The 456,668-nt window shown below is 65.4% G+C and carries 406 protein-coding genes, 11 tRNA genes and 3 pseudogenes (1 of these 420 cut by a window edge); 159 read left to right on the top strand and 261 right to left on the bottom strand.

The features are described 5' to 3' along the window. The 5 genes from fdhD to ABIE08_RS03725 form a co-directional block, all read right to left on the bottom strand. Positions 1-753: the 5' portion of a formate dehydrogenase accessory sulfurtransferase FdhD gene (gene fdhD, locus ABIE08_RS03745; RefSeq protein WP_354548858.1), read on the bottom strand. Its footprint begins 63 nt before the window's first position; 753 of the gene's 816 nt are visible here — the first part of the coding sequence; it begins with the start codon at positions 751-753; its stop codon lies off the left edge, out of view. 3 nt (positions 754-756) lie between these two features. Then, entirely contained in the window at positions 757-3,603 is a 2,847-nt protein-coding gene (fdhF, locus tag ABIE08_RS03740; RefSeq protein WP_354548857.1) for a formate dehydrogenase subunit alpha, read from the bottom strand. Positions 3,604-3,612: 9 nt separating this feature from the next. Next, entirely contained in the window at positions 3,613-5,169 is a 1,557-nt protein-coding gene (locus ABIE08_RS03735; protein WP_354548855.1) for a formate dehydrogenase beta subunit, read from the bottom strand. Then, a complete protein-coding gene (locus tag ABIE08_RS03730) occupies positions 5,166-5,639 on the bottom strand; it encodes a formate dehydrogenase subunit gamma (RefSeq protein ID WP_354548853.1) in 474 nt (157 codons plus the stop codon). The genes ABIE08_RS03735 and ABIE08_RS03730 overlap by 4 nt, the downstream gene beginning before the upstream one ends. A gap of 173 nt (positions 5,640-5,812) precedes the next feature. Further along, complete coding sequence (locus tag ABIE08_RS03725; protein WP_354548852.1) at positions 5,813-6,508, bottom strand: invasion associated locus B family protein; 696 nt, start codon at positions 6,506-6,508, stop codon at positions 5,813-5,815. A 248-nt stretch (positions 6,509-6,756) separates the two neighbouring features. Between ABIE08_RS03725 and ABIE08_RS03720 the strand changes: the two genes are divergently transcribed. Beyond that, on the top strand, positions 6,757-8,592 hold the full coding sequence (locus ABIE08_RS03720) for an extracellular solute-binding protein (RefSeq protein ID WP_436409496.1): 1,836 nt from the start codon (positions 6,757-6,759) through the stop codon (positions 8,590-8,592). A 240-nt stretch (positions 8,593-8,832) separates the two neighbouring features. Here ABIE08_RS03720 and mfd read toward each other — a convergent pair whose 3' ends face one another. Together mfd and ABIE08_RS03710 are read right to left on the bottom strand one after the other, a co-directional pair. Next, positions 8,833-12,336, bottom strand: a complete 3,504-nt coding sequence (mfd, locus tag ABIE08_RS03715; RefSeq protein WP_354548850.1) for a transcription-repair coupling factor — start codon at positions 12,334-12,336, stop codon at positions 8,833-8,835. Positions 12,337-12,341: 5 nt separating this feature from the next. Next, a complete protein-coding gene (locus ABIE08_RS03710; protein ID WP_266334594.1) occupies positions 12,342-12,629 on the bottom strand; it encodes a succinate dehydrogenase assembly factor 2 in 288 nt (95 codons plus the stop codon). 504 nt (positions 12,630-13,133) lie between these two features. On the opposite strand from ABIE08_RS03710, the gene ABIE08_RS03705 reads away from it, so the two are divergent. Further along, positions 13,134-13,718 (top strand): DUF6101 family protein, encoded by a 585-nt coding sequence (locus ABIE08_RS03705; protein WP_354548848.1) that lies wholly within the window; start codon positions 13,134-13,136, stop codon positions 13,716-13,718. Positions 13,719-13,725: 7 nt separating this feature from the next. Here the strand turns inward: ABIE08_RS03705 and ABIE08_RS03700 are convergent, their stop codons facing one another. Continuing rightward, positions 13,726-14,751: a class I SAM-dependent methyltransferase gene (locus ABIE08_RS03700; protein ID WP_354548847.1), complete on the bottom strand. Its 1,026-nt coding sequence runs from the start codon at positions 14,749-14,751 to the stop codon at positions 13,726-13,728. A gap of 133 nt (positions 14,752-14,884) precedes the next feature. Continuing rightward, positions 14,885-15,811, bottom strand: a complete 927-nt coding sequence (ubiA, locus tag ABIE08_RS03695) for a 4-hydroxybenzoate octaprenyltransferase (protein WP_354548845.1) — start codon at positions 15,809-15,811, stop codon at positions 14,885-14,887. A 218-nt stretch (positions 15,812-16,029) separates the two neighbouring features. On the opposite strand from ubiA, the gene purD reads away from it, so the two are divergent. Then, positions 16,030-17,292: a phosphoribosylamine--glycine ligase gene (purD, locus tag ABIE08_RS03690; RefSeq protein ID WP_354551563.1), complete on the top strand. Its 1,263-nt coding sequence runs from the start codon at positions 16,030-16,032 to the stop codon at positions 17,290-17,292. Between the two features lie 116 nt (positions 17,293-17,408). Next, positions 17,409-17,633 (top strand): alkylphosphonate utilization protein, encoded by a 225-nt coding sequence (locus tag ABIE08_RS03685; RefSeq protein ID WP_266334586.1) that lies wholly within the window; start codon positions 17,409-17,411, stop codon positions 17,631-17,633. A 6-nt stretch (positions 17,634-17,639) separates the two neighbouring features. On the opposite strand, the gene ABIE08_RS03680 is transcribed toward ABIE08_RS03685, so the two are convergent. Continuing rightward, on the bottom strand, positions 17,640-18,317 hold the full coding sequence (locus ABIE08_RS03680) for a hypothetical protein (RefSeq protein WP_354548843.1): 678 nt from the start codon (positions 18,315-18,317) through the stop codon (positions 17,640-17,642). Between ABIE08_RS03680 and mutL the strand changes: the two genes are divergently transcribed. Then, positions 18,310-20,142 (top strand): DNA mismatch repair endonuclease MutL, encoded by a 1,833-nt coding sequence (mutL, locus tag ABIE08_RS03675; RefSeq protein WP_354548841.1) that lies wholly within the window; start codon positions 18,310-18,312, stop codon positions 20,140-20,142. The genes ABIE08_RS03680 and mutL overlap by 8 nt on opposite strands. 253 nt (positions 20,143-20,395) lie before the next feature. Continuing rightward, the gene (locus tag ABIE08_RS03670; protein ID WP_354548839.1) at positions 20,396-20,620 is read left to right on the top strand and encodes a DUF2093 domain-containing protein; all 225 of its coding nucleotides are present in this window, start codon (positions 20,396-20,398) and stop codon (positions 20,618-20,620) included. 711 nt (positions 20,621-21,331) lie between these two features. On the opposite strand, the gene ABIE08_RS03665 is transcribed toward ABIE08_RS03670, so the two are convergent. The 14 genes from ABIE08_RS03665 to ABIE08_RS03600 form a co-directional block, all read right to left on the bottom strand. Beyond that, complete coding sequence (locus ABIE08_RS03665) at positions 21,332-22,993, bottom strand: hydantoinase B/oxoprolinase family protein (RefSeq protein WP_354548837.1); 1,662 nt, start codon at positions 22,991-22,993, stop codon at positions 21,332-21,334. Next, on the bottom strand, positions 22,993-25,071 hold the full coding sequence (locus ABIE08_RS03660) for a hydantoinase/oxoprolinase family protein (RefSeq protein ID WP_354548835.1): 2,079 nt from the start codon (positions 25,069-25,071) through the stop codon (positions 22,993-22,995). Before ABIE08_RS03660 ends, ABIE08_RS03665 begins: the two co-directional genes overlap by 1 nt. 1 nt (position 25,072) lies before the next feature. Further along, on the bottom strand, positions 25,073-25,630 hold the full coding sequence (locus tag ABIE08_RS03655; RefSeq protein ID WP_354548833.1) for a GAF domain-containing protein: 558 nt from the start codon (positions 25,628-25,630) through the stop codon (positions 25,073-25,075). A gap of 12 nt (positions 25,631-25,642) precedes the next feature. Continuing rightward, complete coding sequence (locus ABIE08_RS03650) at positions 25,643-26,476, bottom strand: ABC transporter ATP-binding protein (RefSeq protein WP_354548831.1); 834 nt, start codon at positions 26,474-26,476, stop codon at positions 25,643-25,645. Next, the gene (locus ABIE08_RS03645; protein ID WP_354548829.1) at positions 26,473-27,378 is read right to left on the bottom strand and encodes an ABC transporter ATP-binding protein; all 906 of its coding nucleotides are present in this window, start codon (positions 27,376-27,378) and stop codon (positions 26,473-26,475) included. The genes ABIE08_RS03650 and ABIE08_RS03645 overlap by 4 nt, the downstream gene beginning before the upstream one ends. A 1-nt stretch (position 27,379) precedes the next feature. Continuing rightward, positions 27,380-28,252 (bottom strand): ABC transporter permease, encoded by an 873-nt coding sequence (locus ABIE08_RS03640; RefSeq protein ID WP_354548827.1) that lies wholly within the window; start codon positions 28,250-28,252, stop codon positions 27,380-27,382. A gap of 1 nt (position 28,253) precedes the next feature. After that, positions 28,254-29,282 carry an ABC transporter permease gene (locus tag ABIE08_RS03635; RefSeq protein WP_354548826.1) on the bottom strand — a complete coding sequence of 343 codons (1,029 nt, stop codon included), beginning with the start codon at positions 29,280-29,282 and terminating at the stop codon, positions 28,254-28,256. Between the two features lie 259 nt (positions 29,283-29,541). After that, positions 29,542-31,140, bottom strand: a complete 1,599-nt coding sequence (locus ABIE08_RS03630) for an ABC transporter substrate-binding protein (RefSeq protein ID WP_354548824.1) — start codon at positions 31,138-31,140, stop codon at positions 29,542-29,544. A gap of 4 nt (positions 31,141-31,144) precedes the next feature. Next, complete coding sequence (locus tag ABIE08_RS03625; RefSeq protein ID WP_354548822.1) at positions 31,145-31,801, bottom strand: helix-turn-helix domain-containing protein; 657 nt, start codon at positions 31,799-31,801, stop codon at positions 31,145-31,147. Between the two features lie 431 nt (positions 31,802-32,232). Beyond that, positions 32,233-34,047 carry a single-stranded-DNA-specific exonuclease RecJ gene (gene recJ, locus ABIE08_RS03620; RefSeq protein ID WP_354548820.1) on the bottom strand — a complete coding sequence of 605 codons (1,815 nt, stop codon included), beginning with the start codon at positions 34,045-34,047 and terminating at the stop codon, positions 32,233-32,235. Between the two features lie 10 nt (positions 34,048-34,057). Next, positions 34,058-35,059, bottom strand: a complete 1,002-nt coding sequence (glpX, locus tag ABIE08_RS03615) for a class II fructose-bisphosphatase (RefSeq protein WP_266334561.1) — start codon at positions 35,057-35,059, stop codon at positions 34,058-34,060. A gap of 15 nt (positions 35,060-35,074) precedes the next feature. Beyond that, positions 35,075-36,400 (bottom strand): homoserine dehydrogenase, encoded by a 1,326-nt coding sequence (locus tag ABIE08_RS03610; RefSeq protein ID WP_354548818.1) that lies wholly within the window; start codon positions 36,398-36,400, stop codon positions 35,075-35,077. A 24-nt stretch (positions 36,401-36,424) separates the two neighbouring features. Next, the gene (locus ABIE08_RS03605; RefSeq protein WP_354548817.1) at positions 36,425-37,645 is read right to left on the bottom strand and encodes an LL-diaminopimelate aminotransferase; all 1,221 of its coding nucleotides are present in this window, start codon (positions 37,643-37,645) and stop codon (positions 36,425-36,427) included. Positions 37,646-37,735: 90 nt separating this feature from the next. Then, positions 37,736-38,089, bottom strand: a complete 354-nt coding sequence (locus ABIE08_RS03600) for a hypothetical protein (RefSeq protein WP_354548815.1) — start codon at positions 38,087-38,089, stop codon at positions 37,736-37,738. Between the two features lie 178 nt (positions 38,090-38,267). Here ABIE08_RS03600 and ABIE08_RS03595 point away from each other — a divergent pair, with 178 nt between their 5' ends. Then, positions 38,268-40,100, top strand: coding sequence for a PHA/PHB synthase family protein (locus ABIE08_RS03595; protein ID WP_354548814.1), 1,833 nt, complete (start codon positions 38,268-38,270; stop codon positions 40,098-40,100). A 217-nt stretch (positions 40,101-40,317) separates the two neighbouring features. Here the strand turns inward: ABIE08_RS03595 and ABIE08_RS03590 are convergent, their stop codons facing one another. The 4 genes from ABIE08_RS03590 to ABIE08_RS03575 all read right to left on the bottom strand — a co-directional run bounded on the left by ABIE08_RS03590 (position 40,318) and on the right by ABIE08_RS03575 (position 43,457). Then, positions 40,318-41,604, bottom strand: a complete 1,287-nt coding sequence (locus tag ABIE08_RS03590) for an O-acetylhomoserine aminocarboxypropyltransferase (RefSeq protein ID WP_354548812.1) — start codon at positions 41,602-41,604, stop codon at positions 40,318-40,320. A 158-nt stretch (positions 41,605-41,762) separates the two neighbouring features. Continuing rightward, the gene (locus ABIE08_RS03585; RefSeq protein WP_354548810.1) at positions 41,763-42,191 is read right to left on the bottom strand and encodes a CoA-binding protein; all 429 of its coding nucleotides are present in this window, start codon (positions 42,189-42,191) and stop codon (positions 41,763-41,765) included. Between the two features lie 4 nt (positions 42,192-42,195). Continuing rightward, the gene (locus ABIE08_RS03580; protein WP_354548808.1) at positions 42,196-43,011 is read right to left on the bottom strand and encodes a hypothetical protein; all 816 of its coding nucleotides are present in this window, start codon (positions 43,009-43,011) and stop codon (positions 42,196-42,198) included. Then, entirely contained in the window at positions 43,008-43,457 is a 450-nt protein-coding gene (locus ABIE08_RS03575) for a VOC family protein (protein ID WP_354548806.1), read from the bottom strand. Before ABIE08_RS03575 ends, ABIE08_RS03580 begins: the two co-directional genes overlap by 4 nt. 696 nt (positions 43,458-44,153) lie before the next feature. Between ABIE08_RS03575 and rplM the strand changes: the two genes are divergently transcribed. From rplM to gfa, 4 genes are all read left to right on the top strand, one after another. After that, positions 44,154-44,618 (top strand): 50S ribosomal protein L13, encoded by a 465-nt coding sequence (gene rplM, locus ABIE08_RS03570; RefSeq protein WP_266334543.1) that lies wholly within the window; start codon positions 44,154-44,156, stop codon positions 44,616-44,618. 2 nt (positions 44,619-44,620) lie between these two features. Further along, positions 44,621-45,091 carry a 30S ribosomal protein S9 gene (rpsI, locus tag ABIE08_RS03565; RefSeq protein ID WP_266334541.1) on the top strand — a complete coding sequence of 157 codons (471 nt, stop codon included), beginning with the start codon at positions 44,621-44,623 and terminating at the stop codon, positions 45,089-45,091. Between the two features lie 155 nt (positions 45,092-45,246). Then, a complete protein-coding gene (gene argC / locus ABIE08_RS03560; RefSeq protein ID WP_354548804.1) occupies positions 45,247-46,197 on the top strand; it encodes an N-acetyl-gamma-glutamyl-phosphate reductase in 951 nt (316 codons plus the stop codon). 173 nt (positions 46,198-46,370) lie between these two features. Beyond that, complete coding sequence (gene gfa, locus ABIE08_RS03555) at positions 46,371-46,946, top strand: S-(hydroxymethyl)glutathione synthase (RefSeq protein WP_354548802.1); 576 nt, start codon at positions 46,371-46,373, stop codon at positions 46,944-46,946. A gap of 18 nt (positions 46,947-46,964) precedes the next feature. Here gfa and ABIE08_RS03550 read toward each other — a convergent pair whose 3' ends face one another. Genes ABIE08_RS03550 through ABIE08_RS03535 form a run of 4 tightly spaced genes read right to left on the bottom strand, consistent with a single transcriptional unit; the run spans position 46,965 to position 50,195 of the window. Continuing rightward, entirely contained in the window at positions 46,965-47,315 is a 351-nt protein-coding gene (locus ABIE08_RS03550; RefSeq protein WP_354548801.1) for a VOC family protein, read from the bottom strand. Between the two features lie 11 nt (positions 47,316-47,326). Next, complete coding sequence (locus ABIE08_RS03545) at positions 47,327-48,523, bottom strand: NAD(P)/FAD-dependent oxidoreductase (protein WP_354548799.1); 1,197 nt, start codon at positions 48,521-48,523, stop codon at positions 47,327-47,329. After that, entirely contained in the window at positions 48,520-49,281 is a 762-nt protein-coding gene (locus tag ABIE08_RS03540; protein WP_354548797.1) for a pseudouridine synthase, read from the bottom strand. Before ABIE08_RS03540 ends, ABIE08_RS03545 begins: the two co-directional genes overlap by 4 nt. Beyond that, positions 49,278-50,195 carry a class I SAM-dependent methyltransferase gene (locus tag ABIE08_RS03535; protein ID WP_354548796.1) on the bottom strand — a complete coding sequence of 306 codons (918 nt, stop codon included), beginning with the start codon at positions 50,193-50,195 and terminating at the stop codon, positions 49,278-49,280. The genes ABIE08_RS03540 and ABIE08_RS03535 overlap by 4 nt, the downstream gene beginning before the upstream one ends. 101 nt (positions 50,196-50,296) lie before the next feature. Here ABIE08_RS03535 and recG point away from each other — a divergent pair, with 101 nt between their 5' ends. From recG to ABIE08_RS03520, 3 genes are all read left to right on the top strand, one after another. Beyond that, a complete protein-coding gene (gene recG / locus ABIE08_RS03530; protein ID WP_354548794.1) occupies positions 50,297-52,405 on the top strand; it encodes an ATP-dependent DNA helicase RecG in 2,109 nt (702 codons plus the stop codon). 70 nt (positions 52,406-52,475) lie between these two features. Beyond that, complete coding sequence (locus tag ABIE08_RS03525; protein ID WP_354548792.1) at positions 52,476-54,236, top strand: chloride channel protein; 1,761 nt, start codon at positions 52,476-52,478, stop codon at positions 54,234-54,236. Between the two features lie 127 nt (positions 54,237-54,363). Further along, positions 54,364-55,161 (top strand): outer membrane protein, encoded by a 798-nt coding sequence (locus tag ABIE08_RS03520; protein ID WP_354548791.1) that lies wholly within the window; start codon positions 54,364-54,366, stop codon positions 55,159-55,161. Positions 55,162-55,233: 72 nt separating this feature from the next. Here ABIE08_RS03520 and ABIE08_RS03515 read toward each other — a convergent pair whose 3' ends face one another. The 4 genes from ABIE08_RS03515 to ABIE08_RS03500 form a co-directional block, all read right to left on the bottom strand. Then, positions 55,234-55,971 carry a DUF502 domain-containing protein gene (locus ABIE08_RS03515; protein ID WP_354548789.1) on the bottom strand — a complete coding sequence of 246 codons (738 nt, stop codon included), beginning with the start codon at positions 55,969-55,971 and terminating at the stop codon, positions 55,234-55,236. 142 nt (positions 55,972-56,113) lie between these two features. After that, a complete protein-coding gene (gene glmS / locus ABIE08_RS03510) occupies positions 56,114-57,934 on the bottom strand; it encodes a glutamine--fructose-6-phosphate transaminase (isomerizing) (protein ID WP_354548788.1) in 1,821 nt (606 codons plus the stop codon). Positions 57,935-58,059: 125 nt separating this feature from the next. Then, positions 58,060-59,415, bottom strand: a complete 1,356-nt coding sequence (gene glmU, locus ABIE08_RS03505; protein ID WP_354548786.1) for a bifunctional UDP-N-acetylglucosamine diphosphorylase/glucosamine-1-phosphate N-acetyltransferase GlmU — start codon at positions 59,413-59,415, stop codon at positions 58,060-58,062. Between the two features lie 88 nt (positions 59,416-59,503). Next, on the bottom strand, positions 59,504-60,241 hold the full coding sequence (locus tag ABIE08_RS03500; protein WP_354548785.1) for a cytochrome c biogenesis CcdA family protein: 738 nt from the start codon (positions 60,239-60,241) through the stop codon (positions 59,504-59,506). 175 nt (positions 60,242-60,416) lie between these two features. Between ABIE08_RS03500 and ABIE08_RS03495 the strand changes: the two genes are divergently transcribed. The 3 genes from ABIE08_RS03495 (at position 60,417) to ABIE08_RS03485 (ending at position 63,063) form a co-directional block, all read left to right on the top strand. After that, entirely contained in the window at positions 60,417-61,385 is a 969-nt protein-coding gene (locus tag ABIE08_RS03495; protein ID WP_354548783.1) for a carbohydrate kinase family protein, read from the top strand. 9 nt (positions 61,386-61,394) lie between these two features. After that, positions 61,395-62,054 carry a chloramphenicol phosphotransferase CPT family protein gene (locus ABIE08_RS03490; RefSeq protein ID WP_354548781.1) on the top strand — a complete coding sequence of 220 codons (660 nt, stop codon included), beginning with the start codon at positions 61,395-61,397 and terminating at the stop codon, positions 62,052-62,054. Between the two features lie 67 nt (positions 62,055-62,121). Continuing rightward, positions 62,122-63,063, top strand: coding sequence for a sulfite oxidase heme-binding subunit YedZ (locus ABIE08_RS03485; protein ID WP_354548780.1), 942 nt, complete (start codon positions 62,122-62,124; stop codon positions 63,061-63,063). On the opposite strand, the gene ABIE08_RS03480 is transcribed toward ABIE08_RS03485, so the two are convergent. After that, positions 63,003-64,538: an amidohydrolase family protein gene (locus ABIE08_RS03480; protein ID WP_354548778.1), complete on the bottom strand. Its 1,536-nt coding sequence runs from the start codon at positions 64,536-64,538 to the stop codon at positions 63,003-63,005. The genes ABIE08_RS03485 and ABIE08_RS03480 overlap by 61 nt on opposite strands. 175 nt (positions 64,539-64,713) lie before the next feature. On the opposite strand from ABIE08_RS03480, the gene ABIE08_RS03475 reads away from it, so the two are divergent. Continuing rightward, complete coding sequence (locus ABIE08_RS03475; RefSeq protein ID WP_354548776.1) at positions 64,714-65,379, top strand: YitT family protein; 666 nt, start codon at positions 64,714-64,716, stop codon at positions 65,377-65,379. Between the two features lie 13 nt (positions 65,380-65,392). Here the strand turns inward: ABIE08_RS03475 and ABIE08_RS03470 are convergent, their stop codons facing one another. The 3 genes from ABIE08_RS03470 to epmA all read right to left on the bottom strand — a co-directional run bounded on the left by ABIE08_RS03470 (position 65,393) and on the right by epmA (position 68,242). Further along, entirely contained in the window at positions 65,393-66,028 is a 636-nt protein-coding gene (locus ABIE08_RS03470) for an FMN-binding negative transcriptional regulator (RefSeq protein ID WP_354548775.1), read from the bottom strand. Between the two features lie 84 nt (positions 66,029-66,112). Then, the gene (locus ABIE08_RS03465; protein ID WP_354548773.1) at positions 66,113-67,183 is read right to left on the bottom strand and encodes a lysine-2,3-aminomutase-like protein; all 1,071 of its coding nucleotides are present in this window, start codon (positions 67,181-67,183) and stop codon (positions 66,113-66,115) included. 15 nt (positions 67,184-67,198) lie between these two features. Then, positions 67,199-68,242, bottom strand: coding sequence for an EF-P lysine aminoacylase EpmA (gene epmA / locus ABIE08_RS03460; protein WP_354548771.1), 1,044 nt, complete (start codon positions 68,240-68,242; stop codon positions 67,199-67,201). Between the two features lie 142 nt (positions 68,243-68,384). Here epmA and efp point away from each other — a divergent pair, with 142 nt between their 5' ends. Together efp and ABIE08_RS03450 are read left to right on the top strand one after the other, a co-directional pair. After that, on the top strand, positions 68,385-68,951 hold the full coding sequence (gene efp / locus ABIE08_RS03455) for an elongation factor P (protein ID WP_266331805.1): 567 nt from the start codon (positions 68,385-68,387) through the stop codon (positions 68,949-68,951). A 431-nt stretch (positions 68,952-69,382) separates the two neighbouring features. Then, on the top strand, positions 69,383-70,894 hold the full coding sequence (locus ABIE08_RS03450) for a putative bifunctional diguanylate cyclase/phosphodiesterase (protein WP_354548769.1): 1,512 nt from the start codon (positions 69,383-69,385) through the stop codon (positions 70,892-70,894). Between the two features lie 132 nt (positions 70,895-71,026). Here the strand turns inward: ABIE08_RS03450 and ABIE08_RS03445 are convergent, their stop codons facing one another. The 7 genes from ABIE08_RS03445 to ABIE08_RS03415 form a co-directional block, all read right to left on the bottom strand. Then, positions 71,027-71,530, bottom strand: a complete 504-nt coding sequence (locus ABIE08_RS03445; RefSeq protein ID WP_354548767.1) for a pyridoxamine 5'-phosphate oxidase family protein — start codon at positions 71,528-71,530, stop codon at positions 71,027-71,029. Positions 71,531-71,678: 148 nt separating this feature from the next. Next, positions 71,679-72,425, bottom strand: coding sequence for an outer membrane protein (locus ABIE08_RS03440; protein WP_354548766.1), 747 nt, complete (start codon positions 72,423-72,425; stop codon positions 71,679-71,681). Positions 72,426-73,004: 579 nt separating this feature from the next. Further along, positions 73,005-74,351, bottom strand: coding sequence for a hemolysin family protein (locus tag ABIE08_RS03435; RefSeq protein WP_354548764.1), 1,347 nt, complete (start codon positions 74,349-74,351; stop codon positions 73,005-73,007). Between the two features lie 173 nt (positions 74,352-74,524). After that, the gene (locus tag ABIE08_RS03430) at positions 74,525-75,055 is read right to left on the bottom strand and encodes a dihydrofolate reductase family protein (protein ID WP_354548762.1); all 531 of its coding nucleotides are present in this window, start codon (positions 75,053-75,055) and stop codon (positions 74,525-74,527) included. A gap of 375 nt (positions 75,056-75,430) precedes the next feature. Next, positions 75,431-76,666 carry an HlyD family secretion protein gene (locus ABIE08_RS03425; RefSeq protein ID WP_354548760.1) on the bottom strand — a complete coding sequence of 412 codons (1,236 nt, stop codon included), beginning with the start codon at positions 76,664-76,666 and terminating at the stop codon, positions 75,431-75,433. Then, a complete protein-coding gene (locus ABIE08_RS03420; protein WP_354551561.1) occupies positions 76,659-77,168 on the bottom strand; it encodes a hypothetical protein in 510 nt (169 codons plus the stop codon). The genes ABIE08_RS03425 and ABIE08_RS03420 overlap by 8 nt, the downstream gene beginning before the upstream one ends. Positions 77,169-77,357: 189 nt before the next feature. Further along, positions 77,358-78,173, bottom strand: a complete 816-nt coding sequence (locus tag ABIE08_RS03415; RefSeq protein ID WP_354548759.1) for an acid phosphatase — start codon at positions 78,171-78,173, stop codon at positions 77,358-77,360. 215 nt (positions 78,174-78,388) lie between these two features. On the opposite strand from ABIE08_RS03415, the gene ABIE08_RS03410 reads away from it, so the two are divergent. Beyond that, complete coding sequence (locus tag ABIE08_RS03410; protein ID WP_354548757.1) at positions 78,389-79,393, top strand: helix-turn-helix transcriptional regulator; 1,005 nt, start codon at positions 78,389-78,391, stop codon at positions 79,391-79,393. 57 nt (positions 79,394-79,450) lie between these two features. Here ABIE08_RS03410 and ABIE08_RS03405 read toward each other — a convergent pair whose 3' ends face one another. The 5 genes from ABIE08_RS03405 to ABIE08_RS03385 form a co-directional block, all read right to left on the bottom strand. Further along, positions 79,451-79,909, bottom strand: coding sequence for a L,D-transpeptidase (locus ABIE08_RS03405; protein ID WP_354551560.1), 459 nt, complete (start codon positions 79,907-79,909; stop codon positions 79,451-79,453). Positions 79,910-79,959: 50 nt separating this feature from the next. Further along, positions 79,960-81,885, bottom strand: coding sequence for an ice-binding family protein (locus ABIE08_RS03400; RefSeq protein WP_354548756.1), 1,926 nt, complete (start codon positions 81,883-81,885; stop codon positions 79,960-79,962). A gap of 612 nt (positions 81,886-82,497) precedes the next feature. Further along, positions 82,498-83,241, bottom strand: coding sequence for an SDR family oxidoreductase (locus ABIE08_RS03395; protein WP_354548755.1), 744 nt, complete (start codon positions 83,239-83,241; stop codon positions 82,498-82,500). Continuing rightward, positions 83,238-83,735, bottom strand: coding sequence for a cyclophilin-like fold protein (locus tag ABIE08_RS03390; RefSeq protein ID WP_354548753.1), 498 nt, complete (start codon positions 83,733-83,735; stop codon positions 83,238-83,240). The genes ABIE08_RS03395 and ABIE08_RS03390 overlap by 4 nt, the downstream gene beginning before the upstream one ends. Then, positions 83,732-84,925: an MFS transporter gene (locus tag ABIE08_RS03385; RefSeq protein WP_354548752.1), complete on the bottom strand. Its 1,194-nt coding sequence runs from the start codon at positions 84,923-84,925 to the stop codon at positions 83,732-83,734. The genes ABIE08_RS03390 and ABIE08_RS03385 overlap by 4 nt, the downstream gene beginning before the upstream one ends. A 109-nt stretch (positions 84,926-85,034) precedes the next feature. Between ABIE08_RS03385 and ABIE08_RS03380 the strand changes: the two genes are divergently transcribed. Further along, a complete protein-coding gene (locus ABIE08_RS03380) occupies positions 85,035-85,928 on the top strand; it encodes a LysR family transcriptional regulator (RefSeq protein WP_354551559.1) in 894 nt (297 codons plus the stop codon). Between the two features lie 388 nt (positions 85,929-86,316). Here ABIE08_RS03380 and ABIE08_RS03375 read toward each other — a convergent pair. The 5 genes from ABIE08_RS03375 to ABIE08_RS03355 form a co-directional block, all read right to left on the bottom strand. Beyond that, a tRNA-Arg gene (locus ABIE08_RS03375) sits at positions 86,317-86,393 on the bottom strand. A gap of 41 nt (positions 86,394-86,434) precedes the next feature. After that, on the bottom strand, positions 86,435-86,740 hold the full coding sequence (locus tag ABIE08_RS03370; protein WP_354548751.1) for an ETC complex I subunit: 306 nt from the start codon (positions 86,738-86,740) through the stop codon (positions 86,435-86,437). Between the two features lie 35 nt (positions 86,741-86,775). Further along, positions 86,776-86,852, bottom strand: a tRNA-Pro gene (locus ABIE08_RS03365). A 104-nt stretch (positions 86,853-86,956) separates the two neighbouring features. After that, positions 86,957-87,394: a DUF192 domain-containing protein gene (locus ABIE08_RS03360; protein WP_354548749.1), complete on the bottom strand. Its 438-nt coding sequence runs from the start codon at positions 87,392-87,394 to the stop codon at positions 86,957-86,959. Between the two features lie 35 nt (positions 87,395-87,429). Beyond that, entirely contained in the window at positions 87,430-88,005 is a 576-nt protein-coding gene (locus tag ABIE08_RS03355; protein ID WP_354548748.1) for a cold-shock protein, read from the bottom strand. A 308-nt stretch (positions 88,006-88,313) separates the two neighbouring features. On the opposite strand from ABIE08_RS03355, the gene ABIE08_RS03350 reads away from it, so the two are divergent. The 7 genes from ABIE08_RS03350 (at position 88,314) to ABIE08_RS03320 (ending at position 93,284) form a co-directional block, all read left to right on the top strand. Continuing rightward, positions 88,314-88,730, top strand: a complete 417-nt coding sequence (locus ABIE08_RS03350) for a VOC family protein (protein WP_266331815.1) — start codon at positions 88,314-88,316, stop codon at positions 88,728-88,730. A 112-nt stretch (positions 88,731-88,842) separates the two neighbouring features. After that, positions 88,843-88,917, top strand: a tRNA-Glu gene (locus ABIE08_RS03345). 75 nt (positions 88,918-88,992) lie between these two features. Beyond that, a tRNA-Glu gene (locus tag ABIE08_RS03340) sits at positions 88,993-89,067 on the top strand. A 188-nt stretch (positions 89,068-89,255) separates the two neighbouring features. Then, a complete protein-coding gene (locus ABIE08_RS03335; protein WP_354548747.1) occupies positions 89,256-90,794 on the top strand; it encodes an ATP-binding protein in 1,539 nt (512 codons plus the stop codon). Between the two features lie 143 nt (positions 90,795-90,937). Further along, positions 90,938-91,492, top strand: a complete 555-nt coding sequence (locus tag ABIE08_RS03330; RefSeq protein WP_354548746.1) for a hypothetical protein — start codon at positions 90,938-90,940, stop codon at positions 91,490-91,492. Between the two features lie 62 nt (positions 91,493-91,554). Continuing rightward, positions 91,555-92,193, top strand: a complete 639-nt coding sequence (locus ABIE08_RS03325) for a L,D-transpeptidase (protein WP_354548745.1) — start codon at positions 91,555-91,557, stop codon at positions 92,191-92,193. A gap of 62 nt (positions 92,194-92,255) precedes the next feature. Continuing rightward, entirely contained in the window at positions 92,256-93,284 is a 1,029-nt protein-coding gene (locus ABIE08_RS03320) for an amino acid ABC transporter substrate-binding protein (protein ID WP_354548743.1), read from the top strand. 339 nt (positions 93,285-93,623) lie between these two features. Here ABIE08_RS03320 and ABIE08_RS03315 read toward each other — a convergent pair whose 3' ends face one another. Then, the gene (locus ABIE08_RS03315; RefSeq protein WP_018181501.1) at positions 93,624-94,178 is read right to left on the bottom strand and encodes a 2,4'-dihydroxyacetophenone dioxygenase family protein; all 555 of its coding nucleotides are present in this window, start codon (positions 94,176-94,178) and stop codon (positions 93,624-93,626) included. A gap of 17 nt (positions 94,179-94,195) precedes the next feature. After that, entirely contained in the window at positions 94,196-94,897 is a 702-nt protein-coding gene (locus ABIE08_RS03310; protein ID WP_354548741.1) for an SDR family NAD(P)-dependent oxidoreductase, read from the bottom strand. A 96-nt stretch (positions 94,898-94,993) separates the two neighbouring features. Here ABIE08_RS03310 and ABIE08_RS03305 point away from each other — a divergent pair, with 96 nt between their 5' ends. From ABIE08_RS03305 to ABIE08_RS03290, 4 genes are all read left to right on the top strand, one after another. After that, the gene (locus ABIE08_RS03305; protein ID WP_354548740.1) at positions 94,994-95,725 is read left to right on the top strand and encodes a GntR family transcriptional regulator; all 732 of its coding nucleotides are present in this window, start codon (positions 94,994-94,996) and stop codon (positions 95,723-95,725) included. 30 nt (positions 95,726-95,755) lie between these two features. Further along, complete coding sequence (locus tag ABIE08_RS03300) at positions 95,756-96,646, top strand: NAD-dependent epimerase/dehydratase family protein (RefSeq protein ID WP_354548738.1); 891 nt, start codon at positions 95,756-95,758, stop codon at positions 96,644-96,646. Positions 96,647-96,878: 232 nt separating this feature from the next. Then, entirely contained in the window at positions 96,879-98,141 is a 1,263-nt protein-coding gene (locus ABIE08_RS03295; protein WP_354551557.1) for a Glu/Leu/Phe/Val family dehydrogenase, read from the top strand. A 211-nt stretch (positions 98,142-98,352) separates the two neighbouring features. Then, positions 98,353-99,444, top strand: a complete 1,092-nt coding sequence (locus ABIE08_RS03290; protein ID WP_354548737.1) for a hypothetical protein — start codon at positions 98,353-98,355, stop codon at positions 99,442-99,444. Between the two features lie 36 nt (positions 99,445-99,480). Here ABIE08_RS03290 and ABIE08_RS03285 read toward each other — a convergent pair. Together ABIE08_RS03285 and ABIE08_RS03280 are read right to left on the bottom strand one after the other, a co-directional pair. After that, positions 99,481-99,858 (bottom strand): annotated as a pseudogene (locus tag ABIE08_RS03285) (CrcB family protein); the annotation flags it as partial. 12 nt (positions 99,859-99,870) lie between these two features. Further along, a complete protein-coding gene (locus tag ABIE08_RS03280) occupies positions 99,871-100,260 on the bottom strand; it encodes a fluoride efflux transporter FluC (RefSeq protein WP_354548735.1) in 390 nt (129 codons plus the stop codon). 290 nt (positions 100,261-100,550) lie between these two features. On the opposite strand from ABIE08_RS03280, the gene ABIE08_RS03275 reads away from it, so the two are divergent. Together ABIE08_RS03275 and ABIE08_RS03270 are read left to right on the top strand one after the other, a co-directional pair. Beyond that, positions 100,551-101,054 (top strand): DedA family protein, encoded by a 504-nt coding sequence (locus ABIE08_RS03275; RefSeq protein WP_354551555.1) that lies wholly within the window; start codon positions 100,551-100,553, stop codon positions 101,052-101,054. A 115-nt stretch (positions 101,055-101,169) separates the two neighbouring features. After that, positions 101,170-101,460, top strand: coding sequence for a hypothetical protein (locus tag ABIE08_RS03270; RefSeq protein WP_354548733.1), 291 nt, complete (start codon positions 101,170-101,172; stop codon positions 101,458-101,460). 28 nt (positions 101,461-101,488) lie between these two features. Here the strand turns inward: ABIE08_RS03270 and ABIE08_RS03265 are convergent, their stop codons facing one another. The 5 genes from ABIE08_RS03265 to ABIE08_RS03245 form a co-directional block, all read right to left on the bottom strand. Then, positions 101,489-102,493, bottom strand: coding sequence for a LacI family DNA-binding transcriptional regulator (locus ABIE08_RS03265; protein ID WP_354548732.1), 1,005 nt, complete (start codon positions 102,491-102,493; stop codon positions 101,489-101,491). 96 nt (positions 102,494-102,589) lie between these two features. Further along, positions 102,590-103,378 carry an SDR family NAD(P)-dependent oxidoreductase gene (locus ABIE08_RS03260; RefSeq protein WP_354548730.1) on the bottom strand — a complete coding sequence of 263 codons (789 nt, stop codon included), beginning with the start codon at positions 103,376-103,378 and terminating at the stop codon, positions 102,590-102,592. Positions 103,379-103,427: 49 nt separating this feature from the next. After that, positions 103,428-104,456: an ABC transporter permease gene (locus ABIE08_RS03255; protein ID WP_354548728.1), complete on the bottom strand. Its 1,029-nt coding sequence runs from the start codon at positions 104,454-104,456 to the stop codon at positions 103,428-103,430. 12 nt (positions 104,457-104,468) lie between these two features. Further along, the gene (locus ABIE08_RS03250) at positions 104,469-105,986 is read right to left on the bottom strand and encodes a sugar ABC transporter ATP-binding protein (RefSeq protein ID WP_354548727.1); all 1,518 of its coding nucleotides are present in this window, start codon (positions 105,984-105,986) and stop codon (positions 104,469-104,471) included. Between the two features lie 144 nt (positions 105,987-106,130). Continuing rightward, the gene (locus ABIE08_RS03245; protein WP_354548726.1) at positions 106,131-107,168 is read right to left on the bottom strand and encodes a sugar ABC transporter substrate-binding protein; all 1,038 of its coding nucleotides are present in this window, start codon (positions 107,166-107,168) and stop codon (positions 106,131-106,133) included. 481 nt (positions 107,169-107,649) lie between these two features. Between ABIE08_RS03245 and ABIE08_RS03240 the strand changes: the two genes are divergently transcribed. From ABIE08_RS03240 to ABIE08_RS03230, 3 genes are all read left to right on the top strand, one after another. After that, entirely contained in the window at positions 107,650-108,618 is a 969-nt protein-coding gene (locus ABIE08_RS03240) for a sugar-binding protein (protein ID WP_354548724.1), read from the top strand. Positions 108,619-108,722: 104 nt separating this feature from the next. Further along, positions 108,723-110,249, top strand: coding sequence for a sugar ABC transporter ATP-binding protein (locus tag ABIE08_RS03235; protein WP_354548722.1), 1,527 nt, complete (start codon positions 108,723-108,725; stop codon positions 110,247-110,249). Continuing rightward, positions 110,242-111,246, top strand: a complete 1,005-nt coding sequence (locus ABIE08_RS03230) for an ABC transporter permease (protein ID WP_354548721.1) — start codon at positions 110,242-110,244, stop codon at positions 111,244-111,246. The genes ABIE08_RS03235 and ABIE08_RS03230 overlap by 8 nt, the downstream gene beginning before the upstream one ends. Positions 111,247-111,852: 606 nt before the next feature. Here ABIE08_RS03230 and otnI read toward each other — a convergent pair. After that, entirely contained in the window at positions 111,853-112,629 is a 777-nt protein-coding gene (otnI, locus tag ABIE08_RS03225) for a 2-oxo-tetronate isomerase (RefSeq protein WP_354548719.1), read from the bottom strand. Between the two features lie 7 nt (positions 112,630-112,636). Further along, positions 112,637-113,614 (bottom strand): annotated as a pseudogene (gene ltnD, locus ABIE08_RS03220) (L-threonate dehydrogenase); the annotation flags it as partial. Positions 113,615-113,830: 216 nt separating this feature from the next. Between ltnD and otnK the strand changes: the two are divergent. The 3 genes from otnK (at position 113,831) to ABIE08_RS03205 (ending at position 116,012) form a co-directional block, all read left to right on the top strand. Further along, positions 113,831-115,099, top strand: coding sequence for a 3-oxo-tetronate kinase (gene otnK / locus ABIE08_RS03215; protein WP_354548717.1), 1,269 nt, complete (start codon positions 113,831-113,833; stop codon positions 115,097-115,099). Next, positions 115,096-115,743, top strand: a complete 648-nt coding sequence (otnC, locus tag ABIE08_RS03210) for a 3-oxo-tetronate 4-phosphate decarboxylase (RefSeq protein WP_436409495.1) — start codon at positions 115,096-115,098, stop codon at positions 115,741-115,743. Before otnK ends, otnC begins: the two co-directional genes overlap by 4 nt. 134 nt (positions 115,744-115,877) lie before the next feature. Then, complete coding sequence (locus tag ABIE08_RS03205) at positions 115,878-116,012, top strand: hypothetical protein (protein ID WP_354548714.1); 135 nt, start codon at positions 115,878-115,880, stop codon at positions 116,010-116,012. 277 nt (positions 116,013-116,289) lie between these two features. Here the strand turns inward: ABIE08_RS03205 and ABIE08_RS03200 are convergent, their stop codons facing one another. From ABIE08_RS03200 to ABIE08_RS03170, 7 genes are all read right to left on the bottom strand, one after another. After that, positions 116,290-117,564: a D-tagatose-bisphosphate aldolase, class II, non-catalytic subunit gene (locus ABIE08_RS03200; protein ID WP_354548713.1), complete on the bottom strand. Its 1,275-nt coding sequence runs from the start codon at positions 117,562-117,564 to the stop codon at positions 116,290-116,292. Beyond that, positions 117,564-118,520, bottom strand: a complete 957-nt coding sequence (locus ABIE08_RS03195) for a tagatose kinase (RefSeq protein ID WP_354548711.1) — start codon at positions 118,518-118,520, stop codon at positions 117,564-117,566. The genes ABIE08_RS03200 and ABIE08_RS03195 overlap by 1 nt, the downstream gene beginning before the upstream one ends. A 292-nt stretch (positions 118,521-118,812) precedes the next feature. Beyond that, positions 118,813-120,045, bottom strand: coding sequence for an ROK family transcriptional regulator (locus ABIE08_RS03190; RefSeq protein ID WP_354548709.1), 1,233 nt, complete (start codon positions 120,043-120,045; stop codon positions 118,813-118,815). 136 nt (positions 120,046-120,181) lie between these two features. Then, positions 120,182-121,201: a substrate-binding domain-containing protein gene (locus ABIE08_RS03185; RefSeq protein WP_354548707.1), complete on the bottom strand. Its 1,020-nt coding sequence runs from the start codon at positions 121,199-121,201 to the stop codon at positions 120,182-120,184. Between the two features lie 59 nt (positions 121,202-121,260). Beyond that, positions 121,261-122,247 carry an ABC transporter permease gene (locus tag ABIE08_RS03180; protein WP_354548706.1) on the bottom strand — a complete coding sequence of 329 codons (987 nt, stop codon included), beginning with the start codon at positions 122,245-122,247 and terminating at the stop codon, positions 121,261-121,263. A gap of 17 nt (positions 122,248-122,264) precedes the next feature. Beyond that, positions 122,265-123,854 carry a sugar ABC transporter ATP-binding protein gene (locus ABIE08_RS03175; RefSeq protein WP_354548704.1) on the bottom strand — a complete coding sequence of 530 codons (1,590 nt, stop codon included), beginning with the start codon at positions 123,852-123,854 and terminating at the stop codon, positions 122,265-122,267. Between the two features lie 419 nt (positions 123,855-124,273). Beyond that, positions 124,274-125,158 carry a sugar phosphate isomerase/epimerase family protein gene (locus ABIE08_RS03170; protein WP_354548702.1) on the bottom strand — a complete coding sequence of 295 codons (885 nt, stop codon included), beginning with the start codon at positions 125,156-125,158 and terminating at the stop codon, positions 124,274-124,276. Between the two features lie 221 nt (positions 125,159-125,379). Here ABIE08_RS03170 and ABIE08_RS03165 point away from each other — a divergent pair, with 221 nt between their 5' ends. The 3 genes from ABIE08_RS03165 (at position 125,380) to ABIE08_RS03155 (ending at position 127,856) form a co-directional block, all read left to right on the top strand. Continuing rightward, on the top strand, positions 125,380-126,156 hold the full coding sequence (locus tag ABIE08_RS03165) for a GolD/DthD family dehydrogenase (protein WP_354548701.1): 777 nt from the start codon (positions 125,380-125,382) through the stop codon (positions 126,154-126,156). Positions 126,157-126,183: 27 nt separating this feature from the next. Further along, a complete protein-coding gene (locus ABIE08_RS03160) occupies positions 126,184-126,912 on the top strand; it encodes an SDR family oxidoreductase (protein WP_354548699.1) in 729 nt (242 codons plus the stop codon). A 506-nt stretch (positions 126,913-127,418) separates the two neighbouring features. Continuing rightward, on the top strand, positions 127,419-127,856 hold the full coding sequence (locus tag ABIE08_RS03155) for a VOC family protein (RefSeq protein ID WP_354548697.1): 438 nt from the start codon (positions 127,419-127,421) through the stop codon (positions 127,854-127,856). A gap of 66 nt (positions 127,857-127,922) precedes the next feature. Here ABIE08_RS03155 and ABIE08_RS03150 read toward each other — a convergent pair whose 3' ends face one another. From ABIE08_RS03150 to ABIE08_RS03135, 4 genes are all read right to left on the bottom strand, one after another. After that, positions 127,923-128,879 (bottom strand): HNH endonuclease, encoded by a 957-nt coding sequence (locus tag ABIE08_RS03150; RefSeq protein ID WP_354551554.1) that lies wholly within the window; start codon positions 128,877-128,879, stop codon positions 127,923-127,925. A 130-nt stretch (positions 128,880-129,009) separates the two neighbouring features. After that, a complete protein-coding gene (locus tag ABIE08_RS03145) occupies positions 129,010-130,056 on the bottom strand; it encodes a quaternary amine ABC transporter ATP-binding protein (RefSeq protein WP_354548695.1) in 1,047 nt (348 codons plus the stop codon). Then, on the bottom strand, positions 130,056-130,925 hold the full coding sequence (locus ABIE08_RS03140; RefSeq protein WP_354548694.1) for an ABC transporter permease: 870 nt from the start codon (positions 130,923-130,925) through the stop codon (positions 130,056-130,058). The genes ABIE08_RS03145 and ABIE08_RS03140 overlap by 1 nt, the downstream gene beginning before the upstream one ends. Positions 130,926-131,083: 158 nt before the next feature. Further along, positions 131,084-132,130, bottom strand: a complete 1,047-nt coding sequence (locus tag ABIE08_RS03135) for a glycine betaine ABC transporter substrate-binding protein (RefSeq protein ID WP_354548692.1) — start codon at positions 132,128-132,130, stop codon at positions 131,084-131,086. Positions 132,131-132,768: 638 nt separating this feature from the next. Here ABIE08_RS03135 and lexA point away from each other — a divergent pair. Next, positions 132,769-133,473: a transcriptional repressor LexA gene (lexA, locus tag ABIE08_RS03130; protein ID WP_354548690.1), complete on the top strand. Its 705-nt coding sequence runs from the start codon at positions 132,769-132,771 to the stop codon at positions 133,471-133,473. Here lexA and ABIE08_RS03125 read toward each other — a convergent pair. Then, entirely contained in the window at positions 133,467-136,043 is a 2,577-nt protein-coding gene (locus ABIE08_RS03125; protein ID WP_354548688.1) for a ComEC/Rec2 family competence protein, read from the bottom strand. The genes lexA and ABIE08_RS03125 overlap by 7 nt on opposite strands. Before the next feature lie 149 nt (positions 136,044-136,192). Here ABIE08_RS03125 and gltX point away from each other — a divergent pair, with 149 nt between their 5' ends. Beyond that, a complete protein-coding gene (gene gltX, locus ABIE08_RS03120) occupies positions 136,193-137,614 on the top strand; it encodes a glutamate--tRNA ligase (RefSeq protein ID WP_354548687.1) in 1,422 nt (473 codons plus the stop codon). Between the two features lie 214 nt (positions 137,615-137,828). Next, on the top strand, positions 137,829-139,121 hold the full coding sequence (gene gltA / locus ABIE08_RS03115; RefSeq protein WP_354548685.1) for a citrate synthase: 1,293 nt from the start codon (positions 137,829-137,831) through the stop codon (positions 139,119-139,121). 545 nt (positions 139,122-139,666) lie between these two features. On the opposite strand, the gene lpxB is transcribed toward gltA, so the two are convergent. From lpxB to dnaE, 15 genes and pseudogenes are all read right to left on the bottom strand, one after another. Further along, entirely contained in the window at positions 139,667-140,842 is a 1,176-nt protein-coding gene (gene lpxB / locus ABIE08_RS03110) for a lipid-A-disaccharide synthase (protein WP_354548683.1), read from the bottom strand. Then, complete coding sequence (locus tag ABIE08_RS03105; protein WP_354548681.1) at positions 140,839-141,711, bottom strand: LpxI family protein; 873 nt, start codon at positions 141,709-141,711, stop codon at positions 140,839-140,841. Before ABIE08_RS03105 ends, lpxB begins: the two co-directional genes overlap by 4 nt. A 10-nt stretch (positions 141,712-141,721) precedes the next feature. Then, complete coding sequence (gene lpxA / locus ABIE08_RS03100; protein ID WP_354548679.1) at positions 141,722-142,540, bottom strand: acyl-ACP--UDP-N-acetylglucosamine O-acyltransferase; 819 nt, start codon at positions 142,538-142,540, stop codon at positions 141,722-141,724. Between the two features lie 10 nt (positions 142,541-142,550). Next, positions 142,551-143,012: a 3-hydroxyacyl-ACP dehydratase FabZ gene (fabZ, locus tag ABIE08_RS03095; protein ID WP_354548678.1), complete on the bottom strand. Its 462-nt coding sequence runs from the start codon at positions 143,010-143,012 to the stop codon at positions 142,551-142,553. Positions 143,013-143,016: 4 nt separating this feature from the next. Continuing rightward, complete coding sequence (gene lpxD, locus ABIE08_RS03090) at positions 143,017-144,084, bottom strand: UDP-3-O-(3-hydroxymyristoyl)glucosamine N-acyltransferase (RefSeq protein ID WP_354548676.1); 1,068 nt, start codon at positions 144,082-144,084, stop codon at positions 143,017-143,019. 69 nt (positions 144,085-144,153) lie between these two features. Continuing rightward, positions 144,154-146,403, bottom strand: a complete 2,250-nt coding sequence (gene bamA, locus ABIE08_RS03085) for an outer membrane protein assembly factor BamA (RefSeq protein WP_354548674.1) — start codon at positions 146,401-146,403, stop codon at positions 144,154-144,156. 290 nt (positions 146,404-146,693) lie between these two features. Continuing rightward, a complete protein-coding gene (gene rseP, locus ABIE08_RS03080) occupies positions 146,694-147,839 on the bottom strand; it encodes an RIP metalloprotease RseP (RefSeq protein WP_354548673.1) in 1,146 nt (381 codons plus the stop codon). A gap of 37 nt (positions 147,840-147,876) precedes the next feature. Continuing rightward, a complete protein-coding gene (gene dxr, locus ABIE08_RS03075) occupies positions 147,877-149,106 on the bottom strand; it encodes a 1-deoxy-D-xylulose-5-phosphate reductoisomerase (protein WP_354548671.1) in 1,230 nt (409 codons plus the stop codon). Further along, on the bottom strand, positions 149,100-149,966 hold the full coding sequence (locus tag ABIE08_RS03070; protein ID WP_354548670.1) for a phosphatidate cytidylyltransferase: 867 nt from the start codon (positions 149,964-149,966) through the stop codon (positions 149,100-149,102). Before ABIE08_RS03070 ends, dxr begins: the two co-directional genes overlap by 7 nt. Continuing rightward, complete coding sequence (locus ABIE08_RS03065) at positions 149,963-150,748, bottom strand: isoprenyl transferase (protein WP_354548668.1); 786 nt, start codon at positions 150,746-150,748, stop codon at positions 149,963-149,965. The genes ABIE08_RS03070 and ABIE08_RS03065 overlap by 4 nt, the downstream gene beginning before the upstream one ends. A 16-nt stretch (positions 150,749-150,764) precedes the next feature. Continuing rightward, a complete protein-coding gene (gene frr / locus ABIE08_RS03060; RefSeq protein WP_354548667.1) occupies positions 150,765-151,313 on the bottom strand; it encodes a ribosome recycling factor in 549 nt (182 codons plus the stop codon). Between the two features lie 48 nt (positions 151,314-151,361). Then, a complete protein-coding gene (gene pyrH / locus ABIE08_RS03055) occupies positions 151,362-152,084 on the bottom strand; it encodes a UMP kinase (RefSeq protein ID WP_354548665.1) in 723 nt (240 codons plus the stop codon). A 107-nt stretch (positions 152,085-152,191) separates the two neighbouring features. Beyond that, the gene (gene tsf, locus ABIE08_RS03050) at positions 152,192-153,118 is read right to left on the bottom strand and encodes a translation elongation factor Ts (protein WP_354548663.1); all 927 of its coding nucleotides are present in this window, start codon (positions 153,116-153,118) and stop codon (positions 152,192-152,194) included. Positions 153,119-153,234: 116 nt separating this feature from the next. After that, positions 153,235-154,032 (bottom strand): annotated as a pseudogene (gene rpsB, locus ABIE08_RS03045) (30S ribosomal protein S2); the annotation flags it as partial. A 741-nt stretch (positions 154,033-154,773) separates the two neighbouring features. Beyond that, complete coding sequence (gene dnaE / locus ABIE08_RS03040; RefSeq protein WP_354548659.1) at positions 154,774-158,235, bottom strand: DNA polymerase III subunit alpha; 3,462 nt, start codon at positions 158,233-158,235, stop codon at positions 154,774-154,776. Between the two features lie 504 nt (positions 158,236-158,739). On the opposite strand from dnaE, the gene ABIE08_RS03035 reads away from it, so the two are divergent. Beyond that, entirely contained in the window at positions 158,740-159,291 is a 552-nt protein-coding gene (locus ABIE08_RS03035; RefSeq protein ID WP_354548657.1) for a DUF1269 domain-containing protein, read from the top strand. A 34-nt stretch (positions 159,292-159,325) separates the two neighbouring features. Next, a complete protein-coding gene (locus tag ABIE08_RS03030) occupies positions 159,326-161,077 on the top strand; it encodes a metallophosphoesterase family protein (RefSeq protein ID WP_354548655.1) in 1,752 nt (583 codons plus the stop codon). Between the two features lie 54 nt (positions 161,078-161,131). Here the strand turns inward: ABIE08_RS03030 and ABIE08_RS03025 are convergent, their stop codons facing one another. The 4 genes from ABIE08_RS03025 to ABIE08_RS03010 form a co-directional block, all read right to left on the bottom strand. Further along, positions 161,132-162,187, bottom strand: a complete 1,056-nt coding sequence (locus ABIE08_RS03025) for an AI-2E family transporter (RefSeq protein WP_354548654.1) — start codon at positions 162,185-162,187, stop codon at positions 161,132-161,134. Positions 162,188-162,337: 150 nt separating this feature from the next. Further along, positions 162,338-162,757, bottom strand: a complete 420-nt coding sequence (locus ABIE08_RS03020) for a response regulator transcription factor (RefSeq protein WP_354548652.1) — start codon at positions 162,755-162,757, stop codon at positions 162,338-162,340. Positions 162,758-162,836: 79 nt separating this feature from the next. Continuing rightward, positions 162,837-163,472 (bottom strand): response regulator FixJ, encoded by a 636-nt coding sequence (fixJ, locus tag ABIE08_RS03015; protein WP_354548650.1) that lies wholly within the window; start codon positions 163,470-163,472, stop codon positions 162,837-162,839. Next, positions 163,462-164,949: a PAS domain S-box protein gene (locus ABIE08_RS03010; RefSeq protein ID WP_354548649.1), complete on the bottom strand. Its 1,488-nt coding sequence runs from the start codon at positions 164,947-164,949 to the stop codon at positions 163,462-163,464. The genes fixJ and ABIE08_RS03010 overlap by 11 nt, the downstream gene beginning before the upstream one ends. A gap of 194 nt (positions 164,950-165,143) precedes the next feature. Between ABIE08_RS03010 and ABIE08_RS03005 the strand changes: the two genes are divergently transcribed. Then, on the top strand, positions 165,144-165,842 hold the full coding sequence (locus ABIE08_RS03005; RefSeq protein WP_354548647.1) for a helix-turn-helix domain-containing protein: 699 nt from the start codon (positions 165,144-165,146) through the stop codon (positions 165,840-165,842). Between the two features lie 4 nt (positions 165,843-165,846). Here ABIE08_RS03005 and cysW read toward each other — a convergent pair whose 3' ends face one another. From cysW to ABIE08_RS02825, 36 genes are all read right to left on the bottom strand, one after another. Further along, positions 165,847-166,698 (bottom strand): sulfate ABC transporter permease subunit CysW, encoded by an 852-nt coding sequence (cysW, locus tag ABIE08_RS03000; RefSeq protein WP_354548645.1) that lies wholly within the window; start codon positions 166,696-166,698, stop codon positions 165,847-165,849. Further along, positions 166,695-167,567, bottom strand: a complete 873-nt coding sequence (gene cysT / locus ABIE08_RS02995; RefSeq protein ID WP_354551552.1) for a sulfate ABC transporter permease subunit CysT — start codon at positions 167,565-167,567, stop codon at positions 166,695-166,697. The genes cysW and cysT overlap by 4 nt, the downstream gene beginning before the upstream one ends. A 17-nt stretch (positions 167,568-167,584) precedes the next feature. After that, positions 167,585-168,589: a sulfate ABC transporter substrate-binding protein gene (locus ABIE08_RS02990; RefSeq protein WP_354548643.1), complete on the bottom strand. Its 1,005-nt coding sequence runs from the start codon at positions 168,587-168,589 to the stop codon at positions 167,585-167,587. 168 nt (positions 168,590-168,757) lie between these two features. Next, on the bottom strand, positions 168,758-169,486 hold the full coding sequence (locus ABIE08_RS02985; protein ID WP_354548642.1) for an ABC transporter ATP-binding protein: 729 nt from the start codon (positions 169,484-169,486) through the stop codon (positions 168,758-168,760). Continuing rightward, complete coding sequence (locus ABIE08_RS02980; protein WP_354548640.1) at positions 169,483-170,751, bottom strand: lipoprotein-releasing ABC transporter permease subunit; 1,269 nt, start codon at positions 170,749-170,751, stop codon at positions 169,483-169,485. Before ABIE08_RS02980 ends, ABIE08_RS02985 begins: the two co-directional genes overlap by 4 nt. Positions 170,752-170,779: 28 nt before the next feature. Next, positions 170,780-172,102 carry a proline--tRNA ligase gene (gene proS, locus ABIE08_RS02975; RefSeq protein ID WP_354548638.1) on the bottom strand — a complete coding sequence of 441 codons (1,323 nt, stop codon included), beginning with the start codon at positions 172,100-172,102 and terminating at the stop codon, positions 170,780-170,782. A gap of 501 nt (positions 172,103-172,603) precedes the next feature. After that, complete coding sequence (locus ABIE08_RS02970; RefSeq protein WP_354548637.1) at positions 172,604-172,864, bottom strand: DUF1467 family protein; 261 nt, start codon at positions 172,862-172,864, stop codon at positions 172,604-172,606. Between the two features lie 5 nt (positions 172,865-172,869). Next, entirely contained in the window at positions 172,870-173,274 is a 405-nt protein-coding gene (gene mce / locus ABIE08_RS02965) for a methylmalonyl-CoA epimerase (protein WP_354548635.1), read from the bottom strand. Positions 173,275-173,311: 37 nt separating this feature from the next. Further along, complete coding sequence (locus ABIE08_RS02960; protein WP_354548633.1) at positions 173,312-174,991, bottom strand: ribonuclease J; 1,680 nt, start codon at positions 174,989-174,991, stop codon at positions 173,312-173,314. After that, positions 174,988-175,824 carry a biotin--[acetyl-CoA-carboxylase] ligase gene (locus tag ABIE08_RS02955; RefSeq protein ID WP_354551550.1) on the bottom strand — a complete coding sequence of 279 codons (837 nt, stop codon included), beginning with the start codon at positions 175,822-175,824 and terminating at the stop codon, positions 174,988-174,990. The genes ABIE08_RS02960 and ABIE08_RS02955 overlap by 4 nt, the downstream gene beginning before the upstream one ends. Positions 175,825-175,828: 4 nt before the next feature. Beyond that, the gene (nuoN, locus tag ABIE08_RS02950; protein ID WP_436409494.1) at positions 175,829-177,268 is read right to left on the bottom strand and encodes an NADH-quinone oxidoreductase subunit NuoN; all 1,440 of its coding nucleotides are present in this window, start codon (positions 177,266-177,268) and stop codon (positions 175,829-175,831) included. A 16-nt stretch (positions 177,269-177,284) separates the two neighbouring features. Next, entirely contained in the window at positions 177,285-178,796 is a 1,512-nt protein-coding gene (locus ABIE08_RS02945; RefSeq protein WP_354548632.1) for an NADH-quinone oxidoreductase subunit M, read from the bottom strand. A gap of 10 nt (positions 178,797-178,806) precedes the next feature. Then, on the bottom strand, positions 178,807-180,885 hold the full coding sequence (nuoL, locus tag ABIE08_RS02940; protein WP_354548630.1) for an NADH-quinone oxidoreductase subunit L: 2,079 nt from the start codon (positions 180,883-180,885) through the stop codon (positions 178,807-178,809). Positions 180,886-180,893: 8 nt separating this feature from the next. Beyond that, entirely contained in the window at positions 180,894-181,202 is a 309-nt protein-coding gene (gene nuoK / locus ABIE08_RS02935) for an NADH-quinone oxidoreductase subunit NuoK (RefSeq protein ID WP_266331896.1), read from the bottom strand. A gap of 21 nt (positions 181,203-181,223) precedes the next feature. After that, positions 181,224-181,832: an NADH-quinone oxidoreductase subunit J gene (locus tag ABIE08_RS02930; RefSeq protein ID WP_354548628.1), complete on the bottom strand. Its 609-nt coding sequence runs from the start codon at positions 181,830-181,832 to the stop codon at positions 181,224-181,226. A gap of 69 nt (positions 181,833-181,901) precedes the next feature. Continuing rightward, positions 181,902-182,390, bottom strand: a complete 489-nt coding sequence (nuoI, locus tag ABIE08_RS02925; RefSeq protein ID WP_266332368.1) for an NADH-quinone oxidoreductase subunit NuoI — start codon at positions 182,388-182,390, stop codon at positions 181,902-181,904. Next, entirely contained in the window at positions 182,390-183,436 is a 1,047-nt protein-coding gene (gene nuoH, locus ABIE08_RS02920; RefSeq protein WP_354548627.1) for an NADH-quinone oxidoreductase subunit NuoH, read from the bottom strand. The genes nuoI and nuoH overlap by 1 nt, the downstream gene beginning before the upstream one ends. A 7-nt stretch (positions 183,437-183,443) precedes the next feature. Beyond that, positions 183,444-185,537 (bottom strand): NADH-quinone oxidoreductase subunit NuoG, encoded by a 2,094-nt coding sequence (gene nuoG, locus ABIE08_RS02915; RefSeq protein ID WP_354548625.1) that lies wholly within the window; start codon positions 185,535-185,537, stop codon positions 183,444-183,446. 3 nt (positions 185,538-185,540) lie between these two features. Next, positions 185,541-186,848 carry an NADH-quinone oxidoreductase subunit NuoF gene (gene nuoF, locus ABIE08_RS02910; protein ID WP_354548624.1) on the bottom strand — a complete coding sequence of 436 codons (1,308 nt, stop codon included), beginning with the start codon at positions 186,846-186,848 and terminating at the stop codon, positions 185,541-185,543. An 11-nt stretch (positions 186,849-186,859) separates the two neighbouring features. Next, positions 186,860-187,723, bottom strand: coding sequence for an NADH-quinone oxidoreductase subunit NuoE (gene nuoE / locus ABIE08_RS02905; protein ID WP_354548622.1), 864 nt, complete (start codon positions 187,721-187,723; stop codon positions 186,860-186,862). Next, positions 187,723-188,913, bottom strand: a complete 1,191-nt coding sequence (locus ABIE08_RS02900) for an NADH-quinone oxidoreductase subunit D (RefSeq protein WP_354548621.1) — start codon at positions 188,911-188,913, stop codon at positions 187,723-187,725. The genes nuoE and ABIE08_RS02900 overlap by 1 nt, the downstream gene beginning before the upstream one ends. Positions 188,914-188,920: 7 nt before the next feature. After that, positions 188,921-189,550, bottom strand: a complete 630-nt coding sequence (locus tag ABIE08_RS02895) for an NADH-quinone oxidoreductase subunit C (protein WP_354548619.1) — start codon at positions 189,548-189,550, stop codon at positions 188,921-188,923. Positions 189,551-189,559: 9 nt separating this feature from the next. After that, positions 189,560-190,138: a NuoB/complex I 20 kDa subunit family protein gene (locus ABIE08_RS02890; RefSeq protein ID WP_266331904.1), complete on the bottom strand. Its 579-nt coding sequence runs from the start codon at positions 190,136-190,138 to the stop codon at positions 189,560-189,562. Beyond that, positions 190,129-190,494, bottom strand: a complete 366-nt coding sequence (locus ABIE08_RS02885; RefSeq protein ID WP_266331905.1) for an NADH-quinone oxidoreductase subunit A — start codon at positions 190,492-190,494, stop codon at positions 190,129-190,131. The genes ABIE08_RS02890 and ABIE08_RS02885 overlap by 10 nt, the downstream gene beginning before the upstream one ends. 449 nt (positions 190,495-190,943) lie before the next feature. Further along, a complete protein-coding gene (locus tag ABIE08_RS02880) occupies positions 190,944-191,252 on the bottom strand; it encodes a hypothetical protein (RefSeq protein ID WP_354548617.1) in 309 nt (102 codons plus the stop codon). 195 nt (positions 191,253-191,447) lie between these two features. Beyond that, positions 191,448-192,377: an FUSC family protein gene (locus ABIE08_RS02875; RefSeq protein WP_354548615.1), complete on the bottom strand. Its 930-nt coding sequence runs from the start codon at positions 192,375-192,377 to the stop codon at positions 191,448-191,450. A 229-nt stretch (positions 192,378-192,606) separates the two neighbouring features. Further along, positions 192,607-192,683: transfer RNA gene (locus ABIE08_RS02870), tRNA-Asp, on the bottom strand. Positions 192,684-192,827: 144 nt separating this feature from the next. Further along, a tRNA-Asp gene (locus ABIE08_RS02865) sits at positions 192,828-192,904 on the bottom strand. 339 nt (positions 192,905-193,243) lie between these two features. Next, a tRNA-Val gene (locus tag ABIE08_RS02860) sits at positions 193,244-193,319 on the bottom strand. A gap of 146 nt (positions 193,320-193,465) precedes the next feature. Beyond that, positions 193,466-193,741 (bottom strand): HU family DNA-binding protein, encoded by a 276-nt coding sequence (locus ABIE08_RS02855; protein WP_266331908.1) that lies wholly within the window; start codon positions 193,739-193,741, stop codon positions 193,466-193,468. Between the two features lie 192 nt (positions 193,742-193,933). Beyond that, positions 193,934-196,366 (bottom strand): endopeptidase La, encoded by a 2,433-nt coding sequence (gene lon / locus ABIE08_RS02850; protein ID WP_354548613.1) that lies wholly within the window; start codon positions 196,364-196,366, stop codon positions 193,934-193,936. Between the two features lie 388 nt (positions 196,367-196,754). Then, positions 196,755-198,026, bottom strand: coding sequence for an ATP-dependent Clp protease ATP-binding subunit ClpX (gene clpX / locus ABIE08_RS02845; protein WP_354548611.1), 1,272 nt, complete (start codon positions 198,024-198,026; stop codon positions 196,755-196,757). Positions 198,027-198,270: 244 nt separating this feature from the next. Further along, positions 198,271-198,906, bottom strand: coding sequence for an ATP-dependent Clp protease proteolytic subunit (locus tag ABIE08_RS02840; protein WP_354548609.1), 636 nt, complete (start codon positions 198,904-198,906; stop codon positions 198,271-198,273). A gap of 296 nt (positions 198,907-199,202) precedes the next feature. After that, positions 199,203-200,555 carry a trigger factor gene (gene tig / locus ABIE08_RS02835; protein WP_354548608.1) on the bottom strand — a complete coding sequence of 451 codons (1,353 nt, stop codon included), beginning with the start codon at positions 200,553-200,555 and terminating at the stop codon, positions 199,203-199,205. A gap of 75 nt (positions 200,556-200,630) precedes the next feature. Further along, positions 200,631-200,715, bottom strand: a tRNA-Leu gene (locus tag ABIE08_RS02830). Between the two features lie 63 nt (positions 200,716-200,778). Further along, positions 200,779-202,248 carry an NAD(P)H-hydrate dehydratase gene (locus ABIE08_RS02825; RefSeq protein WP_354551547.1) on the bottom strand — a complete coding sequence of 490 codons (1,470 nt, stop codon included), beginning with the start codon at positions 202,246-202,248 and terminating at the stop codon, positions 200,779-200,781. Between the two features lie 159 nt (positions 202,249-202,407). Here ABIE08_RS02825 and ABIE08_RS02820 point away from each other — a divergent pair, with 159 nt between their 5' ends. From ABIE08_RS02820 to ABIE08_RS02805, 4 genes are all read left to right on the top strand, one after another. Then, on the top strand, positions 202,408-202,902 hold the full coding sequence (locus tag ABIE08_RS02820) for a TIGR01244 family sulfur transferase (protein ID WP_354548606.1): 495 nt from the start codon (positions 202,408-202,410) through the stop codon (positions 202,900-202,902). Between the two features lie 236 nt (positions 202,903-203,138). Continuing rightward, the gene (locus ABIE08_RS02815) at positions 203,139-203,477 is read left to right on the top strand and encodes a P-II family nitrogen regulator (RefSeq protein WP_018185381.1); all 339 of its coding nucleotides are present in this window, start codon (positions 203,139-203,141) and stop codon (positions 203,475-203,477) included. A 118-nt stretch (positions 203,478-203,595) separates the two neighbouring features. Next, a complete protein-coding gene (glnA, locus tag ABIE08_RS02810) occupies positions 203,596-205,005 on the top strand; it encodes a type I glutamate--ammonia ligase (RefSeq protein ID WP_354548604.1) in 1,410 nt (469 codons plus the stop codon). 79 nt (positions 205,006-205,084) lie between these two features. Further along, complete coding sequence (locus ABIE08_RS02805; protein ID WP_354548602.1) at positions 205,085-205,489, top strand: acyl-CoA thioesterase; 405 nt, start codon at positions 205,085-205,087, stop codon at positions 205,487-205,489. A gap of 264 nt (positions 205,490-205,753) precedes the next feature. Here the strand turns inward: ABIE08_RS02805 and ABIE08_RS02800 are convergent, their stop codons facing one another. Next, the gene (locus ABIE08_RS02800) at positions 205,754-206,632 is read right to left on the bottom strand and encodes an SMP-30/gluconolactonase/LRE family protein (protein ID WP_354548601.1); all 879 of its coding nucleotides are present in this window, start codon (positions 206,630-206,632) and stop codon (positions 205,754-205,756) included. A gap of 175 nt (positions 206,633-206,807) precedes the next feature. Between ABIE08_RS02800 and ABIE08_RS02795 the strand changes: the two genes are divergently transcribed. Beyond that, positions 206,808-207,689 carry a nitroreductase family protein gene (locus tag ABIE08_RS02795; RefSeq protein ID WP_354548599.1) on the top strand — a complete coding sequence of 294 codons (882 nt, stop codon included), beginning with the start codon at positions 206,808-206,810 and terminating at the stop codon, positions 207,687-207,689. Here the strand turns inward: ABIE08_RS02795 and ABIE08_RS02790 are convergent. Further along, on the bottom strand, positions 207,670-208,575 hold the full coding sequence (locus tag ABIE08_RS02790; protein WP_354548598.1) for a DMT family transporter: 906 nt from the start codon (positions 208,573-208,575) through the stop codon (positions 207,670-207,672). The two genes, ABIE08_RS02795 and ABIE08_RS02790, sit on opposite strands and share 20 nt — an antisense overlap. A gap of 214 nt (positions 208,576-208,789) precedes the next feature. Then, on the bottom strand, positions 208,790-209,818 hold the full coding sequence (gene moaA, locus ABIE08_RS02785) for a GTP 3',8-cyclase MoaA (protein ID WP_354548596.1): 1,029 nt from the start codon (positions 209,816-209,818) through the stop codon (positions 208,790-208,792). A 155-nt stretch (positions 209,819-209,973) separates the two neighbouring features. Here moaA and ABIE08_RS02780 point away from each other — a divergent pair, with 155 nt between their 5' ends. The 3 genes from ABIE08_RS02780 to ABIE08_RS02770 all read left to right on the top strand — a co-directional run bounded on the left by ABIE08_RS02780 (position 209,974) and on the right by ABIE08_RS02770 (position 210,881). Further along, the gene (locus ABIE08_RS02780) at positions 209,974-210,345 is read left to right on the top strand and encodes a DUF971 domain-containing protein (protein ID WP_354548594.1); all 372 of its coding nucleotides are present in this window, start codon (positions 209,974-209,976) and stop codon (positions 210,343-210,345) included. Between the two features lie 63 nt (positions 210,346-210,408). After that, complete coding sequence (locus ABIE08_RS02775) at positions 210,409-210,597, top strand: hypothetical protein (protein WP_354548592.1); 189 nt, start codon at positions 210,409-210,411, stop codon at positions 210,595-210,597. A gap of 191 nt (positions 210,598-210,788) precedes the next feature. Next, positions 210,789-210,881: transfer RNA gene (locus ABIE08_RS02770), tRNA-Ser, on the top strand. A gap of 129 nt (positions 210,882-211,010) precedes the next feature. On the opposite strand, the gene ABIE08_RS02765 is transcribed toward ABIE08_RS02770, so the two are convergent. After that, positions 211,011-211,427 carry a helix-turn-helix domain-containing protein gene (locus ABIE08_RS02765; RefSeq protein WP_354548591.1) on the bottom strand — a complete coding sequence of 139 codons (417 nt, stop codon included), beginning with the start codon at positions 211,425-211,427 and terminating at the stop codon, positions 211,011-211,013. Between the two features lie 71 nt (positions 211,428-211,498). Here ABIE08_RS02765 and ABIE08_RS02760 point away from each other — a divergent pair, with 71 nt between their 5' ends. Continuing rightward, positions 211,499-212,908 (top strand): MFS transporter, encoded by a 1,410-nt coding sequence (locus ABIE08_RS02760; RefSeq protein ID WP_354548589.1) that lies wholly within the window; start codon positions 211,499-211,501, stop codon positions 212,906-212,908. A 35-nt stretch (positions 212,909-212,943) separates the two neighbouring features. On the opposite strand, the gene ABIE08_RS02755 is transcribed toward ABIE08_RS02760, so the two are convergent. Further along, a complete protein-coding gene (locus tag ABIE08_RS02755; RefSeq protein ID WP_354548588.1) occupies positions 212,944-213,141 on the bottom strand; it encodes a DUF2934 domain-containing protein in 198 nt (65 codons plus the stop codon). A gap of 466 nt (positions 213,142-213,607) precedes the next feature. Here ABIE08_RS02755 and ABIE08_RS02750 point away from each other — a divergent pair, with 466 nt between their 5' ends. From ABIE08_RS02750 to ABIE08_RS02725, 6 genes are all read left to right on the top strand, one after another. Next, complete coding sequence (locus ABIE08_RS02750) at positions 213,608-214,729, top strand: AI-2E family transporter (RefSeq protein ID WP_354548586.1); 1,122 nt, start codon at positions 213,608-213,610, stop codon at positions 214,727-214,729. A 114-nt stretch (positions 214,730-214,843) separates the two neighbouring features. Next, on the top strand, positions 214,844-215,794 hold the full coding sequence (locus ABIE08_RS02745; RefSeq protein ID WP_354548584.1) for a MurR/RpiR family transcriptional regulator: 951 nt from the start codon (positions 214,844-214,846) through the stop codon (positions 215,792-215,794). Further along, positions 215,791-216,438: a cysteine hydrolase family protein gene (locus ABIE08_RS02740; protein ID WP_354548583.1), complete on the top strand. Its 648-nt coding sequence runs from the start codon at positions 215,791-215,793 to the stop codon at positions 216,436-216,438. Before ABIE08_RS02745 ends, ABIE08_RS02740 begins: the two co-directional genes overlap by 4 nt. Further along, positions 216,435-217,763 (top strand): glutamine synthetase family protein, encoded by a 1,329-nt coding sequence (locus tag ABIE08_RS02735; protein WP_354548581.1) that lies wholly within the window; start codon positions 216,435-216,437, stop codon positions 217,761-217,763. The genes ABIE08_RS02740 and ABIE08_RS02735 overlap by 4 nt, the downstream gene beginning before the upstream one ends. 2 nt (positions 217,764-217,765) lie before the next feature. Next, complete coding sequence (locus ABIE08_RS02730; RefSeq protein ID WP_354548579.1) at positions 217,766-218,530, top strand: N-formylglutamate amidohydrolase; 765 nt, start codon at positions 217,766-217,768, stop codon at positions 218,528-218,530. Positions 218,531-218,584: 54 nt separating this feature from the next. Further along, complete coding sequence (locus ABIE08_RS02725) at positions 218,585-219,901, top strand: M20 family metallopeptidase (protein ID WP_354548577.1); 1,317 nt, start codon at positions 218,585-218,587, stop codon at positions 219,899-219,901. Between the two features lie 23 nt (positions 219,902-219,924). On the opposite strand, the gene ABIE08_RS02720 is transcribed toward ABIE08_RS02725, so the two are convergent. The 5 genes from ABIE08_RS02720 to ABIE08_RS02700 all read right to left on the bottom strand — a co-directional run bounded on the left by ABIE08_RS02720 (position 219,925) and on the right by ABIE08_RS02700 (position 224,642). Then, entirely contained in the window at positions 219,925-220,950 is a 1,026-nt protein-coding gene (locus tag ABIE08_RS02720; protein ID WP_354548576.1) for a branched-chain amino acid ABC transporter permease, read from the bottom strand. Continuing rightward, entirely contained in the window at positions 220,947-221,825 is an 879-nt protein-coding gene (locus tag ABIE08_RS02715; RefSeq protein WP_354548574.1) for a branched-chain amino acid ABC transporter permease, read from the bottom strand. The genes ABIE08_RS02720 and ABIE08_RS02715 overlap by 4 nt, the downstream gene beginning before the upstream one ends. Positions 221,826-221,937: 112 nt before the next feature. Further along, positions 221,938-222,657: an ABC transporter ATP-binding protein gene (locus ABIE08_RS02710; protein ID WP_266331943.1), complete on the bottom strand. Its 720-nt coding sequence runs from the start codon at positions 222,655-222,657 to the stop codon at positions 221,938-221,940. Next, a complete protein-coding gene (locus ABIE08_RS02705; RefSeq protein ID WP_354548572.1) occupies positions 222,654-223,391 on the bottom strand; it encodes an ABC transporter ATP-binding protein in 738 nt (245 codons plus the stop codon). Before ABIE08_RS02705 ends, ABIE08_RS02710 begins: the two co-directional genes overlap by 4 nt. A 3-nt stretch (positions 223,392-223,394) precedes the next feature. After that, positions 223,395-224,642: an ABC transporter substrate-binding protein gene (locus ABIE08_RS02700; protein ID WP_354548571.1), complete on the bottom strand. Its 1,248-nt coding sequence runs from the start codon at positions 224,640-224,642 to the stop codon at positions 223,395-223,397. 192 nt (positions 224,643-224,834) lie between these two features. Between ABIE08_RS02700 and ABIE08_RS02695 the strand changes: the two genes are divergently transcribed. The 3 genes from ABIE08_RS02695 (at position 224,835) to ABIE08_RS02685 (ending at position 228,887) form a co-directional block, all read left to right on the top strand. Continuing rightward, positions 224,835-225,656, top strand: coding sequence for an alpha/beta fold hydrolase (locus ABIE08_RS02695; RefSeq protein ID WP_354548569.1), 822 nt, complete (start codon positions 224,835-224,837; stop codon positions 225,654-225,656). A gap of 103 nt (positions 225,657-225,759) precedes the next feature. Continuing rightward, on the top strand, positions 225,760-227,562 hold the full coding sequence (locus ABIE08_RS02690; RefSeq protein ID WP_354548567.1) for an aminodeoxychorismate synthase component I: 1,803 nt from the start codon (positions 225,760-225,762) through the stop codon (positions 227,560-227,562). Positions 227,563-227,657: 95 nt separating this feature from the next. Next, complete coding sequence (locus ABIE08_RS02685; RefSeq protein ID WP_354548565.1) at positions 227,658-228,887, top strand: DUF763 domain-containing protein; 1,230 nt, start codon at positions 227,658-227,660, stop codon at positions 228,885-228,887. A gap of 57 nt (positions 228,888-228,944) precedes the next feature. On the opposite strand, the gene ABIE08_RS02680 is transcribed toward ABIE08_RS02685, so the two are convergent. The 5 genes from ABIE08_RS02680 to ABIE08_RS02660 all read right to left on the bottom strand — a co-directional run bounded on the left by ABIE08_RS02680 (position 228,945) and on the right by ABIE08_RS02660 (position 234,363). Next, complete coding sequence (locus ABIE08_RS02680; protein ID WP_354548563.1) at positions 228,945-229,868, bottom strand: sugar phosphate isomerase/epimerase family protein; 924 nt, start codon at positions 229,866-229,868, stop codon at positions 228,945-228,947. Positions 229,869-229,890: 22 nt separating this feature from the next. Then, positions 229,891-231,000, bottom strand: a complete 1,110-nt coding sequence (ugpC, locus tag ABIE08_RS02675; protein WP_354548561.1) for a sn-glycerol-3-phosphate ABC transporter ATP-binding protein UgpC — start codon at positions 230,998-231,000, stop codon at positions 229,891-229,893. Between the two features lie 12 nt (positions 231,001-231,012). Next, positions 231,013-231,927, bottom strand: a complete 915-nt coding sequence (locus ABIE08_RS02670; RefSeq protein ID WP_354548560.1) for an ABC transporter permease subunit — start codon at positions 231,925-231,927, stop codon at positions 231,013-231,015. A 12-nt stretch (positions 231,928-231,939) separates the two neighbouring features. Continuing rightward, positions 231,940-232,824, bottom strand: a complete 885-nt coding sequence (locus ABIE08_RS02665; RefSeq protein WP_354548558.1) for a carbohydrate ABC transporter permease — start codon at positions 232,822-232,824, stop codon at positions 231,940-231,942. A 189-nt stretch (positions 232,825-233,013) separates the two neighbouring features. Continuing rightward, positions 233,014-234,363 carry an extracellular solute-binding protein gene (locus ABIE08_RS02660; RefSeq protein ID WP_354548556.1) on the bottom strand — a complete coding sequence of 450 codons (1,350 nt, stop codon included), beginning with the start codon at positions 234,361-234,363 and terminating at the stop codon, positions 233,014-233,016. 267 nt (positions 234,364-234,630) lie between these two features. On the opposite strand from ABIE08_RS02660, the gene arsK reads away from it, so the two are divergent. The 3 genes from arsK (at position 234,631) to ABIE08_RS02645 (ending at position 237,097) form a co-directional block, all read left to right on the top strand. Beyond that, on the top strand, positions 234,631-235,845 hold the full coding sequence (arsK, locus tag ABIE08_RS02655; protein ID WP_354548554.1) for an arsenite efflux MFS transporter ArsK: 1,215 nt from the start codon (positions 234,631-234,633) through the stop codon (positions 235,843-235,845). 106 nt (positions 235,846-235,951) lie between these two features. Beyond that, positions 235,952-236,212, top strand: a complete 261-nt coding sequence (locus ABIE08_RS02650) for a hypothetical protein (RefSeq protein WP_354548552.1) — start codon at positions 235,952-235,954, stop codon at positions 236,210-236,212. Positions 236,213-236,308: 96 nt separating this feature from the next. Next, positions 236,309-237,097, top strand: coding sequence for a class I SAM-dependent methyltransferase (locus ABIE08_RS02645; RefSeq protein ID WP_354548550.1), 789 nt, complete (start codon positions 236,309-236,311; stop codon positions 237,095-237,097). Between the two features lie 2 nt (positions 237,098-237,099). Here the strand turns inward: ABIE08_RS02645 and phnN are convergent, their stop codons facing one another. From phnN to phnG, 9 genes are read right to left on the bottom strand one after another with little or no spacing between them, the layout of a single operon-like run. Beyond that, entirely contained in the window at positions 237,100-237,666 is a 567-nt protein-coding gene (gene phnN / locus ABIE08_RS02640; RefSeq protein WP_354548549.1) for a phosphonate metabolism protein/1,5-bisphosphokinase (PRPP-forming) PhnN, read from the bottom strand. 4 nt (positions 237,667-237,670) lie between these two features. Continuing rightward, complete coding sequence (locus ABIE08_RS02635; protein ID WP_354548547.1) at positions 237,671-238,837, bottom strand: alpha-D-ribose 1-methylphosphonate 5-triphosphate diphosphatase; 1,167 nt, start codon at positions 238,835-238,837, stop codon at positions 237,671-237,673. A 24-nt stretch (positions 238,838-238,861) separates the two neighbouring features. Beyond that, the gene (gene phnL / locus ABIE08_RS02630; protein ID WP_354548545.1) at positions 238,862-239,584 is read right to left on the bottom strand and encodes a phosphonate C-P lyase system protein PhnL; all 723 of its coding nucleotides are present in this window, start codon (positions 239,582-239,584) and stop codon (positions 238,862-238,864) included. Next, positions 239,581-240,369: a phosphonate C-P lyase system protein PhnK gene (phnK, locus tag ABIE08_RS02625; RefSeq protein ID WP_436409493.1), complete on the bottom strand. Its 789-nt coding sequence runs from the start codon at positions 240,367-240,369 to the stop codon at positions 239,581-239,583. Before phnK ends, phnL begins: the two co-directional genes overlap by 4 nt. Beyond that, positions 240,366-240,863, bottom strand: a complete 498-nt coding sequence (locus ABIE08_RS02620) for a GNAT family N-acetyltransferase (RefSeq protein ID WP_354548543.1) — start codon at positions 240,861-240,863, stop codon at positions 240,366-240,368. The genes phnK and ABIE08_RS02620 overlap by 4 nt, the downstream gene beginning before the upstream one ends. Beyond that, positions 240,863-241,774, bottom strand: a complete 912-nt coding sequence (locus tag ABIE08_RS02615) for an alpha-D-ribose 1-methylphosphonate 5-phosphate C-P-lyase PhnJ (RefSeq protein ID WP_354548542.1) — start codon at positions 241,772-241,774, stop codon at positions 240,863-240,865. The genes ABIE08_RS02620 and ABIE08_RS02615 overlap by 1 nt, the downstream gene beginning before the upstream one ends. Further along, positions 241,771-242,865 carry a carbon-phosphorus lyase complex subunit PhnI gene (locus ABIE08_RS02610; RefSeq protein ID WP_354548540.1) on the bottom strand — a complete coding sequence of 365 codons (1,095 nt, stop codon included), beginning with the start codon at positions 242,863-242,865 and terminating at the stop codon, positions 241,771-241,773. The genes ABIE08_RS02615 and ABIE08_RS02610 overlap by 4 nt, the downstream gene beginning before the upstream one ends. A 2-nt stretch (positions 242,866-242,867) precedes the next feature. Next, positions 242,868-243,467: a phosphonate C-P lyase system protein PhnH gene (phnH, locus tag ABIE08_RS02605; RefSeq protein WP_354548538.1), complete on the bottom strand. Its 600-nt coding sequence runs from the start codon at positions 243,465-243,467 to the stop codon at positions 242,868-242,870. Continuing rightward, positions 243,467-243,943: a phosphonate C-P lyase system protein PhnG gene (gene phnG, locus ABIE08_RS02600; protein ID WP_354548537.1), complete on the bottom strand. Its 477-nt coding sequence runs from the start codon at positions 243,941-243,943 to the stop codon at positions 243,467-243,469. The genes phnH and phnG overlap by 1 nt, the downstream gene beginning before the upstream one ends. Positions 243,944-244,027: 84 nt before the next feature. Between phnG and phnF the strand changes: the two genes are divergently transcribed. Beyond that, positions 244,028-244,789 (top strand): phosphonate metabolism transcriptional regulator PhnF, encoded by a 762-nt coding sequence (phnF, locus tag ABIE08_RS02595; protein WP_354548535.1) that lies wholly within the window; start codon positions 244,028-244,030, stop codon positions 244,787-244,789. Positions 244,790-244,994: 205 nt separating this feature from the next. Here phnF and phnE (ABIE08_RS02590) read toward each other — a convergent pair whose 3' ends face one another. The 7 genes from phnE (ABIE08_RS02590) to ABIE08_RS02560 all read right to left on the bottom strand — a co-directional run bounded on the left by phnE (ABIE08_RS02590) (position 244,995) and on the right by ABIE08_RS02560 (position 252,550). Then, positions 244,995-245,885, bottom strand: a complete 891-nt coding sequence (phnE, locus tag ABIE08_RS02590; RefSeq protein ID WP_354548533.1) for a phosphonate ABC transporter, permease protein PhnE — start codon at positions 245,883-245,885, stop codon at positions 244,995-244,997. Then, entirely contained in the window at positions 245,882-246,766 is an 885-nt protein-coding gene (gene phnE / locus ABIE08_RS02585) for a phosphonate ABC transporter, permease protein PhnE (protein WP_354548531.1), read from the bottom strand. Before phnE (ABIE08_RS02585) ends, phnE (ABIE08_RS02590) begins: the two co-directional genes overlap by 4 nt. A gap of 116 nt (positions 246,767-246,882) precedes the next feature. Continuing rightward, entirely contained in the window at positions 246,883-247,821 is a 939-nt protein-coding gene (gene phnD, locus ABIE08_RS02580; protein ID WP_354548529.1) for a phosphonate ABC transporter substrate-binding protein, read from the bottom strand. 61 nt (positions 247,822-247,882) lie between these two features. Continuing rightward, complete coding sequence (gene phnC, locus ABIE08_RS02575) at positions 247,883-248,689, bottom strand: phosphonate ABC transporter ATP-binding protein (protein ID WP_354548528.1); 807 nt, start codon at positions 248,687-248,689, stop codon at positions 247,883-247,885. 256 nt (positions 248,690-248,945) lie between these two features. Further along, on the bottom strand, positions 248,946-249,728 hold the full coding sequence (locus tag ABIE08_RS02570; RefSeq protein ID WP_354548526.1) for an IclR family transcriptional regulator: 783 nt from the start codon (positions 249,726-249,728) through the stop codon (positions 248,946-248,948). 46 nt (positions 249,729-249,774) lie between these two features. Further along, complete coding sequence (locus tag ABIE08_RS02565) at positions 249,775-250,971, bottom strand: adenosylhomocysteinase (RefSeq protein WP_354548524.1); 1,197 nt, start codon at positions 250,969-250,971, stop codon at positions 249,775-249,777. Between the two features lie 115 nt (positions 250,972-251,086). Then, on the bottom strand, positions 251,087-252,550 hold the full coding sequence (locus tag ABIE08_RS02560; RefSeq protein ID WP_354548522.1) for a glucosamine inositolphosphorylceramide transferase family protein: 1,464 nt from the start codon (positions 252,548-252,550) through the stop codon (positions 251,087-251,089). Between the two features lie 82 nt (positions 252,551-252,632). Here ABIE08_RS02560 and ABIE08_RS02555 point away from each other — a divergent pair, with 82 nt between their 5' ends. Then, positions 252,633-253,712 carry a glycosyltransferase gene (locus ABIE08_RS02555; protein ID WP_354548521.1) on the top strand — a complete coding sequence of 360 codons (1,080 nt, stop codon included), beginning with the start codon at positions 252,633-252,635 and terminating at the stop codon, positions 253,710-253,712. On the opposite strand, the gene ABIE08_RS02550 is transcribed toward ABIE08_RS02555, so the two are convergent. Then, on the bottom strand, positions 253,709-254,905 hold the full coding sequence (locus ABIE08_RS02550; protein WP_354548519.1) for a glycosyltransferase: 1,197 nt from the start codon (positions 254,903-254,905) through the stop codon (positions 253,709-253,711). The two genes, ABIE08_RS02555 and ABIE08_RS02550, sit on opposite strands and share 4 nt — an antisense overlap. 13 nt (positions 254,906-254,918) lie before the next feature. Beyond that, the gene (locus ABIE08_RS02545; protein ID WP_354548517.1) at positions 254,919-255,698 is read right to left on the bottom strand and encodes a WecB/TagA/CpsF family glycosyltransferase; all 780 of its coding nucleotides are present in this window, start codon (positions 255,696-255,698) and stop codon (positions 254,919-254,921) included. A gap of 190 nt (positions 255,699-255,888) precedes the next feature. Here ABIE08_RS02545 and ABIE08_RS02540 point away from each other — a divergent pair, with 190 nt between their 5' ends. Beyond that, positions 255,889-256,959, top strand: coding sequence for an endo-1,4-beta-xylanase (locus tag ABIE08_RS02540; RefSeq protein ID WP_354548516.1), 1,071 nt, complete (start codon positions 255,889-255,891; stop codon positions 256,957-256,959). On the opposite strand, the gene ABIE08_RS02535 is transcribed toward ABIE08_RS02540, so the two are convergent. Together ABIE08_RS02535 and ABIE08_RS02530 are read right to left on the bottom strand one after the other, a co-directional pair. Next, entirely contained in the window at positions 256,956-258,017 is a 1,062-nt protein-coding gene (locus ABIE08_RS02535) for a glycosyltransferase (protein WP_354548514.1), read from the bottom strand. The genes ABIE08_RS02540 and ABIE08_RS02535 overlap by 4 nt on opposite strands. A gap of 4 nt (positions 258,018-258,021) precedes the next feature. Next, the gene (locus ABIE08_RS02530) at positions 258,022-260,184 is read right to left on the bottom strand and encodes a Wzz/FepE/Etk N-terminal domain-containing protein (protein WP_354548512.1); all 2,163 of its coding nucleotides are present in this window, start codon (positions 260,182-260,184) and stop codon (positions 258,022-258,024) included. 335 nt (positions 260,185-260,519) lie between these two features. Between ABIE08_RS02530 and ABIE08_RS02525 the strand changes: the two genes are divergently transcribed. Genes ABIE08_RS02525 through ABIE08_RS02515 form a run of 3 tightly spaced genes read left to right on the top strand, consistent with a single transcriptional unit; the run spans position 260,520 to position 264,339 of the window. Next, positions 260,520-261,602 carry an acyltransferase family protein gene (locus tag ABIE08_RS02525; protein WP_354548510.1) on the top strand — a complete coding sequence of 361 codons (1,083 nt, stop codon included), beginning with the start codon at positions 260,520-260,522 and terminating at the stop codon, positions 261,600-261,602. Further along, positions 261,599-262,891, top strand: a complete 1,293-nt coding sequence (locus ABIE08_RS02520) for a VpsF family polysaccharide biosynthesis protein (protein ID WP_354548509.1) — start codon at positions 261,599-261,601, stop codon at positions 262,889-262,891. The genes ABIE08_RS02525 and ABIE08_RS02520 overlap by 4 nt, the downstream gene beginning before the upstream one ends. Beyond that, positions 262,891-264,339: a lipopolysaccharide biosynthesis protein gene (locus ABIE08_RS02515; RefSeq protein ID WP_354548507.1), complete on the top strand. Its 1,449-nt coding sequence runs from the start codon at positions 262,891-262,893 to the stop codon at positions 264,337-264,339. The genes ABIE08_RS02520 and ABIE08_RS02515 overlap by 1 nt, the downstream gene beginning before the upstream one ends. A gap of 3 nt (positions 264,340-264,342) precedes the next feature. Here ABIE08_RS02515 and ABIE08_RS02510 read toward each other — a convergent pair whose 3' ends face one another. From ABIE08_RS02510 to ABIE08_RS02470, 9 genes are all read right to left on the bottom strand, one after another. Then, entirely contained in the window at positions 264,343-265,470 is a 1,128-nt protein-coding gene (locus ABIE08_RS02510; protein WP_354548506.1) for a GNAT family N-acetyltransferase, read from the bottom strand. Positions 265,471-265,511: 41 nt separating this feature from the next. Next, a complete protein-coding gene (locus tag ABIE08_RS02505) occupies positions 265,512-266,450 on the bottom strand; it encodes a hypothetical protein (RefSeq protein ID WP_354548504.1) in 939 nt (312 codons plus the stop codon). A 170-nt stretch (positions 266,451-266,620) separates the two neighbouring features. After that, positions 266,621-268,663, bottom strand: a complete 2,043-nt coding sequence (glgX, locus tag ABIE08_RS02500; RefSeq protein WP_354548502.1) for a glycogen debranching protein GlgX — start codon at positions 268,661-268,663, stop codon at positions 266,621-266,623. Continuing rightward, the gene (glgA, locus tag ABIE08_RS02495) at positions 268,660-270,117 is read right to left on the bottom strand and encodes a glycogen synthase GlgA (protein ID WP_354551544.1); all 1,458 of its coding nucleotides are present in this window, start codon (positions 270,115-270,117) and stop codon (positions 268,660-268,662) included. Before glgA ends, glgX begins: the two co-directional genes overlap by 4 nt. Before the next feature lie 74 nt (positions 270,118-270,191). Then, on the bottom strand, positions 270,192-271,457 hold the full coding sequence (gene glgC / locus ABIE08_RS02490; RefSeq protein WP_354548500.1) for a glucose-1-phosphate adenylyltransferase: 1,266 nt from the start codon (positions 271,455-271,457) through the stop codon (positions 270,192-270,194). 42 nt (positions 271,458-271,499) lie between these two features. Then, positions 271,500-273,719: a 1,4-alpha-glucan branching protein GlgB gene (gene glgB / locus ABIE08_RS02485; RefSeq protein ID WP_354548499.1), complete on the bottom strand. Its 2,220-nt coding sequence runs from the start codon at positions 273,717-273,719 to the stop codon at positions 271,500-271,502. Between the two features lie 22 nt (positions 273,720-273,741). Continuing rightward, on the bottom strand, positions 273,742-276,231 hold the full coding sequence (locus tag ABIE08_RS02480) for a glycogen/starch/alpha-glucan phosphorylase (RefSeq protein WP_354548497.1): 2,490 nt from the start codon (positions 276,229-276,231) through the stop codon (positions 273,742-273,744). A 268-nt stretch (positions 276,232-276,499) separates the two neighbouring features. Beyond that, a complete protein-coding gene (locus ABIE08_RS02475) occupies positions 276,500-277,177 on the bottom strand; it encodes a Crp/Fnr family transcriptional regulator (protein ID WP_354548495.1) in 678 nt (225 codons plus the stop codon). A 66-nt stretch (positions 277,178-277,243) separates the two neighbouring features. Continuing rightward, positions 277,244-278,302: a nucleotidyltransferase family protein gene (locus tag ABIE08_RS02470; protein ID WP_354548493.1), complete on the bottom strand. Its 1,059-nt coding sequence runs from the start codon at positions 278,300-278,302 to the stop codon at positions 277,244-277,246. 383 nt (positions 278,303-278,685) lie between these two features. On the opposite strand from ABIE08_RS02470, the gene ABIE08_RS02465 reads away from it, so the two are divergent. The 3 genes from ABIE08_RS02465 to ABIE08_RS02455 are packed head-to-tail and all read left to right on the top strand — an operon-like array spanning position 278,686 to position 280,414. Then, positions 278,686-278,979, top strand: a complete 294-nt coding sequence (locus ABIE08_RS02465; RefSeq protein WP_266332008.1) for a PqqD family protein — start codon at positions 278,686-278,688, stop codon at positions 278,977-278,979. Further along, the gene (locus ABIE08_RS02460) at positions 278,976-279,407 is read left to right on the top strand and encodes a lasso peptide biosynthesis B2 protein (protein ID WP_354548491.1); all 432 of its coding nucleotides are present in this window, start codon (positions 278,976-278,978) and stop codon (positions 279,405-279,407) included. The genes ABIE08_RS02465 and ABIE08_RS02460 overlap by 4 nt, the downstream gene beginning before the upstream one ends. Continuing rightward, positions 279,407-280,414 carry a hypothetical protein gene (locus ABIE08_RS02455; RefSeq protein WP_354548490.1) on the top strand — a complete coding sequence of 336 codons (1,008 nt, stop codon included), beginning with the start codon at positions 279,407-279,409 and terminating at the stop codon, positions 280,412-280,414. The genes ABIE08_RS02460 and ABIE08_RS02455 overlap by 1 nt, the downstream gene beginning before the upstream one ends. Before the next feature lie 322 nt (positions 280,415-280,736). On the opposite strand, the gene ABIE08_RS02450 is transcribed toward ABIE08_RS02455, so the two are convergent. Continuing rightward, complete coding sequence (locus ABIE08_RS02450; protein ID WP_354548488.1) at positions 280,737-281,327, bottom strand: TetR/AcrR family transcriptional regulator; 591 nt, start codon at positions 281,325-281,327, stop codon at positions 280,737-280,739. A gap of 147 nt (positions 281,328-281,474) precedes the next feature. On the opposite strand from ABIE08_RS02450, the gene ABIE08_RS02445 reads away from it, so the two are divergent. Next, positions 281,475-284,972: an acyl-[ACP]--phospholipid O-acyltransferase gene (locus ABIE08_RS02445; protein ID WP_354548486.1), complete on the top strand. Its 3,498-nt coding sequence runs from the start codon at positions 281,475-281,477 to the stop codon at positions 284,970-284,972. Positions 284,973-285,146: 174 nt separating this feature from the next. Here the strand turns inward: ABIE08_RS02445 and ABIE08_RS02440 are convergent, their stop codons facing one another. From ABIE08_RS02440 to ABIE08_RS02395, 10 genes are all read right to left on the bottom strand, one after another. Beyond that, the gene (locus ABIE08_RS02440; protein ID WP_354548484.1) at positions 285,147-285,497 is read right to left on the bottom strand and encodes a TfoX/Sxy family protein; all 351 of its coding nucleotides are present in this window, start codon (positions 285,495-285,497) and stop codon (positions 285,147-285,149) included. A gap of 8 nt (positions 285,498-285,505) precedes the next feature. Next, a complete protein-coding gene (gene tenA, locus ABIE08_RS02435; RefSeq protein WP_354548483.1) occupies positions 285,506-286,171 on the bottom strand; it encodes a thiaminase II in 666 nt (221 codons plus the stop codon). 238 nt (positions 286,172-286,409) lie between these two features. After that, positions 286,410-286,799, bottom strand: coding sequence for a Fe-S cluster assembly scaffold SufA (gene sufA, locus ABIE08_RS02430; RefSeq protein WP_354548481.1), 390 nt, complete (start codon positions 286,797-286,799; stop codon positions 286,410-286,412). A gap of 54 nt (positions 286,800-286,853) precedes the next feature. Next, entirely contained in the window at positions 286,854-287,306 is a 453-nt protein-coding gene (locus tag ABIE08_RS02425; RefSeq protein WP_354548479.1) for a VOC family protein, read from the bottom strand. Between the two features lie 10 nt (positions 287,307-287,316). Next, positions 287,317-287,712 (bottom strand): SUF system Fe-S cluster assembly protein, encoded by a 396-nt coding sequence (locus ABIE08_RS02420; RefSeq protein WP_266332024.1) that lies wholly within the window; start codon positions 287,710-287,712, stop codon positions 287,317-287,319. 9 nt (positions 287,713-287,721) lie between these two features. After that, positions 287,722-288,954 carry a cysteine desulfurase gene (locus ABIE08_RS02415; protein ID WP_354548477.1) on the bottom strand — a complete coding sequence of 411 codons (1,233 nt, stop codon included), beginning with the start codon at positions 288,952-288,954 and terminating at the stop codon, positions 287,722-287,724. Next, positions 288,951-290,264: a Fe-S cluster assembly protein SufD gene (sufD, locus tag ABIE08_RS02410; protein WP_354548475.1), complete on the bottom strand. Its 1,314-nt coding sequence runs from the start codon at positions 290,262-290,264 to the stop codon at positions 288,951-288,953. The genes ABIE08_RS02415 and sufD overlap by 4 nt, the downstream gene beginning before the upstream one ends. A gap of 17 nt (positions 290,265-290,281) precedes the next feature. Continuing rightward, entirely contained in the window at positions 290,282-291,031 is a 750-nt protein-coding gene (sufC, locus tag ABIE08_RS02405; RefSeq protein ID WP_354548474.1) for a Fe-S cluster assembly ATPase SufC, read from the bottom strand. A 168-nt stretch (positions 291,032-291,199) separates the two neighbouring features. Next, positions 291,200-292,678, bottom strand: a complete 1,479-nt coding sequence (gene sufB / locus ABIE08_RS02400; protein ID WP_266332028.1) for a Fe-S cluster assembly protein SufB — start codon at positions 292,676-292,678, stop codon at positions 291,200-291,202. Positions 292,679-292,727: 49 nt separating this feature from the next. Beyond that, positions 292,728-293,888 carry a cysteine desulfurase family protein gene (locus ABIE08_RS02395; protein ID WP_354548472.1) on the bottom strand — a complete coding sequence of 387 codons (1,161 nt, stop codon included), beginning with the start codon at positions 293,886-293,888 and terminating at the stop codon, positions 292,728-292,730. A gap of 223 nt (positions 293,889-294,111) precedes the next feature. Here ABIE08_RS02395 and ABIE08_RS02390 point away from each other — a divergent pair, with 223 nt between their 5' ends. Continuing rightward, positions 294,112-294,765 (top strand): alpha/beta hydrolase, encoded by a 654-nt coding sequence (locus ABIE08_RS02390; RefSeq protein WP_266332030.1) that lies wholly within the window; start codon positions 294,112-294,114, stop codon positions 294,763-294,765. 701 nt (positions 294,766-295,466) lie between these two features. Here the strand turns inward: ABIE08_RS02390 and ABIE08_RS02385 are convergent. The 5 genes from ABIE08_RS02385 to ABIE08_RS02365 all read right to left on the bottom strand — a co-directional run bounded on the left by ABIE08_RS02385 (position 295,467) and on the right by ABIE08_RS02365 (position 301,224). Further along, the gene (locus tag ABIE08_RS02385; protein ID WP_354548470.1) at positions 295,467-296,228 is read right to left on the bottom strand and encodes an outer membrane protein; all 762 of its coding nucleotides are present in this window, start codon (positions 296,226-296,228) and stop codon (positions 295,467-295,469) included. Positions 296,229-296,658: 430 nt separating this feature from the next. After that, a complete protein-coding gene (locus tag ABIE08_RS02380) occupies positions 296,659-297,396 on the bottom strand; it encodes an outer membrane protein (RefSeq protein WP_354548468.1) in 738 nt (245 codons plus the stop codon). 516 nt (positions 297,397-297,912) lie between these two features. Beyond that, complete coding sequence (locus ABIE08_RS02375; protein WP_354548467.1) at positions 297,913-298,683, bottom strand: outer membrane protein; 771 nt, start codon at positions 298,681-298,683, stop codon at positions 297,913-297,915. Positions 298,684-299,266: 583 nt separating this feature from the next. Beyond that, positions 299,267-300,046, bottom strand: a complete 780-nt coding sequence (locus ABIE08_RS02370; RefSeq protein WP_354548465.1) for a hypothetical protein — start codon at positions 300,044-300,046, stop codon at positions 299,267-299,269. Positions 300,047-300,108: 62 nt separating this feature from the next. Then, positions 300,109-301,224 carry an anhydro-N-acetylmuramic acid kinase gene (locus ABIE08_RS02365; RefSeq protein WP_354548463.1) on the bottom strand — a complete coding sequence of 372 codons (1,116 nt, stop codon included), beginning with the start codon at positions 301,222-301,224 and terminating at the stop codon, positions 300,109-300,111. Between the two features lie 372 nt (positions 301,225-301,596). On the opposite strand from ABIE08_RS02365, the gene ABIE08_RS02360 reads away from it, so the two are divergent. Together ABIE08_RS02360 and tyrS are read left to right on the top strand one after the other, a co-directional pair. Beyond that, positions 301,597-302,601: a 3-deoxy-7-phosphoheptulonate synthase gene (locus ABIE08_RS02360; protein ID WP_436409536.1), complete on the top strand. Its 1,005-nt coding sequence runs from the start codon at positions 301,597-301,599 to the stop codon at positions 302,599-302,601. A 93-nt stretch (positions 302,602-302,694) separates the two neighbouring features. Then, positions 302,695-303,948: a tyrosine--tRNA ligase gene (gene tyrS, locus ABIE08_RS02355; protein ID WP_354548462.1), complete on the top strand. Its 1,254-nt coding sequence runs from the start codon at positions 302,695-302,697 to the stop codon at positions 303,946-303,948. A 284-nt stretch (positions 303,949-304,232) separates the two neighbouring features. Here the strand turns inward: tyrS and ABIE08_RS02350 are convergent, their stop codons facing one another. Continuing rightward, on the bottom strand, positions 304,233-306,956 hold the full coding sequence (locus ABIE08_RS02350) for an autotransporter outer membrane beta-barrel domain-containing protein (RefSeq protein WP_354548460.1): 2,724 nt from the start codon (positions 306,954-306,956) through the stop codon (positions 304,233-304,235). A gap of 567 nt (positions 306,957-307,523) precedes the next feature. Next, positions 307,524-310,904, bottom strand: coding sequence for a YhdP family protein (locus ABIE08_RS02345; RefSeq protein WP_354548458.1), 3,381 nt, complete (start codon positions 310,902-310,904; stop codon positions 307,524-307,526). Between the two features lie 287 nt (positions 310,905-311,191). On the opposite strand from ABIE08_RS02345, the gene bcp reads away from it, so the two are divergent. From bcp to ABIE08_RS02330, 3 genes are all read left to right on the top strand, one after another. Beyond that, a complete protein-coding gene (gene bcp / locus ABIE08_RS02340) occupies positions 311,192-311,659 on the top strand; it encodes a thioredoxin-dependent thiol peroxidase (RefSeq protein ID WP_354548456.1) in 468 nt (155 codons plus the stop codon). An 8-nt stretch (positions 311,660-311,667) separates the two neighbouring features. Beyond that, positions 311,668-312,495 (top strand): ferritin-like domain-containing protein, encoded by an 828-nt coding sequence (locus ABIE08_RS02335; protein ID WP_354548454.1) that lies wholly within the window; start codon positions 311,668-311,670, stop codon positions 312,493-312,495. A gap of 239 nt (positions 312,496-312,734) precedes the next feature. After that, the gene (locus tag ABIE08_RS02330) at positions 312,735-314,039 is read left to right on the top strand and encodes a peptidoglycan DD-metalloendopeptidase family protein (protein WP_354548452.1); all 1,305 of its coding nucleotides are present in this window, start codon (positions 312,735-312,737) and stop codon (positions 314,037-314,039) included. Positions 314,040-314,052: 13 nt separating this feature from the next. Here the strand turns inward: ABIE08_RS02330 and ABIE08_RS02325 are convergent, their stop codons facing one another. Then, entirely contained in the window at positions 314,053-315,024 is a 972-nt protein-coding gene (locus tag ABIE08_RS02325) for a GlxA family transcriptional regulator (protein ID WP_354548450.1), read from the bottom strand. Positions 315,025-315,126: 102 nt separating this feature from the next. Between ABIE08_RS02325 and ABIE08_RS02320 the strand changes: the two genes are divergently transcribed. Both ABIE08_RS02320 and ABIE08_RS02315 read left to right on the top strand, forming a co-directional pair. Next, on the top strand, positions 315,127-315,681 hold the full coding sequence (locus ABIE08_RS02320; RefSeq protein WP_354548448.1) for a cysteine hydrolase family protein: 555 nt from the start codon (positions 315,127-315,129) through the stop codon (positions 315,679-315,681). Positions 315,682-315,790: 109 nt separating this feature from the next. After that, complete coding sequence (locus tag ABIE08_RS02315) at positions 315,791-316,387, top strand: class I SAM-dependent methyltransferase (RefSeq protein ID WP_354548446.1); 597 nt, start codon at positions 315,791-315,793, stop codon at positions 316,385-316,387. Between the two features lie 75 nt (positions 316,388-316,462). On the opposite strand, the gene prfB is transcribed toward ABIE08_RS02315, so the two are convergent. Continuing rightward, positions 316,463-317,591 (bottom strand): peptide chain release factor 2 gene (gene prfB / locus ABIE08_RS02310; protein WP_354551540.1). Its coding sequence is split into 2 segments (ribosomal slippage): positions 316,463-317,521 and positions 317,523-317,591, totalling 1,128 coding nucleotides; the frame shifts between segments, so codons are not numbered across the junction. Between the two features lie 106 nt (positions 317,592-317,697). Between prfB and ABIE08_RS02305 the strand changes: the two genes are divergently transcribed. Continuing rightward, the gene (locus ABIE08_RS02305) at positions 317,698-318,309 is read left to right on the top strand and encodes a DUF4893 domain-containing protein (protein WP_354548444.1); all 612 of its coding nucleotides are present in this window, start codon (positions 317,698-317,700) and stop codon (positions 318,307-318,309) included. A gap of 149 nt (positions 318,310-318,458) precedes the next feature. On the opposite strand, the gene mgtE is transcribed toward ABIE08_RS02305, so the two are convergent. The 5 genes from mgtE to ABIE08_RS02280 form a co-directional block, all read right to left on the bottom strand. After that, complete coding sequence (gene mgtE, locus ABIE08_RS02300) at positions 318,459-319,826, bottom strand: magnesium transporter (RefSeq protein WP_354548442.1); 1,368 nt, start codon at positions 319,824-319,826, stop codon at positions 318,459-318,461. Between the two features lie 313 nt (positions 319,827-320,139). Next, the gene (locus ABIE08_RS02295; RefSeq protein WP_354548440.1) at positions 320,140-320,577 is read right to left on the bottom strand and encodes an EamA family transporter; all 438 of its coding nucleotides are present in this window, start codon (positions 320,575-320,577) and stop codon (positions 320,140-320,142) included. A gap of 352 nt (positions 320,578-320,929) precedes the next feature. Beyond that, on the bottom strand, positions 320,930-321,448 hold the full coding sequence (locus ABIE08_RS02290; RefSeq protein WP_354551539.1) for a GNAT family N-acetyltransferase: 519 nt from the start codon (positions 321,446-321,448) through the stop codon (positions 320,930-320,932). 57 nt (positions 321,449-321,505) lie between these two features. Continuing rightward, a complete protein-coding gene (locus ABIE08_RS02285; protein ID WP_354548438.1) occupies positions 321,506-323,950 on the bottom strand; it encodes a penicillin-binding protein 1A in 2,445 nt (814 codons plus the stop codon). A gap of 323 nt (positions 323,951-324,273) precedes the next feature. Continuing rightward, entirely contained in the window at positions 324,274-325,692 is a 1,419-nt protein-coding gene (locus tag ABIE08_RS02280; RefSeq protein ID WP_354548436.1) for an N-acetylmuramoyl-L-alanine amidase, read from the bottom strand. Between the two features lie 711 nt (positions 325,693-326,403). Here ABIE08_RS02280 and ABIE08_RS02275 point away from each other — a divergent pair. Next, the gene (locus ABIE08_RS02275) at positions 326,404-329,277 is read left to right on the top strand and encodes an Rne/Rng family ribonuclease (RefSeq protein ID WP_354548434.1); all 2,874 of its coding nucleotides are present in this window, start codon (positions 326,404-326,406) and stop codon (positions 329,275-329,277) included. A gap of 101 nt (positions 329,278-329,378) precedes the next feature. On the opposite strand, the gene ABIE08_RS02270 is transcribed toward ABIE08_RS02275, so the two are convergent. Then, positions 329,379-329,807, bottom strand: coding sequence for an organic hydroperoxide resistance protein (locus ABIE08_RS02270; RefSeq protein ID WP_354548432.1), 429 nt, complete (start codon positions 329,805-329,807; stop codon positions 329,379-329,381). Positions 329,808-329,990: 183 nt separating this feature from the next. Between ABIE08_RS02270 and ABIE08_RS02265 the strand changes: the two genes are divergently transcribed. Both ABIE08_RS02265 and ABIE08_RS02260 read left to right on the top strand, forming a co-directional pair. Beyond that, a complete protein-coding gene (locus ABIE08_RS02265; RefSeq protein WP_354548430.1) occupies positions 329,991-330,458 on the top strand; it encodes a MarR family winged helix-turn-helix transcriptional regulator in 468 nt (155 codons plus the stop codon). A gap of 106 nt (positions 330,459-330,564) precedes the next feature. Further along, a complete protein-coding gene (locus ABIE08_RS02260; RefSeq protein ID WP_354548428.1) occupies positions 330,565-330,969 on the top strand; it encodes an NADH:ubiquinone oxidoreductase subunit NDUFA12 in 405 nt (134 codons plus the stop codon). Positions 330,970-331,042: 73 nt separating this feature from the next. On the opposite strand, the gene ABIE08_RS02255 is transcribed toward ABIE08_RS02260, so the two are convergent. Next, complete coding sequence (locus ABIE08_RS02255; RefSeq protein ID WP_354548426.1) at positions 331,043-331,795, bottom strand: SDR family NAD(P)-dependent oxidoreductase; 753 nt, start codon at positions 331,793-331,795, stop codon at positions 331,043-331,045. Between the two features lie 131 nt (positions 331,796-331,926). Here ABIE08_RS02255 and ABIE08_RS02250 point away from each other — a divergent pair, with 131 nt between their 5' ends. From ABIE08_RS02250 to ABIE08_RS02225, 6 genes are all read left to right on the top strand, one after another. Beyond that, positions 331,927-332,865, top strand: a complete 939-nt coding sequence (locus ABIE08_RS02250; RefSeq protein ID WP_354548424.1) for an AraC family transcriptional regulator — start codon at positions 331,927-331,929, stop codon at positions 332,863-332,865. 673 nt (positions 332,866-333,538) lie between these two features. Then, positions 333,539-337,246: a vitamin B12-dependent ribonucleotide reductase gene (locus tag ABIE08_RS02245; protein WP_354548422.1), complete on the top strand. Its 3,708-nt coding sequence runs from the start codon at positions 333,539-333,541 to the stop codon at positions 337,244-337,246. Between the two features lie 136 nt (positions 337,247-337,382). Next, positions 337,383-337,589, top strand: coding sequence for a hypothetical protein (locus ABIE08_RS02240; RefSeq protein WP_354548420.1), 207 nt, complete (start codon positions 337,383-337,385; stop codon positions 337,587-337,589). 252 nt (positions 337,590-337,841) lie between these two features. Then, positions 337,842-338,672, top strand: a complete 831-nt coding sequence (locus ABIE08_RS02235) for a hypothetical protein (RefSeq protein ID WP_354548418.1) — start codon at positions 337,842-337,844, stop codon at positions 338,670-338,672. 84 nt (positions 338,673-338,756) lie between these two features. Beyond that, positions 338,757-339,185: a type II RES/Xre toxin-antitoxin system antitoxin gene (parS, locus tag ABIE08_RS02230; protein ID WP_354548416.1), complete on the top strand. Its 429-nt coding sequence runs from the start codon at positions 338,757-338,759 to the stop codon at positions 339,183-339,185. Between the two features lie 106 nt (positions 339,186-339,291). Then, entirely contained in the window at positions 339,292-339,804 is a 513-nt protein-coding gene (locus ABIE08_RS02225) for an RES family NAD+ phosphorylase (RefSeq protein ID WP_354548414.1), read from the top strand. Positions 339,805-339,870: 66 nt separating this feature from the next. Here ABIE08_RS02225 and ABIE08_RS02220 read toward each other — a convergent pair whose 3' ends face one another. Both ABIE08_RS02220 and ABIE08_RS02215 read right to left on the bottom strand, forming a co-directional pair. Further along, complete coding sequence (locus tag ABIE08_RS02220) at positions 339,871-340,872, bottom strand: TRAP transporter substrate-binding protein (RefSeq protein ID WP_354548413.1); 1,002 nt, start codon at positions 340,870-340,872, stop codon at positions 339,871-339,873. 12 nt (positions 340,873-340,884) lie between these two features. Beyond that, the gene (locus ABIE08_RS02215) at positions 340,885-342,747 is read right to left on the bottom strand and encodes a TRAP transporter large permease subunit (RefSeq protein ID WP_354548411.1); all 1,863 of its coding nucleotides are present in this window, start codon (positions 342,745-342,747) and stop codon (positions 340,885-340,887) included. Between the two features lie 215 nt (positions 342,748-342,962). Between ABIE08_RS02215 and ABIE08_RS02210 the strand changes: the two genes are divergently transcribed. The 5 genes from ABIE08_RS02210 (at position 342,963) to ABIE08_RS02190 (ending at position 347,841) form a co-directional block, all read left to right on the top strand. Continuing rightward, positions 342,963-343,673: a pentapeptide repeat-containing protein gene (locus ABIE08_RS02210; protein ID WP_354548409.1), complete on the top strand. Its 711-nt coding sequence runs from the start codon at positions 342,963-342,965 to the stop codon at positions 343,671-343,673. A 119-nt stretch (positions 343,674-343,792) separates the two neighbouring features. After that, positions 343,793-343,960 (top strand): hypothetical protein, encoded by a 168-nt coding sequence (locus ABIE08_RS02205; protein ID WP_354548408.1) that lies wholly within the window; start codon positions 343,793-343,795, stop codon positions 343,958-343,960. 214 nt (positions 343,961-344,174) lie between these two features. Then, positions 344,175-344,339 carry a hypothetical protein gene (locus ABIE08_RS02200; protein WP_354548406.1) on the top strand — a complete coding sequence of 55 codons (165 nt, stop codon included), beginning with the start codon at positions 344,175-344,177 and terminating at the stop codon, positions 344,337-344,339. Positions 344,340-344,581: 242 nt separating this feature from the next. Next, positions 344,582-345,724, top strand: coding sequence for a hypothetical protein (locus ABIE08_RS02195; RefSeq protein WP_354548404.1), 1,143 nt, complete (start codon positions 344,582-344,584; stop codon positions 345,722-345,724). A 146-nt stretch (positions 345,725-345,870) separates the two neighbouring features. Continuing rightward, complete coding sequence (locus ABIE08_RS02190; RefSeq protein ID WP_354548402.1) at positions 345,871-347,841, top strand: hypothetical protein; 1,971 nt, start codon at positions 345,871-345,873, stop codon at positions 347,839-347,841. A gap of 56 nt (positions 347,842-347,897) precedes the next feature. Here the strand turns inward: ABIE08_RS02190 and ABIE08_RS02185 are convergent, their stop codons facing one another. Continuing rightward, positions 347,898-348,521 carry an FMN-dependent NADH-azoreductase gene (locus ABIE08_RS02185; protein ID WP_354548401.1) on the bottom strand — a complete coding sequence of 208 codons (624 nt, stop codon included), beginning with the start codon at positions 348,519-348,521 and terminating at the stop codon, positions 347,898-347,900. A gap of 112 nt (positions 348,522-348,633) precedes the next feature. Here ABIE08_RS02185 and ABIE08_RS02180 point away from each other — a divergent pair, with 112 nt between their 5' ends. Further along, on the top strand, positions 348,634-349,245 hold the full coding sequence (locus ABIE08_RS02180) for a TetR/AcrR family transcriptional regulator (protein WP_354548399.1): 612 nt from the start codon (positions 348,634-348,636) through the stop codon (positions 349,243-349,245). A gap of 23 nt (positions 349,246-349,268) precedes the next feature. Here the strand turns inward: ABIE08_RS02180 and cydC are convergent, their stop codons facing one another. Together cydC and cydD are read right to left on the bottom strand one after the other, a co-directional pair. Next, positions 349,269-350,921: a thiol reductant ABC exporter subunit CydC gene (gene cydC / locus ABIE08_RS02175; protein WP_354548397.1), complete on the bottom strand. Its 1,653-nt coding sequence runs from the start codon at positions 350,919-350,921 to the stop codon at positions 349,269-349,271. Next, positions 350,921-352,693 (bottom strand): thiol reductant ABC exporter subunit CydD, encoded by a 1,773-nt coding sequence (cydD, locus tag ABIE08_RS02170; RefSeq protein WP_354548395.1) that lies wholly within the window; start codon positions 352,691-352,693, stop codon positions 350,921-350,923. The genes cydC and cydD overlap by 1 nt, the downstream gene beginning before the upstream one ends. A 149-nt stretch (positions 352,694-352,842) precedes the next feature. Between cydD and ABIE08_RS02165 the strand changes: the two genes are divergently transcribed. From ABIE08_RS02165 to cydX, 3 genes are read left to right on the top strand one after another with little or no spacing between them, the layout of a single operon-like run. Next, entirely contained in the window at positions 352,843-354,432 is a 1,590-nt protein-coding gene (locus ABIE08_RS02165) for a cytochrome ubiquinol oxidase subunit I (protein ID WP_436409492.1), read from the top strand. A gap of 15 nt (positions 354,433-354,447) precedes the next feature. Continuing rightward, positions 354,448-355,599 carry a cytochrome d ubiquinol oxidase subunit II gene (gene cydB / locus ABIE08_RS02160; RefSeq protein WP_354548394.1) on the top strand — a complete coding sequence of 384 codons (1,152 nt, stop codon included), beginning with the start codon at positions 354,448-354,450 and terminating at the stop codon, positions 355,597-355,599. 15 nt (positions 355,600-355,614) lie between these two features. Then, a complete protein-coding gene (cydX, locus tag ABIE08_RS02155) occupies positions 355,615-355,743 on the top strand; it encodes a cytochrome bd-I oxidase subunit CydX (protein ID WP_354548392.1) in 129 nt (42 codons plus the stop codon). Between the two features lie 98 nt (positions 355,744-355,841). On the opposite strand, the gene ABIE08_RS02150 is transcribed toward cydX, so the two are convergent. Further along, the gene (locus tag ABIE08_RS02150; protein WP_354548390.1) at positions 355,842-356,843 is read right to left on the bottom strand and encodes a CorA family divalent cation transporter; all 1,002 of its coding nucleotides are present in this window, start codon (positions 356,841-356,843) and stop codon (positions 355,842-355,844) included. Between the two features lie 190 nt (positions 356,844-357,033). Here ABIE08_RS02150 and ABIE08_RS02145 point away from each other — a divergent pair, with 190 nt between their 5' ends. Both ABIE08_RS02145 and amaB read left to right on the top strand, forming a co-directional pair. Further along, positions 357,034-358,317, top strand: a complete 1,284-nt coding sequence (locus tag ABIE08_RS02145; RefSeq protein WP_354548388.1) for an NAD(P)/FAD-dependent oxidoreductase — start codon at positions 357,034-357,036, stop codon at positions 358,315-358,317. Positions 358,318-358,354: 37 nt separating this feature from the next. After that, positions 358,355-359,896 carry an L-piperidine-6-carboxylate dehydrogenase gene (gene amaB / locus ABIE08_RS02140; protein ID WP_354548386.1) on the top strand — a complete coding sequence of 514 codons (1,542 nt, stop codon included), beginning with the start codon at positions 358,355-358,357 and terminating at the stop codon, positions 359,894-359,896. A gap of 74 nt (positions 359,897-359,970) precedes the next feature. On the opposite strand, the gene ABIE08_RS02135 is transcribed toward amaB, so the two are convergent. The 5 genes from ABIE08_RS02135 to ABIE08_RS02115 form a co-directional block, all read right to left on the bottom strand. Then, the gene (locus ABIE08_RS02135; protein WP_354548384.1) at positions 359,971-360,162 is read right to left on the bottom strand and encodes a CsbD family protein; all 192 of its coding nucleotides are present in this window, start codon (positions 360,160-360,162) and stop codon (positions 359,971-359,973) included. A gap of 185 nt (positions 360,163-360,347) precedes the next feature. Beyond that, positions 360,348-360,424: transfer RNA gene (locus ABIE08_RS02130), tRNA-Met, on the bottom strand. A 246-nt stretch (positions 360,425-360,670) separates the two neighbouring features. Beyond that, on the bottom strand, positions 360,671-360,961 hold the full coding sequence (locus ABIE08_RS02125) for a putative quinol monooxygenase (protein WP_354548383.1): 291 nt from the start codon (positions 360,959-360,961) through the stop codon (positions 360,671-360,673). 120 nt (positions 360,962-361,081) lie between these two features. Next, the gene (locus tag ABIE08_RS02120; RefSeq protein ID WP_354548381.1) at positions 361,082-361,888 is read right to left on the bottom strand and encodes an inositol monophosphatase family protein; all 807 of its coding nucleotides are present in this window, start codon (positions 361,886-361,888) and stop codon (positions 361,082-361,084) included. 47 nt (positions 361,889-361,935) lie between these two features. After that, complete coding sequence (locus ABIE08_RS02115; RefSeq protein WP_354551535.1) at positions 361,936-362,706, bottom strand: FadR/GntR family transcriptional regulator; 771 nt, start codon at positions 362,704-362,706, stop codon at positions 361,936-361,938. A gap of 337 nt (positions 362,707-363,043) precedes the next feature. Here ABIE08_RS02115 and ABIE08_RS02110 point away from each other — a divergent pair, with 337 nt between their 5' ends. Then, the gene (locus ABIE08_RS02110) at positions 363,044-364,984 is read left to right on the top strand and encodes an autotransporter outer membrane beta-barrel domain-containing protein (protein WP_354548379.1); all 1,941 of its coding nucleotides are present in this window, start codon (positions 363,044-363,046) and stop codon (positions 364,982-364,984) included. Between the two features lie 125 nt (positions 364,985-365,109). Here the strand turns inward: ABIE08_RS02110 and ABIE08_RS02105 are convergent, their stop codons facing one another. Genes ABIE08_RS02105 through ABIE08_RS02095 form a run of 3 tightly spaced genes read right to left on the bottom strand, consistent with a single transcriptional unit; the run spans position 365,110 to position 366,384 of the window. Continuing rightward, positions 365,110-365,499 (bottom strand): hypothetical protein, encoded by a 390-nt coding sequence (locus ABIE08_RS02105; RefSeq protein WP_354548378.1) that lies wholly within the window; start codon positions 365,497-365,499, stop codon positions 365,110-365,112. A 46-nt stretch (positions 365,500-365,545) separates the two neighbouring features. Continuing rightward, positions 365,546-365,914: a hypothetical protein gene (locus ABIE08_RS02100; RefSeq protein ID WP_354548376.1), complete on the bottom strand. Its 369-nt coding sequence runs from the start codon at positions 365,912-365,914 to the stop codon at positions 365,546-365,548. Then, positions 365,911-366,384 (bottom strand): DoxX family protein, encoded by a 474-nt coding sequence (locus ABIE08_RS02095; RefSeq protein ID WP_354548374.1) that lies wholly within the window; start codon positions 366,382-366,384, stop codon positions 365,911-365,913. The genes ABIE08_RS02100 and ABIE08_RS02095 overlap by 4 nt, the downstream gene beginning before the upstream one ends. 372 nt (positions 366,385-366,756) lie before the next feature. Between ABIE08_RS02095 and ABIE08_RS02090 the strand changes: the two genes are divergently transcribed. Both ABIE08_RS02090 and ABIE08_RS02085 read left to right on the top strand, forming a co-directional pair. After that, a complete protein-coding gene (locus ABIE08_RS02090) occupies positions 366,757-367,257 on the top strand; it encodes a MarR family transcriptional regulator (RefSeq protein ID WP_354548372.1) in 501 nt (166 codons plus the stop codon). Positions 367,258-367,339: 82 nt separating this feature from the next. Then, on the top strand, positions 367,340-368,425 hold the full coding sequence (locus tag ABIE08_RS02085) for a hypothetical protein (RefSeq protein WP_354548371.1): 1,086 nt from the start codon (positions 367,340-367,342) through the stop codon (positions 368,423-368,425). Positions 368,426-368,498: 73 nt separating this feature from the next. Here ABIE08_RS02085 and ABIE08_RS02080 read toward each other — a convergent pair. Next, a tRNA-Met gene (locus ABIE08_RS02080) sits at positions 368,499-368,575 on the bottom strand. Positions 368,576-368,694: 119 nt separating this feature from the next. After that, the gene (aspS, locus tag ABIE08_RS02075; RefSeq protein ID WP_354548369.1) at positions 368,695-370,476 is read right to left on the bottom strand and encodes an aspartate--tRNA ligase; all 1,782 of its coding nucleotides are present in this window, start codon (positions 370,474-370,476) and stop codon (positions 368,695-368,697) included. 441 nt (positions 370,477-370,917) lie between these two features. Between aspS and rnd the strand changes: the two genes are divergently transcribed. Then, positions 370,918-372,096, top strand: a complete 1,179-nt coding sequence (gene rnd / locus ABIE08_RS02070; RefSeq protein WP_354548367.1) for a ribonuclease D — start codon at positions 370,918-370,920, stop codon at positions 372,094-372,096. Positions 372,097-372,178: 82 nt separating this feature from the next. Here rnd and ppx read toward each other — a convergent pair whose 3' ends face one another. The 4 genes from ppx to ABIE08_RS02050 all read right to left on the bottom strand — a co-directional run bounded on the left by ppx (position 372,179) and on the right by ABIE08_RS02050 (position 377,831). Then, positions 372,179-373,702 carry an exopolyphosphatase gene (ppx, locus tag ABIE08_RS02065; protein WP_436409535.1) on the bottom strand — a complete coding sequence of 508 codons (1,524 nt, stop codon included), beginning with the start codon at positions 373,700-373,702 and terminating at the stop codon, positions 372,179-372,181. A 25-nt stretch (positions 373,703-373,727) separates the two neighbouring features. After that, entirely contained in the window at positions 373,728-375,926 is a 2,199-nt protein-coding gene (locus ABIE08_RS02060) for an RNA degradosome polyphosphate kinase (protein ID WP_354548365.1), read from the bottom strand. A gap of 82 nt (positions 375,927-376,008) precedes the next feature. Continuing rightward, positions 376,009-376,713 (bottom strand): DnaA ATPase domain-containing protein, encoded by a 705-nt coding sequence (locus tag ABIE08_RS02055; RefSeq protein WP_354548364.1) that lies wholly within the window; start codon positions 376,711-376,713, stop codon positions 376,009-376,011. Between the two features lie 26 nt (positions 376,714-376,739). Then, a complete protein-coding gene (locus ABIE08_RS02050; protein ID WP_354548362.1) occupies positions 376,740-377,831 on the bottom strand; it encodes an AI-2E family transporter in 1,092 nt (363 codons plus the stop codon). A gap of 307 nt (positions 377,832-378,138) precedes the next feature. On the opposite strand from ABIE08_RS02050, the gene purM reads away from it, so the two are divergent. Both purM and purN read left to right on the top strand, forming a co-directional pair. After that, positions 378,139-379,212, top strand: a complete 1,074-nt coding sequence (gene purM, locus ABIE08_RS02045; protein ID WP_354548360.1) for a phosphoribosylformylglycinamidine cyclo-ligase — start codon at positions 378,139-378,141, stop codon at positions 379,210-379,212. A 2-nt stretch (positions 379,213-379,214) separates the two neighbouring features. Next, positions 379,215-379,877 carry a phosphoribosylglycinamide formyltransferase gene (gene purN, locus ABIE08_RS02040; protein ID WP_354548358.1) on the top strand — a complete coding sequence of 221 codons (663 nt, stop codon included), beginning with the start codon at positions 379,215-379,217 and terminating at the stop codon, positions 379,875-379,877. 8 nt (positions 379,878-379,885) lie between these two features. Here the strand turns inward: purN and ABIE08_RS02035 are convergent, their stop codons facing one another. Then, positions 379,886-381,157 (bottom strand): MgtC/SapB family protein, encoded by a 1,272-nt coding sequence (locus tag ABIE08_RS02035; protein WP_354548357.1) that lies wholly within the window; start codon positions 381,155-381,157, stop codon positions 379,886-379,888. A gap of 195 nt (positions 381,158-381,352) precedes the next feature. Here ABIE08_RS02035 and ABIE08_RS02030 point away from each other — a divergent pair, with 195 nt between their 5' ends. From ABIE08_RS02030 to ABIE08_RS02020, 3 genes are all read left to right on the top strand, one after another. Further along, the gene (locus tag ABIE08_RS02030) at positions 381,353-381,850 is read left to right on the top strand and encodes a GFA family protein (RefSeq protein WP_354548355.1); all 498 of its coding nucleotides are present in this window, start codon (positions 381,353-381,355) and stop codon (positions 381,848-381,850) included. Between the two features lie 146 nt (positions 381,851-381,996). Beyond that, positions 381,997-382,446 (top strand): host attachment family protein, encoded by a 450-nt coding sequence (locus ABIE08_RS02025; RefSeq protein WP_354548353.1) that lies wholly within the window; start codon positions 381,997-381,999, stop codon positions 382,444-382,446. Between the two features lie 85 nt (positions 382,447-382,531). Beyond that, positions 382,532-383,401, top strand: a complete 870-nt coding sequence (locus ABIE08_RS02020) for a 23S rRNA (adenine(2030)-N(6))-methyltransferase RlmJ (protein ID WP_436409534.1) — start codon at positions 382,532-382,534, stop codon at positions 383,399-383,401. A 4-nt stretch (positions 383,402-383,405) separates the two neighbouring features. Here the strand turns inward: ABIE08_RS02020 and ABIE08_RS02015 are convergent, their stop codons facing one another. Beyond that, the gene (locus ABIE08_RS02015) at positions 383,406-384,386 is read right to left on the bottom strand and encodes a glutathione S-transferase family protein (protein ID WP_354548350.1); all 981 of its coding nucleotides are present in this window, start codon (positions 384,384-384,386) and stop codon (positions 383,406-383,408) included. Between the two features lie 174 nt (positions 384,387-384,560). Between ABIE08_RS02015 and ABIE08_RS02010 the strand changes: the two genes are divergently transcribed. From ABIE08_RS02010 to ABIE08_RS01995, 4 genes are all read left to right on the top strand, one after another. Further along, positions 384,561-385,025, top strand: a complete 465-nt coding sequence (locus ABIE08_RS02010) for a hypothetical protein (protein ID WP_354548348.1) — start codon at positions 384,561-384,563, stop codon at positions 385,023-385,025. 62 nt (positions 385,026-385,087) lie between these two features. Continuing rightward, positions 385,088-385,690, top strand: coding sequence for a ribonuclease T2 family protein (locus ABIE08_RS02005; protein WP_436409533.1), 603 nt, complete (start codon positions 385,088-385,090; stop codon positions 385,688-385,690). Between the two features lie 41 nt (positions 385,691-385,731). After that, a complete protein-coding gene (locus tag ABIE08_RS02000) occupies positions 385,732-386,334 on the top strand; it encodes a glutathione S-transferase N-terminal domain-containing protein (protein ID WP_354548344.1) in 603 nt (200 codons plus the stop codon). 16 nt (positions 386,335-386,350) lie between these two features. Then, complete coding sequence (locus tag ABIE08_RS01995) at positions 386,351-387,196, top strand: inositol monophosphatase family protein (protein ID WP_354548343.1); 846 nt, start codon at positions 386,351-386,353, stop codon at positions 387,194-387,196. A gap of 160 nt (positions 387,197-387,356) precedes the next feature. Here ABIE08_RS01995 and ABIE08_RS01990 read toward each other — a convergent pair whose 3' ends face one another. Continuing rightward, entirely contained in the window at positions 387,357-388,013 is a 657-nt protein-coding gene (locus tag ABIE08_RS01990) for an outer membrane protein (RefSeq protein ID WP_354548341.1), read from the bottom strand. Between the two features lie 343 nt (positions 388,014-388,356). On the opposite strand from ABIE08_RS01990, the gene ABIE08_RS01985 reads away from it, so the two are divergent. Continuing rightward, positions 388,357-389,121, top strand: coding sequence for an SDR family oxidoreductase (locus ABIE08_RS01985; protein ID WP_354548339.1), 765 nt, complete (start codon positions 388,357-388,359; stop codon positions 389,119-389,121). Next, positions 389,085-391,133, top strand: a complete 2,049-nt coding sequence (uvrC, locus tag ABIE08_RS01980; RefSeq protein ID WP_436409491.1) for an excinuclease ABC subunit UvrC — start codon at positions 389,085-389,087, stop codon at positions 391,131-391,133. Before ABIE08_RS01985 ends, uvrC begins: the two co-directional genes overlap by 37 nt. 15 nt (positions 391,134-391,148) lie before the next feature. Here uvrC and ABIE08_RS01975 read toward each other — a convergent pair whose 3' ends face one another. Continuing rightward, positions 391,149-391,673, bottom strand: coding sequence for an opioid growth factor receptor-related protein (locus tag ABIE08_RS01975; protein ID WP_354548337.1), 525 nt, complete (start codon positions 391,671-391,673; stop codon positions 391,149-391,151). Between the two features lie 36 nt (positions 391,674-391,709). Then, positions 391,710-392,129, bottom strand: a complete 420-nt coding sequence (locus tag ABIE08_RS01970) for a VOC family protein (RefSeq protein WP_354548335.1) — start codon at positions 392,127-392,129, stop codon at positions 391,710-391,712. Between the two features lie 287 nt (positions 392,130-392,416). On the opposite strand from ABIE08_RS01970, the gene ABIE08_RS01965 reads away from it, so the two are divergent. Beyond that, positions 392,417-393,871, top strand: a complete 1,455-nt coding sequence (locus tag ABIE08_RS01965; protein WP_354548333.1) for a DUF1254 domain-containing protein — start codon at positions 392,417-392,419, stop codon at positions 393,869-393,871. A gap of 70 nt (positions 393,872-393,941) precedes the next feature. On the opposite strand, the gene ABIE08_RS01960 is transcribed toward ABIE08_RS01965, so the two are convergent. Both ABIE08_RS01960 and ABIE08_RS01955 read right to left on the bottom strand, forming a co-directional pair. After that, positions 393,942-394,649 (bottom strand): HAD family hydrolase, encoded by a 708-nt coding sequence (locus ABIE08_RS01960; protein ID WP_354548332.1) that lies wholly within the window; start codon positions 394,647-394,649, stop codon positions 393,942-393,944. A gap of 87 nt (positions 394,650-394,736) precedes the next feature. Further along, positions 394,737-395,780, bottom strand: a complete 1,044-nt coding sequence (locus tag ABIE08_RS01955; protein WP_354548330.1) for a Tim44 domain-containing protein — start codon at positions 395,778-395,780, stop codon at positions 394,737-394,739. Positions 395,781-395,919: 139 nt separating this feature from the next. Between ABIE08_RS01955 and trhO the strand changes: the two genes are divergently transcribed. Continuing rightward, positions 395,920-396,684, top strand: coding sequence for an oxygen-dependent tRNA uridine(34) hydroxylase TrhO (gene trhO, locus ABIE08_RS01950; protein WP_354548328.1), 765 nt, complete (start codon positions 395,920-395,922; stop codon positions 396,682-396,684). A gap of 20 nt (positions 396,685-396,704) precedes the next feature. Here trhO and ABIE08_RS01945 read toward each other — a convergent pair whose 3' ends face one another. Then, positions 396,705-396,968: a DUF3297 family protein gene (locus ABIE08_RS01945; RefSeq protein ID WP_354548326.1), complete on the bottom strand. Its 264-nt coding sequence runs from the start codon at positions 396,966-396,968 to the stop codon at positions 396,705-396,707. An 82-nt stretch (positions 396,969-397,050) separates the two neighbouring features. After that, on the bottom strand, positions 397,051-397,416 hold the full coding sequence (locus ABIE08_RS01940) for a diacylglycerol kinase (protein WP_354548325.1): 366 nt from the start codon (positions 397,414-397,416) through the stop codon (positions 397,051-397,053). A 203-nt stretch (positions 397,417-397,619) separates the two neighbouring features. On the opposite strand from ABIE08_RS01940, the gene pgsA reads away from it, so the two are divergent. The 5 genes from pgsA to ABIE08_RS01915 are packed head-to-tail and all read left to right on the top strand — an operon-like array spanning position 397,620 to position 400,276. Then, positions 397,620-398,231 (top strand): CDP-diacylglycerol--glycerol-3-phosphate 3-phosphatidyltransferase, encoded by a 612-nt coding sequence (gene pgsA / locus ABIE08_RS01935; RefSeq protein ID WP_354548324.1) that lies wholly within the window; start codon positions 397,620-397,622, stop codon positions 398,229-398,231. Beyond that, a complete protein-coding gene (moaD, locus tag ABIE08_RS01930; protein ID WP_354548322.1) occupies positions 398,228-398,479 on the top strand; it encodes a molybdopterin converting factor subunit 1 in 252 nt (83 codons plus the stop codon). The genes pgsA and moaD overlap by 4 nt, the downstream gene beginning before the upstream one ends. Positions 398,480-398,486: 7 nt before the next feature. Further along, on the top strand, positions 398,487-398,951 hold the full coding sequence (locus tag ABIE08_RS01925; RefSeq protein WP_354548320.1) for a molybdenum cofactor biosynthesis protein MoaE: 465 nt from the start codon (positions 398,487-398,489) through the stop codon (positions 398,949-398,951). Next, positions 398,948-399,610: an HD domain-containing protein gene (locus tag ABIE08_RS01920; protein ID WP_354548319.1), complete on the top strand. Its 663-nt coding sequence runs from the start codon at positions 398,948-398,950 to the stop codon at positions 399,608-399,610. Before ABIE08_RS01925 ends, ABIE08_RS01920 begins: the two co-directional genes overlap by 4 nt. Before the next feature lie 45 nt (positions 399,611-399,655). Further along, positions 399,656-400,276, top strand: coding sequence for a glutathione S-transferase family protein (locus ABIE08_RS01915; protein WP_354548317.1), 621 nt, complete (start codon positions 399,656-399,658; stop codon positions 400,274-400,276). Between the two features lie 115 nt (positions 400,277-400,391). Here the strand turns inward: ABIE08_RS01915 and ndk are convergent, their stop codons facing one another. Next, positions 400,392-400,814: a nucleoside-diphosphate kinase gene (gene ndk / locus ABIE08_RS01910; protein WP_266332209.1), complete on the bottom strand. Its 423-nt coding sequence runs from the start codon at positions 400,812-400,814 to the stop codon at positions 400,392-400,394. Positions 400,815-400,989: 175 nt separating this feature from the next. On the opposite strand from ndk, the gene ABIE08_RS01905 reads away from it, so the two are divergent. From ABIE08_RS01905 to ABIE08_RS01895, 3 genes are all read left to right on the top strand, one after another. Then, on the top strand, positions 400,990-401,505 hold the full coding sequence (locus ABIE08_RS01905) for a DinB family protein (protein ID WP_354548315.1): 516 nt from the start codon (positions 400,990-400,992) through the stop codon (positions 401,503-401,505). A 128-nt stretch (positions 401,506-401,633) separates the two neighbouring features. Continuing rightward, the gene (locus ABIE08_RS01900; protein ID WP_354548313.1) at positions 401,634-402,455 is read left to right on the top strand and encodes a DUF4344 domain-containing metallopeptidase; all 822 of its coding nucleotides are present in this window, start codon (positions 401,634-401,636) and stop codon (positions 402,453-402,455) included. A 68-nt stretch (positions 402,456-402,523) separates the two neighbouring features. Further along, the gene (locus tag ABIE08_RS01895; RefSeq protein WP_354548312.1) at positions 402,524-404,410 is read left to right on the top strand and encodes an ABC-F family ATP-binding cassette domain-containing protein; all 1,887 of its coding nucleotides are present in this window, start codon (positions 402,524-402,526) and stop codon (positions 404,408-404,410) included. A 257-nt stretch (positions 404,411-404,667) separates the two neighbouring features. Here the strand turns inward: ABIE08_RS01895 and ABIE08_RS01890 are convergent, their stop codons facing one another. Together ABIE08_RS01890 and ABIE08_RS01885 are read right to left on the bottom strand one after the other, a co-directional pair. Continuing rightward, positions 404,668-405,117 carry a DNA polymerase III subunit chi gene (locus ABIE08_RS01890; protein ID WP_354548310.1) on the bottom strand — a complete coding sequence of 150 codons (450 nt, stop codon included), beginning with the start codon at positions 405,115-405,117 and terminating at the stop codon, positions 404,668-404,670. Positions 405,118-405,184: 67 nt separating this feature from the next. Next, complete coding sequence (locus tag ABIE08_RS01885; protein ID WP_354548308.1) at positions 405,185-406,702, bottom strand: leucyl aminopeptidase; 1,518 nt, start codon at positions 406,700-406,702, stop codon at positions 405,185-405,187. A gap of 307 nt (positions 406,703-407,009) precedes the next feature. On the opposite strand from ABIE08_RS01885, the gene lptF reads away from it, so the two are divergent. The 6 genes from lptF to rsmA all read left to right on the top strand — a co-directional run bounded on the left by lptF (position 407,010) and on the right by rsmA (position 414,804). Further along, a complete protein-coding gene (lptF, locus tag ABIE08_RS01880; protein ID WP_354548306.1) occupies positions 407,010-408,197 on the top strand; it encodes an LPS export ABC transporter permease LptF in 1,188 nt (395 codons plus the stop codon). Between the two features lie 3 nt (positions 408,198-408,200). Then, complete coding sequence (locus ABIE08_RS01875; protein WP_354548304.1) at positions 408,201-409,373, top strand: LptF/LptG family permease; 1,173 nt, start codon at positions 408,201-408,203, stop codon at positions 409,371-409,373. Between the two features lie 35 nt (positions 409,374-409,408). Continuing rightward, on the top strand, positions 409,409-411,814 hold the full coding sequence (locus ABIE08_RS01870; RefSeq protein ID WP_354548303.1) for an LPS-assembly protein LptD: 2,406 nt from the start codon (positions 409,409-409,411) through the stop codon (positions 411,812-411,814). A 139-nt stretch (positions 411,815-411,953) separates the two neighbouring features. Beyond that, complete coding sequence (locus tag ABIE08_RS01865; RefSeq protein WP_354548301.1) at positions 411,954-412,871, top strand: SurA N-terminal domain-containing protein; 918 nt, start codon at positions 411,954-411,956, stop codon at positions 412,869-412,871. A 41-nt stretch (positions 412,872-412,912) separates the two neighbouring features. Continuing rightward, positions 412,913-413,971 (top strand): 4-hydroxythreonine-4-phosphate dehydrogenase PdxA, encoded by a 1,059-nt coding sequence (gene pdxA / locus ABIE08_RS01860; protein ID WP_354548299.1) that lies wholly within the window; start codon positions 412,913-412,915, stop codon positions 413,969-413,971. 62 nt (positions 413,972-414,033) lie between these two features. Next, entirely contained in the window at positions 414,034-414,804 is a 771-nt protein-coding gene (gene rsmA / locus ABIE08_RS01855) for a 16S rRNA (adenine(1518)-N(6)/adenine(1519)-N(6))-dimethyltransferase RsmA (RefSeq protein WP_354551530.1), read from the top strand. A 93-nt stretch (positions 414,805-414,897) separates the two neighbouring features. Here rsmA and ABIE08_RS01850 read toward each other — a convergent pair whose 3' ends face one another. From ABIE08_RS01850 to ABIE08_RS01840, 3 genes are all read right to left on the bottom strand, one after another. Next, positions 414,898-415,284, bottom strand: a complete 387-nt coding sequence (locus ABIE08_RS01850) for an MliC family protein (protein WP_354548298.1) — start codon at positions 415,282-415,284, stop codon at positions 414,898-414,900. A gap of 167 nt (positions 415,285-415,451) precedes the next feature. Beyond that, the gene (gene gmk, locus ABIE08_RS01845) at positions 415,452-416,096 is read right to left on the bottom strand and encodes a guanylate kinase (RefSeq protein WP_354548296.1); all 645 of its coding nucleotides are present in this window, start codon (positions 416,094-416,096) and stop codon (positions 415,452-415,454) included. Between the two features lie 10 nt (positions 416,097-416,106). Next, positions 416,107-416,994 carry a YicC/YloC family endoribonuclease gene (locus ABIE08_RS01840; RefSeq protein WP_354548294.1) on the bottom strand — a complete coding sequence of 296 codons (888 nt, stop codon included), beginning with the start codon at positions 416,992-416,994 and terminating at the stop codon, positions 416,107-416,109. A gap of 229 nt (positions 416,995-417,223) precedes the next feature. Between ABIE08_RS01840 and ABIE08_RS01835 the strand changes: the two genes are divergently transcribed. After that, positions 417,224-418,864, top strand: a complete 1,641-nt coding sequence (locus tag ABIE08_RS01835; RefSeq protein WP_354548292.1) for an FMN-binding glutamate synthase family protein — start codon at positions 417,224-417,226, stop codon at positions 418,862-418,864. A 64-nt stretch (positions 418,865-418,928) separates the two neighbouring features. Continuing rightward, positions 418,929-419,336 (top strand): GFA family protein, encoded by a 408-nt coding sequence (locus ABIE08_RS01830; RefSeq protein ID WP_354548291.1) that lies wholly within the window; start codon positions 418,929-418,931, stop codon positions 419,334-419,336. A gap of 33 nt (positions 419,337-419,369) precedes the next feature. Here the strand turns inward: ABIE08_RS01830 and mltG are convergent, their stop codons facing one another. The 6 genes from mltG to ABIE08_RS01800 all read right to left on the bottom strand — a co-directional run bounded on the left by mltG (position 419,370) and on the right by ABIE08_RS01800 (position 425,800). Beyond that, positions 419,370-420,629, bottom strand: coding sequence for an endolytic transglycosylase MltG (mltG, locus tag ABIE08_RS01825; protein WP_354548289.1), 1,260 nt, complete (start codon positions 420,627-420,629; stop codon positions 419,370-419,372). A gap of 96 nt (positions 420,630-420,725) precedes the next feature. After that, on the bottom strand, positions 420,726-421,988 hold the full coding sequence (gene fabF / locus ABIE08_RS01820) for a beta-ketoacyl-ACP synthase II (RefSeq protein ID WP_354548287.1): 1,263 nt from the start codon (positions 421,986-421,988) through the stop codon (positions 420,726-420,728). A 74-nt stretch (positions 421,989-422,062) separates the two neighbouring features. Then, positions 422,063-422,299 carry an acyl carrier protein gene (locus ABIE08_RS01815; RefSeq protein WP_104218330.1) on the bottom strand — a complete coding sequence of 79 codons (237 nt, stop codon included), beginning with the start codon at positions 422,297-422,299 and terminating at the stop codon, positions 422,063-422,065. 269 nt (positions 422,300-422,568) lie between these two features. Further along, complete coding sequence (fabG, locus tag ABIE08_RS01810) at positions 422,569-423,306, bottom strand: 3-oxoacyl-[acyl-carrier-protein] reductase (RefSeq protein WP_354548285.1); 738 nt, start codon at positions 423,304-423,306, stop codon at positions 422,569-422,571. Between the two features lie 59 nt (positions 423,307-423,365). Further along, positions 423,366-424,304 carry an ACP S-malonyltransferase gene (fabD, locus tag ABIE08_RS01805; RefSeq protein WP_354548283.1) on the bottom strand — a complete coding sequence of 313 codons (939 nt, stop codon included), beginning with the start codon at positions 424,302-424,304 and terminating at the stop codon, positions 423,366-423,368. 275 nt (positions 424,305-424,579) lie between these two features. Next, entirely contained in the window at positions 424,580-425,800 is a 1,221-nt protein-coding gene (locus ABIE08_RS01800; protein WP_354548282.1) for an MFS transporter, read from the bottom strand. 310 nt (positions 425,801-426,110) lie between these two features. Here ABIE08_RS01800 and ABIE08_RS01795 point away from each other — a divergent pair, with 310 nt between their 5' ends. Beyond that, entirely contained in the window at positions 426,111-426,455 is a 345-nt protein-coding gene (locus tag ABIE08_RS01795) for a hypothetical protein (protein WP_354548280.1), read from the top strand. A gap of 10 nt (positions 426,456-426,465) precedes the next feature. Here the strand turns inward: ABIE08_RS01795 and ABIE08_RS01790 are convergent, their stop codons facing one another. The 5 genes from ABIE08_RS01790 to ABIE08_RS01770 all read right to left on the bottom strand — a co-directional run bounded on the left by ABIE08_RS01790 (position 426,466) and on the right by ABIE08_RS01770 (position 431,976). Then, positions 426,466-427,737, bottom strand: a complete 1,272-nt coding sequence (locus ABIE08_RS01790; RefSeq protein WP_354548278.1) for an ABC transporter permease — start codon at positions 427,735-427,737, stop codon at positions 426,466-426,468. Then, entirely contained in the window at positions 427,734-428,420 is a 687-nt protein-coding gene (locus ABIE08_RS01785) for an ABC transporter ATP-binding protein (protein WP_354548276.1), read from the bottom strand. Before ABIE08_RS01785 ends, ABIE08_RS01790 begins: the two co-directional genes overlap by 4 nt. Positions 428,421-428,423: 3 nt before the next feature. Beyond that, a complete protein-coding gene (locus ABIE08_RS01780) occupies positions 428,424-428,888 on the bottom strand; it encodes a hypothetical protein (protein ID WP_354548274.1) in 465 nt (154 codons plus the stop codon). A 288-nt stretch (positions 428,889-429,176) separates the two neighbouring features. Then, a complete protein-coding gene (locus ABIE08_RS01775; RefSeq protein ID WP_354548273.1) occupies positions 429,177-430,931 on the bottom strand; it encodes an alkaline phosphatase in 1,755 nt (584 codons plus the stop codon). Positions 430,932-431,067: 136 nt separating this feature from the next. Continuing rightward, positions 431,068-431,976, bottom strand: coding sequence for a LysR family transcriptional regulator (locus ABIE08_RS01770; protein WP_354548271.1), 909 nt, complete (start codon positions 431,974-431,976; stop codon positions 431,068-431,070). A 94-nt stretch (positions 431,977-432,070) separates the two neighbouring features. Between ABIE08_RS01770 and ABIE08_RS01765 the strand changes: the two genes are divergently transcribed. From ABIE08_RS01765 to ABIE08_RS01710, 12 genes are all read left to right on the top strand, one after another. Further along, positions 432,071-432,940 carry an aldo/keto reductase family oxidoreductase gene (locus tag ABIE08_RS01765; protein ID WP_354548269.1) on the top strand — a complete coding sequence of 290 codons (870 nt, stop codon included), beginning with the start codon at positions 432,071-432,073 and terminating at the stop codon, positions 432,938-432,940. A 409-nt stretch (positions 432,941-433,349) separates the two neighbouring features. Beyond that, the gene (rpsF, locus tag ABIE08_RS01760) at positions 433,350-433,844 is read left to right on the top strand and encodes a 30S ribosomal protein S6 (RefSeq protein WP_354548268.1); all 495 of its coding nucleotides are present in this window, start codon (positions 433,350-433,352) and stop codon (positions 433,842-433,844) included. After that, on the top strand, positions 433,844-434,104 hold the full coding sequence (gene rpsR, locus ABIE08_RS01755; protein ID WP_354548266.1) for a 30S ribosomal protein S18: 261 nt from the start codon (positions 433,844-433,846) through the stop codon (positions 434,102-434,104). The genes rpsF and rpsR overlap by 1 nt, the downstream gene beginning before the upstream one ends. Before the next feature lie 191 nt (positions 434,105-434,295). Continuing rightward, the gene (locus ABIE08_RS01750; RefSeq protein ID WP_354548264.1) at positions 434,296-435,240 is read left to right on the top strand and encodes a hypothetical protein; all 945 of its coding nucleotides are present in this window, start codon (positions 434,296-434,298) and stop codon (positions 435,238-435,240) included. Between the two features lie 36 nt (positions 435,241-435,276). Then, the gene (rplI, locus tag ABIE08_RS01745) at positions 435,277-435,840 is read left to right on the top strand and encodes a 50S ribosomal protein L9 (RefSeq protein WP_266332248.1); all 564 of its coding nucleotides are present in this window, start codon (positions 435,277-435,279) and stop codon (positions 435,838-435,840) included. Positions 435,841-436,064: 224 nt separating this feature from the next. Next, entirely contained in the window at positions 436,065-437,327 is a 1,263-nt protein-coding gene (locus ABIE08_RS01740) for a cyclopropane-fatty-acyl-phospholipid synthase family protein (protein WP_354548262.1), read from the top strand. A 184-nt stretch (positions 437,328-437,511) separates the two neighbouring features. Continuing rightward, entirely contained in the window at positions 437,512-438,999 is a 1,488-nt protein-coding gene (locus ABIE08_RS01735) for a replicative DNA helicase (RefSeq protein ID WP_266332250.1), read from the top strand. A 278-nt stretch (positions 439,000-439,277) separates the two neighbouring features. Next, positions 439,278-440,408: an alanine racemase gene (gene alr / locus ABIE08_RS01730; RefSeq protein WP_354548260.1), complete on the top strand. Its 1,131-nt coding sequence runs from the start codon at positions 439,278-439,280 to the stop codon at positions 440,406-440,408. Further along, on the top strand, positions 440,408-441,862 hold the full coding sequence (radA, locus tag ABIE08_RS01725; RefSeq protein WP_266332252.1) for a DNA repair protein RadA: 1,455 nt from the start codon (positions 440,408-440,410) through the stop codon (positions 441,860-441,862). The genes alr and radA overlap by 1 nt, the downstream gene beginning before the upstream one ends. A gap of 56 nt (positions 441,863-441,918) precedes the next feature. After that, on the top strand, positions 441,919-442,635 hold the full coding sequence (locus ABIE08_RS01720; RefSeq protein ID WP_354548258.1) for a CvpA family protein: 717 nt from the start codon (positions 441,919-441,921) through the stop codon (positions 442,633-442,635). A gap of 68 nt (positions 442,636-442,703) precedes the next feature. After that, positions 442,704-444,170: an amidophosphoribosyltransferase gene (gene purF, locus ABIE08_RS01715; RefSeq protein WP_354548256.1), complete on the top strand. Its 1,467-nt coding sequence runs from the start codon at positions 442,704-442,706 to the stop codon at positions 444,168-444,170. Positions 444,171-444,268: 98 nt separating this feature from the next. Further along, on the top strand, positions 444,269-445,006 hold the full coding sequence (locus ABIE08_RS01710; RefSeq protein WP_354548254.1) for an SDR family NAD(P)-dependent oxidoreductase: 738 nt from the start codon (positions 444,269-444,271) through the stop codon (positions 445,004-445,006). 231 nt (positions 445,007-445,237) lie between these two features. Here ABIE08_RS01710 and ABIE08_RS01705 read toward each other — a convergent pair whose 3' ends face one another. The 4 genes from ABIE08_RS01705 to panB form a co-directional block, all read right to left on the bottom strand. Next, positions 445,238-446,245, bottom strand: a complete 1,008-nt coding sequence (locus ABIE08_RS01705; protein ID WP_354548252.1) for a hydroxyacid dehydrogenase — start codon at positions 446,243-446,245, stop codon at positions 445,238-445,240. Between the two features lie 179 nt (positions 446,246-446,424). Continuing rightward, on the bottom strand, positions 446,425-447,840 hold the full coding sequence (gene der / locus ABIE08_RS01700; RefSeq protein ID WP_354548250.1) for a ribosome biogenesis GTPase Der: 1,416 nt from the start codon (positions 447,838-447,840) through the stop codon (positions 446,425-446,427). A 138-nt stretch (positions 447,841-447,978) separates the two neighbouring features. Beyond that, positions 447,979-448,656 (bottom strand): tetratricopeptide repeat protein, encoded by a 678-nt coding sequence (locus ABIE08_RS01695; protein WP_354548248.1) that lies wholly within the window; start codon positions 448,654-448,656, stop codon positions 447,979-447,981. A 244-nt stretch (positions 448,657-448,900) separates the two neighbouring features. Then, positions 448,901-449,755 (bottom strand): 3-methyl-2-oxobutanoate hydroxymethyltransferase, encoded by an 855-nt coding sequence (panB, locus tag ABIE08_RS01690; RefSeq protein ID WP_354548246.1) that lies wholly within the window; start codon positions 449,753-449,755, stop codon positions 448,901-448,903. A gap of 283 nt (positions 449,756-450,038) precedes the next feature. Between panB and ABIE08_RS01685 the strand changes: the two genes are divergently transcribed. Both ABIE08_RS01685 and ABIE08_RS01680 read left to right on the top strand, forming a co-directional pair. Further along, positions 450,039-450,482 (top strand): L,D-transpeptidase, encoded by a 444-nt coding sequence (locus ABIE08_RS01685; protein ID WP_436409490.1) that lies wholly within the window; start codon positions 450,039-450,041, stop codon positions 450,480-450,482. A 138-nt stretch (positions 450,483-450,620) separates the two neighbouring features. Then, positions 450,621-451,088, top strand: a complete 468-nt coding sequence (locus ABIE08_RS01680) for a L,D-transpeptidase (protein ID WP_354548244.1) — start codon at positions 450,621-450,623, stop codon at positions 451,086-451,088. A 98-nt stretch (positions 451,089-451,186) separates the two neighbouring features. Here ABIE08_RS01680 and ABIE08_RS01675 read toward each other — a convergent pair whose 3' ends face one another. The 3 genes from ABIE08_RS01675 to ABIE08_RS01665 all read right to left on the bottom strand — a co-directional run bounded on the left by ABIE08_RS01675 (position 451,187) and on the right by ABIE08_RS01665 (position 453,570). Further along, positions 451,187-451,639, bottom strand: coding sequence for an SgcJ/EcaC family oxidoreductase (locus ABIE08_RS01675; RefSeq protein ID WP_354548242.1), 453 nt, complete (start codon positions 451,637-451,639; stop codon positions 451,187-451,189). A 102-nt stretch (positions 451,640-451,741) separates the two neighbouring features. Then, complete coding sequence (locus ABIE08_RS01670) at positions 451,742-452,881, bottom strand: alpha-D-ribose 1-methylphosphonate 5-triphosphate diphosphatase (RefSeq protein WP_354548241.1); 1,140 nt, start codon at positions 452,879-452,881, stop codon at positions 451,742-451,744. Beyond that, a complete protein-coding gene (locus tag ABIE08_RS01665) occupies positions 452,878-453,570 on the bottom strand; it encodes a DUF1045 domain-containing protein (RefSeq protein ID WP_354548239.1) in 693 nt (230 codons plus the stop codon). The genes ABIE08_RS01670 and ABIE08_RS01665 overlap by 4 nt, the downstream gene beginning before the upstream one ends. An 85-nt stretch (positions 453,571-453,655) precedes the next feature. On the opposite strand from ABIE08_RS01665, the gene ABIE08_RS01660 reads away from it, so the two are divergent. Then, complete coding sequence (locus ABIE08_RS01660) at positions 453,656-454,099, top strand: hypothetical protein (RefSeq protein ID WP_354548238.1); 444 nt, start codon at positions 453,656-453,658, stop codon at positions 454,097-454,099. Positions 454,100-454,150: 51 nt separating this feature from the next. On the opposite strand, the gene recO is transcribed toward ABIE08_RS01660, so the two are convergent. Next, entirely contained in the window at positions 454,151-454,900 is a 750-nt protein-coding gene (recO, locus tag ABIE08_RS01655) for a DNA repair protein RecO (RefSeq protein ID WP_354548237.1), read from the bottom strand. Positions 454,901-455,139: 239 nt separating this feature from the next. Continuing rightward, positions 455,140-456,423: a porin gene (locus ABIE08_RS01650; protein WP_354548235.1), complete on the bottom strand. Its 1,284-nt coding sequence runs from the start codon at positions 456,421-456,423 to the stop codon at positions 455,140-455,142. Positions 456,424-456,668: the final 245 nt, after the last annotated feature.

Genomic DNA, 456,668 nt, shown 5'->3' with positions numbered 1-456,668 from the left:
GCCGCGCGCAATGGCGACCAGCGTGATGCCCGCGGCTTCCGCCGTGCGGACGGCAAGCGCGGTCGGCGCGGAGACAGCGACAATCAGCGGCGCGCCCATCATCGCCGTCTTCTGCACCATCTCGACCGAGACGCGGCTGGTCAAAAGAACCATGCCCGAGGCCACATCGACGCCGCCGCGCGCGAGCGCGCCGCAGAGCTTGTCGAGCGCATTGTGGCGGCCGACATCCTCGCGCAGCGCCACGACGCCCTCGCCGGCCCGGGCAAAGGCGGCGGCATGCATCGCGTGGGTCTCGCGGTTGAAGAGCTGGAGCGGCGCCAGCGCGGCGAGCGCGGCCCGGATTTCCGACGCGCTCACGCGCATCGCCTCGCCAAGGAAAGGCAGGGAGCGCATCGCCTCGCTGAGGCTGTCGATGCCACAGAGGCCGCAGCCGGTCGGCCCGGCCATGTAGCGCCGGCGGCTCGCCAGCGCCTGGCCGCGCGAGGCGGCGAGCCACATGCGCAATTCGACGCCGATCGCCTGCTCCACGATCTCGAAGCGCTCGATCTCGGAGGGATGCTGAATGATCCCCTCCGACAGGCTGAAGCCGACGGCGAAATCCTCCAGGTCCGATGGAGTCGCCATCATCACGGCCTGGGTACTGCCGTCATAGGTGAGCGCGACGGCCACCTCCTCGGGAATCGCGCGCTCGCCAGCCGACGCGCCCTCGGCGCGCCAGAGCGTCCTCGGCACGCGGAGAAAGGGCGGTTGCATCCCCTACTCCGCCGCCTCGACATGCGGCGCGATCCGGCGGCTTTGGCGCGCCTGCTCGTCATAGTCCTCCTGCCAGGCGGTCGGACCGTTCGAGGGCATGACCTGCACCGCCGTCACCTTGTATTCCGGGCAATTGGTGGCCCAGTCGGAGAAGTCGGTGGTGACGACATTCGCCTGGGTGCCGGGGTGGTGGAAGGTCGTGTAGACGACACCCGGCGCGACGCGCTCGGTGATCAAAGCGCGGAGACTGGTTTCGCCGGACCGGCTGGCGAGCTTGACCCACTGGCCGTCCTGGATGCCGCGCTGCTCGGCGTCGTGCGGATGGATCTCCAGCCGGTCCTCGCCATGCCAGACGACATTCTCGGTCCGCCGCGTCTGCGCGCCCACATTGTATTGCGACAGGATGCGGCCGGTGGTCAGCAGCAGCGGGAAGCGTGGGCCGGTGCGCTCGTCGGTCGCGACATATTCAGTGACCATGAAGCGGCCCTTGCCGCGCACGAAGCCATCGATATGCATGACCGGCGTGCCCAGCGGCGCCTTCTCGTTGCAGGGCCACTGCACCGAGCCCTCGGCGTCGAGCTTGGCGTAGGAGACGCCGGCGAAGCTCGGGGTCAGGGCCGCGATCTCGTCCATGATCTCGGACGGATGGGCGTAGTGCATGTCGAAGCCCATGGCCTGGGCGATATCGAGCGTGATCTCCCAGTCCGCCTTGCCGGATTTCGACGGCATCACCTTGCGCACGCGCTGGATGCGGCGCTCGGCATTGGTGAAGGTCCCGTCCTTCTCCAGGAAGGTCGAGCCCGGCAGGAAAACATGCGCGTAATTGGCCGTCTCGTTCAGGAACAGGTCCTGCACGACGACGCATTCCATCGCCGCGAGGCCGGCCGCGACATGCTTCGTGTCCGGGTCGGACTGCAGGATGTCCTCGCCCTGGACATAGAGGCCCTTGAAGACGCCATCGACGGCGGCATCGAGCATGTTGGGGATGCGCAGGCCCGGCTCGCTGTCGAGCGACACGCCCCAGAGCGATTCGAACAGCTGCCGCGTCTCGTCGCCCGAGACATGGCGATAGCCGGAAAGCTCGTGCGGGAACGAGCCCATGTCGCAGGCGCCCTGCACATTGTTCTGCCCGCGCAGCGGGTTCACGCCCACGCCGGGACGGCCGATATTGCCGGTCGCCATGGCAAGGTTGGCGATCGCCATCACGGTGGTCGAGCCCTGGCTGTGCTCGGTGACGCCGAGGCCGTAATAGATCGCCCCATTGCCCCCGGTGGCGTAGAGCCGGGCGGCGGCGCGGATGTCCTCGGCCGGAACGCCGGCCAGTTCGGCAATCGCCTCCGGGCTGTGGCGCGGGTCGGCGACGAAGGCGGCCCAGTCCTGGAACTCGTCCCAGTCGCAGCGCTCGCGAACGAAATGCTCGTCGGCCAATCCTTCGGTGACGACGACATGGGCCAGCGCCGTCAGCACGGCGACATTAGTGCCGGGTCGCAGCGGCAGGTGATAGGACGCCTCGACATGCGGCATGCGCACGAGGTCGATGCGGCGCGGATCGAGCACGATCAGCTTCGCGCCCTCACGCAGCCGCTTCTTCATGCGCGAGCCGAAGACGGGATGCGCGTCGGTCGGGTTGGCGCCGATCAGCAGGATGACGTCGGACTGCTCGACGGAATCAAAGTCCTGCGTGCCGGCCGAGGTGCCATAGGTCTGGCTCAGGCCATAGCCGGTCGGCGAGTGACAGACGCGGGCGCAGGTATCGACATTGTTGTTGCCGAAGCCGCCGCGGATCAGCTTCTGCACGAGGAAGGTTTCCTCGTTGGTGCAGCGCGACGAGGTGATGCCGCCGATCGAGAGACGGCCATACTTGGCCTGGATGCGCTTGAACTCGGACGCCGTGTGGGCGATCGCCTCTTCCCACGACACTTCGCGCCAGGGCTGGTCGATGCTTTCGCGGATCATCGGATTGAGGATGCGCTCCTTGTGGCTGGCATAGCCCCAGGCGAAGCGGCCCTTGACGCAGGAATGGCCCCGGTTCGCCTTGCCATCCTTCCACGGCACCATGCGCACGACCTCGTTGCCGCGCATCTCGGCCTTGAAGGTGCAGCCGACGCCGCAATAGGCGCAGGTGGTGATGACCGAATGCTCGGGCTGGCCGATCTCGATCACCGTCTTCTCGGTCAGGGTCGCGGTCGGGCAGGCCTGCACGCAGGCGCCGCAGGAAACGCATTCCGAGCCGAGGAAGCTCTCTTCCATGCCGGGAGAAACGACGGAATCAAAGCCGCGCCCGGCAATCGTCAGCGCGAAGGTGCCCTGCACTTCCTCGCAGGCGCGCACGCAGCGCGAGCAGACGATGCATTTGGACGGGTCGTAGGTGAAATAGGGGTTCGACTCGTCGAGGCCGGGATTGGGATGGTTGTGGCCCTCATGGCCATAGCGCACATCGCGCAGGCCAACCGCGCCCGCCATGTCCTGCAATTCGCAATCGCCATTGGCGGCGCAGGTCAGGCAGTCGAGCGGGTGGTCGGAGATATAGAGCTCCATCACGCCCTTGCGCAGGCGCTTCAGCCGGTCGGTCTGGGTCTTCACCACCATGCCCGGCATCACCGGCGTGGTGCAGGAGGCGGGCGTTCCCGCCCTGCCCTCGATCTCGACCAGGCAGAGACGGCAGGAGCCGAACGCCTCGACCATGTCGGTGGCGCAAAGCTTCGGGATCGCCGTGCCCATCTCGCTCGCAGCGCGCATGATCGAGGTGCCTTCCGGCACGGTCATGGTCTCGCCATCGATGGTCAGCGTCACCATCGTCTCGGACTTGGAGCGCGGCGTGCCGTGGTCGATCTCGTGGATGAGCGACATGGCGATCTCCTAGCGTGCGGCTTCGAGGACCGGCGTCGTGGCGCCGAAATCCTCGGGGAAATGGTGGAGCGCACTGATGACAGGATAGGGCGTAAAGCCGCCCAGTGCACAGAGGGAGCCGAATTTCATGGTGTGGCAGAGGTCTTCGAGCACGACGAGGTTCTTCTCGCGCTCCTCGCCGCGGACGATCCTGTCGACCGTCTCGACCCCGCGCGTGGAACCGATGCGGCACGGCGTGCACTTGCCGCAGGATTCGAGCGCACAGAATTCCATCGCGAACCGCGCCTGCTTCGCCATGTCGACCGTATCGTCGAAGACGACGATGCCGCCATGGCCGATCAGGCCGTCTTTGCCGGCGAAGGCCTCATAATCGAACGGCGTATCGAACAGGGCGCGCGGGAAATAGGCGCCGAGCGGGCCGCCAACCTGCACGGCGCGAACCGGGCGGCCGGATGCCGTGCCGCCGCCGATCTCGTCGACCAACTCGCCGAGGGTGACGCCGAAGGCGACCTCATAGAGGCCACCATGCTTCACATTGCCGGCGATCTGGATCGGCATGGTGCCGCGCGAGCGTCCCATCCCGAAATCGCGATAGGCCACCGCGCCTTCGGCAAGAATGATCGGCACGGTCGCCAGCGAAATCACGTTGTTGATGACGGTCGGCTTGCCGAAAAGACCCTTATGCGCCGGCAGCGGCGGCTTGGCCCGCACGACGCCGCGCCGTCCTTCGAGGCTTTCCAGCAGCGCCGTTTCCTCGCCGCAGACATAGGCCCCGGCGCCGACCCGCACTTCCATGTCGAAGTCGAACGCCGAGCCGGCAACCGCCCGGCCAAGATAGCCTGCCGCGCGGGCGGTGCGGATCGCCTCTTCCATCCGGGCGACGGCATGCGGGTATTCCGAGCGGATATAGAGATAGCCGCGCGTCGCGCCGACGGCGATGCCTGCGATCGTCATGCCCTCGATCAGCACGAAGGGATCGCCCTCGATGATCATGCGATCGGCGAAGGTGCCGCTGTCGCCCTCATCGGCATTGCAGACGATGTATTTCTGCTCGGCTTCCGTCGCCGCGACCGTGCGCCACTTGATGCCGGTCGGGAATCCGGCGCCGCCGCGACCGCGCAGGCCGGATTGCACGACTTCCTCGATCGTCGCTTCCGCGCCGAGGGCGAGCGCCTTCTCCAGCCCCTTGAAGCCGCCATGGGCGCGATAATCGTCCAGCGAACGCGGATCGACGATGCCGCAGCGCGCGAAGGTCAGGCGCGTCTGGCGCTTCAGCCAGGGGATCTCTTCCGTCGATCCGAGTAGCAGAGCGTGCGGCTCTCCGGCCAGCATGGCCTCGAGCAGTGCCGGGACGTCCTCGGCTGAGACCGGGCCATAGGCGACGCGGCCGGCCGCCGTCTCGACCTCGACCATCGGCTCCAGCCAATAGAGGCCGCGCGAACCGTTGCGAACGATGTCGAGCGTCAGCCCCTTGGCGGTTGCCGCCGCCTCGAAGGCCGTGGCGACTTCGTCCGCGCCGACCGCGACCGCACCGGCATCGCCGGGAATGAAGAACCGCGCGCTCACGCCTGCGCCTCCGAGACAAGCCGATCCAGCCGGCGCGCGTCGAGCCTGCCGATCACGCGGCCATCCAGCATGGCGGACGGCGCCGTGGCGCAAAGCCCGAGGCAATAAATCGGCTCCAGCGTGACGCGGCCATCCGCCGTCGTCTCGCCGAACCGGATGCCCAGCGCCTGTTCCGCGCGGGTGGCGAGCGCATCGGCGCCCATCGACTGGCAAGCTTCGGCCCGGCACAGCTTCAGCACGTGGCGTCCGGCCGGCTTGCGGCGGAAGTCGTGATAGAAGGTGACGACGCCATGCACCTCGGCGCGCGAGAGGTTCAGCGCGTCGGCGATCATCGGCTCGACGGCTTCCGGCACGAAGCCGAACGTCGCCTGGATGGCGTGGAGGATCGGAAGGGCCGGCCCCTCGCAATCCAATTGGGCTGCGATGATCTCGGCGGCGCGCGCTGCGCTCCATGGCTCGGGGGAATTCACGACGAACGACCACTCCCAAATTAGAATCGTCGCAAGGTGCCGCTAATCCCGGATGCAATCAACCGTTCGATCGCTCCGGCAGGGCATACAACTAAAAAGTGTGACCGGCCGGCCCTGAAACGAAAAAAGGCGCGTCCTCGCGGACGCGCCTTCTCGATCGATGGATCGGCAGCTCAGTTGGCGGAGCCGCGTTCCTTGTTCTGCTGCTCGATGAGCTTCTTGCGGTTCTCTTCGGCGTTCTTCTGCAGCTGGTCCTGCAGCGCGTCGCGGCGCGCCTTGCCGGCAGCGCGGTCAAGACCCTCGCCATCCACCACCTTGGTGAAGCCGGCGAGCGAGAACGGGAACACCATCGGCTTGCCCTGCGGGTTGAGCGAGATCGCGACGACCTTGCCACCCTTCTTCATCGACGAGATGAAGGCTGCGTCGATCTCAGCCTGGGCGTAGCAGACGCTCGGCTCGCAGACGACGTACTTCAGCTCGGCCGGCTTGTTCTGGTCAACCTGGACGCGCAGGCCCGGCTGGATCAGCTGGCCGGTGAGCACGACGGCGGTCAGCGCCATCTTCGGCTCGCCTTCGAGCTGGCGGATCTGCAGCGAAGCGATGAACTGGTTCGTTTCGGCACGAAGTTCCTGCGAGGTGATGCAGAGCTTCTTCTTGGACTGCGGGTCCTGGCCGCATTCCTTGACCCAGGGCGAAGCCGGCGGCGCTGCGTTCGCAGCGGCGGCGGGCGCCTTGGCGGCGGGGGCCTTGGCGGGAGCGTCAGCCGGTGCGTCCTGGGCGAATGCCACGGGAGCGGACAGCGCCATGATCAGCGCGGCAGCAGCCAGATGCGGCACCCGAACCAGGCCAGAATTCCAACGATGCGACATCGAGCGTGTCCTTGCGTTTATCTCAAAACCCTGCGCTTCGGCGACCGACGGTTCCTGCTGATGTCGCAGGCTGCCATGCGCCGAGGCTGGATGACCAGCAATTGAGGCGACACGGTGACGGAGAAGCTTCGGCGCATCAATAGCCGGACCGCGCTGGGATTTCTAGCTGGCACAAGATTGCCCCAGTGCTCGTGCTACGCTTTTTTTCATTCGATTCGTGGCCCGAGCCGTCTCGGGAGGAGTTTGTCATGCCGATCGGCACCCTTTGGCCCAAGGCCGCTATCCTCGCCTTCGCTGTATTCGCGACCTTGCCTTACGCGGGAACCGCTTTGGCCGAGCCGCGCCACGGCCTGGCTATGCATGGCGAGCCGAAGCTGCCGGCGGATTTCGATCACCTGCCCTATGCCGATCCCGCCGCGCCGAAGGGCGGCAGAATCACCTACGCCTTTGTCGGCAGCTATGACAGCCTCAACCCTTTCATCGTGAAGGGCGACGGAACGACCCCCCGCGGCATCTGGGACGTTTCGCTCGGCAACAACGTGTTCGAGGCGCTGATGACGCGCAACCGCGACGAGGCCTTCACCCTCTACGGCCTGCTGGCCGAGAGCGTCGAGGTCCCCGATGATCGCAGCTCGATCACCTTCAACCTCAATCCCAAGGCGCGGTTCTCGGACGGCCAACCAGTGACGCCCGAAGACGTCATCTTCACGCTGGAGCTTCTGCGCGAAAAGGGCCGACCGAACTACCGTTCCTGGTATTCCAAGGTGAAGACAGTCGAAAAGGTCGGCGAGCACGGCGTCCATATGACCTTCGCCGACGGCGCGGATCGCGAATTGCCGCTGCTGATCGGCTTGATGCCGATCCTGCCGAAACATGCAACGGACGCGGAAAATTTCGACCGTTCGACACTGAAGCCTTCGATTGGCAGCGGTCCCTACGTGATGGGCGAGATCAAGCCCGGTGAGCGTTTCACGCTGAAGCGCGATCCGAACTATTGGGGCAAGGACCTGCCGATCAAGCGTGGGTTCGACAATTTCGACGAGATCCGCATCGACTATTACCGGAGCCGCAGCTCGATGTTCGAGGCCTTCAAGAAGGGCCTCTACGACGTCAATCCCGAGGCTGATCCGGCCACCTGGCGCAACGGATATGACTTCCCGGCCGTCACCGACGGCCGTGTGGTCAAGGAGAGCTTCGAGACCGGCGTGCCGAAGGGCATGCTCGGCTTCGCCATGAACACCCGCCGGCCGATCTTCGAGGATGTCCGTGTCCGCAAGGCGCTCGCCTCGCTGCTCGATTTCGAATGGCTCGACAAGAACCTGTTCTTCGGCGTCTACCAGCGCAATGCCAGCTATTTCGAAGGTTCCGAGCTATCGTCGATCGGCATCCCGGCTTCCGACAAGGAAAAGGCGCTGCTGGCAAAGTTCCCTGACGCCGTGGAGCCCGATGTGCTCGACGGCACCTACCGCCCGGCGAAGAGCGACGGCACCGGCGGCGACCGCAAGCTGCTGCGAACGGCGCTCGATCTGCTGAAATCGGCCGGCTACGAGCTGAAGGGCAATACCCTGATCAACACGGCGACCGGCCAGCCGCTGACTTTCGAACTACTTCTGATGGATCGGGAGCAAGAACGTGTCGGCCTGGCCTATGCCCGCACGCTGGCCCGCGTCGGCATCAAGGCGAACGTGCGGACCGTCGATTCGGCACAGTACCAGCGGCGCGTGCAGGAGTTCGACTACGACATGATCATGACGTCATGGGGCGCCTCTCTCTCACCTGGCAACGAGCAGAATTTCCGCTGGGCTAGTAGCCAGGCAGACCTGCCCGGCTCATACAATTTCGTCGGCGCCAAGAGCCCGGCGATCGACGCGCTGCTGAAGGACATTCTCTCGGCCGAGAAGCGCGAGGATTTCATCGAGTCGGTCCGTGCCCTCGATCGCGTGCTGATCTCGCAGCACTATGTGGTGCCGCTGTATTACCTGCCGGAGCAATGGGTCGCCCGCTGGACCCGCGTCGGCCACCCGGAAAAGCAGGCGATCGCCGGCTACACCTACCCGACCTGGTACCAGACTCCGGCGAAGTGAGAGCGGGACTAGACCCTTTCGTAGCCAATGGCGGACGTGGCGAGATCGTCAGCGCCATTCTTCACCTCTCCCTGAGGGAGAGGTCGACGGCCGCAGGCCGGCGGGTGAGGGTTTACGGCCTCACCCGGATAGTTCCCTAAACCCTCACCCGTCGCTTCGCGCCGACCTCTCCCTCAGGGAGAGGTACAGGTTGAGCCCGCCACGGACCGCCCAGCGTCCCAGCCTGCCCCTAGCGAAGACCTACGCAGCCTTCTTGCGGCCTTCCTCGGCCATGCGCGCGAGCTGGGTCAGGATCACCGCCGTGCCCTTCAGGCGTTGCTCCGGCTTTTCCCAGTCGCGGATCAGCACGATCTTCTGGTCTGGACGAACCTTGGCCAGGCTGCCCTGCTCGCCGATATAGCGGATCAGGCCGGCCGGATTGGCGAAGGTCGAGTTGCGGAAGGCGATGACAATGCCCTTCGGGCCGGCATCGACCTTCTCGACATTCGCCTTGCGGCACAGCGCCTTGATGTAGACGATCTTGAGCAGATGCTCGACCTCGTCCGGCAACGGGCCGAAGCGGTCGATCAGCTCCGCGCCGAAGCTGTCGATCTGCTCCGCCTCCTCCAGATCGCCGAGACGGCGATAGAGCGACAGGCGCAGCTGCAGGTCCGGCACATAGGTCTCCGGCAGCATGACCGGCGTGCCGACCGTGATCTGCGGCGACCAGCGGCCGTCGGATTCGGCTTCCTCCGTGCCGCCATCGCGCAGCGCCGCCACGGCCTCCTCCAGCATCTGCTGGTAAAGCTCGAAGCCGACTTCCTTGATGTGGCCCGACTGTTCCTCGCCGAGCAGATTGCCGGCGCCGCGAATGTCGAGATCGTGGCTCGCCAGCTGGAAGCCGGCGCCCAGCGTGTCGAGCGACTGCAGCACCTTGAGGCGGCGATCCGCCATGGCCGTCAGGCGCTTCTCGGCCGGCACGGTGAACAGCGCATAGGCGCGCGTCTTCGAGCGGCCGACGCGGCCGCGCAGCTGGTAGAGCTGCGCCAGGCCGAACATGTCGGCGCGGTGCACGATCAGCGTGTTGGCGGTCGGGATATCGAGGCCGGATTCGACGATCGTGGTCGAGAGCAGCACGTCATAGGCGCCCTCGTAGAACGCCGTCATGATGTCCTCGAGCTCGGTCGGCGGCATCTGGCCATGCGCGATCGCGACCTTCACCTCGGGCACGAACTTTTCCAGGAACTCCTTGCGGTCGGCGAGGTCGGAAAGGCGCGGACAGACATAGAAGCTCTGGCCGCCGCGATAGCGCTCGCGCAGCAGCGCCTCGCGAACCACCAGCGCGTCGAACGGCGAAATGAAGGTCCGGACCGCCATACGGTCGACCGGCGGCGTGGTGATCAGCGACAGTTCGCGAACCCCCGTCAGCGCCAGCTGCAGCGTGCGCGGGATCGGCGTGGCGGAGAGTGTCAGCACATGCACGTCGGCGCGGATCTCCTTGAGCCGTTCCTTGTGCTTGACGCCGAGATGCTGCTCCTCGTCGATGATCAGCAGGCCGAGATCGCGGAACTCGATGCCCTTGCCAAGCAGCGCATGCGTGCCGACGACGATATCGACCTGACCCTCCTTGATGCCCTTCTTGGTTTCGGCCAGATCCTTGGCCGAGACGAGGCGCGAGGCCTGCTCGACGCGGATCGGGAAACCGGCGAAGCGGGCCTGGAAGGTGCGGAAATGCTGGCGCGACAGCAGCGTCGTCGGCACGACCACCGCCACCTGCTTGCCGCTCATCACCGCGACGAAGGCGGCGCGCAGCGCCACTTCCGTCTTGCCGAAGCCGACATCGCCGCAGATCAGGCGGTCCATCGGCGTGCCGGCGCCGAGATCGGCAATGACCGCCTCGATGGCGGCGAGCTGGTCTTCCGTCTCCTCATAGGGGAAGCGGGCGGCAAACTCGTCATAGAGGCCATCGGCCGGCGCCAGGGGTTCGGCGTGGCGCATGGCGCGCTGCGCGGCGACCTTGATCAGCTGGCCCGCCATGTCGCGGATGCGCTGCTTCAGCTTGGCCTTGCGCGCCTGCCAGGCGACGCCGCCGAGCTTGTCGAGCGTCGCCTCGGTATCTTCCGAGCCATAGCGCGACAGCAGCTCGATGTTCTCGACCGGCAGATAGAGCCGGTCGCCGCCCTGATAGACGATCTCGAGGCAATCATGCGGCGCGCCGGCGGCCGTGATCGTCTTCAGCCCGGTGAAGCGGCCGATGCCGTGGTCGACATGGACGACGATGTCGCCTTCCGAAAGGCCGGTCACTTCGCTGAGGAAGTCGGAGGCGCGCTTCGAGCGCTTGCGCGGGCGCACCAGGCGGTCGCCCAGAATGTCCTGCTCGCCGATGATGACCATGTCCGGCGTCTCGAAGCCGGCTTCGAGGCCCAGCACGCCGAGGCCGACCACTCCCTTGCCGAGCTTTTCGGCCGAGGCCCAGTCGTCGATCCGCTCCACCCGCTTCAGGCCGTGATCGTCCAGCACCTGCGCCAGGCGGTCGCGTGCGCCATCACTCCAGGAAGCGATGATGACGCGCTTCTTCTCGCGCAGCCCGCCGATATGGGCGATGACCGCGTCGAAGACATTGACGTCGCCGGCGGTGCGCTCCGCTGCGAAGGTCCGGCCATGCCGGCCGCCGAGATCGGCGACCATGGTGTCGTCCGGCTCGGCGAACGGCGTCATGCGCAGCAGCGGCGCCGTCTTCTCACGGCCCTGCCATTCCTCGCGGGTCAGATAGAGCTGGTCCGGCGGCACCGGCCGGTAGGGCACGCCGCCCTGCGCCTGGCCCATGCCGCTCTTGCGCGCGTCGTAATGGTCCTTGATGTCGTCGAAACGCTCGGCGATCGCTTCCTCGACCAGATGGTCGAGCACAAGCGGCGCGTCGGGCAGGTAGTCGAAGATCGTATCGAGACCGTCGACGAACAGCGGCAGCCAATGCTCAACGCCGGTGTAGCGGCGGCCGTCGCTGACGGACTGGTAGAGCAGGTCTTCGCGGTCGGTCGCGCCGAACATCGCCACATAGCGCGCGCGGAAGCGGGCGATCGCTTCGGGCGAGAGCACCAGTTCGCTCATCGGCACGAGATCGAGGCGCTTCTTCTGCGCCACGGTGCGCTGGCTCTCGACATCGAAGGAGCGGATCGAATCGACGGTATCGCCGAAGAAATCGACGCGGACCGGCTCGCCCTGGCCGGCGGCGAACAGGTCGATGATGCCGCCGCGCACGGCATATTCGCCGGCCTCGCGAACGGTCGAGGTGCGCAGGAAGCCGTTATCCTCCAGCCAGCCGACAAGCCGGTCCATCGACATCTGGTTGCCGCTGGCGATCGACAGGCTCTGGCGCGCGACCTGGTCGCGCTTCGGCAGGCGCTGCACGGCGGCATTGACGGTGGTGAGCACGACCAGCGCGCGCCCCTTCACCGGCTGGTAATTGGCGAGATAGGAAAGCGCCGCCATCCGCCTGGCCACGACCGCCGTATTCGGCGACACGCGGTCATAGGGCATGCAGTCCCAGGCCGGCAGGGCCACCACTTCGGTCCCGGGCGAGAAGAAGCGCATCGCCTGTTCTAGATCGGCCATGCGGTTGCCGTCGCGCGCCACGACCAGCACGAAGGGAAGACCTTCGCGCGCGGCGAGCGCTGCGATATCGGCGACGACCTTGCCGTCAAAGCCGTCGGGAACGCCCGAAAGCACCGTCGACGGACGGCCGAGAATGTACGGGAATGTGACCATTACGCCTAACGGGGAGTGGCGCCGGTAAAGGCGGCGAGCTTCTGGAAGAATGCGGTATTGACGTCGTCCGGCGTCGGGGCCTCTCCCGTCAGCCAGATCAGCAGATCGCGATCCTGTTCCTCCATCAGACTTTCCAGGAGGTCGAGTTCGCCATCATCAAGCGTTGCGATATGGGCATCGGCGAAGCGGCCGAGGATCAGATCCATCTCGCGCATGCCACGATGCCAGCAGCGAAAATGGGTACGCCGGCGGCGAACGTCCAGCCCGTCGCTCGACAATGTCGTGCCGCTCATCCTTCACTCCGCCGCTCATGTCCGATGCGGCGTGATATAGCCCCCCGGCAGCCCGTTGTCAGCCTCGCAGGCCCGATGCCGATCAACTCCGCCGCCCGAGCCTCGAGTGTTCACGCATCGAGGTCGGTCCCGCCGCAAAAGTTGACGCTCCCCGACCGGCGACCGGCCTTGCCCACAGGGCGATCCACGACGAGGCGCGGACGACGTCGCCTGCCCCTCGCGCTATCCCCATCCAGGCCGCCGGATGTGCCTCCCGGTGCAAACCGCAGGCTGCCGCCATTGCCGCGCCGCGTGCCTTATTTCAGCAAGTTTTCGTCAACCGTCTTCGATCACCAGACGCTAACCCTGCCCATCATCGCCGGGCCGTTAACCATGTCTCTTAAGCTCTGGGGGGCGGATCGCATGGCATTGTCGCTTCAACAGAGAGCGGGCCCAGTCAACCGGGCCAACCCCTTAAGGTCCTGTTAACCGGACCGAAGCGAGGCAGTGATGGAGTGCAAGGCAATGGCAAACGCAACGGTTCAGGCGGCACATGGCGTTCGTGGCAACGACCTGCGACTCGACCCCTTCGCGCTGCCGGTCCGCTACTCCGCCACACTCGCCGGTCCGGCTTCCGCCACGACGCCGGCCGTCTACATCGACCGTGAGCTGGCCATCGTCAAGCGCCGCCTCGGCGGCATCCCGACCACCCTCTCCACCCCGGTCAGCGCCTTTCGCGGCGTCGCCGTGCGGATGACCGGCGATGCCGAGACCGGCGCGATCCGCACCACCGTCGAACTGATGCACCGCGATCCCGCCATGTCGCTGCCGCTGGTCGTCGTCGAAGACCTCGGCGATGGCGAGGATGTCGCCGCCGACTGGCAGGCCTGGGGCCGCGCGCTCGGTCTGCCGCTGCTGATCGTTGACGCCGACGGCACCGTCCGCGCTCCGCTCGACCAGATGGGTCCGCTCGTCGTTGGTGCCGCCAAGTCCCGCCGCGCCCCCTCCTCCCTGACCGGCCGCCGCCCGCGCTTCCTGAAGCGCCGCAAGACCGGCTTCTACAAGGAAGTCGAGACGCTCTACGGCCGCGAGATCATCGCCCGCGACTGAACGTTCCTTACGGTTCGAACAGCACAAGGCTCGCGGGCGAATGCGCCAGCGGGCGCACGGAGACGCCGCTGAAGCCGGCGGCCCGCGCGATTTCGCTCAGCCCGCTCGCCGTATAGGCATCGCCCTGCGGCGTCGTCGCCAGCATTACCAGCGCAAATGCCGCCGGGAATGGCGGCGAGACCCGATCCTCGTTCGGCACGAACTCAACAGCCAGCACCCGGCCGCCCGGCGCGAGGCTGGCCCGCACCTTCTGCATCAGCCTGGCGCAGGTCGCGATGTCGAAGTGGTGCAGGAAGTTCGGCAGCATCACGAGATCGTAGCCGCTGCCCCAATCGACATCGAAGGCGCTGCCCGCGACCGTCCGGTAGCGCGACGCCACGCCAGCCCGTTCGGCATTGCGCCGGGCGAGTTCGAGCACGGCGGCCCAGTCGACGGCGGTGATCTCCGCATCCGGCAGCGCCTTGGCGACCTCGATACCGAACATGCCGTGGCCGGCGGCGATATCGAGGACTTTGCGCGGCCGATCCGGCCAGCTTGCCACTTCAGCGGCAACGCCCCCGGCGCTGGCGACGACGAAAGGAATCATCGCCTCGGCAAATTTCAGCCAGATCGGATGATCCGGCGCCATGTTGGCGAGACCCATCGAGCCGCCATGGCGCACATAGGTCACCGGATCTTCCAGGAAGAGATCGAGCTGTTCCGGCGCGCTCAGGAAATCGACGACGCTGCCCATATAGGCGGGCGACCTGCGGTCGAGGAAAACCTGGCTGGATGGCGTCAGCCGGTAGTGCGCGCCCGCCTTGGTCATGAAGCCATGCGCGGTCAGGAAATCGCAAAGGATGCGGACGCCGCGTTCCGAAGCCCCGGACTTCGCGGCAATCCGCTCGCTGGTATCGTCACCCGCCGCGATCGCCGTGAACACTTCCAGCGAGATCGCCGCCTTCAGCGCCGCGGTCTTGTGGAAGCCGAGAATGGCATCAACGATGCCAGCGGGGTTTACATCGGCAATGGATGCATCGGGCATTGCGGACATGCGCATTCCCTCCCAAGCAGATCGATCCTGAAAATCCTGTCGGCACGGCAATGGATGGCGCAATTAGCGCGCCAGCCCTGCCGGATCTTCAAGTGACGTGTTCGTGAAGGCACGGCGCAGTCTCGCGTGGCGTTCAGACCAGGCCGTTGATCACCAGACCGGCGAACAGGATCAATCCCGCCTCGCGGTTGGACTTGAACAGGCGCAGCGCCAGCGCCTCGTTGTCGAGCCGCACGCGGACGACCTGCCAGCCGAGATGGGCGGCGGCGAGCGCCAGCCCGGCCCAGGCGACCCAGCCGATGCCGGCGGACCAGAAGGCCCCCGCCCAGAGCAGCACGGCGCCGGCATAGAGCAGGCCAACGATCTGCGGCGCGCCGTCGCCGAACAGGCGCGCGGTCGAGCGCACGCCCATGATCTTATCGTCCTCGATGTCCTGCAGCGCGTAGATCGTGTCATAGCCGATCGTCCACAGCACGCCGCCGGCATAGAGCAGCACCGGCGCCAGCGCCAGGCTGCCGAACCAGGCTGACCAGCCCATGAGCGCGCCCCAGGAAAAGGCAAGGCCAAGCACGAGCTGCGGCCAGTCGGTGATCCGCTTCATAAACGGATAAGCAGCGACGACCAGCAGCGAACAGAGCGCCAGGACGACCGAAAACCAGTTGAACGACAGGAGCACCGCCAGCCCGGCCAGCGCCTGGAGCACGAGGAAGATTTTGGCGTCGCGAACGCTGACCTGGCCGCTCGGGATCGGCCGCGACCGCGTGCGGGCGACGCCGGCATCCAGCTCGCGGTCGACGATGTCGTTATAGGTGCAGCCGGCGCCGCGCATCGCCACCGCGCCGATCCAGAAGAGGACCAGATGCGCCAGATTGGGCCAGGTCGCGCCCGCGACGTTGCTGGCGAGCGCCGACGACCACCAGCAGGGCAGAAGCAGCAGCCACCAGCCGATCGGCCGGTCCCAGCGCGCCAGCCGCGCATAGGGGCGCAGCCAGGCCGGCGCATGGCGATCGACCCAATTGCCCCGGGCGGCGTCGGCGACGGTTCCAGGACTGAGGCTCATCGGGACTCTCTCGCAATTTCGGATTTCTTGCCGCCTGTCATACCGCCAGTTGCGAAGCCGCGCCAAGCCCATGCGGCGCCCTGGCCGCGCCGGATCGCCGCGCGACGGGCAGGAAAACCCACCGCGCCGCCGCTTTCCGGATTCGACAAGCGAGCCCCTGCTTGCTAAGCGCCGCGCTAGGAATTCAACCACGGGCAGTTGGCATGACCGAGACGCGCATCAACATTCTCCTGATCGGATCGGGCGGCCGCGAGCATGCGCTGGCCTGGGCGCTCCGGAAATCGCCTCGTCTCGGCCAGCTTTTCGCCGCCCCCGGCAATCCCGGCATCGGCGCGCTCGCCGAACTGGTGCGGCTCGATCCGTTCGACCATCACGCGGTCATCGACTTCTGCCGCCACAACATGATCGATTTCGTCATCGTCGGCCCGGAAGCGCCGCTTGTCGCCGGCCTCGCCGATGCGCTCGACGGCGCGAACATCCGGGTGTTCGGCCCCGGCCAGGAGGCAGCCCGTCTCGAAGGCTCGAAGGGATACACCAAGGATCTCTGCGCCGAAGCGGACATCCCGACCGCCGCCTACCAGCGCTTCACCGAGGCCGCGCCGGCGCGCGACTATGCGACCAGGATGGGCGCGCCGATCGTCGTCAAGGCGGACGGCATCGCCGCCGGCAAGGGCGTCGTCGTGGCGGAGACGCTGGAGGAGGCGCATGCCGCGATCGACGCCTGCTTCGACGGCGCCTTCGGTTCGGCTGGCGCGGAAGTCGTGGTCGAGGAATGCCTGGTCGGCGAGGAAGCCAGCTTCTTCGCCATCTGCGATGGCGTCAACGCCGTGCCGCTCGCCACCGCCCAGGACCACAAGCGCGTCGGCGACGGCGACACGGGCCCGAACACCGGCGGCATGGGCGCCTATTCGCCCGCGCCGGTGATGACGGACGCGATGATCGAGCGCACCATGGCCGAGATCATCCGCCCGACCATGGCCGCGATGGCGGCCCGCGGTGCACCGTTCAAGGGCGTGCTGTTCGCCGGCCTGATGATCACCGCCAAGGGGCCGGAACTGATCGAATACAATGTCCGCTTCGGCGATCCGGAATGCCAGGTGCTGATGATGCGGCTGGAGAGCGACCTGCTGGAGCTGCTGCTCGCCGCCGCCGAGGGCCGGCTCGACGGCGTCACGACGCAGTGGCGGGACGAGGCGGCGCTCACCGTCGTTATGGCCGCCAAGGGCTATCCGGGCGACTATGCCAAGGGCACGCCGATCGCCGGCATCGAGGCCGCCGATGCCCTGCCCGGCACCAAGGTGTTCCAGGCCGGCACCGCGCTGGTCGACGGCAAATTGGTCGCCAATGGCGGCCGCGTCCTCAACGTCACGGCGCTCGGCGCGAGCGTCGCCGAAGCGCAGAAGCGCGCCTATCAGGCCGTCGACACGATCGACTGGCCGGACGGCTTTTCTCGCCGCGACATCGGCTGGCGCGCCGTTTAGGCATTCCGGCGGGAGAGGGTTTCTAACTCCGCCCAACGGTTCCCTACCACTCGCCCGGAGCGTCGCTCCGCCCCCTCGCTTTCGGGGCCAGGTGAGACAGAACAAGGAGATACCCCATGTCGGACGAGATCATCGTGCGCGACAGCAACGGAACGCAGCTCAAGGACGGCGATTCCGTCTCGCTGATCAAGGACCTCAAGGTCAAGGGCACGTCGGAGACGATCAAGCGCGGCACGGTGGTGAAGAACATCCGCCTGACCGACGATCCCGACACCTTCGAGTGCAGCACCAAGCAGGTGAAGGGCCTCGTGCTGCGGGCCGAGTTCGTCAAGAAAGCCTGAGCGGGTTCAGAACAGCAGGCGGCGCAGCGCCTCGCCGAGAGGGGGCAGCAGGCTCGCCTTCGGCAGCAGCGCGACGCCGACCTGCAGGCAGAACGCCACGGCCACGGCCCCCGGCAAAAGCGGCAACGCGCAGAGGATCAGCGCCAGATTGGTCCAGGGTTCCTTCGGCGCGCCCGCCAGGTTGTGCCGGATGTAGCGGGTCTTCAGCACCTTCACCAAGAGCGTGACGATGCTGGCGACCAGCGCCGACAGCGCCATCCAGGCCAGCACGCCGCCGAGCGCCGCCGCCAGCCCCGGCGCCAGTTCCTCCCCCTTCTTCGGCAGCGACGCCAGCGTCGCCGCCAGAATGGCGAGGGTGAAGGTGAAGTGGCCGATCAGGAAGTTGAGACAAGGCCGGAACGGGTCCGCCTTCTTCAAATCCGCCTGGGCCAGCCGGTCGATTGCCGCCGCCAGATCCGCACCAGATATCGACATGTACGTCACCCGTCGCACATCGCCGTCGAGTTCCTGCCCGGCTAGCAAGGCATAGCGCAGCCGCGCCGGGCCGGCGCCCGATGCCGGGATCAAATCTTTGCGATGATGCGCCGCGCCGGCGCACGCCCGTGCCCGCCGCCCTCTCCTTCCCTCGCGGGTGCGAATCCGGCAGGATCGCCGGCCAACAGACAGATAGATCGCCATGACCACCGTCCGCCGCCTGACCGAAGACATGATCAACCGCATCGCCGCCGGCGAGGTGGTCGAACGGCCGGCGAGCGTCGTCAAGGAACTGGTCGAGAACGCCATCGACGCCGGCGCGAAGCGGGTCGAGATCGTCACCGCCGGCGGCGGCGCCTCGCTGATCCGCGTCACCGACGACGGTGGCGGCATGACGCATGACGATCTCGGCCTCGCCATCGATCGCCATTGCACCTCCAAGCTGGTCGACGATCTGCTCGACATCCGCACGCTCGGTTTCCGCGGCGAGGCGCTGGCCTCGATCGGCTCGGTGGCGCGGCTTTCGATCGCCTCGCGCCATGCCAGCGAGCCGCATGGCTGGGAAATCGTCGTCGAGGGCGGCCTGGTGCATCCGCCGCGCCCGGCCGGGCTCAATTCCGGCACGCGGGTCGAGGTCACCGACCTGTTCTTCTCGACCCCGGCCCGGCTCAAGTTTCTGAAAGGCGAGCGCGCCGAGGCGAGCGCCGTCACCGATATCGTCAAGCGCCTCGCCATGGCGCATCCGGAAGTGCGCTTCTCGCTGACCGGCAGTGACCGCGGCGCCATCGACTATCCCGTCGCGCATGGCGACGAGCCCTTCGTCGAGCGGCTCGGGCAGATTTTGAGCCAGGATTTCGTCGACAATTCGCTGGCGATCGAGGCGGAGCGCGAGGGCATCCGCCTTTCCGGCTATGCCGGCCTGCCGACCTACAACCGCGCCAACGGCCTGCAGCAGTTCCTGTTCGTCAATGGCCGCCCGGTGCGCGACAAATTGCTGATGGGCGCGCTGCGCGCCGGCTATGCCGACGTGATGTCCAGGGACCGCCATCCGGTCGCAGCGCTCCGCATTGATCTCGAGCCGCATGGGGTCGACGTCAACGTCCATCCGGCCAAGTCAGACGTGCGTTTCCGCGATCCCGGCCTGGTGCGCGGGCTGATCGTCGGCGCGCTGCGCAACGCCATCCACCAGGCCGGCCATCGTTCGGCGACGACCGGCGGCGGCGCCACCATCGCCGCCTTCCGCACCGGCACACCGGCCGCGTCCACGGCATGGCGCAGTTCGGCGCCGATGCCGACCTTCGGCAACACCGCCGCCGCGCCGTCCTGGCGCGACTGGGCGAGTGCCCCCGCGCCGGCGCCCCATTTCGCTGAAGCGGCGCAGCCGGCCTTCGCGGCGGTGAACCAGCCCTCGGCCGATGCGCGCGCCAATGCGGTTGCCGCCACCGACCCGACCGACCGGCCGCTGGGGGCGGCCCGGGCGCAGGTGCATGAAAACTACATCATCGCCCAGACCGACCACGGCATCGTCATCGTCGACCAGCACGCGGCGCATGAGCGCCTGGTCTATGAGCGGCTGAAGACGGCGCTCGCCCGCTCCGGCGTGGCCCGGCAGATCCTGCTGATCCCCGACGTCATCGACCTGCCCGAGGATGATGTGGCGCGGCTCCTGAAGCGCGCCGACGAACTGGCCGAGCTTGGCCTTGCGATCGAAAGCTTCGGGCCCGGCGCGGTCGCGGTGCGCGAAACGCCCGCCCTGCTCGGCGAACTCGACACGCGCTCGCTGCTGATCGACCTCGCCGACGACCTCGCCGAATGGGACGACACGACCCGGCTCAAGGAAAAGCTCGACCATGTCGCCGCGACGATGGCCTGCCACGGCTCGGTCCGCTCCGGCCGCCGGCTGCGGCCCGAGGAGATGGACGCGCTGCTGCGCGAGATGGAAGCGACGCCCGGCTCCGGCCAGTGCAACCACGGCCGCCCGACCTATGTCGAGCTGAAGCTCGCCGACATCGAACGGCTGTTCGGACGACGGTAGGCGCGCAGCCTGTCCCGCGTGGGAGACACGTGGCGATAGCTGCCGTCTTATCACCGGAAGGCTGCCAACCGTCGGCCTCAAGGCGGATGAGCGAGGCCTCCGCCGTCGCCCCGGCGAAGGCCGGGGCGCGGGATGACGCCGGAGCTTGTGCCCGGGCCTGCGTCCGGCATCCCCACCCGAAAAGCGATGCCGAACGTGGGAAGCGTGATCCGTGCTGTTGCACATGGCGGCGTTCCGCACGATATTCCCGCTCATGAACCGTATTGATCCAGCCGGGCGCGGCGGCGAAGCGCGCATTCGTTATCTCGATGGCGATTACCAGATCCTGTCCCCGGGCGCGTTCGTGCGCTGCGCCGTGACGGGCGGCGTCATTCCGCTCGACGAGCTCAAATACTGGAACGTCGCGCATCAGGAGGCCTATATCGACCCGGCCACCTGCCTCGCCCGCCACAAGCAGCTCGGCCTGACCTGGCGCTAATTTTCGAGACGCCAAGGCGTCTCGATCTCGATCGGGCTCCGGCCCTTCCCCACCTCGGACTTGACCAGGGATCCACGCAGCCGGGTTGGTGGGCGAGTGAGACCGCAATTCCCACGCCACGGCCAAATGGATCCTGCTTTCGCAGGGATGATGGAGCTTTTTGGATCGGCCGAAGGGGCGTTCTGCCGCGTACCGTGAGCGGGCGAAGACGTTTCGCCCCGCGCGGCGTCCGAAGCCGAAATCTCCCCTCTCCGACAGATCGAAATGGACCGCCCTCAACATGCTGACGAGGCCCGAAGGGCCGTCTCGAAGCAGGCAGAGCCGTGGGGCGCGCGCCGCCGCCCGGACACGCTGCTTCCTTCGAGATGGCTTGCTCCGCAAGCCGCCGCAGGATGTGGGTAGCCGGGATGCAGTGAGGGCGTGGCCCCTTACCCAAAGGTCAGTCGCGCACGGTCAATTGCTCTTCAAGGAAGCAAGCCCCTCACCCCACCCTCTCCCGCAAGCGGGCGAGGGCTTTTCGGCCTGGGCGGTGGCAGCAGCTGGCTCGACCTGCACCCTCTCCCGCAAGCGGCGAAGGCTTTCAGCCTGCGCGTCGTGGAGACGGAACTCGACCTGCCCCCTCTCCCGCGCGGGAGAGGGTTGGGGTGAGGGTCTTGCCCGAAGCCACCAAGCCGGTGCGGCGGCCCCCGCCGGCCCCGGTTCAGCCCAATATCATACCTCGACGCCGTAGACCGTCCTGGCCCGTTCCGGGCTGAGATAGCCGTTCTTGACGTCCTCGATCACCGCAGCACGATCGCGCTTTTTCGGGTCGCCATAGCCGCCGCCATTGCCGGTCACCACCCGGACGATGTCGCCCTGGTTCAGTTCGACGCCCGTCGCGAAGGCATAGCGCTTGCGGCTGCCATCGGTCTTGATGACCTCGATATGGTTGCTCGTGCCGTCATGGCCGCCCTGCATTCCCCAGGGCAGGATGCGAGAACGGGTATAGCCGCAGGTCAGGAAATTGCCGTCGGCACGGACGCGGTAATCCATGCGGATGCCCTTGCCCCCGCGCCACTGGCCCTCGCCGCCCTCTTCCGGGTTCAGCGCCAGCTGGTCGACGAACAGGCCGTAGCGCGCTTCCGCGATCTCGGCCGGGCAGTTGAACGTCTCGCCGTGGAAGCCGGAGAAGATCGCGTTGTTGCCGTCGCGGCCGGGCATGGCGCCCCAGCCGCCGATCTCCGGCTCGACGATCGTGTAGTGGCGGCCGGTATCGGGATGCGGGCCGCCGACGACGGTGCCGCAGATCGAGGCGAAGCTGCCGGCCGAAAGCTTTTCCGGCAGGTGCTGCGCCAGGCAGCGCAGGATCAGGTCGAACACCCGGATCTCGACCTCGTAGTAGAAGGCGTGCGCCGCCGGCTCCTGCGCGTCGAAAATCGAGCCCGGACGCGTCTTGACGACAAGCGGCCGGAACGAGCCGCCATTGGCCGGCGCCGAAACGTCGGTCACCGCCTTGATCGCCATCTGGCAGGCGACGATGACGCCGTCGCGGCTGGCATTGTTGGGCGTCGGCGTCTGGTCGGGATTGTCGATCAGGTCGACGATGAATTCGTCGTCCGTGATCTCGACCGTCACCTTGTAGATCTGGCCGCTATCCTGCTCCTCGGCGAAGGAGAACTTGCCCTTGGGCAGGTCCTTCAGCGCCTTCAGCGTCACCTGCTCGCCATAGTCCATGAAATGGTCCATGGCGGCGACGAAGGTGTCCTTGCCGTATTTGGCGACGAGATCGAGGATGCGCTTGTCGCCGATGCGGACCGCCGCGATCGCCGCCCACATGTCGCCCTTGAGATAGGCAGGCAGGCGGGAATTGACCATCATCAGGTCCATCACCGCCTGGTTGGACACGCCCTTCTCGATCAGCTTGATCGCCGGGACGCGCAGGCCTTCCTGGAAGATCTCCTTGGCGTCGGTCGACATCGAGCCCGGCACCATGCCGCCGACGTCGTTCCAGTGCGCGATGTTCGCGGTCCAGGCGACGATCTCGCCCTCGGCGAAGACCGGCATGACCAGGACCATATCGTTCAGATGGGTGACGCCGCCATAGAACGGGTCGTTGGTGGCGAAGACGTCGCCCGGATAGATCGCGGTGACGGGATGCTTGCGCAGCACCGCCTTCACCGCCTTGTCGAGCACGCCGATGAAGGCCGGAATGCCGGCGCCGGACGAGGCGATCTCGCCATCGGCGGCGCAGATACCGGTGCCCATGTCGAGCACCTCATAGATGATGGCGCTCATCGCCGTCTTGCGCATCGCCGCGAACATCTCGTCGGAAATCGCCTGCAGCGAGTTCTGGATGATGTCGAAGGTGACGGGATCGTGGGTCGGGTTGCTCATCACTTGGCCCCCAGTTCGATGTGGGTGTTGTCGTAGGCGTCGATCGACACGCGGTTGCCCGGATGGATCACCACGGTGGTGCCGGGGTCCTCGAGGATGGCGGGCCCGGCAAACGACATGCCGGGTTCCAGCTTCTCGAGGTCGTAGATCACGGCCTCGTGGACGCCTTCGAGCGCATAGTCGACGTCGCGGCGGCCCTTGACAGCCTGCTCGATCGTGGCGCCCGTCTTCGGCAGCGCGATCATCTCCAGCTTGCCGACCTCGGCGGAGGCGACGAGATGCAGGCCGACGATCTCCACCGGCGCGTCGAGGCGATAGGTGTATTCGCGCTCATAGGCGGCGTGGAAGTGCTCGATCATCGACTGGATCGCCGCATCGTCGACGAAGGTCGCCGGCAGCTCGACCTCGACGGCGTGTTCCTGGTTCTGGTAGCGGCACTTGATGAAGGGCACGAGCTTGACATTGTCGGCCAAAACCCCTTCCGCCTCGAACTGGCGCAGCGCCCGGTCGCGGGTCTCGCCGACCAAATTCGCCAGCGCCGTCGTGCGGCCGTCGCCGCCCTCGATCAGGCGGGTGACAAAGTAGTCGCGGCGCAGGTCGGACATCATCATGCCCCATGCCGAGAATACCGACGCGCCGCGCGGGATCACGACCTTCTTCATGCCGAGCTCGGTGGCGAGCGCCACGGCATGCATCGCGCCGCCACCGCCGAAGGCAACCAGCGTGAAGTCACGCGGGTCGTGGCCGCGATTGAGCGACACCAGCTTCAGCGCGTTGATCATGTTGTTGTTGGCGATGCGGACGATGCCGCGCGCCGCTTCGATCGGCGACAGCCCAAGCTTCTGCGCCAGCGCGCCGAGCGCGCCGTCGACCGCGGCCATGTCGGCCTGGATCGTGCCGCCGCAGAAATAGTCCTTGTCGATGCGGCCGAGCGCCAGATTGGCGTCGGTGGTCGTCGCCTGCGTGCCGCCGCGGGCATAGGCCGCAGGCCCCGGCTTGGCGCCGGCCGATTGCGGGCCGACATGCAGCTTGCCGAAATCATCGACCCAGGCGATGGAGCCGCCGCCATTGCCGATCTCGACCAGATCGACCACCGGCACCATGATCGGATAACCGGAAGACGTGCGATCGCGCTCGATCCAGTAGTCGGTCATGATCTTGACGTGGCCGTTCTCGATCAGCGAGCACTTGGCGGTCGTGCCGCCAATGTCGAGCGCCAGCACGTTGGGCTCGCCGATGATGCGGCCAAGCTCGGCCGCGCCCCAGAAGCCCGAGGCCGGGCCGCTCTCGACCATGGTGATCGGGATCTCGCGCGTCGCCGAAAGCGAATCGACGCCGCAATTCGACTGCATGACGTAGAGCTGGCCGCCGAAATTCTTGGAAGCCAGGCCGTCTTCGAGCCGGCCGAGATAGCGGCTGGCGACGGGCTGGACATAGGCGGAAAGCACGGCCGTCGAGGCGCGCTCATATTCGCGCCACTCGCGGGTGATCTGATGCGAGGCGACGACGGAGACTTCCGGCCAAAGCCGGCGGATCTCGGCCGCGACGGCTTCCTCATGACGGGGGTCGGCGTAGGAATGCAGCAGGCAGATCGCGATCGCCTCGACGCCCTCGGCGCGGAAGTCTTCCAGGATCGCCGGCAGGCCCGAGAGGTCGAGCGGCGAGCGCTCCGCGCCGGTATAGGCGATGCGACCGGGAACCTCGCGGCAGAGATAGCGCGGCACGAAGGGTTCGGGCTTCACATATTGCAGGTTGAAGAAATCCGGCCGGTTGCCGCGTGCGATCTCCAGCACGTCGCGGAAGCCCTCCGTCGTGATCAGCGCCGTGCGGGCGCCCTTGCGCTCGGTCAGCGCGTTGATGACGACGGTGGTGCCATGCGCGAAGAAGGCGATGTCGGCGGGGTCGACATCGGCCTTGGCCAGCACGTTGAGCACGCCCTGCTCGAAATTCGGCGGCGTCGTGTCGGACTTGGCGGTGCGCACCGTCTGGCGGCCGGTCGCCGTATCCGTCTCGAAATAGACGAGGTCGGTGAAGGTGCCGCCGACGTCGGTCGCGACGCGGATCGTCTTGTCGGTCATGTCAGGCCTTCCCGTCGCGGATCTTCGACGCCTGTTCGGTGACGGTGGCGGCCAGGATGCCGATCGCCGCGAAGGGGCGCAGCGCCATGGCGCGCTCGACCTTTTCGGGCGTGTAGGCGCCGGCCTTGTCGAGGATGTTGATGGTGCCGAGCACGCTGCCCTCGAACACGACCGGCACGTTGATGCAGGAACCGCAGCCGAGCGACTGGATCAGCTCATGGTCGTGGAAGACGGTGGCGATCTCCTCGATCGTGTTGGCGACATAGGGCTTCTTCTCGCCGAAGACGAGATCGTTCCACTTGCCGGCGGCCGACTGCTTGTAGCCGGAGGTCGGGTATTCCTGCGGATGGTTGGAATAGAGCCGGCGCGACATGCCGGTGTCGAAATCCGCGCTCATCACCGTGAAGATGATCGCGCCCACTTCGCGCTGGTAGAGTTCCTCGACCTTGGCGAGCGTCGCGGTCGGCTGGTCCTGTTCGCCAAGCGCTGCGATCAACGCGTCCCAGGCCTTGGGGTCCAACACGGGATCGGCGGCGTTCCGCTCTGCGGTGGTGCTCATGCTGTTTCCTTCCTATTCGGCCCCGGCCGGGACTGGCGCCCCGGCACGGATGGCGGCGCGCAGTGCCGCCTCGGCCTCCGTCACGACGGGAATGGCTCCGATCAATTCGCGCGTATAGGCGCTCTTCGGATCGGAGAAGATGGTTTCGACCGGCCCGGTCTCGACGAGGCGTCCCTTCTGGAACACGCTCACCCGGTCGGCGATGGCGCGCACGACGGCGAGGTCGTGCGTGATGAAGAGGTAGGTCAGGCCCCGCTCCTGGCGCAGCCGCTGCAGCAATTGCAGCACGCGCGCCTGCACCAGCACGTCGAGGGCCGAGGTCGGCTCGTCCAGCACCAGCAGCTCCGGTTCGCAGGCAAGCGCCCGGGCAATGGCGATACGCTGGCGCTGGCCGCCGGAGAGGCCCCGCGGCGAGCGGCGGGCATGTTCGGGCTCCAGGCCGACCTCTTTCAGCAACGAGGCGACGCGCTGATTGCGCTCGCTTCTGCGCACGAGGTCATGCACGTCGAGCGGCAAGCGGATGGAAGCGCCGACGCTGCGGCGCGGATTGAGCGCCGAAAGCGGGTTCTGCTGCACGAGCTGGATCGCCCGCTTCTGCTCCCGTGTCCGGCTTCGTCCCAGCGGCGCGCCATCGAAGCGGATTTCGCCCGAGGTGGCGCCGATCAGGCCGAGCACGAGGTTGGCGAGCGTCGTCTTGCCGGATCCGCTCTCGCCGACAATGGCGTGGCACTCGCCGCGCGTGAAGGCGAGCGAGACATCGTCCAGCGCCGCGACGCTGTGGCCATCGGCGGAGAACACCTTGCCGAGGCGATCGAGTTCGAGGATGGGTGCGCCGGCCTTGCTCATGCGGATGCCTCCACCGGCTCGCCGCAGCCTTCATGGGTGATCAGCGGGTTCTCGAATTCGGGGCTGCGCTCGGGCAGGTCCGGCAGGCCGCCGCCCGAGATCTTCGGGATCGCGGCGAGCAGCGCGCGGGTATAGGGATGGCGCGGATCGTTGAAGAGCTGCGCCGTCGTGCCGTGCTCGACGATCTTGCCGCGATAGATGACATAGACCCGGTCGGCGAATTCGCGCACGACGCCGAGATTGTGCGAGATCAGCAGCACCGAGGTGCCGGTCTTCTCGGTCAGTTCATGCATCAGGTTCAGCGTCTGCGCCTGCACCGTGACGTCGAGCGCCGTGCCCGGCTCGTCGGCGATCAGCAGCTGCGGCCGGTTGGCGAGCGCCATGGCGATCATGACGCGCTGGTTCATGCCGCCGGAAAGCTGGAAGGCGTAGGAATCGAGCGCCCGCTTCGGATCCGGGATCGAGACCTCGGCGAGAGCCGCCTCGGCCCTGCGATCTGCCTCATCGTTGGAGATCGAACGATCGCCGGAGCGCAGAACGTCGCGAAACTGGCCGCGGATCTTGAAGGTCGGGTTCAGCGCCGAGGTCGGATCCTGGAAGATCATGGCGACGCGATTGCCCCGCCGCCGCGCGATTTCCGCACCGCCTTTGGCGGCATCGATGCCGTCGAACAAGATCGAGCCCGACACAAGCACCCGCTTCTGGTCCTGCAGCAGGCCCATGGCGAGGCGCGCCGTCACCGACTTGCCGGAACCAGATTCGCCGACAAGGGCCACTTTCTCGCCCGGCTGGATATGCATCGAGATGCCGTGCAGCACCGGGGTCGGATGACGACGATCGCCAAAGGCGAGGCGCAGGTCGCGGATGGTGAGGACGGGCTTCTGAAGCGTGTTGCTGGCCATCTCAGCTCTCCGCCTCGAAGGCTTCGCGCAGACCGTCGCCGACCAGGTTGAAGCCAAGCACCACCAGCAGGATCGCCACCGCCGGGAACACCGTCAGCCACCAGGCATCGGGCATGTATTTCGCGCCATCGGCGACCATCGAGCCCAGATCCGGCGTCGGCGGCTGGACGCCGAGGCCAAGGAAGGAGAGCGAGGACGCCATCAGTATGACGAAGCCGATATCGAGCGTCATCTTGGTCAGGATGGACGGCCAGCAGTTCGGCAGGATCTCGCGGAACAGGATGTGCGCCGTCGACGCGCCGACCGTCTCGGCCGCCAACACATAGCCCTCCTGCGCCTCGGCGCGGGTGACGTTGTAGATCAGCCGCGCATACCAGGGCCACCACATGGCGGTGATCGCCAGCATGCCATTCAGCAGCGTGGGCTCGAGGAAGCCCATGATCGCCATGGCCAGCACCAGAGGCGGTACGGCCAGGAACACGTCGGTGATACGCATGAGGATGTAGTCGGTCCAGCCGCCCTTGTAGCCAGCCACGAGCCCGACGATGACGCCGATCGGCGTCGCAATGGCGAGCACGACGGTCGCCATGATCAGCGACAGCCGGTAGCCATAGATGATGCGGGTGAACAAATCGCGGCCGATCACATCGGTGCCGAACCAGAAGTCCGCGCTCGGCGCCGCGTTCATCGCCGCGAAATCACCCGTGGGCCCGACATGGTCGGGATAGGGCGTGACGAAGGGCGCGAAGATCGCAAGCCCCACGATCGCCACGACGATGACGAGACCGATCACCGAAAGCGGATCGGCGCTATAGGCGGTCCAGGCCTTGGAGCGCGTGCGCGAGGCGAGGACCGGGGAGCCAGGTTCCGACATCTTATGCCCTCCCCGCTGCGAGACGGATGCGCGGATTGATGACGTTCACCAGGATGTCGACGATGATGTTTACGATCAGGAAGGCCGCCGCGATGATCAGCACCGTGCCGACGATGGCGTCGAGATCCTTGCGCAGGATCACCTCGACGCCGTAGCGCGACAGGCCCGGCCAGCCGAACACCTTCTCGACCAGGAAGGCGTTGCCGAGCATGGCCGCGAATTCCAGGCCGAGAATGGTGAGGGTCGGGATCAGCGCCGGCCGGAAGGCATATCGGTTAGCGATCCGCCTGGCGGGAAAGCCATAGGCGCGCGCCATCTCGACATAGGGCCGCTCATAGACCTCGTTCATGTTGGAGCGCGTCAGCCGCGCCGTCTGGCCAAGGCCCGACATGGCCAGCGCCAGGGATGGCAGGATCAGGTGGTGCAGCGCGTCGAGGAAGGCCGCCCCGTCGCCGGCGAGCAGCGTGTCGATCAGCATGAAGCCGGTCACCAGCGGCGGCGCCACGGTCGATTGGGCCAACTGGCCTTCGATCGGAAACGCGCCCCAGAAATAGCCGAGCACGAGCTGAAGAATGACGCCCCAGACGAAGGCGGGCGTGCAGACGCCGAGCAGCGCGATCAGCCGGCCGACATGATCCGGAAACCGACCGCGGAAATGGGCCGAGAGGATGCCGAGCGGCAGGCCGATCAGCACCATCAGGATGCCGGAGACGAGGACCAGTTCCAGCGTCGCCGGCAGGAACTGCGCGATATCCGTCGTGACCGGGCGGTTGGTATAGAGCGACGTGCCGAGATCGCCCTTGGCGAGCGATTTGACGAACTCGAAATACTGCACCGGCAGCGAGGCATCGAGATGCCGCTCCAGCCGGAGCGCCGCGACCTGCTCGGCGGTCGCGTTGGGTCCAAGCGCGATGCGGGCCGGGTCGCCCGGCATGACGCGGGCGATCGCGAAGATCAGCATCGAGATGCCGATCATGACGATCAGCGCGGCACCGAGACGATGCAGAAGGGATCGGAGGATGTTCGCCATGGTCTACCCGCTCGCTGGGCCTCTGTAGCGCTGTCTTCACCTCTCCCTGAGGGAGAGGTCGGAGCGAAGCTCCGGGTGAGGGTTTAGGGACCCATCCGGTGAGGCCGCAACCCCTCACCCGCCGGCCTACGGCCGTCGACCTCTCCCTCCAGGGAGAGGTGAAAGCACCACGCCCAGCCCAAGCCCTGCTCCGAAGAAGAGGCTCGCGGGCGCGACCGGAGAGAGGCGCCCACGAGCCGGATCGGAGGAAGGCGGCGCCTTACGGCGCCATCTCCATTTCGCGGAACGAGAAGCTATAGCCGGACAGCGCATAGCGATGCGCGTCATCCGACAGCGCCGGCACGGTCACGGCCTTGCGGGCCGGGAACACGGCGACCTGGTCATAGGCATAGATCGTCGGAGCGAGGTCGCGCAGGCGCTGGCTCAGATCCTCGTAGATCTTCTGGCGTTTGGCGGGATCGACTTCGGCGCGGCCGGCTTCGAGCAGCTTGTCGACTTCCGCGTCCTGCAGATATTCCGGCGACTGCCAGGTACCCTTGGCCGAGGAATGATAGGTGTTGAACAGCAGCGAATCCGGATCCGGCGTCGTGGCGCTGTTGAAGATCTGCGAGATGTTCGGCGTCGTCTCGGGCTTGGTCACCATGTCCGTGAACAGCGCCCAGGGCACGCGCTTCACTTCCGGCTTGAAGCCGAGCTTGGAGAAGTTCGCCTGCATCAGCAGGGCGAAGCGCTCTTCCAGCGGCACCTCGGCGATCCAGGAGATCTCCAGCGGCGCCTCTTCCGGCTTGTACTTGCACTGCGCCAGCTCGGCCTTTGCCTTCTCCAGGTCCTGCGCGTAGTTCGGCACCTCGCTGGAGGAACCGAGCATGCCATGCGGGATCGGGCCGTTCGCCGGCTTGCCGAGCGAGACGGTATCGCTCACCGCGACCATCTTGGCGGCGGTCGCATAATCGAACGCATAGGTGAGCGCGCGGCGGCAATGGACGTCGTCGAGCGGCGCCTTGGCCGTGTTCAGCTTGATGTAGAAGACGTTGGTGCCGGTTTCGGTCAGCAGCTGCATCTTGTCATCAGCCGCGAGCGCCTTGGCGACTTCCGGCGGCAGCCACTGCGAGCCGATGTCATGCTCGCCCTTCGACAGCAGCGCACGGACGGTCGAGGCTTCCAGGCCGTAGCGGAAGCGAACCTTGTCGGGCGACTTCGGCGTCGCGCCGAGGAAGTAGTCCGGGAACTTGGCGAGCGCCGTTTCCGACTGCGGGTTCTGCGTCTCGACGACATAGGCGCCGGAGCCGGCATCGTTCGCGGACAGCCAGGCTTCCGAGTAATCGCCGAATGCGCCGTACTTGCCGGCGGCCTGATGCTGCTTGGCGAGCTTCGAATCGAGGATCGGCAGGCGGACGAGCGCCGACAGGAAGGGGGCGTAGGGGCCCTTCAGCGTGAACTTGACTGTCTTGGCATCGACCGCCTCGGCCTTCTCGACATCCTCGACGAACAGGTTGGAGAAGCCCTGCCCGAGCGCGATCATGCGATCGAAGGAATAGACGACGTCATCGGCCGTCAGCTTGTTGCCCGAATGGAACTTGACGTCGTCGCGCAACGTGAAGGTGTAGACATTGCCATCGACGGTCCAGCTCGACGCCAGGTGCGGCTGCATGCCCGGCTTGCCCGCCGTCGGCACGACCAGCGTGTCATAGACATTGAACATCAGGATCGAGTCGGCATAGTCCGACGCCTTGCCCGGATCGAGCTCGCCGACCGGCGCCTCGTCGAGGCGGAGCACCGTCTCTGCAAAGGCCGGCGCCGTGGTCAGGGCCGTCGTCGAAAGCGCCGCCAGCAGCAGCGTTGCACGCAACATCTTCATCGCATTACCTCGTTTCACCCTCGGCTACGTCGTGAACAGCGTTCTTGTCCTGGCTCTTGCGGGGATCCGCCGCCCCGGCATGGGACTGGGCCTGATGGCGGGGTGAATCCGTGAAGAGCTGCTGCGTCCCGACAGAAAGAACCTCGGCGACATGATCGGCAGGGTTGTGCACCCGGTGCGGACGATGGGCCGAAAAATGCAGGGTATCCCCCGCATGCAATTCGTAGATGGTCTCGTCGATCACATAGCGGATGGAGCCGCTCAGCACATAAACGACCTCCTCCCCCTCATGCGACGAGGTCTCGGAGAGATAGCGCGGCGGCACGTTCATCTTGACGGCGTTGAGCATCTGGCCCGGAAACGTCGTCGAAAGCCGCTCATAGGAAATCCAGGCCGGATTGATGCCGTAAGTCACCCTGCCCTCGCGCCGCGAAACCGCGTTCGGAATATCCGGCTGGTGCAGGAAAGCGCTGACCGGCAGGTCGAGCGCCTTGGCAATCGTCACCAGCGAGGATAGAGACGGCGTGGTAATATCGCGCTCGACCTGGCTCAGGAAGCCGATCGAAAGACCCGTCGCCTCGGCGACCCGCTGCAGGGTCAACCGGCGCTGCTTGCGCGCATCTCGGATCTTCAATCCAACCTTCAAGGGATCGCTGCTCATGCCGGTCCTCCCCGCCGCTTCTAGCGGCGTTACAATTATTTCACCATAGCTAAAATCTTAAGGCAAGATTCTTCGCCCGCTTCGTCGTAGGGCCTTTGTTCCGTCGGCCCTTTGGAGCTTCCGCTCCCGTGGCCGGCAGAACTGTACGCCTCGTACATTCGCGTCCCGTGTCCCCCGGCGGACGGATCAGGGGCGACGCCCGGCCAGGGTCCCCCGCCCAGCACCCGACAAGGGCCGGCGTGATGGTCGAGACGCCACACAATCCATGCGTGCAATTGGAGCGACTCTCAATCAGGACGGATTTAGTTCAGCAGTCTGATGAAAAAAATGCAACCGCCATGATGGGACGCGCGGCAGGGTTGTCCAAGGCGACGAAGACGGCCTGGTGAGGTGACGCAGGGCTAACGGGGCGTTAACGCGGAAGGGCGCCGTTAACGCAGCGGTTGCGGCTGCGCGACGTCTAGAATGCGGAAGCTCGATTGCCGCCTGCCCTGCCAATGGTCGATCGAGAGCGTGCCGGCGACATGCAGCGGCCGGCCTCGGGACCCAAGCAGCATGCGGCCGAGATCGTTGTCGGCGGCACGGAAGGCGATCGCCTTCAAGTTCTGGTCGCCGCCGGAAAGCGTGACCTTTACATGGCCGTTGCCGACCGTATCGGCATAGCCGACGATATGGGCCGGCAGGGCGAAGACCGGCTCGGCATGGCCGGATCCGAACGGCCCCGCCTTCTCCACCATGTCGATGAAATCGGGCGTGGCGGCGCGGGCCGTCAGCGCGCCGTCTATCAGCAGCTGGTCGGCCTGTCGCGCCCGACGCGAGGCTTCAGCAGCGCCGGCTTCGAGAAAAGCGCGGAATTCCGCGAATTTCGCGGGCTCGATGGTGAGGCCCGCCGCCATGGCGTGGCCGCCGCCCTTGACCAGTAGCCCCTGCTCGACGGCCCCGCGAACCAGCCCGCCGAGATCGACGCCGGCCACCGACCGGCCCGAGCCGGTGCCAAGCCCGTTCGGCATCAGGGCGATAGCGAAGGCGGGGCGGCGGAAGCGTTCCTTGAGGCGGGCGGCGATCAGCCCGACAATGCCGGGATGCCAACGGTCGCTCGCGGTAACGATGACGGCCGGCCCCTCGCCGGAGCCGATCTCCGCATCGGCCTCGGCAATCGCCTCTTCCAGCATCGATGTTTCAATGGCTTGGCGCTGCTTGTTCAGACCATCGAGTTCAACGGCGATGCGCTCGGCCTCGGCCGGGTCGTCGAGCGACAGCAATCGGGCGCCCAGCGCCGCATCGCCAATCCGGCCACCGGCATTGATCCGGGGCCCGAGCAGGAAGCCGAGATGATAGGGCGCAACCGGCGCGTCGATGCGGGCGGCCTGCGACAGCGCCGCCAGTCCCGGATTGGCGCGGCGGCGCACGGCCAACAGGCCCTTGGTGACGAAGGCGCGGTTGAGGCCGATCAGCGGAACGACGTCGCAGACCGTGCCGAGCGCCACGAGATCGAGCCATTGCAGCAGGTCCGGCTCCGGCCGGGTCGGACCATACCAGCCGCGCTTGCGCAGTTCGCGGTTGGTGGCGACGATCGCCAGAAAGGTGACGCCGACGGCGGCGAGATGGCCGAGGCCGGAGAGATCGTCCTGCCGGTTCGGGTTGACTACGGCGAGCGCCGGCGGCAGTTCCGCGCCCATCTGGTGATGGTCGAGCACCACCGCGAGGCGGCCGAGATCGCGCGCAACGGCGAGCGATTCATGACTCGTCGAGCCGCAGTCGACCGTCACGATCAGCTGCGCGCCCTCTTCGACGAGGGTACGGATGGCGTCGGGATTGGGGCCGTAGCCCTCGAAGATGCGATCGGGAATGTAGATGCGCGTCTCGACGCCTTGATGGCGCAGGAAGCGCGCCAGCAGCGCCGATGATGTCGCGCCGTCGACGTCGTAGTCGCCGAAGATCGCGACATGCTCGCCCGCTTCAACCGCATCGGCGATACGCGAGGCCGCGGCGTCCATGTCGGTTAGCACCGACGGGTCGGGCATCAGCCGGCGGAGGCTCGGATCGAGGAAATGCGCCGCGTCGTCAAGGGCGATGCCCCGGCCGGCCAGCACACGAGCGACGAGCTCGGGGATCTCATGGCGCTGGGCCATGGCGGTTGCGACCAGGCTCGAGGTCGCATCGACCCGTTCGGTCCAGCGGCGCCCCGTCACGGATCCTTCTACGCCGAGAAAGGCGCGCCGTGCGTCGCTGGATGACATGGACATGGGAGCTGGATCAGCCCTCGTTGTCGAACTTTTCGAGATCGCGATGCGTCGCCTTGATCCAGCGAACCGTGCCGGAAGACGAGCGCATGACGACCGTATCCGTGGTGATCTCGCCATTGCGAGCGAAACGCACGCCGGAAAGCAGGTTGCCGTCGGTGACGCCGGTCGCTGCGAACAGGACGTCGCCGCGGGCCATCTCGTCATGGGTGAACTTCTTGTCGAAGTCCTTGACGCCCATCTTCGCCGCGCGCTCGCGCTGTGCGTCGGACTGCGTCACCAGGCGGCCCTGCATCTGGCCGCCGATGCAGCGAAGAGCCGCCGCGGCCAGCACGCCTTCGGGCGCGCCGCCAATGCCGAGATAGATGTCGATGCCGGTCTCGTCGGGATTGGTGGTGTGGATGACGCCGGCGACATCGCCGTCACCGATCAGGCGGAGCGCGGCGCCGGTGGCGCGCACGTCCTCGATCAGCTTGGCGTGACGCGGACGGTCGAGGATGCAGGCGGTGATCTCGTTGACGGGAACGCCCTTGGCCGCTGCCAGCGCCTGGATGTTTTCCATCGGGGAGGCGTCGAGGTCGACCACGCCGGTCGCATAGCCGGGGCCGATCGCGATCTTCTGCATGTAGACGTCGGGCGCGTAGAGCAGGCTGCCACCCTCGGCGATCGCGATCACGGCCAGCGAATTAGGCTGGTTCTTGGCGCAGATCGTCGTGCCTTCGAGCGGATCGAGCGCGATGTCGACGCGCGGACCGGAGCCGCGACCGACCTTCTCGCCGATATAGAGCATCGGCGCTTCGTCGCGCTCGCCCTCGCCGATGACGACGGTGCCTTCGATCGGCAGACGGTTGAGCTCGCGACGCATGGCGTCGACGGCGGCCTGGTCGGCTGCCATTTCGTCGCCGCGTCCCCGCCAACGCGCCGCCGCAACGGCCGCGCGCTCGGTAACGCGCACCAGCTCCAGCGTCAGGATCCGGTCCAGACCCGCTGCCTTCGCATTCCCCGTCATCGCCATAGTGCTGCTCCGCTCTCAGGCCAGTTGTTCAATGCGTATCATCTGCGGCTGCTCCGCAATATGACCATCCGCCGTAATCCGATCGAGCGCTTCCTTGACCTGCGACTCGGTGGTCTCATAGGTGATGAGCATAACCGGTTGCGGCTCGAGCGGCTGCAGATGCTCCGGCGCATCGGCCTTCGGCGCGCGCCGCCGCTGGACAATCGATTCGAGCGAAATGTTGTATTCGGCCATACGCTTGGCGATGGCGGCGAAAGCTCCGGGCCGATCATAGACAGCCAAGCGGATGTAGTAGCCGCCGGCATGCGCCCGCATCACGGCCTGCTGGTAGGGCTGCAGCGTGTGGGCGGGTCGGCCGAAGGTGCCCACCACGTCGCCGCGCGCCAGATCGGCAATGTCGCTCATCACGGCCGAGGCCGTGGCGTCGCCGCCGGCGCCCGGGCCGGAGAGAACCAGCCTTCCGACGAAATCCGCCTCGACCGCCACCGCATTGGTGACTCCATCGACGCGTGCGATCGGAGAGGATTTCGGCACCATGGTCGGATGGACCCGCTGCTCGATGCCGCTCTCGGTGCGCGTCGCCACGCCCAGAAGCTTGATGCGGTAACCGAGTTCGTCCGCCGCCTCGATATCGGCGGTCGTGATCGAACGGATGCCCTCGACATAAATGGCATCCGAGTTGATCTCGGTGCCGAAGGCGATTGCGGTCAGGAGCGCCAGCTTGTGGGCGGTGTCGAAGCCGTCGACGTCGAAGGTCGGATCCGCCTCGGCATAGCCAAGGCGCTGGGCCTCGGCGAGACAGGCGTCGAAAGCGATGCCTTCCCGCTCCATCCGCGTCAGGATGTAATTGCAGGTGCCGTTGAGGATGCCATAGACGCGCCCGACCCGGTTGCCAGCGAGCGATTCCCGCAGCGTCTTGATGATCGGAATGCCGCCGGCGGCAGCCGCCTCGAAATTCAGCGAGACGCCGTTGCTCTCGGCGCGACGCGCCAGTTCGGTGCCGTGCTTGGCGAGCAGCGCCTTGTTGGCGGTGACGACATGCTTCTTGGCGTCGAGCGCCGCGCGCACCGAATCGGCCGCCGCGCCGTCCGCGCCGCCCATCAATTCGACGAAGACGTCGATGTCGGGCGATTGCGCCAGCGACATCGGATCGTCGAACCAGGTCACGGTGGAGAGGTCGAGGCCGCGATCGCGGAAACGATCGCGGGCCGTCACGGCAGTCACGACGACCGGCCGGCCGCAACGAAGCGCCAGTTCATTGGCATGGCGCTGCGTCAAACGCAGCAGGGACGCGCCGACGGTGCCGAGACCGGCGACGCCCAGCCGAAGTACTTGATTCATAAAAACGCCCCAGAGGGGCCCGGCTTATCGCCGGGCGCTGCTGATAGGGACGACGTTGTGCAACGTTTTGTCCGCCGTTTCAAGGAAGCGACGGACATTGCGCGCGGCCTGGCGAATGCGCTGCTCGTTCTCCACCAGGGCGATGCGGACGTAATCGTCGCCATGCTCGCCGAAGCCGACGCCCGGCGCGACGGCCACGTCGGCCTTCTCGATCAGGAGCTTCGAGAATTCGAGGCTGCCCAGCGACTTGAAGGCATCGGGAATCGGGACCCAGGCAAACATCGAGGCGCGCGGCGCCGGGATCTGCCAGCCGGCGCGGCCGAAGCTGTCGACCAGCACGTCGCGGCGATGCTTGTAGATCTGGCGCATCTCCTCGATGCAATCCTGCGGGCCGTTCAGCGCGGTGGTGGCCGCCACCTGGATCGGCGTGTAGGCGCCGTAATCGAGATAGGATTTCACCCGCGACAGCGCGGCGATCAGGCGCTCATTGCCGACCGCGAAGCCCATGCGCCAGCCGGCCATGGAATAGGTCTTCGACATCGAGGTGAACTCGACGGCGACGTCGATAGCGCCCGGAACCTGCAGGATCGAGGGCGGCGGCACATCGTCGAAATAGATCTCGGAATAGGCGAGATCCGACAGCACGAACAGCTCGTGCTTGCGGGCGAAGGCGACGACATCGCGATAGAAATCGAGATCGGCCACATGCGCCGTCGGATTGGACGGATAGCAGAGCACGACCGCGAGTGGCTTCGGGATGGAGTGCATGACCGCACGTTCCATCGCGTGGAAGAATTCGGGTCCCGGTTCGACCGGCACGGAACGGATGACGCCGCCGGCCATCAGGAAGCCGAAGGCATGGATCGGATAGCTCGGATTGGGCACGAGAATCACGTCGCCCGGCGCCGTGATGGCCTGCGCCATGTTGGCGAAGCCTTCCTTGGAGCCGATCGTGGCGACGATCTGCGTGTTCGGATCGAGCTTCACGCCGAAACGGCGCTCGTAATAGGCAGCCTGGGCCTTGCGCAGGCCGTTGATGCCGCGCGACGCCGAATAGCCGTGCACGTCCGGACGAGCGGCCGTTTCGGCGAGCTTCTGGACGATATGAGCCGGGGTCGGAAGGTCAGGGTTGCCCATGCCGAGATCGATGATATCGGCGCCCGCGGCTCGAGCGCTCGCCTTAAGCCGGTTGACCTGCTCAAAGACGTATTGCGGCAAACGCCGCACGCTGTGGAACTCGCTCATGACTCCGAATCCATCTTTCCTGGATAGTCGTTATGCGCCTCACCTGGCGCGGGGCGGTTCTACACCGAACCGCAGTCTATGGAAGCACCCTTATTGCGGGCATTTCGTGGCGTCTGCGCCGGGCTCGCCGCAGCGCTCCTGAATTTCGGAGAGCGCCTTCTTGGCATGCGTGGCGGCGGTCTTCTCCAAGGCCGCATTGGTGGTGGCACTATGCTGCCGCGCGGCCTCGGCTGTGCGCGGGTCGTTGCGGGCGCCCTTGGCTTTCAGACCTTCGGTGGCGGTCTTCAGCTCGGCCGGCGTCATCAGCTTGCCGGGCGGCTCGCCGCCCGCGACATTGATGTTGGGAAACACGCCCGGACGGTCCAGCTCGGGATCGGGCGAATTGTCCAGCGTCTTGGAAAGCTGCTGCGAGCACGCCGCCAGAGAGACGGCAAGCGCCAGCATGAGGACGAGCGACGCGGAACGGGACCGCTTGATTCCGGACGGATTCATCTTGAACTCATTGTGGTAAGCGGGTCGATAGCATGCGCATCATATCCCTGTGAGCGCGAAGCTATTACACTCCGCGCGTCGGGGAAAGCAGCGCCGCCTTCCCGATCGAAGAATGGCATTCGGGGATACGATGGCCAAAGACAAAATCGGAAGCGACGGCACCAGCCCCGGCAGTGCGCCGATCAGCCTGATCATCAAGGACCCCGAGAAATTCGCCCAGAACATCGCCAAGATGATCGAGGGCATGACCCGGGCCGCCAATGCCTTCCTGAAGCCGCGCGAAGACGGCAAGCTCTCCGCCGATCTCACCGACGAGATTGCCGAGATTGTCCGCACGCTGGCCAAGGTAATCGAGTACTGGACGGCGGAGCCTGGCCGCAGCATCCAAGCGCAATCAAAGCTTTACGGCCAGTATTTCATGCTGTGGACCAGCATGATGCAGCGCATGTCCGGCGTGCCGATGCCGCCGGTGGCCGAGCCCGATCCACGTGATCGCCGCTTCAAGGACCCGCAATGGTCGGAGAACCAGTTCTTCGATTTCGTGAAGCAGTTCTATCTGATCACCACGCGCTGGGCCGAGCAGATGGTCGACGGCGCCACCGACCTGGACCCGCATGTCCGGCTGAAAGCGGGCTTCTATATCCGGCAGATCGCCAATGCGATTTCGCCGTCGAATTTCCTGTTCACCAATCCGGAAATCCTGCGCGATACGCTCGATTCGAGCGCCGACAACCTCGTGCGCGGCATGGACATGCTGGCCGAGGACATCGCGGCCGGCAATGGCGAACTGATCATCCGCCAATCGGACAAGTCCCACTTCGCCATCGGCAAGAACCTCGCCCTTTCCCCGGGCAAGGTCGTCCTGCAGAACGAGGTCTGCCAGCTGATCCAGTACAAGGCGGCGACATCCGAGGTCCTGAAGCGGCCTCTGCTGATCGTGCCGCCCTGGATCAACAAGTTCTACATCCTCGACCTGAACCCGGAAAAATCCTTCGTCAAATGGGCGGTGGAGCAGGGCCATACCGTGTTCGTCGTCTCGTGGATCAATCCGGACGAACGCCAGGCGGAGAAGAGCTTCGAGCACTACATGCGCGAAGGTATCCTCGAATCGGTCGATACGATCCAGAAGATCACGGGCGAGAAAGAGATCAACGCCATCGGCTACTGCGTCGGCGGCACCCTGCTCTCCTACACGCTCGCCTACATGGCCGGCGTCGGCGACACGCGCATCGCCTCGGCGACCTTGTTCGCCACCCAGGTCGACTTCACCCATGCCGGCGATCTCAAGGTCTTCATCGACGAGGAGCAGATCGAGGCGGTCGAGAAGAAGATGAGCGTGCGCGGCTATCTGGAGGGGAAGAACATGACCTCCTCCTTCAACATGCTGCGCTCGAACGACCTGATCTGGTCTTATGTCGTGAACAACTATTTCCGCGGCAAGGAACCGATTCCGTTCGACCTGCTCTACTGGAATTCCGACGCGACGCGGATGCCGGCGGCGAACCATTCCTTCTATCTGCGCAACTGCTATCTCGACAACAAGCTGGCCAAGAGCGAGCTTTCGGTCGACGGCAAGGCGCTGTCGCTCGGCGACGTGACCATCCCGATCTACAATCTCGCCACCCGCGACGACCACATCGCGCCGCCGCGCTCGGTGTTCTACGGCTCGTCCTTCTTCGGCGGTCCGGTGACCTTCGTGCTGGCGGGATCCGGCCATATCGCCGGCGTCATCAACCCGCCGTCGCGCGGCAAGTACCAGTACTGGACCGGTCCCGCACCGAAGGGCGACGGGCTCGACGACTGGCTCGGCCGCGCCAAGGAGCATCCGGGCTCCTGGTGGCCGCACTGGCAGGCCTGGATCGAGCAGCAGGACGACCGCCGCGTCAAGGCGCGCACGCCCGGCGGCCGCAAGGTCAAGGCGATCGAGAACGCGCCGGGCAGCTATGTCAAAGTGATGGCGTAGCCTAGGCCCTTCCTGACGAAGGAAAGGCCCTCACCCTACCCTCTCCCGCAAGCGGGCGAGGGTTTTCGGCCGGTGCACTTCCCTACGCATACGGCATGATCCAAGCCTGACAGCCTACCCAGACTGCCACCCGCAAGAGCAAACCGACTCGGCAGAACTCCCTCTCCCGCGCGCGGGAGAGGGTTGGGGTGAGGGTCTACCCCACGCAAAGAACCGATCAGGTACCGGCGAGCGCCTGCTCGAGATCGGCGATGATGTCCTCCTTGTCCTCGATGCCGACCGACAGGCGGACGACATCCGGGCCGGCGCCGGCCTTGGTCTTCTGCACGTCGTCCAGCTGGCGGTGGGTCGTCGAGGCCGGGTGAATGATCAGCGAGCGCGTGTCGCCGATATTGGCGAGATGCGAGAACAGCTTGACCGTCGAGACGACCTTGACGCCGGCGTCATAGCCGCCCTTGAGGCCGAAGGTCAGCACCGCGCCCGCGCCCTTGGGAACATAGCGGCGCGCGAGGTTGTGGTAGCGGTCGCCCGGCAGGCCGGCATAGCTGACCCAGGCGACGGCCGGATGGTCGATCAGATATTCGGCGACGGCACGGGCATTGTCGGAATGCTTCTGCATGCGCAGCGGCAGGGTCTCGATGCCGGTCAGGATCAGGAACGAGTTCTGCGGCGAGATCGCGGGGCCGAGATCGCGCAGGCCGAGCACGCGGCAGGCGATGGCGAAGGCGAAGTTGCCGAAGGTCTCGGCCAGCACGACGCCGTTATATTCGGCTAGCGGCTGCGACAGCTTGGGATAGCGCGCCTCGCGAGTCCAGTTGAAGCGGCCGCCGTCGACAATGACGCCGCCCATGGAGTTGCCGTGACCGCCGAGGAACTTGGTCAGCGAATGCACGACGATATCGGCGCCATGCTCGAACGGCTTGCAGAGGTAAGGCGTCGCGAGCGTGTTGTCGACGATCAGCGGCACACCGGCGCGCTTGGCGACCGCGGCAATCGCCGCGATGTCGACGACGATGCCGCCCGGATTGGCGATCGACTCAATGAAGATCGCCTTGGTCTTCGGCGTGATCGCCCGCTCGAACGAGGCGATATCGTCGGGATCAGCCCAGACGACGTTCCAGCCGAAGCTCTTGAACGAGTGGTTGAACTGGTTGATCGAGCCGCCATAGAGCTTGGTCGAGGCGATGAATTCGTCGCCGGGCTGCAGCAGCGTGTGGAAGACCAGAAGCTGCGCGGCGTGGCCCGAGGCGACGGCGAGCGCGGCGGTGCCGCCTTCCAGCGCCGCAACGCGCTCTTCGAGCACGGCGGTCGTCGGGTTGGTGATGCGCGTATAGATGTTGCCGAAGGCCTGCAGGCCGAACAGCGACGCGGCATGGTCCACATTGTCAAAGACGAATGCGGTCGTCTGGTAGATCGGCGTGATGCGCGCGCCCGTGGTCGGGTCGGGCTGGGCGCCAGCATGGACGGCCAGCGTTGCAAAACCGGGAAGCCTGTCTTCGGACATTCTTGTCTCCTCCATTTTCGTTCTTGATGGGCACGGCCGGATCAATCGTCAGACCTACACGCATAGCGCGGCAGCCCGGCAAATCGCAGCCATACGTTTCGCCGGGAGGCAGCTCCCGGCGAATATTCATCCTCCGCGGCGGCCTGCGCCGCAAAATATCAGCCGATCAGGCGGGGCCGTTCGATCGCCGGGCAACGGTCCATGACGACCTGGACGCCCCTCGCCTCCAGCCGCGCCGCCTCGGCATCGTTGCGGATGCCGAGCTGCAGCCACATCACCTTGGGCAGAACCGACAGCGCCAGGATCTCGTCGACCACGCCGGCGATCGCGTCCGAATTGCGGAAGACGTCGACCATGTCGATCGGGACCGGCACGTCGGCCAGTCGCGGATAGACCATGCGGCCGAACAGTTCCCGCCCGGCGATACCCGGATTGATCGGATAGGTCTCGTAGCCCGCGCGCGTCAGATAGCCCAGCACGCCGTTGCTGGCGCGGGCCGGATTGGGGCTCGCGCCGATCAGGGCGATGGTGCGCGTGGCGGTCAGGATGCCGCGGATATAGTCGTCATCGTATTGATCGTGATTCATGCGCTCACAGACCCGGAACGACGACGGCGGTGACCATCCATTTGCCCTCGACCTTGCCATAGCAGACGCTTGTCGCCTGGAAGCCGAGCGAGATGTCATTGGTGGAATAGCCGATCTTGCCCGAGGGCAGCGCCACCGAATACCAGTCGGCCGTGCCGTCCTCGCCGTCGACCGAGCCTTCGATGAAGGGCACGATAGTGCCGGCCGGCAGCTTCACCAGCACGGACGATGTTTCGGTCGGCTTCTCGTGGAATTCCGTGTCTTCGGACAGGATCCAGAGATTGCCGGCGGGAACGCCGGCCGCCTCGGCGATGGCCAGCGCCTTGTCGCGGTCGAAGATCGGCTCGGCCGGCGAGCAGATCGCGCCCCTGGCCGTCTTGGAGTGTCCGATCGTCCCCGAATCCAGCGCGTTGCCGAACAGGTCGACGACCAGGCCGTCCAGATCCTCGCGGCTGTAATCGACGTCGCCGGTGGAGGACATCGTCGCCGCGCTGTCCAGCCGCTCATCGCCGGGGCGCTTCTCTGGATCGGGCAAAGCCTCGGCCGGCGTCGCGTCGGGGAAACCGATCATCGGCGAATAGATCTTCACCTCCGGCGCGGCGCTCGCCTTCAGCGTCGCCACGTCGCCGGTGGAGATCGCCACCTTCAACGTCTCGACCAGAGCCTTGAGTTCGGCGTCGTCGGTTCCGGTCGTGTCATAGGTGACGGTGAGCGCTTCGTAGGGCTTCGGCTGGATCGCCGGATCCTCTGCCGCGAAGGCTGTCGATCCGAAGAAAGCCAGCATCGCGCAAGCGGCCGTGCTGCAAAGAAGGTTCTTCATGATTGTGGACCTGGCAGTGCGAGGCGACCGGCCTCGTCAAACGGGAAGAAGGGATTGTAGGCCACCTCCCAGAGATGGCCATCCGGATCTGCGAAATAGCCGGAATAGCCGCCCCAGAACACTTTGGTGGCCGGCTTGACCAGCCGCGCGCCGCAATTCTCGGCATGCGCCAGCGCGGCGTCGACCTCGGCCTCGCTCATGACATTGTGCGCCAGGGTGATGCTGCGAAATCCGTCGCCCGCCGGCGCGACATTCGCGTCGTCCGCCAGCGCGTTGCGCTGAAACAGGGCCAGCACGACGCCGGAGAGCTGGAAAAAGGTGATCGCCTCTTGGCTTGCGGCCGAGGCCTGCCAGCCGAGCGACTCATAGAATGCACGCGCCTTCGGCACGCTGGCGACACCGAGCGTCACAATGCTGAGCCTTGGTGCGAGGCCTGCTTCCGTCATATTGTCTTCCCCGTCACGATTGGGCCGACAGCATAGCCGATCGCCCGGCGCGGTACAGATGCCGTCGTGGTCACGCCGCCTGTGCCGGGGCGTGCGATCGGCCGGAAACCGGCCCGCTCCATCGCATGCCGCCGGCTAGAGAGCGACAATCCGTCCCTGCGTTGATAGGGCAGGCTCGTGACAGATCGACGGCGGCGTGGGTCTACCGCCAGCCGTCCCCTCGCCGTCAGGTCGTCGCCAGGATGAACGCGCCCGTCGCGAAAAGCAGCACAACCAGGATTCCCCACTTCACCAGCGGGTGCTTCCATACGGTCCACATCGTCCAATCCCCCAAATTAGCCACGCAGGACCGGCATGCCGGCCCGATGCGACTCCCATACCATGCTTCGTGCCTGCCGCCGCCCCCATCCCGGCTCAATCCACCAGCCGGAGGTTCGCGGCCCACTTTTGCCGCCAAAAAGGAGATTCTTCGGCCTGCGAGCATGCCTGGGGATGTCCGAAATCTCGTCCCGCTGGTGGTATAACAATACCGTATCTATAAGCTATTGATTTCGCTATGGTAATCCGCACGCCATCGTTTTCTACGCGCTTGACGGAATCTGTGGCGCAGGCTACACACCGGCACGATCGATGGGACCGTGTGTCCTGTTGCCGCTAATCCTGCCCGAACGGGGCACGAGAAAACGAGTTCAACCAATGAGCACCATTTCCACCAAGCCGGCGGACGTCGTGAAGAAGTGGATTCTGATCGACGCTGAAGGGCTGGTCGTTGGCCGCCTCGCCAGCATCGTGGCGAACCGCCTTCGCGGCAAGCACAAGGCCAGCTTCACGCCGCACGTTGATGATGGCGACAACGTCATCATCATCAACGCCGAGAAGTGCGTCTTCACCGGCGCCAAGTACACCGACAAGCGGTACTACTGGCACACCGGCTATATCGGCGGCATCAAGGAGCGCAGCCCGCGCCAGATCATCGAGGGTAAGTTCCCCGAGCGTGTTCTGGAGAAGGCCATCGAGCGCATGATCCCCGAGGGTCCGCTTGGCCGTCGCCAGCTGAAGAACCTGCGCGTCTATGGCGGTTCCGAGCATCCGCACGAAGCACAGCAGCCCGAGACGCTCGACGTCGGCGCCCTGAATGCCAAGAACAAGAGGATTGCCTGAACATGGCTGATCTCCAGTCCCTCCAGGACCTCGCCGTCATCTCGACCGAGAACGCGGCACCTGTCCATGTGCAGAAGCTTGACGCCCAGGGCCGCGCCTACGCGACCGGCAAGCGCAAGAACGCCATCGCTCGCGTCTGGATCAAGCCGGGCACCGGCAAGATCGTCGTGAACGGCAAGGAATACCGCGGCTACTTCGCTCGCCCGGTTCTGCAGATGCTCGTTCAGCAGCCGATCGGCGTCGCTTCGCGCACCGACCAGTACGACATCAACGCCACGGTTGCTGGCGGTGGTCTCTCCGGCCAGGCTGGCGCGCTTCGTCACGGCATCTCGAAGGCTCTGACCTATTACGAGCCCGAGCTGCGTGGCGTCCTCAAGAAGGGTGGCTTCCTGACCCGCGACAGCCGTGTCGTCGAGCGCAAGAAGTACGGCCACGCCAAGGCCCGCCGCAGCTTCCAGTTCTCGAAGCGCTAATCGGCGTCCACGCGACGTTTTCGAAGGGGCGCTTCGGGCAACCGCAGCGCCCTTTTTCTATGCGCGTTTGTCTTATTGCGGTTTCACGACCGTGCGAGATCCTTGCGGGTGGCGCGAGCGCCCCCATCTACTGATGCCCGAACGGAGGCGAGCCCATGGTATCCACGGTCTTCATCGACGGCGAAGCCGGCACGACGGGTCTTCAGATCCGCCAGCGCCTGGAAGGCCGCGACGACATCCAGCTGCTGTCGATCGCGCCCGAGCGTCGCAAGGAGACTGCGGCCCGGGCCGAGCTTTTGAACAGCGCCGACGCGGTCATCCTCTGCCTGCCGGACGCGGCCGCCAAGGAAGCCGTGGGGCTGATCGACAACCCGGATGTCAAGGTGATCGACGCCTCGACCGCCTATCGGACGGCGGCAGACTGGACCTATGGCTTCGCCGAGCTCGACAAGTCGCAGCGGGCCAAGATCGCCGCCTCGACGCGGATCTCCAATCCCGGCTGCTATGCGACCGGCGCGATCGCGCTGCTGCGTCCGCTGGTCTCGGCGGGGCTGCTGCCTGCCGCCTGGCCGGTGACGATCAACGCCGTCTCCGGCTATTCCGGCGGCGGCAAGTCGATGATCGCCGAGTTCGAGGATCCGAACACCGCGAACTACACGCATGAGAATTTCCGCATCTATGCGCTGCCGCTGCAGCACAAGCATGTGCCGGAGATCCAGAAGCACGGCCAGCTCGCCCTCCGCCCGATCTTCGCGCCGGCCGTCGGCCGTTATGCGCAGGGCATGATCGTCGAGATCCCACTGCATCTGGACCTGATCCCGGGCAAGCCGTCGCTGTCCGCGCTGAACGAGGCCCTCTCGGCGCACTATGCCGGCGAGCGCTTCGTCACCGTGGCGAACCTGGCGGAGTCAGGCGCGATGACCGGCCTGGATCCCGAGGGGCTGAACAGCACCAACCGGATGAAACTCTTCACCTTCGGCACCGAAGGGGCCGGGCAGGCCCGTCTCGTTGCTTTGCTCGACAATCTCGGCAAGGGCGCGTCTGGCGCCGCCGTGCAGAACCTGAACCTGGTTCTCGGCCTCGACGAGGCCAGCGGCCTCAACTAGCCGGTCGGGCTACACCACCTTTCAACGGCCATGTCGTTCTGGCGGCATGGCCGTTTTCGTTCGGCGCCACCCCTTCGCGCGGAATTCTACGCGCAGCGGTTTCCTTGACGTTACGTCAGCGCTACCTTCGATCAATCCGGATCCTCCGGCAAGAACGAACGAGGGAGCCTGAAATGCCTGCCACGGTCCTTCTCCATCCCACGATCGACTACGGCATCCGCAAGGGCGCGGATGATTTCGCCGGCGGAACGCTGATCTGCCACTGCCTCGACAAACCGGTACGCGTCGAGATCCAGGGGCAGATCGCGCATAACCATGCCTGCGGCTGCACACAGTGCTGGAAGCCGGAAGGCGCGATCGTCTCGATCGTCGGCGTCGTCCCGACCGATCATGTGAAGGTCGCCGCCAATGGCGACAAGCTCGCGGTGGTCAACCCGGCCGCCACCATCCTGCGCCATGCCTGCCAGGTTTGCGGCGTGCACATGCATGGCCCCGTCGAGAAGGACCACGCCTTCAAGGGGCTGACCTTCGTGCACACCGAACTGTCGCGCGAGGAAGGCTGGCAGGCGCCGCAGTTCGGCGCCTTCATCTCCTCGGTGATCGAAGGCGGGGTGAAGCCGGACCGCATGGGCGCGATCCGTTCTCGCATCCGCGAGCTTGGCCTCGAACCCTATGACTGCCTGTCGCCACCGCTGATGGACGCGCTGGCGATCTTCGCGGCGAAGAAGTCCGGCGTTCTCGCCGAATGATGCCCGTGCGTCCGGCGCTCAGGCGTGGCTGAGAATGTTCACCAGCCGGCCGAACGGGTCGCGCACATAGAAGCGCCGCACGCCCCACGGTTCCGTGGCGGGGCCATATTCGATCGGGAGGCTGGCGCCGCGAACGCGAGCCAGCACCTCGTCTAGATCGTCAACCTCGATGGAGAGATCCGGCACGGCGGTGCCGGATCCGCCTTCGCGCGCGACGCTGACCTGCGGGGTGGTGGCAATATCCGTTGCGAAACTGACGATCCAGCCATGGTCCATGACGATCTCCATGCCGAGGATGTCGCCGTAGAAGGCCTGAGCGCTTGCCGGATCCCGGGCCGCGATATTCGCCACGATGCGCCGTACCGCCATCGAACCTCTCCCTACGCCGCCTGCCCCGCCACCCAGCCGGATGACCAGGCCCACTGGAAATTGTAGCCGCCGAGCCAGCCGGTGACGTCGACGACCTCGCCGATGAAATAGAGGCCGGGGACCTCCCTGGCTTCCATCGTCTTGGGATCCAGCTCGTTGGTATCGACACCGCCCAGCGTCACCTCGGCCGTGCGATAGCCCTCGGAACCCGCCGGCCTGACGCGCCAGGCATTGATTGCCGCCTCGACGCGGCGCAATGCCTTGTCCGAGAGGTCGGCGAGATTGCCCGGGCCCTTCTCCTCCTCCGCGATCAACTGCGCCAGCCGCTTCGGCAGCAGCGTTGCCAGCACCGTATGCAGCGCCTGCTTGCCGCGCTCGGCCTTGGCCGCCTTCAGCGTCGCGAACACGTCCGTCTCCGGCAGCATGGAGAGCGTGATCTCGTCGCCCTCGCGCCAGTAGGACGAGATCTGCAGGATCGCCGGGCCGGATAGGCCGCGATGCGTGAACAGCATCGCCTCGGCGAACCGCGTCTTGCCGTGCTGGGCGACCGCGTCGACGGCGATGCCGGCCAGCGGCTCCAGCCGCGCCAGCGTGGCGGGATCGAAGGTCAGCGGCACCAGGCCCGGGCGCGTCTCGACCTGCTTCAGGCCGAACTGGCTGGCGATCTCATAGCCGAAGCCGGTCGCACCCATCTTCGGGATCGACTTGCCGCCGGTCGCGATCACCAGCGATTTGCAGACGACGTCGCCCGTCGATAGCGCAACCCGGTAGCCGCCATCGACCCGATGCTCCACCCGCTTGATGGTGGTGCCCAGCCGCAGCTCGACGCCGGCCCGCAGCATCTCGGACACCAGCATTTCGATGATCTGCTTGGCGGAGCCGTCGCAGAACAGTTGGCCAAGCGTCTTCTCGTGATAGGCGATGCCATGACGCTCGACGAGGGCGATGAAATCGCGCTGTGTATAGCGTGACAGCGCCGAGATACAGAAGCGCGGGTTCTGCGAGACGAAGTTCTTGGCCGAGGCGTGGATATTGGTGAAGTTGCAGCGGCCGCCCCCGGAAATGCGGATCTTGTCGCCGGCCGAGGGCGAATGGTCGATGATGGCAACCGAGCGGCCGCGCTTGCCTGCTTCGATGGCGCACATCATGCCGGCAGCGCCGGCGCCGAGCACGACGACGTCGTAGAATTTCGATCCTGGAAGCGTCACCCTGAGGCTCCAAACACCGCGTCGATGTCGGCAGGCGTCAGCAGGCGGTACGAACCGGCCTCCAGATCGGCAGGTAGGTCGAGCAGGCCGATCCGGTCGCGATGCAGCGCCACGACATGGTTGCCGACCGCCGCGAACATGCGGCGAACCTGGTGATAGCGCCCTTCGTGCAGGGTCAGCGTCGCCTGCTTCGGGCCCGAGGATTCCATCTCGGCCGGCAGCAATGGCTTGTCGTCGCCCTCGAGCAGCAATCCGCCGGCGGCGAAGATCTCGGCCTCGTCGCCATTCAGAGGCCGGTCGAGCGTCACCTGGTAGCGCTTCGGCACATGATGGCGCGGCGAGATGATGCGATGGAGCAGCGCGCCGTCATCGGTCATCAGCAGCAGGCCCGACGTCTCCTTGTCGAGACGGCCGACCGTGGAGATGACGGGATCCCGGCGGCGCCAGCGTTCCGGCAGCAGCGAATAGACCAGCGGCCCGATTTCCTTGTGCGAACAGGTCACGCCGAGCGGCTTGTGGATCATCAGCGCCATGCCGGGCGCCGGGTCCAGCGGCTCGCCGGCCACCGTCATGCGGGTCACCAGGTCCGGCTTCACATAGATATGCTGCGCCGGATCGGTTTCGGCCTCGCCGTCGAGGATGACCCGGCCGCCCTGGATCAGGCCCTGGACCTCGCGGCGCGAGCCATAGCCGAGATTGGCCAGCAGTCGATCCAGCCGCGCGGAGGGGAAGGCCTGCTTGCCGCCGGGCTTGCTCATTTGCGCGCCTCGTAGACCTTGAAGCCATCGGCTTCGACGATCAGCACGGCGCGGGCGAACAGGTCCTTCAGGTGATCCTCATAGGGCAAATGCCGGTTGGCGGTCAGCCAAAGACGGCCGCCCTTGCGCAGGCTTTCGGCGGCGCGGCGGACGAAGGACTGGCCGAGCGAGCGATCTTCAGCGCCGCCATCATGGAAGGGCGGGTTCATGACGATGAAATCGAGCCCCTCGGGAATCGTGCCGGCCTTGCGCACATCCGCCCAATGGATGCTGGCGCGCGGATCGGTGATGTTCTTCGCCGCCGCCTCGACGGCGCGCCGGTCGATATCGACCATGTGCAGCGCCTCGACGGTCGGCATGGCAAGCACGGCGCGCGCCAGATAGCCGACGCCGCAGCCGAGATCCGCGCCGCGTCCGGAAAGCTGCGGCAGGTGCTTCAAGAGCAGCGCGCTGCCCGGATCGACGCGGTTCCAGGAGAACACGCCAGGCTGCGACCAGAGGCCGGTTTCCTCGACCTGTCGCGGCGCGCCATCGTCGATCGCCGCCTGGAGCGCGGACAGGTCCGTGGGCCGGGTCGAGACACAGATGCGGTGATGCCGAAGCGCCGTTTCCTCGAATTCGCAGCCAAACGCCTTCAGTTCCTTGGCGAGCCGCGAACCGCCCTTGTCCTTCGGCGCCATCACCGTCAATTGGCCACCCGGCTGCAGCACGCGCAGCGCCTGGGCGATGTCGTGCCGGCGCTCGATCGTGCCGGGCGGTACCAGCATCACCATGGCGGCAAGCGAGCCTTCCGCCTGGCGCTCCAGCGCCGGGCTCCCGGGCAGCAGCGGCGAAAACTGCACCGCGTCGCGCGGCACGTCCGCCAGCTCCGCCGGGGGGTTGCCATAGACGCCGGTTGTTGCTTCTTGGGTCATCGATCTCTCACGCACAATTTGTGCTGTTCCTACCCTGCCCGACGCCATGGCGAAAGGTTGGCGGGACGTTCTAATCTCCCGGCCAGGAGAATCATGCCCCGATGCGCCCCGAAATCCTGAATTCGCTGTTCCGCCCCGTCACGAGTCTGACGGGCGTCGGCCCCAAGATCGGCGAGGCCATGGGTCGGTTGCTGTTGGGTGGCGACGCGCCGGAACCGCCGCGCGTAACCGATCTCCTGCTGCATATTCCCGTGGGGCTGATCGACCGCCGCAACCAGCCCGGCATCGCGCTGTCGCCGGAAGGCGCCATCGTCACGCTCGAGGTGCGCATCGACCGCCATCTGCCGGCGCCGCGCGGCAACAAGCGAATCCCCTACCGCGTCATGGCGCATGACGACACCGGCGAGATCGCACTGGTCTTCTTCCGCGCCGAGCAGAACTTCCTCGAACGCACCATGCCGGTCGGCGAAACGCGCTTCGTCAGCGGCAAGGTCGAGTGGTTCAACGGCCGGCCGCAAATGGTGCATCCCGACCATATCGTCGACCGCGAGGCATTCGACCAATTGCCGATGGTCGAGCCGGTCTATCCGATGACGGCGGGGCTGGCGCGCAAGACGCTGGGACGCGCCATGCGCGGCGCGCTCGACAGCCTCCCCGACCTGCCGGAGTGGCAGGATCCGACGTTGATGTCGCGCCAGCGCTGGACCGGCTTCAAGCCGACGCTGGAAGCCGTGCATGCGCCGACGACGCCAGCCGAACTGGCGCCGGAGGGGCCGGCCATCAGCCGCCTCGCTTATGACGAGTTCCTGGCCAACCAGCTCGCCCTGATGCTGACGCGCGCCAATCTGCGCCGCGCCACCGGACGGGCGCGGATCGGCGACGGGCGGATGCGGCGCGCGATCACCGCTGCCCTGCCATTCACGCTCACGGGCAGCCAGCAGGCCGCGATCGCCGATATCGAGAAGGACTTGGCCTCCGACGAACGCATGCTTCGCCTGCTGCAGGGCGATGTCGGTTCGGGCAAGACCATGGTCGGCCTAATGGCGGCGGCGACCGTCATCGAGGCAGGCAGCCAGGCGGCGCTGATGGCGCCGACCGAACTCCTCGCCCGCCAGCACGCCAAGACGCTGCAACCGCTCGCCGACGCCGCCGGCATCCGCATGGCGATCCTGACCGGCCGCGAAAAGGGCCGCGAGCGCGCCGAGATCCTGGCCGGACTGGACGATGGCAGCATCGATCTCGTCGTCGGCACCCATGCCGTCTTCCAGGCCGGCGTCGAGTTCCGCGACCTGGCGCTGGCGATCGTCGACGAGCAGCACCGCTTCGGCGTGCATCAGCGCCTGGCGCTTTCCGCCAAGGGCGCGGCCACCGACATCCTCGTCATGACCGCGACGCCGATCCCGCGCACGCTGGTGCTCACCGCCTTTGGCGACATGGACGTCTCCAAGCTGCCGGACAAACCGGCCGGCCGCCAGCCGATCGAAACCCGCACGGTGCCGCTCGAACGGCTCGACCAGGTGGTGGAGCGAATCCGCGCCGCGATCGCCGAGGGCGCCAAGGCCTATTGGGTCTGCCCGCTGGTCGAGGAATCGGAGGAGGTCGACGCCGCCGCGGCGCAGGATCGCTTTGTCGACCTGCAGCGCGCGCTCGGCCCGGTCGTCGGCCTCGTCCACGGAAGGATGAAGGCGGCCGAGAAGGACGAGGCAATGCAGCGCTTCCAGCGCGGCGAAACCCGGATCCTGGTCGCGACCACGGTGATCGAGGTCGGCGTCGACGTGCCGGACGCGACCATCATGGTGATCGAGCATGCCGAGCGCTTCGGCCTCGCGCAGCTGCATCAGCTGCGCGGCCGCGTCGGCCGCGGCTCGAAAGCGTCGACCTGCCTGCTCCTCTACAAGGGACCGCTCGGCGAGGTGGCGCATGACCGGCTTGCCATCATGCGCGACACCGAGGACGGATTCCGCATCGCCGAGGAAGATTTGAGGCTGCGCGGCGAAGGCGAATTGCTCGGCACGCGCCAATCCGGCACGCCGGGCTTCAAGATCGCGCGCTTCGAGCATCACGCGAATCTGCTCGAAATCGCCCGCGACGATGCGCGGCTGATCGTCGAGAAGGACCCCGCGCTGCAATCGCCGCGCGGCAAGGCGCTGCAGCTGCTGCTCTATCTTTTCGGCAGAGACGAGGCGATCAAGCTACTGCGCGCCGGCTGAGACAAGACGCGCGAAGCTTTTGAAGGCGGGAACGCCTATTCAAACGGCGAGCATAGGCATCGCGACTGACATGGGACTTTCCACCCTCCCCGACCGCGCCATGAGCCGCGCCCGCGCCCTGATCCGGACGCGGGAGCCCTCGCTGCTGATCGTTGCGGCGGTGATCGGATGTCTCGCCGGCCTTGCCGTCACGATCATGAGCCGGCTGGCGCAATGGCTGCACGTGGTTCTGTTCTCGATCGAGCCGGATGGCTTCCTCAGCGCAACCGCCATGATCTCGCCGCCCTGGCGCGCGGCCGCCACGGCCGGCGGCGGGCTGGTGCTCGGCGCGCTCTTCCTGCTGTTCTTCCGGCGCGCGCGCCAGATCGTCGACCCGATTGAAGCCAATGCGTTGCATGGCGGGCGGATGTCGCTGCGCGACAGCCTGCGCGTCGCCCTCGAGGCGATCATTTCCAATGGCTCCGGCGCTTCGGTGGGCCTCGAGGCGGGCTATACGCAGGTCGGCAGCGCCATGGCCTCGCGCATCGGCCAGCGCCTGCATCTGCGCCGCACGGACCTGCGCACTGTCGTCGGCTGCGGCGCGGCCGGCGCCATCGCGGCGGCCTTCAGCGCGCCGTTGACCGGCGCCTTTTACGGTTTCGAGCTGATCATCGGCGTCTATACGGTCGCGAACATCGCCCCGGTGATGACGGCGTCGATCGCCGGCTTCCTGGTCGCCCAAGGCCTGGGCGCCGCCGCCTACACCATCGAGGTGCCGAAGGCACTGGCGCTGCATGCCGTCGACTATCCCCCCTACCTACTGCTCGGTGTAATCGCCGGCTTCGCCGCCATCGCCATCATGCGGCTGGTCACGCTCGCCGAGGTGATCTTCCAGAAGAGCCGGCTGCCGCGCGCCATCCGCCCCGCCGTCGGCGGCGCCATCCTCGGCGGGCTAGCGCTCTACAGTCCCCAGGTGCTCGGGGCCGGCCATGGCGCCATGCATCTGAATATGGCCGAGGGCGTGCCAGCCGGCCTGCTGGCGACCATCCTTCTGCTGAAGATCGCCGGCGTCTCGATTTCGCTCGGGTCGGGCTTTCGCGGCGGCATGTTCTTCGCATCGCTGTTTCTCGGCGTCATCGTCGGCAAGCTGTTCGCCATGGCGGTCGCCTGGATCGCCCCGTCCGCCGGCATTGACCCGGTGGCCGCCGCCATCGTCGGCATGAGCGCGCTCGGGGTCGGAATCGTGGGCGGCCCGCTCACCATGACCTTCCTGGCGCTGGAAGCGACCGGCGATCTCGCCATCACCGGCATCGTGCTGGCTGCCTCGATCCTATCCGCCATCACCGTGCGCGAGTTCTTCGGCTATTCGTTCTCAACCTGGCGGCTGCATTTGCGCGGAGAAACGATCCGCAGCGCCATCGACGTCGGCTGGCTGCGCGGCCTCACGGTTGGCCGCATGATGCGAACCGACGTGCGCAGCGTGCTCGCCACGATGCCGGTCAGCGCCTTTCGCAGCCTGTTTCCGCTCGGCTCGACCCAGCGCGTCGTCGTCACCGATACCGATGGCCGCTATGCCGGCATCATTCTGGTCGCCGAGATCCACTCGACCCCATCCGAAGATGTCGACGATACGATCCAGTCCTTCTGCCGCCAGCCCGATAAAATGCTGTTTCCCAACATGAGTGCCCAGACGGCTGCCAAGGTATTCGACGAGGCGGAGAGCGAAGAACTGGTCGTGGTCGACGATGCGTCAAGCCGGCACGTCATCGGCCTGCTGACCGAGGCGCATCTGTTCCGCCGTTACGCCGAGGAACTCGACAAGGCGCGCCGTAGCCTCGCGGGCGAGTCATAGCATCGCGCGGTCGCTGCAACACTTCGTCAACCATATGATCTCTCGGTTAATATAGTTGCCTTAGTGCAACAGCATTTCGAACGAGTTTTGTTACGATGGTTTCACAATCCTTCTGGTGGAGCTCATCATGACCGCTTCGAAGTTCGCCCTGCTTGCCACGACGCTGCTCGTTGCTTCCCCCGCGCTCGCGGCCGACCTGACCTACGAGCCCGCGGCGGCTCCGGCGGCGGTCGCCGCGCCATTCTCCTGGACAGGCTTCTATGTCGGCCTGAACGCCGGTTACGGCTGGGGCGACGTCGACACCAGCGAGAATTCGATGACCACGACCGGCCCGCTCGTCGGCCTTAGCCTCGGCACCTTCATACCGGCGGCGACGTTCCTTGGCGCCGACAGCTCGGCCAGCGCCGACGGCATCCTGGGCGGCGCACAGATCGGCTACAATTATCAGGTTGGCACCTGGGTGTTCGGCGCGGAAGCAGATTACCAGGCCACGGACCTCAAGACCTCGGTCAGCTTCCTGGGTTCGCCGCAAGGACCCTACTACCAGACCTCCGCGGAGCTGCAGTCGTTTGGCACGCTGCGCGCCCGCGTCGGTTACGCCATCGACAATGTGCTGATCTATGGCACGGGCGGTCTCGCAGTCGGTCAGGGCAAGGCCGGCCTCACCATCCAGGGCGGCGTTCCCGGCGGCTTCACCGGTCCGGAATACTCCCAGACCGACAGCAAGACCATGGTCGGCTATGCGATCGGCGCCGGCGCGGAATGGGCGATTGCCCATAGCAATTGGTCGGTCAAGGCCGAGTATCTCTACACCGACTTCGGCTCCAAGACCTTCGACTTCGATTTCGGCTCCGCCGGCAGCGCTTCGAGCCGCGGCGAGATCAGCGCCAGCATCGTGCGCGCGGGCCTGAACTACCGCTTCTGATCGCCACGCGATCTCCTGCGAAAAGGCCCGGTCGAGACCGGGCCTTTCTTGTTGGGAGGTTTGGACCCTCGCCTAGCCGCCGGAGCGCCGTGTCAGGACCGGAGCGGGCGGGTCGAGCGGCGGGGTATGGGCCGCCACGTCATATTCGGGGGCGACCAGGCCGGCCGAAATGACCAGCTTCGCAGCCTCCTCCACCGTCATGTCGAGTTCGATCAGTTCGCTGCGCCGCACGAACATCATGAAGCCCGCAGTCGGCGCCGGCGTCGGCGGAAGGAAGACGGTCACCCATTCCTCACCGTCCTGGCTGATCCGCCGCCGGATCTCGCCTTTCGTCTCCGTCGCGATGAAGACGATCGACCACACGCCCTTGCGCGGAAATTCGAAAAGCGCCGCCTTCTGGAACGACTTGCCGCCCTTGCCCGACAGCACAGTCTCGAAGAGCTGCTTGAGGGCGCTGTAGAGATTGCGGACCAGCGGCGTGTGGTTCAGCAACTGCTCGCCCATGCGCACCAGCGAGCGCCCGACGAAGTTGGCCGTCAGGAAGCCGAGCAGCGTCAGCGCCACGACGGCGACGAACACGCCGAAGCCCGGAACGGAGAAGGGCAGATAGGCGTCGGGGCTGTATTCGAGCGGGATGACCGGCTTGACCCAGCCATCGATCCATTTGATCAGCGACCAGGTCAGGTAGATCGTGATCGAGATCGGCGCGGCGATGACCAGACCGGTGAGGAAATAGTTCCGCAACCGTTTGATCAGCCGACTGCCGCCCGTTTCACCGGCTGGAGGGAGTTGGGGTTCCTGAGAGCTCATTCCACCGCCCGCGCGCCTGAATCATGCCTGCCAGCCGCCATTATGACGGCTGGCATACGGATGACCAGAAGATACTCCTGCGCAAAGGCGCCGGCGGCGAATTCGTTCCGCGGCGACCTGCGCTCCCAGCGTCGCGAACGCGCTACTCCACCGTCACCGACTTGGCGAGATTGCGCGGCTGGTCGACGTCCGTGCCCATGAAGACGGCGGTGTGATAGGCCAGCAATTGCACCGGGATCGTATAGACCAGCGCCGTCACGCTGGAGGGCATCTCGGGCAGGATGATCGTCGCCATCGTATCCATGGCGGCCGCCTCGGCGCCCTTCCGGTCGGTGATCAGGATGATCCGGCCGCCGCGCGCCGCGACTTCCTGCATGTTCGAGACGGTCTTCTCGAAGATGTGGTCGTAGGGCGCGATGACGACGACGGGCATGTCCTCGTCGATCAGCGCGATAGGGCCGTGCTTCAGCTCGCCGGCCGCGTAGCCCTCGGCGTGGATATAGGAGATTTCCTTGAGCTTCAGCGCGCCTTCCAGCGCGATCGGATAGCTAGTGCCACGGCCGAGATAGAGGCAGTGCTTGACCTTGGCCAGGTCGCGCGCCAGCGCCTCGATCTGCGCATCAAGCTTCAGCGCCTCGTGCATCAGGCGCGGCACTTCGCTGAGCGCGCGCACCAGCGCCTGCTCCTCGTCGCCGCTCAGCACGCCGCGCGCCTTGCCGGCGGCGACAGCGGTCGCTGCCAGCACGGAAAGCTGGGCGGTAAAGGCCTTGGTCGAAGCGACGCCGATTTCAGGTCCCGCCAGGGTCGGCAGCACGAAATCCGCCTCCCGGGCGATGGTCGATTCGCGGACATTGACGACCGCGGCGATCTTCTGTCCCTCGCCCTTGGCATAGCGCAGCGATGCCAGCGTGTCGGCGGTCTCGCCCGATTGCGAGATGACGATGGAAAGACCGTTCTTCGATAGCGGCTGCTCGCGATAGCGGAACTCGGAGGCGATATCGATGTCGACTGGCAGCCGCGCATAGCGCTCAAACCAGTACTTGGCGACGAAGCCGGCAAAGAAGGCCGTGCCACAGGCGGTGATCGACAGCCGGTCGATCGCGGCAAAATCAATGCCGGCCGGAAGCTTGGCGCTGCCGTTCACCAGGTCGAGATAATGCGCCAGCGTGTGGGCCACGACTTCCGGCTGCTCATGGATCTCCTTGACCATGAAGTGGCGGTAGTTGCCCTTGTCGACGACATGGGTGGTGCCCTGCAGGCGCGTCAGCAGCCGCTCGACCGGATTGCCCGCCTCGTCATAGATCGCGGCGCTCGAGCGCGTCAGCACGACCCAGTCGCCATCGTTCAGATAGGTGATCTCATCGGTGAACGGCCCGAGCGCGATGGCGTCGGAGCCGAGGAACATCTCGCCCTCGCCCCAGCCGATCGCCAGCGGGCTGCCGCGACGCGCGCCGATCAGCAGGTCTTCCTCGCCCTCGAACAGGAAGGCGAGCGAGAACGCCCCCGTCAGCCGGCCGAGAACCGCCTGCACGGCCTCCTTCGGCGACAGGCCGGCGGCGAGCTTGACCGTCACCAGATGGGCGATCACCTCGGTATCGGTATCGGAGGAAAAGGTGCGGCCGGCCGCTTCCATCTCCAGCCGCAGCTCGCGGAAATTCTCGATGATGCCGTTATGGACGACGGCCAGGCGCTCGGTCGCGTGCGGGTGGGCATTGCGCTCCGTCGGGGCGCCATGGGTCGCCCAGCGGGTATGGCCGATGCCGGTCAGGCCGAAGCGCGGCGAAACGGCCAGCTTCAGGTCGAGATTGCGCAGCTTGCCTTCGGCGCGAAGGCGATCGAGATGGCCGTCCTCCAGCGTCGCGATCCCGGCGGAATCATAGCCGCGATATTCCAGCCGCTTCAGCGCATCGACCAGAAGTGGCGCGACGGGCGTCCGGCCCAGAATGCCGATAATTCCGCACATGTTGCAGTTTCCCCGTTCGCGATGCCTTCAAGGCGGCATCCTAGTCCAAGTCAGATCCAAGCGCCTCTTAGCCTTTTGGGCCAAGTGCCGGAAATCACTTCCTGTTTCTCGCCTTCACCGACCGCCTAGACGCGGACGCGCTTGGTCTTGGCCTTCATCTCGCGGAAGCGGGCGGCCCAGCCCGGCTTTTCCACCTGTCGTCCGCGGGCAATCGCCAGCGCGTCGGGCGAGACATCCTCGGTAATGACGCTGCCCGAGGCGACATAACCGCCATCGCCGATCGTCACCGGCGCGACCAGCACGCTGTTGGAGCCGATGAAGGCACCCTCGCCGATCACGGTCAGCGCCTTGTCGTAGCCGTCGTAATTGCCGGTAACCGTGCCCGCGCCGACATTCGCCTCGGCACCGACCTTGGCGTCGCCGATATAGGTCAAATGGCTGATCTTGGCGCCGGCGCCGATCTCGGCGTTCTTCACCTCGACGAAATTGCCGACCTTGCTCTTGGGGCCAAGCTGCGCGCCGGGGCGAAGCCGTGCGAACGGCCCGACCTCGGCGCCGCGCTCCAGATGCGCGCCGGTCAGATGCGAAAAGGCGTGGATGACGACACCCTCGTCGACGGTGACACCGGGGCCGAAGAAGACGTTCGGCTCAATCACCACGTCGCGCGCAAGCTTCGTGTCATGCGCCAGGAATACCGTCTCCGGCGCGATCATGGTGACACCGGCAAGGAGGGCCGCCTGCCGCGCGCGGTCCTGCCAGATGCGCTCGACATCGGCGAGCTCGGCGCGCGTGTTGACGCCGCCGACCTCCGCCGCGTCGGCCTCGATGGCCACCACGCCGAGACCACGCTGGTTGGCGATCTCGACCGCATCGGTCAGGTAGAACTCGCCCTTGGCGTTGTTGTTGTCGATGGCATCGAGCACGGCCAGGATCGTCTCTCCACGAAAGCCCATCAGGCCCGCATTGCAGAAGCCGATCGCGCGCTCTTCCTCGTTCGCCTCGCGCTCCTCGCGGATCGCCAGCAACTGCCCGTCGCGCTCGATCAGGCGGCCATAGCCGGTCGGCACCTCCGGGCGGAAGCCGAGCACGACGACGCTGGCGCCCTTGGCCAGCTCGGCGCGCATGCGGGCCAGTGTCTCGGCGGTGACCAGCGGCGTGTCGCCATAGAGCACCAGCACGTCATCGGCGGCGATTTCCAGCGCCTCGCGCGCCGCCAGCACGGCATGCGCGGTGCCGAGACGCTCGACCTGTTCGACGATAAACGCCGAGGGCGCGGCCTTGGCGGCGAAGTCGCGCACCGCGCTCGCGCCATTGCCGACGACGACGGCGAAACGGTCGATGCCGGCGCCGGTCGCCGTCTTCAGCACATGGCCGATCATCGGCAGGCCAGCGACGGGATGCATCACCTTGGGCAGGGACGATCGCATGCGGGTGCCCTCGCCTGCAGCGAGCACGATGGCGAGCGAAGAGCGATCCGGCATGGTTCCTCCAGGAGAGCGAAGCTGTGGCGCGTAGCTATGGCGCGAAAAGCCTAAATAGCTATTGCCGCATTTTTGGGATGATCCGAAATCAGCCGATCCGCGACAGCGCGGGGAAAGTTTCAAGCAGCCAGAACGACATCGCCGTCATCTGGCCGGTCAGGAACAGCACGCCGGCAAGAATCAGGAAAACGCCCATCGCCTTCTCGACCATCGGCATATAGCGACGGAACCGGCGCAACCCGCCGATGAAACGCTCGGCAAAGCCGGCGGCGATCATGAAGGGAATACCGAGGCCGAGCGAATAGACAGCGAGCAGGCCGGCGCCGCGGCCGACCGTATCCTGCGAGCCGGCAACCGCGAGAATCGCCGCCAGCACGGGACCGATGCAGGGCGTCCAGCCGAAGGCGAAGGCCAGCCCGAGCACGTAAGCCCCGACGAGGCCGCCCGGCTGGTTGGCGACCTGTACCCGCGCCTCGCGCTGCAGGAAAGCGATGCGGAAAACGCCGAGGAAATGCAGGCCCATGACGATGATCACCAGGCCGGCGACGATGGAGAGAATTTCCTGCTGCCGCGCCACCATCCGGCCGAGCACCGAGGCCGTCGCCCCGAGCAGCACGAAGACGGTGGTGAAGCCCAGAACGAAGGCGAAGGACGAGCGCAGCACCATTCGCCGGTTGCGGCCATCCGCCTTGGCTCCCGCCACCTCGTCGAGGCTCAGCCCCGTCACGTAGCAGAGATAGGGCGGCACAAGCGGCAGCACGCAGGGCGAAATGAAGGAAAGCAGCCCTGCGATCAGGGCGCCCCAGAGCGTTACGTCTGACGGCATGGTTTCTCGGTCGTTGCAGCAGAAAACTTCGACGATCCGGCGGATGCCACCGGCGCAAGGCCGTTATAGGGCAAAGGCTGCGACGAAACACGAGGGACATCGGATCGCACCCATGCGCGGACCGACGCGACACGTCGAAGCCGCTTGGCGGCGCGCCGCGCTTCGGCTAATGGGCATGGACGATACAGACCAGCGGGAGAAGACCGAGATGATCGTGAGTTGCGGCGAGGCACTGATCGACTTCCTGCCGGTCAAGGATGCGGCGGGAAACGATTCCTATCAGCCGAAAGTCGGCGGCTCGCCGTACAACGTGGCCCTGACCGCCGGCCGGCTGGGCAACCATACCGGTTTCCTGGGCGGCATCTCGACCGATTTCTTCGGCGAGATGCTGGTCGAGGAACTGAAGCGCTCCCTGGTCAGCCTGAAATATGTCGGCTTCTCGGCGCGTCCTACCACGCTCGCCTTCGTCAGCCTGCTGCATGACGAACCGCAATACGCCTTCTTCGACGAGAATTCGGCCGGACGCCTGCACGATCCGGCCGCGCATGAGCCGATCGGCGACGAGGTCGAGGCGATCCACTTTGGTTCGATCTCGCTGATCCCCGAGCCCAGCGTCAGCCGCCTCGCCGCCGTGATGGATGCCAATCGCGGCAAGCGGGTGCTTTGCTACGACCCCAATGTCCGCCCGACGCTGATCCATGACCGCGACGCGTTCATCGCCAACGTCGAAAAGTTCGCGCATGGCGCCGACATCGTGAAGATCTCCGGCGCCGATCTCGAATGGCTCTATCCGGGCGTCGAGGCGGGGACGGTTGCCAGCGGCTGGCTCGCTGCCGGCACGGGCCTCGTCGTCGTCACGCGCGGCGGCAATGGCGTCACCGCCTATACGCCAAGTGGCTCGGTCTTCAGCCCGGTCATCCCCGTCATCATCGCCGACACAGTGGGCGCCGGCGACAGCTTTACCGGCGGCCTGCTGGCGCGGCTCTCCGAGAAGGGCCACCTGACGATCGACGGCGTGCGCAACATCGACCCCGCCGCCCTCAAGGACGCGCTCGATTTCGCCAACCGCGTCGCCGCGATCACCTGCTCGCGCGCCGGCGCCAACCCGCCCTGGCGCAGCGAACTGGTCGAAGCCGAAGCCTGAGGCTTCGGCTTGACGCAGGCCCCTCGCCCTGGCCGGATCGTCATCCTGAACGGCGCGCCGCGATCCGGAAAATCGAGCATCGCGGCCGCCATCCAGGAGAGCTTCGACGGCGCCTGGATGAGTCTTGGCGTCGACGCCTATGTCAACGCCGTAACGCCGCCGCGCCATCGGCCGGGCCTAGGCCTTCGTCCCGGTGGTGAACGGCCGGATCTCGAACCGCGCCTCCCGACGTTCTACGCTGCGCTCTACGAATCGATCGCGGCGCACAGCCGGCTCGGCCTCGACGTCGTCGTCGATGTCGGCCATCACGACGATTATTCACAGCCGCTGCAAATCCTGCCCGATTGCGCCCGTCGCCTTTCCGGCCTTCCGGTGCTGTTCGTCGGCGTCCGCTGTCCCATCGAGACCATCATGCAGCGGCGTCGCGCCGGGCAGGCGGGGCGCGAGGGCCTCTATGCCGTAGGCACCGCCGGAGATCCCGTCCCTGCCCCGGTCCTCCGCTGGCAGAACGCCGTGCATGTCCCCGGCATCTACGACCTCGAACTCGACACGTCGCAGCTCACGCCAGCCGAGTGCGCCGCGCGGATCGACGCGCGCCTGAGGGACGGCATCCCGCGCCCGACGGCCTTTGAACGGCTGGCAAAATTGGCACCGCTCACGGAAAGCTGATCGCCGCGGTGACACAAATCGCCTTCTGGTCACGTATGAGGACTAACAGCGATTGCATGAGGTCCCGATGAATCGATCCGCCACGCCGGCCGCCCGTCTCTATCCCTGGCAGGACAGGAAGGGCGATTTCTCGCCGCTCAAGGCCATCGTCTTCGCCGGCGTGTTCCTGCCTGGCCTGTGGCTCGTGGCCCGCGCCATGATGGGGACGCTCGGTCCCCGCCAGATGATCGAGATCAACCACCAGACCGGCCTCTGGGCGGTGCGGTTCCTGCTACTGACGCTCGCCATCACGCCACTGCGCCATGTCTGGCGCTGGCCGGAACTGGTCTTCGTCCGGCGCGCGCTCGGCAATGCGGTCTTCGCCTATGGGCTCATCCACCTTGTCGCCTATGCCGGCGATCTCGCCTGGGATGTGCCAAAGGTGATCTCGGAGATCTTCGCCCGCGTCTATCTCACCATCGGGTTGATGGTCCTAATCCTGCTGACGCCGCTGGCGATCACCTCAACCAATGGCATGATGAAGCGCATGGGCGGCCTCAACTGGCGCCGCCTGCACCATCTCATCTATCCGATCATCCTGCTGGCGGCGCTGCACTTCTTCCTGCAGTCGAAGCTCGGCGTCACCGAGCCGATCGTCATCACCGCCGTCGCGATCTGGCTGCTCACCTGGCGCTTGCTGGCGGCATGGCTCGGCGAGGCGCGGATCGCCACCCTGCCCGCGACGCTGGCGCTGGGCGCCACCATGACGGTGGCCACGGCGTTCGGCGAGGCGCTCTACTATTATCTGAAGATCGGCGTCGCCTTCAGCCGCGTCCTGCCGACCAATTTCAACCCCGCCGCCGGCATCCGGCCGGCCTGGATCATCGGCGGCATCGCTCTCGCCGTGCTGGCGGTGGCGGTCTTCCACCGCTTCCTGCCGGCCAAGAAGTCGGCGCGGCGTTCCGCCCGTCAGCCCGGCGTCGCCGCGAAACCGGAGGCCTCGTCGCAGCCGCAGGGAAACGCCGCATAGCGCTCGACGCGATACGGCTTCATCGACAGCCCTCGGCAGAAGCCGGTCACGGCCTCCTCCAGCTTTTCGACCTTTGCGATCTCGGCGGCGTTCAACTCCAACATGCGGTCACGCGCCGCCTCCGCCTTGTCGGCGAGCGACGCCATGTCGGAGGCAAGGTGTCGGCCGTCGCGGACGATGAACGTGCCGTCGACCATGACATGGCGCACGGCGGTCGCGTCCTCGGCGAAGACCAGCTGCGTCGCGGGATCGTTGATCGGCATCCAGTTGGGATGATCGAGGCTGAGAAAGACGATGTCGGCGCGCTTGCCGGGCGCGATGGCGCCGACATGGTCGAAGCCGGCCATCTGCGCCCCGCCCCGCGTCGCCGCATCGATGATTTCGGGCGCCGTCAGCCAGCGGCGATGGTCCGGCTGGCGCACGGCAGCGACCTGGCCGGCGGCGCGCATCGCCTCATACATGTTCTGGTTATCCGATGAGACGGCGCCATCCGTGCCGATGGCGAGGTTGATGCCGAATTCCAGCATTTTGCGCGCATCGGCGATGCCCGAGCCGAGCCGCATGTTGCTGCCGGCATTGTGCGAGATGAACGAGCCACGGTCGGCGACGCGACGCAGGTCGTCATCATCAAGCCAGATGCCATGCGCGATGGAAAAGTGCGGGCCGAGGACGCCCAGGTCGTCGACATGGGCCAGCATGGTCTTGCCATACTTGGCGATCGCCGAGATGGCCTGCATCTTGGCCTCGCCGATATGGCTCTGGATGACCGTCCCATGCTCGCGCGCCAGCCGGTCGCAGCCGAGCATCAGTTCGTCCGAGCAGACCAGCGGAATGGTCGGCGCGATACCGAGCTTGACGTGGTCGCGGTCATGCGGCCAGCGCTTCAGCGCCTCGTCCATCAGCGCCAGCACCCGGTCGGTGGCCGGCGCGCCGTCGATCTTGGCCAGCGCCCGCAGATCGTCGGGCAGGCTTTCGACCAGACCCGGAATGCCGCGATAGAAGGTCGTATCGGCCAGCATCGGCGCCATCACGGCGCGAATGCCGGCGTCGCGATAGGCCTGCCCCATCGCCTCCAGTTCCTCGATCGAGGCGACCGGAAGGCCGAAGGTCAGATCGAAGGCGAGCGTGCAGCCCTTCATCGCCATCTCGACCGCGCCGAGATAGGTGTTGAGATACTTCATCTCCAGCGTCTGGTTGGCGAAGCGCGCCGGGGTCGCCAGCAGCAGGAGCTCCAGATTGAAGCGGTCGCGATAGCCGCGCGTCAGCGCCCCGGTGCCATGGGTGTGGCCGTTGACGAGGCCCGGATGCAGCAGATGCCGGCTGGCATCGACGATCTCCGCATCGTCCGGCGCGTTGAGACCTGGCGCGCCGATCTCGAGGATGGCGCCGTCGCGGATCAGGATATCGCGCAGCGGCGCCGCCCTGGCGCCCGCATCGAGCAGGCGGCCACCCCGGATGATCTTGAATGCGCGCATTGATTTCCCCTCTGACCCGCTCCGGCTATATCGCTATCGACCATGCTAGATCGCCGCTCCTCATCCGTCAGCCGCCACAGCATCGCCCGGCAGATGTTGCACCGCAATATTCGCTTGTCGGCGATTTAAGACAGTATTACTGTCCTATTGCATCGGTGCGCCTCGGAGATGGCCCATGAACGACGAACGGCAGCTCGCGCATTCGCTCTATGACGATGTGCTCGCCTTCCTGATCGGCACGCTGTTCATCGCGCTCGGCCTCGCCATGCTGAAGGCGGCGGGGCTTGGCATTGGCGGCACGGCGGGCATCGCCTTCCTGACCAACAAGGCGACCGGGCTCGATTTCGGCAGCGTCTTCTTCGTCATCAACGTGCCGTTCTTCATCTTCGCCTATCTGGCCTTCGGCCCGCTCTACCTGCTGCGCTCGGTCATCGCGACGGCGCTGCTTTCGGTCGAGACCACCCTGCTACCGTCCCTGCTGACCTTCGGCCATATCGAACCGATCCTGGCGGCGGCGATGGGCGGGCTGCTGATCGGCATGGGCATGCTGTCGCTGATCCGCCACCAGGCGGGCATTGGCGGCTTCGCGACGGCGGCGGTCTATCTGCAGGAACGCCGCGGGTGGCGGGCCGGCAAGCTGCTGATGGCGGCGGATCTCTGCGTCATGGCGGCGGCATTCCTGCTGCTCCAGCCGAGCCAGGTGGCGCTCTCGGTCTTCGCCGTGATCTGCCTCAACATCGTGCTGGCCTTCTACCACAAGCCCGGCCGCTATGCCGGCTTCGCCCGCTTTGAGCGCAACCGCAGCGCTAAGGCCGCCTTGGTGCGCTCGCGCAGGGCGTGAGCCAGAGACAGCCTCAGTCGGAAGCCGGCTTGTAACGTTCGGCCACCAGCTCGGCCATCGGATGGTCGCTCTGTCGCAATCCGTCGATGACGCCTTCGCGATCGGCGGCAGGCCGGTTCTGGCTCACCTTCCACTTGCCTTCGATGCGGGAAATCGGGATCTCCAGCCCGACAATGCCCTTCATCTGGCCGGCGAGAAACGGCTCCGGCGCGTCATCGACGCGCCAGGCTCGCGCCTGCGACGCCTCGCTCGCATCGGTCAGTTCGCCGACCTGCTGGCGCAGCCACTCGGTCGATTCGAGGATGCGCGGCGTGCCCCAGGCATGCACCGTGGCGTAGTTCCAGGTCGGCACGACCTTGTGGGTCTCGGCCTTGGTCGCATACCAGTTCGGCGTCACATAAGCGTTCGGTCCCTGGAACAGAACCAGCGCCTCGGCGCCGGCCCGGAGCGCCGCCAACTGCTCGTTGGCGCGGGCAAGATGGGCCCGTAACAGCCCTTTTTCGGAGCCGGACGGATCGATCAGGAACGGGATCAGATTGGCCATCAGCCCGCCCTCTCCCGCCGTCACCAGCATGGCCAGCGGATAGGCACGCATCAGCCCATGCATGACGTCAAGCCGGTCTTCACGAAAGGCGGGTGGCTGGTACACGGTAAACCCTCATGCGGAACATTCGGCCGATCCTGCCATCGGCCGGCGGCGGATCGCAAGGCGCAGACGCCCTTGGCGCCAATCTCAGACCGCGTCGTTGAACCGATATTCGTGCGCGCCGCCATTCGGATCGATGACAGTGCCGTCCTCGCGGACATAATCCGGCCCGATCGGCACCTTGCCGTAGCCGCCGGGAATGTCGAGCACATAGGTGGGCTGGGCGAGGCCGGAGAGCCGGCCGCGCAGGGCGCGCATCAGCGCCTGACCTTCCGCGATCGAGGTGCGGAAATGGCTGGTGCCGGGGGCGAGGTCGCCATGATGCAGGTAATAGGGCTTCACCCGCGCCTCGACGAAGCCGCGCATCAGCGCCGTCATCGTCTCGGGATCGTCGTTGATGCCCTTAAGCAGCACCGTCTGGCTGACCAGCGCGATGCCGGCGTCGACAAGCCGGGCCAACGCCGCCCGGGCATCGGCCGTCAGCTCGCGTAGATGATTGGCGTGGATGGCGATATAGACGGTCTTGCCGGTGTTGCGCAGCGCCGCGACCAATTCGCCGGTGATGCGCGCGGGATCGACGACCGGCACGCGCGTGTGAAAGCGCAGGATCTTGACGTGCTCGATGGCGCGAAAGCGCTCCAGCAATTCCGCCATCCGGCGCGGCGCGATGACCAGCGGATCGCCGCCGGTGAAGACCACTTCCCAGATTTCCGGCCGGCCGCGAATATAGGCAAGCGCTGCCTCCAGCTCGTCCTCGCCGAGCATGGTCGGGCCGCCGGGGCCGACCGTCTCGCGGCGGAAGCAGAAACGGCAATAGACGGCGCATACATGCACCAGCTTCAGCAGGACGCGGTCCTGGTAGCGATGCACCAACCCCGGCACCGGACTGTGCGCATCGTCGCCGATCGGGTCGGCGCGCTCTTCCGGCAAGGTCGTCAGCTCGGCCGTCGTCGGAACGAACTGCGCCGCGATCGGGTCCTGCGGGTCGCTCGCGTCGATCAGCGTCGCCATGGCGGGCGTCACGGCCACGGCATAGCGCTCGGCCACGCGGTCCAGCCCTTCGCGCGCCGAAAGTGGCGCAAGGCCAGCTTCGACAAGCGCTGCGGGCGAACGCAGGGTCAGTGATTTTTCAAGCGGAATGACGGGTGAGCGGGACATTCCGCACTCTTTCGGTCATTCCGCCGCCGGTGTCCAGATCACCGCGTCAAGACGCGGCGCTCCGGTCGCCAGCATGACCAGGCGGTCGAAGCCGAGCGCGATGCCGGATGCCGCCGGCATGATGGCGAGCGCAGCGAGGAAATCCTCGTCGAGCGGGTAGCGGTCGCCATAGACGCGCTCCTTCTCGTCCATCTCGGTAATGAAGCGCCGACGCTGCTCGGCGGCGTCCGTCAGCTCGCCAAAACCGTTGGCGAGCTCGACACCGCAGCAATAGAGCTCGAAGCGCTCGGCGACGCGCGGATCGCCCGCCTTCGGCCGGGCCAGCGCCGCCTCGACGACGGGGTATTCGCACAGAACCGTCGGCCGGCCCTGCCCCAGATTGGGCTCTACCTTCTCGGCGATGATGCGGCTGAAAATGTCGCTCCAGCTGTCGTCATCGACGAGGCGGATACCGGTCGCCGTCGCCTGCGCCGCCAGCCCGTCGCGGTCCGGCGCGCCGTCCTCGGCGAGTGTCGCCAGCAGGTCGATGCCCGCATGACGGAGAAAGGCGTTGGCGACGGTCAGCCGCTCGGGCTCGGCGAACGGATCGGTCTCGAAGCCGCGATGGGTGAAGCGGCGTGTCTGGGCCGCCTCGGCGGCCGCGGCCAGAAGCGCGGCGCAATCCTCCATCAGCGTCTCATAGGCCTCGCCGGCACGGTACCACTCCAGCATGGTGAACTCGCAGGCATGGCGCGGACCGAGCTCGCGGTTCCGGAACACGGGGCCCAGCGTGTAAATCCGCTTTTCGCCTGCCGCCAGCAGCTTCTTCGCCGCGAATTCCGGCGAAGTATGCAGATAAAGCGGTTGCCGGGTTCCGTCGGGAAACACGCGTTCGGTGGCGAAGGCGTGCAGATGGGCCTCGTTGCCGGGCGAAACCTGCAGGATGCCGCATTCGACCTCGACGAAATCGCGGCCCAAGAACCAGTTGTGCACCGCTGCCTTGATGCGCCCGCGCGTCATCAGCAAGGGACGGCGATCCGCATGGACATGCGGCGTCCACCAGGGGGATGCACGGGTCATTCTCGCAGTTCTCCTGTCATGGACACCGGGCAAGCCTGCCGGCCTCGACGAGATTCGACTGGCGCGAAGCAGCGGAATCGCTATGGTGCGCGCCATAATCGCGCCTTTGTACGGGCGCCGACGCCAATCTGAGGATTAATTCGTGAAGGTTATCGCCAGCCAGGTCCGCAAGGGCAACATTCTCGAAGTCGATGGCAAGCTCTACGCCGTTCTCACGGCCGAGAGCTTCCATCCCGGCAAGGGTACGCCGACGACGCAGATCGACATGCGCGGCCTCGCCGACGGCGTGAAGATCTCGAACCGCTACAAGACGACCGAGCAGGTCGAGCGCGCGTTCGTCGAGGATCGCGACTTCTCCTTCCTGTTTCAGGACGGCGAAGGCTTCACCTTCATGAACACCGACAATTACGAGCAGCTGATCGTCACGCCGGCGGTCATCGGTGATGCAGCGCCCTACCTTCAGGAAGGCATGGTCGTCCGCCTGTCGATCTTCGAAGAGCAGGCCGTCGGCATCGTGCTGCCGCAGCGCATGACGCTCGAAGTCGTCGAGACCGAGCCCACCACCAAGGGCCAGACCGCCTCCTCGTCCTACAAGCCGGCGATCCTGTCGAACGGCGTCCGCTCGATGGTGCCGCCGCATATCGGCCCGGGCACGCGCATCGTCGTCCTCACGGAAGACGGCTCGTATGTCGAGCGCGCCAAGGACTAAGTAAGGCGGGCACGATCCTTCGGACGTCGCACCACCCTCATTCAACGGCGTCGGGCCATCGCCCGGCGCCGTTTTCTTTTGGCCACAGGAGAGACCGACGGAAACATCCTTAAGATGTCGGAGAGGCCTTGATTCAACCATCTTGACGCAAAACGAGGCCTCAATACGGGCATCCAGAGGAGCAGGGCCTGCACGCCAGGCCAATCAGGCGCCCAAAAGCCAACCTTACGTTGCGTCAATATAGAAATCGGAATTACTTCGGGAGCGGGTTTCGAGTCTGGTGTTTTTCCAGCTTACCCATTCTTCTATTGACTTGAGCGCATGTTATCCGTGACCCTGTGAGCAGGTCGGACTGCGTTGCGCGGCAATTATATCGAGTTATCGGTATGCTGCTTCTGCATGACAGATCGAGGGCGCATTAGGCAGTAGTCATGTTGACCGGTATCGTTTTTCTTGGTTCGATTACCTTTTTATTGGGTATCTTGGGCATTTTTGCGGCACCATTTGGCGTTACCGCAAGTATTGCCCATATGTTTATCGCCTCAGGATTGTCCCTCTACGCCCTCGCGGGATTTTACCTGTACCGAAATCTGACGCGCCTGCGTTCCGCACTCCAACTCTCCCTCGCCAAGCAGCAGGAACTCAGCACAGCGCATACCAGCGATCCCCTCACCGGCCTGCTGACGCGCAGCGCCTTCGTGCGCGCGACCGACGGCGCGCTGGCATGCTGGCGCGACGGCGGCTCCGCCGCGGCGGTCTTCCTGATGGACCTGGATCGTTTCAAGGCCGTCAACGACACGCACGGCCACGCCGCCGGCGACCGCGTGCTGGCGGAGGTGGGCAAGCGCTTTGCCCAACTGGCCAAGGACGCCACGGCGGTTGCGCGCCTCGGCAGCGATGAGTTCGCGATCCTCGCCCAAGGCGGCGCCTGGGGCGACGCCGAGTCATTCCGCCGACGCATGCAGGAATGGCTGAGCAGCCCGATCGAGATCCCCAATGGCAGCATCGAGGTAAGCGCCTCGGTCGGACTGGCGATCTCCGAGCGGAAAGACATCAACGCCGAGGCGCTGCTGCGCGCCGCCGACGTCGCGCTCTATCGCGACAAGCGGATCGCCCGCAGCAAAGCGCGCGGACTCGCGGTCTGGATCGACGAAGAAGTCGAGTATCGCCAGGCGCTCCAGACGGATTTTCATCGCGCTCTGGATGCGGGCGAGATCGTCCCCTATTACCAGCCGCTGATTGCGCTGGACGATGACCGCCTGATCGGCTTCGAGGTGCTGGCCCGCTGGGATCACCCGACACGCGGCATCATCGCGCCGGCCGATTTCATCCCGCTTGCCGAGGAGGTCGGGCGGATCGGCGAACTCTTCGACAAGCTGCTGGTTCGCGCCTGCCATGACGCCCGCGCCTGGCCCTCGGACCTTCGGCTCTCGGTCAATATCTCGCCGACGCAATTCGCCGAACCCCAGATGGCCGCGCGGATCCTCGATATCCTCGCCCGCGAGAATTTCGCGCCCGCTCGTCTGGAACTGGAAATAACCGAGAACGCGCTCGTCGACGAAGTGTCGGCGGCGCGACTGATCCTTACCACGCTTCGAAATGTCGGAGTTTCGGTCGCCCTCGACGATTTTGGCACCGGTTACTCAAGCCTGCGCCACCTCAGCGACCTGCCCGTCGACCGGTTGAAGATCGACCGCGATTTCGTCGAGCGCGCCCGGCTGAACGACGAGGGCTGGCGGATCGTGCGCGCCATCATGCAACTGGCGACGACCTTCGACCTTGCGACCACCGCCGAGGGCATCGAGGCGCCGGAGATCCTTGCCACGCTGCGCGAACTGGGGTGCGATATCGGCCAGGGCTACCTGTTCGGCAGGCCGATCTCGGCCGCGGAAACGGGCATCTGGCTCCGCGAACGCGCCGAACCAATAGCCCTCGCCTCCTAGCGAAGTCAGGGCCCTTCAACCCACAAGCCGCCCGGGAGCTCTTGGGCTTGCGGCGCACGCAACGCTCGCGCTGGCCGGCATTCAGGTCCAAACGCGCACAACAATCCTTGAACGTGGATGAGAGGCGGATGGCTACATCCGCACCGCGCCATGCTCGCCAACCGCCGGCTTGGCGCCGGTTACGGCTGCCGTCAGCATGATCGCTGCCGAAACCAGCTTGTTCGGCGAATCCCAGACCTCGCCCCGATAGGGCGTGACCGTCAGCAACCGAATGGCCGGATCGTCGGCCGAATCCCACCAGGCCTTGGCGAAGGGCGACCAAAGCTCCTTGATCTTGGCGCGATCATTGCTGAGCTCGGCCTTGCCGTTGATCACGACATACTTGCCGCCGGGCGAATCCGAGAAGCCGAGCATCACGTCGGGATAGGTCTCAATGTGGTTGTAGCGGGCTGCTCCCTTATCGACCAGGAAGTAGAAGGCGCGGGCCTCCTTGTCGACATGGGCGGTCAGCGGCCACTGCTCCAGCTTCTCGCCGGTCCAGGTGCTGAACAGCGCAAACTGGATCTTCTCTGTCAGTTCCCAGGCCCGCGCTTCGATTTCCGCGAGCGACTTGCCGTGATCTTCTTCATGAGCCATCTGGGCCTCCTTTGGTTCGCGGAGAAAACGCGGGCAAAGGAGTTTGGTTGCCTGACGGCCCGCCCCGCCCCCATCGGCGGAGCGACACATGGGCGGGCAACAAAAAGGGCGGCCCGAAGGCCGCCCCGTAGTGTCGCAGACCTAAGGCTTAGAACTTGTAGTTCAGGCCGGCCTTGAGCGTGTGGAAGTGCGTGTCGGCGTCCACCGTGAGACGCGCACCGTCGAAATTCTGGTCGATGATGTTCTGGCTGCCAAGATCGACATACAGATATTCGGTCTTGAGCGTGATGTTCTTGGTGATGCCGTATTCAAAACCGGCACCCGCGGTCCAACCATACTGCGTGTCGGACGTGGAAGCATTGAACCCGCCACCGCCGAGATTTGCCGAAATCTCAGACTTCACGTCACCATAGGCGAAACCACCCGTGCCGTAGAGCAGCAGGTTATCGAGGGCGTAGCCGATGCGACCCCGAACCGTGCCGAACCATTCGACCTCAGAACCGGCCTCAAAGTTTACGTTGCCACCAAAACCGTTGATGTTGCCCGAAAGCTTGCCCTCATAGGAGGCTGCAGCGATGTCCGCCTCGACACCGATGACCCAATTGGGATTGAACTGCCAGTTGTAGCCGATCTGGGCGCCGCCAAAGCCGCCGCTGGCATCCTGCTTCAGGTCGCCATTGATAAAGTTCTGACCATCGCTGCTAACGTTGAGCGGATACTTGAAGTCGCCGGCGGCGACGCCGCCATGGACACCGACATAGAAGCCGGTCCAGTTGAACACTTCCGGAGCCGCAGCGACGGGCGCCGGCTCGTAAGTAAGATCCGCAGCGTGAGCAGCAACGCCCCCCATTGCCAAGATCGAAGCCACCGTAAGACTACGAATTGCGAATTTCATTGCTGAGCCCTTCGCTCCTAAGATTTCACCCAAACCAGGTCGTGGTACTGCCCCGTATGGCTTCATCGTCTAGCCGATCCCAGCCGCGCTGGCTGTTGCAGCGTTGCATCACGTAGGGGAATCTCGCGTAAAGGAATATATGGTGAGGACATAATATAATAAGCCATCAGAACTTATCGGCTTCGAAACATCTGAATGATCGAGATTTTTGCCGACCATTACGTCTAGGTAAAGCGCTGCGTTGCTGTGAAAACGCTGTCAAAAAAGTGGAGAGAGGCACAGCGAAGCCCGCCCCGAAAGTAAGCCTGCCGTGCTTGATGCTATCGGGGCCAACCGGAACCATGCTGGAGATTCGGGCGGAGCTGCGGTGGCGCGCTATCGAGACCCGCATGTGCGGATCCAGGCGCCTGATAGCCCGGGTCCGCTACGCGTGGGGGGCGTGGGGTCAAGGCGAAATGGCAGGCATACCGCCTTGATGGTATCGGCTCTGGCTATCCGCGCGCCGTGAACAGCCGAAACGCCTGACCCTGTGACGGTCGCGCCTTCTCGGCGCGACCGGGGCCGGCTCGTTCGAGCTTCTTAGTCTTCAGAGACCCCAGTCGCCGAAGGCACCGGCTGCACGAGCAGCTTGTCAATCCGCCGGCCGTCCATATCGACGATCTCGAAGCGCCAGTCTTCATAGTCGAAGCGCTCGCCAACCTTCGGGATATGGCCAAGCTGGGCCAGGGCGAACCCGGCGATGGTATGGAACGCCCCATCCGCCGACCGCAGCCGAAATCCCAGCCGGTCGAAGGCCGCATGCGCCGGCATCATGCCATCGAGCAGCAGGGAACCGTCATCGCGCTGGACTACATCGGGATCCTCGCCTTCGGCGCTGGGCAGGTCGCCGGCGATCGCCTCTAGGAGATCCGTCTGGGTGACAATACCGTCCATGCTGCCATATTCGTCGACGATGATCGCCAGGCGGACCGGCGCCTTCTTGAACTGGTCGAGCACGCGGAAGATCGGCGTCGCCTCGTGCACCACCATGGGCTGGCGAAGCACGGCGAGCGGATCGATCGGCTTGCCTTCCAGAACCTGGCCCAAGAGATCCTTCTTCAGGATCATGCCGATGGGCTCGTCGATGCTTCCGCGCGCGACCAGGAGTTGCTCATGGCGAGATTCGCCGATGCCCCGCAGGATTTCCTCGGGACTATCCTCGGAATCGACCCAATCGATCTCGAGGCGCGGTGTCATGATGTCGGCAATGCGCCGGTCGCCGATGTTGAAGACGCGCTCGACCACTTCCTGCTGCGAATAGTTGAGCAGTCCGCCTTCCTGGCTGGCCGCGATCAGCAGCTTCAGTTCCTCCGGCGAATGAAGCGATTCCTCGCCGGCGCCCGGCCGCAAGCCGCACAGGCGCAGGACGAGATTGCCGAGGCCGTTGAGCGATAGGATCGCCGGCCGCAAGACGAACAGGAAGACGCTGAGCGGCCGAACCACCCAGAGCGCCGTCGTTTCGCTGCGCTGCAGAGCCAGGCTCTTCGGCGCGAGTTCGCCCAAAACGATATGCAGCGCAGTGATGATGACGAAGGAGATTACGACGGCAATCGTATGCGACGCCGCAGTGGCGATATTGCCCGGAAGCATAGCCAGCCAGGGCTCGATCAGATGCGCCAGCGCCGGCTCTCCGACCCAGCCCAGCGCGAGCGACGAGATGGTGATGCCGAGTTGCGTCGCCGCGAGATAGGCGTCGAGATGATCGACGGCGCGCTTCAGTGCCAGCGCATTGGTCCGCCCGGCCGCCACGAGTTCCGTGACGCGGCTACGGCGGACGGCGACGAGGGCGAACTCCGCGGCAACGAAAAAGCCGTTCGCGGCAACAAGAAGCAGTACAGCAAGTATCCCTGCGAAATCAAAGATACTACTGCCATCGGAACTGGGCATGGTCTCCTCTCGGACGGCTGCTGCCGCCGCGCTTCGTTGATTGACGCCTCACTCATACCATGCCGATCCCGGACACCCGCAAGATGGGCGGCGCAACAGGACAATCAAAACGGGTATGGCGCGCGCGGCCGATGTTCCAGGGCGCGGCACAGACCCTGAAACCTGTCGCCCAGCTAGGCCGGAACATACGTCAGACGGATGACGCCCTCGCCGACCGGATCGGTGGAAATCAGGCGAAGCGGCGACCGTGGTCCCACGAAGAATGGCTTGCCGCCACCGAGCACGACGGGATGCAGGTAGAGCCGATACTCGTCAATGAGACCGAGAGTGGTGAGACTTCCCGCTAGTTCCGGGCCGGCAACCGCAACCTCCCCCACTGGCCCTGACTTCAAATCCCGCACGGCTGTCTCGAAATCCGCTCCGACCAGGGTAGCGTTGGGACCGACCGATTTCAGCGAGCGCGACACGACCCATTTGGGCTGCCGCCGCCAGGCTTGCGCAAACGCCTTCTCATCCGCGCTCCACTCCGGACGGTCCTCGTCCCAATAGCGCATGAGTTCGTAGACCCGCCGACCATAGAGGCTGCCGGTCAAGCTGCCGACCTGCTCGACCCAGTGGCGAAACAGCACTGGACCTGTCGACATCTTCTCGTGGTCGACATAGCCGTCCAGAGACTGGTTCATTCCAAAGACGAGCTTGGCCATGCTGTGCATCTCCACCGCAGGATCGTCAGAACCGCTTTCGCAACGTCGCGCGCCCGGCGCACGCTTGGCAGGAACGGCGCTTCAACCGGCGTCGCTGAAGGGCTCCCGCTTCAACCCGGCGCTAAGATTCTGCACCCAACAGAAAAGAAACGCTATCCGCTACGCCGGCTGAGGCCGAATTGATGGACCTGTCAGTCCTCTTTCCAATCCCCGCTCTCGCGGCAGTGGATTGGGCACGCTGCACGGGGCGCCATCCCATCTACGTCCCATACAAGCCCAAAAAGGCTCGAGCGCCGCCGCCATAGGATGGCGTGGCGCTCGAGCCGTTCGGGGACTTATGGAAACCGACGCCAGCCGCGCCGCAGCTGGCAGAGTTCAGTGTCCCCCGCTGAGGACCAGGGTCTGGACGGGCAGGAGGATCGCCTGCATGCGCAGGATCATGGCATGCACCAGCCCCACCGTATCGACCACATGGAGGAAGAGCCGGCGGCCGGTGCCGAGGCCCTTTTCCTCCAGCGCCTCGCGATTGTTGGTGTAGGCGTTGGCGATGCAGCTTCCGCCGGGTGGGACGCCTTCCAGCTGGCCGGCATAGAGGGGCTCCAGATAGGCGGTTATCGATCCGGGCTGACCCAGTTGCTGGACGTCGATCAACTGATCCGTCGGGCGGAACTGGCCGGAAGCCACGACGTCCTGCACCTCCGTCACCACCATGGGAATGATGGTGAAGGGTTTGCCGATGCAGGTGGCCTCCGCGATCATCCCGACCTTCAGGACCTGCGTCTCGATCTGGCCGAAGCCGGCGACCAGCGCCACCCGCCCGGCCTCGGCCGGCACGAGAATGCCCGCCGGCCGCAGCATCGGATTGACGACGTCACCCGGCCGCAGCGTGAATTGCTGCAGCGTTCCGGCGACGCCGGCGCGCACCAGCGTCTTGTCGAGTTCGACCTGCGCCTGGGCCAGGGCGGCCTCGGTGCTGGCTCGCTGGGCCGGCAGCAGTTCGGAGATCTGCGCCTCCAGCGTCTTCTTGTTGGCCATGGCAGCATCGACCGCACCCTTCTGGCCATCGACGGAGACCTGCAGGCGCTGGATCTCGCGCGTGGCGACGACGTTCGCGTTGCGCCGCATCAGTTCCTGCTTTGTATCCAGTTCATCCAGCGCTTGCTGATACGCATCTTCCGCCTGCTTGATCGTACCGTCCGCGGCCGCCAGCTGCGTCTTCGCCACGATCAACTGAGCATCGATCTCCGCGATCCGGCGCTGGGCGGCCTCAAACGCCGCCTCCTGCTTTGAACTATCGAGCTGGAACAGCGGATCGCCGGCCTGGACCTTCTGGTTGAGGCCGACAAACACCTTGGCCACGCGACCGCCGCTTTCGGGAAGGATCGAAACCGTGCGGAAAACGGCCGTGACGTTCTTGGTCGAAGGATGGAAGTAGAAGATCAGCGTGATCAGCGAGACCGTCAGGATCAGGCAGGCGCTGATGCCCCAGCGCAGCTCATACCAGACGGAATACAGGGTGATCTCGCGACCGATCTGCTTGTTCTGGATGTAGCGGCGAAACAGATAGTCGGGAAAGATCGTCAGCATCGAGCACAGCATCAGCTCAAACATGGCTCGGTTCTCCTGCCGTCTGGCGCTGCTGGGCTGCCTCAGGCATCGCCAGCGGGGCGACTTCGACGGCCAGCCGATCGGATGATGGCGCGGCAGTCACTGGCGGGTTGCCGCCCGTCGTGGCAGCGGCCAGAGTCAATTGCTCCGTGCGTTCGGCCTGTTGTCCCGCGAGCTTTTCGAGCGACCCGGCGATCGATGCCATCGGCGTCGAGAAATCGGGAATGCGAACCAGCGCCAACAACAAGCCCGCGATCCAGAAAAGGTGGTTGTGCGTGAACAGGGAAATCAGCGCCAGGACCGCGACGACCTGCATCTGGACGACATTGGTCCGGTGCGCCATGCGCTCGGGAATGGCGTGGAGCTGGAAATAGAGATTGCCGACGACCAGGATGATCGCCAGCATGAAAATGGCCATCCCGTTGAAGAGCACATCGCTCTGCCCGGGCGCGGTGATGAAGAATGGCAGGTATTCTGCCGCAACCGGATGCATGTTTCCGTCCAACGAGATGGCCTCTGGGCTCTGGGTGAAGTGGTTCTGAACGGCCTTCAGCGAGCCGCCAGATGGCGACGCCGCCGCACGGGCCCGTGCGCCGCGCACGCCCCAAGGGGAGCCAGCCGCCCGGATCCCGGGCGTCCCGGCAAAAAAAGTCCCGCCCCTGCCCTCAGGCCGAGGCGGAACTCCACGACAGAATTACTTCGTCTGAGAGAGAGCGGCAGCTTCCGCCGCGCAATCCTGTGCGGGCTTCAGGCTCTTGGCGCGCGCGGCCTCGACCTCGCCGCGAGCGGCGTTGAGATCCGCCAGGAAAACAGGGTCGGCATGCAGCCGGGCGACCGTGGCTGCCCCCATGATCCGTCCGCCGTCGACGTCGCTCTGCCAATGGGCATCGCAAACCACGCGGCTCTGCCCGAAGGCGATACCGCGCGCCAGCAGCTCGTTGCTGCGGTCCGGCGCGATCTCGGAGAGCGCGAGCGCCCAAGCCCAGCCCGCGGCCGTGTGACCGGAGGGATAGGAGCCGTCCTCACGCAGGATTGCCTCCTGGTCCGGCGTACAGGTTCCCTCGTTGTGGACGGCGAAGGGCCGGGTCCGCTCGTACTTGTTCTTGACGCCATAGGTCGAAAGGCCGGCGTCCGACAACAGCTTGACCATCAGGCCGTAGAGACGCGGCGTATTCGCCTCATCGATCGGAACGCCAAGGGCGCACGAGAAATTTTCGGCCGGCTTCGGGAAAGCAAGATCCGCATCCTGAGTAGCGAGCTTCCAACGTTCCGCGCCGCGCAGATCCAGCGTCGCCCGGCGCGCCTCTTCGTCCCGGGCCAAGGCCGCACTGCCGGCGGCGGGCGGCGGCCCGAGCAGCATCAGGCTGTTCGGCACGTCGGCTCGCTCCAGATAGCCGGGCGCGATCGTGAAATGCGCGTCGGTGACCTTGGGGCCGGCATCGGCCGCCTGCGCGACGGCCTGACCGCCGAGCGCGAGCAGCGCCAGCAGGGAAACTTGTGCGACCCGCACCGCAGTCCCGATCCTCGACATCGCCATCCCTTCTCACATTGCAATCAGAAAGAAAGCCAGCCCTTGGCGGGCAGGCTCCAAGGCGAGCTTCTGGGTCATGAGCCGCCGGTCCGTCTTGCCATTTCGCGCCATTCGCCCCGGGCTATACTCCTCCCGCCGCAATTCCCCGCGATTCGGCATGGTGAAGAGCATAGCCCCGGCTGCGGCGAGGTCTGATGACAAGTATCCCGTTGACGCGCGGGCAGTTCCTCCTGCCCTTCGTCAGCATCCTCGACGAAATCGGCGCGCCGACGGAGGCGCTGCTCGGAAAGTCCCGGCTGCCCTCCTCCCTCGCCGAAAAGAGCGAGCTCTATTTGCCGCTCCTGCCCGCCTTGCGCTTCGTCGAGACCGCGCAGAGAACCCAAGGCATAGAGGAATTCGGCTATATGGCGGCCCAGCGCCTGCATTATTCTCATATGCGGGAGAAGACGCGGGCCCTGATCGCGCATGCGCCGACGCTATTCGTCGCGCTCCGGCACGCCTGCTATTGGGCGTCGCGGGAAGACACCATCCTGAGCATGTGGATCGAGCATGACGTGGATCATGTGCGGGTCTGCAGCACGCTCTCGGGCACGGGAGGAATGCTGCATCTGAAATACGCGCAATGGATCCAGAACATCTTCCCGATCCACATCGTCCGGCAATTCGCGGGGCCAGACTGGATGCCGACGGCGATCGGCTTCGAATCGGCCTATTCGCCGGGACCAGAAACCCGATCCCACTGGCCGAATGTGCGGTTTCACTCCAACCAGCCCGCCGCCTGGGTCAGCCTGCCCGACACGCTGCTGAGCCTCTCCAATCCAGCGGCCGCCTCGTTTGTGCCCAGCCGGAGCCAAGAGGGAGACGGCCCTTCCGACTATGACATCGTCGAAACGCTCAAACTGATGCTGCCGGCCTATCTCGAAGAGGGAACGATCGCTCTGGCCGATGTCGCGGATATCGCCGGCCTCAGCCCGCGGACGCTGCAGCGCAAGCTCGCCCATCTCGGCCTGACCTATTCCGACATTCTCGAAACGGCCCGATATGAGACTGCGAGCCGGCTGCTGCGCGACACCGATTGCCGGATCATCGATGTCGCCTTTTCCTCCGGTTATACGGACCCGGCGCATTTCAGCCGCGCGTTCCGACGGATCTCCGGCACGACCCCGCGCCAGTTCCGGGAACGGTCGCGCCTCCTCTAGCGGACGGACTCCGCATTTGATGGACGTTCATCGCCATCCGGGCCGAAGCGGGATGGATCAGCGCCTCACGACGACTGGCGTACCGACATTCACCCGACCAAACAGGTCGAGAATATCCTCATTGTGCATTCGGATGCAGCCGAAGGACACGAACCCGCCCACCGAGTTCGGCTGGTTGGTGCCGTGGATGGCATATTCCCCACCCGCGAGCGTCATCGCCGCGGCTCCCATCGGATTGGCCGGCGATCCCGACGGGATGAAGTCGGGCACGTTCGGGCGGGCTCGCTTGATGGCCGCGGGCGGCGCCCAGTTGGGACGCAGATGCTTGCCATCGATCGAGGACGCGCCGACCCACTGGCGTCCCGACCGGCCGACGCCGACCAGGTATCGCAGGGCGCGCCCTCCGGGCAGAACCAGGTAGAGCCTGCGCTCCTCGGTGCGCACGACGATCGTTCCGGGCGGATCGCCGGCGGTAAAGGCTACGAGTTCGCCGGCGAAAGAACCGCTTGTCGGAATGACCGCCAGGACGAGGGAAACGAGAAGCGCCGGCAGAGACGCCCAGCCCGTTACCACCGGTATCTCACCTCGCCGGTCCCCGTGTAGGACTGGAAGCCGTCGGCAAACTGTCCGTCGACCGACCCGCCGATCGCGAATCCGCTTGCAAAGGCCAGCTCCGTGCCAGCCGACAGCAGCAGCGAGTCCGTGGCCGGCTCGGCGCCCGTGACGGTGAAGGGCGATCCCGGCAGTTCCTGGAACGAGGCCTGCATTTCCGTCTTCGACCAGTAATCATGCGCCCAGGCTGCGCCGGCCCGCACCGAAAGACTGGTGCCCGGATCGAGCGCGAAGCTATGCTCGGCTCTGGCGCCCAGTTCCACGCGCGCGAAGGTGGTCGTATTCGCCTCGTAGGCCAGCGCGAAAGTCGAGGCGCCGACCGCGGTGCTCTCGCGATAGGCTGGCGTGCGAATGGCCTGCACGCGCAAGGCCGCATAGGGCGTCAGCCAGTCGGCGCGATAGCCGGCTTCGATATGCACGGCGCCGTTATGGGCGGCGAATTCCGCGGCATACTGATCATAGCCCGCGACGGTCACGGACCGGTCGGTCGAGACGTCATGATAGGCGTAGGCGAGCGCCGCCGTGAAATAGGCCTTGTCAAAGTTGGTTCGGCCATAGACGGCCGCCTGCACCATGTTGCTCCGTCCGCCCCCGAGCCAGTTTGCCAGGTCGAAATCGGTGTTGCCGCCTCCTACCGCGAACCCGATCTCGGTGTCCGGGCTGATCTTGTGGTCAGCGCCAACGGCGAAGCCGCGAAGGGTCGACGTCCGCTCATGGCTTCCGACCGAGAAGTCCCCGTCCGTCTTGCTGTTGCCGCCATAGCCTCCAGCCCAGAACTCCCAGCGGCGCGGGTCGGGAATGACGCGCGACGGGTCCAGCGCTGCGAAAGCCGCGCTTCCCACGGACGCGCTTGCCGTGGCGTAGCCCAGCACCCTCACCGTGCTGGGAGTCTCCGCCGGGGTCGGCGCGGGCCTGCGCCCGTTGCCGTAGCCCGGCTGAAGCACCAGATTCAGGAAGGAGTTCATGGCCTGGATCCCGGTTGGTGCCACGCCGGTCGCGACCTCCCCCGAGAGCTGCGTGAACGCCTCCGCCAGTTCGGCGGGCGAGAGGAAGTCGACGAGGTCCTGGAATCCGGGCGGCAGCACGCCACCGCGGGTCACGTAATCGTCGATCGCCCCCGCAACGGCTTCCTGGTTGTCCGTGGCGTCGGATCCGATCACCTCGCCAGCGGTCATCTGCTTCAGCACGCACACCGTGATGTTGTTGGTGTCCAGGGTCACGGCTGCCGTTTGGGCCCAGACGGCTCCGCAATTGATGTTGGCGCCGGTGGTGAGCGTAATGGCCGCGAGCGCCAGAATCTGGCCCTGGAACGTCGAGGTCGTGCCGAGTGTCGCCGACGACCCGAGCACGAAATAGACGTTGCCGCCCTGGGCACCGTTGATGAGCCTGACCTCCGACGCACTGTCGGTGGTTAGTGTGCTGCCGACCTGGAATATGAACACCGCATTGGGGTTGCCTTGCGCGTCGAGCGTCAGAGGGCCGCCCAGCGTGTTCAGCGAAGCCGATGTATCAAAGTGATAGACGCCAGCGGTGAGCGTCTTCCCGCCCAGGTCCTGGTTCGTCAGATCCTGGGTGGCCGGCCGATTCCAGAGGTCGTTGTACCGGGTCTCGAGCTCGATCTTCGCATCGATGGCAACCTGATCATTGGAATGCAGTGTCCCATTGACCACACCCGGGCTGGCAGTGGTGCCGAGGCCCGTGATGGCCGAGCCGGGGCTGACGCCGACGTTTCCGGTGATGATCGTGGGGCCGGTATTGGTGACGGTGGAACCCGCCAGCACCCCGAAGCTGTCGAGGCTCTGCGCGCCTGCCGACGTGGCAAACACGGCAAGTGCCACCGACAGGATCGGCGTTAACGGTGTCGGACGCAGGCGCTTCATGGTGGCTCCTTTGGCTTGCCAGAGCACGCTAGCCGATTCCGCCACATGACCAGTCATGAATCAGTCGCACGAAACAATTCGTGACCAACTCAATTTGAAAACTGCAAGACCTAATAAATCTTAAGTTCGAGATGCAAGTATATTTATAGCCAACGTGCGATTGTAAATCTTATAAAATATTTGAAACACCCGGATAAAATCACTCGATTTGGCCAAAATATTCGCGAGCAGGCCAATAAATATTGTGCTCTCGCGCGATTTTTCTTTTTACCACGGGGAAAGATAGGGAAGTGCCGACTCTACTTTTCGCGGCTCCAGGCCCGGCCTCGATTGCGCTGGTCCGGAAGCGCTTCGCGCCGAGCCCCTGTGGATAAACCCCGCCTGACCTCTGACGTATCAACCGGGGATGCGCGACGTGGCGCTGCCGATGGCGCGATGTCTGGCCATGCTTGCGGTAACGTGGCGCCGGATGCGCGATCCGCCTGCCGGGACCGAGACTGTCACCGCCAGATGCGCCGTCACGGAGGACGGCGACGAGGTCGACCGACTCTCACCCGCTTTCGCAAAGTGAATCGAAGCCCTGCGCTTTCGCGCCTGACGACCTCTATGCCATCACCACGGCTGGTTGGCCGGCCCAACGGTGAATTCGTTGATCACGGTATCGTCCGGCTGATCGATGGCGAATTCCACAACGCGCGCTATGCGATCCGCGGAGATTCCATATTTGGCGTAGAGCCCGCCCATGGCGTCGGCGACGCCCTTGTCGCTGATGGTGTGCAGCAGTTCCGTGTTGATGGCGGCGGGATAGATTGTGGTCGCGCGGATATGGGTGCCTTCCATGGCGGATTCCATCCGGAGCACCTCCATGAAGTCGCGCAGGAACCACTTGGTGCCGCCATAGACTGCGCCGCCCGGATAGGCCTTGAGCCCGGCTACGGACGAGGTGGCGAGAATGTGCCCGCCCTTCTGCGCCGTGAACGTCGGCAGCACCGCAGCGACGCCGTTCAGCACCCCCTTGATGTTGACGTCGACCATCTGGTGCCAGTCATCGGTCTTGAGCGCGGAAAGCATCGAGTTCGGCATCAGCCCGGCATTGAGAAAGGTGGCGTCGAGCCGTCCAAAGCTGTCCTTGGCAAGGGAAACGATGGCGTCGTTGTCGGCCTGACTGGTGACGTCGAGTTTCGCGTAGACCGCCTGTCCGCCGGCTGCCTCGATCTCTTCCGCGATGCGCTGGAGCTGGTCGATGCGCCTGGCTCCCAGCACGATCTTTGCGCCCTTGCTGGCCAGCAGCCGAGCGCTGGCCTCGCCGATGCCCGAGGAGGCGCCGGTGATGATGATGACCTTGTCCTTGATCATGGAAGTTTCCTGTCTGTTGGTGCTGGTGGGGAGGCGATTTCGATGCGGAGCGGAAATTGCCCGGCGACGTGGAGAGCCTCGCGTCCCTCATCGAACCGCCCCAGGCGGATAAGATCCGGGTGGCGGTAGTCGGCATAGAACATGGCGAGGTTTCCCCACGGAACGTAGTAGCAGAGGTCGTAGGGCTGCTCGTTGCCGAAGGGGCCGGACCCCTGTTCGGTGAGCTTTCGCGGAAGGTGGGCGATCTTCTCGTTGCCGCCGAAATCCTGGATGATGAGATCGAGCGGCAGCATGGAATAGAAGTCGCGGGCGGAAGGGCTGTCATGGAGCGTCGCCATCATGGTCCGCCCGGCGAAGCTGAAGCGCACGCGCATGTCGGTCGGCTCCTGATGGCTGTTCAGCGTTCTTTCCTGTGCCTTCGCCAGAAGCGGCATTGCGCTCGCCGCCAGCGCAGCTCGAACCAGCGAGCGGCGCGTGATTTTGTCGGCATTCATGGTGCCGATCCTGAACTGGCGCGGAAGGCGGCATAGGCAAGAATGGAGGAGCCGCAGAGCAGCACGGCCGCGAAGAGGAAAGGCGCCCACCAGCCGGCCCGGTCAAACAGCAGACCGCCACCCGCCGCACCCACCGTGATAGCGAACTGGATCAGCGCCACTTGCAGGCCGCCACCAGCCTCGGCATCGCGGGGCAGCGTCCTCGCCAGCCAGGCGCCCCAGCCAACCGGCGCGGCTGTGCCGAAAATGCCCCAAAGCAGCAGCAACAGAGCAACCGGCAGCGCCAAGGTACCAAAGGCGACCAACGCCACGGCGATCGCAGCCATCACGAGCGGGATGGCAATGAGGACGCTGAACAGGCGCGTACGCAGAGCATGGCTGATCATCCAGGTGCCGGCCACGCCGGAGAGGCCCATGACCAGGAGAATTGTCGAAAGCCCTGGGACGGAAACGCCCGTCACACCTTCCAGAAAGGGACGGAGATAGGTGAACAGGCCAAACTGACCCATGAAGAGAAGGGTGATCGACGCCATGCCCAGAGCCACCGGACGACGCCGGAGCAAGCGGAAGACATTCCCAGTGCTGTCGGTTGCGCGGGAAGGGAGCGACGGCAGGGCGATCCATTGCCAGACGAAGGCCAGCACGGCCAGCGGAACCACGAAGAAGAACGCGCCGCGCCAGCCGATGATGTCGCCGAGATAGCTGCCCAATGGCGCCGAAACAGTTGCGGCAACGGCATTCCCAGCATTGAGCATGGCGAGGCCGCGCGGCACGTCCTCGGTTGGCACCAGCCGCATGACGATCGACGTGGACATGCCCCAGAAGCCGCCTATGGCAAGTCCGAGCAGCGCGCGCCCCACCATCAGCCAGAGATAATCCGGCGCCAAGGTGACAAGGGCTCCGGAGGCCACAAGCAATGCGGAAAAGCCGAGGATGACCTGGCGACGGTCCATATGGCGGGTGAGCTGCGCGGCGAACAGGCTGGAGACCACTGCGAACATTCCCGAGACCGATATCGCCTGGCCAGCCTGCCCGTCGGTGATGCCTAGATCGGCTGATATCGGCGTCAGCAGGCTCACCGGCATGAATTCCGAGGCGATGAGCGTCGCGACGCACAGGGCCATGGAAAAGACCGCGCCCCAGGCCGCCCGGGGTCTCGATGTAGGTGCGCTATCTACGTGCGTGGTCATCCTGCCATCCGCTGCAAATCGTTGCGCGGAAGGTAGACCGCCTCATTCCCCTTGATTAGAGGGTATAATTCGCTTGAACCTATCGATGCTCGATATGAATGGGATGGCCATGCAGCGGCAGGATTTGAATGACATGCTGGCCTTCATGGCTGTCGCCCAGGAGCGCAGCTTCACGAAGGCAGCATCCAAGCTGGGCTCATCTCAATCGACTCTCAGCCATACCATCAAGCAGCTCGAGCAGCGCCTCGGCCTGCGATTGCTCACCCGCACGACGCGCAACGTCTCTCTGACCGAAGCCGGCGAGCAGCTGCTGCAAACCCTGGCACCGCGGATCGAGGATATAGAAAGAGAAATCGAAGCCCTGACGGCCTTTCGGGACAAGCCGTCCGGCAACGTTCGGCTGACACTTTCCGACCATGCGCTCGACTGGATCGTCTGGCCCAAACTCAAACCGATGCTGAAAGCCTATCCGGACATCCGCGTAGAGTTCAGCATCGAAAACGGCTTTCGCGACATCGTGGAGGAACGCTTCGACGCCGGGGTAAGGCTGGGGGAAAGTCTCGACAAGGACATGGTGGCCGCTCGTATCAGCCCCGACTGGCGCCTGGTGGCGGTGGCGTCGCCCGAGTATCTCGACAGCCATCCCCCGCTCGATTCACCGCAGGATCTGGTCCGGCATAATTGCATCAACCACCGACAGGCGCGATCCGGCGGTCTCTACGCATGGGAGTTTGCCAAGGATGGCAGAAATCTCCGCGTGCGGGTCGAGGGCCAACTGACCTTCAACAGTTCGATCGCCATGGTCGATGCAGCCGTGGCCGGGCTGGGCGTTGCTTACATTCCGGAAAGCCTGGTGATCGATGCGCGTGCCCGCGGCGAACTCGTCCAGGTCCTGGACGATTGGTGCCCCTTTTTCTCCGGCTACCACCTCTACTACCCCAGCAGAAGACAGCATTCCGCCGCGTTTTCGATCGTGCTGGAGGCGCTCCGGGCCGCAGGCTAAGGGCTGAGCAGACAAGCGCACCCTACTCCAGAAGGTGCTGCCCCCCGGGTGCGCGACGCGCGAGGTCTAGCGCGTCAGCGCTCTACTCAAGGTTGACGCTGCGGCAGACATAGCTAAGCTCCGAGCGCGTTCGTCAGATGGGCCCCTTAGCCGACTGAAGCTCGCAGCCCGCCGGCCCCCTGCCAGGTGCCGGCGGGCACCCCAGTTCGAACGGCCGCGTCTTGGCTCTCAGGATGGCTTGGGGTGGCGGGCGAAAGCGCTCGATGCGTCGGCGTCACCAGCGCATAGGAAGCGCCGCCAATGCCTAGGATTGGGGAACGCTTCGGAACGAACTACGGCCTGCCCATTCGGAATGGCGCAGGATTTCCGTCTAAGTCATTGATATATTTGGCGACCCCGGCTGGGCTCGAACCAGCGACCTGCCGCTTAGAAGGCGGCTGCTCTATCCAGCTGAGCTACGGGGCCAATCGTCTCGGCACATCCGTCCGGACGGCGCCGAGGCTGGGTCAGTGCGTCCAGGACTGCAGGCGGCCAAACTTGAAATTGTCCGAATAGGAGATCTTCTTGCGCGTGTCCGACTGCGCCGGCATCAGCTGGTAGGGGATGCCGTTCTTCTCGGCATAGGCCACGGCCTCTTCCTGCGTGTCGAACTGCAGCTTGATCTGGCGGTTCATGTCGGAGGACGAGGTGTAGCCCATCAGCGGCTCGACGGAGACGGGGATTTCCGGCTCGTAGGAAAGCGTCCAACGCTCGGTCTTCGCCTTGCCCGACTGCATCGCATTCCGTGCCGGCTTGAAGATACGCGCAACCATTGTCAGCTCGCCTCCATGGGATCTCTTCGGTCGAATGGTCGGGGCAGTAAGATTCGAACTTACGACCCTCTGGTCCCAAACCAGATGCGCTACCAGGCTGCGCTATGCCCCGACATTCTTCGACTGGGGTGGATTACACGGTCCGCCCCGGGTCTTCAAGGCATTGCAAGCCGACAAATGGCGGCCTCAACAGCGCATCTTCGACGCAGATCCGATTCAGGGCTTCGGAATGATAAAACGATCGCCGGGCGCCAGCCCCAGTCGATCGGCGCTGCCGGCCACCATCTCCAGCACGTAGCGCGCCGGCGCGCCGCCCGGAATCAGGTCCTCCGAAAAGGGCTTCGCGCCCCGCTCGATGCGCGAGGTGCGACCGTCCGCCTTGATGAAGATCATGTCTAGCGAGAGCGGCGTGTTCTTCATCCAGAAATAGAGCGGCTGCTCATTGCCGAAATCGAACAGCATGCCGTGATTGGGAGCCATCTTCTCGCGCCCCATCAGGCCGCGCTCGCGCTGCGACGGGGTGACGGCCCATTCCACTGTGATCGCGTGGGTGCCCGTGCGGGTCTTGACCTGGATCTCGCCCGGCTTGTCCGCCGCCAAGGCCCCGCTGGCCAGGGCCAGCCCGAAGGCGAGCGCCGCCCCGAGGGTGCGCAACGGAGAAAAGCGGGAGCGGGATTGCGCCACGGCGATCAGTGCGACGACGGGCCGGAGCCGTCATCCGGGCGGATTTCGGCAGCCATCAGTCCCTTGTCGCCGTCGCCGAAGCGCACCAGCACGGTCTGGCCCGGACGGAGTTCCGTCAGGCCATAGCGGCGGAGCGTCTCCATATGGACGAAGATATCCTCCGTGCCTTCGCCCCGCGTGACGAAGCCGTAACCCTTGACGCGGTTGAACCACTTGACGATGCAGCGCTCGAGGCCGCTGGTCGGCACGATGACGGTGTGGGTGCGCGGCGGACCGACCTGGGCCGGATGGACCGCTGTCGAATCATCCATGCTGAGCACGCGAAACGCCTGCAGCCCGCGCTGGCCCTGGGTGACCTCGCAAACGATGCGGGCGCCTTCATAGGCGGTCTGAAAACCGTCGCGGCGCAGACAGGTCACATGAAGCAGAATATCCGGCGAGCCATCGTCGGGCAGGATGAAGCCATAGCCCTTCGAGGCATCGAACCATTTGATCGAGCCCGCTACTTCGACCAGATCCAGCCCGCCTTCGTCCTCGCGCCTTTCGGCGGACGATGGTTCAGCGCTGTTCTTGGAACCCATCTTGTCGGCCCCCGATAGGCCTTCTAACGAGGCCGTCATTTTCACATGGCCGATCGCGCGATACCGCCATTGCGGCGATGTTGCGACCGAATCCCCGCATGAGAATAACATCGGATCGAAGCGTGACCAGTGACATCCCGGCCACAACCGGGGATTTCCGTTAACGCCGGTTAAGGACTACCGCAGGGGCGGCGGGCGGGTTTCTGTTTGCGCCGCCGGAGTCTATGGTGTCGGTGCCATATGACGGACCGGCCCCAATCGGCGGCACGGCTCCTGATCGGGAACATCTGGGAAAGGACAACGCGCCAATGAAGTATCTCCACACCATGGTCCGCGTCACCGACGTCGACAAGTCGATCGCCTTCTACAAGGAGCTCGGCCTGAACGAGGTGCGCCGCATCGACAATGAGAAGGGCCGCTACACGCTGTATTTCCTCGCAGCGCCCGGCGACGAGGCCGCCCAGGTCGAACTGACCTTCAACTGGGACCCAGAAGTGTATGGCGAAGGCCGCAATTTCGGTCACCTCGCCTATCTGGTCGAGGACATCTACGCGCTCTGCGACAAGCTGCAGAAGGCTGGCATCGTCATCAACCGCCCGCCCCGCGACGGCCACATGGCCTTCGTCCGCTCGCCCGACAACATCTCGATCGAGCTGATCCAGGCCGGCGATCCGCTGCCGCCGCAGGAGCCCTGGGCCTCGATGCCGAATACGGGCAAGTGGTAGCAGCCAATCCGTGCCGCCTCAGCGATGAGGCGGCACTCTATCCACAGGCGGAAAACAAGACCCGCAAACGGTCTTGTCACTCCGGGGCTTGCCGCCTATAACCCGCCTCGCCGCGCCCTTCGTCTATCGGTTAGGACGCCACCCTTTCACGGTGGAGAGAGGGGTTCGATTCCCCTAGGGCGCACCACCCATCTTGATCGGGTGTCGGGATCAAGACTTGAGCTTGTCAGGCTCAAGGGAGCTACCTATAACGCGCATCGCTGCGCCCTTCGTCTATCGGTTAGGACGCCACCCTTTCACGGTGGAGAGAGGGGTTCGACTCCCCTAGGGCGTACCATTCCTCCTTGAACGATCTCTGAGATGGAGGTTCGCGCGCTTGGGCGCCGGACCACGCAGGTTGCGCAGGTAGCCGGCGGATTGCGCGTTTTGCGCGATGGGATCTCCTGTGGAGTTCCGATGAGGCGACCGGACGCCTCGGCCTCCCATGCTAGGATGGCCAGGCGGAAAAAGGCGATGTGGAGCACTATGAAAGCTGGAATCGAACTCGGGACGAACACGGCAGGCCAGCCCGCCCTTCTCGACCTTGAGGAACTGCTTTCGACCCGCCTGCTGGTGCAGGGAAACTCCGGCTCCGGCAAATCCCATCTCCTGCGCCGCCTGCTCGAACAGAGCGCCGGCATGGTGCAGCAGGCGATCATCGATCCCGAGGGCGATTTCGTCAGCTTCTCGGAGCGTTTCGGCCACACGGTCGTCGACGCCGAGCGCAGCCCCAGCGAATTGCAGCGGATCGCGCTGCGCATCCGGCAGCATCGCGCCTCCGTCGTGCTAAATCTGGAAGGCCTCGACGCGGAAGAGCAGATGCGCTGCGCCGCCGCCTTCCTGAACGGGCTTTTCGACGCCGACCGCAGCGTCTGGTATCCGATGCTGATCACCGTCGACGAGGCGCAGATCTTTGCGCCCGCCGTGGCCGGTGAAGTCTCGGACGAGGCGCGCCGCCTGTCGCTCGGCGCCATGACCAATCTGATGTGCCGCGGCCGCAAGCGCGGACTGGCCGGCATCGTCGCCACCCAGCGCCTCGCCAAGCTCGCCAAGAACGTCGCGGCGGAAGCGTCGAACTTCCTGATGGGCCGCACCTTCCTCGATATCGACATGGCACGCGCCGCCGACCTGCTCGGCATGGATCGCCGCCAGGCCGAAGGTTTTCGCGATCTCGACCCCGGCCAGTTCATCGCGCTCGGCCCGGCGCTGTCGCGCAAGCCGATTCCGCTGCGCATCGGCGCGGTGGATACGGCCGGGCGCAGCGGCCGCCCCGTGCTGATGCCGCTTCCCGACATGCCGCAGGCCGAAATGCAGGACCTGATCTTCGTCGGAGGCGAGGCAGACCTGCTGCCTATGCCGGCTCCCAGCCAGTCCCGCGCCCGGGGCACGGCGGAACTGCTGCGCGAGATCGAGATCTCGGGCCCGCTCGACACGACTCCGGAAGCCGAACTCGACACGCGGACGGAAGCCGAGAAGCAGGAACTGCTGGATTCCGTCTATGCCGAGATCATGTCGGACCCGGACACGGCGTTCCGCCCGGCGCCGTCGATCTACCAGGACTTCCTGTTCCATTGCCGCATCAAGAAGCTTGGCACCTATGGCCAGGACATGCCGAGCTTCCGCAAGCGCCTGGCGCTGGCGCGTGCCGGCGTCAGCTCGGACAAGGGCGACGATGCCTGGGAGCAGGTTCTGGCCGTCGCCGAAAGCCTGCCGGAGGAGATGCAGGGCGTCTTCCTGCTGCTTGCCCGCGCCGCCCGGGAAGAGGCCCCCTGCCCGACGGACGAAGCACTCGCCAACGCCTATGGCAGCCGGTCGCCCTCGCGTGGCCGCTGGCTGCTCACCTATATGTCGGAACACGGCCATATCCGCAGCGAAGCCGATTTCCGCGGCAGCCGGATCGTGACGATCGCCGGCGTCAACTGGCGCACCTTGCCGGGGGCGCCGAAGGCCGGCCCGATCAAGAAGGTCGACCCGCTGCGGCGGGCGCCGATGCTGCCGCTTCCGGCCGCCCGCCCGGCAGAATAGCGCCCCGCGCAAGGTTTGTGGCGGCAGTTGCATTCCCCGCCACATGCCCGCCATCATGCTGTCCAGAATCACGTGCTGCCTTGGCGTGAACAGCCGCGGTTTACCGGGGGAGTTGCCTGGGTACCGCGGCAAGGGGGAGACGCATGGAACCAACAGCAACGACATCGGGAGCGGGAGCCCCCGCCGGAGGCAGCCCGCGCCACGCCGCGACCTGGCTGGCCGGCGCCGCGGCGCTTCTTGCCATTTCCGGCTGCGCATCGGTCACGGAGCGGGTGTCCCCGTCCGTCGCGCCGGCCACGCCGAACGTCTCGATCACCACCGAGGATCTCGTCGGCAATTGGGGCCTCGGCTCCTTCCGCGAGGAAAAAGACCTGCCGCGCACGATCAACGAGGCGCGCCGCTACTGCAGCAATCCCTACGTCATCACGCGCGGACCCAATAACGGCGTGATGATGTATCTGGCCGACCAGTCGCAGCCGAGCGAAGTCGTGCTCAAGAATGCCAGCGGCCGCGTCTATATCGGACCGCCCGGCCCCGCCGGCATGCCAAAAGACCGCCAGATCACGTCGTTCCAGGATGGCGTCATCGTCGCGCCCTGGGTCGACCCCAGCGTCACCGCGCGCTACGGCACCATGGTGTTCGTGCGCTGCGCTCAGGCGGCTCCGGCCGCCACACCGGCCCGCCCGGCTTCCGGCTGATTTCGGGCCCGGCGCCGGCCGGGCCCTCCCCCCAATCGCCTCTCCAGCGTTCGAGGTCCCCCATGCGAGACAAAGCGGCCCGTCTTATCCAGTGGCTGAAACGTCCCCTGTCGCTCGCCCTGCTCGGCTGTGCCGCCGCCGTGGCGCTGGCGCCCGCGCTGCCTGCCCAGGCCGGCATTCGCGACATGCTCAACATCAACGAGCAGCCGGGCGTCGTCCCGACGAAGCAGGAATCGTTGCTGCCGCCGGAATTCCGGCCGCAGCCGGTCTATTTCCGCTCCAACGAGCCGCCGGGCACGATCGTCATCAACACGGATGAGCGCTTCCTCTATCTGGTGCAGCCGGACAACCGCGCCATCCGCTATGGCGTCGGTGTCGGCCGCGACGGCTTCCAATGGTCGGGCCTGCTGAAGATCTCGCGCAAGGCGGAGTGGCCCGATTGGCGGCCGCCGGCGGAGATGATCCAGCGCCAGCCCTATCTGCCGCGCTTCATGGCCGGCGGCGAAGGCAACCCGATGGGCGCCCGCGCGCTCTATCTCGGCGATACCATCTACCGCATCCATGGCACCAACCAGCCGCAGACGATCGGCCATGCGCTGTCGTCGGGCTGCTTCCGCATGGTGAACAACGACGTCATCGACCTGTTCGACCGCGTGCCGGTCGGAACCAAGGTGATCGTTCGCCAGCAGGCCAAGCTCTGACAGCGGCTATCCGGTCGCCTCTTCCGGGGTGACTTCCACGAACCATCTTCGGAGGGGCGACTATGTTTCCTGGGGTTCTTTCCCTGCGCGTCGCGACGCTGGCTCTCGCCGCGACGCTTGGCTCGGCCGTCGCGGCCCAAGCCGGAACGCTCGATACGGTCAAGCAGCGCGGCAATCTGGTCTGCGGCGTCAGCCAGGGCCTGCTCGGCTTCTCCAATGCCGACGCAAACGGCAAATGGACGGGCTTCGACGTCGATTTCTGCCGCGCCGTCGCCACCGCGATCTTCGACGATCCGGAGAAGGTGACCTATGTGCCACTCTCCGCGGCCGAGCGCTTTGACGCGCTGAAGGACGGCAAGGTCGACCTGCTGTCACGCAACTCCACCTGGACGATGTCGCGCGAGACGGACCTGCCGCTCGCCTTCGTCGGCGTCACCTATTATGACGGCCAGGGCTTCATGGTGAAGCGCGACAGCGGCAAGGTCTCGGCGCTGGAGCTGGACGGCTCGACCGTCTGCGTCCAGAGCGGCACGACCAGCGAAGAGAACTTCGCGGATTATTTCACCGCCAATTCGATGAAGTTCACGACGATCTCGGCCAGCACTCCGGCGGAATCGCTCGAGAACTACAAGACCGGCAAGTGCGCGGTGCTGACCACCGACGTGTCCCAGCTCTATTCCGAGCGCGCGGCGCTGGAAGACGCGGCCGACCACATCATCCTGCCCGACGTGATCTCCAAGGAGCCGCTCGGCCCCGTCGTGCGCCAGGACGACCCGAAATGGCGCGCTTTGGTGGCTTGGGTCCACAACGCCATGCTGAATGCCGAAGAACTGGGCGTCTCGTCGGAACGCGTCGACGAGGCCAAGGCCTCGAAGAAGCCCGACGTCATGCGCCTGGTCGGCACGGACGGCGCCTTCGGCGAAAAGCTCGGTCTTTCCAACGACTGGGCGATCAACATCGTCGCCAAGGTCGGCAACTACGGCGAGGTCTATGAGCGCAATCTGGGCGTCGGCTCGAAGCTCGGCATCCCGCGCGGCCTGAACCAGCTCTGGTCGCTAGGCGGCATCCAGTACGCCCCGCCGATCCGCTAGGTTCGTTACGAATGCAAAAGGCCGGCATCACGAGGTGCCGGCCTTTTTTTGGGTTTTTGGGGCGGAAGAGCTTCCCACCTAGGTATCGTGCCGATGCGAAGGCGTTCCATTGGATCCTCCTTCGAGGCTTCGCTGCGCGAAGCACCTCAGGATGATGGTTGAGGAAGCTGCGGCAGAGTTCAAACCCTCGTTCTTCCTCCTGTAATCCCCGGCCATCATCCTGAGGTGCCCGGCAAAGCCGGGCCTCGAAGGAGGCTCCAGCGAAACTGCCCTATCAGCGCTCCGATCACTCGAATTTTTGCCCGGGCACTTGGCCAATCACCCTTCAGATAATCGAGCTCACCGGATCAGCTGGTCGATATAGCCCTCGCCGAGGCCGACATCGGTGTAGTGCTTGCGGCAGAGGTCGATCTTGGTGAAGACGTCCTCATAGCCCTGCACGGCGCCGTCGGGATCGACATAGATCATCGCGCCATTGACCTGGAACAGTGTGATCATCTCGGTCACATGCGGCTCGACCACCAGCGTGTGCGTCTCGCCCGGCGCCTCGTAGACATAGGAGCCCTCCTCCGCCGTCCAGTCGTGCTCCAGATAGTGCCAGCTGCCCTTCAGCACCCAGCCATGCACCGGCTGCGGATGGCGGTGGCGCGACAGCACGCCCGACTTCCGCACCCGAAGCAGGTTCATCCAGTAGCCCCGGCTTGCCGACAAGCAGAGCGGACGGAACCAGACGTTTTCCTGCTGCGGCACCCAGAGCCGCTCGTCAGTCGGGATCGCGTTGGGAATGACGATCTCGGGGAAGGATTCCTTCGGCTGCGGATGCCGATAGGGGATGCGCTTCGAATCCGCGTCGGTTTCGAGGCCGGAATGGTTGACCGTGGTGTTGTCGCTCATCGTCTCACTCTCTCGTCTCAAACCGAGGCATAGCCGCCGTCGACCGGCACGACCGTACCGGTCATGAAGCGGGCGGCGTCGGAACAAAGGAAGGCGACGACGTCGCCGATATCGCGGGGTTCGCCCCAGCGTTTCATGGGCGTGCGGCCGAGAATGCCGGCGGATCGCACCGGATCCTCGACGATGCCGCGCGTGACTTCGGTCGCGACCCAACCAGGCGCCACCGCGTTGACGCGGATGCCCTCCTCGGCCCAGGCGACGCCGAGCGCCTTGGTCAATTGCGCGACGCCGCCCTTCGAGGCCGTATAGGCCGGCACCAGCGGCCCGCCGAAGATCGCCAGCATCGACGCGGTATTGACGATGGCGCCGCCCTGCTTCGCCAGCAGGGGCCTGGCGCCGACGCACATGCGCATCGTGCCGGTCAGGTTCACGTCGATCACCTTCTGGAACACTGCCATGTCATATTCCTGGCCCCGAAACAGCACGCCGGCGCAGTTGACCAGCGCATCCAGCCGGTCGAACCGGGCAATCGCCGCATCGGCGGACGTCTGGTCGGTCACGTCGAGCACGATCGCGGCGAGATGCTCGCGCTTCGGCACGGCGGCGACTTCCACCTCGCTGAGCCCGGTGACGGTGACGGTATAGCCGGCAGCGAGCAGCGCCTCGGCCACGCCATAGCCGATGCCGCGCGCTCCGCCGGTAACCAGTGCCTGCTTCAAGATCGTGAACCTTTATGGGAATGCCGAACGAATTGATCCGTAAAATTTTACATGTTAGGTGTCAAGCCAACATCCTACCTGCCTCGAAGGCCTGATTTGCCCCGCGAAAAATCCTCTCCCGCCCCTGTCACCGCGCCGGCCGGCATCGGCTTCGAGCCGTTGATGCATGCCGATCTGGGCGAGCAGACCTATGCCGCCATCCGCATGCGCATCCTCCGGCGCGAGCTGGAAACCGGCCAGCAGATCCCGATCGATCTCGTCGCCGCGGAACTCGGCGTCAGCCGGACACCGGTGCTGGACGCCATGAAGCGGCTGGCCGCCGAAGGGCTGGTCGAGATCCGGGCGCGGCGCGGCTGCTATGTGCGCGCGCTGACAACAGACGATGTCCGCGAGATCTTCGAGGTGCGCGAAGCGGTCGAACTGCACGGCATCCGTATGGCAATCCGGGAGGGGCGCAACGTGGCGCTTGCGAGAACGCTGGAGGAAGCCTGCGAGGCGATGGAAGCGGCCACCGCCGGCGACGTCTATGTCGATTACGACCGGTTCACCGAATGGGACCGCGCCTTCCATCGCGCCATCGTGACATCCGGCGGCAACCACCGGCTCCAAGAACTCTACGGCAATCTGCATGTGCATCTGCACATCATGCGGGTCCACTATTTCCGCGAGCTGGAAGCGGCGATCCGCATCAAGGCCGACCATCGCGCCATCCTCGACGCCATTCGCCACGGCGATCTCGCCGCCGCCGAGGCGGCGATGTCGGCGCATAACTTCATCACCCGCGACCGCATCACCGCCAATCTGGCGGGTGATGGCGGCCGCATGTAGCGCGCCCCTTCCCAAACCCGGATCCACGCCATGCGCATTGCCATCACCGGCGGCAACGGAAACCTCGCCCGCAAGCTGATCGCCGGACTGGGCGCCGAACCCTGGTGCCAGGCGCTGGTGGCTCTGGATCGACGCTTCGACCCAATCGAGCCGCCGGCGCATGCCAGCCTCGCCTGCATCGAGGCGGATCTGCGCGATGGCGGCGACCGCCGCTGGCGCGATGCCCTTGCCTCGGTCGACGCCGTTATCCATCTCGCTGCGCAGAACCCCTATCCCGAAGCGGACTGGACGGATTCCGCCCTCTCCTTCGACATGACCGCCCTGCTCGCCACCGCTGCCGCCGGCTCCGGCGTCCGGCGCTTCGTGTTCGCGAGCTCCAACCATGTGATGGGCGGCTACAAGGAGACCGACATCGCCGTGACGCCGGGCGCGCTGACCGAGGCGCTTCCGCCGCTGCCGGGCACGCGCTGGCGCCATGATGGCGGCAGCAGCGACAGCACGCCCTATGCGGTCGCCAAACTGATGGGCGAACGGCTCTGCTGCACCCTTGCCGCGCGCGACGGCATGACGGCAGTGGCGCTGCGCATCGGCTGGTGTCAGCCGGGCGAAAACCACCCCTCCACCATCTCCGGATCCGGCACGCCGCATAGCCGCCTCGACGCGATGGACGAGACGGACCGGCGCGACCTCGCCTGGTTCCGCGGCATGTGGCTTTCGAACCGGGACCTTGTCGGCGTGTTCGCCGCCGCTCTCCGCGCGGACCCCGCCGGCTGGCCCGCGCCGGGGATCGTGGTCAATGCGGTATCGGGCAATGCCGGCATGGCCTGGAGCATGGCAAGGGCCGCGACTCTGCTGGGCTTCGTCCCCGCCGATGACGCTATGCGTGTGCTAGGAGAGGCAGATGATCTGCCCCGATGCTAGGCAGACGCTTCCTTGGCGGAAGGCCGGATGCCGCTGCGTCGCTCCGGATGGCGACCCAGCGCATAAATCGTAATCGATATGACTCCCCTATAGGCAGTCTCCTGCGCAGAATTGCCACAATTGCTCTAAACTGCAGCACAAATTGTTGCCCTCCGCTCCCTGAGGGGTCATAAACCCCGCGCCAACCTACGCGGGAAAAATCATGACAACCAACAAGCGGAGCGATGCCGGGATGACGGACGCCACCATGCTCGACCAGGCTCTCACGCGCCTCGACGAAGCAGCAGCCCACCTGCACCTGGACGGCGATGTCCTCGAAAAGCTCAAATATCCGCGCGAAACCACCAAGGTTCGCTTGATGATCCGCATGGATGACGGCTCGCGGAAGTCCTTCATGGCCTGGCGCTGCCGCTATGACGACACGCGCGGCCCGACCAAGGGCGGCATCCGCTTCCATCCCGATTCGACCATCGAGGAAGTCGAGACGCTCGCCTTCTGGATGACGATGAAGTGCGCCGTCATGAACCTGCCCTATGGCGGCGGCAAGGGTGCCGTGCGCGTCGATCCGCATTCGCTGTCGAAGGCGGAACTGGAGCGCCTGTCGCGCGCCTACATGCAGGCCTTCTCGAAGATCGTCGGCCCCGACCGTGATATCCCGGCGCCGGACGTCTATACCAATTCGATGATCATGGGCTGGATGGCGGACGAGTATTCCTCCATCGTCGGCCAGTCGACGCCGGCCGTCATCACCGGCAAGCCGATCTCGCTGGGTGGCTCGCTCGGCCGTGACGACGCCACCGCGCGCGGCGGCTATTATCTCGTCCGCAATCTCGCCTCGGAACTGGGCCTGACGCCCGGCGCCCGCGTCGCGATCCAGGGCTTCGGCAATGCCGGCCAGCACATCGCCAGCCTCCTCGGCGCCGATGGCTACAAGATCGTCGCCGTCTCGGATTCGAAGGGCGCGATCCACAACGACGCCGGCCTCGACGTCGCCAAGCTGCTCGCCGCCAAGAAGACCGGCTCGGTGCTTCAGCTGGCCGGCTCGGACGGCATCACGGCCATCGACGCCGACACGATCACCGCGGTCGATTGCGAGATCCTGGTTCCGGCAGCGCTTGAGGACCTGATCCACAAGGACAACGCCGCGGCCATCATGGCGCGCGTCATCCTGGAGCTCGCCAACGGTCCGATCACCCCGGAAGCCGACGTGATCCTGGCCGAGAAGAACGTCGTCGTCCTGCCCGATATCCTGGCCAATGCCGGCGGCGTCACCGTCTCCTATTTCGAGTGGGTGCAGAACCGCCAGGGCTATTACTGGACGGCCGAGGAAGTTCGCTCGCGCCTGCAGGATACTATGGATCGCGAGGGCCGCGCCGTGTGGACCCTGGCGCAGGAACGCGGCATCACCGTCCGCAGCGCCGCCTATGTCCACGCGCTGGCGCGCGTTGCCGGCGCCATCGAGGCGCATGGCACGCAGAAGTTCTTCACCAGCTAAACTGGCTGCCCGGCCATCCGGCCGGCACGGCAGGACCCCGCAAAATGGCGGCGGCGCGAACAGGCGCCGCCACCATTTTCGTTTCCGCCCGCCACGCCCGGTTGCAGGAGCTATCGCGCCCACGCGTTGTTCGGATACGATCGAGAGGCTTCACGATCGTTTCGGCCCGCCCGCCCCTTCCGTGCCTGCCTCGCACAATGGATAGACGCCGATGGATACGCTGCTTCACATCCTTGCCGTTCTCGTAGGCCTCTTCGCCCTCTTCCTCTATTTCCGCTCGATCGTCCGCGTGGTGCTGATCAACCGCCGCGAGCGCGACTTCATCGAGCGGTTCGCCCGCTTCGGCGCGGTATCGATCGTCCACGCGATGGTCGCCAATGCGAAGGACTACGGCCAGACCCAGCGCCGCCAGGCCTGGGTGCTGCCGCTCTTCATCTTCATCGCGGTGGTCAGCTGGTTCCTGCTCGTGCAGGTCGCCTTCACGCTGATCCTCTGGGGATTGGGGATCGAGACGCACTGGGGCTACGCCTTCACGGCCAGCGGCTCCGCCCTCAGCACGCTCGGCTTCAAGACGCCGCCGAGCCTGACGGGCGAGTTCCTCGCGATCTTCGAGGCGGCGATCGGGCTTGCCGTCGTCATCCTGCTGTTCACCTTCGTTCCCGGCTACCAGGCGGCGGTCCAGATCCGCGAGCGCAAGGTCGGCTGGCTCTATGCCCGCACCGGCCGTCGCCCCACCACGTCCAGCCTGATCGAATCCCTGCAGCGCAGCGGCCAGATCGAGCATCACGCCGGGGTCTGGCAGGATTGGGAGCAGTGGTTCCGCGGCGTGCTGGAAACCCATTCGATCTCGCCCATCCTCGCCTATGTGCCGGCCATCTATCGCGGCACAAGCTGGGTCGGCGCCGCGGCTGCCGTGCTCGACGCGACCTCGCTTCTCTCCGCCTGCCAGGAAGCGGAGCACACGGAATCGGCCCGCATCTGCCGCGAGATCGGCTGCGCCGCCCTGAAGAACATCGCGATCGAGCTCAACCCGAAGATCCCGGCCGATGCCTGGACGCACCAGAGCGTCGATCCGCAGCTGATCGAGCACTTCGATCATCTCTACGACCGGCTGAAGGAGATCGGCCTGCCGCTGAAGGCGGACCGGGAAGAGTGCCGCACCGCCTTCATCGCCTTGCGGGCCGACTATGAGACCAGCATACGCCTGCTGGCCGAATCGACCCTGATGCCGGTCGAGGAGCCCTGGATCCTGCCGCATCCGCACCAGGCCGAACGCGTCAGCACCCCGCCGACGCTGGCCTGAGGCCTGCCCGCCGGGCGCGTTTCAGCCCGGCTGGGAAGCGCCGCGCTCGCCCAGCTTCATGCCGAGCAGCACGGCGGCGTAACCGAGCACCAGGCTGACCAGCACGTAGACGATAGCAACGACTGCGCCCGAGGCCGAGGCGGTCATCAGCACGACCGCGCCATAGACGAAGCTGGAGAAGGTCGAGAGCCCGCCCATGATGCCGGTTCCGACCATGGTGTTGACGTCGTCGCTCACCGCCCGCCGCTTGTGCAGGCCGGTTACCAGCCCGAGCAGGAAGGCGGCGACGACGTTGGCGACCAGGATCGCCATCGGAAAGCCGTCCGAGAGGTCGGGAACGCCGAGCATCAGGAATTCGCGCGCCATCGCGCCGATCGCGCCGCCGACGAAGACGAGGACCACCAGATTGATCATGAGCCTTCTCCCTCAACCCTGGACGCGCGCGAGCGCGGCGCCAAGCGCCGCGGCGATCAGACCGGCGGCGACCGACAGAAGCAGATAGCCGAGCGCCAGTTGCCCCCGGCCCGAGCCGGCGAGCTTGGCGGCGTCGAGCTGCATGCTGCTGAAGGTGGTGTAGCCGCCGAGGATGCCCGTCAGCACGCCGGCGTTCAGCACAGTGCCATAGCGATCGCGCCAGTCGACGGAGAACAGCACGGAAAGGTAGCCGATGACGAAGGCGCCCGAGACGTTGATCAGGAACGTCGCCAGCGGAAAGCTGCCGCGATAGCGCTCGCCGACGATCCGCCCGATCCACCAGCGCAGCAGCGATCCCGCGCCGCCACCAAGACCGACCCACATGACATCCAGTGCGCGCATCCAAGCCTCCGCCACGCTGGCGCCCCGGGAACTTGCCAGGTCGGCGACGTCGCCGGTCCTCCGATTCCCAGGGGCGCCCTCCCCAAGTGCTTCCATTGAATAGCGAACTTGCCCCAGCACCAAGGAAAAGTTGTAGAGATGGGAAACGCGTCGTGGCTCCGGCCCATGATCCCGACGGGCGCGGATTGGCGGAGTGGCCGCGTTTCCGGCAGGTTGAACGCGCCATGCAGGCAAGGGGCTGCAAGGCCACAGAGACAGAAAGGGTACGCATGCACTGGATGCAGGATGGTCTGTCGCTGATCGAGCCCTACATCGCGGCCTATGGCAGCTTCGCCATCTTCGTCATCATCTTTTTCGAAGCGCTCGGCGCGCCATTGCCCGGCGAGAGCGCGCTGGTCGCCATCGGCGTGCTGGCAACGCGGGGCGATGTCGATCTCGCCCATGCCCTGATCGGCGCCTTCTGCGGCGCCGTGCTCGGCGACAGCACCGGCTATGCGATCGGCCATTTCGGGGGTCGCCCGCTGCTGCTGCGCTATGGCGGCTGGATCAAGCTGACACCCGAGCGGCTCGGCAAGCTCGAAGGGCTGTTTCGAGAGCGCGGCATCTGGATCGTGATGACGGCGCGATTTGTCGTCGTGCTGCGCCAGATGAACGGACTGATCGCCGGCGCGGTCGCGATGCCCTGGCTGCATTTCCTGTCGGCCAATGTCGTCGGCGCAGCGGCCTGGGTGTTGGTCTGGGGGCTCGGCCCCTATGTCGCCGTCGACTGGTTCAAGGCCTTCCTGCACCCCTGAAACCGCATGATTGCCGTAGCGGAATCAACCCCGTTCCGTGCTATCTCTCAAGGATCCGCGCGGGCCGAGAGGCTCGTGGCGGGCTGACAGGTTGACAACCGGGACAGGCTTCGCGATGGGCCAAATCAGCCGCACGAAATCAACGGTCCTTGCGCTGGCGCTCGTGGCCGTCGCCATTCCGAGCCTGGCCGAGGCAGGTATGCTCGAACGCCAGGCCGGCAGGGCGATCCGGCAAGCGGGCCACTGGTGCGACGAGGTCAGCCGCATGGCGGTCAACACCAAGCTGTCGCTACCCTCGCGGCGCGTCGTGCGGGTGACCTGCGACGACGGCACGCGCTACGTCCAGTACGACCTCGTCCTCCGCCCGGACAACAAGATCGCGTCGATCGAGACGGTCAAACCCTGAGCCGGATCCCGTTGCGCCCGCAGACGACCTAGGCGGTCTCGCCCTCGACGATGTCGTAGCCGGTGTCGCAGATGGTCGGCTGGCCCGGATAATCGGGGCTCTGGAGGATCATCTCGGCCGCCGTCTTGCCGATCAGGAAGCGGCGCGACAGGATCGTCGACAGCGGCTGCGGCAGCGCCTGGCCGATATCGAGCCCATTGAAGCCGAACAGCGCCAGATCCTCGCGCGGCTTGATCCCGGCGGCGAAGCAATGGAACACCCCGCCCACCGCCATGTCGTCATTGGAAAAGACAACGACGTCGAGATTGGCATGCTGGGCCAGCAATTGGCCGAGCAGTTCGCGCCCGGCCTGGGTCGAGCTCGGCCCGTCCAGCGTCGCCTCGCCGATCAGCGACAGCCCGAGCGCCTGCAGCCCCTCGCGAAATCCCTCATAGCGGCGCGCGGCACGTTCGTCGCGCTCGCGGTCGTGGCCGACATAGCCGAAGCGGCGATAGCCGCGCTTGTGGAGATGCATCGCCGTGTCATAGCCCGCCTGGCGATGCGACATGCCGACGGCGATGTCGAGCGGCGGGGAATCGATATCCATCAGTTCGGCGATGCGCACGCCCGAGCGCTTCAGCATCGCCACCGTGTAGTCCGTATGGTGAAGGCCGGAGACGATCATCGCGGCCGGCTGCCACGACAGCAGCGACGCCACCAGTTCCTCTTCCGTGTTCATATCGTAATCGGTGACCCCGATGACCGGCTGATAGCCGGACGAAGCGAGCGAGGCGTGGATGCCGCGCAGCACGTCGGGGAACACGATGTTCGACAGCGACGGCAGCACGACGCCGATCAGGTTGGAGCCGGCCGAGGCCAGGGTCCCGGCCACCCGATTCGGCACGTAACCCATCTGCCGGACGACGGCGAGCACCCGCTCGCGCGTCTTGTCGGCGACCGAGGCCTTGTTGCGGAGCACGCGCGAGACGGTGATCTCGCTGACTTCCGCCCGCAACGCCACATCGGCCAGGGTGTAGGAGTTCTTCACGTTCATAGAGACGACGCCATCCAGAAAAGAGACGCCCGATCGTACCGGACGCGGCTCCTTATCATGGATCGCCGCGTCCGCATGGCCCGTGTGTCCGTCAGATCATGTCCAGCCGCCGTCGGCGACATAGCTCTGATTGGTGCAGGCGCCGGATTCGTCCGAGGCGAAGAACATGATTACCCGGGCGATATCGGCCGGATAGATCTTCCGCTTGATGCACTGGCGGGTGAAGATCGCCTGTTCGACTTCCGGGGTGACCCAGAGGTCCAGCTGGCGCTGCGTCATGATCCAGCCCGGCAGCACGCAATTGACTCGGATATTGTGCGGACCGAGTTCGCGCGCGAGGCCGCGGGTCAGGCCGATGACGCCCGATTTCGCCGCCAGGTAGGGCGTCACCCCCTCGACGCCGGCGATATAGGCAAACGAGCCGACATTGACGATCGAGCCGCCGCCCAGCGCCGCCATGTCCTTGTAGACCGCCTGCGAACAGAAGAACTGGTGCTTCAGGTTCACGGCCTGGCGCGAATCCCAGAACTCCGGCGTGATCTCGTCGATCGTCGCGCGCTGGTCGTGCGCGGCGTTGTTGACCAGCATCGCGATCGGTCCGAACTTGTCGCGGATGCGTCCGATCGCGGCCTGGGTCGCGGCGATATCGGTCAGGTCGACATTCTCGAAATGGACCGTGTGGCCTTCGGCGGTCAGTTCCTCGACCAGCTTGCGGGACGGCTCCTCGACGATGTCGAGGAAGCCAACCTTGGAGCCCTGGCGGGCAAACTGGCGGACGATCTCCTCGCCAATGCCGCTGCCGCCGCCGGTGATGAGCACGACGCTGTCCACCAGGCTCGGATAGGCGGCGCCATAGCGCGGTTGGTAGGATGAGTCTGACGTCAACGCTTCTGTCCTTCTGTCATTCTGCGTAAAGGTGCGGGGTTGCCGATCCTCATGCGCCCTCCGCCCGTTCCACGCTGCGGATGTTCTGCACGTAGACGTTGACGATCAGGGCGGCGAGCAGGATCAGGCCGCGGATCAGGATCTTCAGGAAGCTGTCGATCTGGATGTGATCGAGGCCGTTGTTGAGGACGCCGAGCACGCAGAGGCCGACGATCGTGTTGCCGATGCCGCCGCGTCCGCCGAACAGGCTGGTGCCGCCGACGACCACCGCCGCGATCGCATCGAGCAGGTAGCCATCGAACTCGTTCTGCTGGGCGCTGCCGAAATGCGCGACGCCAACCATGCCGGCGATGCCGGAGCAGACGGCGCAGATCACCAGCGCCGCGCCCAGGATCAGCTTGACGTTGACGCCGGAATATTCCGCCGCCTCGCGATTTCCGCCGACCATGTAGATGTAGCGGCCGAAGCGCGTATAGGTCAGCGTCACATGGCCCGCGACCAGGAAGGCCAGCAGCACCAGCGCGATGGTCGGGAATCCTCCGACATTGCTGGCGCCCAGCGTCGAGACGATATCCGGCACGTTATAGGCAATCTGTCCGCGCACCAGCAGCGCCGAGATGCCGGCGCCGATCTGCATCATGGCGAGCGTCATGATGAAGGATGGAATACCGATGACGGTCGTGCCGAAGGCGTTGACCAGGCCAAGCCCGGTGCACGCAGCAAGTGCCAGCGCCACCGCCAGCCAGCCCGCGACCGGGATGTTGGCGATGTTCACATAGCTTTCCTGCAGCGTGAAATAGGCCACCACGATGCCGGTCGCATTGGCGATCGAAGCGACCGAGAGGTCAATCTCGCCGCAGAGGATGACGAAGGTCAGCCCGACCGCCATGATGCCCGTCACCGAAATCTGGGTGAGGATGTTCGAGGCGTTGTCGATGGTCGCGAAGGACGGGCTGGCGATGCTGAAGAAGATCAGCAGCAGGATCAGGGTCGCGAACGGCGCGATGTTGCGCATCTGACTGCGCAGGAAGAGGCTCGATTTCGAGGCGCGCGCCGTACTGGTTTGCTGAAACGTCATGTCAATTCCTTCTCAGGCGGCTTCCAGCAGCCGATCCTTGCTGATCGTCTCATTGGTGAATTCGCGTACGATGCGTCCCTTCTTCATGACGAGGACGCGGTCGGCGAGCGACAGGACGGTTTCCGGCTCGGCCGAAACCACGATGACGGCGAGGCCCTCGTCGCGCAGCGCCCGGACGATCTTCACGACATCGTCCTTGGCGCCGACATCCATGCCGCGGGTCGGCTCGCTGAGCACCAGCACCTTCGGGCGGTGGGTCAGCCATTTGGCGAGCGCCACCTTCTGCTGGTTGCCGCCGGAGAGCGCACCCAGCGCCACTTCGGCGCGCGGCGGGCGGATGCTGAGGCTCTCGACATGCTTGCGGGCGATGGCGCGCTCGACATTGGGCTTCAGCCAGAGGCGCGAGATGCGCCCGAGAATGCTGATCGAGACATTCTTGTAGACCGGCTGCTCGTAGAACAGCATGGAGCGGCGGTTCTCCGGCACGAAGGCGATGCCGGCGTCGCGCGCCTGCGTCGTGTTACGCAGCCGGCGCTTGCGGCCGTCGATCGCCAATGTGCCGGTATCGGCCTTGATCTTGCCAAACAGCGTGCGCGCCAATTCGATCTGGCCGCAGCCCATGAAGCCGTAAATGCCGAGAATTTCACCGGCTTTCACGTCGAAGCTGACGTCGGTATAGGCCCGGCCATACCCCAGATGTTCCGCCGCCAGCACCACGGGCTGCCCCGGCTTCGAGGCGAGCGTGATCGTGCCGGTATAGCTCTCCTCGAGATCCTCGTGGCCGGCGCCGATCATCCGTTCGATCAGCCAGCCCTTGTCGATGCCCTCGACCGGATGGGTGACGATCAGCTTGCCATTGCGGAAGACGGTGACCGTGTCGGAAATCGACAGGATGTCGTCGAGGAAATGCGAGATGAAGACGATGCTGCGCCCGCTGGCACGCACGCCCTTCAGCACGTCGAAGAGCAATTGCACTTCCGGCGGCGACAGGGCGGAGGTCGGTTCGTCGAGGATGATGATGCGCGCGCCGGAAAAGATCACCCGCGCCAGCTCGATGAGCTGCTGCAACCCGATCGGCAGGTCACCCATGCGCGTCTTCGGGTCGACATCGATGCCGAGGCTCTTCAACTGCTCATGCGCGCCGCTCATCATACTGCGCCAGTCTATGATGCCTGCGCCCGTCACCGGCTGCTTGCCGAGGAAGACGTTCTCGCCCACCGTCAGGTCCGGCATGATGCTCAATTCCTGGTGCACCATGCCGATGCCGGCGGCCAGCGCATCGCGGGCGGAGCGGAAATGCACTTCCTTCCCGTCGATCAGCATCTTGCCTTCGTAATCGGTATGAACGCCGGCGATGATCTTCATCATCGTCGACTTGCCCGCGCCGTTCTCGCCGACGAGGCCATGGATTTCGCCGGCACGCAGCGTGAAATCGACGTCGCGCAGGGCGGCGACGCCGCCGAACGACTTCGAGATGCCCTGCATCTGCAGGCGCGGCGTGTCGCTGGGAACGAGGGGATCGGTCGTCATCAGTTTCACCGGGTCGGCGGCATGGAACGCTTCGCATGACAACGGGAACGGCCGGATGGAGCCCGCCGCCAACGCCTGTCAGGAACCGTCGCGGTCGCCTCCGGCACGATGTCTCGCGCGGAAGCGACCGCTTGTTCGGATGGATCAGATCAGGAAGTGGTTCTGCATCCACTGCATGCCGGCGGCATTTTCCTTGGTGACGACCGGACCGTCGGTGACGACATTCTTCGGAATGCCCTCGCCGGTCTTCTCGCCACCCGTCACGGCCGCGACGCCGGCGACGATGGCGCCGCCATGGATGCGGGAGGACGGATTGCGGACGGTGGCATACATGCGGCCATCCGCGACGGCGGCGATCGCCGGCGGCATGGCGTCGACGCCGCCGATCAGGATGTCGGTACGGCCGCGCGACTTCATGACGTTGTAGGCGGCGAGTGCCATGTCGTCATTGTGGAAGAAGGCCGCGTCGATCTGCGGGTACTTCGTCAGATAGGTGTCCCACAGGCGCGAGGCCTTGGTGACGTCCCAATCGGCCGGCTGGTCGTCGAGCACTTCCATGCCCGGATTGGCGGCGATCACGGACTGGAAGCCCTTGGCACGACCCTGGGCGCCGGTATGGCCGAGCGCGCCCTGCGTCATGATGATCTTGCCCTTGCCGCCGAGTTTCTGCACGAGGGCCTGAGTCACCGAGGCGCCCATGAACTCGTTGTTCGGGGCGAGGAAGGTGTGGACGTTGATCTTGTCGAGCGGGGCGATCAGCGTGTCCATGTCGATGACCGGAATGCCGGCATCAATCATCTTCTGCACGGGCTGGATCAGCGTGCCGATGCCGAAGGCCTGGATCGCGACGAAGTCCCACTTCTGCGATGCCATGTTGTCGATGGCGGCGCGCTGCTTGACCGCGTCGAGCTGGCCGTCGAACCAGGTGACCTCGACATTGAACAGCTTGCCCCAATGCTCGGCAGCCTGCTTGCCCTGGGCGCACCAGGTGGCCTGCAGGCCGGCGTTGGAGAAGGCCGCCTTGAGGGGCTTCTCGGAACGGCCGGTGGCCGCGGCCATCTCCTGCGCCATGGCAGGGCTGATGCCGAGACCGCCAAACATGGCGGCCGCGCTACCGGCGGCGGTGACGCCGGCAGTGCGGATAAAATCACGACGCGACTTGGAATGCTTGTCTTCAGACATCTCTTCCTCCCTCTCCGCTCGTCGAAACGCGAGCTTGAGCGGCTGATCATGACAGCGCTGTCAAAATAGTCAACGCGGTCCGTTTCATAATGTTCTGCCCGTCTTTTACGCTTGACGACGCTATTCATCGCACAATAGCGTAAGGGAGACCGCGTATAGGATCATCGAACTTAAACAAGGCGTTACGCCAGGATTGGCTAAGATCTGACCGGCCATCTCCCGCAAGGAGGTCGCCGCAAGACCTATACTGCATAGAGAGAGACTTCCGAGCTGGAGGACCCCGTCGACCGACGGGAGAGCGAGGAAAAAAATCTCCCCTATCCAGTACATCCCGGCATGCGGATCGGCAGAACATCGATCCGCGCGACACGAAGGACCGAGGATCCGTTCGCGTTCGGCAATGGATGCATTCAGGCGCTAGGGCCTGATTATTTCCACACATTCAAAAAACAGTTTGAAACTATCATAGGGCGAGGAAACCATGCACATCTTCAACAGGCGTTCCCTGATCATCGCGTCGTCGGCCATCGCCATGGCGTTGACCGCTACCCAGCCGTCCTTCGCGGCCGACAAGAAGACGCTCGCCTTCGTGGTGAACGTTCCGGCCGACTTCTGGACGATTGCCCGCGCCGGCACCAACAAGGCCCAGGCCGAGCTGCCGAACTACAACATCGAATTCTACATCCCCGGCGAAATGTCGGCCGCCGCGCAGAAGAAGATCCTCGAGGACCTGCTCGCCCGCGGCGTCGCCGGCGTCGCCATCAGCCCGGTCAATCCGGACGACTCGACCGCAATCCTCAACGAAGTCGCCTCCAAGGCCGTCCTCATCACCCATGACGCCGACGCGCCGAAGTCGAACCGCCTGATGTATGTCGGCACCGACAACGTCGCCGCGGGCCGCCAGGCCGGCGAGCTGATGAAGAAGGCGCTGCCGAATGGCGGCAAGGCGATGCTGTTCGTTGGCACCATGGACGCCGCCAATGCCCGCGAACGCTCGCAGGGCATCAAGGAAGCCATCGCCGGCACCAAGATCGAGATCATCGACATCCGTACCGATGGCGGCGACCAGGCCAAGGCCAAGGCCAATGTCGAGGATACGCTGACGAAGTACCCGGATATCGACCTGCTGGTCGGTCTGTGGGCCTACAACACCCCGCAGATCTACAACGCCGTGAAGGCGCTGGGTAAGGCCGGCTCGGTCAAGATCGTCGGCTTCGACGAAGACCAGCAGACCCTCAAGGGCGTCGCCGAAGGCGTCATCGACGGCACCGTCGTCCAGCAGCCCTTCGAGTTCGGCTACCAGTCGATGATCAACATGGCGAAGATCATCGAAGGCGATAAGTCGGTCATCCCCGAGAACAAGCTGCAGATCGTCCCGACGCAGATCATCGACAAGTCCAACGTCAAGGAATTCGGCGAGAACCTGAAGAAGGTCCTGTCCGGCAAGTAAGAGCCCGATCGCTTGCGCGTCCCCGGCCGGCTTCGGCCCGCCGGGGACGCGTTTGGTGCACATGCAGTCCGGGCACACGCGCGGACAATCATCTCGCGGGCATGATGACAGAACAAATTCTCGAACTACGTGCCATCACCAAGACCTATCCGGGCGTGACCGCCCTCAGCGGCGTTGACCTCACCGTCAATTCCGGCGAGGTGCTCGGGCTGATTGGCGAAAACGGCGCCGGCAAATCCACCTTGATGAAGATCCTGGGCGGCGTCGTCGCGCCAAGCGCGGGAACGATCCGGATCGACGACGTCGAGCACGCGTCGCTGACGGTCAACAGCTCCACGGGCGCCGGCATCGCCTTTGTCCACCAGGAGCTCAATCTCTTCGAGAATCTCGACGTGGCGAGCAACGTCCTGATCGGACGGGAGCCCCGGTTCGGCGGCTTCATGAAGCTCATCGACCAGAAGGCGCTGCGGGCGCGGGTGCAGCCCCTGCTCGACCGCCTCGGCGTGGACTTCAACGCCGGCGCGCTGGTCGAGGACCTTTCGATCGCGCAGCGCCAGATGGTCGAGATCGCCAAGGCGCTCTCCTTCGACGCCCGCGTCATCATCATGGACGAGCCGACCTCCAGTCTCACCCTGACCGAGACGGAACGGCTGCTGACGGTGATCGGCGAACTGCGCCAGTCCGGCGTCAGCGTCATCTACATCTCCCACCGCCTGTCCGAAGTGATGGCCTGCGCCGACCGCGTCGTCGTCCTGCGCGACGGCCAGCGGGTCGGCGCGCTCGATCGCGGGCAGATCACGCATGATGCGATGATCCGGCTGATGATCGGACGATCGCTGAAATCGCTTTATGTTCCGCCGAAACAGCCGCCGCGCGACCAGGGGCTGGTGGTCGAGGATCTCGTCACCACCGCCTTTGCCAACAGCAAGGTGTCGTTCACGATCCGCCGCGGCGAAATCGTCGGGCTGGCCGGACTGGTGGGCTGCGGCCGCACCGAGGTGGCGCAGGCGATCTTCGGCGTCGACCCGGCGCTTGGCGGGCGCGTCGCGATCGACGGCAAGCCGGTGAAGCTGGGCGACGTCCGCTCGGCCATCGCCCACGGAATCTATCTGGCGCCGGAGGACCGCAAGCGCTCCGGCCTGGTGCTGGACCTGCCGATCGCGGAGAACATCACGCTGGCCAGCCTGCCCCGCTATTCGCGGATGACGCTGGTCGACACCACCGCCGAACACAAGGTGGCCGAGGAACAAAGCCGCAGGCTCAAGATCAAGGCGCCCAATGTCGACACGATCGCCCTCACCCTTTCGGGCGGCAACCAGCAGAAGATCGTGCTCGGCAAATGGATGTCGATGCAGCCCAATGTGGTGATCTTCGACGAGCCGACGCGCGGCATCGACGTCGGCGCCAAGAGCGAGATCTACGCGCTGATGCGCGAACTCTCCGACGCCGGCGTCGCGATCCTGATGATTTCCAGCGACATGGAAGAGGTGCTGGGCGTCAGCGACCGCATGATCGTCATGCACGAAGGCCACGTCTCCGGCCATCTCGAACGCAACCAATTCTCCGAACACAACGTGCTGACGCTCGCCGTCGGTGGAACGATCCAACAGGAAGCCATCGAACATGCTTAGGAAAGAACTCGGTCTCTTCCTGCTGATCATCATCATCGGCGCGATTACCGCGGTGCTCAATCCGCAGTTCATCTCGCAGATCAACCTCTCCAACCTGGCCAACCAGATCGGCCTGTTCGGCCTGTTCGCGATCGGCGTCGGCGTGGTCATCATCACCGGCGGCATCGAATTGTCGGTCGGCTCGATGCTGGCGCTGCTCGGCATCATCTTCCTCGACCTGCTCGTCAATCACGAGCTGGCCTGGCCGCTCGCGCTGCTGATCACGGTCGGCGGCGGCGTCATCCTCGGCACGATCCACGGCCTGCTGGTGACGCAGCTCAAGCTGCAGCCCTTCGTCGTGACACTCTGCGGGCTGCTGATCTATCGCGGCCTGGCGCGCTACTACACCGCCGATTCGACCGCCGGCTTCGGCTATGGCAGCGGCTACGAGACGCTGGAATGGCTGGTTTCGGGACGCGTTGGCGTGGTTCCGAACGCCTTCATCTTCTTCGTCGCCGTCTGTCTGGTCATGTCGGTCGTTCTGCACAAGTCGGTATTCGGTCGCTACCTGTTCGCCGTCGGCAAGAACGAGGAAGCCGCCCGCTTCTCCGGCATTCCGACCAAGCTGGTGATCACCGCCGCCTATTCGATCGCGGGCCTGCTGACCGGCCTGTCGGCGATCTTCTTCGTGTTCTACACGCAGTCGGTCTCGCCCTCGGCGCATGGCAATTTCTACGAGCTCTATGCCGTCGCGGCGGCCGTGCTCGGCGGCTGTTCGCTGCGCGGCGGCGAAGGTTCGATCCTCGGCATCTTCCTCGGCACGGTGCTGCTGCAGGTGCTGCAGAACCTCGTCAACATGCTGGGTATCCCGAGTTCGCTGAACTACACGGTGATGGGCGCCGTGATCATGCTCGGCGTCATCGCCGACCGCGAACTGCAGCGCCGCCGCATGCAGAAGATCATGATCGAAAGCGCAACGGCCCGCGCCACGGGCAAGCCCTCGGCCGCCGCCGGCTGATCCCCGCCATACCGATGCGGACGGGGCCTGGGGGCAACCTCAGGCCCCGTTTTCGTTTGGGGGGCGGCGCGCCGCGGTGGGTGAGCCTGGGAGGCAGGGGGCGACAAGGGCTTGAGAATAGCTAGCCCCAGCAGAGCGCCAGACAAGCCATGCAGTGCCCTCACCCCACCCTCGGCGTCATCCCCGGCTTGACCGGGGACCCATTCAGCCGAGGCGGTGGCCGCGCGAGACTCCCGAAAACCCTGCTGCATGGATCCCGGATCTCCGCTTCGCTGCGTCCGGGATGACGGCGAGCGTGGGGTGGGATGGGAGGCAGGGATGACGAGGGCTTGTCGAATATACAGCCGAGCAAAGCGCCCACCACGCACCGCCTCACCCCACCCTCGCCGTCATCCCCGGCTTGACCGGGGATCCATTCAGCCGTGCCGGTTGCCGCGCGAGGCTCCCTGAAAACCCCGCTGCATGGATCCCGGATCTCCGCTTCGCTGCGCCCGGGATGACGGCGAGGGTGTGGTGGGATGGGAGGCAGGGATGACGGCCCGGGAGACATGAAAGAAAGCCGGGGCAGTCGCCTGCCCCGGCCTTTTCCATGCCCGATGCCCAGGTTTAGCGAAGCGCCGTCTGCTTCATCCAGCTGAGGCCATCGAGCGTCGCGCCGGCGGGGCGGTATTCGCAGCCGACGAAGCCGGCATAGCCGAGCCGGTCGAGTTCGTCGAAAATGCGGAAATCGTTCAGTTCGCCGGTGCCCGGCTCGTTGCGCAGCGGCACGGAAGCAATCTGGACGTGGCCGATGATCGGCAGCAGCGCCTCCAGGCTCTTGATCACGTCGCCATGCAGGATCTGGCGGTGATAGATGTCGTATTGGAGCTTCAGATTGGGCAGGCCCAGTTCCTCGATGATTCCCGCCGCCATGCCGAAATCGTTCAGGAAATAGCCCGGCATGTCGCGGCGGTTGATCGGCTCCAGCACGATGTCGATGCCATGCGGCGCCATGGTGGCGCAGGCGAAGCGCACCGCGTCGCGATAGAGGGCGCCCGCCTCGACCGACCCGCTCGGCGCCAGTCCCGACATCATGTGCAGCCGCCGGACGCCCGTCGCAAGCGCATAGTCGAGCGCCTTCGCCACCGAGGCGCGGAACTCGTCCTGCCGGCCCGGCAGCGCCGCGATGCCGCGCTCGCCAGCCGCCCAGTCTCCCGGCGGCAGGTTGAACAGCGCCTGCTCGAGCCCCGCCGCCTTCAGCCTGGCCGCGACATCCTCCGGCGAGAAATCATAGGGGAACAGGAACTCGACGGCCTTAAAGCCGGCATCGGCGGCGGCGGCGAAGCGGTCGAGGAACGACCACTCGTTGAACATCATCGAGAGATTGGCGGCGAAACGCGGCATCGAAATCTCAGTCCTTGTCGGTGGAAGCGGTTGCCTTGTCGGTGGAAGCGGGTGCGCCGGGCAGGTCGAGGCCGGCGATCATGGCATAGAGGCGCGCGACCGAGGCATCGTCATCCTTGCCCATTCCGGCAGCGGCGGTCATCAGGAACATCTGCAGCGCCGAGGACGCGATCGGCGTCGCGAATTTCTCGCTGCGCGAGATATCGGCGATGATGCCGAGGTCCTTGGTGAAGATCTCGACGGCGCTCTTCGGCGAATAATCGCCGTCCAGCACATGCGGCATGCGGTTCTCGAACATCCAGGAATTGCCGGCCGAGGCGGTGATCACCTCATACACCTTGGCGATGTCGAGGCCGAGCCGCTTGGCGAAGACGATCGCCTCGGACGCGGCGGCGATGTGAACGCCTGCCAGCAACTGATTGACGATCTTGAAGGAAGCGCCGATGCCCGGCTCGTCGCCGAGCAGATAGAGCTTGGCCGACATGGCATCGAGCGCCGCGCGCGCCTTGGCGATCGCCTCGGGCCTTCCCGAAACCAGCATGGTGAGAGCGCCCTCGGCGGCGCGCGCCGCGCCGCCGGAAATCGGCGCGTCGACATAGTGCCGGCCGGTCGCCTCGACCGCTTCGGCGAGCGCCCTCGCCCGCTCCGGCGCCATGGTGGCGCACGAGACGATTACCGCGCCCGGCTTGGCCGAGGCCAGCAATCCGCCCTCGCCCAGCAGCACCTGCTGCGTCTGGTCGGCATTGACGACGACGATGACGAGGATGTCGGCCGTGGCGGCGGCCTCGGCCGGCGACCCGGCGCCGGCGCCATGCTCGGCGGCGAATTTCGCCACCACCTCCGGGCGGGTGTCGAAGCCGGTGACGGCGAAGCCGCCCTTGGCCAGGGACTGCGCCATGCCATATCCCATCGACCCGAGGCCGATGACCGAGAGCCGCGCTCCCGACTCATCCTTTGTCGCCATGACGTGATCCTTTCCCGGGGGGGAACGCCACCGTTGTGCGCTCCATCATGCTAGCGCTGTCATTGGTTGCGAATTCCCTATGACAGCGCTAACAGTAGGCAATACTAGCCGAGCCGGAGCGGCGGTCGTCAAGCCCATGGGAGGGCGAAAGTGCTTTGCGTTGCCATTTATCGCCGCCCTTCCCCGACCGCTCCGTCCGGCAAGCCAGCCTGACCTCCCCTGCAAGGACATGACCGCATGCTGCTTGGATGCATCGCTGACGACCTGACCGGCGCTACCGACCTCTCGCTGATGCTGTCGCGCGAGGGCCTGCGCACGGTGCAGAGCACCGGCCTGCCGCAGGACGATCTCGACCTTTCCGAGGTCGACGCGCTCGTCGTCGCCTTGAAATCGCGCACCATCCCGGCGGCCGACGCCGTGGCGCAGTCGCTGGCCGCGGCCGAATGGCTGCTGGCGCATGGCGCGCAGCGGCTGTTCTTCAAATATTGCTCGACCTTCGATTCAACCGATGAAGGCAATATCGGCCCGGTGGCGGAAGCGCTGCTGAAGCGGCTCGATGCCGGCTTCACCATCGCCTGCCCCGCCTTCCCGGCGACCGGCCGCTCGATCTACCAGGGCCACCTGTTCGTCAATGGCGTGCCGCTCAACGAAAGCTCGATGCGCGACCATCCGCTGACGCCGATGCGCGATGCGGATCTCCGCCGCGTGCTGCAGCGGCAGACCGAGCTGCCGGTCGGGCTGGTCGCTTATGCCGATGTCGATGCTGGCGCCGAGGCCATCGCCAAGGCCTTCGCGCGCGAGCAGGCCGCCGGCAAGCGCATCGCCATCGTCGACGCGTTGCAGGACTCACATCTGCGCGAGATCGGCAAGGCGCTGGTCGACGTGAAACTCGTCACCGGCGGCTCCGGCATCGCCATCGGCCTGCCCGCCGCCTATCGCGACGCCGGCCTGATCGACAAGCTCACCCCGCCGGCCACGTCGATCGCCGCGCCGGAGGGACGCGGCGCGATCCTCGCCGGCTCGTGCTCGGCCGCGACGCGCGGACAGGTCGCCAAGGCGCAGGAAGCCGGGCTACCGACGCTCCGCATCGACCCGCTGGAGATCGCCTCCGGCGCGCTGACGCCGGCCTCCGTGATCGACTGGCTGGTGTCGCAGCCCGCCGACGTCACGCCGCTGGTCTATTCCAGCGACGATCCCGACAGCGTGCGCGCCGTGCAGGAAAAGCTCGGCCGCGAGAAGGCGGGAACGCTGGTGGAAGACCTGCTCGCCGCCGTCGCGGCGGCGCTGCCCGCCAAGGGCTTCACCCGCCTGCTGGTGGCCGGCGGCGAGACCTCCGGCGCCGTCGTCAATGCGCTCGGCGTCAAGGCGCTGTCGATCGGCCCGGAAATCGATCCCGGCGTGCCCTGGACGCGCAGCCGTTCCGGTCCGGATGTCGCGCTGGCGCTCAAATCCGGCAATTTCGGCACGCCCGATTTCTTCCTCAAGGCATGGAGTTCGCTCGCGTGAGCCCGATATCCCAGACCGAATCCGCGCTTCGCGAGCGCATCTGCAAGTGCGGCGCCTCGATGTTCCAGCGCGGCCTGACCTTCGGCTCGACCGGCAATATCTCGGTCGCGCTGCCGGATGGCGGCTGGCTGATGACGCCGACCAATGCCTCGCTCGGCGACCTCGACCCGGCCCGGATTTCGAAGATCGACGCCAACGGCAACCATGTCGGCGGCGACAAGCCGACCAAGGAAGCCTTCCTGCACCGGGTCATGTACCAGCAGCGCCCGACCTGCGAGGCGGTGGTCCACCTGCACTCGACCCATTCGGTGGCGGTCTCCTGCCTGCACCATATCGACCATCATGACTGCCTGCCGCCGCTGACGGCCTATTACATCATGCGCGTGGGCAAGCTGCCGCTGGTCCCCTACCACCCGCCGGGAGACGAGAGCCTGGCGCTGGCCGTGGAAAAACTGGCGGACAAGCACCACGCCGTGCTGCTCGCCAATCACGGCCCGGTCGTCGCGGGAAAGAGCCTCGAAGACGCGATGTATGCGACCGAGGAGCTGGAGGAGACGGCCAAGCTGTTCCTGATGCTGCGCGGCGAAGCCACCCGCCCGCTGACGCCGGAACAGGTCGCCGAACTGCGCAAGCGGGGCGGCTGAGGCGTCCGCGCCAACCGCCGACCCAATCGTGATCGGGCCCTCGGTTCCGGTCACGATGGATTGACGGAACCGTCCTTGAGTCGCTGCCGGCAAAGCCGATAATCCTGCACCTGCGGTTGCATGGGGAGGACAGCATGAGACTCGTTTTCGCTCTGCTTTTCTGCGTGGTGTCCCTGGCCGGCTGCCAGACCGACCAGGCGTCGACCGACGGCACCTTCACCAGTTGCCAGTCGATCGGCACGGGCGGCACCGCCGACGTCATCTGCTGACCGGCGCGCGCAAGGCCGCGGCCCATCTCCACGGCCGGTGTGCATGGGTCCTGGTGTTCATGGGCCCGGCCTTCGTCGGGGCGACGGAGCTTGCCATGCGGGATAGGAGACAGCCGTCTTTCTTCACCTCTCCCTGAGGGAGAGGTCGGAGCGAAGCTCCGGGTGAGGGTTTAGGGACCTATCCGGTGAGGCCGTAAACCCTCACCCGCCGGCCTTCGGCCGTCGACCTCTCCCTCAGGGAGAGGTGAAAGTTGGCATCCGGCGGAGAGAACCTTGCCTACGGCCGGCAGGCCCGTCCGTAAAGCTGCAGCATGCGTTCGATGCCGCGCTCCAGCAGCGCGTCGGCCGTCGCGGCGCATTCGCCGCTGCGCACGGCTTCAGCATCCTCGGCAAGGAACTGCGCAATCAGCGGCTCCGGGATCGTCCGGCCCTTGAGCGTCGCCATCAGCTTCGCCACCGCGCGCTCGGCCTGCTCATGCGGCCAGTAATAGCGGATGCGGTCGCTGTAGCTGTAATGGCGCAGCACATGCTGTTCGTCCGGGGTGCCGGGATAATAGCGCTGCCAGTAAATCGGCTCGGCCAGCATCAGCGCTTCCATCGCATCCGCCAGCGCCCGGCCGCTATAGGAAGCATCCAGCTCCGAGGCGATGAGATCGAGACCGTAAAGCGTCTGGCGCAGCGCGAAGGTGAGGCCCGGTCCGACCTTCAAGATCGGGAAGCCGTCGCGGACCAGCGCCGCCAGCGCCGTCTCCGGCTGGTAGTCGGTCGAGTGCGCCTCGAACACGAACTGCGGCTCGTCGGCGAGCACGGCGATGAGATCGCGCGCCCGCTCCGGCCGGTAGACGACGACCTTGTCATGGCCGAACTCGACGCCCGGCTGCACGACCAGGCCGATGACGCGGGCAAAAGCCTCGGTCAGGCCAGCTTCCGCAAAGACCCGCCGGTGGGTGGCGATGGTTTCGCGCGCGGCGGAAGCAAGCGTCGGCGGCACGTCGTCGAGATCGTGCAGCGCGCCGCCCGGCGTCGGCACTTCCGTGCCGATGATGTAGACGGGTAGCGCCAGGTCGTTCGACTTGGCCGTCGCCTCGGCCACCTTGGCGAGCCGCGCGGCGCGATGCGCCGTCGTGTCGTCGTCCAGGCCCTCCGGTTCGCCGGCGCAGCCCATGCTGGCGTCGAGATGGATTTTTGTGAAGCCGGCGGCAACATAGGCGCCGACCATGACCTCCGCCTTGGCCAAGGCTTCCTCAGCCGGCAGGCTGCGCCAGGGATTGGGTCCCAAATGGTCGCCGCCGAGGATCAGGTTCGCCATGTCAAAACCGACTTCGGCGGCGATGCCCTCGACGAAGCGGCGGAAATCGGCCGGCTTCATGCCGGTATAACCGCCCTCGTGATTGACCTGATTGCAGGTCGCCTCGATCAGCACGACGGTGCCGGTGCGGCGGCCTTCGCGCAGCGTCGCGCGGATGACGGCGGGATGCGCTGAACAGACGGAAGTGATGCCGCTGACGCGGCCGGCCTGATAGTCGCGGGCAAGTTCGGTAAGAAGGCTCATCAGGCGGCTCCCACCGGCGTGGCGGCAATGAAGGCGTCGAGTTCGGCGAAGGACGAGGTGCCCTCCATCGGACCCTTGACTGTGACGGTGCGCGCGCCGGCCGCGTTGGCGTAGCGCAGGCAATCCTCGACCGACTTGTCGAGACGGCGGGCGACCAGGAAGGTGGCGCCAAAGCTGTCGCCGGCCCCGGTCGGGTCGATTTCCTCGACAACGAAGCCGGGCATGTCGGTTCGGCCGCTGCGATCGAAATGGCTGGCGCCGGCCTTGCCGCGCTTCAGCACGATTTCCTGCACGCCGGCATCGAGCAGCGCCGCGATGGCGCGGCCCTCGTCGGCCTCGCCGGAGAACAGCGACAGTTCCTCGCCCGAGGGCAGGAACAGGTCGGTCGCCGCCAGCACGGACTGGAACGCTGCCTTGCCGGCGGGGTCGCGCAGCATCTCAACGCGGATGTTGGGATCGAACGAGACCGTGCCGCCCCGCGCCTTGATGGCGGGGATCGACGCGCTGACCATGCCGAACACGGCCGGCACCGGCAGGCCGGAGCCCATCACATGCAGGTGCCCGGCCTCGGCCAGAACGGCCTGTGCCTCGGGCGTCGCGGCGATGCGCCCGGCGGCGCTGTCGCGCATGTTGAAGACGAAGTCGCGGCCGCCATCGGGGCGGTAGCGGACGAAAGCGCTGCCGGTGGCGGCGCCGGGATGGATGGCAACGGCCGAGACGTCGACGCCGTCCTGCTTCAGCCGCTCGAGATTGACCGTGCCGAAATCGTCGTCGCCGACGGCCGAGACGATCGCCGCCGGATGGCCAAGCTTGCCGACCTGGTCGATGAAGATCGCCGGCGCGCCGCTCGGGAACGGCCCGATCAGCGTCTGCGCCTCCAGGAAGCCATGGCCAAGAGTGGTCGCCATGATCTCGACGAGGATCTCGCCGATGGTGACGATCTTGCCTTCAATCATACTCTTCGCCCCTCCCTGGGCTCGCCCGCCTGGAGCAGGATAGCTTTGCTTGCAACTTCACCTCTCCCTGAGGGAGAGCTTCGGGCAACGTCGCCGAAACGCCAGCGCCGTCCCCCTCCGCGGTCATCCCGGCGAAGGCCGGGATCCATACCCACAGGCCCGCCAGAGAGAGGCTGGCCTGCTCGGCCTGTGTTCATGGGCCCCGGCCTTCGCCGGGGCGACGGGCTTTGAGGTTGCGCGAAGACGGCCCTTGGCAAAGGCGAGACGGCCGTTCGCATCCTCATCCTCGATATCACGTCTGAAACAGCGTGATCGGCTGGGCGCTGGCGTAGATCGCGCTCTCGTCGATGGAAAACATTCGCTGATGCATGATCAGCGCGCCACCCAGCGCGGGACCTTCGAGGCCCAGCGCCGAGACCTCGATCCTGGGCATCGGGAATCCTTCGAGGAACTCGCGGCGCATGGCTTCCTCGACCTCTTCGGCGACGAAGCGGAACAGCGGCGCGACCGTGCCGCCGAGGATGATCACGCCGGGATTGAGCACGCTCGAAAGCTGGATCAGCCCGATGGCGAGGCCGCCACCCCATTCGCGCACCGTGCGGATCGCGCTCGCCTCCCCAGCTTTGAGTGCCGCCAGCAACTGGTCGAGATCCGCGCCTTCGGCGGCGCCATTGGCGCGGTAGCGCGCCAGCACGGCGTCCTTGCCGATATAGCTTTCGAGATGGCCCGGCTTGTGCCGCCCGGCATAGAAGCCCTCGCTGCCGAGCACGATCTGGCCGAATTCGCCGGCAAAACCGGACGAGCCGCGAAACAGTCGGCCGCCAATGACGATGCCGCCGCCGGCGCCATTCTCGATCAGCAGGAAAGCGACCGTTTCGGCGCTGTGCGAGGTGTCGCGATAGGTCTCGGCGATCGCGAAGGCATTGGCGTCGTTCTCGATCGAGACCGCCAGCTCCAGCTTCGGAAAGCGGGCGGCGAGGCGCCGGGTGATCAGGCTCTTCAGGTCGACATCGCGCCAGCCGATGATCAGCGCGTTCAGCACCTTGCCGTCCGCGTCGAGCAGCGCCGGCAGGGTGACGCAGAGGCCGCGGATCTGGCCCTGGTCCGGCAGGCCCTCGATGACCTCGGCGATCATCGCGGCGATGCGGTCGATGCCGTCCTCGACCGGCTGCTGATGGGTCGGGAACGGGGTGGAGATGCGCCGGATCTCGTGGGCGCAGAGGTCGATGGCGACGACGGTCAGCCGGTCGACGCCGATCTCGGCGCCCAGGAAGGTCGCGCCGGCCGGATTGATCTCGATGTTGATGCCGGGCCGCCCGGTCTTGGCGGCGTTCTCGCCCCGACCGCCATTCGGCAGTTCGACGACGAGCGCATCGGCCATCAGATTGGTAATGATGTTGCCGGTGGTCGAGCGGTTGAGCCCGAGCATGCGCGCCAGATCGGCCCGGCTCATTCCCCCGCTGCGAAACAGGGCGTTCAGCGCCCGGATTTCGTTGAGGTAGCGGACGGATTGAGGGGTTGCCAAGATCTGGGACTCATTCTGGAACGACTTGGAGGCTTCCCGGAACGCGCGGGAAGCGAACCGCGCGGGCGGAGAGGGAGAGGCGGCCGAGACCGCCTCTCCGGAGTAGCTGCGCGCAATCTCTGCGCGATACGCCTGATTACTGCGTCTTGCGCATTTCGAGAAGGCCGTCGACGTTATCGAGCGTGACGGGGATCCACGGCACGGAGTAATGCTGCTGCTTGCCGCCTTCCCAGGCCAGCTTGCCGCCATTGACGTCCCAGACCTTGGCCTGCGGCTTGTAGTCCGGCTGCTTGGCGACGAGGGCGAGGTCGATCGCGCCCTGGGCCTGTGCGTCGGCATCCTGCAGCGTCGACATCATCTCGCCGCGCTTGACGGCGAGCAGCGCGTCGGTCACGCCGTCGACGCCGGCGACCGGAATGGTCTTCGGGTCGAGGCCGTGTGCCTTGATCGCCTCGAGCGCGCCGATGGCGATCTCGTCATTCTCGCCGATGACGCCGTTGATCTGGCCAGCATGCGCGGTCAGCCAGTTTTCCATAAGCGACAGGGCCTCGGCGCGCGACCAGTTGGCGGTCTTCTGCTCGAGAACCTTGATGTCGGGATAGTCCTTCAGCGTCTCTTCGATGCCCTGCAGGCGCTGCACCTGGGCCGACTGGCCGATCATGCCTTCGCCGATGACGACATTGCCCTTGCCGCCCATCTTGTCGAAGACGGACTTGGCCAGCAGCTTGCCGGCCTCGATGTCGTTCGAGGCGATGTAGGCGTTGTAGAGGTCGGTGTTGGAGATCAGCGTGTTCGAGCCGATGACGGTGATGCCGGCATCCTTGGCGCGCTGGACGGGATCGTTGCCGGCGTCGATGTCGACGGGCACGAAGATGATCGCGTCATACTTCTCGCTGATCGCGGTGTCGAACTGGTTCGACTGGGTCAGCGCGTCCATGCGGCCGTCGAGCACGGTCAGCTTGACGCTGCCGTCCTTGACCAGCGGATGCTGGTTGGCGGCATTGGCCCAGAGCACGTTGAATTCCGTGTCGAGGCTCTGCACTACGGCGGCGATGCGGACGGGGTCGGCGGCTGCCGCCTGCCCGATCGTCAGCGCCGCTATGCCGACGCCGGCCAGCATGGCCAGCCCGCGGCGGGTAAAGGTCTTGAGTGCCATTATGGGTTTCCTCCCTCAGTCATAGCTCTGTATTCCCGCGTGCAAGCACGCGGATCCCATCAAGGATTCAGGTTTCTGGAGCGGTCGATCAGGACGGCGACGACGATGATCGCGCCCTTGATGATCTGCTGGTAGTAGGACGACACCCCCATCAGATCGAGACCGTTCGAGATGACGCCGATGATCAGCGCGCCGATCAGCGTGTAGACCACCGAGCCGACGCCACCGGTCAGCGAAGTGCCGCCGATGACGACCGCGGCGATCGCGTCGAGTTCGTAGCCGAGGCCCGCCTGCGGCAGCGCCGAGGTGGTGCGGGCCGTCAGGATCATGCCGGCGAGACCGGCCAGCGCGCCCATCAGCAGATAGGCCGAGAAGATCACGGTGCGGGTCGGGATGCCGCTCGTCTTGGCGCTCTTCACATTGCCGCCGACCGCATAGATCCAGCGGCCATAGACCGTGTAGCGCAGCGTGATCCAGGCGGCGAAGAAGACGATCGCGAAAATGATGACCGGAACCGGGATGCCGGCGATGAAGCCCTGCCCAAGCCAGCGAAATTCCGGCGAGAGATTGGGGATCGGCCGGCCGTTCGAATAGAGCAGCGTCGCGCCGCGCGCCATCGACAGCATGCCGAGCGTGACGACGAAGGCCGGCACCGAGAAGCGGGCGATCAGCGTGCCGTTGAAAGCGCCGAACAGCGCGCCGACGCCGACCGCGGCGAAGAAGGCGATGGCGGGATTGTAGGGATCCGCGCCGGTGACCAGGCTGCCGGCGACGACGCCGGTCAGCGCCAGCACCGAGCCGATCGAAAGGTCGATGCCGCCGGTCAGGATGACGAAGGTCATGCCGATGGCGAGGATGCCGTTGATCGACACCTGCCGCAGCACGTTCATCAGATTTCCGCTCGACAGGAAATTCGGATGCGCGAAGGAGAGGATCACGAACAGGATGAGGAACGAAAGCAGGATGCCGTAGCGCGACAGGAACCGGCCGATCGCCTGGTTTCTGGCTCCGGCAGCGCCGGCGGTGGTGGAGAGTTCGGTCGACATGGAGGCGCCTCGGTCGCTCAGCTTGCCAGATGGACGAGCGCCTCTTGGGTCGCAGCCGCGCCCTTGAGTTCGCCCGCGATCCGCCCGCGCCGGAACACGAGGATCCGGTCGGCATTGGCGAGAATTTCGGGAATTTCGGAAGAGATCATCAGCACGGAATTGCCGGCCGCCGCGAAGGCCGAGAGGAAGGCATAGACCTCCCGCTTGGCGCCCTCGTCGATACCGCGGGTCGGCTCGTCGCAGATCAGGATCTTCGGCTCGGTCTCGACGCAGCGCGCCAGCACCACCTTCTGCTGGTTGCCGCCGGAAAGGCTCTGGACCGGCAAGTCGCGCGAGGCGGTGCGGATGCGGAAACGGGCGATCTGGCCGTCGACATTCGACGCCACCTTCTTGCCGTCGACGAAGCCGAAGCTCGAAAACTGGTCGAGCGCGGCGAGCACGACGTTCTCCGACACGCTGGAGGTCAGGACGAGGCCCGTCTCCTTGCGATCCTCGGTGACGATGGCGATGCCGTTCGAAAGCGCATCGGACGGCGATCGGATCTCGACCGGCCTGCCCTCGATCTTGACCGAACCGGCATCCTTCGTCGCATTGCCGTAGAGCGCATTGGCGAACTCGCTGCGGCCGGCGCCCATCAAACCATAGAGGCCGAGGATTTCGCCCTTGGCGAGATCGAGCGAGATGTCCTCGAACTGGCCGTGGCGCGCGAAGCCGGAGACCGAGATCATCGGTTCGCCGGTGCTGGTGCTCTTGCGGGCCTCCTGGTCGCGCAGATCGCGGCCAACGATCAGCGAAATCAGCCGCTGCCGGTCGATATCGGCGAGATCGCCCGCCTCGATGAAACGGCCGTCGCGGAACACCGTGTAGCTGTCGGCGATGGAAAAGATGTCGGTCAGGCGGTGCGAGACGTAGATGATGCCGACGCCCTGGTCCTGCAGCGAGCGGATCGCCTTGAACAGCGTCGCCGCTTCCTTCTCGCCGATCGCCGAGGTCGGCTCGTCCATGATCAGGATGTCGCTCTCGCGGCTGATCGCCTTGGCGATCTCGACCAGCTGGATCTTGGCCACGGACAGCGAGCGCATGGTGACTCGGGCGTCGATGTCGAAGCCGAGGCGGGCGAACAGCGCGGCCGCATCCGCCTCCATCCTCGCCTTGTCGGCGAACCAGCCCAACCGGCGCGGCTCGCGGCCGAGATAGATGTTTTCGGCCACGGTCATGTCGAGGACCGGGCTCAGTTCCTGCGTGATGATGGCGATGCCGTCGGCCAGCGCCTCGGCGGCCGAGGCGTAGTGCACCACCCTGCCCTTGACCATCACCGTGCCGGCATCGGCGCGGTGCAGGCCCATCAGGATGTTGAGGAAGGTCGACTTGCCGGCGCCATTGCCGCCGCAGAGCGCGTGCACGCTGCCGCGCTTCAGGCGGATGCGGCCATCGACCAGCGCCGGAACGCCGGCAAAGGCCTTGGAAATGCTGGTGGCGGCGAGGAGCAGATCCGTATCCGCGACGACGCCTTGTTGAGGCGCGGACGGCGATACGGAGGCTGGCGGAACGAGGACGTGATGCGCCTGTTCCGGCTTGCCCTCACCAAGGGAGGCAGGCTCGGCCACTACGACGTTTCTCCCGGTTGATCAGGGCTCGATGGCCCCATTCTTTTTGTTCGTTGCGACACCAAACATATTTGTCCGGGTCGGATGAGTCAACCTGCCGTTCGGTCAGGCGGACGGTCATTTGCAAGTTGCGAGTGTCAGGAAGAAGGACCGGTAGCGCGGACTCTGCTCTGCACGCAGTGCTTGCGCAAATCCGCGTAACCTACCGAATTTTCATCATGATCTGGCGGGACATCCCACGGCCGAAACCATCGGCCTCGCCGCTCAGCGATCGACGATCGCTGCCTCCCCCGGCCGGAAAGGATGGATGGCAGCCATTGCAGGCGCCATCCATCAAGGTGCGACGCGTCCCCGGGAGGAGGGTCGGGACGAGCCGCGGATCAGGGGCAGCCAGGGGTCAGCCGCCCCCTGCCCTTCAATCAGACCGTGCGCGCGGTGATCGCCTTGCGGGCGGATTCACCCATGCGCGCCTCGATATAGGCCTTGGCCAGACGCGCCACTTCGACATTGTCGGTCCAGGTATTGCGCCAGATCGCGCAGGTGATCGACAGATCCTTGTCGACGACCTCGGTCGAGAAGCTCTCGAAGGTGATCCAGTCCTGGTAGTCGATCTCGAGCAGCGCGTCGAAGATCGCCGAGAAGTTGATCACGCCGGAGCCGAGGAAGCCGCGATTGCTTTCGCCGATGTGGAAATAGCCGAGCTTCTTGCCGGCGGTGCGCAGCGCCTGGACCGGATCCGCTTCCTCGATGTTCATGTGGAAGGTGTCGAGGTGCAGGAAGATGTTGTCCGAGCCGGACTGCTCGATGAAGGCCAGGCCCTGCGCGGTGGTGTTGAGCAGGTTGCTCTCGAAGCGGTTGACGACTTCGAGGTTCATCGACACGCCGGCAGCCTTGCCGATGTCAGCGGCGCGGGCGAGCGCGGCGACGCTGTTGTCCCAGCCCTTCTGGGTCGGCATGCTCTGGTACTTGGTGTGGGCGGAGAAGATGATGCCGCCGAGCTTCGAGCCGCCGAGATCGCGGGTGATCGAGATGGCCTCGGCCAGCAGGGCCTCGCCGCGCTTGACCACGGCCGGATCTTCCGACGACACGTCGCAATCGAGCGGCAGGCCCATGGTGACGACGACCCTGAGGCCGTAATCCTGCAGCCGCTTGGCGAGCCAGTTGACGTCGAACTTCTTCGGGTCGAGGCGCGGAAACTCGATCAGGCCGTAGCCGAGGTCATGCGACTTCTTCATCGCGCCTTCGAGGTCTTCCTGCGTCGTGCCGCCGGTCCAGACGAACGAATGAATGCCAAGCTTCTTCATCAGCGTTTCCTCGTGGTTCCATCGCCGTGCCGGCTTCCGGCCGGATCGACATCCAGTGCGATTTCAACATCGCTTATTTGTTGGCAGTAGCAGCAAACAAACTTGCTTTCAAGCGGGGGCCGGCGCTAGTTTAGCGGAACGCACCGCCACAAACGAGCGGTGAGAAGCCATGCGCCCGGTTCGGACATGAGGTCCGGCAAGGGTTTTGGGAGGAAACCGAAATGTCTGCCAACCAGGCGTTTACCGCCGACCTGACGCGTCCCTTTGATATGACCGGCAAGGTCGCACTGATCACCGGCGCCGCCGGCGGCATCGGCCGCGCGCTCGCCACCCTCTTCGCCGCCAATGGCGCCACGCTCGCGCTGCTCGACAAGAACGAGGCTGTGCACGACTTCGCGGCCTCGCTTGGCGCAGGCCACAAGGGCTGGACCGGCGACGTGACCGACGCTTCCGCCATCGAGCGCGCCGTCGCCGAAGTCGCGGCGCATTTCGGCAAGATCGACATCCTCGTCAACAATGCCGGCATCGGCACGCTGGCGCCGGCTGAGGCGACGACCACCGAGAGCTGGGACCTGCAGCTCGCGGTCAATCTGCGGGCGCCCTACATCTTCTCGCGCGAGGTCGCCGGCCACATGATCGCTGCCGGCTATGGCCGCATCGTCACCATCGCCTCGCAGGCCGCCGTCATTGGCATCGAGGGCCATGTCGCCTATTCCGCCTCGAAGGCCGGCCTGCTCGGCATGACCAATTGCATGGCGCTGGAATGGGGCCCGAAGGGCATCACCGCCAACTGCATCTCGCCGACCGTCGTCGAGACCGAGCTCGCCAGGGTCGGCTGGGCCGGCGAAAAGGGCGAGCGCGCCCGCGCCGAGATCCCGACCCGCCGCTTCGCGCAGCCGGAAGAAATTGCCTATGCCGCGCTCTATCTCGCCAGCGACGGCGCGGCGATGGTCAACGGCGCCAACCTGCTCGTCGACGGCGGCTACACGGTTCGCTGATTTCTGGACATTGATGGAGGAAACACCATGGCCGTATCGATTGCCGGCAAGGTGATGATTGTGACCGGCGCGAGCTCCGGCATCGGCCGCGCCGCCGCGCGCCGCTTCGCCGCCGAGGGCGCTAAGCTGGTGCTGGTCGCTCGCTCGGCCGAGAAGCTCGAGGCGCTGGCGAAGGAACTGGGCGGCGACGCGATCGCCATACCCGCCGACCTGACGAAGGCCGCCGATGTCGAGGCGATGGTCGCCAAGGCCGAAGCGCATTTCGGCCGGATCGACATCCTGTTCGCCAATGCCGGCAGCTATGTCACCGGCGACGTCGCCACCGGCGATCCGGACGAATGGGACCGGGTCATCGGCGTCAACGTCAATGGCGTGTTCCGCGCCGTCCGCGCCGTGCTGCCGGGCATGATCGCCCGCCGCTCGGGCGATATCGTCGTCACCTCGTCGATCTCCGGCCACCAGGCGATCCACTGGGAGCCGGTCTATTCGGCCACCAAGCATGCGGTGCAGTCCTTCGTGCATGGCGTCCGCCGCCAACTCGGACCGCACAATGTCCGCATCGGCGCGCTCTCGCCCGGCATCGTGCTGAACGAGCTCTGGGGCATCACCGATCCGGCCGAGATCGAGCGCCGCGCCGAGGCGCATGAAGGCCTGCGTTCGGAGGATATTGCCGACGCGCTGGTATTCATGGTCACCCGCCCGCCCAACGCCACCATCCGCGACCTCGTCATCCTGCCGCAGAACCAGGATATCTGAGCTTCGCTCTCCCCTCGCCCTGCCCTTCACCTCTCCCTGAGGGAGAGGTCGACGACCGAAGGCCGGAGGGTGAGGGTTTAGGGAATTGAAGAGGGTGAGTCTCCCTCGCCCCTCCGCACCGCCCTCCTCAACATGCTGAGGAGGCCCGGAGGGCCGTCTCGGGCAAGGAGAGCGGCCGTCTCGGGCAAAGTGGAGGCAGAAAGCCCCTCACCCAACCCTCTCCCGTAAGCGGGAGAGGGAGCGCACCGCGCCCAGTCTCGCTGTCGCGCCCACCGCGGCATCGACCAGCCTCCCCCGTCGACGCCACGCCGGCCGAGGAGCCCTCGCCCGCTTGCGGGAGAGGGTGGGGTGAGGGTCTTGCTTTCCCCCGCCCGAGCCAAGCAACCGACCAGCGCCCTCCCCGCATCGAAAAAATCCGCGCCCCTGTCGAAATCGCTCCTCCCCGCACGTCGTGACCCTGAGGCGGCCACGCGCCGCTCGCGATTCCCATGTGAGGAGACAGGACGATGGACACCAGGACCGACGAAATAAACGCCTTCGCCACCATGCCCAAGGTGCTGAGCGGCGTTGCGCCGTATCTGAGCGTCGGCGGCGCCGTGAAGGCTTCGGAATTCTACCAGCGGGCGCTGGCGGCCGCGGAAGTCATGCGCGTTCCCGTCGACGAGAAGGGACGCACCATGCACATCCACCTCTACATCAATGGCGGATCGGTCATGCTGGCCGACCCCTATGAGGAATACGGCCATCCGCTGGAGAAGCCGCAGGGCTATACGCTGCACCTGCAATTGGGCGACGACATCGACACATGGTGGCAGCGGGCGATCGACGCCGGCATGGAGGTCGTGATGCCGCTCGACCTGCAGTTCTGGGGCGACCGCTACGGCCAGCTGCGCGATCCGTTCGGCGTGCTGTGGTCGCTGGGGGCGCGGGCGAAGGCGGCCTGAGCCGCCCAACGCGGGAAGGGGCGTCCCACCCCGCGCCCCTTCTTGCCATTCACGACCGAAGCGCGATCAGCCCTCGAAGATATTTTCTCTATGAAACCGAAGATAGCTGGGATGCGGCCGTAAATCGGCGCGCGCCGGAACGGTCAGCTTTGCGCGTAGCGGCGGCAGGTCTTGCAAGATATCGGGCACGATGCGCTTCGCGATCAGGATCGTGTAGTCGTCGGCGATGGAGAGCAGACCCGCGTCGAACATCCAATGCACCGTTCGCGAAACCGCTATGCCGTTCCGAATACTATCAGGCCCGTCTTGGGCAACAGACCTAACATGTGCCGCCTCGGCCTCGGACCTCCCGCCTTGATCGATTATCTGAAGCCCGGTCAAGGCGCACCGATCGCCGTAGGCCGTCATCACAGCCGAAGCAAATGCGCGATCGCGGAACGGGCGCGAAACTAGCTTTGTTTCGATGCGCCGGGCCGGGACGGCTGGCAACTCATGCTCAAATGCTGGAGCAGGATTGTCCGCCGCTAGCAAGAAATTGGGTTGAGAGTTAGGGACCCGGTCGGGCTCGGAGCGCTCCAAAGGATCCCGGCCAATAATGCGCGCAAACCCGGCTGCAAAAATCGCTTCAAACTCATGAGGCCTAAGGTTCCGGACCGCACGACGGAAGGCACCCTTATTCGTGGAACCGTCCGCTTTCCGCAATGCCGCCTCGTAGTAGTGGCCGCCCTCATTGAAGGGAACCGGGCGGCTGAACTCGAGATAGTCAACCATGTGCGCGTAAAAGTGGTCTGCTTGGAATGCGTCCTGCGTGATGGACTGAACGCGAGCAACGGCGAAATAGGCCGACCGTCCGCCCGAACTGCTGAGATCCGCTGTCGAGCGCCTTGGCTCATAGTAGACAATCCAGTTGTCGAGCGCGGCCTCAACCTGATTCAGATAGGTTTTTGGAAAATGATAGCGGACCTCGGGGAGGTCGTCGTAGGCCGGCTCGACCTTGGTTGTGAAGACCGCATTTACTATCATAGACAATAGTAATGCCTTCCTCATTCGGAAGGATCAATGGCCTACACCATTAGAAGTATTGATTTATTCGCATCCTCCGCCGGCGGGAGAAGAGCCGAGACCCCCTCTCCCACCGTTCCGGATTCCCGCCCTAGCCCACGCCCGGCGTGTAGCGCGCGAGCGCCTTGATCACCTGCTTGGCGGTGACGCGGCCGATCTGCTTGCCATCGCCATCGACCACGCCGACCCATTGATGCTCGGCGAACAGCGGCAGCACGTCCTCGCAGCGCGCATCCATCGATACCGCCTGCTCGCAGGGCTCGGTCACGCCGCGCTCCATGATCGAGCGCACATGGATGGCGCGGGCCTTGTTCACCTCGCGCACGAACTCCTCGATATGCTCGTTCGCCGGGCGCAGCACGATGTCCTCGGGCTTGCCCTCCTGCTGCAGGGCGCCGTCCTTCAGCACCGCGATGCGATCGCCGATCTTCAGCGCCTCGTCGAAATCATGGGTGATGAACAGGATCGTCTTGTTCAGCGATTTCTGCAGCGTGATCAGCTGGTCCTGCATGCCGGAGCGGATCAGCGGATCGAGCGCCGAGAACGCCTCGTCCATCAGGATGATGTCCGAATCCATCGACAGCGCCCGCGCCAGGCCGACGCGCTGCTGCTGGCCACCAGAGAGCTGGCGGGTGCGCGAGTTTTCATAGCCCGCGAGCCCGACCGTCTCGATCCATTTCGCCGCTGTCTCCAGCCGCTCCTTGCGACCGACGCCGCGGACTTCCAGGCCATAGGCGACATTGTCGATGACCGAGCGGTGCGGCATCAGGCCGAACTTCTGGAACACCATCGCGACCTTGGTGCGGCGATAGGTGCGCAGTTCGTCGAGGCTCATCTTCAGCACGTCGGTGCCGTGCACGAGGATCTCGCCCGCCGTCGGCTCGATCAGCCGGTTGACGTGGCGGATCAGCGTCGACTTGCCGGAGCCGGAAAGCCCCATGACGACGAAGATCTGGCCGCTGGCGATATCGAGCGAGACGTTGTCGAGACCGACGACATGGTTGGTCTCGGCCTGCACCTCGGCCTTCGACTTCCCCGCCCGAAGCAGCGCCAGCGCGCCCTCCGGGTCGGGGCCGAAGATCTTGGTGACCCCGCGCATGGCGATGGCGAGATCAGTCTTCACGGATAGGTCGGACATTAGCGCGCCTCCTGCATGCCGATGCGGGCCTGCAACTGGCGGCCGAACGCCTGGGTGATGCGGTCGAAGATGATGGCGAGCGCCACGATGCCGAGACCGGCGAACAGGCCACGGCTGACTTCGAGCCGGCCGATGCCCTGCAAAACCTGGTAGCCAAGGCCGCCGGCGCCGATCATCGAGGCGATCACCACCATGGAGAGCGCCATCATCGTCGTCTGGTTGATGCCGGCGAGGATGGTGGGCAGCGCGAGCGGGATCTGCACGCCGAGCAGGCGCTGGCGCGGATTGGTGCCGAAGGCGCGGCTGGCCTCCATCACGGCCGGATCGACCGAACGGAGGCCGAGATCGGTCAGCCGCACCAGCGGCGGCGCGGCATAGACGATGGTGGCGATCAGCGCCGGGATCTTGCCGGGGCCGAAGATCATCACCGTCGGGATCAGGTAGACGAAGCTCGGCAGGGTCTGCATCAGGTCTAGGACCGGCGCAACCGCCTGCCGGGTGCGCAGCGAGCGCGACATCCAGACGCCGACGGGAATCGAGACGAGGATGGCGGCGAGCGTCGCCGTGATCATCAGCGCCATGGTCGTCATGGCATCTTTCCAGAGATCCATCACGCCGAGGAACAGCAGCGCGCCCAGCACCACGGCCGGCAGCGGCCAGCGCCGCGTGGCAAGCCAGGCGATACCGGTCAGCACCGCGATGATCAGCCACCAAGGCGTCGCGATCAGCAGGTTCTCGATCGCCTTGAGCAGCATGAGGAGCGGATAGGCGGCGGCCTCGAAGGTCCCGCCCCAATGGCGGACGACCCAGTTCAGGCCGTCATCGACCGCGCGGCGCCAGGGCCGCGTATCAATCAGTTGAGGAAACAAGATCTGTCTCTTTCTTCATCCCGCCATGGCGGGGCAAATTCGCTATGGACGCGCGAAGGCGCCCGCCCTGCCCGGCCTTGATGGCCAGGGGCGCAGGGCAGCGGCAAAACGGAAACGGCCGGGAAACCACCCGGCCGTCCGTTTGCCTGTCGGCGATGTCAGTTGAGGCTGGCCTTGACCTTGGCGGCCACTTCCGGCGCGACCCAGCTCGTCCAGCGGTCTTCCTTGGTCTTCAGGAAGTTGAGCGCGGTCGCCGCGGCGTCTGCCTTGTTCTCGTCGCCATAGACGAGGATCTCGCTGATCTCGGCATTGGTTAGGCCGACCTTGGCGAGATAGCCGGCGACATTCGGCGCATCGCTCTCGATCCACTTCGCCGCGCCGACAACGGCCGGCGAGGACGGATAGGCGGTCACGCCCGGCTTGTCGGTGCAATCGCGGCTGGTGTTGCAGGCATAGACGTCCGGCTTGGTCGGACCCAGATCCAGCTGCACGGCGTCATACTTGCCGAGGATGGCCGTCGGTCCCCAATAGTAGAACAGGATCGGCTCTTCGCGGGTGAAGGCGCGGGCGATCGAGGCGTCCAGCGCGCCGCCGGAGCCGGGCGAGAACAGGTTCCAGCCCTTGTCCTTCATGCCGAGCGCCTCGAACAGAGCGCCGGTGGAAATTTCGCAGGCCCAGCCCGGCGGACAGGAATAGAGCCGCCCCTTGCTGCTGTCCTCGGGATCCTGGAACAGCTCGGGATGGCCGATCACGTCCTGGACGGTCTTGATGTCGGGATTCGCCTTCTGGACATAGCGCGGGATGAACCAGCCCTCGACGGTGCCGTCGGTGATGGCGTTGGTCAGCTCGACGACCTTGCCGTCGGCCAGGCCCTTCGCCCAGGGCTCCTGGATCGTGCTGGTCCAGAGTTCGGGCGCCACCGCCGGGCTGCCGCGCGTCAACATCGAGGACGATGTCGGAACGGTGTCGCCGGTGACGATCTCGACGTTGCAGCCGAAACCCTTCTCGAGAATGATGGCATGGATATGCGCCAAGGCGGCCGCGGAGGGCCAGGTCATCTCGGCGATATCGATAGTTCGGTCGGTGCCGCAGCTGGCGGCGTCAGTGGCTTGCGGATCGGATCCCTGGGCAAGCGCGGAATGGCTCGTGGCGGACAAAAACGCAACGGCGATCGCGGCGGCAATGCCACCGGATTTGAATATCATCGGATAGAACCTCGTGTCAGTTGATGATCGAGACCATAGGGACACAGTGCAATTGTGTCAAATCCGACAATACATTGCCATAAATTGGCGACGAGATCGCCTTATTCTTGATCGATCATCCTTTGTCATGCTCTTGGCTTTCTCTGCCAAGAAAATATCACCTGTCCGAACATAGCGCCGCCGCGCCGGATACGATCGCCAAGAAAAAATAAATTTCGCACTGCTGTGCGAGATCTCGGTGCCCGCCGCAAAATCACCGGCTGCCGCCGGTTCAGGCGGGATCCCTTCGTGACAACCTTCCTCTACGGTACCCGGAATCTGGAGACTTGCGCCGAAACGCTGCCGGCGCGAGAAGGCGTTTCGCACCGAGCGAAGACGGCGCACGCTTGTCCGCGTTCACCCTTTGCCGATCTGGCTGCCGACCCGCAGCCTCTGACGCGCCGGACGTCGCCCGTTCGCGCCGGCGCACGCGGCCCGCCCGGGAGCCCAACCCAGCGCCGGTCTTGCGGAACGCATCGGGAACAGCTATTCTGTTCGCGTTTTGTACCTAAATGATTCCCGTGTCCGCCATCCCGCCCGGCTCCGTCGTCCGGGGTACGGCGACACTCCCTTGGCAATGCCCGCAGCGCGAGATCAACATGCTCACCCGGAAGCAGTATGAACTCCTCATGTTCATCCAGGAGCGGCTCAAGGAAGCGGGCGTTCCCCCCTCTTTCGACGAGATGAAGGATGCGCTGGATCTCCGCTCCAAATCGGGCATCCACCGGCTGATCAAGGCGCTCGAGGAACGCGGCTTCATCCGCCGCCTGCCCAACCGGGCCCGCGCGCTGGAAGTGGTCCGCCTGCCGGAGACGATGACGCCGGCCATGGCGCGTCCGAAGAAGCAGGCCTTCTCGCCCAGCGTGATCGAAGGCAGCCTCGGCAAGGTCCGCCCGGTCGACGACATGCACGACGTCGCCGAGCCGGTGATCATCCCCGTCATGGGCCGTATCGCCGCCGGCGTGCCGATCTCGGCCATCCAGACCCAGAGCCATTCCATCACCGTGCCGCCGGAAATGCTGCGCGGCGGCGAGCATTTCGCGCTCGAAGTACGCGGCGATTCGATGATCGAGGCCGGCATCCTCGACGGCGACACGGTGCTGATCCGCAAGAGCGACAATGCGGAATCCGGCGACATCGTCGTGGCGCTGGTCGACGAGGAAGAGGCGACGCTGAAGCGGCTGCGGCGCAAGGGCGCCTCGATCGCGCTCGAAGCGGCGAACCCCGCCTATGAGACGCGGATCTTCGGGCCGGATCGCGTCCGCATTCAGGGCAAGTTGGTCGGGCTGCTGCGGACCTACTGATCGGCCGGGTCGTCCTCATAGGGCGGCATCCAGGGCCTTCGCACCGGCGCATAGGCGGTGCGAATCTCGAAGCGCCGGCCGAGCCATGGATCGGGCGGCGCAGTCTGTGACTCAGCTGTGGCCGAGGGCTCCGGCGGCAGCACGTCCTCGTCTTCGGCATTGCGCTCGACGAGATTGTAGCGCGATGGCTCCATGGGGAGGCCGGCATCAGGGATAACCGTCACCTGCCGCGCTGCGGCCGGCTCCGGCCCTGCGCTTGCCGCCGCTTTGACCGCCTGCTCGACAGCACTCTCTGATGAAGTACCCGCTCGGCGCGGCTCCATAGAGGAACTGGCCTCGGCGACAGCCGTCTTCGGTTGCGCCTCAGTTGACTTCGGTCCCGCCCTTTCGGATGCCAGCCCCTCGGCACTCCCCTCTGATGATGCCACCGTCCCGCGCGGCCACATGGCCAGCGAGCCCGAGCGCTCCAGCGTGCCGCGATCGATCACGGCAGTATGGCGAAGGCAGGTTTCGGGCGCCGCCAGCGGCGTCACCACCAGCATGGCGCGGCGGCAATCCTCCTCGAACGCCGCGCGGTCGAGCGCCAGCGCCACCCAGCTCCCATCCGGCATTCGGCCGACGCAGCCGGCTGCGTCGCAGCCGCCCGCCTGCAACGCCGCCTTCGCGTCCCGCTCGTCGCCATCGGATCGAAGCCAGATATCGCTGACGAACCGGTCCGGCTTGCGCGCGACAATGCGATAGAGGCCGTCCCCGCCCCGGATCGCCATCTGCCTGCCATCCGCGCTGACCAGTAGGTCCGGTCGCGCTGGGAACAGGGCGAGTGCAATTCCCGCCAGCATCGGCACGACGCCGAGCAGCCGCCAGCGCTCGCGCCAGAGCGCCAGCCAGACGAAACCACCGACGAACAGCAGCAGGGCCGCGACGCCCGGCATCGCCGCGCCGCCGGATTGGCCCGACCATCGGGCGACCGTCGCCGACACGCCGAGCATGCCGTCAATGCCCCAGTGCACGACCGCGAAGGGCAGCGCCTCCAATCCGAACGGCATGGCGAGCACCGAAAGCAGCGCGAAGGGCATGATGAGGAAGTCGGTGAGCGGCATCGCCGCGACATTGGCCAGGATCGACAGCGGCGCCATGCGCTGGAAATGATAGAGCGCGAAGGGCGTCGTGCCGAGGCCGCCAAGCAGCGAGGTCAGCGCCATGCCGGCGACGAACAGGAAGGCGCGCCTCGGCAAGGCGGCCGCGCCGCTGCGGGCGCCGAGACGCGGCACGGGGTTGTTGCGCCGGCGGTCCGCCAGCATCTCGAAGCCGGCAACGAGGGCGATCGTTGCGGCAAACGACATCTGGAAGCTGGCCGAGAGGATGCTTTCCGGCGTGATCGCCAGGACGACCAGCCCCGCCAGCGCGACATTGCGCATCGAGATCGCCCGCCGGTCGAGCAGGATGGCGAGGAAGGCGATCGAGGTCATGATGAAGGAGCGTTGCGCGGCGACGTCGAGGCCGGAGATCAGCAGGTAGAAGCCGCTGACCAGCAGCGCCGCGATCGCCGCCCACTTCTTGATCGGCCGACGCAGCGCCAGCGACGGGATCAGCGCCAGCCCGGCCCGCACGCTCCAGAACACCACCCCGGTCACCAGCACCATGTGCAGGCCGGAGACGGAAAGCACATGCGCGAGGCCGGAGAGGCGCAGATCGTCCTCCGTCGTCTCGGAGAGCCCGCCGGCATCGCCGATGATCAGCGCCGAGGCGATATAGCGGCTCTCGCCATCGAGATTGGCGACGATGCGGGCGCGGATCGCTTCGCGGACCGCCTCCAGCGACTGGCGCAGGCGGATCGACAGCGGCGCGCGGCCGAGTTCGGCCGACTGCGCCGCGCCATAGCCGAAGCCGGTGGCGCCGATGCCGCGATAATAGGAATCGCGCGCGAAATCATATCCGCCCGGCAGCACCGGCCCGGATGCCGGCCGCAAGCGCGCCAGCACCTGGATGCCGTCGCCGACCGCCGGGGCCGACTTCCCCCGCACCGTCACGGTGACACGCTGCGGGATGACCGTCACGCGCCTGGCGTCGATGCCGGCCACCCGGATGGTCAGGCGATAGCCGCCCCGCCGCGCCTTGCGCTCCTCGACCCAGCCGGTGACCGTGCCCGTCACCTGCCGCTCCAGCACGCGGGTCGCCAGCGTGTCGGTGCGCAGCTTGATCGCGCTGGCGCCCGTCGCGGCCATGGCGAGCACGATCAGCAGGCGGACGGAAGCGGTGCGGTGCCGGCGCGCCACCGCCAGCCCCCAGAGCAGGACGGCAAGCCCGGCCAGCGCGACGATCGAGGGCTCGGAGGGCAGCGCGAAATAGATCAGCGCGCCGATGCCGAAGGCGACGGGCAGCCAGGGAAAGCCACGCCCGGCCTCGATCTCGCGCTCCAGCCAGGCGCCGGCGCCGAGCCAGAACCGATCGAGCGCGACGGCAGCGCGAAAGCCCGGCGGGATGCCGGCCGGGACAAGGAAACGGCGCGCGCGAACCGGGGCCGGCTCGTCGCTTATGCCCTCCTCCTCGCGCGGATCGCTTTCAGCCATGCCCCCGCCTTTGCGCAGCTGGGCAAACAGGCCGGGCGCTCCCAAACCCGTTTGGCCCCTGCGCCCCCCTATGCTACATGACCAGCCGCAGATCGCCGAGTGGCGAGACTCCATGCCCCTTGCGGCTTCCCGCACATCGAGAACAGTCCATGTCCAAACCGGTCGTCACCCGCTTCGCCCCCTCGCCTACCGGGTTCCTGCACATTGGCGGTGGCCGCACCGCGCTGTTCAATTGGCTCTATGCGAAGCATACGGGCGGCAAGATGCTGCTGCGGATCGAAGACACCGACCGCGAGCGCTCGACCGAACCCGCCATCGACGCGATCCTGGACGGGCTGAAGTGGCTCGGCCTCGACTGGGAGGGCGAGACCGTGTTCCAGTTCGCCCGCGCGCCGCGCCACCGCGAGGTGGTCGAGGCGCTGCTGGCCGCCGGAAAGGCCTATCGCTGCTACTGCACGCCGGCCGAGCTCGACGCCATGCGCGAGAAGGCGCGGGCCGAGGGCCGTGCGCCGCGCTATGACGGCACCTGGCGCGACCGCGACCCGTCCGAGGCGCCGGCCGGCGTCAAGCCCGCCATCCGCATCAAGACCCCGCTCGACGGCGAGACGGTGATCGACGACCAGGTCCAGGGCCGCGTCGTGATCCCGAACAAGGATCTCGACGATCTCGTCCTGCTGCGCTCGGATGGCAACCCGACCTACATGCTCTCGGTCGTGGTCGACGACCATGACATGGGCGTCACCCATGTCATCCGCGGCGACGACCATCTGACCAATGCCGCGCGGCAGATGGTGATCTACCACGCCATGGGCTGGGACGTGCCGGTGATGTCGCACATCCCGCTGATCCACGGCTCGGACGGCGCCAAGCTGTCGAAGCGCCATGGCGCGCTCGGCGTCGATGCCTATCGCGCCATGGGCTACCTGCCCGAGGCGATGCGCAACTATCTCGTCCGCCTCGGCTGGGCGCATGGCGACGATGAAATCATGTCGCTCGACCAGATGATCGAGTGGTTTGACATCGTCGATGTCGGCCGTTCCGCCTCCCGCTTCGATTTCGCCAAGCTGGAGAACCTGAACGGCCACTACATGCGCGCGACCGACGACGAGACGCTGCTGAAGATCTTCCTCGACACCCTGCCCTATCTGCCGGGCGGCGAGGCGATGGAAGTGCAGCTGACCCCGGAAAAGACCGAGCAGCTGCGCATGGCGCTGCCCGGCCTGAAGGACCGCGCCAAGACGCTCGTCGAGCTCAAGGACGGCGCCAACTTCCTGATGGTGCAGCGCCCGCTGGCGTTGGACGAGAAGGCGACGACCATCCTCGACGCCAATGCCCGCGCACTGCTCAAGGACGTGCATGACGTGCTGTCCGGCGTCAATGACTGGACCGTCGAGGCAACCGAAGAGGCGGTCAAGGCGTTCGCAGAATCGCGCGAGCTGAAGCTCGGCAAGATCGCCCAGCCCCTGCGGGCGGCCCTGACGGGACGCGCGACGTCGCCGGGAATCTTCGACGTGCTGATCGTGCTCGGCCGTGAGGAAAGCCTCGGCCGCATCGCCGACCAGGCGCTCTGAAAACCGACGCCGCGGCAGGAGCGAACCGCCGCCTGCCGCGACGTCCCGTTGATATCAAAGCCTTATTATAGGCCAAGCTAGGCCCGCTTGCCGCGGTGCAATAAATCGGATACCCATCGGACCGTTAATTTTCTCGGCAGCGCTGCCAGATTCACGCATGACACGCGCGCGAGCACCCGCCCGAACAAAACAATTCTTCAAGGGGGTAGGTTTCATGAGCGAAACCAAAGCGACACTCACAGTTGGTGGCGAGTCCTGGGACTTCGACGTCAAGCAAGGCACCCTTGGCCCTGACGTCATCGACATCGGCTCGCTCTATTCCAAGACCGGACGCTTTACCTACGACCCCGGTTACACGTCGACCGGTGCCTGCGACAGCAAGATCACCTTCATCGACGGCGACAAGGGCGTTCTGCTCTATCGCGGCTACCCGATCGAGCAGCTGGCCGAGAATGGCGACTTCCTCGAGACCTGCTACCTGCTGCTCTACGGCGACCTGCCGACCGCGGCGCAGAAGGCCGATTTCGATCAGCGCGTGACCTATCACACGATGGTCCACGAGCAGATGTCGCGCTTCTTCACCGGCTTCCGCCGCGACGCGCATCCGATGTCCGTCATGGTCGGCGTCGTCGGCGCGCTCTCCGCCTTCTACCACGACTCGACCGACATCTCGGACCCGCATCAGCGCATGGTGGCCTCGCTCCGCCTGATCGCCAAGATGCCGACGATCGCGGCCATGGCCTACAAGTACCATGTCGGCCAGCCCTTCGTTTATCCGCTGAACTCGCTCGACTACGCGTCGAACTTCCTGCGCATGTGCTTCGCCGTGCCGGCGGAAGAGTACAAGGTGAACCCGATCCTCGCCCGCGCGATGGACCGGATCTTCATCCTGCACGCCGATCATGAGCAGAATGCCTCGACCTCGACGGTCCGCCTCGCCGGCTCGTCGGGCGCCAATCCGTTCGCCTGCATCGCGGCCGGCATTGCCTGCCTCTGGGGCCCGGCGCATGGCGGCGCCAATGAAGCGGCGCTCAACATGCTGCAGGAAATCGGCAGCGTCGACCGCATCCCGGAATACATCGCCCGCGCCAAGGACAAGAACGATCCGTTCCGCCTGATGGGCTTTGGCCACCGCGTCTACAAGAACTACGACCCGCGCGCCAAGATCATGCAGAAGACCTGCCATGAGGTGCTCGGCGAGCTCGGCATCACCGATGATCCGATCCTCGAGGTCGCCCTCGAGCTCGAGCGCATCGCGCTGCATGACGAATATTTCGTCTCGAAGAAGCTCTATCCGAACATTGACTTCTATTCGGGCATCACGCTGAAGGCGCTGGGCTTCCCGACGACCATGTTCACCGTGCTGTTCGCGCTCGCCCGCACCGTCGGCTGGATCGCGCAGTGGAAGGAAATGGTCGAGGACCCGAGCCAGCGCATCGGCCGTCCGCGCCAGCTCTACACGGGCGCCGCCTCGCGCGACTACGTCCCGGTCTCCAAGCGCCACTAAGGCGTCGGGATCTGAAATGCAAAAGGGCGCCTTCGGGCGCCCTTTTTTGTTTGTTTCGCGTAAGACAAGCCGCCTCACACCATCCTCGCCGTCATCCCGGCGAAGGCCGGGATCCATGAGTCAAGTCATGGGGAGCACGGCTCGCCATTCGGAGGTCTGGTTCCCGGAGTCGCTGCCATATGGATCCCGGCCTTCGCCGGGATGACGGAGTTCATTTCGGTGGGGCGATCCGATGAAAGTCGCAAAGCAAGCCCCTCACCCCAGCCCTCTCCCGCGCGCGGGAGAGGGTGGCGGCCGCGCCAACGGCCCTGCGGCGTGTCGCTCGGCCCTCGCCCCATCCTCGCCGTCATCCTGGGCTTGACCCAGGATCCATTCAGCCGAGGCCTTGGGTGTCGCGGCTTTCCAGCGGTGCGGAGACTTGCCTCCGGCCACCCCCTCCCTCCAGCCCGGCTGGATGGATCCCGGATCTCCGCTTCGCTGCGTCCGGGATGACGGCGAGGGTGGATTCAGGAAGAGGAAGGGCCGCGCAGGCGCAAAGAAGCCCCCTACCCGCGAGCGGCCAGCAAGGTCAGCACCGTGTCGGCGGCGCGGTCGGAGGGCGGGACGCCGCCCGTGCTCATCAGCGCGTCGAGGCGGGCGAAGCCGTCGAGCTGGGCCTGGCGCGCGGGGCCATCGGCAATCAGCGGCTCCAGCGCCGCGACCAGCTTCTGCGGCGTGCAGTCATGCTGGATCAGCTCCGGCACGACCGGCCCGTCCAGGATGATGTTGGGCAGCGTCGCAAAGCGGCCGGTGATGAAATACTTGACCAGCCGCGCCTCCCAGCCGGGAACGCGATAGGCCGCGGCGAAGGGCACGCCGGCCAGCGCCAGCTCCAGCGTCACCGTGCCGGAGGCGGCCAGCGCCACCCGGGCCGAGCGGAACGCCGCCAGCTTGGCCGCCTCGCCGGCCACGATATGGGGCCGCACGGGCCACTCCCGAGTCATCTCGGTGACGCGATCGACCAGACGCGGCAAGGTCGGCAGCACCAGCCTGAAATCATGCCCCCTCGCCTTCAGCAGGGCCAGGGCCTCGCCAAACGGCTCGCCGAGCCGCTTCAGTTCCATGCGACGACTTCCGGGCAGCACGAGCAGGATCGGCGGCTCGCCATTGCGCAGAGCGAGATCGCCAGCCATCGGCTGCAGGTCCGGGATCTCGCTCAGCAGCGGATGGCCGACATAGGTCGTCTCCGGCCCGCCGAGGCGATACATGGCCTCGGGCTCGAAGGGCAGCAGCGCCAGCACATGGTCGATGGATCCGTGCATCGCGCGGGCCCGGCCCGGCCGCCAGACCCAGACGGTCGGCGCCACATATTTCACGATCAGCAGGTTGGGCAGCCGCCGGCGCACCCGCGCCGCGACGCGGTGGGTGAAATCGGGCGCATCAACCAGGATGAGGATATCGGGCGGGTTGGCGACGATCGCCTCGACCGTCTGGCGCATCCGCTTCAGAATGGTCGGCAGCTTGCCGAGCACGGCGCTGAAGCCCATCGCCGTCAGATCGTCCATCGGATAGAGGCCGCGAAGACCCGCCGCCGTCATGCGGTGGCCGCCGACGCCACGATAGCGCACCGGCCCCGGACGCTTGTCAGCCAGCGAGCGCATCAGCCCAGCGGCGAGGATGTCGCCCGATTCTTCGCCTGCGATGATGAAGACGTCGAGCGGCTTGCTGGCCGGCAGGGTCATTTGTCGAGTCCGATGATGAACAGGCCTTTTTCGTCCGCGATGCGCACGATGGCCTCGATTTCGGCGGCGATGACGCCGCCCGCCTCGACCGCGACGCCGGCAAGCCCAGCCTCGGCAGCAAGCTCTATGGTGCGCGGGCCGATCGACGGCAGATCAAGCCGCCGGTCCTGACTGGGCTTGGGCGCCTTGACCAGCACGCCGGCGCGGCCATGCAGCTTGATCCGGCCAATGGCGCGCAGTTCGCGGCAGCGCGCGAGCATCAGATCCGTGCCTTCCGCCGCTTCGACCGCCAGAACGTGGCGGCCGCCGACAACGACCCCCTGCCCGATATCAAACGGACCCAGAGCGCGCACCACGTCGCGGCCGAACTCAGCGGCGGCGAGATCGTCCGCGCCCGGCCGGTGCGCACCGAGCACGCCGGCCGGCACGAGGATATCCGGCGCGATTTCATGCGCGCCCACCAGCTCGAAGCCGTTTTCCTCAAAAATGCGGCCGACGGCGGAGAGAAGATGATCGTCGCCGCCACGGAACATGCCGAGCACGCGAGGCAGCAGCTTCAGCGAGCCCCAATCGACCCGGAGCTTGCGGATGCTGGGGCGCAGCACCGTGCCGACGAAGACCACCTGGCGGCAGCCATTGCGCTTGAGCACCGAGGAAAGCTTGCCGAAGGCGCCGATATGGATCCACTCATGCGGATAGCGCGCCACAGCGGCAGGCTCGGCAAAACCGTGGATCGGCAGCAGGAAGACGTTGCGCCCGGCCTTGAGCGCCGCCTCGGCGACGACGACCGGAAAGGCGCCGCCACCGCAGATGATGCCGAGCGTGCCCGGATCGGACTCGCTCGGCTGGGATCGGGCCGCTTCCGTCACGGCCAACCTCTCACGCGTCCGCGTCGTGATGTTCGGTCGCGGCCGAACGCGGCGTGGTCAGCCGGCGCTTGCCGCGATTGCGGATGAACTCGATCACATGCATGACGTTGGCATCGTCGATATAGCGCTCGGCCACGGTCTCGATGCGCTCGGCCAACTGGCCGGGGCCGAAGAACAGGTCGCGATAGGCGGCGCGCAAGCGCTGGATCTGCGGCCGGTCGAAGCCGCGACGCTTCAGGCCGATGATGTTGAGTCCGCCCAGGCCTTCCGCGCCCTCGCGGACGGCGCCGAACGGGATGACGTCGTGCCAGATCGGGCAGAGGCCGCCGATGATCGCCTGGTCGCCGACGCGCACGAACTGGTGCAGCGCGCAGAGGCCGCCGAGGAACACGTTGTTGCCGATCTCGACATGGCCGCCCAGCGTCGCGCAATTGGCCATGATGACGTCGTTGCCGAGCTGGCAGTCATGCGCGATGTGCACGCCGGTCATCAGGAAGCAGCGATCGCCAACCTTGGTCTCGCGACGCTCGCCGACCGAGCCGATGCTGATCGTGACGTTCTCGCGGATGACGCATTTCTGGCCGATCGTCACCAGCCCCGGCTCGCCCTTGTAGTGGACGGACTGCGGGTTGCCACCGATCGAGGCGAAGGGATGGATGACCGTGCCCTCTCCGACCGTGGTCCGGGCGGTGAGCGAGACGTGGTTCTGGACCACTACGCCATCGCCGAGCACGACGTCGCGGCCGATCAGGGAGAATGCGCCGACGCGGACATCGGCGCCAAGACGGGCCCCATCCTCGATGACGGCTGTGGGATGAATGTTGCTCATGAAGCTCCGTTCACTGATCAATCAGCATGGCGCTGATCTCAGCCTCTGCGACCTTGGCGCCTGCGACGATACCCTCGCACTGGAACTTCCAGACCGCGCCGCGCGAGCGCGTCTTGCGGACGTGATATTCGAGCACGTCGCCGGGGACCACCGGCTTGCGGAACTTCGCGCCGTCGATCGTCATCAGATAGACGACACCCGGCGGGCCCGACTTGCCGGCATTGGCGATGCAGATAGCACCCGCCGTCTGCGCCATGCCTTCGAGGATCAGGACACCCGGCATCACCGGATGCCCGGGGAAATGACCCTGAAAATGCGGCTCATTGAAGGAGACGTTCTTGATGCCCCTGGCGCTCTCGTCGCGGTCGATATCGACGATCCGGTCCACCATCAGGAACGGATAGCGGTGCGGCAGCAGCGCAAGGATCTTGTGGATGTCGGCCGTGGCCAGCACCTTGGCGTCTTCGGTCATGGGATTATTCCCCCTCACTGTCCTTGTTGTACCCGGACTTGATTTCCCGCTGCGCGAGGCGACGCATCGCCACTTCCTCGCGGTACCATTCCCGGACATTGCGCGCGGGCGCGCCGCCATAGCGGCCGCCGGCTGCCAGATCATCCTTGACGCTCGCCGTCGCCGCGACCTGCGCGCCGGAGCCGACCGTCACATGGCCCAGCACGCCGACCTTGCCGCCGAGCACCACGAAATCGCCCAGCGTCGCGCTGCCGGCCAGCGCCACCTGCGAGATGATGATGCAGTGGCGGCCGACGACGACGTTATGGCCAATCTGAACCTGGTTATCGATCTTGGTGCCCTCGCCGATCACCGTGTCGCGATTCGCGCCTCGGTCGATCGTCGTGTTGGCGCCGACCTCGACGTCGTCCTGGATGACGACGCGGCCGATCTGCGGCACCTTGGAATGCCCCTTGGCGCTCATCTGGTAGCCGAAGCCATCCTGGCCGACGCGTACGCCCGGATGCAGGATAACCCTGTTGCCGATCAAGGCGTTGGTGACGGTTGTTCCCGCGGCGATCGAACAATCGCGGCCAATGCGCACGCCGGCGCCGATCACCGCGCCCGGGCCGATCACCGTATTGGAGCCGATCTCGACATCCGCGCCGATGACGGCGGCGGGCTCGATGGTCACGCCGGATTCGAGGCGGGCCGTCGGATGGACATGCGCCGCCGGCGAAATGCCCTCGCCATAGACGATCGCAGGCCGGAGCGAGGTCGGATAGAGCTTGGTCTGGACCGCGACATAGGCCTCGTAGGGCTTGGCGGTCTCGAGCGCCGCGACGCCAGCCGGCACGGCGGCGGCGTGCTTGGGCGAGCAGAAGCAGGCGGCTGCCTGGGTCGCCGCCAGCAGCGGCGTATAGCGGGGATTGTCGATGAAGGTCAGGTCCGACGAACGGGCCTGATCGAGCGGGGCGACACCCAGGACCTGCCGGCTTCCATCAATGCCATTGGCGATCCGCGCGCCCGTGAGGGCAACGATGTCATCGAGCGTGATCGGGCCTGACGGAACGAAGAAGATGGGATCTGTCATGCCGCAAAGGTCCACAAATAGAAAGGCCGCCGGCTCACCCGGCGGCCTATCAGATTTCTATAGAGGCTATCAGAACTGGGTGCCAGCGCTGAAGCGGAAGACCTGCGTCTTGTCGTAGTCGGCCTTGGTGAGAGCCTCCGCGAAGTCTGCGCGCAGCAGACCGAACGGCGAGTTCCAGATGATCGAGGCACCGACCGACGAACGGATCGTCGAGTCGTCCTGCAGGTAGGTGCCGGCCGGCAGGCCTTCGAGATCCGAACCCCAGAGCGAGCCGGCATCGGCAAACACGGCGCCGCGCAGACCGAACTCTTCCGGGAAGAGCGGCAGCGGGAACTGCGCTTCGGCCGTGACGTTCCAGTAGTTCTTGCCGCCGATCGGATAATCGTCGTTCACACCCTGAACGCGACCGCCGTAACCGAAGGACTCGAAGCCGCGGATCGTCTCGCCGCCACGGAAGAAGTTGTCGAGAACCGCAACGTCCTTGCCGAGGCCGGTGATGTTGCCGGCGCCGCCCTTGACGAAACCGATGACGCCGCTGTCGGGCCACAGTTCCTTGTAGTAGCGCGCATCGATGATGCTGCGCATGAACTGGCCGTCGCCACCGACGCCGGCAAAGTCCTGGGCGAAGCGCAGGAACACGCCGTCATGCGGATCCTGAAGATTGTCGATCGTCGAGTAGGTCAGCTGATAACCGACCGACGAGTTGATCCACGAACCCTCGGGATAGAGCAGCGGCAACAGGCCGTTGCCACCCGGGATCGGGCCGTCCTGCGTATACGAGCTGCCGTACGACGTGACGTCGCGCTGCACCAGCTTGTAGTTGAACTGGACGTTGAAGTCGTCGGTGATCGGCAGGCCGAGACGCACCGTGCCACCCCAGCTGTCCATGTTGTACGGACGGAAGTCCGTATCCTTGGCCTGGTTGTAGAACACGTCGAAGCCGAGCGACATGCGACGACCGAGGAAGTAGGGCTCGGTGAACGAGAGGTTCGCCGTGCGATCGTCGACGCCGCCGCCAACCGAGACCTTCAGGTACTGGCCACGGCCGAGGAAGTTCTTCTCGGTCATCGAGACGGAAGCGATGAAGCCGCCGCCCTGATCGGTGGTGTAGCCACCGCCGACCTGGAACGAACCGGTCGACTGGTCCTCGACCTGCACGTCGATGACAACCTTGTCGGGCGTGCTGCCCGGCTGGGTCGTGACCGAGACGGTCTTGAAGTAGCCGAGATTCTTGAGGCGACGCTCGGCCTTGTCGATGATGACGCGGTTGTACGCATCGCCTTCGGACAGGTCGAACTCGCGACGGATGACATAGTCACGCGTCCGGGTGTTGCCGCGCACATTGATGCGCTCGACATAAAGACGCGGACCCTCATCGATCAGATAGGTGAGATCGATGGTGTGGTTTTCGTAGTTGCGGTCGCCGCGCGGACGGATCTGCGCGAAGGAGTAGCCCTTGCGGGCGACAGCCGTGTTCAGGTCTTCGGTCGTGCGCTCGATCAGCGTTGCGTTGAACACGCGGCCTTCACGGGTGCGGACCAGGCCCTTGAGGTTGGCGGCGTCCACTTCCGGGATCGACGAGTCGACGTTCACGGTACCGAAACGGTAGCGCGGACCTTCATCGACGGTGATCACGAGACGATAGCGGTTGGCCGCCTCGTCGAAATTCGCCTCGGCCGAAACGATGCGGAAATCGGCGAAGCCGTTGCGCATATAAAGGCGGCGGATGAGTTCCTGGTCGGACTGGAAGCGCGATTCATCGAAGGTGTCGCGCTTCGACAGCCAGCTGGTGATGTTCGTCCGCTTGGTCGTCATCGTGTCGCGAAGACGGCTGTTGGAGAACGCCTTATTGCCGACGAAGTCGATGCTGGCGATGCCCGTGCGCGTGCCTTCGTTGATCACGAAGGTGACGTCGATGCGGCCATTGTCGCGCGGCGTCGTCTGGACCGTGACGCCGGCCTCGGAACGACCGTTGCGGCGATACGCTTCCTTGATGCGCTCCACGTCGCCATCGAGCTTCTCCTGGGTCAACACCCCACGAGATTTCGTCTCGATGATCGGCTGCAGCATGTCCTTCTTGAGCTTCTTGTTGCCCTGGAAGCGCACGGTGCCGACGACGTTGTTTTCCTTGACGCTGACGACCAGGTTGTTGCCCTGACGCGAAATCTTCACGTCGGAGAACAGGCCGGTGCCGTACAGCGCCTTGACGGACTCGTTGATCTCGGCCGCGCCGAAGTTACGGCCCGGTTCGATCGTCAAGTAATTGCGGACGGTTTCCGGATCGACGCGCGAGTTGCCCTGCACGACGATGTTACGCACTACGTCAGCGTGGGCTTGCGTTGCCCCAATGACGGACATCTGCGCGGCAAGCGCCGGCACGGCCACTGTCATGACCGCGGCACGGGCCGCTCCCCGCGTGAAAGTCTTGAAGGAATTCATTGGGTTCAAACGCCCTGCTCTATTCTGACTTCCCAGATCGAGCCCCGAGACGGGATTCGTACCGGACCGATCAACTGCAGCTTTGTGGCATGCGCCCGTACCGATCGCAAGCCGAGCCCCATAGTGGCACGACGGAATTTAACCGTCCGTTGCCAACGGGCCACGCTCCCTCAAAGAGAGCTCAAGTGGATGATATCGTTCCAGGTTGTGAAGATCATCAGCATGAGCACGGCGGCGAGGCCAATGCGGAAGCCGATGTCCTGGGCCCGTTCGCTCAGCGGGCGACCGCGGATGATCTCGAAGAGATAGAAGAGCAGGTGGCCGCCATCGAGCATCGGCACCGGGAAAAGATTGAGCAGGCCGATCGATACCGACAGGATTGCTGCCAGATTGATCAGCGCCACCACGCCGAGCGTCGCCACCTGTCCGGAGACCTGGGCCACCCGAATCGGTCCGCCCAGCTCCTCGGTCGACTCGCGTCCGGTGAAGATGCCGCCGATATAGTCGAAGGTGCGCTCGACGATGAACCAGGTTTCCTTGGCGCCCTGCCAGACCGCCTGGGGCGGCGAGAAGCGCTCGAGCTTGACGTCGCCGCCGGTCGCGCTGCGGGAAAGACCGAGCTGGCCAATCTTGTGGACATTGCCGAAACGGTCGGTGACTTCGCGGCGCTGCGGCGTCGCTTCCAGCGTGACTTCGCTTCCAGCGCGCTCGACGCGAATCGAAAGCGGCTGGTCCGCGCTGGCGCTGACGATCCGCTGCAGGTCGTTGAAGGACGAGATCGGGCTGCCATCGATCGACAGCACGAGATCGCCGACCTGGAAGCCGGCCGCCTCGGCGGCGCCTCCCGCGACGATCTGGTCGACCCGGGCGCTCGTCACCTCGCGACCATAAATCGTGAAGATGCCGGCGAAGATCAGGATGGCGAGGATAAAATTGGCAATCGGGCCGGCCGCGACGATGGCCGCGCGCTGCCAGACATTCTTGGCGAAGAAGGTGTCCTTGCGGTCTTCCTCGGGCATGGCGTCGATGGCCGTGCGGCTCGGCGTGCTGGCCGCGTCCTCGTCGCCGAGGAACTTGACGTAGCCACCCAGCGGAATGGCCGAGATCTTCCAGCGCGTGCCGCGGCGATCGTTGAAGCCGATCAGCTCGGGGCCGAAGCCGATGGAAAAGGCCTTGACCCGCACGCCGCACCAGCGGGCGACCAGGAAGTGGCCCAGCTCATGGAAGAACACCACGATGGTCAAAACGAAGAGGAACGGAATCAGGTAGCCGAGCGTGCTCGATCCGAAATGTCCCAGAGGGGCCAGAAAATCCATTCCTCACATCACCTTTCCGCTTTCGCGTGCAGCGCCGTCAGCTGGCGCGCCGTCCTCGGAATTCAATTCGCTCGGCGGCCAGGCGCCGCCCTTCGCCGTCCAGCGCCAGCACCGCCTCGACGGTATCCAGAACCGTGCCGCCGACCGTCGCGGTCGCTCGTTCGAGCACGGCCTCGACGGTCGCTGCGATCTCCAGGAACTCGATGGTTCCATCCAGAAACGCCGCGACGGCCACCTCATTGGCAGCATTCAGAATATTGGTGGCCCAATCGCCGTTTTCCAGCGCGGTTCGCGCGATCGAGAGCGCTGGAAAGCGCTCCAAATCCGGCTTTTCAAAGGTTAGGGTGCCCAGCGCCGCCAGATCCAGCCGCGGCGTCGCGGTTTCGGCGCGGCGCGGCCAGTTCAGGCAATGCGAGATTGGAATGCGCATGTCGGCGGCGCCGAGCTGCGCGATGACCGATCCGTCGGCATAGGTGACGAAGCCGTGCACGACCGACTGCGGGTGCACCAGCACGTCGAGCCGGGCGGATTCGATATCGAACAGATGGTGCGCCTCGATCAGCTCGAGGCCCTTGTTCATCATGGTCGCCGAATCGATCGAGATCTTCGGCCCCATCGCCCAGCGCGGATGCTTCAGCGCCTGGGCGGGGGTGGCGCGGCGCATCTCGTCCAGCGTGGCGGTGCGAAACGGGCCACCCGAGGCGGTAATGGTGATCCGCTCGACAGCGCGGAGATTGTTGGCTTCCAGCGACTGGAAGATGGCGTCATGCTCGGAATCGACCGGTAGTACGCGAACCGAGGCCGCCGCCGCGCGCCGGTTGAACAGTGCGCCGGCGCAGACCATGCATTCCTTGTTGGCGAGCGCGATATCCGCGCCGGCATCGATGGCCGCGAGCGTCGGCTCCAGCCCGGCCGCGCCGACGATTGCGGCGACCACGAGATCGACCGGACGCGACGCTGCCTCGACGATCGCCGCCGGGCCGGCCGCAACCGCAATCCCTGTCCCGGCCAGCCGTTCGCGCAGGCTCGCGAGACGCGTGACATCGCCGATGACGGCGAGCCGCGCGCCAAGCTGGATCGCCATCTCGGCCAGTTCGTCGACCCGGCTCTGGGCCGTCACGACCTCGACGTCGAAGGCATCCCGATGCTGAAGAACAACGTCGGCGGTGCTGCGTCCGATCGAGCCGGTGGCGCCCAGGATCGACAGGGTGCGGCGGTCCTTGTCGGCGCGCGTCCGCCCCGCCGGCAAGGCAGGGCTTCTCACCATGAAAGCAGCCCCTGGCCGATATGGTGGTTGCCGCCGTGCAGGGCGCCGATCAGCGCGGCGCCGATGGCGGCGAAGATCAGGCCATCGACCCGATCCATCATGCCGCCATGGCCGGGGATGATGCAGCCGGAGTCCTTCTTGTCGAAATGCCGCTTGATCGCGGATTCGAACAGGTCGCCCGCCTGGGAGACGATCGAGAGCAGCGCCAGGACCAGCACCAGCACCGGCCCCACCCGGACGCCGAACAGCATCGCCGTCAAGGCCGCGAGCAGCACGCCGCCGACGAGGCCGCCAATCGAGCCGGACCAGGTCTTCTTCGGCGAAACGCGGGGCCAGAGCTTCGGCCCGCCAATCGTGCGGCCGGCGAAATAGGCGAAGCTGTCCGTGCCCCAGACCAGCACCAGCAGCACGACCACGGCGGTGAGGCCCTCGGCGCCATCGCTGCGCAGCGCCGCGAGGCAGACGCCCAGCAGGCCGGCATAGGCGACGCCGCCGGCAAGCCAGGCCGAACGCGAGAGCAGCGCGACGCCGACGATGCCGGCGACAAGCACAGCGAGGCCGGCGCCGAAGCCCTGCAACCCGGCCACGATGGCCGAGAGCGCGACGAAGGCGATGCCGACCGAGACGTCCGTCGTGGAGGGAAGCAGCCGCGGCGAACGGCCGACGATGTTCGCCCATTCGGCGAAGACGATCGCGGAGACGAGGGCCACCAGCAGGAAGGACGGCAGGCCGCCCCACCAGGTCACCACGAGGGCGAGCGGAATCAGCACAGCGGCCGACCACACCCGAAGCGTCAGATCGCTCCGGCGCGGTTTGCCGTCGTCATTCGCGGGCACGCCCACGGGATGCTGGGATTTCAACCGCTCCTCCGGGCGGCAATCCCGCCAAAGCGCCGCGCACGACGCGAATATTCCTCGACCGCCTGCAGATAGGCCGCGCGGTCGAAATCAGGCCAATAGGCCGGCAGGAAGACGAGTTCGGCATAGGCCGCCTGCCAGAGCAGGAAATTGGACAGCCGCATCTCGCCGCTGGTGCGGATCACCAGGTCGGGATCGGGCATGTCGGCCGTGTCGAGGCGGGAGCGGATGGTGTCTTCGTCGATCGCGTCCGGCGTCAGCCGGCCGTTGGCGACATCCTCGGCCAGGCGGCGCACGGCGCGGGTGATCTCGTCGCGCGCGCCATAGTTGAAGGCGATGACCAGGCGAAGGCCGGTGTTGTCGCAGGTGAGCTTCTCGGCCTGCTCGAGCAGCGAGCGGATATCGGCCGACAGGCGGACGCGATCCCCGATGACGGTGACGCGCACGCCGTTGCGATGAAGATTGGCCAGGTCGCGCTGGATGAACAGGCGCAGCAGGCCGAACAGGAACTGGATTTCCAGCGGCGGCCGCGACCAGTTCTCCGAGGAGAAGCTGAACAGAGTCAGATAAGAAACGCCGAGCTCGCGCGACGTTTCGACGGCGGCGCGAACCGCCTCCATTCCGCGCCGGTGCCCTTCGGTGCGGGTAAGGCCCCGCCCCTGTGCCCAGCGGCCATTGCCATCCATGATGATGGCGACATGGCGCGGAATGCTCAGCGGCGAAACCGCTGCGTCAGAGGGTTTCGCCAGAAGCTCGGCGCCCGAATCGTCGGCATTCGAGTTCATGGCTAATCCGCCCTGGTCAGACCTGAGTGATCTCCGCTTCCTTCGCCGCGAGGACCGCGTCGATCTCGGCGATGGTGTCGTCGGTGAGCTTCTGGACCTTGTCCGACATCTTGCGGCTGTCGTCCTCGCTCATGCTGCCGTCCTTCTCCGCCTTCTTCAGGCCGTCAATGCCGTCGCGACGGACATGGCGAACCGAAATGCGGGCCGACTCGGCGTATTTGTGCGCGACCTTGACGAATTCCATGCGGCGCTCGGTGTTGAGCTCCGGGATCGGAATGCGGAAGACCTGGCCTTCGACGACCGGGTTGAGCCCGAGGCTCGACTCGCGGATCGCCTTCTCGACGGCGGATGCGGTGGCGCGGTCCCAGACCTGGACCATGATCAGCCGCGGCTCCGGCACGCTGATCGTCGCGAGCTGCGTGATCGGCATATGCGAGCCATAGGCATTGACCATGATCGGGTCGAGCATTCCCGACGAGGCGCGGCCGGTGCGAAGGCCTGCGAGTTCTGTCCTCAGGACCGAGATGGCGCCGTCCATGCGGCGTTTCAGGTCGTCCAAGTTCATGGCATCCTCTTTATACTTGGTGCGCGTCGGAGATTACCGAGGCGCGCATCACTCGTCAGCGACAATCGTCGCGCGGCCTTGGCCACGCAGGATGTCGACGAACGCGTTGGGTTCCTGGATCGAAAATACGACAAGCGGAATGCCGTTGTCACGGGCCAGCGCCACAGCGGCCGTATCCATGACCTGCAGCCCGCGCGCCAGCACTTCGGCGTGGGTAATGCGCTCGAAACGGACGGCGTCCGGATCCTTGCGCGGATCGGCGGAATAGATGCCGTCCACCTGCGTACCCTTGAACAGGGCGTCGCAGCCCATCTCGGCCGCGCGCAGCGCCGCGCCCGAATCCGTCGTGAAGAACGGGTTGCCGGTGCCGCCGGCGAACAGCACGACCTTGGATCGCTTCAGCGCCCGCTCGGCGCGCTGCTGGCTGAACGTTTCGCAGATGGTGGGCATCGGCACGGCCGAGAAGACGCGCGAGGAGATGCCGCGGCGCTCCAGCGCCTCGTGCATGCCAATCGCATTCATCACCGTCGCCAGCATGCCCATATGGTCGCCGGCGACGCGGTTGCCGCCCGCCTTGGCGATCGTCATGCCGCGGAAGATGTTGCCACCGCCGACGACGAGGCCGACTTCGACGCCCAGTTCCACTGCCTGGCCGACTTCCCCCGCGATCCGGTCGATGACTTTCTCATCGATACCGAAGGGTTGATCACCGAGAAGCGCTTCGCCAGAGACCTTGAGGAGGACACGTCGAAAACGGACCGACTCCGCCATGCTTGCTTCCTCTTCGCTTTATGAAAGGCGCCTTCGGATACACGAAGGGCGCCGGGATGTCATCCGGCGCCCTGTCTTTTCTCGCAAAGGAACGGATGTTCCCCGAATTATTTGGTGCCCGCTGCGGCAGCCACTTCGGCCGCGAAATCGGACTCTTCCTTCTCGACGCCTTCGCCGAGGCGGAAGGAGACGAAGGTGGTGAGTTCGATCGGCGCGCCGACATCCGCCTCGGCAGCCTTCAGCGCCTTCTCGACGGTCAGGTCCGGGTTGATCACGAAAGACTGCGAGAGAAGGACGACTTCCTCGTAGAACTTGCGGACGCGACCCTCGACCATCTTCTCGATGATGGCTTCCGGCTTGCCGGATTCACGCGCCTGCTCGGCATAGACCGAACGCTCGCGCGCCACGACGTCGGCATCGAGATCTTCGCTGCGGACCGAAAGCGGGTTGGTGGCGGCGATGTGCATCGCAACCTGGCGGCCGAGGGCAACCAGCTTGTCCTTGTCGCCCGTCGACTGCAGGCCGACGAGAACGCCGATCTTGCCGAGGTTCGGCGCGACGGCCGAGTGGACATAGGTCGCCACGACGCCATCGGTCACCGAAACGGCGGCCGAACGGCGCAGGTTCATGTGCTCGCCGATCGTCGCAACCGCGGTGGTGATCGCGTCTTCGACGGTCTTGTCGGAGCCCGGGAAGTTCGATGCGGCAACCGCTGCGACCGAGCCGTCGGTGGCGAGAGCGGCCTGGGCCACATTCTGCACGACCTGCTGGAACTCGGCGTTGCGCGCCACAAAGTCGGTCTCGGAGTTGACTTCGACGACAACGGCGGTCGTGCCCGACGCCGCGACGCCGACGAGGCCTTCCGCTGCGACGCGGCCGGCCTTCTTGGCGGCCTTGGCGAGACCCTTGGTCCGCAGCCAGTCGATCGAAGCCTCGACGTCGCCGCCGTTCTCGATCAGCGCCGCCTTGCAATCCATCATGCCTGCGCCGGTCTTCTCGCGCAGGTCCTTCACCATCGAAGCGGAAATGGTCATCGTCTGCCTCGTTTTCTCGTGTTTCTAACGAACAGCCGGGCAAAAGCGCCCGGCTGCGTTTGTCCTCAGTTCCAACACCACGCAGAGATGCGTGACGGCGGGATGACTTAGGCGGCGGGAGCGGCCGGAACTTCCTCGGCCTGAGCTTCCTCAGCCGGAACTTCCTCGGCCAGCGCCTCTTCGTAGACTTCGTCCTGGGCGCCGAGATCGACGCCGGCATGGCCCGAAGCGCGCATGATGCCGTCGAGCGCTGCACGGGCGACGAGGTCGCCATAGAGCGTCAGGGCGCGGCCGGCGTCGTCATTGCCGGGGATCGGGTAGGTGATGCCATCGGGATCGGAGTTCGAATCGATGATCGCCGCGACCGGGATGTTCAGACGACGGGCTTCCTGGATCGCCAGGGCTTCCTTGTTCGTGTCGATGACGAACAGGAGGTCCGGAATGCCGCCCATGTCCTTGATGCCGCCGAGCGCGTTCTCGAGCTTGTCGCGCTCGCGCGACAGCGTCAGACGCTCCTTCTTCGTCAGGCCCTGCACGTCCGACGAGAGCAGCTCGTCGAGGTGGCGCAGGCGCTGGATCGAATGCGAGATCGTCTTCCAGTTGGTCAGCATGCCGCCGAGCCAACGCGAATTGACGTAGTACTGGGCGCAACGCTTGGCAGCCGAAGCGACCGGCTCGGAAGCCTGGCGCTTGGTGCCGACGAACAGCACGCGGCCGCCGCCGGCGACGGTGTCGCTGACAGCCTGAAGGGCGCGGTGCAGCATCGGCACGGTCTGGGCCAGGTCGATGATGTGGATGTTGTTGCGCACGCCGTAGAGGTGCGGTGCCATCTTCGGGTTCCAGCGGTGCTTCTGGTGACCGAAGTGGACGCCAGCTTCAAGCAACTGACGCATAGAGAAATCCGGAAGAGCCATGGCCCTATCTCCTTGTTTACCGGTTCAGCCTCCGTGGGGAAAGCCGCGATTGCGACACCGGTGGGTTCCGTCGGACGATACAAAGATCGCCGCCGGAGCCCGAGCCCCACGTGTGGAATGCGCGCCTTATAGGCGGCGAAAGGCCAGAGTGCAAGCGTTTCGCCGCGGCGCACCGACACTAGATGGGGATCGCAGGGCGGATTGGCGAGGCCTGGGAGCCGGTGGCTCCTCGTAGCGCGCGTTTTGAAGCAAGCCCCTCACCCCAACCCTCTCCCGCGCGCGGGAGAGGGAGCCGACGGAGGCCCGTCTCGGCGTCCAGACCCCACCGAAAAGCCCTCTCCCGCTTGCGGGAGAGGGAGCCGGCGGAGCCCGGCCTCGGCGCCGAAACCCCACCGGCCGAAAAGCCCTCTCCCGCGCGCGGGAGAGGGTTGGGTGAGGGTCTTGCTGGCTTTTCGCCCTGAGCCGCCTGCAAGCCGCGGCATGCAATGGCCCGTCGCCCCGGCGGAGGCCGGGGCCCATGAACACCGGCCTGGCAAGTCTTGGCGGGCGTTCTCACCGCGGATCGGGAGGGTATGGATCCCGGCCTTCGCCGGGATGACGACGGAGCGAAACGACATCCTGCGTTTCGACCGACGCAGCTCCTCACCTCTCCCTCAGCGAGAGGCCAAGCACATCCTTCGCCCGTACCACGCTACACGCACCACGCCCCTGACGGCGAGCGCACTGGGCGCAGCGCCCGCCCTACACCAGCTCGACCTGCACGACGCCGCTGACGGCGCGGAGCGCGCCGGCGATCTGGGGGGAGAGCAGGTAGCGGCCGGGGAGTTGCACCTCGACCTCGCGCTGGCCCTTGTCGAGCATCAGCACCAGGCTGACGTCGCCCTCGCCCTTGCCGCGGGAGAGATGGCGCTCGATGCTCTTCAAAGGCTCCTCGCCGCGCATGAAGATGCGGAGCTGCTTCAGGCCGGTGGTCATCTGGTCGAGCGGCTTGACCGTGACGATCCGGACGCTGATGCCTTCCGGGCGATCCTCGGCCGCGACCTGGACGATCACCGACTGGCCGGGCTCCAGCTTGTCGCGATACTCGTTCAGCGCCTCGGAGAACAGGATCGCCTCGAACTGGCCGGTCGGGTCGGAAAACTGGACGATGCCCATCTTGTTGCCCGACTTGGTCCGCCGCTCCTGCCGCGTCGTGACCGTGCCGGCCAGGCGCCCGGCGGCAGAGCCAAGGCGCACGGCCTCGGAGAATTCCGCCCAGGTCTGGACGCGCATCCGCTTCAGGATCGGCGCATATTCATCCAGCGGATGGGCGCTCAGATAGAAGCCGACGACGGCATGCTCGCGCTGCAACCGTTCGGACGGCATCCACGGGTCGACGAAGGGCAAGGTCAGCGCCTCGCCCTGCCCGCCCCCGCCGAACAGCTCGTCCTGGCCGATCGCCTGCCCTTCGACCACGCGGCTGCCGATGGCCATGATCCGCTCGACGCCCGCCATGACGCGGGCGCGGTCCGGGGTGAAGCCATCCAGCGCGCCGGCGCAGATCAGGCTCTCCAGCGTGCGCTTGTTGAGCACGCGCGGATTGATGCGGGCGGCGAAATCGGCGAGATCGCGGAACGGTCGGCTGCCACGGCTCTCGACCAGATGCTCGACCGCCTGGCTGCCGACGCCCTTGATGGCGGCGAGCGAATAGATGATGCGGCCGTCCTCGACGTCGAACACGGCGCCCGAGCGATTGACCGAGGGAAGGTCGACGGTGAAGCCGAGGCGCATCGCCTCGCGGCGGAAATCGTTCAGCTTCTCGGTATTGCCCATGTCCAGCGTCATCGACGCGGCCAGGAACTCGACCGGGTAGTTCGCCTTCAGATAGGCCGTCTGGTAGGCGACGAGCGCATAGGCCGCCGCGTGGCTCTTGTTGAAGCCGTAGTCGGCGAACTTCGCCAGCATGTCGAAGATGGTGTTGGCGTGGTCCTTGGTCAGGCCCTGCTTGACGGCGCCGACGACGAAACGGTCGCGCTGGGCGTCCATCTCCGCCTTGATCTTCTTGCCCATGGCGCGGCGCAGCATGTCGGCTTCGCCGAGCGAATAGCCGGACAGGATCTGCGCGATCTGCATCACCTGTTCCTGGTAGATGACGACGCCGTGCGTCTCCTTTAGCACGACCTCGATCAGCGGATGGTAATAGTCCGGCTTCTCCTCGCCATGCTTGCGCGCATTGTAGGTCGGGATGTTGTCCATCGGACCCGGGCGATAGAGCGCCACCAGCGCGATGATGTCCTCGAACCGGTCCGGCCGCATGCCCATCAGGGCCTTGCGCATGCCCTGACTTTCCAGCTGGAACACGCCGACCGTCTCGCCGCGCGCCAGCATCTCGTAGGAAGGCTTGTCGTCGAGCGGAATGGCGGCGAGATCGACGGTGATGCCGCGCTTGGCGATCAGCTTCACCGCCGTGTCGAGCACCGTCAGCGTCTTCAGGCCGAGGAAGTCGAACTTCACCAGCCCGGCGCTCTCGACCCACTTCATGTTGAACTGGGTGACGGGCATGGTCGAGCGCGGATCGCGGTAGAGCGGCACCAGCGCGTCGAGGCGCCGGTCGCCGATCACGATGCCGGCGGCGTGCGTCGAGGCGTGGCGATAGAGCCCTTCGAGCTTCTGCGCCATGGCGAGCAGCTGGGCGACGGCCGGATCCTCGTCGCGCGCCTCGCGCAACCTTGATTCATCGATCAGCGCCTGCGCCAGCGACACCGGATTGGCCGGATTCTGCGGCACCATCTTGCAGAGGCGATCGACCTGGCCATAGGGCATCTGCAGCACGCGGCCGACGTCGCGCAGCACGGCGCGCGCCTGCAGCGTTCCGAAGGTGATGATCTGCGCCACCTGGGCGGCGCCGTATTTCTGCTGGACGTAGTCGATGACCTCGCCGCGCCGGTCCTGGCAGAAGTCGATGTCGAAGTCCGGCATCGAGACGCGTTCGGGGTTGAGGAAGCGCTCGAACAGCAGCGCGAAGCGCATCGGGTCGAGATCGGTGATGGTAAGCGACCAGGCGACGAGCGAACCGGCGCCCGAACCACGGCCCGGCCCGACCGGAATTCCCTGCAGCTTCGCCCATTGAATGAAGTCGGCCACGATCAGGAAGTAGCCGGGGAACTTCATCTTCTCGATGACGGAAAGCTCGAATTCGAGCCGGTCCCAATACTGCTTGTCGGTCAGTCCGGGCGCGAGGCCATGGAAAGCCAGGCGCTTCTCGAGGCCGGTCCTGGCCAGGTCGCGCAGCGCCTGGACCTCGGCCAGCTCGGCAGCCTCCGGCTCCGCATCGGCGCCGGCGAAGCGCGGCAGGATCGGCTTGCGCTTCATCGGCCGGTAGGAACAGCGCAGCGCGATCTCGACGGAATTGTCGGTCGCCTCGGGAAGGTCGGCGAACAGCGCCACCATTTCGGCGCGCGACTTGAAATAGTGCTCCGGCGTCAGCCGCCGCCGCTTCTCGTCCGCCACCACCGAACCCTCGGCGATCGCGACCAGCGCGTCATGCGCCTCATAGTCGTCGCGCTTCGGGAAGAAGGCCTCGTTGGTGGCCACCAGCGGCAGGCCATAACGATAGGCGAGATCGATCAGCTCCGGCTCGGCGCGCTGCTGCTCGATCGCCTGGTGGCGCTGCAATTCGACATAGAGCCGGTCGCCGAGCAGGCCAGCCATGCGCTCGATCCGCCTTTCGGCGAAGGCGCCCTGCCCGATCCGGATCGCCTGGTCGAGCGGCCCCGAACCGCCGCCAGTCAGCACGATCAGACCCTCATGGGTTTCTTCCAGATCGCCGAACTTGATATGCGGCTTGTCGCCGGGGTCCGTCTCCATGAAGGCGCGCGAGACGAGGCGGACGAGGTTCCAGTACCCCGCCTCGTTCGAGGCGATCATGACGAGATCGGAAAGGTTCTTCTGGCCGGGCACAGGGCGACGCGACGGTTCGAACCCGTCGTCGAAATGGACCGCCACCTGGCAGCCGATGATCGGCTGAATGCCGGTCTCGACCGCCCTCTCGGAGAATTCCAGCGCGCCAAACAGATTGCCGGTATCGGTCAGGCCAAGCGCCGGCATCTTGTCCGCCGCCGCCAGCTTGATCAGCGATTTCAGCGGCAGCGCGCCTTCCAGCAGCGAATAGGCGGAGTGGACGCGGAGATGAACAAATCCGACGTCGCGAGCAATAAGACTCATCAGGCGATCCTCTTCCGCCTGATTTATGTCCAGAGCGCCGCGCCTGTCCATCACGCCGGCGCCTTTCCCCCGCTGAGGCGGATCAGACGACGTGGACGAGCAGATCCGACCAGAGGCTCACCATCGCGATGAACAGCATCAGGGCACCCAGGGCGGCAACGTCGCGGATATAGGCGGTCATGGCTATCTCCTTATCGGACTGTCGATATTTCATATGTTCACGTTTTGTTCTCGTCGTCAAGTCTTTCCGTCTGGACGGCATTTTGCCGCCTGTCGGCAGGCAGGAATGGCGGTTCGGGCGGCGGCCGCGCGGCACGCCGAAGACGGCTGTGCATCAACCGGTCTTTCGGGACAGGAAGCCGCGCGGCGGGACGGGGCGCGCTCGCAATCCTGCGCCGTCGCGCTATGGTAGCGTTGCTGTGCCATTGCATGTTCGCGGCGGCCGTATGCCGACCGCCAACCGGCCAACAGTTCAAGATCGTTCCGAACGATGGAGTTTTCCCAATGAGCGACCTCGTCTTTATCGCCTTCCCGTCCGAGCAGAAGGCCGAGGAAGTGCGCGACCGCGTCCTCGAGATGCAGAAGGAATATCTGATCGAGCTCGGCGACGCGGTGGTCGCGGTGCGCGACGCCAATGGCCGCATCAAGCTCAACCAGCTGGTGAACACCACGGCGACCGGCGCCGTCTCCGGCGCCTTCTGGGGCACGCTCATCGGCTTCATCTTCCTGATGCCGCTGGTCGGCACGGCGATCGGCGCCGCTTCCGGCGCGCTCGGCGGCAAGCTCACCGATGTCGGCATCAACGACGAGTTCATGAAGGACGCGGCGCAGTCGCTGGCGCCGGGCAATGCCGGCCTGTTCCTGCTGATCCGCAAGATGACCACCGACAAGGTCCTGGCGGACCTGCGCGGCGTCGGCGGCACGGTGATGCGCACCTCGCTCACCGACGAGCAGGAAAAGGCGCTGCGCGAGGCGCTGGCCGATCATGCGGCCGCACCGGCCGAGACCACCGCCCCCGCAGACACGACCGCCCCCGCCGGCGGCGCCACGAGCTAGCCGGATTGATGTCGCCCTTGCCCGTGTGCCGCCGATGAATCCGATTGTCGATCCCCGCAAGGGCGACATTGAAGACGACGCCTCCAGCACGAAGCAGCGCTCGCTGTTTTCGATCGCCGGATCGCTTCTGGCCGAGATCAGCCCGCTCAAGCTGATCCTCGCCGGGACCCTGCTGATGGGTTTGCCCGGGCTTGCGCTCGGGCTCGCCCCCTTCTTCCTGTCGATCTGGATCAGCAAAGTGTCGCGCCAGGCGGCGGAGCTGTTTACGGGCCTGGTGCCCATTTTGCTGCTGGCGATCCTCGGCCTGGTCGCCTGGTATGGCGGCCGGCCGCTGTTCCGCATGATCGAGAGCAGCTTCTGGTCGCTGAACTCGATCGCGGTGCAGCCGGCCTATGCGCTGTGCCGCGAGACGCTGCGCCACCTGATCGAGCATCGACTGCTGCGCCGCATCGACGCCAAGCCCGCCACGATCGCCCGGGCGCGCGCCATGACGGCGGCGATCGCCGGCCTCACGGTCTGCGTGTTCGCCATCGGCGTCGCGGCGCTCATCTGGCCGGCGACGCACTGGACCGGGACGCTGGCCGACCTCAGCGCGCCGCGCCGCGTGGTGGGGATCGCGCTTGCCAATGGCACGGTGCTGCTCTGCGCCTATCTCGCCATCGCGGCGCTCGTCTGGGGCATCGCCGACGCCACCATGGCGCAGCCGCGCGGCTTCACCGGCTTCCGCCCCGCGCCCGACGAGGCGCCGCGCTGGCGGGTCGCCCATCTCTCCGACATTCACTGCGTGGGCGAGCGCTACGGCTTCCGCATCGAGAGCGGCCGGGTCGGCCCGCGCGGCAACGACAAGTTCAAGGCGACGCTGGAGCGGCTGCGCGCCGTGCATGCGGCAAGGCCGCTCGACGCGATCCTGATCACCGGCGACATGACCGATGCCGGCATCTCGACCGAATGGGCCGAATTCTTCGACGCGCTAGAGCCGTTCGCGGAACTCGTGCCGCTGGTCACCATCTTGCCCGGCAATCACGACGTCAACGTCGTCGACCGCAACAACCCTGCCCGCATGGACCTGCCGACGAGCCCGAACAAGCGGCTACGGCAGTTGCGCACGCTTTCCGCCATGGAAGCCCTGCAGGGCGACCGCTACCGCCTGGTCGACCGAGCGAACAACCGGCTCGGCGGGACCTTTCGTGAGGCGATGGAGCGCCAGCGCGGCTCGATCGAGGCCTTCGCCGACCGCGCCTCGCGCCGGGCCTGGCGGCCGGTGTCGGATATCTGGCAGACGTCCTTCCCGATGGTCCAGCCGCCCTCACGCCCGGAGGGGCTCGGCATCATCGTGCTGAACTCGAATGCCGAGACGCATTTCTCCTTCACCAACGCGCTCGGCATGGTGTCGCTGGAGCAGGCGCGGGCGATGGATGCGGTCAAGGCCGACTATCCGCAGGCGTCCTGGCTGGTCGCCCTGCACCACCATGTCGTCGAATATCCGCAACCCGCCAATGCGCTCTCGGAGCGGATCGGCACGGCGCTGATCAATGGCAGCTGGTTCGTGCGGCGGCTCCAGCGTTTTGCCGGCCGGGTCGTCATCCTGCATGGCCATCGCCATGTCGACTGGATCGGCGAGAGCGGCGGCATGCCAATCCTTTCGGCCCCCTCGCCGGTGATGGAGGGGACCAACGCCAAGGGCAGCTATTTCTACATCCACACCCTGCATGTCGACGGCAAGGGCCTGGGGCTGGCAAGGCCGGAGCGCATCCTCGTCGCCGCGCCCGAGCCGGAAACGACTTGAGCGCTCACGGGGCGCTAACGGGCCGTTACCAGAACGGGCGCTGTTAACCCCGCCTCAGCCGGCTTCCGGATCGGCCGGCGGGGAGCCGAGGATGTCGGCGATCCAGCGGCTCGAATCGTGGTGGGCGCAGATGGTGACGATGGCGATGACGATCGGCACGCCGATGAAGGCGCCGGCAATGCCCCACAGGAACGTGCCGAAGAACACGGCGAACAGCACCATGACCGGCGAGAGCGACAGCGACTTGCCGGCGATCCGCGGCTCCAGATAGCTGCCGACCAGGAACTGGATCAGGTTCAGGAAGACGAAGATCAGGATCGCCGCCTGCCAGGTCTCGAACTGCGCGATGGCGAACAGCGTCGGCAGCACCGTGGCGAAAAGCGGCCCGATCACCGGGATGTAGTTGAGCGCAAAGGCGATCACGCCCCACTCGGCCGAGAGGCTGAGGCCGGCGCTGTAGGTCAGGCCCCAGACCAGCACGCCGGTCATGATGCTCATCAGCGTGCGCACCAGCATGTAGCGGCGCAGCTTGGCGCCGGTCTCGCCGCTGCCGACCAGGAAGGCGTAGCCGAGGCTGCCCGACTTGAAGCGGCGCAGCTTGCGGCCGATATCGCCGACTTCCAGCAGGCCGAGCATGACGTAGATCAGCACGACCAGCGAGAAAGTCAGCGTGCTGTTGAGCCGGCCGGTGACCTGCTGGACGATGCGCAGGATCCAGCTGACGTTGAAATGCTGTTCCCAGAGGCCGGAAACGGCGATGCCATGGCCCTCGAGCCAGGCCGCGAGTTCGTTATACATCGTCTGGAAGCGCGCTGTGTCGCTCAGCACGTAGATGCCGACCCGGTTGAGGCTCCAGCCCAGCAGCAGAGTGAAGATTCCCATCACGACGATGGTGCCGACGAGGCAGACCAGCAGCGCCACGAGTTGCGGCAGGCGAGCCTGGAGCGCGCGCTGCAGGGGCCAGACCATGGCGATGATCAGCAGCGCGAAGGATATGGGCGCAAACACATTGCTGGCCCAGTACATCGCCGCCACGATCAGGATCACCGCGCAAAGGCCGATCATGGCCGGTACCGGGCTGCGTCCCGCATTGCTCGTCGAATCGTTCATGGAAGGCCCTGGCTACGTCCTGTTCGCGCTGTCGCTCCGAGCGTCGTAGCACGCGCGTCCTGATTCGACTGCGCAATCCCTGCGCGCAGCCTATGCCAGCTGCGTGACGAAAGCCTTGCGGAACGTTACGGTGGGATAGGTTCGGCTGCCTCAGGCGGGTGCGCCGGGACCGGCTGGGGGAAGGCTGCCCGCCAGCGCTTCGCGGATCCGGTCGAGCAAGGCCGGGCCCAGCAAGGGCTTCTCGACCAGCGCAACGCCGGCCGCTTCAGCCTGGCGGGCCAATGCCGGCGAGGGGTTGGTGACCGTCAGGATTGCCGGCATCGGGCAATCGCGCCGGCGCATCGACTGGATCAGCTCAAGCCCGCTCATGCCCTTCAGCCGATAATCGACGACGACGCAGGCGTCCGGCCGGCATTCCGCCACCTTCAGAAACGCCTCTGCATCGGCGAAGGTGTCGACCTGAAAGCCTTCGATCCCCAGGGCGAACCGCAGGGAACGCCGGACGGCGCCATCGCCGTCGACGACGAAGACCACAGGCGGTCGCGGTTCGGAATGTGCAGAAACGGCCATGGATCTCGGGTTCGCGCGGAAAGCCTAAACCCTGCCCGGCCCCCCGAGCGGCCGCATTGATCCACCTCAAGACGGCCGGTCAGCCGTCCCTGGCGGCGAAGTCTCCCGCGGCCCCCACGACCAGCGCCATGCGCACGAGCTCCGACAGGCTCGATGCGCCCATCTTGGTCATCACATGCGCGCGGTAGATCTCGACGGTGCGCGGGCTGATGTCGAGGTCATGCGCGATCCGCTTGTTGGCGTGGCCGGCAACCAGCCCCTCGAGCACCTGCTGCTCGCGGTTCGACAACGCCGCCAGGCGCTGCCGGATCGCGGCACGCTCCTGTCCCTGCTCGCGCGTCGTGCCCTGGCGCGCAAAGGCCGAGCGGACGGCGCGCAGCATGGCTTCGTCGTCGAACGGCTTCTCCATGAAGTCGACCGCGCCGCTCTTCATCGCCTCGACGGCCAGCGCGATATCGGCATGGCCAGTGATGACGATGACGGGCAGCGTGATCGCCTTCGCCTTCAGCCGCCTCAGCAATTCGATTCCGTTGATTTCCGGCATCCGCACGTCGGTGACGATGCAACCATCCGAAAGGCCGGGCGCAACGGCGAGAAAAGCTTCTGCGGAAGGGTAGGTTGCCACCGCGATGTCGGCGCTTTCAAACAGAAAGGCGAGCGAATCGCGCGCGGCATCGTCATCGTCGATGACATGGACCCTACGTTCAGTGGACACGCTCCGCCTCCTCGATCCGAACGGCCGGCACGGTGAAATTGAACACGGTGCCGCCGCCGGGATTGCCCTCGGCCCAGATCCGCCCGCCATGCGCCTCGACGATGGTCCGGCAGATCGACAGGCCGACGCCCATGCCGTTCTGCTTGGTCGTCAGGAAGGGCTGGAACAGCCGCGCCATCACGTCGGGCGCAATGCCGGTTCCCCGGTCCGAAACCTTCACCCGGATCATGTCGCCCGTCTCGACCTCGCTGGAAATGACCAGATCCCTGCCACCGCCCTCCTCCATAGCGTCGATGGCGTTGCGCATCAAATTGACCAGGACCTGCTGGATCTGGACCCTGTCGCCGAACAGGAGGTCGACGTCGGGGGCGAGCTCGAACCGGATGCGGATGCCCTTCTCCTTGGCGCCGACGAGTGCCAGTGCGCTCGCCTCCTCGATCAGCCGCGCCAGGCTCTCCACCCGCTTCTCGGTCTCGCCGCGCGCCAGGAAATCGCGCAGGCGGCGAATGATCTCGCCGGCCCGCAGCGCCTGGTCCGCCGCGCTTTCCAGCGCGGCACGAACCTTGGGGATGTTTTCCGGCGTCGCGTTTTCCAGCAGCCGGCGCGAGCCGCGCAGATAATTGGCCACCGCCGAGAGCGGCTGGTTCAGCTCATGCGCCAGCGTCGAGGCGATCTCACCCATCGCGGTGACGCGCGAAATGTGCACCAGCTCCGACTGCAGTTCCTGCAGCCGCGCCTCCGTCTCCTGCCGTTCGGAAAGATCGCGGACGAAGCCGGTGAAGAATCGCTGCTCGCCGGAGTGCATCTCGCCGATCGCCAGTTCCATCGGAAAGGTCGAGCCATCCTTGCGCTCGCCTACAACTATGCGGCCGATGCCGATGATCCGCCGCTCGCCCGTCTTCCGGTAGCGCTCGAGATAGCCGTCATGCTGCTCCCGGTAGGAGGACGGCATCAGGAGCTTGACGTTGCGTCCGAGGATCTCCGCCGCCGTATAGCCGAACATGCGCTGCGCGGCCGCGCTGAAAGACTGCACCAGACCCGACTCGTCGATGACGATCATCGCGTCGGGAATGGTCTCGAGGATCGAACGAAGATGCGCCTCGCGATAGCGCAGGTCCACGGCCGCCGTGGCGAGTTGCCCCCGGACGCGGTGCAGCCACTCGCCGAGTGCGACAAGGCCGCCGCCGATCACGGCAAAGGCGACGCCATTCCAGACATGCGAGCTGCCGAGTCCGTCCGCCTGGCCATAGATCGCCATGCCGAGCCCCAGGCTGGCGACGATCGCCACGATCCCGGGCCAGAGCCCGCCAATGCCCGCCGCGACGATGACCGCTGGAATGTAGAGCAGGAACGCTGCCTGCGCGCGGAAGACGGGCTGCAGCGACAGCCAGGAGGCGCCGACCACGAGAATGGCAACAAGCAGAGAAGAAAGCAGTGTCCGTCTCATGCCGGTGACGGGCCAGGAAAAGATCTTCATGGCCGAGCCGCCACCTTCCGAGCTTCGCGGGCGACGCCGAAGGCGGCCGCTTTCCGCAATCCAAACACGCACCCTACCCCTCGCCCCGAGCCCGATCACCTACGGGATATCCCTTAGGTACATGATCTGAATGTCGGCGCAGCCGTCTTCATCCTATTCCAGCGTTCATGCTGATCGAATGCAAGGAAGACGACATGCTGACCGCCGCTGCAACCGCCCGGAACATCCTGCCGGAAATGAAGGATCGCTCGGCCGGAATCGTCGTCAAGGGCTCGCGCTTCGCCCCGTCGAACTTCATCGGCCTGATGGGCATCACGATGCACTTCGAACGGGGCGCCGAGATCGTCGCCGAGGAGGACCCGGCGGAGTATGTCTACCAGGTCATCAGCGGCACGGTGCGGACCTGCAAGCTGCTCAGCAATGGCCGCCGCCAGATCGGCGCCTTTCTCATGGAGGGCGACTATTTCGGCATGGAGGCACGCGCCGTTCACTGCTTCGCCGCCGAGGCAATCACGGACGCGACCATCCATATGATCAACCGGAACACCGCCTTCGCCGCGGCCGGTCGTGACCCCGAGATCGCCCGCGCGCTGTGGGACATCACGGCGCGCAGCCTCGATGCCTGCCAGCAGCATTCGCTCCTGCTTGGCCGAAAGACGGCGCTCGAGAAGATCGGCTCGTTCCTGACCGAGATGGCGGAGCGTCAGGGCAGCCACGCAGAAATCGACCTGCCCATGTCCCGCCAGGACATCGCCGACTATCTCGGCCTGACGATCGAGACCGTCTCGCGCACCATGACCCAGCTCGAATGCGCCGGCACCATCGCGCTGCCGACCTCGCGCCATGTGCTGGTGAAGCGGCGGCAGGAGCTGGCGCGTCTCAGCGCCTGCTGAGACCTCAGGATCCGTGCAGCGATCCGGCGCTGCCGGTCACCCGCTCCAGGATAGTCTTCACAAAAAGGGTCAGGAGCGCGACCAGCGTCAGCACAGCCGCCGCCGCAAAGGCGCCGGCTGCGTTGTAGTCGTGATAGAGCAACTCGACATGCAGCGGCAGCGTGTTGGTCTCGCCCCGGATGTTGCCGGAAACGATCGACACCGCGCCGAACTCGCCCAGCACGCGCGCATTGCAGAGCACGACGCCATAGAGCAGGCCCCAGCGGATGTTGGGCAGCGTGACGCGGAAGAAGGTCTGCCAGCCATGCGCGCCCAGCGTCGCGGCGACTTCCTCGTCGCCGTTTCCCTGCAGCTGCATCAGCGGGATCAGCTCGCGCGCCACGAAGGGCGCGGTAACGAAGGTCGTCGCCAGAATGATGCCCGGCAGCGCGAACATGATCTTCAGATTGTGCGCTTCGAGGAACGGGCCGAACAGCCCCTGCCCGCCATAGACGAACAGATAGGAAATGCCGGCAACGATGGGCGAGACCGAGAACGGCAACTCGACGATCGCCAGCAGCAGCTTTCGGCCGGGGAAGCGGAACTTGGCGATAGCCCAGGCGGCGGCGATGCCAAACACCGTATTGATCGGCACGACGACGATCGCGACGGTGATGCTGAGCCAGATCGCGGCGCGCGTGTCGGGCTGCGCCAGCGATTCGAGCGCGTAGCCGAGGCCCTGTGACAGGGCCTGCGTGAACACGGCGACGACCGGCGCACCGATGACGAGCGCAGTGACCAGCAGGACGATGCCGATCAGGACAGGACGCGACCATCCCTTTCGAGCGCCGACGGGCGGTTGCGAGGTCACGCTCATGGCGCCAACTCGTGGCGGCGCGCGTAAGCCTGCAGCGAGTTGGTGACGACGAGAAGCACGAAGGCCGTCCCAAGCATCACGGTCGCGATCGCGGCGGCGCCGGGATAGTCATATTCCTCGATCCGGATGAAGGCGAGCAAGGCGGTGATCTCGGTACTGTAGGGCTGGTTGCCGGCGATGAAGATGACGGCGCCGAATTCGCCGAGGCAGCGCGCAAAGGCAAGCGAGACGCCGGCCAGCAGCGCCGGCACGAGAATCGGCAGCACGACGCGGAAGAAGATCGTGACCTTGCCCGCACCCAGCGTGCGGGCGGCCTCCTCGATCTCTCCGTCCAGTTCCTCCATCACCGGCTGCAAGGTGCGCACGATGAAGGGCAGGCTGGTGAAGGCCATGGCAAGCGCAATACCGATCGGCGTGTAGGCGACCTTGATGCCGAGGGCTCCAAGCGGTTCGCCGAACCAGCCATTGGCAAAGATCGCCGTCAGCGCCACGCCGGCCACTGCCGTCGGCAGGGCGAAGGGCAGATCGACGATCGCGTCGAGCACCCGGCGGCCCGGAAACTCATAGCGGACCAGCACCCAGGCGAGCGCAAAGCCATAGAAGGTATTGAAGATCGTCGCGAGCGCAGCGGCGCCCAGCGTGACGCGATAGCTGGCGAGCGCGCGGGGCGAGCTGACGACAGCCCAATAATCGGCAGGCCCAAGGCGTGCGCCGACGAGAATCAGCGTCGCCAGCGGCAGGCAGATGATGATCGCCGCATAGAAGAGCGTGATACCCAGCGAAAGGCGAAAGCCGGGTACGACCCGGCCCTGCCCTTTGCCATCTGTCTTCGATGGGCGGCGACGCGCCAGCGCGCCGGCTCCGCCCATGCCCATGTCGACGGAGCTCACTGGCCTGCGAGCTGCTGATCGAGAATGCCGTCGGAGCCGAAATAGGCCTTGTTAACGGCGGACCAGCCACCGAAGACGTCCTCGACCGTGACCAGGCGAACCGGCTGGAACGAGGCCGCGAACTTCTCGGCGACCGCCTTGTCGCGCACGCGGTTGCCGTTCTCGGCGAGGATGGTCTGGCCCTCCGGCGAATAGAGGAAGTTCAGATAGTCGGTCGCGATCTCCTTGGAGCCACGCTTCTCGGCGACCTTTTCGACAACGGCGACCGGGAAATCGGCCAGCAGGCTGACGGAGGGAACCACGGTGTCGAACTTGTCGGCGCCGAACTCCTTGCGGATGCCGGTGGTCTCGGTCTCGAAGGTGATCAGCACATCGCCGATCTCGCGCTCGACGAAGGTCGTCGTCGCACCCCGGCCGCCGGTATCGAACACCGCGACATTGGCGAGGAACTTCTTGACGAAGTCGTTCACCTTGGCCTCGTCATTGCCGAAGGCTTCCTTGGCGTAGGCGGTCGCGGCCAGATAGGTGTAGCGCGCATTACCCGAGGTCTTCGGGTTCGGGAAGACCAGCTTGACGTCATCTCGGACGAGATCGTTCCAGTCCTTGATGCCCTTGGGATTTCCCGCCCGCACGAGGAACACCGGCAGCGAGTAATAAGGCGACGCATTGTCCGGGAACTTGGTCGTCCAGTCGCTGGCAACAAATCCCTTGTCGGCCAGAGCCTGCACATCAGTCGTCTGGTTGAAGGTCACGACATCGGCGTCGAGGCCTTCCAGGATCGAGCGCGCCTGCTTGGACGATCCTGCATGCGACTGCTTGATCTCCAGCGTCTTGCCGGTGTCCTTCAGATATTTCGCGGCATAGGCCTGATCGACCGCGACGAACAGCTCGCGCGAGACGTCATAGGAGGCGTTGAGGATCGTGCTCGGGGCCTCGGCGAAGGCCGGAAGACCGCCAAGCGCAAAAAGGACCGCAGCCGTTACAACCGGAAGGCGACGCATCGTGGTTCCTTGCTCATGTTTTCGGCACGACGGAGCCGCGACCGATGAATGGGATGAGCAAAGTAGCAAGCGTATGCGGGGCGTTCGAGAAACGGATATCTCAATTCCGGGACAACATAGGATGACTGTCCTAGAAACCCGCCGCGCCGCGCACAAACGCGATGCGGCTCAGAATTCGACGATCTTGCCCGCCTGAAGGGTGATGCGCCGATCCATCCGCTCCGCCAGTTCCATGTTGTGCGTCACGAAAAGCGCCGCCAGACCGGAGGCGCGAACCAGGGCCTCCAGCGCCTCGAAGACGTAGTGCGACGTCTCCGGATCGAGATTGCCGGTCGGTTCGTCGGCCAGAAGCAGGCGCGGCGCGTTGGCCACGGCCCTGGCGATCGCGACGCGCTGCTGCTCGCCGCCCGAAAGCTCGGACGGACGGTGCGTCACGCGCGCCTCCAGCTTCATGTAGGCAAGCAGTTCGGCGGCGCGGCGGGCGGCCTCCTTGCGGTTGAGGCCGCGGATGAGCTGCGGCATCATCACGTTCTCAAGCGCCGTGAATTCCGGCAGCAGGTGGTGGAACTGGTAGACGAAGCCGATTTCCAGCCGGCGGATCGCGGTGCGTTCGGCATCGCCCAGCGAACCGGCAAGCCGCCCGCCGATCTCGACGTCGCCGCCATCCGGACGCTCCAGCAGGCCCGCCATGTGCAGGACGGTCGACTTGCCGGCGCCCGAGGGCGCGACGAGGGCGACGATCTCGCCGGGATAGATGGCGAGGTTGGCGCCGGTCAGGATCGAGAGCTTTCCCGAGCCTTCCTTGTAATGGCGCTCGACGCCCAGAAGGCGGAGCGCGGGCGCCCGCTCGGCGCCGGATTTCGGCTTCTGCCGTTCGTCGGTCAAGGCGTTGCTCATTCGTATCGCAGGGCCTCGACCGGATCGAGCCGAGCCGCGCGCCACGCCGGATACAGCGTCGCGAGGTAGCTCAGCACGAGCGCCATGATGACGATCGAGAGCGTTTCGCCGGGATTCATGTCTGCCGGCAGCTTCGACAGGAAATAGAGTTCCGGCGAGAACACCTCGGTGCGCGTCAGCCAGGACACGAACTGGCGGATCGATTCGATGTTCAGGCAGACCACGGTGCCGAGCAGCACGCCAAAAGCCGTGCCGACGGTGCCGATCGCAGCGCCCGTGATAAAGAACACGCGCAGGATCGAGCCCCGCGTCGCGCCCATGGTGCGGAGGATGGCGATGTCGTGGCTCTTGTCCTTCACCAGCATGGTGAGGCCCGAAATGATGTTCAGCGCCGCGACCAGCACGATCAGCGTCAGGATCATGAACATCATGTTGCGCTCGACCTCGAGCGCCGAGAAGAAGGTCATGTTGCGCTGGCGCCAGTCTGTGAGCAGCACGGGCCGGCCGGCGGCAGTCTCGATCGGCTCGCGCAACGCGCCCGTCTGTTCCGCGTCGGAGAGATAGATCTCGATCGCCGAGGCCTTGTCGTCCGAATTGAAGAAGGCCTGCGCCTCGGCGAAAGGCATGAAGACGAAGGCCGAATCATACTCCGACATGCCGATCTCGAAGATCGCCACGACCGGATATGCCTTGATGCGCGGCGTCATGCCCATCGGCGTGACGTTGCCGCGCGGCGAGACCAGCGTGAGCTTGTCGCCGATGGTGAGGCCCATATTGGTCGCGAGCCGCGTGCCGATGGCCACGCCCTCGGCCTCGTCGAAATTGTCGAGCGTGCCGAGCTTCACGTTCTTGGAGATGCTGGGCAGGTTCGGCAGGTCCTCGGACCGCACGCCGCGAACGAGCGCGCCTGTCGAGTTGTTGGCGCCCGACGCAAGTACCTGGCCCTCGACCAAAGGAATCGCCGCCGTCACGCCCTTAACCATGGTGATGCGGCTGGCGACGTCGGCGAAATCCGTGAACGGCGTCTCCAGCGGCTGCACGACGATGTGTCCGTTGATGCCGAGGATCTTGTCGATCAGTTCGCCGCGAAAGCCGTTCATCACCGACATGACGATGATCAGCGTCGCGACGCCGAGCATGATGCCGATGAACGAAAAGCCCGCGATGATCGAGATGAATGTCTCGCGCCGGCGTGCGCGCAGATAGCGCAACGCCAGCATCCATTCGAAGGTGGAAAACGGTTTCGTGCCGGTCGGCTCAGCCATTCCTGTCCCGATCGCGGCGCGCCGCGCGTTAAGAGCTGCCCAGAAGTTTAGCCACTGCCGCATCCAGGCTAACGGATTCGCGTTCGCCCGTCGCCCGTCGCTTGATCTCGACTTCGCCACGCTCAAGTCCCTTCGGACCGACGATCAGCTGCCACGGCAGGCCGATCAGATCCATGGTCGCAAACTTCGCCCCGGCGCGGCCCTCGACATCATCGTAAAGGACTTCGATTCCGGCATTCGTAAGGCGCTCATAGAGGCCGTCGCAGGCCAGATCCGTCGCCGCGTCGCCGACCTTCAGATTGATCAGGGCGACCTTGTAGGGAGCGATGCTCTCCGGCCAGATGATGCCCGCCTCGTCATGGCTCGCCTCGATGATGGCGGCCACCAGGCGCGATACGCCGATACCGTAGGAACCCATGTGCACGGGACGATCGACACCATCCGGTCCGGTGACCGTGGCGCCCATCGGTTCCGAGTATTTGGTGCCGAAATAGAAGACCTGGCCGACCTCGATGCCGCGCGCCTCGACCCGGTTCTCTTCCGGCAGAGCCTCGAAGACGGCCTTGTCGTGCATCTCTTCGGTAGCGGCGTACTTCTCGGTCCAGGCCGAGACGATCGGCGTCAGGTCGCCATAGAAGTCGACGTCGTCGCCGGGAACCGGCGTGTCGAGCGCCGCCTTGTCCAGGAACACCGCGCTCTCGCCGGTCGAGGCCAGCACGATGAACTCATGAGTTGCGTCGCCGCCGATCGGGCCCGAATCAGCGCGCATCGGGATCGCCTTGACGCCAAGCCGGTCGAAGGTGCGCAGATAGGCGACGAACATGCGGTTATAGGCGCGGCGCGCCGCGGCCTCGTCGACGTCGAACGAGTAAGCGTCCTTCATCAAGAATTCGCGGCCGCGCATGACGCCGAAGCGGGGACGCAGCTCGTCCCGGAACTTCCACTGGATATGGTAGAGGTTCATCGGCAGCTCCTTGTAGGAGCGTACGTAGCTGCGGAAAATGTCGGTGACCATTTCCTCGTTGGTCGGGCCGTAGAGCATCTCGCGCTCCTGCCGGTCCTGGATGCGAAGCATCTCCTTGCCGTAATCGTCGTAACGACCGCTCTCGCGCCAGAGATCGGCGGACTGCAGGGTCGGCATCAGGATCTCGACGGCGCCAGCGCGATTCTGTTCTTCGCGGACGATGCGCTGGATGTTGCTCAAGACCTTCTGGCCGAGCGGCAACCAGGAATAGATGCCTGCGCTCTGCTGGCGGATGAGACCGGCGCGAAGCATCAGACGGTGGGAAACGATCTCGGCTTCCTTCGGCGTCTCGCGGAGAGTCGGCAGGAATGAGCGGGAAAGGCGCATCAGAAAAGGGCTCCAGCGAGTCGAATGGGCGCACATCAAGCCATACGCGGACGAAAACACAAGTCCCGGAAATCAGCGCCTTTGTCGCGGCATTGATCAAGCCTTGTGCAGAGTTGCCAGAACCCGTCCAAAGCAAATTCCGACGCGCAAATGCTCCCTTCGCGCGTCGTCGCCACTAAGGTCAGTCATACTGACGCAAAAAATATGGGCTGCCCTTGCACAATTAGATGACAAGCGCGTGGGCATTGGATAACGTCGGGTCATAATAAAGGAACACGCAATAAAGCGTGGCTCCAAACAAAGGCACGCGGTCTAAGTCTTGGGAGGAAGCCCCCTCTGGCGCGCTGAAAAGCAGCTGCCGCCGAGCTCGCCATAACGAGCTCGATCAAAGCCAATCGAGCGAAAAGCTCGGCTGAGGGGTTGAACGCGAACTATTCAAGGCAAGATCCTCGCGGATCTTGCCTTTTTTATTGCCTCGAATTGGCGCTGTTCTTTTCCGGATCAGAACGAAATGTGGCTGAGGACTTCCGCGGTCCAGCCCATCTTCACATAGCCGTACCAGATACCGTAGACGATGATCGCGCTGATGACCGAGGTGATGATCATCTTGCGAACCAGACGAAGATTGGCCGGAGCGCTCTCGGTGGTTCCCAGCAGCACATCGCCCTGCTCGTCATGGGTGCGGACGCCGAAGGGCAGGACTATGAAGATCACCAGCCACCAGACGATGAAATAAACGGCGAAAATGCTGTAGATCGGCATGGTGTTCAGGCCTCCTCGAGTTCGACCAGCGTTCCGCAAAAGTCCTTGGGATGCAGGAACAACACCGGCTTGCCATGCGCGCCAATCTTCGGCTCGCCATCTCCCAGCACTCGGGCGCCATCCGCCTTCAGCCGATCGCGCGCGGCCAGGATGTCATCCACCTCGTAGCAGAGGTGATGAATGCCGCCATCCGGATTGCGGTCCAGGAATTTCGCGATCGGCGAATCCTCGCCCAGCGGCGCCAGCAGCTCGATCTTGGTGTTCGGCAGTTCGACGAAGATCGTCACGACGCCATGCGCGGGCAGCCGCAGCGGCGCGGAAACCCGCGCGCCCAGCGTATCGCGATAGGTTCGCACCGCGGCATCGAGATCCGACACCGCGATCGCGACATGGTTCAGTCGGCCGATCATGCCCTGCTCCTTCGCGGACGTTGCGTCCGCACAGGCGTCATACGATCGCGACGAACACAGTGCAAAGTGGCTTTTTGCCCCAAGCCTGCCGGACCGAAGCCCGCACCGAGCGGCGAATCGCCTCGCGGACCAGTTCGGCGTCGCGGCGACGGGCGCGCGGGATGCTCTCGATCGTGCCGAGCACCGCCGTCATGACGGTTTCCTCGAACGGGTGGCCGGAGACGCCCTGGATCGGCAGGCCGGTCAGCGCGATTTCCGGATCGACGGCGACGCCGCCCTTGGCATCGAGCACCACCGAGATGGCGACATGGCCGGCAAAGCCGAGCTTGCGTCGCTCCGGGACGCCGACGCCGTCCTCGTCGGAGATGATCATGCCGTCCTTGTAGAGGCTGCCGACCGGGACGTCGTCGATCTCTTCAGCGGGACCCGGCGCCAGGCGAACGATATTGCCGTTCTCGGTCAGCACCACCTGCTTGACGCCCATGTCGCGGGCAAAGGCCGCGTGCGCCCAGAGGTGCATGGCCTCGCCATGCACGGGAATCGCGATCTCAGGCCGAACCCAGCCGTACATTTCGGCGAGTTCGTCGCGACGCGGATGGCCCGACACATGCACGAGCCGGTCACGGTCGGTGATCACCACGATGCCCTGGTCGCAGAGCGCGTTGATGATGTTGCCGATCGCCTTCTCGTTGCCGGGGATCGGACGCGCCGAAAAGACAACCGTGTCGCCCGGCGAGAGGCCGACGAACTTGTGCTCGTCCTCGGCGATGCGGGCCAGCGCCGCGCGCGGCTCGCCCTGGCTGCCGGTCAGGATCGCGACGACCTTGGAACGCGGCAGGTAGCCGTAGGATTCTTCATCGAGGAAGGGCGGCAAGCCCTCCATGTAGCCAAGCTCGGTCGCGACCTCGATGGCGCGGCGCAGCGCGCGGCCGACCACCACGACCTGCCGGTCCGCCGCCTGGGCAGCCAGAGCGATCGACTTGATGCGGCCGACATTCGACGCGAAGGTGGTGAAGGCCACGCGCCCCGTCGCTTCCTTGACGATTTCGGTCAGCGACAGGCCGACTTCGGTCTCGCTTGGGCTGCGGCCATCGCGCATGGCGTTGGTCGAGTCGCAGACAAGCGCCAGCACGCCCTCGTCGCCAATGGCAGCGAATCGCGCACCGTCCGTTACCGGGCCGAGCACCGGCGCGGGATCCAGCTTCCAGTCGCCGGTATGGACCACCGTGCCGAGTGGCGTGCGGATCGCCAGCGCCATCGGCTCCAGGATCGAGTGCGCGACCGCGATGAACTCGACCTCGAAGTCGCCGATCGTGATCCGGTCGCCGGGATGGACGATGGTGATCGGGATTTCGGGAGCACCGGGCTGGGCCGCCCGCTTGGCGTTGAGCAACCCGGCGGTGAAGGGGCTCGCATAGACGGGCACGCGCAGGCGCGGCCACAGGTCCAGCAGCGCGCCGAAATGGTCTTCATGCGCATGGGTGATGATGATGGCGTCGATGAAGTCGCGCTCTTCCACCATGTAGCGGATATCGGGCAGCACGATATCGACGCCGGGAAGATCCGGTCCGCCGAAGCTGATGCCGAAATCGATGCCGATCCAGCGCCGTCGATTGGAAGGGCCGTAGCCATAGAGGGCGAGATTCATACCGATCTCGCCGACGCCACCCAGGGGAAGAAAGACGAAGTCGTCCGTAGCTGCTGTTTTTGCGCTCATTGCCTCGACGTCGCCACTGTACCGAAATGGACTTCGCCGGCGGCGATCGTCCTAACCAAACCCTCGGGAGAACGAATAACGAGGCGGCCTTCCTCGTCGATCGTCTCGAAGACTCCAGAGAATACCTGTTCGCCAACCCGCACGGCGACCGTCTCGCCGAGACCGGCCGCACGATCGAGCCATAGCCGTCTTACCGACTTGAAACCGCGACCTTCATTCCAGACGCGTGCAACGCTTGCCCAGGCGTCGGAAAGCGCTTCGAACAAGCGAAACGCATCGATCCCGACACCCAGTTCGGCAAGCGCCGTCGCAGGATACGGCAAGCCCTCGGGGGCCGCGACGACATTTACACCGATTCCGATCACAACCGCGAGGCGGTCATCCGGAAGCGGCTCTGCTTCCAGTAGGATGCCGGCCAGTTTGGCGCCGTCGAGCAGGACGTCGTTCGGCCATTTGAGCCGCAGGCGATCGCGGCTGCCGGCCGGCCCATGTCCTTCGATCCCATCCAGGCCGATCCGGAACGCCAGACCCGGCGCCACCGAACGCAGCGCCTCGTCGAGCGCCAGCCCGGCCACGAAGCCAAGCGTCGCGGCGGTGGCAGGCTGATTGGGAACGACGACCAGGAGGCTGGCGGCGAGGTTGCCCGCGGGCATCGCCCATGGGCGCCCACGACGCCCCCTGCCCGCCGTCTGCTGCGCCGTCACGAACCAGCAGCGGCCGGGATCCCCGGCGCGCGCGGCCGCCAGGCCCTCGGCATTTGTCGAACCCGTCGTCTCGAAGAACTTGAGACGGTAGGCGCTTTCTGCGGAGGCCCGGCCGAGCTTGAACTCCATCAAATCAGAAGAAGGTCTTGGCTGCGACGCTCGCCGCCGTGCCCAGCGGGCCGGCGATGAAGACGAAGAGGATGACGAACAGCCCCGACAAACCGAGAACGACGCGCAGTTCGCCGGACATCGGCTCGAAGGCGCCGGCCGGTTCGTCGAAATACATGATCTTGACGAGACGGAGATAGTAGAAGGCGCCGACCACGCTCGACAGCACGCCGATCACCGACAGCACATAGAGGTTCGCCTCGATGGCGGCGAGGAAGACGTAGAACTTGGCGAAGAAGCCGGCCAGCGGCGGGATGCCCGCCAGCGAGAACAGGATCATCGCGAAGATGAAGGCGACGACCGGGTGGGTTCGCGACAGGCCGGCGAGATCGCTGGTGTCCTCGACCATCGTGCCCTGGCGGCGCATGAACAGGATCACCGCGAAGGCGCCGAGCGTCATGGCGACATAGATCGCCATATAGATCAGCACGCCCTGTACGCCCGCCTCGGTGCCGGCGGCGAGGCCGACAAGCGCGAAGCCCATATGGCCGATCGACGAATAGGCCATCAGGCGCTTGATGTTGCGCTGGCCGATCGCGGCGAAGGCGCCGAGGATCATCGAGGCGATAGCGATAAAGGTGATGACCTGCTGCCAGTCCGCCGTGGCCGGACCCAGGGCGCCGACCAGAACGCGGACGAACAGGGCCATGGCGGCTGCCTTCGGCGCAGCGGCGAAGAAGGCCGTCACCGAGGTCGGGGCACCTTCATAAACGTCCGGCGTCCACATGTGGAACGGCACGGCCGAGACCTTGAAGGCAAGGCCGGCGATGACGAACACCAGGCCGAACACCACGCCGACCGAAATCGGACCTGCGCTCAGCGCGGTTGCGACGCCCTGGAACTGGGTGTGGCCAGTGAAGCCATAGATCAGCGAAATGCCGTAGAGCAGCATGCCGGACGAGAGCGCGCCGAGCACGAAGTACTTGAGGCCGGCTTCCGTCGACCGGACCGAGTCGCGGTTGCTGGCGGCGACGACGTAGAGCGCGAGCGACTGCAACTCGAGGCCGAGATAGAGCGCGATCAGGTCGTTGGCCGAGATCATCAGCATCATGCCGAGGGTCGCGAGCAGGATCAGCACCGGATACTCGAAACGGGCGATCTTCTCCCGCTTCGTGTAGTTCGTCGACATGATGATGGCGAAGCCGGAACCGGCGAGCGCCAGGAGCTTCATGAAGCGCGCGAACGGATCGAGCACGAAGGCGCCGTTGAAGGTGACGCCGTCCTCGGCCTTGAAGACCAGCACGAGACCGGCGACCAGAACCAGCAGCACCGCCAGCGTGGTGACGAGCGAGGTCATCCGTTCGCCGCCGAAGGCGCCGATCATCAGAAGCACGAGCGCTCCGACCGCGAGCGTCAGCTCCGGCAGGAACGGCATGAGCGAGGGGAACGTAGCGAGGTCCATCATGATCTGTCCGTGTTCCTCACTGCGCTGCCAGCGCGAGCTTGCCGGCAGCGGAGAGCGCGGCCTGATAGTTGGTGATCAGCTTGTCGACCGCCTGCCCCGTCACGTTGAAGACGGGCGTCGGATAGACGCCGAAGAAGATCGTCAGCACGACCAGCGGAACGAGAATGGCGATCTCGCGACGCGACAGGTCGAACATCGACTTAAGGTTCGCCTTGTCCAGCGCACCCATGATCACCTTGCGGTAGAGCCACAGGCCGTAGCTTGCCGACAGGATGACGCCGGAGGTGGCGAAGGCTGCGACCCAGGTGTTGGCGCGGAAGACGCCGATCAGGACCATGAACTCGCCGACGAAGCCGCTGGTACCCGGCAGGCCGACATTCGCCATGGTGAAGACGAGGAAGGCCGTCGCGTAGAAGGGCATCCGGTTGACGAGGCCGCCATAGGCCGCGATCTCGCGGGTGTGCATCCGGTCGTAGATGACGCCGACGCAGAGGAAGAGCGCGCCCGAGACGATGCCGTGCGACAGCATCTGGAAGATCGCGCCTTCGACGCCCTGGGCGTTCATCGTGAAGATGCCCATCGTTACGTAGCCCATGTGGGCGACCGACGAGTAGGCGATCAGCTTCTTCATGTCCGTCTGAACGAGGGCCACCAGCGAGGTGTAGATGATGGCGATGACGGAGAGCGTGTAGATCATCGGCGCGAAATCGGCCGAGGCGATCGGGAACATCGGCAGCGAGAAGCGCAGGAAGCCGTAGCCGCCCATCTTCAGCAGCACGCCGGCCAGGATGACCGAGCCTGCGGTCGGTGCCTCGACGTGTGCATCCGGCAACCAGGTGTGCACCGGCCACATCGGCATCTTCACCGCGAAGGAGGCGAAGAAGGCGAGCCACAGCCAGGTCTGCATCGAGGCCGGGAACTGGTGGTCGAGCAGCGTCGGGATGTCCGTCGTGCCGGCCTGCCAGTACATCGCCATGATGGCGAGCAGCATCAGCACCGAGCCGAGCAGCGTGTAGAGGAAGAACTTGAACGCCGCATAGACGCGCCGCTGACCACCCCAGACGCCGATGATCAGGAACATCGGGATCAGGCCGGCTTCGAAGAAGACGTAGAACAGGAACAGGTCCATCGCGCAGAACACGCCGATCATCAGCGTTTCGAGCACGAGGAAGGCGATCATGTACTCCTTGAAGCGGATCTTCACGGAGTATTTGGACGCCACGATGCAAGCCGGCATCAGGAAGGTCGTCAGGATGACGAACAGCATCGAGATGCCATCGACGCCCATCGAATAGGAGATCTTGCCGCCGAGCCATTCGCTGCGCTCGACGAACTGGAAGCCGGCGCTCGAATTGTCGAAATCGACCCAGATCAGGATCGACACCAGGAAGGTGACGATCGTGGTCCAGAGGGAGATCCAATAGACGTTGCGCCGCGCCGCGGCGTCGTCGCCGCGGATCAGCAGAAGCAGGAGTGCGCCGACCGTTGGCAGGAAGGTAACGGTCGAGAGGATCGGCCAGTCAGTCATCTAAAACCCCTCAACCCGCAAACATCATCCACGTGACCAGCGCAGCGACGCCGATCAGCATGGCAAAGGCATAATGGTACACGTAGCCGGACTGCAGCCGGATCACCCGGTTGGTGACGTCGACGACGCGCGCCGAGATGCCATCCGGACCCAGGCCGTCGATCACCATCCCGTCGCCCTTCTTCCACAGGAAGCGGCCGAGCGCCCTCGCCGGTCGAACGAACAGGAAGTCGTAGATCTCGTCGAAGTACCACTTGTTCAGCAGGAACCGGTAGAGCACCGGCTGCTCGGCGGCGAGGCGCTTCGGCGTCTCGGGCGAGCGGATGTAGAACCAGTAGGCGACCGCCAGGCCGAGCACCATGGCGATGAACGGCGAGTACTTCACGAGCGACGGAACGCTGTGCATCTCGTGCAGGATGTGGTTGTCCGGATTGGTGAACAGCGCACCCTTCCAGAACTCGGCATATCCCTCGCCGATGAACTGGCTGGCGAAGACCATGCCGGCGAACAGGGCGCCGACCGACAGCACCAGCAGCGGCACGGTCATGACCGGCGGCGACTCGTGCACATGGCTCATGACCTCGGCCGAAGCGCGCGGCTTGCCGTGGAACGTCATGAAGATCAGGCGCCAGGAGTAGAACGAGGTCATCAGCGCGGCGGCGACCGTCAGGACGAAGGCGTAGCCGGAGAAGGTGTTGTGACCGACGAAGGCGCTCTCGATGATCGCGTCCTTCGAATAGTAGCCGGCGGTCAGCGGGAAGCCGGTCAGCGCCAGCGTGCCGATGATCATCGTCCAGTAGGTCAGCGGGATCTTCTTCCGCAGGCCACCCATATGGCGCATGTCCTGCTGGCCCGAGACGGCATGGATCACCGAACCGGCGCCGAGGAACAGCAGCGCCTTGAAGAAAGCGTGCGTGAACAGGTGGAACACGCCAGCGCCATACGCACCGACGCCGAGCGCGACGAACATGTAACCGAGCTGCGAACAGGTCGAGTAGGCGATGACGCGCTTGATGTCATTCTGGACCAGGCCAACGGTGGCGGCGAAGAACGCCGTCGTCGCGCCGAAGAAGGTCACGACCGTAAGCGCCGTCGGCGCCAGGTCGAACAGCGGCGACATGCGGGCGACCATGAACACGCCCGCGGTCACCATGGTGGCGGCGTGGATCAGCGCGGAGACCGGCGTCGGGCCTTCCATCGCGTCCGGCAGCCAGGTGTGCAGCAGGAACTGCGCCGACTTGCCCATCGCACCGATGAACAGAAGGATGCAGATCGCCGTCAGCGCATCGAAGTCCCAGGACAGGAAATGGATCGTCTGGCCGGCGACGCTGCCGGTGTTGGCGAAGATGGTGTCAAACTCGACCGAGCCAAACATCACGAAGATGGCGAAGATGCCGAGCGCGAAGCCGAAATCGCCGACGCGGTTGACGACGAACGCCTTCATCGCGGCTGCGTTGGCGGCCGGACGCTTGAACCAGAAGCCGATCAGCAGATAGGAGGCGAGACCGACGCCTTCCCAGCCGAAGAACATCTGGAACAGGTTGTCCGACGTCACCAGCATCAGCATGGCGAAGGTGAAGAGCGACAGATAGGCGAAGAAGCGCGGCCGGTGCTCGTCATGGCTCATGTAGCCAATCGAGTAGAGGTGCACGAGCGACGAGACCGAGGTGACGACGACGAGCATCATCGCGGTCAACGTGTCGACGCGCAGCGCCCAATCGAAGGAGAGCGTGCCCGAGGTCACCCAGGGCAGCACCTTGATCCGCACCGCCTCGCCTTCCGGCGAACCGATCGTCAGGAAGGCGATCCAGGACAGAACCGCCGAGACCAGCAGCAGGCCGGTGGTGATCAGTTCCGCCGGGCGCGAACCCGGAGCGGCGGGATGATGGTGATCGTGGCCATGATCGTCATGACCATGGTCGCCATGGCCGTGATGGTCATGATCGTGCCCATGCGCCGCATGATCATGATGCGTGTCGACCCCATCAGCGGGGGCGCCGACCATGGCAGCCGTATAGCTGCCACGGAGCGCGATGATGCCCGCCAGAAAGAAGCCCAGGAGCGGGAGGAAGACGATGGCTGAATACATGGCAGGCCTCAGCCCTTCATCATGTTGATGTCTTCCACCGCGATCGAGCCACGGTTGCGGAAGTAGACGACGAGGATGGCAAGGCCGATGGCCGATTCAGCGGCCGCGACGGTCAAGACCAGGAGCGCGAAGACCTGCCCGACGAGATCGCCCAGGAAGGACGAGAACGCGACGAAGTTGAGATTGACGGCGAGCAGGATCAGCTCGACCGACATCAGGATGACGATCACGTTCTTCCGGTTCAGGAAGATGCCGAACACGCCGATCGTGAACAGGATCGCCGCGACCGACAGATAATGGGAGAGACCAATTGCCATGGGGTGTTCCTCGTCTCTCGCTCAGATGCCCTTGCCGGGCTCGACGGAGTGCAGTTCGACTTTCTGCGTCCGCGCGACCTGGTCGGCGATGTTCTGCCGCTTGACCCGCGGCTTGTGGCGCAACGTCAGCACGATGGCGCCGATCATAGCCACCAGCAGCACGAAGCCGGCGATCTGGAAGAAGAAGATGTAGTGGGTGTAGAGCAGCCGCCCGATCGCTTCCGTATTGGAAATCTGCGCCATGTCCGGGATGGGCTGGACCGGGTTGCCGGCGACATTGGGCGCGAAGGCCCAGCCGCTCAGCACGATCAACAGCTCGGCCAGCAACACGACGCCGATCAGCCCGCCCACCGGCAGATACTGCAGGAAGCCCTGGCGCAGTTCCGTGAAGTCCACGTCGAGCATCATGACGACGAACAGGAACAGCACCGCGACGGCGCCGACATAGACCACCACCAGCATCATCGCCAGGAACTCCGCGCCCAGCATCACGAAGAGGCCGGCCGCATTGAAGAAGGCGAGGATCAGGAAGAGCACGGAGTGCACGGGATTACGCGACGAGATCACCATCAGCGCCGAGGCGATGGTGATGCCCGAAAACAGATAAAAGAAAATGGTATGCAGGATCATGATCCGTGCCCTCGGACAGCGCGGCAAGCCGCGGCATCCCTCCAAAATTGCGTCGGAACCACACCCCGCCTAGCGGTAGGGTGCGTCCATGCTGATATTCTGCGCGATCTCGCGCTCCCACCGGTCGCCATTCGCGAGAAGCTTTTCCTTGTCGTAGTAGAGCTCCTCGCGCGTTTCCGTCGCGAACTCGAAATTCGGTCCCTCGACGATGGCGTCGACAGGGCATGCTTCCTGGCAGAAGCCGCAATAGATGCACTTCACCATGTCGATGTCGTAGCGCGTGGTCCGGCGCGTGCCGTCATTGCGGCGCGGGCCGGCCTCGATCGTGATCGCCTGGGCGGGGCAGATGGCCTCGCACAGCTTGCAGGCGATGCAGCGCTCTTCACCGTTCGGATAGCGGCGCAGCGCATGCTCGCCGCGGAAGCGCGGGCTCAGCGCCCCCTTCTCGAACGGATAGTTCACGGTCTTCTTCGGCGCAAAGAAATAGCGCATCGCCAGGAAGAAGGCGGACACGAATTCCGTCAGGAAGATCGACTTGGCGGTCTGGTCGAGGCGCATCACGGTGCCCATCCCATGGTCTGCAGAACAACGGCGACCACAACGACCATGCCCAGCGAGATCGGCAGGAATACCTTCCAGCCCAGACGCATCAGCTGGTCGTAGCGGTAGCGCGGCACGAAGGCCTTCACCATCGAGAACATGAAGAAGACCAGAGAGCCCTTCAGCACGAACCAGACGATGCCCGGCACCCAGGTGAAGGGCGCGACGTTCACCGGCGGCAACCAGCCTCCCAGGAACAGGATGGTCGTCATGGCGCACATCAGGCAGATCGATGCGTACTCGCCGAGCATGAACATCATGTACGGGGTCGAGCCATATTCCGACATGAAGCCGGCGACGAGCTCGGATTCCGCTTCGACGAGATCGAAGGGAGGACGGTTGGTTTCCGCCAGCGCCGAGATGAAGAAGATCACGAACATCGGCAGCAGCGCGAGCCAGTACCAGTCGAGGAAGCTCCCCGGCAGGCCAAGCTTGGTTCCGAGACCCGTCTGCTGCGACATGACGATGTCGGTGAGGTTCAGCGAACCGACGCAGAGCAGCACGGTGACGATCACGAAGCCGATCGAGACTTCATAGGAGACCATCTGGGCGGCGGCGCGCAGCGACGACAGGAACGGGTACTTCGAGTTCGAAGCCCAGCCGCCCATGATGACGCCGTACACGCCGAGCGACGAGATCGCCAGCAGGTAGAGCACGCCCACATTGAGGTTGGCGATCACCCAGCCGAAATTGAACGGGATCACCGCCCAGCCGGCGAGCGCCAGAGTCACCGTGACGAGCGGCGCGAGCAGGAAGATGCCCTTGTTGGCACCGGACGGAATGACCGGCTCCTTCAGGACGAACTTCAGCAGATCCGCGAAGGACTGGAACAGGCCGAAGGCGCCGACCACGTTCGGGCCGCGACGCATCTGCACCGCCGCCCAGATCTTGCGGTCGGCAAGCAGGACATAGGCGATGAAGACCAGCAGAAGCACGAGCACAAGCAGGCTCTGCCCGACCATGATCGCGCCAGGGATGAGGTAGTTTTCGACGAAGCCGTTCATTCCCGCCTCACTCCGCAGCAGCGGCAAGCTGGCCGGCCGCGAGCGCCGAGCATTCCGCCATGATGGCGGAGGCGCGGGCGATCGGGTTGGTCAGGTAGAAATCATGGATCGGATTGGCGAAAGCCGCCCAGCCGAGCGAGCCGCCAGCCGAAGCCAGCGCCGCCACGTCGGCGAAATCGCCGGCGCGGACCGTGTCGACGGCTGCGAGATGCGGATGGGCCGCATAGAGCGCCCTGCGCAGTTCGCCGAGCGAGTCGAAGGGCAGCTTGTGGCCGAGCACGTCGGACAGGGCACGAAGAATGGCCCAGTCCTCGCGCGCGTCGCCGGGCGGGAAGCCGGCCCGGTTGGCGATCTGCACGCGGCCCTCGGTATTGACGAAGGTGCCGGACTTCTCGGTATAGGCCGCTCCCGGCAGGATGACATCGGCGCGGTGGGCCCCCGCGTCGCCATGGGTGCCGATATAGACGACGAAGGCCGAGCCGAGGCTCGAGGTGTCGATCTCGTCGGCGCCGAGCAGGAAGAGTACGTCAAGCGCGCCCTGCCCTGCGGCGGAAACCATGCCGGCGACATCCAGTCCGCCTTCAGCCGGGACGAAGCCGACGTCGAGGGCGCCGACGCGCGAAGCGGCGGTGTGCAGCACGGCCAGGCCGTTCCAACCTTCGTCACGACCCGGAGCCGAAGCGATGGCAGCGGCTGCGGCCAGCACGGCCTTGCCGTCGTCGCGGGCGAGAGCGCCCTGCCCGACGATGACGATCGGCCGCTTGGCGTTGGCGAGGATCTCGCCGAACGCGCCCTTGCCGGCTGCGATCTCGCCGAGGGTCTCGGGACCGGCGCCGAGGTAGTCATACGGGTAGGTCAGGTCGACATGCTCACCGACGACGCCGATGCGCACATTGCCGGCGCGCCAGCGCTTGCGGATCCGCGCGTTCAGCACCGACGCTTCCTTGCGCGGATTGGCGCCGACGATGAGGATCGCGTCCGCCTGCTCAATGCCGGCGATGGTCGGGTTGAACAGGTAGCTCGCACGGCCCAGCGCCGGATCGAGCTTCGCGCCATCCTGGCGGGCGTCGAGATTAGCGGAGCCCAGCGAACCGATCAGCGCCTTCAGAGCATAGAGCTCTTCGACGGCCGCCAGATCACCGGCGATGGCGCCGATCTTCGAACCCGAGGTTGCGTTGACGCGGTCGGCGATGGCGGCGAAGGCCTCAGCCCAGGAAACCGGCTTTAGGCGACCGTCGACGCGCAGATACGGACGGTCGAGGCGCTGCGTGCGCAGACCGTCCCAGATGAAGCGCGTCTTGTCCGAGATCCACTCTTCATTGACCGCCTCGTTGAGGCGGGGCAGCACGCGCATCACTTCGCGGCCGCGCGTGTCGACGCGGATGTTCGAACCGACGGCGTCCATGACGTCGATCGACTCGGTCTTGGTCAGCTCCCAGGGACGGGCCTGGAAGGCATAGGGCTTGGAGGTCAGCGCGCCGACCGGGCAAAGGTCGATGACGTTGCCCTGCAGCTCCGACGAAAGCGCCTTCTCGAGATAGGTCGTGATCTCGGCGTCCTCGCCGCGGCCGATCAGGCCGAGCTCGGATATGCCCGCCACTTCCGTGGTGAAGCGGACGCAACGCGTGCAATGAATGCAGCGGTTCATCGAGGTCTTCACCAGCGGGCCGATATGCTTGTCTTCGACGGCGCGCTTGTTCTCGGCGAAACGGTTCTTGTCCACGCCATAGGCCATGGCCTGGTCTTGCAGATCGCACTCGCCGCCCTGATCGCAGATCGGGCAATCCAGCGGGTGGTTGATCAGCAGGAACTCCATCACGCCTTCGCGTGCCTTCTTCACCATAGGCGACTTGGTGAGCATGACCGGCGGCTCGCCGTTCGGGCCCGGACGCAGGTCGCGCACATTCATGGCGCAGGAAGCGGTCGGCTTTGGCGGTCCGCCCTTCACCTCGACGAGGCACATGCGGCAATTGCCGGCGATCGACAGACGCTCGTGGAAGCAGAAACGCGGCACTTCGGCGCCCGCGGCTTCCGCCGCCTGCAGCAGCGTGTAGTCCGGCGGAACGTCGACTTCGATGCCGTCAACGATGATCTTGGCCATGATTTACTCCGCCGCTTCCATCATCTGCCGTTCGACCGGCCTTGGGTTGCGGGAATAGAGGTCGATCCGCTCCTCGATCTCGTGCCGGAAATGCCGGATCAGGCCCTGGATGGGCCAAGCCGCGGCGTCGCCGAGCGCGCAGATCGTGTGGCCTTCGACCTGGGTCGTGACCTGGAGGAGCATGTCGATTTCGCGCTTCTCGGCTTCGCCGCGCGCCATGCGGTCGATCACGCGCCACATCCAGCCGGTGCCTTCGCGGCACGGCGTGCACTGGCCGCAGCTCTCATGCTTGAAGAAGTAAGCGATGCGGGCGATGGCGCGGATGACGTCGGTCGACTTGTCCATGACGAGCACGCCGGCCGTGCCGAAGCTCGACTTCACGGCGCGGGTGCCGTCGAAGTCCATGATCAGGTCTTCGCACTGGTCGGCCGGGATGATCGGGCAGGAAGCGCCGCCGGGGATGATCGCCTTCAGATTATCCCAGCCGCCGCGAATGCCGCCGCCATGCTTCTCGATCAATTCCTTGAACGGGATGCCCATCGCCTCTTCGACGATGCAGGGGGTGTTCACATGGCCGGAGATGCCGAACAGCTTGGTGCCGACATTGTTGGCGCGACCGATCGAGGAGAACCAGGCTGGACCGCGACGCAGGATGGTCGGGGCGACCGCGATGCTCTCGACGTTGTTGACCGTCGTGGGGCAGCCATAGAGGCCGACATTCGCCGGGAACGGCGGCTTGAGGCGCGGCTGGCCCTTCTTGCCTTCAAGGCTTTCGAGCAGAGCCGTCTCTTCGCCGCAGATATAGGCGCCGGCGCCATGGGCGACATAGATGTCCATGTCCCAGCCATGGACGTTGTTCTTGCCGATCAGGCGCGCGTCATAGGCCTGGTCGATGGCGGCCTGCAGATGCTCGCGCTCGCGGATGAATTCACCGCGCACATAGATGTAGGCGACATGGGCGCCCATCGCGAAGCCGGCAATCAGCGCGCCTTCGACGAGATGGTGCGGGTCGTGGCGCAGGATCTCGCGATCCTTGCAGGTACCCGGCTCGGATTCATCGGCATTGATGACGAGGTAGTGCGGCCGGCCGTCGTTCTGCTTGGGCATGAACGACCATTTCAGGCCAGTCGGGAAACCGGCGCCGCCACGGCCGCGCAGGCCCGAGGCCTTCATCTGGTCGACGATCCAGTCGCGTCCAGCCTCGAGGATGGTCTTGGTGCCATCCCACGAGCCGCGCTTCAGCGCGCCCTGCAGGCCCCAGTCATGATGACCGTAGATATTCGTGAAGATGCGGTCTTTGTCCGAAAGCATCGTCCGCCCCTCTACTCTTTCTTGCCCGCGTCCGGGCGGACGGCAGGGTCCGACGCCGGTACGGTCTGGTTGACCTGATTGGGAACCTTTTCCTTGTCGGCCTCGCCCTGCGCCTTGACGGCGGGAGCAACGGGCGGCTCGGCAGGCTTATTGTCGACGGGAGCGGGATTGGCTGCGGCGCGGGCGGCTTCCTCGGCAGCGGCTGCGCGGGCGGCGATCGCCTCGCGGGCTGCCGCCAGGCCGGCGCCCTGGCCGACCATCGATCCGTCATAGAGTTCCGGGGTCGTCAGCGCGCGGAAGCCACCGACGGGCGCCGAATGATGGCGCTCGATTTGCGGACCGGGCTTGATCGGCCGGTCGGCCTGGATGTCGTCGATCAGCTTGTCGAGGGTCTCAACCGTCAGATCTTCGTAGGTATCCGGCACGATCTGCAGCATCGGAGCGTTCACGCAGGCGCCTAGGCACTCGACTTCTTCCCACGACAGATTGCCATCGGCCGAGACGTGGAACGGCTCGGGATGGATGCGCTCGCGGCAGCGGTCGATCAGCTTGTTGGCGCCACGCAGCATGCACGGCGTGGTGCCGCAGACCTGGATGTGCGCCTTCTTGCCGACCGGGGCCAGCAGAAACATCGTGTAGAAGGTGGCAACCTCGAGGACGCGGATATAGGGCATGTCGAGGAACTCGCCGACCCAACGGATCGCGGGTTCCGACACCCAGCCTTCCTGCTCCTGAATGCGCCAGAGCAGCGGAATGACGGCAGAGGCCTGCTTCCCTTCCGGGAACTTCAGCAACTGCTTTTCAGCCCAGGCCAGATTGTCCGGCGAGATGGCGAAGCTTTGCGGCTGCTCGGATGCGAGACGACGTACGGACATTAGCGGTCAACCTCTCCGAACACGATATCGATGGAACCCAGCACCGCGGAGACGTCGGCCAGCATGTGGCCACGGCACAAGAAGTCCATCGACTGGAGATGCGCGAAACCGGGAGCGCGGATCTTGCAGCGGTACGGCTTGTTCGAGCCGTCCGCCACCAGATAGACGCCGAATTCGCCCTTCGGCGCCTCGACGGCCGCGTACACCTCGCCGGCGGGCACATGGTAGCCCTCGGTGTAGAGCTTGAAGTGATGAATCAGCGCTTCCATCGAGCGCTTCATCTCGCCGCGCTTCGGCGGAACGATCTTGTTGTCGGTGTAGGAAACCGGACCGGTCTTCTCGGTGCCGAGCAGGCGCTTCACGCACTGCTTCATGATCCGGATCGACTCGCGCATCTCCGCCATGCGGACGAGATAGCGATCATAGTTGTCGCCATGCACGCCGGTCGGGATGTCAAATTCGAGTTCCGAATAGCACTCGTAAGGCTGCGAACGGCGCAGATCCCAAGCGGCGCCCGTGCCGCGGATCAGCACGCCCGAATAGCCCCAATTCCAGGCCTCTTCCTGCGTCAGCACGCCGATATCGACATTGCGCTGCTTGAAGATGCGGTTGCCCGTGACGAGACGATCGAGATCGTCGAGCCGGCGCAGATAGGGATCGCAGAAATCGCCGATATCGCGAACGAGCTGCTCAGGGATGTCCTGGTGGACGCCGCCGGGCCGGAAATACGCAGCGTGCATCCGGGAGCCGGAGGCGCGCTCGTAGAAGATCATCAGCTTTTCGCGTTCCTCGAAGCCCCAGAGCGGCGGCGTCAGCGCACCACAGTCCATCGCCCAGGTCGTCACATTCAGGATGTGCGACAGGAGACGGCCCATCTCGGAGAAGAGTACACGGATCAGCTGGCCGCGCTTCGGCACTTCGATCTCGAGCATCTTCTCGACGGCGAGCGCGAAGGCATGCTCCTGGTTCATCGGCGCGGCATAGTCGAGCCGGTCGAAATAGGGCACCGCCTGAAGATAGGTCTTTGTCTCGATAAGCTTCTCGGTGCCGCGATGCAGCAGGCCGATATGCGGATCGACGCGATCGACGATTTCACCATCGAGCTCCAGCACCAGACGCAGCACGCCGTGCGCGGAAGGATGCTCGGGACCGAAGTTGATATTGAATGGACGAACCTGGGCTTCTGCCATGGGTGCCTCAGCTCGGCTTCTGTTCGGGCTTGGGAGCTTCCTTGGCCTTCTCGTCGCCCGGCAGCACGTAGTCCGTGCCTTCCCAGGGGGAGAGGAAGTCAAAGTCGCGGAATTCCTGCGTCAGCTTGACGGGCTCGTACACGACCCGCTTCTGCTGGTCGTCATAGCGAACCTCGACATAGCCGGTCAGCGGAAAATCCTTGCGCAGCGGATGTCCTTCGAAGCCGTAGTCGGTGAGCAGGCGGCGCAGGTCCGGGTGACCGGTGAACAGGATGCCGTACATGTCATAGGCTTCGCGCTCGAACCAGTCCGCGCCCGGAAGCACGGAGGTGATCGAGCGAACCGGCGTCACGTCATCCGTCTCCAGCTTCAGCCGGATGCGGAGGTTCCGCGTCGGGCTCAGCAGGTGATAGACGACGTCGAAACGCATCTCGCGCTGCGGGTAGTCGACACCGCAGACATCGATGATGCTGATGAAGCCGGTTTTGGCATCGCGCTGGAGCCAGGTGACGAGATCGAGGATCGAGTCGCGCTGGACGGTGACGGTGAGCTCGCCATAGGCGACCTCGAAGCCGATCACATCGCTGGCGCGCTGCGCGACGATGTAGTCACCGAGCTCTTTGAGGGTCTCTTCCATGCTGTACCTTCAGCGCTCGATGGTGCCGGTGCGGCGGATCTTCTTCTGCAGCAGCAGAACGCCATAGAGCAGCGCCTCGGCCGTCGGCGGACAGCCCGGAACGTAGATGTCGACGGGGACGACGCGGTCGCAGCCGCGCACCACCGAATAGGAATAGTGATAGTAGCCGCCGCCATTGGCGCAGCTGCCCATCGAGATGACGTAGCGCGGCTCCGGCATCTGGTCGTAGACCTTGCGGAGGGCGGGAGCCATCTTGTTGGTCAAGGTGCCGGCGACGATCATCACGTCCGACTGGCGCGGCGAACCGCGCGGCGCGAAGCCGAAGCGCTCGACGTCGTAGCGCGGCATCGAGACCTGCATCATCTCGACGGCGCAGCAGGCGAGGCCGAACTGCATCCACATCAGCGAGCCGGTACGAGCCCAGGTGATCAGGTCGTCAGCGGCGGCGACCAGGAAGCCCTTGTCGGCCAGCTCGTTGTTGACGTCCATGAAAAAGGGATCGTCATGGCCCAGCGGGCGGCCAGACGCATCGACAAGCCCCTTCGGCCGCTGCGCGACCTGGGTGCCAGAGGTTCCGCTCAATCCCATTCGAGCGCTCCCTTCTTCCATTCGTAGATGAAGCCGATCGTGAGCACGGCTAGGAAGCTCATCATCGACCAGAAGCCGAACCAGCCGAGATCGCCGAACACGACGGCCCACGGGAACAGGAAGGCGACTTCGAGATCAAAGATGATGAACAGAATTGCGACGAGATAGAACCGGACGTCGAACTTCATGCGCGCATCGTCGAAGGCGTTGAAGCCGCACTCATAGGCAGAGAGCTTCTCGGGATCCGGATTGCGATAGGCGACAAGGAACGGTGAAATCAGCAGCGCCAGACCGATCACGAGGGCGATCCCGAGGAACACGACGATCGGAAGGTATTCGCGCAACAGGTCTTCCATGAATCCGGCTCCGTTGCTCCATCCCGAGCAGCCGCGCCGCTGCCTCAGGATGGTGCGGCGCAAAAAGGCCGCCAAGCGTTTCACTCAACTACGATATCGGCCGGCCGCGAAAAGGCGGCGATCCGCCGGGGCGGCGGTCGAAACATGAGGCGAGGCTTATCGGAGGCGAACAGACGTGGCAAGCCCCAAGCCCACTCGGAGGAAGCGCCCTGGAGCCCCACCGTAGCGCATCCCGGCTGAAAACCGGCAAAAATTAGAACTGGAAGAATGAAAGCAATCGGGTGTGCGGCGAGATGTCCCGCCGAATGGCGCGGAAACCGCCTGATTGCCGACGGAAATCGGGAGTTCACCATAAGGGCGGCTTTCCATAAAAATGGGGGCGAATCGCCCCCATTTTTCTCAGCCTGTGCTTCCGGAGAGACGGTCCCGCCTGCGCTGTCAGCGCCGCCCTATCGCGCGCCCGAAACCTGATTCTTTAGCATGCCGATTATGGCCGTCAGGATCGCGCCGCCGGCACCGCCACCAACGATGTCCGTGACGATCTTGCCGATGTCCATGCCGGCCATCGCGGCACCCGCGTCCGGAGCAGCACCGCCCATCACGGCCTGCAGGATCTGGCCCAGAATAATGCCGCCGACGCCGCCGGCGATCGAATTCCCGGTCGTCCCGAGGCTCCTCTCCTTGAGCGCCGCGCCGGCCGCGTTGCCGCCAATCAGGCCGGCAACCACCTGTAGGATCAAAGGCAGTAGAGTTTCCATGAGAACCCCCTGATATGCCGACCGGATTCGAATCATTCGTGACCAAGGCCAGCAACAAGATGATAAACTTGTCACGGTTCTCGAACTAATCTTATCGTCATTGCGCCGCAGCATAAGTATTCGGCTCCGGCAGGCATCCAGCGGGCGCCGTTCCGGCCGATATCAACATCGCGACCACACCAGCCAGGTAGGGCCTCAAGCGTCCTTGGCCGGAATTCCGCCCTCGTTTCGCGGCGGGGCACCACGAGCCGGCGTTGGCGCGCTGCCGGGCAGCAGCCCGATAACGACGGCGGCGATCACCAGGCCCCCGACTGTCAGCAGAACCCGGTCCATGGCCACGGGAAGCGGATGCGCGGCGGGTCCGAGATCGAAGGCGAGCGCCACGGCCGTCAGGCAGAAGGTCCACGCGCCATAGCGCTTGGCGCCGATCGTCAGCATGGCGAACACCAGCCCGCCGACGAGCAGCGCGTGGAGCCAAGCGGCGCTGGCCCAGCCGAGGATCAACCCGCCCGCCGCGGCGCCGAGCAGGCTGCCGACGCCGCGCTGCTTCATGCGGCGCAGCGTCTCGGCCCGGGTCGGCTTGAGAACGCGGAGCGCCGCGGCCGGGAGCCATCCCGGATGCGAACTTGGCACAAAGACCGCCGCCAGCGAGCCGAGCAGGCTCGTCACCGCCGCAGCGCCGAGAAAGCGCGCAGCGGCAGCCTCCCCTTCTCCCTTCGGAGCGGGCTTCGCCGGCGCCCTGGGAAGGACAGCGGCCGCGACGAGGCCGCCCCAAAGCGCGCCAGCGAGAAAGAGACCGCCATAGGTCAGCCATCCGCCCGCGGGCATTTGACCGACCGCCAGGAAGAAGGCCAGCGCGCCCAATGCCACCGGCAGGCGCAGGGGGCCGCCCCGGAGTTCGGCGGCAGCCTGCGCGAGCGCGGCCAGAATGGCGACGATAAAGAAGGCGGGGCTACCGAGCGCGATGCTTGCGCCGAGGCCTGCGAAGAAGCTCAGGATCAGCGCGGAGGCCCCGAGCGTGGCAAACGGCCGGACAAGCGGCACGGTCGGGAAAGAAACGATCAGCAGGTACGCGCCAAAGGCGGCAACGGAACCGTTCCCGGCCTCCCCGACGGCGATGCCCACGGCCCATGGCGCCACCACGGCCAGCGCCAGCAGGAGCGAGCGCCGGATCTTGGCAGGATCTACGCTTGGGGATGGCGGGGCAACGTCGGTCGGCATCGGCGGGCTCTCTTGGGAAAGACGGCTCCGCGCAGTCATAGAGGCACAGGCGAGATATGCAACCGCCGCGCGAGCGCAACGCACGGCGCGCGCCAACCGCTGCAAAATGATGTCGATGGAGATTGGGAAAAAATGGCGGGAGTGACGGGGCTCGAACCCGCGACCTCCGGCGTGACAGGCCGGCGCTCTAACCAACTGAGCTACACCCCCGCGGGTGCCCCTTTCGGGTCAATACGGCCTTGGCCGCATCGTGCAGAGGAACCGGAAGCGGATCGAACCCGAGAGGTCCGTGATGGCTTCCAATCCGTATCCAAGCCGATGGATGCATTGCAATCCGAGGCTTGGTAAAATGAATGGCGGGAGTGACGGGGCTCGAACCCGCGACCTCCGGCGTGACAGGCCGGCGCTCTAACCAACTGAGCTACACCCCCGCTGGGGTCCCCTTCCGGGGGCGCCGCAGCTCGTCGCCGCGTCGTGTTGAGCGCTGAAGTACGGTACCGACCTATCCAAGTCAAGCACGCGATCCAGCGGTATTGTGGAAAACCGGATAAGCCGGCGAAAACCGCTGGAACCGGCCAAAACCGCCCTTCCCTGTGTATGGACTAGGCGACAGGATGCGCATGAGCCGCACATTTCGTTCACCCGGCCGAGAGTGCTCACGGCGAAATCGACACAGAGGCCCCAGGAAGGGATTGTGAGCCTAACACGGGGATCAGAGCAGGGAAGAAGAGAGATGGGCGCAGGAGGCCGGCGCGCGTGGCGCGGAGGTATGGTGGGCGATGAGAGACTCGAACTCCCGACATCCTCGGTGTAAACGAGGCGCTCTACCAACTGAGCTAATCGCCCGCAGTGTCCTGCAGCGCCGAGACGTGTAGGCGAAAAGCGCCCTGCCTTACAAGTCCGGAAAGCGGACCTTTCCGTCGCACGCACAAAATAAAACGGCCTCGCGCGGGAAGCGCAAGGCCGTAGAAACCCAACAAGCCAGGAATGGCTTAGTTGACGGCGTCCTTCAGGCCCTTGCCGGCCTTGAACTTCGGCGTCTTGGAAGCGGCGATCTGGATCGTCTCGCCGGTACGCGGATTGCGGCCTTCGCTCGCGGCGCGCGCGGCGACGCTAAAATTGCCGAAGCCAATGATCTTGACCTCGTCACCCGACTTCAGGGCAGCCGTGATCACGTCGAACGTGGCGTCGACAGCCTCGGCGGCGGCGGCCTTGGACGTGCCGGTACGCTCGGCGACGGCAGCGATGAGATCGTTCTTGTTAGCCATGGATGATCCTTTCTCAGGTCTTGAGCCGGGACGATTCGCATGACCCGACCAAGCGCGAGAAATCACTGAAAACGAGGCCAAAGGCAAGCGAAACTGGCGGAATTCTGCGCTTCTGGCCGATATTTCGGTGAAATAGCGCATGAAAACGCCCGCCGAGGGGGCGGGCGTCTCCGTTTTCGCAGGATTGAGCCGTTAGTGAGCAGTCAGAGCCGATGCCGGATCGTCCTCGGCAACGACCGTTTTATCGGCCACCACCTTGCTCTCATCCCATGTGATCGGCTCCGGCTTGCGCACCAGAGCGTGTGCCAGGACATCGTCCATACGGGCGACCGGAATGATCTCGAGTCCGTTCTTCACATTGTCCGGGATCTCGGCGAGATCCTTGGCATTGTCCTCGGGAATCATCACCGTCTTGATCCCGGCGCGCAGCGCCGCGAGCAGCTTTTCCTTCAATCCGCCGATCGGCAGGACGCGACCGCGCAGCGTGATCTCACCCGTCATGGCGACGTCCTTGCGGACGGCGATGCCAGTCATGGTCGAGACGATCGCCGTCACCATCGCGATGCCGGCCGAAGGTCCATCCTTGGGCGTCGCGCCTTCCGGCACGTGCACGTGGATGTCGCGCCGGTCGAACAGCGGCGGCTCGATGCCGAAATCGACGGCCCGCGAGCGGACATAGGATGCCGCCGCCGAGATCGATTCCTTCATCACGTCGCGCAGGTTGCCGGTGACGGTCATGCGGCCCTTGCCAGGCATCATGACGCCTTCGATCGTCAGGATCTCGCCGCCGACTTCCGTCCAAGCGAGGCCCGTCACGACGCCGACCTGATCCTCGAGCTCCGCCTCGCCGTAGCGATAATGCGGGACGCCGAGATATTCCTCGACGACCTTCTCGTTGACCTCGACCGCCTTCACCTTCTTCAACAGGATGTCCTTGACCGCCTTGCGGGCCAACGTGGCCAACTCGCGCTCAAGACTCCGGACGCCGGCTTCCCGCGTGTAGCGACGGATGACGAAACGCAGCGCCTCGTCGTCCAGCGAGAATTCCTTGTCGTTCAGGCCGTGGTTCTTCACGACCTTCGGCAACAGGTGGTTCTTGGCGATCGCCAGCTTCTCATCCTCGGTGTATCCGGCGATCCGGATGATCTCCATACGGTCCATCAACGGGCCGGGGATGTTCAGCGTGTTGGCGGTCGTCACGAACATCACGTTCGACAGGTCGTAGTCGACCTCGAGGTAATGATCGTTGAACGTGCTGTTCTGCTCCGGATCCAACACCTCGAGCAGCGCCGAAGACGGATCGCCGCGGAAGTCCTGGCCCATCTTGTCGATCTCGTCGAGCAGGAAGAGCGGATTGGCCTTCTTCGCCTTCTTCATCGACTGGATGACCTTGCCGGGCATCGAGCCGATATAGGTGCGCCGATGGCCACGGATCTCGGCCTCGTCGCGCACGCCGCCGAGCGACATGCGGACATATTCACGGCCGGTCGCCTTGGCGATCGAACGAGCCAGCGAGGTCTTGCCGACACCCGGAGGGCCGACGAGGCACAGGATCGGCCCCTTCAGCGTGTTGGCGCGGCTCTGCACGGCCAGATACTCGATGATCCGGTCCTTGACCTTGTCGAGGCTGTAGTGATCGGCATCGAGCACCTCCTGCGCGAAACGCAGGTCGTGCTTGACCTTGGAGCGCTTGCCCCACGGAATGCCGAGCAGCCAGTCGAGATAGTTGCGGACCACCGTCGCTTCGGCCGACATCGGCGACATCTGGCGGAGCTTCTTCAGCTCGCCCATCGCCTTCTCGTTGGCTTCCTTCGACAGCTTGGTCTTGGCGATGCGCTCCTCGAGTTCGGCGAGTTCGTCCTTGCCGTCCTCCTGGTCGCCCAGTTCCTTCTGGATCGCCTTCATCTGCTCGTTCAAATAGTACTCGCGCTGGGTCTTCTCCATCTGCCGCTTGACGCGGGAGCGGATGCGCTTTTCCACCTGAAGAACCGAAATCTCGCTCTCCATCAGGCCCAGCACACGCTCCAGGCGCGCACCGACGGTCGGCAGAGCCAGAATGGCCTGCTTCTCCGGGATCTTGATGGCGAGATGCGAGGCGACCGTGTCGGCCAGCTTCGAATAATCGTCGATCTGCGTGACCGCGCCGACGACCTCGGGCGAGACCTTCTTGTTCAGCTTTACATAGTTCTCGAACTCGGTAACCACCGAGCGCGACAGAGCCTCGACCTCGACCTTGTCGCCGAAGTCGTCGACAAGCACCGTGGCATAGGCCTCGTAATAGGATTCATGGTCGGTGTAGCGCTGGATCTCGGCGCGGGCGATGCCCTCGACCAGAACCTTGACCGTTCCGTCCGGCAGCTTCAGCAGCTGCAGCACGCTGGCGAGGGTGCCGACGGGGAAGATCGCCTCCGGCGACGGATCGTCGTCGCTGGCATTCTGCTGGGTCGCCAGCAGGATCTGCTTGTCCGCCCGCATCACCTCTTCCAGCGCACGGATCGACTTTTCTCGCCCGACGAAAAGCGGCACGATCATATGCGGGAACACGACGATGTCACGCAGCGGCAGGACCGGATAGAGTTCGTCGCCTGCTTCGAGGCCGATCGAACGCTTGGTATCAGCTGTCATGAGGCATTCCTTTCGAACCGGGTACGGCCCAAATTTGGCACCGTTCGGCTTGGGAGATGAGCCACCGGCTTGGGAGGATTAGCCGGCGGATCGACTCAGGGGTCGGAGCATCTTGCGATGCGTTGTCCATTAGGTGGCGTTGCACCATCAGGGTGTCAAGTTGTCCGGGCGATGCAGAATGCGGTTCCGATCCGGGTTTTCATCGACGGCCTTAGGATAGATCGCCTACCCTCCCCGCTGTTGCCGCAAAGCCGCAGCAAATCGGCGGAAACCGGCCGCCGGCCCGCAGGATCGGCCATCGAAATCGGTGGCCTCGCTCGTTTCCAGTGCTGGACAAAAAAACGGCGGGGACATGCCCCGCCGTTCAAATCGCTATGGCAGCCTGCGTTTACGCGCCGGCGTTGGCAACGGCATCTTCCTGCCGCTCCGCATAGATGTAGAGCGGGCGGGCCGAACCGTCGACGACCTCGGCCGAGATGACGACTTCCTGAACGCCGTCGAGGCCAGGCAGGTCGAACATCGTCTCGAGCAGGATCGCTTCCATGATCGAGCGGAGGCCGCGGGCGCCGGTCTTGCGCTCGATGGCCTTCTTGGCGATCGCCGACAAAGCGTCGGGATGGAAGGTCAGCTCGACATTCTCCATCTCGAACAGACGCTGGTACTGCTTGACCAGAGCGTTCTTGGGCTCGGTCAGGATGGTGATCAGCGCCGGCTCGTCGAGATCCTCGAGCGTCGCCAGGACCGGCAGACGACCGACGAATTCCGGGATCAGACCGAACTTCAGCAGATCCTCAGGCTCGACATTGCGGAACAGTTCGCCGGTGCGGCGATCTTCCGGCGCCGAAACGCGGGCGCCGAAGCCGATCGAGGTCGAGCGACCGCGATCCGAAATGATCTTCTCAAGACCCGCGAAGGCGCCGCCACAGATGAACAGGATGTTCGTCGTGTCGACCTGCAGGAACTCCTGCTGCGGGTGCTTGCGGCCGCCCTGGGGCGGCACGGAGGCAACCGTGCCTTCCATGATCTTCAGAAGCGCCTGCTGGACGCCCTCGCCCGACACGTCTCGCGTGATGGACGGGTTGTCCGACTTGCGGGAGATCTTGTCGACCTCGTCGATATAGACGATGCCGCGCTGGGCCCGCTCGACATTGTAGTCAGCCGACTGCAGCAGCTTGAGGATGATGTTCTCGACATCCTCGCCGACATAGCCAGCCTCGGTCAGGGTCGTCGCGTCGGCCATCGTGAACGGCACGTCGAGGATGCGGGCGAGCGTCTGCGCGAGCAGCGTCTTGCCGCAACCGGTCGGGCCGATCAGCAGGATGTTCGACTTGGACAACTCGACGTCGTTGTTCTTCGCCGCGTGGTTCAGCCGCTTGTAGTGGTTGTGAACGGCAACCGACAGCACGCGCTTGGCGTGGCGCTGGCCGATCACATAATCATCGAGGACCGCGCAGATCTCGAGCGGCGTGGGAACGCCGTCGCGCGATTTCACCAGCGAGGACTTCGATTCCTCGCGAATGATGTCCATGCACAGCTCGACGCATTCATCGCAGATGAACACGGTCGGGCCTGCGATCAGCTTGCGCACCTCATGCTGGCTCTTGCCGCAAAACGAGCAATAGAGCGTATTCTTGGTGTCGCTTCCGCTGACTTTGCTCATCCGTCTACCTCGCTGTCGTTCAGGCTCGGAACCTCCAAACGACTTTCTTCGATGTCTCTTCCGGCTCGACTTCCGTCCAGCCAGCGGTCGAAAATTCGGACCCTGCTGTCCCTACCGACGGAGACAATCCGAAGATTGTGATCCAATCATGCTAATCGCGACATGATCAATATATACTTAATGTCGCGGTCGGCTGACGAACAGCCGACCTAGCTCCGGAAGGGCGGATCCCAGCGTGATCCGGTCAGTCCTTCTTGATCGCGTCGAGCGCGTCGCGGCTCGTCAGGACCTGGTCGATCAGGCCGAATTCGACGGCCCGCTCGGCGACCATGAAGTTGTCGCGCTCGAGCGCGTCTTCAACGGTCTTCATGTCCTGACCCGTGTGATGCACATAGATCTCGTTGAGCCGCTTGCGCAGGCTCTCGACCTCACGGGCATGGATCAGGATGTCGGTCACCTGGCCCTGGTAGCCGCCGGAGGGCTGGTGCACCATGACGCGGGCGTTCGGCAGCGCGAAGCGCATGCCCTTCTCGCCGGCGGTCAGGAGCAACGAACCCATCGAGGCAGCCTGTCCGACGCAGAGCGTCGACACGGCCGGCTTGATGAACTGCATCGTGTCGTAGATCGCCAGGCCGGACGAGACGACGCCGCCCGGCGAGTTGATATACATCGCGATCTCTTTCTTCGGGTTCTCGGCCTCGAGGAAGAGAAGCTGGGCGGTGATCAGCGTCGCCATGTAGTCCTCGACGGGACCCGTGACGAAAATGATCCGCTCCTTCAGCAGTCGCGAATAAATGTCATAAGCGCGTTCGCCACGGTTGGTCTGCTCGACCACCATCGGAACCAGAGTACTCATATAGAGGTCGACAGGATCTTTCATGATCTTCCTTCGGCGCAGTGGACTGCCACAAATACCTTGAGATGCCCCGGCCCGACCTCACTCGGTACGACCGATTCCCGGGGCTCGAAGGCCCATACATATGGTACGCCGACTGCGTTCGAAAGGGGTGGCGGAAGGCCCTTTCGCAGATCGTCATCCCCGATGCGGTCGAGATCGCGGATCCCCGTCGCATCGCTACCGTTCCGCCGGCGCGTCGGATACCCCGGCTCTGGCCGGAGTATCCTTGTCGTGATGGACGCGGGCTTGCCCGGTCCTCAGAGTTCAGCGAAAGCCGATCAGGCCTTCGCTTCTTCCTCGTCATCCTTCATCAGATCTTCGCGGGACACCGTCTTGTCGGTGATCTCCGCGAGGCCCAGCACGTAGTCGACAACCTTCTCTTCGAAGATCGGCGCGCGCAGGCTTGCCAGCGCGTCCGGGTTCTCGCGGTAGAAGTCGTAAACCTGCTTTTCCTGGCCCGGGAACTGACGGATCCGGTCGACGAGAGCGCGCTGCACTTCCTCATCGGTGACCTGGATCGAGTTCTGCTCGCCGATTTCCGACAGCACGAGGCCAAGGCGCACGCGGCGCTCGGCGATCTTGCGGTAGTCGGCCTTGGCGGCTTCTTCCGTCGTGTCCTCGTCAGCGAAGCTGCGGCCCGAACGCTGCAGATCCTGGGTGACCTGGTTCCAGACGTTCTGGAATTCCTGTTCAACCATGGTCGGCGGCAGTTCGAAGGCATGCTTCTCGTCGAGCTGGTCGAGCAGCTGGCGCTTGACCTTCGTGCGGGTCGCGGAGCCGAGCTGGCTCTCGAGCTGCTGGCGCATCGTTGCCTTCAGCTCATCGAGCGATTCGATGCCGAACTTCTTCGCCCATTCGTCGTCGATGGTCGTCTCGGCCGGAGCCGACACTTCCTTGACGACGACGTCGAAAGTAGCGGCCTTGCCGGCCAGCTGCTTCGCGCCGTATTCCTCGGGGAAGGTCACGTTCAGGACGCGCTCTTCGCCGGCCTTGGCGCCAGCGAGCTGCTCCTCGAAGCCCGGGATGAAGCGGCCGGAGCCGATCGTCACGAACGCATTGTCGTCGGCGCCGCCCTCGAAGGGCTCGCCGTCGAGCTTGCCGAGATAGGAAATGGTCAGGCGGTCGCCATCGGCAGCCGCGCCATCCTTCGGCGCATATTCAGCGGAATCGCGCGCGAGCCGCTTGAGCTCGGTCTCGACTTCCTCGTCGGAGACTTCCGCAACCGGACGCTCGATCTTAATGCCCTTGAAATCGCCGAGTTCGAACTTCGGCAGGACTTCATAGGTCATCTTGTAGGCGAGGTCCTTCTTGCCGGCGAGCACTTCGCCAGCATCGGACTCGTCCTCGGGCAGATCGAAGCTCGGCTGCATGGCAGCACGTTCGCCGCGCTCTTCAAGCGTCTTGCGAGCGTTCTCGTTCAGGACGTTCTGAACGATCTCGGCCATGGCCGACTTGCCGTAGATCCGGCGCAGATGCGCGACCGGCACTTTGCCTGGACGGAAGCCCTTGAGCTGGACCTGGCCCTTCATCTCTTCCAGACGCGCCGAAAGGCGGCTGTCGAGTTCGGTCGCCGGCACCACGATCTGGAGTTCACGTTTCAGGCCCTCTGAGAGGGTCTCGGTCACCTGCATGTTCAGCGCTTTCTGTCTTGTTCCGATCGGTCTTTGGCGTTTCGCCCGGCTGCTTTCACGGCTTATTCCGGACGTTGGTACGGGCGGAGGGACTCGAACCCCCAAACCGCGAGGCGGCAGGACCTAAACCTGCTGTGTCTACCAATTCCACCACGCCCGCAATAACCGGTCGCAGCTAGGCTCCGGCCAAGGTGGGGCCTCTATAGCACTAGCGGTCGCAGGGTCAAACGAAAAGCCGCGCAAACACACGGGGAAGCGCGTCCGCCAGGTCATCCGCGATCAAACCGCGCCCGAGAACCACGCCGGCGTCGCCATGGAGCCATACAGCCGCGGCCGCCGCCTCGAAGGCGGGCATGCCTTCCGCGAGCAGGCCGGTGATCATGCCGGCCAGCGTATCGCCCGATCCGGCGGTTGCAAGAAAGGGCGGCGCATTGTCGGCGATCGCCGCGCGGCCCGCCGGTTCCGCGACGGTGGTGTCGGCGCCTTTCAGCAAAACGATGGCGCCGGAGCGCGCCGCCGCCTGGCGGGCGCGGTCGAGCTTGCCGGGCAGGCTCGCCAGATCCGGGAACAGCCGCGCAAACTCGCCGTCATGCGGCGTCAGCACGACCGGTGCGCTCCGCTTGCGAAGAGCCGCGAAGAGCCGGTCCGGATCCTCGCGGAATGCCGAAATGCCATCCGCGTCCAGAACGATCGACGCGTCGGACGCCAAAGCCGCCTCGACCAAGGGCAGCGAAACGTCGACCGGGCCGAGGCCAGGGCCGATCGCGACGACATTCAGTCGCTTGTCGGCAAGCAGTTCCGACAGTCCGGCCGCCCCTTCCATGCGCTTCAGCATGATCGAGGTCAGATGCGCCGCGTGGACCGCGAGCGCGTCGGGCGGCGACGCCATCGTCACCAGCCCTGCCCCGATGCGCAGCGCGGCGCGCGCAACCAGCCGCGCCGCCCCCGTCTGCGTCATGCCGCCGGAAACGACGAGGGCATGGCCGCGATCATACTTGTGGCCGTCGACTTTCGGCGTCGGCAGGTGCGGCAGCCACAGTTCGGGCCGGTTGAGCGCGGTGCGGGGCTGGATCGCGTCCAGCACCTGGGGACGGATACCGATATCCGCCACCGTCAGGCGGCCGGCATGCGCCCTGCCCGGCATCAGCACATGGCCGGGCTTCGGACGGAAGAAGGTGACGCTATCGTCGGCCCGGACCGCGACGCCCAGCACCTGTCCGGTCCCGCCATGGATGCCGCTAGGAAGGTCCACGGCGACGACGCGCGCCTTCGACGCATTGATCGCGGCGATCGCGGCTGCCGCAGGACCTTCGATCGGCCGATCGAGACCGGCGCCGAACAGAGCGTCTATGATCAGGTCCGCGCCGCCGAAATCGAGGTCGGCGAGCGGCAATGTCTCGCCGCGCCATTCGGCGGCAGCCAGCGCCGCATCGCCCTTGAGGGCAGCGATCGAGCCAAGCAGACCCAGTTGCAAGCGGTATCCGCGCGCCATCAGGATTCGCCCCGCGACAAAGCCATCGCCGCCATTATTGCCGGGGCCGCAGGCAATCGCGATGCGCGTTCCGAGCGGCGATCGCGCGGCGACGTCGGCCACGGCGCGGCCCGCCGCTTCCATCAGGACGATGCCCGGCGTGCCCGCTGCAATCGTCAGGCGGTCGGCTTCAGCCATCTCGGCCGGGTCCAATAGCTCGATCATACCTCTTCGCCCTCCTCTGGGCTGTCCCGGAAAACAGCCGGTCTGCCTGCGCGCCTTCGGGGCAGAGTGGCGCGGCACCGGCAGGGCCGCAACCGCCCGCAAGGCATGGGACCAAGCTATCCGACCCAATTCCGAACTTTGTCGTGGAGGACACGGTTGTTCATTTGCCGCGCTGCGATAAGTTCTCCGCCAACCTTCACCGCCAACGGGGAACCGCCCATGACCGATCTCATCAAGATCAATGACAAGCTCTCCATCGCCGGACAGATCGAAATCGAGGATTTCGCAACGCTTGCGGGCCTCGGCTACAAGGCCGTCATCAACAATCGTCCCGAGGGCGAAGAGGCATCGCAGCCCGCCTCGGCCGAGGAAGCGGAGGCGGCCACGAACGCCGGGATGGCTTATGCCCACATTCCGGTCACGGGTCCCTCGATCAGCGAGCTCGACGTCCGCGGGCTGCAGGCCGTGCTGGCCAATACGGACGGACCGGTGCTGGCACATTGTCGCAGTGGCACGCGTTCGCTCAATCTGTTCGCGATCGGCGAAGTGCTGGATGGCCGCATGAACCGTGAGGATTTGCCCGCTTTCGGCGCTGAACACGGCATCGACATGCGTATGGCCGACGGATGGCTGGCGCGAAACGGTCGTTAAGGCAGCAGCGCCAAGACGGGCTCTGTGCCAACTTGTTGTTCATTTGCCTATATAATGGACAATTGGCGGATCGCTTTTGCGCGATACGCGCTATGATGCAATGCGATGAGCCCATTTTTCCGGCGTTTTCCAGCGAGATCGGCAATTGGCACGGAGCCTGCAAGTGATTGGCCAGGCCGGTCACATCGGCCAGGTTGGGCAGGCACTAGAGGCAAGCATTCGGAGATGCGGAGGCAATGAAAAAGATCGAAGCCATCATCAAGCCGTTCAAGCTCGATGAAGTGAAGGAAGCGCTGCAGGAAGTTGGCCTGCAAGGCATCACCGTCACCGAGGCCAAGGGCTTCGGCCGGCAGAAGGGACACACCGAGCTGTATCGCGGCGCGGAATATGTGGTCGACTTCCTGCCGAAGGTGAAGGTCGAGATCGTGCTGGGCGACGAACTCGTCGAACGCGCGGTGGACGCCATTCGCAAGGCCGCGCAAACCGGTCGCATTGGCGACGGCAAGATTTTCGTTTCCAACATCGAAGAAGCAGTTCGCATTCGCACGGGCGAAAGCGGCCTGGACGCGATCTAAGCCCCTCATTTCTCGCCGGCGACCTTTTGCCGGCACTCCCCCTCCTGCCGGCCTCGCCGGCTACCTGTTTGCCTCAGCCACGACCGGGCACAGTTCACCTGATAGAAGGAAGAGAGTTATGACGACCGCGAATGATGTCCTGAAGCTCATCAAGGAGCAGGACGTGAAGTATGTGGATTTCCGCTTCACGGATCCGCGCGGCAAGTGGCAGCATGTGACGTTCGACATCGGCATGATCGACGAAGAAATCTTCGCCGAAGGCACGATGTTCGACGGCTCGTCGATCGCCGGTTGGAAGGCCATCAACGAATCCGACATGCTGCTGATGCCCGATCCGGCAACGGCGACCATCGACCCCTTCTTCGCGCAGTCGACCCTCTCGATCGTTTGCGATGTGCTCGAGCCGACGACCGGCGAAGCCTATGACCGCGACCCGCGCGGCATTGCCAAGAAGGCCGAAGCCTACCTGAAGCAGACCAAGATCGGCGACACGATCTATGTCGGCCCGGAAGCTGAATTCTTCGTCTTCGACGACGTCAAGTTCTCGGCCACCCCGTACAACACGGGCTTCAAGCTCGACGACATCGAGCTGCCGACCAACTCCGACACCGATTACGAGAGCGGCAACCTCGGCCACCGCGTCAAGACCAAGGGCGGCTACTTCCCCGTTCCCCCGATCGACAGCCTCCAGGACATGCGCGGCGACATGCTGGCCGCGATGCAGTCCATGGGCGTCGTCGTCGAGAAGCACCACCACGAAGTGGCTTCGGCGCAGCACGAGCTGGGTGTCAAGTTCGGCACGCTCGTGACGATGGCCGACCACATGCAGATCTACAAGTACGCGATCCACAACGTCGCGAACTCGTATGGCAAGACGGCCACCTTCATGCCGAAGCCGGTTTACGGCGATAACGGCTCGGGCATGCACGTCCACCAGTCGATCTGGAAGGAAGGCAAGCCGGTCTTCGCTGGCAACGAATATGCCGACCTGTCCGAGACCTGCCTGTACTACATCGGCGGCATCATCAAGCATGCCAAGTCGCTGAACGCCTTTACCAACCCGCTGACCAACTCCTACAAGCGTCTGGTCCCGGGCTACGAGGCTCCCGTGCTGCTCGCCTACTCGGCGCGCAACCGTTCGGCTTCCTGCCGTATCCCGTTCGCGACCTCGCCCAAGGCGAAGCGCGTCGAAGTCCGCTTCCCCGATCCGGGCGCGAACCCCTACCTCGCCTTCGCAGCCATGCTCATGGCCGGCCTCGACGGCATCAAGAACAAGATCCATCCCGGCGCCGCGATGGACAAGAACCTCTATGACCTGCCCCCCAAGGAACTGAAGAAGATCCCGACGGTTTGCGGCTCGCTGCGCGAAGCGCTCGCCTCGCTAGAGAAGGACCATGGCTACCTGCTCGAAGGCGGCGTCTTCTCGAAGTCGATGATCGACGCTTATATCGAGCTCAAGATGGAAGAAGTCATCCGCTTCGAGCACACCCCGCATCCGGTCGAATTCGACATGTACTTCTCGGTCTGACCGAATCAGGATGCACTATCAGCGGGGCGCCTTCGGGCGCCCCGTTTCGTTTCAACAGATTCAACTCCCAGGAGGCACGATGACCGCCCAGAACGCGCCCGACTTTCCCCATTCGACGACCATCCCTGTCATCCGCACCATCGCCATGCCGCACGACACCAATCCGGCCGGCGACATTTTCGGCGGTTGGCTGATGTCGCAAATGGATCTGGGAGCGAGCACGATCGCGACACGCCGCGCGCGCGGACGCACCGTGACGGCGTCTGTGGATGGCATGTCGTTTCTGAGCCCGGTCTTCGTCGGCGACGAGGTCACTATCTACGGGCGCATCCTCACGACCGGGCGATCGTCGATGCGCGTCTTCGTCGAGGCCTGGCGGCGCAATCGTGAAAGCAATGACGTCACAAAGGTGACGGAAGCGACCTTCACCTTCGTGGCGATCGACGCCACGCGCAAATCCCGTCCGCTGCCGCCGGAAGAATAGGGCGGCGCCGACAACGCTGAGAGCCGGAAGGATCTCCCAATCTCGACCAGCATCCTGAGGGGGCTTCGCGCGCGAAGCCTCGAAGGAGGATCCAGTAAACTGGCAGCGCTGCCGGAATGCCTCGCGCTGTGGCCCAGCCGCGCCGGGAAGCCCCCCTGAACCCTCCTTCGAGGCCCGGCTGCGCCGGGCACTTCAGGATGATGACAACGGTGTTTTGGGCGAAGGTTTCATTTGGGGAGAGGTAAAGACCCCTCCCCAAGAAAATCAGACGTCGCGGAAACGCGAGACCGGCGAGCCGGCGACGGGCGAAGTCCCGATGAAGACCGAGCCCGTGAGCGGCCAGCGCTGCAGCTGTTCCTCGGTGCGGCCGTCGCGCAGGCTGGTCAGGAAGAGCGTCTTCATGTCCGGGCCGCCAAAGGCCGGCATGGTCGGCGATGCCGCCGGAACGTCGTAGCTCGCCAGCAACTCGCCTTCCGGCGAGAACTGGTTGAGCTTGGCGCCCGAAACGCCGGCGCTCCAGTAATTGCCCTCGGCATCGGTCGCACCGCCGTCCGGCCGGCCGATCGTATCGTCGAGCACGGCGATCCGCTTGCGTTCGCTGATCTCGCCCGTCGCCGGGTCGAACGCCCAGCGGTCGATCCAGGGGCCGCGCGAATCCGAGTGGAACATGGTGCGCCCATCCGGGCTGAAGGCGAGGCCATTGGACACCATCAGGCCGTCGATCTTCTTTTCGACGGTGCCATCCGGCGAGACCCGGTAGAGCGCGCAGACCGGCTGGCGATTCGCGTCCATGGTGCCGACCCAGAAGCAGCCATCCGGTCCGACCTTGCCGTCATTCAGGCGCGTATCCGGCATATCCGCTTCGATTTCGACGAGCGTCCGGCTCTCTTCCGTCTCGGGATCGAACAGCACGACGCTGTCGCGAAGCGCCACGACGAAACGACCGCTCTCGGTCAAGCCGAACGAGCCGACCACGGTCGGAAACCGCCAGACCTTAGTATCGCCCGTCGCGAGGTCGACCGCGTGGATCGACTTGTCGAGGATGTCGCAATAGAGAAACCGATTGTTGCGATCGTCATAGACGGCACTCTCGGCCAGCTGATGCAGGGTGGGAACGAGCGGGCGAAGGCCGAGATCCGTCATGAAGTAACTCCAGGTGGTTGCGAGGGCGCAACCATGGCATGCTCGCCGCCGCACGTCGACCGCCGCCGGCCGCCGCTTTCGGCGGTGTCACGACCTGCCCTTTCAGCGTCCATGCGGCACGCCATCCGTCGGCGAACCTGCGTTCGTCCCTGCCCGCCGTGGCCGCACGGCCCACATGGCGCAAGCTCACAACGATTTGATCGCGCTCCCGAATGCACCCCTATGGGGCGCATCCCCCCGGTTTTCCGTTCGCTGGCTGTCGAATCCGGGCCACAGCGGCGGGGAAATTCGCCGCGCACGCATGGAATGTAAGGCCGCAGGACCGCCCGGCTCCCTTGCAAATCCGTCCTGCCGGGCGCATTTCTCCGACGTCACCGCGACCGAAGACGAAAGCCTGCCCCCCATGAATGATCAGGGCCCTGCCCACCACGCCGCTCCGGCGACGGCTGCCGTTCCCATCTACGACGACTCCTTCGAACTGCAATTCTCGCCCAACATGCTGGCCAAGCTGGAGACCCGCCGCTCGGTTCCGATGCGGGCCTTCGACCCGATGCCGATTCCCCCTGAGCATCTCGAGCGCATCCTGAAGATCGCGGCGCGATCGCCCGATCACGGCCGCCTGGCGCCCTGGCGATTCATCGTCATCGAAGGCGAAGCCCGCCAGCTTTCCGGCCAGCGCTTCGATGCGCTCTACGCCGCGCGCAATCCTGGCCTCGACGATTCCAAGCGCGATATGTGGACGCTCTACATGATGCGCGCCCCGGTCACGGTCGTCGTTGTCAGCCGGCCCGATCCGACGTCCCGCATTCCCGAATGGGACCAGATCCTCGGTTCCGGCGCCGTCGGCATGAACCTGATTCTTGCCGCGTCAGCCCATGGCTACGCCACGCAATGGCTGCTGAAATGGCCGGGACGCGATCCTGAGGCTGCCGCCATTCTGGGCGTGCAGGCGGGAGAACGCGTCGCCGGGTTCATCCATCTAGGCCGCCAGACGGAACGCCCTGCCGACCGCGCGCGTCCGGACCTGAACGCAATCGTCACCCACTGGGCGGGTTGACGGCTGCCGGCTCGGCGATCCGCGCCAGCCGCATTTCGCGCCGGAAGGTGTAGACGCCGGTCGCCACGACAATGAGCGTGCCGACCAGCGTCAGCACGTCCGGCACGTCGCCCCAGACCATGTAGCCGAGGATCACGGCAAACAGGATTCCGGAATATCGGAACGGGGCGACCACGGCCATCGCGCCATAGCGCATCGCCAGGATCGACGTGCCGTAGCCGAACAGCAGCAACACCGACGCGGCACTCAGAATCGTCCATTGCCGCGCGTTCGGAACCGGCCAGGTCTCGGCCAGCGACATGGTGGCTCCTGTAGCCGTCATCGCGGCCGCCGTGATCGCGACCACGAGCAGCGTCGGCACGCCCGGCGCCATTTCGCGCGTGACGAGATCGCGCAGCGTGATGAAGCCCATCGAGCCCAATGCCGCCAGCGAGAACAGGTCGAAGCCGGAGACGCTCGGCCGCATGATCAGCAGCACGCCGAAAAAGCCGACGGCGATCGCCGTCCACCTGCGCCAACCGACCGGCTCCGCCAGAAAGACGGCCGCCGCCGCGGTCGTCATCAGCGGCACGATCTGTCCGATCGCCGAGACATTGGCGATCGGCATGTTGAACAGCGCATAGAGATAGAGCACCGTCGCTCCGATCTCGCCGACCGTCCGCCACGCCACCAGGCTGTTGCAGACGGCGCGCCATTGCCGATGCGTGCCCGTCGCGAAAACGACCAGGCAGATCAGCGCAAAGGAGATCGAGCCCCGGATGACGAGAATCTGCCCGGTCGGGAGCCCCTCGCTGACCAGCTTGATCCAGGTGTCGTTGATGATGAAGGCAAGGTTCGAAAGCACCATCATGATGATGCCACGAGAATTGTCGGCCAGGGCGGGCATGGAACTTCAGGCTATGCGCGGCAGCGCGGCGCCGCAGATGATCCGGGTCGGGCGGTTGGGGCCTGACCTGGCAAGATTGACCAATAAACCGGCACGAAGCAACCGAAGCGACGCCGCCGGCGGTCCGAAATACATGCAAAGACAGAAAAACGCGCAAAGCCGACAGCAACGCGCCGTGTGCAGCGCAACATAAAAGCGAACGATCCGGGCGAAACTACCCGCCGGTCATGCTCATGTGACGACCCAGCGCCGGGCGGCGATGATCGCGGTCTATGATGAAATCATGGCCCTTGGGCTTGCGCCCGATCGCTTCATCGATCGCCGCGGAAAGCAGCGCGTCGTTCTCGGATGCGCGCAGCGGCGCGCGCAGGTCGGTCGCGTCCTCCTGGCCGAGGCACATGAACAGGGTGCCCGTACAGGTGATGCGGACCCGGTTGCAGGTCTCGCAGAAATTATGGGTCAGCGGCGTGATGAAGCCGAGCCGCCCGCCCGTCTCGGCGACTTCCACATAACGCGCGGGGCCGCCCGTCTTGTAGGGGATGTCGGTCAGCGTCCACTGCTCCTCGAGCCGCGCGCGGACGGTCGAAAGCGGCAGGTACTGCTCCGTGCGATCGCCCTCGATCTCGCCGAGCGGCATCGTTTCGATCAGCGTGAGATCCATGCCGCGCCCATGCGCGAAACGCAGGAGATCGTCGATCTCATGCTCGTTGACGCCCTTGAGCGCGACGGCGTTGATCTTGACCTTCAGACCCGCCGTCTGGGCGGCATCGAGGCCCGCCATGACTTTGTCGAGGTCACCCCAGCGCGTGATCGCGCGGAAGCGAGCCGGGTCCAGCGTATCGATCGAAACATTGATGCGGCGCACGCCGGCATCCGCCAGTTCGGACGCAAAGCGCGCGAGCTGCGAGCCGTTGGTGGTGAGAGTCAGTTCGTCGAGCTGGCCGCTCTCGATATGGCGACCGAGCGAGCGGACCAGCGACATGATGTTGCGGCGAACCAGCGGCTCGCCACCGGTCAGCCGCAGCCGTCGTACGCCCTTCGCGATGAACGCGCTGCACAGCCGGTCCAGTTCCTCTAGCGACAGCACGTCCCGCTTCGGCAGAAACGTCATGTCCTCGGCCATGCAATAGACACAGCGGAAATCGCACCGATCCGTCACCGAGACGCGGAGATAGGTGATGGAACGGCCGAATGGATCGACCATCGGCGTCGTCTCGGCCATGAGCGGCACGATCTGGTTCATGCGCATTCCTCAAACCGCCCCTCTTTAGGATCGGGGCGGCGATCTCTGCTATGTAGACGAGATACCGCGCCGTTTCAAAGGCAAGCGGCCAAAAGCGGGACGTCGGGTGACGACCGCCCTTGTTTTTCACGGCCGAACGGCCGTCGGGGTCCAACATGAATACTGCATCCACGCCGTGGCCGACCGAGATTCGCCTGTCGCCCGACAAGCGCACCCTGACCGTCTCTTTCGAAGACGGCGCCCGCTATGAACTGGCGGCGGAATATCTCCGCGTCACCAGCCCTTCGGCCGAGGTGCAGGGTCACAACAAGTCGCAGAAGCAAACGGTTCCGGGCAAGATCGATGTCGCCATCGCCTCGATCAACCCGGTCGGCAACTATGCCATCCGGCTGAACTTCGACGACGGCCACGATACCGGCCTGTTCACCTGGACCTATCTCGCGGAATTGGGTCGCGACCGCGACAAGCTCTGGGCTACCTATCTGGCCGAGTTGCAGGAGAAGGGCCTCTCGCGCAGTCGCCGCTGAGGCCCTGAAGCTTATTCGACGCGAGCGCGTTAGGATTGCGACATTGAGGCTGGGAGAGATGCGATGACCGAGGCCAAGTTTCTGATCGAAATCGATGCACGCATCGCCGCGATCCGCGAGACGATGCAAAGGCTTGGCGAACAGGCCGCCTCGACCGCCAATTCTGCCGAGAAGTCCCGACTCGCCGACGAGATTTCCGGCCTGAAACAGCAGCTCGCGACCCTGCACAACGAGCGCGACGCGCTTTCCTAACCCTGCGGCTCGCGAAATGGCGCCGGTTTCTATCGATGCGAGGCGAGGCGCCAGAAGAGCCGAAGCGCCGAGATGCGCGCTTCCGGAGGCTGGATGGGTTAAGCGCTCTATCTGCTGAATCCGTGCAAGAAACTTGGGGCAAATGGAAAAGCCCCTTGTTTGAAGCGATCCTCTCCATTAGACCCAGCGGCGGAGAGGTGGCCGAGTGGCCGAAGGCGCTCCCCTGCTAAGGGAGTAGACGGCTTAAAACCGTCTCGAGGGTTCGAATCCCTTCCTCTCCGCCATTCCCCCTTTAAGTCCTTGAAATTGCCCAGGCCCGGCTCGCGCGCCGTCGTCGGTCGAGCAGCATTTCACAAGACGCTGGGCACCCCATCCGCGATCCGGCCTCGACGTCCAATCCAGCCCCGTCGGTCCTATCTCGGCCTTCGGGCTTGCCTTGGCGCCTTCGTTACTTCCTTCAGCAGTCGCTGGAATTTCGGACAGGCCATGTGGGACTCGGCCGAGCACTCCGCCACGTGCCGCAGCACGTTCCGAAGCGTCGTCAGTTCGCGGATCTGATCCTCCAACTGATCGACCCGTCCGTGCAGGGCCGTGCGCGAGAGTTCGGGAGCGCCGTCCTTGCCGAACATCCCGCGGATCTCGTCGAGCGAAAAACCAGCCTTTTTCCCGAGTGCGATTACGGCAAGCTGGTCCAGCGTCCCCAGGTCAAACTGCCGCCGCAGGCCCCGGCGCGCCACCGAGGCGATCAGGCCGACTTCCTCGTAATAGCGAAGCGTCGAGGCCGGCACGCCGCTTCTCTCCGCCAGGACACCAATATCGAGAAGATTCACGCTTGACCTCAAGTTGACTTGAAGTGGCAAACCTAACGGCAGCCCCTGAAGACGACAAGAGGAATGCCGTGATGAAGAACCGGACGAACCACAGATGGGCCACGCAAGCAGCGCTGGCAGGGGCGATGCTGCTCGCCTCGCTCGGCGCCAGCATCACCTCCGTGGCGCTTCCAACCCTCAGCCGGGCCTTCTCGGCGCCCCTTTCCAGTATCCAATGGGTGGTGCTCGCCTATCTGATCGCCGCGACCGTCGCGATCGTCCTGGCGGGTCGCCTGGGCGATATGTTCGGTCACCGCCAGGTGCTGCTTTCCGGGCTTATGCTGTTCGCTATTGCTTCTGTTGCCTGCGCGACCGCGCCGACGCTGGGCGTGCTGATCGCCGCTCGGGCCGCTCAGGGCGTCGGGGGCGCCATCCTGATGGCGCTGCCGATGTCCATCGCGCGCGATGCCGTGAAAGAGGAACAGCTCGGCGCGGCGATGGGACTGCTCGGGACGATGTCGGCGGTTGGAACCGCCTTGGGCCCGTCCCTGGGAGGCCTGTTGGTCGCGGCCTTGGGATGGCGGGCGGTATTCCTGCCGCTCGCAGGAATTGCCGTGCTGGTGCTGGGATTGGTCTTGCTCGCCATTTCGCCGCCGGCCGCTCGCGTCGGGAAGGTCGGCGCAAGCCTGGACTGGCCCGGTGCTGCCCTGCTCGCGTTCAGCTTGACCGCCTATTCGCTGGCGACGGCCGGAGGAAGGGCCGGCGTTGCCGGAACCGCGAGCCTTTATCTGCTGATCGCGGTGATTGGCCTTGCGCTGTTCGTCCGGATCGAGACGAGAACGTCGGCACCTCTTGTCTCGGTTGCGATGCTGCGCAAGCGGGAGATCAGCGCCTCCCTCGCGATGAACGGGATTGCCAGCACGGCCATGATGTCGACGCTGGTCGTCGGCCCGTTCTTCCTGGGGTTCGGCTTGCACCTAAACGCCGCCGCCGTCGGGCTTGTCATGGCCGTGGGGCCGGTTACGTCCGCCTTGGCCGGCATTCCCGCCGGCCGCCTGACGGATCGCTTCGGCGCTCCCAGAATGCTCGTGGCGGGGCTGGCCCAGATGACGATCGGTCTTGTCTCTCTCGCGCTGCTGCCTCTTGCTTTCGAAATAGCGGGCTATGCCATTGCCTTGGTGCTGCTGACGCCGGGATACCAGCTCTTCCTCGCCGCCAACAACACGGGTGTCATGCTGTTCGCCCCGGATCAGCAGCGCGGCATGCTGTCCGGCTTGCTGGGGCTCTCGCGCAATCTTGGTTTCATGACGGGCGCTTCCGTCATGGCGACGCTGTTTGCCGGCTTGGTCGGTATCGAGCCGATCGCGAACGCACCAGCCGATGGAATCGGCCATGCGTTCGCGGCAACCTTTGTCGTCGCCGCTGGCATGACGTCAGTGGCGCTGCTGCTGGCCGTCTGGATCTGGGCGCAGCCTGCCGCGGCCAAGCAAGCCGCGACCTGAACGCCCTGAAAACATCCAGCCGGTCGCAGGCCGGTTTAGAGCTCGGAGGCGATCTTCTCCGGCGGCATGTTTTCGCCGGCGACCTCGCTCTGGCTCTTGGGAGCCTGTGACGCCGCTTTCAGATTTTCGATCGCCTGCTGCCAGTGACTGGCGGCGCGGCCCTCCGGGCTTCCCTCGGCAAGCCACAACCGGTGGGCTTCGTCCGCAATCTGCTGCTCGGTGAGCTGGGTCATTCTTGTTCTCCTTCTGGGCGGGCGGGGCGTTCCCGCATTCAACACATCGAGCGATACGGGGTTCCGCCCCTCTATACATGGAGCGGTAAGGCCGCCCCTTCCCGTCCGTTCGTCGCAATCCGTTCAAATCCCGGCTCTAGACTGCGAATAAGGGTTTCCACTCTGACGATCGAGCACGCTCGGGCCGACGTTTCGCCAGGCACGGGCGCTGCGACGATGGGCCATTCCACTTCCGGCACGGAAAGCCCTAAAAATGCAGGGCGGTATGCGTTGGCATGGGCAGCCGCATCCGCCACACTGACCGTGGTTTCCGCATTCGGCAGGATCGAGCCCCTCCGGCATTCCGTGTCATATGTGCTAACCCATTGGAGAACTTGACTTGGCAGACGTGAGAATCCCTGCGGAACCACCCTTGCCGACGCGCGAGCCGCGTCTACTTGGCGCTGCAGGATCGTCCCGATCCGGCTTGATTGCCCCGCTTTCGGCAGCCCGCTGGCTTGTGATTCTCATCGGCATTGCCGGAATCTATTTCTTTCACAGCTTTGTCGTTCCGGTCCTGGCCGCCCTGGTCATCGCCTTTGCCGGCTGGCCGATCTATCGGCGCATCGTGGATTTCACGGGTGGCAACCGGACGGTAGCCGCCACGGTCGCGCTGGCCCTCTTCACCCTGTTCCTGATAGTCCCGATCGCCATTGCGGCCTGGTATGCCATTGACGAGGTTCGCGGCCTTTCGGCCTGGGCGATCCAGACCAACCGCTTCGGATCCGACGTGCCGGCCTGGATGGCCAACATCCCCGGCATCGGCGAGTGGCTCTCCGTCCGCTGGGCCGAATATGTCGGCCGCCCCGGCGCCATCGGCGAAATGATCTATGCGATCAGCGGCGCCAATATCGGCAACATCTACCGCGCGGTTCTGGCCGCCGGTGGCGGCCTGTTCGGCCTGCTGCTCACCCTCATCTTCATGCTGATCACGCTGTTCTTCGTCTTTCGCGACGGCGAGCTGTTCGTCGCCAAGATCGACCTGATCGGCGAGCGGATCATTCCCATGCGCTGGGAGCGGATCTCCCGCGTCGTCCCGGCGACGATCAGCGCCACCGTCACCGGCATGACCCTGATCGCGATCGGCGAGGGAATCGTGCTCGGTTTCGCCTACTGGATCGCCGGCGCCCCCTCGCCGATCACGCTTGGCGTCATCACCGGCATGATGGCGCTGATCCCCGGCGGTGCGCCGCTGGCGATGACGCTGGTGTCGATCTATCTCGCGGCGAGCGGATCGATCGTGGCTGGCATCAGCCTGTTCGTCTGGGGAACGGTGGAACTGTTCATCGTCGACAAGACGCTGCGCCCCAAGCTGGTCGGGGGTCCGATCAAGCTGCCGTTCCTGCCGACGATTTTCGGCTTGGTCGGCGGCGTCAAGACGCTGGGCTTCCTCGGCCTTTTCATTGGCCCTGTGCTGATGGCGCTGCTGGTGGCGATCTGGCGCGAATGGGTGCGGGATATCGAGGCGATCGACCCGCCGCAACCATCGGTGAAGATTGCCCAGGCCGAAATGCGGTCGGAGATCCAGGCGCCCGTCGAACCGCTATAGGGCATTGCAGGGCGCCGGAGGGCCCCAACCTCGCGTCTGTAATCTCGCCTCCAAAATTGACATCAATCCCAAACTTTGTAAGACATTTATCAGTCGTCGAGCAGAGGTGGAGCGATGTCGATCCGCGAAGATCTCGCCAATACGAGCCTGGTCCTCACCTCGGCGGAATCGAAGATCGTCCAGGCACTTTTGGACGATTATCCGATGTCGGGATTGGGCACCGCCACGCGTCTGGCCAGCCGCGCCGGCGTGAGCGATCCGACCGTCACGCGCCTGATGATCAAGCTCGGCTATAGCGGCTTTGCCGAGTTCCAGTCGAAGCTCTTGGCCGAAGTCGAGGCCCGGCTCCTGTCTCCGCTGCTCATGCTGGAAGTGAAGCGGCCGCCGCCCTCGGGCGAGGTGGCTCCCGCCCTCGCCTATTTCCATTCCATCGCCGACAGTCTCGAGCGCACCAAGACCGCCGTACCGTCGCAATCCTATGTGCGCGCCGTCCAGATGCTGCTGGAGTGCAAGGGTCAGGTCTATCTGCTGGGCGGGCGCTTCAGCCGCCACGTCGCCTCGATGCTGGCCGCTCACCTGATCCAGTTGCGGCCCGGCATTCGGGATCTCGGCGCATTGACGCCGGCGGATTTCGACCTGCTGATCGACATGGGCAAGCGCGATCTGCTCGTCGTGTTCGACTACCGCCGCTATCAGTCCGACGTCGTCGATTTCGCGCAGCAGGCCCACCGGCACGGTGTCGAAATCCTCCTGTTCACCGACCCGTCGCATTCGCCAATTGCCGACATCGCGACCCTCACCATGGTCGCGACCACGGACGCCCTTTCGCCCTTCGACACGTTGACGACCGCCGTCGCCCAGGTCGAGGCGATATGCGCCCACGCCCTCGAAAGCCGCGGCCAGCCCGCCCGTCGACGCATCGAGGAAATCGAGGCAATCCGCCGGGCCAACGCCGTTACGCTCGATATTCCCGAGACGCCAGACCCTGCCGCTGCCAGCGACAGCGCAGCACCCATTTCGGCCAAACCCAGATCCGCCAAAGCCAGAAAGAAATCCACGCCATGACGTCACCCTTGCCGCGCCGCGACGAGCCCTTCCGGCGCAACGAGACCGCTCTTCTCCTCGTCGACATGCAGCGCATCTGGCTGGAGCCGGGCCTGGATCCCGACCATGCGGATTGGGGGCCCGACCATTATTTCTATCGCCAGACGCGCGAGACGGTGATCCCGAACCAGCAGCGCCTGCTGGCGACGGCGCGGGCCTCGGGCGTCGAGGTGCTGCACACCATCATACAGAGCCTTACCGAGGATGGACGCGATCGCTCGCTCGACCACAAGCTGACGCCGATCCACATCCCGCCGAGTTCCCCCGCCGGCCTGCCCGTGCCCGAGGTAGCCCCGATCGGCGACGAGATCCTGATCCCGAAGACCTCATCGGGCATCTTCAACTCGACCAATATCGACTATCTGCTGCGCAATCTCGGCATCCGCCATCTGGTCGTCGCCGGCATTCTCACCGACCAGTGCGTGGACATGACGGTTCGCGACGGTGCCGATCGCGGCTTCCTCGTCACCTGCGTCTCCGATGCCTGCGCGGCCCCGACGCCGGAACGCCATGCCAATGCGCTGAAGGCCTTCGGCGGCTATTGCTGGGTTTCCGACACCGCCACGGTCGCGGCCCGATTCGAAGCGCTGGGCGGCGCCAAGTGAGCGAAATTCCTTCGCTCGTCAGCGTCGTCACCACCGATCTTGCCGCGGTCACGCGCGGCCGCCCCGTCACGGCCGCACGGCTCGAAAAGACAGCCGAGACCGGCGTGGGCTGGGTTCCGGCCAATGTCTGCCTGACCGCCTTCAACACGATCGCCGATCCGAACCCCTGGGGCTCCTCCGGCGATCTGCGCATCCTGCCGGATCTGGGAGCCCGCTATCGCACCACGGCGACGGGTGCCGAAACTCCGTTCGACATGGTGATGGGCGACATCATCGAACTCGACGGTTCGGCCTGGAGCGCCTGCACCCGGACGCTGCTCCGCGACGCCCTGGCGACGCTGAAGGCCGAGACCGGCTTCACGCTGAAGGCTACCTTCGAGCAAGAGTTCAAGCTCCAGCCGGCCGAGGCCAGGGAGACGGCGCCGCTGCACGCCTTCTCGTTCGAGGCGCTGCGCAGCGCCGACCCGTTCGTGCCTCGCCTCGTCGCCGCGCTGGAGGAAGCCGGCGTCGAACCCGAAATGGTGCTGGCCGAATATGGCGCAGACCAGTTCGAGGTGACGCATGCGCCCACCGACCCGTTGACCGCCGCCGACCGGGCCGTCGCGATCCGCGAGATCACGCGGGAGATCGCACGATGCCTGGGCAGCCGCGCCAGCTTCGCGCCGAAGCCCGCGCCGAACGAGGTCGGCAACGGCGTCCATATCCATTTCAGCCTTGTCGACGCCTCGAGCAAGCCCGCGACCTATGACGCGGCCAATCCCGGCGGCCTCTCGACGGCGGCTGGAAGCTTTTGTGCCGGCATCGTTCGCCACCTGCGGGGGCTGACCGCGCTGACCGCGCCCAGCGTGCCGTCCTACTACCGGCTGGCGCCGCACAACTGGAGTTCGTCCTTCACCTGGCTGGGCGACCGCGATCGCGAGGCGACGCTGCGCATCTGCCCGGTCGTGACGAGGGGCGGGCGCGATCCCTCGGGCCAGTTCAATGTCGAATATCGCGCCGCCGACGCCACGGCCAATCCATATCTCGCCATGGCGGCCATCGTCTGGGCCGGTCTCGCGGGCCTTCGCGAGGTCTTGCCGACACCGCCGATCGTCATTGGCGACCCGACGCTGATGAGCGAAAGCGAACGTCAGTCCAAGGGCTTGCACCGCTTGCCGGAGACGCTGCCCGAAGCGCTGGAGGCCTTGAAGGCGGACCCGCTGCTGTCGAACTGGCTGCCGCCGAAGCTGCTGCAGAGCATCCTCGTCATGAAGCAGGCGGAGATCGGCCTGATGGAGGGGCTGTCGCGGGAAGCGGTCTGCGCCGCCTTCGGAGCGCGGTACTGAGCGTGGATACCCAATCCGTTTCGTCGGCCGACTGGCCCGAGCCGATCGAAGTTCTCAACGAGGACAGCGACTGCGAGATCGTGCTGATCTGCGAGCACGCCGCCAACCACATCCCGGCGGAATATGACCGTCTTGGCGTCACCGAGGATGATCTGGAGCGCCACATCGCCTGGGATGTTGGCGCCGCCGCCGTGACGCGGGGGCTTGCCGAAGCGCTGGGCGCGCCCGCTTTCCTGGGCACCTATTCGCGGCTCCTCGTCGACCTGAACCGCCCCTTCGGCTGCCTGTCCAGCATGCCGGTGCGGTCGGAAGCCACTTCGATCCCCGGCAATGTCGATCTGACCGAGGCCGAGTTCCTGCGGCGTCGCGAGCGGGTGTTCGATCCATTCCACGACCGGATCACGGCCCGACTCGACGCGCGCGAGGCGGCGGGCCTGCCGACGCGGATCATCGCGATTCACAGCTTCACGCCGGTCTATCTCGGCGTCGCTCGCCCCTGGCATGTCGGCATCCTGTTCGATCAATCGGCCGATTTCGCCGAGGCGACCATGGCGGCGCTGGCGCAGGACCCGGCCTTGGTGGTCGGCGCCAATGTCCCTTACGTCATCGACCGCGACGAGGACTACGCGATCCCCGTCTTCGGCACCGATCGCGGCAATCCCGCCATCCTGGTCGAGATCCGCAACGACCTCATCTCGGACGCGGCCGGGATCGCGGACTGGACCCGACGCATGACGCGGGTTCTGCAGGACGTTTCAACGCAATGAGCGGCACGCCGAGGGGGCACGCCGCCGATGAATGTCAGGGAAAGGGCACGAACCATGATGGATAAGGAAGCCGCTATCGCCGCGGTACAGGCGGAAATCGAGGCGGATCGCGATTGGGTCATCGGCCTCACGCAGGACATCGTCCGCATTCCCTCGGTCAATCCGAAATTTCACCTCGACCCCGCCATCAACCGCGAGGCCGACGTCCAGGCGCATCTTGATCGCGTGCTGACCGCCGAGGGTTTCGCGACCGAGCAGTGGGACGCCCTGCCCGGCCGGCCCAACCTCGTCGCAGAGAAGCCTGGTACGGAAGAACGCAGCCTCATCCTCTGCGGTCATATCGACGTCGTGCCGGTCGGCGATGAGAAGGACTGGACCGTCGACCCGTTCGGCGGCGCGATCGCCGATGGCAAGCTCTATGGCCGTGGCGCCATCGACATGAAGAGTGGCCTCGCCGCCTGCATCGCGGCCGCCCGCGCCATTCGCAAGGCTGGCATCACGCTGGAAGGCCGCCTTGCCATCCACGCCGTGGTCGACGAGGAATCGGGCGGCTTCGGCGCCATGGATGCGGTTGCCAAGGGCAAGCTCGCCAAGGGCCTGATCGTCGCCGAGCCGACCTGGGGCGACGTGCTGCCGGTCGAGGGCGGGCTGGAATGGGCGCGCGTCACCATACGCGGTCGCAACGCGCATTCGGCTTTCCGCTTCAACGAGATCTATCCGCAGCGGCAGGAACCGGGCGCGATGGTGCATGGCGTCAATGCCATTGAACTCGCCGCACGCTTCATCACCGCCGTTCGCCAGTACGAACTGGACCGGACCCGCGCCAAGTCGCATCCGCTGCTGCCTGTCGGCATGAACACGATCAATATCGGCGTCATGCATGGCGGCACCGGGCTTGGCGCCAACGGCCTGCCGACGGTGATGAGCAATCCGGCGATCATCCCGGATGTCGCCGTGCTCGACCTCGACATGAAGTTCCTGCCGGACGAGACCTCGGCCGACTACCGCCGCGATTTCGAGGCCTTCGTGCATCACTTCGCACAGCAGGATGCGTGGCTGCGCGAGCATCCGCCGGTGATCGAGTGGGAACTGGGCGGCCTGCATTTCCCGCCGATGAACACGTCGGTCGAGCATCCGCTTGTTAAGTCGCTGGTAGCACGCCGTAACCAGTTGGGAAGCCCGACCAAGGTGCAGGGCTTCGTCGCCGTTTGCGACGCGGCGCACTATGCCGGCGCGGGCGTCGATGGCGTCATCTTCGGACCCACCGGCGACGGCCTGCACGGGGCCGACGAGTATGTCGAGATCGAGTCGCTGGTCGAGGCTACCAAGGTCATCGCCGCGGCGGTGATCGACTGGTGCGGCGTCCGATAGCGCCGCACTAAGTAAGACAGCAATCAGGCCGTGCGCTTCATGCGCACGGCGATGGCGCCCCAGCCGGCGCGTATCATGCCGACGAGGCCGCTCGGATAGACGAGCATCACGACGATGATCAGCAAGGCCGTGATCATCGGCCGCCAGGCGCCGAAATCGGCCATCGCCTCGCCAAAGACCGTCAGCACGAAGGACGCGATGATCGCGCCGTAGATCGTGCTCGCGCCGCCGAGCAGCACCATCGACAGGATGATCGTGGCGAGGCTCATGCCGAATACGTCGACCGAGGCATTGCGCTGGTAGGCGGCGTAGAAGGCGCCCGCCATGCCGGTGAAGAAGGCGCTGGCGGCGAGCGTGATCATGCGCTGGCGCACCAGCGACATGCCGCGGCTGATTGCGTATTCCTCATTGTCGCGCAGCGCAACGACGCCCGCTCCCAGCCGCGAGCGGACGAAGACGCGCAGGAAGATCGTGCTGGCGACCAGCAGGCCGAGCGCGATGTAGAAATAGGCGAACTTGCCGTCGCGGATCATGTTGTGGTCGAACCAGTAGAGCCCCGGCACGCGCACCAGGCCCTGCGTGCCACCGGTGATCGCGGACTGGCTGATGACGATCTGCATCACCAGTTGCGCAAAGCCGAACGTCACCAGGATGATGTAGATGCCCTTCAGCCGCAGGATCGGAATGGTCACCAACACCGCGGCGACGGTTGCGATCACGCCGCCGGCGAACAGTGCCAGCCACGGATCGAGGCCGACCAGCTTGGTCAGCAGGCTGTAGGCGTAGACGCCGATGCCGAACAGCGCCAGATGGCCGAAATTGAACACGCCGCCATAGCCGAGGCTGAGGTCCCAGTTGGATGCGACCACGGCGTAGATGAACACCATGATCAGCACATGCCGGCTGTAGGTGTCTCCGATGACGAGGGGCAGCAGCGCCAGCACCAGTAGGGCGATGGCGAAACCGATGGCCTCTTGCTTCCACGGCGTGCGGCCAGGGGAGACGGGAACGGCGCGGATCGGAATGGCGGGGGCGACGGCGTCGGTCATGCGAGTCCTCGGGAACGGCTGGCGAAGATGCCTTCGGGGCGCACCATCAGGATCAGGATGAGCACGGCGAACAGCAGCGTGGGCGTCCAGTAGAGCCCGAAATAATAGTTACAGGCGGCCTCGAAGAAGCCGATCAGATAGGCGGCGAAGATCGGCCCCGAGACGCTGGAGATGCCGCCGAAAACAACGACGATCAGCGCCTTCAGCAAGGGATCGCTGCCCATCACCGGCGACATGAAGCGATAGCCGCCGATGAAGATGCCGGCGAGGCCGGCCAGTGACGCGGCAATGCCGAAGGCGAGACCGTAGAGCGCGGTCACGTTGAGGCCGACGAGATGGCTCGCATCCTCGTTCTGGGCCACGGCGCGCATGGCAAGACCAAGCCGGGTGCGGTTCAGGAACAGCCAGAGCGCGCCGAGGATGATCGGCGTGATGACGATGATGGCGATCTGGTGCAGCGAGACGCCGACGCCGCCAATGGTCGCATTACCGGAGATCAGGCTCGGCAACTGCTTGGAGCGCGGGCCCCAGAAGGTCAGCGCGCCGTTCTCGATCAGCGAGCCCGCAGCCAACGTCGTGATGACGACGACCAGCACGATGTTGGGCCGGCCGATCAGCGGGCGCACCACGCTCGCCTGCAGAAGCCAGCCGACGCCGCCCAGGACGACGATCGCCAGCGGAAACGCCGCCCAGGCCGGCAGGCCGATCTCGATCAGCTGCCAGGCGACATAGGCGCCCAGCATCATCAAGACGCCATGGCTGAAATTGAACACGCCGATGGTGGTCCACACCAGCGCCAGTCCCACCGCCATCATCGCGTAGAGAGAGCCCTGGAACAGGCCGCCAAAGGCGATATCGGCGAATGCGCTGCTCATGCCGGAGCCCCTTCTGTCGGCGCGAAGGCCGGGATCTGCCGCGCCGGTGGCACCACCGGGGAGCGAGGAAAGCGAATGTCACGCGATGCGCTTGCAGTCTGCATCGGTGCCCTCAATGGCCGAAATACATCGACATGATCTCTTCATGACCGAGGCTCTTTTCGCCCGGCTTGATTTCGGTCGATACCGCGCCGTGGTCGATCAGGTAGAGCTGCTGGCTGAGCTCCAGCAGGAACTCGATGTCCTGCTCGACGACGATCAGCGGCACGCCACCGCGCGAGATCTCCAGAACCGAGGCGCAGAGCTCGTCCTTGATCTTGGGCGCGAGGCCGAGGGTCGGCTCGTCGAGGATCAGCAGGCGCGGATGGCTCATCAACGCGGTTCCGATCGACACCATCTGCCGTTCGCCGCCCGAAAGCGTCCGCACCTTCTGGCGCCAGCGCTCGGCGAGCTTGGGGAAGAGCTTCACGACCTTCTCGCGGTTCTCTTCCTCATGCGGACGGGCATGCGGCGAGAAGGCGCCGAGCGCCATGCAATCGCCGATCGAGAGATCCGGAAACAGCCGGTTGCCCTGCGGCACATGGATGAGGCCACGGGCAACGATGCTGCGGGCGCTCTCGCCGGCGATGTCGACGCCGTCAAAGACGACGCGGCCGGATTGCGGCTTCAGCAGGCCCGACACGACCCGGAGCAGCGTCGTCTTGCCATGGCCATTCGGGCCAAACAGACCGACATTGCCAAAGCGGCCGGCTTCCAGCGTGATGTCGCGCAGCACCGTGACGCGGCCATAGCCGGCGGTGACGCCTTCGATGGAAAGGATGGGATTGCTCACGCGTCGGGCCTCCGGGTGCCCAGATAGGCTTCGACCACGCGGGGATCGGAAATGACCGTCTTCGGGTCGCCCGCCGCCAGAACGGTTCCCTGATTCAGAACAAGGAGATGCTGCGAGAGGCTCATCAGGAAGGTCAGGACGTGCTCGATCAGGACGATGGTGATGCCGCGCCCGGCAATGCGCCGGATGAGACCGATCGAGGTCTCGATCTCCGGCTTGGTCAGGCTCGAAGCGGGCTCGTCGAGAAGAAGCATGCGGGGCTCCATCGCGATCGCGGTGGCGAGCATCAGGCATTTGCGATCGAACACCGAAAGCTCGCCCGCCAGCCGGCCGAACTGCGCAGGCCCCAGACCCACGAATTCGAGCGCCTCGGCCGCTGCCTCGCGCACGGCCACCGACTTGCGGGCCGGGCCGCCATATCCGGCGCCGATAACGGCGTTCTCGAACACGGTCAGACCGTCGAAGCTCGTCTCGCGCTGGAACGTCCGCGCCAGCCCGAGCCGGGCGATGTCGTTGCCGGACTTCCTATGGATATCGGTGCCGTCAAACCGTATCCGGCCCTTGTCGGGGCCGAACGGTATGCCGGTGATGACATTGAACAGCGTGCTCTTGCCGCTGCCATTCGGGCCGGCGACCCCGAAGATCTCGCCGGCCTGCACCTGAAAAGAGACGCCGTCGACGGCTTTCAGCGAACCAAAAGCCTTCGACACGCCATCCAGCTCTAGAAGAGCCATCGCCTACTTCATCCAGGGCTGGATCTTGAATTCGCCGGTTGCGTAGGCAGCGGGCGAAATCAGGGTGCGTTCGCCATCCCAGATCTGGAAGAAGGTGATTGGGATATAGTCGTCGCCCTGCATCGCCAGGTGGGTGGCCGGATCGAACTTCAGGCGGCCCTGCGCGGTCTGCTTGTCGGTCTCGCCCAGCGCCTTCATGATTCCGGCGTGGTCGGACGGGTCGCCAACCTTCTTCAGCGCGTCGAAATAGACATTGGCGATCTCGTAGAGACCGACGCCATAGGTGCCGCTCTCGACGCCGAACTTGGCCTTGAACTTGCCGGCGACCTCGGCCGCGCGCGGGTTCTTCGGCGTCGTCAGCGCGCCGCCCAGCAGGTTGTAGATCACGCCGTTGGAGTTCTTGCCGGTCAGCTGGACGAACTCCGGCACGCTCGGCGCATACTGCAGGAAGACCAGGCTCTTGGTCGGCTGCTCCAGGAACTGGTTCAGGAACGAGGCCGAATTGCCGGGCAGGTAATCGGTATTGATGATCAGGTCCGGAACATTCTCACGGACCTTGGCGAGGATCGAACGCCAATCGGTCACTTCGCCGAACGGCACGATCTCGTCGACCGTGATCGTCCAGCCCTTCTCGGTGAAGGTCTTCTTCATGCCTTCCGAGATCGTCTTCGAATAGGCGTTGTCGGACGAGATGATCGCGACCTTCTTGGTCGGCAGCGAGATCTTGCCATCGGCCGCCAACTTCTCGGCGAACGAGGTCACATCCGTGTTGTAGGCGTCGAAGGAGGGCGTCAGGGACCAGCAGCAGCCATACTTGTCCGGCGCCGGCGCGATGATGTCCTTGGTCTGCTGCGACGTCGCCGCCAGCATATAGGGCATCTCGGCTTCGGCCATGTTGTCGATCTCGAAATTCGAGAGACTGGCGTAGCCGGTCATCATGAAGTGCACGTCCGGATCGCCCAGCAGGCGCTCGACGGCGCTGGTGACGTTGCTGGCCGACTGGTCCTTCACGTCGCCGATCGCGAGCTCGAACGTATGACCGTTGATACCGCCGGCTGCGTTGACCTCGTCGATCGCCATCTGCGCACCGCGCTGGTATTCCTGACCATCCGCCGCGGCGGGACCGGTCAGCGGCGCGAGCAGGCCGAGCTTGACGACGTCGGCGAAGGCCGGCGCGCTTGCGAAGATCGTCGCCATCGCCGTGCCCAGGATGACCTTTCGCAGGCGGCTTGTCTTGGAATGGGAAACCATGGTCGCGACCCCTCTTATTCGACCTGTGCACTTGCGTGCGATAATTGACAATCTACGCATATGCAGCTTCTTTTGAAAAGATAGTTTCACAGTCTTGAGCTGCCTGAAGACGCTGGTGCCACAAGCGAAATCTTCATGCCGCGCCCTTGTGCAGATGCCGCTGAAACCGGCAGATTCTTTGCGGAGATCCGGATGACGATCCCTACCAGCACGATCCAGACCAGCCATGGCGACATCGCCTATCGCGAGACCTCCGGAACCGGCACCGCCGTGCTTCTCATCCATGGCAATTCGTCGTCCGGCGCCGTCTTCCGCAACCAGATGAACGGGCCGCTGGGCGAGCGCTATCGCATTATCGCGCCGGACCTGCCCGGCCATGGCGCCTCGTCCGACGCGATCGATCCGAAGCGCTCCTATTCGATGGAAGGCTATGCCGACGCGATGACCGAGTTTCTCGGCCTGCTCGGCATCGAGAAGGCGATCGTCTTCGGCTGGTCGCTGGGCGGCCATATCGGCCTGGAAATGATCGACCGCTATCCCGGCTTGCTCGGCCTGATGATCACCGGCACGCCGCCGGTCTCGGCGGCCGAGGTCGGACTCGGCTTCAAGCCGAGCGAACATATGGGCCTCGCCGGCAAGCAAGACTTCAGCGACGCCGATGTCGAAGCCTATGCGCGCAGCACGTGCGGCGAGCCGTTTGAATCCTTCCTGCTCGACACGGTCGCCCGCACCGATGGCCGCGCCCGCCGGCTGATGTTCGAGAGCTTCGCGGCGGGAACCGGCCGCGACCAGAGCGCCATCGTCGGCGGCCCGACGCCGCCGATCGCCGTCCTGAACGGGCTCGACGAACCCTTCGTCAACACGGAGTTCGTCGCCAACGTGACCTATTCCAATCTCTGGGAAGGCAAGGCGCACGAGTTGGACAATTCCGGCCACGCGCCTTTCTGGGATGCCCCAGACCGCTTCGACCCGATCTTCGCGCGCTTCCTCGAAAGCGTCGACGACCGCGCCTGATCGCGAGCTCACGGCGGGCGGCGTCGCCAAGCGGCGCGGCTCCGGCTATGGATGAGCGCCTGCCGATTCCGGCTCTCGCATTCGTTCAGGAACCGCGCCCGACATGCCGCCTGCCCTTTCCGACCTGCTGACGGCGCAGCAGCCCTTCGTCCTGCTGGAAGACCGCCTCACCACTCCGGCGACGGCAATGCTCTATGTAGATCCCGTTGAGATCATCCGCTGCGACGAAGCGGCGGATGTCGAGGCCTCGCTCCAGCGGATCGAGGCCGGGCTGGCGCAGGGGCTGCATGCCGCGGGCTTCTTCAGCTACGAGCTCGGCTACGCGCTGCAGGAGCGCCTTGTTGCCTCGATGCCAGCCGGGCGAATGCTACCACTGCTCTGGTTCGGCCTGTTCCGCGAACCAACGCGCATTCCATCCTCGGAACTGGACGCCTTCTTCGGCGCCCTCGCCCCGCCCCCGCCGCTTGGCGATGCGCTGCCGAGGCTGGACGCTGAAGGACATGCGGCGCGGATCGCCCGCATCCTCGACTATCTGCGCGAGGGCGACGCCTACCAAGTCAATCTCACCTTCCCGATCGATTTCCGCTACAGCGGCGACCCGCTGGCGCTCTATGCGGCGCTGCGCGCGAGCCAGCCCGTCTCGCATGGCGGCCTCGTCCGCTTCGACGAGGCAACGATCCTGTCGGTATCGCCGGAGCTCTTCCTCGATATCGACAACGGCCGCGCCACCACGCGGCCGATGAAGGGCACGGTGCCACGCCAGAACACGCTGGAGGCCGACGAACGGGCGAAGGCGGAGCTCAGCGCCGATCCGAAACAGCGGGCCGAGAACCTGATGATCGTCGACCTGCTGCGCAACGATCTGAGCCGGATCAGCGAGGTCGGGTCCGTCGAGGTTTCCAACCTGTTCAACGTCGAGAGCTATCCGACCTTCCACGCCATGGCGTCGACGGTGACCTCCCGCCTGCTGCCCGGCACCTCTCTCCGAGATTGGATTCTGGCCGTCTTTCCCTGCGGCTCGATCACTGGCGCGCCGAAACTGCGCGCCATGCAGATCATCCGCGAACTGGAGGACGCGCCGCGCGAGGTCTATACCGGCTCGATCGGCGCTCTGGCGCCCAATGGCGACCTGCGCCTCAACGTGGCGATCCGCACGGCGACGCTGCTGCCCGACGGCACGGGGCGCTACGATGTCGGCAGCGGCATTGTCACGGATTCGGAAGCCTCGGCCGAATATGCCGAATGCCTGCTCAAGGCGCGGGTCCTGACCAATCTCGCCGAAGACTACGGCCTGATCGAAACGCTGCGCTGGTCGCAGGAGACCGGCTTCGAGCGGTTCGATCTGCACCTGGCCCGCCTCGCCAGATCGGCGGAGGCGCTCGGCTTCCACTTCGACCGCGCCGAAATCGAAGCCCGTTTTGCCGCGCTCGCCGCGACGCTTCCCGTCGAAGGCGCGCGAAGGGTTCGGCTCGAGCTGCGCCGAAGCGGTGCGTTCGACCTGATCGCGCCCGCGCTCGCGCCCGAGCCGGATCGCCCGGTCACCACCCTGTTCGCCAGCCTGCGTGCCGATAGCGCCGACCCGTTCCTGCGCCACAAGACGACGCGCCGGCAGCTCTACGATGCAGCCTTCGCCGAGGCGACCGCCAAGGGCGCCGACGAAGCGATCCTGCTCAATCGCGCCGGCTTCGTGACGGAAGCGACCCGCAGCAATGTCTTCGTCGAGCGAGACGGCCTGCTGCTGACGCCGCCGCTCACCGACGGCCTCCTGCCCGGCATCCTGCGCCAGCACCTGCTGGAAACGGGGGCTGCGATCGAACGGCAGATCACCCCCAAAGACCTCGCCACCGCTTCCCGCTGGTTCCTCGGCAACAGCCTGAGAGGGTTGCGGCCAGGGCAGCTGGCCTAGCGCAGACAACCATCCCAACTCTTCGAAAGCACGCCTGCAGCCCGTCTGCCATGCTATGGTCGCCGCGAAGCGCATCATCACGAACGGATTGAACCATGGCCAAGCGAGCCGGGAGCGCGGATCTGCCGCTGCATGGCGGGCATGTGCCGCGCTGGCTCTCCGACCGGATGACGAAGCTCGGCGCCGTGATCAGCGAGGCGATCGTGCAGGAATATGGTCGCGACGAACTGTTGCGCCGGCTTGCCCATCCGTTCTGGTTCCAGTCCTTCGGCGCCGTCATGGGCATGGACTGGCACTCGTCCGGCATCACCACCAGCGTGCTCGGGGCGCTGAAGCGCGGACTGACGCCGCTTTCCCGCGAACTCGGCATCCATGTCTGCGGCGGCAAGGGACGGCATTCCCGCCAGACGCCGCAGGAACTGATCGGGATCGGCGAGCGGGTCGGTTTCGACGGAATGGCGCTGGCCAAGGCCAGCCGACTGGTTGCCAAGGTCGACAGCGCGGCCATCCAGGATGGGTTCGATCTCTATCTGCACGGCTTCATCGTCACCGATGACGGCCATTGGGTGGTCGTGCAGCAGGGCATGAACGACGACACGCATCAGGCGCGCCGCTATCACTGGCTGTCCGAGGGGCTGACGAGCTTCGTCGAGGCGCCGCATGCGGCGATCGACGGCGTGCAACAGGGCGAAATCGTCAACCTGACCGACAAGCGCGCCGAGGCCTCACGCTCCGGCCAACTCACCATGCTCGCCGATCTCGGGCCCGACAAGATCGCGCTGGAGTTCGCCGCGCTGCGCGCCGAGACGGCCCCGCCGCCGCCCGCGACCGACCAGATGCTGCTGCCGCATCTGATCATGCCGGCGCATCATGACGTGCGTTCCAGCGACGTCGTGACGAGACGGCTGCATGGGGCGCTGGCCGCAGCGGCCGACCAGGGGCCGGCCGATTTCGCGGATCTGCTGTTGGTGCCGGGCGTCGGCGCCCGGACGGTGCAGGCGCTGGCGATGGTGGCGGAAGTGGTGCATGGCGCGCCCTATCGCTTCAGCGACCCGGCCCGCTTCTCCTTCGCGCATGGCGGCAAGGACCGCCACCCCTTCCCCGTGCCGCTCCGCGTCTATGACCACACGATCCGCGTCATGACCTCGGCCGTCCAGAAGGCGAAGCTCGGCGAGGCGGAAGAGATGGCGGCACTGAAGCGGCTCGACGAGCAGGCCCGCCGGCTGGAACGCGTCGCAACCGGGCCGAGCGTCGAGGAAATGATCGCCGACGAGCGCGAACGGTCGGCAAGCTATGCCGGCCGCAGCGTGTTTGGCTGGGAGTAGCGGCCCGCCCCGTTTTCAAGGTTCCGGACAGGCCGCTCATCCCGCGCCAGACAGGCCTCAGGCGGCGCGGGCGGCCGCATGGCGGGCATTGAGCCGGGCGGCAAGCGCGCGAGCCCGGTCGATCGACTCGGCGCGATCGGCATCGAAGCGCTCGCCGATCTCCATGATCAGCGCCGTGCCGGGCAGCACGTCGATGGTGTCGAACACGTTTTCCCACGGCAGGTCGCCCCAGCCGAGCGGCAGGTGCAGATCGCCGATGCCCAGCGCGATCGCCTCGCTCTGGTGGTAGAATTTCGACATGGTGTAGGGGCGGCCGAAGCTGTCATGCACATGCAGATGGCCGGCGACCGGCCCCATCGCCGCGACCTCGGCCAGCAAATCGCCGCCGGTCCGGGTCGCCTCGATATAGGCGTGGCCGAAATCGATGGTGGCGACGAGATAGGGATGGTGGATCGCCTGGACGGTCGCGGCGACCTCGGACGGCTGCTGGCGATACATCTCGTCATCGACGGCGAAGATGTTTTCGAGCGCGATGCGAACGCCATGCTTGCCGCCGAAATCGGCGAGTTCCTTCAGCGCGTCTTCCTGCATCCGGTCATAGCCGGCGATGACGCGAGCCGGCGCCATGGGCGCATGGCCGCTGTGATGGACCAGCGTGTCCGACCCGACGCGATGGCTGAGCTCGACCATCGCCTTGGCGGCGGCCATCTGGAATTCGAGGTTCGGCGCGTCCATGAAGTTGGAGACGATCAGCCCATGCACCGTATAGCGCAGCGGGAACTTGGCGCAGATGTCGACCAGCCGCCTGGCGCGCGCTTCGAGCACCCGGCCGCCCGAGATCAAATCGTCGCCGCACAAAGACAATTCGGCGACATCCGCGCCGAGTTCGACGATGCGGGCAAGCGACGCCTCGATGTGGTTCATGTCGCCCTCGCCGGACGTGGTGGCGAAGCCGATATGCGTGATGAGATCTTTCGTCATGACTTGTCTCTCGAAACGGGGATCAAAGGGAGGCGGCAGCGAGCGGCTGTGACGTGAGGGCGTCGATGCGCTTGCCCGTGTCGGCGGCGAACAGGTGGATATCGGCCGGATCGATCTCGACACCGACGGCATCGCCGGTCTCGAAGGAAGCGGGGCCGCTGAGCGCGACCGCGAAGGAAAGGCCGTCGAAATCGGTGTGCACGACCCGACCGGCGCCTAGTTCCTCGATGAAATCGACCGTGGCAGGGAGCGATCCGGGCGTGCCGGGGGCGACGAGCCGGGCAGCTTCCGCGCGGACGCCCAGCGTGACCTTGTGGCCGACCAGGCGAGCGTCGATCGCGCCCGGCAGCGGGATGCGGCGCTGCTCGTCATAGACGAAGACGCCATGCCGATCGATCGCGCCTTCCATCAGGTTCATCGATGGCGAGCCGACGAAATTGGCGACGAAGCGGGTGGCCGGACGATTATAGACCTCGGCCGGTGTGCCGACCTGTTCGATCCGGCCGCCATTCATGACGACCAGCCGATCGCCCATCGTCATCGCCTCGGTCTGGTCATGCGTCACGAAGACGGAGGTGGCGCCGAGCCGGCGATGCAGGCGGCGGATCTCGGCGCGCATGGCGACGCGCAGCTTGGCGTCGAGGTTGGAGAGCGGCTCGTCGAACAGGAACACCTTCGGCTCCCGCACGATGGCGCGGCCCATGGCGACGCGCTGGCGCTGGCCGCCGGAAAGGGCTGCCGGCCTGCGGTCGAGGAAGGCTTCGAGACCGACGACCTTGGCGGTGGCGGCGACCCGCTTCGCCCGCTCGGCCTTCGGTACGCCGGCGACCTTGAGCGCATAGCCGATATTCTCGGCAACGGTCATGTGCGGATAGAGCGCGTAGTTCTGGAAAACCATGGCGCAGCCGCGTTCGCGGGGTTCCATCTTGTTAACCAGTTTGCCGTCGATCCAGATCTCGCCGCCGGAGATCTCCTCCAGCCCGGCGATCATGCGCAGCAAGGTGGACTTGCCGCAGCCGGACGGCCCCAGGATGACGATGAACTCGCCGGTGGCGATTTCGAGGTCGACCCCGTGCACCACCGCGTTCCTGGCATAGGCCTTCTTGACGCCTTTGATGGCGATCGATGACATCGGATTGTCCTTCTACTTCTCGGTCGAGATCAGGCCGCGCACGAACCAGCGCTGCATCACGATCACGACGATGAGCGGCGGTGCCATGATGATGAGCGTCCCCGCCATGGCGACGTTCCAGTCCGGCAAGCCGAATTCGGAGGGAATGAGGTGCTTCAGCTGCGTCACGGCGATGCCGAAATTCGGATCGGTGGTGATGAGCAAGGGCCAGAGATACTGGTTCCACGACCAGACGAACATGATGGTGAAGAGCGCGATCATGTTGGGCTTGGACAGCGGGAACAGGATGTCGACGAAGAAGCGGACGGGACCCGAGCCATCCATCTTCGCGGCTTCCGCCAGCTCGTCCGGCACCGTCAGGTAGAACTGGCGGTAGAGGAAGGTGCCGGTCGCAGTGGCGACGAGCGGCAGGATCAGGCCGGGGTAGGAATTGAGCAGGCCCCACTCCAGCTTGACCTGCAGTCCGGAAACGGCGTGGATCAGCCAGGAGATGCCGGTGATATCCAGGATCGCCTGGAACGGCGCCAGCGCGTTGGCCGCCACCGCATAGGTCGGCACGATGCGCACTTCGAGCGGCAGCATCAGGGTGACGAAGATCACCCAGAACATCAGCATCCGGCCGGGAAAGCGGAAATAGACGATGGCGAAGGCCGCCATCGACGACAGCAGCACCTTGCCGGCCGCCACCGTTCCCGCGAACACGAATGAATTGAGCAGCTTGCGGCCGAGATCCGCCCGGACCCAGGCCTCGTGCAGGTTGGTGAGCAGGTCGGAGCCTGGCACCAGCGACATCGGCACCGTGTTGACGGCGCGGATGTCGTGCGTCGCCGCCACGATGACGATCAAGAAGGGAAACAGCACCGTCAGCAGGCCGATCAGGAGAACGATCTGGCAGACGACGTTGAAGATTGGCGTGCGTTCGACCATCGGATCCGCCCCCTATTTGTAGTGCACGCGCCGCTCGATGAAGCGGAACTGCACGATGGTGAGGAGGACGACGAGGCCCATCAGGATGATCGACTGCGCGGCGGCGCCGGAATAATCGAGGCCTTTGAAGCCGTCGAAATAGATCTTGTAGACCATCAGTTCGGTCGCCCTCGCGGGGCCACCCTGGGTCATGATGTCGACGATGCCGAAGCTGTCCTGGAAGCTCTCGGTGATGTTGATCACGAGCAGGAAGAACAGGGTCGGCGTCAGCAGGGGCAGTTGGATGTCCCACATGCGACGCATCGGGCCGGACCCGTCCATCGCCGCCGCCTCGATCAGCGAGCGGGGAATGCTCTGCAGCGCCGAGAGGAAGAAGATGAAGTTGTAGCCGATATACTTCCACGAGAAGGCGATGATGACGGCGATCATCGCATCGGTGCCGTCGAGCGCCGGATTCCACAGGCCCGGCCAGATCTGGTTGATCAGCGACAGGAAGCCGGCTTCGGGCGCGAGGATGAAACGGAAGGCCAGGCCGAGCGCCGGAGCGGCGATCGCATAGGGCCAGATGAAGATACTGCGATAGGCCTTGTGACCGCGCATCTCGCGATCGGTGAAGAGCGCCAGGAGCAACGCGACGCCCATGGCGATGCCGGTCGAACCGAGCCCGAACACCATGCTGCGCGAGATGGCGCCCCAGTAATAGGGATCGCTCAACAGCTGGCGGAAATTCTGCAGTCCGACCCAGGTGTTGCCGCCGCCCCAGGGTTGTTCCAGCGTGAAGGCCCAATAGAGCGCCTGGCCGCTCGGCCAGTAGAAGAAGACGAAGATCAGCACGAGCATCGGCAACGCGAACAGCAGGCCGATCGTCGTGGAGGAGAAGGTAGCGCGCTTTTCCATCGGACGGTCTCATTCTTCAGGCGGCCGGCGCTCCACGATGGGGCGACGACGGCCTGGATCCGGCGCGGCGCATGGCGCCATGGCCGGATCGAGGAATAGGCGGAACGTGAACGGGCCACGTTCCGCCCGGCCTCCCGTGCCCCTCCCCGCCTGGACGAGGAGGGTGGGGTGGGAGCTCGGCTCGGCAGACTAGGGAAGCGTCTTGCCGGCGTAGGTCTGCTCGAACTTGCGCAGGATCTGGTTGCCGCGTTCGACGGCAGTGTCGAGCGAAGCCTGGACGTCTTCGTTCTTGATGAAAATCGCCTGCAGGCCGTTGGAGACTTCCTGGCGGATCTGCAGCAGGCCGCCGAGGCGGATGCCATGCGGGGCGGCGTCATCAGCCGGCGAAGCGGTGAGGCTTTCGATCGCCAGCTCGCGGCCCTTATAGGGAGCCTTGCCGTAGAAGCCCTGCTCGTTGAGGTACTTGAAGCCGGAGTTGCGGACCGGGATATAGCCGGTCACGGTCGACCAGGTCAGCGCCTCTTCCGGCTTGGCGATGAAGTCGAAGAAGGCGGCGGCGCCCTTGTATTCGGCGTCCGACTTGCCGGTTAGCACCCAGAGCGACGCGCCACCCACGAACGAGCTCTTGCGCTGCGTTCCCTCATAGACCGGGAGCATCGCGACGTCCCAGTTCATGCCTTCCTTGGCGGTGCGGCCGATATTGCCGTGGTCGCCGACCGAGGTCAGGATGACCTGGCAATCGCCATTGGCGAAGGCTTCGACGAAGGTCTGGCCGGTTTCCTTCGACTTGATGACGGCTTCGCCATTGTCGTACCAGCTCTTGAGATCGCGAACGAACTGGACCCACTTGCCCTTGTTGAAAGTCAGCTCGGCGTCGAGGCCCTCATAGCCATTCTTCTTGGTGGCGATCGGCTCGCCATGAATGGCGTTGAACTGCTCTTCGAGCTGCCAGACCTCGTCCCGCGAGATGTTGAAGCCGAGCGGGCACGCATAGCCGGCGGACTTCAGCGCCTTGAAATCGGCTGCCGCTTCTTCCCACGTCGCCGGAGCATGGTCCTTGCCGATCTTGGCGAAGGCGTCCTTGTTCCAATAGAGCAGCGCCGTCGAGGAGTTGAAGGGGAAGGAGTACATCTCGCCCTTCGACGTCGCATAGTAGCTGGCGATGCCGGAGAAATAGTCCTTCCAATCGACCGTATAGCCCATGTCGGTCATGAGCTTATTGGCCGGGTAGTAGGCGCCCGACAGCATGATATCGAGCGTGCCGGCGTCGGAGACCTGGGCGATGGTCGGCTGCTGGCCGGCGCGGAAGGCCGCGATCGTGTTCTGCAGCGAGGCGTCATACGAGCCCTGGCTGGTGCAGACGACTTCGTAGTCGGCCTGGCTGGCGTTAAAGCGCTCGCACTGCTCCTGCACGCGCTTGGCGATATCGCCCGAATTGCCGAACCAGAAATCGATCTTGGTCTTGTCAGCCGCGGCCGGGCCGGCGAGCAGCGCGGCAACGGCGAAGGTGCCGACGGCGCCGAGGAATTTGGCGTTCATGAGAGCCTCACGAAAGAAAGGGAGCGCCGGTCCGGCGCGACGGCCCCCGCTTAGCCCGCCGCCCGTAACGCTCGGATGACACGACGGCTAAGCGCAGCGCCGGATCCCCTCGCCTCGCCGGCCGCTCTCGGGTCCGCCGCTACGTCACTATTGAAACCGAATGAAAAATAGAGAGCGGGGACTGTTCTTGCCGTCCGAGAGCGCGCATAGAACCTCACCCTCGAACAGCACGGGCGCCCCGGCGCCCAGACCGCCAAGGCAGTCTCCATGAACTCCCGCACGGCGGTTCTCGCCCTCGGCCTGACCCAGATCATCGGCTACGGCACGCTCTATTACAGCTTCAGCGTCCTGGCGCCGGCGATGGCGCGCGAGTTCGGGCTCTCGACCGAGTGGATCTTCGGCGCCCTCTCCGTTTCGCTCCTGGTCGGCGGACTCTGCGCGCCCTGGGTCGGCGGCTGGATCGACCGCCGCGGCGCCGGCCGGGTCATGACGATCGGCTCGCTGGCAGCCGCGCTCGCACTGGCCGCCTGCGCCATGGCGGGCAATACTTCGACGCTGGTGCTGGGGCTGATTGCCATCCAGATCGCCTCGACACTGGTGCAGTACAGCGCATCCTTCACCCTGCTGGTGCAGTTGAACCCGGCCAGGGCGCAGCGCTCCATCACCTATCTGACGCTGATGGCTGGCTTTGCATCGACGCTGTTCTGGCCGTTCACCACCGCGCTGCACACCCATCTCGACTGGCATCACGTGTACCTGCTGTTCGCGGCGATGCACCTCTTCCTCTGCCTGCCGGTGCATTTCTGGCTGATGGTCCAGACACGCACGGTTTCCGACCGCCGCGCGCCGCTGGATCACGCGCCGCGCGCGGTCGAAGCCGTGGCCGGGGTCATCGCGACGGCCGCCAGACCGCGGGCGTTCGCCCTGATGCTGCTCGGCTTTGCCATCCAGAGCTTCGTCACCTCGACCTTCCTGGTCCACATGCTGCCGATGCTGACCGAGCTCGGGCTCGCCAAGGCCAGCGTGCTGGTCGCCTCGGCGTTCGGGCCGGCGCAGGTGCTGAGCCGCTTCACCAACATGACCTTCGGCGGCCGGCTTTCGCAGCGGACGCTCGCCGTCATCGCCTCGGCCTTCCTGCCGCTGGCGACCGTCATCCTGCTCGCTACGGCGCCCAGCCTTGCCGGCGCCTTCGCCTTCGCCATCGTGTTCGGACTGAGTTCCGGCCTCGCCAGCATCGTGCAGGGAACGCTGCCGCTCGAACTTTTCGGCAGCGACGGCTATGGCAAGCGGCTCGGCCGCGTCACGTCGGTGCGGCTGGTGGTGTCCTCCGCCGCCCCCTTCGCCTTCGCCCTGATGACGGAGCATCTCGGCTATCCGATCGCACTGTCGATCATCGCCGCGCTCAGCACCCTCGCCGTCCTGGCCTTCCTGGCAATCGGCGGTTCCGGCAAGCCCACGGTCGAGGCGACGCGAACCGAATAGACACAGTCTTTCTCCAACCGACCGAAATTCCCGGCTTCCGTGCATTAGCCGCACACACGACCACCCGACTCAGCTAAGCGTCGTAAGAAGCTTAAGGAGAAGTTAAGTGTTCGATTCGGCGGTCTATTATGTTCAGCCCAATGAAGACCGGGGCTATGCGATCGTGAGCCAGAGCGGGTCGCAAATCGGAGCTTTCACGTCGCATGACGTCGCGGTGTCGATGGCCAAGCATCTGGGTCATTCGGCCTCCGAACTTGGCATGGCCGCCCGCGTTTTCGAACGCTCGGCCGAAAACGAGGAAACCCTCGTCTTCGAGCGCTGGCCGATACGCGTCGCGGACCTGCCCTGGGACGCCGTCACGGACTGACCCAGCGGCCACCGATAGCCGCCCTGCGTCAACTTGACAGGCGTCGTCCGATTTGTTGAAAGGCGCGCCCCTCCGCGAACCGCAAGGAGCAGCCCCATGGACCCTTCGACCGTCGCCGCGCACTGGGAAGCCAATGCCGAAGCCTGGACCCGCCATTCGCGGGCTGGCTACGATGTCTACCGCGATGCCCTCAACACGCCGGCCTTCCTGGCCATGCTGCCGCCGATCACCGGTCTGCAGGGCCTCGACATCGGCTGCGGCGAGGGCTCCAACACGCGACAGCTCGCCCGGCTCGGCGCGCAGATGACGGCGATCGACATCGCGCCCACTTTCGTTCGCCATGCGCAGGACAGCGAGGCCAATCAGCCGCTCGGCATCCGCTATCTGCATGGCGACGGCATGGCCCTGCCCTTCGCCGAGGCGAGCTTCGATTTTGCCACCGCCTTCATGTCGCTGATGGACATGCCGAACCAGCAGGCCGTGCTGCGGGAAGCCTATCGCGTCCTGCGCCCGGGCGGGTTCCTGCAGTTCTCGATCCTGCATCCCTGCTTCGTGCCGCCCCGCCGCCGCAATATCCGCGACGCCGACGGCATCCCGCGCGCCGTCGAAGTGGCCGAGTATTTCGAGGAGACCCACGGCGCCGTGGAGACCTGGTGGTTCTCGACCTTGCCGGCGGAAGAGCGCAGCAAGGTCGACCCCTTCCGCGTCCCGCGCTTTCATCGCACGCTGAGCGACTGGGTCGCGATGATCGTCGGGGCCGGCCTCGTTATCGAGGCCTTTGGCGAGCCGAGGGCGACCGAGGCCCAGGCAGACGCCGAGCCCGTCATCGCCGACACGCGCGTGGCGCCGATCTTCCTGCACGTCCGGGCCCGCAAACCCGGCTGACGTCAGGCCGGAGCGCCGACCCGCAAGCTCCTCAGATAGGCCACCAGTTCGCCGCCCGATTGCTCGATCGGACGGTCGTTGACGATCGTCAGATCGGGCTGGATCTCGCTCGCGCAAATCGCCTCGCGCGCAAGGCGCGCCGCGATGGCTTCGTCGCTCTCCCGCCCGCGCGCAGCAAGGCGCGCGGCCAGCACCGCGTCGGGCGCCGAGATCGCGACGACGCGTACCGCCGGAAACCTCTCCCGCGCCGCGTCGATGGCGCCGCGAGAAAAATTGCAGATGACCACTGCGCCCCGGGCGACCGCATCCAGCGTGTCGATCGGCAGCGCATAGCCGAGACCATGCGCGCGCCAGGACACGGAGAACCGTCCGGTCGCGACGCCTTTCTCAAAGGCTGCCTCGTCCAGCGTGTCGTGGTCCTCGAAGGCATTCTCGCCGCGTGTCACCAACCGGCGGACGAAGACGAACCCGGCCTCCTCCGCCAGCGCTGCCTTCGCATGGCCGAGCAGACTGTCCTTGCCGACGCCGCTTGGCCCGACCACCGCTACCAGTACACCCATGCTCGTCATGCTCTCATGAAACCCGCTGGCCCTCGCGCCAGACCTGGCGGACGATCGGCGTTGGGCTTTCCTTGTCCTTGCCGCTGACATGCACGCGGACGAGATCGGCGCGAAGCCCGGCCTCGATCGCGCCGCGATCCGTCAGCCCGGTCGCGCGGGCCGGCGTCTGGGTCACGGTACGGATCGCCGCCGCGAGGTCGATCGACGGAATGCGGCGGGGCAGTTCGAAGGCAGACATCAACAGACTCGCAGGCACATAATCCGACGACAGAATATCGAGAAAGCCGGCGCGTGCGAGATCTTCGGCTGCGACATTTCCGGAGTGCGAGCCGCCGCGCACGACGTTCGGCCCGCCCATCATCACGCGGATGCCGGCCTGGTTCAGCGCCTCGGCCGCCTCGAGCGTCGTCGGGAACTCGGCCAGGGCGACGCCATTGCCGACGGCTTCCGAAGCATGCGCCGCCGTGGCGTCGTCATGGCTCGCCAGCACGGCGCCCTTCTCGGCGGCGAGCGCCACCAGCTTCAGGCGGTTGGGGCCGGCATTGCTGGCATGCTGCTCGAGGCGCGCCGCGACGAAGCGGTTCACGTCCTCGTCCGACATCGGCTTCTTGCGCATGTAGTAGCGGCGCCATGTCTCGAGATCCTTGAACTGGCGCTGGCCGGGGGTGTGATCCATCAGCGACATCATGTGGATCGGATAGAGGTCGGCATAGGCCTCGACATGCTCGATGACGTCGTCGCAGGCGATCTCGCAGCGCAGATGCGTGCGGTGATCGACGCGCAGATGGCCGGTGGCGCGGGCTTCCTCGATGGCGGAGGCCAGCACGGCGAGATCGGTGCCGATCGAGGCGGAGTCTGCGTCCGAGCCTGCGCGCAGCGAGTCGAACACCGTGGTGATGCCGGCCGCCGCGATCTGTGCGTCATAGGCCATCACCGAGGACAGCGCATGCCAGCGGACATGCGGGCGCGGCGCGAAATGCGCTTCGAGGTGATCGGTGTGCAGTTCGACGAGGCCCGGCACCAGATGATCGCCGGCAAAGTCGATGCCGCGCTCCGGCGCGTCGCCCTCGCCGATCTCGGCGATCTCGCCATCGACGACGGCAACCCAGCCCTTTTCCACCACGCGGTCGGGCAGGACGAGGCTGGCATTCTCGATCAGGAATTCGGTCGGTTCGGTCATTTCGATCTCGTTTGCTCTAAGCTCTCAGGCCGCCTCGGAGGAGGCGAATTCCGTCACGTCGACGATGCGGTCGGCGACCAGTTCGCGGACATCGTCATCGTGGAAGATGCCGATAACAGCCGCGCCCGCCCGTTTCTTCTCCTCGATCAGCCGCACGACAACGGCGCGGTTGGCCGCGTCGAGCGAGGCGGTCGGTTCGTCGAGCAGCAGGATCGGCCGGTCGGCCGCGAGGCCGCGCGCGATGTTGACGCGCTGCTGCTCGCCGCCGGAGAAGGTCGCCGGCGGCAGGCTCCAGAGCCGCTCCGGCACGTTCAGCAGCGTCAGCAGGCGCTCGGCCCGCGCCCAGGCCTCGGCCTGCGGCACGCCGCTATCGGTCGCGGCGCCCGCGACGATATCAAGCGACGACACACGGGGGATGACGCGCAGGAACTGGCTGACATAGCCCATCACCGAACCGCGCAGCGCCAGGATGCGGCGCGGCTCGGCATTGGCGACATCGACCTGCTCGTCGCCATCCCGCACCAGGATGCGGCCGTGATCGCAGCGGTAGTTGCCGTAGATCATCTTGAGAATGGAGGACTTGCCGGCGCCCGACGGGCCGCCGAGCACGACGCATTCGCCGGGCTTCACGCCGAACGAGACGTTGTCGACGACGCTGATCTTCATGCCGTCGCGCAGATGCAGGGTGAAGGCCTTGGAGACGCCTTCGAGGGTGACGAGGTTCCGTGTCACGTTGTACTGGGTCATGCTGCGAGCACCGAGGAGACGAGAAGCTGGGTGTAGGCTTCGCGCGGATCGTCCAGCACCTGGTCGGTGAGGCCGGTCTCGATCACCCTTCCCTGCCGCATCACCATGATGCGGTGCGACAGCAGGCGGGCGACGGCGAGGTCGTGGGTGACGATGATGACCGCGAGCCCGAGTTCCGAAACCAGGCCGCGGATCAGGTCGAGCAGGCGCGCCTGCACCGAGACGTCGAGGCTCGATGTTGGCTCGTCCATGAAGACGAGGCGCGGATGGGTGACGAGGTTGCGGGCGATCTGCAGGCGCTGGCGCATGCCGCCGGAGAAGCTCTTCGGCAGATCGTCGATGCGTTCGGGCTCGATCTCGACCCGGTTGAGCCAGTCGCTCGCCGTGTCGCGGATACGGCCATAGTGCCGGCCACCAACCGCCATCAGCCGCTCGCCGACATTGCCGCCGGCCGAGACACCCATGCGCAGGCCGTCCCGCGCATCCTGGCGGACGAAGCCCCAGTCGGTGCGCAGCAGGAAGCGGCGCTCGGCCTCGGTGAGGTCGAACAGGTTTCGCGTCTCGCCATCGCGCATCCGGTAATTGACGGCGCCGGCAGTCGGCGGAAGCTCGGTCGCGAGCAGGCTGAGCAGAGTCGACTTGCCCGAGCCGGATTCCCCCACCACCGCCAGCACCTCGCCCTCATAAAGATCGAAATTCACATCGCGGCAGCCGAGCCGCTGGCCGTAATGCTTGCCGAGATTGCGGGCGGAAAGCAGCGGCTTGTCGTTCAGCTTGGTCATCATGATGCGGCTCCGTCGATGAATTCAGCCTGAGGGGCGCGTTCGCCGGAAACCGGCTCCAGCCGAAAGCTGAAGCCGTATTTCTCGAAGCCGAGGCTTTCGTAGAAGGCGTGCGCCTTGGTCGACTTGATGTTGGAGGAGAGCGCCACCTTGTAGGCGCCCTTCGCTTCGGCCAGCCGGAAGGCCTCTTGGATCATGGCGCGGCCGATGCCCTCGCCCTGATGACCGTTGGCAACGACGACGTTCTCGACCAGCGCCGACGACATGCCCCAATGGGCGAGATTGTCGATCACCATCAGCGAGAAGGTACCGACGACCTCGCCATCCGCCTGGACGCAATAGGCGGCGAAATCGGGATATTGCGCCATGCGAGCGAGCGTCGCCCTGGCCACCTCAAGCGAGGTGACGCGGCCATTGTTGAAATCCGGCTGGGCATAGAGCGCGAGCAGAGCCGGCAGGTCAGCCTCGGTCGCCTTGCGAACGGAGATATCGGCCATCACTCTGCCCCTCCGACCGCATGCAGCGCCGGCGCCTCGCCGGAGAGCTCGCCGCGATGGCCATCGGCCCGGCGTTCCTCGCAATAATCCGAGTCAGAGCAGACGAACATCCGCCCGCCGCGATCATCCAGCACGACCTCGTCGAGATAGACGTTGGTCGCCGCGCAAAGCGCGCAGGGCTTGTCAAAGCGCTGCACCTCGAAGGGATGATCCTCGAAATCGAGGCTGCGCACCTTGGTGAAGGGCGGCACGGCATAGATGCGCTTCTCGCGGCCGGCGCCGAACAATTGCAAAGCCGGCGACATGTGCATCTTCGGATTGTCGAATTTCGGCGTCGGCGACGGGTTCATGACGTAGCGATCCGCCACCTCGACCGGATAATCGTAGGTCGTGGCGATGTGGCCGTGGCGCGAGATGTCCTCGTAGAGCTTCACATGCATCAGGCCATAATCGGCGAGCGCATGCAGCTTGCGGGTTTCGGTCTCGCGCGGCTCGAGGAAGCGCAGCGGCTCCGGGATCGGCACCTGGAAGACGATGGTCTGCTTTTCCGTCAGCTGCCGCTCCGGAATGCGGTGGCGCGTCTGGATGATCGTCGCGTCCTTCGTCTCGGTCGTCGTGGCAACGCCCGCCGTCTTGGCGAAGAACTTGCGGATCGAGACGGCGTTGGTGGTGTCGTCCGAACCCTGGTCGATCACCTTCAGCACGTCATCCGGGCCGATGATCGCCGCCGTCACCTGCACGCCGCCCGTGCCCCAGCCATAGGGCATCGGCATTTCGCGGCTGGAGAAGGGAACCTGATAGCCGGGGATGGCGATCCCCTTCAGGATCGCACGGCGGATCATCCGCTTGGTCTGTTCGTCGAGATAGGCGAAATTGTAGCCGCTCGCCTGCGGTGCTGCCACGGCGCTCATTCGGCCGCCTCCTTCAGCTCTTGCTGGCGCGCCGCATATTCGGAGCGCATCTTTCGGACGAGCCCGAGCTCGGCCTGGAAATCGACATAGTGCGGCAGCTTCAAATGCTCGACGAAGCCTGTCGCCTGGACGTTGTCGCAGTGGGACAGCACGAATTCCTCGTCCTGCGCCGGGGCGGTGACATCCTCGCCGAACTCGCGGGTCCGGAGCGCCCGGTCGACCAGCGACATCGCCATCGCCTTGCGCTCGCTCTGGCCGAACACCAGCCCGTAGCCGCGTGTGAACTGCGGCGGCAGCTCGGCCGAACCGTGGAACTGGTTGACCATCTGGCATTCCGTCAGCGAAACGGGCCCGAGCGGCACGGCGAAGCCAAGCTCTTCCGGCACGAACTCTGCCATCACCTCGCCGAAGCGGATTTCGCCGACGAAGGGGTGGGTGCGGCCATAGCCGCGCTGGGTCGAATAGCCAAGCGCCAGCAGGAAGCCCTCATCGCCACGAGCGAGCGCCTGCAGGCGCAGGTCGCGATCGGCCGGAAAGTCGAGCGGCGCGCGGGTCAGATCGCCGACTTCCGCCGTGTCATCGGGAAGCTCCGCCTCGATCAGCCCCTGGCCGTCGAGCAGGTCGGTCACGCGCGGCGTAGCCTCGAAATCGGTCTCGACTTCGGCGGGTGCCGGCGGGGTGACGCCAGCCGCGAGCATGAAATCGATCAGGCGGTGGGTGTAGTCGAAGGTTGGCCCGAGCACCTGTCCGCCGGGCAGATCCTTGAAGGTGGCCGAGATGCGGCGCTCGATCGCCATGGCGCTGGTATCGACCGGCTCGCCATTGCCGAAGCGCGGCAAGGTGGTGCGAAAAGCGCGGACGAGGAAGATCGCCTCGATCAGATCCCCACGCGCCTGCTTGATCGCGAGCGCGGCCAGCGCCGGATCATAGAGCGAGCCTTCGGCCATGACACGGTCGACGGCAAGCGCCAGCTGGGTTTCGATCTGGTCGGGGGAGAGATCGGGGACCGAGACGGGACCGCGACGCTCATGGGCGAGAAGCCCATGCGCATTGTCGATCGCTTCCTCGCCACCCTTGACGGCGACATACATGATCAGACCTCCGAAACGAGTGTCGTGCGCGGCAGCGCCGCGACTTGGCGGGCGCCGACGAAAACCAGATCGACGCCGCGCGGAAATTTCGCGCGGTTGGCGGCGAGTTGAACGGCAAGGCCGGCGGGCCGGGGCGAAAGATCGAAGCGGGTGCGATCCTCGATGCCGGGGCCGGTAAGCTCGAGATCGCCGCCGGCGGCGAGCGTCTCGACGGCGACGACGATGGTCGTCGAGCGATCGGGATATTCGTCGGTCCCCTGCGCGAAGCTGGCGAGCGTCGGCATCGCCGCCACGTCGGCAACGAGCGCGAAGGCGGCCTCCGACGGGTTGGCGACCAGCCGGGCGCCGGTATGGAAGCGGAGATAATCGACGACCGCCTTCGAGGCGGCGAGCGTCTCGTCGAGCCAGAGCGTCGCCTCATGGTCGGCCAGCGTCAGCGCGACGGCGGCGATTTCCGGCGTCAGCGGCGCGGGGGCGTCGAGGGCTGCCGGGAAAGGCTGGACCGAACCGGGGCGAGCCAGCGCGTTCATCAGGGCATGGAAATGCGCCTGCGCCTCGATGACGGGATCGGCAAAACCGGCGGTGATAGCGAGGGCGGACATCAATCCTCTCCGCGAACCATGGTGAAGAAATTGACCCGGGTCGCGGCGACGCGGCGGGCCTTGGCGGCGGCTTCCCCGGCGATCCGGTCGCGGATCGGCGTCAGCACGCGCTCGACGGCGGCGCGCTCCGGACCCTGCCAGAGCGCGTCCAGAATGGCTGATATCCGCGCCTTGGCGGTATCGCGGCCGAGCTGGTAGGCGAAACCGGTGCGACCATCGTCCAGGCGAACCGCAGCGCGCGTGACCGTCGCCTCGCCGAGGTTGAAGGCGCGGCCATCGCCGCCCATCCGGCCGCGCAGCATGACGAGGCCGTTTTCCGTCCCGCGCAGATCGCTCGCCGGCGGTATTTCGCCAAAGCCCTGCAGCGCGTGCTCGAGCTCGGCGGTCGTCGCGCCGGTGCAGGTCGCCATCACCGCCTGGCGGGCGGCAATATCGGGGTCGGTTGCCGGCTTGGCGCCGTTCGCTTTATGTCGCATGACCAAATCCATCACCTACGAGGCTTCTCATTCGAGTTGTCTAATGATATAGACAACTGCATGAATAGGTCCAGTGACGATTTGATGACAGACACAGTGCTCCCGGCCGACGACAACGGCGTGACGGAAGTGGCCCGCGGCCGCGGCATCGCCGCCTGGCGGCAGATTGCTGACGAGATCGAGGCGGATATCCGAAGCGAGCGCCTGCGCGCCGGCATGCAGCTGCCGACGGAAAGCCAGCTCGCCACCCGCTTCGCGGTCAACCGCCATACGGTGCGGCGGAGCCTCGCCGAGCTTGCGGCGCGCGGCCTCGTGCGGGCGACCCAAGGACGCGGCACCTTCGTCGAGGCAAGGCCGCTGCCCTACCCGATCGGCGCACGCACCCGCTTCTCGGAAAACGTGTCCCGCGCCGGGCGCGAGGCCGGCGGCAAGCTGCTGGAAGCGTATGAGACGGTGGCGGATCCCGGCGTCGCCAAGGCGCTGGCGATCGCGGAAGGCGCGCCGGTTGTCCGGCTCGACACCGTCCGCATGGCCGATGGCAGCCCGATCTCGCTCGGCAACGCCTATTTCCCCCTGCCCCGCTTTGTCGGGCTCGTCGATGCCTATCGCGCGGTCGGCACGGTGACCCAGGCGCTGGAAGCCTGCGGCGTCGGCGACTATCGCCGGCTGGAGACGCGGATCTCGGCGCGGCTGGCCGGCGTCGAGGAAGCGCAGAAGCTCGATCTGGCGCCGGGTCGCCTGCTCCTGACGGTCGAGAGCATCAATGTCGATCCGGCCGGCACGCCGATCCAGTTCACCCGCGCGGCGTTTTCCGCCGACCGGACGGAGCTGGTGGTGGAGAGCTGAGGGGCTGCCTCAGGGAGAGGTGGAGGATAGTGCGCGCTTCGAGACGCCGCTCAGCGAGCGGCTCCTCAGCATGTTGGGTTTGAAAGCTTCTCCAAAAGGAAGAGGCCTGCGACGGCCAAGACCTGTCAGCAGACCTCTGACTCAACATGCTGAGCAGCCCGCATCGCGGGCGTCTCGAAGCACGCAGGCCCCTTCGGGACAGCCCTCAAACCATCTTCGACTTGCCGATCACCGCCATGCGCAGCTTGGACGAGATGAAGTCGATAACCGCGACGGTGACGAGGATCATCAGGATCAGGAAGGCGACCTGCTTCAGCTCGAGCACGCGGATCAGTTCGGTGAGATACGCACCGACGCCACCGGCGCCGACGATGCCGATGATCGTCGCCGAGCGGACATTGGATTCGAAGAAATAGAGCACCTGGCTCGCGATCACCGGCAGAACCTGCGGCACCAAGCCGAAGCGGACCTGATGGGCCTTGCTGCCGCCGGACGCCGCGATGCCCTCGGTCGCCTTGCCGTCGGTCGCCTCGATCGCTTCGGAGAACAGCTTTCCGAATGCACCGAAATCGGCGCAGGCGATGGCAAGCGCGCCGGCGAAGGGGCCAAGGCCCACGACATTGATCCACATCAGCGCCCAGATCAGCGTGTCGACCGAGCGGAACACGTCAAACGTCCTGCGCGCGCCGAAATGGACGAAGGGGTTGGGAATGACGTTCTTGGCGGCCAGGAACGCGACCGGAAAGGCCAGGATCGCCGCCGTCAGCGTGCCGAGGAAGGCGATCGCCAGCGTTTCGCCGAGCGCGATGGAGAAGGCCATGAACCGGCCTTCAGGCGCCGGCGGGATCATCAGCACGGCGAACTGACCGAGCCGGTGCAGGCCGTTCCAGATTCGCACCAGCGAGAAATCGAGCCAGACCATGGCGCCGAATGCCAGCAGCACCATCGCCAGCGGCAGCCCGATCATGACCACGCGTCGCGTCGCCGACTGGGCGAAGGCGCCGGGGTGGCGTCGTCGGAGGCCGTCGAGGTCGGCCAGCGCCGTTTCGCGAATGGCGCGCTTGCCTGAGGGCATCGTAGAGGAAGCCGTGTTCATCGCATGCGCTCCATGCCGATCAGCCGATGACGAACCTGTTCGGTGCCGAGATCGATCAGGATCACGGTGACGATGATCATCAGGAGGATGGCGCTGACGTCGGTGTAGTAGAAATTGCGGATGGCGATCAGGAACTCCTGGCCGATGCCGCCGGCACCGACGAAGCCCATGACGCCCGCGCCGCGCACATTGATCTCGAAGCGCAGCAGGGCATAGGAGGCGAAGCCGGACGAGACCTGCGGCAGCACGCCAAAGCGCACGACCTGCAGCCAGGAGGCGCCGGTCGCCTGAAGTCCCTCGACGGGCTTCATGTCGATGTTCTCGACCACCTCGGCGAACAGCTTGCCGAGCGCGCCGACCGTGTGGATCGTCAGCGCCAGCACGCCGGCCATCGGACCGAGGCCGAAGGCGATGACGAAGATCAGCGCGAAGACGATATCGGGAACGGTGCGGCAGAATTCGAGGAAGCGCCGGGCGACGAACCGCGTCGTCTTGTTGCGGACGAGGTTGGCCGAGGCGAAGAAGCAGAGGCAGAAGGCCAGAATGCCGCCGAGAAACGTGCCGAGATAGGCGATCAGGATCGTCTCGACCAGCAGCCGGAACCAGGCGCCGAAATTCCAGTACCAGCTGGCCATGTCGGCGAAGAAATTGCCTATGGTCAGCGTCGGCAGCGTGCGGCCGATGAAGGAGCCGAAATTGCCGATATTGGTGATCAGCTTCCACGGGCGGATATCCGCCATCTGGCCGCTGATGACGATCAGCACAGCGAGGACAGCGAGAACGCCGAGCGTCTTCATCCGCTTGGCCGCGACGGAGCTGGCATAGGCGCGGCTGAGCGCCGCCGCCTGCTGGTCCGGAAGCTTTGCAATGGCGGTTGCCAAGAGCCGTCTCCGCTCGTTCTTCGTCCGCCCCGAGAGACGGACAACCGCGACATGCGGCCGGTTACGAAAAAGGCGGCCGGATGAACCGGCCGCCTCCCGAAAAGGCTGGAAGAAGCTTAGGAGCCCTTCTTGCGCTGCTCGTCATTGAACTTGACCATGTCGATGATCGGCTGGAGCGTCGCCGGCTCGATCGCGACGAATTCCTTGTCCTTGCCGTCCGAGAGGCCGGCGAACGCCTTGGCGTCGTTCTTCGGCATGTCGAGGAAAGCCTGCTTGATCTGGGCCTTCAGGTCGGCCGGCAGGGTCGACAGCACCGAGAACGGACCTTCCGGCAAGAAGTCGGTCTTGAAGACGATGCGGAAGTCTTCCTTCTTCATCGGCTTGCCATCGGCATCCTTGAGGACGCCCTTGGAGATCATGCGGGTCAGGTTGGAATCGTCTTCCGAGTTCCAGGAATTGGCCGCGGCGTCGACGGTGCCCTGGGCGAGCGCGAGGACGGCGTTGTCATGGCTGCCGGCGAAGATCGCCTTGCCGAAGAACGAGTCGACGTCCTTGCCATCGCGATGCAGGAAGAAGCGCGGGGCGTTGTTGCCCGAGGTCGAGTTGGAGTCGACCAGCGCCAGCGTCTTGCCCTTCAGGTCGTCGATCGACTTGTAGGGGCCGTTGGCGAGCGTATAGATCACCGAATAATAGCCGGTGGCGCCGTTCGAATGACGCGGCACGACGACCGGGTCGACCTCGACGCCGGTCAGCACGGCGCGGGCATAGGAAGCCGGGCCGTACATGGCGATCTGGGCGTTGCCGGCGCGCTGCGCCTCGATGACGGCGGCGTAGTCGGTGGCGACGGCCAGCTTGACCGGAACGCCGAGCTGCTTGCCGAGATAGTCGGCCAGCGGCTGGTAGCGGTCGGCGGTGGTCGAGGCGTTCTCGGCCGGGATGACGGCGATCGTCAGCTCGGGATACTGGGCCTTCCAGTCAGCGAAAGCGGGCGAAGCCACGCCGGCCAGCGCCAGGCCAGCGACGGCGGCGCCGATAAGGGTACGACGGTTCAACATCGGGTAGTCTCCAGGTTTTGGCGGTGCCGTGTCGACACCGATTTGGAAGCAGAGCTTGGGATCAGGCCGCGGCGGCGATGGCGCCGCGGAAACGTTCCGGCGCAGCCGCCGGATCGAAATCGAGAACATCATCGGCCTCGAGGCCGTAGAGGTCGCGGGCGACATCCTCGGTCAGCTCTTCGGGAACGCCGTCAAAGACGACGCGGCCGGCCGACATGCCGATCAGCCGGTCGCAATAGGTGCGAGCCAGATCGAGCGAGTGCAGGTTGCACATGACGGTGATGCCGTAGTGGCGATTGATGCGCAGCAGCGCGTCCATCACGACCTTGGTGTTGCGCGGGTCGAGCGAGGCGATCGGCTCGTCGGCCAGAATGATCTCGGGCTCCTGCACCAGCGCGCGGGCAATCGCCACACGCTGCTGCTGGCCACCGGAAAGGCTGTCGGCGCGCTGGGCGGCCAGCGCCGAGATATCGAACTGCTCCAGCGCCGAAAGCGCCACGGCGCGATCCTCGTCCTTCCAGAGCTGCAGCAGCGAGCGCGGCGTAGAGACGGTGTTGAGGCGGCCCATCAGCACGTTGGTAAGGACGTCGAGGCGGCCGACCAGGTTGAACTGCTGGAAGATCATGGCGCAGCGGGCGCGCCAGTCGCGCAGATCCTTGCCGCGAAGCTTGGTGACGTCGACATCGCCGAAGCGGATCGAGCCGGCGGTCGGATCGACCAGACGGTTGACCATGCGCAGCAGGGTCGACTTGCCTGCGCCGGAGCGTCCGATCACGCCAACAAAGCTGCCCGAACCGATCGTCAGGCTGACGTCGCTGACGGCTGCCTTGTTGTTGAAGTGTCGTGCGACGCCGTCCAGAACCAACATGCAATGATCTCCTCGTTGGGCGGATCATGCATTTTCGAAGCAAATCTTTTGTGACAGGCGACCTACCCTGTGCACCACTGTCGAAGCGCGCGAAGACAAAGTAGAAATCGACTTCGCCGGCTCATTCATCGTTGCGTCACACAGTCTGGACGACACGCCACCGACGGAATTCGTGTCAGGGATTCCTGGCAGCGCAGCCCACCTCCCTCCGGACGGCGCGGCTCACGGTCGGAGGCAATTACAGGCGGCTCTCCGCCTAGGCGCCCTCGCCCCGGATCGCGGCATTGACGGCAGCGGCGGCCGCCTGGGCCGCTTCGCGGACTTCACCGATCGGCCGCCGGCTGTAGCTCGTCGCGACATAGGGCACGGTGAGCGCCGCGACGACCCGGCCATCGCGGCTCCAGATCGGGAAGGCGAGATCGGTTATGCCGGGTTGCAGGCTGTCCGGCTCCTCCTCGAAACCCTGCTCGCGAATGATGGCAAGCCGCCGCAGCATGATCGCGCGCTCCGCCTCGGCAACGGACAGATCGAGCCAGGGGCGAGCCAAGGCTTCCGGCTCGAAAGCCATCAACATCCGGCCGGTGGCGCTTTCAAACAACGGAAACGTCGCTCCGGCCCGCACGCGGAATCCAAACGGGCTCGGGCTGTCGATCTGCGCGATGACGACGACCCGCCCGGCATCATGGATGCTCAGATTGCTCGATTGGCCGATCGCCTCGCTCAAGCTGCGCATCGCCGGCAGCGCCATGTCGATCAGGCCGCGCATCGGCTCCTGCCGGTGGGCGATCTCGAACAGCATCAGCGACAGGAAATAGAGCCCGGACGGCCGCGCGCGGAACAGATAGCCGCGCCGCTCCAGCGTCACCAGCGTGCGGTAGATCTGGTTGACCGAGCGGTCGACCGCCGCCGCGATTTCGCCGAGCGTCATCCCCTCCTTGCTGCCGGCCAAAAGCTCGAGGATGTCGAGCGCCTTGTCGAGGGCGGGCACGCCGTAGTTCGGGCTCTCGATACCGGTGTCGGCGACCATCTGGCTGTCCATGGCTGCGGCCATCTCCAAGGCGGATGGCAGGGGGATGGATGACCTCCTACAGGTCGACGCCCATCTCCGCCACCATGCGTCGGGCGATCGTCTGGTTGATGTCGGCGGGAACCGGCTGGGCGCCCTCGACCAGCGCTGCGCGGCTGTCGCCCGCGACCCGCGCCAGCGACAGCGCCTGCAGCATGAAACCGATATCCATCGATTCGATCGAGTTGCCCTTAGGCTCGCGGCCGGCGAGATTGAACATCCGCCCATCCGCCACCAGCACGACATGCCGGCCATCGGCAAGCTCGATCCGTTCCAGCGAGTCGTCCACCAGTTCCGAGCCGGTCGCCTGCGTCCGCAGGGCTGCAACGTCAATCTCCCACGGGAAATGGCCGGAATTGGCGAGGATCGCGCCCGAGCGCATCCTTGCGATCGCCGCTTCGCCGATGACGCCGGGACGGCCCGTGGCGGTAATGAAGACCTCGCCCCAGCCGGCCAGGTCCTCGATCTTTCCAACCCGATAGCCGTCGAGGGCCGCTTCCAGCGCCTTGATCGCATCGGTCTCGACCACGGCCACGCGACCGCCAAGCGCGTCCAGATACTGCGCGATGCCGCGTCCGCACCAGCCATAGCCGACCACGACGAAACGGCGGCCGGGGATCATCAGATTGGTGATCCGCATGAAGCTTTCGACGATCGACTGGCCGACGGCGTGGCGGTTCTCGGCAATCTGCTTCAACGGGCTGTCGTTGATGACGATGATCGGGAACGGCACCTTGCCGGCGAGTTCGTCGCGCAGGCGGTCGCCGCCGGATGTCGTCTCCTCCGTGCCGCCGCGGATCGAACCCACGGTGCCTGCCTTGATCGCCAGCGCGACAAGATCGGCGCCATTGTCGAGCAGGATGTCGGGACGGGCAGCAACGACCTGGGCGACGTTCTTCAGGTGCTGGTCGAGATCGTCGTCGCGCTTGCCGTAGAGCTGCATGCCCTTGGCCTTGAGCACCGCGACGATATCGTCCTGGGTCGAGCCGTGATTGCCGGTGCCGACAATCGCGGCACCACCGGCCTGCAGCACTTCGAGCAGTACCGCCGTCTTCGGCTCCAAATGCAACGAGACACCGATGGAAAGGCCTGCGAAGGGCCGGTCGCGCTCAAAATCGGCGCGGACGCCGGCCAGCAGCCGCATGCGCGAACGAATCCAGTTGATCCGCTTGCCGCCGCGCTCGATCCGTTCGCTCTCCGTCAAGGTGTCGGCCATGTCCCGTCTCCCGCATCCATTTCCTATGCGAAAAACTTTTTCATATTTGTCGAGAGTGAGTCAATCCCACCCTTTTTGCCCGCCAGCGATGGAAGGCCGTCGCGTGGCGTGTGCCTCAGCCGCGCGGTCCGAACAGGTCGATCACTTCCAGGCTCGCGCTGCGATTGAAGGTATGCAGGCCAGTATTGTCGCCCCATGGCAACACCATCGCCGACAGCGTCTGCGCATAGGCCTCGGACGTGAGCGTGCGGATTTCGGCAAAGCCCAAGGCTGCGCCATAAAGCCCGTCGCAATTCTGCACCGGCCGCACCAGCCGGCCGCCGATCTCGAGGATACGCCCGGCGGGGCGCGCGGCATGAAGGTCGACCATCACCGGATTGCCGGGATGGGGCTCCCACGGGCCGAAGGGTGACGGCGCGCGATAGAGCGAGAGCGCGTCCCAGCTCGACGTCCAGCGCTCCCGCGAGCTGGCGAACATCCACCAGATGTCGCCGACCTTCTGCAGGGTTGCATCGCCGAGATCGACATTCTCCAGCAGCACGGAATGCAGCGTCCAGCGATCCGGGAACGGATCGGCGCGATAGAGCTCGACGGTGCGGCGCGCGGATGTCTCCGGGATCATCCAGTGAGCGCCCTCATGCTCGAACAGGAACGGATAGGAGAGATGGCAATCGGTCTCGAAGATCACGCGCGGCCGATCGATCTTGCCATCGCCGTCGATCTCGCTGAGCGAAAGGACGCCCTTGCCCGTCGCATAGGGGAATTCCTCGACGAAGAGATAGCGCTTGCCGTCGTGCTCCCAGAGGAACGGATCGGCATAGAAGCGCTGGCCGTCATCGGCGAGCCGGCGAAAACCGCTCGGGGTGATCACCGGCAATTCGTCACCACCCGTCCTCTCGCGCCAGGCAACGAACCAGTTCGGCGCGCGTCCCAGCTGCCTTTCGATCCGATGCTGCACACGGGCAGACAGCGACGCGGCAAGGAAGCCTGCCGCCGAACGGTTGCGCTTGGGAGGGACCGGTGCAGCGGCGAGGGTGCCGGCCGGTATGCCCTCGACGAGCCGCGCCGCATCATGCACCAACATGTGGGCGGCGCGGCCGAGCAGCATGCCGAGCGCCGCGGTCGCGCTGCGCGGATTCTCGACCGCCGGCCGCCAGACGGAAAGAACCCGCGAGGCCCCCTCGATCGCCAGTACCGTCTCGAAACAGGGCGTGCGTTCGTCGAGCACCGCCGCCAGCGCCCCCGCTTCCAGCGGCTCGCCGTCGCAGCGGATCGTCAGGATGTCGGCCTCGCCGTCCCCGCTGTCGTCGCCACAGAGATCGATCCGAAGATCCGGGTTCCAGTCACCCTCCGCGATGGGCAGATCGGGCCAGCCAGCGTGGGTCGCCAGGGCGCCATGTTCGGCGTGGAAAAGCGTGCGCTCCAGCCAGAACAGTGTCTCGGCGGATTTCGGCAGGCCGCCGGTCGCCCTGCCCTTGGAGATCCTGAATTCGCATTCGGGAAGCGCGCGCAGGCCAGCCACAACTTCGACCTGCCAGCCGCGCAATTCCGCCGGGTCGAGCCGGATATCGATCCGCATGGCATCTCTCTCCTTGGCGCGGCGCGCATTCGGCATTACGGCTCGATACGATACATTTCCGGCACGCGGAACGAGCAGGCTAATGGCAAAGCGTAAGTATCTGTTTTACACGCGTTCGCTCGCCGGCGGCGGCGGGGCAGAGCGCGTCTGGGCGCTGCTCGCCTCGCATTTCGCGTCGCAGGGCGACGAGGTCGTGCTCGTCGTCGATGGCGCGGGCGACGATGCAACGCCGCTCGACCCCGCCGTCCGGCTCGAGATCCTAAAGCCCGGCAACCGGGCCAATATTGCCCGGCTCGCCCGCCTGCTGCGCCATTTCAAGCCGGATGTGGCGCTCTCCGCCCTTTCCGGCAACGCCACCAAGCTGGCGCTCGCCAAGGTGGTATCCGGCAGCCGCGTGCCGCTGGTCGTCTCGTTCCACGGGTTCCAGGAATACCGGACCGGCAAGCTCAGCGCCGCCGCCTATTACGGCATGCCGATCCTGACCAAGCTGTGCAGCCGGATCGTCTGCGTCTCGGAGACGCTGAAAACCGTGATGATCGATCGCTGGGGCGCTGAAGCCGGCAAGACCGTGCGGATCTACAATCCCGTGCCGCTACCGCCGACAGAGGTCGACGCAGGGAGCCTGGCGGCGCGACCGCCCGCCGTCGTCGCCGTCGGCCGGCTGTCGCGCGAAAAGGGCTTTGGCGACCTGATCGAGGCCTTTGCCCGCGTCGCGACCCATCACGCGACGCTGACCATTGCCGGCGAAGGGCCCGAGCGCGGAGCGTTGGAAGCGTTGATCCGCGAGCATGACCTCGGCTGGAAAGTGAACCTCGTGGGCTACACCGACCCCGCGCCGCTCTACGCAGAGGCGCGGCTCTGCGTGATCCCGTCGCGCACGGAGGCCTTCGGCATGGTCGCTGTCGAGGCGCTGGGTGCCGGGCTGCCCGTCGTCGCCACCGCCTGCGCCGGCCCGCGCGAAATCCTCCAGGGCGACACGTTCGGCAAGATCGTTCCAATTGGCGACACGCGGTCGATGGCGCATGCGATCGATGCGGCTCTTGCCGATCCCGGCGATCCGGCGCCGCGCATCGCCCGGGCAAAGCTGTTTTCGAGCGAGGCCGGCTTTGCCGCCTGGCAGGCCTTGCTCGACGAAATCGTGCGTGAGGGCCGGGGCGACTAGCTCCGGGCCGCCGCCAGTTGCCGGTGACGCTCGAACAGCTTCGGCATCTGCACCTCGGTCGAATACGGAACCGCCCTGGCGCGGATCGCGGCGGGATCGAGCTGGCCGGACTGGATCTCGTCCCAAAGCTTCAGGAAGCCCGCGGTCATCGCCTCCGCCGAGGCGACCGGATCCGCCGGCCGTTCAACCAGGAAGCCGCTTTCGCCGTCCACAAGCAACGGATCGAATTGCGGCAGGCGGATCGCCCCTACGGGGCGACCGGTCGACAGCGATTCCAGAAGGTAGCAGGGCATTCCCTCGAAGAACGAGGTCAGCACGCCGGCATGGCATTGCCGCATGATCGCCGCGACGCCTTCGGAATTCTGGAAGCCATGCCGGATCGTGAACGGCTCGATCGCGGCAAACTCCGCGAAGCGATGCGGATCGCTGGTGCCGATATAGTGAAACTCGAAACGGCCATCCCGAGCGTCATGCAGCCGGCGCATCGTCTCGAACATCAGGGGTGGGTCCTTGAACGCGTCGAGGCGGCCGGCAAAGACGATCCGAAATACGTCGCCTTCGGGAAAGGGCGCCAGCGCAAAGCGGTCCATGTCGACCGAGACGGTCAGCAGTTCCGACTTCGCCACGAATTGCGGCATCACCTTCTTGAAGCGCTCGATGATGTTCTGGTTGACGCAGACGATGCGGCTCGCGAGCCGCAAGGCGATGCGCTCGTTGACGGCGTTGATGTACCAGAAGCGCTTGATCAGCGAATCCATCTGGTCCTTGCGGCTGCCCTCGCCATGCACGAGCTGCACGACGGGGCGACCGAGCATCCGTCCGATCGGCGCGAATTCGAAGCGCTGCAATTCGGTCGTCGCCCTGGGGCCCGCGCCCGCGCGGCGGATGGTCGGCAGATAGCGCAGCGCCCCCAGAGCGAAGCGCAGCGTCACCGATTGCCACAGCTTCTTGGCCGCGCCGTGGATCTCCTTGTCGGGGATATGCACGACGGGAAGGAAGTCGATCGTGTGGTCGCCGACCGGAAGCTTCACCACCTTGCCAAGCTCGAGATCGCCGCGCTCGTCGACGCCGACCAACAGCACGGCGAAATCCGGCGGATGGCGCTCGAACATCAGGCGAACATGCGTCTCGATACCGCCGACCTTGGAGCCGCGCGGATCGATCGGATGCAGCATTGTCAGGCGGTGTTGCATTGCCCGGTATTCCTCAGCCGCGACGCGAGCCCTTTAGCAGATAAGCGATGTAATAGGCCATCGAGCCCGCATAGCGCATGCCGAGCCGGCGCGGTTCCTGGAGAAAGCGCCAGACCCATTCCGTACCCGTGCGCTGGAAAGCGACCGGCGCGCGTTTGCTGTGGCCGGAGATGAAGTCGAGCGCGGCGCCGATGCAGATATAGACGACACTGCTGGCGCGCTGCGTGGCGGCGTGGGCGAACAATTCCTGCTTCGGCGCGCCGAGCGCGACGAAGCATATGCCGGCGCCGGACGCAGCAATCCGGTCGGCGGCCGCCCTCGCCTCCGCGCCGTTCGGGTCGAAGCCGCGCGGCGGCGATTCCGATCCGGCGATCACCAGCCCCGGTATCTCGGCCCGGAGCTCAGCCGCGGCGGCATCGCGGATCGTGTCGGAGGTGCCGAACAGATGTATGGAAACACCTGACTCGGCCGCCGCCTGGCACAGCGGCACGACCAGATCCGCGCCGGTGACGCGATCGACCGCCATCCCCTGCCGCCGGGCGATGCTGACAACCGGCGCGCCGTCTGCGGTGACATAGGTCGCGGCCGCATAGGCCTCGCGAAAGGCGGCATCATCGCGCAGCTTCACCAGATGATCGAGATTGAGCGTGAAGACGGAACCACCATGGCCGCTCCGCGCATCGGCGATGACGCGCGCGATCAGCTCGGCCTGCGTCGCGACATTGACGCGACCGGCATCGATGCGCACGAGGTCCGCCGGGCCTGCCGATCGCTTGATGTCAGGGCTTGCCATGGTCGTCCGCTCGCATCTTCTCGAGTGCTTCAACGCCTGTCGGATCACGAAGGCGACGCGGTGCCGGCGGCGATCCCGCGACCCGCACGACGTCTTGTCCGCTACCGATATAGCTGGGAAGGTTAAAAAGACTGGAACCGCAGCCGGCACAGGTGACTTCATGAGATTTTCTCGTCGGGATGTCCTGCGCATGGGTGCCGCCCTCTCGGCCTGCGCCGCGTCGCAGGGCAGCCGCGCGTTTGCCCAGACGAACGAGGAGACGCTCGGCGCCATCGCACAAAAGTCGGGCATCACCTTTGGAACGTCGATCGCCGCGGACACGATGGAGATCCCCGCCCAGGCGGCGCTCTATCTGCATCAGGCGCGGATCTTCACCGTCGACTGGGCGCTGATATTCGGCAATCTGCGGCCCGAGGCGAACCTGTTTCTGCCGGGCGACGCCGAGGCCATCCTGGCGTTCGCAGACACTGGCAACCTGCCGGTGCATGGCCACGCGCTGGCCTGGAACGAAAGCCGACCAGAATGGCTGATGTCCCTCTCCAAGGCCGGGAAGCAGAAGGCGCTCGACCGGCATATCGACGAGACCGTCGGCTATTTTGCCGGACGATTGCCATCCTGGAACGTCGTCAACGAGCCGTTCTGGCCGGGCCATGGTCTGGATGGCGGGTTTCGCGACGGGCCCTGGCTGCAGGCGTTCGGCCAGGACTATGTCAGCCGGGCGTTCAAGCGGGCGCAAGCGGCCGACCCGAAGGCCCGACTGGTGCTCAATGAGGCGATGGCCGAAGTCTGGAGCGAAGACGGCGCGAAGATCCGCGCCGGGCTGCTCAAGCTGGTCGACCGTCTCCAGCATGACGGCGTGCGGCTCGACGCGGTGGGGCTGCAGGGCCATCTCGACCCTGCACGGCCTTACGACGATGCCGGCTTCGCCGACTTCCTGCATCAGCTTGGCGAGCGCAAGATCAACATCATGATCACGGAACTGGATGTCGATGACAGCAGCCTTCCCGACGACATCCCGACGCGCGATGCGGCCGTAGCCGCCCGCTACCGCGATTTCCTGAAGGCGGTTCTCGCGGTTCCGGCGGTGAAGACCGTGATCACCTGGCAGCTTGCCGATTCCGCCAGCTGGTATGACCATGCGGCGCGCGAGGCGGATCCAGATGCAAAACGTCTGCCCCGCCCCCTGCCCTTCGACGCGGCCTTCCGGCCGAAGCCGGCCGCCGACGCCATCGCCGAAGCCCTTCGGAATCGACGGATCTAGCCGCGCGCCGCAAGCTTGGCAGCCAGACGCTCGATCAGTTGCGCGTGATCCCGGTCGGCAGCTGCGTTCCAGCGGTCGAGATTGTCGCGAGCTCGCGACGCAGCGGCGGCAAGGCCATCCGGGGCGTCGATGAGCCGGGCGCGGATCTGCTGGGCCGCCGCATCCGGCCGGGCCGGATCGACGAGCAGACCGGACTCGCCCAGCGCCTCGCAAAACACCTTGATGTCGGCGGCGATGGTCGCGAGACCGCCATGCTGCGCCTCAAGCGGCGCGAGGCCGAGGCCCTCGTCATGCGACGTGGTGATCAGCGCATGCGCGGCCGCGATGAGGTCGCGCACCCGATCGGCCTCCTGATAGCCGTGCAGCGTGACATGCGGCATCGCCTTCAGCGCCTCGACCTCATTGCCCCAACCTAGCCTGCCGACAATGTCGAGTTGCGCATCGATGCCGATCGCCTGCAGGGCGGCCACGATGGCCGCGGCCGCACGCAGGTTCTTGCGCGGCTCGACCGTGCCGATGGCGATCAGCCGGAGCGGCTGGCCCTCTGACCAGGAGCGAGGCCGGCCCGCCTGATCCGCAATGCCGAAGACATCGCGCACGCGGGGGCGATAGAGCGAGATGTCGGCGTCGGGCCGAGCGAAGGCGGCGACCTCGGAGCGGGTCGTCTCGGAGTTGACGAGCAGCCATGGCAGGCGGCGCAAGGCGAACCGGAACGCGGGCGCCATGTAGGTCTGGGCGCGCCAGTTCAAATCCTGCTTGCGGGTCAGCAGGAAGATGTCGTGGATATAGGGAATGACGCGATCGCCAAACAGCGACAGGGGAATTGACGGCGGAAAGCCCGGACAGAGCGCCAGCGAGCGCCGGTTGGAAGCCAGGCGCGCCGGCAGGCGCATGGTCTGCGCCACGATCATGCCGCGCGTGCCGGAAGCGCGCAGCGGCTCGACGGCAAGGGGCGCCAGCGCGGCTGCGGAAAACAGCTCCAGCGTGATCCGCTCCAGCCCCGTCACATAGCGGCCGAGATGGCTCTCATCGACATAGATAATGGGAGCCTGGGCCATGGTTTCACGCCGTTGCCGTCGCAGGGGGCGTTTCGACGACGATCGTGGTCGCCCGTGTCGCGACCATTCCGCGCAATTCCGGCACCAGATGCCGGAGATCGGTGAACATGGCGCGGATTTCCGGCGAGTCTGCCTCCTGCGCGTCCACGACCATGACGACGTCGTCGGCGATGCCGATCAACGCGTTGAACAATGCCGGCGGACAGGATGGCCCGAGATCGACCACCACCCGTTCGAAGCCGTCCGCGACATCACGGATGGTCTCGACCAGGCGATCGCCGTGGAAGCCGATCTCATGGCGCAATCGGGCGCTGGCGGCGGGGAGAAGCACGATCGAGGTGTCCTCGAGCCGGCTGCCGATGGCGTCGGCTTGGGCGTGATTGAAGTCGACATCGAGAATGCCGTGGACGTCGCGGCCGATCAATGAGGAGCCCGTGGTCACGGTGCCGCTATTGGCATCAATCAGCAGCGTCTCGACCGATTGTTCCGCCATGACGCGCGCCAGCCCGTAAGCCACGGCGGCGATGGCGCCGCTCGCGGCGGTGCCGAACAGGACATGCACGGCCGGGCCTTCGGTATCGCCGGGCCGGGTCAGGGCCTCCGCGAGCGCCTGGAAGGCAGGACGGGAGTCGACGGCGACGCCGCCGAGCAATTCGCCGGCGGCCTCTTCGGTCAGCGCATCGCCGCTTGCCAGCGAGCCCGGCACGCCGATTTCGGCAAGCACGTCCGGAGACTCGCTCGCCACAGCCGCGGCGGGTACGGGTTCAGCCGGCGGGGGGACCGGATCCTCGACGACGGGAAGCGGCTCCCGCACCACCGGCCGGGCCGGCCGCATCCGTCCACGATAGAGCGCCAGTGCCAGGCCGACGCCGAGCCCGCCAATGCCGGCCAGTCCCAGGATGATCTTCTTGCGCGGTGACGAGGGATAGAGCGGCACCTGCGCCGGGCTGATGATGCGCGCGTCGGAGACCTGCAGATTTTCCTGGAGGCCTGTCTCCTGGGCGCGGGCGACGAAGGCGCGGTAGACGTCGCGGCGGATGGCCGCCTCGCCTTCGAGATCGCGCAAGGCCACGCTGGCGTCGCTGGTCTCGTTCACCTTGCGGGTGGCGGCCGCCAGCGCCGCGGCGGAACTCGCCACCTGCGACTTGGCGAGGTCGGCGTCGACGCGGGCGCGCGCCACGAGCGTATTCAGTTCCTGCGTGATCAGGCTGCGGCTTCGCGCGATGTCCGCGCCGATCGCCTGCATGCGCGGATGGCGATCGCCCAGCGTCTGCTGCAACTCCGCCTGCTCGCGCAGGGCCATCGCATATTCGACCTTCAACCGTCCGAGCACGGGGGAATCAATCGACGACAGTGCCGAGGCGAGATCGCCGCCGGTCGTCCGCGCGATCGCGTCTAGCTTGGCGAGCCGGCTGGATGCCTCGTCCGCCTTCAGCCGCGCCGTGACATTGGCCTCGTTCAACTGCTTCAGCGTCTGCTCGTCGACCGGCCGCCCGTCGACCTGGACGACGCCGTTCTCCTTGCGATAGGCCTCGACCCGGTCTTCCGCCTCGCGCGCCTTGGCCTTGAGATCGTCGATCTGCCGCGCGATCAGCAGATTGGCCTGGCGGGCGGCGTTCTGCTTCGCCTCCGTCAGACTTGCCATGAAGGCTTCCGCGACAGCGATCGACAGGCGGGCCGCCTTTTCCGGCGACGTGGAGGAAACGATGATGTCGATGACATAGGTCTGGGCGCCACGCTCGGCGCGCACATGCCGGGCCAGCGATGTCAGCACCGCGTCCATGTCGGAGGGATTGCCGGTGCCGCCGAATTCCGGATCGTCGATCAGGTTCTCCCGCTCGACCACCTTGCGCAGCGTGCCCGATGCGGTGACGAGGTCGACCTGCGTCTCGATCCAGCTGAGGTCGACGCCCTGGGTCGGGCGCACGACCTCGGGCCCGACGAGCTGCTTGTCGCGCGGATCGAGCAGGACGCGCGTGGTCGCCTGGTAGATCTTGTCGGCCAGGTAGGAATAGGCAAAGCCGGCGCCGAGGAACAGCGCCGTGGTCAGGATGATCAGCAGCCACTGGCGGCGCAGCAATCCGAACAGGGCCGAGAGATCGATAGAATCCGAGGCAGGGTCGAACACCCCGCCGCTTTCGGCCGCCAGCTCCGGCGGTCGAGTCATCGAAAAATTGGCCCTGGCCGCCATTGTCTTCCAACGGACGAGATCTGAATCCGCATGGTTCACGGGTCGCCGGTCCGCCCACCCGGCCAAACGACTATGGCGACGCGCGATTAAGGATATCTAAACGATAATTTTAGCGCATCCGCGACGTTTCCAGCCTCACGCGACCACGAGAGCCGCGACCGGCAAGGCCATTTTCCTGACGAATATTTCCATTCATCATGGCCGGGGAATGAACGGTTAACGCTATCGACAGGAAACCGGCCGCAGCAGGACGAATAGCCGTATAGCTCGTGCGCGCGCACGCCTCTGCCTAGACGGACAAGTTCAACGGTATGGTGACGACCTCCCCTCGCCGAGACCGGCACATCGACGCCCTGCGCGGGCTCGCTTGCGTGCTGCTCGTCGCCTACCACGTCATCGGCAACGACCCCGAACATGGCATGCACATCGTCGCCCATAATGGCTGGCGATTGTTCACCGAGCTGTTCATCCACATCCGGATGCCGCTGTTCTCGTTCCTGTCCGGTTTCGTCTTCCAGGCCTATGTTGCCGACAGGGCGGCGCTCTCCAGCGCCTTCGGCAAGAAACTGCGACGGATCGGCATTCCCTTCGTCGTCGTCTCCACGCTGTTCTATCTCTGTTTCGGCATCATCAACCACGACTTCTCGCAGCCGATCTGGCAGATCTACATCCTGCCCTACGAGCATTACTGGTATCTGCAGGCAACCATGCTGATCATGGCGGCGCTGCTGGTTGGCAGCTATCTCGCCGGGCACCAGGCGCGCGCCTTCCTGACCGCGCTGTTTCCCATTGCCTGCGCGATCTTCATCGCGGCCCCGACCTTCGATCCCGACATCTTCGCGATCGGCTCGGCGCTGTATCTGCTGCCCTATTTCCTTCTTGGGCAACTGCTGAAGATCTGGTCGCTGAACCGGCGGATCGGCGACGTCCCGGCGTGGCGCCGCGCGGCGGTGATCGTGTTCGGCGTCGCCGTCGCGATCCTGTTCCTGCTCAATCTCGGCCAGTATGAAGGCTGGAACACGCTCAACTTTGCCCGCCAGTCGGCCTTCGGGCTGCTGTTCGGCCTTTCGGCCTGCCTGTTCCTGTTCTTCTCGCCGCTGGAGTGGCGGCCGCTCGAATTCGTCGGCACCTATTCCTATACGATCTACCTGTTCCACGTGTTCTTCACGGCCGCCTTGCGCAAGGCGATCGGCATCGCGGATCCCGGCCTGCCCCCCGGCATCTACTTTGCCGCGGCCCTCGCGGCTGGCCTGTTCCTGCCGATCCTGCTGCATAAGGTGCTGGTCCGCTGGCGCTGGAGCGCCCTGCTGCTGCTGGGCATCACGCTGCGGCCCTCCTCCCGGCCCCGGTCCGACGAAGCCGGGCCGAGGCAGGAGAAGGCCGTGCTGCCATGAGCGCCTCCTGGACCACGCCGGTCCATCGGCCGATCCGCATAGCGCGGCCCATCGGGCTCGCTACCGGACTGACGGTGCTCACCGTCGCCGTGCTGTTCCTGGTCTCGTCCAAAGTGCTGCAGGCCCTCGGAATCCCCTATGCCTCGACGGGCGGATCGCCCCTGACCAAGTTTCACCCCGCCACCTTCCTGTCGCTGGCGGCGCTCGGCACCTGGGCCATCGTGATCGGACCCGGCCGGCTGCTGGCCGCGCTCGCAGCGCAGCGCCCCGGCATTCTCGTCTTCGCGATGGCGATAGCTCTGCTGACCTTCCAGGCGGCCGTGGTGCAGCAACTGCCGATCTCGGCGGTCGTCGACACCTTCGTGCTGCCGCTGGCGCTGTTCATCTCGATCCTGGCGCTCCGTGCCAGCGTGATGGAACGCCTGGTGATCGCGCTGCATCTCTTCTTCCTGGTCAATTCGACGCTGGGCTACGCGGAGTATTTCACCGGCTGGCGGCTGACGCCCTATTATGAGGGCGGCGTGCTGATCACCTATGACTGGCGCTCGACCGCCCTGCTCGGCCATCCGCTCATCAACGCGCTCGCCACCGGCCTGTACCTCCTGATCCTGAGCGGACCCGGCGGCCGGCGCTTCGACCTGCCGGTCCGCACCTTCCTGCTGATCTACAGCCTCGGTGCCATGGTTGCCTTCGGCGGACGGGCCGCAACCGTGATGGCGCTGGTGCTGCTGGCGGCGCGTGGCCTGTTCAGCCTCGCCAAGGTTCTCTCCGGCCGGCCCTTCGGCCGACGCGACGCCTTCGCCGTCATCGTCGTGCTGACCCTGATCGCGACAATCGGCTCGCTGCTGGTGCAGGGCGGCGTCCTCGACACCTTCCTCAGCCGCTTCGAGGATGATTCCGGCAGCGCCGCGACCCGTGTCGCCATGTTCCACGTCTTCGACGGCATGGCGTTGCGCGACCTGTTCTTCGCGCCGGACCTCGGCCATGTCGCGTCCAACCAGCGCCGGCTCGACCTCACCATCGGCATCGAGAGCTTCGTCGTCGCCTTCTTCGCCTATTACGGCATCGTCACCACGCTGGTGTTCTTCGCCGGCCTCGCCTTCTTCGCCGCGGAAATCATCCGCACGGTGGGGACGCCGGGCCTTGTCCCGCTCGCCTACTTCTTTCTCGTTTCCTCGACCTCGACCGGCATCGCCAACAAGACCACCGACATGGCGCTGATCATGGCGATGATCCTGATCGGGCTCGACCGCCGCTTCATCCCGCCCATCTCGGACGGACGATCCTGATGCTTATCCGCCAGACGATCCGCTACCTGCCGGCCCAGCTGCTGTCGCCGGCATTCCAGCTGCTCTCCATGGTGGTCTGGACCTATTTCCTGCCGCCGGGGGAAATGGGCTCCTATGTGCTCATCACCGCGAGCCAGGAATTCGCCTATCTGATCGCGCTCTCCTGGTTTTCGGTCTATGCGCTGCGCTTCATGCCGTTCGAGCGTGGTCGCTCGGAGCGCAGCGATTTCCTGCATACCGAAGCGGCGATCATCGCGCTGTCGGTTCCGATCAGCCTGATCGCGGCGCTAGCGACGGTGGCGATCATCGACGAGACGCAGGTCTCGCTGCAGACGGTGCTGATCACCGCCTTCTTCTTCGCGACGCGCGGCATCAACACCCACTATTCGGAGCGGGCGCGGGCGCAGTCGAACATCTTCGCCTACACCATGCTGCAGATCGTCGGCCCGATCCTCGGCTTCGGCTTTGGCCTGGCGTTGCTGACGTGGTGGCAGCCGACCAGCGAGGCGCTGATCCTTGCCTATGGCGTGGCGCAACTCATCGCCAATCTGGTCGCCGCGCCGCTGATCGGCTTCGCCATCCTGCCGCGGCGGATCGACAGCGCCATCCTGCGCGCCGCCTTTGCTTATGGCGGCCCGATCCTGCTGCTCTACGGCCTCGGCTGGATCGCCGAGAACAATTTCCGCTATGTGATCGGCCATATCTCGGGAGCGGCCGCCTTCGGCCTGATGGCGGTGGGCTGGGGCCTCGGCCGTCGCTGCGCCTCGTTCGGCGCGATGCTGGTCGCTGCGGCCGCCTTCCCCATCGCCGCGCGCCTGCTCAACGAAGGCAAGCGAACCGAGGCGCTGGCTCAGCTCGCCACCAACGCGGCCCTCCTGATCGGCGTCATGGCGCCGACCGTCGTCGGCATCGCCATGATCAGCACGCCGGCCACCGATCTGCTGATCGCCGAGCCCTATCGCGAGATGACCAAAGCGATCCTCGGTCTTTCGGCGCTCGCCGCCGCCATACGCTTCCTCCATGTTCACGTCAGCGACCAGATCTTCATCCTGGAGAAGCGGCTGAGCTATGCCGGCATCGTCGACATCGTCGAGATCGTCGCCGCCGTCATCCTGACGATCGCCGGGCTGCTGCTCCACGGACCGGTCGGCGCGGTCATCGGTACGGCGCTCGGCTCGGCCATGGCCGCGATCGTCAGCATGTATCTCGCCATGCGCAAGCTGGACTTCGTTCCCCCGGTCCTCGACATCGTCAAGGTGCTGGCCGCTACCGGGGCGATGGCGCTCGGCCTCGCGGCAATCCCCACGGCGCAGAGCATCCCCGCGCTGGTGCTCACCATCCTGTATGGAATGTTCGTCTACGCCGTCGCCATCCTGGTCGCCTATCGCGGCGAGGCGCGCGGCATCCTGCAGCGCCGGCTCGATCGCAGGGCGCAGGCGTCCGCCTGAGCCTCAGGCCGCGCGGCGCAGGACCTTGCGGGCCAACCGCTCGATCGAGGGATGGCGCTTCACGAACGCCTTGGCGCCCTCATAGCCGACGGTTCCCCAGCCGCGCCAGGAAACGCTCTCGTGGATGTTGACCAGCGGGATGTGCTCGACCTCGAAGCTGCGCTTGTGGCCATAGTCGCCGATGGTGAAATCGAAGGTGCGGAAGCCCTGCCGGTGCAGCGCTTCCATCGTGCGCTCGATTAGCAAACGGCCGGGCGAGCAATTGGCCCACTCCCCGCCCGCCGTGCTGATGCGCACCATCGAATAGTGATCGCCACGCGCGATGCCGAACAGGCCCGCGACCAGTTCATCACCGGCCGTGAGCGCGGAGAGCTTGGCCGAACCGTCCTTCAGCCCGTCCAGCAGAAGCTCGCGATAGAAGGCGTCATAGTCCGGCTCGTCGAGCAGGTACGGCAGACCAAGCGACCGGATGCGCGCGCTCTGCTGCGCCGTGAGGTGGCCGTAGATCTTGCCGACCGTCTCCGGATCGTCGGCAAAGACGAACTGCGCCCGTTCGTCCCGCGTGAACACGCGCCAGAACCGGCCGAGTTCCTTGCGGTTGTCCTTGGCAAGGCTGCGCAGCCAGGTCTCATAGTCCGTATCGATGCGGACAAAATTGCCGAAGAGGTTGGAGACCTCGCCGCCAAGCGCCTGCACCAGCGGATTGGGGCGGTCACCGATCTTCGTCAGCACCTTGGTGAATTCGATCAGGTCGGCCTGCGGCAGCGCGGCGCGAACCGCGCGCCAGAGCGAGCGCGCCCCCGCCTCGTCGGCCGGCGCAGCGGGTCCCAGCAGCGGCGCGTTGTAATCGGTGATGCCGAGATCGGCGAATTCGACCGTCCGCAGCCTCTCCCGCCGCAGGATCAGCGGCAGCGCCAACGCGTCCTGGCCTTTGGAGTCAGCGACATGAACCAGCAGCGGCTCGACATCGCGCCGGCCGGAAAAGCTTTGGTACCAATGCGATAGCCAATGTTCCGTCTGGAACGGCGTTACCGGAGCGTCGTTGGCCAAGAAGGGCCGCCAAAGCGGGGCCGCCTCCTTCCAGGATCCATGCACGGTGACCGTCCAGCGGTCACCCGGCGCGTTGGTCATTGTGAAGCTCCCCCGATCGTCGCGGCCTTCCAGACGGAATCTCAGACGACATAAGCGGGGATATCGACGATGTTGGTGGTCGTTCCTGGCGCCAGGCGGAAGTCGACCGGCAGCATCTTGCGCTGCTCGCGCTTGTACCAAGGACTGCGACGCCAGCCGGCCTGCAGCACGGCCTTGGCCCAGAAACCGGCGCCTTCGGTGGCGTTGCGCTTCGGCGAGACGCCGAAATGCTTGCGCAGGATGCCATTTGCCACCGTCAGCATCTGCTCGCGGCGGATCTGCTCCGTCCAATGCTCGGTGGTCATCGAGACGCTGAGCTCGTCGTGGTTCTCGACCCGGTGCGGCGCGTTCAGTTCCCAGGTCAGCATCTGGCCCGGCTCGAGATCCAGCACCAGCGCATGCCGGTCGAATTCCGGATCATAGCGCAGGGCCGATTCCAGCCCTGTCAGCGCGATCTTTTCCAGCTCTTCCTGCGGCAGATAGGGCTCTTCGGCGGGATAGATGTAGACCCGCTTGCGGCCCATGATCTGCCAGAGCGCCTGGCCCGGCAGGTCGGCGTGATAATGCGCCTTCGCATTGGGCGAAGAGATCAGGACGCCCATTTCATGGCTGAACGAGTCGAAGCCCGGCACGCGTTGCTCGACTTCGCCATAGATCGACATCAGCAGGTCGTAGTAGCGCTTGTCGACAAGCTTCAGTTCGCGCAATTGCAGCCACAGGCCGCCGGACGCGATCTGGGCCATGACTTCATGGCCGCTCAGGCCGCCGACTTCGCCGCGGCGCCAGATCTTCTTCTCTTCGCCGCGCGAACTGGTGCGCATCAGAGAATAGTGTTCGATCGGGTAGCGCTGGATCAATTCGGCCAGGGCGTCCTTGGAGAACAGCTCATTCTGGCTCAAGGAATGATCGATCCGGAGCGGCTTCTTGCCCCAGTCACGGCTCAGCTCATCCGTCCAGTTCTTGAAAATCGCTTCCGGCACGACAGCCTCCGTCAACAGCGCGGAATTCTTGACTACAAATTTAACGAAAATCGGCAAGCCCAGCCATCGAATTAGCGCAACAGCGTAAATGACGAGAAGCGCTGATCTCGCGGGTTTATGTAAAATCTTCTTGATCGAGCGGGCGGGTCAAGACTTGCGGCGCGGATGAGCTAGCCGAGGAAGAGCAATACGGATCGCGGCGGCAGCGAGAGGGGCTGATCCGGGCTGACCGGCGAGGACGAAATGGCGAGATTCCAAGGATTTCCGCCGGCATTGGGCGGCAACCGGAGCTCGGTATCAGTCGTGCCGCCATGCAGCACGAGGCAGACGCGATCGACCTCCCCTTCCGGCGTTGGCACGGCGAAAACGGCGACCAGCGTCCCGCCCTCCGGCGCGTGCCAGCCGCCCTCGTCGAGCGGCTCGCCGTCGGGGCCATACCAGACGACATCGGGTTCGCCGCCCGCGGAAAGTGGCTGCCCGGTCAAAGGGCGCGAGTCCCGCAGCGCCGGATGCGCCGCGCGCAAGGCTATGATCTCGCTGGTGAAATCGATCAGATCGCGGTCCGCCGCGGCCCAGTCGAGCCAGGCCAGCGCGTTGTCCTGCGCATAGGCGTTGTTGTTGCCCTGCTGGCCGCGACCGAGCTCGTCGCCCATGGTCAGCATCGGCGTCCCGCGCGAGAACACCAGCGCCATCAGCAGGGCGCGGACGTCCGAACGGCGGCGCTGGAGGATCGCAGCGTCGTCGGTTTCGCCCTCGGCGCCATTGTTCCAGGAGCGGTTGTCGTCGGTTCCGTCGCGATTGTTCTCGCCATTGGCGCGGTTCTGCTTGCGCTCATGGGCGACCAGATCGGCGAGCGTAAAGCCGTCATGGGCGGTGACGAAGTTGATGCTTCTGTTAACCTTCCGGTAACGGGGCGTAAAGATGTCGGAGGAGCCGGCAAGCCGCGTGGCAAGATCGCCGATCATGCCCTCGTCGCCGCGGAAGAAGCGCCGCATGGTGTCGCGATAGCGATCGTTCCACTCGCCCCAGGCGGCCGGGAAATTGCCGAGCTGGTATCCGCCCCTGCCGATGTCCCATGGCTCGGCGATCAGGATCAGGTCGCGCAGAAGCGGATCCTGGTCGATGGCAGCGAGCAGCGGCGCCGCCGGCTCGAATCCGTCGTCGCGGCGGGCGAGCGTGGTGGCGAGATCGAAGCGAAAGCCGTCGACGCCAGCGCGCTCGACCCAGGTCCGGAGCGCGTCCATGACCAACCGCACGACCGCCGGCCGGTCGCAGGCCAGAATGTTGCCGGTGCCGGCGTCGTTGACGTAATGCGCCGGGTCATGCGGATCGAGCCGGTAGTAGCCTGAATTGTCGAGGCCGCGCATCGAGACGGTCGGGCCGAGATGGTCGCTCTCGCCGGAATGGTTGAAGACGACGTCGAGGATGACGGCGATGCCGGCCTCATGCAGCGCCGCGACAGCGGCCGCCACTTCGGCGAAGCCGCCGGGCGCCAGGCGCGGGTCGGGCGCCATCCAGGCGACCGGGTTGTAGCCCCAGTAATTCGTCAGCCCGAGCGGCGGCAGATGGCGCTCGTCGAGCCAGGCGGCGACCGGCAGCAGTTCCACCGTGGTGACGCCAAGGCGCTTCAGATGCGCGACCGAAGCCGGATGGCCGAGCCCGGCAAAGGTGCCGCGAAGGGCCTCGGGAATGGCGGGATTGAGCTTGGAGAAACCGCGTACATGCAGTTCGTAGATGACCTGCCGGTCCCAGTCGACAGGCGAGTTCAGGCGTGGCTGCGGAGCCGCCGCCGATGTCACGATCGCCTTCGGCACGACGCGGGCGCTGTCGTGCTCGTCGCTGGCAACGCCAAGGCGGCGGGCGTCGAACAGCACGTCGTCAAGCCGGAATGGCCGGTCGAGCGCCAAGGCGTAGGGATCTACCAGCAGCTTCGCGACATTGAAGCGCTGGCCTGCCCCGGGATTCCACTCGCCGTCGGCGCGCAGGCCATAGCGGTCGCCCGGCTTGATGCCCTCGACATGGCCATGGAACACGTCGCCGGAGCGGGCCGGCAGGCGGATGCGCTGGAGTTCGACCTGCCCCGTCGCGTCGAACAGGCAGAAATGGATCGCCTCCGCATGGGCGGAGACCACGGCGACATTGACGCCCGTCGCCGTCGGCGTGACACCGAGCGGCTCGGGCGAGCCGTCAGTTACAGACGCGTCGACCTTCATCCCGCGTGGCCGGCCACGAGCTCGCGGTAGAGCCGCGCATAGGCGGCGGCTGGCCGGGTCCAGGAAACGTCCGTTTTCATCGCGTTCTTCTGCATCCTCTTCCAGGCCGGGCGGTCGCGCCACAGATTGGCCGTCCGCAGGATGGCGGATTCCAGCGCATCGCCATTGACCGGATTGAACTGCACCCCGGTGCCGACGCCCGCGGCGAGCGCCACCTCATTGGCGTCGATCACGGTATCGGCCAGGCCGCCGACCCGCGACACCAGCGGCAGCGCGCCATAGCGCAGCGCGCAGAGCTGGGTCAGGCCGCACGGCTCGAAGCGCGAGGGCACGAGGATCACGTCCGAGCCGGCCTGGATCAGATGCGCCAGGCCCTCATCATAGCCGTTGATCATGCCGACCCGACCGCGATGCAGCGTCGTGGCGCCGCCGAAACCATTCGCCAGCCACGGCTCGCCGGAGCCGAGCAGCGCCAGTTGTCCGCCCGAACCGAGGATCACCGGCAGGCGATCGAGCAGCAGGTCGAGCCCCTTCTGCCAGCTCAGCCGGCTGACGACGCCGAAGATCAGCGCATTGGGATCGACATCGAGGCCAAGCCGCTGCTGCAGCGCCTTCTTGTTGACGGCGCGGCCAGCCATCTTGGCGAGGTCGTAGGGCGCGGCGATCGAGGTGTCCGTCGCCGGATTCCAGACCGCCGTATCGATGCCGTTGAGGATCCCCGAGACGGCATTGCCGCGACTGCGCAGCAGGCCGTCCAGACCCATGCCGCCCTCGCCCGTGCGGATCTCGGCCGCATAGGTCGGCGACACGGTGGTTATGCGATCGGAGAGCTGCAGCCCGGCCTTCAGGAAGCCGATGGTGCCGTAATATTCGACGCCGTCCACGGCATAGGCGCGCGCCGGCAGGCCAAGCGCCGGCAATAGGTCGCGGCCATACTGGCCCTGGAAAGCGAGATTGTGGACGGTCATCACCGTCGGGATGGCGACGCGCTCGTCATAACGCATATAGGCGGCGGTCAGTCCCGTCTGCCAGTCATGCGCATGGATGACATCCGGCGTCAGCCTCGGCACCAGCCCCTGGCCGATTTCGGCGGCGACGCGCGAAAGCGCGGCGAAGCGGAGCGGATTGTCCATCCAGTCCCGCCCGTCGCCATCGACATAGGGGTTGCCCGGCCGGTTGAAGAGATGCGGCGCGTCGAGAACGAGGAGGTCCAGACCCTTCGCGTGCGCCTTGAGCAGCCGCGCGTCATGGCCGAACAGGCCCGGAAAGGTATGCACGACCTCGGGCTTCTTCAGCTCCGCCATCACCGCCGGATAGCCCGGGATGAGCGTGGTGACCGCGATATCCTCGGTCGCGAGCGCGCCCGGCAAGGCGCCGGCGACATCGGCGAGGCCGCCGGTTTTCACGAGCGGGTAGATCTCGGAGACGACGGCGAGAACTTTCAGGGTCATCAGCTAAACCTTGGAACAGGAAGCAAGGCCCTCACCACCCTCTCCCGCAAGCGGGAGAGGGGCTGGGACGAGGGTCTTCAAAGATTCAACGCATCGATCATCGGCTGGGTGATCAGGCAGATGCCGTTATGGGTGCGCATGAAGCGTTTCGCGTCGAGTTCCGGATCCTCACCGACCACGAGCCCTTCCGGGATCTGCACGCGCGCATCGACCACCACATTGCTGAGGCGGGCCGAACGGCCGACCTCGACATAGGGCAGGATGACGCCGTTCTCGACATGCGAATAGGAATTGCAGCGCACGCCGGTGAACAGCAGCGCCCGTTCCAGCGACGCGCCGGAGACGATGCAGCCGCCCGAGACCAGCGACGACAGCGCATAGCCGCGGCGATGATCCTCGTTATGGACGAACTTCGCCGGCGGCGTGACCTCGCTATAGGTCCAGATCGGCCAGTTGCGGTCGAACAGGTCGAGATCGGGCACGATGCTGGTCAGGTCGATATTCGCTTCCCAATAGGCATCGACCGTTCCGACGTCGCGCCAATAGCTGACGGATTCCTGGGTCGAACGCACGCAGGAATCCTCGAAGTGGTGGGCGACGGCCTTCCCGTTCTTGACGATGTTCGGGATGATGTCCTTGCCGAAGTCGCGGCTGGAATTCGGGTCGTTGGCGTCGCGCTCCAGTTCCTCGATCAGGAACTTGGTGTCGAAGACATAGATGCCCATCGAGGCCAGCGCCTTGTCCGGCTTGCCGGGCATGGCCGGCGGATCCGCCGGCTTCTCGACAAACTCAAGAATGCGGTCGGTCTCGTCAACATGCATGACGCCGAAGCCGGTCGCCTCCATGCGCGGCACTTCCAGGCAGCCGATCGTCACGTCGGCGCCTGAGTCGACGTGCTGCTGCAGCATCAACTCGTAGTCCATCTTGTAGATGTGATCGCCGGCGAGAATGACGAAATACTTGGCTTCGTAGTCCTTCAGGATATCGAGGTTCTGATAGACCGCGTCGGCCGTGCCGCGATACCAGGCGTCCTCGGAGACGCGCTGGCTCGCCGGGAAGACGTCGAAAATCTCGTTGCGCTCGGGCCGGAAGAAGTTCCAGCCCCGGTTCAGGTGCCGGATCAGGCTGTGCGCCTTGTACTGCGTGGCGACGCCGATCCTGCGGATGCCCGAATTGACGGCATTGGAGAGCGCGAAATCGATGATGCGCGACTTGCCGCCGAAATAGACCGCCGGCTTGGCGCGCCGGTCGGTCAATTCCATCAGGCGGCTGCCGCGTCCACCCGCCAGCACGAAGGCCATGGCATTACGCGCAAGCGGCGCATTGGTCTGCGGCCGTTCCATCCTTAGTCCTCCCGAAACGCACGTTGTCTTGCAGTGTTTTTGTCAACCACGCCCCCGCGCTGACGGTTCCTTCGGATCATATTCGAAGAAAACCGTCGCGAGCGGAGGTAGAACGAATTCGGCAGAAGCCGGGAAACCATGAGCGGGCACGGACGTCGCCTCGACGGCGCCCAGATTGCCGACGCCGGAGCCGCCATAGATCGTGGCGTCCGAATTGAGGATCTCGCGCCAGCGGCCCGCCTCGGGCAGGCCGATGCGATAGAAATCGCGCACCACCGGCGTGAAGTTGGAGATGACGAGCACCGGCTTGTCGCCCGGCGCGCCGAAGCGCAGGAAGGCGAAGACCGACTGGTCCTTGTCGTCCGGAACCACCCAGCGAAACCCTTCGCCCTCGCAATCGCGCGCATGCAGCGCCGGATGGCTGCGATAGGCGGTGTTCAGGTCGCGGACGAAATCCTGCAGGCCGGAATGCTGCGGATCGTCCAGCAGGTGCCAGTCAAGGCTCTGGTCGAAGTTCCATTCCTTGGCCTGGCCGAACTCCTGGCCCATGAACAAAAGCTTCTTGCCGGGGTGGCCCCACATGTAGCCGTAATAAGCGCGGACATTGGCGAATTGCTGCCAGCGGTCGCCCGGCATCTTGCCCAGGATCGAGCGCTTGCCATGCACGACCTCGTCATGGCTGAGCGGCAGGACGAAATTCTCCGAGAAGGCATAGAGCAGGCCGAAGGTCAGCTTGTCGTGGTGATAGCGGCGATGGATCGGCTCGAGCGACATGTAGTCGAGCGTGTCGTTCATCCAGCCCATGTTCCACTTGAAGCCAAAGCCGAGCCCGTTCTCATGCACAGGCAGCGTGACGCCCGGCCAGGAGGTCGATTCCTCGGCGATGGTCGTGGTGCCCGGATGCTCGCCATAGCAGAGCTGGTTGACGCGGCGCACGAACGCCACCGCGTCCTTGTTGTCGTTGGTACCGTCCGGATTGGGCGACCATTCGCCGTCCTTCCGCGAATAATTGAGATAGAGCATCGACGCGACCGCATCGACGCGGAAACCGTCGACATGGTAGCGGTCGAGCCAATAGAGCGCGCTGGCGGCGAGGAAGTTCGACACCTCCTTGCGGCCGAAATCATAGATCGCCGTGTTCCAGTCGGGATGGAAGCCCCGGCGCGGATCGGCATGCTCATAGAGCGGCTTGCCGTCGAAATGCGACAGGCCATGCCGGTCGGTTGGGAAATGCGCCGGGACCCAATCGAGGATGACGCTGAGCCCGGCCTGGTGCGCGCGATCGACGAAGCGGGCGAAACCGGCCGGGTCGCCATGCCGCCGCGTCGGCGCGAACAGGCCGATCGGCTGGTAGCCCCAGGACGCATCGAGCGGATGTTCGCTGACCGGCAGCAGCTCGAGATGGGTGAAGCCCATCTGGACCGCATAGGGGATCAGACGGTCGGCCAGTTCCTCATAGGTGAGGAAGGAATTGCCATCGCCGCGCTGCCAGGAGCCGAGATGCACCTCGTAGATCGACATGGGCTGGCGCCGGGCCTGGCCCTCGCCGCGCTGGCCGAGAAACGCCTCGTCGCTCCAGGTGAAATTGTCCGTCCGCGCCACGATCGACGCCGTCGAGGGCCGAAGCTCGCCGGCAAAGCCGACCGGATCCGCCTTGAGCGGCTGGACGATGCCGTCGGCGCCGACGATCTCGTATTTGTAGATCGCCCCCTCGCCGAGATCGGCCGCGAAAATTTCCCACAGGCCGCTGTCGACGCGCTTGCGCATCTGGTGGCGGCGGCCATCCCAGCCGTTGAAATCGCCGACGACCGAGACGCGCTGCGCATCGGGCGCCCAGACGGCGAAATGCACGCCGTCGACGCCTTCGTGATGTAGCAGGTGCGCGCCGAGTTTTTCATAGAGCTGGCGATGGGTGCCTTCGACCAGCAGGTAGTCGTCGGTCGCGCCCAGCACGCCGACGAAGCTGTAGGGATCATGGAAGGTCCAGCCGCCGCCGGCATTCTCCGCCCGAAGCCGGTAGCGGAAGCGCGCGGTGCGGCCGGGAATCAGGGCCTCGAAGAAATCGGTGCCGGGACGCCGTTCCAGCGGCGCGACCCGGTTTCCGTCGCGATCCTCGACGACGAGCGTTTCCGCATGCGGCATGAAGGCCCGGATGACGAGGCCATCCGGCGTTTCATGCGGCCCCAGAAGGGCGAAGGGATCACCGTGGCGCGCGGCAATGAGGGCTTCGACATCCGATACGCTTGCCCGCCAACCCGTCATCGCAACTCCCTGTACGCTTTGCCTATCCAGCCGGTCTGACGGGCACATTCCAGATCTCCCCGGCATATTCCGCAATGGTGCGGTCCGAAGAGAACCAGCCGACCCGAGCCGTGTTCAGCAGGCTCGCTTTCCACCATGCTGCTCTGTCGAGCCACAACGCGTCAACGTCTCGTTGCGCTGCATAGTAAGAATCGAAATCTGCGGTCACCAGGAAGTAGTCGTGATGGCGTAGCGCCGTCGTCAGGGCGGCGAAGCGGGCGGGCTCGCCGGGCGAGAAGATGCCCGTCTCGATCGCCTCGAGAACGTCGGCCAGCATGCGCGACTTGGCGATCGTGTCGCCCGCGTCGATGCCGGCGATCCGGCGCGCCGCGACCTCCTCGGTGGTCAGGCCGAAGATGAAGATGTTGTCGTCGCCGACGCGTTCCTTGATCTCGACATTGGCGCCATCGAGCGTGCCAATGGTGAGCGCGCCATTGAGGGCCAACTTCATGTTGCCGGTGCCGGATGCTTCCATGCCGGCAGTCGAGATCTGCTCGGACAGGTCGGCGGCCGGGATGATCATCTCGGCCAGGCTGACATTGTAGTTCGGCAGGAACACCACCTTCAGCAGGTCGCGCACGGTGGGGTCGTTGTTGACGACCTGCGCCACGTCATTGGCAAGCTTGATGATCAGCTTGGCCTGGTGGTAGCTCGCCGCCGCCTTGCCGGCGAAGATTTTTACGCGGGGCACCCATTCCTTGTGCGGCTGGGCGCGCATGGCCTGGTAGAGCGCGATCGTCTCCAGGATGTTGAGCAGCTGGCGCTTGTATTCGTGGATGCGCTTGATCTGGACGTCGAACAGCGCGTTTGGATTGACGCGGATGTCGAGGCGGTCGCGGATCAGCTTGGCGAGCGCGATCTTGTTGTCCCGGCGCACGGCGCCGAACTGCTCGTGCAGGCCGAAATCGCTGGCCCAGGGCTCCAGCTTGGTCAGCACCTCGGCATTGTCGAGGATCGACACGCCGCAGGTGTCGACGAGGATGCGCGTCAGCCCCGGATTGGCCTCGTGCAGCCAGCGTCGGAAGGTGATGCCGTTGGTCTTGTTGTTGAGGCGGTCGGGATAGACCTCGTCGAGATCGCGGAAGATCGTCTGCTTGATCAGGTCGGAATGCAGCGCCGACACGCCGTTGATCGAATGCGAGCCGATGAAGGCGAGATGGCCCATGCGAACGCGACGGCCATTGTTCTCGTCGATCAGCGACACGGAGGAGAGGAAGCGGTCATCCGATTCGGTGAGCTTCTTCGCCTTTTCCAGATGGATGGCGTTGATCAGGTAGATGATCTGCATCTGGCGCGGCAGCAGCCGCTCCAGCAGCGGCACCGGCCAGGTTTCCAGCGCCTCGGGCAGCAGGGTGTGGTTGGTGTAGCCGAGGGTGCGGACGGTGATGTCCCACGCCTCTTCCCACGGGATTTCGCGCAGATCGACCAGGATACGCATCAGTTCGGCGACCGAGATCGCCGGATGGGTGTCGTTGAGCTGGATCGCGACCTTGTCGGGCAGCGAGCGGATGTCGCCATAGGTGCGGGTGTGGCGGTGGATCAGATCCTGCAGCGAGGCGGAGACGAAGAAATATTCCTGGCGCAGGCGAAGCTCCTGCCCGGCCGCGCTCTCGTCGCTCGGATAGAGGATCTTGGAGATCGCCTCGGCCCGCACCTGCTCGACCAGCGCGCCGATATGATCGCCGGAGTTGAAGGCGTCGAGGCGCAGCGGGTCGACGGCGCGCGCCGACCACAGGCGCAGCGTGTTGACGTGGCGGCCGCGCCAGCCGGGGATCGGCGTGTCATAGGGCACGGCCTCGATCGTCTCGGCCGCGTGCCAGACATAGCGGGCAATACCGGTCGGCGACATGATCGCCTCGACCGAGCCGCCGAACTGGATGTCGTAGACGACTTCCGGGCGCTCGAACTGCCAGGGATTGCCGAAGGAGAGCCAGGTCTCGGGATATTCCTGCTGCCAGCCGTTCTTCACCACCTGGCGGAACAGGCCGTGATCGTAGCGGATGCCGTAGCCATAGGCCGGGATCGACAGCGAGGCCATGGAATCCATGAAGCAGGCGGCGAGGCGGCCAAGGCCGCCATTGCCGAGCGCCGCGTCCGGCTCGACCGTCTTCAGCCTCTCCAGGTCGACGCCGAGATCGCCCAGCGCCGCGCGGAATGCCTCGGTGAGGCCGAGATTGTTCATCGCGTCGAACAGCAGGCGGCCGATGAGGAATTCGAGCGACAGGTAATAGACGCGCTTGCGGCCCTCGGCATAGGTCGACTTGGAGGACGCGATCCAGGGATCGACCATGCGGTCACGCACCGCGAGCGCCGTGGCGACGAACCAGTCGCGGTCGCTGGCGGTGACGGCGTTCTTGCCGACCGCATAGGTCAGCTTGGCGTTGATCGCATCGCGGGCGGCGGCGATCTCGGCCTCCGTCGCCGCGGCGACGGGCGCGCGCGCGGCCTCCGCGTCCTGGGTCGATATCGACATGGTGGCGTCCTGCATCGATTGGCCTCGTCCTGGCTCGCCGCGAATTGCCTCGCATCCGGACCGACGGCGATCGCTCGGGCCAGACTGCACTCCATGCAACAACAATGCCGAATTGCATCGCCCCCGGGATTCACCCGGAAGGGCAGAAAGCGGCCGCTGGTCACTCGGCCACCTTATGGCATAGTCCGTTTCGTTTAGACGACAGCCTAATTTATGGGCGAGCGGCGGCGCACCGGAAACAGCGGCACCGCCACGGAGCCACGCCGGATCAGGTCTCGCGGGTCGAGCGGTGCACGATGATGCGATGGCCGTCGACGGAAAGGCGCCCTTCCTTGATCAGGGCGCGGATCTGCTTGTTCACCGCCTCGCGGCTGGCGCCCAGCATCTGGGCGAGCGTGCCCTGGGTCAGGTCGAGCTCGACGACCGCGACATCGCGTTCGATGCGGCCGTGGATCAGCGCGAGCTGGCGCAGCAGCACCAGCAGGCGATGGCGCAGATCGGTGAAGACGGCGCGGTTTACCTGCTCGTTGGTGTGCCGCAGCCGCTCGCAGAGACTGAGGATGATCTGGCGCTGCAACTGGCTCGAACTGTCGAGCAGGTTGAGGAAGGACTGGCGCGGGATGAAGATCAGGCGCGTCTCGGTCAGCGTCGCGGCGCCGGCGCTGCGCGGCAGCCCGTCGATCAGCGCGATTTCGCCGATGACCTCGCCTTCCTCGTAAAGCTGGATGGTCAGCTCGCGGCTGTCATCCGCCGTCAGGAAGATGCGGACGATCCCGTCGACGACGGCGTAGAGCCCGTCGGATTCGTCGCCCTGCGAGAACAGGATGGTATCGGCCGCATAGGTCGAGACGCGCGCGATCTGGGCGAGGCGCGTCAGGTCGTCCCTCTCGAGGCCGTTAAAGAAGCTCGTCCGTCCGAGCCGGGAAACGATGTCGGCGACCTGCACCCTGCCCTCCGTCGAAAACCGCGCACTACACGAATGCGTTGCGCAACGGATAGCATTCAATTGGCGTCATGACGAGGGAAGCGAATCGCGTCCCGGGCCGCGCTTCAGCAATTCGCGAAACAGCGACCGCCGCCAGGATTGCAGGGCCCGCTCGCCGGTTTCCATCGCCATCACGACATCGCCATTGATGAGCAGCCGCGCCGCGCCGCGGAAGCGCACCGGCGCCAGAGCGCGGCCGATTTCCCGGCATCGCTTGTCGTCGTACAGCGTCGCCGCCAGATCGAGCGCGGCGACCAGCGCCAGGCGGATGCCCGAACGGCGCACCAGATCCTCCAGCGTCTGTTCCTCCGCCGCGCCCTGCAGCCGACGCGCCGCCTGCAGCACGTCGACGACCAGCCGCAGAAGTTCGAAATGGTGCGAGCTCGCCGCATGGACGCCGGCGATCGCCAGCCGCGTCGACGGCCGCGCCGCCTCGGCCGGGTCGCCATGCGGGCAGAGCTCCGCGAAGCCGAGCGACAGCTTCGAGCGCAGACCGGGCGCGTGCACCAGATTGCCCTGGATCTCCAGCATCAGGCGGCGATGGACCGAATGGATCCACTTGCGCTCCAGCTGCTCGTCGTCGCGCTGGTCCGGCAACAGCCCGAAGCCGGACGACGCCACCACCGCCTCGACCGAGGCGAGGCTCTTGAGCGGGACGATGATGTCGATGTCGCTGGTCGGGCGCAGGACCGGGTCTGGATAGATGTTGTCGGCGAAATCATGGCCCTTGATCAGCAGCGCCGGCTGATGGGCAGCGCGCAGCGCGGTGGCAAGACGCTTCGCCTCGACGCGCAGCTGCATGTTGAAGGCGACGCCGGCCGAGAAACGCGCCACGAAATCGTCGCGCACCGGCCGAAGGTCGGCGCTGGCCAGGATCGGCCGCAGCTTGCGCAGCACCGCCGGCAGCACGCCATGGCGCTCGGCCTGCGACAGCAGCAGATGCGCGCGCTCGGGCGCGAGCGACATCGGAGCCAGGCTCGATTCCGGATCGGCGAGCGCGATCAGCAACCGGCCATCGGCGCGCGAGAGGCGGCGCGGCGTACCGCCTCGAAGCGGTACGGCCTCGGCAACGTCAACGGTGGACATTCAATTTCATTCCAGCGACGGCAAAACCGGAGGAACATGTCCACCCGGATGAACGAAGGGCGATGCCCGGCACCGCCCATCATCCTGCAAAACCAACGTCAGCCGCCTGCGACCAGGAGCACCAGCCCCGCCGACGGCCAGCCGTCCTACGGCGGCGGCGGCGGCGTGTTGCCGGAAGTTGCAGCGACAATCATCGCGACCCGATCGCGTTTCAGAAGCTCGGGCTTCTCGTAGGTCTTCTTCATTCCATATTCCCCAGTCATCTTTTGAATCGTTCAGGAATTACCCGGCGATAGACCAGCCAACCGCAAGCGTGACCTCTGGTCAAGCACACGAGCTTCAGCTATCCCACCTTTCGCACCAGCCTTACGGAGAGACATCCCGTGTCTAGAATCGAGCCGAGCGCCGTTTGGGCGCTTCATGAAAATACAAGCTTTCAGCCGCTCGGCGACGGCGAAGGCGGCGTGCTGCTCGACACCGTGTCGGGCCAGCTGTTCACCTGCAACGACACTACGGCAGCCTTCCTGTCGACGGTCGACGGAACGCGCAACTTCGCCGGCATCCTGACGGAACTCGAGACGGTCTTCGACGTCGACGCCGACATGCTGCGCGACGACATGTCGGAACTCGCCAACCATCTGGCCTCCGAAGGCCTGATCGTTCGCGTCGACAAGTGACAGACGGCAGCGTCCTGCGCCGGGCGATGTTCCGGGCCGAAATGTGGTTCTGGGCTCGCACCCTGCCGTTGCGCTGCCGAAAATCGCGCGATTTCGCCGATATCATGAGGATCGCCGATGCCGGCGCGGACCGCCGCTACCACGGTTTCGCCGCGCCCTACATCGCCCACCGCGCCAAGCGCGCCGCGCGCCGCCCCTGGGTGATGCGCGACCGGCGCTGCCTGCGCGAGGGCATTCTCGCCTATCGCTTCCTGACACTCGCGGGCATCCCGGCCGACATGTATTTCGGCGTCGACCGCAAGAGCATCGGCAGCGCGAAGCTCTCCGCCCATTGCTGGGTCGTCGTCGACGGCAAGCCGCTGCTCAACCCACCCGAGCCGTCCATGGTGACGGTCTTCATCGAAAAGAACCGCGCCGGACACGCCTGATGCACACGACCCGCTATGTCATTCCCGGCCTCGCCTTCAACATAGTCGCCGAGCGCGAGGGTCTGGCCGCGCCAATCTTCCCTCAGCTTGTCGGGTTCCAGCAGCCGGAAGGGCCGGTCGCGCATGAGATCCGGGTTCGCGAAGCGGCCGGCGACGACATTCCCACCGAGGGCGAGGTGATCTGGTCCGGCAAGCTGATCGATGGCCTCTATGCCGAGATCAGCACGCTGGGCAACCGCCAGCAGTTCCGCGTCCCAGGCAAGCTTTCGATCGTCGAGGAACTGGGCAAGCCGCACACCGACGTCCAGGTGACGGCTGCGGCGGAGCAGCCTTTCCGCTCCATGGCCGGGGCCGTGCTGTTCGACATGGTGCTGCGCGGGCACGGGCTGATGACGATCCACTCCGCCTCGCTGATGGTGCCGGGGCGCGACGAACTCATGCTTCTGTTCGCCCCCAGCGGCTCCGGCAAGACGACGACCTCGCTGGCGCTGGCGCTGGGCGGTTACGGCCATATGGGCGATGACGTGGTGATCCTGCGCCAGGAAGGCACGGACCTGTTCGGCTGGGGCATGCCGCGCACGCTGAAGGTGCAGCGCCGGACGGCGGCGATGTTCCCCGAGATCCTGCCGCATCTGGGCGAATTCGGCGGCGAGGAGGACGAGGCGCCGCTTACCCGCGCCGCGCTGGCGGAGCTGATGCCGCTGCCGGACGCCTCGAAGAGCTACAAGATCGCCGCCGTGGTGGTGGTCGGCCCCCGCTCGGAAGGCGAGGCAAGCCTTGCCCGCCTCAGCAAGGGCGACGCGCTTTCGGTGATCCTCAGCGACAATATCGGCCTGCTCGGCGGCGGTGTCCCGCGCTCGCAGCAGGTGCTGTTCCGGCTGCTATCCAAGCTCGTCGGCGCAACCCCGACCTTCCGCCTCGACGCCGGCAACCAGCCGCATCGCATCGCCCCGGCCTTCGACGCGGCGCTGGGGATCGTACGCGAGACGCAGGCGGCTGAGGCTTAGGCGACTGAGGCTTGGGCCCACCGGGGTTGGGAGATCCCTGGATCCTCCTTCGAGGCCCGGCTGCGCCGGGCACCTCAGGATGATGGTCGGGGGTGCTCGTCGTTTTGGACTGCTGGTGAGCGATCAGCGCGGCGATGAAGATACGGCGCATGGCTGTTTCCTCGAGTGCCCGAAGGTGTGGAACTCCGGCCATAGCCCACCTGCGACCGTCGGACTGATGAACCTCGGTCGATCCAAGGCGCTCTCACCGTCCCTCACCCAACCCCGGCCATCATCCTGAGGCGCTCCGCACAGCGGAGCCTCGAAGGAGGGTCCAGCCATCTCAAGCCTCCCTGCCCAGCATGCGGCGCACCAGCAGGTGACCCAGTTCACGGGGCTCGGTTTCGGCGACCAGCGTCAGCTTGCTCGTGACGGCCAGGGTCGAGATGCCGTGCAGGCCCGCCCACATCGTGACCGTGGCGGCCTGGCGGGCCTCGATCGAGCGATCGGGCATCAGCGGCCCCAGCGCCTCGGCGACGAGCGAAATCAGCGCCGCGAGCTTCGGCCGGTACCAGTCCGGCAGGTCCTCGCCCTCCGGCAGGCGATGCTCGAACAGCAGGCTCCAGAGGCGCGGACGGCTTTCGACGAAATCGAAATAGGCCTCGACCAGCCGCTCCGGCCTTGCCGGCAACTCCGCCCTCGCCGCCTCGACCAGCACCACCGCCAGCGCATCGAGCGTCGCGGCGTTGAGCTGGACGATCAGGTCGTCGAGATTGGCGAAGAGATTGTAGAGCGTGCCCGGCGCATAGCCGATCCGCTCGGCGACCCGGCGGACCGTCAGGCCGCGCAGCCCCTCCTCCATGACGATCGCGCGCGCCGCCTCCAGCGCCAGGCGCTTCAGCTCCTCCGGGGCGTGGTCGCTGCGTCGTGCCATGTCACCTCCTGCCAGGGCTTTCGGCCCCTCGATCCCATATCGCTCCCTAACACATATTGAACATCGTTCAAAACGCTGATAGAGAATTGAACACCGTTCAATTAATGCGGCTTGCGACTTGCCGCGAACAGGCTGAGGTTTGACGCCATGGATGCTTCCGCACAGACACCTTCGCCCGACGCCCCGCCGCTCGACCGCAAGCAGGCCGGCTCACCGCCGCTGCTGAAGACGCCCGGCTTCCTGCCGCTCTTCATCGTGCAGTGGTTCGGCGCCTTTGCCGACAATGCGCTGAAGAGCGCCTTCGGCTTCATGGTCGCCTATGGCGGCGCCGACCTGTTCGGCCTGTCGCCACAGGTGGCGGTGACGCTGGGCGGCGCGGTATTCATGCTGCCCTTCTTCCTGTTCTCCGGCGTATCGGGCCGCCTGTCCGATACGGTCGACAAGAAGCTGGTCGTGCGCTGGACCCGGCTTGCCGAAGTGGCGCTGGCGATCCTGTCCTCGATCGCGATCATGATTCACTCCGCCCCGCTCGCGCTGCTCGGCATGTTCTTCTACGCCGTGCAATCGACCATCTTCGGGCCGGCGAAATATTCGATCCTGCCGCAATTCGTCAGCCGCGAGCGGCTGGTTGCCGCCAATGCGCTGTTCGAGGGCTCGACCTTCGTCGCCATCCTGCTCGGCACGCTGTTCGGCGGCCTCACCATCGGGCTCGGCGGCCAGTGGATCGCGATCGTCGGCCTCGTCTCGGTCGCGCTGGTCGGCGCGGTCGCCGCCTTCTTCATCCCCTCCGCGCCGCCGGCTCCGGGCGCCGGAAAATTCAAGTTCTCGCTCGTCGGCTCCAGCCGCGACGCCTTCGCCGCCATCCGCCGCAAGCGCACGCTATTCCTCGCCGTCTCCGGCATTTCCTGGTTCTGGATGATCGGCCTGATCGTGATGTCGGTGTTCCCCGACTTCGCCAAGACCACGCTGAAGGTCGACGAGATCGTCGCCAACCTGCTCGTCGCCGCCTTCGTCATCGGCATCGCGCTCGGCTCGGCCGCCACGGCAAAGCTGCTCGCCGGCCGGATCTCCGCCCGCCACACGCCGATCGGCGCGCTGGTGATGGCCGCCTTCATGGTCGACCTGTCGCATTCGGCCAGCGCGCTGGGCGCGGTCGGCGCCGGCGGGGCGCTCGATTTCGGCGCCTTCATCACCTCCGCCGCCGGCATCCGCGTGCTGGTCGATCTGGTCGGCGTCGCCTTTGGCGGCGGCCTGTTCACCGTGCCGCTCTATGCGCTGCTGCAATCGCGCGCCGAGGAACATGAGCGCTCGGCGGCGATCGCCGGCAACAACATCATGAACTCCGCCGTCATGGTCGCCGGCACGGTGATCGCGGCCGCCCTGCTCGCGGCCGGCGTCACCACGCTGCAGCTGCTGTTCTGGCTCGGCCTCGCCAACATCATCGCGGCGATCGTCTGCCTCAAATTCGTGCCGGACGAACTGGTCAAGGCGATCGGCCACCGGCTGATGCAGCTGCTGTTCCGCGCTCGCGTGAAGGGCCTCGAAAACTATGGCGACGGCGAGGACGCCGCCGTCGTCGTGATCAACCACACCTCGTTCATCGACGCCGTGCTGATCGGCTGCATGCTGCCGGGCAAGCCGGTCTTCGCGATCAACAAATACATCGCCGAGAAGTGGTGGGTTCAGCCGGCCTTCCTGTTCTTCGACCTCGTGCCGGTCGACCCGACCAGCCCGTTCACCGTGCGCAAGATGGTGAAGCTGGTGAAGGAAGGCCGCCGGCTGGTGATCTTCCCGGAGGGGCGCATCACCGTCACCGGCGCGCTGATGAAGGTCTATGACGGACCGGCGATGATCGCGGCTCTTGCCGACGTGCCGATCATTCCCGTCCGCATCGACGGCGCGCAATACACCATCTTCTCCCGTTTGAAGGGCAAGGTGCGGCGCCGCCTGTTCCCCGAGATCCAGATGACCGTGCTGCCGACGCGGCGGATCGAGCTGACACCCGGCCTGGTCGGCCGCAAGCGGCGGCACGAAGCCGGGCATCATCTGCAGGCGATCATGACCGAGATGGTCTACGAGACCAGCCCGGCGGCGGAGACGCTGTTCGACACCCTGCTGCGTGCCCGCCACATCCACGGCAAGCGGCCGGTGCTGGAAGACGTGACGCGCAACCCGATCGGCTACAAGCAAATCATCCGCGGCGCCTTCGCGCTCGGCAAATCGTTCGCGAAGCTGTCGGCGCCTGGCGAACGGGTCGGCGTGCTGCTGCCCAACACGCTGGCCGCCGTCGTCACCTTCTTCGGGCTGCAGGTGACGGGCCGCATCCCGGCCATGCTCAACTTCTCGGCCGGGCCCGCTTCGGTCGATGCGGCGCGCAAGGCGGCCGAGGTCAAGCTGGTGCTGACCTCGCGCCAGTTCATCGAGAAGGGCCGGCTGCAGCCGCTCGTCGATAGCCTCGGCCAGAACGCCCGGATCGTCTATCTGGAAGACCTGCGCGGGGAGATCGGGCTGTTCCGCAAGCTGTTCGCGTTTGCCGGAGGCGTCGCGCCGCGGTTCCTGAGCCGTGTCGCGTTCCAGCGGCCGACCGATCCGCAGGCGGAGGCCGTCGTGCTGTTCACCTCCGGCTCCGAGGGCACGCCCAAGGGCGTCTCGCTCAGCCATCACGCCATCCAGTCGAACCGCCAGCAGATCGCCAGCGTCATCGACTTCTCCGGCGAGGATGTCGTCCTGAATGCGCTGCCGCTGTTCCACGCCTTCGGGCTGACGGCGGGCTGCCTGCTGCCGCTGTTCTCCGGCGTCCGGCAGATGCTCTACCCCTCGCCGCTGCACTACCGGATCGTGCCGGAGATGGCCTATGACGTGAATGCCACCATCCTGTTCGGCACCGACACCTTCCTCGCCGGCTATGCCCGGATGGCGCATCCCTACGACTTCTATTCAGTTCGCTACGTCTTCGCCGGCGCCGAGCGGGTGAAGCCGGAGACGCGCCGGGTCTGGTCGGAGAAGTTCGGCATCCGCCTGCTCGAAGGCTACGGCACGACGGAAATGGCGCCGGTGATCTCGATCAACACGCCGATGGCCAACCGGCCGGGCTCGGTCGGCAAGGCGCTGCCGGGCATCGAGACGCGGCTGGAGAAGGTCGCCGGCATCGAGGAAGGCGGCAAGCTGCTGGTGCGCGGCGCCAATGTCATGCGCGGCTACTATCGCGCCGAGGCGCCGGGCGTGCTCCAGCCGCCGGTCGATGGCTGGTACGACACGGGCGACATCGTCACCATCGCGGACGGCTTCATCACCATTTCGGGCCGTGCGAAACGCTTCGCCAAGGTCGGCGGCGAGATGGTGTCGCTGGCGGCGATCGAGACGCTGGCAGGCGAGTTCTGGCCGAACCACGCCACGGCCGCCGCCGCCGTGCCGCACGAACGCAAGGGCGAGGAGATCGTGCTGGTGACAGAGCGGCCGGAGGCCGATCTCTCGGAGTTCCAGCGCTTTGCCAAGATGCGCGGCCTGTCCGACATCATGCTGCCGCGCACCGTGCTGTTCGTCGAAAAGCTGCCTCTGCTCGGCTCCGGCAAGCTCGACAACACGGCGGTGACGGAGATCGCCGTGAAGGCCAAGACGCGGCCGGCCGAGGCGGTGGTGGCGTAGCAAGCCCCTCACCCCAGCCCTCTCCCGCACGCGGGAGAGGGGGCGATCACGACCATCGAGGATCAAGCCGAGTCGCTGGGACAGCCAAACGGCAGCAATTAGCCCTTGATGTTGATGAAACCCACAGGCGGAAATAGCCCTCGCCCGCTTGCGGGAGAGGGCTGGGTGAGGGTCTTACTTCCGCTGCTTCACCGGCTTTTTCGCGTTGGCGCGGATCGCCACGTCGATCGCGGCCAGCGCCCAATCGCGCAACTCGTCGGTGTCGTCGAGCAGGCGCTCCGGGATGCGGTAGTAGTTCAGGGACGTCTTGCCGCCGTTCTTCGAGCCATAGACGAAAGGGCCGCAGCCCTCCGCCTCGAAGCCCGGACGCGTTTCGTCGTCGGCCTTCAGGAAGATCCCGTCGCTCTGCCAGATGCCGAACATCAGGCCGTCGCGAAAGAAGCCGAGACCGCCGAACATGCGGCGGATGCGGACGCCGCCGACCGGCTCGAACAATTCGGCGAGGTATTCGAGATCAGCCGTCATAGCGATGCTCAGCCTGCGAGATCGAGACCCATCTGCCAGAAATCGGCTTCCAGACGAACGGCCTGGCGGAAGATCTCCAGCAGGCGCGGATAGCGCGCCTCGGTCAGGTAATCTGCCGCAAGCCGGTCGATCTGGGCAAGGCTCGCCTCGGCCACGGCCTGATAGCCCTCGCCCGCATATTCGTGGATCCACGGCGCATAGGGATTTAGGCCATCAAGACCGGTGCCGGACGCCGCAAGAGCGGTACCAATCTCGGCATAGCCGACGACGCAGGGCGACAGCGCGACGATGAGATCCAGCATGTCGCCGCGAAGGCCCGCCTCCTGGACGAAGCGCGTATAGGCGACAGTGGCGCGGGCTTCCGGCGTGTTCTCCACGGCGTCCTGCGACAGGCCCCATTCGGCGCAGAGCTTCAGATGCAGGCTGGTCTCGTCGAGAATCGCGTGCATGCCGGCCGACGCCTTGCGCATTTCCATCGCGTTGGGCGCCTTGTAGACGCCGATTGCATAGGCGCGGGCGAATTCGATCAGGAACAGATAGTCCTGCACGAGGTAGTGCTGGAAGCTGGGCTTGGGCAGCGAGCCGTCCCCGAGGCCGAGGACGAAGGGATGGCGCACATAGGCGTCCCAATCGGATTTCGCGTCTGCCTTCAGGCGCTCAAACAGGCTCGACAAGCCGCTCTCCATGATGGAATGGGATGGATTTGAAGGTGCGGGAAACAGTCCTCAACATCCTGAGGAGGCCCGAAGGGCCGTCTCGAAGGACGCATAGCGGTCGCGCTGTTCCTGCCCTCAGGCCGTGCGTCCTTCGAGACGGCTTTCTCCGAAAGCCTCCTCAGGATGATGAAAATTGGGGGCTGCACAACTGCCTTATGCACCTCTCCCTGAGGGGACGGTGCAGGAGAGAATGCCCTTAGCGGTCAGCTGTCGCGGTTGCCTCGGATAGATCCGCCGGCTTCAGCATGACGGATTCGCCGCAGCCGCAGGCCGAGACCTCGTTCGGGTTCTTGAACACGAAGCCGGAACGCAGCTTGGTCGTCTCGAAATCCATCACCGTGCCAAGCAGATAGAGGACGGCGGCAGGATCGATGAAGACCGTGGCGCCCTTCTCCTCCAGCCGCTCGTCCTTGGGGTCAGGCTCGGCAACCGGCTTCATGGTGTATTCCATGCCGGCGCAGCCGCCCTTCTTGACGCCGATGCGCAGGCCCAGCACGGGCTCGTCGGAATCCTCGACGATCTCGCGCACGCGCTCCGCGGCGGCTTCGGTCAGGGTCATCACGGCAAAGCGTGAACGGACGCCCATGGCATATCTCCAATTCGCGGCGCGAAGCGCCCTTGTCGACCCTAAGATCGGCTTTCAGATCCCGTTCTGCAAGGCGCTGACGGGTAGATCGGAATCGTTCGCCCAAATGCCCGGCGTCGCCAACTCGACGACATGGCCATCGGGATCGTTGAAATAGAGGCTCTCGCCGCCCTGCGGCCACTTCATCTCGGCGGTCACCGTCACGCCCTTGGCGACCAGATGATCGCGCCATTGGGACAGCGAATCCTTCGGGATGCGCAGCGCGAAATGGTAGGGGCCGCTGCTGTCATGCGCGGGAATTGTGCCGCCCGGCAGCACGACATCGCTCAATGTCGCGCCGCGCAGGAACACCAGAAGGACACTGGACGGGCCGGCGTCGAAGGCAACCAGTCGCGCGTCCTCGAGCAGGGGCCGCAGGCCGAGAATGTCGCGATAGAAGCCTGCCGCGCGCTCGATGTCGTCGACATAGATCGCCGTTTCGAGAACACCGGTGATCGGAGGCGCCATCGTCAGTGCCTCAGTACCAGTCGAGCGCGACGCGGGCTTCGTCCGACATGCGGTCCTGCGACCAGGGCGGATCGAAGGTCATGGTGACATCGACGCGGCCGACGCCGGGCACCGAACCGACGGCGTTCTCGACCCAGCCGGGCATTTCGCCGGCCACGGGACAGCCGGGCGCCGTCAGCGTCATTTCGATCGCGACATTGCGGTCGTCGTCGACGTCGATCTTGTAGATCAGGCCGAGTTCGTAGATGTCGGCCGGGATCTCGGGGTCATAGACCGTCTTGAGCGCGGCGACGATGTCGCCGGTCAGACGCTCCAGTTCCTCGGCCGGAATGCTGGAAACAGGCGCTTCCGGTGCGGCGGCCGCCGTCTCGTCCTGCCCTTCGCCGATCACTGCGATATCGTCCATTTCAGATCCTCATGCGAAGAAAGAGTGCGCCTTGATCAGCGCATCGGCAAGCCGGTCGACTTCATCGAACGTGTTGTAGAGACCGAACGATGCCCGACATGTGGAGGTCACGCCGAAGCGGTGCAAGAGCGGCTGGGCGCAATGGGTTCCCGCGCGGACGGCGACGCCCTCGCGGTCGATGATGGTCGAGACGTCATGCGCATGGGCGCCGGCCATCTCGAACGAGACGATCGCGCCCTTGTCCTTCGTGGTGCCGAAGATCTTCAGGCTGTTGATCGCCGAGAGGCGCTCGGTCGCGTAATCGCGCAGCGCCAGTTCATGCGCCAGGATCCGGTCGCGGCCCAGGCCTTCCATATATTCGAGCGAGGCGCCAAGCCCGATCGCCTGGACGATCGGCGGGGTGCCGGCCTCGAAGCGGTGCGGCGGCACGCCATAGGTGACATTGTCCTCGGTGACATCGCGGATCATCTCGCCGCCGCCGAGGAAGGGCGGCATGACCTCGAGCAGCGCCTTCTTGGCGTAGAGCACGCCGATGCCTGTCGGGCCGTAGAGCTTGTGGCCGGTGACGCAATAGAAGTCGGCGTCGAGCGCCTGCACGTCCACCGGCAGGTGCACGGCGGCCTGGCTGCCGTCGACCAGCACCTTGACGCCATGGGCATGGGCGATGCGGATCACGTCCTCGATCGGCACGATGGTGCCGGTGACGTTCGACATATGCGTGATCGCGACGATCTTGGTGCGCGGCGTGATCAGCTTCTCGAATTCGTCGAGCAGGAAGGTGCCGTCATCCGCGATCGGCGCCCACTTGATCACCGCGCCCTTGCGCTCGCGCAAGAAGTGCCAGGGCACGATGTTGGAATGGTGCTCGAGGATGGAGACGATGATCTCGTCGCCCTCGCCGATCTCCATCTGCCCGAGCGACGAGGCGACCAGATTGATCGCCTCCGTCGACGAGCGGGTGAAGATGATCTCGTCGACCGAGCCGGCATTCACGAACCGCCGCACCGTCTCGCGCGACTTTTCATAGGCGTCGGTCGCGACATTGGAGAGGTAATGCAGGCCGCGATGGACGTTGGCGTATTCTTCCGAATAGGCCTTCGTCACCGCATCCAGCATCGCCTGCGGCTTCTGCGCCGAGGCGCCATTGTCGAGATAGACGAGCGGCTTGCCATAGACCGTCCTCGACAGGATCGGAAAATCCCGCCTTATCGCCTGAACGTCATAGGCGCCCTGCTCGCTCATGCTGCCTCTTGCCCGCGCGCGGCGAGCCAGTTGCGGGAGATCTGCTCGAAGGCTTCGCCGATGGCCTCGTCGCCAAGGCCCTCAATGGCTTCGGCCAGGAAGGCCGTCACCAGCAGCGTCTCGGCCTCGGCGCGGGGAAGGCCGCGCGAGAGCAGGTAGAACAGGATGTCCTCGTCGATCTCGCCGCTGGTTGCGCCATGCGCGCACTGGACGTCGTCGGCAAAGATCTCCAGCTCCGGCTTGACGAAGAAGGACGCGTCCTCGGAAAGGAGCAGGCCCTGCGTCATCATCCGGCCGTCGGTCTTCTGCGCATCGGGGCGCACGATGATGCGGCCCTGGAACACGCCTTCGGAACGGCCGTCCATCACCGCCTTGAACAGTTCGCGGCTGGCGCCATTCGGCACGGCGTGATCGACGCTGAGCGCGATATCGGCGTGCTGCTTGCCGCGCAGCATCGTCGCGCCGAACAGACCGGCGCGCGCATTCTCGCCCGAATAGGTGACGAAGGTCTGCGAGCGCGAGATCGCGGCGCCGATCATCAGGGTCAGGTGATCGAACGCGGTCTCGGTGCCGATGGTGACGGCGAGCGTGCCGAGATGGACGCTGGCATCGCCCTCGCTTTGCAGCTTGGCCCAGACCACCTTGGCGCGATGACCCGCCGTCGCCTCGGTGACGATGTTGGCCTGATAGGCGCTGCCGGCCGGGCCGACATGCGTCTCGAGGATGCGGACGAAGGCGTCGTCGCCGACGGTCACGAGGTTGTGCACATGCGAGGCGACGGCCGAGGTCGTCACATGGGCGATCTCGATCGCCCGCTCGATGCGGACGCCGGCAGGCACGTCGATGGCGACACCACCCAGCATCAGCGCGGAATTCAGCGAGACCATCGCGTCGTTCAGCGAGGCGACCTGCAGGCCGATGCGCGCATCGCCTTCCTGCAGAAGATCCACCAGCGGACGGATGGTGACGCCGTCAATGCCCGCGAGATCGGAAAGCTCGGGACGGAAGCTGCCATCGACCACGACCAGGCGCGCCCGGTCGAGACCCGGCAGCGGATCGGCCAGCAGGCTCGTCTCGGCGGTCGGGCCGATTGCCAGCGGCGGCACGGTGCGCAGCAAGGCGCGGAGATCCGTATAGCGCCAGGCTTCGGTCCGGCGATGCGGCAGGCCCTGCTTCTGGAAGGCGGCGAAGGCGTTTTCGCGCGCCGCGGCAATCGCCGGCGAACCGGGCAATTGCGTGCGGGCGGCGGCGAATTCCAGCGCCAGCGTTTCTTCGGCCTGTGTGCGCAGGATGCGCGGCTCGGCGTTCATCGATGCCACTCCCCCGCTCAAGCCGCTTCGCCGGCATAATCGGCATAGCCCTTGGCTTCGAGCTCCAGCGCCAGTTCCGGACCGCCGGTGCGGACGATGCGGCCCGCCGACATCACATGCACCTTGTCGGGCACGATATGGTCGAGCAGGCGCTGATAGTGGGTGATGACCAGCATCGAGCGGCCGGGATCACGCAGCGCATTGACGCCTTCCGAAACGACGCGCAGGGCATCGATGTCGAGGCCGGAATCCGTCTCGTCGAGGATCGCCAGCTTCGGCTCGAGCAGCGCCATCTGCAGGATCTCGTTCCGCTTCTTCTCGCCGCCGGAGAAACCGACATTGAGCGGACGGCGGAGCATTTCCTGAGTCACGTTCAGCTTTTCCGAGGCCGTCTTCACGCGGCGCATGAAGTCCGGCGTGGTCAGCTCGGCCTCGCCGCGCGCCTTGCGCTGGGCGTTCATGGCGGCCTTCAGGAAGGTCATGGTGGCGACGCCGGGGATTTCCAGCGGATACTGGAAGGCCAGGAACACGCCGGCGGCTGCACGCTCTTCGGCCGGCATCTCGACGATGTCGTTGCCGTCGAACAGGATCTCGCCCTCGGTCACGTCATAGCCATCGCGGCCCGACAGCACATAGGAAAGCGTCGACTTGCCGGAGCCGTTCGGCCCCATGATCGCATGGACTTCGCCGGTCGGGACGACCAGGTCGACGCCGCGCAGGATCTCCTTGCCGTCGATGGAGGCGTGGAGGTTCTTGATCTCGAGCATAGTGTTGTTCCGTTCAAACTGGCTGTCTGAACCCTCCCCTTGAGGGAGGGTCGAAACGCTGCAAGCGTTTCGGGGAGGGCTTTCCGGTGCCTGGACCGAGCGCCCCTCCCGAAACCGGCTTTGCCGGTTTCGACCTCCCCGCAAGGGGGAGGTTCAGAGAGAAAGGGCTTAGCCGACCGAGCCTTCGAGACTGATCGAAATCAGCTTCTGGGCCTCGACCGCGAACTCCATCGGCAATTGCTGGATGACGTCCTTGACGAAGCCGTTGACGATCAGCGCCACGGCCTCCTCCGACGAAAGCCCGCGCTGCAGGCAATAGAACAGCTGGTCGTCGGCGATCTTCGAGGTCGTCGCCTCATGCTCAAATACGGCGCTGGCGTTCTTCGACTCGATGTAGGGCACGGTATGCGCGCCGCACTTGTCGCCGATCAGAAGGCTGTCGCAATTGGTGAAATTGCGCGCGCCGGACGCCTTGCGGTGCGCCGAGACAAGGCCGCGATAGGTATTGTCCGAGCGGCCGGCGGCGATGCCCTTCGAGATGATCCGGCTCTTCGTGTTCTTGCCGAGATGGATCATCTTGGTGCCGCTGTCGACCTGCTGGTAGCCGTTCGACACCGCGATCGAATAGAACTCGCCCTGGCTGTCATCGCCGCGCAGGATGCAGGACGGGTACTTCCAGGTGATCGCCGAGCCCGTCTCGACCTGGGTCCACGAGATCTTCGAACGGTCGCCACGGCAATCGCCGCGCTTGGTCACGAAGTTGTAGATGCCGCCCTTGCCGTCCTTGTCGCCGGGATACCAGTTCTGGACCGTCGAGTACTTGATCTCGGCATCTTCCAGCGCCACCAGCTCGACCACCGCCGCATGCAGCTGGTTCTCGTCGCGCATCGGCGCCGTGCAGCCTTCGAGATAGGAGACGTAAGCCCCCTTCTCGGCGATGATCAGCGTGCGCTCGAACTGGCCGGTGTTGCGCTCGTTGATGCGGAAATAGGTCGACAGCTCCATCGGGCAGCGGACGCCCTCGGGGATGTAGACGAACGACCCATCGGAGAACACAGCCGAATTCAGCGTCGCGTAGAAGTTGTCGGTCACCGGAACGACGGAGCCGAGATACTTCTTCACGATCTCCGGATATTCGCGGATCGCTTCCGAGATGGCGCAGAAGATCACGCCGGCCTTCTTCAGCTCTTCCTTGAAGGTCGTCACGACCGAGACGGAATCGAACACCGCATCGACCGCGACCCGGCGATCCGACGCGCCCTCGACCCCGGCCAGGATCTCGCGCTCGCGCAGCGGAATGCCCAGCTTCTCGTACATGGCGAGCAGTTCGGGATCGACCTCGTCGAGCGACTTCGGACCCGGCGTGCTCTTGGGCGCCGAATAATAATAGAGGTCTTCGAAATCGATCTTCGGATAGTGCACGCGCGACCAGGTCGGCTCGGTCATGGTCAGCCAGCGCCGATAGGCGTCCAGCCGCCATTCGAGCATCCAGTCGGGCTCGTTCTTCTTGGCGGAGATGAAGCGGACGATATCCTCCGACAGGCCCTTGGGGGCGCGGTCGGATTCGATATCGGTCACGAAACCGTATTTGTACTGATCGACGTCGATCTGGCTAACCTGATCGACCGTCTCCTGAATTGCAGGCATTGCCTACTCCATCCACAGCGGTTTCAAGGACCGCGGGTTGAGTGCGTTGTCATGCGGCGCGTGTCACGCCCGGCGCGAGCCGTCTCATGACACGTCCCCAGACCTCCGTAAATCTACGTATGTCGGATTCGGTGGTCCCCCATCCGAAACTGACGCGGATCGCGGCCTTCGCCTGGGATTCGGGCACGTTCATCGCCCGCATCACATGCGAAACACCGACTTTTCCCGAAGAGCAGGCCGATCCGGCAGATACCGCCACCCCTTCGAGATCGAGCGCGATCACCAGCGTTTCCGCCTGGAGACCGTCGACGCCAAGTGACAGCGTCTGCGGGAGCCGCTCGGCGCCCCCGCTCAAGAGAATGGCCGGAACCGCCTTCGTCGCGATCTCGTCGCGCCAGAGGCTCCACGCGGCAGACCGATCGAGATCGGCGCGGGCGCAATCCGCCGCCACGCCGAAGCCGACGATCGCCGCCACGTTCTGCGTGCCGGCGCGGCTGTATTTTTCTTGGCCCCCGCCGACCAGGAGCGGCAGCGGCGAGACGAGATCGCCGCCCAGAACGATCGCGCCAGCACCCTGCGGACCGCCGATCTTGTGGGCGGAAAGGGTGAGGAAATCGACGCCAAGCGCCGCGATATCGACCGGGATCCGGCCCGCCGCCTGGATCGCGTCGGTATGGACCAGCGCGCCAAACTTGCGCGCCAGCGCCGCGATCTCGGCAACCGGCTGGATCGTACCGGTCTCGTTGTTGGCCAACATGACGGAGACCAGCGCCCGCTTGCCTTCGGCGGCAGCCAGCTCCAGCGCCGCGCCCAGATCGGTGAGGCTCAACCGCCCCTCGCCATCGACCGCAATCGAACGGACCCTGTCGGGGCCGAAACGGCCACCGGCCAGCACGGACGGGTGCTCGGTAGCGCCCACCAGCAGCAGGTCGATCGCCAATTCACCGGCACCCATACGCATCCGCGGAGACAGCACGGTGACATTGGCCTCGGTGCCGCCGGAGGTGAAGATCACGCGGGTCGGGTCGGCGCCGACAAGGGCCGCAACCTGGCGGCGCGCCGCCTCTACCTTGGCCCGAGCGGCCCTGCCCTCGCCATGCACGGAGGAAGCATTGCCGGTCGCATCCAGCGCATCGATCATCGCCATGCGCACTTCGGGACGAAGCGGCGCACCGGCGTTGTAATCGAGGTAGATACGCGGCGCGGCCACGGCTGGCAGTCTCCCGTTGCAAGGCGGATGTCGCATTATGCTTGAAATCCGGACCCTGCCTCATGCTACAAGGCCCGCTACAAGGCAGGATCGACATCCGACGCCGATTTCGAATAATTCTAAAGTGTTCTAGAAACCCTGAGCATCAGAGTCAAGTTAGGATTTGACGCTGATATAGGTCGCTTGGGACGTTCTGAACAGATCGAAAGGTCCGAGGCTAAACATGCCCGAGGTTATTTTCACCGGCCCCGCCGGCCGCATTGAGGGACGCTTCCAGCCGTCCAAGGAAAAGAACGGCCCGATCGCCATCATCCTTCATCCGCATCCGCAGTTCGGCGGCACGATGAACAACGCGATCACCTATCAGCTGTTTTACATGTTCGCGAAGCGCGGCTTCGCCGTGCTGCGCTTCAACTTCCGCGGCGTCGGTCGCAGCCAGGGTGAATTCGACCATGGCGAGGGCGAGCTTTCGGATGCCGCTTCGGCGCTCGACTGGGCGCAGACCATCCATCCGGACGCGCGCGCCTGCTGGGTCGCCGGCTTCTCGTTCGGCTCGTGGATCGGCATGCAGTTGCTGATGCGCCGCCCGGAGATCGAGGGCTTCATCTCGATCGCGCCGCAGGCCAACCTGTACGACTTCTCGTTCCTGGCGCCCTGCCCGTCCTCCGGCCTGATCGTCCATGGCGACCAGGACAAGGTCGCACCGCCCAAGGACGTGCAGACCTTGGTCGACAAGCTGAAGACGCAGAAGGGCATCATCGTCGAACAGACGATCATGCCGGGCGCCAACCATTTCTTCGAAGGCCAGGTCGAGCCGCTGATCGATATCTGCGGCAACTATGTCGACAAGCGCCTCGCCATGCTGAGCGCCGCTTAAGCCTTCCCTGCGGCGGTGCTTCGGCGCTCCCGATGGTGATTTCGACGGCCCGCGGCGACCTCGCCGCGGGCCGTTTTCTTTGGGCGATGCCGTCCAGCGGCACTGGAAGCGTCGGTCAACAGATACTGCGGGTCCACGGCTGGCCCCGACGAGGCCCGCCCGCAATGGGATCCGTCCTTCCGAGGCGCTCGGTACAGCGCGCTAGAAGGCGCCGGCGGATCCAACCCCAAATCGTTTGAGATCAATGGCTTGCGGCGAGAGACTGAGAACCCGATTCCGGTCGAAGCGACTGCCGCCACTAAGGGCAAGGCTCGCCACACTCCGCCGACGTCGTCATCTCTACTAAGGAAGAGTTCCCTGCCTCGCGCGGCTTGGCGCCAAAACCGTTCTGGCTACCGCCCGATGGTCGGAGGCCGCTTTCGCAGGTCTGACCGCAACGTGGATTGCTGGAGGTTAGGCCTTGGCCCGTCGACATCAGGGAAACCCTAGCCGAGATTGATCGAGCCGCGCTCGACGGCAGGCCGGGACACCACCTGGGAGATGGTGGCCGGAAGGCCAGTATGGACGGGATTGGCGCCGGCCGATGCCAGGCCTTTGGAGCCCACCTCCCGGAGAGGCATCCCGGAGAGCTTGCGGGGCCCCAAAAAAGCCAAAAGGCTCCGCCGAAGCGGAGCCTTTCAGTATGCGCCCCGTCTATGAGATCAGAACTTGTAGCTCAGGCCGACCGTGACGGCCGTCTGTGTAAAGTCAGCATCGACCGGACCTTCGAGCAGCTGGTAGGTCTTGTGGCCGAAATCGCTGTAGCGAAGCTCGGCACGGGCGATCCAGTTCGGCGAGAAGGCGTATTCGGCGCCGACACCAGCCGTCCAGCCGACATGCGTATTGCTGTCGTCGGAACTGAAGCTGGCCCCGAGGTCTTCATTGTAGCCATTCGAGGACATCTTGCCGTCGGCGAAGGCGATACCGCCCGTGCCATAGACCAGGAAGTTGTCAAAGGCATAGCCGGCACGGGCCCGAAGCGAGGCCTGCCACTGGCTTTCCATCTGAAGCTCGCCGGTGACGAAATCACCGCCGAAGTTCGTCACGTAGCCGGCATAGCCCTCGCTACCCTTGAGGTTGGCGTAGTCGAGATCGCCTTCGACACCGAAGACGAACTGGTCCATCTGCCAGTTATAGCCGGCATGGACGCCGCCGATGAAGCCATCCATGTCGAAGCTGTCGGCAATAGAGTCGGTGAGGATCTGAGGAGTTGGCGGATCGCCAAACAGGCTGCTTTGGTTATCGTCCTCGCTGCCCCAGGCATAACCGGCATGCACACCGGCATAGAAGCCAGACCAGTTGAACGCGGCGGGGGCCACGACGACCGGGGCTGGTTCATAGGTGAGATCGGCGGCGCGAGCTCCACCGAGGCCCAGGGCCAGGACAGATGCCGCTGCCGTCGCAGTCAGTAGCGAATGTTTCATTGCGGGCCTCTTCAGTCTTACTGTTCACGAAGAATGCGATGAAAGTGCCACCCAGAGACCAAAGCCTAGCACCGGATTCGCAAACAAACCATTGCCGATTCATCCATGGAAGGAAGAATCCTATCCTATAGAGTCCGATTCCGTGACAATATTGCAATTACCGAAACAATAGTTTCTTGAAAGACCTCTAGGTAAGATGACAGAGATAAACGTTAGCTAGATGCACCTTTGCCTAGCTAAGTCGGAAATACTCGGCGGCACCAGCTCCGTTCCGCATCGCCGGATGCACGAGATCCCATCTGCGGCCGAAGTCGGGACGACCCTCCCGCTTTCCGGAAGAGCCTATCAAGCCGGGGAAGGGCCCATGCAATACCCAATAGAAAAGGGCCCTGCGATGCAGGGCCCTCCGATATCGATAGGGGACGTCGGATCAGAACTTGTAGTTCAGACCGGCCTTGAGGGTATGGAAGGCGACGTCGGACTTGAATTCGCCGTCACCGTCAAAAACAAAACCGGTGTCGGACGACACATTGCCGAGATCGACGTAGAGATATTCGGCCTTCAGGGTTATGTTCTTGGTGATGCCATATTCGACACCCGCGCCGGCAGTCCAACCCCAATTGGTGTCCGAGTTCGAGAAGCCGTAGTCAAAATCGCCGTCGTTATACGAGCCGGAAACCTTCACCTTGCCGTAAGCCGCGCCACCCGTGCCGTAGAACAGCACGTTGTCCCAGGCATAGCCCAGTCGACCGCGAATGGTGCCGAACCAATCCACTTTGGTTTCAAGAGACTCGCTGTAATAGTTGTTGGGCTGGCCAGACTCTTCATACTTGGCCTCGATGCCCGAAGCGGCAAAGTCTGTCTCGATGCCGGCGACCCAGTTGGTGTTGAACTGCCAGTTATAGCCAGCCTGCACGCCGCCGAAAGCGCCAAAGGCGTTGTCGCTATAGTTGTAGCCGTCGCCATCACCATCATAGTAGCGGAACTGAGAGTCGATGTTACCGCCGCCGATGCCGCCATGGACACCGATGTAGAAGCCGGTCCAGTTGAAGACTTCCGGAGCGACGACCACCGGGGCGGGCTCGTAGGTCAGGTCGGCCGCCTGGGCGCCGACAACGCCCAGTGCCAGTACGGATGCCATGGTTGCACTGCGAAGAATGAATTTCATCAGAGATGCCCCTAGCTCGGAAAAATGGATCCAGACGACCGCTGAATTGGGGGGAGCGGCCGTTCAGGTATCTTCAAGCTAGCGCAACTCTTCCCGTCTGACTGTGGCAGAATCGCATCACCAATCCCGCAAGTTACGTATGGCCAGACAAGGTTCTAGAGCGTGAATAGAGTGCGCCCTTACTACATTCCCTGTAGAAAATTGACCGATAAAACGAATTTGTGCCAGCGAACCGTCCGCGACTTCGGCACGTCTAGCGGATAAGGAAAATCATCTTAGATAGCCAAAGCGGCATCGAAGCCTCGGCCTTCGCTACCTCGTGGTTACGCAGACTGGACGTGCAACGGTTTACGCGGCCTGCGGCCCGCCGATCGATTCTCAATCAGATGGGAGTCAACAATTGCCGAATGGTCGCTGTTCGCGGCGACAATCGAAGCCAAGGACGGGTCGCGGGCACGGCAACAAGAAGGGCCCCGCCTTGGCGGGGCCCTTCTGAACGATTGATAGCGTAGGCGATCAGAACTTGTAGTTCAGACCAGCCTTGATGGTGTGGAACTTGGTATCGACGTCGGCGCTATCGAGATTGATGTAGCGGAAGCCGGTGTCGTGAACCGTCACGTCGTTGGCGAGGCTGGCGCTGCCGAGGTCGACATAGAGATATTCGGCCTTCAGCGTGACGTTCTTCGTGATGCCGTATTCGAAGCCGGCGCCAACCGTCCAGCCCCACTGGGTGTCCGAGTTCGATCCGCTGAGCACATCGTCACCGTTGTCGTAGTCGATGTTGTACGACGTCTTCACGTGGCCGTAAGCCGCGCCGCCCGTACCATAGAACAGGACGTTGTCGACCGCGAAGCCGAGGCGAGCGCGGAGGGTTCCGAACCAGTCGACCTTGCTGTCGACGCCCATGTCGAGCGGCCGGGTGCTGCCACCCCAGGACTCGATGCCGAACACGTTGGAGGCATCGCTGGAGATGCTGGCGGCTGCGATATCGGCCTCGACGCCGGCGACGAAGCTCGATCCGAACTGATAGTTATAACCGACCTGGACACCGCCGAAGCCGCCATTGGCGTTCTCGTCATCGCTGCCGCCGAAGGTAGAGAAACCCAGAACCTGATGTTCCTGAAACCCGGAGACCGAGTAGTCATTCGTACCAGCGCCGAGGCCGCCATGGACACCGACATAGAAGCCGGTCCAGTTAAATACTTCCGGCGCCGCCACGACGACCGGCGCCTCGATCAGGTCCGCGGCCTGGGCGCCGGCGGCGCCGAGAGCGAGAACCGAAACCATAGTCATTCCACGCAGAATTGCTTTCATGCTCAGCCCCTGTGGTGAAGAGATTCCCCGGCAACCGCAGCCACGACGATCACCTGTTGGGCCAAGCTAGTTTAGTGACACTAGAAAAACTGTTGCAGAAATACACCGAAAGGCTGAATTGACGTAGCGTTTCCCTAGCCTTTTGGCGCGGCTGGCCTCTCTTCAACGGCAGCCGGCGGCGCAACCTATTGATGCGGTTTTGCATAAATCCGCAGATAGTATGAAATCCAAATCAATTTTTGACTTGATTTGAGGTATCCGGCCCGCGCCGGTTCGCCTGCAAGCGACGACAGCGGGCCGGAATTCCGTTCGGCAGTGCTGAAAAGACACAACCTTTCACACCTGCGCAGAGCATTGGCTCTGATTCGCCGTCCCGATAGCTCCAGGGGGATGCCCAGGGAGCGCATGGGGCTGAGGATCACCGACTTGGGGAAGAGTGCTGATACCCGCTCGGCGACGACGAAAAAAGGCCCCGCCGAAGCGAGGCCCATCCACTTTAGAAACAGCAGCTGTCTGTTGCCGTCTGGCGGTTATTCGCCACGACGGAACGAGCAGGCTACATCGTGCCGGATTTGGCCTGCGGCTTGGCCTTTCCGCCGGCCAAACGGACGATTTCGGCGACCACCTGCTGGTGCAGCACGCGGTTCTTGTCGATGTCGAAATGCGAGACGGCGGCCTTGATGTCGGTGCGCTTGCGCACGTCGGAATTCACCACGCGCTTGCCGGCGCCCGGGGGCACGTCCAGCGCCTCGGCCCAGCCATTGTTGGACTGGTACAGGTTCAGGTAACGCCGGACGCCGGGGGCGACGGGGCCCTTGGTCGTCGGGTCGAAGGTGACGACGAGATCGACCGGGACGCCGTTGCGCGCCAGTTGCTGACCCATCAGGAGAACGGCATTGGCGCCCAGCGAATGGCCGACCAGGACGATCGGACGGGTGGCCTTCGGGTTCGCCTTGTACTTGGCGGTGATGTCGGCGGCGACGCTCGGCCAGTTGGCGTGGTTCAGCACCTTGTTGGGGATGCCCTGCGCCTTCAGCTCCTTCGACATGTCGTCCATGCCGAGCGAGAACACGTTGGCGAGGCCGCGGAACAGGTAGACCTGCGGGTCGCGCTGGACGACCGGCGCACGCTTCGTGGCCCTGGCGACCAGCCGGGGCGCGGGCTTGGCCGCGGCGGCTTCAGCGCCGGCGGCCGGGGCCGTCATGGGCGGCATGGCGGCGCTTGCGGTCGTCACCGGCCGGGATCCGGCAGCGCCCTGGGCGGATGCGGCGAGCGGGGCAACAAGGGCTGCGCCCGCGATCAGCAGGACGCCAAATTTCAGCATGCGAACGAGCATCCGGATCTCTCCCAAAGAAGAATTTGAAACGATGGTGGCGGACAAGGCGGCGGTTCGAGCCATCACGGGGCCACAGCCCCCGGCTCGGCCAGGACGCCGCCCGGCATGGGATGCGGCACCCCGGTGGTCTCGGGCAGGCTGAGCGGCAGGCCGGCGACGCTGCGCGCCGCCAGATAGGCGAAGGCCTGCGCTTCCATGAAATCGCCGGACCAGCCCAGGGAATCAGCCGTTCTGACCTTCGCCCCGCTCGCCTCGGCAAGCTGGCGCAGGATGGCGGGATTATGCGCGCCGCCGCCGCAGACGATGATCTCGCCGGCGCCGCCGGCCAGCGCCACGGCGCGAGCGATCGATTCGGCGGTGAAGGCGGCGAGCGTCGCGCAGGCATCGGCCGTTGACAGACGCGCCACCGGCGCGCGGGAAAAGGCATCACGATCGAGCGATTTGGGCGGCGGCAGGCTGAACCAGGGATCGTCCATCAATTCGGCCAGGGATTGCAGCTGGACGGTGCCCGAGGCGGACAGCGCGCCGTCGACATCCATGCTCGCGCCCGTGCGCTCACGCACCAGATCGTCGATCAGCGCGTTGCCCGGGCCGGTGTCGAAGGCGACGATTGAGCCGTCGGCTCCGATCCGCGTGACATTTCCGACGCCGCCGATATTGACGACTGCGACATCGCCCTCGAGGCCGGCCGCGCGGACGAGGGCCGCATGGAAGATCGGCACCAGCGGCGCGCCCTGCCCGCCGGCGGCGACGTCGGCGGCGCGAAAATCATAGACGACCGGAAGACCGAGCCGCCGCGAGAGCGCCACGCCGTCGCCGATCTGGATGGTGAGCCGGCGCGCGGGCGCATGAAACACCGTCTGGCCATGGAAGCCGACCAGGGTGACACGCGGCGCGTCGACGTCCTGGCGCGCCAGCAACGCCTCGACCGCTTCCGCATGCGCCTCGGTGACGATCCGCTCGGCCTCGCCCAGGATGCCGGGGCGAGCCTCGCGACGATCGAGCCCCACGGCAGCCGCCAGCGCCGCGCGAAGCACGGTGCGCTCTTCCGCTGCATAGGGCCTGAAATAGGTGGGGCCGAAAGCCTCGACCTCTTCCCCGTCGGTCGCGATCAATGCCGCGTCGACGCCATCCATCGACGTTCCGCTCATGAGCCCGACAACGACCGTTCTGCGCATTGGTTCCCCCGGAACTATTCCAATCCGGGATAGCCGCATGCGTCGCTTCCGCAAAGAGCAGATCGGCAACAGTCGCGCCGTTTCGTCAAAAGCCGCAACGTCCCCCGTGACAAACCGTTTCGGCTGATCTATATGCGCTGTCATGACTTTCGCCGCCACCACCTATGCTTGGTACTTTAGCTATCCGCTCGCTTTGGCGGAGGTAGGGGTGCGCGCGGTCTAAAAAACCGCAAAATGTCCCGAAGCCGCCAGACACCTGGCGGCTTTTTTTATGCCGCCGGGTGGTCCAATTTCTCAAGGAGCCACACCGTGCTGATCACCGACGACCTCCGCATCCGCGAATTGAAAGAACTCTCGACGCCCGAACAGGTGATGCGCGAGTTCCCACGCACCGAGACCGCCAGTGACACCGTCACCGGCGCCCGAACCGCGCTGCACAACATCCTGCACGGCACCGACGACCGCCTCGCCGTCGTCATCGGCCCCTGCTCGATCCATGATCCCGTCGCCGCGATGGACTATGCCCGCCGGCTCGCCGAAATCCGCCCCTACCTGGCCGACCGGCTCGAGATCATCATGCGGGTCTATTTCGAGAAGCCGCGCACGACCGTCGGCTGGAAGGGCCTGATCAACGATCCCGACCTCGACGGCAGCTTCGAGATCGACAAGGGCCTGCGCATTGCGCGCAACCTGCTGCTCGACATCAACGATCTCGGCGTGCCGGCAGGCTCCGAATTCCTCGACATGACGACGCCGCAGTATTTCGCCGATCTCGTCGGCTGGGGCGCGATCGGCGCGCGCACGACCGAAAGCCAGGTGCATCGCGAGCTGGCCTCCGGCCTCTCCTGCGCGGTCGGCTTCAAGAACGGCACGGACGGCAACGTCAAGATCGCGCTCGACGCGGTTCTCTCGGCGTCGCAGCCGCATCATTTCCTGGCCGTCACCAAGACCGGACGGTCCGCCATCGCGACCACGGTCGGCAACGAGGACTGCCACATCATCCTGCGCGGCGGAAAGTCGACCAACTATGACGCCGCCAGCGTCGAGGAAGCGGCAAAGGCCTCGGAAAAGGCCGGCATCACGCCGAAGATCATGATCGACGCCAGCCATGCCAACTCCTCGAAGAAGCCGGAAAACCAGCCGATCGTCGTCGAGGACATCGCCCGCCAGGTCGAGGCCGGCGACAACCGCATCATGGGCGTGATGGTGGAGAGCAACCTGGTCGCCGGCCGGCAGGACCTGATCGAAGGCCAGCCGCTCGTCTACGGCCAGAGCATCACCGATGGCTGCATCGACTGGGACACCTCTATCGACGTTCTCGAGCGTCTCGCCGCCGCCGTGGAAGCCCGCCGGGCCCGCGCCCGTCGCGCCGCCTGACCCTGATCCGGGAAATTTCGCCCTTCGAGGTGAAATTTCCCGTTCCGGCTGCTAGAAAGCCGGCCAATCCCATCCTTCTTCCAAAGGTCCGTCATGAGCGCCTTCAAGTCCGAGTTGATGCAGATCCTGACCGAGCGTGGCTTCGTCCACCAGTGCTCGGATAGCGAAGGGCTCGATCGCCGCTTCGCGACGGAGACGGTCACCGGCTATATCGGTTTCGACGCCACGGCGAAGAGCCTGCATGTCGGCTCGCTGATGCAGATCATGATGCTGCGCTGGATGCAGAAGACCGGCCATCGCCCGCTGGCGCTGATGGGCGGCGGCACCACCCGCATCGGCGACCCGTCCTTCAAGGACGAGGCGCGCAAGCTGCTCACCGACGAGATGATCGACGAGAACCTCGCCGGCATCCGCAAGGTGTTCGCCAACTACCTCGATTTCGACCGCGCCGAGCGCCCGGCGATCATGACCAACAATGCCGAATGGCTAAACGGCCTGCACTACATCGACTTCCTGCGCGATGTCGGCCGCCACTTCTCGGTCAACCGCATGCTCTCGTTCGATTCGGTGAAGATGCGCCTCGACCGCGAGCAGTCGCTCTCCTTCCTCGAATTCAACTACATGATCCTGCAGGCCTATGACTTCGTCGAGCTGAACCAGCGCCATGACGTGACCCTGCAGATGGGCGGCTCGGACCAGTGGGGCAACATCGTCAACGGTATCGAGCTTGGCCACCGCATGCTCGACAAGCAGTTCTACGCGCTGACGACCCCGCTGCTGACCACCTCGTCCGGCGCCAAGATGGGCAAGACCGCGAACGGCGCCGTCTGGCTCAACGCCGACATGCTGGGCTCCTACGAATTCTGGCAGTTCTGGCGCAACACCGAGGATGGCGACGTCGAGCGCTTCCTGAAGCTCTACACCGAGCTGCCGCTGGACGAGATCGCCCGCCTGGCGGCGCTGGGCGGCTCCGAGATCAACGACGCCAAGAAAATCCTCGCCACCGAGGTGACGGCGCTGGCGCATGGCCGCGACGCGGCCGAGGAAGCGGCCGAAACGGCGCGCCGCACCTTCGAGGAAGGCGCGCTAGCGGAAAACCTGCCGACGATCGAGGTCGCTGCGTCCGACTTCGCCAATGGCCTCGGCGTGCTGTCGCTGTTCGTGCAGGCCGGCCTCGTCGCCTCGAACGGTGAAGCCCGCCGCCAGATCAAGGGCGGCGGCCTGCGCGTCAACGACCAGGCTGTGACCGACGAGAAGGTTCTGGTCGGCCCGGACGCACTGACGGCGGAAGGCGTGGTCAAGCTGTCGCTCGGCCGCAAGAAGCACATCCTGGTACGCCCGCTCTAAGCTTCCGGACCGGTTGAATTCCAAGGCGGCGCAGGCATCTGCGCCGCCTTTTTTGTTTCCCCTTTCCCCCTTCAACACAGCGCTCGGCGTCATCCTGGGCTTGCCCCAGGATCCATGCAGCCGGGTTTTGCGGACGCGACCCTCCCGGTGCCACAGGCTGAATGCATCCTCGCTTTCGCAAGGATGACGGCGCGGAACTGGGGCGTGGGAAGCCAAAACATCGACCACAAAAAAGGCGGCGCAGTTGCCTGCGCCGCCTTTCGCATTCTGGAAGCTGGCTCGGCCTAGAAGGCGATGCTCAGGCGGCCCTGGACCGAATTGTCGGCCGCGTCGCTGGCGATCTGGCCGGCATAGAACAGGCCGAGCTTGGCGCCGGCCGCCACGTCGACGTCAAAGCCGGCCTTGATGAGGGCAGCATCCTTGGCGATCGGAGCGCCGGTGACCTGGAAGGCGTCGCCGCCGGCGAAGGCCAGCGTGCTCACCGGAGTGACGTCGCCCCAGGCATGCTGCCAGGCAGCCGAGCCCTGCAGCGTCACGCCGACATTGCCGACCACGACCTTGTGCTCGGCGCGCAGGCCGAGCGTGCCATAGGTCACGCTCTGGTTGGCTCCATCGACGTTGAGCGCCGCGGATCCACCGGTCTCGCCATAGCCGTCCGTCGAGAGATGAACGTAGGCGAGGCCTGCGAAGGGCTCGATCGTGGTGGCCGCGCTGACGGCAACGTCATAGCCGAGCTCGCCAAAGACCTGCGCCGTGCCGGCGGAATAGTCGGCAGTCTCGGTCTCGAAGAAACCGGGGATCGAGACGTGACGCGTGGTGTCGACCTCGTTCCAGCTATAGCTGGCGCCAAGGCGGACATTCACGTCCGACACCTTGCCGCCGGCATAGGCCAGCAGGTGGTAGTTATTGCTGTCGCCGGACGAGGCGCGATCGTCGAGATCGAAGCTGGTGCGGCTATAGCCGGCCGCCGCGCCGATCAGCCAATCCTGGCCGAAGCTGTGATCGTAGCCGACGAGCACACCACCGGTCGAACGGTTGAGCTTGGCGACATTGGCGTCGCCATCGCTATGGCCCCAGGCGCCATAGGCCTGCGACCAGAAGGTGCCGGTCTCGGCAGCCGGGGCGGATGCGCCCGGGAACGGCGCCGCGCTGCGCTTCTCACCCTCGGCATAGCCGGAGGCCAGGCTGGCGGACGGCGCGCCGGCGCTCTTGGAAGGATATTGCAGCCGGCCGAGCACCGCATCGCGCAGGAAGAAGCTCTCGTTCAGCAAGGCGCTGGCAGACGAGGCATGGATCTCGCCGGAGATGGCGTCGAAAGCGGCGGGAACATTGGCCTGGTTATCGAGGACTCGCACCGCGTCGAAGAGGGCGCCGGAACCGACCGACTCCAGCCCGTCAGCCGCTGCCGCTTGGTTCGAGGTGTCCGCCGCGGTGGCGAAATTGACGTCTTGAACCAGGGTCAGATAGATCGAATGGGTGGAATTCGAGAGCTCTGCGCGCAGGAACTCGAACTCCTCGACCACGCCGGACAGCGCCTCCGTCGCCGTGCCGCCGGCACGCGCGATCTCATATTCCTCTCCCACGATATAGCCATTTGAGCCGACAAATAGCGTACCACCCAGGTAGATATCGCCCGTCGCGGTGATCTTGCCGGCAAGCCCGCTGTCGTCGATCACGGTAATGAAACTGGAGTTGGAATCGATTGTGGCGTTGCCGCCGACATTCAGGGTGCTGCCAGCGTTGATGCCGATCGTCGAATGGATGAAGGTCTTGTTTCCAGCCAATGCGATGTCGCCAGCGTCGACGATCACGGTGCGGTCGGAGGTGGACAAATTGCCGATTGAGAGCGTGCCGGCGCCCGCCTTGAACAGCGCCCCGGTGCCGCTCATGCTTCCGGCCCAGTTGGCGTTATAGCCGTTGGTATCGAATACCGTCTCGGTCTCACTCTGGAGCGTCGCGTCGACGCTGGTGTCGAGATTGGAACCGATCACCCGGATGCTGCCACCACCGAGGTTGAACGTGTAGCTGCCCTGTCCGTTGACGCGATGCGCCTTCAGGCTCGTGCCGCCGATTTCCAGCGTGCCGCCATCGAGATTGTAGGTGCCGGTTCCGGTTCCGGCGAGGAAGAGCGACGACGTTCCATCGACGCGCAGCGTTCCGCCGGACTGATTGATCTCACCGGTAGCATCGGCTGCGGGATCATTGGTTTCACGGCCGAAGCCGATGGCCAGGTAGGCGCTGTTCTGGATCGAGACAGTGCCGCCTTCGATGTTGAGGGTGCCGCTGGTGCCTTCCGTGGAGGTGGTGTTGCGGCCAAGCGTCATGCGGCCGTCGTTCACCTCCAGCAAGCCTCCGCTGATCGTGTAGGTGCCCTGGCCGCCCTGGTTGCCGATATGAGCAGCCGCGCAGTTCGCTTCGCTAGCGCAGGTCGGCGAAATGGTCACGGTGCCGCCGGTCTGATCGACCGTGCCAATGCCACCATAATAGCCGACGGACAGGCCGATGCCGAACGCCACCGTGGCACCGTCGCCGATCGTCATCGCGCCGGTATTGGGCGTGCCTTGCGTCGTCCCCGCGCCGACGGCGAAATAGTCGACGTTGTTGTTGCCGGTGAAATTCACCGTCCCGCCGGCGACATAGGCCTCACCGCCCGTAATGGTGGCGCCATCGAGCGTCAGCGTGCCGGCACCCGCTTTGGTGAAAGTGCCATACGGATTGATCCAGCTCACGCCGTCCAGAGCGATGGTATCCGAGAACGTCACAGCGTCGGCATTGATCAGGACCAAAGGCTCCGCCGGCGAAACGCGTATGACGCCCGGCGTTGCAGCCCCACTCAGAAGGCCGTCGAGGTCCGCCTGCGTCTCGACAAAGATCGGCGACGGATCGGCCGAAGCGCGGTCGCCACCCCAAACGGTCGCCAACGCAACCAGCGAGGCGCCGGCCGCCCAGCGCGCACGCGAAGAATGCGGCGCGGAACGACCCGCCCGGTCCAAACCATACGATGCCATGTAGCCCCCAGATGCCCTTGGTCCGAAACTGAAACCGCCACAGGGAGCAAACGCTCCAGCCGTGGCACCCAGTCTTCGTGCCCCCACGAAATGACAAGGCAAGGCTACCAACCCATGCAAACGAGAACAATACTGATTCGTAAGTAATTCAAATTCGGCGGAATCGTTCAATTTGGCTTATCGGGCCAGTATGATCCATCATTTGACTCAACCGCGATCCTGACTAAGTTTTTTCTGATGCCTATATTCAGCTAATCAATCGATTTACTCAGATGAATAGGGAAAGAAGAACTTCATATTTAAAAGAAAAGGAGCGCATTTTACCTTACGCTGGGACAGACATCGTGCCTGGGTACGGCAAGATATTCAGCCGGACTTAAAATCGACGCCTGCTCGCAATACGGGAAAGGTGTTCGCGAGTTCTTGCGCGGCGCAGTTGCGATCGCAAGTCAGCCATCGAAAGGCGCCCTTGGCTTCTTGAAAGCGGCCGGCAGGGAGTGTTGCCGCAGAGCCACTAGGAGCCGGAACCGCCATCGACGGGCGATGCCTTGCCTGAGCAACGATCGCTCAGTTGACCGGAAACTCGAAGATCTTGCGGAAGATGCCGGGAGTGATGACCGAGAGCGGGTTGATCATCAGGCTGGGCGCGCCGAGCTTGCCGTCCACCTTGAAGGTGACGCCGATCAGGCCGCCCTTGCTGCCGCCGCCCAGCGCCAGGCCGATGATGGGAAGCCTGCCAAACAAATTGTTGAAGGCGTAGGCCGGCAGGTAGGTGCCAGCCAGCGAGACGGTCTGGCGAGCCAGGTCGAGCGTGCCGTTGAAGGTCGCGCCAACGGAGGCGCCGCGCAGGGTCGCGTCGTCGATGACGACGATCGAGCCACGCTTGGTGTAATCGAGCCGCATGCGGTCGAACGGCACGTTGGACGGATCGAGGCCGGTGCGCGTCGCCTCGGGGCCGCTGCCATTGGTGGCGGAAACCAGCCGGCTCATCGACGGCTCGTCGACGATGCGGAAATTCCAGACGTCGAACACGCCGGAGAACGGGCCGCTGGAGCCCGCCCGGGTTCCCGTCAGGGTCAGGCGCCCGCCAGCGATGCGGCCGTAAATGTCGATGAAACGGAACACGCTACCGGCATCACCGGAGTTCAGCCGCAGTTCGGCCTTGTCGCCGCCGTCGATAAAGCTGAGCGAAATGCCGCCCTTGTCGAGCATGCCTTCCAGCGACGCCTTCTGCACGGTGCCGCCGCGCGCCTGGACCACGACCGTGGCGTCCGAAAGCGTCGCCTGGTTGAAGCCGATCAGCGTGCCGACCTTGGCGTCGAGCGAGATGTCGGCCGCGCCCTCGCTCGGCCCCATTGCCGCCGACTTGTACTGCGCGATCAGCCCGCGCACGTCGAAGGAAGACCCCCGCGCCACGATCGCGTAGCCATTGCCCTTGCGGCTCAGATTGACGGAAATCTGGTCGCCCTTGCGCAGCGCCAGCCGATCGAGATCAGCGGAGACGAGGCCGTATTTGGAGTCGAGCACGGCCTTGCCCTTGAAGCCGAAGCCGTCGCCCGCGGCGACCATGTTTTCTACGACGAAGCCATTGCCGGTCGGGCGCAGATCGAAGCTCAGCTTGGCCGGAACCCCGATGCCCTTGGACCAGCCGACGGCCTGGAGCACGAGGCGCGCCTGCTTCAGGTCCAACTCGTAATGCTGACCCTTGCTGCCATCGCCGAGGTCGGAGACCGTGGCGCCCACCGTGCCGCCGATGACATTGTCGAGGCCGATGCCGAGCGCCTTGCGGGCCTTCTCATCGAGGCTCAGCGTCACCTTGCGACGGCCGGCCTCGGTCTGCCCGTCGCCATCCGTGTCGCCGAGCGGCTGGGTGACGTCGATCGAGACGGGGACGCCGTTGATCGTCGCCTTGCCGTTGAGTTCGACCTCCGCCTGCGTCGCGGTCATGGAGAAGGCGCCGTTCTTGACCAGCTTGCCTTCGATCGGCTCGCTGCTGGCAAAGCCGGTGGTCGTCAGCCCGACGCGCCAGTCGACTTCGGTCGGCGTCAGCCCGGGCTGGAGCGGCAGCTTGATCGAGACGGTGGCCTGCGCCTTGCCGGAAAGCGTCGCCGGGTCGATCGAGCGGCGCTCCATGGCGCGCATCGGTTCGCTATTGGCGATCTCGGCCATGGCGCCGACATCGCCTTCCAGCTGCATCTCGATCTGCGCGTCAGGAAAGCGCTGTGCGGTGTTGGAGACGGCGAAGGCGCCGGCCGTGATCTCGACCGTCTTGCCGAGCGAGGTGACGACCCTGCCCTTCTCGATGTCGAGGCCGAAGGTCGAGCCCGCCAGCACAGCATTGCCGCTCGCGCCGGTCACGGTCGGCACCGTTCCGATCGTCGTGAACGACACGTCCTCGAGGCGCATGTCGAGGCGCATATATTCCTCCGGCAGGACCACCCGCTCGCCGGTCCACAGCACGCCGGCCGGCACGGATGCCTCGAAGCGGCCCGCTTCCAGCGTCCCGCCCGTCACATGCTCATAGGCCCACTTGCGCGCCCCGCCGGCGAGGAAGGGCGGCCACATCTGCTTCAGCGTCGAGAGCGCCATCGGCGAGAACGAGGCTGCCATGGCGAGCGACGGCGTTGCGCCCTCAAGTCCCAGCGAACCGGCCGCGGCGATCGAGCCGCCCTGGGTCGTGATCGAGGCGTCGGTGAAATCGATGCGCTTCGCTTCGACATCGGCGGTGCCGACGACGGCAATCCGGTCGGCGACGATCGGCGGTGCGTTGGCGTCGGCGGCGAAGAGAACCGCATTGCGGCTCTCCAGCGTGAAGCCGTATCGGCCATCCGCCTTGTCGCTCAGCGGCTTGACCTCGCCGGCGACGACGGCGCGGGTGTCGCCGAAGAAGAAGGAGGACGGCTCGATGACGATGGCGCGGCGCGGCACATCCCAGCGCAGCCGCACCGTCGCCTCGTCGAGCAGCACCGTGTCCTTGCCAAGCCCCGAGACGAACGTGCCGGCGCCGAGATCCAGTCGAACCGTCGCTGCCTGCACGTTTCCCTTGTCGTTCAGGCGAACGGTGGCGCGGCCGAACATCGGCACGTTGGATTGCAGCATGCTGTCCGGCCGGCCCAGGGCAGGATTGAGATCGGCCAGCGACAGCTGCGAGAAGATCAGCGACAGGTTGCGGTCGTGGGTCTCGGGATCGACGGTCCGCTCGGCCAGCACGCCCCAGCGACCGGCATAGCCCGACGTATCGAGATTGGCCTTCACGGCGCCGGTATCGGCATCGACGGTCAGCGCGATGTCGGTGTGCCCGAAGCTGCGCTGCTGCATCTGCACGGCGTCCCAGACCCGGATCGTCGAGGCATCGACCGACAGACGCTCGAAGCCGCGCGAGATCGCGAAGTCCACCGCCGGATCGAGCGCGCCATTGACGGTGCGCAGCGCCCGCAGCAGGTCGGGGAAACCGCCATCGGCGACATCGGGGCTCTCGGGCGCGGTGGCGCTCTCTGGCGCGGTCGGCGCCGCCGCGGTCACCGTCGGCGGCGGTCCGGGCTGGTGATCGGTATCCACCGTGCCGAGATAGACCGCGCCCGAGGGGGCACGCACGAAGGAGACGTCGGCGTCGGAGATCTCGACCGTGCGGATGTTGAGGCGGAGGCGCAGGAGCGACAGTGGGTCGATCGCCAGCCGCGCGGCCGGGACGTTGCCGACGACGACATTGGCGCGATCGCGCACGGAAATATCGTCGAGCTGGACGACGAGGCCGAGCACGGGATCGACATCGATCAGGGCGCGACCGACCTTCACCGCATAATCCGGCCCCAGTCGGGAGGCGAGCGAGGCGCGCACACGGTCGCGCACGGCGTCGAGTTCGACCGGCCCTGTGGCCACGATGGCCGCCAGCGTGCCGAACAGGATCACGACGAGCAGAAGAAACGCCCCAAGAAGACGCAGCAGCAAGCTGGACCAGCCACGCCGTCTCGGCGGCGGACGCTCATAGAGAGGCCGGTGAGCGCGCGCCGATGGATACTCGTCGAGGCGCATTGTCAGGCGTCAACACCCCTTGCCGGCCGCATCCGTTCGGGGAGCGGCGTGAAACTCATCGGTGACGTCGACCGATCCGAAGCAGGAGACCGACGTGCGGATTCTGATCTCATCCGGAATCGCGAGCCGATCCAAGCCCCACTTGCAAATTCCCCGTCAATTCTGCTTCTCACGCCAGACAAGTGCGACGAAAGGAAGGCAGCATGTCCATACTGACCCAAGGTTCCCTGGCTCCGGATTTCGACCTTCCGACCGATGGCGGCAGCAGAATCAAGCTCTCGGAGCTGAAGGGACGCAAGGTAGTCCTCTATTTCTACCCGAAGGACAACACTTCCGGCTGCACTGTGGAAGCGATCGACTTTTCGGCGCGTCAGGCCGACTTCGAGGCGGCCGATACCTTGGTGATCGGCGTGTCGCCCGACAGCGTCCAATCTCACGAGCGCTTCCGCAAGAAGCACAAACTCTCGATCACGCTCGCCTCCGACGAAAACAAAGCCATGCTGGAAAGCTATGGCGTCTGGGAGGAGAAATCGATGTTCGGGCACAAATATATGGGGGTGGTCCGCACCACCTATCTGATCGACCGCGACGGCAGAATCGCCCGCACCTGGGAAAAGGTGAAGGTGAAGGGGCATGTCGACGAGGTCCTCGCCGCCGCCCGGAGCGCATGAAGCCCCTCATGGAACCGACCGACCTGCGCAGCCTCGCCGCGGCTTCCGCCCGCATTGTCGCCACCGCCGATCTCGACGAGAAGGTCGAGCTAGCCTTCGCCACCGCCAAGGCCTGGTTCGGCCGTCGCCTCTCACTCTCGGCGGGGCCGCTCGACGGCGCCATGCCGGACAGGCCCGGCCGCCCGGCGAATCTCGTGCTGGTGCCGCCGCGCGAACTGCCGAAGCGCTCGGTCCATTCCCAGCATGGCCGGATCTCGATGATCCATTCGCTCGCCCATATCGAGTTGAACGCCGTCGACCTTACCTGGGATCTGGTCGGCCGCTTCGTGCGCGTCCCCCTGCCCCGCTCGTTCTTCGACAACTGGGTGCAGGTGGGGCTGGAGGAGGCCAAGCACTATTCGCTGCTGGCCGACCGGCTGCGCTCGCTTGGCGCCGCCTATGGCGACCTGCCGGCGCATGACGGGCTCTGGCAGGCGACCCAGGAAACCGGGCACGACCTGACCGCCCGGCTCGCCATCCTGCCGCTCGTGCTGGAAGCGCGCGGGCTCGACGTCACGCCGCCCTTGATCGACAAGATGATCGAAGTCGGCGACGCCGAAAGCGCGGCCATTCTTTCCATCATCTACCGCGACGAAAAGCGCCATGTCGCCTTCGGCGCCAAGTGGTTCCGCTTCATGTGCGACCGGCAGAATCTGGCGCCGGAACCGACCTTCCGGCAGCTGGTAATCAAGCATTTCCGCGGTCCGTTGAAGCCGCCCTTCAACGAGGCGGCGCGCTCCGAGGCGGGCATGACGCCGGGGTTCTACCGCCCCCTCGCCCCCTCCCGGGACCGCTGAGACGGCGCGGCATCAACCAAGCTTTAACCTTAACCGCCTCTAATCGTTGCGATCGGTCGTTCTCCTCGGCCAAAGGTCCGAGTACCGACGTTACGGTTGGAACGCAGATGCCGAGTCAGTATCAAGATTATCATCCAATCCCCCGCCAGAGCCTCGTCTCTCACCTTCCCGCCCCCCCGCTACCGGAGCCCGAAGCGCCGCAGGCACGGGCGGGTGGCAGACGGGGCAAGACACAGATCGTGATCGCCGATGGCGAGCGCGTACGGGCCATCCACGTTCGCCGGCGCACGATCGCGCTTGGCGGCGTCTGCCTGCTGCTGCTCACGACGCTGTATTTCGGCGCAACGGCCTATCTCGTCTTTCGGGACGGCCTGCTCAAGGCCGCCGAAGAGCAGCAGAAGGCCATCATCGCCTCGCAAAACGTCCGCGAGGCGCGCGAACTCGAAGCCAGCGCCATCCACGAGGGCCAGATCACGGCCTATGAGACCCAGGTCGCAACGCTGCGCGACAAGGTGGGCAAGCTGAATGCGGAGATCGAGACGCTGAACAAGACGCGCTCGAAGGAAAGCGCCGGCGTCGACGAGAAGGTGCGCAGCCTGCTCGACCGCCAGAAGGAACTTGAGGCCCGCCAGAAGGCACTGGCAAAGGTTGCCGAGGCAGCCCGCCGCGCCGGACTGGATGTGCCGATCCAGCCCTCGACCCCCGCCAAGCCAAAGCCGGCCAAGGGCCGCAAGGCCGCGCTCGACCCCGAAGTGACGGGTTCGATTTCGCCGGCCGTCGCCAAGCCTTCCGTGCAGTTCGCCGACATGGGCCTGCGCTCGCCGCAGCCCATGCCGGCCATTGTCGCCCCGCGCCTCGATCCGCTCGAGGACAAGATCGCCTCGATGGCGGCCGATCAGGATGCGCTGGTCGGCGGACTGATGGCCGGCGTCACCAAGCGGACACAGAAGATCGACGCGGCGCTGCGCAAGCTCGGCCGCCGCGTGCCGCCCGCCCCGTCCGGCGTCGGCGGTCCGTTCGTACCCGCGCCCAGGGGCGCCATTTCCAGCCCCGCCAATTTCAAGGCGGATGTGGCGACGCTGACCAGCCAGTTCGACCGCCTCGCCAAGCTCCGGCAGATCGCGCTCGACCTGCCGCTGAAGCGGCCGATCGAAAACGCCGACATCAGCAGCCGCTTCGGCACCCGCTCCGACCCGTTCCTCGGCCGTCCGGCGATGCATACGGGAATCGATTTCCGCGCGCCGACCGGCTACCCGGCCCGCGCCGTCAATGGCGGCCGGATCGTTGCCGCGGGCTATAATGGCGGCTACGGCAATTGCGTCGATGTCGACCACGGCAACGGCGTCGTGACCCGCTACGGCCACCTGAGCAAGATCAGCGTCAAGGTCGGCGAGCGCGTCGTGGCCGGGCAGAAGATCGGCCAGGTCGGTTCCACCGGCCGCTCGACCGGCCCGCACCTGCACTACGAGATCCGCATCGACGGCGAAGCCATCGACCCGATGATCTATCTCCGCGCCGGCCAGGAAATCACCGCCCTGCTCTAGGACGGGGCGCGTTTCAGGCGTGAAAGCGCCGGCGGTATTCCGCCGGCGACAGCCCGACGATCCGCACGAACACCTTCCGGAACGCACCGGGATCGCCATAGCCGACCTCCCAGGCGACCTCGTCCGCCGACAGCGCGCTGAACTGAAGCAGTTCACGCGCGCGGTTCACCTTGAGCTGCTGCTGGTATTCCGTCGTCGTCAGCCCTGTCGCCTTGCGGAACCGGCGCAGGAAGGTTCGCTGCTCCAGTCCCGCCTGCGACGCGAGCCGCTCCAGCGAGGCCTCGCCGTCGGCCAGCCCATGCAGCCAGTGCTGCGCCCGCAGAACCGCCCGGTCGCCATGACCCAGCCGCGGAACGAAGGTGCTGTAATAGCGCTGCTCGCGCCCCGGTGGATCGACCAGCAGCACGCGCGCCGTCTCCAGCATTACCTCCGAGCCCAGATAGCGGTCGACCAGCTTGAGACCGAGATCCGTCCAGGCCATCAGCCCGCCGGCGGTGACGATGTCGCCCTCATCGACGATCAGCCGGTCGAGATCCAGCCGCACGTCGGGAAACCGCCTGGCGAAGGCCTCGCCGAGCCCCCAATGCGTCGTGGCGGTCCGGCCTGCGAGCAGGCCGGTTTCGCCGAGCAGGAAGGCGCCGGCACAGACGGAGACGAGCGTACCGCCGCCCGCATGGAATTCGCGCAGCCATGCCGCATAGGGCGCGGCGGATTCCGGCCCGATCGGATCGCCGAGGCTCGGCGGCAGGATCAGGGCGGCGGGCGTGCTGGCGCCCTCCGGCGCGCTGTCGAACACGCGGACGATCGCCCCACCCGGCTCGGACAGGCGCCAATGGGAGACCCGCAGCGGCGCGCTGGCGGCCTTTCCCTGTCGCAATGCCGTGCGGTTGGCGACGGCGAACAGGTCGGTCAGGCCGAGCACGCCGGCCATCTGCGCCTCGGGATAGAGCACCAGGCCGAGCTCTCGAATTTCCACCTTCCCCATATGTCCAAATCACCCTGCCATTTGTCGATATCGACAATATGGCGCTGCCCCCTACGCTGCCATAGTGGCGCTGTGAACAACCAGCCATCGGGAAGAGCCGCCATGAGCCAACGCGCCATAGTCGTCGTCGATCTGCAGAATGACTATTTTCCGGATGGCAAATGGTCGTTGGAGGGCATCGAAGCCGCCGCTGCGCAGGCGGCGAAGGTCATCGACGCAGCCCGCCAAGGGGGCGATGCCGTCATCCACATCCAGCATCTGGCAACGTCGCCGGAAGCGCCCTTCTTCGTCCCCGGCACCGAGGGCGCCGAGATCCACGCGGCCGTCCGCCCGCAGGGCGACGAAACCGTGGTGACCAAGCATTTTCCGAACGCATTTCGCGAGACGGTGTTGAAGCAGGTTCTCAACGAGCGCGGGATCGACGAGGTCGTGCTCGTCGGTGCGATGAGCCACATGTGCATCGCCGCGACCGGCCGCGCCGCCGCCGACTTCGGCTACAAGACCGTCGTCATCCACGATGCCTGTGCGACGCGCGCGCTGGAATTCAACGGCACGACGGTACCCGCCGCCCAGGTCCATGCCGCCAACATGGCCGCACTGGCCTTTGGCTACGCCAAGGTGATCGGCGCGGCCGAGTGGATCGCTGGCGAGGGCTGATTTCTTCCGGGGGGCAGCCAGGGCTAACTATTGGTGCGGCGTTCTCACCCAGACCGACGCTCGCTGCGATCGCTTGATCAGTATTCCTTCGCAAGCCCACAATGCCAAAATGACAGCCCAGGACGATCGGACGATCGAATTCTACACCCGCGAAGCGATCGCCTACACAATGCGGGGCCAGAAGGCGAGCGAGCGACGGCTGCTGCGCTTCCTCGATAGCCTGCCTGCGGGCGGCGCGGTGCTCGAACTGGGCTGCGGCGCCGGGCAGGACAGCGAGTTCATGATGACCAGAGGTTTTGCCGTCCGCCCCACGGATGGCACGCCGGAGATCGCGCGGGCGGCGGAGCGGCGGCTAGGCGTCCCCGTCTCCACGCTGCTGTTCCACGAAATCGCCGAGCTCAGGAGTTACGACGGCATCTGGGCCAATGCCTGTCTGGTGCATGTGCCCAGAGCCGAATTACCCGGCATCCTCGGTCGCATCCACGCCGCCCTGAAGCCGGGCGGGGTCTTCCATGCAAGCTTCAAGGCTGGGGACGCAGAGGGACGTGATGGGTTCGACCGGTACTACAACTACCCGTCCGAAGCTTGGCTGCGCGAAGTTTACGGCACGCTGGGTTGGGATCCGGCCATCGAGGCCGGTATCGGCGGCGGATACGACAACAAGCCGACGGAATGGCTCTACGTCACCGCCATCCGCGCTGGATGAGGCTGGAATCAAAACGGGCGGAGCCAAGCTCCGCCCGTTCGCTCCGGCCGCGAAAGCCGCGAGCCGTAAGTCTCGTCAGTCGAGATCCTGGACGTCGACTTCGTTGCCGCCGAGGCGCTGGGCCAGGGCTGCTTCCATGAAGTCGTTCAGATCGCCGTTCAGCACGTCCTGCGGGCTGGTCGATTCCACGCCCGTGCGCAGATCCTTGACCAGCTGGTAGGGCTGCATGACGTAGGACCGGATCTGGTGACCCCAGCCGATGTCCTTCTTGGTCGATTCCGTCGCCATGGCGGCGGCCTCGCGGCGCTCCAGCTCGGCCTCGTATAGGCGCGAGCGCAGCATGTCCCAGGCAGCGGCCCGGTTCTTGTGCTGCGAGCGCTCGTTCTGGCACTGCACGACGATGCCGGACGGAATGTGCGTGATGCGCACGGCCGAGTCGGTCGTATTGATGTGCTGGCCGCCGGCGCCCTGCGCGCGATAGGTATCGATGCGGCAGTCGCTCTCGTTGATCTCGATCTCGATCGAATCATCGACGACCGGATAGACCCAGATCGAGGCGAACGAGGTGTGGCGGCGCGCGGCGCTGTCATAGGGCGAGATGCGGACCAGGCGGTGCACGCCCGATTCGGTCTTCAGCCAGCCATAGGACTGCTCGCCCTTGACGAGAATAGTGGCCGACTTGATGCCCGCCTCTTCGCCGTCATGGACTTCCAGCAGCTCGACCTTGCGGCCGCTCTTCTCCGCCCAGCGCGTATACATGCGCAGCAGGATGTTGGCCCAGTCCTGGCTCTCCGTGCCGCCGGCGCCGGCATGCACTTCGACATAGGTGTCGTTGCCGTCGGCCTCGCCGGAAAGCATCGAATTGACCTGACGCTTGCGGATATCGCCCTTGAGCGCGAAAATCGCAGCCTCGGCCTCGGCGACGATCGAGGGATCCCCCTCGGCCTCGCCCATCTCGATCAGCTCGATATTGTCCTGAAGCTCGCGCTCGCTGGTCAGAACGGCGTTGATGCCGTCCTCGTGGCCCTGGCGTTCGCGCATCAGCTTCTGCGCCTTCTGGGGATCATCCCAGAAGTTCTGCGTCTCGGAGAGAGCGTTCAGTTCGAGCAGGCGTCTCTGGGCACGATCCCAGTCAAAGATGCCTCCTCAGCAGGGTGATGCCCTGCTTGATCTCGTCGATGATCGTTTCGATCTCGGCTCGCATTGGATAGACGTCCATTTCTCGTTCGGGCGGGTTACCCCGCCGGGTGGGGCAACATAGTGATGCCCCTATCCCATGTAAACCAAGCCGACCAACCAGGGAGATCCCGATGACGCCGCTTCCCAAGGCTTTGTTCACCCGCCGCTTCCGCCAGATGGCGACCCTGCTGCTGATCCTCGTGCCAGGCAGCGCCCTCGCCGATGGCACCATGGCGGCGCGGACCCTGACCAAGACCGACAAGGAGCGGATCGCCCGCTACGAGGCGACGCAGAAATCGGCCATAGCCGAGGCGCGAGCCAAGGGCGACAAGGCGGATGTGGCGACGCTCGACGCGCTGCTGGCCGGGAAGCCCCAGCCGATCCTCGGCGTCGATATCCGCGGCGACTATCGCTGCCGTACGATCAAGCTGGGCGGCAGCCTGCCGCTCACCGTCTATGGCTGGTTCAACTGCAAGATCGACGAGGACGACCTCGGCTACCGGCTGACCAAGACCAGCGGATCGCAGCGCCTGACCGGCCGTTTCATCGACGATTCCGCCAACCGCCTGCTCTATTACGGCGTCTCCTTCATCGCCGGCGAGAAACCCGGACGCTATAGCGCCAAGGCCGACGACGACCAGGTCGGCTATTTCCTGAAGACCGGGCCGAAGAGCTACCGGCTCGACCTGCCGCTGCCGAAATTCGAATCAAAGTTCGACATCATCGAATTGCAGAAGCGGTAGTCCAGACTGGGCTATGTGCGTGCTTCGAGGCCGGCCTTTGGCCGGCACCTCAGCCTGTCGAGGTCCAGGACTCCCTCGGGAAGCAGTCCTCAACATCCTGAGGTGCCCGAGCGAAGCTCGGGCCTCGAGGGACGCACTCTGACCGTTTGCTAAAGCAGCGTGCCGCTCAGGATCACCATCGCCACGCTGAAATAGATCACCAGGCCGGTGACATCGACGAGCGTCGCGACGAAGGGCGCCGAGGCGCTGGCCGGGTCGAAGCCGAGCCGCTGCATGATAAAGGGCAGCATGGAGCCCGCCATCGATCCGAAGGTGACGATCCCCAACAGGCCGGTGCCGACAGTGGCCGCGATCAGCATCCAGTGCGGACCGTAATCATAGAGGCCCAGCACCTGCCAGGCGCTGATGCGGATGACGCCGAGCGTGCCGAGAATGGCGCCCAGCGTCAGGCCGCTGGGCAATTCGCGCAGGGCGACCCGCCACCAATCCCGAAGCTTGACCTCGCCCAGCGCCAGAGCGCGGATGATCAGCGAGGTCGCCTGCGAGCCGGAATTGCCGCCGGAGCTCATGATCAGCGGGATGAACAGGGTCAGCACAATCGCCCGCTCCAGCTCATGCTCGAAATGCTGCATGGCGGTCGCCGTCAGCATCTCGCCAATGAACAGCGCGCAGAGCCAGCCGGCCCGCTTGTGCATCATCTTGAGGAAGCCGATGTCCATGTAGGGCTGATCGAGCGCCTCCATGCCGCCGAACTTCTGGACGTCTTCCGTGCTCTCCTCGAAGATCGTGTCGATGATGTCGTCGACGGTGACGATCCCCACGACATGGAACCGTTCGTCGACGACCGGCACGGCGATCTGATCGTATTTCGAGAACAGGCGCGCCACTTCCTCGCGGTCGGTGCGGGGCGTGACGGTGATCGGACGGCGATGGCGGGCGGCGGACAGGACCGGGGCATTGAGGTCGGCCGCGATCAGGCGGCGCAGCGTCACGGTCTGCACGAGCGCATGCGTGACCGGGTCGAGCACGCAGATCGTATAGATCGTCTCGCGGCTCTTCTCGACGACGCGAATGTGCTGCAGCGTCTGGCCAACGGTCCAGTTGGCGGGGACACTCACCACTTCGGTGGTCATGATCGAGCCGGCGCTGCCTTCCGGATAGGCGGCGAGCCGGGCGACGGCATTGCGGGTTTCGGGATCGAGCTTGGCGATCAGCTGCGAGCGCGTCGGCTCGTCGATTTCCGCCAGCAGGTCGGTCGCCCGGTCCGCCGACATGCCGGCCAGAACCCGGACCGCGCGCTCGCTCGGCAGGCTCGACATCAGCTCGACCGCGGCTTCGAACTCCGGCTGATCGAGAACCTCGATCAGCCTTTCGTCGGAAACGCCTGCCAGAAGCGCCGGATTGGCTTCGGCTTCATGTTGATTGAGACGTTCGACGAGATCTGCAACGTGCTCGCCTTCGAGATCCAAAGCGCGCGAACGCACGGTGGCCTCGTCTTCGCGGACGATATCTTCCATGACTCACTCCGATCGGCCACCCAGCCGGTCGCGTGAGCCGATCGAGCGATCAGATCACGGCGACCGTGGGCGGCGCCTGTATTCGACAGCTACTGTCGCTCGACATGAAACTGGGGTTCCAATGGGGGTCGGCCGCGGAAGCGGAAACCGACTTGACCCGGGTGAGGTGCGCCACTCCGCCGGCCGCGTCAAGCTCTTTCGCTCCCTCGGCGCAACGAAATTCAATTTGACGCAGTTTTGCCGCGCGACGCGTTTTTAAGGCGGCTAGGGAACGCTGCAGCGCCCAAGAGCGCGACGCCCTAGGTGAACGGCCTCAGCCGCGCATGGCCACCAGGATCGCCCCGGACGCGATCAGGAGAACGCCGAGCCAATTCCGGCCGGACAGCTTCTCGCTCAGGAAAACCACGCCGAAAACAGCGACCAGGACGACGCTGAGCTTGTCGATCGGCGCGACCCGGGCGGCATCGCCGAGCTTCAGCGCCCGGAAATAGCAAAGCCAGGAAGCCCCGGTGGCGAAGCCGGACAGAACCAGGAAGCCATAGCTGCGCGGCGAGACGGACCCGAAGGGCTGCCATTGCCCGGTCAGCGTCAGGATGAAGGCGATGGTTACCAGGATGACGATCGTGCGGATGAAGGTGGCAAAGTCGGAATGGACGTTGCTGATGCCGATCTTGGCGAAGATGGCGGTGAGCGCAGCGAAGGCCGCCGAGAGCAGCGCCCAGAACACCCACGACGACAGCATGTCCCGCATCTTGCCTTGGCTCCCGCAGACGCCGGAGCGTCGCAGAAGGGCGCGCGCGGCGCAATGCAGGGGGCTCTTCGAGAAGGGACGGGTGCCCTCTCCTCTCCCGGAGAAGATCCAGCCTGAAGATCGCCATGCGCACTCCGGCACAGAGCACCCTCGTCGCCCCGGCGAAGGCCGGGGCCCATGAACACCGGCCGAGAAAGGCCAGGTGCCAGCCCCTCTAAGCCCGGCCTGCGTGTATGGATCCCGGCCGTCGCCGGGATGACGGCCGGGCGAAACCGAGCGCTCGCGTTCAAACGATGACGCGCGAAGGCCTCCCTGAGGGAGAGGTGAAGGAAGTGCCCTGCCCTCAGACCACCTACACCAGCGGCCGGACCATGAAGCGGGCGTCGTCGTCATAGCTGCGCAGCTTGGCATCGAGGGCGGGGATGGAGACCGTCTGGAAGCCGTGGCGGCCCCAGAAGCCGGCCGAGTCGTTGACCGCGACCAACGAGACGTCGGGACAGCCGGACCGGCGCGCGCCATCCAGCAGGATGCGGACTATGGCCGAGCCGGCGCCCTGCCCGCGCGTCTCGGGCAACAGGGCGAGGTCGTGGATGTAATAGGTCGTGGGCGGCTCCGGCAGCGCGCCGAGCAGCGAGTTGAGCGGTGGCGGGGCGAAGGCCTGCGCCGGATGGCTCAGCACATAGGCGATGAGTTCGCCGTTGCTCTCATAGACCCAGCATCCGCTGGGCCAGAGGCGCAGGCGCTCGGCGAAGATTTCGGGGTCTTCGGGATAGGCCGCGTGAACCCGGTCTGCGATCACGGCAACCGCGGGCAGATCGTCCGGCCGCATCGGCCGCCAGGTTCCCGTCTTGGTCGGGATATCGCTCGTCATCGTCAAGGAAACAGCACCAAAGAAGAGGCCGCGGATTGGAGCCCGCGGCCTGCTTGGTCAGTAGAGGCCACCCGTGCCCGATATGACGGCCCGGTCGGCTTCCGGCGTCACGGTCAGCGGCTGACCGTTCGCATCGGTCTGGCCGATGATCGAATAGGTATCCGGCGGACCCGTGCCCGGCTTGAAGGCTTCGAGGATCGTGCCCGCGCCGCCGGCGGTGGAGCGCATACCGGTCTTGCGGTCGATCGGGATCAGGGTGAGACCCGGCGGCACGCGGAACGGGATGGCAGCCTTGTCGGCCAGCGCCAGCTTGAAGAAATCGCCGGCGATCGGAGCCGCGATTTCGCCGCCCGTCATGCCGCGTCCCATCGGCTTCGGATTGTCGTAGCCGATGAAGACGCCGACCACGAGATCCGGCGAATAGCCGATGAACCAGGCGTCCTTGTAGTCGTTCGATGTGCCCGTCTTGCCGGCGAGCGGCTTGCCGACGCTCTTCAGCACCGTCGCGGTGCCGCGCTGCACGACGCCTTCCAGCATCGAGGTGATCTGGTAGGCGGTCATCGGATCGAGCACCTGCTCGCGATTGTCCTCGATGACCGGCTCGTCCTGATGCGACCACTGCTCGGCATCACAGCCTTCGCAGATGCGCTCTTCATGCTTGAAGATGGTCTTGCCGAAGCGATCCTGGATACGGTCGATCAGCGTCGGCTTCACCTGGCGGCCGCCATTGGCGAACACCGAATAACCGGAGACCATGCGCAGCACCGTCGTCTCCGACGCGCCTAGCGCGTTGGGCAGGAAGGGCCCGAGCTTGTCATAGACGCCGAAGCGCTTGGCATATTCGGCCACGAGCGGCATGCCCATGTCCTGCGCCAGGCGGACCGTCATCACGTTACGCGACTGCTCGATGCCTGTACGGAGCGTCGACGGCCCGTAGAACTTCTGGGCGTAGTTTTCCGGGCGCCAGATCGGCTGGCCATAGCCGGGGTCGACTTCGATCGGCGCATCCATGACCACCGACGACGGCGTGTAGCCATTGTCGAGGGCGGCGGCATAGACGAACGGCTTGAACGAGGAACCCGGCTGGCGCAGCGCCTGGGTGGCGCGGTTGAACTGGCTCTCCGCATAGGAGAAGCCGCCATCCATCGCCAGCACGCGGCCGGTATGGGGATCCATCACCACCATGGCGCCGGCGATGCTGGGCACCTGGCGCAGGCGGAACGAGCCCGGCTTGCCATCGGCCGGCTCGACATAGACGACGTCGCCGACTTCGAGCGCGTCGCTGGCGCCGGTCAGCTTCTTGCCGGCGGGCTTTGCCCACTTCATCTCCGAGAACGGGATGACGCCGGTTTCGCGGGCGGGCAGCAGCTTGCCGGTCTCGTCGCGGCCCGGCTGAAGGCCGATCTCGGCCTCGTCCTTGTTGACGGCAGTGACAATGGCGAGGCGCCATTCGATGATGTCGGAAAGCGCCGGCACAGTGCCGACGGCAACGCCCCAATCGCCTTCGATCGGCACGTTCTTGACGGGTCCACGCCAGCCATGCTGCTCGTCGAACTGGACCAGGCCGTTCATCAGCGCCTGGCGCGCCATGACCTGCATGCCCGGGTCGAGCGAAGTGCGGACCGAGAGACCGCCGTCATAGAGCGCCTTCTCGCCATAGATCTGCATCAGCTGGCGGCGCACTTCCTCGACATAATAGTCGGCGGCGAAGATGTGCGGGCTGGCGACGCGGGTCTTCACGCCGAGCGGCTGCGCCTTGGCGGCCTCGCCTTCGTCGGCGGTCGCGAAACCGTTCTCGACCATGCGGTCGATGACCCAGTTGCGGCGCTCGATGGCGCGGTCGGCATAGCGGAAGGGATTGTAGTTGTTCGGGCCCTTGGGCAGCGCCGCCAGATAGGCAGCTTCCGACAGGGTCAGCTCGTGCACGGACTTGTCGAAATAGGACAAGGACGCGGCGGCGACGCCATAGGAACCAAGGCCGAGGAAAATCTCGTTCAGGTAGAGCTCGAGGATCTTGTCCTTCGAGTTCGCCTGCTCGATGCGGAGCGACAGGATCGCTTCCTTGATCTTGCGGTCCAGCGAGCGCTCGTTGGTGAGCAGGAAGTTCTTGGCGACCTGCTGGGTGATCGTCGACGCGCCGATCATGCGCTTGTCAGACGAGAGCGCCGCGATGTTCTGCAGGGCCGCGCGGGCGATGCCGTAATAGTCGAGACCGGCGTGCTGGTAGAAGTTCTTGTCTTCCGCCGAGATGAAGGCAGCCTTGACCCGATCCGGGATCGCCTGGATCGGCAGATAGAGGCGACGCTCGCGGGCATATTCGCCGACGAGCTGACCATCGGACGCGTGGATTCGCGTCATCACCGGCGGCTCGTATTTCGCCAGGACCTCAACCGACGGCAATCCGCCCGTCAAGCCGGAGACATACCAAGCCACACCTGCAGCAACTGCCAAGAAAAACACGGCGCCAATCCCGAATAAATAGCCGATTAGTCGCAGAAACATATCGCTCGCGTTCCCCGCTGGATCGCCTTGCCGGCGACAAGCTCAGGCCGACGAGACGAACCCCGGTACGAAATTGGTTGATCTACCTGGCAGCTCTTGCCAGGCCGGTCCCGAAAAAAGAACGACACCGTCCGCGCGATATGCGCGACCAACGCCTGAAGGCTTGGGGCTCAACCGCCCGTTGACTGAAGGCGAACTACAGGTTCGTTTGGCCTCGATAGACCCAACAGGTCCGTTCTTCCAGTCCGTTTGTGGAGAAACTTGGGCGCTGCCGGCCGGAAGGGAAGCGCGAGCCGCCGCGTGTTGTTCGAGCAACAGCGCCTTCATGGCTCGCCGACCCCCGAAGTCAGGGCTTCGGAGGCGGCCATGTTGGCGACCCGGTTGCGAAAATAGGCGTCGATGGCGCGGGTGATCGCGACGGCCGTCTTGTCCCGCCATTCGGGAGAAGTCAGCAGTTTTTCGTCATCCGGATTGGACAGATAGCCCAGTTCGACGAGCGCCGAGGGGACGTCCGGCGCCTTCAGGACCATGAAGCCCGCCTGCTGGTGCGCGCGCTTGAACAGGCGCACCGCCGGCTTCAGTTCCTTGATCATGTTGCGCGCAAAGACGACCGCGAAATTTTTCGTCTCCCGCCGCGCCAGGTCGATCAGGATGTCCGAAACCTCGTTGGTATCCTCCGGAACGTCGACGCCGGCGAGGATGTCGGACTTGTTTTCCGATTCTGCGATCGAGGCCGCCATCTGGTCCGAAGCGCGCTCGGACAGGGTGTAGACGGTCGCGCCGCGGATATCGCTGCCCGAGAAGGAATCGGCGTGGATCGAGATGAACAGGTCGGCGTGCTTGGAGCGCGCGAACTGGACGCGGCCGCGCAGGGTCACGAAGGTGTCGTCCGAGCGGGTCATCAGCACTTCGTAGCGGCTATTCGCCTCGAGCTTTTCCTTCAGCGTCTGGGCGAAGGCCAGCACGATGGTCTTTTCCAGCATGCCGGACTTGGCGATGGCGCCGGAATCGATGCCGCCATGGCCGGGGTCGAGCACGATGCGAAGCTTGCCGTCGTTCGGCGCGGGACCGGGCACGGCCTCGCGCTCATGACTAGCCGTGGCACGCTCGCGATCGCGCGAGATGCGCAGCGTGTCCAGGAAGGCGGTGCGGGTGCTCTTGACCAGATCGACGACGAGGCGCGCCGGCTGCCCCTTGTCGGCCGGCAGCACGAAAGCCTTGTCGACCGAGACCGGGCCGGTGGCATCGAGCACGATGCGGGACTTGCCGGCCGAGATCAGGCCATAGCGGAAGGCCGAGACGAGCCCCTTCCCTGCCTTGCCCGCATCGGCGGCGAGATCGAAGTGGACTTCCGGCAGGTCGACGACGACCCGGTAGGGTTCGTCGAGGGTGAAGACGGAGACGGCCGAGGGGCCGGTCAGATCCATCACGAAGCGGGTGCGCGATCCGTCGCCGACGACGCGCGCCTCGCGCGCAATCACCGGCTCGCCCGATACCGCGGGTGGCGTGGCAACGAGAGGCGCATTGTCGGGCGCCGGCGCGATCGCGGCGGGCGTCTCGGCGCCTTCTGTCGAGGCAACCGGGGAAATGGCGGAGGTGACGCTGTTGTCGATCGGCGATTGGGCGGCGGAAGCCCACGCGGAAAACAGGACGAAGAAGCCTGCGCCCAGCCATCGCCCGGCACCCTGTGTGGCCCTTCGCCAATTCTGTCGATCGGCGCTGACGCCTTGTCGTTCTCGCATGTCTATCGTGTCGTCCGGTGCAGCCTTGCCCCCGCCCCGATCTTGGCTGTGTAGACGATTAGGATCGAATGGTTAAGACCTCCTAACCAAACCGGCTTCGTGCACAGCTGGATGACGGTAAAACGGCTGGTTCGGCAAGCGAGATCCCCCCTTCGGCACCGCCATGCTTCGCCGTCCAATATCCTTGCCAAGAATCGTCGCCTTCCATAAAAGGAGACTACGGAATTCATCCTCCGACCGGTTTGCTGCCTAACGTGGCGTGATCGGCATGATGCGGTGGGGCGCTGAGAGACGATCGACCCGATCAAGGGTTGCAGCCTCAAGAGCGTTCCGCGGTCACTTCGGTGCACGGTCTGGGGATGGGACAGGTATCTTTGTCGTGCAGGCTCGACCCTTTCCGAGCGCACGGCCGGCGAGCCTGCGATCCGGCGGCTGTGGGACGCGGAAGCGTCCGCGGTCGGGATTTCCGGCGGGGGCAGCTCTGCCGGTCTGTTCTTCAAGAGGCTCATAGCGCGTACCCATGTTTTTGCCGACCCCCTACCGTTCAGCCAACCTTGAACCGGCCATTGCCGGTCGGGTGGTATCTACGGTGCTGGCGCAGGCGCGCGCACGTTCACTTTTCCCCCATCACGGCTTTCTTCGCGACCAACACGGCATCGGCGCTCAGCGCCGGCCGGAGATTTGCGCGTCGAGCCATGGAGAATTTCCAATATGGCAAACAAGATGCTCATCGATGCCACCCACCCGGAGGAGACCCGGGTCGTGGTGGTACGCGGCAATCGGGTCGAGGAATTCGACTTTGAATCCGCGAGCCGGAAGCAGCTTCGCGGCAACATCTATCTAGCCAAGGTCACGCGCGTCGAACCTTCGCTGCAGGCGGCCTTCGTCGAATATGGCGGCAACCGCCACGGCTTTCTCGCTTTCTCCGAAATCCACCCGGACTACTACCAGATCCCGGTCGCCGACCGTCAGGCGCTGATCGACGCCGAAGAGCAGGAAGAGCGCGAGGCTGAAGAGCGCGCCGCCGCCAAAGCCAAGAGCAGCCGCCGCCGCGGCAGCAATCGTTCAGTCGCCGCCAAGGCCGCCGACGAAGCCCGTTCCGAGGGTGTTTCCGAGGAAGGCCAGGAAGGCGTTTCGGCCGACGAAGCGCATCACGACGACCACCACGAAGACGGCCATCCCGACGAGCACCATGACGACGAGTCGAATGGCGAGCGTCCGGTTTCCGCCGGCGCGTCGGACCATGGCGACGAGAACGGCTCGGGTGACGAGAACGGTTCGGACGACAATTCCTCCTCACATCTCGATGCGCCGGCCTCCGACCATAGCGTCGAGGAAATCGGCGGCGACGAAGAGCATGAGGAAGACGTCGTCGAGTCGGTCGGTGCCGAGGACGCGCTCGAGGAACTGCCGGAACGGCGTCGCGGTCGCGGTCGCCAGTACAAGATCCAGGAAGTGATCAAGCGCCGCCAGGTGCTGCTCGTCCAGGTCGTCAAGGAAGAGCGCGGCAACAAGGGCGCGGCTCTCACCACCTACTTGTCGCTGGCCGGCCGCTACTCGGTCCTGATGCCGAACACGGCACGCGGCGGCGGCATTTCCCGCAAGATCACCAACACCGCCGATCGCAAGCGCCTCAAGGAAGTCGCCGCTGATCTGGAGGTGCCGGAGGGCATGGGCGTCATCCTGCGCACGGCAGGCGCCTCGCGCACCAAGGCCGAGGTCAAGCGCGACTTCGAATATCTGCTCCGCCTCTGGGAGAATGTCCGCGAACTGACGCTGCGCTCGGCCGCCCCTACCCTCGTCTACGAGGAAGGCAGCCTGATCAAGCGGTCGATCCGCGACCTCTACAACAAGGACATAGACGAGGTTCTCGTCGCCGGCGATGACGGCTATCGCGAGGCGAAGGACTTCATGCGCATGCTCATGCCGAGCCATGCCAAGAACGTTCAGCCCTATCGCGAGAGCCAGCCGATCTTTGCCCGCACCGGCATCGAGGCGCAGCTCGACGCGATGTTCTCGCCGCAGGTGACGCTGAAGTCCGGCGGCTACATCGTCATCAACCAGACCGAAGCGCTCGTCGCCATCGACGTGAACTCGGGCCGGTCGACGCGCGAGCACAATATCGAGGACACGGCCTACCAGACCAATCTGGAAGCGGCCGAGGAAGTGGCGCGCCAGCTTCGCCTACGCGACCTTGCCGGCCTGATCGTCGTCGACTTCATCGACATGGAAGAGAAGCGCAACAACCGTTCGGTCGAGCGCAAGTTGAAGGACGCGCTGAAGAACGACCGCGCCCGCATCCAGGTCGGCCGGATCTCGCATTTCGGCCTGCTCGAAATGTCGCGCCAGCGCCTGCGCACCGGCGTCGTCGAAAGCTCGGTCGAGGTCTGCCCGCATTGCCATGGCACCGGCTATGTCCGCGCCCCGGCATCCGTCGCGCTGCATGTGCTGCGGTCGCTCGAGGACAACCTTCTCAAGGGCGCGACCCACAACCTCACCATCCGCACCAGGACGGTCGTCGCACTCTACATTCTCAACCAGAAGCGCAATCACCTGGCCGAGATCGAGGCGCGCTTCGGCATCGCCATCACAGTTCTGGCCGACGAGACCGTCAACTCCGCCCAGCATTACATGCTCGAGCGTGGCGAGGCCGTGCAGCCGCGCGACGTGCCGCTGATCACGGCCCCCTCGCCCATCGTTCATCCCGACACGATCTATCCGGAAGATGAGGAGATCGAGGACGAGGTCGAGTCGGAAGAGAGCGAAGCCGAGGCGGACGCCGATACCGAGGCCGCGGGCGAAAGCTCGACCGAGGCGGCGCGCGCTGATGAAGGCGGACGCCGCAAGCGCCGTCGCCGTCGGCGTCGGCGGGGCGGCGAGGCTGGCGGTGCTGGCCAGGAAGCCGGATCTGCAGGCGAAGCCGGGGACGAGGAAGACGAAGGCGAAGCGGGCGAAGGCGCCGCCGCCGAAGGCTCCAGCAGCGAAGCGTCCGAAGGCGGCAGCGATGCCGAGGGCGACGAGCAGGAGCACGACGAGAATGGCGAGCCGCGCCGTCGGCGTCGTCGCGGTCGTCGGGGTGGCCGTCGCGGTCGCCGTGGCGCCGAGGGCGAAGGCTCCGAGGTCGAGGGTTCCGAGGGCGAAGGTTCCGAAGAGGGCCGGACGCTGGAACTCGACGAGACCGGTGAAGTGCTCTCCGAGCGGTTTGTCGAAGTCGAGGATGAAGGCATTCGCGACATCGAGCCGGAAGATGCCGGTGAGCGCCTGATCGCCGAGGATATCCCGGTCGCCGACATCGCCGACATGGCCGAGCCCTTCTTGGACGAGATCGGCGATGAGCCGGAGCTCGACATGCCGGAAGTCGGCGATGACGAGGATGACGAGCCGGAAGAGGAAATCTCCGACCTGCGCGTCACCACGGAAGAGGTGATGGCGAGCCAGAGCGATGATCCGCTCGGCCTCGATGACGAGTCGATGGTCGACAAGACCCCAGCCGAGATCGAGGCCACCAGGCAGGAGCCCGAAGCGCAGCCCGAGGACGATCGTCCGAAGCGCGGCGGCTGGTGGCAGCGGCGGTCGTTCTTCTAGAACGAGCCTCCCGAAATTCACGCCAGCGCTTCGGCGCTGGCGTCCAGAACGACAAAAGGCCCGGCATTGCCGGGCCTTTTCTTTTGGCTCCAGTCCCTGGCTTAGACCGCGACGGAAACGCGGATGTCGAGATTGGCGCGGGTCGCTTCCGAATAGGGGCAGACGATATGCGCCTTGGCGACGAGGTCTTCCGCCTGCGCCTGGTCGAAGCCCGGAAGGGCGACGTGGATCGCGACGTCGAGACCAAAGCCGGTGCCGTCGGGGCGCGGACCGATGCCGACCTCGGCAGTCACGCTGGTGTTTTCCGGAAGCTTGGCCTTTTCCTTGCCGGCGACAAAGCGCAGCGCGCCAAGGAAGCAGGCGGAATAGCCGGCCGCAAAGAGCTGTTCAGGATTGGTGCCCGGGCCGTCATTGCCGCCCATCGACTTGGGAACGCTGAGCTGCAGGTCGAGGCGACCGTCCGAGCTGGCGGTGCGGCCATCGCGGCCGCCGCCGGTTGCGGTTGCGGCTGCGGTGTAAAGTATCGTCATGATGGGCTCCTGGCTGCATGGGCGCCGATGCGCTTCAAAGGACCGGTCTTGTCCGGCGACCAATTAGATCGCACACGATTTGATCGCTGACGATACACATTCTCGCATGGCTGCCCTGCCGGTAACGCGCTTCCGCTTCAATCGCGCACGATATAATATACAGGGTCAAACCGGAGACGAACCATGACGCCGCACGCTGCCTCTGCGCTCGACCTCGACCGGATGCTGTGCTTCGCGATCTACTCGGCCAATGGCGCCTTCAACCGCGCCTACCGCCCGCTGCTCGACAGGCTCGGCCTCACCTACCCGCAATATCTGGTGCTGATGGCGCTGGGCGAGGCGGAGGACCTGACCGTCAGCGAGATCGGCGCGCGCGTGTTCCTCGAATCGAACACGCTGACCCCGCTGCTGAAGCGGCTGGAAGCGGCCGGCCACCTGGTCCGCCGCCGCGACGTGGCCGACGAGCGGCAGGTTCGGGTCTCGCTGACCGACCAGGGACGCCGGCTGCTGCAGGACGCCTGCGGCGTGACGCAGTCGCTGGCCGGCACGCTCGCCATGAGTGAAGCGCAGGTGATGGCGCTGCGCGACAGCATCGCGGCGCTGCGCGACATCCTCAACGATCCCGCCGCCGAGGCCAGCCGCGACGGATGAGCGCAAGCCGGCCCGCATTCCTCGGTATGGGCTCTTGCAGCCTTTGACTTGGCCGCGTCATGGCGGCATAAGCAGGGTGAAATCGCTGTCGAGATGAGGGTCGAAAATGGGCTGGTTCCTGACCGAGTTGTTCACCTGGTGGAACGGCCAGACCATGGGCACGCGTCTCTATACGCGGCGCAAGGGCCAAAAGGTCGGCACCGACGAGTTCGGCAACACCTATTACCGCACGCCCGACCCCGACCGCACCGCCGGCGGATTTCCCGAGCGTCGCTGGGTGATCTACAACGGCTATGCCGACAGCTCGACGATCCCGACCGGCTGGCATGGCTGGATCCATCACCGCAGCGAACTGCCGCCGACGCAGGTGAGCTACGCTCCGCGCGACTGGCAGAAGCCGCACAAGCCGAACGGCACCGGCACCGCCGCCGCCTACCGGCCGAAGGGCTCGATCGTCGGCGCCGACCAGCGCCCGCGCGCGACCGGCGACTACGAAGCCTGGACGCCCTAGACTTCCTTGCTGTTTCCCGGCCCTGCCGTCTTACGAGCCCCCTTGCGGGGGCTCGTTTCGTTTAGGCGGTCGGCTAGATCCCCTGCCCGCCCGACACTTCGATCCGCTGCGCGTTGACCCAGCGATTGGCTGGCTGAAGCAGGCTCGCGATCATCGGACCAATATCGTCGGGGACGCCCGCCCGGCCAAGCGCCGTCATGTCGGCGAAGATCCGGTTGACCTCGGGGTTATCCCGAACGGCACCGCCCCCGAAATCCGTCTCGATCGCGCCAGGCGCAACCGTGTTGACCGCGATTCCGCGGCTACCCAGTTCCTTCGCCATATAGAGCGTCAGGATCTCGACCGCGCCCTTGACCGCCGCATAGGCGCCGTACCCCGGATAGGAAACGCGCGTCAGGCCGGAAGAGAGATTGACGATGCGGCCCCCATCGGCAAGCAGCGGCAATAGCGCCTGCGTCAGGAAATACACGCCCTTGAAGTGTACGTTCACCAGCCCGTCGAACTGTGCCTCGGTTGTGTCGCCGATCATGGCATAGTCACCATGGCCGGCATTGTTGACGAGATGGTCGAACGTCTCTCGCTGCCATGTCTCGCGCAGCGCATAGCGCAGCCTATCGGAGAAGGCTGCGAACTCGGCCAAGTTGCCCGTATCGAGCTGGAAGGCGAGTGCCTTGCGGCCCAGCGCGGCAATCTCGGCCACGACCGCTTCCGCCTCCTCGCGCTGGCTGCGATAGGTCAGGATCACGTCGCCGCCATGGCGGGCGATGCTGAGGGCGGTGTTGCGCCCAAGGCCGCGGCTGGCTCCGGTAACAAGTGCAATGGTCACGCTGAAAACTCCTGTTGCGAGGAGCCCTACTTAGCGATTCCCCAAGTTTCGCCCTTGTCGGAAGCTCGCCGTTGCTTGCCTATTCCTACAAGACGAATGCATCCCTAGCCGGAAGAGGCTAGGGTCGGCCCATGACCCACACGCTTCTCGGCGCCGTCCGACGCTATGTCGAAACCCATGGCGATCCCGCGGGACTGGCACAGACGCCCATTCCCGGCCTGACCACCATCCGCTCGCGGAGGCCCAGCGATCTCATCCATGCGATCTCCCGGCCGTTGGTTTGCCTGGTCCTGCAGGGAGCCAAGCAGGTAACGATGGGCGCGCAGACGCTGACGTTCCAAGCCGGCGACTCGCTTCTGATCACGGCGGATGTTCCCACGGTTAGCCAGATCACCCGCGCCAGCTTCGGCGAGCCCTACCTTTCTCTCGTGCTGGAGCTGGATCCTGCGGTGATTGCCGAGCTTTCCGTCGAGATGGGTTCCCTGCCGGCTACCGAAAACGCCGCGGTACGGTTCGAGCCGACCGACCTCGAGGTCTCGGACGCAGCGCTCGGGCTGATGAGACTGCTCGACCGTCCGGCATCGGTGCCCATATTGCATGCGCAACGGGTACGCGAACTCCACTACTGGCTGCTGGAGGGACGCCACGGCGCCGCGATCCGCCGGCTCGGGCTCGTGGATGGACACCACCGGCGCGTGGCGCGCGCCGTGGCGGTGCTCCGGACCGACTATGCCCGGTCGCTGCGGGTCGAGCATCTGGCGGAGATCGCAGGCATGAGTCCCTCGTCCTTCCACCAGCATTTTCGAGCCGTGACCTCGTTGTCGCCGCTGCAATTCCAGAAGCAGTTGCGGTTGATCGAGGCGCGGCGGCTGATGCTGGCGGAGGGGGTGAACGCCAGCAGCGCCGCCTTTGCCGTGGGCTATGAAAGTGCATCGCAGTTCACGCGGGAATATGGTCGCCTTTTCGGCCTGCCACCCAGCCGGGACACCGTCGCGGTGCGCGATAGAACAGAGGCCTTGCCGTCGCATGGAGCCTCCTCGGAGTTGCCGGACGGCATGGGGCCGGGCTGATTCGCGCAACGTCGATTTCCGACGGAATATGCGTTTGCGGCAGCTCCGCAGCATTCCGCCGTTTTCATTTCCGCAAGGCCATCGGAGCCACATCCGGCCACGAATTGAGCGCCTGTGGAGATTGAGGATAAGGCGCCCCGCCCTTTCGCGATCGAGAACGCGTCATACGGGCGTCGTCCGTTCCAGCCTTCCCGCGCAAGGCTTTGTTAACTTTGAAACTCCTGACGTTTCAAACGCCCGCGCGAAATCGCTACGCAACCCCTCGCGGATTTTGCAATGCCAAATCCACATGTAGGCGGCTTAGAATTCACCACCACTATTCCTTGACGCTTTTGCCGGACTCGTCATAGCTTCCGGCTTAGAGTTGGAATGCGCTCCGGATCCCCCCGATCCGGTTTTCCAGGACATGGTTGGCAGTCGGAACATACGGCGGTTGGGTGGACTCCCTTCCCCGTCTGATCGCCCTATTGTGTCTTGGATCGGCATGTCCAAACCGTGACATTTTGGTGTGTAAACACTATATTTAGAGTCTCAGCGTATCTTGAGCACTAGATAAGGGATGGGGCCGAAACCCGTCCTGGTGTAAAGCGTTGGGCAAGGGACAGAGCGGGCGCCATGCGCCGGCCGGTGGTGCGCCGAGGCTGCGCCACCCGAAAACAAAGGGCTTGAGACGATGCGGATCGAACGGCGCTACACGACGGCAGGCCAGTCAGCCTATGCCGGCATCGAGTTCCGAACGACGAAAAGCGAGATCCGCAATCCCGATGGATCGATCGTTTTCCGCCTGGAAGGCATCGCGGTGCCCTCGACCTGGAGCCAGGTCGCCAGCGACATCATCGCCCAGAAATATTTCCGCAAGGCCGGCGTCCCGGCGCGGCTGAAGCGCGTCGAGGAGAACGACGTTCCGTCGTTCCTCTGGCGCTCGGTCGCCGACGAAAAGGCGCTCGCCACGCTGCCCGAGAAGGAGCGCTTCACCGGCGAAGTCGATTCGCGCCAGGTGTTCGATCGTCTCGCCGGCACCTGGACCTATTGGGGCTGGAAGGGCGGCTATTTCGACACCGAGGAAGACGCCCAGGCATTCTTCGACGAACACCGCTTCATGCTGGCGACCCAGAAGGTGGCGCCAAACTCCCCCCAATGGTTCAACACGGGCCTACATTGGGCCTATGGCATTGACGGCCCGAGCCAGGGCCATTTCTACGTCGACTACAAGACCGGCAAGCTGGTCAAGTCGAAGACCGCCTACGAGCACCCGCAGCCGCATGCCTGCTTCATCCAGTCCGTCTCCGACGACCTGGTGAACGAAGGCGGCATCATGGACCTCTGGGTCCGCGAGGCTCGCCTGTTCAAGTACGGCTCCGGCACAGGCTCCAACTTCTCGGCGCTCCGCGGCGAAGGCGAAAAGCTTTCCGGCGGCGGCAAGTCGTCCGGCCTGATGAGCTTCCTGAAGATCGGCGACCGCGCAGCTGGCGCCATCAAGTCGGGCGGCACCACGCGTCGCGCCGCCAAGATGGTCGTCGTCAATGCCGACCATCCCGATATCGAGAAGTACATCAACTGGAAGGTGCACGAGGAGCAGAAGGTCGCCGCCCTCGTCACCGGCTCGAAGATCAACGCGCAGCACCTCAAGGCCATCATGAAGGCCTGCGTGAACTGCGAGGGCTCGGGCGACGATTGCTACGACCCGACCAAGAACCCGGCCCTGAAGCGCGAGATCCGCGCCGCCAAGAAGGCGCTGGTGCCGCAGAACTACATCCTGCGCGTCATCCAGTTTGCCAAGCAGGGCTACACGGATATCGAATTCCCCGTCTATGACGCCGATTGGGATTCGGAGGCCTACCTCACCGTTTCCGGCCAGAACTCCAACAACTCCGTCTCGATCACCGACGATTTTCTCCGCGCGGTGGAGAGTGATGGGGACTGGAACCTGATCCGCCGCACCGACGGCAAGGTCGCCAAGACGCTGAAGGCCAAAGACCTCTGGGAGCAGATCGGCCACGCCGCCTGGGCTTCCGCCGATCCGGGCCTGCACTTCAACACCACGATGAACGAGTGGCACACCAGCCCGGCCTCGGGACGCATCAACGCATCCAATCCGTGCTCGGAATACATGTTCCTCGACGACACGGCCTGCAACCTCGCCTCGCTGAACCTTCTGCAGTTCCGCAACGAGGACAAGAGCTTCGACGTCGAGCGCTACGAGCATGCCTGCCGCCTCTGGACGGTGGTGCTCGAGATCTCCGTGCTGATGGCGCAGTTCCCGTCCAAGGAAATCGCCGAGCTCTCCTACGAATTCCGCACGCTCGGCCTCGGCTACGCCAATATCGGCGGCCTGCTGATGACCGCCGGCATCCCCTATGACTCGGCCGAAGGCCGCGCCATCTGCGGCGCGCTGACCGCGATCATGACCGGCACCGCCTACGCCACCTCGGCCGAGATGGCCAAGGAACAGGGCCCTTTCCCCGGCTTCGCCAAGAACCGCGAGCACATGCTGCGCGTCATCCGCAACCATCGCCGCGCGGCGCATGCGGAAGCGACGGGCTATGAGGGCCTGTCGGTCCTGCCGGTGCTGCTCGACCATGCATCCCTCAAGGATGCCCGCCTCGGCGAGCATGCCAAGGCTGCCTGGGACAAGGCGCTGGCGCTCGGCGAACAGCATGGCTACCGCAACGCCCAATCGACCGTCATCGCGCCGACCGGCACGATCGGCCTGGTCATGGATTGTGACACCACCGGCATCGAGCCCGATTTCGCGCTGGTGAAGTTCAAGAAGCTCGCCGGCGGCGGCTACTTCAAGATCATCAACCGCGCCGTGCCGGAAGCCCTCCAGGGCCTCGGCTATGCCGAGCACCAGATCGCCGAGATCGAGGCCTATGCGGTCGGCCATGCGTCGCTGCGCCAGTCGCCCGGCGTCAACCACACCACGCTGAAGGCCAAGGGCTTCACCGACGAGGTGCTGGAGAAGCTCGAAGGCGGCCTCGCCTCGGCCTTCGACATCAAGTTCGTCTTCAACAAGTGGGCGCTGGGGGAGGACTTCCTCAAGACGCTCGGCTTCACCGAGACGCAGCTGAACGACCCCGCCTTCGAGATCCTGCCGGCTCTCGGCTTCTCGAAGAAGGAAATCGAAGCCGCCAACGTGCATGTCTGCGGTGCGATGACGCTGGAAGGCGCCCCGCATCTGAAGCTCGAGCACTACGCCGTGTTCGATTGCGCCAATCCCTGCGGCAAGCTCGGCAAGCGCTATCTCTCGGTCGAGAGCCACATCCGCATGATGGCGGCGGCGCAGCCCTTCATCTCGGGCGCGATCTCCAAGACCATCAACATGCCGAACGACGCGACCGTCGAGGATTGCAAGAACGCCTACATGCTGTCCTGGCGCCTGGCGCTGAAGGCCAACGCGCTCTATCGCGACGGCTCGAAGCTGTCGCAGCCGCTGAATTCGCAGATCCTTGCCGATGACGACGAGGATGCGGACGACGCCGTCGAGGCGCTGATGGCCAAGACGCCGGCGGCGCGCGCCGAGCAGATCGCCGAGCGCATCGTCGAGCGGATCATCGAGCGCGAAGTCCGCAAGCGGGAGAAGATGCCGGATCGCCGCACGGGCTACACCCAGAAGGCGAATGTCGGCGGCCACAAGGTCTATATCCACACCGGCGAATATCGCGATGGCCGCCTCGGCGAGATCTTCATCGACATGCACAAGGAAGGCGCCGCCTTCCGTGCGATGATGAACAACTTCGCCATCGCCATCTCGCTTGGCCTGCAATATGGCGTGCCGCTGGAAGAGTATGTGGAAGCCTTCGTGTTCACCCGCTTCGAGCCGGCCGGCCTGGTCACCGGCAACGAGGCGATCAAGAACGCCACGTCGATCCTGGATTACGTGTTCCGCGAGCTGGCCGTTTCCTATCTCGGCCGCAACGACCTGGCCCATGTCGTCCCCGAGGACAACAATGCGACGACGCTGGGCGGCGGCGACCTACCGACCTCCAAGCCGCCGCAGGTCAGCCATGGCCTCGTCCGCGGCAAGACCGAGCGCTTCAAGCTGGTCGACCGCGCCGGTGAATCGAAGGGCGCGGCCACCACTCCCGCCGTCACCGGCTCGACGGTAACGGCGCTGCGCACGACGGGCATTGGCGGCGCCGCCGCCACGGCCTTCAAGCGCGACGTCGCTCCCGAGACGGAGCTTTCTGTCGGCACGGTGGAGCCGGTCGCGGCCTCGCCCGCAAGCCAGCCCAAGCCGAAGGCGGCCGAACAGGTCGCGATCGCGCGGATGAAGGGCTATGAGGGCGAAAGCTGCACCGAATGCGGCAACTTCACTATGGTGCGCAACGGCACCTGCCTGAAGTGCGATACGTGCGGGAACACGAGCGGCTGCTCGTAAGGGGTAATTGGACTGCGAGTTCCAACAATTACCGTCTCGGCTGGCGCATTAGCTTTAGCCGAGACGTTCGCTATCAAACGGTTCGGGCACAGGACATCCAGCACCTCCGTAGTGGGGCTAGCATCAGGAGTTCAGAATGGCGAAGAACACGGGTGACGGATTTCGGCGCGGAGCTGTCAACGGCAGGACACAGTTTCAACGTCCTGACGGCAACTGGCAGAAGCGCGACGAGGGCACTGGCCAGTTGATGGCGGTGAAGCGGTCGGAGGGGCCCTACAAAGGGGTCGCCAAGGAACCTGACGGGCGCGACACCCCCGTGTCCCCTGAGAACTGGGACAAATAACCCTGTAGCCGGCAGGCGGCTGCGCGAACCGGTTTAGACATTTTTATTCCAGTTGAATGCGACGGCGCGCTCGTAGGCCGCGATCACGCGGATGCAGGGCCGCTAGGGCGAAAGCTGCATCGAATGCGGCAATTGCGCCATAGCGCATGCATAGCGCTGCTTGAAACACGACAACTTCGAAAATACGAGCGGATACGGCAAGGATAGAACCACGTTGAGCTTTACGGCATAGACAAAGGCGGCGGGATACAAATGGTTGACGAAAAAACTCCCGAGGAAGTCAATAGTCTCGAAGAGATCTTCTTTGAAAGAGGGCTCTACTCGCCAATGAAGCTCCCAAGCGACAAATTTCTTGCATCTGACTTGTACTGCCAGACTAGTCCTGTGCGCATCGATGGACATTGCCCATACTGCAATAAGGTTTCCACATTCACTCTACATCAAGACCTCTCGTCAAATGGCTTCGAGAGAATTGCCACACGCTTCGCATATGACGAAGCCTACCTAGAATGCATTAGGAACCAGGATCACAGAATCTGGTACTATTGGCGCATCAAAAGCATGACCATTGAGAAGATTGGTCAGTACCCTTCTCTTGCAACAATCACGAACAGCGAACTATCCAAGTACAGGAAGTTCATGTCCAAGGAAGACGCAAATGAATTTTTCAAGGCGACGGGGTTAGCCGCCCACGGAGTTGGCATTGGTTCTTTCGTTTACCTCCGGCGAGTGTTCGAGCGCCTAATCTACAAGCGCTTCGCTGAGTTCAAAGAGGTTGAAGGCTGGACTGACCAGCAATTTTCGAAGCTTCGAATGGCAGAGAAGATCGTCTTTCTAAAAGACCACCTGCCGGATTTTCTGGTCCAAAACGCTAAGATTTACTCAATTTTGAGCATCGGCATTCACTCCCTTAACGAAGAAAAGTGTGCTGGGTTTTTTGAGGTGATTAAGGACAGCATCGTGGTCATTCTGGAGGACGACCTCAAAAAGAAGGAAGAACTGGATCGCCGCAGCCGACTAGGTAAGGCCATCGCTGGGGTGGACCTAGACGCAATCGAGGCTCTTGTCGAAACCGGAGATTGACGGTTGCGGCAGCTCCTATGTCCGACCTCCCTTGCCTCCCGGCCATATGCACCTATATCCTTGGCATATCGCCAGGAGGCGCTCATGGCTCATACGCAAGCACTCGATATTGTCGGCGGGGAAACCGCGCTCGGGCTTTCGATCCGGAGCGGGCGGGATCTGATCGCCGCCGTGCGGCACGGATTGCCGGTGCGCGCCGTCGAACACGTGCTCGATAGCGGCCGGATGACGCTGGCCGAGCTCGACCTCGTCGTGCTGCCGCGAAAAACGCTGTCGCACCGTCGTAAGATCGGCACGCTCACGGCCGACCAGTCCGACCGGCTGATGCGCGCCGCGCGCGTGATCGCGGCGGCCGAGGATACGTTCGGCAGCCAGCAGAAGGCCGCGACCTGGCTGCGCCGACCGACGACCGCGCTGGGCGACGAGACGCCTCTGTCCCTGCTCGACACGTCGGAAGGCGCGCTGCAGGTCGAAAACCTGCTCGGGCGGATCAGCCACGGCATCGCCGCCTGATGGGCGCACGCAGACCCGGGGGCCATGAGTGGCGCCGCCACCGGAGAGGACGGGACGCGGCCTGCCGGGCGCCGACCGTCGCCGGTCTCCTGCCGGTGCGCCTCGCTTGATCGCCTGGCGCATCTCCCGCGCGGCCTTCGCCGATCTTTCCGGCACCGGGGCGCGGCTCTATGGCGGGCGCTGGAATTCGCCCGGCCGGGCGATGATCTACGCGGCCGAAGCAGCGGCGCTGGCCGTGCTCGAGGTCCGCGTCCATCTCGACCTGACGCCCGATCTGCTGCCGGACGACTACGTCCTGACCGGCATCGCCCTCGACGGCCTCGCCGTCGAGACGCTCGACACCCTGCCGGAGGCGCCGCAGGCCCTAGGCGATGCCTGGCTGGCCGAGGCGCGCACGCCGGTGCTGCGCGTGCCGTCCTTCATCGTGCCGGAGAGCTTCAACCTGCTGGTGAACCCGGCCCATCCTGCGGCCGCGGCGCTTTCGATTGCGAACCAGCGCCCCTTCCGCTTCGACGAACGCCTCTGGCTGCCCGCCCGTCTAGGCATGGCGCCGCGTCAACGCGCGGCGGCACCTTCGCCTCGCCGCATGAAGGCGAAAGAATTCGTCCTCCCGATCTGAATCGAGACGCCCGGACAAAGCCTTGATCTCGCTCGGCTATCAGCCGTCCACGAGCAAGAGCGCCCTTCACCTGACCGCGCGGATCGCCTCGATCTTGTCGATGCCGCCGACCTTGTCGGCAAAGCTATGCCAGACGGTGCGCGCGCCTTTCTCCCAGGCCGGGCGGTCTTCCGGCTGGACGATCTGGCCGCCATTTTGGGCCGCGAGCTGCATCGAGGCCGCTTCGTCGGCGATGATGAGCTCGTCGAAATAGCGGGCACCCTCAATGGCAGCCGCCTGGAAGACGGCCCTTTGCCGCTCGTCCAGGCGCTTCCAGAACGGGGCCGCGAAGACGACCACGCCGGAGGCCCAGATATGGCCCGTCTCGGTCAGATACGGCACCACCTCGTAGAGCTTGAAGCCGGCATAGGCGGATTTCGTCAGATCCATAGCGTCGACGACGCCGGTGGACAGCGCGTTGTAGGTTTCCGGGATCGGGATCGCCGTCGGGTTGGCGCCGAAGGACGCCCAGAGTTCGGTATGCAGCGGGCTCTGGATGACGCGGATGCGCTTGCCCCTCAGCTGTTCCGGCCGGGTGATTGCTTCCTTGGCCAGCAGATGGCGGGCGCCATAGTTGATGTAGTCGGCGACGACGAAGTTCTCGGCGCCAAGCTTCTGTTTCAGTTCGGCGCCGAGATCGCCCTGAACGACCTTTCGGAGATGATCGCGATCACGAAACAGGAAGGGCAGATCGAGGATCTGCGTTTCCGGCACCCAGCCCGACAGGGTCGAGATGGTGGAAAGGCTGGCCTGGATCGAGCCAAGGCGGAGGCCCTCGGCCACCTCCTTCTCGCCGCCCAGCGCCGCATTGGCGACGATGTTGAAGCGAAACGCGCCCGGCAGTTCCGCCTCGACCCGGTCGCGGATCCTCTCCCAGATTTTGGTCTCGGGCTTGTCCGGTCCCAGCAGCGAGGCGACCGTCAGCGACGTGGCGGCGGCGGCCCGGCCGACCAGAGCCGGGGTTGCGAGTGCGGCGAGGCCCATCTTCGAGGCGGAGCGGAGGAACTGGCGGCGGGTGAACGGGGGCATGGGGGAAGCTCTCTAGCGGACGGATGGAATGGCGAGGATCGCGCCGGCGGAAAGCAAAGCGAGCGCGACCAGCAGGGCGAACAGATACGGCAGAATGGCGCGGAACAGCGCTCCTGCCGGCAGTTTCGTTACGCCGCTGACGACATAGACCAGCATGCCGACGGGCGGCGTCAGGCCGCCAATCATCAGATTGACCACCAGGATAACGCCGAAGTGGATCGGATCGATGCCGGCGGCGACCGCCAGCGGCAACAAGAGCGGCCCGAACAGCAGGATCGCCGCGCCGATATCGAGCACCAGCCCGACGACGAGCAGGATGAGATTGCTGAGCAGCAGGACGGCGACCGAGCTGCCGCCGAAACTGTCGGCCAGGCTCGCCACAAGGCCCGAAATGTCGTCGACGGCGAGCAGGAAGGCGAAGGGCGCCGCGGTGCCGATCAGAAGGCCGATCGCCGACGCCTCGGCGCCCGCCTGCCGGAAGGCGGCATAGAGGCTGCGGGCGCTCAGCCGTCCGAACAGGCCGATGAGCAGCGTGTAGAGCGCGGCGAGAGCGGCGGCCTCGGTCGTGGTGACGACGCCGAGCCGGATGCCGGCGACCACGATGACGCCGAGGCCGAAGGCCGGTATCGCCGCAATGGCCGAGTTGCGGCGCTCGGCGGGCGTGGCGCGGGCCTCGGCGCTGCGGACCCGCACCGTGAGATGGATGGCAACGGCCAGCGCCACGGCCATCACCGCGCCGGCGACGAAGCCGCCGACCAAGAGGCTGCCGACCGAAAGATTGGTCGCCGCCGCGAGGATCAGGAAGGCAATCGAGGGCGGGATGACATTGTCGAGCACCGAAGTGGCGGCGATGATCGCGCCCGCCTGGGCCGGCGGATAGCCGCGCTTGACCAGTTCCGGCTGAAACGTGCTGGCGCCAAAGGCGGCGTTGGCGACGGAGGATCCCGAGGCGCCGGAGAACAGCACGCTGGTCAGGAGCGTCGTCTGCGCCAACCCTGCCCGCTTGTGGCCGACCAGCGCGGCGGCAAAGCGCACAAGCTGGCCCGCGACACCGGAAGCGGTCAGCAGCCCGCCCGCGAGCAGGAAGAAGGGGATCGCCAGCAGCAGGAATTTCGACATGCCGGAAACGACGGAAGCGACCATGGCCGGTTCGGGCATGCTGCTGCCAAAGGGAATGGCGAGATAGGCCGCGGCGAGAAACGCAAACGGCAGCGGCGCGGCGACCACGAGGCCGATCAGTGCGATCAGGCCAAGCGCCAGGCTGGGCGGGAGGCTAATCGGGAGGACGAGGCTGTCGCCGCCGATATAGAGCGCCGTTCCGATCACAAGGACGGCCAGCAGCAGCCAGGCGCGGCCCTCGGACAGGTGTTTCAGGACCACGACCAGCAGCGTCAGCGCACCGCCAAAGCCCAGAAAGGCGAAGCGCACCCATTCCGGCAGGCCGAGCGTCGGCGAGACGCCGCCGAGCATGACGATGATCTCCCCGCCGCCGAACACCAGCACCAGGCCGCCGACGATGACGAAGCTGTCGGCAAGCAACAGCGCTGCCCGTTGTCCGGCCGCCGGCAGGAGGCGTGTGAAAACGTCGAGCCGCATCGCCAGCGCGCTGTGGATCGAGAGCGGCGCGCCGATGGCGATCAACGCGACATGCAGCCATATCGCCAGCTCGTCGGAGCCGAGAAAGGCGCTGCCAAGCCCATAGCGCAGCCCGACCGAAAGCAGGACCACCGCCAGAAGCAGGGCGAGAATACCGGCACAGAGCGCGCCAAGCCCGGCCTCCAGCCGGCTCAGGACGAGACCGGCACGGATCGCAACGGCGTCTCGAAAGCCCGGTCGCGCACCGGGGGGCGAGGGTTTCGTCGCTTCAAGGATCATACAGCGGCCGTCCCTGCCATCCTGCGCCAGCGGATGTCCAAACGTGCCAAGGAATCACCGCGATCGCGGCATGACACTGCATCGAGCCTGCGGGGACAAGGGTTTAGGGCGCCCCCTTGGAGCCCATGGCATCGAGAGGCTGGACGGGATCCGTTGGCGATGGAGGCGGGATGCGCTTGGGGATAGGGTGCCGGAAAAGCACCCAAGGCTGATTCATGACCCGACCGCCCGCTGCCGCCCCGACCCGCATCGTCGAAAACCTCGTTGCCGAGAAGATCCGGCTGGCGAGCCTGTTCGATGGCGAGACGGATCTTTCCGGGGCGCGCTTCGCCGATTGCCAGTTCACCGATTGCGACATGAAGGGCCTCCATCTCACCGAGGCGAGCTTCGAGCGCTGCGATTTCTCCGGCAGCGATCTTCGCGGCGTCGAGGCCACGGGATCGCACTGGAACGAGGTGCGGGCGCTGAAGGCGGTTTTCTCCGGCGCCGAGCTGGCGGACGCCCGTTTCGTCAACTGCAACCTGAGCAACGCCGAATTTGTCCGCGCGCGATTGACCAATGCCCGCTTCGAGGATTGCAAGCTGACGGGCGGCGACTTCCAGGGCGCCGCGGCGATCGGCATCGCCTTCCGCCGCACGCGTCTGAACGGCGCGATGCTGCGCAACCTTTCGTTTCGCAAGGAGCGGGTCGACGGCGTCGATTTCGCCGATGCCGATCTCGCCGGCGCGGATTTCCGCGATGCCGTGTTTGTCGATTCGTCGCTGCGCTCGGCCAGCCTGCGGGCCGCGAAATTCGAGGGCGCGGACCTGCGCGGCTGCGATCTCGGCGCCATCACGCTGGCCGATGCCGGCCTGTTCCGCAAGGCGATCATCTCCAAGGCTCAGGCGGCGGATTTGTTGAAGGGCATTGGGCTGATCGTGCTGTAAGGATGCCACTTGCGCGCGACCTTCCGTTGCGAGACCCTCCGATTGCCCACGAAGAAAACGCTGTGCCGCCGGGAAGCCCGGCGCATCGAAGCGAAGGGCCAACCAGAGGATGAGTTCCCATGCGCACCCTGCTTGCCGTTCTTGCCATCAGCGCCGGCCTGGCCAGCCTGTCGGGCTGCACCAGCAATCCCAACGCCCCCGCCATCAAGGCGATGGATGACCCGGTCAATGCCTGCGGTCCCGGCGGATCCAGCAATGTGAACGATTGCTCGAGCGGCCGCCGCTGATCATCTCGCGACCAGGCAGTCGGATCCTCCGCCTGCCTGGCTCGACCTTGGCTTCACCGGCCACGAGCTGCGGAAACGGCCCGGTCTTCTGAACGAGGACTGGCCGCGTCGGCGTGCTCGCCTATATCGGCAAGGAGATCGACCGAGCCCCTCACCGTTTCGGCGGCGGCGGGGCTCATCGTCGCCGCTCGAACCGCATAGGTGAAGCAAGTTGATGCGCTGTCTGCTTATGGTTTTCGCTGTCCTGTCCGCCAGTGCCAGCCTCCAGGGCTGCACCACCGATCCGAACTCGCCCGCCATCAAGGCCATGGAGCCGGTCAATGCCTGCGGCCCCGGCGGCACCTCCGACATCAATGCCTGTTCGCGCAGCCGTGGTTGATGGCGCGGTCTTTTCGGAAGCCTCCCATACCGCCGGTTGCGGCGCTCGGCCGAGCGATTCCCGGCTCGCCGGCACGGATTCCGCAGATTCGAACGGGTGCAATCCCCCGTTTCGACACGGGTGACGTTCATCACAGGCAGGGCTGCCGTTCTTGCTCTCGCCATGAAGTACGGACAGAATGCCTGCCGGACCTTGTTTCGGCCTCTCGCCGAGCACTCTCGATTCGTTCCTTGGAGGACATAATGAACCTGACAGTTTCCGGCTTCGCGGTGCGCAGCCTTACGCTCGCATCGGCGCTGATGCTGTCGACGGCGGCCTTCGCAGCTCCCGACGCCCAGAAGATCTCAGACGCCTTCATCGCCGCCGCCCAGGCTCGCGGCGAGGCCAAGGTCACGGTCGAATCGGCCAAGGCCGATGGCGACAACGTAACTCTCAGCAATGTGAAGATGGTCGCCAAGCAGGGCGGCGACGTGACCATTCCGGCCATCGTCATCGAAAGCCCGATCGAGCGCACCAGCGGCGGCTTCACGGCAGCCAGCATTTCGTTCGACGCCGGCAAGATCGTCGACGAGAAGACCACCATCAGCTGGGACAAGGGCCTGTTCAAGGACGCCATCGTTCCCGCGCCGACCGAGATCAACTCGAAGGCCAAGATCACGCCGTTCTCGAACATGGAAATGTCGACCATCAACGTCGTTTCCACCGAGACCCCCGCCCCGATCACTGTCGATGGCGTGAACATCTCGCTCGGCGATGTCGTCGAAGGCGCGCCGAATGACGGCCAGCTGCGCGTCACCGGCGTCACCATTCCCGGCGAAGTGCTGAAGTCGGACGAGCAGACCAAGGATTGGGTCGAGCAGCTCGGCTACGACAAGCTCAACTTCGACGTCGGCATCGACGGCGCCTATGACAATTCCAAGCAGAGCTTCACCTTCCGCTCGATCAGCCTCGACGGCAAGGATGTCGGCAAGCTGGTGATCACCGGCACGTTCGGCGGCCTGCCGCGCGACAAGCTGCAGGATCCGGACAAGCTCTCGGAGCTCGCCGCAACCGCCACCGTCGACAACGCCAAGATCCGCTTCGACAATGCCGGCATCGTCGGCCGCGTGATCGCGATGCAGGCGAAGCAGATGGGCGCGACGCCCGAGCAGTTCGTCGAGCAGATCAGCGGCGCGCTGCCGTTGCTGCTTTCGGTTGTCGGCAACCAGGGCTTCCAGGATCGCATCGCCATGGCGGCGACCGCTTTCCTCAAGGACCCGCAGTCGCTGACCATCACCGCGGCCCCCGGCAATCCCGTTCCGATTATGCAGATCTTCGGTGCCGCTTCGACCGCGCCGCAGACGCTGCCGGACGTTCTGGCCGTCGACATCCAGGCCAACCAGTAAGCGCCTAAGAAAACTGCGCGCCCCGGCGCGCCAAACGGATCCCGGGCGGTGCAGACCGCCCGGTTTTTCTTGTCCCGCATCGGGGACAGACTGTAACGGTCGATCGCTCGCCGAGCTGGATCGACCTGCTGCCAATGGAGCACCCTATGAGCCGTTCGTCGCTACGCGTCCGTCTTCTCGCCGCCGGTGTCAGCGCCGCCGCCATGACGGCCTCGTTGCCGGCGCTTGCCGAGGAGCCGATCGAGACGGCGATCCGCCACTGGATCTCGACGCTCGACGCCTCGCCGAACTGGGTCGCCGGCTTTTCCGAGCTTTCCTATGACGAGGGCCAGCGCACCGCGACGCTGCGCAACCTGACCATCCGCAGCGAGACGCTGGCGACCAAGCTGGAAATCAGCTTCGGCAACATCGCCATCACCAATTACGCCGAGGCGGCCGATGGCGGCTTCAAGGCGAGCGAGATCACCGCCGACAGCGGCAAGCTGGTGGTGGGCGACCTCGGCAGCTCGAAGCTCACCGACATCCGCGTCGACAATCTCGCGGTCCCGAGCTTCGTCAATTACGTCTTCGATCAGAACCGCATCTTCACCTCGCTCGCCAAGGGCTGGGGCATCATCGCCAAGGCTTCCGTCGACAGCGTGCGTGTCGGCCGGATCGAAGCGACCGAGACCAGCGAGGGCCAGACGTCCGCCGCCAGCTTCGGCTCCTATGAGCTGAAGGGCATGGCGAACGGCGTCATCGACCAGGTGACGATCGGCCCCGTCTCGCAGGAAATGCCCTCACCCGACGGCCTGCTGAAGTTCACGATCGACAAGATCGAAGCGCGCAAATACGACCTCGACGCCATCTCGGCCGTGTTCGATCCCGAGCGCTATATCGGCGGCGTCGGCGACGGCAAGTGGCGCACCGCGCTCGGCCTCGAGATCTATCGCAACTTCTCGATCGAGATGCCCGGCGCGTCGATCCGCATGGGCACATTCGAGATGGAGAATCTCCGCCTTCGCCAGCCGCCGAAGAGCTTCACCGGCTTCCTCGACACCATGCTGGCGACATCCGATCGCCCGGAAGACGAACTGGCGCAGATGGCGCTCGAGCAGCTCTCGGGACTGTTGAGCTTCGCCGGCGTCGGCACGGTGCGCCTGACCGACCTCGATGTGACCGCCCCCGAGGTGGAACGCTTCCATCTGGGCGATTTCCACATCAATGATTTCTCGAGCGACGGCATCGGCGAAATCGGCCTGCGCGATCTCGATGTCGCGATCCAGGACAAGGGTTCGGTCGGCGCCGAGCGGCTGGCCATCGGCGGCTTCAAGTTCCCGGCGCCGGATCTGGTGGTTGCATCGGTCTTCGCAAGCCTGGGCGGCGCCGAGTTCGACCCGACGCCGATGATCCCGACCATGGGCTTCGCCGAGGCCGTCGGCGTCGACGTCACGCAGGGGGGCAAGAAGCTTGGCGCCGTCGACCGCGCGCGCATTGATCTCGACGCCTATATCGGCCCCGTGCCGACCAGCATCACCAGCGACGTCCGCGGGCTCGATCTCGACCTGTCGCAGATCGACGACCGCCGCGCCCGCGAAATGATCAAGGGTCTCGGCTATGACCGCCTGGTGGCCGATTACGGCTTCCATCTCTCCTGGCGCGAAGCGGATGAGAGCGTCATCCTCGATGGCTTCAAGCTCGCCATCAAGGACCTGGCGACGATGAACGTCGACGCCACGCTGACCGGGCTGACGCGCCAGGCGATCGAGGATCCGAAGGCGCTGGAAGGCGCGCTGGCCTCGCTGCTGTTCACGCGCGGCAAGCTCTCGATCGAGGACAAGTCGATCGTCGAGCGCGCCGTCGGCATGCAGGCGAAGAAGATGAATGTCGAGCCGGACAAGTTCCGCCAGCAGATCGCCGGCGCTCTGCCGCTGTTCCTGATGGTGCTGAAGAACCCGGGCTTCCAGGCGAAGCTGGCCCCTGCCCTGCAGGCCTTCATCAAGGCGCCGGGCACCATGACCATCACCGCCGCGCCGGCGACGCCGGTGCCGGTGATGCAGCTGATCGAGACGGCGGACAGCGCGCCGCAGAAGCTGCCCGATCTTCTGCAGATCGAGATCAAGACCACCACCCCGTAACGCAAACGGCCGGATCGCAAGATCCGGCCGTTTCTTTTTGAGGCTCGAAAGCGGCCTCAGGCGGCGATGGCGCGCGCCGTCTCCGAAGCCTTGATCTCGGCGGCAGCGACCGCATTGGCAGCCTGCTCCGCGCCGAAGGCTACGCCCTCGACGGTGATCTCCTCGACCTGGGACAGGCCCATGAAGGACAGGATGAAGCGCAGATAGGGTAGCTGGAAATCGGCCGGCTTCATCGGGCCTTCCGAATAGATACCGCCCTTCGACTCGACCAAGACGACGCGCTTGCCGGTGACGAGGCCGACCGGCGCATTATCGACATAAGCGAAGGTGCGGCCGGCGCGGGCAATGTAGTCGAGCCAGGTCTTCAGCGTCGAGGTGATGGTGAAATTGATCATCGCCGAGGCGATCACGATGATGTCGGCGGCGAACAGTTCGTCGATCAGCTGGTCCGACAGGGCGACCGCCGCCTTCTGGGCGTCGGTGCGGGCCTCGGCCGGGGTGAACAGCGCGCCCAGATAGGCTTCATCGACATGCGGAAGCGGATCGGCGGCGAGGTCGCGGCGGACGACCGTTGCGCTCGGATTATGCGCGACAAGGTCGGCGAGAACGCGCTCGGCGACCTTGCTGGAATGCGAGGCGCCGCCACGGGGGCTCGAGGTAACGAAAAGGATGTTGGTCATCGGTCTTCCCTTCACTATGTTACGGAAACCGGCCCAAATCCGGGGGGAGCTGCGTCGATACCGTAGAGTAACATTATCAAATGTTACTCCTAGGTAACATCGAGTCAACGAGATGGAAGTGAAGATCGCTGAACAGTCTGTTCACAGCAGCCCCGCCGCACGGGCGCTGCCGCCGCGCGAGCGCATTCTGATCGCCGCGCGCGAACTGTTCGCGCGTCACGGCGTGCATGGCGTTGGCGTGGAAGCGGTGGCCGAGGCGGCCGGCACCAACAAGATGACGCTCTATCGCCATTTCGAATCGAAGGACCTGCTGGTCGCCGAATATCTGCGCGGCCTCGCTGCGGAAGGCGCCGCGATCTGGTGCGAGATCGAGAACGAGCATCCGGGCGAGCCGCTGGCGCAGATCGACGCCTGGCTGCAGCGGATCGCCAATCACGCCGAGCACGGCAATGAGAGCGGCTGCGCGCTGGCCAGCGCGGCGATGCAGATCACCGACCCCGCCCATCCCGGCCGTCAGGTGCTGGAGGCGAATACGCGCCAGCACCGGGACAACCTGATCCGCATCTGCCGCGCTTCGGGGCTGGCGGAGCCGGAACTGCTGGCGGACCAGCTGTTCCTGATGATCGAGGGTTCGCGGGTCGCCTGGCAGAATGTCGAAGGCGGCAAGCCCACCAGCACGCTCGCCGCGCTGGCGGCCGGAATCATCGCCTCGCACCGGCGGTAGGCCGCTCGGCCCGTGTCGCGAGCTTAATCCTCCAACGTTAGCGCACCATCCTCCAGCCGATAGACGCGATCCACGGCCCCGTGCGGAATGGCGGCGTGGGTGGCGAGAATCAGCGTGCGCCCGGTGGTGACGGCCAGCAGATCGGCCAGAAACTCGGCCTCCGTCGGCCGATCGAGCCCGGCGGTGGGTTCATCGAGAAGCAGCACGGGAGCCGGCGACAGCAAGGTTCGCGCCAGGCAAAGGCGTCGCGCCTGCCCGGCCGAGAGCGTTTCGCCGGATTCGCCCAGCCATGTGTCCAGCCCCTGCGAGAGGCTGCGGACGAAGCCGTCGAGCCGCGCCTTGACGAGCGCGGCATGGAGGGTCGCGTCATCGGCGGCCGGATCGGCAATCCTCAGATTGTCACGGATCGTGCCGATGAAGACCGGCGCGTCTTGGGACAATAGTCCGATATGGGCATGCAGATCCGCCTGACGCATGGCGCGGATATCGACGCCGCCGATGCAAATGCGCCCTGTATCGACATCGACGAGACGCAGCAGCAGGCCAAGCAAGGTCGACTTGCCGGAGCCGCTTTCGCCGATGATGGCGATGCGCTCGCCCGGATGCAGCGTGAGATCGAGGCCGGTCAGGATCGACGCGTCGCGGCCATAGGTGAAGCCGACCTTTTCGAAGGTGATATTGCCGGCTGGCGGGACGCGGACCGGCTTGGCGGGGTCGACGATGGCGGGCCGCATGTCAACGAGCGACTGAACCCGGCCGGCGGCGGCACTCGCGGCTCCGAGCTTCCCGGCGCCGCGCAGGATCGGGCCTGCGACCTCGAACACGGCCATGACGGCCAGCAGCGCGCCGACCAGCACCGGGCCACTGACGCGGCCTTGCTCCAGCACCGGCAGCCCGACAAAAAGCGTCGCGATCGCAGTGGCGCCGGTGCCGAGCACCACGAAGGCCGGCCCGAACGCGATGCGCCAGGATTGCCGCAGCCGAGCTTTGCGGACCAAGGCAACCGCCTTGTCGACCGAATGGCGCGCGCCATCGACGGCACCAAGCGTCACGAGATCGGCGTGCCCGTCGATACCATCCAGGACCGCGATGCGGAGATCGGCAGCCGTGCGGACGGTTTCCGCGCCCGAGCGCCGGCCGGCCAGCACGATCAACCCCGGCAGAAGGAGGGTGGTCAGCCCGAAGCCGATCAGGACGACCGGCAGCGCTTCCGGTAGCACAAGCCACAGGAGCAGGCTGAGGCCAAGCGCGCCGAGGATCGCGGTTGCGATCGGCGCGACGACCTGGAGGAACATCATGTCGAGCGTCTCGACATCGGCGGTCAGTCGCGCGACGAAATCACCCGTCCGGTGCGCCGCCGCCTTTAGCGGCACCAGCGGGATCAGGCGCGAGAAGATGCGGACGCGGATATCCGACAGGATCTTGAAGGTCGTGGCATGGCCGGAAAGCCGCTCGCCATAGCGCGAGACGATGCGCAGGAACGAAAAGCCGCGCACCATGGCCGAGGGGCCGAACAGGTTGAAGGTCATGGCCGAGGTGGCCAGCGCCGCCCCGGTCAGAAACCAGCCGGACACGCCGAACAGCGCGACGCCCGCTGCGAGCGTCATGCAGGAAAGCAGCAGCGCCAGCAGCAGGCCGCCGGCGCGGGTACCGTAGAGGCTGAAGAGAAGCCGCATCACGCCACTCCCTTCATGGCAGAAGTCGTCGCCGCGAGAGCGCGCCGGACGATTCGATGGCGGTCGTCGATCTCGCAGATCCGATCCATCAGGCTCGCGACCTCGATGGAGTGGGTGGCGATCAGCAGGGTTCGGCCGGCCGCAAAATCCAGAACGGCGCGCATGACGCGGGCCTCGGTCTCGATGTCCAGATGCGCGGTCGGCTCGTCGAGCAGCACCAGCGCCGGGTCGCGCAGGAAGATGCGGGCAAGCGCCACGCGCTGCGCCTCGCCGCCGGAAAGTCCCCTGCCCCGTTCGCCGATCGGCGTATCCAACCTTCCCGGAAGACGGTCGGCGAAATCGAGCACGCAGGCCTGCTCGGCGGCGGCGCGCACCTCGGCGTCGGTCGCATCGGCGCGGCCGAGCCGGATGTTGCTGGCGATGGTGCCGTGGAACAGGCGCGGCCGCTGGCCGAGCGCCGCCACGCCCTGGCGAAGCGAGCGCTCATCGATATCGGCGAGCGGCACGCCGCCGAGTTCGATTCGGCCCTGATGGCCCCGCAGGCGAGCCAGCACCTCGATGAGCGTCGACTTGCCGATGCCGCTTGGGCCGAGCAGCGCCACGGTCTCGCCAGGCAGGATCTCGAGGGTCGCATCCGAGAGAATGGTGCCGCGATCGGGCGTCTCGACGGTCAGATGGCGGGCCGTGACGGCGATGGCACTGACGGGAGCCCAGTCGGCGCCCTGGGCCACCACAGGCTCGTCGACGCCGGGCAGGTTCTCGAACGTCGCGGCCAGGCTGGCGACGGCCGCCTTGGCGCTGGCGCGGTCGTGGTAATGCGCCGCCAGCGTGCGCAGCGGCATATAGACCTCCGGCGCCATCAGCAGGCAGAACAGGCCAGCCTGGAGGCCGAGCTCCGCGCCGCGCAGATCGAGCAGGCCGATATAGGTCAGCCCGACATAGAGCGCGACGCCAGCCACGCCGAGGGCGGCAAAGAACTCGAGCACCGCCGAGGACAGGAAGGCGATCCGCAGCACGGCCAGCGTGCGCGTCGCAAACTCGTCGCTGGCGCTGCGGACGCGGACGATCTCGTCCTCTGCCCGGCCGGACAGCTTCAAGACGAGCAGGCCGCGCAGCCGGTCGGCGAACATGCCGGACAGGCGCGACAGGGCCGTCAGGTGCTGGCGGCTCGCGGCTTCCGCGCCCCAGCCGGCCAGCGCCATAAAGACCGGGATGAGCGGCGCGGTGACCAAGAGAACGATGCCGACGACGAGATCGACCGGCATCAGACCGATGGCGAAGGCGATCGGCACCACGGCAGCGGCGATCATCGCTGGCACGAAGCGCGAGAAATAGCCGTCCAGCGCCTCGACCTGATCCAGGATCTGGCTGGCCAGTTCGCCGGAGGCGCGCTGGCGCATCCAGTCGGGCCCGCGCCGCATCAGCGTCGCGAACAGGTCCCGGCGAATCGCCTGCTTGATGTCCTCGGCGGCGCGGATGCCCGCCGCCTCGCCGATCCAGGCCAGCAGCGCGCGGGCGGTCACAAGGCCGAGCAGCACCAGGATCGCCGCCGCCTGCGACGAACTGGCCACCTGATCGATGATGGCGCGATGCAGGATCGTGGCGAGCCAATAGGCCTGCGCCACGGTAAGGCAGGCGCTGACGAGCGGCACCAGGATGGCGATGCCCATGGCGCGACGGCCGACGCGACCCCGCGTCCTCAGCCATTTCGCCTCGATTGCCGGGGGGCGGACAGCTTTTTCTGCAGCTGTGGTAGATTCGACGGTGTTCATGCACCCAGTCTTACAGTGTAGGCGATCATTTGGGCCTCCCCCTGTGCCAATCGACCGCACGCGACCGGTCGCTGCATTGATTTCGCTCAATGTTAGAGGCCTTATAGATCGGTAGTTTTTAAATCCTGGCGACTCAAAAGGTATAGGCCATGATTGATATCGATATTGTCACCCTGTCGAGGCTGCAGTTCGCAGCCACGGCGATGTATCATTTCCTTTTCGTTCCCCTGACGCTCGGGCTCTCTTTCCTGATGGCGATCATGGAGAGCGTCTACGTTATGACCGGCCGCGAAATCTGGCGGCGAATGACCCTATTCTGGGGAACCTGCTTCGGTATCAACTTCGCCATGGGCGTTGCTACCGGCGTCGTCATGGAATTCCAGTTCGGCATGAACTGGTCCTATTACAGCCACTATGTCGGCGACATTTTCGGCGCGCCGCTGGCCCTCGAAGGGCTGATGGCCTTCTTCCTCGAGGCGTCGTTCGTCGGCCTGTTCTTCTTCGGCTGGGACCGCATGTCCAAGGTCGGACATCTGATCGTCACCTGGCTGGTCGCCTTTGGCGCGAATTTCTCGGCGCTCTGGATCCTGGTCGCCAATGGCTGGATGCAGCACCCGGTCGGCGCCGTCTTCAATCCTGACACCATGCGCATGGAAGTCACCGACTTCATGGCCGTCGTGTTCAACCCGGTTGCCCAAGCCAAGTTCGTCCACACGGTGAGCGCAGGCTACGTCACCGGCGCGATGTTCGTGATGGCCGTCAGCTCCTGGTACCTGCTGCGTGGCCGCCACCAGGAATTCGCCAAGCGCTCCATGGCCGTTGCCGCCAGCTTCGGCCTCGCCGCGGCGCTGTCCGTCGTCGTGCTCGGTGACGAGAGCGGCTATGTGACGACCGAAAACCAGAAGATGAAGATCGCCGGCATGGAAGCCATGTGGCACACCGAGCCGGCGCCGGCCGCGATCAACGTCATCGCCTTCCCCAACATGGAGAAGCAGGAAAACTCCTTCGCCATCAGCGTCCCCTACCTGCTGGGCCTGATCGGCACCCGCTCGCTGACGACTGAACTACCCGGCATCCTCAACCTGGTGGACTCCGCGCATGAGAGGATCCGCGACGGCATCGAGGCCTATGTCGCGCTGCAGAAGGTCCGCGCCAACCCCGCCGACAGCGAAGCCCGCGCCGTATTCGACGCGAAGTGGCCGAACCTCGGCTATGGTTTGCTGGTCAAGCAGTTCCGCACCGACATCGAGAACGCCACGCCGGAAGACATCACCAAGGCAGCGAATTCGACCATCCCGAACGTGCCGGTGCTGTTCTGGAGCTTCCGCGTGATGGTGGGTCTCGGCTTCTACTTCATCGCCTTCTTCGGCGCCGCTTTCTGGATCGCCTCGCGGCACAAGCTCGGCGAGAAGCGCTGGACGCTGTGGCTGGCACTGTTCAGCCTGCCGCTGCCCTGGCTCGCGATCGAATGCGGCTGGTTGCTAGCCGAGTACGGCCGCCAGCCCTGGGCGATCGAAGGCGTGTTGCCGACCTTCTACGCGGCATCGGGGCTCACCCTCTGGGATCTCGCCATCAGCCTCGCCCTGTTCCTGGCCATCTACACCGTGCTGGCGATCATCGAGGTCGTGCTGATGGTCAAGACCATCAAGAAGGGACCGCTGGACCATAACCCCTTCGAGTCCGCTCCTGCGGGTGCCGGTGTCCTGCCGGTGACGGCAGCCGCCGCTCCGAAGCTCTGATCCGCGAGGTATGCGATGAGTAACATTGTGCCTATCGACTATGAGACGCTCCGCCTCCTCTGGTGGATGCTCCTCGGCATTCTGCTGATCGGCTTCGCGGTCATGGACGGCTTCGATCTCGGCATCGGCGCCCTCCTCCCGTTCGTCGCTAAGACGGACGAAGAACGGCGTATCGTGATCAACGTCGTCGGCCCGGTCTGGGAAGGCAACCAGGTCTGGCTGATCCTGGGCGGCGGCGCCATCTTCGCCGCCTTCCCCCTGCTCTATGCCGTGTCGTTCTCCGGCCTCTATCTGGCGATGATGGTGATCCTGATCGCCCTCATCCTGCGGCCGGTCGGCTTCAAGTATCGCAGCAAGATCGGCGATACCGGCTGGCGCTCGAAGTGGGACATGGTGCTTTGCTTCTGCGGCACCGTCCCGGCCCTGATCCTTGGCGTTGCCGTCGGCAACGTGCTGCTCGGCCTACCCTTCGAGCTCGACGGCACGATGCGGACCTTCTATCGCGGCAACTTCTTCCAGCTGCTGACGCCGTTCGCGCTTCTGACCGGCCTCGTCAGCCTCTCCATGCTGATCATGCATGGCGCGGCGCTGCTGACCTGGAAGACGTCGGGCCCGATCGCCGACCGCGCCCGTACCTATGGCCGGTGGGCGGCGCTCGCCGCGATCGTGCTGTTCGCACTTGCCGGCGTCTGGATCGCCTACGGCATTGGCGGGCATGTGATCACCAGCGTCATCGATCCGAACGGCCAATCCAACCCGCTCGGCAAGACGGCGATGGTCGAGACCGGCGCCTGGCTCGCCAACTACAAGACCTATCCCTGGATGATGATCGCGCCGATCGCGGGCTTCGTCGGCCTGGTACTGGCTCTGGTGGGCTTCACCATCCGCAAGCCGGCCCTCACCTTCATCACCTCGGGGCTGGGCGTCTTCGGCATCATCGCGACGGCGGGCGTCTCGCTCTTCCCGTTCCTGCTGCCGTCCTCGATCAACCCCAATGCCGGCCTGACGATCTGGGACGCCTCGTCCTCGCATCTGACGCTCTGGATCATGCTGCTCTCGACCGGCTTCTTCCTGCCGATCATCCTGCTCTACACGGCCTTCATCTACCGGGTCATGCGCGGCAAGGTGACGGGAGACAGCATGGCCAAGAACCCCAACGCCTACTGAGTGGAGGACGACGCAATGTGGTACTTTTCCTGGATCCTCGGCCTCAGCCTGGCCTGCGCCTTCGGCATCCTCAACGCCATGTGGTACGAGCTGCGCGACGACCGGCTGAAGGGTCGCATCGCGATCACCCCGGCCGAAGACTAACCGGCTGATCGGCGCGACCAACGCGCCGGCCAACGACACCAGCGACCGCCTTGCGCGATCTTCGGATCCCGCCTGGCGGTCGTTTCGTTTGGGGGCTGCTATTCGAAGAAGCCGAGCCGTTTCAGCAGCAGCAGGGTGCAGCCCGAGGCCAGGCCGCCGATCAGCGACGCGCCGATCCAGCCATGCGCGCCCTCGAGAAAGGGGAGACCGCCGGTGTTCATGCCGAAGAAGCCGGTGACCAGCGTCGGCGGCATCAGCAGCGCCGTCATGACCGACAGCACATAGAGATGCCGGTTGCTGATTGTGGCCAGCTTCGCCGCGATCTCGTCCTGCAGGAAGCGCGCGCGGTCCTGCACCTCCTGCACTTCCTGGTCGAGCGTCTCGATCCGGCGCAAGAGCCGTTCCGCTGCCGCGCGCGAGGCGACGTGGCTGCCGTCGACGTGTTCATCCTCGGCGAATTCGCGCAGGATGCTGCGCAGGCCTGATAGCTGGCGGTGCAATTTCACGGCTGTGCGCCGCAAGGGGCCGAGACGGCGCGATTCGTCGTGCAGGCGCTCGTCGAGCACGCGATCCTCGATCGAATCGGCCTCCGTCCGCGAGGCACGCAGCGTTTCCGCGATGGCGCGCAGAACCTGTTCGATCATCACCTCGAACAAGGCAACCGGTCCGCCGACGGGATGACCGCTATCGATCTTCGTCCGCGTCAGAGCGGCGGCTCGGACCGGATGGCGGCGGCCGGAAACCAGATAGCCCGGGCCGAAGGCGAAACGCATCGGCACCGTGCGGTCGCTGTCCTCGTCGGGATCCTGCAGCGTGTCGGAGAAGCGGCCCCACACCGAGGACGCGTCATATTCGAGCGCGGGATAATCGTCCGGGCTCAGGAGCAGCCGTCGCGCCTGCGGCCCGAGCCAATCGATGCCGGCGATCCAGTCGCGCGCCAGCCTGTCGACGAAGTCGAGGTGGACCCAGAGGAACCCCTCGCCCGGAGCAAGCGGCCGGATGCAGGCATCGAACGCCACCGGCGCCGCCTGCCCTTTGCCATCGAAGCGATACGCCCAGATCACGCCCGACACGGGCCGCGCCATCCGGTCAGCCGGCAATGGATTTTCTCGGTGACTCATGGGTCGTCGGGCTATTCAAGATCGGTCGGGCGGAGCGCCGCATGGCATCACTGCGACAGCAGCCATGACAGAACGATGACAGTCGCGAGGCGGGACTGGATTTCCGTTGTCGAGGGCCTGCGCCCCAGCCATGATCGCATCAAACCTCCGGCAGCTGGCGGACAGGCATATGCAGAACGACCCGCTATCGCACGGCCTCTGGGAGCGGACGGCTCCCCCGTCTCCCGTCACGACGGCGCTTTCCCGCGCCCTGACGGCGGACGTGGTGGTGGTCGGCGGCGGCTATACCGGCCTTTCGACGGCGCTGCATGCGGCCCAGGACGGGCTCGACGTGGTGCTGCTGGAAGGCGTCGAATTCGGTTTCGGCGGCTCAGGACGGAATGTAGGTCTGGTCAATGCCGGCATGTGGGTCATGCCCGACGACCTGCCGGCAGCCCTCGGCCCCCTCTATGGCGACCGCCTGCTCGACCTGCTCGGCAACGCGCCGAAGCTCGTCTTCGAACTGGTCCGCGCCCATAACATCGCCTGCGAACTGGAGATGGCGGGGACGCTGCATTGCGCCGTGGGAGGCAAGGGCCTGATCGAAATCCAGCAGCGTGCCGCACAATGGGGCGCGCGTGGCGCGGCGGTGCGCCTGCTCGATGCGACCGAAACGGCGGCCAAGCTCGGCAGCCGCGCTTATGCCGGATCGCTGCTCGACATGCGCGCCGGAACGGTTCAGCCGCTGGCCTATGTCCGCGGCCTCGCCCATGCCGCCATCCGCGTTGGCGCACGGCTGTTCACCCAGAGTCCGGTCCGCCAGGCCGAGAAGGTCCCGACGGGCTGGCGCGTGACCACGGATCGCGGCAGCGTCACCGCCCGCTGGGTCGTCGTGGCGACCGACGCCTATACCAACATGCCTTGGCCCGAAATCCGGACCGAGCAGGTGCACCTGCCCTATTTCAACTTCGCCACCCTGCCGCTCAGCGCGGAGCTGCGCCAATCGATCCTGCCCGAGCGCCAGGGCGCGTGGGATACGAAGGAAGTTCTAACCTCGTTTCGCTTCGACCGTGCCGGCCGGCTGGTGTTCGGCAGCGTCGGCGCCTTGCGCGGCACCGGGGCTGCGGTGCACCGCGCCTGGGCCAAGCGGGCCCTCGCCAAGATCTATCCGCAGATCGGCGATATCGACTTCGAGGCCGAGTGGTACGGGCAGATCGGCATGACCGACAACAGCCTGCCGCGCTTCCACAGGCTGGCCGAGAACGTCATCGCCTTCTCGGGCTATAATGGTCGCGGCATTGCCCCGGGCACCGTGTTCGGCCGGGTGCTCGCCGACCATATCGCCGGCCGGATCGCGGAGGCCGATCTGCCGCTGCCGGTCACCGCGCCACAGGACGCGCGCTTGCGTCGCCTCAAGGAAGCCTATTACGAAGTAGGGGCGCAGATCGCCCATCTCGCCGATGCCCGGCTCTGAACATCCGCGCGGACGCCACGGAATTCGAGGAAACACCATGACCATCGCCATCCAGAACACCCTCGCGACCGAGGTCGATGCCCTGCTTTCCGGGATGGGGGTCACCGCCGCGCGAACGGGCGGCACGCTCGCCGTGCATTCGCCGATCACCGGCGAGGAGCTGGCGCGCCTGGTCGAGATTGACGCCGCCGGCGCCAAGGCGGCGATCGACACGGCGCACACCGCCTTCCTCGCCTGGCGCAATGTCCCGGCGCCGAAGCGCGGCGAATTGGTGCGCCTGCTCGGCGAGGAACTGCGCGCCCATAAGGCGGCGCTTGGCCGCCTCGTCTCGATCGAGGCCGGCAAGATCGTTTCCGAAGGCCTTGGCGAGGTGCAGGAGATGATCGACATCTGCGATTTCGCCGTCGGCCTGTCGCGCCAGCTCTACGGCCTGACCATCGCCACCGAGCGTAGCGACCACCGCATGATGGAGAGCTGGCATCCGCTCGGCGTCACCGGCATCATCTCGGCCTTCAACTTCCCCGTCGCCGTCTGGTCCTGGAATGCGGCGCTGGCGCTTGTCTGCGGCAACAGCGTCGTCTGGAAGCCGTCTGAGAAGACGCCGCTGACGGCGCTCGCGACCTCGGCTCTGTTCGAGCGCGCGCTCAAGCGTTTCGTTGAAGAAGGCGGGAGCGCGCCGGAGGGCCTCTCCGCCCTGCTGATCGGCGGTCGGGAGATCGGCGAAGTGCTGGTCGACCATCCGCGCGTTCCGCTGGTCTCGGCCACCGGCTCGACCGCGATGGGCCGCATTGTCGGCCCCCGCCTCGCCGGCCGCTTCGCCCGCGCCATCCTGGAGCTGGGCGGCAACAATGCTGCCATCATCTGCCCCTCGGCCGATCTCGACCTGACGCTGCGCGGCGTCGCCTTCGCCGCCATGGGCACGGCGGGCCAGCGCTGCACGTCGCTGCGACGCCTGTTCGTGCATGACAGCATCTACGACAGCTTCGTGCCGCGGCTGAAGCAGGCCTATGGATCTGTGACGATCGGCAACCCGCTCGAATCCGGCACGTTGGTCGGCCCGCTGATCGACGCGGCCGCCTATAAGGGCATGCAGTCGGCGCTCGATGCCGCCAAGGCCGCCGGCGGCAGCGTTACCGGCGGCGACCGAGTGGATGGGGAAAAGGCGGCCAACGCCTTCTACGTGCGCCCGGCCATCGTCGAAATGCCGGAGCAGAGCGGGCCCGTGGCGCATGAGACCTTCGCGCCGATCCTCTATGTGATGCGCTATTCGGATTTCGAGGAGGCGCTGGAATTGCACAACGACGTGCCGCAGGGCCTCTCCTCGTCGATCTTCACCAATGACCTGCGCGAAGCCGAAACGTTCCTGTCGGTGCGCGGCTCGGATTGCGGCATCGCTAACGTCAATATCGGCCCGTCCGGCGCCGAGATTGGTGGCGCTTTCGGTGGCGAGAAGGAGACGGGCGGCGGTCGCGAATCCGGCTCCGACGCTTGGAAAGCCTATATGCGCCGCGCCACCAACACCATCAATTACGGCAAGACGCTGCCGCTGGCGCAGGGTGTCAAGTTCGACGTCGCCTGACGCACGACGTAAAAAGGCCCCGGCCGGAAGATCCGGCCAGGGCCCTGTATATCGTCAATGGTGGGTCCTGTAGATCAGGCCTTGTCGACGACGTTCTTGACGGCGTCCTTGGCCTTGCCAACAGCCTGCTGGGCTTCGCCCTTGACTTCCTGAGCCTTGCCCTCGGCGCGCAGGCGATCATTATCAGTCATCTTGCCAACACCCTGCTTCACGTTGCCGGCTGCTTCGTTGGCGAGGCCCTTGATCTTGTCGCTCGTGCTGCTCATCGTGCATTCCTCGTGTTGTTATTACGGGGAGACAACCGCTCAGCCGATCGATGGTTCCGCCATCGGCGCTAATTTTCGATTTCGAGCCGTCGGCTCGCAGGCCCAGGGGGCCACGACGCTACCTAGATTGCTGTGGGGGGCGCCAAAACGAAAGAACCCGCCGGTTAGGGCGGGTTCTTTGTAGCTGGTTGCGGGGACCAGATTTGAACTGATGACCTTCAGGTTATGAGCCTGACGAGCTACCGGGCTGCTCCACCCCGCGTCACGCGCTTCGTCTTTCGTCGTCGCGCAGTGGTGATATAGGGGGTCGAACCCCGAATGAGAACCCCAATTCGAAATTTAATCGGCTTTATACACCGCGATCCATTCAACCCGGTTTGCCCTACACAGCACGCCAGGCAAGCCCTACGGCGAGCCATCTCTGGCGGCGGCAGTGTCGGTTGCCGCGCGTATCCTGCTCCGCGGCGAGGACTTGGGCCGGGTGGACGGTCGTCCAAGGCCATGCCGCTCAGCCGGAAAACTCATCCATCAGGATGAACGTGCCGTCCTGCCGCTGATGCGCGTTGATCAATGGCACGAGACGCGTGAAGTGCTCCGTGGCGCAGTGGATATCGAGGGCCGCGCGGTCGGGCCACGTCTCGATGAAGATGAAATGTCCCGGATCCTTCTGGTCAATGAAGAGATCATAGGCGATGCAAAGCGGCTCCTGACGCGTGAGCTCCACCAATTCTCGATAGAACGGCAGCACGATTTCCACGGCCTCGGGCTGAATGAAATCCTGCGCAATGACTTTGAGCACGAGTGGTTCTCCGTCTAACGGCTCTAGGAGGGGGTCCTGATAGACAGCAACTCGTTCCCCAAACAAGCCGCCAGCCAGCGACAGGACCGGATATCCCGGACTACGGGTCCGCGCCCTTCCTCACCGAGGCGGGGCGCCGGTGGCAATCGCTATCGGCAGGACGCGCTGCAGCGGCTCGCGGATGGCGGGGGTGCCGGCCAGAACCGCACTGCCCTGCAGAAGCCCGTTCTGGGCGGTGAAGTCGCTCACCCAGCCGCCGGCTTCTTCGACCAAAAGCAAGCCGGCCAGCACGTCCCAGCTGTGCAGGAACAGTTCGCAATAGCCGTCAATGCGGCCGCAGGCGACCTGGGCCAGCCCGATCGCCGCCGAGCCGTTCTGCACAAAGGCGAAGTCACTCTCCAGCAACCGGCCGACCAGCGCCACGTAGTCGGCCAAGGGGCGCTTCGACGAATAGCCGGCGTCGATGAGGGCGTCGGTTACACCCCGGGTGGGCCGCACGCGGATCGGCTGCCCGTTGCAGGTCGCGCCGAAACCGCGCCGCGCCACGAACATCTCGTCCAGGACGGGATTGTAGACGACGCCGCTCTCGGTGCGCCCCTCCGCGTGAAAGGCGATCGAGACGGCGAAATGGGGGATCCGGCGCGCGAAATTCGTGGTGCCGTCGATCGGATCGATCACCCAAAGGTTCGGAGCCGCGCTGCCACCCGACTCCTCGGTCAGGATGCCATCCTTCGGAAAGGCCTGCCGCAGCCGCTCGATCAGGAACCGGTCGATCTCGAGATCCGCCTGGGTGACGAGATCGTGCGCTCCCTTCTCCATGGCGCCAATGGCGTCGCCTGAATGAAAGTAGCGCCGGGCGATGGCCCCCGCCTCGCGCGCGATTTCTTGGGCAAAGGCGTGGCGGCGGGCGATGTCGAGGCTGTTCATGGGCGGCCTGAATTGCTGGTGGAGGATGATGGCGAGAGTCCGTCGCGCTATTTCAGCCGGCTGAGGCGGGCTTCGAGCGAGGCGCGCACGTCCTCTTCCGCGCCATCCAGCAGCGCAATCAGCGCCTTCGTCGTGGCAGCGGGATCGCGCTGCTCGATCGTCTCGACGATGCGCCGATGCAGGCCGAGGGAATGGACCTGCCCGGCCGGATTGTCGTCGGTCAGGCGGAAGCTGATCACCAGCGCGGTTTCGATCAGGGCCGAGAGCGAGCCGATCAGTTCATTGCCGGACATGTGCAGGATCGCCTGATGGAAGGCGAGGTCCGGCACGGCGAAGCGCTCACCGTCGCTGCCGGCCTGTTCCATCTCGTCGAGCAGCGCGCGCAATTCCGCGATCTGTTCCGTCGAGGCGCGTTCGGCCGCCAGCGCGCCGGCCATCGGCTCGATCGCCCGGCGCAGTTCGAACAGCGAGCGAGCCTCCTCGGCTGTCGTCCGGGCACTGAAGCGCCAGAGCAGTACGTCGGGATCGAGGAAGTTCCAGTCCTTGCGGGGGCGGACCCGGGTGCCGGTGCGCGGCCGCATCTCGACCATGCCCTTGCCCGCCAGCACCTTGACGACCTCGCGCAGGCCCGTCCGGCTGGCGCCAAAAGCGGCGCTCCAGTCGTCGCCATTCGGCAACTGGTCGCCAGGCACCAGTTCGCCGCGGACGATGCTGAGGCCGATCTCGTTGAGCAGCCGCGCGTGCAGTCCGGAACGGGCCGAGCCCTCGATGCGGGGTCGCGTCCGGGAGGCCCTGGAGAGGGCGTCGCCATTCTTCATATCATTCACACTATTCACAAGACTGTCATGCCCCGGCCCTATTAAGCACACCATCCACCACGCATCCAGAGTATTCGATACCAAGACGCATAAATAATAATCCATACTCAAGTACTTATATGAATAGATAGAATCCGATCGGGCTATTCCGAAGGATTTTTCCTGCATGATTGCCGCGAACGCGGATGATCCGAACTTCAAACCTTGCTGATTGGATCATTTCAGCAAGGAAACCACACCCGAGTTGAATTTTGCCACCGTCGAGGGCTGCCGCCGTCGGGGAACGATGTCGTGCGAGCTGAGAAATCGACGCAATGCACCAACAGGAATGCCACCAATGCCATCCACGATGATCGATACAGCCGGCGAAGCCGCCCGCCGTTCGGCCCCGCATCAGCGCCGCCTTGCCGCCTTGAAGCATACGGCGGCCGCCACCCTGCTCTGGTCCACCGCCCTCGCCGCGACGTCGCTGCCGGCTTTCGCGGTCGAGCCCTGGATCATGGTCGAGCGCAACTTCTTCCTGGGCGCCGACCCCGCGCGCGGCCAGGGCGTCACTTCGGACGGCACCTACTGGTATTTCTCGGGCACCCATTCGCTCGAGATCGCCGACAGCAACTTCAACACCGTCTCGATCAACCCGGAAGCGATCGCGAACGTGCTGAAGATCCCGTCCGAGCTCTCGGATGCGGGCCTGAACCACATCGGCGACATCGATTACGCCAACGGGCTGCTCTACATCTCGCTCGATTCCAGCAGCCGGGATCCGGTGACCAACCTGAAATACAACAACCCGGTCTTCGCCATCTATGATGCGAAGACGCTGGAATATACCGGCAAGGCCTATGCGCTCAATCCGCCGGGCGGCACGGTCGACATCGCCAGTTGGGTGGCGGTCGACGCTAAGGCCGGCCTGGCCTATGGCATGGCCTATGACAACGCCACGCAGATCGCCGTCTACAACCTCGCCGATTTCAGCTTCAAGGAATACCTGCCCCTGTCCCAGGTCGTCGACCAGGCGCAGGGTGGCAAGATCCTCAATGGCTGGATGTATTTTTCGAGCGACGACGCCGAGAAGACGCTGAGCCGCGCTAATCTCAAGACCGGCGAGGTCGAGATCCTCGGCAATCTGAAGCTCGGCGCCGAGCAGGAAATCGAGGGCCTCTCCTTCAAGTGGACGAAGGACGGCTGGTCGCTGAACGTCCTCGACCGCGAGGAGAGCTTTCCCGGCAATGGCGAGGAAGGCGTCGCCTTCTACAAATATCTTCGCCCCTATGGAAATACGCTGTCCGGTGAGATCCATGCCGACATCAAGGGTGGCCTGATCGAGGACAGCCGCTATGTCCGCGACGCGGCCAACCGCCGTATCCGCTCCGCCTTCGACGCGATCGCGACGCCATCGTCTATGACCGCCACCTTTGACGCCAACGGCCTGCATGCCGCCCCCGCCAACACGGACGGCATCGTGATCTGGGGCGAGGCGCTGGCCATGACGGCTGACGCCAAGGCCTCCGGTGACGCCGCCGATTTCGGTCGCAACTCGGCCGGCTTCGTGGCGGGTGTCGATGCACCGGTCGGCGGCTGGCGTCTCGGTATGCTGGGCGGCTACAGCCACTCCAGCTTCGACGTCGACGATCGCGCCTCGTCGGGTTCGAGCGACAATTACGACATCGGCGTCTACGCCGGCACGCAGTGGGGCGCGCTCGGCTTCCGCTCCGGCGCCATGTATGGCTGGCACGAGATCGACACGCGCCGCAACGTCGCCTTCCCCGCGTTCAGCGAATCGCTTTCCGCCGATTACAACGCCGCGACGGCGCAGGTCTTCGGCGAGCTCGCCTATCGCCTCGACATGGGCAAGAGCGCGATCGAGCCCTTCGTGAACCTCGCTTATGTCCATCTCGACACGGACGGCTTCTCCGAGACCGGCGGCACGATCGCGGCGCTTTCGACCGACGACTCGACCACGGAAAACACCTTCTCGACCTTCGGTGCCCGTGCCTCGACGACGTTCGATCTCGGCAAGACCAAGACCGCCCTGCACGGCATGCTCGGCTGGCAGCACGCCTATCAGGACGTGACGCCTGTCTCCAGCTTCGCCTTCGGCACCGGCGCCTCGTTCGATATTGCGGGCGTGCCGATCGCCAAGGATGCACTGGCGGTGGAAGCCGGCTTCGGCGTCTCTCTGACGGAGAGCGCCACGCTCGGCGCGTCCTATTCCGGCCAGATCGCCAGCGACGTCCAGGCGCACGCGTTCAAGATCAACTTCGACGTGAAGCTCTAGCCGCAGACAGCCGGTCCCACGGAACGGGGCGAGCACAGAACAGACAGGAGGAAGCCCCGGATCCCGCGATCCGGGGCTTCTTCATGAGCGGTGCCACGACACATGGGGGTACTTCGCCCTGGCCGTCAGCGGACATCCGCGGGCTTTATTCCCGACGGCGTACCATCCGGCTTCATGCCGTACCGGCGATAGAGCTCCTGCTCGTCGCGCGCCAGTTGGGCCTCCATGCGCGCATTGGCGCTTCGGGCCATGGCATTGCGCCCGGCCAACGCTACCGGCGCCTTGACGAAGCTGGAAAGCCCCGTGGGATCGGCGGCGGCGGCTAAGCTCGTTGCGCCCTGGGCCGCGCCGAAGGCTACCGCCTCGGCTTCCAATTGCTTCTCCAGTGCGCGTGTCTTGTCCGAGACATTCGCGCCCTTGAAGCTCGACGCGGAACTCTGGCAGGCGGCCGTACCGCCCGCGGCAACAAGCAGCAGCGCCGCCCGAAAAACCTGGCCATTCCAATAGATAGGCACGATTGCGACCTTTGGGTTTGAAGACGGGGGCGGCCAAGGCCGGTGGCTAATAACAGGCGACGCTGAAGGGCGCCTGGCTGGCCATTGCCGCGCCGCTCACCGGCCCCATGGCGCGCGCCGCCAGCGCACCGCCCGGCCCCGCGAAGCTGACCGCCGCCATCGCGGCCGTGGTCGCCATGTGCGTCGCCTGAACCGCCTTTCCATGGGCCTGAATCTGGTCGACGCAGGATCGCGCGGAGGCATAGCCCCGGGCGCGTTCCCGATCCTCCGCCGTGCCACCGGGACGGCTGGCGGCAGCCTCGGCAGCGGCCTGCCGGCTGGTCAGATCGGCGCGAACGGCATTCATCCGCGCATCGCTGGTGCAGCCGGCCGCGAACAGGCAGAGACCGGCGGTGAGAAGCCATTGCGCGCTCATGCCGCCGCCCCTTTCCGAAGCGTCGATGCGTAGATCGCGACCAGCAGCCCTCCGACCACGGTGATGTGTTCCATGGCGACATGGAACTCCAGCGTCTTCAGGGGCTCTTCCATCGCCCAGAAATTATGGGCGATCGGGACCGTCAGGAGGGTGAAGACCGCCAGGGCTCCGGCGCCCAGCCATGTCCAGCGGTTGAGGATGACCAGCAGCGAACCGCCGAGTTGAACCGCCACGGTTGCCACGTAGAACAGCATCGCCGGCTCCAGCCCGAAATGCCGCATCTCGGCAAGGCCGGCATCCATGTCCAGAAGCTTCGCGAGGCCGCTGGCCCAGAACATGAAGGTGAGCAGCGCACGGGCGACATAGCCTGCCCAGGGCCTGCGGAGGATGGCGGACGGAGTATCCAGCCACCGCGCTGCCGAGGCGACCGGGTTCTCCGGGCCGGATTCATTCGATATTTCAAGGCTCATCGTGGTCTCGCTTTGGTCCGTTGCCATGCCCTTGCCCCGGTCGGCCGCGGACAAAGCTCCGCCGGCGACGGATGCAGGTGCGTCCGAAGGAAAAAACCTGGTTATGTCCGGCCCCCGATTGCCCCGGGAGGTTGGGCGCCGATAGCGTCGCGCCCTATTGGCCGGCCTCGAAAGGGCTGGCCTCGTCGAGCAATAGCGAACCGGATCGCGGCATCGAAGGGCCAATTAGCTACAATTCTTCGGCTAATTTCCTGCTCGATCGCCGAAGGCGGCCAGGTGTGACCTCGGTCGCAGCGAAGTGCGCCGGGACGTGGCAATGCCTTGTGGTTGAAACACAGAGTGGTCCTGTTCCCGCGGTCGGAATCCAAACCCATGCACAAGAGCGAGGTCGCGCGCCGCGACATCTCCAATGACGTCCTTGAGATCGAAGATCATGCGGAGGTGGCTCTCGATCCGGAGCAGCGGGCGCTGCTGGCCTCGGACGTCTCATGGCTCGAATACCGCGCCGAATTCCGCCGGCAGATGATCCAGCAGGGTTTTCTCAAGCATCCTTGGCGGAGCATCTTCGAAGCCGACATGATCTTCACCCTGATCGGCCATAAATGGCTGCAGGGAGAGATCCTTACCGTCAAGCAGGTGGCAACCTACTTCGAAGCCTTCACCAGCGACGTTACGATTACCCGACACATCGACGACATGGTCGCTTCCGGCACGCTGGTGCGCACGCCAGACCCGAAGGATCGCCGCCGCCTGCTGCTGATGCCGACGCAAAGGCTGTTCGAGATCGGCCGGATCTTCCTGCAGGCGCGCAAGGAAATCGCCCGCCGGCATGGCTACGTCTATGACCCGGCTCGCGCGAGCGCTGGCGAATAGGCCTCAAATTGCAATCGATCGGCTTTGATCGCGCCGATCCGCGTCCCTAGGCATGGCTGTCACCAGCAACAGGAAAGCGTTCATGCTGAAGCGTCTGATCGCCATGTCATCCCTTCTCGCCGCGATTGTTCCGGTTCCGGCAGCGCTCGCCGATGGGGCGGCCTGTTCCTGCCGCCATCTCGAGAGCATCCAGCAGGAACTCAGGAACGCGGAAGCCCTGCTCAAGATCCAGCAGAAGATCCGCGACCAGCTCGAGACAATCGAAGCGCCTCTGATCGAGGCCAAGAAGACGCCGACCCATCCCGATTCCGACGTCAACATCTACGATCGCTCGATCCGGGAACGCACGCGGATCCTGGCCGGCTTCACCCTGCCCCACCCGCAGGTCAAGGGCTACACCGGCCCCAGCAACGTCAAGATGCCATTTGGAACCTGCGAACAATCGGCATCGGATCTCGAAGCGCTGAAATCCGGCTCCCAGTGCAAGGAACTGGCGGATATCAACCTCGCGCATGAGAACGCGCACGGGGCCGAGTGCCGGGCGGCGGGCGCCAGCGAATACTGGAAGCGCCTGCCGAGCAAGATGGCGGCCGAGGAGGTCGTGCGCTACACCGAGCAGGTCGCCGCTCTCCGCGCGCTGCTCAAGAAGGTGCTCGACGAAGGCGAAATGACCGTCGAAGCGCGGCTGGAGCCGCGTATCCAGGGACCGCAGTTCGACGTCACCTATCTCTACCAGACCGGCCCCATCGAGCTGAAAGGCAAGAGTTCGCCCGGCTCCGATCAATGGACGCTGGACGGCAAGGGCGTCCAGGTCGGCCGGATCGGCAAGATGCGCCTGGCCGGCATGACCTGCACCTCTTCGGGTCAGCTCAATACCAAGGTCAACCTCACCCTGGAGACGGACGGCCTGACCATGGCGCTGAAGGGCAAGACGACCAGCGCGCCGGGCGATGTAAAGGTCCAGTGCCGCGGCGGCCACGGCATGTCGATGCGGCCGCAGGGCGAATTAAGCGGCGGCTCCTATTTCGCGGACCAGGAAGTGCGGACGGAATCTACGATGTCCCGCGACGTCAAAAGCATGGATTTCGCGAAGGTCCTGGCCCAGGGTGGCCTGTCGGCGAGCGGCACGGAGACGGTCAAGGTGAAGCTGATCTGCCCGGGCGACTGACCCGACAAGAAGGCCTGGCCGACAACCCTCCAAAACGAAAGAACCCGCCGGTTAAGGCGGGTTCTTTGTAGGCTGGTTGCGGGGACCAGATTTGAACTGATGACCTTCAGGTTATGAGCCTGACGAGCTACCGGGCTGCTCCACCCCGCGTCAAGCGCGGCGACTGATGTCGTCGCGCAGTGGTGATATAGACGGACACCCCTCGCTTGTGAACCCCGGCTAAACAACTATTCGCCGTCGTCCACAGGCTCGCCGGTGCCTCCTGCCGATCAGGCCGGCAGGTTCAGGCGGATGTGCAGCTCGCGCAGCGCCTTCGGCGTCGGATCGCTCGGTGCGCCCATCAGCAGGTCTTCCGCCTGCTGGTTCATCGGGAACAGCGTGATCTCGCGCAGGTTCTGCGCACCGCAGAGCAGCATGACGATGCGGTCGACGCCGGCAGCCATGCCGCCATGCGGCGGCGCGCCGTACTGGAACGCGCGGTAGAGACCGCCGAAATCGCGCTCGACATCCTCACGCGACCGGCCGACCAGCTCGAACGCCTTGACCATCGTCTCCGGCAGCTGGTTTCGGATCGAACCCGAGGCAATCTCGAAGCCGTTGCAGACGGCGTCATACTGATACGCCTTGATCGTCAGCGGATCCTGGTTGTTGAGCGCCTCGATGCCGCCCTGCGGCATCGAGAAGGGGTTATGCGCGAAATCGAGCGTCTTCGTCTCCTCGTCCCATTCGTAGAACGGGAAATCGACGATCCAGCAGAGCTCGAACCGGTCCTTGTCGACGAGGTTCAGATCGGTGCCGACGCGCGTGCGCGCATCGCCGGCGAACTTGTAGAACTTCGCGGGATCGCCGGCGACGAAGAACACGGCGTCGCCATCATCGAGGCCGAGCTGCTGGCGGACGGCCTCGGTGCGCTCCGGACCGATGTTCTTGGCGACGGGACCGGCCCCCTCGAGCGCGCCGTTCTCGGTGCGCCAGAAGATGTAGCCGAGGCCCGGCTGGCCCTGCTGCTGCGCCCACGAGTTCATCCGGTCGCAGAAGGCTCGGCTACCGCCGGTCTTGGCCGGGATCGCCCAGACCTCGGCCTTGGGATCCGCCTCGATCATGCGCGCGAATACCTTGAAGCCGGAACCGGCGAAATGCTCGGTGACCGCCTGCATCTCGATCGGGTTGCGCAGGTCGGGCTTGTCCGAGCCATAGGTGCGGATCGCCGTGTCATAGGGAATGCGGCGGAACTTCTGGCTGACGGGCTTGCCGTCGGCGAACTTCTCGAAGATGCCGCGCAGCACCGGCTCCATCGTGTTCCAGACGTCTTCCTGGGTGACGAAGCTCATCTCAAGGTCGAGCTGGTAGAATTCGCCCGGCAGGCGATCGGCGCGCGGATCCTCGTCGCGGAAGCAGGGCGCGATCTGGAAGTAGCGGTCGAAGCCGGCCATCATCAGCAGCTGCTTGAACTGCTGCGGCGCCTGGGGGAGCGCGTAGAACTTGCCGGGATGGATGCGCGACGGCACGAGGAAGTCGCGCGCGCCTTCGGGCGACGACGCGGTCAGGATCGGCGTCGTATATTCGTGAAAACCGATCTCGGTCATGCGCTCGCGCATGGTCGCGATGATCTGGGTGCGCTTGACGATGTTGGCGTGCAGCGTCTCGCGGCGAAGGTCGAGAAAGCGGTACTTGAGGCGGATATCCTCGGGATATTCCGGCTCGCCGAACACCGGCAGCGGCAATTCCTTGGCGACCCCCAGGACCTCGATGTCCTGCGCGAACACTTCGATATGGCCGGTCGACAGGTTGGCGTTGACCGTCTCGGCCGTGCGCTTCTTCACGATGCCGTCGATCTTAATGCACCACTCGGAGCGAACGGCTTCAGCCACCTTGAAGGCGGGCGAGTCGGGATCGCAGACGATCTGCGTCAGGCCATAATGGTCGCGCAGATCGATGAACAGCAGGCCGCCATGATCTCGCACGCGATGAACCCAGCCCGAGAGACGGACGGTCTCGCCCGCATGGGTCTCGCGGAGTTGTCCGCAGGTATGGGTGCGATAGCGGTGCATGGTGCTGGAATCCGGTTTGGTCTGGCGTCGACAGGGCGAACGGACAAGCCCCCGGAAGCGGAGGGAATATCGCATACGCGCGCGGAAAAGCGCATGTGGGTCCCGCTTTGTCAAGAACCGGGGCCCGGCGCGCGCCCTTCCCTTGTAATCCCGAAAGAGTCGCCTATCTAACTCTCATCCCAGCCACTGAAACGGACCGCGCGCTGAAAGGCGCTGCAGTTCGAACGATCGGGTCAGGACGGATGTACTCCGGCCCCATCGGTTGGCACGCGACGTACTAGTCGTCGCGCGCCATGGCGGGATATTGGATTGCCCAGGCCCGAAGTCGATGCGAGCGGCGCTTTCTCCTGGCGCCCGCGTCGCCGGAGCCTGGGCTCTCTCCATTTGGGAAGCGCACCTCCCCCCGCGACAAGCCGCCCGGCCTGCGCTATTAGAAGCTTCATGACCGATATCATTACGACAACAGAAGCCCTCGCCGCTGCCTGCGATCGCCTCGCGAAGTTCGAATTTGTCACCGTCGACACGGAGTTCATGCGCGAGACCACCTATTGGCCGAAGCTCTGCATCATCCAGATTGCAAGCACGGACGAAGCGGTGGTCATCGACGCCGAAGCTCCCGGCCTGGATCTCGCCCCCTTCTTCGCCCTGATGGCGAACGAGGCCGTGGTGAAGGTTTTCCACGCCGCGCGGCAGGACATCGAAATCGTCTGGCATCTGGGCGGCATCCTCCCGCATCCGATCTTCGATACGCAGGTCGCCGCCATGGTGTGCGGCTTCGGCGAATCGATCAGCTATGACCAGCTCGTCGGGCGCATCACCGGCCACCCGATCGACAAGTCGTCGCGCTTCACCGACTGGAGCCGCCGTCCGCTCACGCCGCAGCAGGTCGAGTATGCCATCGCCGACGTCACCCATCTGCGCGATGTCTACAGGGCGCTGAAGGAAAAGCTCGACAAGGAAAACCGCAACGACTGGGTTGCGGAGGAAATGAACGTCCTGACCTCGGTCGACACCTACCAGGTGGATCCGGCCAATGTCTGGAAGCGCCTCAAGATGCGCATCAAGAAACCGCTGCAACTGGCCGTGCTGATGGAAGTCGCCGCCTGGCGCGAGCGCGAGGCGCAGGCCCGCGACGTGCCGCGCGGCCGCATCCTCAAGGACGACGCGATCTACGAGATCGCCGAGCAGCATCCCACCACCGCCGAGGCCCTGGCGCGCCTTCGCACCATTCCCCGGGGCTTCGAGCGTTCGCGCACGGCCGAGGACATCCTCGCCGCCGTCAAGAAGGCCGTCGACCTCCCCAAGGACAAGCTGCCCAAGGTTCCCAAGGTCAAGCCGGCCTCGGATGGCAATGGCGCGGCCGTCGACCTGCTGAAGGTCCTGCTGAAGATGACGAGCGAGGAGCACGGCGTCGCGGCGCGGGTGATCGCCACGGTGGACGATCTGGAAGCCATTGCCGGCGACAACAATGCCGACGTCCCGCCGCTGCATGGCTGGCGCCGCGAACTGTTCGGCGAGCAGGCGCTCAAGCTGAAGCGCGGCGATATCTCGCTGCGTCTCGACGGCCGCCGCGTGACGATCGTGAGCGACGCACCCAAGCCGGCCATCGAGGCCGCCTGAACGGCATCCCTAAGGGTTCGGACTATTCAAAGCGCCGACGGCTCGCCGTCGGCGCTTTCTTTTTACGCGCCCGCTGAGGCGCTCAGACGATTTCTTCGACGACGATAGCCGGCTTCATCGCGCCCAGCTTCGCCAGCTGCGCGACGCGCCGCTGCAGGCGGCTGCCGGCCAGCATGGCGCGGTCCGGCGGCAGGACGAGCGTCAGCTGGTCGCCGCGCGCCTCGATGCGCGTGCGCGAGATGACGCCCGCCATGGCGCCCGAGACGAGATAGGCGACGCGCAGCGCTGCGCCCAGCGCCCGCGCCCGCTCCAGCAGGCGGGTCGTCGCCAGTTCGCGGATGCGCGAGGAGATGTGCTCGTCGACCAGTCCCTCATGGCGGTAGTAGTTCGCCAGGGCCAGGTAGGCGCGGCCGGGATGGTCGATGCCGACGAAGGAGCCATGCGCGATCAGATTGAGACTCTGTTCGCCGCGATAATCGGGATGGGCACGCCAGCCGATATCGGCCATCAGGCAAGCCGCCGTGCGCAGGCGAACCTCCTCGGCCGTCTCCTCGATACCGATCGCGGCCAGGGCCTGGCCAGTCCAGGGGCCGAGCTCGCGCACATGGCCGGGCGAGCGGGAACGAAGCAGAGCCAGTTCCTCGGCCGCCTCGATCAGCGGATCGGCCATCTGGGTCTCTTTGTCGAGCAGATCGTAGAGCAGGCCCTCACGGACGCCGAGCGCCGACAGGATGATCATCGACGGCTTCATCGCGCGGATCACCTGCTCCAGCACGATTGCGCCATAGGGCAACAGCAGGCGCCGGCTCTTCGAAACCGCTTCGATCGAATCGAGCGATTCGGCATCGCGGCGGGCGACCATGCGGCAGAAGTCGAGCGCCTCCTCAGCCGGGATCGCATATTCATGCATGATGTGAAGCGGATAGCCCTTCTGGCGCATGTGCAGCCGGGCGAGCGATCGCCATGTACCACCGATCGCGTAGAAGGGCCGGCCCTCGCCCTTGGCCAGAACGGACGAATTGGCCAAGGCGTCGATGGCGATCTTCTCGGCCTTTTTCAGCGTCTTTTCGGACACTTCCTCAAGCCGCAGGCCACCCAGCGGGAAGGTCTCGCCGATGCCGACTTCACGGCCGCGTATGTCGACCACTTCGAGGCTGCCGCCGCCGAGATCGCCGGCAACGCCGTCCGGGTCATGGATGCCCGAGAGCACGCCCATGGCCGACAGACGCGCTTCTTCCGGGCCGCTGAGCAAGGCGACGTCCGCGCCGGTGATGGACTCAACCTGCGCCAGGAAATCGGGGCCGTTGGAGGCCTCGCGCGCGGCGGCGGTCGCCAGGACATGCACCGCCTTGACGTGCATCTGCTCGCAAAGCGCCATGAAACGGCGGATGGCCGCCAGCGAGGCCTCGACGGCCTGATCGTTCAGGCGACCGGTGGCGGCGATGCCGCGACCGAGGCCGGCCAGCTCCTTTTCGTTGAAAAGGGGCATCGGCGTGCGGCTCATGCGTTCGTAAACGACGAGACGCACCGAGTTGGAACCAATGTCGATGATCGCGACGGGACCGCTGCCATTCAGCCGCCCCGGCGCATACTCATGCGTCGGCAGGGTTCCCCCCGCGCTGGTATCTGCTTCAGGATTTGGCAGGCCGGTTTCCGATTGACCGAGGGGAGCTGTTTTTGAGCGATTTGCCACGGCCAGATAGACTCGGGTTTGTCATGAAATACTGATGGGCGTTGAAGACTTCTTCGCCCTTGCGCGGCACGATCCGTCGGGACGTCCCGTCAGGCTGGATCTCCCAACTCTGCTGGTTGTCCTTCAGGTTTGCGACCATGATCTGATCGAGCACCTGTTCGTGCACGGTCGGATTCAGCATCGGGATCATCGCTTCAACACGACGATCGAGGTTCCGCGGCATCAGGTCGGCTGAACCGATATAAACGATCGCTTCCGGCGAGGGCAACCCGTGGCCATTGCCGAAGCAGAGAATGCGGGCATGCTCCAGGAAGCGGCCGACGATCGATTTGGCCCGGATACGGTCTGAAAGACCCGGCACGCCGGGCCGCAGGCAGCAGATGCCGCGGATGACGAGATCGATTTCGACCCCTGCCCGGCTGGCATCATAGAGCGCGTCGATGATCTGCGGATCGACGAGCGAATTCATCTTCATCCAGATCGCGCCCGGCCGGCCGGCCTTCACATGGTCGATCTCGGCATAGATCAGGTCGAGGATCCGCTTGCGCAGGAAATGCGGCGACGTCGAAAGCCGCTCGATCTCGACCGGCTCGGTGTAGCCGGTAATGTAGTTGAAGAGCCGGGCCACATCGCGGGCGATCGCCGGATCGTCCGAGAAATAGGACAGGTCCGTGTAAACACGCGCGGTGACCGGATGATAGTTGCCGGTGCCGATATGGACGTAGCTGACCAGCGCCCCGCCCTCGCGGCGAACCACCAGGGACAGCTTGGCGTGGGTCTTCAGTTCGATGAAGCCGTAGACGACCTGCACGCCCGCGCGTTCGAGATCGCGGGCCCACTTGATGTTGGCCTCCTCGTCGAAGCGCGCCTTCAATTCGACAAGCGCCGTCACCGACTTGCCGGCCTCGGCCGCTTCCTGCAGCGCCCGGACGATTGGGCTGTCCTTCGAGGTGCGATAAAGCGTCTGCTTGATCGCGACGACGTCCGGATCGAGCGCGGCCTGGCGCAGATACTGCACCACCGTGTCGAAGGACTCGTAGGGATGGTGGACGATCAGATCCTTCTTGCGGATGGCCGCGAAGCAATCGCCGCCATTCTCGCGGATGCGCTCGGGAAACCGCGCCTGATAGGGCGGGAACTTGAGGTTGGGACGATCGACGCCGACGAGCTGCGAAAGGTCGTTCAGCGCCAGCATGCCGTCGACGAGGAAGATCTCGTCCGGCAGAACGGCCAGTGCGCCGGCCACGAAGTTGCGCAGCGCATCCGGCGTGGCCGATTCAATCTCGAGCCGGATCACGGAGCCGCGCCGGCGCCGCTTCAGGGCCGATTCGAAGAAGCGGACGAGATCCTCGGCCTCTTCCTCGACCTCGATGTCGGAGTCGCGGATGATGCGGAAGGCGCCGACGCCCTCGATCGTATAGCTCGGGAACAGCCGCGCCGTGAACAGCTGGACGGCGTGCTCCAGGCTGATGAAGCGCTCGATGCCGGGCTCGGAGCTGGGCAGCTTGATGAAGCGGTCCAGCGTCATCGGCACGCGCAGCAGCGCCGTCATGCGGTTGCCTGTCGCCGGGCGCACCAGCTGCAGCACCAGCGAGAAGCCGAGATTGGGGATGAAGGGGAACGGGTGGGCCGGATCGATGGCGAGCGGCGTCAGGACCGGGAAGACCGAGTCCATGAAATAGCCTTCCAGCCAGTTCCGCTCGCTCTCCTTGAGGTCCACGGGGTCGACCAGCATGATGCCGGCGATGGCCAGTTCCCCGCGCAGTTCCGCCCAGCGGTTCTGCTGGTCGGAGGCGAGCGTGCCGACGGCGTCCGCGATCTTGATCAACTGCTCGCTCGGCGTCAGGCCGTCATCGCTGGTCATGCTGACGCCTTCGCGCTGCTGGCCCCGAAGGCCGGCGACGCGCACCATGAAGAACTCGTCGAGATTGTTGGCGGAGATCGAGAGGAAGCGCAGGCGCTCCAGCAGCGGATGCTGCGCGTTGCCCGATTCCTCGAGAACGCGGCGATTGAACTCCAGCCAGGAAATCTCACGATTTATGAAGCGTTCCGGGCTGTGACGCAGCCGGTTCGCTTCGTCCGCCTCGATCTTGACGGCAGCCAGGGCTGCCTTGGCGTCCGGATTCTTCTGGTCCATTTCCGCTCTTCCAATCGCGTTGTCCCCACAGGATACACGCGAATTGTGACAATTGCGTCAGGCTCAGAGCCTCTCGGGATCTTTAGTCGTCGAAAGGCAATTCGGGCTCGTCGCCGGCTTCGCGCGCCAGCACGGTCGCCGCTAGGTGACGGGTGATCGGCCGGCCCGCGGCCAGCGCCTCCCGGTCGAGCAGTTCGACAAGCCGATTGGCCGCGCCCAGCGAGCGCTCCATCCGATGGCTGATGAAATCGATGACGGCGGGATCGACCGCCAATTGCCGGTCGGCGAACAGCTTGACGATGACGCGCGCCAGCAATTCGTCATCCGGCTCCAGCAATCCGACAGGCACCGCCGAGCGCAGGCGCGAGGCGAGGTCGGGCAGGTCGAAGGGCAGCGCCTGCAGCGGGACCCGGCTGGTAAAGAGCGCGGAAACGCGGCGCTCGCGCACCAGATTGAACAGGTGGAACAGCGCCGTCTGGGAGACGCCCTCCCCGTCCACATCCTCGACCAGCACGGGATGGGTGCCCACCAGATCGTCCAGGCCAGCGGTGGCAAGATCCCGCGCCGCGATCTCGACGGCACCCGTCGCAGCTTTCCAGATCTGGCCGAGATGGGTCTTGCCCGAGCCCGCCGGGCCGACGAGGAGCGCCACGGGATTGGGCCAATCGGGATAGCGGTCGATCAGGGCGATGGCGGACTGGTTGGCCCGCCCGACGATGAAATCCGCACGCGTCATGGCGGCGCTATGCGGCAGCGAAAGCGGCAACTGCCGCAGGGAATCACTCATAGTGAACAGGCTCGAACGACGGACGCTCAAGGAAGCGCGGGGGGCTGGTCGTCACCGCCCATCCGGCCCCGATAGATCGGGCTGGTCAGATAGCGCGCTATGGCAAAGCGCATCAAGACGGCGATCGCGGCGGCGGCCGGCACTGCCACCAGAAGCCCGACAAAGCCGAACAGAGCGCCAAAGGCAAACAGCGCGAACATCAGCCAGACCGGATGCAGCCCGACGCTGCGTCCGACCAAGCGCGGCTGCAGGATGTTGCCCTCGATGAACTGTCCGACCATGAAGACGACGACCGTCGCGCCAATCCACGGCCAGTCCGGCCAGAACTGCACCAGCGCCACGCTGACGCCGACCACGAAGCCGACCGTTGTCCCGACATAAGGGATGAAGGACAGGATGCCAGCGCCGATACCGATCAGCAGGCCGAAGTTCAGCCCGACCAGCATCAGCCCGAACGCATAGATGCAGCCGAGCAGGAGGCAGACGAGGCCCTGCCCGCGCACGAAACCGGCGATCGCATGGTCGATGTCGCGGGCGATCATGCGCACCGTCTCGACATTGTCGCGCGGCACCCAGCTGTCGATCCGCGCCACCATCCGGTCCCAGTCGATCAGCATGTAGAAGGCGACGACCGGCGTGACGACGAACAGCGCCGCCAGGTCGACCAGCGCCGAACCGCCGCTCCAGAGCGACTTTAGCAGCGTCGACAGCCAGCCGGCGCCCTCGCTCATCAGCGTGCCCATGGAATTCGAAAGCTGGCCGGAGTCGACCTGCAGCATCTGTCCGAAGCGGGTCTGCAGGAACGCCTGGATCAGAGCCTGCAATTGCTGCGCATAGGTCGGGATCTTGTCGATCAGCCCGGCGAGCTGGTTGACCAGCAGCGGCACGATCAGGACCACCATCAGCACCAGGATGACGATGAAGCCTACCAGGATAACCAGGGAGGCCGAGAGGCGATTTAGCCCGCGCCGCTCCAGCCAATCGGCGATCGGATCGAGGCCATAGGCCACCGCCATGCCGACCAGGAACGGCAGGAGAACGCTGCTGAACACAACGAGGAAAATTATGAAGACCAGGAGCGCGCCCAGCCAAAATCCGATCTGACGTTGCAGATTCACGGCGCTGGCGCCCTCTCATCTCATCGGTCGGCGGGCAATCCACCTGCTCCGTAGCGCTCCAGATAGAGCGTGCATGGCAAGATGGTCAAGGCGAGCGGCCCGCAACCGGCGAATAGACAGGTATATCCGGACGATACGCGCGCCGACAGTGGTCCGCGCCGCGTCCGCAACGATCCTGCCCTTTGCGCCCCGCTATCGACGCCAAAACGCCGCTCAAAACGCTGCATTTGCGAGCATTCGGTGATTCCGGGTTGACGGCGACGGCGCGGATGTGGTCCTCCCTGCCGAAAGCAACCGGGATCCTTCGATGACCGAAAAGACCGGCGCCAAAAACGCCCTCAGCTACGCCGACGCAGGCGTCGATATCGACGCCGGCAACCGTCTGGTCGATATGATCAAGCCGCTGGTCAAGGCGACCCGCCGGCCGGGTGCGGATGCCGATATCGGCGGTTTCGGCGGCGTCTTCGATCCGAAGGCGGCCGGCTATACCGATCCGCTGCTCGTCGCCGCCAATGACGGCGTCGGCACCAAGCTGAAGGTCGCGATCGACACCGGCATCCATGACACGGTCGGCATCGACCTCGTTGCCATGTGCGTCAACGACCTGATCGTGCAGGGCGCGGAGCCGCTGTTTTTCCTCGACTATTTTGCCACCGGCAAGCTGGACCCGGCCGAGGCCGCCACCGTCGTCGCCGGCATCGCGCAGGGTTGCCGGATCGCCGGCGCCGCGCTGATCGGCGGCGAGACGGCCGAAATGCCCGGCCTCTACAAGGCGGGCGATTATGACCTGGCCGGCTTTGCGGTGGGCGCGGTCGAGCGCACCGGCCTGCTGCCGCGTCCCGATATCGCCGAAGGCGACGTGCTCCTCGGCCTCGCCTCCTCCGGCGTGCATTCGAACGGCTTCTCGCTGGTTCGCAAGATCGTCGAACTCTCGGGCCTCGACTTCGATGCCCCGGCCCCGTTCGCGCCGGAGCTTTCGCTCGGCCGCGCCCTGCTCGAGCCGACGCGCATCTATGTGAAGCCGTTGCTCGCCGCCATCCGCGCCACCGGCGCGATCAAGGCGATGGCGCATATCACCGGCGGCGGCTTCGTCGACAACATTCCGCGCGTGCTGCCGGATGCGCTGGCTGCTTCGGTCGATCTCGACGCGGTTACCGTGCCGCCCGTCTTCGCCTGGCTGTCCAAGACAGGTGGCGTTGCCGAGCACGAGATGCTGCGCACGTTCAACTGCGGCGTCGGCATGATCGTGGTGGTCAGCCCCGAAGCGGTCGAAGCCGTCACCGCGGCGCTCGCCGCTGAAGGCGAAAGCGTGATGCGGCTGGGCACGCTGGTGCCGCGTACAGGCGAAGGCGTCGAGTTCTCCGGCGCGCTGGCGCTGTGACCATGGCAAGGAAGCGCGTCGCGATCCTGATCTCGGGCCGCGGCTCCAACATGACGGCGCTGATCGAGGCGGCCGCGGATCCCGAATTTCCCGCCGAAATCGCGCTGGTACTCTCCAACCGGGCCGATGCGGGCGGGCTCGCCCGTGCCGCCGAGGCCGGCATTGCCACGGCTGTCATCGATCACAAGGCCTATGGCAGCCGCGCCGAGTTCGACGCTGCCATGGACGCTCGTCTGCGCGCCGAGGCGATCGACCTCGTGTGCCTCGCCGGCTTCATGCGGCTGCTGACGGATGGCTTTGTCGAGGGCTGGCGCGACCGGATGATCAACATCCATCCGTCGCTGCTGCCGCTTTTCCCCGGCCTGCACACGCATGAGCGGGCGATCGAAGCCGGCATGCGGCTGCATGGCTGCACCGTGCATTTCGTCCGCGCGCAGATGGATTCCGGGCCGATCATCGGCCAGGCCGCCGTGCCGATCGCCCTCGACGATACGCCGGACACGCTGTCAAAGCGGGTGCTTACGGCCGAGCACCAGCTCTACCCGCTGGCGCTTGCCCTCGTCGCATCCGGCCTCGCCTCCGTCGAACACGAACGGCTGGTGATGCAGGGCGACCTGCCCGCCGATCTCGCCGGCATGCTCGTCAGCCCGCGTTTCGGCGGCTGAGGGAACTCTCACCCGACCAGCGCACGGGCCAGCCAGAAAGCGGCCGCGCCGAGCATAAGCGTGACGGCGGAGATCGCGCCGAACAGGCGAGCAAACCGCCCGCCACCAATGATCAGCGCATAGATGGCCTTCGCGACCGTATTGGCCGCCACCGCCGCGATGATCGCCGTAGCCCCAATGACAGGATCGAGCGACAGAAGCCCTGTCACCGTGACCGTGGCGGCATCGACATCGGCAATGCCGGCCAGTGCCGACGCGGCGATGATGCCGGCAGAGCCAAACACGGAAGACGCCGCCCGAACCGCAAAGCCGATCGCGGCGAGGAACAGCGCGACCTTCAGAACGCCCGCGATCTCGAAGGGATTGCCGATTGGCTCCATGTCCTGCTGCGCCACGATGGGTCCGCGCATGAGCCAGGCGGCTCCGGCGGCCATGGCGAGCGCGCCGATCACAAGCGGCGGCAGCAGCAGCGAGGCAAGCGCGGGCACCAGCGCGATCGCCAGTACGGCCGTCCGGACATAGGAAACGCCGCCCGCGACCGCCGCGCCGGCAGCCAGCCGGCGTGCGTCCCCGCCGTTGGCGGCCTGCCGGGCATTGCCAAGCGTCAGGGCGGTTGACGAGACAAGCCCGGCCGCCGCGCCCGCCGCCAGTTCGCCACGCCCCGAGCCGAGGACACGAATCGCGATGTAGCCAGCATAGGAGATCGCGGCGAGCAGGATGGCGAGCGACCAGACCGCCCGCAGCGAGATGCCGCCGAAGGGTCCGAATGGCGCTTCCGGCAGCAGGGGCAGGATGACGAAGCTCATTGCCAGCAGGATGATCGCCGACCGAAGCTCGACCCAGCTCATGCGCTCGATGAAGTGATGCAGCGCCTCGCGGCTCGCGAGGATCGCGGTAAGCGTGACAGCACCGGCTGCCGCCAGCCGCAGATCCCCGACCACGGCCAGCGCCCCGAACAGATAGGTGACCATCGCGGCGACCACCGTCGTCACGCTGAAGTCGAACTCCGCCTGCGCCTCCCGCCATTTGTAGAATGCGAAAATTCCGGCAAAGGCGACGAAAACCGCGGCGACCACCACACCCGGCGTACCGCCGCTCGGCAGCGCGGCCTCGATCAGGCCGGCAGCTCCGCCCAGCATTCCGATCAATGCGAAGGTGCGGATACCCGCGGTTCGCTGGCCGGGTGCCGCCTCCCGCTCGCGCCAATGACGCTCTATGCCGACGGTCAAGCCGATCGCGGCGGACACCGCCAGCCGGTAGAACGGCTCGAACTCATCCACACGCCTTCTCCCGCACGGTATCGACGCGACCCATCATAGCAGCCGCCATACAGAACCTCACGATGGCGCATGGCATGTGCCCTCGCCAGCGTGATTGCCCCTGCACAGGATCCAACCGCTGCCGGCGAAAGGCCATCGCGCGCTTGACGGCGGTTTTCCCCTCGCCTGTCATGACGACGACCGAAGGAGGAGACCATGAGCATGAGTTCGAGTGAGCCTTTCATCCAGGAGGGCGGCTGCCGCTGCGGCGCGGTGCGGCTGCGGATCACGGCACGGCCATTGCTGACCATGGCCTGCCACTGCACCGGCTGCCAGAAGATGTCGTCGAGCGCCTATTCGCTTTCCGCAGCCATCCCCAGCGAAGCCTTCGAGGTGACCCAAGGGGAGCCCGTCATCGGGGGCCTGCATGGTGCGCCGAAGCACTATTTCTGCGGACATTGCATGACGTGGATGTTCACTCGGCCGGATGGGATCGACTTCTTCGTCAACCTCCGGCCCACCATGCTCGACGACCCCAGCTGGTTCGTCCCCTACATGGAGACGTGGACGAGCGAGAAGCTGGCCTGGGCGACGACGCCGGCCGAGCGCAGCTTCGCGGCGCTGCCGCCGGACGACGCCTATGGCGAGATGATCGCCGGCTATGCGGCGACATGGGCGGCGCCGGATAGACTACCGGCGAACACGCAAAGCTGATCCAGGGCGGCGCGATTTGCGGTGTCCGTCGGCACCGGCTCCGACCATAATGCCGCAACCCAACGGCGAAGGGTGCGTTGGCGTGACAAGCACCCTCCCTCTCCGGGGGGCGCTTGCCCGCAATGATCCCCGCAGGAAGGTGTCTCATGCCCGATTTTCTCATCCACCATAACGCCCTGATCCTGGTCGGCGACGGGCGCAAGGCGCTCTTCCTGCGCAATCGCGGCACGCCGCAGGCGCTGGACCTGGTCGTCGAGCGGATCCTGGACGGCGCGGATAACCCGTCGACGCATGAGCAAGGCACCGACCGGCCGGGCCGCGTCATGCAGAGCGTGGGCTCCGCTCGCAGTTCGGTGGAGCAGACGGATTGGCACACGCTGGAAGAGCAGAAGTTCGCCACGACGATCGCTGAGGCGCTCTATCGAGCCGCCCTTGCCGGCGACTTCGAGGAACTGGTGATCGTCGCGCCGCCCAAGACGCTCGGCATGCTGCGGCAGACTTTCCACAAGCAGGTCAGCGACCGCATCCATGGCGAGGTGCCGAAGACCCTTACCTCGACACCCGTGGACGAGATCCAGCGCCTGCTCGCCGCCTGATCGCCGGCGCGGCGGTGCTGATAAGTGCATGCCCTGGCCGGAATGGGCCTTGCACCGCCGCCCGGCCAATGCCAACACCGTGGCCATGAACTATCGCCACGCCTATCACGCCGGAAATTTCGCCGATGTCGTCAAGCACGCCATCCTCGCGCTGCTCCTCGAGCACCTCAAGGCCAAGGACAAGCCGTTCCGGGTGATCGACACCCATGCCGGCATCGGTCTCTATGACCTGACGGCCACCGAGGCGGGCAAGACCGGCGAATGGCAGGGCGGCATCGGCAAGCTGCTGCGCGGCGATGGCAAGCCGGCCATCGACCTTTCCCGCAAGCTCGCCGAGGCGCTAGCGCCCTATCTGGCTACGATCGCTGCCGCCAATCCCAACGGCAAGCTGAAGCACTATCCGGGCTCGCCCTGGCTCGTGCGGCACCTGCTGCGCGATACCGACCGGCTGACCGCCGTCGAGATGCATCCCGCCGACCATGCGACGCTGGCGGCGCTGTTCGCGGGCGACATCCAGGTCAAGGCGATCGAACTCGACGGCTGGCTGGCGCTGGGCTCCTTCGTGCCGCCCAAGGAGCGTCGCGGCCTCCTCCTGATCGACCCGCCCTTCGAGCAGCCCGACGAATTCAAGACGATGTTTGAGCGTTTCGAAAAGGCCTATCAGCGCTGGCCGACAGGCATCTACGCGCTCTGGTATCCGATCAAGGATATCGGCGCGGTCGCGAATTTCCACAAGCGGTTGGCCGAGAGCGGAATCACCAAGATTCTCGGGGCCGAGCTCTGGGTGCGCGAGCGGACGACGCCCGACACCTTCAACGGCACGGGCATCGTCATCTGCAATCCGCCCTGGCAGCTCGACCGCACGCTCGACACGCTGCTGACCGGCCTCGCCCCCATTCTGGGCGAGACCGACAAGGCAGGCCGCCGCGTCTGGTGGATCCGCGGCGAGACCTAGCGGATCACGCTGCGAAGGCGCGATCCGGCCTTTCGTCGAAATCCAGGATCGGGCCGAGCGGCACGATGCCGGTCGGGTTGATCGTCTTGTGGCTCTCGTAATAGTGCCGCTTGATGTGGTCGAAATCGACCGTCTCGCGGATGCCGTCCATCTGGTAGAGCTCGCGCGTGTAGGACCAGAGCGCGGGATAATCGACCAGCCGGCGCAGGTTGCACTTGAAGTGGCCTACATAGACGGGGTCGAAGCGCAGCAGCGTCGTGAACAGCCGCCAGTCCGCCTCAGTCAGCCGGTCGCCGGCCAGGTAGCGCTGCTGGGACAGCAATCCCTCCAGCCAATCGAGGCTGGCGAAGAGCGGGTGGATCGCTTCCTCATAGGCCGACTGGCTGGTGGCGAAGCCGGCCTTGTAGACGCCGTTGTTGACGGTGTCGTAGATGCGGGCGTTGAGCGCGTCGATCTCGGGACGCAGTGCCTCAGGATAATAGTCACCCTTCCGGGCGCCGATGCCGTCGAACGCCGAGTTCATCATCCGGATGATTTCGGAGGATTCGTTGCTGACGATCGTGCCGGTCTGCTTGTCCCAGAGCACCGGCACGGTGACGCGGCCCGAATAGTCCGGATCCGCCTTGGTGTAGACCTGATGCAGGAACTCGAAGCCGTTGATCTTGTCTTCGGTGACGCCCTCGCCCGGGGCGAAGGTCCAGCCGTTCTCGGCCATCAGCCAGTTGACGACGGAATAGTCGATCATCTTCTCAAGGCCCTTCAGGGCGCGGAAGATCATGACGCGGTGGGCCCAGGGACAGGCCCGGGCGATGTAGAGGTGATAGCGCCCGGCCTCGGCCTTGAAGCCGCCCCGGCCCGTCGGGCCCGGGCTGCCATCCGCCGTCACCCAGTTGCGAAAGCCCGCGGCGCTACGCTGGAAGCGACCGCCCGTGTTGCGGGTGTCGTACCATTGATCCTGCCAAACTCCGTCGACCAGAAGGCCCATATCCGTGCTCCATTCCTTGTTGCGCCTCATATCGGCTCAAACGGGGGTTGTTGCCAGCACTCCACACGGCGACTCTCTGTTCACCACCCTGCCCGATCCGGCCCCCTGAATGCTTGACCATAATGGCGGCTGTGACGCATCGTCCTGCAAAGCGTCCTCTGGGGAATCGCAATCATGATCCGTCGCCTCGCAGCTGCCCTCGCCTTTGTCGCCGCCCTTGCCGGCTCCAGCGCCGCCCTCGCGGCCGACTATGATGGCGGCTACACCCCGGAGGTCCGGCGCGGCTGGGATCGTGGCACCGTGCCGCCCTGCGACTCGCCGAAGGTGATGTCCAACATCGCCGAGCGCTATCACTGGGCCAACACCCATACCTGGGGCAACAACCTCGCCTTCCGCGAAGTGGCATCGATCACCGAGACGCAGTTCCGGCCGGGCGATCCGGGCCTGATCGACCGCCGCTTCTGCAAGGCCGACGTCTATATCGCCGACAATGTCCGCCCGACCGCCGTCTACTACCTGATCGAGGAGCGCATGGGCTTCGCCTCGATCGGCTGGTATGTCGATTTCTGCGTCGCGGGCCAGGATCCGTGGCGCGTCCATGACGGCTGGTGCCGCACGGTTCGTCCGGGCCGGTATTGAGCGTGCCACGCTCGCGGGCCGTCGGTGGCCTGTTGGCGGTTTTTCTCGCCCTATCCGCCTGGATGACAGCGGGCGTGCCGGCGTCTGCCGACACGCCGGGCGATTTCGATTTTTACGTTCTGTCGCTGTCATGGTCGCCGACCTATTGCCAGGACCGCGGGCGCTCCGACCGCATCCAGTGCGGCGGCCCCCGTCCCTTCGCCTTTGTCGTGCATGGCCTCTGGCCGCAATATGAACGCGGCTCGCCGCGCGATTGCGATGTGGGTCCGCGCAGCGGATTGCCGCGCCGCCTCGTCGACAGCATGCTCGACGTGATGCCGAGTCCGTCTCTCGTGCGACATGAATGGCGAACGCACGGCTCCTGCTCCGGCCTGGAGCCTTCGGATTATTTCGACCTGACCCGCCAGGCGCATGATGCCGTGCGGATCCCGCGCCAGTTTGTCGACCTGCCGGATTATCTGACGGTCTCGCCCCGCGACGTCGAGGCCGCCTTCATCGCCGCCAATCCCGGCCTCAAGGCCAGCGGCATCGCCGTCAGCTGCGATTCGCGGCGGCTGAAGGAAGTGCGCGTCTGCCTGACGAAGGATCTCCGCTTCCGCGATTGCGCCGAGGTGGACCGCAAGGCCTGCCGCAACAACAGCCTCGTCATGCCGCCGGTCCGCTAGGCCGGCAGGACACTTTCCCCAATCCGACAAGGACCCTCGCTTTGCTCGTGCTGCGCAGTTCGCCCGCCTCCCCGTTCGGGCGCAAGGTCAAGATCGCCGCCCATCATCTCGGACTGATGGACCGAATCGACATCGTCGCCGCCGATACGGCAGATCCGAACGAGGTGCTCCGGCAGCAGAACCCGCTCGGCAAGATCCCGGCGCTGATACTCGAGGACGGCACGGTGCTCTACGATTCCCGCGTCATCGTCGAATATCTCGATCACCTGGCCGGCGGCGCAAAGATCATCCCGGCCGATGCCGCGACGCGCTATCCGGTTCTGGCGGCGCAGGCGCTGGCCGATGGCATCGCCGACGCCGCGCTGCTCCAGGTCTATGAGAGCCGCTGGCGCGACCCGGCGCAGCAGAGCGTCAAATGGACGACACATCAGCAAGGCAAGGTCGATCGTGGCCTCGCCGCCGCCGAGGCCCATGCCTTCCATGGAGCGGTTCATGTCGGTTCGATCGCGCTCGCCTGTGCGCTTGGCTATCTAGACCTTCGCTTCGAGGGCGCCTGGCGCGCCACCCATCCCCGGCTGGTCGCCTTCCTCGACGACTTCGCCGCCCGCGTCCCGAGCTTCGAGCTGACGCGCTTCCCATCCTGATCCCCCGGAGAATTCCATGAGCTTTTCAGTGGGCGATGCCCAGACGGTCGCCCGGATCCTGCACGACGCTGCGGAAGCCGAGATCCTGCCGCGCTTCCGGCATCTGAGCGCCGGGGCGATCCGCCAGAAGACTTCGGCCGAAGACCTCGTCACCGACGCCGACGAGGCGGCGGAGCGGATGATCACCGCCGCGTTGAACAAGGCATTTCCGGGCGCCGTGGTCATCGGCGAAGAGGCGGTATCGGCGGATGAGGCGCTGCTCGACCGGCTCGACGGCGCCGAACTCGCCTTTATCGTCGACCCCGTCGATGGCACCAAGAATTTTGCCTCTGGGCTCACCCTGTTCGGAGTCATGGCCGGCGTTGTGGTTCGCGGCGAGGCGGTCGGCGGCGTCATCCTGGACCCGATCGGCGGCGACTGGACCACGGCCATTCGCGGGGAAGGCGCCTGGACGGAGAATGCCAGCGGCGAGCGCAACGACCTCCAGGTCGCGGCCGCGAAGCCGGTTCCCCAGATGTCGGGCACCGCGTCCTGGTCCCTGCTGCCGGAACCGCTGCGTTCGCAGGTCTGCGCCAATCTGGCGTCAACCCGCTCTGCAGCCGGCTATCGCTGCGCCGCGCACGAGTACCGGATGCTGGCCGGCGGCAACAGCCATTTCGGTCTCTATGCCAAGCTGACCGTCTGGGACCACGTCGCGGGCTGGCTGATCCATCAGGAGGCCGGCGGCTATTCCGCCCGCTTCGACGGCAGCGCCTACCTGCCGACGCATCGCGAAGGCGGCCTGCTCTGCGCGCCGGACGAGGAAAGCTGGCATGCGCTGCAGGCGGCCCTGTTCGCCGGCACGGAATATGCCCGCGCCTGATCGGCCGGGACCATCCGACAGACGAAAGAGCCCCGGCATCGCCGGGGCTCTTTTTGTTTGGGCAGGTGAGCCAACCAGAACACCGGATAACGCCGCCAAAACAAAAAAACGCCGGCGGGTTGCCCCGCCGGCGTTTTGATCAGGTTCGGAAGAACCGATCTTAGAACTTCACGCCAACGCCAGCACGGATCGTGTTGGTGCTGAAGTCGATGTCGGTGCCGCCCGGGCCGCCGATGTCGTAGTGTTCCTTGCCGTAGGAAGCGTACTGGTATTCGACGCGAGCGGTGACGTTGTTCCAGACCTGGGCCTCAACGCCGGCGCCAACGGTCCAACCCATGTGGGTCTGATCGTCCGAACCAGCACCGTTGACCGAAGCCTTGGCGCCCGAGATCGCTGCACCACCGGTGCCGTAAGCGAGGTAACGGTCGAAGGCGTAACCGACGCGAGCGCGGGCCGTGCCGTCCCACTTCTGACGGAAGCCGCCGAGGGCGTTGTAGCCGCTGACGTCATCGAGGTTGGCGTCGATTTCAGCACCGACAACCCACTGGTTGCCCATGTCGAAGTTGTAGCCTGCATAGAGGCCGCCCTTGAAGCCGTCGCCGTTCACGCTGCCGAAAGCGCCGAGCGAGTTGGCATCGCTGGAGGACCAGCCGTAGCCGACCAGGGCGCCGACATACGGGCCGGTCCAGCTGAATGCCTGCGCGGCCGGAGCCATCGGAGCCGGGGCCGGCTCGTAGGTGAGATCCGCAGCCAGAACCGGGGCTGCCGAAAGAGCGAGCGCCAGAGCGCCGAGGGAGAGGGTGCGGATACGCAGCATCTTAGTCTCCATGCTTACTAAACTGAACTTACAAAACTTGATCCGGGAGCGACTTTCTGCCCCCGATCCGATGGTCCGAATTAACCCTGTCATTGCGGCAGAACATGACAGGAATTGCGGCATGTTCGGGGCATTCGGCCAGCGTTGCCAAAATCACGCAAATCGGTGTTAACCACCTGATTTAACGACAATTTTAGCGAATGGAACCTTTTCGCGTTAACCCCTCTGACATGGTGTCGACGCAGGTGTTGACCACATTTAACCAAGCCTAATGAAGGCTTACCGAAATGGCCGCGCCACCCTATCTTCGCAGTCCCATGGATTCGCACGATCGGCAGGCAGAATGACGGACGAAAAGGGCATCGCGCTGGTCACCGGTGGCGCGCGGCGAATCGGGCGCGCCATCGTCGAGGACCTCGCGAAAAACGGCTTTGCCGTCGCCATCCATTGCCGAAGCTCAGTCGCCGTGGCCGAGGCGCTGGCCGAGGATGTCCGCAAACAGGGCGGCCGCGCCGCCGTGGTCACCGCGGACCTCGCCGATCTCGACGCCGCGCGCGCCTTGCCGGCCAAGGCTGCCGCGGCGCTCGGACCGTTGACGCTGCTCGTCAACAATGCCTCGATCTTCGAGGCGGACGGCATCGGCTCGCTCGAGCCGGCGCGCTTCCAGCGCCAGATGGCGGTCAACCTTGCCGCGCCTGTCTTCCTGGCCGACGCCTTCGCCGCCCAGCTTCCGGCCGACCGGGACGGACTTGTCGTCAACATGATCGACCAGCGCGCCTGGAAGACGACGCCACACTTCGTTTCCTATCAGCTGTCGAAATCCGGCCTGCTGACCGCGACCCGGACGCTGGCCCAGGCGCTGGCGCCGCGCATCCGCGTCAATGCCATCGGGCCGGGCCCCACCCTGCCCTCGCCGCGCCAGGATCCGGCCGAATTCCGCAAGCAGGCGGAAGCCGTGCTGTTGCGTCACGGACCCGACCTTTGCGAATTCGGTCGGACGATACGATATCTGTATGAAACACGTTCCATCACCGGCCAGATGATCGCGCTCGATGGCGGGCAGCATCTTGCATGGGAAACGCCGGACGTCGTAGGCATCAACGAGTGAACACCCTGCCTCCCCACGATATCGACAAGCCCGAGCCCGAGATCGAAGGCGATTCCGCCGCGATCCCGGTCGCGCCGGAAGAAGCGCCATCGGCCGAGACCGCCTTCGAGGCGGGCGGCGAATTCCTGTCGCGTGGCCAGGGCGCGTCGGTGATTGCGGATTTCGTCACGCGCCTGCCCAATGCGCCCGGCGTCTACCGGATGTTCGACCAGAGCGGCAACGTGCTCTATGTCGGCAAGGCGCGGAACCTCAAGAAGCGCGTCACCAGCTACACGCGCATCGGCATGCAGTCGAACCGGATCATCCGCATGATCCAGCAGACCGCGACGATGGAATTCGTCACGACGCGGACCGAGACGGAAGCGCTGCTGCTGGAAGCGAACCTGATCAAGCGCCTGCGCCCGCGCTACAATGTGCTGCTGCGCGACGACAAGTCGTTTCCCTATATCCTGATCACCGACCACGAAGCGCCGCAGCTGGTGAAGCATCGCGGCGCGCGCAGCCGTGGCGGCGAATATTTCGGCCCCTTCGCCTCCGCAGGCGCGGTGGGCACGACGATGAATGCCATGCAGCGGGCATTCCTGATCCGCACCTGCACGGATTCGGTCTATGAAAGCCGGACGCGGCCCTGCCTGCTGTTCCAGATCAAGCGCTGCTCGGCGCCCTGCACCGGCGAGATCGCGCTCGATGACTATGCGGAGCTCGTGCGCGAGGCCAAGGGCTTCCTGACTGGCAAGTCGTCCGTCATCAAGACCGACCTCGCCCGCGCCATGGAATCGGCCAGCGCCGACCTCGATTTCGAGCGCGCCGCCATCTATCGCGACCGCATTGCCGCGCTGTCGCATGTCCAGTCGCACCAGGGCATCAATCCGCAATCGGTCGACGAGGCCGACGTGCTGGCGGTGCATCAGGAAGGCGGCCAGAACTGCGTGCAGGTGTTCTTCTTCCGCACCGGCCAGAACTGGGGCAACCACGCCTTCTATCCCCGCGCCGACAAGAGCCTCGACGCGGCCGAAATCCTCGGCGCGTTCCTTGCGCAGTTCTACGAAGACAAGCCCGTGCCCTCGCTTATCCTCCTCAGCCATGAGGTCGAGGAAATGGAGCTGATCGCCGCGGCGCTTTCCGAGCATGCCGGGCACAAGGTCGAGATCGCCGTTCCGAAACGCGGCGAGAAGAAGGACCTCGTCGATCATGCGCTGCTGAATGCGCGCGAGGCGCTCGGCCGCAATCTGGCGGAAACGTCCAGCCAGGCGCGCCTTCTGGAAGGCGTCGCCGCCGCGTTCGGCCTCGAAAGCCCGCCGCGCCGGATCGAGGTCTATGACAACAGCCACATCATGGGCACCAACGCGGTCGGCGGCATGATCGTCGCCGGGCCGAACGGCTTCGTGAAGAACCAGTACCGCAAGTTCAACATCCGCTCGGAGGACATCACGCCGGGCGACGATTTCGGCATGATGCGCGAAGTGCTGACCCGACGCTTCTCCCGCCTCGTCAAGGAAGCCGGCTCGCGCGAAGCGGCGCCACGCGACGAAGACGGGTTCGGCCCCTGGCCGGACCTGGTGTTCATCGATGGCGGACAGGGCCAGTTGTCGGCGGCGAAATCGATCATCGACGAACTGGGACTGACCGACCAGGTGCCGCTAATCGGAATCGCCAAGGGACCGGACCGCGACGCAGGCCGCGAGAAATTCTTCGTGCCCGGTCGCGAGGCTTTCATGCTGCAGCCGCGCGACCCGGTGCTCTATTTCGTTCAACGGCTGCGCGACGAAGCCCACCGCTTCGCCATCGGCACGCATCGCGCCAAGCGCAAGGTCGCGCTCACCAAGAGCCCGCTGGACGAGATCGACGGCATCGGTCCGACGCGCAAGCGCGCCCTGCTCGCCCATTTCGGAACGGCCAAGGCCGTCGGCCGGGCCAGCGTGCCGGATCTGCTCGGCGTGCCCGGCATTTCCGAACAGATGGCGCGCGCGATCTATGATTTCTTCCACGACAATGGCGATCGGTCCGGCTAGCCCGCGACGCTCTCGTCAGCCCGGCGAGACCGCATTCCGCCAGTAGCGCAACGTCACGACGCCAAACCTGGCCGGGTCTTCCGCATTCAGCGCTTCGAGCGCCGCCAGGAAGGCCTGTGCTTCGCGCTCCAACCCCAATTGGGTCATGGCGCGGAGAATGCGGCTAATGCGCAGCAAATTGTGGTTGCCCGGCCTCGCCCAGCTCTGCGCCCGGCGCGGGAAGTCGGGCGCCCGGACGATGCTTAGATCGGGTTCGCCCGTAGTTTCGGCGAAGCCGTAAAAGGCGAGCAGGCGGAGGAAGGCCTTGTGGAGGGACGCCCGAAGGTCTGGGCGCTGGCGGAAGGCCGCAATATCCGTCGCGGTGAGGATAGGCGCACCGGGATTGAAAGCGCTCCGTTCGGTCAGCGGAAAGAGCCATTGGATATAATCATGGACCCGTTCCAACTGGTCGTCGTCCCAGTCGAGGATCTCCTGGATCCGCCGGCCCCGGCTGTCGGTCGCCACATCGGCATGGAAGCTCACCAAAGCTGACTCGGTCATGCCAGGGGCTCCCGCCGGGCTTTCCGGCCACGGGCCTCATCCATCGCCGTCGGCCGATCCTCGTTCGCCATATTTCATACCTTCCAGCTTCAGCCCGTCCGGATCGAGGAAGAATACCGCGTAGTAATCCTCGTAATATTCGGCAGCAGGGTCGACGATGGGAACGTTCTCCCGCTTCAAGAAGGCCTCTAGATCATCAACATCCTTCCGGCTTCGCAGTTCAAACGCGTAGTGATGAAAGCCGATATTGCCGATGCGGTGCGGATGCTTCTTGCCTTCCTCATCCGCCTCGCCGATCCAGAAGCGGGTTTTGCCATTGGTCCAGCCGATTGCGTCGCCATACTCGCCCAACACCTCGAAGCCGAGAAACGTGAAGAGCCGGTCATAGAACGCCTTCGATCGCTCGAAATCACTGACGCGAATGACAAGATGATCGATCCCGACAACCTGAACCATCACTCCCTCCCAATTCCGTTGGCCAGACCAAACACGTCTGCGCGCTATCCCAATCCGCCCAGATGCCGGATCGTTCCACGCGAGCCGCCATCCAGAAGCAAAGACAGGCACCGTCACGTGTCAAACCAGACATCTTAAATAAGGAAAACTTCCTTTCTAAATATATTTCCAAGCATACGCGCACCTCAAAACGAATTTACTCGACGCAACGGAATGCATCGCCAAATATACACGCCTCGATCCTTCAACCCAAAGTCCGCACCAAGCGGAGAAAGCAGGTCTGTGCGATGCGTATCTCCCTTCTTGCGGCGACACTGGGGGCTGCGCTGGCAGCCGCCGCGCCGCCCTCCGCACAGGCCGAGGCCGCGCTTACCAGCGATCAGGCCCGCGCCATCGCGGCGGACGCCTATCTCTATTTCTATCCGCTGATCACGATGGATCTGACCCGCCAGCAAAGCACCAATGTCGAGTCCGGCAAGGAGCTGGGCCGCGGACCGATGAACACCGTCGTCAATGTCCCGGAGTTTCCCCCGGCCGAATTCAGGGGCGTCGTGCGGCCCAATTTCGACACGCTCTACTCCATCGCCTGGCTGGACATGACGCAGGAGCCGGTGGTGCTATCGAGCCCCAATACGGATGGCCGCTATTTCCTGCTCCCCATGCTCGACATGTGGACGGACGTTTTCGCGTCGCCCGGCTGGCGCACGACGGGCACGGAGGCCGCCAACTATCTGGTGACGCCGCCCGGCTGGCGGCCGGATCTCAAGGAAAACTGGCTGACGGAGTTCAAGCTGCCCAAGGATACCGTGCGGCTGGAGGCGCCAACGCCCTATGTCTGGCTCATCGGCCGCACCAAGACGGACGGCCCGTCGGACTATGACGCCGTGCACAAGATCCAGGCCGGCTACAAGGTCGTGCCGCTGTCGCAATGGGGCCAGTCGCCGAAGGCCGAGGCCGTGAAGATCGATCCCAAGATCGACATGAAGACCCCGCCCAAGCAGACGATCGATGGCATGCCCGGCGACCAGTACTTCGCCTATGCGGCGGAGCTGCTCAAGCTGCACCCGCCGCACATGACCGATCAGCCGATGGTCGCCAATCTCGCCAAGATCGGCATCGTGCCCGGCCAGCCCTTCGACTTCGCCAAGCTTCCGCCGGACGTGCAGGCAGCCCTGATGGCGGCGCCGAAAGATGCGCAGAAGCTGATGGCGTGGAAAATGAAGACGCTGGCCCCGGTCGAGAACGGCTGGTCGTTGAACACCGACACGATGGGCGTCTACGGCAACTATTACCTGAAGCGGGCGATGGTCGCGCAGTTCGGGCTTGGCGCCAATCTGCCGGAGGATGCCATCTACCCGATCAATCTCGGCGATTCCACAGGCAAGCCGCTGGATGGCGCGAACAACTACGTCCTGCATTTCGAGGCGGGCCAGGAACCGCCGGTAGACGCCTTCTGGTCTGTTACCCTGTATGACCCGGAAGGCTTCCCGGTCGTCAACCCGCTCAACCGTTCCGCCGTGTCGAGCTGGATGCCCTTCGTCAAGGATGCAGACGGCTCGCTGGAGCTCTATTTCCAGAACGAAAGCCCCGGCAAGGACAAGGAAGCCAACTGGCTGCCCGCTCCCAAGGGGCCGTTCAACCTGACAATGCGCCTCTATGCGCCCCAGGGCGCCGTCCTGACCGGCCGATGGGCTCCGCCGGCGGTCACCCTCGCCGAGCCCACCCGCGCGCTGCCGCAATAGCGGCCACGGCAAAAAGAAAGGGCGAGGCACCGGCTGCCTCGCCCTTTTCGTTCCAACAGGATGCGCCTCTTCAGTCGAGCTTCGATAGCAGCGGCAGAAGTTCGCCCAGATGCGGCACCTCGCGAAAACGCGGGGCGTCGACGGGGGCATCGACGTGTTCGAAGGACCAGGTCAGGTCATGGGGCACGTAGACGCCCCAGCTCCCGGCCTCGATCGCCGGCACGATATCGGACTTCAGCGAGTTGCCGACCATCATGCTGTTGGCGGGACCATCGGCATGGCGGGTGAAGATGCGCTGATAGGTGGCCGCATTCTTGTCGCTGACGATCTCGACGGCATGGAACAGGTCGCCGAGGCCGGAAGCCGCCAGCTTGCGCTCCTGGTCGAACAGATCGCCCTTGGTGATCAGGATCAGGCGATACTGGCCGGAAAGCTGCTCCAGGGTCTCGCGCACATGCGGCAGCGTCTCGACGGGATGGACCAGCATGTCGCGGCCGGCGGCAAGGACTTCGCGGATCGCGGTCGCCGGAATGCGGCCGTCGGTCAGTTCGATCGCGGTCTCGACCATGGACAGGGTGAAGCCCTTGATGCCGAAGCCATAGAGCTTCAGGTTGCGCCGCTCGGCCTCGTTCAGCCGGCGGGCAATCTCCTCCCGGTCGCCATGCTCGGCCAGCAGGTCGAGAAAGCGCTGCTCCGTCAGCCGGTAGAACTGCTCGTTCTGCCAGAGCGTGTCATCGGCATCGAAGCCAATGGCAGTGAGCGAGGGGCTGGAAGGCATGGAATCTCCCGAAATTCAGCAGAGAAAAAAATAGCGGGCCGGCAGACATGCCGACCCGCTTTGTCACTTCCGTACGGCCTGGGTCGATCAGGCTTCCTGGATAGCAGAGAGCTTCCACTCGCCGCCAGACTGGCGTGCGAACGTCCAGAGCTCGGTCGTCTCCGTCACCTCGTCGGCATTGCCAGAGAGGATCGCGCCGGTCGCCCGGTCGCGCATGACATCCCGGCTCTCGTAGCGCATGGCGACGGTGGCGTAGTCCGTGCCATCCTCGCTCCAGGCCTCGGCCAGGTCGCCCTGCAGCAGCTTGACGTCCGTAACGTCGTTGCGCTGGCCCTGGGTCGCGTTCTGGCTCAGTTCCTCGGAGAGGTAGGACATGATCTCCGGCGTGGTGCGCAGGCGCAGCGCCGCATAATCCTCGCGACCGAAAGCGCTCTGCACGTCGTCCAAAAGCTGCTGGAAATCGTCGAGATCACCGCCCGTGATGCCGACTTCGTCATTGGCATTCATGGCATTGGCCGGGCGGGGAGCCGCCTTGGCGCCGGAGCCGAAGCCACCCAGGCCGCCAAAGCCGCCGAGGCCGGCGCCCAGACCGCTGCGCGGGGCGGCGGCCGGCGCTTCACGCGACGGCGCGTCGACATTGGGCATGCCGCCCGCCATCCGGGGAGCCGGACCGGCGACGCCGGCTGCGGCACCCGCCGGACGGTTGCGATTGGCCAGGAAGCGGAACAGGAACATGGCGCCGATGGCCAGCAGCGCGAACTGCAGGATGAAGCCGAACGCTCCCGCCATGCCGCCCAGGCCATTGCCCAGCAACATGCCGATGAGGCCGCCCATCATCAGTCCGCCTAGCATCGAGCCGCCGAAACCGCCCAGGAAACCGGGACGCGATGCCTGCTGCGCGGCAGGGCGCGCGGCGTTCGTCGCCTGCCCCGGCTGCGTCATCGAACGCTGCACGGGCTGGGCCGCGTTGGGCGCCGTCTGCGTGGCAGCAGGAGCCTGGAAGGTGCGCGTGCCACGGCTGCCGAAGCTACCGCCCCGGCGGGCGTCCGCAACATCCACAACAGCGAAGCTCATCGCCGTGGCGATGCCAATCATCGCCAGAAAAGCCGGTGTGCGCTTGCCGAAAAACATATCTCGTCCCTTTTGTAAGATAGCGAGCCTTCTCGGGCCCTCGGTCGGCATGTAGGAACGATTCCAGCCTATGTTTAGAGGGGAGCCGCGTCATTCTTGCATTTTCGTCGCTTGCGACATCGTGTTATTGCCTCGCCGCATGACACATAAGGTTGCCGCCCTCTATCAATTCGCAGCACTTCCCGACTTCGAGGACCTGCGCGCGCCGTTGCTCGAACTCTGTGCGACGCACGGAATTCGCGGAACGCTGCTGCTGTCGCCGGAGGGAATCAACGGCACGATCGCCGGGCTGGACGATGGCATCGACGCCGTCATCGCCGAGATCACCACCGGCGCCCTGTTTGGCGGCCGGCTCGACAATCTCGAGCTGAAATTTTCGAGCGCGAGCGCCATGCCGTTCAAGCGGCTCAAGGTCCGGCTAAAGAAGGAAATCGTCACGCTGGCGCAGCCGCTGGTCGATCCAACGAAGCAGGTCGGCACCTATGTCGCGGCGGAGGACTGGAACGCGCTGATCTCGGATCCGGACGTGATCGTCGTCGATACGCGCAACCGCTTCGAAGTGAAGATGGGGACGTTCGAGCGCGCGCTCGATCCCGAAACGCGGAAATTCTCGCAGTTCCCGGATTTCGTCAGCCGCACGCTAGATCCGGAGAAGAACAAGAAGGTCGCCATGTTCTGCACCGGCGGCATCCGCTGCGAGAAGGCGAGCTCCTACCTCCTTTCGCAGGGCTTCGCCGAGGTGTTCCACCTCAAGGGCGGCATCCTCAAATATCTCGAAACCATCCCGCCGGAGCAGAGCCTCTGGCAGGGCGAGTGCTTCGTGTTCGACGAGCGGGTCGCGCTCGGCCATGGACTGGTCGAACGCGCGCCGGCCGACGAAGAGGACGAAGGCGAGACGCCTTAGCCCTTTGTCGCAGCGTCGGCTCAGCCGGCGTCTTCGGTGTCGGCCGGGTCGCCGCGCAGATAGGCTTCGACGACGCCCTTGAGCTTGATCGTCAGCGGGTTGCCGAAACGATCGCGCGCCTTGCCGGCGGCGACGCGGACCCAGCCCTCGCTGATGCAATATTCCTCGACATTGTTCTTCTCGGTCCCGTTGAAGCGGATGCCGATGCCGCGCTCGAGCAGCGCCTCGTCATGGAAAGGGCTCTTCGGGTCGTTGGAAAGACGGTCGGGCAGCGTGTCGGTCATGATGAAGCCTTCAAATCGAGAAGCATTGGCCGGGAGACATAGCGGGGCGGCACGGTCCTGCCAACCCGCCTGAGCCGGGGCCTCACCGCCCCATGGCGGCCGCGACCGTCAACAGCACGAGATAGAGGCCGGTTCCCACCAACATGAACATCACGGCGGCCGAGCCGAGGTCCTTGGCGCGGCGGGCAAATTCCGATTGCTCGGGCGAGACGCGATCGACGATTTCCTCGATTGCGGTATTCAGCGCCTCGACGGCGAGCGAGGCGAAGACCAGCACGAGATAAACGCCGATCTCGGCCAGCGATCGCCCGATCGCCACGACCCATACCAGGCCGACGATTCCGGCCGCCAGTTCCATGCGGGCGGCCCTCTCGCCCCGGAACAGATCGGCCACCCCGGCGCTCGACCAGCCCAGGGCGGAGAAGAAATGATCGATCCAGGCCCGCATGCTGTTTCCGTCCCATCCGCGCCACAACCCGTGGCTAGTCTTCTTGAATTCTTCCGCAGTGGCGCAATTTTCCCGCGACACGATATCATGTACGCGATTCCCCGCGATTGCCTCTCCCCGCATCGCATCCGCGCCAAACTTGCCGACACGCCTTGGCAGGGCGGGGCGTGGGTGCAATATGAGGGAGAGGGTTCAGGATAGACATGAGCGAACTTCGCACCTTCGACGTCAGACGGCCGCAGCGGGCGCTTCTGCTCTCGCTTCCGAACATCCTGACTTATGGCCGCATTCTCGCGGTTCCCCTCGTCGTGTTCTGCGTCGTTGGCGGCAAGGATACCTGGCGCTGGACCGCTCTTGCGCTGTTCGTCCTCGCCAGCATCACCGATTATCTCGACGGCTATCTGGCGCGGATCTGGAAGCAGCAATCCTCGCTCGGGCGCATGCTCGATCCGATCGCCGACAAGCTGCTCGTCTCCGCCTGCCTTTTGGCCCTGGTGTTCGAACGCACCATCGACGGCCTGTCGCTCTGGGCCGCGCTCATCATCCTCTCGCGTGAAATTCTCGTCTCGGGGTTGCGCGAATATCTGGCGGAGCTGCGCGTCAGCGTGCCGGTCTCGCGCCTGGCCAAATGGAAGACGGCGCTGCAGATGGTCGCGATCGCCTTCCTGCTCGCCGGACCGGCCGGGAACGTCTATTTCGCCTATACGACGATGATCGGGCTTGTCCTGCTCTGGGCCTCGGCGATCGTCACGCTCTATACCGGCTACGACTATTTCCGCGCCGGGCTCAGCCATATCCTGGAGGAAGAGCCGTGAAACTGGTCTATTTCGCCTGGGTTCGGGAACGGATCGGCATGGCGGAGGAGACGGTGGAGCCGCCTCGCAACGTCGAGACGGTCCAGGATCTGCTCGGGTGGCTGCGGACGCGCGGCGACGCCTATGATTTCGCGCTCGGCGAATCCGCGACGATCCGGGTCGCGCTCGACCACGACCACGCCGATCACGACGCATCGCTCGCCGGTGTGCGCGAGGTAGCGCTCTTCCCCCCTATGACCGGAGGCTAGGCTCGCCATGGCCAATGTCCGCGTTGCGATCATTGCCGAACCGCTCGACATCACGACAGAAATCGAGAGGGTGACGGCGGGGCGCGGCGATATCGGCGCGGTCGTGACCTTCACCGGCCTCTGCCGCGACGAGGACGGAAGGCTCGAGGCCCTGGAACTCGAGCATTATCCGGGCATGGCGGAAAACGAGGTCCGGCGCATCGCCGAGCAGGCGGCCGGACGGTGGGAAATCTCTGATATCACCGTCCTGCACCGGCACGGCAAAGTCCGCCCCGGCGAGACCATCGTCCTGGTGGTGACGGCGTCGAAGCATCGGCATGCGGCGTTCGAATCGGCTGAATTCGTGATGGACTTTCTCAAGACCCACGCCCCCTTCTGGAAGAAGGAACACACGGCGGCGGGTGCGGTCTCCTGGGTCTCGGCCCGCCAGTCCGACGACGACGCCGAAGAGCGCTGGAACACCCCCGATTGAACCCTACCCTCTCGAATGGCCAGGGCGGCGCCTTTGCGCCGCATCAGGCATTGGCGGAAGCCCTCCTGCCGCACGCCACCTCCGGCGATGACGGTTCGCACGATATCGCGCATCTGCAACGGGTCTGGAGCAACGCCGCCGCCATCCTCGCGCAGGAAGGCGGCAATGCCGATATCGTCGCCGCCGCGACGTTGCTGCATGACTGCGTTTCCGTCGAGAAGAACGACCCGTTGCGCGCCCAGGCGTCGCGCCTGGCCGCCCACAAGGCGGAAGGCGTGCTGCGCGCGCTGCGTTGGGAGGATGCACGGATCGCCGCGGTCGCGCATGCGATCGAAGCCCACAGCTTTTCGGCCGGGATCGTCCCCGAGACGCTGGAGGCGAGGATCCTGCAGGATGCCGACCGGCTCGACGCGATCGGCATGGTCGGCGTGGCGCGCTGCTTCTATGTCGCCGGACGAATGGGCAGCGCGCTCTATGATCCCACGGATCCGGAAGCCGCCTTCCGTCCGCTCGACGACAAGCGCTTTGCCATCGACCATTTCGAGAACAAGCTGTTCAAGCTCGCCGCAGGGTTCCAAACTGCAGCCGGGACACGGCTCGCGGAATTGCGGCAGGCGCGCCTGCGCCGGTTTCTGGACGAATTTCTGGACGAGATCTGAGGCCGCCCCTTCTGCGAGGCGCGAGCCATAGAGAGGAAACGTTTCATGCTCACGATCTGGGGCCGCAACAATTCGACCAACGTCAAGAAGGTGCTGTGGTGCGCCGAGGAGATCGGCCTTCCCTATGAGTGGATCCCCGCCGGGGGCAGCTTTGGCGGGACCGGCGATGCCGCCTATCGCGCCATGAACCCGACAGGGCTGGTGCCGACCATCCGCGACGGCGACTTCGTGCTGTGGGAATCGAACGCCATCGTGCGCTATCTGGCGAGCCGCTACGCCTCCGGCACGCTGGCGCCCGAGTGGCCGACCGAGCGCGCCGGGGCCGACCGCTGGATGGATTTCGCCTCGACCAGCCTCGCCGCGCCGTTTCGCGACGTGTTCTGGGGCCTGATCCGCACGCCGCCGGAAAAGCGCGACATGACGGCGATCCATTCCGGCCAGGAAAAATGCGCGTCGGTCTTCGCCATCGCCGACCGGGCGCTTTCGACGCAGCCCTGGTTCAGCGGCGCGGCTTTCGGGATGGGCGACATTCCGCTCGGCTGCTTCGCCTATGCCTGGTTCGAGATGCCGATCGAGCGGCCGGACCTGCCGCATCTCGCGGCCTGGTATTCCCGCCTCACCGAGCGCGAAGCGTTCCGCAAGACCGTGATGATCGGGCTGAGCTGAGGCAGCCCATGTGTCTTCTTTCACCTCTCCCTCAGGGAGTTGGAAATACCGACCTTCAAAAACAAAATGGCCGGGACAAGCCCGGCCATTTTCAGATGTCTGCTGGTTCGGCTAATTAGCCGACGAGCTCGATGCCCGAGAACCAGTATGCGATTTCCTGAGCAGCGGTCTCGGGAGCGTCCGAGCCGTGGACCGAGTTCTCGCCGATCGACAGGGCGAACTCCTTGCGGATCGTGCCGGCATCGGCATTGGCCGGGTTGGTCGCGCCCATGACTTCGCGGTTCTTCAGGATGGCGCCTTCGCCTTCCAGAACCTGAACCACGGTCGGGCCAGCGGTCATCGTCTCGACCAGCTCGCCGAAGAAGGGGCGATCCTTGTGGACGGCGTAGAAGCCCTCGGCCTGCTGGCGGGACATCCAGACGCGCTTGGAAGCGACGACGCGCAGGCCGGCTTCTTCCAGCTTGGCGGTGATCTTGCCGGTCAGGTTGCGCTGGGTCGCGTCGGGCTTGATCATCGAGAAGGTGCGTTCGATCGCCATGTCTTCAGTCCTGTCATATCGTTTGAAACGGGATAATTGGGTGGCGCTGTATAGCCTTGCCGCAGGGACCGGGCAAGGGCAGCGACGGGTTCGGCACCGCTGTCGCGACGCAAAAATGTCAGCCATACTGACCTGATAAACGCGACGTTTTCGCGACGGGGAGAAGGACCAGGTGATGAAGCCGCATTTCGAGATGTTCGCCGCCTATAACCGCTGGGCCAACGAACGCCTGTATGACGCGGCGCGCACGCTGCCGCGCGAGGACTATCTCGCCGACCACGGCGCCTTCTTCGGCTCGCTCAACGCGACGCTCAACCATCTCCTCGTAACCGACCGGATCTGGATGCGGCGCTTCTCCGGCGACGGCCCCGTCCATGCCGCGCTCAACGAGGTGCTGACCGACGAACTCGACGAGCTGACGACGTTGCGGGTAAGCGAGGACGCGCGGCTGATCGCCTATGTCGACAATCTCGACGCGGCCGCGATCGCGGGCCAGTTCACCTATCGCCCGATCACCAACCCGGTCGAAATCACCCAGCCGCTCGGCCCCGCCCTCGCCCATCTGTTCAATCACCAGACCCACCATCGCGGCCAGGCGACGGTGATCCTGACGCGGATCGCCGGACGGGATGCGTGCCCGAGCCTCGACCTGATCCTGTTTCAGCGCCAGTCGGGCATGGGCTTGCGCTGAACGGGCAAGGCGGGCCGACACCACCGTTCGGGCGAAATATATCGGAAGTGTGTGACGGCGGTCGCTTGATTCAGCCGGGGGGGAGGCGCACGTTTTCAGAGCGTCTGTTTCTGTTCCTGCGAGTCTCCATGTTCCGGCCCCTGCTTCTTGCGTTCGCCCTCACCGTTTCCGCCGCGCATGCCGCGACGCCGAATGTGGACGTCGAGGCGCCACAGGGATTGTCCGACTCGGAGATGGCGGAAGTGGTGGATTTCGTCGTCGGCAATGCCGTCTTCGCGCTCTACCATCAGGCCGGTCACATGATGATGGAGCGCCTCGGCGTCGATGCAGCGGGCGGCGAACAGACCGCGGACGACTTCGCCGTGATGACGCTGCTCGAGCCCCGGACCGGCGCCGGCGATCAAACCCTGGTCGACGCGGTCGACAGCTGGATGCTTTCCAACCACCTCACCGCGTCGGCCGGCGCGGATGCGATCGGCTTGCCGGACCGGCATTCGGTCGACGCCGACCGAGCCAATGCGATCGTCTGCAACATGGTCGGCTCGAACCCCAAGGATTTCGCTGATATCGCGGAGGCTGCCGCCCTGACGCCGGCGACCCGCGCCAATTGTTCGGCTTCCTACCAGCAGAAGCGCGCGCTCTGGTCCAATGCACTGAAGCCGGTGCAGCGCGAGCCAGGCGGGCCGCTTTCGGTCATTCCCGTCGTCTACGAGCCGCCGACCGGCAACGAAGTCGCGGAACTGACGATCCTGCACGACAACAAGGTTCTGGAGGAGGTCGCGACCCGCCTCGCCAACGACTTCACCCTGGCGAAGCCGCCGACGCTGCGCGCCAAGAGCTGCGGCGCCGTCACCTCCAGCTATGACCCCGCCCGCAACGAGATCGTGCTGTGTTATGAGCTGTCGAGCTACCATGCCGAGCTGATCGTGCGCGATATACAGGGCCGCTGAGCCTTTGCCGGCGACATCTTCGCGCGCCGCGCTTGCTTCCGGCGGCTAGGCACGGCACATAGCCGGCCATGCTGCACGTCAACGAAGTCACCTATCGCATCGCCGGCCGTACGCTCCTCGAGGGGGCGACCATTGCCCTGCCCGACGGGGTCAAGGCCGGCTTCGTCGGCCGCAACGGCACCGGCAAGACGACCCTGTTCAAGCTGGTCACCGGCGAGATCGCACCGGAGAGCGGCTCGATCGGCCTGCCGCGCGGCGTCCGCATCGGCCAGGTGGCGCAGGAAGCGCCGGGCACAGAGCAATCGCTGATCGACTTCGTGCTGGCCGCCGATACCGAGCGCGCGGCGCTGCTGGCCGAGGCCGAGCATGCGAGCGACCCGCACCGTATCGCCGAGATCCAGATCCGCCTTTCCGATATCGGCGCGCATGCCGCCGAAGCGCGCGCCGGCACCATCCTGTCCGGCCTCGGCTTCGACGCGGAAGCCCAGCTTCGCCCCTGCTCCGCCTTTTCCGGCGGCTGGCGGATGCGCGTGGCGCTCGCCGCCGTGCTGTTCGCCGAGCCTGACCTGCTGCTGCTCGACGAGCCCACCAACTATCTCGATCTCGAAGGCACGATGTGGCTGGAGAACTATGTCGCGCGCTATCCGCACACGGTCTTCCTGATCAGCCATGATCGCGATCTGCTCAACCGCGCCGTCGACATGATCGTCCATCTCGACCAGGGCAAGCTGACGATCTATCGCGGCGGCTATGACAGCTTCGACCGCCAGCGTCGCGAGAAGCAGGCGCTGCAGCTGAAGCTCAAGAAGAAGCAGGACGACCAGCGCAAGCACCTGCAGGCCTTCGTCGACCGTTTCAAGGCCAAGGCCTCGAAGGCGCGCCAGGCTCAGTCGCGCATGAAGGCGCTGGAGCGGATGCAGCCGATCGCCGGCATCGTCGACAGCGACGTGACGCCGTTCCACTTCCCGCCGCCGGCCAAGATCCTTGCCCCGCCGATCATCGCGCTCGACAACGCCTCGGTCGGCTACGAGGAAGGCAAGCCGATCCTGCGCAAGCTGGACCTGCGCATCGACGTCGAGGACCGCATCGGCCTGCTGGGCGCCAATGGCAACGGCAAGTCGACCTTCGCCAAGCTGCTCGCCGGCCGCCTGCCCAATCTCACGGGCGCGATGCGACGAGCGGAAAAGCTCGACATCGCCTTCTTCGCGCAGCATCAGCTCGACGATCTGCGCCCGGCCGAAACCGCCGTGCAGCACATCCGCATGCTGATGCCGGACGCGACCGAGGCCCAGGTGCGTTCCCGCGTTGGCTCCATGGGATTCCCGACCGCCAAGATGGATACGCCGGCGCGCGAGCTTTCCGGCGGCGAGCGCGCGCGCCTGCTGCTCGGCATCGCGACGTTCCGCGGCGCCAACCTGCTGATCCTCGACGAGCCGACCAACCATCTCGACATCGACAGCCGCGAAGCGCTCGTCCAGGCCCTGAACGACTATCCCGGCGCCGTGATCCTGATCAGCCATGACCGCCATCTCATCGAGGCGTCCGTCGACCGGCTTCTGCTGGTCGCCGATGGCACGGTGTCGAATTTCGACGGCGACATGGACGATTATCGCAAGCTGATCGTGAAGGGACCGGATACCTCGTCGGCCAAGAGCGACGGTGACACGTCCAAGAACACGGCCCAAGATCGCCGCCGCGAGTCGGCCGCCAAGCGCTCCGAGCTCGCCCCGCTACGGAAAAAGATCAAGGAAACCGAATCCTTGATGGAGAAGCTTCAGAAAGAGATTCAGAAGCTCGACACGGCGCTAGCCGACGTGAACCTCTACGCCAAGGACCCCGCCAAGGCGACGACGCTGGCCAAGCAGCGCGCCGACGCGGTCAAGGCCCTCGGCGAGCGGGAAGAGAGCTGGCTGGAAATGTCGGCGGAATACGAGGCGGCAGCCGAGGCGGTCTGAGCTTTCTCGGAAGAGTGGCAACGCAGCGGACCGCACGACCATCATCCTGAGGTGCCCGGCTTTGCCGGGCCTCGAAGGAGGGTCCAGTTGTCTCCTGTGTCCGTCCGCTTTGTCCTGCCGGCAGGCGATTGATCTCGAGTCCAGAGGCGATCTCTGGAACCTCCTTCGAGGCTTCACTGCGCGCGAAGCACCTCAGGATGATGGACTTTGGGTACTAGTGTTACTGTCCTCAGCGTAGCGCTGGACGCGCTCGGCGATCACGCCTTTTTCTGCCAGCGGCCCTGTTCGGATTGCTGCCAGTAGGTCGCGTCATGGCCCTCGGCCTTGACGCGCTTCCAGGACGCGCGCGCCGCGTCGAGCGCGTCGGGGTCGTTGCCGTCGAACATCAGCACGACCCGGACATAGCCGGAAAGATCGCCCGCCGAAGCGCCGGCGACGAGGAAGCGGACATTGGCGCCGTTCGGGTTGCCCGGCTCCGGCGTGATCAGAACCGGATGCTGCGCGGCGTCGGGATCGCGCCAGAGGCCATGCGGCAGGAAGCTGTCCTCGCCATAGGTCCAAAGCAGCGCATCCAGCGCTTCGCAGCGCTCGACCGAACCCGCCTCGACCACGACGCGCCAGCCGCGCTCCAGCGATTTCTCCAGCAGTCCCGGCAGGAGCGTTTCGAGCGGCTGCTGCTGCAGATGGTAGAACAGGACTTCGGTCATCGTGCCTTCTCAAAAAGGCCGGCCGCCCCGAGGCGCTCGGAGCGGCCGGCCCTGACCTTCTAGCAGATCAGCCTTCGTAATTGTCGGCGACCAAGCGGTCGAGGATGCGCACGCCCCAGCCCGAAGCCCAGGAGCGGTTGATCTCGCTCTGCGGCGAACCCATGGCCGTTCCGGCGATGTCGAGATGGGCCCAGGCGACGCCATCGTCGATAAAGCGCTGGATGAACTGCGCCGCCGTGATCGAGCCGGCATGGCGGCCGCCCGTGTTCTTGATGTCGGCGAACTTCGATTCGATCAGCTTGTCATAGGCAGCGCCCAGCGGCAGGCGCCAGACCTTCTCGCCCGTCACCTCGCCGGCCCTGGACAAGGCTGCCGCCAGCGCGTCGTCATTGGCGAACAGTCCGGCATGGTCGCTGCCGAGCGCGACGAGAACCGCGCCGGTCAGCGTCGCCAGGTCGATGATCACCTTCGGCTCGTAGGTTTTCTGCGCGTACCAGAGCGCGTCGGCGAGCACGAGCCGGCCTTCGGCATCGGTGTTGATGATCTCGATCGTCACGCCGGACGCGGCCTCGACGATGTCGCCGGGGCGCTGCGCATTGCCGTCCGGCATGTTTTCGACGAGGCCGATGATGCCGACGACGTTCGCCTTGGCCTTGCGCGAGGCCAGCGCATGCATCAGCCCAACCACGGCGGCGGCGCCACCCATGTCGCCCTTCATGTCTTCCATGCCGCCGGCCGGCTTGATCGAGATGCCGCCGGTGTCGAAGACGACGCCCTTGCCGACGAAGGCGATCGGCTTATCCTTGGACTTGTTGCCGTTCCAGTGCATGGCGACCAGGCGCGGCGGACGCACAGAGCCCTGCGCGACGCCGAGCAGCGCCCGCATGCCGAGCTTCTTCATCTGCTTTTCGGTCAGGGTCTCGATGGTGACGCCCAGCGCCTCGAGCGCTGCCGCCTTTTCCGCGAACTCGACCGGTCCCAGCACGTTGGCTGGCTCGTTGACCAGTTCGCGCGCCAGGATGGCGCCCTCCGCGATGGCCGAACGCGCGACCCAGGCCTTCTTCGCCTTGCTCGCCTCGCCGCCAACGATATCCAGCTTCACATGCGCCTTGGATGCCTTGCCGCTGTCCCCGTCCTTCCCTTCCTTGTCGTTCTTGCCGCTCTTGTAGCGGTCGAAGGAATAGGCCCGCAGCACCGCGCCCATGCCGATCTCGGCCAGTTGCTCGCCGGAGACCGGCGTTCCGTCCGGCCGCTCGGCCAGCAGGGTTGCCTGCTCGCCCTTGCGCAGCGCGCCCTGGATCGTGCCGCCTAGGCGCGACCAGTCACCTTCCACAAGTTCTTCCGCCTTGCCGAGGCCGACGACGATCAGCCGGTCGAAGCGAAGGCCGGCTGGCGCGAGCAGGTCGAGCGTGCCGAGCGTCTTGCCCTTGTAATCTGCCGTCCCTGCGGCCTTTCGAAACAGATCGGCGATTCCCAATCCACTCGTCTCCGGGCCGAAATTCAGCGTCTCGTCGGTCAGGACGACCAGCGTTCCGCTCTCGGCCGAGACAGATTTGTGGAAAGAAACGGCAGGGTTTTGGCTCATTTTTAGGTCTCGCAGGGCAAGGACGGCAGGCGCCGGACGGCGCTGTCAGGGACAGGGGGTGCGTGGGTAAAGCCACACCCAGAGGATGATCAATCTGTCCACCGGCTGCGTCTCTGGCAAGTGGCGCGGGTTCCAGCTAGACGTTTACGCTTCATTAAGAGTGTTCTTTCGCATTTGATTCACCCAATTGGTTCACCCATGGACGGTCGGACGTCGGATTGATGAGGAGATAGACCGGGATATCGCGCAGCCACGGCGGGGGCTGTCATCGTTTGGCGTTCAGAGTTCGAGGATTGACGAAACCAAGATGAAGCTCATCGAGCGCTACATCTTCAAACGAATGTTCGCGGCGTTCCTGCTGAGCCTTTGCGGCTTGTCGGGCACCGTCTGGCTGAGCCAGGCCCTGCGCGAACTCGACCTGATCACCAGCAAGGGCCAGAACTTCGTCACCTTCTTCCGCGTGTCGAGCCTGATCTTCCCGGGCCTTCTCCTGATCGTTTGTCCCGTTGCCCTGCTGATCGGCGCGATCTACACCTTCAACCAGCTCAACGCCGATTCAGAGCTCGTCGTGATCAACGCCAGCGGCGCATCGCAGACGCGACTGCTGAAGCCGGCGCTGTCGATGGGGCTGATCACGGCGATCATCGTCGGCTCCATGTCGCTCTATCTGGTGCCGCTGTCGCTGCAGGCATTCCGCGGCCTGCTCACCGGCATCAATGCCGACCTGATCACCAGCTTCGTGCGCGAAGGCCAGTTCATGGAACTGGGCAACCGGCTGGTCTTCCATGTGAAGGACCGCAAGCCCGACGGCACACTGGAGGGCATCTTCATCCAGGACGGCCGCCAGCCCGACCAGACCTCGGTCTACATCGCCAATCGCGGCGCCGTGCTGAAGAACCCGCTCGGCACCTTCCTGATCATGCAGAACGGTACGATCCAGCAGAAGTCCGAGACCAACAATTCGATGTCGATCATCGAATTCGAATCCTACGCCTTCGATCTCTCGACCTTCGGTAGCCGCACCAGCCTGCCCGACTACACCGCGTCCGAACGCAGCACGCTCTATCTGCTGTCACCGAACCCCAACGATCCGGAATACCAGAAGCGCCCCGGCGCTTTCCTCTCCGAGCTTCATGACCGCCTTTCGGCGCCGCTCTACGCGCTCTTCTTCGCCATCCTTCCCGTCGCCGCGCTTGGCCAGGCCCAGACGACCCGGCAGGGCCGCAGCCTCGTGGTTCTCGGCACGATCGCGATCGCCACCGGCGTGCGCATCGGCGGCTTGATCCTCGCCAGCCTCGCGGCCAACGATTCGCGGTTGATCCCGGCGCTCTACGCGCTGCCGCTCGGTTTCATCGTGCTGTCGCTGATCGCGGTCTACAGCTCGTTCCGCTTCTCCGCCTCCGACAGCATCGCCTCGATGGCCACGGAGTTCGTGCAACGAATCGCCAATCGGTTCAGGATTGGTCCACGCCCATCGGCAGGGGGCCGGACCTAAGCCATGTTCCGCAGTCCGACGCTCAGTCTCTATTTCGCCAAGCGCTTCGCCAAGACGGCGTTGATCATCTTCATCGTCGTCTTCGTGCTGATGGCTTTCATCGACTATCTCGAACTCGCCCGCCGCGCCGCGCGCCGCGAAGGGTTCGATGCGTTCCTCTACCTGATGGTGTCGCTGGCCCGCGTGCCGAACGTCATCGAAAGAGCCCTGCCCTTCACCATCCTGTTCGCCGCGATCGCCGCCTTCGTGATGGCCAATCGACAGCTCGAGCTGGTCGTCGCGCGCGCCTCTGGCGTCTCGGCCTGGCAGTTCCTGCTGCCGGCCGGCCTGGTGGCGGTGATGATCGGCGTCTTCGCGACCACGATCTTCAACCCGGTCTCGACCGAGCTGAAGCAGCGCTCGATCCTGCTCGCCAACGAGCTGGCGCAGAACCGGATGAAGCTGGAGGCGAAGTCGGCCCCACCGGCGGCCCCCGCCCCCGCTCCGGCCCAGTCCATGCCCGAAGATGTCGGCTCGGCACCCGAATCATCGTCCGACTGGACGATCTGGATGCGGCAGACCGGACGTGAGGGCTCGTCGATCATTGGCGCCAAGCAGAGCCTGGATCGCGGCCTTTCGCTCGTCGACGCGTCGGCCTTCGTGTTCAAGACCGACGGCTCGCTGGACCATCGAATCGATGCATCCACAGCTGATTTCGAGGACGGCGACTGGGTGTTCCGCAACGCCACCGTGACGCGTCCCGGCAGCCGTCCAGCGCCGCAGCCCGAGGTGCGGCTGCCCACCGATCTCAACGCCGATCAGGTCAGCCAAAGGCTGGCGGACCCTGAGACAGTCTCGTTCTGGTCCTTGCCGGAACTCATTGAAATTTCAAAGAAATCAGCAGTCCCGAGTGATGCGTACGAAATGCAGTTCCAGTCGCTGCTGGCCCAGCCGCTGCTCTTCCTCGCCATGGTTTTCGTGGCGGCCACGGTGTCGCTCCGGTTCTCCCGTTCCAGGGATCTGGGGCAAGTGATTTTGACTGGTGTCGCTGTGGGCTTCGTGCTTTATGTTGTCACGGAATTGGCGAGGGGATTGGGGAGGAGCGGCGTCGTGTCACCGATGATTGCCGCTTGGACTCCAGCCATCGTCGCCACCTTGTTAAGTGTCACAGTGCTTCTGCATCGGGAGGACGGATGATGGTCGTTTCCGTTCCTCTCCAGAGGCGCGGCGCGGTGTCTCGCGCTGTTCGTGGCTTGGGTGCCCTGCTCGTCGCGGCAACGCTTGGCCTCGGCCTCACGCTGACGGCACCGGTCGACAACGCTTACGCGCAATCCGCACCCGGCACGCTCGGCTTCGGCGCCGACAACCTGCCGCGTCCTGCCAAGGACGCGCAGATGGTGCTGGAGTCCGACCAGCTGGTCTATGACTACGACAAGGCCGCCGTCGCGGCCGTCGGCAAGGTCAAGATCTACTATGACGGCTACACGCTGGAAGCCGACCGCGTCACCTACGACCAGAAGAACAAGAAGATGCGCGCCGAAGGGCGCGTAAAGATCGTCGACAGGACCGGCGCGGTCGTCACCGCCGATACGATCGACATCACCGACGATTTCGCCACCGGCTTCGTCAATGCGCTCCGGCTCGATACGCCGACGCAGACGCATTTCGCCGCCGAGAAGGCGCTGCGCGACCAGGGCAAGACCACGACCTTCTACCGCGGCGTCTACACCGCCTGCGAACCCTGCCGCGAACGCCCCGAAAAGGCGCCGATCTGGCAGGTGAAGGCCGCCCGGATCATCGTCGATCACAACGAGCACATGGTCTATTTCAAGCGCGCCTCGCTTGAATTCCTCGGCATGCCGATCGCCTATTTCCCGGCTTTTTCGGCGCCCGATCCGACGATCAAGCGCAAGAGCGGCTTCCTGTTCCCGTCCGCAGGCTACAAGAAGACCCTCGGCGCGTTCATCCAGACGCCCTATTTCTGGGCGCTGGCTCCGAACTACGACCTGACGCTGGCCCCGGCCGTGTACACCAACCAGGGCTTCCTGGCGGATGTCGAATGGCGACACAGGCTCGAATACGGCCAGTACTCGCTGCGCATGGCCGGCATCAACCAGCTCAACCCGAACGATTTCTACGACGAGGGAACCCGCAATTCCGGCGTCAAGGATTTCCGCGGCGGCGTGAAGACCGAGGGCGAGTTCTATCTCAACCGCTACTGGACCGTGGGCTGGGACGCCACGCTTCTCAGCGACCGGACCTTCAGCCGCGATTACAGCCTGCTGTCGACCAACACCGACATCAATGTCTCGAACGTCCACCTGACCGGCATCAGCGAGCGCAATTATTTCGATGCGCGGATGCTGTATTTCCAGGTTCTGACGAACGACGAGGACATTAAGTACGACCAAGGCCGGCAGGCGATCGTCCACCCGGTGATCGACCACAGCTACCTGTTCGACAATTCGGTTCTTGGCGGCCAGCTGTCGATCAAGTCGAACCTGACCAGCCTGTCGCGCGACGAAACCGACATCGTCAACAATGACGGCAATGGCATCACCGTCGCCGAAGGCGTGCTCAACGGCCAGCTCCAGGACGACGCGCACATTCTCGGCCTCTCGGGCAATTACAATCGCCTGAGCTCCCAGGTGACGTGGCAGCGCAGCATGATCGGCCCGCTGGGCATGGTCTTCAAGCCGTTCGGCTACCTCCGCGGCGACGGCTACTATCTCAACCAGGACCAGATCATCGCCGGCCTGAATGACGACGGAAGCTATTTCCGCGGCATGCCGGCAGTCGGCGTGGAATGGCGTTGGCCGATCATGGCCGCCGGCCTTTCCTCCAGCTTCCTGTTCGAGCCAGTCGCCCAGATGATCGTTCGCCCGAACGAGCCGATGGCAGGCCAGCTGCCGAACGAAGACGCGCAGAGCCTGGTGTTCGACGATTCCAGCCTGTTCGACTGGGACAAGTTCTCCGGCTATGACCGCATCGAAGGCGGCACCCGCGTCAATGTCGGCTTCCGCTATCTCGCCAGCATCGGCCAACTCGCCACCATTCAGGGTGTCGTCGGCCAGTCCTACCAGGTCGCGGGCGAAAACTCCTTTGCGGTTCAGGACCTGACCGCAACCGGCGCCGTCTCCGGCCTCGAGACGGATGTCTCGGACTTCGTCGCCGGCGTCACGCTCGATACCGGCTATGGCTACTTCCTGACGGCGCGCGGCCGCTTCGACAACGAGAACCTCGACGTCAATCGCGCCGAGCTGACGGCAACCGGCAAGTTCGGGGACCTCACAGCCTCCGCCTCCTACCTGTTCCTGCGCGAGCAACCCGCGATCGGCAACGATTCACGGACCGACACGATCAGCGGCAAGGCATCCTGGCAGATGACCGACACATGGCGCGTGTTCGGCTCGGTCGCCTGGGATATCGAGGGCGACCAGCTGGCATCCAGCGGCATCGGCATAGCCTATGACGACGAGTGCACGACCTTCTCGATCGCCTACAGCGAGATCCGTCAGGACTACACCGATCTGCAGACTTCCAAGCAGCTGATGGTGCGCCTGGAACTGCGGACTCTGGGCGGTACGAAGCTGCACAGCGACGTCGGATCGCTGACGAGCAACAACACCAGCAATTGATCTTCATGGTTTCGCCGGATTTGCAGGGTCTATCCAGTCGAAATGAACGCCTCCCGTGGCGGCAGGGCGAGTCGGCACGCCAGCACGCCGGCGGCACGCCGCAGCTGACAGGATTCGGATATTGGCCATGCGTAATCGAATGAAATTCCTTCTTCTGCCGGCTTTCGCCATTGCTATGGGCCTGGGCTCGGTCGGCCTGCCCGCAACGGCTTCGGCGCAGTCCGCCGTGCGGGCCACCGTCAACGACCAGCCGATCACCTCCTATGACGTCGGCCAGCGCATCAAGCTGATGAAGCTTTTCCGCCAGCCGAGCGGCGACAAGGCCGTTCTCAACGAGATGATCGACGAGGTTCTGCTGGCCCAGGTCGCGACGCGACGCGGCATGAGCGTACCGGACTCGATGGTCGAGGAGCGCTTCAACGGCATCGCCAAGCAGGTAAAGCTGCCCCCGGCCCAGTTCGCCAAGGCGCTCGCCTCGCAGGGCGTGCAGGCCGAGACGCTGCGCAAATTCCTGCGCGCGCAGATCACCGGTGCCATGGTAGTGAAGGCCAAGGCCCGCAGCATCAAGGTCAGCGAAGCGGACGTACAGGCGCAGATCGAGAAGGAAGGCATCCAGACCGAGACGGCGACGATCCGCGAGTTCAAGCTGCAGCAGATCGTCTTCGTCGTGCCCAAGGGCTCCTCGCCGGGCTATGTAGGCCAGCGCCAGCGCGAGGCCGAGGCCTTCCGCAAGCGCTTCAGCGGCTGCGACAACAGCCTGGCCCAGGCCAAGGCGATGAAGGGCGTCGTCGTGCTCAACATGGGCCGCCGCGACACCACGCAGATCCAGGGCCCGGCCGGCGATGCGCTCAAGTCGGCTCCCGTCGGCGGCACCTTGAAGCCGGACGTTACGGAACGCGGCGTCGAGGTGATTGCCATCTGCGAAGCCAAGGATATCCGCAGCTCGGCCGGCGTGCGCGCCGAGATCGAGGAAAAGCTGACCGCAGAGCAGAGCAAGAATGTCGGCAAGGATTTCGTTGCCGAGCTCCGCAAGGACGCCAAGATCAATTACAAATAGGCGTATCCCGCGCGGCTGCCGCGCCCTTCAAGTGAGACGATATGGTTGATTCCGCCTCGTTCCGGCCGCTTGCCCTCACCATGGGAGAACCGGCCGGCATCGGACCCGACGTCACCCTGGCCGTCTGGCGGGAACGACGCGAACGTCGCCTGCCGCCCTTCTACGTGCTGGCCGACCCAGAGGCACTTCGGGGTCGCGCCGCGCTGATGGGTCTCGATATCCCGATCGAGACCATGACGGCCGACGAGGCCGTCGACGCCTTCGACCGCGTTTTGCCGGTGGTGGCGCTGGAATCCCCGGCGGTTGCCGCTCCGGGCGTTCCCGAACGCAGCGCGGCGCGCGGCGTGATCGAGGCGATCGCGCGCGCCGTTGGCGATGTGCGCGCCGGACTGGCCTCCGCGCTCGTCACCAATCCGATCAACAAGAAGGCCCTGTTTGACGCGGGCTTCCAGCATCCGGGCCACACCGAGTTCCTGGGCATGCTGTCGGCCGCCTGGAGCGGGTCGCCCGCCCATCCGGTTATGATGCTGGCGGGGCCGGGACTGCGCGCCGTGCCCGCGACGATCCACGTTCCGATCTCGGTCGTGCCGCGCATGATCACCGAGGAAATGCTGATCCGCACCGGCCGCACCATCGACCACGACATGCGCCGCCGCTTCGGCATTCCGGCGCCCCGCATCGCGGTTGCCGGCCTCAACCCGCATGCCGGTGAAGGCGGCGTGATGGGCACCGAGGACGATGCGGTGATCCGCCCGGCCGTGGCGGCGCTTCGCGCCGAGGGCATCAACGCCATTGGCCCGCTCGCGCCCGACACCATGTTCCATGCCGACGCGCGCGCCCGCTATGACGTGGCGCTCTGCATGTATCACGACCAGGCGCTGATCCCGACCAAGACCATTGCCTTCGCCGAGACGGTGAATGTCACGCTGGGCCTGCCCTTCGTGCGCACCTCGCCGGACCACGGCACGGCGTTCGATATCGCCGGCACCGGCAAGGCTGACATTTCGAGCCTCGCGGCGGCCCTGCGCCTGGCCGACGAACTCGCACGCCACGAGGCGGAATACCGCCAGCACGAGCACGTCGCAGGCGTCGCTTCGTGACGCTGGCGCAGGACGGCCTCCCTCCCCTTCGCGACGTGATCGCCACGCATGGCCTGCAGGCCATGAAGCAACTCGGCCAGAATTTTCTGCTCGATCTGAACCTGACGGGCCGAATCGCGCGCGCCGCCGGCCCGCTGGCCGGCGTGACGGTGATCGAGGTGGGGCCGGGACCTGGCGGGCTGACGCGCGCCTTGCTCGCGGAAGGCGCCGAAAAGGTCATCGCCATCGAGCGTGATCGCCGCTGCCTCGATGCGCTCGCCGAAATCGCCGCGCATTATCCCGGCCGCCTCGAGGTGATCGAAGGCGACGCGATGCAGGTCGACATGTCGAAGCTGGCGACGGGCCGCGTGCGGATCGCCGCCAACCTACCCTACAATATCGGCACGCCGCTGCTGCTCGGCTGGCTGCAAAGTGAGCCGTGGCCGCCCTTCTACGAGAAGATGACGCTGATGTTCCAGCGCGAGGTCGCGGAACGGATCGTCGCCACGCCGGAGGACGACGCCTATGGCCGCCTCGGCGTGATCTGCGGTTGGCGTAGCGAGGCGCGCATCCTGTTCGACATTTCGCCCAAGGCGTTCACGCCGCCGCCCAAGGTGGTGTCGTCGGTGGTCGAGATCGTCCCGCGCCAGACGCCGCTGGAATGCAGCCGGGCGAAGCTGGAGCGCGTCACGGCCGCCGCCTTCGGCCAGCGCCGCAAGATGCTGCGGCAGAGCCTGAAGAGCCTCGGCACCGATCCGCTGCCGCTGCTGGCGGCCGCCGGCATCGTCGAGACGGCCCGCGCCGAAGAAATCGACGTCGCCGGCTTCGTCCGCCTCGCCAACGCGCTGCCCTGAGAAGCCTGGGGCCGCCCCTGCCCTGGGCACGAGCGGCACGCCGACCTGCGGCCGGACCGCGTTTGACCTGCGGCCAGACCCCGGCTTGTACCCTTAGTCCTTGGTCTCGCAGGTCGTGGCCTTGCCGGCGATGGTCAGCGTCGCGCCATTGCCCTTGATCCAGAACTCGATGTCGTCCTTCGTGTAGCGTCCGCCATCCGCGGAGACCGCCTGCGGCAGGGTCACGGCCTTGCCGTCCGCGAGCGTCAGATCGACGAAGCCATCCGGCTGGTCCGGCGAGCTGAAGCGGGCCGTCACCTTCGTGCCGTCGGCGCAATGATAGGCGAAACTCTTGGCCGGCGCGCTGGCAGCGGCCTCGGCTGCGGCGGGCTCGACGGTCGCTGCATCGGCGGGCATCAGGTCGGCCGCATGCGCGTGGGTCGCGAGCGTCCCGACAGCGAAGGCAAGGGCAAGAGCGAGGCACGGGCGAAGGGGATTCATGGTCGGCTCCAGATGATCATCGGGCGTCGATTGTCGCAGCGCCACCGGTCGAAGGCAAATGGCGCACGATCGGCAGCGGCGCGCCCCGCCTCGCCCAAAGGCTGCGACAACAGCGAAGACGAGGAACCGCCAAGACGAGGGCTTGGGCCCCTCGCCGGGCGACGCCCCTACTCCTGCTGGAGCAGGTCCGCCACAAACCCTTCGAGCCAGGTCGTGCGGGCGCGGCGCATGCGCTCGGCATAGAGGATGGCCTGCGCCTTCTCCAGCGAGGTCTGGAGGTCCTTGTTGATCAGGACGTAGTCATAGTCGCGCCAGTGCTGGATCTCGGCCCTGGCGTTCGCCAGGCGCTTGGCGATGACATCGGGGGCGTCCTCGGCCCGGCGGACCAGGCGCGATGCCAGTTCGGCCATGGTCGGCGGTAGCACGAAGATGCGGACGAGATCTTCCGGCATCGCCTTGGCGACCTGGTCGGCGCCCTGCCAGTCGATGTCGAACAGCACGTCCTTGCCGGAGGTCAGCCAGGCTTCGACCGGCGCGCGCGGCGTGCCGTAGCAATTGCCATGCACCTCGGCCCATTCCAGCAGCTCGCCCCTGTCGCGCAGCTTGTTGAAGGTCGCCTGGTCGATGAAGTGATAGTGCACGCCGTCGATCTCGCTCGGCCGGCGCGCGCGCGTCGTCACCGAGACGGAAAGGACGATATCCTTGTCCTCCGCCATCAGGTGACGGGCGATGGTCGACTTGCCCGCGCCCGAGGGCGAGGACAGGACCAGCATCAGGCCACGCCGCGAGGGGGAATTTCCGGCAACCGACATCAGGGACTTCCTATTCGAGGTTCTGGACCTGCTCGCGCAACTGATCGACGGCGGCCTTCAGGTCGAGACCGAGGGCCGTCAGGGAGCGATCATTCGCCTTGGCGCAGAGCGTGTTGGTTTCGCGATTGAATTCCTGGGCGAGGAAATCGAGCTTGCGCCCCACCGGCCCGCCCTCAGCGAGCAGCGCCCGGGCGGCGGCGACGTGGGCCGTCAGCCGGTCAAGTTCCTCGCGAATGTCGGCCCGGGTCGCCAGCAGCGCCGCTTCCTGGTGCAGCCGGTCAGGATCGAGCGCCGGCGACGCGTCGAGCAGCGCCGCGACCTGGTCAGCAAGCTTCTTGCGGATCGCCTCGACCGTGCGCGCCGGCGACGCCTCGGCCGCCGCGGTCAGGCGCTCGATCTCGTCCATCCGGGCGTTGAGCACGGCGCCGATCGCCGCTCCCTCGCGATTGCGGGCAATCACGAGTTCGGCGAGCGCCAGGTCGAGATCGGCGAGCAGGTCGGCGGCCAGCGCCTCGGCGACGGCCGGATCGTCCTCGGCATCGACGGTTTCGAGAATGCCGCGAATCGACAGGAGGCCGTCCAGCGTCGGCGGCGCCGCGTCGATCTCGCTGCCGACACGGCGGACGAGATCGAGCACCTGCCGCAGCAGTTCCTCGTTGACGCGCAGGGCCTGGGCCGTCGTCTCGCGCTGCAGGCTGAGCCCGACCTGCAGATTGCCGCGCTGCAGCAGCTTGCCGATGCGCTCGCGCACCGGCTGGTCGAGCGTATCGAAGCTCGGCGGCAGGCGAAGGCGGATATCGAGGCCCTTGCCGTTGACGCTGCGCAGCTCCCACGTCCAGCGATAGCCGTGTCCCGCGCCGGCGGCGCGCGCGAAGCCGGTCATGCTCGTCAATGCCATCGGAATTCCCCGGCTATGAATGGTCTGTGGCCCAAGAAGGATAGCCGGTCAGGCCCCTCGTTTGGACGGCGACAGTAATGCGCGCGCCAAGGCCGCTCAAGGGCGCGGCGGCGGATATCCCTCAAACCGACACATGGACGGTGAGGGATATGGTCTATGGTCTGAATCGACCCTGGCCGGTGGGCCCTCTCCCCACATTCCGGCCGCCTCACCCTGCTGGGGAACGCGCATGCAATCCATCCTGAAATTCTCGCTCATCGCCCGCTACAGCGCCTTCGCGCTCTGCATCCTCGCAGCGCTGATCCTGCCGCTGATCCCGATGACGCCTACACTCAACTTCCTGCTGACGATGATCTTCGCGGCGCTGAGCGTGCTCGGCGTCTACGACCTGGTCCAGACGCGCCACGCGATCACGCGCAACTATCCCGTCATCGGCCACATGCGCTTCCTGGTCGAATCGGTTCGGCCGGAGTTGCGGCAATATCTGTTCGAGTCCGATTCCGACAGGCTGCCCTTCTCGCGGGCGGAACGCTCGCTCGTCTATCAGCGCGCCAAGAACGAAGCGGATCAGCGGCCATTCGGCACGCTGCTGGATGCCTATGCCGACGGCTACGAGTTCATCGGCCATTCGATGCGCCCGGCGCCCATGCAGGATCCCAGGCACTTCCGCATCACCATCGGCAACGACCAGTGCGACAAGCCCTATTCCGGCTCGGTCCTGAACATCTCGGCCATGAGCTTCGGCGCGCTTTCGAGCCACGCCATCCAGGCGCTGAACCGGGGCGCCAAGCTCGGCGGCTTCGCGCAGGATACCGGCGAAGGCTCGATCAGCCCGTATCATCGTCAATATGGAGGCGATCTGGTCTGGCAGATCGCCTCGGGCTATTTCGGCTGCCGCCATGACGACGGCAGCTTCTCGGCCGAGAAGTTCGCGGCGCAGGCCGCCGACGATCAGGTCAAGATGATCGAGCTGAAGCTAAGCCAAGGCGCCAAGCCCGGCCATGGCGGTATCCTGCCGGCCAACAAGGTGAGCCCGGAGATCGCGGCGACGCGGGGCATTCCTATCGGCGTCGAATGCGTCTCGCCCGCTTCGCATTCCGCCTTCTCGACCCCGATCGAAATGATGCAGTTCATCGCCCGGCTGCGCGAGCTATCCGGCGGCAAGCCGGTCGGCTTCAAGCTTGCCATCGGCCAGCCCTGGGAATTCATGGCGATCGTCAAGGCGATGCTGAAGACCGGCATCATCCCCGACTTCATCGTCATAGACGGCGCCGAAGGCGGTACGGGCGCGGCACCGGTGGAACTCACCGACCATGTCGGCGTGCCGATGCGCGAGGCTCTGCTGCTGGTCCACAACACGCTGGTCGGGGCGGGATTGCGCCCGCATGTCCGGATCGGCGTCGCCGGCAAGATCGTCTCGGCCTTCGACATCGCCGCCGTGCTGGCGCTCGGCGCGGATTGGGTCAATGCGGCGCGCGGCTTCATGTTCGCGATCGGCTGCATCCAGTCGCAGAGCTGCCATACCAACAAGTGCCCGACCGGCGTCGCGACGCAGGACGCGTTGCGGCAGCGCGCGCTCGTCGTGCCGGACAAGGCCGAGCGGGTGGCGAACTATCATCGCAACTCGCTGCACGCCTTGGCGGAGCTGCTGGCGGCAGCCGGGCTGGAGCATCCCTCCAGCCTGAAGCCGCACCACGTCGCCCGCCGGGTCAGTTCCAACGAGATCCGCCTATACTCGCAGCTCTTCCCCTATCTGGCGGAAGGCGAACTGCTCGGCGGTGACAGCCCGCATCCCTTCTACCGGCAGACCTGGGCGCTGGCGTCGCCCGACAGCTTCTCGCTCGCCGGCGAGCTGCGCAAGGCGAGCTGAGCCTTGCATCGATGCGGCCGATGGCCATAGCGTGCAGGTCCCGACGTCAGCGCGAGACCTGTTCATGCCCGGCCCGCATCGCGGCTCCTGCCTTTGCGGCAGGGCGACCTACGAGATCCATGGCGATTTCCAGAGCTTCTTCCTGTGTCACTGCTCGCGCTGTCGCAAGGACAGCGGTTCCGCGCATGGCGCCAACCTGTTTTCGACGGAAGCCCGGCTCGAATGGCTGTCAGGCCAGGACAGGGTGAAGACGTTCCGCCTGCCGGAGACGCGGCACCAGCGGAGCTTCTGCGCCGATTGCGGGTCAGCGCTGCCGGATGTTCAGATGGAGGGCGCGCTGTTGGTCGTGCCGGCGGGCAGTCTCGAAAGCGAGGTGCCGATCCGGCCGAACGCGCATATCAACGTCGCCAGCCGGGCCGGCTGGGACGACCAACTGGAGACGATCCCGCACATCGACGGATTGCCCGGCTAGAATCCGGCCGGGGCACCAGCCGCTCCGGCCGCCCTAGGGCTTGGGCGGCGGGACCGGTGCCGCGTCGGTGGCCGCATCCGGGGCTTCCCCATCATCGACCGCGTCGCCGGGGCCGGCGCTCGCCGGGACGACATCGCCCTTGGCTTTCTGCTCGGCCAGCCACTTGCGGTAGCGCGCGACGTTCTTGCGATGCTCGGCATAGCTCTCGGCGAAGGCGTGGCCGCCCGTGCCATCGGCCACGAAGTAGAGATCCTTGGTCCGCGACGGATTGGCGACCGCAGCCAGCGAGGCCTTGCCGGGATTGGCGATCGGTCCCTTGGGCAGGCCGTTGATCTTGTAGGTGTTGTAGTCGTTGACCGCGTCGAGGTCGGAGCGGCGGATCGGCGTGCCGGACGGCAGGCCGCTGCCGCCATAGACGCCGTAGATCACCGTCGGATCGGACTGCAGGCGCATGTTGCTGCGCAGGCGGTTGATGAACACGGCCGCGACGCGGCTGCGCTCGTCGGCCATGCCGGTTTCCTTCTCGACGATCGAGGCGAGCGTCACGAGCTCGGCCTGCGTCTTGATCGGCAGGTCCTTGTCGCGGCTGGTCCAGATCGCCGTCATCACCCGGTCGCGCTCGCGCAGCATCCGGTCGATGATGTTCTGGCGGCTGTCACCGCGCGAGAAGCGATAGGTGTCGGGCAGCAGGCTGCCCTCCTCCGGAATCTCGGTGATTTCGCCGACGAGACCCGGATCGGCATTGAGGCGGTCGACGATCTGCTTGCTGGTCAGGCCTTCCGGAACGGAGACCGAATAGAGGATCGCCTTGCCGCTCACCATGGCGTTCATGATGTCGCGCATGCTGGAACGCGGCGCGATCAGATAGTCGCCGGATTTGAGGTCGTCCTGCAGGCCATAGGCGCGGACGCCGGCGATGAAAATCCACTTCGACGAGATCAGGCCGCGCTCGTGAAGCTCCTCGGCGATGTCGCGCAGGCTCTTGCCGCGCTCGATCGAGACGGTCCGGGGCTGGCCGAAATGGCTGGACTGCTCGAAGCGCAGCTTGCCGAAGAAGAACAGCCCGACCGCGCCGAGCACGCCGACGACGAGGATCGTCATCGCGAAGTTCATGATGATGACGATGGGGTGGCGCGCCTGCTGCGAGCGGGGCGGCGGCGGCGGTACGCGCTCGGGACGCAGCGTATCGCCGGGACTGCGGGGATTGATGCGGTTGCCGAATTCCGCCGAGCCGACATCGCCGGCATCGCCAGCTTTGTTGTCTTTGGCGCCCGGTTGATTCGTCTCGTTCATCGCACCCTACTTCTCACCTGTTCGACACCCGGACTCGATCCGGGTGCCGAGAGGCGACTGTATGGAGGATTATGGCGAAAGCGCGAAGCCGCGCCCCTATTCGCCATGCCGACGGAAGATGAGCGACGCGTTCGTGCCGCCAAACCCGAAGGAATTGGAGAGCGCCACGTCGATCTGCTTCTTCTTGGCCACCTTGGGGACAAGGTCGATGGCCGTCTCGACGGAAGGATTGTCGAGATTGAGCGTCGGCGGCGCGACATTGTCGCGAATCGCCAGCAGCGAGTAGATCGCCTCGACGGCGCCGGCCGCGCCCAGCAGATGGCCCGTCGCCGACTTGGTCGAGGACATGGCGATCTTCGAGGCGGCATCGCCGACCACGCGCTCCACGGCCTTCAGCTCGATGCCGTCCGCCATGGTCGATGTGCCATGGGCGTTGACATAGTCGATGTCGGAAGGCTGCAGGCCCGCACGCTTCAGCGCGGCCTGCATGCAGCGATAGGCGCCGTCGCCGTCCTCGGACGGGGCGGTGATGTGATACGCGTCGCCGGACATGCCGTAGCCGATCACTTCGCCATAGATCTTGGCGCCGCGGGCAATGGCATGTTCGCGCTCTTCGAGCACGACGATGCCGGAGCCCTCGCCCATGACGAAGCCGTCGCGATCCCGGTCATAGGGGCGCGATGCTTCTTCCGGACGGTCGTTGAAATTGGTTGCCAGCGCCTTGCAGGCGGCGAAGCCGGCCAGCGCGATGCGCGAAACCGAACCTTCGGTGCCGCCGGCGATCATGACATCGGCATCGTCGAGCGCGATCAGGCGCGCGGCATCGCCGATCGCATGCGAGCCCGTCGAGCAGGCCGTCACGACCGAGTGATTCGGCCCCTTGAAGCCGTAGCGGATCGAGACCTGGCCGGAGGCGAGGTTGATCAGGCGGCCGGGAATGAAGAAGGGGCTGATGCGGCGGGGGCCCTTGTCGCGCAGGGTGATGCCCGCCTCGACAATGCCCTGGATGCCGCCAATGCCGGAGCCGATCAGCACACCGGTGCGGATCTGGTCCTCATAGGCGGTGGGCAGCCAGCCCGAATCATGCACGGCCTGGTCGGCCGCAGCCATCGCGTAGACGATGAAATCATCGACCTTGCGCTGGTCCTTCGGCTCCATCCAATCGTCCGGATTGTACTTGCCGTCGGCTTTGTCACCATGCGGGATGAGGCATGCGATCTGAGCCGGCAGGTCATCGACCTGGAAGCTCGTGACCTTCTGGGCGCCGCTCTTGCTGGCAAGGATATTGGCCCAGTTGGCGTCGACGCCGCAACCGAGCGGCGTCACCATCCCCATCCCGGTTACAACGACTCGTCTCATACGCTTCCCCCGATCCGGACCCATACGGGTCCGGCCGTTCTTGTCATTGGCTTAGCTTGGATGAACATCGGCGATCAGCCGGCGTTCTTCTCCAGGAAGCTTACTGCGTCGCCGACCGTCAGGATCGTCTCGGCTGCATCGTCGGGGATTTCCACGCCGAATTCTTCCTCGAACGCCATGACCAGCTCGACCGTGTCGAGGCTGTCAGCGCCGAGATCGTCGATGAAGCTCGCGCCTTCGGTCACCTTGTCGGCCTCAACGCCGAGATGCTCGATGACGATCTTCTTTACCCGATCAGCGATGTCGCTCATGTCTCAAAACCTCGATTGTTCTCTGTCTACTATTGCCGCGACTTCTCGCGCGCTGGAAACCCGGACGTATCGGCAATCCCCCGAAAACGTACCGCGATATCGTCACTAGTCTTCGGCGATCGTCAATCCACACCCGCTCCGCCGCGAAAGCGACGAAGACGCGGCACTGATATTGCGCGGTCCTAACATAGTTTCTGAACCTTGACCAGCCGCCGCAAGGGGGTGTGACAACCCCATCCGAGGGATCTGCACGAATGCAGATTCCTCAATTAAATCATAGCCATACCACCGTTAACGTGCAGGGTCTGACCGGTCACGTAGGACGCTTCTTCGGAGGCCAGATACACCACCGCCGAGGCGATGTCGTCGGCCGAGCCCAGACGCTTTGCCGGGACCCGCTCGAGCAACGCGGTGCGAATCTTTTCGTTCAATGCGTCGGTCATCGCCGTTTCGATGAATCCGGGGGCGACGCAGTTGACCGTAATATTGCGACTCGCCACTTCCTGGGCGAGCGACTTCGACATGGCGATCAGCGCCGCCTTCGACGCGGTATAGTTGCCCTGGCCGGCATTGCCCGTGACGGCGACGATCGAGGTGATCGAAATGATACGGCCATAGCGGCGGCGCATCATGCCGCGCAGCGCCGCGCGCGTCAGGCGGAAGGCGGAGGTCAGGTTGACGTCGAGGACCTCCTGCCAGGCTTCGTCCGACAGGCGGGCAAACAGCATGTCGCGCGTGATGCCGGCATTGTTGATCAGCAGGTCGAGCTCGCCCATCGCCTCTTCGGCGCGCGGCACCAGAGTCTCGACTTCAGCGGCGACCGAGAGGTTGCACGGCAGGACATGGACATTGGTGCCCAGCTCCGTCGCCAGCGCTTCCAGCGCCTCGCGACGGGTGCCGGAGATGGCGACGGTCGCGCCCTGCTTGTGCAGCGCCTGGGCGATCGCCCGGCCGATGCCACCGCTCGCGCCGGTCACCAGCGCGCGCTTGCCGGTCAAATCGAACATGACGACTTCCTTCTGATTACCCTGTTCATCCGTAAGCTTGGCTGCGAAGCGGCCAGCGCTCAAGCGAGACGCTCGATCGCCGCGGCCACATCGTCGGGCGTGCCGACATTCAGCGTCTGTGCCTCGGGCGCGATGCGCTTGGCAAGCCCCGACAGCACCTTGCCGGCGCCGATTTCGACAAACAAATCGCTGCCATTGGCCGCGAGCCAGCCGATCGACTCGCGCCAGCGGACCATGCCAGTCACCTGCTCGACCAGGCGGGCGCGGATTTCGGCCGGATCGGAGATCGGCGCGGCCAGCACATTGGCGACCAGCGGCACGACCGGCGCGTTGATGGTGACCTTGGCGAGCGCCTCGGCCATCACGTCGGCGGCGGGCTGCATCAGGCGGCAATGGAACGGCGCGCTCACGGGGAGCAGCAGCGCACGCTTGGCGCCCTTGGCCTTGGCGATGTCGAGTGCCCGCTCGACGGCGGCCTTGGCGCCGGAGATCACGACCTGGCCGGGACCGTTGTCGTTGGCGGCCTCGCAGACGTCGCCCTGCGCCGCCTCGTTGGCGACCGCCTGGGCCGTCTCGAAATCGAGGCCGAGAAGGGCTGCCATGGCGCCCTCGCCGACCGGCACGGCTTGCTGCATGGCCGTGCCGCGGATGCGCAGCAGACGGGCCGCATCCGAGATCGACAGGCTGCCGGCGGCTGCCAGCGCCGAATATTCGCCCAGCGAATGGCCGGCGACATAAGCGGCCTTGGAAACGGCGAATCCCTGGGCCTCCAGCACGCGCAAGGCCGCGAGGCTGACGGCCATCAAAGCGGGCTGGGCATTGGCGGTGAGGGTCAGCGTCTCGATCGGACCATCCCAGATGACGGCCGAGAGCTTCTCGCCGAGTGCTGCGTCGACTTCGTCGAAAACGGCACGCGCCTCGGCGAAATTGTCGGCGAGCGCCTTGCCCATGCCGACGGCCTGGCTGCCCTGTCCGGGAAAGGTGAGAGCGATCGTCATGGCTGGCCCCGCACGAATTGTTACTGCGATGATAGTCGCGTGTTCGGCGGCGGCTAATCCGCTGTTACGGCCGCCGAGTCAAGTCTCGGGGCATTTTCGCGGCGGCAACGACCGCGAATTTGGACCGGGCGAGAGGCAGAATCCGACACGCCTCCACCGCGTGAAGAGCGGGCATTCACCCATGCCGGCGACGCAGGGGCGGCCTGTGGTTCGACGCCCAAAAAAGCAAATCGGCGGCGGACCGATGTCCACCGCCGATCTCAAAGCTTGGGGCCTCAGACGGGCTTCGACTTGCGGATGTTGGGCAGGAAGGCCGTCAGCAGGCCCAGCACCGGCAGGAAGGCGCAGACCTGGAACACGAAGGTGATCGAGGTCCAGTCGGCAAGCTCGCCGAGCGCCGCCGCGCCGATGCCGCCCATGCCGAAGGCAAAGCCGAAGAACAGGCCGGAGACGAGGCCGACCTTACCGGGCAGCAGTTCCTGGGCGTAGACGATGATCGCCGGGAAGGCCGAGGACAGGATGAAGCCGATCACGATGGAGAGCGCGATGGTCCAGCCGAGGCTGGCATGCGGCAGCAGCAGGGTGAAGGGCAGCACGCCGAGGATCGAGAACCACATCACGAACTTGCGCCCGAAGCGGTCGCCGATCGGCCCGCCGGCGATGGTGCCGGCAGCTACCGCTGCGAGGAACACGAACAGATAGAGCTGCGAATCCTTCACCGACACGTTGAACGTCTCGATCAGGTAGAAGGTGTAGTAGCTGGTCAGCGCCGCCATGTAGAAGAACTTCGAGAAGATCAGCACGGCGAGGATCAGGATCGAGCGCACGACCACCTTGTGCGGCAGCGTCTGCACCGGCGGGGCGATATTCGCCTTCTTGCGTTCACGCTGATGGTCCCGATACCAGAAGCCGACGCGGGTCAGGATCATCATGCCGACGAGGGCGACCAGCGAGAACCAGGCGACGCTCGACTGGCCACGCGCCAGCACGATCACGGCGGCGAGCAGCGGGCCGATCGCCGACCCGAAATTGCCGCCGACCTGGAACAGCGACTGGGCGAAGCCGTGCCGTCCGCCGGACGCCATGCGGGCGACGCGCGAAGCTTCGGGATGGAAGATCGACGAGCCCATGCCGATCAGCGCCACCGCGACGAGCAGCATCGGATAGGTCGAGGCCATCGACACCAGCAGCAGGCCGCAGAGCGTCACGCCCATGCCGACGGCGAGCGAGAAGGGCTGCGGACGCTTGTCGGTATAGATGCCCACGACGGGCTGGAGGATAGACGCGGTCAGCTGGAATGCCAGCTGGATCAGTCCGATCTGTCCGAAGCTCAAGGTGAACTCTGCCTTGAGGATGGGATAGATCGCCGGGATCACCGACTGCATCAGGTCGTTCAGCATGTGGGAGATGCTGATGGCCACCAAAATTCCCAGGGAGGTCCGCTCGGCAATGCCGCGGGCGGACGACGCGGGCAAAACTTGCGCGCTCTCGCTCACTTCCAAAGTCCTTGATTGAGGATGACCTGGGGAAGGGCGAGCTCTAAAGCGGCGATTCCGGAGGTCTTTCCGAGGAAATCCACTATGGCCGCGGCCGATTGGAAAGAAAAGTGCAGAAAAATTGATGCTGTCATAACCAAAATCGATGTTTTGCCATGCCGAAGCCGTCCCGGGCGACCGCGTCCGCCTATCGGCCACCTGCCGCCGGGGTGATGTCCAACCGCATGCCGTTGCGGTACACAACGGACGAGCACAACCGCCGCGACGCCTGGAAAGCCGGGCGCCGCCGCATCCTGATGGAGACGACTCCATGGCCTCGGATCCGAACAGCCCGCGCGAACCGGTGCCGCGAATCGATTCCACGTTCCGCAATGGCTCCCTGACCGCGATGGGCATCGTGCTGGGCTTCTCGCTCGGCTTCACCGTGCAGTGGGCGACCGACGATTCCCCATGGATGGTGACGGATTACATCGAGGCGGTCGCGCTGGCGCTCGGCGTCGGCCTGCAGATCAAGGCGCTGGCCGAGATGCTCGAGGTCAACTCGCTCGAGATCCCGGTCTACCAGCGCGCCAAGAACCGCTTCATGCTCGGCCTGCTCGTGACGGCGTTCGGCATCGCGCTGATGATCCTGATCAACGTGCTCTCGCCAAGCTGAGCGGCGGGCCTCAGGCGCGCAGCGCAGCCGCGGGCGGCTGGCGATAGGCCATCCAGGCGGGCAGCGCCGCCAACAGGGCGGCGACGCCCAGCAAGGCCAGGACGAGTGCGAAATCGGCGCGGGCGAACGCGACCGGCAGCACGACGCCATTCTCGCGTGTGAATAGCGCCGACAGGAACTGCGCCGCGCCATAGCCGAGCGCGCAGCCGGCAAGGATGCCGATCGCGACCAGCACGAACAATTCCATCCAGACGATGCCGAACAGGGCCAGGCGCGGCGCGCCGAGCGCCCGCAGCGCGCCGATCTGGCGACGGCGCTGGCTGACATGCATCACCGTCACCAGGGCGATCGCCGCGGCGACCAGGAACTGCGCGCCGATGGCGACGCCGTTCAGCACGGCCTTGGCGTCGCCCAGCGTCGCATAGAGCGCCGTCAGCACCTCGCCCGGGAACACCGCCAGCGTCGAGCCGGCGCGGTACTGGGCGCGCAGCTTGTAGGCATCGGCGAAGGTTCGCGGCTTGACGAGGATGGCCGGCACGCCCGGTGTAGTCTCCCGCCAAGGGCCACCCAGCGCTGCGGCCTTTTCCTCATGGTGCGGAGAATCCACCTCTGTCGCGTGGTCGTGGCCGGGCGAGTCGCGATCGTGACCGGATGCGTCGTGCGCATGCGCACCACCCGCATCCATGCCGTGAATGCCCCAGACCGCCTCGATCGGGACGAGGATGGCGCGGTCCCAGGGCGTGCCGGTCGGCGCCATGCGGCCGACGACGCGATAGGCGATCTCGGCATGGGTATGACCGCCCTCGCCCGCCATGCCGTGCATCGGCTTCACATCCTGGCCGAGCCGGAGCGGCACGGCGGCGCCGATGACGGCTTCGGCGCGCGCGGTGAAAGCCCGGCCCTCGGCCAGCCCGACGCCGGCGCCATCGATCAGCGCCGTGGTGGTGCCGACGATCGGATGGCCATCGAACGAATCGCCGAAGCCGACCGGCGCGGCCCAGACGACGCGGGGATCCTCGGCGAGATCGTGCAGCACCTTGCCGGAGACGAGCGGCAGCGGCGCTGCCTGCAGGAAGATCGAGGAGAGCACCAATTGCGTCTCGCTGCCGGCGGCGCCGACGACGAGATCGAACCGGTCCGCTGCCCTCGCGCTGCCGAGGCGCAGCGCCCGCTCCTGCAGCGTCACGGCGACGCCGAGCGCGGTGGCGAGCGCCACCAGCAGGATGACGACCAGCGAGCCCGCCCAGAGACGGCGGAGATCGGCGAAGACGAAGCGAATCATGCGGCCTGTTCTCCGGCGGGGTCGGCCGCGATGCGGCCTGCGATGAGGCGGATGCGCCGGTCCATGCGCTCGATCAGCCGCGCGTCATGCGAGACGACCAGCACGGTCGCTCTCTCCTCGGCCGCCAGTTCCAGCAGGAGATCGACGACCACGGCGCCGCTTTCGGGATCCAGGCTTGCCGTCGGCTCGTCGGCGATGATGATGCCCGGCTTGCGCAGCAGCGCGCGGGCGACGGCGACGCGCTGCATCTCGCCGCGCGACATGGTGGTGACCGGCTGGTCGGGACGGGCGAGCCCGACCCGACGCATCAACTCGCGCGCCCGGTCGATATGCGGGGCAACGCTTCGCGCCCGCAGCCGGACGGGCAGCAGCACGTTTTCGAGCGCTGACAGGCCCGGAAACAAATGGAAGTCCTGCATCACCAGGCCGACATTCCCGGCGCGCCACGCATCGCGCGCGCCCTCCGAAAGCGTGGCGATGTCGGTATCATGCCAGCGCACGACGCCCTCGCTCGCGCGCTCCAGCCCGGTGACGATGTTGACCAGCGTGCTCTTGCCGGAACCGGAAGGCCCCGTGACGGCGACCCGCTCGCCGGGCGCGATCGCCAGCGCCGGGATCGACAGCACCGGCGTCGGCAGGCCCGGGAAGGAAACGACGAGACGTTCGAGGCGCAACCCGAGCATGGCTCAGACTTCGCCAAAGCTGGCGTCGCGCAGGCGCAGCAGGCTGACGAAGCCGGTCTCGGGGTCGGTCCAGGAGCCGTATTCGAGCACGCCCCTCACCTCGATCACCGCGTTCGGCTGCACGAAGGTCTGCTTCTCGCCGAGATAGACGACGAGGATATTGTCGGGCCAATCGGCATCGGACGAGCAGAATGGGCAGAGCGCCATCGGGATTTCCGTCAGAACGAAGAAGGCCGCCTCGGCCTTGAGCGGCGGCGCCATGAAGCCGCGCATGGTCACGGTCTGGCCGGCCTGCTGCTTGACCTTGTCGGAGAAAGTCAGACCGAGGACGCCGACGGAACCATAGAGTTCGTCAAAGGTGAGCGTCGGCGCGGCGGCAAGCGCGGGCGGTGTGATCCCGGAGGCCGTCGCCAGGGCGGCGAACCCGCCCAGCAGCGCATCGCGCCGCGAAATCCGAACCAGCGTCATGGGTTTCTCCTATCGAGTGCAGAGACCTTCGCTCACCGGCCCCGGAGCTGCTGGCGCAACATCATGGAAGCGTCACGCTCTGTGGATCCCTCGGTCGTCATCCCGGCGGAGGCCGGGATCCAGACGCACCGACGTGGCGAAGTCTGGCTTCCCCTTGATGGGCCGGTGTGTATGGGCCCCGGCCTTCGCCGGGGCGACGAAGCCACTAGCGAGAGGGCCTCAGGCCTCCACAAAACGGCTCCGGGCGCGAGCGCCCGAAGCCTGAGTATGCAGCCAGAGGCCGCCGGATCACTTCTTGGCGGGGGCGAGGGCCAGGGCGTCGACGATCACGCGGTAGACGTCACTCTGCTCCATGTAGCCCTTGAAGCCTTCCGAGCCGGGACCGGTCGACTGCAGCACGACGTCGTCGACGGCGTGGACGCCCGAGTCACCTTCGCGGGGGATGTTGCCCTGGACGAAGACGGCGCCGGGAACGTCCTTGTAGGCTTCGTTGGCGACATATTCCTTCTTCTCGTTCTGCACGGCCGGGACGAACGGGCCGTCGAGCTTCGGGCGGAAGGTCTCGTAGTGGTCGGGGCCGTTGTTGGCGGCGATGAACAGGCGACGGCTGACGTCGATCTTGTCCGGGTAGCCGTCCTTGTCCGCGTCCGTGTAGTTGGGGAAGCCGGCATCGGCATAGGTGCCGACCTTCTCGCGCATCTCCGGGCCGGCCTTGTCGTCATCGACCGTGCCGATGATCGAGACGCCGTGGGTGTGGTCGCCCGTGACGACGATCAGCGTGTCTGGGTTCTTCTCGGCGAAGGCACGGGCCGCGGCGACCGCCTTGTCGAATTCGATGGTCTCGACGACGGCGCGATCCCAGTCGAGCGGATGGGACATCTTGTCGATGTTGGCGGCCTCGACCATCAGGAAGAAGCCCTCCGGGTTCTTCGAAAGCTGTGCGAGCGCGGCTTCCGTCATCTCGACCAGGCCCGGCTGGTTCGGGAACTTGCCGACCGTGCCCTTCTTCAGGAAGTTGCGGTCGAGCAGCGTGTCCATGTTGCCGGTGTGGAACAGGCCGAGGATCTTGCCGGTATTGGTGCCGGCGGCCTTTTCCAGTTCCGCCTTGTCGGTGGCCAGCGTGTAGCCGGCGTCCTGGAACTGCTTGATGTAGTCCTTGTCGTCCTTGCGCTTGGAGCCGGGCGTCTCCTTGCCGAGGAAGTAGGCCGAGCCGCCGCCGAGCACGACGTCCGGCTGCACGTCGAACATCATGCCGGTGATCTCAGCCTTGTCGGCGCGCTTGCGGGTGTGGGCGACGACGGCGGCCGGGGTGGCGTCCTGAAGTTCCGAGGTGGTGACGATGCCGATCGACTTCTTGGTCTGGCGGCGCAGCGCCTCGCCCAGGGTCTCGACCTTCGGGTCATCCAGCGAAGCCGGCGTGCGATCGGCATAGACGCCGAGCGCGTTCACGGCTGTCTTGTGGCCGGTCATGTAGGCCGACATCGTGTTGGCGCTGTCGGTGGCGATGGCTTCCGTCGACGATGTGCCGATGAAGGCCATGTGGTCGAGGTCGTCCATGGCGAGGCGGCCATCGGCCTTGCCCTCGGTCATGCCCTTGGACATGATTCGTGCCGCGGTCCGATGCGCGACGGAGAGGCCGTCGCCGAGCAGGAAGATGACGTTCTTGGCCTTGGGCTGCTCGGCCGTGCCGTAGACGACCCAGGTGACGGACTTGGTCTCGCCGCCAGCGGTGGCCTCGACCTTGTAGTCGCCGGGCGTGGCGAGAACGAGCTTGCGCAGCGTCAGCGCCGAGCCGAGCTTCTTGTCGTCCTTGCCGAGTTCCGTCTCGGTGAAGGTCGCTTCCTGGCCGAAGACCGTCTTGTAGTCCTGGCCATTGACCGTGACCTTGATGTCTTCGGGCTTCACGGTCTCGTTGAACTCGACCTTGAAGTCGAACGGCGAGCCGGCGAGAATCGTGGCACGGTCCAGCGGATAGACCGTGGTCGCCTGTGCCGTGCCGGCGAGCATGGTCGTCGCAGCCAGCGTGAACAGCAATGTGCGCATCGGGAGCCTCTTCGAAATGGGGGGCCGCGCAGCGGCCTACGGACCGGGCCTAAAAGCTGCGCATGACACCCATGTGAAAGTGCCCGACGAAAGCGCGCGAAATGACAAGCCGGCGTGGAAATAGCGTCGGAGAGCGTCAGGGACGCGGCGGCCGATCCCGGATGAAATCGACAAAGGCGCGCAGCGGCGCCGGGACGAGGCGGCGGCCCGGATAATAGAGAAACGGCCCGGAGAAGCGCTGCCACCAGGGCTCGAGCACCGGCTCCAGCGCGCCGCTGTCGAGATGCGGCCGCAACCAGTCCTCGAACAGATAGAGGATGCCGGTGCCAGCCAGCGCGGCGTCGACGGCAAGGTCGGTGGCCGGCCCCGCCTGCACGATCAGCGGGCCCGTCGGCTCGACGCGGACGATCTCGCCCTCGCGCTCGAATTCCCAGGCCGCCATCGATCCGCTGGAAAAGCGCCCACGGATGCAGTCGTGCTCCAGCAGGTCGCGCGGATGTTCCGGCCGGCCGCGACGATCGAGATAGGCGGGCGCCGCGGCTGTCGCGAAGCGCTGGACGCGAGGCCCGATCGGCATCGCGATCATGTCCTGCTCCAGCCGCTCGTCGTAGCGGATGCCGGCGTCGCAGCCGGCGGCCAGGACGTCGACGAAGCTGTCCTCGGCGATGATCTCGAGCCGGATTTCGGGATAGACCGCCAGGAAGGCGGGGACGATATCCGGCAGCACCAGCCGCACGGCACTGACCGGCACGTTCAGTCGCAGCACCCCGGCCGGCCGGTCGCGATAGCCATTGACCACGTCGAGGGCCGCCTGAACCTCGGCCAATGCCGGCGCCAGCCGTTCCAGCAGCCCCCTGCCCGCCTCGGTCAGCTGGACGCTGCGCGTCGTCCGGTTGAACAGGCGAACGCCGAGCTGCGCCTCGAGCCGCCGCACCGCCTCGCTCAGCGCCGAGGCGCTGCCGCCGGTAAGCCGTGCGCCATCGCGAAATCCCTTGGCGCGGGCCACCGCCACGAATGCATTGAGATCGCTCAGTTCCGCCGTCATTGTTCGCCAATCCGCACAAGCCGTCCGGATTGTATCGGATTATCGGAAATGCAGGCAGCCTCTATCTGTGGGTCACCGAAAACGGAGAAAGACGATGTCCAAAATCAATGAGGCCGGCACCCACAAGCTCGGCGATCGCACTGTAAAACGCCTTGGCTATGGCGCGATGCAGCTCGCAGGGCCCGGCGTGTTCGGGCCAGCCAAAGACCATACGGCAGCCCTCGCCGTGCTGCGCGAGGCGCTGGCGCAAGGCGTCGACCACATCGACACCAGCGACTTCTACGGCCCGCACGTCACCAACCAGCTGATCCGCGAGGCGCTGCATCCCTATTCCGACGACCTGACCATCGTCACCAAGATCGGCGCGCGGCGCGGCGCCGACAAATCCTGGATCCCCGCCTACGAGCCGACGGAACTGACGGCGGCGGTTCACGACAACCTCCGCAATCTCGGCCTCGACGCGCTCGACGTTGTGAACCTTCGCATCATGTTCGATACGCATGGCCCGGCCGAAGGATCGATCGAGGCGCCGCTCGCGGTGCTGGCCGAGCTTCAGCGCCAGGGGCTGGTGCGCCATATCGGCCTCAGCAATGTCACCCCGGTGCAGATCGCCGAGGGGCGTCGGATGGTCGAGATCGTCTGCGTGCAGAACCAGTATAATCTCGCCCATCGCGGCGATGACGCGCTGATCGACGATCTCGCCCGCGACGGCATCGCCTATGTGCCGTTCTTCCCGCTCGGCGGCTTCAGTCCGCTGCAGTCCTCGACCCTGAACGACGTCGCGACGCGCCTTGGCGCCACGCCGATGCAAGTGGCGCTGGCCTGGCTGCTGCGCCGTTCGCCGAACATTTTGCTCATTCCCGGCACCGCGTCGGTGGCGCATCTCCGGGAAAACCTCGCCGTCGCCGACCTGGTTCTGCCAGATGATGCTTTGGCAGGGCTGGACGCTATCGGGGCGAAGTAAGCCCTCACCCCTGCCCTCTCCCGTGCCGGGAGAGGGAGTCCCGCGGTGCCCTTCGCAAGGCTGGGAATCGATGACGTGCGCAGGCCCGAAGCCCTCGCCCGCTTGCGGGAGAGGGCTGGGTGAGGGTCTTGCTTTCGGTCCAGGGTTGCTTGAACATTCGCCGCGGCGAGATCGAAACCTCCCGCAAGCCAGGCCGCCTGCGCCGCTGCGCCTTGCCTTCTCGGTCATTCCCGTATATGCACCGCCCGTCGTATCGACACCCGGCCGGGGGTTGAACGGAAGGCGGCGCGAGCCGCAGGGATCACAAGATCCCGTCTTCCCGTGTTCCCGCTCTCGAAGTTGTACCGATCAGCCTTTCTCGAAGGCTTCGGTGAGGCTTGGCGCCGGGAAATGAAAAGGAAGGGCAATCATGCCGCTTTATGAGCACGTATTTCTGTCGCGACAGGACGTGTCCGCACAGCAGGTCGAAGCACTTACCGAGCAGTTCAAGGGCCTCATCGAGGCCAATGGCGGCACGGTCAGCAAGATCGAGCAGTGGGGCCTGAAGTCTGTTGCGTTCCGCATTCGCAAGAATCGCAAGGCGCACTACACGCTGATCAACATCGACGCACCGGCGGCCGCCATGGCCGAGCTGGAGCGTCAGCAGCGCATGAACGAAGACGTCCTCCGCATCCTGACCCTCAAGGTCGAGGCGCATGAGGAAGGCCAGTCTGCCATGCTGCAGAAGCGCGATCGTGACGATGGCGACCGTGGCGGCCGCTTCGGCGACCGTGGCGACCGTCCGCGTGGCGGCTTCGGTGGTGGCGGCGGCGGCTTCCGTGGCGACCGTGAAGGCGGCGCCGGCGGCGGTTTCCGTGGCGAGCGCCGTCCGCGCTCGGATGAGTCTGAAGGAGCGGCTGAATAATGGCTGACATCGGCACCACCAGCACCTCCAGCGGCCAGCGCCGCCCGTTCTTCCGTCGTCGGAAGACCTGCCCGTTCTCCGGCGCCAACGCGCCGAAGATCGACTACAAGGACATCCGTCTCCTGCAGCGCTACATTTCCGAGCGCGGCAAGATCGTTCCGTCCCGCATCACGGCGGTCTCCGCCAAGAAGCAGCGCGAGCTCGCCCAGGCGATCAAGCGCGCACGCTTCCTCGGCCTGATCCCCTACGTGATCAAGTAAGACTCCGATCGCCGGAAACCTCGGTTTCCCTTGGCGATCGCTGACTTCGCCGGACCGACGCCTGCCGCCGGTCCGGCACCGCCCCTTGGGCAAGATTTTCAGTGCCTCCCTGAGGCAAGACTTGGTTGGGGTATGGCCGGGCTTCCCGTGACCTGCCTCTAACCGCTCTCGAAGCGGGACAGCGAGATAACATGTCGATGCGGAATATCCTGATTGGCTTTGGAGCCGGAATGGCGGCAGCGCTGCTGTTTGCCGGGCTCGTCAGCGGGACCGCCCTCGCCTTCCCCCTCTTCATCCTGTCCCCGCTGCCGATCGCCATCGCCGCGCTCGGATTCGGCACGCTTTCCGGCGCTGCCGCGGCCGCCGTCGCTTCGGCGCTGATCGGCTTCGCCATCGGCCATCTCGCCGGCGGGCTCTATTTCATCCTCTTCGCCGCCCCCGTCGCCTGGGCAGCCCATCTCGTCGGCCTGTCGCGGCCGGACGATACCGCGCCCGGCGGGCGGCAGTGGTTTCCCCTCGACGTCGTGCTGATGCGCGTGTCGCTCGCCGTCGCGGCGGCCGTCGTCGTCACCGGCTTCCTGCTTGGCTACGACCCAGAGGCGCTGATCACCCAGACGCTCGCTGTGCTGAAGAGCTGGCTGGCGCAATCGGAAGGCATGACGCCGACCGATGCCGAGATGGAGCCGCTGGTCCGCTTCAACATCGGCCTTATGCCGTTCACCTCGGCGAGCCTGACGCTCGGCATCCTCGTGCTCGCCACCTGGCTCGGCGCCCGGATCGCCAAGATGTCGGGCCTGCTGACGCGCGAATGGACGCCGCTCTGGACGGTGGTGCTGCCGCAGCCGGCGGCGCTGTTCTTCGGCCTCGCCTTCGTCGTCAGCCTGCTGCCGGGCGTACCGGGCCAGATCGCCGGCGCAGTCGCCGGCGCCATGGGCTTCGCCTTCGCGCTGACCGGATTTGGTCTGCTGCATGCGGTGCTTCTCGGCAAGGCGGCGCGGCCGCTGCTGCTTTTCCTGGTCTATGCCGTCAGCTTCATCTTCCTGCTGCCGCTCGGCATCATGGCCGTGGTCGGACTTGCCGACACGGCCCTTCAATTCCGGGCCCGCCGCTTCGCGGCACGGCCCGGCATCTCGTAAGTCATTGATAGAATTATAGAACGAAGGAGTCATACCATGGACGTTATTCTGCTGGAGCGCGTCGCGAAGCTCGGCCAGATGGGCGAAGTCGTGCACGTCAAGGACGGCTACGCCCGTAACTTCCTGCTGCCGCAGGGCAAGGCGCTGCGCGCCAACGAAGCCAACAAGAAGCGCTTCGAGGCCGAGAAGGTTCACCTCGAGGCCCGCAACCTCGAGCGCAAGTCCGACGCCGAGAAGGTCGCCGAGGCCCTCAACGGCCAGTCGTTCATCGTCGTCCGCCAGGCCGGCGAGACCGGCCAGCTGTACGGTTCGGTTTCGAGCCGCGACGTTGCCGAGCTCGTCACCGAGGCCGGCTTCTCGGTCGGCCGCAGCCAGGTCGTGCTCGAAGTTCCGATCAAGACCATCGGCCTGCACGACGTCGTGGTCGCGCTGCATCCGGAAGTGGAAGCAACCGTCACGATCAACGTCGCCCGCAGCGTCGACGAAGCCGCCCGCCAGTCGAAGGGTGAAGACCTCTCGGCCGTCCAGGACGACTTCGAGCTCGAGCCGCTTCCGGAAGGCGAAGGCTTCGCCGGCGTCGACGACGAAGAAGAGATCTGATCGGGTCCCTTCACCTGAAGGGAGCCTTATTTTCGAGAGAGCGCCGCGGTTTCCGCGGCGCTCTTTTCGTTTGGAAGTCGCTACGTAATCGGCTTAACGCGTACCCGCTTGAAATTGCGGCGAAATCGGGGCTACCATCGCTTCGACGGCCGGATGTCGCCGACCGCCTTGTCGCAACCTGCCTTGGTAAACCAAGACATTCAGGAGGGGGGCAGCGGATCACCATGAACCGGTTGCTCATCAACTATCTGTCAGGCGTCCTGAAGCGTGGATCGCTTGAAATCATCGACGCCAAGGGAAGGCTCCACCGCTTCGGCGATGGCAGCGGCGTTCCAGTCCGCGTCCGCTTCACCTCGGCGGCGGCCGAGCGGGCGGTCATCATGAACCCCGAGCTGAAGCTCGGCGAAACCTTCATGGATGGCGGCTTCGTGGTCGAGCAGGGCTCGATCTACGATTTCCTGGAAGTGGTCCTGCAGAACACCGGTGGCGGCGGCCGCTCCTGGTGGATGCGCGCGGTGTACCGGCTGCGCGTCTGGACCCGGCGCTTCCGGCAGTGGAACACGCCGTTCCGCGCGCGCCAGAACGTCGCCCACCACTATGATCTCGACGGGCGGCTCTATTCGCTGTTCCTCGACAGCGACCAGCAATATTCCTGCGCCTATTTCGAGACGCCCGACACCGGCCTGGAAGAAGCGCAGGTCGCCAAGAAACGGCACCTCGCGGCCAAGCTGGCGCTGGCGCCCGGCCAGAAGGTGCTGGATATCGGCTCCGGCTGGGGCGGCCTCGGCCTGTACCTGGCGACCCATGCCGATGTCGACGTCACCGGCGTGACGCTGTCGGAGGAGCAGCACAAGGTCTCGAATGCCCGCGCCGCCGCGATGAACCTCGCCGAACGCGCCTCGTTCAAGCTGCAGGACTACCGGGCGCTCAAGACGCAGTTCGACCGCATCATCTCCGTCGGCATGTTCGAGCATGTCGGCGTGGGCCATTTCCGCGAATATTTCGAGCAGGTCCGCCGGCTCCTGACCGAAGACGGCGTGATGGTCCTGCATGCGATCGGCCGCTTCGATGAGCCCGGCGAGACCAATTCCTGGATCCAGAAATACATCTTCCCGGGCGGCTATATCCCGTCGCTCTCGGAAGTGTTCCCGGCGATCGAGAAGGCGGGCTTGAAGGTCACGGACGTCGAGATCCTCCGGCTTCATTACGCCGAGACGCTGAAGGCCTGGCGCGAGCGATTCCTCGCCCGGCGTGCCGAGGCGCTGGCGCTCTACGACGAGGCCTTCTGCCGGATGTGGGAGTTCTACCTCGCCGCATCCGAGACGGCGTTCCGCTATCAGGACATGATGATCTTCCAGATCCAGATCGTCCGCGACCAGAACGCGCTTCCGCTGACGCGCGACTATATCTGGCAGGCCGAGGAAGCCCTGCGCCTCCGCGACCATGCCGGCCAGCGGCCTTCCCTGAAAATCGCCGGAAACGGCTAGAGGGAGGGCCGAATCGGTCGTTTTCACCAAACTGTCACCGAAACGCTTCGCGCAAGCGGCAAGTGCCCTTGGCGCGGAGTCTTCGGCGTTAACCTATGGATAACGGGTACGAAGGAAGCGAACGTTAGGCGGTCGGCCCATCCTGCGCCTAACTAGGGCTCAGGGATCTGAGAGCCAATCAAACATGAACGTTCCAGCGCGAGCCGCACCGCCGCAGCAAGCCGAATTCTATCGGCAGCCGCCGCATAACATCGAAGCCGAGCAGGCGCTTCTGGGCGCCATCCTCGTCAACAATGAGGCGTTCTATCGCGTCTCGGACTTTCTCGAGCCGCTGCATTTCTTCGAGCCGGTGCACAAGACCGTCTACGAGATCACCTCGCAGCTCATCCGCCAGAACAAGATCGCCAACCCGGTCACGCTGAAGAACTTCCTGCCCGCCGACCTCGCCATCGGCGAGCTCAACCCGGCGCAGTATCTGGCCCGCCTCGCGGCGGAAGCGACCACCATCATCAATGCCGAGGATTACGGCCGCTCGATCTATGACCTGGCGCTCCGCCGCTCGCTGATCGGCATCGGCGAGGACGTCGTCAACATCGCCTTCGACGCGCCGATCGACATGCCGCCCAAGGCGCAGATCGAGGACGCCGAGCGCCGGCTGTTCGCGCTGGCCGAAACCGGCCGCTATGACGGCGGCTTCCACTCCTTCGAGGACGCGCTCAAGACCGCCATCGACATGGCCAGCGCCGCCTATCAGCGCGACGGCCACCTCTCCGGCATCGCCACCGGCCTCGACGATCTCGACCGCCAGATGGGCGGCCTGCAGGCCTCCGATCTGATCGTGCTGGCCGGTCGTCCCGCCATGGGCAAGACCTCGCTCGTTACCAACATCGCCTTCAACATCGCCAAGGCCTATCGCGGCGAATTGCAGCCCGACGGCTCGATGAAAACCGTCAATGGCGGCATTGTCGGCTTCTTCTCGCTGGAAATGTCGGCCGAACAGCTGGCGACACGTGTCGTGGCCGAGCAGTCGGGCGTGTCGTCCTCCCATATCCGCCGTGGTTCGATCGACGAGAACCAGTTCGCCCGCGTCGTCGAGGCATCGCGCGAGATGGCGCGCATCCCGCTCTATATCGACCAGACCGGCGGCCTCTCGATCGCCCAGCTGACCGCCCGCGCCCGCCGCCTGAAGCGCCAGCGCGGCCTCGATGTGCTGATGATCGACTACCTCCAGCTGCTGCAAGGCTCCGGCAAGGGCCAGGCCAACCGCGTGCAGGAAATTACCGAAATCACTACCGGCCTGAAGGCGCTTGCCAAGGAACTGGCCGTGCCGGTGATTGCGCTGTCGCAGCTCTCGCGTCAGGTCGAGGCGCGCGAAGACAAGCGGCCGCAGCTTTCCGATCTGCGCGAATCGGGCTCGATCGAGCAGGACGCCGACGTGGTGATGTTCGTGTATCGCGACGAGTACTACCTGAAGGGCAAGATGCCGAAGGAAGGCACCGAGGAGTTCTTCAAGTGGCAGGCGGAGATGGAGCAGGTCGCCGGCACGGCTGAGGTCATCATCGGCAAGCAGCGCCACGGCCCCACCGGCACGGTCCAGTTGCAGTTCGAGGCCGAGATCACGCGCTTCTCGAATCTCGCCAAGCGCGACCACCTGCCGGAATCCTTCGAATAGCGGCGCGTCACGGCTTCGGCCCCTCCCTATCCCTCAGGCATCATCCCGGCGAAGGCCGGGATCCAGAAGCACCGGCTTGCGGAGATATGGGTACCTCCTGATTGCTCGGCCGGTGTTTATGGCCCCGGCCTTCGCCGGGGCGACCGGCTTTGTCGTGCCGCAGGGCAAAGCTGCTGCGAACGCCTTGAGATCGCCGTGAAAATCGTCGAGACCTCGGTCAGCAAGTCCCTGATCCATGCTCGCCGCGCTGGCAGCCAAGAATCGCGTACCCTCCCCTGATGGAACATTCGGATCCCACCCCCAGCCAGGCGCCCGTGACGGCCGGCAACCGGCTGACGATCGACCTCGCCGCGCTGGCGCGAAACTGGCAATCGCTCGCCGCGCGGGCGGACCGCGCGGAGACATCCGCCGCCGTGAAGGGCAATGCCTACGGCATCGGCGTCGAACCCGCCGTACGGGCCCTGGCACGCGTCGGATGCCGCACCTTTTTCGTGGCGCTGCCGGACGAGGGACTGCGAGTCCGCGCCGCCATGCCGGATGCGACGATCTATGTGCTGAACGGGCTCGCCACCAACCTCGCCTCGGTGCATGCCGAGGCGACGCTCCGTCCCGTCATCGGTTCGAGCGGCGAACTGGACGAATGGGCCGCCTATCGCGCCGCGGGCGGCAGCGGCAACGCCGCGCTGCATGTCGATACCGGCATGAACCGGCTCGGCGTCACCTTTGCCGAGGCGCAGGAACTGGCCGCCGATACCGGCCTGGTCGATCGGCTGGGCCTGAGCCTGGCGATGAGCCATCTCGCCTGCGCCGACACCCCGGCCCATCCGCTCAATGCCAGCCAGCTGGCGACGATGCAGGACGTCAAGGCGCTGTTCCCCGGCCTGCCGGTCTCGCTTGCCAACACGGCCGGCATCGTGCTCGGCCCCGATTATCATTTCGACCTCGTGCGCCCCGGCATCGGCCTCTATGGCGGGCCGTTCGTCGAGGGCATGGCGCCGCTCGAGACCGTCGTCACCGCCGAGGCGCGCATCGTGCAGATCCGCGACGTGCCGGCGGGCCAGACGGTCGGCTACGGGGCGGCGCAGACGCTGGCGCGGCCGAGCCGCATCGCCATCCTGTCGACCGGCTATGCCGACGGCTACCACCGCGCGGCCGGCTCTACCGACAGCCGGCCCGGCGCCGCGACCTTCCTGCATGGCCGGGTGGCGCCGCTGGTCGGCCGCGTCTCGATGGACCTGATGGCGATCGACGTCACCGACATCCCGGAGGCCGGACGCGGCGACTGGGTCGAGCTGTTCGGCCCCAACATGCCCGTTGCCGACGTGGCGGCGGCGGCCGGCACGATCAGCTATGAATTCCTGACCAGCCTCGGCGCCCGCTATGCGCGGCATTACCTCGGAGACGCCTGATGGCGCGGGCCAAGATCCAGTACATCTGCCAGAACTGCGGCGCGGTCAGCCCGCGCTGGCAGGGCCGCTGCGAAGCCTGCGGCGAATGGAACACGATGGTCGAGGAAAGCGCCTCGGGCGGCATTGGCGGCGGCCCCGCCAAGGGCCCGGCCAAGCGCGGCCGCATCGTCGAGCTGCAGGCGCTCTCCGGCGGCAGCAACGAGACGCCCCGCATCCCTTCCGGCATCGCCGAACTGGACCGCGTTACCGGCGGCGGCTTCGTCCGCGGCTCGGCGCTGCTGGTCGGCGGTGATCCCGGCATCGGCAAGTCGACCCTGCTGCTGCAGGCCTCCGCCGCGCTGGCCGCGAAGGGCGAGCGCGTCGTCTACATTTCCGGCGAAGAGGCGATCGCGCAGGTGCGGCTGCGGGCCGAGCGCATGGGCGTCGCCCACACGCCGGTGGCGCTCGCCGCCGAGACCAGCGTCGAGGACATCCTCGCAACCTTGCAGGCAGGCCCCGTCCCCGCCCTCGTCATCCTCGACTCGATCCAGACGCTCTGGACCGAAACGGCCGAATCGGCGCCGGGCACAGTGACGCAGGTGCGCGCCTCGGCCCAGGCGATGATCCGCTACGCCAAGCACTCCGGAGCGACCCTGGTCCTGGTGGGCCATGTCACCAAGGACGGCCAGATTGCCGGCCCGCGCGTCGTCGAGCACATGGTCGACGCCGTGCTCTATTTCGAAGGCGAAGGCGGCAAGCAGTTCCGCATCCTGCGCGCGGTCAAGAACCGCTTCGGCGCCACCGACGAGATCGGCGTGTTCGAGATGACCGGCAGCGGATTGCGCGAAGTGCCCAATCCGTCGGAGCTCTTCCTCGGCGAACGCAACGCCGCCTCGCCCGGAGCGGCGGTGTTCGCCGGCATGGAGGGATCGCGCCCCGTCCTGGTCGAGATCCAGGCGCTTGTCGCCCCGTCTCTGCTCGGCACGCCGCGCCGCGCCGTCGTCGGCTGGGACTCCGGCCGCCTCGCCATGGTGATCGCCGTGCTCGAATCGCATTGCGGCGTGAAGCTCGGGTCGAACGATGTCTATCTGGCGGTCGCCGGCGGACTGAAAATTACCGAGCCGGCTGCGGATCTCGCGGTCGCTTCCGCGCTGGTCTCCTCGCTCTCCGGTATTGCTCTGCCGGCGGATTGCGTCTATTTCGGCGAGGTCAGTCTGTCGGGAGCCGTCCGACCCGTCGTCCATGCTGCGCAGCGCCTGAAAGAGGCGCAGAAGCTTGGTTTTGGCAGGGCGGTTCTGCCGGCAGCCTCGATCGACAAGGAGGCCAACCTCGGTCCCGGATTGCAGGGGATCGACCAGTTGGCCGGACTTGTTGCGATGATCGCGGCCTCGGGGACGCGGCCAGAACAACGCGCCGTCCCGGATCCGGCGGCAAGACGGCGGTCCAGTGTGGCCGATGAGGCCTTGGATTCGTGATGGCGACGGGCTAAAGCGCAACCTTCTGCAGCGCGGGTCGAGGGGACATCGTAGGAATGCCGGTCACGATTCTTGACGGTGTGGTCTTTGTCGTCATTCTCATCTCGGCGATGCTGGCCATGGTGCGCGGCTTTGTCCGCGAAGTGCTGTCGGTTGCCTCCTGGGCGCTCGCCGCCGCTGCCGCCTTCTTCTTCTACAAGTCGCTGCTGCCCTTCGTAGAGCCCTATATCGCCAACAAGAACGTGGCGATCATCGCGACGGCCGCCGGCATTTTCTTCATCGCGCTCATCATCGCCAGCTACATTGCGATGAAAATCTCGGATTTCGTCATCGACAGCCGCGTCGGCCTGCTCGACCGCATCCTGGGCTTCTGCTTCGGCGTGGCGCGCGGCCTGCTGCTGGTCGTCATCGCCTTCGCCTTCCTGTCCTGGATCCTTTCCGACCGGCAGCCGGCATGGGTTGCGAACGCGCAAAGCGCGCCTATCTTGAAGTCACTCGCGGACAAACTCGTCGCGGCGCTGCCGGAAGACATCGAGAAGACCATTCAGGACCGGCTGCACGGCAAGGGCGAGGAAGCAACGCAGCCGACGGATGCGCCTGCCGAGGATGCGCCGGACGCGACGCCCAATGCGGCGCCGGCCCAGCCCGACGCGCCGCAGACGGCGCCGAATCCCGGTTACGGCACGCAGGAACGCCAAGGTCTCGACAACCTGTTCGACAATAGCGGCGACCCACCGGCCGAAGAGCCGGACCAGACGCCGGCACCGGACTGACCCGGGGAAGCACCAATCCCTGACGCGATCGCCGCCCCCGATCGCCCGTCAGGCTAAAAGGACCGGATATGGACGATTTTTCCATGCTGCCAGCTCCCGCTGACGATGATCACTTCCACGAGGAGTGTGGCGTGTTCGGCGTGTTCGGACACGACGATGCGGCCGCGCTGACCGCGCTCGGCCTGCACGCGCTCCAGCATCGCGGCCAGGAAGCCGCTGGCATCGCCGCCCATGACGGCCGCCAGTTTTCGATCGAGCGCCATATGGGCCTCGTCGGCGACAACTTCACCCGCAAGGCGGTGATCGACCGCCTGCCCGGCCGTCGCGCCATCGGCCACAACCGCTACGCCACGACCGGCGGCGTCGGCCTGCGCAACGTCCAGCCGATGTTCGCGGAATTCGCCGGCGGCGGCTTCGCCGTCGCGCATAACGGCAACCTGACCAATGCGATGACGCTGAAGCGCGAATTACAGCGCCGCGGCTCGCTGTTCCAGTCGACCTCCGACACCGAGACGATCATCCACCTGATCGCCACCTCGATCCACGGCCAGTTGCTCGACCGCTTCATCGACGCCATCCGCCGCATCGAAGGCGCCTATTCGCTCGTCGCCCTCTCCGAGAAGAAGATGATGGGCTGCCGCGATCCGCTCGGCGTTCGCCCGCTCGTGCTCGGCAAGCTCGAGAACGCGCATATCCTCGCCTCCGAAACCTGCGCGCTCGACATTATCGGCGCCGACTATGTCCGCGACATCGATCCCGGCGAAGTCGTCATCATCACCGATGAGGGCATCGAGAGCTTCTTCCCGTTCGAACGCCAGCGTTCGCGCTTCTGCATGTTCGAATATGTCTATTTCGCCCGTCCGGACTCGTCCGTCGACGGTCGCGGCGTCTATCACGTCCGCAAGCGCATCGGCGCGGAGCTAGCGCTGGAGAGTGGCATCGATGCCGACGTCATCGTGCCGGTGCCGGATTCCGGCGTTCCCGCCGCGATCGGCTATGCCGAGGCCGCCCGCATCCCGTTCGATCTCGGCATCATCCGCAACCACTATGTCGGCCGCACCTTCATCGAGCCGACCGACGCCATCCGCCATATGGGCGTGAAGCTGAAGCACAACGCCAATATGCGCGTGCTCGAAGGCAAGCGCGTCGTGCTGGTCGACGATTCGATCGTGCGCGGCACCACCTCGATGAAGATCGTGCAGATGGTCCGCGACGCCGGCGCCGCCGAGGTGCACATGCGCATCGCCAGCCCGCCGACCAAGGATTCCTGCTTCTATGGCGTCAACACGCCGGAGAAGTCGAAGCTGATCGCCTCGCATATGTCGGTCCAGGAAATCGCTGATTTCATCAAGGCCGACAGCCTCGCCTTCCTCTCGATCGACGGCCTCTACCGCGCCGTCGGCGAGGCGCAGCGCAATGGCGACGCGCCCCAGTTCTGCGATGCCTGCTTCACCGGCGACTACCCGACCCGGCTGGCCGATTTCGAAGATCGCGGCAAGGTTCAGCCGCTGAAGCGGCTGGCCGAAGCGAGCTGATAGCCCGCTCGCCACCCCTCTCTCCTTCCCGTCTTCCCGGGGCGGCGCCGCCAAGCGCCCCGCCCCGGGCGAACCTAGAACTTGATTGGACGTCTTCAGTGACCACTCCCGACCTTTCCGGCCGCATCGTCGTCGTCACAGGCGCCTCGCGCGGCATCGGCTGGAACGCGGCGCTCGCGGTCGCGGAAGCCGGCGCGCATGTGATCGCCATCGCCCGCACGGTCGGCGCGCTTGAGGAACTGGACGACACAATCCAGGCCAAGGGCGGCACGGCGACGCTGGTGCCGCTCGACCTGCGCGACCTCGAGGCAATCGATCGGCTCGGCCTCTCGATCTACGAGCGCTGGGGCAAGCTGGACGGGCTCATCGGCAATGCCGGCCAGCTCGGCATCATCACCCCCGTCGCCCATCTCGACCAGAAGATCTGGGACGAGGTGATGACGGTCAACGTCACCGCCAACTACCGCCTGATCCGCTCTCTCGATCCGCTGCTGCGCCAGTCCGACGCCGGCCGCGCGCTGTTCCTGAGCTCCGGCGCGGTGGTGAACTGCAGCCCCTATTGGGGCGTCTATTCGGCCTCCAAGGCGGCGCTCGAAGCGCTGGTGCGCACCTATGCGGCGGAAATCGATTCCAGCACGGTGCGTGCGAATTTGTTCGATCCCGGCCGCCTGCGCACGCAGATGCGCGCCAAGGCGAAGCCCGGCGAGGATCCCGAGACGCTGAACCACCCGCGCGTCGTCGCCGCCGACATCGTCCGCATGATCGCGCCCGGCTTCACCGACAACGGCACCCGCTTCGAATTTGCCACGGGCAACGTCACGCGCTTCCTGGCGTAGGTCAGCGGTTGAAGTGACATCACCTCTCCCTGAGGGAGAGGGGAAAAGCCCCGCTCTCGCCATTGATTTGCTGCCGTATTGGTTCGATCCCCGGCCGTCATCCCGGCGCAGGCCGGGATCCAGACACACGGCGTTTGGCAGTGAGCCCGAGACAGAACTCGCGGGACGGCGCTTATGGGCCCCGGCCTTCGCCGGGGCGACGGAGAGGCCAGCGCAGGCGCGGCGACGGCCTCAGAGCAGCGAAACACCCTTCAGCTTCGGCAGCACGGCGCGGTTGACGACGCGGTCGACGATCACCTCGTGCCGGACGAACCAGTTCACCACATTCTCCGCGCCCATCACCGCGATGCGCTCCATGGTCGCCGCCGTCTCGGCCGCGATATGGGGGGTGATGATCGTGTTGGGCGCTGTCAGCAGCGGGTTGTCGGGCTTTGGCGGCTCGGCCGCCAGCGTGTCCAGCGCCGCCCCGCCCAGGCGGCCGGAGGCCAGCGCCTCGGCGACATCCGCCTCATCCAGCAATCCGCCGCGCGCCGTATTGACCAGCAACGCGCCCGGTTTCATTCGCGCGATCGCCGCCCGGTTGAAGAAGCCGCGATTGGACGCATCCATCGGGCAATGCAGGCTGACGATGTCGCTCTCGGCGAGGAGCTGATCCAGCGGCACGGTCGAGATCCCGGCAAAGGCCGAGGCCGCGGCGCCCGGCCTGCCGGACGCGATGACGCGCATGCCGAGCGCCCGCGCCATCTCGCCGACGCGCCGGCCGATGCGGCCGAGCCCGACAATGCCGAGCGTCTGGCCGCGCAGTTCGATGGCGGTGTAGCGGCCGCGATCCCAAAGGCCGGCCTTCAGCCGCGCATCGAGCCGCACGACGTCGCGCCGGATCGCCAGGATCAGCGCGATCGCCATCTCGGCGGTGGCATCGGCATTGGCGTCGCCCGCCGTCATCACGGTGATGGAGCGCTCGGTGGCGGCGGCGAGATCGACGCTGTCGACGCCCGCTCCCATCTTGGAAATCAGCCGGAGCGAGGGCCCGGCGGCGTCGAGTACGGCGGCGCCGAGCGGCGGGTTGGCCCGCACCAGAATGGCATCGAAGGGTTTGGCCGAGAGCGTCGCAATCATGCGCGCCGGATCGATCGGCCCGCTCATCGTCTCGATGACAGCGCCGATCGGGTCGAGGATGCGCGACGCCGGCTCCAGCAAATCATCGCCCGTCATCAGGACACGGATGGGCGATGGCATGGCGCGGGCTCCTCGAGTGGGGCTGATCTTCACCTCTCCCTGAGGGAGAGGTCGACGCACGAAGTGCGGCGGGTGAGGGTTTAGGGAACCATCCGGAGAGGCCGTAAACCCTCACCCGGAGCTACGCTCCGACCTCTCCCTCAGGGAGAGGTGACGAACGGGCTCCAGGTTGAAAAACCCTACCGCTTCTTCGCCTTGTTCTCGAACGGGTTTTCGCCCTTGCGCAGTTGCAGGCGCAGCGGCACGGCGGCGAGCTTGAAGGTCTCGCGGATACCGTTCAGCAGATAGCGCGTATAGGCGTCCGGCAGCGCTTCGGGGCGCGAGCAGAAGGCGACGAAGGTCGGCGGACGCGCCTTGGGCTGGGTCATGTAGCGCAGCTTGACGCGGCGGCCCGAGACGGCCGGCGGCGGATGGTGCTCCAGCACGCTCGCCAGCCAGCGGTTCAGCGCCGCGGTTGGGATGCGGCGGTTCCAGGTCGCGTAGACCTTGAGCAGTTCGCTCATCAGCTTGTCGATGCCCGCCCCGGTCAGGCCGGAAAGCGGCACGAGCGGCACGCCGCGCACCTGCGGCAGCAGGCGCTCGGCCATCTCGCGAAGCTCGGCCATCTTGGCCTGGCGATCCTCGACCAGATCCCACTTGTTGAAGGCAATGACGAGCGCGCGGCCCTCGCGCGCGACCAGATCGGCGATCTGCAGGTCCTGCTTCTCGAAGGGAATCGTCACGTCGAGCATCAGCACCACGACCTCGGCAAAGCGGATGGCGCGCAGCGAATCGCCGACCGAAAGCCGCTCCAGCTTGTGCTCGATGACGCGGGACTTCTTGCGCATGCCGGCCGTGTCGAACAGCTTGATGCGGCGTTCGTTCCAGGTCCAGTCGACCGAGATCGAATCGCGCGTGATGCCCGCCTCGGGGCCGACCAGCAGGCGGTCCTCGCCCAGCATGGTGTTGATCAGCGTCGACTTGCCGGCGTTCGGGCGGCCGACAATGGCAACCTTGATCGGCCGGTTGAGGTCGAGCGGGGCTTCCATTTCCTCGCCGGTCTCGGGATCGATCGGCAGCGGTGCGTCGAAATCGTCTTCCTCGTCGGAAAGCTCGTCTTCCTCGCGCTCGAACGGCAGCAGGGCGGCAAACAGGTCGGCCATGCCCTCGCCATGCTCGGCCGAGATCGCCACCGGCTCACCGAGGCCGAGCGAATAGGCTTCCAGGACGCCGCTCTCGCCGACCTTGCCCTCGGCCTTGTTGGCGACCAGCACGACCGGCTTGCCGACGCGGCGCAGCAGTTCCGCGAAATGCTCGTCGACCGGCGTCACGCCGACGCGGGCGTCGATCAGGAACATCGAGACGTCGGCTTCCTCGATCGCCATTTCGGTCTGGGCGCGCATGCGGCCCTCGAGCGTCTCGGGATCGGCGTCTTCGAGGCCGGCCGTATCGATGATCGTGAAATAGAGATCGCCGATGCGGGCTTCGCCCGGACGTCGGTCGCGCGTCACACCCGGCGTGTCGTCGACGATCGCGATCTTCTGCCCGACGAGGCGGTTGAAGAGGGTCGACTTGCCGACATTGGGACGGCCGATGATGGCGACGGTGAAGGTCATGATAGATACGGCCTCAAATGGCGTCGGGAAGCCGCGGCGTCCGCGACTTCCCGAAATACTGCCACGTCGAGGTTCCGGCTAATACGCCCCGCGTGGCCCCGGAACGACGAAAAACGATGGGTTCGGCGCCTGTCGGCGTCAGCTCTTGGCGGGTGCCGGCGCAGGGCCGATCTTGGAACGGATCAGGTCGAGCATCAGCTGCGTCCGGCTCTGCATCGATTGCGGCGTCTCCGGATCATCGGCGATGGCCTGGAAATAGCCGCGCGCCGCCGGGAGATCGCCAACGCGCCATGCCGTCATGCCGAGCAGTTCGCGCGCGCTGTGACGCCAGGGGCCGCCCACGGCAGCGAGATCGGCGACCCGGGCCTGCATGGCCGGCAGATCCGCCGTATCGACAACGAGCAGGGCTGCGCGCAGGCGCGCCATCGCCTTGAGCAGCGCCGGGGTGTCGGACTTGGCGGCGATCGCGTCGAACGCCTTCACGGCATCGTCGGTCTTCTTGGTCGCGGCCAGTTCCGACGCTGCGCGGAAGCTGGCCAGAACCGGGTAGCCGCCATTGCCGCTCGCCGCGATCTCGTCGAGCGCCTTGATGGCTTCGTCATGCTTGTTGTCGTTGGCCAGGTTCAGCGCCGCGACGAACCGGTCGCCTTCGGCGGCAGCCTGCTGCTCGCGCCAGTATTCCCAACCGCGCCAGCCGCCAACGGCGACGACGATCAGAACCGCTGCCAGAAGAACGTAAGGTCCGAAGCGGGCCCAGAGACGCTTCGCCTGTTCGCGGCGCAGATCGTCTTCGACTTCGTGAAAAATGTCAGTCATGCTCTTCTTTCCGGCTCCGGTCAGCGGCGCGCACCATAACGAAGCGACCCTGCGCTGGCAAATCGATGATGACGGTTCTTCGCCCGTAAACCCGCGCTTCCGCGGCGGCGTCACGCCGCCGACGGATCCAGCCGGAGGATGGCGCGCGCCTCGCCGGTTTTCGGACGGATTGTCTGGCAGCGAGAATGCACTCCCCTCACTAGCCAAAAGGTCCGTGCAGCGGCGTCGCGCGACGCCCCCCCGATCAGCCCTTCGACTTCGCTGCGGCTTCGGTCGCGGCCGGCGTCTTCAGCGTGTAGACGTTCTCCGGCGCCGGGAATGTCCGCGCCTTCACCTCCTCGGCGTAGGACGAGATCGCCTCGCCGATCAGCCCGCCCAGATTGCCGAACTTCTTGACGAATTTCGGCACGCGCGGCGACAGGCCCAGCATGTCCTCCAGCACGAGGATCTGCCCGTCGCAATCCGGCGATGCGCCGATGCCGATGGTGGGGATCGCCACGGACTGGGTGATTTCGCGCGCCACCGGCTCGATCACCCCCTCGACCACCAGGGCGAAAGCGCCCGCATCGGCGATCGCCCTGGCGTCCGCCAGCACGGCCGCGACGCTCGCCTCGGTCTTGCCCTGGACCTTGAAGCCGCCCATTGTGTTGAAGGACTGCGGAGTCAGGCCGATATGGCCCATGACCGGGATGCCGCGCTGGGTCAGGAAGCGCACGGTTTCCGCCATATGCACGCCACCCTCCATCTTCACGGCGCCACAGCCGGTTTCTTTCATGATCCGCGCCGCCGAGCGGAAGGCCGCCTGCGGGCTCTCCTCATAGGAGCCGAACGGCATGTCGACCACGACGAGCGCGCGCTTCGAGCCCCGCATCACGGCGAGCCCCTGCAGGATCATCATGTCGAGCGTGACCGGGATCGTGCTCTCCAGGCCGTGCATCACCATGCCGAGCGAATCGCCGACCAGGATGAAATCGACATGCGGATCCATGATCGCCGCGGTGTGCGCGTGATAGGAGGTCAACGACACGATCGGCGTGCCACCCTTTCGGCTCAGGATATCGATCGCGTTCAGGCGGCGGGTCTGCGGCTCGACGGACATGAGAGGTCTCCTTTGGCGCGGAAGCCATATCTCTTCTAATTGAGGCGCTCGACAAACGCGTTTCGACCGCCCCCGGTGCCCGGATCGTTCCGTTGGCACCCGGCGGAGCCTTGCTAGCATGCTTCCCATCGGCATTCGACTACCGCGCGCGCAGACCTGCCAGCTGCAATTGCAACGGCTCCTGACTTTACGGAAGAATTTCGGTATCCAGATTACCGGTTGTTCAGTCTTTGCTTGCTACCATGAGGAAATGCAGCACGACCTTTCCGGGGAGAAGACTTCGATGCGCCGTTCCTTAGCAGTACTCGGCCTGTCCCTTTCGATCGGGCTCGCAGCCCTACTTGGCATGACGCCGGCAACCGCGCAGGCCGACGTGGTCGCCCGCATCAATCTGAGTTCGCAGCAGATGGTCGTCTATGTCGATGGCCGCGCCCGCTATGGCTGGGACGTGTCGACGGCGCGACGCGGCTACACCACGCCGGTCGGCAGCTATCGCCCGACCCGCATGCACCGCATGTGGTATTCGCGCAAATACGACATGGCGCCGATGCCGAACTCGGTCTTCTTCCGTGGCGGCTACGCCATCCATGGCACGCCGCATGTGCGCTCGCTCGGCCGTCCCGCGTCGCATGGCTGCGTGCGGCTCGCGCCCGAAAATGCCCGCACGCTCTATCAGCTCATCGCCGAGCGCGGCATGAAGAATGCGCGCGTCGTGATCACACGTTGAGAAAATCGTGTGGCCGGCGGCCATCGCGTGACGAAGGTCACTGACGGAACGGTTGTGGCCCGCTAGAACAGCATCATGAACGGGCGGCAATCACCAGCCGCCCCGCCCCTCGAATTGACCCCGCCCGGAACCGCCGCCATGCTCGCTCGCCTGCTTGCTCCCCTCGCCATCGCCACGATCGCGCTGACCGCAGCGCCGCAATTCGCCTCGGCCAATTCGCTGTTCCCGGGTCCTGCCGGCGTGTTCGCGAAGGTCAATCTCGCCAAGCAGCAGATGGACGTCGTCGTCAATCGCGGCAATGGCGTCAAAGAAACTTACAGCTGGAAGGTTTCGACCGGCCGCAAGGGCTTCGAAACGCCGCCCGGCAAGTTCCGCCCGGACTATCTCGACGAGATGCACCATTCGACGAAGTATGAAAACGCGCCGATGCCCTATTCGGTGTTCTTCAACGACGGCATCGCCGTGCATGCGACGACCGAAACCAAGAATCTCGGCCGCCCCGCCTCGCATGGCTGTGTCCGCCTCGACAAGGCGAATGCGGAAGTGTTCTTCAAGGCCGTGAACGAGATCGGCATGATGCGCACGGCCATCATCGTCGAGAAATAAGCGCCCCGTTCTCCCCCGCGTTCCTGATTTCCTGACCGAAAGCGCCGCCGCACCCCTCGGCGGCGTTTTCGTTTGGCACGTTTTCAAGCGAAGTGGGGTCAGTGGGTCGTCGGCGGAGTCATGAAGGCGTAGGGACGCGCCTCCATCAGTCGCCAGGCGCCGCTCTTCTTCTGCGCGAGCAGTGCGACATGCAGCTCCATCGCGCGGCCGCCGCCGGCGCTCGAGCCGGTGACCTCATGCATCGCGTCGATGAAGACGGCATCGCCCAGCTGGCGCACCGCTTCGACCGTGAAATGGCTGTGTGCGCCCTTCAGGATCGCCGCCATGTCGGCGGTCAGGACCTTCTGCACTCCAGCCGTGCCCGTGCCGCGCAGGCCCATTGGGCTGATGACGGTGGCGTCCTCGGTGAACAGCTTGGCGGCCGCCGCCGCGTCGCCGCGATCCATGCAGGCCGCGATCTCGTCCATCAGCGGCTGAATCTCGTCGGCGAGCTTGCGGCTCATCGGGTTCATCGCGGCGTGCAGATGCGATTGTTGTTGCTGCGTTGCCATGGGGAATTCCTCCAATCAACGGACCCTTTCGATCCGGCGACGGAGCATAGTCCCATCCAAATCGCGGGCCGTGCACGTCTGCGCGAGGCAACGAGAGCGCCTTCAGCAGACGCGCTGGCCCTCGCGCCAGACGCTGCGCACGACCGGCACGCCCTCGCCGGCCCGCACGCGGACGAGATCGGCGCGCAGCCCCGGACGGATCGCGCCGCGATCGGTTAGACCGACCGCTTCGGCCGGCGCGCGCGTGACCAGCCGCACCGCATCCGGCAGTCGGATAGACGGCACCAGCTCCGGCAGCGCGAACACCGCGATCATCAGGCTGAAGGGCACGTAGTCGGACGACAGGATGTCGAGCTGACCGGCCTCGGCCAGCACGGCGGCCGAGACATTGCCGGAATGCGAGCCGCCGCGAACAAGATTGGGCGCGCCCATCAGCACGCGGATATCCGCGGCGCGCGACGCAGCGGCGGCCTCCATCGTGGTCGGGAATTCGGCGATCGAGACGCCATCCGACGCCGCCTCGTCGACATGGGCCGCCGTCGCGTCGTCATGGCTCGCCACCGCGATGCCGCGCGGGTGGCAGAGATCGACGATCTCGCGGCGATGCCGGGCGGAAAACTGATCCGCCTGGGCGATCCGCTTGGCAGCGAACGCCTCATAGGCGGCGTCCGACATGCCCATCTTGCCCTGGTAGAAAGCACGATAGCTGTCAAGGCTGGCAAACTGGCGCTGGCCGGGAGAGTGATCCATCAGCGAAACCAGCTTGACCGGCAGCACGTCGAGGAAGCCGGCCAGCCCGTCGAGCACGTCCGGCGCCGAGACCTCGCAGCGCAGGTGGAGCCTGTGGTCGGCGCGCAGCCTGTCCTCGCGCTTCGCCGTCTCGATCGCGTCGGCGAGCATCTGCATTTCCGAGGTCGAGGTGCGCGCGTCCTCGTCCATGCCGACGCGCAGCGCGTCGAACACGGTCGTGATGCCGGCGCCCGCCACCTGCGCGTCATGCGCCTGCACGGCGGCAACCGGGTTCCAGCGCACGCCGGGACGCGGCGCATAGTGGTTTTCGAGATGGTCGGTGTGAAGCTCGACAAAGCCCGGCACCAGGAAATCGTTACCCAGATCCTCGCCGTGCCGCGAGGCGCCATGATCGAAATCGGCGATCCGTCCGTCGCGGACGAGCAGGCTGCCCTCGACGACCTCGTCTTCGAGCACGATCCGGGCATGCGAGAAGATCTGTTCGGCCATCACGCTGCCCCCGCCAGCATGGCGACGTGATGGACGCGGAACGGCGCGCCGCGCTCCGGCTCGATGAACAGGCCGAGCCGGTCGATCGCGAACGGCTTGCCGTCGAACTCTGCGAAACGCTGCTTCAACTCGGTCGCCATGGCCTCGGCATCGTCCTTCGGCACGCGCCCCGTCAGGGACATATGGAAGCGGAAGGCGTCGAAGACATAGGGATAGCCCCAGCGGAGCAGGTTGGTTTCCTCATCCAGCGTCAGCCCGGCGACGCGGCGGCGCGCGATATCGGCCTCCGAAAGCGGCGCGCGGAAGGGTTCGAACTCGGCTACGATCCGACCGGCGAGATCGTCCAGCTCCGGCACGCGCTCGTTCGGCACCAGGGCGAAGAAGCGCCCGAGCCGGCGAATCACCAGTTCCGGCACCTGCACCGGGGCCGACTGCGCCGCGAAAGCGTCGAGGGTCGCGACCAGATCCGCCTCGCTCTGCCCTTCCGCCAGGGTGAAGGGCGCCTTCAGCGTCGCGTGGAAGCCATATCGCGCCGGATCCGCCAGATAGGCCTCGATCGCGCCGCCGGAAAAGCCCTGGATCGGCGGCAGGGGATGATCCTCGCCCGTGAACGCGTCGCGCCCGAGCCAGCGGGCGGCGGTGATCGCGAGGGGATGGTCGGCGGGCGGCGTGGCGTAGATGGCGTATCGCAAGGAGAGTCTCGACAGTTGGCGTCCGAATCGCGGACGAACAGTGTAACCCGAGGCGCATGGCGGAACGGAGACATTGAGCCGGCGAATGGCGGATGGAGAAAAGCGCCTGCCCGCCCGCGTTGCTGAAACTTGGAACGTTGTATTTCACGGTTCCACAACGATATCCGTCTATAAGAACAGCCTGCAGTCGAACGATCGAATGAGGATCCCTATGAGCCTGTCCAAATCCGCCCTCGGCCTCGCGCTGGCACTCCTGGCCGCACCGATGCTGCTTTCGGCATCGCCCGCCTCGGCCACCAGTGCCAACGACTTCTCCACGAGCGGCATCGACTCCGGTCCCATTCCGGATTGGAAGGTGTTCGGCTTCGATCTCTCCAGCGTGCCGAACGACACCGCCTCGCTCGCCGCCTTCAAGGCCTCGCTGTCGCCGGAGATGCAATTGGCGATTTCCAACCGCTGCCGATACAACATCGCGATCAACCCGTTCCAGTATTCCCCCAAGGTCCGCGACTTCTGCTGGGCGCGCTGACCGCCCCTTCCCGCGATCTGGCAGACGTGGGTGGCGCGAGCGCCGCCCGCGTCAGCCGTGCTGAACCACCAGGCGATCGATCTGGGTGAGGAATTCCGTTCGCGCGACCGGCTCGCGCAAGCCGCGCGGACCATAAATATAGCGCGTCAGAAAATGGCCGGTCAGGCGGAATGCGTCGCGCAGTTCCTGCGGACCGCCATTGCTTGGGCCGCCGGTCATGAAGGGTGCGAGGCGAAACAGCCGGCCTTCATAGCCGATCGCCCCGGCGCGGCTGACGGCGCGGCCGGTTTTCGGCGACACATAGTGCAACTCGTCTCGCTCGCCGGTCGCCGCGCAGACCGACAGGTCCAGGCCGTAGCCGAGCTCTTCGAGCAGGGCCAGCTCGAAACGGGCGATGAACGCCCCGAAATCCAGTAATTCCGGACGATCCGCTGCCGCGAAGGCATCGAGCGCCGCCTCGACCGCGCCATGCAGCGCGGGATGCGGCTCGCGCTCGGCCAGCAGGCGGAGATGGCCGGTCAAGGTCTGCAGGGCGAAGATCGTGCCGGGATCGGCCATCAGCCGCCCTGCCCGGCTCACCAGCGGCTCGACCGTGAAGATGCCCAGATGCTCGTCAAGCCGCGCGCGCCATACCACCTGCACGGTATTGCCGGGCTGGAGCACGGGTGAAAGCCGGCGCGACCGGCCGCCGCGCACGAGTCCCAGATGCCGCCCGCGCGCAGCCGTCATCAGTTCGAGAACGACGCTCGCCTCGCCCTGTTGCCGGACGCCGAGTACCAGGCCCTGATCGGTCCACTCCATGCGCACATTCTAGAGCCTTTCACCGTTTCTCTGAAACGGCGCAACGCTCTATCTCACTGTGGGGTCGCGTTTTCTCCACGCGAACCGGTACCCACTTCGCTCGAAAACGCTTTGGAGAGTATCGGCCGCCAAAGCCACGGTCCCGCGACGCGATCGTCGATCCGGCAGCGCCGGAATCGAGACAACAAAAAGCCCGGCTGATTGCTCAGCCGGGCCTTCGATAACTGACCTAGGTCAGATTACCAGGAGCGCTTCAGGAAGAGGTTGAAGGTCCAGCCGTCGCCATCCGCATCCGAGTTCGGGACGTCGTCATAGTTGGTGTCGACGCTCGTGTAGAAGACGTCGCCAACCAGGTCGAGACCCTTGACCGGGGTGTAGGCGGTGGTGAAGCCAACGCGCCAAGCGTCAACGTTGTAACCGTCGACGTCATCCGAGCCGTCGAAGCTGGCATAGCCGCCCGAGAGCGACGACCAGACCTGAGGGGTCCAAACGTGCTTGTACGAAGCCAGAGCCGACCAGCTGGTGCCGGTTGCCGAAGCAGCGTTCACGCTGGCGAACGGGCCGATGAAGCCAGCCACCGAGGTGCCGCCGGCGAGGCCGGTGTACGAGTTGGCGTTGTCGCCGTAAGCAGCCGACACGAAGAAGCGATCGCCAGCCGAGAAGTTATCGAGAGCGATCTCGAGACCACCGCCGACTGCCCAGCCGTCTTCGGCGTTGATCTGGTACGGATCAGCCGGAGTGCCAGCGTGGTTGAAGTCGGTGCTGACAGCCTGGTGCGTCCAAGCGCCGGCCAGCTTGGCCGAGAAGATGCCCGAAGCGTAGGTCACTGCAGCGACGATATCCGGGATGTTGTCCTGGCCGCCGGTGTAGTAATCGTTGTTGTCGTCAAAGCCGTTCAGCTGACCGAAAGCGTTACGGTCGCGAGCGTCTTCAACCGAGATCGCCAGACCGAAGCCGTTGACGGCATAGGTCAGCTGGATGTGGTCGACGGTCGAGTCCGAACCGAACATGCCGGTGTCGTTGTAGCCGCGGCCGAAGTCGAACAGCGAGGTGAAGTAACCAGCCTTGAGCGGTCCGAGCTCGAGGTAGGCGCTGTCGACGTAAGCGGAGTTCGTCGAAGCGTTGACGTAGTCGGTGACGTCGCCTTCGCCGCGGACGTTGCCGGTCTTGGCGCGCATGTCGATGAAGCCGGTCAGGTTACCGTATTCGGTGACCGACGAAGCCGTCGCCTGGATCGAAACTTCCGTGTAGAAGTTGCCCCAGTTGCTGTTCGGGTAAACGCCGTTGAAGGTGCCAACCAGAGCTTCGTCGCCCGAACGGTCGCCGAACGACGTACCGAACTTGACGTAGCCGCCGATCTTGATGCACGTGTCCGTGCCCGGCGAGTAGAAGAAGCCGGCGCCGAAAGCGTCGCAGACCTTCACGTAGTCAACCGGCTCGGCGACCGTGAGATCCGCCGCCTGAGCGCCACCAGCCATCAGCATGGCTGCTGCAGAGCCGAGGAGAAGGGTCTTAAAGTTCATATCCTGACCTCCAAAAAGGTAAAACCAGGAGACTATGTCATTCTTCTCGTCGCCTCAGAGTAGACCCCGCAGGATCACCCCTTCTCTTCAGCTCGTACGAAGTCAGTCCTAATCCCCGTTCAGCTGCATCCGCTTTTTTATTGGCCCCCACCCCAGGGTGGCCGACAGATGCAACCGGAATCTCATCTCGTGATTCCGTAAAACTGATCATAGCGAAAGCGCGTTCACGCGCTATGACAGAAATG

The organism is Kaistia defluvii (genome assembly GCF_040548815.1).
Classification (GTDB): Bacteria; Pseudomonadota; Alphaproteobacteria; order Rhizobiales; family Kaistiaceae; genus Kaistia; species Kaistia defluvii_A.
The sequence above is the reverse complement of the archived record's forward strand: the minus strand, read 5'-3'. Positions and strand labels throughout refer to the sequence as shown.

What these genes read in the sequence shown, in the direction of transcription:
- fdhF (WP_354548857.1), bottom strand. Translation starts at nt 3,603, where the DNA reads ATGTCGCTCATCCACGAGATCGACCACGGCACGCCGCGCTCCAAGTCC.
- ABIE08_RS03725 (WP_354548852.1), bottom strand. Translation starts at nt 6,508, where the DNA reads ATGTCGCATCGTTGGAATTCTGGCCTGGTTCGGGTGCCGCATCTGGCT.
- ABIE08_RS03720 (WP_436409496.1), top strand. Translation starts at nt 6,757, where the DNA reads ATGCCGATCGGCACCCTTTGGCCCAAGGCCGCTATCCTCGCCTTCGCT.
- mfd (WP_354548850.1), bottom strand. Translation starts at nt 12,336, where the DNA reads ATGGTCACATTCCCGTACATTCTCGGCCGTCCGTCGACGGTGCTTTCG.
- ABIE08_RS03710 (WP_266334594.1), bottom strand. Translation starts at nt 12,629, where the DNA reads ATGAGCGGCACGACATTGTCGAGCGACGGGCTGGACGTTCGCCGCCGG.
- ABIE08_RS03705 (WP_354548848.1), top strand. Translation starts at nt 13,134, where the DNA reads ATGGCAAACGCAACGGTTCAGGCGGCACATGGCGTTCGTGGCAACGAC.
- ABIE08_RS03700 (WP_354548847.1), bottom strand. Translation starts at nt 14,751, where the DNA reads ATGTCCGCAATGCCCGATGCATCCATTGCCGATGTAAACCCCGCTGGC.
- ubiA (WP_354548845.1), bottom strand. Translation starts at nt 15,811, where the DNA reads ATGAGCCTCAGTCCTGGAACCGTCGCCGACGCCGCCCGGGGCAATTGG.
- ABIE08_RS03685 (WP_266334586.1), top strand. Translation starts at nt 17,409, where the DNA reads ATGTCGGACGAGATCATCGTGCGCGACAGCAACGGAACGCAGCTCAAG.
- mutL (WP_354548841.1), top strand. Translation starts at nt 18,310, where the DNA reads ATGACCACCGTCCGCCGCCTGACCGAAGACATGATCAACCGCATCGCC.
- ABIE08_RS03670 (WP_354548839.1), top strand. Translation starts at nt 20,396, where the DNA reads ATGAACCGTATTGATCCAGCCGGGCGCGGCGGCGAAGCGCGCATTCGT.
- ABIE08_RS03665 (WP_354548837.1), bottom strand. Translation starts at nt 22,993, where the DNA reads ATGAGCAACCCGACCCACGATCCCGTCACCTTCGACATCATCCAGAAC.
- ABIE08_RS03660 (WP_354548835.1), bottom strand. Translation starts at nt 25,071, where the DNA reads ATGACCGACAAGACGATCCGCGTCGCGACCGACGTCGGCGGCACCTTC.
- ABIE08_RS03655 (WP_354548833.1), bottom strand. Translation starts at nt 25,630, where the DNA reads ATGAGCACCACCGCAGAGCGGAACGCCGCCGATCCCGTGTTGGACCCC.
- ABIE08_RS03650 (WP_354548831.1), bottom strand. Translation starts at nt 26,476, where the DNA reads ATGAGCAAGGCCGGCGCACCCATCCTCGAACTCGATCGCCTCGGCAAG.
- ABIE08_RS03645 (WP_354548829.1), bottom strand. Translation starts at nt 27,378, where the DNA reads ATGGCCAGCAACACGCTTCAGAAGCCCGTCCTCACCATCCGCGACCTG.
- ABIE08_RS03640 (WP_354548827.1), bottom strand. Translation starts at nt 28,252, where the DNA reads ATGTCGGAACCTGGCTCCCCGGTCCTCGCCTCGCGCACGCGCTCCAAG.
- ABIE08_RS03635 (WP_354548826.1), bottom strand. Translation starts at nt 29,282, where the DNA reads ATGGCGAACATCCTCCGATCCCTTCTGCATCGTCTCGGTGCCGCGCTG.
- ABIE08_RS03630 (WP_354548824.1), bottom strand. Translation starts at nt 31,140, where the DNA reads ATGAAGATGTTGCGTGCAACGCTGCTGCTGGCGGCGCTTTCGACGACG.
- ABIE08_RS03625 (WP_354548822.1), bottom strand. Translation starts at nt 31,801, where the DNA reads ATGAGCAGCGATCCCTTGAAGGTTGGATTGAAGATCCGAGATGCGCGC.
- recJ (WP_354548820.1), bottom strand. Translation starts at nt 34,047, where the DNA reads ATGTCCATGTCATCCAGCGACGCACGGCGCGCCTTTCTCGGCGTAGAA.
- glpX (WP_266334561.1), bottom strand. Translation starts at nt 35,059, where the DNA reads ATGGCGATGACGGGGAATGCGAAGGCAGCGGGTCTGGACCGGATCCTG.
- ABIE08_RS03610 (WP_354548818.1), bottom strand. Translation starts at nt 36,400, where the DNA reads ATGAATCAAGTACTTCGGCTGGGCGTCGCCGGTCTCGGCACCGTCGGC.
- ABIE08_RS03605 (WP_354548817.1), bottom strand. Translation starts at nt 37,645, where the DNA reads ATGAGCGAGTTCCACAGCGTGCGGCGTTTGCCGCAATACGTCTTTGAG.
- ABIE08_RS03600 (WP_354548815.1), bottom strand. Translation starts at nt 38,089, where the DNA reads ATGCTGGCGCTTGCCGTCTCTCTGGCGGCGTGCTCGCAGCAGCTTTCC.
- ABIE08_RS03595 (WP_354548814.1), top strand. Translation starts at nt 38,268, where the DNA reads ATGGCCAAAGACAAAATCGGAAGCGACGGCACCAGCCCCGGCAGTGCG.
- ABIE08_RS03590 (WP_354548812.1), bottom strand. Translation starts at nt 41,604, where the DNA reads ATGTCCGAAGACAGGCTTCCCGGTTTTGCAACGCTGGCCGTCCATGCT.
- ABIE08_RS03585 (WP_354548810.1), bottom strand. Translation starts at nt 42,191, where the DNA reads ATGAATCACGATCAATACGATGACGACTATATCCGCGGCATCCTGACC.
- ABIE08_RS03580 (WP_354548808.1), bottom strand. Translation starts at nt 43,011, where the DNA reads ATGAAGAACCTTCTTTGCAGCACGGCCGCTTGCGCGATGCTGGCTTTC.
- ABIE08_RS03575 (WP_354548806.1), bottom strand. Translation starts at nt 43,457, where the DNA reads ATGACGGAAGCAGGCCTCGCACCAAGGCTCAGCATTGTGACGCTCGGT.
- rplM (WP_266334543.1), top strand. Translation starts at nt 44,154, where the DNA reads ATGAGCACCATTTCCACCAAGCCGGCGGACGTCGTGAAGAAGTGGATT.
- rpsI (WP_266334541.1), top strand. Translation starts at nt 44,621, where the DNA reads ATGGCTGATCTCCAGTCCCTCCAGGACCTCGCCGTCATCTCGACCGAG.
- argC (WP_354548804.1), top strand. Translation starts at nt 45,247, where the DNA reads ATGGTATCCACGGTCTTCATCGACGGCGAAGCCGGCACGACGGGTCTT.
- gfa (WP_354548802.1), top strand. Translation starts at nt 46,371, where the DNA reads ATGCCTGCCACGGTCCTTCTCCATCCCACGATCGACTACGGCATCCGC.
- ABIE08_RS03550 (WP_354548801.1), bottom strand. Translation starts at nt 47,315, where the DNA reads ATGGCGGTACGGCGCATCGTGGCGAATATCGCGGCCCGGGATCCGGCA.
- ABIE08_RS03540 (WP_354548797.1), bottom strand. Translation starts at nt 49,281, where the DNA reads ATGAGCAAGCCCGGCGGCAAGCAGGCCTTCCCCTCCGCGCGGCTGGAT.
- ABIE08_RS03535 (WP_354548796.1), bottom strand. Translation starts at nt 50,195, where the DNA reads ATGACCCAAGAAGCAACAACCGGCGTCTATGGCAACCCCCCGGCGGAG.
- recG (WP_354548794.1), top strand. Translation starts at nt 50,297, where the DNA reads ATGCGCCCCGAAATCCTGAATTCGCTGTTCCGCCCCGTCACGAGTCTG.
- ABIE08_RS03525 (WP_354548792.1), top strand. Translation starts at nt 52,476, where the DNA reads ATGGGACTTTCCACCCTCCCCGACCGCGCCATGAGCCGCGCCCGCGCC.
- ABIE08_RS03520 (WP_354548791.1), top strand. Translation starts at nt 54,364, where the DNA reads ATGACCGCTTCGAAGTTCGCCCTGCTTGCCACGACGCTGCTCGTTGCT.
- ABIE08_RS03515 (WP_354548789.1), bottom strand. Translation starts at nt 55,971, where the DNA reads ATGAGCTCTCAGGAACCCCAACTCCCTCCAGCCGGTGAAACGGGCGGC.
- glmS (WP_354548788.1), bottom strand. Translation starts at nt 57,934, where the DNA reads ATGTGCGGAATTATCGGCATTCTGGGCCGGACGCCCGTCGCGCCACTT.
- glmU (WP_354548786.1), bottom strand. Translation starts at nt 59,415, where the DNA reads ATGCCGGATCGCTCTTCGCTCGCCATCGTGCTCGCTGCAGGCGAGGGC.
- ABIE08_RS03500 (WP_354548785.1), bottom strand. Translation starts at nt 60,241, where the DNA reads ATGCCGTCAGACGTAACGCTCTGGGGCGCCCTGATCGCAGGGCTGCTT.
- ABIE08_RS03495 (WP_354548783.1), top strand. Translation starts at nt 60,417, where the DNA reads ATGGACGATACAGACCAGCGGGAGAAGACCGAGATGATCGTGAGTTGC.
- ABIE08_RS03485 (WP_354548780.1), top strand. Translation starts at nt 62,122, where the DNA reads ATGAATCGATCCGCCACGCCGGCCGCCCGTCTCTATCCCTGGCAGGAC.
- ABIE08_RS03480 (WP_354548778.1), bottom strand. Translation starts at nt 64,538, where the DNA reads ATGCGCGCATTCAAGATCATCCGGGGTGGCCGCCTGCTCGATGCGGGC.
- ABIE08_RS03475 (WP_354548776.1), top strand. Translation starts at nt 64,714, where the DNA reads ATGAACGACGAACGGCAGCTCGCGCATTCGCTCTATGACGATGTGCTC.
- ABIE08_RS03465 (WP_354548773.1), bottom strand. Translation starts at nt 67,183, where the DNA reads ATGTCCCGCTCACCCGTCATTCCGCTTGAAAAATCACTGACCCTGCGT.
- epmA (WP_354548771.1), bottom strand. Translation starts at nt 68,242, where the DNA reads ATGACCCGTGCATCCCCCTGGTGGACGCCGCATGTCCATGCGGATCGC.
- ABIE08_RS03450 (WP_354548769.1), top strand. Translation starts at nt 69,383, where the DNA reads ATGTTGACCGGTATCGTTTTTCTTGGTTCGATTACCTTTTTATTGGGT.
- ABIE08_RS03445 (WP_354548767.1), bottom strand. Translation starts at nt 71,530, where the DNA reads ATGGCTCATGAAGAAGATCACGGCAAGTCGCTCGCGGAAATCGAAGCG.
- ABIE08_RS03440 (WP_354548766.1), bottom strand. Translation starts at nt 72,425, where the DNA reads ATGAAATTCGCAATTCGTAGTCTTACGGTGGCTTCGATCTTGGCAATG.
- ABIE08_RS03435 (WP_354548764.1), bottom strand. Translation starts at nt 74,351, where the DNA reads ATGCCCAGTTCCGATGGCAGTAGTATCTTTGATTTCGCAGGGATACTT.
- ABIE08_RS03430 (WP_354548762.1), bottom strand. Translation starts at nt 75,055, where the DNA reads ATGGCCAAGCTCGTCTTTGGAATGAACCAGTCTCTGGACGGCTATGTC.
- ABIE08_RS03425 (WP_354548760.1), bottom strand. Translation starts at nt 76,666, where the DNA reads ATGTTTGAGCTGATGCTGTGCTCGATGCTGACGATCTTTCCCGACTAT.
- ABIE08_RS03410 (WP_354548757.1), top strand. Translation starts at nt 78,389, where the DNA reads ATGACAAGTATCCCGTTGACGCGCGGGCAGTTCCTCCTGCCCTTCGTC.
- ABIE08_RS03400 (WP_354548756.1), bottom strand. Translation starts at nt 81,885, where the DNA reads ATGAAGCGCCTGCGTCCGACACCGTTAACGCCGATCCTGTCGGTGGCA.
- ABIE08_RS03395 (WP_354548755.1), bottom strand. Translation starts at nt 83,241, where the DNA reads ATGATCAAGGACAAGGTCATCATCATCACCGGCGCCTCCTCGGGCATC.
- ABIE08_RS03390 (WP_354548753.1), bottom strand. Translation starts at nt 83,735, where the DNA reads ATGAATGCCGACAAAATCACGCGCCGCTCGCTGGTTCGAGCTGCGCTG.
- ABIE08_RS03385 (WP_354548752.1), bottom strand. Translation starts at nt 84,925, where the DNA reads ATGACCACGCACGTAGATAGCGCACCTACATCGAGACCCCGGGCGGCC.
- ABIE08_RS03380 (WP_354551559.1), top strand. Translation starts at nt 85,035, where the DNA reads ATGCAGCGGCAGGATTTGAATGACATGCTGGCCTTCATGGCTGTCGCC.
- ABIE08_RS03370 (WP_354548751.1), bottom strand. Translation starts at nt 86,740, where the DNA reads ATGGTTGCGCGTATCTTCAAGCCGGCACGGAATGCGATGCAGTCGGGC.
- ABIE08_RS03355 (WP_354548748.1), bottom strand. Translation starts at nt 88,005, where the DNA reads ATGGGTTCCAAGAACAGCGCTGAACCATCGTCCGCCGAAAGGCGCGAG.
- ABIE08_RS03350 (WP_266331815.1), top strand. Translation starts at nt 88,314, where the DNA reads ATGAAGTATCTCCACACCATGGTCCGCGTCACCGACGTCGACAAGTCG.
- ABIE08_RS03335 (WP_354548747.1), top strand. Translation starts at nt 89,256, where the DNA reads ATGAAAGCTGGAATCGAACTCGGGACGAACACGGCAGGCCAGCCCGCC.
- ABIE08_RS03330 (WP_354548746.1), top strand. Translation starts at nt 90,938, where the DNA reads ATGGAACCAACAGCAACGACATCGGGAGCGGGAGCCCCCGCCGGAGGC.
- ABIE08_RS03325 (WP_354548745.1), top strand. Translation starts at nt 91,555, where the DNA reads ATGCGAGACAAAGCGGCCCGTCTTATCCAGTGGCTGAAACGTCCCCTG.
- ABIE08_RS03320 (WP_354548743.1), top strand. Translation starts at nt 92,256, where the DNA reads ATGTTTCCTGGGGTTCTTTCCCTGCGCGTCGCGACGCTGGCTCTCGCC.
- ABIE08_RS03315 (WP_018181501.1), bottom strand. Translation starts at nt 94,178, where the DNA reads ATGAGCGACAACACCACGGTCAACCATTCCGGCCTCGAAACCGACGCG.
- ABIE08_RS03300 (WP_354548738.1), top strand. Translation starts at nt 95,756, where the DNA reads ATGCGCATTGCCATCACCGGCGGCAACGGAAACCTCGCCCGCAAGCTG.
- ABIE08_RS03295 (WP_354551557.1), top strand. Translation starts at nt 96,879, where the DNA reads ATGACGGACGCCACCATGCTCGACCAGGCTCTCACGCGCCTCGACGAA.
- ABIE08_RS03290 (WP_354548737.1), top strand. Translation starts at nt 98,353, where the DNA reads ATGGATACGCTGCTTCACATCCTTGCCGTTCTCGTAGGCCTCTTCGCC.
- ABIE08_RS03280 (WP_354548735.1), bottom strand. Translation starts at nt 100,260, where the DNA reads ATGCGCGCACTGGATGTCATGTGGGTCGGTCTTGGTGGCGGCGCGGGA.
- ABIE08_RS03270 (WP_354548733.1), top strand. Translation starts at nt 101,170, where the DNA reads ATGGGCCAAATCAGCCGCACGAAATCAACGGTCCTTGCGCTGGCGCTC.
- ABIE08_RS03265 (WP_354548732.1), bottom strand. Translation starts at nt 102,493, where the DNA reads ATGAACGTGAAGAACTCCTACACCCTGGCCGATGTGGCGTTGCGGGCG.
- ABIE08_RS03255 (WP_354548728.1), bottom strand. Translation starts at nt 104,456, where the DNA reads ATGACGTTTCAGCAAACCAGTACGGCGCGCGCCTCGAAATCGAGCCTC.
- ABIE08_RS03250 (WP_354548727.1), bottom strand. Translation starts at nt 105,986, where the DNA reads ATGACGACCGATCCCCTCGTTCCCAGCGACACGCCGCGCCTGCAGATG.
- ABIE08_RS03245 (WP_354548726.1), bottom strand. Translation starts at nt 107,168, where the DNA reads ATGTCTGAAGACAAGCATTCCAAGTCGCGTCGTGATTTTATCCGCACT.
- ABIE08_RS03240 (WP_354548724.1), top strand. Translation starts at nt 107,650, where the DNA reads ATGCACATCTTCAACAGGCGTTCCCTGATCATCGCGTCGTCGGCCATC.
- ABIE08_RS03235 (WP_354548722.1), top strand. Translation starts at nt 108,723, where the DNA reads ATGACAGAACAAATTCTCGAACTACGTGCCATCACCAAGACCTATCCG.
- ABIE08_RS03230 (WP_354548721.1), top strand. Translation starts at nt 110,242, where the DNA reads ATGCTTAGGAAAGAACTCGGTCTCTTCCTGCTGATCATCATCATCGGC.
- otnI (WP_354548719.1), bottom strand. Translation starts at nt 112,629, where the DNA reads ATGCCGCGTTTCGCCGCCAATCTCTCGATGATGTTCAACGAGTGGTCG.
- otnK (WP_354548717.1), top strand. Translation starts at nt 113,831, where the DNA reads ATGCTGCTTGGATGCATCGCTGACGACCTGACCGGCGCTACCGACCTC.
- ABIE08_RS03205 (WP_354548714.1), top strand. Translation starts at nt 115,878, where the DNA reads ATGAGACTCGTTTTCGCTCTGCTTTTCTGCGTGGTGTCCCTGGCCGGC.
- ABIE08_RS03200 (WP_354548713.1), bottom strand. Translation starts at nt 117,564, where the DNA reads ATGAGCCTTCTTACCGAACTTGCCCGCGACTATCAGGCCGGCCGCGTC.
- ABIE08_RS03195 (WP_354548711.1), bottom strand. Translation starts at nt 118,520, where the DNA reads ATGATTGAAGGCAAGATCGTCACCATCGGCGAGATCCTCGTCGAGATC.
- ABIE08_RS03185 (WP_354548707.1), bottom strand. Translation starts at nt 121,201, where the DNA reads ATGGCACTCAAGACCTTTACCCGCCGCGGGCTGGCCATGCTGGCCGGC.
- ABIE08_RS03180 (WP_354548706.1), bottom strand. Translation starts at nt 122,247, where the DNA reads ATGTCGACCGAACTCTCCACCACCGCCGGCGCTGCCGGAGCCAGAAAC.
- ABIE08_RS03170 (WP_354548702.1), bottom strand. Translation starts at nt 125,158, where the DNA reads ATGAAGAAGCTTGGCATTCATTCGTTCGTCTGGACCGGCGGCACGACG.
- ABIE08_RS03165 (WP_354548701.1), top strand. Translation starts at nt 125,380, where the DNA reads ATGTCTGCCAACCAGGCGTTTACCGCCGACCTGACGCGTCCCTTTGAT.
- ABIE08_RS03160 (WP_354548699.1), top strand. Translation starts at nt 126,184, where the DNA reads ATGGCCGTATCGATTGCCGGCAAGGTGATGATTGTGACCGGCGCGAGC.
- ABIE08_RS03155 (WP_354548697.1), top strand. Translation starts at nt 127,419, where the DNA reads ATGGACACCAGGACCGACGAAATAAACGCCTTCGCCACCATGCCCAAG.
- ABIE08_RS03150 (WP_354551554.1), bottom strand. Translation starts at nt 128,879, where the DNA reads ATGATAGTAAATGCGGTCTTCACAACCAAGGTCGAGCCGGCCTACGAC.
- ABIE08_RS03145 (WP_354548695.1), bottom strand. Translation starts at nt 130,056, where the DNA reads ATGTCCGACCTATCCGTGAAGACTGATCTCGCCATCGCCATGCGCGGG.
- ABIE08_RS03135 (WP_354548692.1), bottom strand. Translation starts at nt 132,130, where the DNA reads ATGATATTCAAATCCGGTGGCATTGCCGCCGCGATCGCCGTTGCGTTT.
- lexA (WP_354548690.1), top strand. Translation starts at nt 132,769, where the DNA reads ATGCTCACCCGGAAGCAGTATGAACTCCTCATGTTCATCCAGGAGCGG.
- ABIE08_RS03125 (WP_354548688.1), bottom strand. Translation starts at nt 136,043, where the DNA reads ATGGCTGAAAGCGATCCGCGCGAGGAGGAGGGCATAAGCGACGAGCCG.
- gltX (WP_354548687.1), top strand. Translation starts at nt 136,193, where the DNA reads ATGTCCAAACCGGTCGTCACCCGCTTCGCCCCCTCGCCTACCGGGTTC.
- gltA (WP_354548685.1), top strand. Translation starts at nt 137,829, where the DNA reads ATGAGCGAAACCAAAGCGACACTCACAGTTGGTGGCGAGTCCTGGGAC.
- lpxB (WP_354548683.1), bottom strand. Translation starts at nt 140,842, where the DNA reads ATGACCCTGCCGGCCAGCAAGCCGCTCGACGTCTTCATCATCGCAGGC.
- lpxA (WP_354548679.1), bottom strand. Translation starts at nt 142,540, where the DNA reads ATGAGCAACATTCATCCCACAGCCGTCATCGAGGATGGGGCCCGTCTT.
- fabZ (WP_354548678.1), bottom strand. Translation starts at nt 143,012, where the DNA reads ATGACCGAAGACGCCAAGGTGCTGGCCACGGCCGACATCCACAAGATC.
- lpxD (WP_354548676.1), bottom strand. Translation starts at nt 144,084, where the DNA reads ATGACAGATCCCATCTTCTTCGTTCCGTCAGGCCCGATCACGCTCGAT.
- rseP (WP_354548673.1), bottom strand. Translation starts at nt 147,839, where the DNA reads ATGGATTTTCTGGCCCCTCTGGGACATTTCGGATCGAGCACGCTCGGC.
- dxr (WP_354548671.1), bottom strand. Translation starts at nt 149,106, where the DNA reads ATGGTGAGAAGCCCTGCCTTGCCGGCGGGGCGGACGCGCGCCGACAAG.
- ABIE08_RS03065 (WP_354548668.1), bottom strand. Translation starts at nt 150,748, where the DNA reads ATGAACTCGAATGCCGACGATTCGGGCGCCGAGCTTCTGGCGAAACCC.
- frr (WP_354548667.1), bottom strand. Translation starts at nt 151,313, where the DNA reads ATGAACTTGGACGACCTGAAACGCCGCATGGACGGCGCCATCTCGGTC.
- pyrH (WP_354548665.1), bottom strand. Translation starts at nt 152,084, where the DNA reads ATGGCGGAGTCGGTCCGTTTTCGACGTGTCCTCCTCAAGGTCTCTGGC.
- tsf (WP_354548663.1), bottom strand. Translation starts at nt 153,118, where the DNA reads ATGACCATTTCCGCTTCGATGGTGAAGGACCTGCGCGAGAAGACCGGC.
- dnaE (WP_354548659.1), bottom strand. Translation starts at nt 158,235, where the DNA reads ATGAGTCTTATTGCTCGCGACGTCGGATTTGTTCATCTCCGCGTCCAC.
- ABIE08_RS03035 (WP_354548657.1), top strand. Translation starts at nt 158,740, where the DNA reads ATGAGCGACCTCGTCTTTATCGCCTTCCCGTCCGAGCAGAAGGCCGAG.
- ABIE08_RS03030 (WP_354548655.1), top strand. Translation starts at nt 159,326, where the DNA reads ATGAATCCGATTGTCGATCCCCGCAAGGGCGACATTGAAGACGACGCC.
- ABIE08_RS03025 (WP_354548654.1), bottom strand. Translation starts at nt 162,187, where the DNA reads ATGAACGATTCGACGAGCAATGCGGGACGCAGCCCGGTACCGGCCATG.
- ABIE08_RS03020 (WP_354548652.1), bottom strand. Translation starts at nt 162,757, where the DNA reads ATGGCCGTTTCTGCACATTCCGAACCGCGACCGCCTGTGGTCTTCGTC.
- ABIE08_RS03010 (WP_354548649.1), bottom strand. Translation starts at nt 164,949, where the DNA reads ATGAAGATCTTTTCCTGGCCCGTCACCGGCATGAGACGGACACTGCTT.
- ABIE08_RS03005 (WP_354548647.1), top strand. Translation starts at nt 165,144, where the DNA reads ATGCTGACCGCCGCTGCAACCGCCCGGAACATCCTGCCGGAAATGAAG.
- cysW (WP_354548645.1), bottom strand. Translation starts at nt 166,698, where the DNA reads ATGAGCGTGACCTCGCAACCGCCCGTCGGCGCTCGAAAGGGATGGTCG.
- cysT (WP_354551552.1), bottom strand. Translation starts at nt 167,567, where the DNA reads ATGGGCGGAGCCGGCGCGCTGGCGCGTCGCCGCCCATCGAAGACAGAT.
- ABIE08_RS02990 (WP_354548643.1), bottom strand. Translation starts at nt 168,589, where the DNA reads ATGCGTCGCCTTCCGGTTGTAACGGCTGCGGTCCTTTTTGCGCTTGGC.
- ABIE08_RS02985 (WP_354548642.1), bottom strand. Translation starts at nt 169,486, where the DNA reads ATGAGCAACGCCTTGACCGACGAACGGCAGAAGCCGAAATCCGGCGCC.
- ABIE08_RS02980 (WP_354548640.1), bottom strand. Translation starts at nt 170,751, where the DNA reads ATGGCTGAGCCGACCGGCACGAAACCGTTTTCCACCTTCGAATGGATG.
- proS (WP_354548638.1), bottom strand. Translation starts at nt 172,102, where the DNA reads ATGCGCCTTTCCCGCTCATTCCTGCCGACTCTCCGCGAGACGCCGAAG.
- ABIE08_RS02970 (WP_354548637.1), bottom strand. Translation starts at nt 172,864, where the DNA reads ATGCCGATCTACAGCATTTTCGCCGTTTATTTCATCGTCTGGTGGCTG.
- mce (WP_354548635.1), bottom strand. Translation starts at nt 173,274, where the DNA reads ATGATCGGCCGACTGAACCATGTCGCGATCGCGGTGTCGGATCTCGAT.
- ABIE08_RS02960 (WP_354548633.1), bottom strand. Translation starts at nt 174,991, where the DNA reads ATGAGCGCAAAAACAGCAGCTACGGACGACTTCGTCTTTCTTCCCCTG.
- ABIE08_RS02955 (WP_354551550.1), bottom strand. Translation starts at nt 175,824, where the DNA reads ATGGAGTTCAAGCTCGGCCGGGCCTCCGCAGAAAGCGCCTACCGTCTC.
- nuoN (WP_436409494.1), bottom strand. Translation starts at nt 177,268, where the DNA reads ATGATGGACCTCGCTACGTTCCCCTCGCTCATGCCGTTCCTGCCGGAG.
- ABIE08_RS02945 (WP_354548632.1), bottom strand. Translation starts at nt 178,796, where the DNA reads ATGACTGACTGGCCGATCCTCTCGACCGTTACCTTCCTGCCAACGGTC.
- nuoL (WP_354548630.1), bottom strand. Translation starts at nt 180,885, where the DNA reads ATGTATTCAGCCATCGTCTTCCTCCCGCTCCTGGGCTTCTTTCTGGCG.
- nuoK (WP_266331896.1), bottom strand. Translation starts at nt 181,202, where the DNA reads ATGGCAATTGGTCTCTCCCATTATCTGTCGGTCGCGGCGATCCTGTTC.
- ABIE08_RS02930 (WP_354548628.1), bottom strand. Translation starts at nt 181,832, where the DNA reads ATGATCCTGCATACCATTTTCTTTTATCTGTTTTCGGGCATCACCATC.
- nuoI (WP_266332368.1), bottom strand. Translation starts at nt 182,390, where the DNA reads ATGCGCCTCGACCAGACCGCCAAGTCGATCTTCCTGACGGAATTCGTG.
- nuoH (WP_354548627.1), bottom strand. Translation starts at nt 183,436, where the DNA reads ATGAACGGCTTCGTCGAAAACTACCTCATCCCTGGCGCGATCATGGTC.
- nuoG (WP_354548625.1), bottom strand. Translation starts at nt 185,537, where the DNA reads ATGGCCAAGATCATCGTTGACGGCATCGAAGTCGACGTTCCGCCGGAC.
- nuoF (WP_354548624.1), bottom strand. Translation starts at nt 186,848, where the DNA reads ATGCTTTCGGACAAAGACCGCATCTTCACGAATATCTACGGTCATCAT.
- nuoE (WP_354548622.1), bottom strand. Translation starts at nt 187,723, where the DNA reads ATGTCCGTACGTCGTCTCGCATCCGAGCAGCCGCAAAGCTTCGCCATC.
- ABIE08_RS02900 (WP_354548621.1), bottom strand. Translation starts at nt 188,913, where the DNA reads ATGGCAGAAGCCCAGGTTCGTCCATTCAATATCAACTTCGGTCCCGAG.
- ABIE08_RS02895 (WP_354548619.1), bottom strand. Translation starts at nt 189,550, where the DNA reads ATGGAAGAGACCCTCAAAGAGCTCGGTGACTACATCGTCGCGCAGCGC.
- ABIE08_RS02890 (WP_266331904.1), bottom strand. Translation starts at nt 190,138, where the DNA reads ATGGGATTGAGCGGAACCTCTGGCACCCAGGTCGCGCAGCGGCCGAAG.
- ABIE08_RS02885 (WP_266331905.1), bottom strand. Translation starts at nt 190,494, where the DNA reads ATGGAAGACCTGTTGCGCGAATACCTTCCGATCGTCGTGTTCCTCGGG.
- ABIE08_RS02880 (WP_354548617.1), bottom strand. Translation starts at nt 191,252, where the DNA reads ATGGAAACTCTACTGCCTTTGATCCTACAGGTGGTTGCCGGCCTGATT.
- ABIE08_RS02855 (WP_266331908.1), bottom strand. Translation starts at nt 193,741, where the DNA reads ATGGCTAACAAGAACGATCTCATCGCTGCCGTCGCCGAGCGTACCGGC.
- lon (WP_354548613.1), bottom strand. Translation starts at nt 196,366, where the DNA reads ATGACAGCTGATACCAAGCGTTCGATCGGCCTCGAAGCAGGCGACGAA.
- clpX (WP_354548611.1), bottom strand. Translation starts at nt 198,026, where the DNA reads ATGAGCAAAGTCAGCGGAAGCGACACCAAGAATACGCTCTATTGCTCG.
- ABIE08_RS02840 (WP_354548609.1), bottom strand. Translation starts at nt 198,906, where the DNA reads ATGAAAGATCCTGTCGACCTCTATATGAGTACTCTGGTTCCGATGGTG.
- tig (WP_354548608.1), bottom strand. Translation starts at nt 200,555, where the DNA reads ATGCAGGTGACCGAGACCCTCTCAGAGGGCCTGAAACGTGAACTCCAG.
- ABIE08_RS02815 (WP_018185381.1), top strand. Translation starts at nt 203,139, where the DNA reads ATGAAAAAGATCGAAGCCATCATCAAGCCGTTCAAGCTCGATGAAGTG.
- glnA (WP_354548604.1), top strand. Translation starts at nt 203,596, where the DNA reads ATGACGACCGCGAATGATGTCCTGAAGCTCATCAAGGAGCAGGACGTG.
- ABIE08_RS02805 (WP_354548602.1), top strand. Translation starts at nt 205,085, where the DNA reads ATGACCGCCCAGAACGCGCCCGACTTTCCCCATTCGACGACCATCCCT.
- ABIE08_RS02800 (WP_354548601.1), bottom strand. Translation starts at nt 206,632, where the DNA reads ATGACGGATCTCGGCCTTCGCCCGCTCGTTCCCACCCTGCATCAGCTG.
- ABIE08_RS02795 (WP_354548599.1), top strand. Translation starts at nt 206,808, where the DNA reads ATGGCGCAAGCTCACAACGATTTGATCGCGCTCCCGAATGCACCCCTA.
- ABIE08_RS02790 (WP_354548598.1), bottom strand. Translation starts at nt 208,575, where the DNA reads ATGCCCGCCCTGGCCGACAATTCTCGTGGCATCATCATGATGGTGCTT.
- moaA (WP_354548596.1), bottom strand. Translation starts at nt 209,818, where the DNA reads ATGAACCAGATCGTGCCGCTCATGGCCGAGACGACGCCGATGGTCGAT.
- ABIE08_RS02780 (WP_354548594.1), top strand. Translation starts at nt 209,974, where the DNA reads ATGAATACTGCATCCACGCCGTGGCCGACCGAGATTCGCCTGTCGCCC.
- ABIE08_RS02775 (WP_354548592.1), top strand. Translation starts at nt 210,409, where the DNA reads ATGACCGAGGCCAAGTTTCTGATCGAAATCGATGCACGCATCGCCGCG.
- ABIE08_RS02760 (WP_354548589.1), top strand. Translation starts at nt 211,499, where the DNA reads ATGAAGAACCGGACGAACCACAGATGGGCCACGCAAGCAGCGCTGGCA.
- ABIE08_RS02755 (WP_354548588.1), bottom strand. Translation starts at nt 213,141, where the DNA reads ATGACCCAGCTCACCGAGCAGCAGATTGCGGACGAAGCCCACCGGTTG.
- ABIE08_RS02745 (WP_354548584.1), top strand. Translation starts at nt 214,844, where the DNA reads ATGTCGATCCGCGAAGATCTCGCCAATACGAGCCTGGTCCTCACCTCG.
- ABIE08_RS02740 (WP_354548583.1), top strand. Translation starts at nt 215,791, where the DNA reads ATGACGTCACCCTTGCCGCGCCGCGACGAGCCCTTCCGGCGCAACGAG.
- ABIE08_RS02725 (WP_354548577.1), top strand. Translation starts at nt 218,585, where the DNA reads ATGATGGATAAGGAAGCCGCTATCGCCGCGGTACAGGCGGAAATCGAG.
- ABIE08_RS02720 (WP_354548576.1), bottom strand. Translation starts at nt 220,950, where the DNA reads ATGACCGACGCCGTCGCCCCCGCCATTCCGATCCGCGCCGTTCCCGTC.
- ABIE08_RS02715 (WP_354548574.1), bottom strand. Translation starts at nt 221,825, where the DNA reads ATGAGCAGCGCATTCGCCGATATCGCCTTTGGCGGCCTGTTCCAGGGC.
- ABIE08_RS02705 (WP_354548572.1), bottom strand. Translation starts at nt 223,391, where the DNA reads ATGGCTCTTCTAGAGCTGGATGGCGTGTCGAAGGCTTTTGGTTCGCTG.
- ABIE08_RS02700 (WP_354548571.1), bottom strand. Translation starts at nt 224,642, where the DNA reads ATGGTTTCCCATTCCAAGACAAGCCGCCTGCGAAAGGTCATCCTGGGC.
- ABIE08_RS02695 (WP_354548569.1), top strand. Translation starts at nt 224,835, where the DNA reads ATGACGATCCCTACCAGCACGATCCAGACCAGCCATGGCGACATCGCC.
- ABIE08_RS02690 (WP_354548567.1), top strand. Translation starts at nt 225,760, where the DNA reads ATGCCGCCTGCCCTTTCCGACCTGCTGACGGCGCAGCAGCCCTTCGTC.
- ABIE08_RS02685 (WP_354548565.1), top strand. Translation starts at nt 227,658, where the DNA reads ATGGCCAAGCGAGCCGGGAGCGCGGATCTGCCGCTGCATGGCGGGCAT.
- ABIE08_RS02680 (WP_354548563.1), bottom strand. Translation starts at nt 229,868, where the DNA reads ATGACGAAAGATCTCATCACGCATATCGGCTTCGCCACCACGTCCGGC.
- ugpC (WP_354548561.1), bottom strand. Translation starts at nt 231,000, where the DNA reads ATGTCATCGATCGCCATCAAAGGCGTCAAGAAGGCCTATGCCAGGAAC.
- ABIE08_RS02670 (WP_354548560.1), bottom strand. Translation starts at nt 231,927, where the DNA reads ATGGTCGAACGCACGCCAATCTTCAACGTCGTCTGCCAGATCGTTCTC.
- ABIE08_RS02665 (WP_354548558.1), bottom strand. Translation starts at nt 232,824, where the DNA reads ATGGAAAAGCGCGCTACCTTCTCCTCCACGACGATCGGCCTGCTGTTC.
- ABIE08_RS02660 (WP_354548556.1), bottom strand. Translation starts at nt 234,363, where the DNA reads ATGAACGCCAAATTCCTCGGCGCCGTCGGCACCTTCGCCGTTGCCGCG.
- arsK (WP_354548554.1), top strand. Translation starts at nt 234,631, where the DNA reads ATGAACTCCCGCACGGCGGTTCTCGCCCTCGGCCTGACCCAGATCATC.
- ABIE08_RS02645 (WP_354548550.1), top strand. Translation starts at nt 236,309, where the DNA reads ATGGACCCTTCGACCGTCGCCGCGCACTGGGAAGCCAATGCCGAAGCC.
- phnN (WP_354548549.1), bottom strand. Translation starts at nt 237,666, where the DNA reads ATGACGAGCATGGGTGTACTGGTAGCGGTGGTCGGGCCAAGCGGCGTC.
- ABIE08_RS02635 (WP_354548547.1), bottom strand. Translation starts at nt 238,837, where the DNA reads ATGACCGAACCGACCGAATTCCTGATCGAGAATGCCAGCCTCGTCCTG.
- phnL (WP_354548545.1), bottom strand. Translation starts at nt 239,584, where the DNA reads ATGACCCAGTACAACGTGACACGGAACCTCGTCACCCTCGAAGGCGTC.
- phnK (WP_436409493.1), bottom strand. Translation starts at nt 240,369, where the DNA reads ATGATGACCAAGCTGAACGACAAGCCGCTGCTTTCCGCCCGCAATCTC.
- ABIE08_RS02620 (WP_354548543.1), bottom strand. Translation starts at nt 240,863, where the DNA reads ATGGCCGATATCTCCGTTCGCAAGGCGACCGAGGCTGACCTGCCGGCT.
- ABIE08_RS02615 (WP_354548542.1), bottom strand. Translation starts at nt 241,774, where the DNA reads ATGAGCGCCGTGGCAGCACCGCAGGCGAGCGGCTACAATTTCGCCTAT.
- ABIE08_RS02610 (WP_354548540.1), bottom strand. Translation starts at nt 242,865, where the DNA reads ATGTATGTCGCCGTCAAGGGTGGCGAGGAAGCGATCGACAATGCGCAT.
- phnH (WP_354548538.1), bottom strand. Translation starts at nt 243,467, where the DNA reads ATGTCCGCCCTCGCTATCACCGCCGGTTTTGCCGATCCCGTCATCGAG.
- phnG (WP_354548537.1), bottom strand. Translation starts at nt 243,943, where the DNA reads ATGCGACATAAAGCGAACGGCGCCAAGCCGGCAACCGACCCCGATATT.
- phnF (WP_354548535.1), top strand. Translation starts at nt 244,028, where the DNA reads ATGACAGACACAGTGCTCCCGGCCGACGACAACGGCGTGACGGAAGTG.
- phnE (WP_354548533.1), bottom strand. Translation starts at nt 245,885, where the DNA reads ATGAACACGGCTTCCTCTACGATGCCCTCAGGCAAGCGCGCCATTCGC.
- phnD (WP_354548529.1), bottom strand. Translation starts at nt 247,821, where the DNA reads ATGTTGAACCGTCGTACCCTTATCGGCGCCGCCGTCGCTGGCCTGGCG.
- phnC (WP_354548528.1), bottom strand. Translation starts at nt 248,689, where the DNA reads ATGTTGGTTCTGGACGGCGTCGCACGACACTTCAACAACAAGGCAGCC.
- ABIE08_RS02570 (WP_354548526.1), bottom strand. Translation starts at nt 249,728, where the DNA reads ATGGACAGCCAGATGGTCGCCGACACCGGTATCGAGAGCCCGAACTAC.
- ABIE08_RS02565 (WP_354548524.1), bottom strand. Translation starts at nt 250,971, where the DNA reads ATGGCCGACACCTTGACGGAGAGCGAACGGATCGAGCGCGGCGGCAAG.
- ABIE08_RS02560 (WP_354548522.1), bottom strand. Translation starts at nt 252,550, where the DNA reads ATGCGGATCGATATCCGGCTCGACCCGGCGGAATTGCGCGGCTGGCAG.
- ABIE08_RS02555 (WP_354548521.1), top strand. Translation starts at nt 252,633, where the DNA reads ATGGCAAAGCGTAAGTATCTGTTTTACACGCGTTCGCTCGCCGGCGGC.
- ABIE08_RS02550 (WP_354548519.1), bottom strand. Translation starts at nt 254,905, where the DNA reads ATGCAACACCGCCTGACAATGCTGCATCCGATCGATCCGCGCGGCTCC.
- ABIE08_RS02545 (WP_354548517.1), bottom strand. Translation starts at nt 255,698, where the DNA reads ATGGCAAGCCCTGACATCAAGCGATCGGCAGGCCCGGCGGACCTCGTG.
- ABIE08_RS02540 (WP_354548516.1), top strand. Translation starts at nt 255,889, where the DNA reads ATGGGTGCCGCCCTCTCGGCCTGCGCCGCGTCGCAGGGCAGCCGCGCG.
- ABIE08_RS02535 (WP_354548514.1), bottom strand. Translation starts at nt 258,017, where the DNA reads ATGGCCCAGGCTCCCATTATCTATGTCGATGAGAGCCATCTCGGCCGC.
- ABIE08_RS02530 (WP_354548512.1), bottom strand. Translation starts at nt 260,184, where the DNA reads ATGACTCGACCGCCGGAGCTGGCGGCCGAAAGCGGCGGGGTGTTCGAC.
- ABIE08_RS02525 (WP_354548510.1), top strand. Translation starts at nt 260,520, where the DNA reads ATGGTGACGACCTCCCCTCGCCGAGACCGGCACATCGACGCCCTGCGC.
- ABIE08_RS02520 (WP_354548509.1), top strand. Translation starts at nt 261,599, where the DNA reads ATGAGCGCCTCCTGGACCACGCCGGTCCATCGGCCGATCCGCATAGCG.
- ABIE08_RS02515 (WP_354548507.1), top strand. Translation starts at nt 262,891, where the DNA reads ATGCTTATCCGCCAGACGATCCGCTACCTGCCGGCCCAGCTGCTGTCG.
- ABIE08_RS02510 (WP_354548506.1), bottom strand. Translation starts at nt 265,470, where the DNA reads ATGACCAACGCGCCGGGTGACCGCTGGACGGTCACCGTGCATGGATCC.
- glgX (WP_354548502.1), bottom strand. Translation starts at nt 268,663, where the DNA reads ATGAAGGTCGACGCGTCTGTAACTGACGGCTCGCCCGAGCCGCTCGGT.
- glgC (WP_354548500.1), bottom strand. Translation starts at nt 271,457, where the DNA reads ATGGAACGGCCGCAGACCAATGCGCCGCTTGCGCGTAATGCCATGGCC.
- glgB (WP_354548499.1), bottom strand. Translation starts at nt 273,719, where the DNA reads ATGACGGGTTGGCGGGCAAGCGTATCGGATGTCGAAGCCCTCATTGCC.
- ABIE08_RS02480 (WP_354548497.1), bottom strand. Translation starts at nt 276,231, where the DNA reads ATGTCGATATCGACCCAGGACGCGGAGGCCGCGCGCGCGCCCGTCGCC.
- ABIE08_RS02470 (WP_354548493.1), bottom strand. Translation starts at nt 278,302, where the DNA reads ATGTCCACCGTTGACGTTGCCGAGGCCGTACCGCTTCGAGGCGGTACG.
- ABIE08_RS02455 (WP_354548490.1), top strand. Translation starts at nt 279,407, where the DNA reads ATGCACACGACCCGCTATGTCATTCCCGGCCTCGCCTTCAACATAGTC.
- ABIE08_RS02450 (WP_354548488.1), bottom strand. Translation starts at nt 281,327, where the DNA reads ATGGCACGACGCAGCGACCACGCCCCGGAGGAGCTGAAGCGCCTGGCG.
- ABIE08_RS02445 (WP_354548486.1), top strand. Translation starts at nt 281,475, where the DNA reads ATGGATGCTTCCGCACAGACACCTTCGCCCGACGCCCCGCCGCTCGAC.
- ABIE08_RS02440 (WP_354548484.1), bottom strand. Translation starts at nt 285,497, where the DNA reads ATGACGGCTGATCTCGAATACCTCGCCGAATTGTTCGAGCCGGTCGGC.
- sufA (WP_354548481.1), bottom strand. Translation starts at nt 286,799, where the DNA reads ATGGGCGTCCGTTCACGCTTTGCCGTGATGACCCTGACCGAAGCCGCC.
- ABIE08_RS02425 (WP_354548479.1), bottom strand. Translation starts at nt 287,306, where the DNA reads ATGGCGCCTCCGATCACCGGTGTTCTCGAAACGGCGATCTATGTCGAC.
- ABIE08_RS02420 (WP_266332024.1), bottom strand. Translation starts at nt 287,712, where the DNA reads ATGGACGATATCGCAGTGATCGGCGAAGGGCAGGACGAGACGGCGGCC.
- ABIE08_RS02415 (WP_354548477.1), bottom strand. Translation starts at nt 288,954, where the DNA reads ATGAGCGAGCAGGGCGCCTATGACGTTCAGGCGATAAGGCGGGATTTT.
- sufD (WP_354548475.1), bottom strand. Translation starts at nt 290,264, where the DNA reads ATGAACGCCGAGCCGCGCATCCTGCGCACACAGGCCGAAGAAACGCTG.
- sufC (WP_354548474.1), bottom strand. Translation starts at nt 291,031, where the DNA reads ATGCTCGAGATCAAGAACCTCCACGCCTCCATCGACGGCAAGGAGATC.
- sufB (WP_266332028.1), bottom strand. Translation starts at nt 292,678, where the DNA reads ATGCCTGCAATTCAGGAGACGGTCGATCAGGTTAGCCAGATCGACGTC.
- ABIE08_RS02390 (WP_266332030.1), top strand. Translation starts at nt 294,112, where the DNA reads ATGCCCGAGGTTATTTTCACCGGCCCCGCCGGCCGCATTGAGGGACGC.
- ABIE08_RS02385 (WP_354548470.1), bottom strand. Translation starts at nt 296,228, where the DNA reads ATGAAACATTCGCTACTGACTGCGACGGCAGCGGCATCTGTCCTGGCC.
- ABIE08_RS02380 (WP_354548468.1), bottom strand. Translation starts at nt 297,396, where the DNA reads ATGAAATTCATTCTTCGCAGTGCAACCATGGCATCCGTACTGGCACTG.
- ABIE08_RS02375 (WP_354548467.1), bottom strand. Translation starts at nt 298,683, where the DNA reads ATGGTTTCGGTTCTCGCTCTCGGCGCCGCCGGCGCCCAGGCCGCGGAC.
- ABIE08_RS02370 (WP_354548465.1), bottom strand. Translation starts at nt 300,046, where the DNA reads ATGCTCGTTCGCATGCTGAAATTTGGCGTCCTGCTGATCGCGGGCGCA.
- ABIE08_RS02365 (WP_354548463.1), bottom strand. Translation starts at nt 301,224, where the DNA reads ATGCGCAGAACGGTCGTTGTCGGGCTCATGAGCGGAACGTCGATGGAT.
- ABIE08_RS02360 (WP_436409536.1), top strand. Translation starts at nt 301,597, where the DNA reads ATGCGCGAGTTCCCACGCACCGAGACCGCCAGTGACACCGTCACCGGC.
- tyrS (WP_354548462.1), top strand. Translation starts at nt 302,695, where the DNA reads ATGAGCGCCTTCAAGTCCGAGTTGATGCAGATCCTGACCGAGCGTGGC.
- ABIE08_RS02350 (WP_354548460.1), bottom strand. Translation starts at nt 306,956, where the DNA reads ATGGCATCGTATGGTTTGGACCGGGCGGGTCGTTCCGCGCCGCATTCT.
- bcp (WP_354548456.1), top strand. Translation starts at nt 311,192, where the DNA reads ATGTCCATACTGACCCAAGGTTCCCTGGCTCCGGATTTCGACCTTCCG.
- ABIE08_RS02335 (WP_354548454.1), top strand. Translation starts at nt 311,668, where the DNA reads ATGGAACCGACCGACCTGCGCAGCCTCGCCGCGGCTTCCGCCCGCATT.
- ABIE08_RS02325 (WP_354548450.1), bottom strand. Translation starts at nt 315,024, where the DNA reads ATGGGGAAGGTGGAAATTCGAGAGCTCGGCCTGGTGCTCTATCCCGAG.
- ABIE08_RS02320 (WP_354548448.1), top strand. Translation starts at nt 315,127, where the DNA reads ATGAGCCAACGCGCCATAGTCGTCGTCGATCTGCAGAATGACTATTTT.
- ABIE08_RS02315 (WP_354548446.1), top strand. Translation starts at nt 315,791, where the DNA reads ATGACAGCCCAGGACGATCGGACGATCGAATTCTACACCCGCGAAGCG.
- ABIE08_RS02305 (WP_354548444.1), top strand. Translation starts at nt 317,698, where the DNA reads ATGACGCCGCTTCCCAAGGCTTTGTTCACCCGCCGCTTCCGCCAGATG.
- mgtE (WP_354548442.1), bottom strand. Translation starts at nt 319,826, where the DNA reads ATGGAAGATATCGTCCGCGAAGACGAGGCCACCGTGCGTTCGCGCGCT.
- ABIE08_RS02295 (WP_354548440.1), bottom strand. Translation starts at nt 320,577, where the DNA reads ATGCGGGACATGCTGTCGTCGTGGGTGTTCTGGGCGCTGCTCTCGGCG.
- ABIE08_RS02290 (WP_354551539.1), bottom strand. Translation starts at nt 321,448, where the DNA reads ATGACGAGCGATATCCCGACCAAGACGGGAACCTGGCGGCCGATGCGG.
- ABIE08_RS02285 (WP_354548438.1), bottom strand. Translation starts at nt 323,950, where the DNA reads ATGTTTCTGCGACTAATCGGCTATTTATTCGGGATTGGCGCCGTGTTT.
- ABIE08_RS02280 (WP_354548436.1), bottom strand. Translation starts at nt 325,692, where the DNA reads ATGCGAGAACGACAAGGCGTCAGCGCCGATCGACAGAATTGGCGAAGG.
- ABIE08_RS02275 (WP_354548434.1), top strand. Translation starts at nt 326,404, where the DNA reads ATGGCAAACAAGATGCTCATCGATGCCACCCACCCGGAGGAGACCCGG.
- ABIE08_RS02270 (WP_354548432.1), bottom strand. Translation starts at nt 329,807, where the DNA reads ATGACGATACTTTACACCGCAGCCGCAACCGCAACCGGCGGCGGCCGC.
- ABIE08_RS02265 (WP_354548430.1), top strand. Translation starts at nt 329,991, where the DNA reads ATGACGCCGCACGCTGCCTCTGCGCTCGACCTCGACCGGATGCTGTGC.
- ABIE08_RS02260 (WP_354548428.1), top strand. Translation starts at nt 330,565, where the DNA reads ATGGGCTGGTTCCTGACCGAGTTGTTCACCTGGTGGAACGGCCAGACC.
- ABIE08_RS02250 (WP_354548424.1), top strand. Translation starts at nt 331,927, where the DNA reads ATGACCCACACGCTTCTCGGCGCCGTCCGACGCTATGTCGAAACCCAT.
- ABIE08_RS02245 (WP_354548422.1), top strand. Translation starts at nt 333,539, where the DNA reads ATGCGGATCGAACGGCGCTACACGACGGCAGGCCAGTCAGCCTATGCC.
- ABIE08_RS02240 (WP_354548420.1), top strand. Translation starts at nt 337,383, where the DNA reads ATGGCGAAGAACACGGGTGACGGATTTCGGCGCGGAGCTGTCAACGGC.
- ABIE08_RS02235 (WP_354548418.1), top strand. Translation starts at nt 337,842, where the DNA reads ATGGTTGACGAAAAAACTCCCGAGGAAGTCAATAGTCTCGAAGAGATC.
- parS (WP_354548416.1), top strand. Translation starts at nt 338,757, where the DNA reads ATGGCTCATACGCAAGCACTCGATATTGTCGGCGGGGAAACCGCGCTC.
- ABIE08_RS02220 (WP_354548413.1), bottom strand. Translation starts at nt 340,872, where the DNA reads ATGCCCCCGTTCACCCGCCGCCAGTTCCTCCGCTCCGCCTCGAAGATG.
- ABIE08_RS02215 (WP_354548411.1), bottom strand. Translation starts at nt 342,747, where the DNA reads ATGATCCTTGAAGCGACGAAACCCTCGCCCCCCGGTGCGCGACCGGGC.
- ABIE08_RS02210 (WP_354548409.1), top strand. Translation starts at nt 342,963, where the DNA reads ATGACCCGACCGCCCGCTGCCGCCCCGACCCGCATCGTCGAAAACCTC.
- ABIE08_RS02205 (WP_354548408.1), top strand. Translation starts at nt 343,793, where the DNA reads ATGCGCACCCTGCTTGCCGTTCTTGCCATCAGCGCCGGCCTGGCCAGC.
- ABIE08_RS02200 (WP_354548406.1), top strand. Translation starts at nt 344,175, where the DNA reads ATGCGCTGTCTGCTTATGGTTTTCGCTGTCCTGTCCGCCAGTGCCAGC.
- ABIE08_RS02195 (WP_354548404.1), top strand. Translation starts at nt 344,582, where the DNA reads ATGAACCTGACAGTTTCCGGCTTCGCGGTGCGCAGCCTTACGCTCGCA.
- ABIE08_RS02190 (WP_354548402.1), top strand. Translation starts at nt 345,871, where the DNA reads ATGAGCCGTTCGTCGCTACGCGTCCGTCTTCTCGCCGCCGGTGTCAGC.
- ABIE08_RS02185 (WP_354548401.1), bottom strand. Translation starts at nt 348,521, where the DNA reads ATGACCAACATCCTTTTCGTTACCTCGAGCCCCCGTGGCGGCGCCTCG.
- ABIE08_RS02180 (WP_354548399.1), top strand. Translation starts at nt 348,634, where the DNA reads ATGGAAGTGAAGATCGCTGAACAGTCTGTTCACAGCAGCCCCGCCGCA.
- cydC (WP_354548397.1), bottom strand. Translation starts at nt 350,921, where the DNA reads ATGCGGCTTCTCTTCAGCCTCTACGGTACCCGCGCCGGCGGCCTGCTG.
- cydD (WP_354548395.1), bottom strand. Translation starts at nt 352,693, where the DNA reads ATGAACACCGTCGAATCTACCACAGCTGCAGAAAAAGCTGTCCGCCCC.
- ABIE08_RS02165 (WP_436409492.1), top strand. Translation starts at nt 352,843, where the DNA reads ATGATTGATATCGATATTGTCACCCTGTCGAGGCTGCAGTTCGCAGCC.
- cydB (WP_354548394.1), top strand. Translation starts at nt 354,448, where the DNA reads ATGAGTAACATTGTGCCTATCGACTATGAGACGCTCCGCCTCCTCTGG.
- cydX (WP_354548392.1), top strand. Translation starts at nt 355,615, where the DNA reads ATGTGGTACTTTTCCTGGATCCTCGGCCTCAGCCTGGCCTGCGCCTTC.
- ABIE08_RS02145 (WP_354548388.1), top strand. Translation starts at nt 357,034, where the DNA reads ATGCAGAACGACCCGCTATCGCACGGCCTCTGGGAGCGGACGGCTCCC.
- amaB (WP_354548386.1), top strand. Translation starts at nt 358,355, where the DNA reads ATGACCATCGCCATCCAGAACACCCTCGCGACCGAGGTCGATGCCCTG.
- ABIE08_RS02135 (WP_354548384.1), bottom strand. Translation starts at nt 360,162, where the DNA reads ATGAGCAGCACGAGCGACAAGATCAAGGGCCTCGCCAACGAAGCAGCC.
- ABIE08_RS02120 (WP_354548381.1), bottom strand. Translation starts at nt 361,888, where the DNA reads ATGAACAGCCTCGACATCGCCCGCCGCCACGCCTTTGCCCAAGAAATC.
- ABIE08_RS02115 (WP_354551535.1), bottom strand. Translation starts at nt 362,706, where the DNA reads ATGAAGAATGGCGACGCCCTCTCCAGGGCCTCCCGGACGCGACCCCGC.
- ABIE08_RS02110 (WP_354548379.1), top strand. Translation starts at nt 363,044, where the DNA reads ATGCCATCCACGATGATCGATACAGCCGGCGAAGCCGCCCGCCGTTCG.
- ABIE08_RS02100 (WP_354548376.1), bottom strand. Translation starts at nt 365,914, where the DNA reads ATGAGCGCGCAATGGCTTCTCACCGCCGGTCTCTGCCTGTTCGCGGCC.
- ABIE08_RS02095 (WP_354548374.1), bottom strand. Translation starts at nt 366,384, where the DNA reads ATGAGCCTTGAAATATCGAATGAATCCGGCCCGGAGAACCCGGTCGCC.
- ABIE08_RS02090 (WP_354548372.1), top strand. Translation starts at nt 366,757, where the DNA reads ATGCACAAGAGCGAGGTCGCGCGCCGCGACATCTCCAATGACGTCCTT.
- ABIE08_RS02085 (WP_354548371.1), top strand. Translation starts at nt 367,340, where the DNA reads ATGCTGAAGCGTCTGATCGCCATGTCATCCCTTCTCGCCGCGATTGTT.
- aspS (WP_354548369.1), bottom strand. Translation starts at nt 370,476, where the DNA reads ATGCACCGCTATCGCACCCATACCTGCGGACAACTCCGCGAGACCCAT.
- rnd (WP_354548367.1), top strand. Translation starts at nt 370,918, where the DNA reads ATGACCGATATCATTACGACAACAGAAGCCCTCGCCGCTGCCTGCGAT.
- ABIE08_RS02060 (WP_354548365.1), bottom strand. Translation starts at nt 375,926, where the DNA reads ATGGACCAGAAGAATCCGGACGCCAAGGCAGCCCTGGCTGCCGTCAAG.
- ABIE08_RS02055 (WP_354548364.1), bottom strand. Translation starts at nt 376,713, where the DNA reads ATGAGTGATTCCCTGCGGCAGTTGCCGCTTTCGCTGCCGCATAGCGCC.
- purM (WP_354548360.1), top strand. Translation starts at nt 378,139, where the DNA reads ATGACCGAAAAGACCGGCGCCAAAAACGCCCTCAGCTACGCCGACGCA.
- purN (WP_354548358.1), top strand. Translation starts at nt 379,215, where the DNA reads ATGGCAAGGAAGCGCGTCGCGATCCTGATCTCGGGCCGCGGCTCCAAC.
- ABIE08_RS02030 (WP_354548355.1), top strand. Translation starts at nt 381,353, where the DNA reads ATGAGCATGAGTTCGAGTGAGCCTTTCATCCAGGAGGGCGGCTGCCGC.
- ABIE08_RS02025 (WP_354548353.1), top strand. Translation starts at nt 381,997, where the DNA reads ATGCCCGATTTTCTCATCCACCATAACGCCCTGATCCTGGTCGGCGAC.
- ABIE08_RS02020 (WP_436409534.1), top strand. Translation starts at nt 382,532, where the DNA reads ATGAACTATCGCCACGCCTATCACGCCGGAAATTTCGCCGATGTCGTC.
- ABIE08_RS02015 (WP_354548350.1), bottom strand. Translation starts at nt 384,386, where the DNA reads ATGGGCCTTCTGGTCGACGGAGTTTGGCAGGATCAATGGTACGACACC.
- ABIE08_RS02010 (WP_354548348.1), top strand. Translation starts at nt 384,561, where the DNA reads ATGATCCGTCGCCTCGCAGCTGCCCTCGCCTTTGTCGCCGCCCTTGCC.
- ABIE08_RS02005 (WP_436409533.1), top strand. Translation starts at nt 385,088, where the DNA reads ATGACAGCGGGCGTGCCGGCGTCTGCCGACACGCCGGGCGATTTCGAT.
- ABIE08_RS01995 (WP_354548343.1), top strand. Translation starts at nt 386,351, where the DNA reads ATGAGCTTTTCAGTGGGCGATGCCCAGACGGTCGCCCGGATCCTGCAC.
- ABIE08_RS01990 (WP_354548341.1), bottom strand. Translation starts at nt 388,013, where the DNA reads ATGCTGCGTATCCGCACCCTCTCCCTCGGCGCTCTGGCGCTCGCTCTT.
- ABIE08_RS01985 (WP_354548339.1), top strand. Translation starts at nt 388,357, where the DNA reads ATGACGGACGAAAAGGGCATCGCGCTGGTCACCGGTGGCGCGCGGCGA.
- uvrC (WP_436409491.1), top strand. Translation starts at nt 389,085, where the DNA reads ATGGGAAACGCCGGACGTCGTAGGCATCAACGAGTGAACACCCTGCCT.
- ABIE08_RS01975 (WP_354548337.1), bottom strand. Translation starts at nt 391,673, where the DNA reads ATGACCGAGTCAGCTTTGGTGAGCTTCCATGCCGATGTGGCGACCGAC.
- ABIE08_RS01970 (WP_354548335.1), bottom strand. Translation starts at nt 392,129, where the DNA reads ATGGTTCAGGTTGTCGGGATCGATCATCTTGTCATTCGCGTCAGTGAT.
- ABIE08_RS01965 (WP_354548333.1), top strand. Translation starts at nt 392,417, where the DNA reads ATGCGTATCTCCCTTCTTGCGGCGACACTGGGGGCTGCGCTGGCAGCC.
- ABIE08_RS01960 (WP_354548332.1), bottom strand. Translation starts at nt 394,649, where the DNA reads ATGCCTTCCAGCCCCTCGCTCACTGCCATTGGCTTCGATGCCGATGAC.
- ABIE08_RS01955 (WP_354548330.1), bottom strand. Translation starts at nt 395,780, where the DNA reads ATGTTTTTCGGCAAGCGCACACCGGCTTTTCTGGCGATGATTGGCATC.
- trhO (WP_354548328.1), top strand. Translation starts at nt 395,920, where the DNA reads ATGACACATAAGGTTGCCGCCCTCTATCAATTCGCAGCACTTCCCGAC.
- ABIE08_RS01945 (WP_354548326.1), bottom strand. Translation starts at nt 396,968, where the DNA reads ATGACCGACACGCTGCCCGACCGTCTTTCCAACGACCCGAAGAGCCCT.
- ABIE08_RS01940 (WP_354548325.1), bottom strand. Translation starts at nt 397,416, where the DNA reads ATGCGGGCCTGGATCGATCATTTCTTCTCCGCCCTGGGCTGGTCGAGC.
- pgsA (WP_354548324.1), top strand. Translation starts at nt 397,620, where the DNA reads ATGAGCGAACTTCGCACCTTCGACGTCAGACGGCCGCAGCGGGCGCTT.
- ABIE08_RS01925 (WP_354548320.1), top strand. Translation starts at nt 398,487, where the DNA reads ATGGCCAATGTCCGCGTTGCGATCATTGCCGAACCGCTCGACATCACG.
- ABIE08_RS01915 (WP_354548317.1), top strand. Translation starts at nt 399,656, where the DNA reads ATGCTCACGATCTGGGGCCGCAACAATTCGACCAACGTCAAGAAGGTG.
- ndk (WP_266332209.1), bottom strand. Translation starts at nt 400,814, where the DNA reads ATGGCGATCGAACGCACCTTCTCGATGATCAAGCCCGACGCGACCCAG.
- ABIE08_RS01905 (WP_354548315.1), top strand. Translation starts at nt 400,990, where the DNA reads ATGAAGCCGCATTTCGAGATGTTCGCCGCCTATAACCGCTGGGCCAAC.
- ABIE08_RS01900 (WP_354548313.1), top strand. Translation starts at nt 401,634, where the DNA reads ATGTTCCGGCCCCTGCTTCTTGCGTTCGCCCTCACCGTTTCCGCCGCG.
- ABIE08_RS01895 (WP_354548312.1), top strand. Translation starts at nt 402,524, where the DNA reads ATGCTGCACGTCAACGAAGTCACCTATCGCATCGCCGGCCGTACGCTC.
- ABIE08_RS01890 (WP_354548310.1), bottom strand. Translation starts at nt 405,117, where the DNA reads ATGACCGAAGTCCTGTTCTACCATCTGCAGCAGCAGCCGCTCGAAACG.
- ABIE08_RS01885 (WP_354548308.1), bottom strand. Translation starts at nt 406,702, where the DNA reads ATGAGCCAAAACCCTGCCGTTTCTTTCCACAAATCTGTCTCGGCCGAG.
- lptF (WP_354548306.1), top strand. Translation starts at nt 407,010, where the DNA reads ATGAAGCTCATCGAGCGCTACATCTTCAAACGAATGTTCGCGGCGTTC.
- ABIE08_RS01875 (WP_354548304.1), top strand. Translation starts at nt 408,201, where the DNA reads ATGTTCCGCAGTCCGACGCTCAGTCTCTATTTCGCCAAGCGCTTCGCC.
- ABIE08_RS01865 (WP_354548301.1), top strand. Translation starts at nt 411,954, where the DNA reads ATGAAATTCCTTCTTCTGCCGGCTTTCGCCATTGCTATGGGCCTGGGC.
- pdxA (WP_354548299.1), top strand. Translation starts at nt 412,913, where the DNA reads ATGGTTGATTCCGCCTCGTTCCGGCCGCTTGCCCTCACCATGGGAGAA.
- rsmA (WP_354551530.1), top strand. Translation starts at nt 414,034, where the DNA reads ATGAAGCAACTCGGCCAGAATTTTCTGCTCGATCTGAACCTGACGGGC.
- ABIE08_RS01850 (WP_354548298.1), bottom strand. Translation starts at nt 415,284, where the DNA reads ATGAATCCCCTTCGCCCGTGCCTCGCTCTTGCCCTTGCCTTCGCTGTC.
- gmk (WP_354548296.1), bottom strand. Translation starts at nt 416,096, where the DNA reads ATGTCGGTTGCCGGAAATTCCCCCTCGCGGCGTGGCCTGATGCTGGTC.
- ABIE08_RS01840 (WP_354548294.1), bottom strand. Translation starts at nt 416,994, where the DNA reads ATGGCATTGACGAGCATGACCGGCTTCGCGCGCGCCGCCGGCGCGGGA.
- ABIE08_RS01835 (WP_354548292.1), top strand. Translation starts at nt 417,224, where the DNA reads ATGCAATCCATCCTGAAATTCTCGCTCATCGCCCGCTACAGCGCCTTC.
- ABIE08_RS01830 (WP_354548291.1), top strand. Translation starts at nt 418,929, where the DNA reads ATGCCCGGCCCGCATCGCGGCTCCTGCCTTTGCGGCAGGGCGACCTAC.
- mltG (WP_354548289.1), bottom strand. Translation starts at nt 420,629, where the DNA reads ATGAACGAGACGAATCAACCGGGCGCCAAAGACAACAAAGCTGGCGAT.
- fabF (WP_354548287.1), bottom strand. Translation starts at nt 421,988, where the DNA reads ATGAGACGAGTCGTTGTAACCGGGATGGGGATGGTGACGCCGCTCGGT.
- ABIE08_RS01815 (WP_104218330.1), bottom strand. Translation starts at nt 422,299, where the DNA reads ATGAGCGACATCGCTGATCGGGTAAAGAAGATCGTCATCGAGCATCTC.
- fabG (WP_354548285.1), bottom strand. Translation starts at nt 423,306, where the DNA reads ATGTTCGATTTGACCGGCAAGCGCGCGCTGGTGACCGGCGCGAGCGGT.
- fabD (WP_354548283.1), bottom strand. Translation starts at nt 424,304, where the DNA reads ATGACGATCGCTCTCACCTTTCCCGGACAGGGCAGCCAGGCCGTCGGC.
- ABIE08_RS01795 (WP_354548280.1), top strand. Translation starts at nt 426,111, where the DNA reads ATGGCCTCGGATCCGAACAGCCCGCGCGAACCGGTGCCGCGAATCGAT.
- ABIE08_RS01790 (WP_354548278.1), bottom strand. Translation starts at nt 427,737, where the DNA reads ATGATTCGCTTCGTCTTCGCCGATCTCCGCCGTCTCTGGGCGGGCTCG.
- ABIE08_RS01785 (WP_354548276.1), bottom strand. Translation starts at nt 428,420, where the DNA reads ATGCTCGGGTTGCGCCTCGAACGTCTCGTCGTTTCCTTCCCGGGCCTG.
- ABIE08_RS01780 (WP_354548274.1), bottom strand. Translation starts at nt 428,888, where the DNA reads ATGACGCTGGTTCGGATTTCGCGGCGCGATGCGCTGCTGGGCGGGTTC.
- ABIE08_RS01775 (WP_354548273.1), bottom strand. Translation starts at nt 430,931, where the DNA reads ATGCGCACATTGCTGTTCACGCTGGCTGCGACGACCATGCTCGCCGGC.
- ABIE08_RS01770 (WP_354548271.1), bottom strand. Translation starts at nt 431,976, where the DNA reads ATGACGGCGGAACTGAGCGATCTCAATGCATTCGTGGCGGTGGCCCGC.
- ABIE08_RS01765 (WP_354548269.1), top strand. Translation starts at nt 432,071, where the DNA reads ATGTCCAAAATCAATGAGGCCGGCACCCACAAGCTCGGCGATCGCACT.
- rpsF (WP_354548268.1), top strand. Translation starts at nt 433,350, where the DNA reads ATGCCGCTTTATGAGCACGTATTTCTGTCGCGACAGGACGTGTCCGCA.
- rpsR (WP_354548266.1), top strand. Translation starts at nt 433,844, where the DNA reads ATGGCTGACATCGGCACCACCAGCACCTCCAGCGGCCAGCGCCGCCCG.
- ABIE08_RS01750 (WP_354548264.1), top strand. Translation starts at nt 434,296, where the DNA reads ATGTCGATGCGGAATATCCTGATTGGCTTTGGAGCCGGAATGGCGGCA.
- rplI (WP_266332248.1), top strand. Translation starts at nt 435,277, where the DNA reads ATGGACGTTATTCTGCTGGAGCGCGTCGCGAAGCTCGGCCAGATGGGC.
- ABIE08_RS01740 (WP_354548262.1), top strand. Translation starts at nt 436,065, where the DNA reads ATGAACCGGTTGCTCATCAACTATCTGTCAGGCGTCCTGAAGCGTGGA.
- ABIE08_RS01735 (WP_266332250.1), top strand. Translation starts at nt 437,512, where the DNA reads ATGAACGTTCCAGCGCGAGCCGCACCGCCGCAGCAAGCCGAATTCTAT.
- alr (WP_354548260.1), top strand. Translation starts at nt 439,278, where the DNA reads ATGGAACATTCGGATCCCACCCCCAGCCAGGCGCCCGTGACGGCCGGC.
- radA (WP_266332252.1), top strand. Translation starts at nt 440,408, where the DNA reads ATGGCGCGGGCCAAGATCCAGTACATCTGCCAGAACTGCGGCGCGGTC.
- ABIE08_RS01720 (WP_354548258.1), top strand. Translation starts at nt 441,919, where the DNA reads ATGCCGGTCACGATTCTTGACGGTGTGGTCTTTGTCGTCATTCTCATC.
- purF (WP_354548256.1), top strand. Translation starts at nt 442,704, where the DNA reads ATGGACGATTTTTCCATGCTGCCAGCTCCCGCTGACGATGATCACTTC.
- ABIE08_RS01705 (WP_354548252.1), bottom strand. Translation starts at nt 446,245, where the DNA reads ATGCCATCGCCCATCCGTGTCCTGATGACGGGCGATGATTTGCTGGAG.
- der (WP_354548250.1), bottom strand. Translation starts at nt 447,840, where the DNA reads ATGACCTTCACCGTCGCCATCATCGGCCGTCCCAATGTCGGCAAGTCG.
- ABIE08_RS01695 (WP_354548248.1), bottom strand. Translation starts at nt 448,656, where the DNA reads ATGACTGACATTTTTCACGAAGTCGAAGACGATCTGCGCCGCGAACAG.
- panB (WP_354548246.1), bottom strand. Translation starts at nt 449,755, where the DNA reads ATGTCCGTCGAGCCGCAGACCCGCCGCCTGAACGCGATCGATATCCTG.
- ABIE08_RS01685 (WP_436409490.1), top strand. Translation starts at nt 450,039, where the DNA reads ATGCGCCGTTCCTTAGCAGTACTCGGCCTGTCCCTTTCGATCGGGCTC.
- ABIE08_RS01680 (WP_354548244.1), top strand. Translation starts at nt 450,621, where the DNA reads ATGCTCGCTCGCCTGCTTGCTCCCCTCGCCATCGCCACGATCGCGCTG.
- ABIE08_RS01675 (WP_354548242.1), bottom strand. Translation starts at nt 451,639, where the DNA reads ATGGCAACGCAGCAACAACAATCGCATCTGCACGCCGCGATGAACCCG.
- ABIE08_RS01660 (WP_354548238.1), top strand. Translation starts at nt 453,656, where the DNA reads ATGGCGGATGGAGAAAAGCGCCTGCCCGCCCGCGTTGCTGAAACTTGG.
- recO (WP_354548237.1), bottom strand. Translation starts at nt 454,900, where the DNA reads ATGGAGTGGACCGATCAGGGCCTGGTACTCGGCGTCCGGCAACAGGGC.
- ABIE08_RS01650 (WP_354548235.1), bottom strand. Translation starts at nt 456,423, where the DNA reads ATGAACTTTAAGACCCTTCTCCTCGGCTCTGCAGCAGCCATGCTGATG.